Annotated in this window: 374 protein-coding genes, 17 tRNA genes, 1 pseudogene and 1 riboswitch (1 of these 393 only partly in view); of the genes and pseudogenes, 138 read left to right on the top strand and 254 right to left on the bottom strand. The window is 64.7% G+C overall.

Features of this window, described 5'->3' with window-relative positions; all coding sequences use genetic code 11:
* From ACFPN5_RS20945 to ACFPN5_RS20925, 5 genes and pseudogenes are all read left to right on the top strand, one after another.
* A pseudogene (locus ACFPN5_RS20945) lies at positions 1-311 on the top strand (hypothetical protein); the annotation flags it as partial.
* Positions 312-404: 93 nt separating this feature from the next.
* Positions 405-866, top strand: coding sequence for a hypothetical protein (locus ACFPN5_RS20940; protein WP_379785720.1), 462 nt, complete (start codon positions 405-407; stop codon positions 864-866).
* The gene (locus tag ACFPN5_RS20935; protein WP_379785719.1) at positions 863-1,567 is read left to right on the top strand and encodes a C39 family peptidase; all 705 of its coding nucleotides are present in this window, start codon (positions 863-865) and stop codon (positions 1,565-1,567) included. The genes ACFPN5_RS20940 and ACFPN5_RS20935 overlap by 4 nt, the downstream gene beginning before the upstream one ends.
* A 15-nt stretch (positions 1,568-1,582) precedes the next feature.
* A complete protein-coding gene (locus ACFPN5_RS20930; protein ID WP_379785718.1) occupies positions 1,583-2,104 on the top strand; it encodes a hypothetical protein in 522 nt (173 codons plus the stop codon).
* 24 nt (positions 2,105-2,128) lie between these two features.
* Positions 2,129-3,499, top strand: a complete 1,371-nt coding sequence (locus ACFPN5_RS20925; RefSeq protein WP_379785717.1) for an acetate kinase — start codon at positions 2,129-2,131, stop codon at positions 3,497-3,499.
* A 7-nt stretch (positions 3,500-3,506) separates the two neighbouring features.
* Here ACFPN5_RS20925 and ACFPN5_RS20920 read toward each other — a convergent pair whose 3' ends face one another.
* Complete coding sequence (locus ACFPN5_RS20920; RefSeq protein WP_379785716.1) at positions 3,507-5,435, bottom strand: glycosyltransferase family 2 protein; 1,929 nt, start codon at positions 5,433-5,435, stop codon at positions 3,507-3,509.
* Between the two features lie 280 nt (positions 5,436-5,715).
* Between ACFPN5_RS20920 and ACFPN5_RS20915 the strand changes: the two genes are divergently transcribed.
* Positions 5,716-6,429, top strand: coding sequence for a hypothetical protein (locus ACFPN5_RS20915; RefSeq protein WP_379785715.1), 714 nt, complete (start codon positions 5,716-5,718; stop codon positions 6,427-6,429).
* Between the two features lie 81 nt (positions 6,430-6,510).
* Here the strand turns inward: ACFPN5_RS20915 and ACFPN5_RS20910 are convergent.
* From ACFPN5_RS20910 to ACFPN5_RS20765, 30 genes are all read right to left on the bottom strand, one after another.
* Positions 6,511-6,584: transfer RNA gene (locus tag ACFPN5_RS20910), tRNA-Cys, on the bottom strand.
* Between the two features lie 79 nt (positions 6,585-6,663).
* Positions 6,664-6,915, bottom strand: a complete 252-nt coding sequence (locus ACFPN5_RS20905) for a hypothetical protein (RefSeq protein WP_379785714.1) — start codon at positions 6,913-6,915, stop codon at positions 6,664-6,666.
* A gap of 84 nt (positions 6,916-6,999) precedes the next feature.
* Positions 7,000-7,073, bottom strand: a tRNA-Cys gene (locus ACFPN5_RS20900).
* 76 nt (positions 7,074-7,149) lie between these two features.
* A tRNA-Gly gene (locus ACFPN5_RS20895) sits at positions 7,150-7,225 on the bottom strand.
* Positions 7,226-7,253: 28 nt separating this feature from the next.
* Positions 7,254-7,329 (bottom strand) — tRNA-Gly (locus tag ACFPN5_RS20890).
* Positions 7,330-7,371: 42 nt separating this feature from the next.
* A tRNA-Gly gene (locus ACFPN5_RS20885) sits at positions 7,372-7,447 on the bottom strand.
* A 78-nt stretch (positions 7,448-7,525) separates the two neighbouring features.
* Positions 7,526-7,601 (bottom strand) — tRNA-Gly (locus tag ACFPN5_RS20880).
* An 88-nt stretch (positions 7,602-7,689) separates the two neighbouring features.
* Positions 7,690-8,268 carry a CDP-diacylglycerol--glycerol-3-phosphate 3-phosphatidyltransferase gene (pgsA, locus tag ACFPN5_RS20875; RefSeq protein ID WP_379785713.1) on the bottom strand — a complete coding sequence of 193 codons (579 nt, stop codon included), beginning with the start codon at positions 8,266-8,268 and terminating at the stop codon, positions 7,690-7,692.
* Between the two features lie 149 nt (positions 8,269-8,417).
* Positions 8,418-10,517 carry an excinuclease ABC subunit UvrC gene (gene uvrC, locus ACFPN5_RS20870; RefSeq protein ID WP_379785712.1) on the bottom strand — a complete coding sequence of 700 codons (2,100 nt, stop codon included), beginning with the start codon at positions 10,515-10,517 and terminating at the stop codon, positions 8,418-8,420.
* Between the two features lie 141 nt (positions 10,518-10,658).
* A complete protein-coding gene (gene acpS / locus ACFPN5_RS20865; RefSeq protein ID WP_379785711.1) occupies positions 10,659-11,051 on the bottom strand; it encodes a holo-ACP synthase in 393 nt (130 codons plus the stop codon).
* Positions 11,048-11,818 carry a pyridoxine 5'-phosphate synthase gene (locus ACFPN5_RS20860; RefSeq protein ID WP_379785710.1) on the bottom strand — a complete coding sequence of 257 codons (771 nt, stop codon included), beginning with the start codon at positions 11,816-11,818 and terminating at the stop codon, positions 11,048-11,050. The genes acpS and ACFPN5_RS20860 overlap by 4 nt, the downstream gene beginning before the upstream one ends.
* 13 nt (positions 11,819-11,831) lie before the next feature.
* Entirely contained in the window at positions 11,832-12,725 is an 894-nt protein-coding gene (gene recO, locus ACFPN5_RS20855) for a DNA repair protein RecO (RefSeq protein ID WP_379785709.1), read from the bottom strand.
* A gap of 23 nt (positions 12,726-12,748) precedes the next feature.
* Positions 12,749-13,696 (bottom strand): GTPase Era, encoded by a 948-nt coding sequence (gene era / locus ACFPN5_RS20850; RefSeq protein ID WP_379785755.1) that lies wholly within the window; start codon positions 13,694-13,696, stop codon positions 12,749-12,751.
* A gap of 67 nt (positions 13,697-13,763) precedes the next feature.
* On the bottom strand, positions 13,764-14,570 hold the full coding sequence (gene rnc, locus ACFPN5_RS20845) for a ribonuclease III (protein ID WP_379785754.1): 807 nt from the start codon (positions 14,568-14,570) through the stop codon (positions 13,764-13,766).
* Between the two features lie 145 nt (positions 14,571-14,715).
* Positions 14,716-15,120 carry a DUF4845 domain-containing protein gene (locus ACFPN5_RS20840; RefSeq protein WP_379785708.1) on the bottom strand — a complete coding sequence of 135 codons (405 nt, stop codon included), beginning with the start codon at positions 15,118-15,120 and terminating at the stop codon, positions 14,716-14,718.
* 42 nt (positions 15,121-15,162) lie between these two features.
* Positions 15,163-16,077, bottom strand: coding sequence for a signal peptidase I (lepB, locus tag ACFPN5_RS20835; protein ID WP_379785753.1), 915 nt, complete (start codon positions 16,075-16,077; stop codon positions 15,163-15,165).
* A complete protein-coding gene (lepA, locus tag ACFPN5_RS20830) occupies positions 16,074-17,867 on the bottom strand; it encodes a translation elongation factor 4 (RefSeq protein WP_379785707.1) in 1,794 nt (597 codons plus the stop codon). The genes lepB and lepA overlap by 4 nt, the downstream gene beginning before the upstream one ends.
* A 429-nt stretch (positions 17,868-18,296) precedes the next feature.
* The gene (locus tag ACFPN5_RS20825) at positions 18,297-18,560 is read right to left on the bottom strand and encodes a glutaredoxin family protein (protein WP_379785706.1); all 264 of its coding nucleotides are present in this window, start codon (positions 18,558-18,560) and stop codon (positions 18,297-18,299) included.
* Entirely contained in the window at positions 18,557-20,005 is a 1,449-nt protein-coding gene (locus ACFPN5_RS20820; protein ID WP_379785705.1) for a DegQ family serine endoprotease, read from the bottom strand. Before ACFPN5_RS20820 ends, ACFPN5_RS20825 begins: the two co-directional genes overlap by 4 nt.
* Positions 20,006-20,338: 333 nt before the next feature.
* Positions 20,339-20,773 (bottom strand): sigma-E factor negative regulatory protein, encoded by a 435-nt coding sequence (locus ACFPN5_RS20815; protein WP_379785704.1) that lies wholly within the window; start codon positions 20,771-20,773, stop codon positions 20,339-20,341.
* Positions 20,745-21,347, bottom strand: a complete 603-nt coding sequence (rpoE, locus tag ACFPN5_RS20810; protein WP_379785703.1) for an RNA polymerase sigma factor RpoE — start codon at positions 21,345-21,347, stop codon at positions 20,745-20,747. Before rpoE ends, ACFPN5_RS20815 begins: the two co-directional genes overlap by 29 nt.
* A gap of 133 nt (positions 21,348-21,480) precedes the next feature.
* Positions 21,481-21,969 carry a protein YgfX gene (locus ACFPN5_RS20805; RefSeq protein ID WP_379785702.1) on the bottom strand — a complete coding sequence of 163 codons (489 nt, stop codon included), beginning with the start codon at positions 21,967-21,969 and terminating at the stop codon, positions 21,481-21,483.
* Positions 21,970-22,105: 136 nt separating this feature from the next.
* A complete protein-coding gene (fabF, locus tag ACFPN5_RS20800) occupies positions 22,106-23,353 on the bottom strand; it encodes a beta-ketoacyl-ACP synthase II (RefSeq protein WP_379785701.1) in 1,248 nt (415 codons plus the stop codon).
* Positions 23,354-23,379: 26 nt separating this feature from the next.
* Positions 23,380-23,619 carry an acyl carrier protein gene (acpP, locus tag ACFPN5_RS20795; protein ID WP_020653257.1) on the bottom strand — a complete coding sequence of 80 codons (240 nt, stop codon included), beginning with the start codon at positions 23,617-23,619 and terminating at the stop codon, positions 23,380-23,382.
* A 192-nt stretch (positions 23,620-23,811) separates the two neighbouring features.
* Positions 23,812-24,549 carry a 3-oxoacyl-ACP reductase FabG gene (gene fabG, locus ACFPN5_RS20790; protein WP_379785700.1) on the bottom strand — a complete coding sequence of 246 codons (738 nt, stop codon included), beginning with the start codon at positions 24,547-24,549 and terminating at the stop codon, positions 23,812-23,814.
* A gap of 45 nt (positions 24,550-24,594) precedes the next feature.
* The gene (gene fabD / locus ACFPN5_RS20785; RefSeq protein WP_379785699.1) at positions 24,595-25,533 is read right to left on the bottom strand and encodes an ACP S-malonyltransferase; all 939 of its coding nucleotides are present in this window, start codon (positions 25,531-25,533) and stop codon (positions 24,595-24,597) included.
* A 42-nt stretch (positions 25,534-25,575) separates the two neighbouring features.
* Positions 25,576-26,559, bottom strand: coding sequence for a beta-ketoacyl-ACP synthase III (locus tag ACFPN5_RS20780; RefSeq protein ID WP_379785698.1), 984 nt, complete (start codon positions 26,557-26,559; stop codon positions 25,576-25,578).
* A gap of 39 nt (positions 26,560-26,598) precedes the next feature.
* Positions 26,599-27,624, bottom strand: coding sequence for a phosphate acyltransferase PlsX (gene plsX, locus ACFPN5_RS20775; protein WP_379785697.1), 1,026 nt, complete (start codon positions 27,622-27,624; stop codon positions 26,599-26,601).
* A gap of 186 nt (positions 27,625-27,810) precedes the next feature.
* Positions 27,811-27,993, bottom strand: a complete 183-nt coding sequence (rpmF, locus tag ACFPN5_RS20770; protein WP_028104096.1) for a 50S ribosomal protein L32 — start codon at positions 27,991-27,993, stop codon at positions 27,811-27,813.
* 166 nt (positions 27,994-28,159) lie between these two features.
* Positions 28,160-28,657, bottom strand: coding sequence for a YceD family protein (locus ACFPN5_RS20765; protein ID WP_379785696.1), 498 nt, complete (start codon positions 28,655-28,657; stop codon positions 28,160-28,162).
* Positions 28,658-28,908: 251 nt separating this feature from the next.
* On the opposite strand from ACFPN5_RS20765, the gene ACFPN5_RS20760 reads away from it, so the two are divergent.
* Positions 28,909-29,532 carry a Maf-like protein gene (locus ACFPN5_RS20760; protein ID WP_379785695.1) on the top strand — a complete coding sequence of 208 codons (624 nt, stop codon included), beginning with the start codon at positions 28,909-28,911 and terminating at the stop codon, positions 29,530-29,532.
* Positions 29,533-29,543: 11 nt separating this feature from the next.
* Positions 29,544-30,290 carry an SAM-dependent methyltransferase gene (locus tag ACFPN5_RS20755; RefSeq protein WP_379785694.1) on the top strand — a complete coding sequence of 249 codons (747 nt, stop codon included), beginning with the start codon at positions 29,544-29,546 and terminating at the stop codon, positions 30,288-30,290.
* A gap of 143 nt (positions 30,291-30,433) precedes the next feature.
* On the opposite strand, the gene ACFPN5_RS20750 is transcribed toward ACFPN5_RS20755, so the two are convergent.
* The 3 genes from ACFPN5_RS20750 to aceA form a co-directional block, all read right to left on the bottom strand.
* Complete coding sequence (locus ACFPN5_RS20750) at positions 30,434-31,705, bottom strand: EAL and HDOD domain-containing protein (RefSeq protein ID WP_379785693.1); 1,272 nt, start codon at positions 31,703-31,705, stop codon at positions 30,434-30,436.
* Between the two features lie 221 nt (positions 31,706-31,926).
* Positions 31,927-33,216 carry a 23S rRNA (adenine(2030)-N(6))-methyltransferase RlmJ gene (locus ACFPN5_RS20745; protein ID WP_379785692.1) on the bottom strand — a complete coding sequence of 430 codons (1,290 nt, stop codon included), beginning with the start codon at positions 33,214-33,216 and terminating at the stop codon, positions 31,927-31,929.
* A gap of 205 nt (positions 33,217-33,421) precedes the next feature.
* Positions 33,422-34,720 carry an isocitrate lyase gene (gene aceA, locus ACFPN5_RS20740; protein WP_379785691.1) on the bottom strand — a complete coding sequence of 433 codons (1,299 nt, stop codon included), beginning with the start codon at positions 34,718-34,720 and terminating at the stop codon, positions 33,422-33,424.
* A gap of 452 nt (positions 34,721-35,172) precedes the next feature.
* Between aceA and ACFPN5_RS20735 the strand changes: the two genes are divergently transcribed.
* On the top strand, positions 35,173-35,946 hold the full coding sequence (locus ACFPN5_RS20735; RefSeq protein WP_379785690.1) for a PEP-CTERM sorting domain-containing protein: 774 nt from the start codon (positions 35,173-35,175) through the stop codon (positions 35,944-35,946).
* Between the two features lie 88 nt (positions 35,947-36,034).
* On the opposite strand, the gene ACFPN5_RS20730 is transcribed toward ACFPN5_RS20735, so the two are convergent.
* The 6 genes from ACFPN5_RS20730 to ACFPN5_RS20705 form a co-directional block, all read right to left on the bottom strand.
* On the bottom strand, positions 36,035-37,243 hold the full coding sequence (locus tag ACFPN5_RS20730; RefSeq protein ID WP_379785689.1) for an MFS transporter: 1,209 nt from the start codon (positions 37,241-37,243) through the stop codon (positions 36,035-36,037).
* An 89-nt stretch (positions 37,244-37,332) separates the two neighbouring features.
* Complete coding sequence (gene paoC, locus ACFPN5_RS20725) at positions 37,333-39,597, bottom strand: aldehyde oxidoreductase molybdenum-binding subunit PaoC (RefSeq protein ID WP_379785688.1); 2,265 nt, start codon at positions 39,595-39,597, stop codon at positions 37,333-37,335.
* A gap of 3 nt (positions 39,598-39,600) precedes the next feature.
* Complete coding sequence (locus ACFPN5_RS20720) at positions 39,601-40,554, bottom strand: FAD binding domain-containing protein (RefSeq protein ID WP_379785687.1); 954 nt, start codon at positions 40,552-40,554, stop codon at positions 39,601-39,603.
* Positions 40,551-41,216 (bottom strand): aldehyde dehydrogenase iron-sulfur subunit PaoA, encoded by a 666-nt coding sequence (paoA, locus tag ACFPN5_RS20715; RefSeq protein ID WP_379785686.1) that lies wholly within the window; start codon positions 41,214-41,216, stop codon positions 40,551-40,553. The genes ACFPN5_RS20720 and paoA overlap by 4 nt, the downstream gene beginning before the upstream one ends.
* 231 nt (positions 41,217-41,447) lie before the next feature.
* Positions 41,448-42,089: a DVUA0089 family protein gene (locus ACFPN5_RS20710; RefSeq protein ID WP_379785685.1), complete on the bottom strand. Its 642-nt coding sequence runs from the start codon at positions 42,087-42,089 to the stop codon at positions 41,448-41,450.
* Positions 42,090-42,160: 71 nt separating this feature from the next.
* Complete coding sequence (locus ACFPN5_RS20705) at positions 42,161-44,269, bottom strand: alpha/beta hydrolase domain-containing protein (protein ID WP_379785684.1); 2,109 nt, start codon at positions 44,267-44,269, stop codon at positions 42,161-42,163.
* A gap of 416 nt (positions 44,270-44,685) precedes the next feature.
* On the opposite strand from ACFPN5_RS20705, the gene ACFPN5_RS20700 reads away from it, so the two are divergent.
* A complete protein-coding gene (locus ACFPN5_RS20700; RefSeq protein WP_379785683.1) occupies positions 44,686-45,534 on the top strand; it encodes a helix-turn-helix domain-containing protein in 849 nt (282 codons plus the stop codon).
* An 87-nt stretch (positions 45,535-45,621) separates the two neighbouring features.
* On the opposite strand, the gene ACFPN5_RS20695 is transcribed toward ACFPN5_RS20700, so the two are convergent.
* The 4 genes from ACFPN5_RS20695 to ACFPN5_RS20680 form a co-directional block, all read right to left on the bottom strand.
* Complete coding sequence (locus tag ACFPN5_RS20695; protein WP_379785682.1) at positions 45,622-45,915, bottom strand: protealysin inhibitor emfourin; 294 nt, start codon at positions 45,913-45,915, stop codon at positions 45,622-45,624.
* 35 nt (positions 45,916-45,950) lie between these two features.
* Complete coding sequence (locus ACFPN5_RS20690; protein WP_379785681.1) at positions 45,951-47,120, bottom strand: M4 family metallopeptidase; 1,170 nt, start codon at positions 47,118-47,120, stop codon at positions 45,951-45,953.
* 382 nt (positions 47,121-47,502) lie between these two features.
* Entirely contained in the window at positions 47,503-50,124 is a 2,622-nt protein-coding gene (gene clpB / locus ACFPN5_RS20685) for an ATP-dependent chaperone ClpB (RefSeq protein ID WP_379785680.1), read from the bottom strand.
* A 93-nt stretch (positions 50,125-50,217) separates the two neighbouring features.
* Entirely contained in the window at positions 50,218-51,120 is a 903-nt protein-coding gene (locus ACFPN5_RS20680) for a LysR family transcriptional regulator (RefSeq protein ID WP_379785679.1), read from the bottom strand.
* 121 nt (positions 51,121-51,241) lie between these two features.
* Between ACFPN5_RS20680 and ACFPN5_RS20675 the strand changes: the two genes are divergently transcribed.
* Both ACFPN5_RS20675 and ACFPN5_RS20670 read left to right on the top strand, forming a co-directional pair.
* On the top strand, positions 51,242-51,658 hold the full coding sequence (locus ACFPN5_RS20675; RefSeq protein ID WP_379785678.1) for a tellurite resistance TerB family protein: 417 nt from the start codon (positions 51,242-51,244) through the stop codon (positions 51,656-51,658).
* 4 nt (positions 51,659-51,662) lie between these two features.
* A complete protein-coding gene (locus ACFPN5_RS20670) occupies positions 51,663-52,652 on the top strand; it encodes a TerC family protein (RefSeq protein ID WP_379785677.1) in 990 nt (329 codons plus the stop codon).
* Here ACFPN5_RS20670 and ACFPN5_RS20665 read toward each other — a convergent pair.
* Entirely contained in the window at positions 52,646-53,578 is a 933-nt protein-coding gene (locus tag ACFPN5_RS20665; RefSeq protein WP_379785676.1) for a LysR family transcriptional regulator, read from the bottom strand. The genes ACFPN5_RS20670 and ACFPN5_RS20665 overlap by 7 nt on opposite strands.
* A 123-nt stretch (positions 53,579-53,701) precedes the next feature.
* On the opposite strand from ACFPN5_RS20665, the gene sugE reads away from it, so the two are divergent.
* Both sugE and ACFPN5_RS20655 read left to right on the top strand, forming a co-directional pair.
* The gene (gene sugE, locus ACFPN5_RS20660; protein WP_379785752.1) at positions 53,702-54,019 is read left to right on the top strand and encodes a quaternary ammonium compound efflux SMR transporter SugE; all 318 of its coding nucleotides are present in this window, start codon (positions 53,702-53,704) and stop codon (positions 54,017-54,019) included.
* 343 nt (positions 54,020-54,362) lie between these two features.
* Entirely contained in the window at positions 54,363-54,986 is a 624-nt protein-coding gene (locus tag ACFPN5_RS20655) for an exopolysaccharide biosynthesis protein (RefSeq protein WP_379785675.1), read from the top strand.
* A 27-nt stretch (positions 54,987-55,013) separates the two neighbouring features.
* Here the strand turns inward: ACFPN5_RS20655 and crcB are convergent, their stop codons facing one another.
* The 5 genes from crcB to ACFPN5_RS20630 all read right to left on the bottom strand — a co-directional run bounded on the left by crcB (position 55,014) and on the right by ACFPN5_RS20630 (position 60,883).
* Positions 55,014-55,421, bottom strand: a complete 408-nt coding sequence (gene crcB, locus ACFPN5_RS20650; RefSeq protein WP_379785674.1) for a fluoride efflux transporter CrcB — start codon at positions 55,419-55,421, stop codon at positions 55,014-55,016.
* Positions 55,406-55,864: a molybdopterin synthase catalytic subunit MoaE gene (moaE, locus tag ACFPN5_RS20645; protein WP_379785673.1), complete on the bottom strand. Its 459-nt coding sequence runs from the start codon at positions 55,862-55,864 to the stop codon at positions 55,406-55,408. Before moaE ends, crcB begins: the two co-directional genes overlap by 16 nt.
* Entirely contained in the window at positions 55,861-58,665 is a 2,805-nt protein-coding gene (locus ACFPN5_RS20640) for a DUF349 domain-containing protein (protein WP_379785672.1), read from the bottom strand. Before ACFPN5_RS20640 ends, moaE begins: the two co-directional genes overlap by 4 nt.
* Positions 58,666-58,777: 112 nt before the next feature.
* A complete protein-coding gene (locus ACFPN5_RS20635; RefSeq protein WP_379785671.1) occupies positions 58,778-59,368 on the bottom strand; it encodes a hypothetical protein in 591 nt (196 codons plus the stop codon).
* A 249-nt stretch (positions 59,369-59,617) separates the two neighbouring features.
* Positions 59,618-60,883, bottom strand: coding sequence for a winged helix-turn-helix domain-containing protein (locus ACFPN5_RS20630; RefSeq protein ID WP_379785670.1), 1,266 nt, complete (start codon positions 60,881-60,883; stop codon positions 59,618-59,620).
* 118 nt (positions 60,884-61,001) lie between these two features.
* Between ACFPN5_RS20630 and ACFPN5_RS20625 the strand changes: the two genes are divergently transcribed.
* The 11 genes from ACFPN5_RS20625 to ACFPN5_RS20575 all read left to right on the top strand — a co-directional run bounded on the left by ACFPN5_RS20625 (position 61,002) and on the right by ACFPN5_RS20575 (position 72,435).
* The gene (locus ACFPN5_RS20625) at positions 61,002-62,243 is read left to right on the top strand and encodes an exonuclease SbcCD subunit D C-terminal domain-containing protein (RefSeq protein WP_379785669.1); all 1,242 of its coding nucleotides are present in this window, start codon (positions 61,002-61,004) and stop codon (positions 62,241-62,243) included.
* Positions 62,240-66,013, top strand: coding sequence for an AAA family ATPase (locus ACFPN5_RS20620; RefSeq protein WP_379785667.1), 3,774 nt, complete (start codon positions 62,240-62,242; stop codon positions 66,011-66,013). Before ACFPN5_RS20625 ends, ACFPN5_RS20620 begins: the two co-directional genes overlap by 4 nt.
* Before the next feature lie 39 nt (positions 66,014-66,052).
* Positions 66,053-66,505, top strand: a complete 453-nt coding sequence (locus ACFPN5_RS20615; protein WP_379785666.1) for an energy transducer TonB — start codon at positions 66,053-66,055, stop codon at positions 66,503-66,505.
* Positions 66,436-66,819 (top strand): SEL1-like repeat protein, encoded by a 384-nt coding sequence (locus tag ACFPN5_RS20610; RefSeq protein WP_379785757.1) that lies wholly within the window; start codon positions 66,436-66,438, stop codon positions 66,817-66,819. Before ACFPN5_RS20615 ends, ACFPN5_RS20610 begins: the two co-directional genes overlap by 70 nt.
* Before the next feature lie 45 nt (positions 66,820-66,864).
* The gene (locus ACFPN5_RS20605; protein WP_379785665.1) at positions 66,865-67,074 is read left to right on the top strand and encodes a hypothetical protein; all 210 of its coding nucleotides are present in this window, start codon (positions 66,865-66,867) and stop codon (positions 67,072-67,074) included.
* Position 67,075: 1 nt separating this feature from the next.
* On the top strand, positions 67,076-68,236 hold the full coding sequence (locus tag ACFPN5_RS20600) for a methyltransferase (RefSeq protein ID WP_379785664.1): 1,161 nt from the start codon (positions 67,076-67,078) through the stop codon (positions 68,234-68,236).
* A gap of 89 nt (positions 68,237-68,325) precedes the next feature.
* Positions 68,326-68,402: transfer RNA gene (locus tag ACFPN5_RS20595), tRNA-Met, on the top strand.
* 68 nt (positions 68,403-68,470) lie between these two features.
* Entirely contained in the window at positions 68,471-68,704 is a 234-nt protein-coding gene (locus ACFPN5_RS20590) for a hypothetical protein (protein WP_379785663.1), read from the top strand.
* Positions 68,705-68,750: 46 nt separating this feature from the next.
* Entirely contained in the window at positions 68,751-70,157 is a 1,407-nt protein-coding gene (gene dbpA, locus ACFPN5_RS20585; protein ID WP_379785662.1) for an ATP-dependent RNA helicase DbpA, read from the top strand.
* A gap of 118 nt (positions 70,158-70,275) precedes the next feature.
* Entirely contained in the window at positions 70,276-71,907 is a 1,632-nt protein-coding gene (locus ACFPN5_RS20580) for a serine/threonine-protein kinase (RefSeq protein ID WP_379785661.1), read from the top strand.
* A 9-nt stretch (positions 71,908-71,916) separates the two neighbouring features.
* Positions 71,917-72,435 carry a TssQ family T6SS-associated lipoprotein gene (locus tag ACFPN5_RS20575; RefSeq protein ID WP_379785660.1) on the top strand — a complete coding sequence of 173 codons (519 nt, stop codon included), beginning with the start codon at positions 71,917-71,919 and terminating at the stop codon, positions 72,433-72,435.
* A 50-nt stretch (positions 72,436-72,485) separates the two neighbouring features.
* Here the strand turns inward: ACFPN5_RS20575 and ACFPN5_RS20570 are convergent, their stop codons facing one another.
* The 11 genes from ACFPN5_RS20570 to ACFPN5_RS20520 form a co-directional block, all read right to left on the bottom strand.
* Positions 72,486-74,081: an amidase gene (locus ACFPN5_RS20570; protein ID WP_379785659.1), complete on the bottom strand. Its 1,596-nt coding sequence runs from the start codon at positions 74,079-74,081 to the stop codon at positions 72,486-72,488.
* Between the two features lie 132 nt (positions 74,082-74,213).
* Positions 74,214-74,789 (bottom strand): elongation factor P, encoded by a 576-nt coding sequence (locus ACFPN5_RS20565; RefSeq protein WP_379785658.1) that lies wholly within the window; start codon positions 74,787-74,789, stop codon positions 74,214-74,216.
* Between the two features lie 68 nt (positions 74,790-74,857).
* Positions 74,858-75,994: an elongation factor P maturation arginine rhamnosyltransferase EarP gene (gene earP / locus ACFPN5_RS20560; RefSeq protein ID WP_379785657.1), complete on the bottom strand. Its 1,137-nt coding sequence runs from the start codon at positions 75,992-75,994 to the stop codon at positions 74,858-74,860.
* Positions 75,995-76,082: 88 nt separating this feature from the next.
* Positions 76,083-76,158, bottom strand: a tRNA-Glu gene (locus ACFPN5_RS20555).
* Between the two features lie 55 nt (positions 76,159-76,213).
* A tRNA-Glu gene (locus tag ACFPN5_RS20550) sits at positions 76,214-76,289 on the bottom strand.
* 44 nt (positions 76,290-76,333) lie between these two features.
* Positions 76,334-76,409 (bottom strand) — tRNA-Ala (locus ACFPN5_RS20545).
* An 88-nt stretch (positions 76,410-76,497) separates the two neighbouring features.
* Positions 76,498-76,573: transfer RNA gene (locus ACFPN5_RS20540), tRNA-Glu, on the bottom strand.
* A 30-nt stretch (positions 76,574-76,603) separates the two neighbouring features.
* Positions 76,604-76,679: transfer RNA gene (locus tag ACFPN5_RS20535), tRNA-Ala, on the bottom strand.
* Between the two features lie 65 nt (positions 76,680-76,744).
* Positions 76,745-78,148, bottom strand: coding sequence for a glutamate--tRNA ligase (gene gltX / locus ACFPN5_RS20530; RefSeq protein WP_379785656.1), 1,404 nt, complete (start codon positions 78,146-78,148; stop codon positions 76,745-76,747).
* A 103-nt stretch (positions 78,149-78,251) separates the two neighbouring features.
* Positions 78,252-79,646, bottom strand: a complete 1,395-nt coding sequence (locus ACFPN5_RS20525) for an aminotransferase class I/II-fold pyridoxal phosphate-dependent enzyme (protein ID WP_379785655.1) — start codon at positions 79,644-79,646, stop codon at positions 78,252-78,254.
* 55 nt (positions 79,647-79,701) lie between these two features.
* Positions 79,702-82,272: a bifunctional diguanylate cyclase/phosphodiesterase gene (locus ACFPN5_RS20520; protein WP_379785654.1), complete on the bottom strand. Its 2,571-nt coding sequence runs from the start codon at positions 82,270-82,272 to the stop codon at positions 79,702-79,704.
* A gap of 336 nt (positions 82,273-82,608) precedes the next feature.
* Between ACFPN5_RS20520 and paeA the strand changes: the two genes are divergently transcribed.
* The gene (gene paeA, locus ACFPN5_RS20515) at positions 82,609-83,949 is read left to right on the top strand and encodes a polyamine export protein PaeA (protein WP_379785653.1); all 1,341 of its coding nucleotides are present in this window, start codon (positions 82,609-82,611) and stop codon (positions 83,947-83,949) included.
* Positions 83,950-84,057: 108 nt separating this feature from the next.
* Here the strand turns inward: paeA and ACFPN5_RS20510 are convergent, their stop codons facing one another.
* Positions 84,058-85,080 carry an RNA methyltransferase gene (locus ACFPN5_RS20510; RefSeq protein WP_379785652.1) on the bottom strand — a complete coding sequence of 341 codons (1,023 nt, stop codon included), beginning with the start codon at positions 85,078-85,080 and terminating at the stop codon, positions 84,058-84,060.
* Between the two features lie 2 nt (positions 85,081-85,082).
* On the bottom strand, positions 85,083-86,171 hold the full coding sequence (apbC, locus tag ACFPN5_RS20505; protein ID WP_379785651.1) for an iron-sulfur cluster carrier protein ApbC: 1,089 nt from the start codon (positions 86,169-86,171) through the stop codon (positions 85,083-85,085).
* Positions 86,172-86,336: 165 nt separating this feature from the next.
* Between apbC and metG the strand changes: the two genes are divergently transcribed.
* The 6 genes from metG (at position 86,337) to ACFPN5_RS20475 (ending at position 92,744) form a co-directional block, all read left to right on the top strand.
* The gene (gene metG, locus ACFPN5_RS20500; RefSeq protein ID WP_379785650.1) at positions 86,337-88,478 is read left to right on the top strand and encodes a methionine--tRNA ligase; all 2,142 of its coding nucleotides are present in this window, start codon (positions 86,337-86,339) and stop codon (positions 88,476-88,478) included.
* A gap of 127 nt (positions 88,479-88,605) precedes the next feature.
* The gene (locus tag ACFPN5_RS20495) at positions 88,606-89,922 is read left to right on the top strand and encodes an enoyl ACP reductase FabMG family protein (protein ID WP_379785649.1); all 1,317 of its coding nucleotides are present in this window, start codon (positions 88,606-88,608) and stop codon (positions 89,920-89,922) included.
* Positions 89,923-89,995: 73 nt separating this feature from the next.
* The gene (locus tag ACFPN5_RS20490) at positions 89,996-90,196 is read left to right on the top strand and encodes a DUF3460 family protein (protein WP_379785648.1); all 201 of its coding nucleotides are present in this window, start codon (positions 89,996-89,998) and stop codon (positions 90,194-90,196) included.
* A 12-nt stretch (positions 90,197-90,208) separates the two neighbouring features.
* Positions 90,209-91,096 (top strand): segregation and condensation protein A, encoded by an 888-nt coding sequence (locus tag ACFPN5_RS20485; protein ID WP_379785647.1) that lies wholly within the window; start codon positions 90,209-90,211, stop codon positions 91,094-91,096.
* A gap of 44 nt (positions 91,097-91,140) precedes the next feature.
* Complete coding sequence (gene panC / locus ACFPN5_RS20480) at positions 91,141-91,980, top strand: pantoate--beta-alanine ligase (RefSeq protein WP_379785646.1); 840 nt, start codon at positions 91,141-91,143, stop codon at positions 91,978-91,980.
* Positions 91,981-91,991: 11 nt separating this feature from the next.
* Positions 91,992-92,744 carry a PilZ domain-containing protein gene (locus ACFPN5_RS20475; protein ID WP_379785645.1) on the top strand — a complete coding sequence of 251 codons (753 nt, stop codon included), beginning with the start codon at positions 91,992-91,994 and terminating at the stop codon, positions 92,742-92,744.
* 150 nt (positions 92,745-92,894) lie between these two features.
* Here ACFPN5_RS20475 and ACFPN5_RS20470 read toward each other — a convergent pair whose 3' ends face one another.
* The 15 genes from ACFPN5_RS20470 to flhD all read right to left on the bottom strand — a co-directional run bounded on the left by ACFPN5_RS20470 (position 92,895) and on the right by flhD (position 105,427).
* Positions 92,895-94,100: an EAL and HDOD domain-containing protein gene (locus ACFPN5_RS20470; RefSeq protein WP_379785644.1), complete on the bottom strand. Its 1,206-nt coding sequence runs from the start codon at positions 94,098-94,100 to the stop codon at positions 92,895-92,897.
* Positions 94,101-94,146: 46 nt separating this feature from the next.
* The gene (gene cheZ / locus ACFPN5_RS20465) at positions 94,147-94,782 is read right to left on the bottom strand and encodes a protein phosphatase CheZ (protein ID WP_379785643.1); all 636 of its coding nucleotides are present in this window, start codon (positions 94,780-94,782) and stop codon (positions 94,147-94,149) included.
* 2 nt (positions 94,783-94,784) lie between these two features.
* The gene (cheY, locus tag ACFPN5_RS20460) at positions 94,785-95,177 is read right to left on the bottom strand and encodes a chemotaxis response regulator CheY (RefSeq protein WP_379785642.1); all 393 of its coding nucleotides are present in this window, start codon (positions 95,175-95,177) and stop codon (positions 94,785-94,787) included.
* Positions 95,178-95,302: 125 nt separating this feature from the next.
* Entirely contained in the window at positions 95,303-96,364 is a 1,062-nt protein-coding gene (locus ACFPN5_RS20455; RefSeq protein ID WP_379785641.1) for a protein-glutamate methylesterase/protein-glutamine glutaminase, read from the bottom strand.
* 17 nt (positions 96,365-96,381) lie between these two features.
* Positions 96,382-96,984: a chemoreceptor glutamine deamidase CheD gene (cheD, locus tag ACFPN5_RS20450; protein WP_379785640.1), complete on the bottom strand. Its 603-nt coding sequence runs from the start codon at positions 96,982-96,984 to the stop codon at positions 96,382-96,384.
* 1 nt (position 96,985) lies between these two features.
* Positions 96,986-97,864 (bottom strand): CheR family methyltransferase, encoded by an 879-nt coding sequence (locus ACFPN5_RS20445; protein ID WP_379785639.1) that lies wholly within the window; start codon positions 97,862-97,864, stop codon positions 96,986-96,988.
* A gap of 57 nt (positions 97,865-97,921) precedes the next feature.
* Positions 97,922-98,416 (bottom strand): chemotaxis protein CheW, encoded by a 495-nt coding sequence (locus tag ACFPN5_RS20440; protein ID WP_379785638.1) that lies wholly within the window; start codon positions 98,414-98,416, stop codon positions 97,922-97,924.
* A 42-nt stretch (positions 98,417-98,458) separates the two neighbouring features.
* Positions 98,459-100,588, bottom strand: coding sequence for a chemotaxis protein CheA (gene cheA, locus ACFPN5_RS20435; RefSeq protein WP_379785637.1), 2,130 nt, complete (start codon positions 100,586-100,588; stop codon positions 98,459-98,461).
* A gap of 49 nt (positions 100,589-100,637) precedes the next feature.
* Positions 100,638-101,003, bottom strand: a complete 366-nt coding sequence (locus ACFPN5_RS20430) for a response regulator (protein ID WP_379785636.1) — start codon at positions 101,001-101,003, stop codon at positions 100,638-100,640.
* 53 nt (positions 101,004-101,056) lie between these two features.
* Positions 101,057-101,605 (bottom strand): chemotaxis protein, encoded by a 549-nt coding sequence (locus ACFPN5_RS20425; RefSeq protein ID WP_379785751.1) that lies wholly within the window; start codon positions 101,603-101,605, stop codon positions 101,057-101,059.
* Between the two features lie 26 nt (positions 101,606-101,631).
* On the bottom strand, positions 101,632-102,615 hold the full coding sequence (motB, locus tag ACFPN5_RS20420; RefSeq protein ID WP_379785635.1) for a flagellar motor protein MotB: 984 nt from the start codon (positions 102,613-102,615) through the stop codon (positions 101,632-101,634).
* Positions 102,615-103,475: a flagellar motor stator protein MotA gene (motA, locus tag ACFPN5_RS20415; protein WP_379785634.1), complete on the bottom strand. Its 861-nt coding sequence runs from the start codon at positions 103,473-103,475 to the stop codon at positions 102,615-102,617. Before motA ends, motB begins: the two co-directional genes overlap by 1 nt.
* Positions 103,476-103,625: 150 nt before the next feature.
* A complete protein-coding gene (locus ACFPN5_RS20410) occupies positions 103,626-104,402 on the bottom strand; it encodes an SAM-dependent methyltransferase (RefSeq protein ID WP_379785633.1) in 777 nt (258 codons plus the stop codon).
* A gap of 49 nt (positions 104,403-104,451) precedes the next feature.
* A complete protein-coding gene (gene flhC, locus ACFPN5_RS20405) occupies positions 104,452-105,051 on the bottom strand; it encodes a flagellar transcriptional regulator FlhC (protein WP_379785632.1) in 600 nt (199 codons plus the stop codon).
* A 58-nt stretch (positions 105,052-105,109) separates the two neighbouring features.
* Positions 105,110-105,427: a flagellar transcriptional regulator FlhD gene (flhD, locus tag ACFPN5_RS20400; protein ID WP_379785631.1), complete on the bottom strand. Its 318-nt coding sequence runs from the start codon at positions 105,425-105,427 to the stop codon at positions 105,110-105,112.
* A gap of 619 nt (positions 105,428-106,046) precedes the next feature.
* Between flhD and kynU the strand changes: the two genes are divergently transcribed.
* From kynU to ACFPN5_RS20380, 4 genes are all read left to right on the top strand, one after another.
* Positions 106,047-107,318, top strand: a complete 1,272-nt coding sequence (gene kynU, locus ACFPN5_RS20395; protein WP_379785630.1) for a kynureninase — start codon at positions 106,047-106,049, stop codon at positions 107,316-107,318.
* Between the two features lie 7 nt (positions 107,319-107,325).
* Positions 107,326-108,168, top strand: a complete 843-nt coding sequence (gene kynA, locus ACFPN5_RS20390; protein ID WP_379785629.1) for a tryptophan 2,3-dioxygenase — start codon at positions 107,326-107,328, stop codon at positions 108,166-108,168.
* 39 nt (positions 108,169-108,207) lie between these two features.
* Positions 108,208-108,753: an RBBP9/YdeN family alpha/beta hydrolase gene (locus ACFPN5_RS20385; RefSeq protein WP_379785628.1), complete on the top strand. Its 546-nt coding sequence runs from the start codon at positions 108,208-108,210 to the stop codon at positions 108,751-108,753.
* Positions 108,754-108,853: 100 nt separating this feature from the next.
* Positions 108,854-109,966 (top strand): acyltransferase family protein, encoded by a 1,113-nt coding sequence (locus tag ACFPN5_RS20380; protein WP_379785627.1) that lies wholly within the window; start codon positions 108,854-108,856, stop codon positions 109,964-109,966.
* Positions 109,967-110,002: 36 nt separating this feature from the next.
* On the opposite strand, the gene ACFPN5_RS20375 is transcribed toward ACFPN5_RS20380, so the two are convergent.
* From ACFPN5_RS20375 to ACFPN5_RS20365, 3 genes are all read right to left on the bottom strand, one after another.
* Positions 110,003-111,958, bottom strand: coding sequence for a metallophosphoesterase family protein (locus tag ACFPN5_RS20375; protein WP_379785750.1), 1,956 nt, complete (start codon positions 111,956-111,958; stop codon positions 110,003-110,005).
* Between the two features lie 200 nt (positions 111,959-112,158).
* Positions 112,159-114,078, bottom strand: a complete 1,920-nt coding sequence (htpG, locus tag ACFPN5_RS20370; protein ID WP_379785626.1) for a molecular chaperone HtpG — start codon at positions 114,076-114,078, stop codon at positions 112,159-112,161.
* 178 nt (positions 114,079-114,256) lie between these two features.
* Positions 114,257-115,051: a hypothetical protein gene (locus tag ACFPN5_RS20365; RefSeq protein ID WP_379785625.1), complete on the bottom strand. Its 795-nt coding sequence runs from the start codon at positions 115,049-115,051 to the stop codon at positions 114,257-114,259.
* Between the two features lie 225 nt (positions 115,052-115,276).
* Between ACFPN5_RS20365 and ACFPN5_RS20360 the strand changes: the two genes are divergently transcribed.
* From ACFPN5_RS20360 to ACFPN5_RS20315, 10 genes are all read left to right on the top strand, one after another.
* A complete protein-coding gene (locus ACFPN5_RS20360) occupies positions 115,277-115,747 on the top strand; it encodes a RidA family protein (protein ID WP_379785624.1) in 471 nt (156 codons plus the stop codon).
* Positions 115,748-115,892: 145 nt separating this feature from the next.
* Entirely contained in the window at positions 115,893-117,086 is a 1,194-nt protein-coding gene (locus ACFPN5_RS20355; protein WP_379785623.1) for an aminotransferase-like domain-containing protein, read from the top strand.
* A 247-nt stretch (positions 117,087-117,333) separates the two neighbouring features.
* A complete protein-coding gene (locus tag ACFPN5_RS20350) occupies positions 117,334-118,689 on the top strand; it encodes a diguanylate cyclase (protein ID WP_379785622.1) in 1,356 nt (451 codons plus the stop codon).
* A gap of 94 nt (positions 118,690-118,783) precedes the next feature.
* Complete coding sequence (dapC, locus tag ACFPN5_RS20345; RefSeq protein WP_379785621.1) at positions 118,784-120,007, top strand: succinyldiaminopimelate transaminase; 1,224 nt, start codon at positions 118,784-118,786, stop codon at positions 120,005-120,007.
* Positions 120,008-120,023: 16 nt separating this feature from the next.
* A complete protein-coding gene (gene dapD, locus ACFPN5_RS20340) occupies positions 120,024-120,848 on the top strand; it encodes a 2,3,4,5-tetrahydropyridine-2,6-dicarboxylate N-succinyltransferase (protein WP_379785620.1) in 825 nt (274 codons plus the stop codon).
* A 133-nt stretch (positions 120,849-120,981) separates the two neighbouring features.
* Complete coding sequence (locus ACFPN5_RS20335) at positions 120,982-122,118, top strand: PilT/PilU family type 4a pilus ATPase (RefSeq protein ID WP_379785619.1); 1,137 nt, start codon at positions 120,982-120,984, stop codon at positions 122,116-122,118.
* A gap of 134 nt (positions 122,119-122,252) precedes the next feature.
* Positions 122,253-122,609 carry an ArsC family reductase gene (locus ACFPN5_RS20330; RefSeq protein WP_379785618.1) on the top strand — a complete coding sequence of 119 codons (357 nt, stop codon included), beginning with the start codon at positions 122,253-122,255 and terminating at the stop codon, positions 122,607-122,609.
* Positions 122,606-123,751, top strand: a complete 1,146-nt coding sequence (gene dapE / locus ACFPN5_RS20325) for a succinyl-diaminopimelate desuccinylase (protein ID WP_379785617.1) — start codon at positions 122,606-122,608, stop codon at positions 123,749-123,751. The genes ACFPN5_RS20330 and dapE overlap by 4 nt, the downstream gene beginning before the upstream one ends.
* 34 nt (positions 123,752-123,785) lie before the next feature.
* On the top strand, positions 123,786-124,676 hold the full coding sequence (gene prmB / locus ACFPN5_RS20320; protein WP_379785616.1) for a 50S ribosomal protein L3 N(5)-glutamine methyltransferase: 891 nt from the start codon (positions 123,786-123,788) through the stop codon (positions 124,674-124,676).
* A gap of 32 nt (positions 124,677-124,708) precedes the next feature.
* Positions 124,709-126,715 carry an ATP-binding cassette domain-containing protein gene (locus ACFPN5_RS20315; RefSeq protein WP_379785615.1) on the top strand — a complete coding sequence of 669 codons (2,007 nt, stop codon included), beginning with the start codon at positions 124,709-124,711 and terminating at the stop codon, positions 126,713-126,715.
* Positions 126,716-126,885: 170 nt separating this feature from the next.
* Here the strand turns inward: ACFPN5_RS20315 and ACFPN5_RS20310 are convergent, their stop codons facing one another.
* From ACFPN5_RS20310 to ACFPN5_RS20300, 3 genes are all read right to left on the bottom strand, one after another.
* Positions 126,886-127,362: a chemotaxis protein CheW gene (locus ACFPN5_RS20310; protein WP_379785614.1), complete on the bottom strand. Its 477-nt coding sequence runs from the start codon at positions 127,360-127,362 to the stop codon at positions 126,886-126,888.
* An 82-nt stretch (positions 127,363-127,444) separates the two neighbouring features.
* Positions 127,445-129,343, bottom strand: coding sequence for a flagellar assembly protein A (locus tag ACFPN5_RS20305; protein ID WP_379785613.1), 1,899 nt, complete (start codon positions 129,341-129,343; stop codon positions 127,445-127,447).
* A gap of 170 nt (positions 129,344-129,513) precedes the next feature.
* Positions 129,514-129,927 carry a hypothetical protein gene (locus ACFPN5_RS20300; protein WP_379785611.1) on the bottom strand — a complete coding sequence of 138 codons (414 nt, stop codon included), beginning with the start codon at positions 129,925-129,927 and terminating at the stop codon, positions 129,514-129,516.
* A gap of 262 nt (positions 129,928-130,189) precedes the next feature.
* Here ACFPN5_RS20300 and ompR point away from each other — a divergent pair, with 262 nt between their 5' ends.
* The 5 genes from ompR (at position 130,190) to ACFPN5_RS20275 (ending at position 134,166) form a co-directional block, all read left to right on the top strand.
* On the top strand, positions 130,190-130,891 hold the full coding sequence (ompR, locus tag ACFPN5_RS20295; protein WP_229425647.1) for an osmolarity response regulator transcription factor OmpR: 702 nt from the start codon (positions 130,190-130,192) through the stop codon (positions 130,889-130,891).
* A 35-nt stretch (positions 130,892-130,926) separates the two neighbouring features.
* Complete coding sequence (locus ACFPN5_RS20290; protein WP_379785610.1) at positions 130,927-132,261, top strand: ATP-binding protein; 1,335 nt, start codon at positions 130,927-130,929, stop codon at positions 132,259-132,261.
* A 24-nt stretch (positions 132,262-132,285) separates the two neighbouring features.
* Entirely contained in the window at positions 132,286-133,251 is a 966-nt protein-coding gene (locus ACFPN5_RS20285; RefSeq protein WP_379785609.1) for a threo-3-hydroxy-L-aspartate ammonia-lyase, read from the top strand.
* Positions 133,251-133,625 (top strand): RidA family protein, encoded by a 375-nt coding sequence (locus ACFPN5_RS20280; RefSeq protein WP_379785608.1) that lies wholly within the window; start codon positions 133,251-133,253, stop codon positions 133,623-133,625. Before ACFPN5_RS20285 ends, ACFPN5_RS20280 begins: the two co-directional genes overlap by 1 nt.
* Before the next feature lie 112 nt (positions 133,626-133,737).
* Complete coding sequence (locus tag ACFPN5_RS20275; protein WP_379785607.1) at positions 133,738-134,166, top strand: DUF4124 domain-containing protein; 429 nt, start codon at positions 133,738-133,740, stop codon at positions 134,164-134,166.
* A gap of 78 nt (positions 134,167-134,244) precedes the next feature.
* Here the strand turns inward: ACFPN5_RS20275 and ACFPN5_RS20270 are convergent, their stop codons facing one another.
* The 4 genes from ACFPN5_RS20270 to ACFPN5_RS20255 form a co-directional block, all read right to left on the bottom strand.
* A complete protein-coding gene (locus ACFPN5_RS20270; protein WP_379785606.1) occupies positions 134,245-137,187 on the bottom strand; it encodes a putative bifunctional diguanylate cyclase/phosphodiesterase in 2,943 nt (980 codons plus the stop codon).
* A gap of 100 nt (positions 137,188-137,287) precedes the next feature.
* Positions 137,288-138,085, bottom strand: a complete 798-nt coding sequence (locus ACFPN5_RS20265; protein ID WP_379785605.1) for an N-acyl amino acid synthase FeeM domain-containing protein — start codon at positions 138,083-138,085, stop codon at positions 137,288-137,290.
* A 153-nt stretch (positions 138,086-138,238) separates the two neighbouring features.
* On the bottom strand, positions 138,239-139,090 hold the full coding sequence (locus ACFPN5_RS20260) for a PhzF family phenazine biosynthesis protein (protein WP_379785604.1): 852 nt from the start codon (positions 139,088-139,090) through the stop codon (positions 138,239-138,241).
* Positions 139,091-139,277: 187 nt separating this feature from the next.
* Entirely contained in the window at positions 139,278-140,198 is a 921-nt protein-coding gene (locus ACFPN5_RS20255; protein WP_379785603.1) for a pirin family protein, read from the bottom strand.
* A 237-nt stretch (positions 140,199-140,435) separates the two neighbouring features.
* On the opposite strand from ACFPN5_RS20255, the gene mntP reads away from it, so the two are divergent.
* Positions 140,436-141,008, top strand: coding sequence for a manganese efflux pump MntP (gene mntP, locus ACFPN5_RS20250; protein WP_379785602.1), 573 nt, complete (start codon positions 140,436-140,438; stop codon positions 141,006-141,008).
* 13 nt (positions 141,009-141,021) lie between these two features.
* Here the strand turns inward: mntP and ACFPN5_RS20245 are convergent, their stop codons facing one another.
* Positions 141,022-141,501 (bottom strand): VOC family protein, encoded by a 480-nt coding sequence (locus ACFPN5_RS20245; RefSeq protein WP_379785601.1) that lies wholly within the window; start codon positions 141,499-141,501, stop codon positions 141,022-141,024.
* Positions 141,502-141,681: 180 nt separating this feature from the next.
* Complete coding sequence (locus ACFPN5_RS20240; protein WP_379785600.1) at positions 141,682-142,578, bottom strand: LysR family transcriptional regulator; 897 nt, start codon at positions 142,576-142,578, stop codon at positions 141,682-141,684.
* 99 nt (positions 142,579-142,677) lie between these two features.
* Here ACFPN5_RS20240 and ACFPN5_RS20235 point away from each other — a divergent pair, with 99 nt between their 5' ends.
* On the top strand, positions 142,678-143,880 hold the full coding sequence (locus ACFPN5_RS20235) for an MFS transporter (protein WP_379785599.1): 1,203 nt from the start codon (positions 142,678-142,680) through the stop codon (positions 143,878-143,880).
* Between the two features lie 36 nt (positions 143,881-143,916).
* The gene (gene dkgB, locus ACFPN5_RS20230; RefSeq protein WP_379785598.1) at positions 143,917-144,717 is read left to right on the top strand and encodes a 2,5-didehydrogluconate reductase DkgB; all 801 of its coding nucleotides are present in this window, start codon (positions 143,917-143,919) and stop codon (positions 144,715-144,717) included.
* Positions 144,718-144,720: 3 nt separating this feature from the next.
* On the opposite strand, the gene ACFPN5_RS20225 is transcribed toward dkgB, so the two are convergent.
* On the bottom strand, positions 144,721-145,419 hold the full coding sequence (locus ACFPN5_RS20225; protein WP_379785597.1) for a glutathione S-transferase: 699 nt from the start codon (positions 145,417-145,419) through the stop codon (positions 144,721-144,723).
* Positions 145,420-145,689: 270 nt separating this feature from the next.
* On the opposite strand from ACFPN5_RS20225, the gene ACFPN5_RS20220 reads away from it, so the two are divergent.
* Positions 145,690-146,649, top strand: coding sequence for a DUF535 family protein (locus ACFPN5_RS20220; protein WP_379785596.1), 960 nt, complete (start codon positions 145,690-145,692; stop codon positions 146,647-146,649).
* 41 nt (positions 146,650-146,690) lie between these two features.
* Positions 146,691-146,789: riboswitch (TPP riboswitch) on the top strand.
* A 102-nt stretch (positions 146,790-146,891) separates the two neighbouring features.
* On the top strand, positions 146,892-149,006 hold the full coding sequence (locus tag ACFPN5_RS20215; RefSeq protein WP_379785749.1) for a TonB-dependent siderophore receptor: 2,115 nt from the start codon (positions 146,892-146,894) through the stop codon (positions 149,004-149,006).
* A 6-nt stretch (positions 149,007-149,012) separates the two neighbouring features.
* On the opposite strand, the gene ACFPN5_RS20210 is transcribed toward ACFPN5_RS20215, so the two are convergent.
* On the bottom strand, positions 149,013-149,540 hold the full coding sequence (locus tag ACFPN5_RS20210) for an AAA family ATPase (RefSeq protein ID WP_379785595.1): 528 nt from the start codon (positions 149,538-149,540) through the stop codon (positions 149,013-149,015).
* Complete coding sequence (gene pnuC, locus ACFPN5_RS20205) at positions 149,537-150,130, bottom strand: nicotinamide riboside transporter PnuC (protein ID WP_379785594.1); 594 nt, start codon at positions 150,128-150,130, stop codon at positions 149,537-149,539. Before pnuC ends, ACFPN5_RS20210 begins: the two co-directional genes overlap by 4 nt.
* A gap of 285 nt (positions 150,131-150,415) precedes the next feature.
* On the opposite strand from pnuC, the gene ACFPN5_RS20200 reads away from it, so the two are divergent.
* From ACFPN5_RS20200 to ACFPN5_RS20190, 3 genes are read left to right on the top strand one after another with little or no spacing between them, the layout of a single operon-like run.
* Positions 150,416-151,996: a BCCT family transporter gene (locus ACFPN5_RS20200; protein WP_379785593.1), complete on the top strand. Its 1,581-nt coding sequence runs from the start codon at positions 150,416-150,418 to the stop codon at positions 151,994-151,996.
* A complete protein-coding gene (locus ACFPN5_RS20195) occupies positions 151,986-152,729 on the top strand; it encodes a MarC family protein (protein ID WP_379785592.1) in 744 nt (247 codons plus the stop codon). Before ACFPN5_RS20200 ends, ACFPN5_RS20195 begins: the two co-directional genes overlap by 11 nt.
* Positions 152,722-153,777, top strand: coding sequence for a porin (locus ACFPN5_RS20190; protein ID WP_379785591.1), 1,056 nt, complete (start codon positions 152,722-152,724; stop codon positions 153,775-153,777). The genes ACFPN5_RS20195 and ACFPN5_RS20190 overlap by 8 nt, the downstream gene beginning before the upstream one ends.
* Before the next feature lie 77 nt (positions 153,778-153,854).
* Here the strand turns inward: ACFPN5_RS20190 and ACFPN5_RS20185 are convergent, their stop codons facing one another.
* Positions 153,855-156,014, bottom strand: a complete 2,160-nt coding sequence (locus tag ACFPN5_RS20185; protein WP_379785590.1) for a S46 family peptidase — start codon at positions 156,012-156,014, stop codon at positions 153,855-153,857.
* A gap of 132 nt (positions 156,015-156,146) precedes the next feature.
* Positions 156,147-157,679 carry an adenosine deaminase gene (locus tag ACFPN5_RS20180; RefSeq protein ID WP_379785589.1) on the bottom strand — a complete coding sequence of 511 codons (1,533 nt, stop codon included), beginning with the start codon at positions 157,677-157,679 and terminating at the stop codon, positions 156,147-156,149.
* A 201-nt stretch (positions 157,680-157,880) separates the two neighbouring features.
* Between ACFPN5_RS20180 and ACFPN5_RS20175 the strand changes: the two genes are divergently transcribed.
* The gene (locus ACFPN5_RS20175; RefSeq protein ID WP_379785588.1) at positions 157,881-158,930 is read left to right on the top strand and encodes a bile acid:sodium symporter family protein; all 1,050 of its coding nucleotides are present in this window, start codon (positions 157,881-157,883) and stop codon (positions 158,928-158,930) included.
* 36 nt (positions 158,931-158,966) lie between these two features.
* Here ACFPN5_RS20175 and ACFPN5_RS20170 read toward each other — a convergent pair whose 3' ends face one another.
* From ACFPN5_RS20170 to ACFPN5_RS20130, 9 genes are all read right to left on the bottom strand, one after another.
* The gene (locus ACFPN5_RS20170) at positions 158,967-160,367 is read right to left on the bottom strand and encodes an efflux transporter outer membrane subunit (RefSeq protein WP_379785587.1); all 1,401 of its coding nucleotides are present in this window, start codon (positions 160,365-160,367) and stop codon (positions 158,967-158,969) included.
* Between the two features lie 19 nt (positions 160,368-160,386).
* Entirely contained in the window at positions 160,387-163,659 is a 3,273-nt protein-coding gene (locus ACFPN5_RS20165) for an efflux RND transporter permease subunit (RefSeq protein WP_379785586.1), read from the bottom strand.
* The gene (locus ACFPN5_RS20160; protein WP_379785585.1) at positions 163,656-166,751 is read right to left on the bottom strand and encodes an efflux RND transporter permease subunit; all 3,096 of its coding nucleotides are present in this window, start codon (positions 166,749-166,751) and stop codon (positions 163,656-163,658) included. The genes ACFPN5_RS20165 and ACFPN5_RS20160 overlap by 4 nt, the downstream gene beginning before the upstream one ends.
* Positions 166,752-166,839: 88 nt before the next feature.
* Positions 166,840-168,195 (bottom strand): efflux RND transporter periplasmic adaptor subunit, encoded by a 1,356-nt coding sequence (locus ACFPN5_RS20155; RefSeq protein ID WP_379785584.1) that lies wholly within the window; start codon positions 168,193-168,195, stop codon positions 166,840-166,842.
* A 289-nt stretch (positions 168,196-168,484) separates the two neighbouring features.
* Entirely contained in the window at positions 168,485-170,341 is a 1,857-nt protein-coding gene (gene sppA, locus ACFPN5_RS20150; protein ID WP_379785583.1) for a signal peptide peptidase SppA, read from the bottom strand.
* Between the two features lie 24 nt (positions 170,342-170,365).
* Positions 170,366-171,835: a sodium:solute symporter gene (locus ACFPN5_RS20145; RefSeq protein WP_379785582.1), complete on the bottom strand. Its 1,470-nt coding sequence runs from the start codon at positions 171,833-171,835 to the stop codon at positions 170,366-170,368.
* Between the two features lie 83 nt (positions 171,836-171,918).
* Positions 171,919-172,368, bottom strand: a complete 450-nt coding sequence (locus tag ACFPN5_RS20140) for a hypothetical protein (RefSeq protein WP_379785580.1) — start codon at positions 172,366-172,368, stop codon at positions 171,919-171,921.
* Positions 172,369-172,495: 127 nt separating this feature from the next.
* A complete protein-coding gene (locus tag ACFPN5_RS20135; RefSeq protein WP_379785579.1) occupies positions 172,496-174,193 on the bottom strand; it encodes an NYN domain-containing protein in 1,698 nt (565 codons plus the stop codon).
* A 117-nt stretch (positions 174,194-174,310) separates the two neighbouring features.
* A complete protein-coding gene (locus ACFPN5_RS20130) occupies positions 174,311-174,730 on the bottom strand; it encodes a DUF1810 domain-containing protein (protein ID WP_379785578.1) in 420 nt (139 codons plus the stop codon).
* A gap of 60 nt (positions 174,731-174,790) precedes the next feature.
* Here ACFPN5_RS20130 and ACFPN5_RS20125 point away from each other — a divergent pair, with 60 nt between their 5' ends.
* The 9 genes from ACFPN5_RS20125 (at position 174,791) to ACFPN5_RS20085 (ending at position 182,527) form a co-directional block, all read left to right on the top strand.
* On the top strand, positions 174,791-175,021 hold the full coding sequence (locus ACFPN5_RS20125; protein WP_379785577.1) for a DUF3820 family protein: 231 nt from the start codon (positions 174,791-174,793) through the stop codon (positions 175,019-175,021).
* A gap of 56 nt (positions 175,022-175,077) precedes the next feature.
* Positions 175,078-175,470, top strand: coding sequence for a response regulator transcription factor (locus ACFPN5_RS20120; RefSeq protein WP_379785576.1), 393 nt, complete (start codon positions 175,078-175,080; stop codon positions 175,468-175,470).
* Positions 175,467-176,210, top strand: coding sequence for a YaiO family outer membrane beta-barrel protein (locus tag ACFPN5_RS20115; protein ID WP_379785575.1), 744 nt, complete (start codon positions 175,467-175,469; stop codon positions 176,208-176,210). The genes ACFPN5_RS20120 and ACFPN5_RS20115 overlap by 4 nt, the downstream gene beginning before the upstream one ends.
* Positions 176,185-177,240, top strand: a complete 1,056-nt coding sequence (locus tag ACFPN5_RS20110) for a HEAT repeat domain-containing protein (RefSeq protein ID WP_379785574.1) — start codon at positions 176,185-176,187, stop codon at positions 177,238-177,240. Before ACFPN5_RS20115 ends, ACFPN5_RS20110 begins: the two co-directional genes overlap by 26 nt.
* The gene (locus ACFPN5_RS20105) at positions 177,237-178,694 is read left to right on the top strand and encodes a glycosyltransferase family 2 protein (RefSeq protein WP_379785573.1); all 1,458 of its coding nucleotides are present in this window, start codon (positions 177,237-177,239) and stop codon (positions 178,692-178,694) included. Before ACFPN5_RS20110 ends, ACFPN5_RS20105 begins: the two co-directional genes overlap by 4 nt.
* Positions 178,691-180,358: a hypothetical protein gene (locus tag ACFPN5_RS20100; protein ID WP_379785571.1), complete on the top strand. Its 1,668-nt coding sequence runs from the start codon at positions 178,691-178,693 to the stop codon at positions 180,356-180,358. Before ACFPN5_RS20105 ends, ACFPN5_RS20100 begins: the two co-directional genes overlap by 4 nt.
* A gap of 71 nt (positions 180,359-180,429) precedes the next feature.
* Entirely contained in the window at positions 180,430-181,026 is a 597-nt protein-coding gene (locus tag ACFPN5_RS20095; protein WP_379785748.1) for a TetR/AcrR family transcriptional regulator, read from the top strand.
* Positions 181,027-181,117: 91 nt separating this feature from the next.
* The gene (locus ACFPN5_RS20090) at positions 181,118-181,816 is read left to right on the top strand and encodes a type 1 glutamine amidotransferase domain-containing protein (protein WP_379785570.1); all 699 of its coding nucleotides are present in this window, start codon (positions 181,118-181,120) and stop codon (positions 181,814-181,816) included.
* Between the two features lie 54 nt (positions 181,817-181,870).
* The gene (locus ACFPN5_RS20085; protein ID WP_379785569.1) at positions 181,871-182,527 is read left to right on the top strand and encodes a glutathione S-transferase; all 657 of its coding nucleotides are present in this window, start codon (positions 181,871-181,873) and stop codon (positions 182,525-182,527) included.
* Positions 182,528-182,539: 12 nt separating this feature from the next.
* On the opposite strand, the gene ACFPN5_RS20080 is transcribed toward ACFPN5_RS20085, so the two are convergent.
* Positions 182,540-184,876 (bottom strand): sensor histidine kinase, encoded by a 2,337-nt coding sequence (locus tag ACFPN5_RS20080; protein WP_379785568.1) that lies wholly within the window; start codon positions 184,874-184,876, stop codon positions 182,540-182,542.
* Between the two features lie 106 nt (positions 184,877-184,982).
* Between ACFPN5_RS20080 and ribA the strand changes: the two genes are divergently transcribed.
* From ribA to ACFPN5_RS20065, 3 genes are all read left to right on the top strand, one after another.
* Entirely contained in the window at positions 184,983-185,636 is a 654-nt protein-coding gene (ribA, locus tag ACFPN5_RS20075; RefSeq protein ID WP_379785567.1) for a GTP cyclohydrolase II, read from the top strand.
* A 110-nt stretch (positions 185,637-185,746) separates the two neighbouring features.
* The gene (locus ACFPN5_RS20070; protein ID WP_379785566.1) at positions 185,747-187,213 is read left to right on the top strand and encodes a S1 family peptidase; all 1,467 of its coding nucleotides are present in this window, start codon (positions 185,747-185,749) and stop codon (positions 187,211-187,213) included.
* A gap of 37 nt (positions 187,214-187,250) precedes the next feature.
* Positions 187,251-188,198: an FHA domain-containing protein gene (locus ACFPN5_RS20065; protein ID WP_379785565.1), complete on the top strand. Its 948-nt coding sequence runs from the start codon at positions 187,251-187,253 to the stop codon at positions 188,196-188,198.
* A gap of 162 nt (positions 188,199-188,360) precedes the next feature.
* On the opposite strand, the gene ACFPN5_RS20060 is transcribed toward ACFPN5_RS20065, so the two are convergent.
* From ACFPN5_RS20060 to ACFPN5_RS19930, 27 genes are all read right to left on the bottom strand, one after another.
* Positions 188,361-188,999, bottom strand: a complete 639-nt coding sequence (locus ACFPN5_RS20060) for a phasin family protein (protein ID WP_379785563.1) — start codon at positions 188,997-188,999, stop codon at positions 188,361-188,363.
* A 313-nt stretch (positions 189,000-189,312) separates the two neighbouring features.
* Positions 189,313-189,867, bottom strand: a complete 555-nt coding sequence (locus tag ACFPN5_RS20055) for an NADPH-dependent FMN reductase (RefSeq protein WP_379785562.1) — start codon at positions 189,865-189,867, stop codon at positions 189,313-189,315.
* A 49-nt stretch (positions 189,868-189,916) separates the two neighbouring features.
* Positions 189,917-190,225 (bottom strand): hypothetical protein, encoded by a 309-nt coding sequence (locus tag ACFPN5_RS20050; RefSeq protein ID WP_379785561.1) that lies wholly within the window; start codon positions 190,223-190,225, stop codon positions 189,917-189,919.
* Between the two features lie 2 nt (positions 190,226-190,227).
* Positions 190,228-191,478 carry an MFS transporter gene (locus ACFPN5_RS20045; RefSeq protein WP_379785560.1) on the bottom strand — a complete coding sequence of 417 codons (1,251 nt, stop codon included), beginning with the start codon at positions 191,476-191,478 and terminating at the stop codon, positions 190,228-190,230.
* A gap of 143 nt (positions 191,479-191,621) precedes the next feature.
* Entirely contained in the window at positions 191,622-192,131 is a 510-nt protein-coding gene (ispF, locus tag ACFPN5_RS20040; RefSeq protein ID WP_379785559.1) for a 2-C-methyl-D-erythritol 2,4-cyclodiphosphate synthase, read from the bottom strand.
* Positions 192,132-192,151: 20 nt separating this feature from the next.
* Positions 192,152-192,868, bottom strand: a complete 717-nt coding sequence (gene ispD / locus ACFPN5_RS20035; RefSeq protein ID WP_379785558.1) for a 2-C-methyl-D-erythritol 4-phosphate cytidylyltransferase — start codon at positions 192,866-192,868, stop codon at positions 192,152-192,154.
* Positions 192,865-193,569 (bottom strand): hypothetical protein, encoded by a 705-nt coding sequence (locus ACFPN5_RS20030; RefSeq protein WP_379785556.1) that lies wholly within the window; start codon positions 193,567-193,569, stop codon positions 192,865-192,867. The genes ispD and ACFPN5_RS20030 overlap by 4 nt, the downstream gene beginning before the upstream one ends.
* 3 nt (positions 193,570-193,572) lie before the next feature.
* Positions 193,573-194,130: an NUDIX domain-containing protein gene (locus tag ACFPN5_RS20025; RefSeq protein WP_379785555.1), complete on the bottom strand. Its 558-nt coding sequence runs from the start codon at positions 194,128-194,130 to the stop codon at positions 193,573-193,575.
* Between the two features lie 31 nt (positions 194,131-194,161).
* Positions 194,162-194,482 carry a DUF2818 family protein gene (locus ACFPN5_RS20020; protein WP_379785747.1) on the bottom strand — a complete coding sequence of 107 codons (321 nt, stop codon included), beginning with the start codon at positions 194,480-194,482 and terminating at the stop codon, positions 194,162-194,164.
* A gap of 9 nt (positions 194,483-194,491) precedes the next feature.
* The gene (gene nuoN, locus ACFPN5_RS20015) at positions 194,492-195,997 is read right to left on the bottom strand and encodes an NADH-quinone oxidoreductase subunit NuoN (protein WP_379785554.1); all 1,506 of its coding nucleotides are present in this window, start codon (positions 195,995-195,997) and stop codon (positions 194,492-194,494) included.
* Positions 195,998-196,011: 14 nt separating this feature from the next.
* Positions 196,012-197,523, bottom strand: a complete 1,512-nt coding sequence (locus ACFPN5_RS20010; protein ID WP_379785553.1) for an NADH-quinone oxidoreductase subunit M — start codon at positions 197,521-197,523, stop codon at positions 196,012-196,014.
* A gap of 22 nt (positions 197,524-197,545) precedes the next feature.
* Positions 197,546-199,663 (bottom strand): NADH-quinone oxidoreductase subunit L, encoded by a 2,118-nt coding sequence (gene nuoL, locus ACFPN5_RS20005; protein WP_379785552.1) that lies wholly within the window; start codon positions 199,661-199,663, stop codon positions 197,546-197,548.
* 40 nt (positions 199,664-199,703) lie between these two features.
* On the bottom strand, positions 199,704-200,012 hold the full coding sequence (gene nuoK / locus ACFPN5_RS20000; protein ID WP_379785551.1) for an NADH-quinone oxidoreductase subunit NuoK: 309 nt from the start codon (positions 200,010-200,012) through the stop codon (positions 199,704-199,706).
* A complete protein-coding gene (locus ACFPN5_RS19995) occupies positions 200,009-200,659 on the bottom strand; it encodes an NADH-quinone oxidoreductase subunit J (RefSeq protein ID WP_379785550.1) in 651 nt (216 codons plus the stop codon). The genes nuoK and ACFPN5_RS19995 overlap by 4 nt, the downstream gene beginning before the upstream one ends.
* Before the next feature lie 23 nt (positions 200,660-200,682).
* Complete coding sequence (nuoI, locus tag ACFPN5_RS19990; RefSeq protein WP_290423001.1) at positions 200,683-201,171, bottom strand: NADH-quinone oxidoreductase subunit NuoI; 489 nt, start codon at positions 201,169-201,171, stop codon at positions 200,683-200,685.
* A gap of 14 nt (positions 201,172-201,185) precedes the next feature.
* Complete coding sequence (nuoH, locus tag ACFPN5_RS19985; protein ID WP_379785549.1) at positions 201,186-202,271, bottom strand: NADH-quinone oxidoreductase subunit NuoH; 1,086 nt, start codon at positions 202,269-202,271, stop codon at positions 201,186-201,188.
* Complete coding sequence (nuoG, locus tag ACFPN5_RS19980; RefSeq protein WP_379785547.1) at positions 202,271-204,619, bottom strand: NADH-quinone oxidoreductase subunit NuoG; 2,349 nt, start codon at positions 204,617-204,619, stop codon at positions 202,271-202,273. Before nuoG ends, nuoH begins: the two co-directional genes overlap by 1 nt.
* Positions 204,620-204,640: 21 nt before the next feature.
* A complete protein-coding gene (gene nuoF / locus ACFPN5_RS19975) occupies positions 204,641-205,936 on the bottom strand; it encodes an NADH-quinone oxidoreductase subunit NuoF (protein WP_379785546.1) in 1,296 nt (431 codons plus the stop codon).
* Complete coding sequence (gene nuoE / locus ACFPN5_RS19970) at positions 205,933-206,421, bottom strand: NADH-quinone oxidoreductase subunit NuoE (protein ID WP_379785545.1); 489 nt, start codon at positions 206,419-206,421, stop codon at positions 205,933-205,935. The genes nuoF and nuoE overlap by 4 nt, the downstream gene beginning before the upstream one ends.
* A 21-nt stretch (positions 206,422-206,442) precedes the next feature.
* A complete protein-coding gene (locus tag ACFPN5_RS19965) occupies positions 206,443-207,696 on the bottom strand; it encodes an NADH-quinone oxidoreductase subunit D (RefSeq protein ID WP_379785544.1) in 1,254 nt (417 codons plus the stop codon).
* Positions 207,696-208,289 (bottom strand): NADH-quinone oxidoreductase subunit C, encoded by a 594-nt coding sequence (locus tag ACFPN5_RS19960; RefSeq protein ID WP_379785543.1) that lies wholly within the window; start codon positions 208,287-208,289, stop codon positions 207,696-207,698. Before ACFPN5_RS19960 ends, ACFPN5_RS19965 begins: the two co-directional genes overlap by 1 nt.
* A 17-nt stretch (positions 208,290-208,306) precedes the next feature.
* A complete protein-coding gene (locus ACFPN5_RS19955; protein WP_056333529.1) occupies positions 208,307-208,786 on the bottom strand; it encodes a NuoB/complex I 20 kDa subunit family protein in 480 nt (159 codons plus the stop codon).
* Positions 208,787-208,789: 3 nt separating this feature from the next.
* Positions 208,790-209,149 (bottom strand): NADH-quinone oxidoreductase subunit A, encoded by a 360-nt coding sequence (locus ACFPN5_RS19950; protein ID WP_136218549.1) that lies wholly within the window; start codon positions 209,147-209,149, stop codon positions 208,790-208,792.
* Between the two features lie 173 nt (positions 209,150-209,322).
* A tRNA-Leu gene (locus ACFPN5_RS19945) sits at positions 209,323-209,407 on the bottom strand.
* A gap of 369 nt (positions 209,408-209,776) precedes the next feature.
* Positions 209,777-210,253 carry a preprotein translocase subunit SecG gene (gene secG, locus ACFPN5_RS19940; RefSeq protein ID WP_379785542.1) on the bottom strand — a complete coding sequence of 159 codons (477 nt, stop codon included), beginning with the start codon at positions 210,251-210,253 and terminating at the stop codon, positions 209,777-209,779.
* 65 nt (positions 210,254-210,318) lie between these two features.
* Complete coding sequence (gene tpiA, locus ACFPN5_RS19935) at positions 210,319-211,074, bottom strand: triose-phosphate isomerase (RefSeq protein WP_379785541.1); 756 nt, start codon at positions 211,072-211,074, stop codon at positions 210,319-210,321.
* A 206-nt stretch (positions 211,075-211,280) separates the two neighbouring features.
* Positions 211,281-212,261, bottom strand: a complete 981-nt coding sequence (locus ACFPN5_RS19930) for an NAD(P)H-quinone oxidoreductase (protein WP_379785540.1) — start codon at positions 212,259-212,261, stop codon at positions 211,281-211,283.
* A gap of 271 nt (positions 212,262-212,532) precedes the next feature.
* Between ACFPN5_RS19930 and ACFPN5_RS19925 the strand changes: the two genes are divergently transcribed.
* Positions 212,533-213,888, top strand: a complete 1,356-nt coding sequence (locus ACFPN5_RS19925; protein ID WP_379785539.1) for an SGNH/GDSL hydrolase family protein — start codon at positions 212,533-212,535, stop codon at positions 213,886-213,888.
* A gap of 79 nt (positions 213,889-213,967) precedes the next feature.
* On the opposite strand, the gene ACFPN5_RS19920 is transcribed toward ACFPN5_RS19925, so the two are convergent.
* From ACFPN5_RS19920 to ACFPN5_RS19910, 3 genes are read right to left on the bottom strand one after another with little or no spacing between them, the layout of a single operon-like run.
* Complete coding sequence (locus ACFPN5_RS19920) at positions 213,968-214,294, bottom strand: hypothetical protein (protein WP_379785538.1); 327 nt, start codon at positions 214,292-214,294, stop codon at positions 213,968-213,970.
* A 21-nt stretch (positions 214,295-214,315) separates the two neighbouring features.
* On the bottom strand, positions 214,316-214,924 hold the full coding sequence (locus tag ACFPN5_RS19915; RefSeq protein ID WP_379785537.1) for a tetratricopeptide repeat protein: 609 nt from the start codon (positions 214,922-214,924) through the stop codon (positions 214,316-214,318).
* Positions 214,925-214,969: 45 nt separating this feature from the next.
* Positions 214,970-215,737 (bottom strand): GIN domain-containing protein, encoded by a 768-nt coding sequence (locus ACFPN5_RS19910; RefSeq protein ID WP_379785536.1) that lies wholly within the window; start codon positions 215,735-215,737, stop codon positions 214,970-214,972.
* A 309-nt stretch (positions 215,738-216,046) separates the two neighbouring features.
* Between ACFPN5_RS19910 and ACFPN5_RS19905 the strand changes: the two genes are divergently transcribed.
* Both ACFPN5_RS19905 and ACFPN5_RS19900 read left to right on the top strand, forming a co-directional pair.
* Entirely contained in the window at positions 216,047-217,432 is a 1,386-nt protein-coding gene (locus tag ACFPN5_RS19905) for a M16 family metallopeptidase (protein WP_379785535.1), read from the top strand.
* 11 nt (positions 217,433-217,443) lie between these two features.
* Entirely contained in the window at positions 217,444-218,877 is a 1,434-nt protein-coding gene (locus tag ACFPN5_RS19900; RefSeq protein ID WP_379785534.1) for a M16 family metallopeptidase, read from the top strand.
* A 44-nt stretch (positions 218,878-218,921) separates the two neighbouring features.
* Here the strand turns inward: ACFPN5_RS19900 and ACFPN5_RS19895 are convergent, their stop codons facing one another.
* From ACFPN5_RS19895 to ACFPN5_RS19860, 8 genes are all read right to left on the bottom strand, one after another.
* Positions 218,922-221,129 carry a putative bifunctional diguanylate cyclase/phosphodiesterase gene (locus ACFPN5_RS19895; protein WP_379785533.1) on the bottom strand — a complete coding sequence of 736 codons (2,208 nt, stop codon included), beginning with the start codon at positions 221,127-221,129 and terminating at the stop codon, positions 218,922-218,924.
* A 170-nt stretch (positions 221,130-221,299) separates the two neighbouring features.
* Complete coding sequence (locus tag ACFPN5_RS19890; protein WP_379785532.1) at positions 221,300-221,545, bottom strand: hypothetical protein; 246 nt, start codon at positions 221,543-221,545, stop codon at positions 221,300-221,302.
* Positions 221,546-221,751: 206 nt separating this feature from the next.
* Positions 221,752-223,641: a hybrid sensor histidine kinase/response regulator gene (locus ACFPN5_RS19885; protein ID WP_379785531.1), complete on the bottom strand. Its 1,890-nt coding sequence runs from the start codon at positions 223,639-223,641 to the stop codon at positions 221,752-221,754.
* A gap of 25 nt (positions 223,642-223,666) precedes the next feature.
* Positions 223,667-225,001, bottom strand: coding sequence for an ATP-binding protein (locus tag ACFPN5_RS19880; RefSeq protein WP_379785529.1), 1,335 nt, complete (start codon positions 224,999-225,001; stop codon positions 223,667-223,669).
* Positions 224,998-226,044 carry a SpoIIE family protein phosphatase gene (locus tag ACFPN5_RS19875; RefSeq protein ID WP_379785527.1) on the bottom strand — a complete coding sequence of 349 codons (1,047 nt, stop codon included), beginning with the start codon at positions 226,042-226,044 and terminating at the stop codon, positions 224,998-225,000. Before ACFPN5_RS19875 ends, ACFPN5_RS19880 begins: the two co-directional genes overlap by 4 nt.
* On the bottom strand, positions 226,032-226,499 hold the full coding sequence (locus tag ACFPN5_RS19870; RefSeq protein WP_379785526.1) for an anti-sigma regulatory factor: 468 nt from the start codon (positions 226,497-226,499) through the stop codon (positions 226,032-226,034). Before ACFPN5_RS19870 ends, ACFPN5_RS19875 begins: the two co-directional genes overlap by 13 nt.
* Positions 226,496-226,855, bottom strand: a complete 360-nt coding sequence (locus tag ACFPN5_RS19865; RefSeq protein WP_379785525.1) for an STAS domain-containing protein — start codon at positions 226,853-226,855, stop codon at positions 226,496-226,498. The genes ACFPN5_RS19870 and ACFPN5_RS19865 overlap by 4 nt, the downstream gene beginning before the upstream one ends.
* Positions 226,856-226,867: 12 nt before the next feature.
* Positions 226,868-227,734, bottom strand: a complete 867-nt coding sequence (locus tag ACFPN5_RS19860) for an STAS domain-containing protein (protein ID WP_379785524.1) — start codon at positions 227,732-227,734, stop codon at positions 226,868-226,870.
* A 374-nt stretch (positions 227,735-228,108) separates the two neighbouring features.
* Here ACFPN5_RS19860 and ACFPN5_RS19855 point away from each other — a divergent pair, with 374 nt between their 5' ends.
* Complete coding sequence (locus ACFPN5_RS19855) at positions 228,109-228,240, top strand: hypothetical protein (protein ID WP_379785523.1); 132 nt, start codon at positions 228,109-228,111, stop codon at positions 228,238-228,240.
* A 146-nt stretch (positions 228,241-228,386) separates the two neighbouring features.
* On the opposite strand, the gene pnp is transcribed toward ACFPN5_RS19855, so the two are convergent.
* Together pnp and rpsO are read right to left on the bottom strand one after the other, a co-directional pair.
* The gene (pnp, locus tag ACFPN5_RS19850; protein ID WP_379785522.1) at positions 228,387-230,489 is read right to left on the bottom strand and encodes a polyribonucleotide nucleotidyltransferase; all 2,103 of its coding nucleotides are present in this window, start codon (positions 230,487-230,489) and stop codon (positions 228,387-228,389) included.
* Positions 230,490-230,670: 181 nt separating this feature from the next.
* Positions 230,671-230,940, bottom strand: coding sequence for a 30S ribosomal protein S15 (rpsO, locus tag ACFPN5_RS19845; RefSeq protein WP_192055423.1), 270 nt, complete (start codon positions 230,938-230,940; stop codon positions 230,671-230,673).
* A 178-nt stretch (positions 230,941-231,118) separates the two neighbouring features.
* On the opposite strand from rpsO, the gene ACFPN5_RS19840 reads away from it, so the two are divergent.
* On the top strand, positions 231,119-231,622 hold the full coding sequence (locus ACFPN5_RS19840) for a hypothetical protein (RefSeq protein WP_379785521.1): 504 nt from the start codon (positions 231,119-231,121) through the stop codon (positions 231,620-231,622).
* On the opposite strand, the gene ACFPN5_RS19835 is transcribed toward ACFPN5_RS19840, so the two are convergent.
* Positions 231,600-232,508, bottom strand: a complete 909-nt coding sequence (locus tag ACFPN5_RS19835) for an alpha/beta hydrolase (RefSeq protein WP_379785520.1) — start codon at positions 232,506-232,508, stop codon at positions 231,600-231,602. The genes ACFPN5_RS19840 and ACFPN5_RS19835 overlap by 23 nt on opposite strands.
* Positions 232,509-232,639: 131 nt before the next feature.
* Here ACFPN5_RS19835 and ACFPN5_RS19830 point away from each other — a divergent pair, with 131 nt between their 5' ends.
* Positions 232,640-233,359, top strand: coding sequence for a hypothetical protein (locus ACFPN5_RS19830; RefSeq protein ID WP_379785519.1), 720 nt, complete (start codon positions 232,640-232,642; stop codon positions 233,357-233,359).
* On the opposite strand, the gene ACFPN5_RS19825 is transcribed toward ACFPN5_RS19830, so the two are convergent.
* The 10 genes from ACFPN5_RS19825 to ACFPN5_RS19780 all read right to left on the bottom strand — a co-directional run bounded on the left by ACFPN5_RS19825 (position 233,354) and on the right by ACFPN5_RS19780 (position 244,281).
* A complete protein-coding gene (locus tag ACFPN5_RS19825) occupies positions 233,354-234,898 on the bottom strand; it encodes a 2-isopropylmalate synthase (RefSeq protein ID WP_379785518.1) in 1,545 nt (514 codons plus the stop codon). The genes ACFPN5_RS19830 and ACFPN5_RS19825 overlap by 6 nt on opposite strands.
* 56 nt (positions 234,899-234,954) lie before the next feature.
* A complete protein-coding gene (gene pssA, locus ACFPN5_RS19820) occupies positions 234,955-235,818 on the bottom strand; it encodes a CDP-diacylglycerol--serine O-phosphatidyltransferase (RefSeq protein WP_379785516.1) in 864 nt (287 codons plus the stop codon).
* Between the two features lie 82 nt (positions 235,819-235,900).
* Positions 235,901-236,674 carry an SIMPL domain-containing protein gene (locus ACFPN5_RS19815; protein WP_379785515.1) on the bottom strand — a complete coding sequence of 258 codons (774 nt, stop codon included), beginning with the start codon at positions 236,672-236,674 and terminating at the stop codon, positions 235,901-235,903.
* A gap of 138 nt (positions 236,675-236,812) precedes the next feature.
* Positions 236,813-237,829, bottom strand: a complete 1,017-nt coding sequence (ilvC, locus tag ACFPN5_RS19810; RefSeq protein ID WP_379785514.1) for a ketol-acid reductoisomerase — start codon at positions 237,827-237,829, stop codon at positions 236,813-236,815.
* A 125-nt stretch (positions 237,830-237,954) separates the two neighbouring features.
* Positions 237,955-238,446, bottom strand: a complete 492-nt coding sequence (gene ilvN / locus ACFPN5_RS19805; protein WP_379785513.1) for an acetolactate synthase small subunit — start codon at positions 238,444-238,446, stop codon at positions 237,955-237,957.
* On the bottom strand, positions 238,447-240,195 hold the full coding sequence (locus tag ACFPN5_RS19800) for an acetolactate synthase 3 catalytic subunit (protein ID WP_379785512.1): 1,749 nt from the start codon (positions 240,193-240,195) through the stop codon (positions 238,447-238,449).
* 443 nt (positions 240,196-240,638) lie between these two features.
* Complete coding sequence (locus ACFPN5_RS19795; RefSeq protein ID WP_379785511.1) at positions 240,639-241,523, bottom strand: ABC transporter permease; 885 nt, start codon at positions 241,521-241,523, stop codon at positions 240,639-240,641.
* Positions 241,520-242,359: an ABC transporter ATP-binding protein gene (locus ACFPN5_RS19790; protein WP_379785510.1), complete on the bottom strand. Its 840-nt coding sequence runs from the start codon at positions 242,357-242,359 to the stop codon at positions 241,520-241,522. Before ACFPN5_RS19790 ends, ACFPN5_RS19795 begins: the two co-directional genes overlap by 4 nt.
* Position 242,360: 1 nt before the next feature.
* Positions 242,361-243,380, bottom strand: a complete 1,020-nt coding sequence (locus tag ACFPN5_RS19785) for an ABC transporter substrate-binding protein (RefSeq protein ID WP_379785509.1) — start codon at positions 243,378-243,380, stop codon at positions 242,361-242,363.
* Between the two features lie 13 nt (positions 243,381-243,393).
* A complete protein-coding gene (locus ACFPN5_RS19780; protein WP_379785508.1) occupies positions 243,394-244,281 on the bottom strand; it encodes a TauD/TfdA dioxygenase family protein in 888 nt (295 codons plus the stop codon).
* 236 nt (positions 244,282-244,517) lie between these two features.
* Between ACFPN5_RS19780 and ACFPN5_RS19775 the strand changes: the two genes are divergently transcribed.
* The 4 genes from ACFPN5_RS19775 to ACFPN5_RS19760 are packed head-to-tail and all read left to right on the top strand — an operon-like array spanning position 244,518 to position 246,760.
* Complete coding sequence (locus ACFPN5_RS19775; protein ID WP_379785506.1) at positions 244,518-245,087, top strand: RNA polymerase sigma factor; 570 nt, start codon at positions 244,518-244,520, stop codon at positions 245,085-245,087.
* Complete coding sequence (locus tag ACFPN5_RS19770; RefSeq protein ID WP_379785505.1) at positions 245,084-245,488, top strand: DUF3619 family protein; 405 nt, start codon at positions 245,084-245,086, stop codon at positions 245,486-245,488. The genes ACFPN5_RS19775 and ACFPN5_RS19770 overlap by 4 nt, the downstream gene beginning before the upstream one ends.
* Positions 245,485-246,216: a DUF3106 domain-containing protein gene (locus ACFPN5_RS19765; RefSeq protein ID WP_379785504.1), complete on the top strand. Its 732-nt coding sequence runs from the start codon at positions 245,485-245,487 to the stop codon at positions 246,214-246,216. Before ACFPN5_RS19770 ends, ACFPN5_RS19765 begins: the two co-directional genes overlap by 4 nt.
* Complete coding sequence (locus ACFPN5_RS19760; protein WP_379785503.1) at positions 246,203-246,760, top strand: RDD family protein; 558 nt, start codon at positions 246,203-246,205, stop codon at positions 246,758-246,760. Before ACFPN5_RS19765 ends, ACFPN5_RS19760 begins: the two co-directional genes overlap by 14 nt.
* 162 nt (positions 246,761-246,922) lie before the next feature.
* Here the strand turns inward: ACFPN5_RS19760 and ACFPN5_RS19755 are convergent, their stop codons facing one another.
* From ACFPN5_RS19755 to ACFPN5_RS19705, 11 genes are all read right to left on the bottom strand, one after another.
* Positions 246,923-247,669 (bottom strand): S4 domain-containing protein, encoded by a 747-nt coding sequence (locus ACFPN5_RS19755; protein ID WP_379785502.1) that lies wholly within the window; start codon positions 247,667-247,669, stop codon positions 246,923-246,925.
* Positions 247,669-248,700, bottom strand: a complete 1,032-nt coding sequence (gene ltaE / locus ACFPN5_RS19750; protein ID WP_379785501.1) for a low-specificity L-threonine aldolase — start codon at positions 248,698-248,700, stop codon at positions 247,669-247,671. The genes ACFPN5_RS19755 and ltaE overlap by 1 nt, the downstream gene beginning before the upstream one ends.
* A gap of 5 nt (positions 248,701-248,705) precedes the next feature.
* Complete coding sequence (locus ACFPN5_RS19745) at positions 248,706-249,599, bottom strand: class I SAM-dependent methyltransferase (protein WP_379785500.1); 894 nt, start codon at positions 249,597-249,599, stop codon at positions 248,706-248,708.
* Positions 249,600-249,622: 23 nt separating this feature from the next.
* Positions 249,623-249,964, bottom strand: a complete 342-nt coding sequence (gene fdx, locus ACFPN5_RS19740; RefSeq protein WP_379785499.1) for an ISC system 2Fe-2S type ferredoxin — start codon at positions 249,962-249,964, stop codon at positions 249,623-249,625.
* Positions 249,965-250,113: 149 nt separating this feature from the next.
* Positions 250,114-252,003 (bottom strand): Fe-S protein assembly chaperone HscA, encoded by a 1,890-nt coding sequence (hscA, locus tag ACFPN5_RS19735; RefSeq protein WP_379785498.1) that lies wholly within the window; start codon positions 252,001-252,003, stop codon positions 250,114-250,116.
* 105 nt (positions 252,004-252,108) lie between these two features.
* A complete protein-coding gene (hscB, locus tag ACFPN5_RS19730) occupies positions 252,109-252,624 on the bottom strand; it encodes a Fe-S protein assembly co-chaperone HscB (RefSeq protein ID WP_379785497.1) in 516 nt (171 codons plus the stop codon).
* A 7-nt stretch (positions 252,625-252,631) separates the two neighbouring features.
* Positions 252,632-252,955, bottom strand: a complete 324-nt coding sequence (gene iscA, locus ACFPN5_RS19725) for an iron-sulfur cluster assembly protein IscA (protein WP_182989171.1) — start codon at positions 252,953-252,955, stop codon at positions 252,632-252,634.
* Between the two features lie 38 nt (positions 252,956-252,993).
* Entirely contained in the window at positions 252,994-253,383 is a 390-nt protein-coding gene (gene iscU, locus ACFPN5_RS19720) for a Fe-S cluster assembly scaffold IscU (RefSeq protein WP_379785496.1), read from the bottom strand.
* A 37-nt stretch (positions 253,384-253,420) separates the two neighbouring features.
* Positions 253,421-254,677 carry an IscS subfamily cysteine desulfurase gene (locus ACFPN5_RS19715; protein WP_379785495.1) on the bottom strand — a complete coding sequence of 419 codons (1,257 nt, stop codon included), beginning with the start codon at positions 254,675-254,677 and terminating at the stop codon, positions 253,421-253,423.
* Between the two features lie 130 nt (positions 254,678-254,807).
* Positions 254,808-255,284, bottom strand: a complete 477-nt coding sequence (gene iscR / locus ACFPN5_RS19710) for a Fe-S cluster assembly transcriptional regulator IscR (protein WP_379785493.1) — start codon at positions 255,282-255,284, stop codon at positions 254,808-254,810.
* Positions 255,285-255,494: 210 nt separating this feature from the next.
* Positions 255,495-256,265, bottom strand: a complete 771-nt coding sequence (locus ACFPN5_RS19705; RefSeq protein ID WP_379785492.1) for a uracil-DNA glycosylase family protein — start codon at positions 256,263-256,265, stop codon at positions 255,495-255,497.
* Positions 256,266-256,423: 158 nt separating this feature from the next.
* Between ACFPN5_RS19705 and ACFPN5_RS19700 the strand changes: the two genes are divergently transcribed.
* Positions 256,424-256,867: a CBS domain-containing protein gene (locus ACFPN5_RS19700; RefSeq protein WP_379785491.1), complete on the top strand. Its 444-nt coding sequence runs from the start codon at positions 256,424-256,426 to the stop codon at positions 256,865-256,867.
* Positions 256,868-256,871: 4 nt separating this feature from the next.
* Here the strand turns inward: ACFPN5_RS19700 and ACFPN5_RS19695 are convergent, their stop codons facing one another.
* From ACFPN5_RS19695 to ACFPN5_RS19685, 3 genes are all read right to left on the bottom strand, one after another.
* Positions 256,872-257,564 (bottom strand): hypothetical protein, encoded by a 693-nt coding sequence (locus ACFPN5_RS19695; RefSeq protein ID WP_379785490.1) that lies wholly within the window; start codon positions 257,562-257,564, stop codon positions 256,872-256,874.
* Between the two features lie 82 nt (positions 257,565-257,646).
* The gene (gene maiA / locus ACFPN5_RS19690) at positions 257,647-258,291 is read right to left on the bottom strand and encodes a maleylacetoacetate isomerase (protein ID WP_379785489.1); all 645 of its coding nucleotides are present in this window, start codon (positions 258,289-258,291) and stop codon (positions 257,647-257,649) included.
* On the bottom strand, positions 258,288-259,313 hold the full coding sequence (locus ACFPN5_RS19685) for a fumarylacetoacetate hydrolase family protein (RefSeq protein WP_379785488.1): 1,026 nt from the start codon (positions 259,311-259,313) through the stop codon (positions 258,288-258,290). Before ACFPN5_RS19685 ends, maiA begins: the two co-directional genes overlap by 4 nt.
* Positions 259,314-259,423: 110 nt before the next feature.
* On the opposite strand from ACFPN5_RS19685, the gene ACFPN5_RS19680 reads away from it, so the two are divergent.
* Together ACFPN5_RS19680 and ACFPN5_RS19675 are read left to right on the top strand one after the other, a co-directional pair.
* Positions 259,424-260,344, top strand: coding sequence for a LysR family transcriptional regulator (locus ACFPN5_RS19680; RefSeq protein ID WP_379785487.1), 921 nt, complete (start codon positions 259,424-259,426; stop codon positions 260,342-260,344).
* Between the two features lie 71 nt (positions 260,345-260,415).
* Positions 260,416-260,985, top strand: a complete 570-nt coding sequence (locus ACFPN5_RS19675; protein WP_379785486.1) for a gamma-glutamylcyclotransferase — start codon at positions 260,416-260,418, stop codon at positions 260,983-260,985.
* 359 nt (positions 260,986-261,344) lie between these two features.
* On the opposite strand, the gene lpxD is transcribed toward ACFPN5_RS19675, so the two are convergent.
* Entirely contained in the window at positions 261,345-262,406 is a 1,062-nt protein-coding gene (lpxD, locus tag ACFPN5_RS19670) for a UDP-3-O-(3-hydroxymyristoyl)glucosamine N-acyltransferase (RefSeq protein ID WP_379785485.1), read from the bottom strand.
* Positions 262,407-262,623: 217 nt separating this feature from the next.
* On the opposite strand from lpxD, the gene ACFPN5_RS19665 reads away from it, so the two are divergent.
* A complete protein-coding gene (locus tag ACFPN5_RS19665; protein ID WP_379785484.1) occupies positions 262,624-262,872 on the top strand; it encodes a hypothetical protein in 249 nt (82 codons plus the stop codon).
* 379 nt (positions 262,873-263,251) lie between these two features.
* On the opposite strand, the gene ACFPN5_RS19660 is transcribed toward ACFPN5_RS19665, so the two are convergent.
* On the bottom strand, positions 263,252-264,379 hold the full coding sequence (locus ACFPN5_RS19660; protein WP_379785746.1) for a PA0069 family radical SAM protein: 1,128 nt from the start codon (positions 264,377-264,379) through the stop codon (positions 263,252-263,254).
* A gap of 92 nt (positions 264,380-264,471) precedes the next feature.
* Entirely contained in the window at positions 264,472-265,080 is a 609-nt protein-coding gene (locus ACFPN5_RS19655; protein WP_379785483.1) for a tRNA-uridine aminocarboxypropyltransferase, read from the bottom strand.
* Positions 265,081-265,402: 322 nt separating this feature from the next.
* Here ACFPN5_RS19655 and ACFPN5_RS19650 point away from each other — a divergent pair, with 322 nt between their 5' ends.
* Positions 265,403-266,695: a dienelactone hydrolase family protein gene (locus ACFPN5_RS19650; RefSeq protein ID WP_379785482.1), complete on the top strand. Its 1,293-nt coding sequence runs from the start codon at positions 265,403-265,405 to the stop codon at positions 266,693-266,695.
* A 387-nt stretch (positions 266,696-267,082) separates the two neighbouring features.
* On the opposite strand, the gene ACFPN5_RS19645 is transcribed toward ACFPN5_RS19650, so the two are convergent.
* Positions 267,083-268,384 carry a YihY/virulence factor BrkB family protein gene (locus tag ACFPN5_RS19645; protein ID WP_379785481.1) on the bottom strand — a complete coding sequence of 434 codons (1,302 nt, stop codon included), beginning with the start codon at positions 268,382-268,384 and terminating at the stop codon, positions 267,083-267,085.
* 536 nt (positions 268,385-268,920) lie between these two features.
* Between ACFPN5_RS19645 and ACFPN5_RS19640 the strand changes: the two genes are divergently transcribed.
* Complete coding sequence (locus ACFPN5_RS19640) at positions 268,921-270,129, top strand: esterase/lipase family protein (RefSeq protein WP_379785480.1); 1,209 nt, start codon at positions 268,921-268,923, stop codon at positions 270,127-270,129.
* On the opposite strand, the gene ACFPN5_RS19635 is transcribed toward ACFPN5_RS19640, so the two are convergent.
* The 5 genes from ACFPN5_RS19635 to ACFPN5_RS19615 all read right to left on the bottom strand — a co-directional run bounded on the left by ACFPN5_RS19635 (position 270,104) and on the right by ACFPN5_RS19615 (position 276,221).
* A complete protein-coding gene (locus ACFPN5_RS19635) occupies positions 270,104-270,757 on the bottom strand; it encodes a CatB-related O-acetyltransferase (RefSeq protein ID WP_379785479.1) in 654 nt (217 codons plus the stop codon). The two genes, ACFPN5_RS19640 and ACFPN5_RS19635, sit on opposite strands and share 26 nt — an antisense overlap.
* Before the next feature lie 120 nt (positions 270,758-270,877).
* Entirely contained in the window at positions 270,878-271,303 is a 426-nt protein-coding gene (locus ACFPN5_RS19630) for a hypothetical protein (RefSeq protein ID WP_379785478.1), read from the bottom strand.
* Positions 271,304-271,585: 282 nt separating this feature from the next.
* Complete coding sequence (locus ACFPN5_RS19625; protein WP_379785477.1) at positions 271,586-273,367, bottom strand: TonB C-terminal domain-containing protein; 1,782 nt, start codon at positions 273,365-273,367, stop codon at positions 271,586-271,588.
* A complete protein-coding gene (locus tag ACFPN5_RS19620; RefSeq protein ID WP_379785475.1) occupies positions 273,364-274,299 on the bottom strand; it encodes a pyridoxal-phosphate dependent enzyme in 936 nt (311 codons plus the stop codon). The genes ACFPN5_RS19625 and ACFPN5_RS19620 overlap by 4 nt, the downstream gene beginning before the upstream one ends.
* A gap of 14 nt (positions 274,300-274,313) precedes the next feature.
* On the bottom strand, positions 274,314-276,221 hold the full coding sequence (locus ACFPN5_RS19615) for a hybrid sensor histidine kinase/response regulator (RefSeq protein ID WP_379785474.1): 1,908 nt from the start codon (positions 276,219-276,221) through the stop codon (positions 274,314-274,316).
* Between the two features lie 247 nt (positions 276,222-276,468).
* Between ACFPN5_RS19615 and ACFPN5_RS19610 the strand changes: the two genes are divergently transcribed.
* Positions 276,469-278,730, top strand: a complete 2,262-nt coding sequence (locus ACFPN5_RS19610; protein WP_379785473.1) for an ATP-binding protein — start codon at positions 276,469-276,471, stop codon at positions 278,728-278,730.
* Positions 278,731-278,764: 34 nt separating this feature from the next.
* Complete coding sequence (locus ACFPN5_RS19605) at positions 278,765-279,220, top strand: response regulator (protein WP_379785472.1); 456 nt, start codon at positions 278,765-278,767, stop codon at positions 279,218-279,220.
* Positions 279,221-279,271: 51 nt separating this feature from the next.
* Here ACFPN5_RS19605 and ACFPN5_RS19600 read toward each other — a convergent pair whose 3' ends face one another.
* Positions 279,272-280,942, bottom strand: a complete 1,671-nt coding sequence (locus ACFPN5_RS19600; RefSeq protein ID WP_379785471.1) for a response regulator — start codon at positions 280,940-280,942, stop codon at positions 279,272-279,274.
* Positions 280,943-281,127: 185 nt separating this feature from the next.
* Here ACFPN5_RS19600 and ACFPN5_RS19595 point away from each other — a divergent pair, with 185 nt between their 5' ends.
* Positions 281,128-281,421, top strand: coding sequence for a hypothetical protein (locus ACFPN5_RS19595; protein ID WP_379785469.1), 294 nt, complete (start codon positions 281,128-281,130; stop codon positions 281,419-281,421).
* A gap of 73 nt (positions 281,422-281,494) precedes the next feature.
* Positions 281,495-283,036, top strand: a complete 1,542-nt coding sequence (locus ACFPN5_RS19590) for an amidase (protein ID WP_379785468.1) — start codon at positions 281,495-281,497, stop codon at positions 283,034-283,036.
* Positions 283,037-283,050: 14 nt separating this feature from the next.
* Here the strand turns inward: ACFPN5_RS19590 and ACFPN5_RS19585 are convergent, their stop codons facing one another.
* The gene (locus tag ACFPN5_RS19585; protein ID WP_379785467.1) at positions 283,051-284,142 is read right to left on the bottom strand and encodes a tartrate dehydrogenase; all 1,092 of its coding nucleotides are present in this window, start codon (positions 284,140-284,142) and stop codon (positions 283,051-283,053) included.
* A 152-nt stretch (positions 284,143-284,294) separates the two neighbouring features.
* On the opposite strand from ACFPN5_RS19585, the gene purT reads away from it, so the two are divergent.
* Positions 284,295-285,515 carry a formate-dependent phosphoribosylglycinamide formyltransferase gene (gene purT, locus ACFPN5_RS19580; protein WP_379785466.1) on the top strand — a complete coding sequence of 407 codons (1,221 nt, stop codon included), beginning with the start codon at positions 284,295-284,297 and terminating at the stop codon, positions 285,513-285,515.
* A 3-nt stretch (positions 285,516-285,518) separates the two neighbouring features.
* Here purT and ACFPN5_RS19575 read toward each other — a convergent pair whose 3' ends face one another.
* Positions 285,519-286,037, bottom strand: a complete 519-nt coding sequence (locus ACFPN5_RS19575) for a toll/interleukin-1 receptor domain-containing protein (protein WP_379785465.1) — start codon at positions 286,035-286,037, stop codon at positions 285,519-285,521.
* Between the two features lie 261 nt (positions 286,038-286,298).
* Positions 286,299-286,374 (bottom strand) — tRNA-Asn (locus ACFPN5_RS19570).
* Positions 286,375-286,510: 136 nt separating this feature from the next.
* Here ACFPN5_RS19570 and ACFPN5_RS19565 point away from each other — a divergent pair.
* Entirely contained in the window at positions 286,511-286,711 is a 201-nt protein-coding gene (locus ACFPN5_RS19565; RefSeq protein ID WP_379785464.1) for a hypothetical protein, read from the top strand.
* Between the two features lie 136 nt (positions 286,712-286,847).
* On the opposite strand, the gene ACFPN5_RS19560 is transcribed toward ACFPN5_RS19565, so the two are convergent.
* The 3 genes from ACFPN5_RS19560 to ACFPN5_RS19550 form a co-directional block, all read right to left on the bottom strand.
* Positions 286,848-286,923: transfer RNA gene (locus ACFPN5_RS19560), tRNA-Asn, on the bottom strand.
* Between the two features lie 131 nt (positions 286,924-287,054).
* Positions 287,055-287,130: transfer RNA gene (locus ACFPN5_RS19555), tRNA-Asn, on the bottom strand.
* 50 nt (positions 287,131-287,180) lie between these two features.
* Positions 287,181-288,392, bottom strand: coding sequence for an amino acid aminotransferase (locus ACFPN5_RS19550; RefSeq protein ID WP_379785463.1), 1,212 nt, complete (start codon positions 288,390-288,392; stop codon positions 287,181-287,183).
* A gap of 104 nt (positions 288,393-288,496) precedes the next feature.
* Between ACFPN5_RS19550 and uvrB the strand changes: the two genes are divergently transcribed.
* Positions 288,497-290,602: an excinuclease ABC subunit UvrB gene (gene uvrB / locus ACFPN5_RS19545; RefSeq protein ID WP_379785462.1), complete on the top strand. Its 2,106-nt coding sequence runs from the start codon at positions 288,497-288,499 to the stop codon at positions 290,600-290,602.
* Between the two features lie 170 nt (positions 290,603-290,772).
* Here uvrB and ACFPN5_RS19540 read toward each other — a convergent pair whose 3' ends face one another.
* From ACFPN5_RS19540 to ndk, 20 genes are all read right to left on the bottom strand, one after another.
* Positions 290,773-291,234: an RES family NAD+ phosphorylase gene (locus ACFPN5_RS19540; protein ID WP_379785461.1), complete on the bottom strand. Its 462-nt coding sequence runs from the start codon at positions 291,232-291,234 to the stop codon at positions 290,773-290,775.
* Between the two features lie 83 nt (positions 291,235-291,317).
* Positions 291,318-291,764: an FKBP-type peptidyl-prolyl cis-trans isomerase gene (locus ACFPN5_RS19535; RefSeq protein WP_379785460.1), complete on the bottom strand. Its 447-nt coding sequence runs from the start codon at positions 291,762-291,764 to the stop codon at positions 291,318-291,320.
* Positions 291,765-291,826: 62 nt separating this feature from the next.
* Positions 291,827-293,875 carry a hybrid sensor histidine kinase/response regulator gene (locus ACFPN5_RS19530; protein ID WP_379785459.1) on the bottom strand — a complete coding sequence of 683 codons (2,049 nt, stop codon included), beginning with the start codon at positions 293,873-293,875 and terminating at the stop codon, positions 291,827-291,829.
* 1 nt (position 293,876) lies between these two features.
* Entirely contained in the window at positions 293,877-294,473 is a 597-nt protein-coding gene (locus ACFPN5_RS19525; RefSeq protein ID WP_379785458.1) for a MarC family protein, read from the bottom strand.
* 192 nt (positions 294,474-294,665) lie between these two features.
* Positions 294,666-295,205 carry a phosphoribosyltransferase gene (locus ACFPN5_RS19520; RefSeq protein ID WP_379785457.1) on the bottom strand — a complete coding sequence of 180 codons (540 nt, stop codon included), beginning with the start codon at positions 295,203-295,205 and terminating at the stop codon, positions 294,666-294,668.
* A 20-nt stretch (positions 295,206-295,225) separates the two neighbouring features.
* Entirely contained in the window at positions 295,226-296,542 is a 1,317-nt protein-coding gene (locus ACFPN5_RS19515) for an adenylosuccinate synthase (RefSeq protein WP_379785456.1), read from the bottom strand.
* 3 nt (positions 296,543-296,545) lie between these two features.
* On the bottom strand, positions 296,546-297,700 hold the full coding sequence (locus tag ACFPN5_RS19510; protein WP_379785455.1) for an ATP phosphoribosyltransferase regulatory subunit: 1,155 nt from the start codon (positions 297,698-297,700) through the stop codon (positions 296,546-296,548).
* Between the two features lie 263 nt (positions 297,701-297,963).
* Entirely contained in the window at positions 297,964-298,836 is an 873-nt protein-coding gene (hflC, locus tag ACFPN5_RS19505) for a protease modulator HflC (protein ID WP_379785454.1), read from the bottom strand.
* Positions 298,836-300,137: an FtsH protease activity modulator HflK gene (gene hflK, locus ACFPN5_RS19500; protein WP_379785453.1), complete on the bottom strand. Its 1,302-nt coding sequence runs from the start codon at positions 300,135-300,137 to the stop codon at positions 298,836-298,838. Before hflK ends, hflC begins: the two co-directional genes overlap by 1 nt.
* Before the next feature lie 6 nt (positions 300,138-300,143).
* Positions 300,144-301,370: a GTPase HflX gene (hflX, locus tag ACFPN5_RS19495; RefSeq protein ID WP_379785452.1), complete on the bottom strand. Its 1,227-nt coding sequence runs from the start codon at positions 301,368-301,370 to the stop codon at positions 300,144-300,146.
* Positions 301,371-301,375: 5 nt separating this feature from the next.
* On the bottom strand, positions 301,376-301,612 hold the full coding sequence (gene hfq, locus ACFPN5_RS19490; protein WP_019141241.1) for an RNA chaperone Hfq: 237 nt from the start codon (positions 301,610-301,612) through the stop codon (positions 301,376-301,378).
* 214 nt (positions 301,613-301,826) lie between these two features.
* Positions 301,827-303,170 (bottom strand): ribosome biogenesis GTPase Der, encoded by a 1,344-nt coding sequence (gene der / locus ACFPN5_RS19485; RefSeq protein WP_379785451.1) that lies wholly within the window; start codon positions 303,168-303,170, stop codon positions 301,827-301,829.
* 9 nt (positions 303,171-303,179) lie between these two features.
* Positions 303,180-304,334: an outer membrane protein assembly factor BamB gene (bamB, locus tag ACFPN5_RS19480; RefSeq protein ID WP_379785450.1), complete on the bottom strand. Its 1,155-nt coding sequence runs from the start codon at positions 304,332-304,334 to the stop codon at positions 303,180-303,182.
* A 108-nt stretch (positions 304,335-304,442) separates the two neighbouring features.
* Positions 304,443-305,105: a YfgM family protein gene (locus ACFPN5_RS19475; RefSeq protein WP_379785449.1), complete on the bottom strand. Its 663-nt coding sequence runs from the start codon at positions 305,103-305,105 to the stop codon at positions 304,443-304,445.
* Between the two features lie 56 nt (positions 305,106-305,161).
* Positions 305,162-306,499, bottom strand: coding sequence for a histidine--tRNA ligase (hisS, locus tag ACFPN5_RS19470; RefSeq protein WP_379785448.1), 1,338 nt, complete (start codon positions 306,497-306,499; stop codon positions 305,162-305,164).
* Positions 306,500-306,626: 127 nt separating this feature from the next.
* Complete coding sequence (gene ispG / locus ACFPN5_RS19465; protein ID WP_379785447.1) at positions 306,627-307,901, bottom strand: flavodoxin-dependent (E)-4-hydroxy-3-methylbut-2-enyl-diphosphate synthase; 1,275 nt, start codon at positions 307,899-307,901, stop codon at positions 306,627-306,629.
* A 50-nt stretch (positions 307,902-307,951) separates the two neighbouring features.
* The gene (locus ACFPN5_RS19460) at positions 307,952-308,974 is read right to left on the bottom strand and encodes a helix-turn-helix domain-containing protein (protein ID WP_379785446.1); all 1,023 of its coding nucleotides are present in this window, start codon (positions 308,972-308,974) and stop codon (positions 307,952-307,954) included.
* 7 nt (positions 308,975-308,981) lie between these two features.
* Positions 308,982-309,809, bottom strand: a complete 828-nt coding sequence (gene pilW, locus ACFPN5_RS19455) for a type IV pilus biogenesis/stability protein PilW (RefSeq protein ID WP_379785445.1) — start codon at positions 309,807-309,809, stop codon at positions 308,982-308,984.
* Positions 309,806-310,975, bottom strand: coding sequence for a dual-specificity RNA methyltransferase RlmN (gene rlmN, locus ACFPN5_RS19450; protein ID WP_379785444.1), 1,170 nt, complete (start codon positions 310,973-310,975; stop codon positions 309,806-309,808). Before rlmN ends, pilW begins: the two co-directional genes overlap by 4 nt.
* Before the next feature lie 91 nt (positions 310,976-311,066).
* Positions 311,067-311,480 carry a nucleoside-diphosphate kinase gene (gene ndk, locus ACFPN5_RS19445; RefSeq protein WP_379785443.1) on the bottom strand — a complete coding sequence of 138 codons (414 nt, stop codon included), beginning with the start codon at positions 311,478-311,480 and terminating at the stop codon, positions 311,067-311,069.
* Between the two features lie 282 nt (positions 311,481-311,762).
* Between ndk and ACFPN5_RS19440 the strand changes: the two genes are divergently transcribed.
* Positions 311,763-312,449, top strand: coding sequence for a Bax inhibitor-1/YccA family protein (locus ACFPN5_RS19440; RefSeq protein WP_379785442.1), 687 nt, complete (start codon positions 311,763-311,765; stop codon positions 312,447-312,449).
* 67 nt (positions 312,450-312,516) lie between these two features.
* Here ACFPN5_RS19440 and rlmD read toward each other — a convergent pair whose 3' ends face one another.
* From rlmD to ACFPN5_RS19405, 7 genes are all read right to left on the bottom strand, one after another.
* Positions 312,517-313,863 (bottom strand): 23S rRNA (uracil(1939)-C(5))-methyltransferase RlmD, encoded by a 1,347-nt coding sequence (gene rlmD, locus ACFPN5_RS19435; RefSeq protein ID WP_379785441.1) that lies wholly within the window; start codon positions 313,861-313,863, stop codon positions 312,517-312,519.
* 147 nt (positions 313,864-314,010) lie between these two features.
* On the bottom strand, positions 314,011-315,045 hold the full coding sequence (rpoS, locus tag ACFPN5_RS19430) for an RNA polymerase sigma factor RpoS (RefSeq protein ID WP_379785440.1): 1,035 nt from the start codon (positions 315,043-315,045) through the stop codon (positions 314,011-314,013).
* 127 nt (positions 315,046-315,172) lie between these two features.
* Positions 315,173-316,114 (bottom strand): peptidoglycan DD-metalloendopeptidase family protein, encoded by a 942-nt coding sequence (locus ACFPN5_RS19425; protein ID WP_379785438.1) that lies wholly within the window; start codon positions 316,112-316,114, stop codon positions 315,173-315,175.
* Between the two features lie 43 nt (positions 316,115-316,157).
* Positions 316,158-317,039, bottom strand: coding sequence for a protein-L-isoaspartate(D-aspartate) O-methyltransferase (locus ACFPN5_RS19420; RefSeq protein ID WP_379785437.1), 882 nt, complete (start codon positions 317,037-317,039; stop codon positions 316,158-316,160).
* A complete protein-coding gene (gene surE / locus ACFPN5_RS19415) occupies positions 317,036-317,773 on the bottom strand; it encodes a 5'/3'-nucleotidase SurE (protein WP_379785745.1) in 738 nt (245 codons plus the stop codon). Before surE ends, ACFPN5_RS19420 begins: the two co-directional genes overlap by 4 nt.
* A 145-nt stretch (positions 317,774-317,918) precedes the next feature.
* Positions 317,919-320,747, bottom strand: coding sequence for a tetratricopeptide repeat protein (locus tag ACFPN5_RS19410; protein ID WP_379785436.1), 2,829 nt, complete (start codon positions 320,745-320,747; stop codon positions 317,919-317,921).
* A gap of 7 nt (positions 320,748-320,754) precedes the next feature.
* A complete protein-coding gene (locus ACFPN5_RS19405) occupies positions 320,755-321,363 on the bottom strand; it encodes a toll/interleukin-1 receptor domain-containing protein (protein WP_379785435.1) in 609 nt (202 codons plus the stop codon).
* Between the two features lie 176 nt (positions 321,364-321,539).
* On the opposite strand from ACFPN5_RS19405, the gene ACFPN5_RS19400 reads away from it, so the two are divergent.
* On the top strand, positions 321,540-322,514 hold the full coding sequence (locus tag ACFPN5_RS19400; protein WP_379785434.1) for an NADPH:quinone oxidoreductase family protein: 975 nt from the start codon (positions 321,540-321,542) through the stop codon (positions 322,512-322,514).
* 67 nt (positions 322,515-322,581) lie between these two features.
* On the opposite strand, the gene ACFPN5_RS19395 is transcribed toward ACFPN5_RS19400, so the two are convergent.
* Together ACFPN5_RS19395 and ACFPN5_RS19390 are read right to left on the bottom strand one after the other, a co-directional pair.
* Positions 322,582-324,636, bottom strand: coding sequence for an ATP-dependent DNA helicase (locus ACFPN5_RS19395; RefSeq protein WP_379785433.1), 2,055 nt, complete (start codon positions 324,634-324,636; stop codon positions 322,582-322,584).
* A 67-nt stretch (positions 324,637-324,703) separates the two neighbouring features.
* Positions 324,704-324,904 carry a YdcH family protein gene (locus ACFPN5_RS19390; protein WP_056333185.1) on the bottom strand — a complete coding sequence of 67 codons (201 nt, stop codon included), beginning with the start codon at positions 324,902-324,904 and terminating at the stop codon, positions 324,704-324,706.
* A 216-nt stretch (positions 324,905-325,120) separates the two neighbouring features.
* On the opposite strand from ACFPN5_RS19390, the gene ACFPN5_RS19385 reads away from it, so the two are divergent.
* Complete coding sequence (locus tag ACFPN5_RS19385; protein ID WP_379785432.1) at positions 325,121-325,879, top strand: PP2C family protein-serine/threonine phosphatase; 759 nt, start codon at positions 325,121-325,123, stop codon at positions 325,877-325,879.
* Positions 325,880-325,948: 69 nt separating this feature from the next.
* On the opposite strand, the gene ACFPN5_RS19380 is transcribed toward ACFPN5_RS19385, so the two are convergent.
* From ACFPN5_RS19380 to ACFPN5_RS19355, 6 genes are all read right to left on the bottom strand, one after another.
* Complete coding sequence (locus tag ACFPN5_RS19380; RefSeq protein WP_379785431.1) at positions 325,949-326,665, bottom strand: hypothetical protein; 717 nt, start codon at positions 326,663-326,665, stop codon at positions 325,949-325,951.
* A 26-nt stretch (positions 326,666-326,691) separates the two neighbouring features.
* On the bottom strand, positions 326,692-327,789 hold the full coding sequence (gene zapE / locus ACFPN5_RS19375) for a cell division protein ZapE (protein WP_379785430.1): 1,098 nt from the start codon (positions 327,787-327,789) through the stop codon (positions 326,692-326,694).
* 182 nt (positions 327,790-327,971) lie between these two features.
* Positions 327,972-329,405, bottom strand: coding sequence for a dihydrolipoyl dehydrogenase (gene lpdA / locus ACFPN5_RS19370; RefSeq protein WP_379785429.1), 1,434 nt, complete (start codon positions 329,403-329,405; stop codon positions 327,972-327,974).
* Between the two features lie 14 nt (positions 329,406-329,419).
* A complete protein-coding gene (locus ACFPN5_RS19365; RefSeq protein WP_379785428.1) occupies positions 329,420-329,806 on the bottom strand; it encodes a PspC domain-containing protein in 387 nt (128 codons plus the stop codon).
* Positions 329,807-329,934: 128 nt separating this feature from the next.
* On the bottom strand, positions 329,935-331,194 hold the full coding sequence (gene odhB / locus ACFPN5_RS19360) for a 2-oxoglutarate dehydrogenase complex dihydrolipoyllysine-residue succinyltransferase (RefSeq protein ID WP_379785427.1): 1,260 nt from the start codon (positions 331,192-331,194) through the stop codon (positions 329,935-329,937).
* Positions 331,195-331,275: 81 nt separating this feature from the next.
* Complete coding sequence (locus ACFPN5_RS19355; protein ID WP_379785426.1) at positions 331,276-334,137, bottom strand: 2-oxoglutarate dehydrogenase E1 component; 2,862 nt, start codon at positions 334,135-334,137, stop codon at positions 331,276-331,278.
* 263 nt (positions 334,138-334,400) lie between these two features.
* On the opposite strand from ACFPN5_RS19355, the gene ACFPN5_RS19350 reads away from it, so the two are divergent.
* The 13 genes from ACFPN5_RS19350 to ACFPN5_RS19290 all read left to right on the top strand — a co-directional run bounded on the left by ACFPN5_RS19350 (position 334,401) and on the right by ACFPN5_RS19290 (position 345,955).
* Positions 334,401-335,081, top strand: coding sequence for a PepSY-associated TM helix domain-containing protein (locus ACFPN5_RS19350; protein WP_379785425.1), 681 nt, complete (start codon positions 334,401-334,403; stop codon positions 335,079-335,081).
* 34 nt (positions 335,082-335,115) lie between these two features.
* Positions 335,116-335,634, top strand: coding sequence for a DUF2271 domain-containing protein (locus ACFPN5_RS19345; protein WP_379785424.1), 519 nt, complete (start codon positions 335,116-335,118; stop codon positions 335,632-335,634).
* Positions 335,635-335,649: 15 nt separating this feature from the next.
* Entirely contained in the window at positions 335,650-336,480 is an 831-nt protein-coding gene (locus tag ACFPN5_RS19340; protein WP_379785423.1) for a DUF4198 domain-containing protein, read from the top strand.
* 44 nt (positions 336,481-336,524) lie between these two features.
* Positions 336,525-337,538 carry an FAD:protein FMN transferase gene (locus ACFPN5_RS19335; protein ID WP_379785422.1) on the top strand — a complete coding sequence of 338 codons (1,014 nt, stop codon included), beginning with the start codon at positions 336,525-336,527 and terminating at the stop codon, positions 337,536-337,538.
* On the top strand, positions 337,538-338,881 hold the full coding sequence (locus ACFPN5_RS19330) for a sulfite reductase subunit alpha (protein WP_379785744.1): 1,344 nt from the start codon (positions 337,538-337,540) through the stop codon (positions 338,879-338,881). Before ACFPN5_RS19335 ends, ACFPN5_RS19330 begins: the two co-directional genes overlap by 1 nt.
* A gap of 96 nt (positions 338,882-338,977) precedes the next feature.
* The gene (locus tag ACFPN5_RS19325; protein WP_379785421.1) at positions 338,978-339,670 is read left to right on the top strand and encodes a hypothetical protein; all 693 of its coding nucleotides are present in this window, start codon (positions 338,978-338,980) and stop codon (positions 339,668-339,670) included.
* Between the two features lie 73 nt (positions 339,671-339,743).
* Positions 339,744-341,294, top strand: coding sequence for an ATP-binding protein (locus ACFPN5_RS19320; protein ID WP_379785420.1), 1,551 nt, complete (start codon positions 339,744-339,746; stop codon positions 341,292-341,294).
* On the top strand, positions 341,291-341,947 hold the full coding sequence (locus ACFPN5_RS19315) for a response regulator (RefSeq protein WP_379785419.1): 657 nt from the start codon (positions 341,291-341,293) through the stop codon (positions 341,945-341,947). The genes ACFPN5_RS19320 and ACFPN5_RS19315 overlap by 4 nt, the downstream gene beginning before the upstream one ends.
* A 9-nt stretch (positions 341,948-341,956) precedes the next feature.
* Positions 341,957-342,511 carry a class I SAM-dependent methyltransferase gene (locus ACFPN5_RS19310; protein WP_379785418.1) on the top strand — a complete coding sequence of 185 codons (555 nt, stop codon included), beginning with the start codon at positions 341,957-341,959 and terminating at the stop codon, positions 342,509-342,511.
* Positions 342,512-342,701: 190 nt separating this feature from the next.
* On the top strand, positions 342,702-343,136 hold the full coding sequence (locus ACFPN5_RS19305) for a hypothetical protein (RefSeq protein ID WP_379785417.1): 435 nt from the start codon (positions 342,702-342,704) through the stop codon (positions 343,134-343,136).
* A 79-nt stretch (positions 343,137-343,215) separates the two neighbouring features.
* Positions 343,216-344,613 (top strand): alpha/beta hydrolase family protein, encoded by a 1,398-nt coding sequence (locus ACFPN5_RS19300; RefSeq protein WP_379785416.1) that lies wholly within the window; start codon positions 343,216-343,218, stop codon positions 344,611-344,613.
* 94 nt (positions 344,614-344,707) lie between these two features.
* The gene (locus ACFPN5_RS19295; protein WP_379785415.1) at positions 344,708-345,169 is read left to right on the top strand and encodes a DUF421 domain-containing protein; all 462 of its coding nucleotides are present in this window, start codon (positions 344,708-344,710) and stop codon (positions 345,167-345,169) included.
* A 153-nt stretch (positions 345,170-345,322) separates the two neighbouring features.
* Entirely contained in the window at positions 345,323-345,955 is a 633-nt protein-coding gene (locus ACFPN5_RS19290; RefSeq protein ID WP_379785414.1) for a CHRD domain-containing protein, read from the top strand.
* A 71-nt stretch (positions 345,956-346,026) separates the two neighbouring features.
* Here ACFPN5_RS19290 and gluQRS read toward each other — a convergent pair whose 3' ends face one another.
* Positions 346,027-346,953 carry a tRNA glutamyl-Q(34) synthetase GluQRS gene (gene gluQRS, locus ACFPN5_RS19285; protein ID WP_379785413.1) on the bottom strand — a complete coding sequence of 309 codons (927 nt, stop codon included), beginning with the start codon at positions 346,951-346,953 and terminating at the stop codon, positions 346,027-346,029.
* A gap of 59 nt (positions 346,954-347,012) precedes the next feature.
* A complete protein-coding gene (locus ACFPN5_RS19280) occupies positions 347,013-347,534 on the bottom strand; it encodes a nuclear transport factor 2 family protein (RefSeq protein WP_379785412.1) in 522 nt (173 codons plus the stop codon).
* 153 nt (positions 347,535-347,687) lie between these two features.
* On the opposite strand from ACFPN5_RS19280, the gene ACFPN5_RS19275 reads away from it, so the two are divergent.
* Complete coding sequence (locus tag ACFPN5_RS19275) at positions 347,688-348,062, top strand: hypothetical protein (RefSeq protein ID WP_379785411.1); 375 nt, start codon at positions 347,688-347,690, stop codon at positions 348,060-348,062.
* A 16-nt stretch (positions 348,063-348,078) separates the two neighbouring features.
* Here ACFPN5_RS19275 and rnk read toward each other — a convergent pair whose 3' ends face one another.
* The 8 genes from rnk to ACFPN5_RS19235 all read right to left on the bottom strand — a co-directional run bounded on the left by rnk (position 348,079) and on the right by ACFPN5_RS19235 (position 355,449).
* Entirely contained in the window at positions 348,079-348,486 is a 408-nt protein-coding gene (rnk, locus tag ACFPN5_RS19270; protein ID WP_379785410.1) for a nucleoside diphosphate kinase regulator, read from the bottom strand.
* A gap of 566 nt (positions 348,487-349,052) precedes the next feature.
* Positions 349,053-350,354: a citrate synthase gene (gltA, locus tag ACFPN5_RS19265; protein ID WP_379785409.1), complete on the bottom strand. Its 1,302-nt coding sequence runs from the start codon at positions 350,352-350,354 to the stop codon at positions 349,053-349,055.
* Between the two features lie 90 nt (positions 350,355-350,444).
* Positions 350,445-350,708, bottom strand: a complete 264-nt coding sequence (locus ACFPN5_RS19260) for an FAD assembly factor SdhE (protein WP_379785408.1) — start codon at positions 350,706-350,708, stop codon at positions 350,445-350,447.
* Positions 350,709-351,099: 391 nt separating this feature from the next.
* Positions 351,100-351,810 carry a succinate dehydrogenase iron-sulfur subunit gene (locus ACFPN5_RS19255; protein ID WP_379785407.1) on the bottom strand — a complete coding sequence of 237 codons (711 nt, stop codon included), beginning with the start codon at positions 351,808-351,810 and terminating at the stop codon, positions 351,100-351,102.
* Positions 351,811-351,863: 53 nt separating this feature from the next.
* Positions 351,864-353,642 carry a succinate dehydrogenase flavoprotein subunit gene (sdhA, locus tag ACFPN5_RS19250; protein ID WP_379785406.1) on the bottom strand — a complete coding sequence of 593 codons (1,779 nt, stop codon included), beginning with the start codon at positions 353,640-353,642 and terminating at the stop codon, positions 351,864-351,866.
* A gap of 2 nt (positions 353,643-353,644) precedes the next feature.
* Positions 353,645-354,013, bottom strand: a complete 369-nt coding sequence (gene sdhD / locus ACFPN5_RS19245) for a succinate dehydrogenase, hydrophobic membrane anchor protein (protein ID WP_379785405.1) — start codon at positions 354,011-354,013, stop codon at positions 353,645-353,647.
* A gap of 2 nt (positions 354,014-354,015) precedes the next feature.
* Positions 354,016-354,441, bottom strand: a complete 426-nt coding sequence (sdhC, locus tag ACFPN5_RS19240; RefSeq protein ID WP_379785404.1) for a succinate dehydrogenase, cytochrome b556 subunit — start codon at positions 354,439-354,441, stop codon at positions 354,016-354,018.
* Between the two features lie 240 nt (positions 354,442-354,681).
* Positions 354,682-355,449: a GntR family transcriptional regulator gene (locus ACFPN5_RS19235; RefSeq protein ID WP_379785403.1), complete on the bottom strand. Its 768-nt coding sequence runs from the start codon at positions 355,447-355,449 to the stop codon at positions 354,682-354,684.
* A 252-nt stretch (positions 355,450-355,701) separates the two neighbouring features.
* Between ACFPN5_RS19235 and ACFPN5_RS19230 the strand changes: the two genes are divergently transcribed.
* From ACFPN5_RS19230 to acnA, 4 genes are all read left to right on the top strand, one after another.
* The gene (locus tag ACFPN5_RS19230; RefSeq protein WP_379785402.1) at positions 355,702-356,691 is read left to right on the top strand and encodes a malate dehydrogenase; all 990 of its coding nucleotides are present in this window, start codon (positions 355,702-355,704) and stop codon (positions 356,689-356,691) included.
* A gap of 118 nt (positions 356,692-356,809) precedes the next feature.
* Positions 356,810-357,799, top strand: coding sequence for an HpcH/HpaI aldolase/citrate lyase family protein (locus tag ACFPN5_RS19225; protein WP_379785401.1), 990 nt, complete (start codon positions 356,810-356,812; stop codon positions 357,797-357,799).
* The gene (locus ACFPN5_RS19220; RefSeq protein ID WP_379785400.1) at positions 357,799-358,392 is read left to right on the top strand and encodes a hypothetical protein; all 594 of its coding nucleotides are present in this window, start codon (positions 357,799-357,801) and stop codon (positions 358,390-358,392) included. Before ACFPN5_RS19225 ends, ACFPN5_RS19220 begins: the two co-directional genes overlap by 1 nt.
* Positions 358,393-358,469: 77 nt before the next feature.
* Positions 358,470-361,178: an aconitate hydratase AcnA gene (gene acnA / locus ACFPN5_RS19215; protein WP_379785399.1), complete on the top strand. Its 2,709-nt coding sequence runs from the start codon at positions 358,470-358,472 to the stop codon at positions 361,176-361,178.
* A gap of 94 nt (positions 361,179-361,272) precedes the next feature.
* Here acnA and ACFPN5_RS19210 read toward each other — a convergent pair whose 3' ends face one another.
* The gene (locus ACFPN5_RS19210; RefSeq protein ID WP_379785398.1) at positions 361,273-362,082 is read right to left on the bottom strand and encodes a YsnF/AvaK domain-containing protein; all 810 of its coding nucleotides are present in this window, start codon (positions 362,080-362,082) and stop codon (positions 361,273-361,275) included.
* A gap of 35 nt (positions 362,083-362,117) precedes the next feature.
* Positions 362,118-362,777: an OmpA family protein gene (locus tag ACFPN5_RS19205; protein ID WP_379785397.1), complete on the bottom strand. Its 660-nt coding sequence runs from the start codon at positions 362,775-362,777 to the stop codon at positions 362,118-362,120.
* Positions 362,778-363,193: 416 nt separating this feature from the next.
* On the opposite strand from ACFPN5_RS19205, the gene ACFPN5_RS19200 reads away from it, so the two are divergent.
* The 4 genes from ACFPN5_RS19200 (at position 363,194) to ACFPN5_RS19185 (ending at position 367,372) form a co-directional block, all read left to right on the top strand.
* Positions 363,194-364,135: a sensor histidine kinase gene (locus ACFPN5_RS19200; protein ID WP_379785396.1), complete on the top strand. Its 942-nt coding sequence runs from the start codon at positions 363,194-363,196 to the stop codon at positions 364,133-364,135.
* Complete coding sequence (locus tag ACFPN5_RS19195; RefSeq protein ID WP_379785395.1) at positions 364,123-364,848, top strand: LytR/AlgR family response regulator transcription factor; 726 nt, start codon at positions 364,123-364,125, stop codon at positions 364,846-364,848. Before ACFPN5_RS19200 ends, ACFPN5_RS19195 begins: the two co-directional genes overlap by 13 nt.
* A gap of 129 nt (positions 364,849-364,977) precedes the next feature.
* A complete protein-coding gene (locus ACFPN5_RS19190) occupies positions 364,978-366,783 on the top strand; it encodes an FAD-dependent oxidoreductase (protein WP_379785394.1) in 1,806 nt (601 codons plus the stop codon).
* A gap of 82 nt (positions 366,784-366,865) precedes the next feature.
* Complete coding sequence (locus ACFPN5_RS19185) at positions 366,866-367,372, top strand: hypothetical protein (protein WP_379785393.1); 507 nt, start codon at positions 366,866-366,868, stop codon at positions 367,370-367,372.
* 39 nt (positions 367,373-367,411) lie between these two features.
* Here the strand turns inward: ACFPN5_RS19185 and ACFPN5_RS19180 are convergent, their stop codons facing one another.
* Positions 367,412-368,092 (bottom strand): Fe2+-dependent dioxygenase, encoded by a 681-nt coding sequence (locus tag ACFPN5_RS19180; protein ID WP_379785392.1) that lies wholly within the window; start codon positions 368,090-368,092, stop codon positions 367,412-367,414.
* Positions 368,093-368,171: 79 nt separating this feature from the next.
* Complete coding sequence (locus tag ACFPN5_RS19175) at positions 368,172-370,514, bottom strand: TonB-dependent receptor (RefSeq protein ID WP_379785391.1); 2,343 nt, start codon at positions 370,512-370,514, stop codon at positions 368,172-368,174.
* A 298-nt stretch (positions 370,515-370,812) separates the two neighbouring features.
* On the opposite strand from ACFPN5_RS19175, the gene ACFPN5_RS19170 reads away from it, so the two are divergent.
* Together ACFPN5_RS19170 and ACFPN5_RS19165 are read left to right on the top strand one after the other, a co-directional pair.
* Complete coding sequence (locus ACFPN5_RS19170; RefSeq protein WP_379785390.1) at positions 370,813-372,075, top strand: DUF2863 family protein; 1,263 nt, start codon at positions 370,813-370,815, stop codon at positions 372,073-372,075.
* A 100-nt stretch (positions 372,076-372,175) separates the two neighbouring features.
* Positions 372,176-372,694: a GNAT family N-acetyltransferase gene (locus ACFPN5_RS19165; protein ID WP_379785389.1), complete on the top strand. Its 519-nt coding sequence runs from the start codon at positions 372,176-372,178 to the stop codon at positions 372,692-372,694.
* Between the two features lie 6 nt (positions 372,695-372,700).
* On the opposite strand, the gene ACFPN5_RS19160 is transcribed toward ACFPN5_RS19165, so the two are convergent.
* From ACFPN5_RS19160 to ACFPN5_RS19140, 5 genes are all read right to left on the bottom strand, one after another.
* Entirely contained in the window at positions 372,701-373,846 is a 1,146-nt protein-coding gene (locus ACFPN5_RS19160) for a serine hydrolase domain-containing protein (RefSeq protein WP_379785388.1), read from the bottom strand.
* On the bottom strand, positions 373,843-374,319 hold the full coding sequence (locus tag ACFPN5_RS19155; protein WP_379785387.1) for a CYTH domain-containing protein: 477 nt from the start codon (positions 374,317-374,319) through the stop codon (positions 373,843-373,845). Before ACFPN5_RS19155 ends, ACFPN5_RS19160 begins: the two co-directional genes overlap by 4 nt.
* A 27-nt stretch (positions 374,320-374,346) precedes the next feature.
* Positions 374,347-375,468, bottom strand: coding sequence for a M14 family metallopeptidase (locus ACFPN5_RS19150; RefSeq protein WP_379785385.1), 1,122 nt, complete (start codon positions 375,466-375,468; stop codon positions 374,347-374,349).
* Positions 375,469-375,603: 135 nt separating this feature from the next.
* Positions 375,604-375,966 carry a hypothetical protein gene (locus ACFPN5_RS19145; RefSeq protein ID WP_379785384.1) on the bottom strand — a complete coding sequence of 121 codons (363 nt, stop codon included), beginning with the start codon at positions 375,964-375,966 and terminating at the stop codon, positions 375,604-375,606.
* Between the two features lie 205 nt (positions 375,967-376,171).
* Entirely contained in the window at positions 376,172-376,468 is a 297-nt protein-coding gene (locus tag ACFPN5_RS19140; protein ID WP_379785383.1) for a KGG domain-containing protein, read from the bottom strand.
* A 352-nt stretch (positions 376,469-376,820) separates the two neighbouring features.
* Here ACFPN5_RS19140 and ACFPN5_RS19135 point away from each other — a divergent pair, with 352 nt between their 5' ends.
* From ACFPN5_RS19135 to waaF, 8 genes are all read left to right on the top strand, one after another.
* The gene (locus ACFPN5_RS19135; RefSeq protein WP_379785381.1) at positions 376,821-377,702 is read left to right on the top strand and encodes a hypothetical protein; all 882 of its coding nucleotides are present in this window, start codon (positions 376,821-376,823) and stop codon (positions 377,700-377,702) included.
* Positions 377,703-378,024: 322 nt separating this feature from the next.
* Positions 378,025-379,812 carry an ABCB family ABC transporter ATP-binding protein/permease gene (locus ACFPN5_RS19130; protein ID WP_379785380.1) on the top strand — a complete coding sequence of 596 codons (1,788 nt, stop codon included), beginning with the start codon at positions 378,025-378,027 and terminating at the stop codon, positions 379,810-379,812.
* Positions 379,813-379,855: 43 nt separating this feature from the next.
* Positions 379,856-380,944, top strand: coding sequence for a glycosyltransferase family 2 protein (locus ACFPN5_RS19125; RefSeq protein WP_379785378.1), 1,089 nt, complete (start codon positions 379,856-379,858; stop codon positions 380,942-380,944).
* 7 nt (positions 380,945-380,951) lie between these two features.
* A complete protein-coding gene (locus ACFPN5_RS19120) occupies positions 380,952-381,938 on the top strand; it encodes a glycosyltransferase family 4 protein (RefSeq protein ID WP_379785377.1) in 987 nt (328 codons plus the stop codon).
* Positions 381,935-383,299, top strand: a complete 1,365-nt coding sequence (locus ACFPN5_RS19115; RefSeq protein ID WP_379785376.1) for a glycosyltransferase — start codon at positions 381,935-381,937, stop codon at positions 383,297-383,299. Before ACFPN5_RS19120 ends, ACFPN5_RS19115 begins: the two co-directional genes overlap by 4 nt.
* Before the next feature lie 8 nt (positions 383,300-383,307).
* Positions 383,308-384,084, top strand: coding sequence for an SDR family oxidoreductase (locus ACFPN5_RS19110; RefSeq protein WP_379785375.1), 777 nt, complete (start codon positions 383,308-383,310; stop codon positions 384,082-384,084).
* Between the two features lie 10 nt (positions 384,085-384,094).
* Positions 384,095-384,655, top strand: a complete 561-nt coding sequence (locus tag ACFPN5_RS19105; RefSeq protein ID WP_379785374.1) for a D-glycero-alpha-D-manno-heptose-1,7-bisphosphate 7-phosphatase — start codon at positions 384,095-384,097, stop codon at positions 384,653-384,655.
* Complete coding sequence (gene waaF, locus ACFPN5_RS19100; protein ID WP_379785373.1) at positions 384,652-385,791, top strand: lipopolysaccharide heptosyltransferase II; 1,140 nt, start codon at positions 384,652-384,654, stop codon at positions 385,789-385,791. The genes ACFPN5_RS19105 and waaF overlap by 4 nt, the downstream gene beginning before the upstream one ends.
* Before the next feature lie 90 nt (positions 385,792-385,881).
* On the opposite strand, the gene ACFPN5_RS19095 is transcribed toward waaF, so the two are convergent.
* Positions 385,882-387,264: an SGNH/GDSL hydrolase family protein gene (locus ACFPN5_RS19095; protein WP_379785372.1), complete on the bottom strand. Its 1,383-nt coding sequence runs from the start codon at positions 387,262-387,264 to the stop codon at positions 385,882-385,884.
* A 524-nt stretch (positions 387,265-387,788) separates the two neighbouring features.
* Here ACFPN5_RS19095 and ACFPN5_RS19090 point away from each other — a divergent pair.
* A complete protein-coding gene (locus ACFPN5_RS19090; RefSeq protein WP_379785371.1) occupies positions 387,789-389,258 on the top strand; it encodes a tyrosine-type recombinase/integrase in 1,470 nt (489 codons plus the stop codon).
* Between the two features lie 562 nt (positions 389,259-389,820).
* On the opposite strand, the gene ACFPN5_RS19085 is transcribed toward ACFPN5_RS19090, so the two are convergent.
* Positions 389,821-390,123, bottom strand: a complete 303-nt coding sequence (locus ACFPN5_RS19085; RefSeq protein ID WP_379785370.1) for a recombinase family protein — start codon at positions 390,121-390,123, stop codon at positions 389,821-389,823.
* A 431-nt stretch (positions 390,124-390,554) separates the two neighbouring features.
* On the opposite strand from ACFPN5_RS19085, the gene ACFPN5_RS19080 reads away from it, so the two are divergent.
* Entirely contained in the window at positions 390,555-391,817 is a 1,263-nt protein-coding gene (locus tag ACFPN5_RS19080) for a M12 family metallo-peptidase (RefSeq protein ID WP_379785369.1), read from the top strand.
* Between the two features lie 312 nt (positions 391,818-392,129).
* Here ACFPN5_RS19080 and ACFPN5_RS19075 read toward each other — a convergent pair whose 3' ends face one another.
* From ACFPN5_RS19075 to ACFPN5_RS19060, 4 genes are all read right to left on the bottom strand, one after another.
* Positions 392,130-392,666 carry a papain-like cysteine protease family protein gene (locus ACFPN5_RS19075; RefSeq protein WP_379785368.1) on the bottom strand — a complete coding sequence of 179 codons (537 nt, stop codon included), beginning with the start codon at positions 392,664-392,666 and terminating at the stop codon, positions 392,130-392,132.
* Between the two features lie 118 nt (positions 392,667-392,784).
* A complete protein-coding gene (locus tag ACFPN5_RS19070; RefSeq protein ID WP_379785367.1) occupies positions 392,785-393,111 on the bottom strand; it encodes a hypothetical protein in 327 nt (108 codons plus the stop codon).
* A 34-nt stretch (positions 393,112-393,145) separates the two neighbouring features.
* On the bottom strand, positions 393,146-399,505 hold the full coding sequence (locus ACFPN5_RS19065) for a biotin/lipoyl-containing protein (protein ID WP_379785366.1): 6,360 nt from the start codon (positions 399,503-399,505) through the stop codon (positions 393,146-393,148).
* 4 nt (positions 399,506-399,509) lie between these two features.
* A complete protein-coding gene (locus ACFPN5_RS19060) occupies positions 399,510-406,337 on the bottom strand; it encodes a coiled-coil domain-containing protein (protein ID WP_379785365.1) in 6,828 nt (2,275 codons plus the stop codon).
* A 1,190-nt stretch (positions 406,338-407,527) separates the two neighbouring features.
* On the opposite strand from ACFPN5_RS19060, the gene ACFPN5_RS19055 reads away from it, so the two are divergent.
* Positions 407,528-407,707 carry a hypothetical protein gene (locus ACFPN5_RS19055; protein ID WP_379785364.1) on the top strand — a complete coding sequence of 60 codons (180 nt, stop codon included), beginning with the start codon at positions 407,528-407,530 and terminating at the stop codon, positions 407,705-407,707.
* A gap of 16 nt (positions 407,708-407,723) precedes the next feature.
* The gene (gene traI, locus ACFPN5_RS19050) at positions 407,724-409,655 is read left to right on the top strand and encodes a TraI/MobA(P) family conjugative relaxase (protein ID WP_379785363.1); all 1,932 of its coding nucleotides are present in this window, start codon (positions 407,724-407,726) and stop codon (positions 409,653-409,655) included.
* Between the two features lie 203 nt (positions 409,656-409,858).
* Here traI and ACFPN5_RS19045 read toward each other — a convergent pair.
* Both ACFPN5_RS19045 and ACFPN5_RS19040 read right to left on the bottom strand, forming a co-directional pair.
* A tRNA-Pro gene (locus ACFPN5_RS19045) sits at positions 409,859-409,935 on the bottom strand.
* 85 nt (positions 409,936-410,020) lie between these two features.
* Positions 410,021-411,907, bottom strand: coding sequence for an MFS transporter (locus tag ACFPN5_RS19040; RefSeq protein WP_379785362.1), 1,887 nt, complete (start codon positions 411,905-411,907; stop codon positions 410,021-410,023).
* A gap of 267 nt (positions 411,908-412,174) precedes the next feature.
* On the opposite strand from ACFPN5_RS19040, the gene ACFPN5_RS19035 reads away from it, so the two are divergent.
* Positions 412,175-412,387 (top strand): hypothetical protein, encoded by a 213-nt coding sequence (locus ACFPN5_RS19035; RefSeq protein WP_379785361.1) that lies wholly within the window; start codon positions 412,175-412,177, stop codon positions 412,385-412,387.
* 37 nt (positions 412,388-412,424) lie between these two features.
* Here ACFPN5_RS19035 and ACFPN5_RS19030 read toward each other — a convergent pair whose 3' ends face one another.
* Together ACFPN5_RS19030 and ACFPN5_RS19025 are read right to left on the bottom strand one after the other, a co-directional pair.
* Positions 412,425-413,744, bottom strand: a complete 1,320-nt coding sequence (locus ACFPN5_RS19030; protein ID WP_379785359.1) for a homoserine dehydrogenase — start codon at positions 413,742-413,744, stop codon at positions 412,425-412,427.
* 32 nt (positions 413,745-413,776) lie between these two features.
* Positions 413,777-415,003, bottom strand: a complete 1,227-nt coding sequence (locus ACFPN5_RS19025; protein ID WP_379785358.1) for a pyridoxal phosphate-dependent aminotransferase — start codon at positions 415,001-415,003, stop codon at positions 413,777-413,779.
* Between the two features lie 162 nt (positions 415,004-415,165).
* On the opposite strand from ACFPN5_RS19025, the gene ACFPN5_RS19020 reads away from it, so the two are divergent.
* From ACFPN5_RS19020 to ACFPN5_RS19010, 3 genes are all read left to right on the top strand, one after another.
* A complete protein-coding gene (locus ACFPN5_RS19020; protein ID WP_379785357.1) occupies positions 415,166-415,552 on the top strand; it encodes an Mth938-like domain-containing protein in 387 nt (128 codons plus the stop codon).
* 193 nt (positions 415,553-415,745) lie between these two features.
* Positions 415,746-416,216, top strand: a complete 471-nt coding sequence (locus tag ACFPN5_RS19015; RefSeq protein WP_379785356.1) for a peroxiredoxin — start codon at positions 415,746-415,748, stop codon at positions 416,214-416,216.
* A gap of 215 nt (positions 416,217-416,431) precedes the next feature.
* Positions 416,432-418,213, top strand: a complete 1,782-nt coding sequence (locus tag ACFPN5_RS19010; protein ID WP_379785355.1) for a PhoH family protein — start codon at positions 416,432-416,434, stop codon at positions 418,211-418,213.
* A gap of 69 nt (positions 418,214-418,282) precedes the next feature.
* Here ACFPN5_RS19010 and ACFPN5_RS19005 read toward each other — a convergent pair whose 3' ends face one another.
* The 4 genes from ACFPN5_RS19005 to ACFPN5_RS18990 form a co-directional block, all read right to left on the bottom strand.
* A complete protein-coding gene (locus ACFPN5_RS19005) occupies positions 418,283-421,009 on the bottom strand; it encodes a bifunctional diguanylate cyclase/phosphodiesterase (RefSeq protein ID WP_379785354.1) in 2,727 nt (908 codons plus the stop codon).
* A gap of 149 nt (positions 421,010-421,158) precedes the next feature.
* Positions 421,159-422,169, bottom strand: coding sequence for an inorganic phosphate transporter (locus ACFPN5_RS19000; RefSeq protein ID WP_379785353.1), 1,011 nt, complete (start codon positions 422,167-422,169; stop codon positions 421,159-421,161).
* Between the two features lie 24 nt (positions 422,170-422,193).
* Positions 422,194-422,820 carry a DUF47 domain-containing protein gene (locus tag ACFPN5_RS18995; protein ID WP_379785352.1) on the bottom strand — a complete coding sequence of 209 codons (627 nt, stop codon included), beginning with the start codon at positions 422,818-422,820 and terminating at the stop codon, positions 422,194-422,196.
* Positions 422,821-422,909: 89 nt separating this feature from the next.
* Positions 422,910-423,887 carry the 3' portion of a replicative DNA helicase gene (locus ACFPN5_RS18990; RefSeq protein ID WP_379785351.1) on the bottom strand. It continues 408 nt past the right edge of the window, so 978 of the gene's 1,386 nt are visible here — the last part of the coding sequence; the start codon falls outside the window, past its right edge; the stop codon is at positions 422,910-422,912.

Genomic DNA, 423,887 nt, shown 5'->3' with positions numbered 1-423,887 from the left:
CGACCACCTCGGGCGCGGCGACGGGCGGCACCGGCGGCACCGGCGGTACCGGCGGCGCAGGCACCGGTGGCATGGGCGGCGCCAGCGGCGCCAACACCGCGGGCACCGGCGCCGGCGGCGCAGGCGGCACGGCCAGCGGCGGCGCGGGCGGCACGAACACCGTGAGCGCAGGCAGCTTCGACATGTCCAACACCATGTCCAGCGTCGGCCAGTCGGCTGCGGGCGTGATGGTGATGAGCCAGAACAATGGCTTCTCGTCGCTGGTCCAGCAGAGCGTCAACGTCCAGAGCAACCTGTCGGTGGGCCCGTAATCCCCTGGCCGCCGGTCTTGCAGCTTGTGATGCCAGGTGATTAGCCCGAAGACCGCCCCGCCTGCGGGGCGGCTTTCGCACTCAGGAGAGACGATGAACAAACTCTTTGCATTCAACCATGTGGGCCGCGCCTGCACGCTTGCGCTGGCCGGGGCACTGGCCGCGGTGCTCGCCGTCCCTGCCTGCGCGGGCGAACCTGCCGTGCTGCGCGCGGAGGAACTGGGCGCCCTGCCCTTCGTGGACCTGTCGACAGATTTGCTTGCCGTGCCAGGCGCCAAGGCGCAGGGCGCCAGGCTGGCCGTCGGCGGTGACAGCGTCGAGGCGCTCGACCTGGAACAGCTGGAACGGGAACGGGGGCGCGCCGACACGGTCGTCAATGACACCCGGCTGGGAGGGGAAGTCGCCAACAACAGCGCGGTCAACGTCAACACGGGCGCCAATACGATCGACGCCGGCTCGTTCGCCAACATGTCCGGCATCCCAGTGGTCATCCAGAACAGCGGCGCCAACGTGCTGATCCAGAACGCCACCGTCATCAACCTGCAGTTCCAATGAAGCGCCGCCCGTTTTTCCATGCGTTCGCCTTGTGGGCGGCACTGCTCCCCGGCCTGGGCGCCCCCGCCGGCGCTGCCTTCGCGGCCGAGCTGTCGCTGCCGAGCGGCATGCGCGTTGGCATGCCCGTCAAGAGCATGAAGGACCTGCGCTTCCAGGCCACGCTGCGCCAGCAGTACGACTTCAGCTGCGGCTCGGCCGCGCTGGCCACGCTGCTGACCCATCACTACGCGACGCCGACGAGCGAGCAGGACGCTTTTCAGCAGATGTACGCGGGCGGCGACCAGCCGAAGATCCGCCGCGAGGGTTTTTCGCTGCTCGACATGCAGCGCTACCTGAAGAGCCGCGGCTTCACCGCCAACGGCTTCCTGCTGCCGCTCGACAAGCTGATCGAAGCGAAACTGCCGGCCATCGTGCTTGTGTCCGACAACGGCTATCGGCACTTCGTCGTCATCAAGGGCTTCGACGACGGGCGCATCCTGCTGGGCGACCCGTCGCGCGGCACGCGCGTGATGGCGCGCGAACGCTTCGAATCGATCTGGGCCAACCGGATCCTGTTCGTGGTCCACGAGTCGCCGGTGCAACCCGGCTTCAACCAGGCGGCCGACTGGCGCAATGCGCCGCGCGCACCGCTGGCGGAGGGCGCCAGCCGCGCCCTCGAGACGACCTACGGGCTGCCGAAATTCGGCCCCGGCGATTTTTAACCCAGGAACTCCACCATGCGGCTTCCTCTTTCCCTGTCGGCCCTGCTCCTCCCGCTCGCGGGCCTGGCGATGGCCACGCCCCCGGAACCGGCACCGGGCGCGGCCGCGTCCAACGCGTTCGACCCGGCCAGCGCGGTCGACAGCGCCACCCTGGACGCAGCGCGCGGCGGCTTCGTCACGGCCGACGGCCTGGTGGTCACGCTGGGCCTGGAGCGCCTGGTCACCATCAACGGCAATATTGTCGAGCGGACCGAGATGCAGCTGGGCGACATCGGCAAGCTGGCGGGCGGCCAGGGCAGCATTCCGGGCGAAGCGCTGGGCCAGCTGCGCCTGATCCAGAACGGCGACGTGCGCGCGGTGACGTCCGGCTCGTCCACTTTGCTCGGCGGAACGCTCATCCAGAACACCCTGAACGACCAGCTGATCCAGAACCGGACCTCGATCAACGCCACGGTCAACAGCGCGGGCATGCTGCGTGCGCTCAATTTCGGCACGAGCCTGAACAACGCCTTGTCAACAGCCGTCGCGCCCCGCTGACGGCTCACCATCATGGAGCAACGTATGCAGAAGATCCCGGCGCCATGTCTTGGCGCATTGGCCATCAGTGCGGCATTTTGCGCCCTGCCGGCGCAGGCGCAATCCGTCGAGGAACTGGTGGAACAGGTCAAGGCGATGCGCCAGCAGCTCGAGTCGCAACGCGCCCGTATCGATGAACTCGAGCGCGACGTGCGCAGCGCGCGGCGGGCGAGCTTCGCTCCCGCCACGCCTCCTGCCGCACCTGCTGCCGCGCCCCCGGCCCCGGCCGCCGCATCAAGGCCCGTGCTTGCGGGGACACTTCCGGGCACGCTCACCGGGGCGCAGCTCGACGCTCTGCGCGGCACCGGCAACGCGGCCGGTGTCGCCCCGCAAACTGTGGCGGCGCCGGCGGCGGGTCCCGGCACGGCCGCCGTCGGCCGGGCACCGGCGCGCGAGCAGCGCGTGCCCGAGGTGGCCCCGATCTTCGAGCAGCCGGGCGTGCTGACGCCGCGCGGCAAATATGTGTTCGAGCCCGCCATCCAGTACGCCTATTCGTCGAGCAACCGCGTGGCCCTGGTCGGCTACACCGTGATCCCCGCCCTCCTGATCGGCCTGATCGACGTGCGCGAGGTCAAGCGGAACACGACCACGGCCACCGCCACCCTGCGCCGCGGGCTGACCAACCGGTTCGAAGTCGAGGCCAAGCTGCCCTGGGTCTACCGCAGCGATGCCACCGTCAGCCGCGAGGTGTTCACCGGCACCGCCGTCGAGCGCGCGTTCGAGACCAGCGGCCGGGCGCTCGGCGACGTCGAACTGGCCGCGCGCTACCAGCTCAACAATGGCGGTGTGGACAAGCCCTATTTCATCGGCGGCCTGCGCTACAAGTCGCGCACCGGCAAGGACCCCTTCGAAGTGGTCACCGACTGCCAGCGCCGCTGCATCGGCGAAAACATCACCGGCACCGGCCTGCCGCTCGAATTGCCGACCGGCTCAGGTTTCCATTCGCTGCAGCCGAGCCTGACCTGGCTGTTCCCGTCGGACCCGGCCGTGTTCTTCGGCAGCTTCAGCTACCTGCACAACTTCAAGCGCGAGGTCTCGCGCACGGTGCTCGGCGGCGAAAAGGAAGCGCTCGGCGAAGTCGCGCCCGGCGGCGTGGTCGGCTTCAACTTCGGCATGGGGCTGGCGCTCAACGACAAGGCCTCGTTCAGCGTCGGCTACGACCACAACTCGGTGGCGCGCACGAAGCAGTCCGGGCGCACGGTACCGGGATCGGTGCGCACGCAACTCGGGACGCTCCTGATCGGCTATTCGTACCGGCTGACCGACAAGAAGACGCTCAGCGTGGCGGTGGGGGCCGGCCTCACCCGCGACACCCCGGACGTCACCCTGACGGTACGGGTGCCGATGTCGTTCTGACGCGGCTTTACCGGCTGCGCGCGCCGGCACGCGTGGCGCCGGCCGCGGCAATGACTTCGCGGAAGAATCCGACCAATGCGGGAACATGCGCGTCGAAGGCGAAGCGATGCCGGAGGGCCTCGACCCGGGCGCCGATGGCGTCGAGCGCGGCACGGTCGCGCAAGCTTTCCCCCAGCTCGGCGATGCTTCGATAAAACACGCCGATATCGAGCGAGCGCGCCAGCGTTTGCGTGGCGACGATCGCACCGTGGTTGTCGCGCTGGATCATCGGCAGGCCGGCCGCGGCGAGCGTGGAGAGGCGCGCCGGATAGTTCAGGTCATCCCAGTTCGCACGGCGCAGCTCGCCCTCGTTGGCGCTGGCAAAGGCATGCAGCCAGCCGGCGTCGTAGCGGGAGAATTCACTGCGCCAGGCGCCCTGGTCGACATTGGCGTGCAGGTGCAGGTGGCGCGGTGCCAGCGCCTGGGCGTCCCGTATCCAGCCACGCCACTGGCCCTGGGTGAAGTCGCCATAAAAATGCAGGTGGATGCCCTCGCCGGCCAGTTCCGCCACCGTGTGCGGATGCAGGCCGATCGGGCGTCCGGGCACGACGGTGTGGACTTCGCCATCGCGCGCGGACAGCCGTGGCGACGGCGCGCCGTCCACCGAGGCGGCCAGCGGGAGGTCGCCATCGAGCACATGCGACAGCCCGCCGAGGGACAAGCCGGGCAGCGCGGTATCGAACCAGTCCCGCATCTCCGGACTGCTGAAAATCCGGCCGTCGGCCTGGCGGTACAGGTCGGCCAGTTGCGGCCACGTCCCCTTCTCGATGCAGATGAACGGCCCCTCCTTGAAATGCCAGACGAAAGGGACGCCTGGCGTGGCCGTCATGACTTCATGCACGAACGGTACCGCCTGCCAGTTCAGCAAGCCGTAGATGATGTCGGGCCTCAAGCGTTCGATCGCTGCGCGCCAGTCGTCGGCCGGGAGGTCCTCGACATGGCCGAAGGGCAGCGGCCCCACGGTGTTGAACCAGTAGGGCTGGCGTGTCCAGAGGCCATACAGCCTGTGCCCGGCGTCTTCCAGGGCCAGCACGCGCTCGGCGTTGTAGGCCAGTTCGCCCACCAGCAGGATAGTCAAGGCATCGCTGGCGCGCGGCGCGGCGGGCCGTTCGCGCGCCATGGCGTACTGGCCGACTTCGTCGATGGCGTTGCCGACGGAGCTGCGAAAGCGCAGGGGCGTCGTGACCCGGTAATGCTGGCGGAAAGGATTGATGCCGCCGAACGGCTCCTGGATCAGCTTGTGGCGCTGGGCCGGATGGTCGACCCACTCGCAGCTGACCGTGCCGCTGCCGGCAAAGTCGCCATGCGCGCGCAAGCCTCGCCAGAACAGTTGCTCGAGATCGTCGGACTCGAACTCGCTACGCTCGATCCAGCGCGCAGCGTTGCGCCGGTGCAGGCATTGCACCAGCTGCAGCCAGGAATCGGGCAGCTGGCCGGGCGCGCTGCGGTTGTAGTGGTGGCGCAGGCCGGAATAGGCCAGCACGGCGCCGGGCTGGCTGTCGAGCACGGCGCACAGGCTGGCCAGGTGCTCGCGGTAGTAGACGTCGTCGCTCGGCAGATAGGCAACCAGCGGTGCGCGTGCCCGCTCCAGGCCGATGTTGAGCGAGCGTCCCAATCCTTCGTTGCACTCGTTGCGCAGGTAATGCACGCGCGGGTCGTCGCGCCATGGGGCCAGCGCGGCGCGGGTTGCCGCTCCGGCGCCGTCGTCGATGACGATGGCTTCCCAGTCGCCCAGCGTTTGTGCGGCGAGGCTGTCGAGCGCCCGCGGCAGGAAGGCGGCCTGCTCGTAGGTGGGCATCAGCACGCTGACGCGCGGCGCTGCGGCGCTCACCGTGCGCTCCGGGCCCTGGAGCAAGCCGCCCCACACGGCGTTGGACAGGTTGTGCGGTGTGAACACTGGTGCAGCTGGTGCAGTGTCGGATGCATGGTCTCGATCCCGCCGTGTCGGATTTGGTCAGCTTAAGGCCGGGCAGCCGGCACCATTTGCGAGGAATCAGACGTCACCGGGGAACTGTTCAGTTTCCTGCGACTCTGACTTGACAGGCTGATCAAATATCGCGGCCCGGCAGAAAATCATGCCGGATTGACGTGAAGCCTCGGCCTAGCCCTGCAGTCTTTTCCAGCCAGCTCTGGGCTGTGCGGAATAACCTGTTCCAGCGCCCGACATGAGGATACTTATGGAAACGCCTGAACTATTTGCCAAGCTGATGGATCACGCGCGCGTCGTGGCGCAACTGGCACGCCTGCCGGTTGCCCGGCTGCGTTTCGAGCAAGGGCTGCACCCGGAAGACATCCGCCGCGCCCACGCCTATTTCACGCGGCGCCACCCGCGCCTGAAGATATTTCGCAACAAGACGATGGGCATCGCGCTCATCGACCTCGCAGCCTATGGCGGCGAGGCCGGCAATTATCTCGATGAGGTGCGCCGCAAGGACTACGCCGGGCCGAAAAGCAGGAAAGCGGCGGCCCGTGGCTACTGGCTGCGCCCGATCGACCGCAACGACCATATCGACGAGATCCATGCCATCCATACCTCCTGCGACGAGCGCCAGGGGCGTCCGATGGACAGCGCCTACCTGGTCAAGAAAACGCGTTACGACAACATGCCGCACGGCGCCTGTTACGGGGTCTTCGATGTGGAAGGCCGCCTGGCGGCGTATTGCAATACGCTTCGCTACGGCAATTTTGTGTCGACCGACCAGCTGATGGGCTACAAGAACAATGACGGCGTCATGCACTTGCTGTTATTGACGATCATTTGCCGCCTGATCGAGGAGCGCACGGTCGATTACTTCATGTACGACACCTTCCTGGGCGCCCAGCCCGGCCTGCGCGAATTCAAGCGCCGCATCGGATTTCAACCGTACCGGGCGCGCTACGAGCTGGTGTGAGCCGGCGGCACGGTCGCCCACAAACGACAACGCCCCGCGTTTGCGAGGCGTTGCCGATGCGTGGGCTGCACGCATGCTGTCTGGAGGCGAGGAAGGGAGTCGAACCCATCTGGACGGCTTTGCAGGCCGTTGCATAACCACTTTGCTACCTCGCCAGACACCATGTTACGAGCGTCACGCCGGCTGGTGATGTGCCACATCAATACCACGAGCCATGTCTTTTTGCAGGTCAGTTCAAATGAAAGGCCAGGTCAGCACGCGCTTCACATGCAATATCGTGCGGGTGACAACATAGCCGATCGCAAAGCCGAAGGCCAGCAGGCTGCGGAGGTCGCCCAGCGCGGCGAACCAGACGCCGGCGACGGTGGCTGCGGCCACCAGCACCATCAGCCATAACTCGATGCTGAGGAAAAAATGGATCGACTCGCGCCAGACGCGCAGCGTGAGCGCACCGGCTTCCTTGAGGGTTTTGATTTCGTGACGCATGATGGATTTACCGAGACTGGGACCAGCCAGGGACTAAGCATAAATGCAAAATCGCCGCAGAGCGACGATTTTGTCATGGTATTCTGGAGGCGAGGACGGGAGTCGAACCCGTCTAGACGGCTTTGCAGGCCGCTGCATAACCGCTTTGCTACCTCGCCAGGGGGTAAGGTACTGCTGCTGACCTGGCGGGTTATATGCCATATCAACATGAGAAGCGTTGCCTTCTCTGAATTCTGGAGCGGGAGAAGAGTCTCGAACTCTCGACCTCAACCTTGGCAAGGTTGCGCTCTACCAACTGAGCTACTCCCGCTTAGGAGTCCTGCTATCGACACGCCTACTGGAGCGGGAGAAGAGTCTCGAACTCTCGACCTCAACCTTGGCAAGGTTGCGCTCTACCAACTGAGCTACTCCCGCACGGAGTGTTTTACTTTTACCACTGCTACTGCCCCAGATAACTGGAGCGGGAGAAGAGTCTCGAACTCTCGACCTCAACCTTGGCAAGGTTGCGCTCTACCAACTGAGCTACTCCCGCATACTGGAAACAAGGATTATCGCAGAAATTGTTTCAACTTCCAAGGTAACCCGTCACTGCCGACTTTACTGCAAACGCTGGAGCGGGAGAAGAGTCTCGAACTCTCGACCTCAACCTTGGCAAGGTTGCGCTCTACCAACTGAGCTACTCCCGCTTTGTCTATCGTTTGCTGCGATGTCGTCACAACAGGCAAGCATTATAGATGATCTGATCCGTACGTCAAGGATGACAGAGAATTAATCTTACAAACTCCCGCTCTTTTCCTTGATCAGGGGCCACGCACGGCGAAGATAGTAGAACATCGACCACACCGTCAGTACGCCGGCCACCCACAGGAAGACTTGGCCCCAGTAGTACATGTTGATGCCGAACAGGCGGTCATGGAACAGCAGCATCGGGATCGCAGCCATCTGCGCGGCGGTCTTCACCTTCCCCAGCGAGCTGACGGCCACCGACTTGCGCGCGCCGATTTCCGCCATCCATTCGCGCAGGGCCGAGATGGTGATCTCGCGGCCGATGATGACGAAGGCGATGATCGCGTTCACCCGGTCGAGCTGGATCAGCACCAGCAAGGCGCCGGCCACCATCAGCTTGTCGGCGACCGGGTCGAGGAAGGCGCCGAAGGCCGAGGTTTCATTCCAGCGCCGCGCGAGGAAGCCGTCGAACCAGTCGGTGATGGCGGCGACGATGAAGACCAGGGTCGCCGCAAGGTTGCGGTCGGCCACCGGAAGCCAGTGCGTGGGAAGGTAGTAAACGCCGACAACGAGGGGGATCAGTGCTACACGTAACCAGGTCAGGAGAATCGGGATGTTAAAAGGCATAGGGGGCTTGAACTGGCTTACCGGTGGAAAAAAGCGTGCGCCGCTAGTCTACATGGGTATTGCTTTTTAAACCAGTTGAGCTCGGACGGATGTGCTGAGCATGCAGAATCGGGTCGCCGCGCACACCCTGCGTGCTTTGCGGGCAGCCCCTAGTGCAACTGCCGGTAAATCTCTTCCGCCAGCGCGGTCGAGATGCCCTCGACCTGGCACAGGTCTTCGACGCTGGCGTCGACCACGCCGCGCAGGCCGCCGAAGCGGGCAAGCAGGCGCTGGCGGCGCTTGGCGCCGATGCCCTCGATTTCCTCGAGGCGCGAGGCCTGGCGTGCCTTGGCGCGCTTGGCGCGCATGCCGGTAATGGCAAACCGGTGCGCTTCGTCGCGGATCAGGGCGACCAGCATCAGGGCAGCCGATTCCTTGCCGAGTTCCTGCGCGGCGCGGCCGTCGGCGAAGATCAGCGTCTCCAGGCCGACCCGGCGCCCTTCCCCCTTCGCCACGCCGACGATCAGGCTGATGTCGAGGCCGAGTTCCGACAGCACCTGGCGCGCCATCTCGACCTGGCCTTTGCCGCCGTCTACCAGCACGACATCGGGCATGACGCCGTCGCCGCTCGCGACCTTCTCATAGCGGCGCATCAGCACCTGGCGCATGGCCGCGTAATCGTCGCCGGGCGTGATGTCGTTGATGTTGTAGCGCCGGTATTCCGCATTCTGCATTGCGTGGTGGTGGAACACCACGCACGATGCCTGGGTTGCCTCGCCTGCCGTGTGACTGATGTCGAAGCATTCGATGCGCAGGGTTTCCAGGTCGGCTGAATCGAGCGACAGGGCCTCGGCCAGCGCGCGCGTGCGCGACTGCTGCGACCCTTGTTCAGACAACAGCCGCGCCAGCGAGATCTCGGCGCCCTTTTGAGCGAGCTCAAGCCACTGGCGGCGCTGGCCCTGCGGCTGGAAAATCAGGTTGATCCGGTGCCCGCACTGCTCGGCCAGCGCCACCATCAGCTCGGGCTGGTCGAATTCGATATTCAGGATCAGGGTGCCGGGAATAAACTTGTCCGTGTAATGCTGGACCATGAAGGCAGCCAGCACTTCGCATTCGATCGAGGCCTCCGCAATTGCCTCGGCAACCTGGGTTGGGAAATAGGCCCGGTCGCCCAGGTGGCGCCCGCCGCGCACCATGGCCAGGTTGACGCAGGCACGCCCGCCCTGCACCACCACGGCGATGACGTCGACGTCGGCATCTCCGGTCGTTTCCATGCTCTGCTGGTGCAGTACCCGCGACAGCGACTGGATCTGATTACGCACGCCCGCCGCCTGCTCGAACATCAGCTTTTCGGCAAAGCCGTGCATCTTGTGCTCGAGGTCTTCCAGCACCTCGGTCTGTCGCCCGCGCAGGAACTTCGCCGCGTTCTCGACGTCGACCTTGTACTCATCCTTGGCGATCAGGTTGACGCAAGGCCCGCTGCAGCGGCCGATCTGGTGCAGCAGGCAGGGCCGCGTGCGGTTGGCAAACACGCTGTCCTCGCAGGTGCGCAGGTTGAACACCTTTTGCAGGATCTGCATCGATTCCTTCACCGCCCAGGCACTTGGGAAAGGACCGAAATACTGGTTCTTCTTGTCCAGCGCGCCCCGGTAATACGCCATGCGCGGGAAGTCGCCGCCCGTGATCTTCAGGTAGGGGTAGGACTTGTCGTCGCGGAACAGGATGTTGTAGCGCGGCTTGAGTGCCTTGATCAGGTTGTTTTCCAGGATCAGGGCTTCGGCCTCGCTGTGCGTGACCGAAGTCTCGAGATGCGCAATCTGGCCGACCATCATCGCAATGCGCGGGCTCGACAGATTCTTCTGGAAATAACTCGATACCCGTTTCTTCAGGTTGCGCGCCTTGCCGACGTACAGCACATTCTGGTTGGCGTCGAAATAGCGGTAGACGCCGGGCAGGTCGGGCAGCTTGGCGACCGTGTCCAGGACCCGCTCCCTCGCCGAGGGACCGGGGGGCACGGGGTCGGCTGCATCGCCCTTCAAGGTTGCCGTCAGCTCTTCCTTCACGGCCTGCCAGGCATCGGGACGCGCGCGCGGCGCGGCAGCCTCCGCCGGCTTGCGCCGGGAGGGCTTGCCCTCGACGGGATGCGGCGCGGGCATGGCAGCGCCGCCCGCGGCCACGTAGGCTGCGGGCGCTTCCGCCACCTCATGGGCGGCGGTGGTGCCGGGCGCCGGGTTCTCCGGCAGGTCGGGGGAATGCACTTCCTTGGTCACTGGCTTATCGCTTGCTTGATGTTTGCTGATTATTGGGAGCGTCTAACAAAACCTTCAGGGCAAGGCCCAAGGGCGGAGCGACATCGTCGAAGACAGTACGATAGTACGGCGAGACGATGCAACGCCGCCATGGAGGTTTTGTTAGGCGCTCTGAGTCACGATGACGAAGGCGACGCCATAGTCGGCCTCGTCGCTGATCGTCACCTGGGCGGTCAATTTGTTCTGCCGCATGAATTCTTCCAGCGCCCCGCTGCACACGATGACCGGCTTGCCGCTCGGGGCGTTGAGCATCTGCGCCGAGCGCCAGGTCATGGGCATGCGCATCCCCATGCCGATCGCCTTGGAGAACGCTTCCTTGGCCGAAAAACGCGTGGCGAGGAAACGCAGGCCGCGCACTTCGCTGCGCGCGCGCCGGGCGCGGAATTTTTCCAGTTCGTCGGGGCCGAGGATTTTTTCGGCAAAGCGCTCGTTGCGCGCCAGCGCCGCCTCGACGCGCGAGATCTGGACGATGTCGGTGCCGATACCGTAGATCATTTTGAGCCCAGCGACACGCCCAGGCGCGCGGCCACCATGATCGCCTTCATCTCGCGCACGGCATTTTCCCAGCCCGCGAACAGGGCGTGCGCGACGATCGCGTGGCCAATGTTGAGTTCGGCGATGTCCTGGATTGCCGCCACCGGCTGCACGTTGGTGTAATGCAGGCCATGGCCCGCGTTGACCACCAGGCCGTGGCGCTTGCCGGCGGCCACGCCCACCTTGATGCGCTCGAGCTCGTGCAGCGCCTCGGACCCTTCGGCCTCGGCATAACGGCCGGTATGCAGTTCGATCACGGTGGCGCCGGTCCGGGCAGCCGCTTCGATCTGCGCTTCGTCGGCGTCGATGAACAGCGACACACGGATGCCCTCGCCTTTCAATTGCTTGACCGCCGTTTCGACCTCGTGGAAATAACGGATCACGTCCAGCCCGCCTTCGGTCGTGACTTCCTCGCGCCGCTCGGGCACCAGGCACACGTCCTGCGGGCGCACCTGGCAGGCGAAATCGATCATTTCCTGGGTGACGGCCGCTTCCAGGTTCATGCGCGTGGCCAGTTGCGGGCGCATCGCGAGCACATCGGCATCGCGGATGTGGCGCCGGTCTTCGCGCAGGTGCAGCGTGATGAGGTCGGCGCCGGCCTGCTCGGCGAGCAGGGCCGCGCGCAGCGGGTCCGGATAGACGGTGCCGCGCGCGTTACGCACGGTGGCGATGTGGTCGATGTTGACGCCCAGGTCGATGACCGGGCCGGCGGGTTGCAGGAAGCTCATGGTTATGAAGGTGTTATAACTGCATCAAATCGATCAAAATCTGCCGGGTGTTGAGCGGCGTGCCGCCCAGGTGGTGCGCCAGCAGGAAACGCATCAGCTGCTTGCTCTGGCTTTGGGTGGCCGGGTCGCCATAATCCTCGCGCTCCATGTCGAGCAGGGTTTTCCCGGACACCACCGGCCAGACATCGGATACCCGCGCTTCGCGCGCGCCGCGCTCGGGATCGACGACATAGTTGCTGACCTCTTGCACCACTTCGCGCGTCGTCGTCGAGCGGCTGAGATCTGCGGCGACGCCTGTTTCCTTAAGTAAGGCCCGTTCGAATTTTCGCAAGGCGATTTGTGCCGGTTCGCCGTGCGCCAGCTCGTTGAGCGTGGAGACGTAATGGTCGAACAGGGCGCGGTGCGCGTCGTCGCGCGCGAGCAGCTTGACCAGCAGCTCGTTCAGGTAGAAGCCGCACAGGAGCGCGGTGCGCTCGAGCGGCAGCATGCCGCCGACCCATTCGGCGTCGATCAGCGTGCGCAGTTCGGACTTGCCGCTCCAGGACACCGACAGCGGCTGGAAGGTCTGCAGCACGCCGCGCAGTTTCGACAGCGGCCGCTTCGCCCCCTTGGCCACGACCGCGATGCGGCCATGGTCGCGGGTGAACAGGTCGACGATCAGGCTCGTTTCCTTGTAGGGATAGCTGTGCAGCACGAACGAAGGCTGGCCGTTGATGCGGACCTGGCTCACCGGCCCGCGCACACGGCGCGCCGGCGCCGGCGGCCCGTCCGGCACGGGTTGCGGACGTACAGGGGGCGCAGCCGATGACGGTACGCCGGCTGCGGGCACGCCGGCTGCAGGCACGCCGGATACGGGCGGGTTCGCCTGTACGTCCTTGTTGTCGCTGTCGGCGTCGGGGCTCGTCATGCGTACGGGTCGTCCTGCGGCGCTTACTCGTAGCCGTAGGCGCGCAGGCCTGCTTCGTTATCCGCCCAGCCCGACTTGACCTTGACCCAGATCTCCAGGTACACGGGGCCGCCGAACAGCTTTTCCATGTCGAGGCGCGACTGGGTCGAGATTTCCTTCAGGCGGGCGCCCTTGTTACCGATGATCATCGATTTGTGGGTGTCGCGCTCGACCAGGATGGCGGCAAAGATGCGGCGCAAATTGCCTTCCTGGAGGAACTGCTCGATGATCACCGTGCTGGTGTAGGGCAGTTCGTCGCCCAGCAGGCGGAACACCTTTTCGCGCACGATTTCGGCGGCCAGGAATTTCTCGCTGCGGTCGGTGATGTCGTCCGCGCCGAACACCGGCGGGTTTTCCGGCAGGTGGTTGCGGATCTCGCGCTCGAGCGCATCGATTTGGAAGCGCAACTTGGCCGAGACCGGCACGATGGCCGTGAAGTCGCGCAAAGCGGCGACTTTCTGGGCGAACGGCATCAGCGTCGCCTTGTCCTTCATGTGGTCCGACTTGTTGATGACCAGGATTACCGGCACGTTTTTCGGCAGCAGGTCGAGCACTTGCTGGTCGGCCGGCCCGAAGGTGCCGGCCTCGATCACGAAGAGGACAACGTCGGAGGCCGTCAGCGTGTTCGAGACCGTCTTGTTCAGCGTTTTGTTCAGTGCGTTCGAATGACGGGTCTGGAAGCCCGGCGTGTCGACGTAGATGAACTGGGCGTCCTCGACCGTCTGGATGCCGGTGATGCGGTGGCGCGTGGTTTGCGCCTTGCGCGAGGTGATCGACACCTTGGCGCCGATCAGCTGGTTCATCAGCGTCGACTTGCCGACGTTCGGGCGTCCGACGATGGCGATATAGCCGCAGCGAAAACCTTCGACCGAGGTGCCGCCGCTGGCGTCGGTCCGGTCAGCGAAGAAGGCGTTGACGTCGACGCCTGGCATATCTGCCGCGTCGTCATTGTCAGTGTGATTGTTCTCAGCGGGATTGTTTTCGGTATTCATAACGTCTTCATGCTCGTTTGGTGGGGGCAGCAGCAGGAGGGGCGGCTTCGGCCGTCTCGTCGCCCTGGATGGTGGCAATGCCGGCCAGCTTGAGCTGGGCGGCGCGCGGCTTGGCCTTGCGCCCGGCGGCCGGTGTCTTGCGCAGCGCCTGTTCGGCCGTCTCGAGCGCGAGGCGGGCCGCGGCCTGCTCGCCGGCGCGGCGGCTGCCGCCGCGGCCGAAGACCTGGATATTGAGCTTCGGGACCAGGCATTCGATCTCGAATTCCTGGTTGTGGGCGGCACCGTGGGTGGCGATCACGTTATAGGTCGGCAGCGCGATGCGGCGGCTTTGCAGGAATTCCTGCAGCAGCGTCTTGGCATCCTTGCCGAGCGTGCGCGGATCGACCGTGTCGAGCAGTGGAATGTAGAAGGCGCGGATGGTGTCGCGCGCGGCCTCGAAGCCGGCATCGAGGAAAATTGCCCCGAGCAGGGCTTCGAGCGTGTCGGCGAGGATCGACGGGCGGCGAAAGCCCCCGGACTTCAGCTCGCCCTCCCCCAGGCGCAGGAACTGCGACAGTTCCAGCTTCTGGGCGATCTCGAACAGCGACTGCTGCTTGACGAGGTTGGCGCGCAGGCGCGACAGGTCGCCCTCGTCGAGGTGGGTGAAGCGCTCGTACAGGATCGAGGCGACCACGCAGTTGAGGATCGAATCGCCGAGGAATTCGAGGCGCTCGTTATGCAGGGCGCTGTGGCTGCGGTGCGTCAGGGCCTGCTGCAACAGGGCAGCACTCCGGAACGTATAACCTAAGCGCGTTTGCAATAACTGAAGATTCATCATGGGTTCATTCTAGTACGAACGCCGCAGTCGGCGGCGCAGGGCCGGCGGGGCGCAGGGTGGCGCGCAATGACGGAGCCGTCACACAGAGCGCCCAAGCGCCGTGCAGCCAGGCTGGCTGCACGGCGTTGACGTCCGGGTCCGGTCAGTCGGCGCTGGCAGGTTTTGCCGCGGCGACGCCGCTTGCGTCGGTGGTGCCATCGTAATCGATGACAAGGGTGGCATTGTCGAGCAGCGGAATGCGCTTTTCGTAGGCGAAGCTGATTTCCGGGCTGGCGCCATCGCGGCTGATGACCAGGTCGCGTCCGCGCACGACATCGACGTTGTTGATCTCTGCAAACTTGTCGAAGGCCTGCTGCATCTCGGCAGGCGAACCGCCCGCCGCCTTGGCGCGGACGATGCCGTCGCGCACCGAACGGTATTCGAGGAAGGATGGCAGGATCTTGATGACGAGCACCGCGAACAGGCCCAACACCATCAACACCAGCACCAGCCCGGTCAGCGAGATGCCCCGCTGCCGGTCCAGGCACACTTCCTTACGCTCACGCATATTCACTCCCATCTTGCCTCCTCAGCAACGCCGGCATCGACATTACTGGATGCTGCCGATGCGCTTCGGATCGCCGAAGTTCATCCACACCAGGAACGCTTTGCCGACGATATTTTTGTCGGGAACAAAACCCCAGTAACGGCTGTCCGCACTGTTGTCGCGGTTGTCACCCATCATGAAGTAATTGCCTTCCGGTACGATACAGGTAAATTTATCGTACGAATAGTCGCAGGCTGCGCGTTGCGGGAAGTTCTCAACGGCATCGAGGTTGAACGAGCGCGCCGGTTCGGAATTGAGGATGCGATGCTGGCTGCCCGGCAGCTTTTCGATGAAGTGCTTGTGGTAGACCGGCTTTTCGTCGTCCAGGTAGTCGTCGAGCGGCGTGTACTCGACCGGCGTGCCGTTCACCGTCAGGCGTTTGTTTTCGTAGGTGATCTTGTCGCCCGGTACACCAATGACGCGCTTGATGTAGTCCTGGCTCATGTCCTTCGGATACTTGAAGACCATGACGTCGCCCCGCTCCGGATTGTTCAGCTCGATGATCTTCTTGTTGATGATCGGCAGGCGAATACCGTAGGTGTACTTGTTCACGAGGATCAGGTCGCCGATCTGCAGGGTCGGCACCATCGAGCTCGACGGGATCTTGAACGGCTCCCACAGGAAGGAGCGCAGGAAGAACACGATCGCGATCACCGGGAAGAAACTGCCCGAATACTCGACCCAGGTCGGCTGGCGCAGGTGCGCCGCTTCGATCGCGGCGCGCTTGTTGGTCTCGACCTTGATGCCATCGCTGGTGAGCTTGGCCGTGCGTGCATCGTACTCCGCCAGTGCGGCGTTGGCCGCGGCGCGGCGCTGCTTGGACAGGACAAAAACGTCCCAGAACCAGATCGCGCCCGTGATCACCATGAGCACGAGCAAAATAAGCGCAAAATTCGCCAGGATTGGTTGCATGTTTATTTGTCTTCCACTTGGAGGATGGCGAGGAAGGCTTCCTGTGGAATCTCCACCGAGCCCACCTGCTTCATCCGTTTTTTACCGGCTTTTTGTTTCTCAAGCAGTTTCTTCTTACGGCTGATGTCGCCGCCATAGCACTTCGCCAGCACGTTCTTGCGCAGCGCCTTGACGTTTTCGCGCGAGATGATGGTCGCGCCGATCGCGGCCTGGATCGCCACGTCGAACATCTGGCGCGGGATCAGTTCACGCATCTTGGCCGCCACCTGGCGCCCGCGATACGGCGCGTTGGCGCGGTGCACGATGATCGCCAGCGCGTCGACCTTTTCGCTATTGATCAGCATGTCGACCTTGACCACGTCGGCCGAGCGGTATTCCTTGAACTCGTAGTCCATCGAGGCGTAGCCGCGCGAGGTCGACTTCAGGCGGTCGAAGAAGTCGAGCACGATTTCCGCCATCGGGATCTCGTAATGCAGCTTGACCTGGCGGCCGTGGTAGGCCATGTCCATCTGGACGCCACGCTTGCCGTTACACAGCGTCATCACCGAGCCGACATATTCCTGCGGCATGTACAGGTTGACGTCGACGATCGGCTCGCGCACCTCGTTGATTTTCGACGGCTCCGGCATCTTCGACGGGTTGTCGACGCGGATGATGGAACCGTCGCGCATCTCGACCTCGTACACCACGGTCGGCGCGGTGGTGATCAGGTCCATGTCGAACTCGCGCTCGAGGCGTTCCTGCACGATTTCCATGTGCAGCAGGCCCAGGAAGCCGCAGCGGAAGCCGAAGCCCAGCGCCTGCGACACTTCCGGCTCGTACATCAGGGCGGCGTCGTTGAGTTTCAGCTTTTCCAGCGAGTCGCGCAGGGCGTCGTACTGGTTCGCTTCGACCGGGAACAGGCCGGCGAACACCTGCGGCTGGACTTCCTTGAATCCCGGCAGCGGCGCCGGCGCCGGACGGTTCGCCAGGGTCACCGTGTCGCCCACTTTCGCGGCGGTCAGTTCCTTGATGCCGGCGATGATGAAGCCCACCTGGCCGGCGGACAGGGTCGGCAGCGAGACCGAGCGCGGCGTGAAGACGCCGATGTTCTCGACCAGGTTCACCGACTCGGTCGCCATCAGGAGAATCTTGTCCTTCGGGCGCAGCGTGCCGTTGACCACGCGCACCAGCATGACGACGCCGACATACGGGTCGTACCAGGAGTCGACGATCAGCGCCTGCAGCGGTGCATCGACGTCGCCCTTCGGCGGCGGCACGCGCTTGATCAGGTCTTCCAGCACGTCTTCCACGCCGAGGCCGGACTTGGCCGAGCACATGACCGCTTCCGAGGCGTCGATGCCGATGACGTCTTCGATTTCCTTCTTGGCATTGTCGGGGTCGGCGTGCGGCAGGTCGATCTTGTTCAGGACCGGCACCACTTCCACGCCCAGGTCGAGCGCGGTGTAGCAGTTGGCCACCGTCTGCGCCTCGACGCCCTGGGAGGCATCGACGACCAGCAGCGCGCCTTCGCAGGCCGACAGCGAGCGCGAGACTTCATAGCTGAAGTCGACGTGGCCCGGGGTGTCGATCAGGTTCAGGTTGTACACCTGGCCGTCGCGCGCCTTGTATTGCAGGGCAGCGGTCTGCGCCTTGATGGTAATGCCGCGCTCGCGCTCCAGGTCCATCGAGTCGAGCACCTGCGCGTCCATTTCGCGGTCCGACAGGCCGCCGCACAGCTGGATGATGCGGTCCGCCAGGGTCGATTTACCGTGGTCGATGTGGGCGATGATGGAGAAGTTACGTATGTTGTTCATTAACAAAGCTCAAAACCAAAAAGGGGCGAGGCCGCAGGCGGGTGGCCGGCCGGCGCCGCAAACTGCCGGCGCAATACGAAAAAAGCGCTCCGTGGGGGGCGTGTCCTACCCCAGGCGAGCGCCTTATTTCAACTGAGTTCAACGTGAGAAGCCTCCGGGACAGCGACAGAGGCTTTTTCCAACCCTGCATTTTACCGGATTTCAGGGTAGAAAGCCCGGTTTGTGAGGGAAATAGGCTGAATGGAGGCCGGGTAGCCGCTAGTGCGTGCCGAAGGGACGTAGGGTGGACGGCTTTGCCGTCCACGCGGTGATCGTTAGGGGATGGGCAGACGCAAACGAGCTGGTACCTGTGATGCCGGCAGATGTCCCTTCCGTGGCATGCACAGTGCGGTTGAACGCGTGGACGGGGGGACCCGTCCACCCTACGTGCTACGCCGTCTGCGCGGAATGACGATCGATGTACGCCCGCACCGCCGCCTCATCGAGAAAATAATGGCACAGTTCCGGCTCGTCGAGCCGGCCGTACAGCACAGGCACCAGCTCGTCGAAGCGCTCGACCAGCGCCGGGTCGGCATCGACGTCGATCACGTCGACCTCGAAAGGCTGCCCCGGCTCTGCCAGCGCCTGCAAGGCCGCCAGCATGTCCTCGCACAGGTGGCAATAGCTGCGCGAGTAGAGCGTGAACCGCCTCACTTGACGGGCTTGATGACGAGGTACTGGGTGACGTTGTCACGCCGCACCAGCACCGCCACGCTCTTCTTCGGGTCGAGCCTGGCTGCCAGCGTGTTGAACTGGGCCACGTCCTTGATCTCGACGTTGTTCATTTGCAGGATCAGGTCGCCCGGCCGGATGCCCGCCGTGGCCGCCCTGCCCTCGGACGCCTCGACCGCCACGCCGCCGTCGATACGCAAGGTGCGCCGCTGTTCGGGCGTCAGGTTCGACACATTCAGGCCGAGCACGTTCGGGGCAGCGCCCGGGGCAGGCTTGGTTTGCTGCGGCTTGGCCGCGGCGGTCTTCTCGTCCTCGAGGGCGACGATCGTGACCGGCACATCGAGCTGGGCGCCGCGGCGCCACACGGTCACCGTGGCGCGCGTGCCGACTTTCGATGCGCCCACCAGGCGCGGCAGGTCGCGCGTGGTTTCGATCGGCTGGCCGTTGAATTTCAGGATGATGTCGCCGACCTTGATGCCGCCCTTTTCCGCCGGGCCGCCCGGCTCGACCATCGAGACTTCGGCGCCGCGCGCCTTGCCCAGGCCCAGCGATTCGGCGACGTCGCGCGTGACTTCGCTGATCTGCACGCCGAGGCGCCCGCGCGTGACGGTGCCGGTTTTCTTGAGCTGGTCGGCGACGCGCATCACTTCGTCGATCGGCACGGCGAAGGAAATGCCGTTATACGCGCCGGACAGGGTGGCGATCTGCGAGTTGATGCCGATGACTTCGCCGCGCATGTTGATCAGGGGACCGCCCGAATTGCCCGGATTGACGGCGACGTCGCTCTGGATCAGCGGCAGGTATTCGCCGGTATCGCGCGACTTGGCCGAGATGATGCCGGCGGTAACGGTGTTATCGAGGTTGAAGGGCGAGCCGATCGCGATGACCCACTCGCCAACCCGGATCTTGCTCGAGTCGCCCGTGCGCAGGTAAGGCAGGCTGGCGGCGCTGACCTTGAGCAGGGCGACGTCCGAGCGGCGGTCGGCCCCAAGCACCTTGGCCTTGAACTCGCGGCGGTCGGTGAGCGTGACCGTGACTTCGTCGGCGCCCTCGACCACGTGGGCATTGGTCAGCACATAGCCATCGTCGGAAATGATGAAGCCGGAACCGACACCGCGCTGCACTTCCTGCTCTCCCTGCGGCTGCTGAGGCGAGCGCCGGCGCGGGATCGGCTGCCCGAAGAAGCGGCGCAGGAATTCCTGCATTTCTTCTTCGCCCGGCCCGCCCTGCCCCATGCGCACCCGTTCGGTCGTGCGGATGTTGACGACCGCCGGCCCCGCCTTCTCGATCAGGTCGGAAAAGTCCGGCAGCCCGGTCACCACTGGCGTGGGAACCGGTGCAGCGCCAATCGCCGCGCCAGGGATGGACAAACCGGCACACGTCAACAGCAGGGCCGAGAGGACTACGCTACGGGTTTTGCTTGTCATGGGAGTCAGGAATGAGGACGGGAATTGACGTTATGGTAAGCCAAAAACAGCCGGCTTGTCGCATCGACTTGTCGCATCGACTTGTCGCATCGACTTGTGGCGCGGTGGAGTGCAGGGATGTGGGGAGGAAAGCATGGACACCGCAGCCGTCGACGGCGGCAAGGGTCCCAAGGGCCAGACGCGGTTGCATGCGCCGGGCGCCTGCATGTGCCTGTCATCGGCAGCAAAAGCCAGGACCAGCAGGTTCTGATGGAAACCTGCCCGATGGCTTGCGCCGACCGGTCCGAGGCCAGGGCCGCCCGCGTACGCGAGCGATGAGTGCGCCGCAGCGCCTCAGGAAGATGGGGAGGAAGCGGCGAGCACGGCCGGCTTGGAGGCGTGCTCTGCTTCTGAACTGGTGGCGCGGCGCGGGTGCAGTGGCTCGGCGTCGAGGCGCGCCGCCAAGCGGCTCGAGAAGCCCGGCGACAGGTCAGCGGACTCTCCCGTGCGCAGCATGTCACCGATCAGGTGATACACTTCCCACGCTGCCCTCCCCTCGTCCGTACGAAGCGCGGCGCTGGCGAGCTCGTGGTCGTCTTTAGGTAGAGCGTCGTCGCACAGGGCGGAAATACGCTCGCGGTTTTTCTTGTTCGTGTCCATCAGTGGTTCCATGACAGTAGCTGCGTGATCCAAATTACCAAAAATACCCAGGTTTCCGAAAACCTGAAAAAACAAGGTTTTCGCCTTGCGATCATCGCTACTACCGACGTTTGTCAGCCGGAAAGTCAAGCAAAGGCTTTAATTTCTCGGCAATGACCTCGCGCGCCCGGAAAATCCTGCTGCGCACTGTGCCAATTGGACAAGCCATCACTTCGGAGATTTCCTCGTAGCTCAAACCCTCAATTTCGCGCAGGACAATCGCCGTCCGCAATTCCAGCGGTAGCGCTTCCATTGCAGCATTGACCGTGTACGCGATTTGCTTGCTCGCCAACACCGATTCGGGTGTGTTAATGTCGCGCAAGCTATCCGCATCGTCAAACCCTTCAGCGCGTTCCGTATCGGCCTCGGTCGAGGTCGGCGCACGCCTGCCTTGGGTGACGAGAAAATTCTTTGCCGTGTTAATTCCGATTCGATATAGCCAAGTATAAAACGCCGACTCGCCGCGGAAGTGCCGCAGAGCACGGAATGCCTTAATAAAGGTTTCCTGAACCACATCTTCGGCTTCGGCGGGGTCATGCACGAGGCGCGACACCAACCGCATCAGCCTGCGCTGATACTTCGCCACCAACAAATCAAACGCCTGCCGGTCACCGGCCTGGACGCGTTCGACCAGCAGTTGATCACCCTCGCGTTCTGTCGTCACTGACGGTGTCCCGTTAACTACAGCGGGCTCTCCGATGAGCCTCGATCAACCTGTTGCGCGCCAGATCGTTGGTCGTTGCGCGCTGCGGTTCTCGAAGCCCCTCTAGCTTAAGAGTTGGCCTGCTGCAATAAGTTCAAAGTATTTCGTTCGTCGTTGCCGCTGGTGAACCGCGTCCACACAAGCCACCAAGCGCTACCCGCAGTGCCCGGTATTCCGGCCGCGCCAGGCTGTCGCGCAGCACCGGCACCACCGTTCTCTTTCCGTGCGCATCGCCAAGATGCAGCAGCAGAAGTTGCGACCAGACCAGCGTTTCAGGCAGCAGCATGACGACGATTCCGCTTGAGGCCAAGGTATCGGCTCCCATCTCCTGTTGTACCGTCAGGCGGATGGCGCCGGTTCCAGATACATCAATCTGGTGCGTCTTTGTCGCGCTAACGCATCCATGCAAGGAAATCAGTCCTGCGAGGAGGAAAAAAACGGCGCAGAGCTGCGCGCCGGCGAATCGTTCCGGCAATACAACAGCAACAGCAACGGCAGCACCGATGTTGGCGAGCGCGAACAGCGCAAGCATTGTGCGCAAACTGCGTGACGGCGCGACGAGCGCGGACACGGCAAGTGACATATGGAGAAATGGAGAAGTGGAACGCCTGCCACGCGCGGGATGCGGCAGGGTCAGGCGCCCAGTCCGTTAGACAGGACCGGGCGCGGCAGGTTCAGATTGAGCGTGTGAAAAAATGACTTTTTACACGCTCTGGGTACTAGACCTTGGCGAAGACGAGGGTACCGTTGGTACCGCCGAAACCGAAGGAATTTTTCACGGCGTAGTCGATCTGCATGTCGCGGGCGGTGTTCGCCACGAAATCCAGATCGCAGGCCGGATCTTGGTTGAAGATGTTGATCGTCGGCGGCGAGACCTGGTTGTGGATCGCCAGCACCGTGAACACCGACTCGATACCGCCGGCGCCGCCGAGCAGGTGGCCGGTCATCGACTTGGTCGAGTTGACCACCAGCTTGTGCGCATGGTCGCCGAAGGTGCGTTTGATGCCCTGCACTTCCGCGAGGTCGCCCAGCGGCGTCGACGTACCGTGTGCATTGACGTAATGCACCTGGTCCGGGTTGATGCCGGCATTGCTCATGGCCGAGACCATGCAGCGGCTCGCGCCACTGCCGTCTTCCATTGGCGCCGTGATGTGGTTCGCATCCGCGCTCATGCCGAAGCCCAGCAGCTCGGCGTAGATCTTCGCGCCGCGCGCCTTCGCGTGCTCGTACTCTTCCAGCACCATGACACCGGCGCCCTCGCCCAGCACGAAGCCGTCGCGGTCGCGGTCCCAGGGACGCGAGGCCGTGGCCGGATCTTCGTTGCGCGACGACAGCGCGCGTGCCGAGGCGAAGCCGCCCAGGCCCAGCGGCGAAATGGTCGACTCGGCGCCGCCGGCGATCATCACGTCGGCATCGCCATACTCGATCAGGCGGCCAGCCGCGCCGATGCAGTGCAGACCGGTGGTGCAGGCCGTGACGATGGCCAGGTTCGGGCCGCGCAGGCCGTATTTGATCGAAAGATCGCCCGAGATCATGTTGATGATCGAAGCCGGCACGAAGAACGGCGAAATGCGGCGCGGGCCGCGCTTGTCGTACTCGTCCTTCTGCTCTTCGATCCGCGGCAAGCCGCCGATGCCCGAGCCGACAATCACGCCGATGCGGTCGGCGTTTTCTTCAGTGATTTCGAGGCCCGAATCCTGCAGCGCCTCGATGCCCGCTGCCATGCCGAAATGGATGAAGGTATCCATGTTGCGGGCTTCCTTGGCGGGGATGTAATCCTCGATATTGAAGCCTTTGACTTCGCCCGCAAAACGGGTCGAAAACGGCGTTGCATCGAACTTGGTGATGTTGGCAATGCCCGACTTGCCGGCCAGCGCCGCGTTCCACGCATCGACAATATTGTTGCCGATAGGTGAAATGCAGCCCAGGCCGGTAATGACAACGCGGCGGTTGCGTGAACGGCTCAAGCGAATCTCCCGAAAACTAAAACAGCTTAGGCCTTGACGTGCGCGGTCGCGTAGTCGATTGCTTGCTTGACGGTGGTGATCTTTTCAGCCTGCTCGTCAGGGATTTCCATTTCGAACTCGTCTTCCAGGGCCATCACCAGCTCGACGGTATCCAGGGAATCTGCGCCGAGGTCGTCAACGAACGAGGACTCGATTTTGATGTCGGCTTCTGCAACACCCAGTTGCTCAGCGACGATTTTTTTAACGCGTTGTTCGATATCCGACATGTTATAGCTCCATTAGGTATGTGTTGCGGAAAGTGCGCGCATTTTATCAGGTTTGCGCGCTGAAAAACTATTTTCGGCGTCTGACGCTAATTCGGCCGAAACTCCTGCTAAAAGATGAGAATCTGCCGACATTCAAAACGGGTCAAACTCAAGCGTGCGCCCCATGTCGAACTGTCCGGCACCGGCTCAGCCTTAATTCATGTACATGCCGCCGTTCACGTGCAGGGTCGTGCCGGTGACGTAGCCGGCGGTCGGGCCGGCCAGGAAGGCCACCGCGTGGGCAATGTCTTCGGGCTGGCCGAGGCGGCCCAGCGGAATCTGCGTAAGCAGGGCTTCGTGCTGGCCTTCGCCCAGGCCACGGGTCATGTCGGTGTCGATGAAGCCCGGCGCCACGCAGTTCACCGTGATGTTGCGGCTGCCGATTTCACGCGCCAGGGCGCGCGTCATGCCGGCCACGCCCGCCTTGGCGGCGGCATAGTTCATCTGGCCCGGGTTGCCCGAGGAGCCCACCACCGACGTGATGTTGATGATGCGGCCATGCCTGGCCTTCATCATGCCGCGCAGGACGAGGCGCGACAGGCGGCCGACTGCCGTCAGGTTGGTCGCGATCACGCTGTCCCACTCCTCGTCCTTCATGCGCATGGCCAGGTTGTCCTGGGTGATGCCGGCATTGTTGACCAGGATCGAGAGGGTGCCGACGGTCTTCTGGACCTCGTCGATGACGACCGTGCAGCGCGCCGCGTCGGTCACGTCGAGCACGACGCCTTTGCCGCCGAATTCGCCCAGGTAGGCGGTGATTGCCTCGGCGCCGGCTTCGCTGGTGGCGGTGCCGACGACTTTGGCGCCCTGGCGCGCCAGTTCCAGCGCGATGGCCTTGCCGATGCCGCGCGACGCGCCGGTAACGAGGGCGACTTGCTTATCCAGATTCATGTGATTCCTGTTCTTTTCTAAAACAAATTGGGTGCAAAGCGCCGCTTATGCAGCGCGGACGGTCGCCAGCACGCGCTCCAGCGAGGCCTGGTCCACCAGCGCTTCGCCGACCAGCACCGGGTCGATGCGCTTGGCCATGCCGATCAGGGTCTTGCTCGGAGCGCATTCGATCACCTGGGTCACACCCTCGGCCGCCATTTTCTGCATCGTCTCGACCCAGCGCACGGCGCCGGCCGCCTGGCGTACCAGGGCGTCCTTGATCGCTTCCGGATCGTTCACGATGGCGACATCGACATTGTTGATCAGGTCGATCTGCGGCGCATGGAAGCTCAGCTTCGCCATGTAGTCGCGCAGGCGGTCCGACGCCGGCTTCAGGAGCGACGAGTGGAACGGCGCCGACACCGCCAGCTTCATGGCGCGCTTGGCGCCCTTCGCCTTGGCGAGCTCGCAGGCGCGGTCGATCGCGGCGACGTGGCCGGCGATGACGATCTGGGTCGGCTCGTTGAAGTTCACCGCTTCCACGACCTCTCCTTGTGCCGCTTCTGCGCAGACCGCGCGCACGTCGTCGGCGGACAGCCCCAGCACGACGGCCATGCCGCCCTGCCCGACCGGCACCGCTTCCTGCATCGACTGGGCGCGGAAGCGCACCAGCGGCACCGCGTCCTTGAAATCGATGACGCCGGCGGCGACCAGCGCCGAATATTCACCGAGGCTGTGGCCGGCGACGATGGAAGGCGCCGGGCCGCCGGCGGCGATCCAGGCGCGGTACACGGCCACGGCCGCGGTCAGCATCACCGGCTGTGTGTTGGTGGTGAGGTCGAGTTCTTCCTTCGGGCCCTCGGCGATCAGGCGGCCGATGTCCAGGCCCAGCGCGTCGGACGCTTCCGCGACGGTCTGTGCGACCACCGGGTTGCCGGCGAAGCCGTTCAGCATGCCGACCGCTTGCGCGCCCTGGCCGGTGAACAGGAATGCGAATTTGCTCATCTTGTTGTTGTCCTTCTCATTTAATGCTTATTTATTACTTGCTTACATGCGTGCCAGGACGGCGCCCCAGGTGAAGCCGCCACCCACGCCTTCCATCAGCACATTGTCGCCCGGTTTGACCCGACCGTCGCGCACGGCAAGGTCGAGCGCCAGCGGGATCGAGGCCGCCGAGGTGTTGCCGTGCTCATCCACGGTCACGACCATGCGCTCGATCGGCAGGCCCAGCTTCTTGGCCGTGCTCTTCATGATGCGGATGTTGGCCTGGTGGGGAATCAGCCAGTCGACGTCGCCCGCCTGCATCTGCGCCTCGTCCAGCACTTCGGTGGCAACTTCCTCGAGTACCGTGACCGCCAGCTTGAACACGGCCTGGCCATCCATGTGCAGGAAGCCGCCGCTGGCCGCGCTGCCGGCCGGGTTCGGGGGAATCGAGAGGATGTCGGCGTGGGTGCCGTCAGCGTGCAGCTTGGCCGCGAGGATGCCCGGCTCGCTCGAGGCCGTCATCACCACCGCGCCGGCGCCGTCGCCGAACAGCACGCAGGTGGTGCGGTCGTCGAAATTGAGGATGCGCGAGAACACTTCGGCGCCGATCACCAGCACCGTGCGGTGCATGCCGGCCTTGATGAAGGCATCGGCGGTGGCGACCGCATAGACGAAGCCGCTGCAGACGGCCTGCACGTCGAAGGCCGCGCTGTGGTTCGTCATGCCGAGCTTGCGCTGGACAATGCAGGCGGTGCTGGGGAAGCTGCCCTGGAAGTCCGGGGTCGAGCTGGCCACGATCACCATGTCGATGTCTTGCGGCGTCTTGCCGGCCATCTCGAGCGCGCGCTGGCCTGCCAGCACGGCGAGGTCGGACGAGTTCTGGTCGGCTGCGGCGTAGTGGCGCGCAGAAATGCCACTGCGCGAACTAATCCATTCATCCGAGGTTTCGATGCCCCGTTCGGCCAGCTCGGCAGTCAGATCGTCGTTGGTAACCCTGCGTGCCGGCAGGTAGCTGCCGGTGCCGATGATTTTGCTGTAGACAGTCATTGCGTCTCCACCCATCTTGCGTCGTTTTTCCGTCGAATATCAACCCTGACGCTGGGCGCCCGGGGTGTCTGGCATCAAATCAGCAATCATAGCTGATAGTTGCTCTTGTACATTATATTTTGCTGCGTCAAAAGCGCGCTTCAGTGCCCACTCGAAAGCGTAGGCATTCGCGCCGCCGTGGCTCTTGAATACCAAGCCTTTCAGACCCAGCAGGCCGGCGCCATTGTAGCGTTCCGGGTTCAGCTTTTTGAGTGCGCCACGGGCGATCAGCGCGCCCAGCATCGACAGCCAGCTTTGCTTGAACACCGACTTCATGAAGCGCGACAGGCCCTCGATGGCCTTCAGGGTCACATTCCCGACGAAGCCATCGCAGACGACGACGTTCGCCGTGCCCTTGAAGATGTCGTTGCCTTCGACGTTGCCATAGAAATTCAGGGCGCCGCGCTCGTGATCGGCGCGCAGCAGGAGTGCGGTGGCCTTCACCACCTCGTTGCCCTTGATTTCTTCGGTGCCGACGTTGAGCAGGCCAATGGTCGGCCTGGCAACGCCTTCCATCGCCGAAAACAGGACCGAGCCCATGATCGCGAACTGGTGCAGGTGGTGCGGCTCGCAGTCGACGTTTGCGCCCAGGTCGAGCATGTAGGTCGGCCCGTTCTTCTGGTTCGGCAGGATCGAGCAGATCGCCGGACGGTCGACGCCCGCCATCGTCTTCAGGACGTAGCGCGACACCGCCATCAGCGCGCCGGTATTGCCGGCCGAGACGCAGGCGTTGGCGCTGCCGTCCTTGACCAGTTCGACGGCGACACGCATCGAGGAATCTTTTTTACGGCGCAATGCGACTTCGACCGGGTCGTCCATCGCCACCACTTCGGAGGCGTGGCGGATCGACAGGCGCGCATTGCTGGCGGCATGGTGTTTTTTCAGTTCCGCGCGCAACACGTCTTCCAGGCCGACCAGGATCAGTTCGGCCTCGGGTTGCTGCTTCAGGAACGAGAGCGCTGCGGGAATCGTGACGGAAGGACCGTGGTCTCCGCCCATGCAGTCGATGGATATTTTAATTGTCATCTGTGGGGTATTACCGCGGCTCGCATGAAGCGGGCGGCTGGATGCATGCGCCCGGGGCGCGATGCCGGCGCCAAAACGGCAGCCGTGATGGCTTCACACGAAGGTGCAACCGGAGGCAAAAAAAAGCGGCGCCACGCACTCAACATACGTTGCACCGCTTTCATGGTACGAAAAACAAGACGGTGATTACTCGTCGTTCTTGGTCTTCAGGACTTTGCGACCACGGTAGAAGCCGTTCGGGCTGATGTGGTGACGCAGGTGGGTTTCACCGGTGGTTGGCTCGACTGCCAGGTTTGGGGCAACCAGGAAATCGTGCGAACGGTGCATACCGCGCTTCGATGGGGACTTCTTATTCTGCTGAACTGCCATGATGACTCCTAATACTAAAGTTCGAAAATTCTAACACAATCGATTTGCAAAAACATGCACATCGAGTATCCAACCGGCAATCTCACAATTGCCGACATGTTTGAAACGCTGCCCTGACATACTCGACTGTGCACGCGTTTGACTACAACTGCTTACTACGAATTGCTTATTCGGATTTCAGGTTCTTCAAGCCGGCGAATGGCGAGACCTTTTCAGACTTCAGCGTCTCCAACAACGTGGTGTCGGGACAAGCCTGGTGTTTCGGCGCCTGCGGCAGGGCCAGCAGTGCCTCATCCTCGAGCAGCTCGCGGATATCGGCAGCGTGGCTGCCGACGATCACGTCAATGCTGTCGTCGTCGAGGACTTCCTCGAAGCTGTCAGCTTCCTCGTCGTCGCGCCCCAGCACCAGCTGGGTCGACGAATCGATATGGTAGTCGAACGGGGCCAGGCAACGCTGGCATACCAGCTGGACCGGGCCGGCCACCGACAGGGTCATGGTCGGATAGCCCTGCGGGGTGCTGCCGCCCTGGATCGACCAGGAAATTTCGCCACTGTTATTGGCGCAATCGGCGGCCAGGCGGGCCATTTCCGTGACCGGGGTCACCCCTTCGCGATAGCCACCCGTGCGGCAGAATTCAAAGGCGTCGATGACAAAAGCGCTCATTGCAGAAAACGTCCCCGGAAAACCTGCGATAATAACAGGCTTATCCCCGCGCAGTCAAAGGCTTGGCGCGTTTTTTTGGCCCGCAGCGGCACAGCCGTTGCAGGCTCGCGAATCGTGTTGCCAGCAGGCAGCTTTGCGCTTGGCTCCACTGTTGGCTCCGCTGTTAGCTCGACCATCAGCTTTGCTTGCCGGGATACGCCATCTATCTGTTTTGCTTATATATTCGCGTTTTATCCCTCAGACCGCCCGACATGATACCAAGTTCCACCCAGCCGCGCCTGATCCTCGCTTCGAGCTCCAGCTACCGCCGCGAACTGCTGGGGCGCCTGCAGCTCCCGTTCGAGGCGATTGCGCCGCACATCGACGAAACGCCGGAACCCGGCGAAGCACCCGAGGCCACGGCGCTGCGCCTGGCGCGCGCCAAGGCCAGCGCGATCGCCCTGCAACATCCCGGGGCGCTCGTGATCGGCTCCGACCAGGTCGCCACGCTCGACGGCGCACAGATCGGCAAGCCCGGCGACCATGCGCGCGCCCTGCTGCAATTGCAAACGATGCGTGGCCGCGAAGTCGTGTTCCATACGGCGCTGTGCCTCTGGGACGGCCGCATCATTGACCCCGCCACCGCGGCCCAGGTCGAGAATGTGCAGGTCTTCGTGCGCTTTCGCGACTTGCCGGATGCCGAACTCGACGCCTACCTGCGCATCGAGCAGCCCTATGACTGCGCCGGCAGCGCCAAGAACGAAGGCCTCGGCATCGCCCTGCTCGAGCGCATCGAATCAAACGACCCCACCGCCCTCACCGGCCTGCCCCTGATCGCCCTGACCGGCATGCTGCGCCGCGCGGGCGTGCCGTTCTTCGGCACCCAGAACCCTTAACTCATCAAACAATGCCCGGCACCCTCTACCTGATCCCGAATACCCTCGGCCCCACCGACGCCGTTCCCGGCGCCCTGTCCCATGTCCTGCCCGGCCAGGTGCAGGCGATTACTTCGCAGCTCGGCTACTTCGTCGCGGAAAACGCGAAAACCGCGCGCGCCTTCCTGAAACTCGTCGCGATCGACCATCCGCTCATTCAACCGCTGCAGGACATCCGCATTGCGGAACTGAATGTGAATACGCCGGCCTCGGCGCTGGCGCAATTGCTCGAGCCGCTCCTGGCCGGTGAGGATGCCGGGCTGGTCTCGGAGGCCGGCGTGCCGGCCGTGGCCGATCCGGGCGCCGACCTGGTACGCCTGGCGCACGCGCATGGGATCACGGTGCGCCCGCTGGTCGGGCCCTCCTCGCTGCTGCTAGCCGTCATGTCGAGCGGCCTGAACGGCCAGAGCTTTGCCTTCAACGGCTACCTGCCGACCGATGCAGCGGCGCGCACCAAGCGCATCCGCGAACTGGAAGCACGGTCGAGGAGCGAGAAGCAGACGCAATTGCTGATCGAGACGCCGTATCGCAACGGGCAGATGCTCGAGGCCCTGGTGGCGAGCTGCCAGCCGGGCACGCTCGTGTGCGTGGCTACCGACCTGTCGCTGCCCAGCGAATCGGTACGCACGCTCACGGCGGCGAAGTGGAAGGCGCAACTGGCGGCGGGGAAGGCGCCGGACTTTCACAAGAAACCGACGGTGTTTTTGTTCCTGGCGTAGGGTGGGCGGCTCGTAATTCAGCACCCCGGGCTGAATTACCTCACGCGTTCAAATCACGCTCGGAATGCCTGCGCGGCTGATCTTGCGCCGGTCGAACGCGTGAGCAGGATTTCAGTCCCCCGGACTGAAATCCCCCGCCCACCCTACCCTTCGCTGACCAGTTCGCGCACCCAGTCAAACGCCGCCAGCTCGATCTCGCGCACCTGCTTCGAGGTCAGCTCCAGCTTGTGCAGCGCGGCCGTGAACTGGCGGTCGGTGTCGGCTTTTTCCAGGCGCTCGACGAGGTCGAGCATGGTGCCGAGGTCGCCGGCGCGTCCCAGCAGCGCAGCGCGCACGTCGTCGGCCAGCTCGACATTGTCGAGGATGTCGGCCATCGGCATCGAAAACAGCGCGTCCGCCAGCGACATGATTCCGACCGTAAAGGCACGCTCGGCGCCGACCACATCGCCCGGGCGCACCTGCAGCGACATCAGCTCGAGCAGCTTGCCGCGCGTGGTGGCCAGCTGCAGCAGCGGCGAGGCCAGTTCGACCGGGTTGCCCGGCGTGGTGTAGAGCAGGATCTGCAGCCAGCGGCGCAATTGCTTGCGCCCTAACTTGTTCAGCGCCTCGGCAACCGATTCGATCCGGTTGTCCGGCCCTGACGCGCGGCTGTTCACCAGGCGCAGCAGGTTCAGGCTGATCAGCGCATCGCGCTTGACCGCTGTTTCGATCACGGTATCGTCCGCCGCGCTGTTGATCAGCTCGAGCAGGCGCAGGATGACCAGTTCCGAGGGCGTGATCTTGCGGCCGCTAAGGATCACGGGACGCGCGAAATAATAACCCTGGAAATAATCGAAGCCGAGTTCCTGGCAGAGCCGAAATTCGCTTTGGGTCTCGACTTTTTCCGCAAGGAGCTTCTTGCCGGCCGCATGCATCGACGCGACCAGCGGCCCGAGGGTTTCCTTTGCCACGCCCTGCAAGTCGATCTTGACCACGTCGACCAGGCCGAGTAGCTGCTCGACTTCGTCGGTATGCTCGATGACGTCGTCGAGCGCGAACTTGAAGCCACGCTCCTTCAAGGCCGCGACCCGGGCCAGCAACTCTTGGGTCGGCTTGACGGTTTCCAGAATTTCGAGGATAACCTTATCTGGAGGTAGGAAACGGACAAAATCGCTCATCAGGACGTCGGCATCAACGTTCACGAATGCCAATTTCTCCCCCACCACCTGTGCCAGACCGAGCTGCGACGCATGGGAAATGACGGCCGCGGTCGCGGCGGCGCCATTTGTCAGGCGGGCGTCGTCGTGCTCACCCGCGGCGCGAAACAGCAGCTCGAAGGCAACCAGGTGCTGGTCGCGCCCGAGGATCGGTTGGCGCGCCAGGAAAAATTCGTCGGACGGTATCGTGTTCGATACTGCCCTTACTTCGGCATGCATGTAAGCTCCTGAAAACAATTGCTACGCGGCGGGCGCGGCAACAGACGCGCGTCGTCGCACACCTCCTCCGACTATACACCAAACCGCGAATCTTTACATTTTTACATCGAAATGCGCGCCTCAACGGGCGTGAGGTGTTGCGCGCACGCGCCGGGCTTCTCTATGCGTTGAGGGTAGTGAGGTGCAAATCGGTGGCCGGACGGGCAGCCCGGCTCCGGTGCTTATCGCGGCTTGCGTGCCTTGGCCGGACCGGCACCCGTGCGCGCGGTGCCGCTGCCATCCGGCCGGGTAGACGAGGACCGGCCGCCCGCACCTGCTGCCTGCGGACGCCCGCTGGCGGCGCGTGGAGCTGCCCCCTCGGCGGCGGGACGCGAAAACCGCTTGGCGCGCGAGGCAGCTTCCACCTTTGCGGCCGGGTTCGCGGTTGGCGCGCCGGCCTTGGCGCTCGGTGCGCCGATCGGACGGCGTGCATCCGCCGCCGCTGCCGCCTCCTCCAGCGCACGCTGGACCGAGGGCTGGCCCGGCAGGCGCAGGCTTCCCGTGCCCGACAGCGGGCTCGCGCGGCGCGCGTTGCCGACCGGCTGGCGCGTCGCACCGCCGGCGCCGACACGGCCCGCCGCCGCACCCGTCACCTGGGTGCCGCGTTCGATGACGAAAGTCGCACCCGCATCCTTGCCCAGCACTTTCACCAGGTAAGGCATGACTTCGCGCAGCAAGGGCTCGAGCGTGTACGGCGGGTTCAGGATGAACATGCCGCTGCTGTGCAGGCCGAAGCCGTCCGGCCCCGGCGTCGACACGGTCAGCGTCACATTCAGCCATTCCTTGGCCGGCAGGCGCTTCAGGCGGTCGGCGAACTGGCGCGATTCCATACGCTGCAGCAAGGGATACCAGACGGCGTAGATGCCGGCCGGGAAGCGCCCGAGCGCCTCCTCGATCGCATCCTTCACCTTGCGGTAGTCGTCCTTCATTTCGTAGGGCGGGTCGATCAGCACCAGCGCGCGGCGCGAGGGCGGCGGCAGCAAGGCTTTCAGGCTGAGGAAGCCGTCGCCGCGCTCGATCATCACCCGGCGCCCGCGCGCGCGTTCGCCCTGCTCGGCCTTGTGCGCCTCGGCCTTGCGGAAGTTTTCCGCCAAAATCTTGCTGTCGGCCGGATGCAGTTCGAACAGGCGCAGGCGATCCTCCGGCCGCGTCATCTGGTCGGCCACATAGGGCGAACCCGGGTAGTAGCGCATCTTGCCGCTCGGGTTCATGCCCTTGACCAGCTTGACATACTCATTGAGCGCCGGCGGCAGGTCGGTGCGGGTCCACAGCGGACCGATGCCGGTATCGAATTCGGCATTCTTGCTGGCGAACGAACTGTCGAGCGCATACACGCCGGCGCCCGAGTGGGTGTCGATGTAGGTGTAGGCGGTGTCCTTCTGGTTCATGTACAGGTGCAGCTGGACCTGGACGAAGTGCTTGAGGACGTCGGCGTGATTACCCGCGTGAAAGGCGTGGCGGTAGCTCAACATAGGGGGAATTCCAAAAAAAGAGTCGATGCAGATGCCGCCGAGCGGGCGGCGCAATGTTCGACATTATCCACTACAACCGCACAGGGCCGAAACTAATCGAGTAAAAAGGAAAAAGCCGGGGCTGTGACGCCCCGGCTTTTTGGTTCGCCCATCGCACCCGGCCACGGCCAGCCGAATGGGCGAACAACCCTCTTCCTGATAATGGTCAGGCGACTTTCTTCTCGTCGAAGAACTGTTCGTCCTCGGTCGAGCCGTGCAGCGCCGTGGTCGAGCTCTGGTTTTGCTGGATGGTCTGGGTGACGGCGTCGAAATAACCGGTACCGACTTCGCGCTGGTGCTTGACCGCCGTGAAGCCCTTCTCGGCGGAGGCGAATTCGGCTTCCTGCAGCTCGACGAAGGCCGACATCCCGCGGCGCGCATAGCCGTGGGCCAGGTTGAACATGCCGTGGTTCAGCGAGTGGAAACCGGCCAGGGTGATGAACTGGAACTTGTAGCCCATTGCGCCCAGTTCCTTCTGGAATTTGGCGATTGTCGCGTCGTCCAGGTTCTTCTTCCAGTTGAACGAAGGCGAGCAGTTATAGGCCAGCATCTTGCCCGGGAACTTGGCGTGCACGGCGTCGGCAAATTTTTTCGCGAATTCCAGGTCCGGCTTGCCGGTCTCGCACCAGACCAGGTCGGCAAACGGGGCATAGGCCAGCGCGCGCGAAATCGCCTGGTCGATGCCCGGGCGCACCTTGTAGAAACCTTCGACGGTGCGCTCGCCGGTGCAGAACGGCTGGTCGATCGGATCGACGTCGGAAGTGAGCAGGTCGGCCGCTTCGGCGTCGGTACGGGCGATCACCAGGGTCGGGGTGCCCATCACGTCGGCCGCGAGGCGCGCGGCGGTGAGCTTTTCGACCGCTTCGCGCGACGGCACCAGCACCTTGCCGCCCATGTGGCCGCATTTCTTGACCGAGGCCAGCTGGTCTTCGAAGTGCACGCCGGCCGCGCCCGCCTCGATCATCGACTTCATCAGCTCGAAGGCGTTGAGCACGCCGCCGAAACCGGCCTCGGCATCGGCCACGATCGGCGCGAAGTAATCGATGTCGTCCTTGCCTTCGGACCACTGGATCTGGTCGGCACGCTGGAAGGTATTGTTAATGCGGCGCACGACCAGCGGCACCGAGTTGGCCGGATACAGAGACTGGTCCGGATACATTTCGCCAGCCACGTTGGCATCGCCCGCGACCTGCCAGCCCGACAGGTAGATGGCCTTCAGGCCGGCTTTCACCTGCTGCATCGCCTGGTTGCCGGTCAGCGCACCGAGGGCATTCACGAAGGGCTCGTTGTTGACGAGGTCCCACAGCTTTTCGGCCCCGCGCTTGGCCAGCGTGTGCTCGATCTGGAGCGAACCGCGCAGGCGGACCACATCTTCCGCGGTGTAATTGCGCACGACGCCCTTCCAGCGCGGGTTGGTTTCCCAGTCGGTTTGCAAGGCTGCGATCTGCTGTTCACGAGTTGCCATGGTGTTTCTCCTGATGGATTAGAAAACTGAAAAAAAGTTATTGCGAGATGAACTCTGTTAGACAAATCATAGATCAGGTTGTGCAGGGCACAATTGGTCTTATATAAGACAAATGATTATTTTTATTCTTATTAAAAACAATGGGTTGAGCCCCACATTCCACGATGTGGAACGATTTTTCTCAAAACGGGAGGCGCGCGGCGTGCTTTTGTGCTGCACCTTTCCACGCCATGAGATCATGATTTCACATTGTGAAAATCTGGCTTTTAGCAATGGCATGGATTCGTGTCCTGCGCCGATCAAGAAAGTTGCAAATCGTTGCGTATCCGCTCGACTTATTTCCTTATTTCATTATTTGTTGACCAATAGCATTAGAACAGGCAGCATTCGACCCTGATGTCATTACAGATAACAAGAGCGCAGAAAACACTATGCGCATAAAGGGAATGGATTTGAAGACGACTTTTCGCAAATTAATACTGGCGCTCGCCGCAAGCGCCGGAATCGGTTCCGCCCAGGCGGGCGTGCTGAGTTACCAGGACGTGGTGTTCACGACCACCTGGGCCAACAATATCCTCACGCTGGAAATCGATGCAGCCAAGCATAGCGGCGACTGGACAAAGGCCACCCTGCTCGGCGCGGTGGGGATCAAGGGTATCGGGCAATTCGACAGCGTCTCGCTGGTCTCCGCGCCGACCGGCGCCGGGGCATGGAAGCTCAGCTCGCTCGAACTGAATGCCCATGGCTGCAGTGGCGGCGGCAGCAAGAACTCGGACACACAGGCGCTGTGCCTGTCCGGCGGCCCGATCCGTCTGGCCGACAACATGATGTTCGCCTTTGCCTTCACCGGCGCACCGGACCTCGACGAGCCGCACCTGAAGGTGAACTTCCTCGACAGCAGGGGCAAGAAAACCGGTGACCTGGTGTCGCTGGCCATCCCTGCTTCCTTCCCTGTCGTCGTACCGCCTCCGGGGACGCCGGTGACACCTCCTGTGACGCCGCCGACGACGCCGCCTGTCACTCCGCCTGTGACGCCACCTGTGACGCCGCCGGAGGCTCAGCCTGTAAAGCTGCCGGAATCGCCGCCGCTGGTCCTGCTGCCGGCAGGCGGGCTGCCGGCAGGCGAGCTGCCGGATGCGGCGAACGAGGTGCCGGAACCGCAAAGTGCTGCGCTGATGTTCGCCGGCCTTGTCCTGATGGGATTCATGCTGCGCAAGCGCGGCTGATCTCCGGGCCCGCCAGCACATCATAAAAACGCGCGGACCTTGCGGTCCGCGCGTTTTTTCGTTCAACCGGGTTCGTCCAGCTCCGGGCCTAGGCCTTCTGCGGCACCGGTGCGCGCCCGTTGGCGCCCGCCCCCACGGCCGTGGCGATCGCCAGCGTCTGGAACAGCGCCACGCCGATGAAGAGCGCGGCCGGCTGGCCGTCGTCCATCAGCGTGCCGAACAGCAGCGGGCCGACAGCCATGCCGCTGTCCAGTCCGGAATAGACGATGCCAAACACGCGCCCGCTTGCGTTCGGCGGCGCCGCTGCGCGAATCAGGAGGTCGCGCGAGGGGCCGGCGACGCCCATCGCCAGTCCCATCGCACCCATCACCACCAGCACCATCGACCCCGGCACGCTCGATGCCGACAGCAGCAGCGCCAGAGCGGCGGCGAACAGGAAGGCAATCGCGATCGTGCGCCCGTGGTTGTGGGCCCGGGCGGCAAGGAAGCCGCCGGCCACCATGCCGACCGCGGACGACAGCATGAAGGTCGTGTAAGCGGTCGCGGCCGTTGCCAGCGAAATGCCGTACAGCGCGCTCAGGCTGGTGGACGAGAAAGCCTGGATGCCGCCCAGCGCCACAGAGGTCAGGAAAAAGAAGCCGAAGCACATCCAGACCTGCTGCAAGCGCAGGAAGGCGAAGGAACCGCCGGGTGCGGCGGCGCCTTGCGGCTGGGGCGTAGCGCGCACCGCCAGCGCCTTGCGGTTCAGCAGCAGGACCGTCAGCATGCAGAACGGAATCGCGGCACTGCACAACAGCGCGATGCGCCAGTTTGAGAGCGTGGCGACCGCGGCGAGGAACAGGGGCGCCGCGGCCCAGCCGATGTTGCCGGAAATACCGTGCACCGAGAACGCGTGCGGCAGGCGTTCCTTCGACACGTTTTGATTGAGCAGCGTGTAGCCCGCCGGGTGGAACACGGCGTTGCCGCAGCCGGCGAGGAGCGAGCCGAGCATCAGCACCGCGTAGTTCGGCGCGCTCGCCAGCAGCAGCGCCGCGATACCCAACAATGCATGCCCGGAAAACAGCACGAGGCGCGCGCCGACGCGGTCGACGATGAACCCCGACAAGGCCTGGCCGATTCCCGAGACCACGAAAAACACGGTCATCAGCAGGCCGAGCTCAGCATACGACAAGGCGAACGCGGCCTTGAGCCAGGGGAACAAGCCCGCCAGGATCAGGTGGAAAAAGTGGGACACCCCGTGCGAGACGCCGACCAGGCCGATCACGCGCGCATCCTGGCGCAGGCTTGTTGAACTCATGGTGTTGCCGACCGTTGAAAACTGGAGAGCAGCCAGTGTAGACAAAAGCGCGCAAGCCTGCTGGCGCGCCCTGCCTTTCTTCCAGCCTGTTACACCGACAGCGGCATCTTCGTGATCAGCTTGTCCAGGGTAATCGGATAGCTGCGCACCCGCACCCCGGTGGCGTTGTAGACCGCGTTCGCGATTGCCGCCGCCACACCGCAAATGCCCAGCTCGGCAATGCCCTTGGCCTTCATCGGCGACGACATCGGGTCCGTCTCATCGAGGAAAATCACTTCCTGGTGCGGGATGTCGGCATGCACCGGCACCTCGTAGCTCGCCAGGTCGTGGTTCACGAAGAACCCGAGGCGGGCGTCGACGGCGAGCTCTTCCATCAGCGCCGCGCCGACGCCCATCGTCATCGCGCCGATCACCTGGCTGCGCGCGGTCTTCGGATTGAGGATGCGCCCGGCCGCGCACACGGCCAGCATGCGCCGTATGCGCACCTCGCAGGTGACGGCGTCCACCCCTACTTCCACGAAGTGCGCGCCGAAGGTCGACTGCTGGAAACGCTCGCTGATGTCGCCATACTCGATCAGGTCTTCGGCCACGATCTCGCGCTCGCCCACCGCCTGGGCCAGGGGCATGCTCTTGTCGCCGGCACGCACCAGTCCGTCGGCGAAGATGGCGCGCTGCGGGTCGAACCCGGCCTTCTGCGCCACTGCATCGCGCAGTTTCATGCAGGCGGCATACACGCCGGCCGTCGAGTTGTTTCCGCCCCACTGGCCGCCGGAACCGCAGGAGGCGGGGAAGCTCGAGTCGCCCAGGCGCACTTTCACGCGCTCGAGCGGGATGCCCATCATCTCGCTGGCCGTCTGCGCGATGATGGTATAGCTGCCGGTGCCGATGTCGGTCATGTCCGTTTCCACGGTCAGGAAGCCGCGCCGGTCAAGGCGCACGCGCGCCGCCGACTTGGTCAGCATGTTGTCGCGGAAGGCCGACGCCATGCCCATGCCGACCAGCCAGCGGCCGTCACGCACCTGTCCGGGTTTGGCGGAACGCTTGTCCCAGCCAAAGCGCTGTGCGCCGGTCTGCAGGCACTGGATGAACTGGCGCTGCGAGAACGGCGGATGCGGGTTGTGCTTCTTTTTTTCTTCCGGCTTCTTCGACTGCGGGTCGGCCGATGCCGGCTTTTCAGGGTTGTCCGGCACCACCTGCGTGTCGTTCAGAATGCGAAACTGCACCGGGTCGATGCCGAGCTTTTCCGCCATCTCGTCCATCGCGATTTCCAGCGCCGCCATGCCCGGCGCCTCTCCCGGCGCGCGCATGGCGTTCGCTTCCGGCAGGTCCATCACGGCCACCCGGTTCGAGGTCATGCGGTGTTCGCCCGCATATAGCGAGCGGGTCTGGGTCGCCGCGTTCTCCGGGCTGCCTTCGGGGAGGTTGCCGGAAGCGGTGTCGTGGGCGATCGCAGTGATCTTGCCCTCGCGCGTAGCGCCGATGCGGATGCGCTGGATGGTGGCCGAGCGGTGGGTCGTGTTGTTGGGGATCAGCGCGCGCTGCAGGGTCACCTTGACCGGACGCCGCGCGGCCCTGGCGCCGAGTGCGGCCAGCAGGGCATCGGCGCGCGTAAACAGCTTCGAGCCGAAGCCGCCGCCGATATACGGCGACATGACGTGTACCTTCGCTTTAGGGATACCCAGCGTTTTCGCCAGGTCGCCCGCATTCCACGCAATCATCTGGTTCGAGGTCCAGACGGTCAACCGGTCGCCGTCCCAGGCCGCGATGCTCGCGTGCGGCTCCATCATCGAATGCGACTCGTGCGCCGTATGGTATTCCGCGTCGAGTTTGACGGGCGCCGAGGCAAAGGCACCGGTGAAGTTGCCGACCTTGCTTTCAGCCGAACCATCCTTTTTCGGCGCCGCCGCCTTGTTGCGCACGGCATGCAGGTCGAATACGCCGCCTTCGCGTTCGTACTTGATGCGCACCAGGTGGGCGGCGTCGCGCGCCTGCTCGAAGGTCTCGGCCACGACCAGTGCGACCGCCTGGTGGTAGTGCTCGATGCGCGGGCCGCCCAGCAGCAGCGCGGTATTGAAATTACCCTTATTGAGCTTGCCTGCATTGGCCGCGGTGACGATGGCGAGCACCCCGGGCGCGGCTTTGGCCGCCGCCAGGTCCATCGAAACGATGCGCCCCTTCGGGATGGCCGAGCCGATGATGTAACCGTGCGCCTGGTTGGGCACCACGTCGTGCCGGTCCATGGCGTAGGGCGCGGTGCCGGTCGTCTTCAGGGGGCCGTCGATACGGTTGACCGGCTGGCCGACAATTTTCAGCTGGTCGATCGGGTTGGTGGTGGCTGGTTCGTTGAATTTCATGGCTTACCCTTTGTTTGCATCAGCGAGGATCGAGGCAATCGTGCGCTCGACCAGCGGCACCTTGAACGCGTTGTCCTCGGTCGTGCGCGCGCCGGCCAGCAAGGCGGCGGCAAAACCCTGGGCGCCGCGGCCCATCGCAGCCTCGGCCGCCTCGACGCGCCACGGCTTGTGGGCGACGCCGCCGAGCGCCACGCGCCCCGTGCCGCCCGGCTGCACGATGGCGGCCACCGACACCAGCGCAAACGCGTAGGAAGCCCGGTCGCGCACCTTGCGATACACCTGCATGCCTCCCACCGGCGGCGGCAGGGTGACCGCCGTGATCAGCTCGCCCGGTTGCAGGTTGTGGTCGATGTGCGGCGTCTTGCCCGGCAGGCGGTGGAAGTCGGCAATCGGGATGATGCGGGTGGCGCCGCTCGGGTTGACGGTTTCGACCTGGGCATCGAGTACCCGCATGGCAACCGCCATGTCGCTCGGGTGGGTGGCGATGCACATGTCGCTCTGGCCGACAATCGCGTGCAGGCGCGAAAAGCCGCCGATGGCGCCGCAGCCGCTGCCGGGTTTGCGCTTGTTGCAGGGCTGGTTGGTATCGTAGAAATACGGGCAGCGTGTGCGTTGCAGCAGGTTGCCGGCGGTGGTCGCCTGGTTGCGCAACTGGCCCGAGGCGCCGGCCACCAGCGCCCGCGTCAGCACGCCGTAATCGCGGCGCACGCGCGCGTCGCTGGCCAGGTCGGCATTGCGCACCAGGGCGCCGATGCGCAGGCCGCCGTTCGGGGTCGCTTCGATGCGGTCGAGCGCCAGGTCGTTGACGTCAATCAGGTGCGACGGCGTTTCGATCTGCAGCTTCATCAGGTCCAGCAAATTGGTGCCGCCGGCAACGAAACGGGAATTCGGGATGCGTGCGGCCGTCGCGGCGGCCTGCGCCGGCGAGGTGGCGCGTTCGTAGGTGAAGGCCTTCATGCTTTCGCCCCCACAGCAGCCACGCCGGCCACTTCGGCGATCGCTTCCTGGATGTTCGAGTAGGCCCCGCAGCGGCACAGGTTGCCGCTCATGCGCTCGCGGAACTCGATCGGGCTCATTTGCGGCGCGGTGTTCAGGTCGGCCGTCACATGGCTCGGCACGCCCGCGCGCAGCTCTTCCAGCATGCCCACGGCCGAGCAGATCTGCCCCGGGGTGCAGAAGCCGCACTGGAAACCGTCGTGCTTGATGAAGGCGGCCTGCAACGGATGCAGGTTATTCGGGGTGCCGAGTCCCTCGATGGTCGTGATCTCATGGCCTTCCTGCATCACGGCCAGGGTCAGGCAGGAGGTCACGCGGCGGCCGTCGACGATCACGGTACAGGCGCCGCACTGGCCCTGGTCGCAGCCCTTCTTGCTGCCGGTCAGGTGCAGGCGCTCGCGCAGCGCGTCCAGCAGGCTCGTGCGCGGATCGACCATCAGCTGGTGTTCGGCGCCATTCACGCGCAGCCGGATGCTCATGGTGGCCGGGGTGGCCGGGATAGCCGGCTGCGCGACAGCAGCAGCCTCGGCATTGGGGGCCAGCTGGGAGGCGGCGGCGACGCCGCCCACCGCCACGGCGGACGCTTTGAGCAGCTGGCGCCGGTTTGAATCGAAGTCGGGCATCGTTCTTCCTTCAGAGAAATTGGGTCGTATCGGCGTCCACCGGGAGCACAGGCCTGGCGAAACATGCAAATCTGATTGTATGACGTTCGCGATTTGCTTGTTTTTTCCGAAACACTCCAGTGCGCCCCAAAACGGTGCAGGCTTCCCCGGTTCAACAGGCAAGCGGCAGATGTCGCGCAACAAAAAGGGCGCATCACTGCGCCCTTCTCTGACCTCGCTGTGAATGCCGGCTTATTTCGCCGGCTCCCCGGCCCCCTTGGTCGAGACCCTCTGCAAACGCCGGCGCCCCAGCAATGCGAATACGCCGGCACTCGTCAACAGCCAGGTCGCGGGCTCGGGGATCGGCGCCATGGCCACGTTGATCGTATAGTCGCCAATGCCTCCCGTCCCGCCCCAGGCTGTAACGATCCCCGGGTTCAGCGGGGCTAGAAGCATGCCGCGCATATCGCCAAAGATCGGCAAGTTCCGCCCTTCCAGGGGACGGCGCTCCCAGGAGCTCACTGCCAGGTAGTAAGCCCCGGAAGCGAGCGGAACTGTGAGCTGCGCATCGAGCGACGTACCCATATCGTCATTCGCCCACAAGCCCGCTCCCGCGGAATTAAACAGGAACAGTTGCGAATCGATTGTGCTCGTCGCTGCGGTCAGGAACGACAAGGTCGCAGGTGATGCCAGGTTGAGCTGGAACATATCGACGTCCAGGGCAGACTCGATCCTTCCCGTGATGCTGGTGATGGAACCGATGTCCCCCATGATTTGGGCATCGGAAGGCAAGGCTCCTGCATCGCCGCTTTCCGGAACGGGAGCCGCAAGCGCCACGGATCCGAGAGTCGACACAGCGAGGCCAAGAAGGCCCTTCAGCAGCTTGTTAAACATGATGATTCCTCCGCGAATGTTGGCAAACTGATTTCGTTAAAGCCTGGACCGCATGGCGGCTCGAGCGGACGTCATTTCAGGACGTTGCTCTCCTCGGCGGCGCGGATGAACTTGTCGGCATCCTGTTTCATCAGGAAGCGCTCCCTGACGAGTTCCTTGCCTGCGCGCCGCACCGCGTTGACGAAGCCGGCGTGACTGCCGTAGCGCTCTTCCAGGGACGGGCGGGAATCGCCCGCTGCCAACCGCTCGGCCCGGGTGCGGGCAAACGGCCGGTAACTGCCGGCCAGGCCGCACAGGTTCGGCGCGCGCGCGGCGCGGATGTTCCATCCGACATTGGTACCCAGCGGCGCCCGGGTGTACATCGTGTGGATGCCGGCAGCACCGGCTCCGTCCCCGGGCCTGGGCTTGGGAACCAGGGCCTGGTATTGCGGGCCCAGGCGCGGAGGCAGGACCGTCCGGTTGCCGCCGGTTGGCCCGAACAGGGGACCGAAGTCCAGTACGTTGACCTGGTTCATGACCGTCGGCGCTTCCATACCGGGGATGGTGGGGAACAAGGATTGATATTGCTGCACCGTCACCAGGTCTGCCTTGGTCGGGTAATTGCTGGGCGGAGGCGGAATGCCGCGATCGGCCCAGTCGTCCATGACCTGGACGAGCGCTCTCGGGGTCATGCCAACGGAAGCGATGCCCTGCGAATTGTGCCTGCAGATCCCCGCCGGGCCGGCCGGGGCAAGCAGCCCCGAAGCGCCGATGTGCCCGAAGCCGTTCTGGAAGTAGAGCCGGACCTTGTCAGGCACCGGCACCGGCGTGCCTGCAGAATTGACCACATTGAGCGACGCCTTCCATTGCCAGAAGACGAGTTCCTCGTCGATTTGCATGACCAGCGGATCGGTTGCGGGCCGTTTCAGCAGCCCATCGGTGACGCCGGTGACAGGATCGGTCGTCACGGCGAACGTAAATGGCACGATCGCGTTCGACGTATAGTCCTGGTGCTGGTCCTGGCCCGAAAAGAAGGTCGGGTGGGCGAACTGGACGTTGGCAAACAGCCGGTAGCTTGCCGCCGAGTAAATGGTTACGCCATCGAACACTTTGCGGCGCGCTTCGTCTTCGTTGAAGCCGAGGTAGAGGAATTCGCGCTGGTACATGCCGGTCGAGGACGTTCCTGACGAGTAAGCGCGCACGATGCCGGTACCGCTACCCGGGCGGCCCGTCGCCAGCGGATTCCGGTTGCCGGCCTGGTCGGTCATCGAATAGCGCAGGAAGGAGCCGATGTCGCGCGGCACGGCGTACGCCAGTCCCATGACGATGGGATCCCTGGCAGTGTAGATGAGCTCGTATATCTTGTTCGGTGCAAAGCCGTCGAACAGGCAAATGTCGGTGGCCGTCTGCACCAGGCTCGGCCGCCCTGCCGCGCAGCGTCCAAACGCCCAGCGGTTCGCTGCAATCGACACCTTCGGCGCATCGGCGCGATCCCGTACCGTGAGCGTGGCGTTCGCCGTGTTCAGGTCAGCGGCCGGGTAAGCACGCCATTGACCGGCGAAGGGCTGCGGAAGCGGTTGCGTGTAGGTGGCCGCGTCAAGCTGATACTCCAGACGGAGAGGTCCGGTAATCGGGCTGCCGTCGGGATTGACCGCTACCGGGAAATTTGGGTAGAGCTGCTCCCGGTCGGGATCGGGAATGCCATCACCCTGCCAGCCGGCGTCGACAATAACGAATCCCTTCTGCAACAGTGGGTTGTCTGGACCGATCTCCTCAGCCGACAGCCGGTTGCAGTTCCCGCCGCCCCCGGCCGGAGTCGGGAACGCGCGGCCGAAACTGACCTCGATGCAGTTGCCGCGGTTGTTCAGGCCGACCCAGAGCTTGTGGTTACTGCGATTCATGTCGACCGGCTTGAGCATGACGAACGGGGTTGAAAACTCGACCATGCCGCGGCTATTGCGGGGCGCTTTGTCGATGTTAAAAATCACCGCGTTCAATGGATCCACGGGGTCGACTTCCATATATGCCGTTCCGCGCAAGCGCTCGTAAGGGCCGGCCTTACCCCAATTCATGCCGCCGGCGACCAGCGCATGGTCGTTCACGACAAAGCGGGTGACGTGGGCAGCGCTTGGAGCGGGAAGCGCCACCAGGGCCGCTGCGGCGGCCCCACTGGCAAGTAGCGAGGTCATAAACCTTTTCATGGCACGAGTCTCCTGGATGATGTGGCCGACGATAACCGGTTCACCTCCCGCGTCGTGCGGGTCGATGATGGGCGCTCGGCGCGCGCCGCTTTTTGCAAGATGGTTTCCCGATACTGATGTCTTTCCACCCACGCGGCTTTCATGAAACACGCGTGATTTCATAAAAACGTCCTGTTATCCGGGATTTTCGAATGGCGACCGGACAGCGGAAGGGTTTTGTTACGGTGGGGACAGAGGCGGCAAAAAAGAATGCTCGGACGATGGCGTATGCGTAGCGCCACTGATCGGTACTGCAGCCAGTTCTGTTGATTTGGCTCTAAGGTAATCGCTGCCACTACCCATTACGATTTGACGAGCACACTTGCTTTTGCCTGACCCGTGTCCAGTCCGCTCACAGACTCGCCGACGGAGACAAGATGAACACCGATCGCGCTATCCAGCTGCTGATGTCACCCCTTCCTGATGCGGGAGGCACGCCATGGGGTGGGCTACCCGTCAAGTCCTTCTCCGTAAGCTCGGGATTTCAGTCAAGACTGGCCTGTCCATCGATGCATCTTCTTTTGTATCTGAAGGGCAGTCCAAAGGTGAGCTGGAGCAATGGCAAGCAAACCTTCCGAAGAAACTGGAAATACGGCGACTACAGCTTTGTCGGCAAGGATCTCGAGATTCGCAATGTCAGCGTGGACGGCGACCACGAAGGCTTGGCAATTCAAATTCCCTTCGAGGAAATGGATCGGAGGATGCAAAATTTTTCTTCACTGCCACTGCATCTCTATGGAGAGGACCCGCAACTGTTCAACATGGCGCTTTCCATCAAAGACGAGATCGGCAGAGGCTGCCCATGTGGCAAAATTTTTGCTGAGTCGATATCGCTCGCATTACTGACTTATTTTTACGGCAATCACTGTACTGAACAGCCGCATGGGCGGGGGCGAAGCGGTGGATTTCCCCCAGCCAGGCTGAGGCTGATAGAAGAATACATTGGCGCCAATCTTGGCAACAACATATCGCTGCTCGAACTGGCGGCGCTCGCCCGCCTGAGTCCGAGCCGGTTTTCCCGCATCTTCAGCAAGGCGACCGGCATGCCCCCTCATCGCTATGTGATGCATGCGCGCGTCGAGCGGGCAAAGACCATCCTGAAATCGTCTGACCGATCCGTCACGGATGTGGCGCTCGAACTGGGGTTTGCCAGTCCCAGCCATTTCAGTTTTGCGTTCCGCAAATCAACCGGAACCTCGCCTCGGGAATTTGCGCAGCACCGGTAAATAGCGTGGCGCAAAAAAGGGGCGCATCGCTGCGCCCCTCCAGGCCCTTCCTCGATCTGCGCTAGCGCGCCGCGCCGTCTTGACCTGTCAGGCGCCCCCGGCCTTGCCGGAACCCCTGACCCGCTGCACCAGCTCGGAGAACTCGGCCGTGGCCGACCCGTCCGTACCGCGCACCTCCTGCATGCCCTCGTCGCCGTCAATGACCAGCGTATAGCTCATCCCGTCGGGATGCGGCGGCGCCGGCGGGCTGGACTGCGCAGATACTGCACGGGCCAGCCCTTCCACTTCGTCGCGGTCCTGGTCCAGGTCCGCGGTATCGAGGACTACCGGCGGGCGCGTGACCGGGGCCAATCCACCGTACTGCTTCAGGGTAATCTTCATCGGTATGAATAGCGGTAAAGGGTTAGTCATAGGCGTCAGTGAACGTGCCCGGACGATTGCTTGAGGGCCTCGATATCGTCCCGCAGGCTGCCGATTTGCCGGGTCAGCCGCTCGATGGACGTCGCCAGGTCCTCGTTCGACCGTTCCCGCGCGGCCGCTGTCCTGCCTGTCAGGATTTTCTCCTTCTTGCCGACCCTGATGCCGACCTCGTCCCAGGCGGCCTGGAGGGCTTGCTGCGTCGAGGTGTCGAAATTTTCGCCGGCGATGGCATAGGTGGTGTTCGCAAACAGGTCGAAGTTGGTGTCCTTCTTGCTGCGTTGCAGGGCCTCGTACCAGACCTGGCCGGCCGTCTCCCAGGCGACACCGCCGATCGAGCTGGCAAACAGGTAGAAGGCATGGTTCGGAATGCCGGAATTGATGTGGACGCCGCCCATGTCGCCTTCTGGCGTTTCCGGCAGCAGCTTGTAATCGCGCATGTGCCCCGGCTGCGGGTCCTTGCCGATCAGGGGATCGTTATAGGCGCTGCCCGGATTTTTCATGGAACGCAAGGCGTCGCCGTGGATGTCCGGGGTCCAGCATTCGGTACCGACCAGCCAGTCGGCCTGGGCGGCAGTCTGCGACAGCGACCACTGCTTGACGAGCGAGCCGAATACGTCCGAGACCGATTCGTTCAGCGCCCCGGACTGGCCGCGGTATTCGAGATTGGCGGTGTACTGGGTGACCCCATGGGTCAGCTCGTGGCCGATGACGTCGAGCGACTGCGTCAGCCTCGAGAACAGGACGCCGTCGCCGTCACCAAAAATCATCCTGCGGCCATCCCACATTGCGTTCGGATACTTCTCGCCGTAATGCACATAGCTGTCGAGCCGCATCCCGGCGTTATCGATCGAGTTACGATGAAAAATCTGGCTGTAGAAATCGTAGGTGGTTCCGACGCCGTCGAAGGCCTCGATGGCGGCGATATCGCCATTGCTGCGGTCCGATTCGCGCCGGACCAGGACCGCATTGCGGGTAGTCGGTTTGTTGCGGCAGTCGAAAATCATGCGCTGCTTGCCGGCGCCGGACACCGGTGCGATGAAGCCGAGCCGGGCGACGAAGCGCCGGTCGGCGCGTAGTGCGGTTGCCGAAAGCAGTGCCTTGAGCGCCATGTCGCGCTGGTCCGGCGAACCCTTGTCCAGCAAGTTCTTCAGGATGTAAGGCGGCATGATGCAGTGAATAGAGCAGCGGTGTTCCATCTCATCCCCCTGTTTCCCGGCCCCGGCCGTCTTCATGGAAGAACCGGCAGCCGGTCTTGTTATTGACAGTATCCGGACCTGGCATGCGTGTTTTCTTCCCTCCTGCCTCGATGGAATGTTCGTGTCGAAAGAAGCTCGACCGGTAGAGGGAAGACGCCAACCAGTATGATTAATCTAGGCAGGCGGCATGCGGCCAGCAAGGACAAGTCAGAAACAAGTCGGACCCCTTTGATCCCTGTCAAAGCAGACGATCGCGGGGCGGGCCCTGCAATCGAAGAGGACGAAAAAAGGGCGCATCGCTGCGCCCTTCATCCCTGCAAGCTTGTCGGACAGGCCGCTTATTTCGCCAGCCTTATTTCGCCAGCTCGACCTGCTGGGTTTCGCCAAACACCAGCTGCCCGGCCCGCACGCGCACGGGAATCGTGTCCTTCGGCCCGAAGCGGCCCGAGAGGATCGCTTTCGACAGCGGATTTTCGATCTGCTGCTGGATCGCGCGCTTGAGTGGCCGCGCGCCATACACCGGATCGAAACCGGCCTCGGCTATTCTTTGCAGCGCTTCTTCGTCGATGTCGAGCGTCATCTCCATCTTCGCGAGGCGCTCTTCCAGGCTGCGCAGCTGGATGCGGGCGATCGCGCCGATGTTCTTCTCGTCGAGCGCATGGAAGACGACGATGTCGTCGATGCGGTTGATGAACTCGGGACGGAAGTGGCCGCGCACCTCGGCCATCACGGCCAGCTTCACCACCGCCGGCTCGTCGGTGTCCATCGACTGGATCTTGTGCGAACCCAGGTTCGAGGTCATCACGATCACCGTGTTCTTGAAGTCCACGGTGCGGCCCTGGCCATCGGTCATGCGGCCATCGTCCAGCACCTGCAGCAGCACGTTGAACACGTCCTGGTGCGCCTTCTCGATTTCGTCGAGCAGGATCACGCTGTAGGGCTTGCGGCGCACGGCTTCCGTCAGGTAACCGCCCTCCTCGTAGCCGACATAGCCCGGCGGCGCGCCGATCAGCCTTGCCACCGAATGCTTCTCCATGAATTCGCTCATGTCGATGCGGATCATCGACTCCTCGGTATCAAACAGGAAGGCGGCCAGCGCCTTGCACAGCTCGGTTTTGCCGACGCCGGTCGGGCCGAGGAACATGAAGGAACCATAGGGGCGGTTCGGGTCGGACAGGCCAGCGCGCGAACGGCGGATCGCGTCCGACACCGCCTCGATCGCCTCGTCCTGGCCGACCACGCGCTCATGCAGCTTTTCCTCGATGTGCAGCAGCTTGTCGCGCTCGCCCTGCATCATGCGCGATACCGGAATACCGGTCGCGCGCGAGACCACTTCGGCGATTTCCTCGGCGCCGACCTGGGTGCGCAGCAGCTTGGGCTTGGCATTCGCATCGGGCCCGTCATCGCTGCGTGATGCCGCCTCCTCGGCCTGCTTGAGCTGCGCTTCGAGCTGCGGCAGCTGCCCGTATTGCAGTTCCGACACCACCTGCCAGTTGCTCTGGCGCTTGGCTTCCTCCATCTGGTAGCGGATGCGCTCGATCTCTTCCTTGATGTGGGTGGTGCCCTGCACCGCGGCCTTTTCCGCCTTCAGGATTTCCTCGAAATCGTTGTACTCGCGCTCGAGGCGGGCGATTTCCTCGCCGATCAGCTCCATGCGGCGCTGCGAGGCTTCGTCGGTCTCCCTGCGCACGGCTTCGCGCTCGATTTTCAGCTGGATCAGGCGGCGTTCGAGCTTGTCCATCACTTCCGGCTTGGAGTCGATCTCGATCTTGATCTTCGAGGCCGCCTCGTCGATCAGGTCGATCGCCTTGTCCGGCAGGAAGCGGTCGCTGATGTAGCGGTGCGACAGCTCGGCGGCGGCGATGATCGCCGGGTCGGTGATCTCGACCTTGTGGTGCAGCTCGTATTTCTCCTGCAGGCCGCGCAGGATGGCGATCGTCGCCTCCACGCTTGGCTCGTCGACGATGATCTTCTGGAAGCGGCGCTCGAGCGCGGCGTCCTTCTCGACGTACTTGCGGTACTCGTCGAGCGTGGTCGCGCCGACGCAATGCAGCTCGCCGCGCGCCAGCGCGGGTTTCAGCATATTGCCGGCGTCCATCGCGCCTTCGGCCTTGCCGGCGCCGACCATCGTGTGGATCTCGTCGATGAAGACAATGGTCTGCCCCTCGTCCTGGGCCAATTCCTTCAGCACGGATTTCAGGCGCTCCTCGAATTCGCCGCGGTACTTGGCGCCGGCCAGCAAGGCGGCCATGTCGAGCGAGAGCACGCGCTTGCCCTTCAGGGAATCGGGCACCTCGCCATTGACGATGCGCTGGGCCAGGCCCTCGACGATCGCCGTCTTGCCCACGCCCGGCTCGCCGATCAGCACCGGGTTGTTCTTGGTGCGGCGCTGCAGCACCTGGATCGCGCGGCGGATTTCGTCGTCGCGGCCGATCACGGGGTCGAGCTTGCCCATGCGGGCGCGTTCGGTCAGGTCGAGCGTGTATTTTTTCAGGGCCTCGCGCTGGCCTTCGGCGTCCTGCGAATTGACATTCTCGCCGCCGCGCACGGCGGAAATCGCCGATTCAAGCGACTTGCGCGCCAGGCCATGCTCGCGCGCCAGGCGGCCGGCGTCGGACTTGTCCTCGGTCAGCGCCAGCAGGATCATTTCGGAGGACAGGAACTGGTCGCCGCGCTTTTGCGATTCGCGATCGGCCAGGTTCAGCAAGGACACCAGCTCGCGCCCGACCTGGGTCTCGCCACCGGTGCCGGACACCTTCGGCAGGCGCTCCAGCCCACTCTTCAATGCATTCGTCAAACCGCCGACATTCACGCCGGCGCGCTGCAGCAGCGAGCGGGCGCCGCCGTCGTCCTGGTTCAACAGGGCGACCAGCAGGTGGACCGGTTCGATGTACTGGTTATCGTTGCCGACCGCCAGGCTCTGGGCGTCCGCCAGCGCTTCCTGGAGCTTGGTCGTCAATTTGTCTTGCCGCATATTGTGCTCCCTAGTGAGTGTTCATAACTAGGAAACAACATTGGGATGCGCCCGCGCTTTTCAAGATCCTCCCGCGCTACGGTAATCTTTATCCTACGCAGCCGTCACCGGCGTGAAGACCGTGGCGGCGTTCTCGAGGATGCGCCTGACCGCGGGATGGTCGAGCTGGCGTTCAACGGTCAGGGCATAGAACTGCTCGGCGATGGAGGCGATCGAACCGGCCGCCTCCAGCCCGTATTCCTCCTGGACGGCGGCGGCAACCGCGCTGGGCGCGACCATGAAGCCGGCGCCGGCGCGCGCGAACGCCTTGAGCAGCGCGCCATCGTCGAATTCGCCGACGACGATCGGGCGCAGGGCATGCTCCTCGAACCAGCCCTGCAGCTGGGTGCGCACCGCCGCATCGGGTCCGGGCAGCAGGAATGGCGCCTCGCGCAGGCAGCCAGGAAAAGCGCCGCTCCAGGCCCGGCACAGTCGCGGGTGGCCAAGCACGGTCAAGCTGCTCGTGCCCAACAGGTGCGTGTAGCCGCGGATCGCGCCGCCCGGCGCCAGGCCGCGGTCGGCCAGGACGAGGTCGAGCCGGTGCGCGGCCAGTTCGCCCATCAGCGCATCGAAATGGCCTTCGCGGCAAATCAGGCGCATCGCCATCCCGGCTTCGCGCGCCGGTTGCAGCAGGCGAAAGGCAATCGTCTTCGGGACGATGTCGCAAATGCCGACCCGCAGCGTTTCCGGCACGGGGGCGCCGCCGCGCCGCATGGTTTGCTCGAGCTCGTTGCCGAGATCAAAAATGCGCTCGGAGTATTGCAGCGCGACCTTGCCCGCATCGGTCAGTTCCAGCCCGCGTCCTTTCTTGCGAAACAGCGGCGCTCTGAACTGTTCTTCCAGCAGCCCCAGCTGTGTGCTGATCGCCTGTGCTGTTACGTGCAACTGCTGCGCGGCCCGTGCGATCGAGCCGCCGACCGCGACGGCATGGAAATACTGCAGGTGCTTGTAATTCATCGCCCGACAGCTCAAGAAAAGTTGAGATTCACTAAAGAATAATCGATTTTTATTTTCTGTCGCAGGCGCTTAAGCTGCAACGCATCCACAACCAGCATTTACCACCACTAGCGAGGACCGCATGAAAACTTACCCAACCGACAGCCAGGAAGCCGTCTGCCGCCTGCTGGCGCTGTCGATGATCGTCGACGGCCACCTGGCTCCTGCCGAGGTCAAAGCCATGGAGCATGCCGCCATCCTGGAACGGGTAGGCGCCGACGCGGACGGCTTCGACGCCGTCGTCCATGCGCTGTGCGAAGACCTGCTGGCCACCGCGCGCTGCCGGGCCGGTTGCGAAGTCGAACTCGACAAGCGCCTGATCGACAGCCTGCTCGACGAGGTGGCCGATCCTTTGCTGCGCATGTGCACGCTCAAGGCCATGCTCGACATCGTCCACGCCGACCGCCTGATCGACGGCCGCGAGCACCTGCTGCTGCAGCGCGCCCTGAAGAAATGGTCGACGCCGGCACACGAGCGCCTGCCTGTGCCGGAGGGCTGATGCCATGGACTTCCTGAACATCGTCTGGCTGGGTGCGCCAGCCTGGATGTGGCTGGTGTTCGTCACCGTCGTCGTGCTGCTGCTGGCCTTCGACCTGGGTATCCTGAACCGGGACGACCACGTCATCGGCGTGCGCGAGAGCCTGAAACTCTCTGGCATGTACCTGGCCGCGGGCCTGGCCTTTGGCCTCTGGGTCTGGCACGGCTTCGGCAGCGAGAAGGCGCTGCACTTCTATACCGGCTTCCTGATCGAAAAGAGCCTGTCGCTCGATAATATTTTCGTGATCTCGCTGATCTTCGCCACCCTGGCGATTCCGCCCGCATACCAGCACCGCGTGCTGTTCTGGGGCATCCTGGGGGTGATCGTCACGCGCGGCATCATGATCGGCGCCGGCTCCGCCCTGGTGGCCAGCTATTACTGGGTGCTGTACGTGTTCGGCGCCATCCTGATCGCCACGGGCATCAAGATGTTCTTCGCCACGGAGAACCCGAACCAGGTGCGCGACAGTGCGGTGCTGGCCTGGCTGCGGCGCCACCTGCGCGTGACCGACCGGGTGCACGGGAATGCCTTCCTGGTCCGCCTGCCGGCGCCGGGTGTGGCGGGAGTGCCGGGCCGCGCGGTGTGGCACGCGACGCCGCTCTTCCTTGCCCTGTGCATGGTCGAGATCACGGACATCATCTTTGCAGTCGACAGCGTGCCGGCGATCTTCGCGATTACCAGCGACCCGTTCATCGTCTACACCTCGAACATCTTCGCGGTGCTGGGCCTGCGTGCGCTGTATTTCGCCCTGGCCGACGTGGTGCAGCGCTTCCGCTACCTGAAGTATTCGCTGGCGGCGGTGCTGGTCTTCATCGGCTCGAAGATCTTCCTGGGTGACTTCCTGTTCGACGGCAAGGTGCCGGCCGGTCTGTCGCTGGGCGTGACGGCCGGCCTGATCGCGGCGGGGATCGGGTACTCGCTATGGCGCAGCAGGACGGAGGCTGTCCATCAATAAGGACTGGCAGGGAGCGGCCGGCAGTGCGATGCCACCTCGCGCCGCTCCTGGTTCAACAAGGCGACAAAGCGCGCCGCCGCCGTCCCCAGCGGGCGCTCGGCGCTCCACACCACGTCCACAAAAAAGCGCAGGACGTTCGTCAGATTATCAAGGGGCATTTCCACCAGTTCCCCCTGCTGCAAGGGTGCCTGGACAAAACCCGCGGGAAGCCAGGCCCAGCCCAGGCCCGCCTTGACGAGCGCCAGCGCCGCTGCCGGACTGTCCGTCTTCCACTGCAGGCGCGAGATGGCGATGCGTTTGTCGACCTGGTCGATATCGCGCCCTGCCACGACGATCTGGCGTTCTTGCAGCAAATCCGCGTCGCGCACGGGACGGCGCCCGCCGGCAAGCATGGCGTGCCCGGGCGCCACGACCGCCACCAGGCGCTCCTCGCCCACCTCCTGGAAGGCCTCATGCGCGCCGACGCCGTAGCGCTCGAACACCAGCGCCAGGTCGGCGCGTCCGCTGTGCAGCATGCCGAGCGCATCGGCCTGGGGCGCGGTCAGCACCTCCACCGTGAGGCCGGGGTGTTCGATCGCCAGCGTTGCCAGGGCTGCGCTCCAGGGCCTGGCTGCCAGCAGCTCGGGCAGCAAGGCGATGGTGAGCGAGGTTTCCAGTCCCTGTGTCAGCGACAGCGCGTGAATATTAAGCCGGTGCAGCTGCTCGGCCAGCAGCCTTGCCTGAGGCAGCAAGGCCAGCGCCTGTGCCGTCGGCTTTGGCTCGCGGCTGCTGCGGTCGAACAGCTGCAGGTCGAGTTCCGCTTCCAGGTTGGCGATTGCCATGCTGACCGCCGAGGGAACGCGGCGCAGGCTGCGCGCGGCCGCCGAGAAGGAGCCATGGTCGATGGCGGCCAGGAAGGCATTCATATTGTCGAGGTCGAACGCCATATGTCAATTTCACTGATAGAAACTGACTTTTTATACCATGAAAACAGACATACGATGCGAGGCATTGGCGCTGGCGTTGGCACTGCATCGGCGCCAGGAATTCATCAATGTGAAAGGCATATCATGGTTTGGCTCGTTCTCATCCTGGCAGGACTGTTCGAAATCGGCTGGGCCGTCGGACTCAAATACACCGAAGGATTTACCCGGCTCTGGCCCAGCGTCGGTACGGTCGCCGCCATGGTCGTCAGCTTCGGCCTGCTCGCCCATGCCTTGAAGTCGCTGCCGATCGGAACCGCCTACGCGATCTGGACCGGCATCGGCGCGGTGGGAACGGCCTGCGTCGGCATCCTCGTCTTTGGCGAATCCGCCTCGGCGCCACGGCTGGCGTGTATTGGCTTGATTGCCGGCGGCATTGTGGGTCTCAAGCTGGTAACGCATTGAGGATCTTGGCCCCAAAAGCATACCGGCCAAAAATGGCCGGTATGCATGATCGTCAGGCTGAGCCCTTAAACCTGTTCGGCGGCCACCAGTTACAAGTCTCGGGTTGCGAATATGCAGGGCTTGGCGGGCTCGCCCTGGTCTCCCGGCAACCCGGCCAGACACGGTCACCGGCAAAGTGGCATTTTTGCGTCAAACAGTCGTAAATTCCCTGGTGGCCGGTAGTCGGCGCGCGGCGTTGTTATACTGTCGCGCCGGCGCCATGATCGCGCCAGTACTCGACCGGCAAGCCACGTCCCCGCCGGGGTTCCCGACACCACGACGAAACAACGAAGAAAAGAACACAATGCAAGGTGAACCACTTTCCCAGAGGCTCCGCTCCCTGGTCCGCTCCCTGCCACGGACCGGCATCACGCTCAGCGAACTGATACACCTGGTCGGCAACGACGGCCTGCTGATCCTGACCGCCCTGCTCACGCTCGTGTTCCTGATCCCGGTGTCGATTCCCGGCGTGAGCACGGTGTTCGGCGCCGCCATCCTTCTCATCGGGATGAGCCGCCTGTTCGGACGCGAACTGTGGATTCCATCGAAAATCAAGCACCGCACCATCGCCACCAGGAAGCTGCGCCCGCTGCTGCGCAAGGCCCTGCCCTGGCTGCAAAAGCTGGAGCGCGTGAGCCGCCCGAACCGCATCCAGTGGCTGGTGGCAAACGGCCCGATCCAGCACCTGAACAATGCGTCGCTGATCCTGGGCGCGGTGCTGCTGATGATGCCCTTCGGCCTGATTCCGTTCAGCAATACCTTCCCGGCCATCGCGCTCCTGTTCTTTGCCATCGGGCTGCTGCAGCGCGACGGCGTCTGCGTGCTGCTTGGCCATATCAGCAACATCGTCACGATCATCTATTTCGCCGCGCTCATCGGCGGCGGCGGCCTGGCGGCGCGCGAGGTATTCACCCGCATGACGACCTGAAGGGTCGTTAGCCGCTCTCAGCCGTTCTCAGCCCCTGAGCGCACGCCAGGTGGCAAAGCCGGCGATGCACAGCAGGAGCGCGCCGACCAGGTGCAACAGCGTGTGCGCGAGCGCCCAGCCGTAATCGCCGCGCTGCAGCAGGACCATCGATTCTGCGGAAAAGCTGGAAAAGGTGGTCAGTCCGCCGAGGAAACCGGTGACGACGAACAGGCGCCACTCCGGCGAAAGATGCGGATGGTGCGAAAAAAAGCCGAGCGCCATCCCGATCAGGTAGCCGCCGATGAGGTTGGCCGCCAGCGTGCCGGCCTGGACATGGGTGTGCGCGCTGGTGTTTATATTACTCAGCCACAGGCCGAGTCCCCAGCGCAGCCAGGCGCCGATCGCGGCGCCTCCACCCACCGCCGTGACTGCCAGCCAGTTCAGGCCGCTACCCACTTGGCCTTGGCGCTGTCGTCGCTCAGGCGCGCGTCGACCCAGCGCGCCCCCTCTGGCGTCTGTTCCTTCTTCCAGAACGGGGCGTCCGTTTTCAGGTAGTCGATGATGAACTCGCAGGCGGCAAAGGCTTCGCCGCGGTGCGCCGCGCTGCAGGCGACCAGCACGATCTGCTCCATCGGCGCCATCGGGCCCACCCGGTGGACTACCAGCGCCTTGTACAGCGGCCAGCGCGCCCGCGCCTGCTCCACGATGTCTTCCAGCGCACGCTCGGTCATGCCGGGGTAATGCTCGAGTTCCAGCTCGGACACGTTGGCGCCCTCGTTCATGTCGCGCACGGTGCCGACGAAACTCACCACCGCGCCGACGCGCGGGTCGCCCTCGCGCAGGCGCGCCAGTTCCTGTCCGAGATCGAAATCCTCGTGCTGTACCCTGACCGCGCTCATTTGACACCCATGCGCATCACCAGTTGCTCGACCCGCAGCGCGGTGCGCGCGTCGGCCAGCGCCGGCAGGGCGCACAGGGCATGCAAGCCATCCTGGCGCTGGCCGGAGCCGTGCGGCCTGGTGCCGGCTTTCAGGGTCGACTGCAAGGCTTCCACCTGCAGCTTGAGGCGGTCACGCGCGAATTCGGCGCCGCTGTCGATACCGGCCGTCACTTCCTGGCGCAGCAGTTCGTTCAGCAAGGTGACGCAATTGGCTTCGAGCAGGCGCGCGTAAGCCGCACGGTCGCCCTCCAGGGCATTCAGGGCCGCCTCGAAGCGGGCGTCGAGCACCGGGTCGTAGTCGGGGCCGGCCGGCAGCAGCGCCGCCCAGCGGTTGCGCCAGTCGGAGCTCGAGACCGGCTGCTCGAGGTTGGCCAGCGCGGCTTCCAGTTCCTGGCAGGCGCGCAGCTTGTCGCGCACGGCGCCCGCCAGCGCCATCCCGGCGGCGCGGCGCGCGAGGTCCGCATGGTGCTGCACTTTGGCGATGGCCTCGTGGTAGCGCTTGTCGACGCGGGCTTCATGGGCGCGCGGCACCGGGCCGATCGCGTGCCACTCAAGCGCGGCTTCGCGCAGCAGCTTGCCGGCGCTGGCCGGGGTAGCGTCGGGCGCCGCCGCTTCCAGCCGGGCGCTGATCGCTTCCTTGGCCGCTTCGTGGGCGCGGCGTTCGGCGTCGGCCGCGTGCGCGCTGTCCTTGCGGCGGGCAAACAGGTTGTCGCATTCGGCGCGGAAGCGCGCCCACAGCGCCTGCTCGGCCTTGCGTTCGAGCGGCAGCGCGCGCACATGCTCCTGCCAGCGCGCCTGGATCTCGCGCAGGCGGTCGATGGCGTGGCGGTCGTGCGGGTCGAGCGCGGCGACTTCCTCGATGAGTTCCTCGCGGCCATTCATCTCGGCCTTGCGCTGCTCTTCCAGCGGTCCCTGCAGCGTGGTGAGCGCGGCGGCAAATTGCTGGTCCAGGCGTTTCTTGTCCTTGCGGTCGATGGCGCCCAGGTGGCTCCAGGCCAGGCGCATGCGCTGCACGGTGCCGGCGACGTGCTTCCAGTCGGCCTCCCCGGACTGCAGGCGGGCGATCTCGGCATTGGCTTCCTGCACCAGCGCCTCGCCGCGCGCGGCGTTCGCATGACGCTCGTCGGCCAGGTGCTTGAAGTGGGCGGCGGCCGGGGCATAGGCCACCGTGCAGGCATGGTCGAAACGTTCCCACAGGCTTTTCGGAGCAGCGCCCGACAGGCTGTCGAGCGCCTTCCAGCGCTCGCGCATGCTGCCGACCTTTTTCGCCAGTTCGGCCATCGCCAGGTTCTGGGTCGGCAGCGCTTCCACCGTCTTGATCAGTTCCTCGCGCGAGACATTGCCGCCCCAGCGCGCCCAGTCCGACAGGCGCTTGAGTTCGGCGCGCAGGTGCGCCAGGCGGTCCGCCTGCGGCGCGCTCAGGCGCATGCCCTTGCCTTTGGTGTCCTTCAGGGCCTTGTCGAGTTCCGCGGCGTGGGCGAGCGATCCTTGCTGCAGGGCCGCTTCCAGCGCATCCATGGTGTCGAGGAAGGCCTGGTCGGCGCCGCGCGCGGTTTTTTGCTGGCCCGGTCGCGGCTCGGTTGCAGGCGCGCCCTCCCCGGCTGCCGCCGCATGCGATGCGTCATGGGGTGCATCATGCGCCGCATCTTGCGGCACATCATGCAGCACCTGAGTCGCATGGCCGCCCGCGGCATGCGTGCCGGACGCCGCGCCCCGTGCCGGGTGCGCAGCGTCGCGCGCCTTGCGCGCCGCCTGCGCTACCGGTTGCGGCAGGCCCGCCAGCAAGGCGTCGAAGCGCGCCTGCAGGGCCGCCGCGGCCGCGCCTTCTGGCGTCGCCGGCAATTTCTGCCAGGCCTTGCGCAAGGCGTCAGCGTTCAATTCCTCGGTCGGCTGGGCCTGCCATTCGGCGAGGGCCGCTTCGCGCGCCGCCAGCGCCGCCTGGGCCTGCTCGAGCGTCGCCAGCAGGCCGTGCACGCGCGCATGCTCGACGGAAAACTCGGCCACCAGCGCGCGCGGCAGGGATACCCGTTCCGGGTGAGCGAGGGCGGCTTCCTGTTCCTGCGCCATCCGTTCCAGGGTCGCCGCCAGGTCCAGCGCAGTGAGCCCGCTCGCGTCGAGCCGGCGCAGCGCGGCGACGCGGTCGATCATGGCGCGCTGCAGTTGCACCTGCGCTTCCAGGCGCGCGCCGAGGGCGGCGCGGACCGGGGCGAAATCGCCGGCCAGTTCGGGCGCGGCGATGACCGACCACTTGCGGTCGAGGTCGGCAACCTGGTTCGGAGTCAGGTGGGCGTCCTGCAGAAGCGCCCTGGCCTGTTCCAGCATGGCCTGGCCACGCCCGAGTTCCGCCTCGTGGTGGCGGATCGCGTCGAGCCTGGCCTGCGTCAGCTTGGCGACACGGCGGTCGATGTTGCGCATGGCCGTGTGCACGCGCTCGAGTGCGGCGCGGCTGTGCACGAACTCGGCCGCAGCGAGGCGCAGTTCGGAATATTCGGAATGGAGGATGAAGTCGACCGCGCGTGCTTCGTCGCCGTCGAGCGATTTGAGCGCTTCGGCCTGCTGCTCGCGTCCTGGTTTTGCCGGGCGCGGGCCGGCCGCGGCGCCGTTGTCCGGGCCGGGCGATGCCGCGCCTGCGGCCGGGGCCGGTGCAGCGGGCGACGCTGCCGGCTTGCCGTCCGGCTTGCCACCAGGCTTGCCGCTTGGCTTACCCCCAGGCTTGCCGCCGGTCTTGTCGCCCTGGCGCTTGAAAAGGAATTCGAACATGATGAAGTCGCAGTTCCAAAACCCCCATCATAGCAAAGAACCATGGCGGCTTTTCCTGCCGCACCCGGCAGGCGCGCGCCCGGGTCGGTGCCGGAAGCCCAGTGCGGGAACCTCAGTGGGCGAAGCTCAGCGGCACGCCTTGCCGATTCGCATGCTCGGCCCGGGCGGCGCGGCTTGCCGAGGGCGCCACGCGGCCCCGGTGCTCCTCGACATAGGCGTCATGCGCGAGCATCTGGTTGGCGACTGCAAACCAGGCCTCGCCGGCAATGGCGGCGCGCGCGACCGGGAACAGTTCGCGCTCCTCGCGCTCGAAACGCACGGTCAGCGCCGAGCAGAAGCGCTCGACGGCGAGGCAGAACGCATCGACGCGGTCTTCGTTGTCGACGCCCCCCTCGGCGAGGGTGCAGGCCGTGTCCAGCGCTTCGGCCGCGCTGCGGCTGAGCATGTCGAGCTCGCACAGGAGCGGGTTGGCGCCCGCCCCTGCGCGGCGCAGGGCCGGCATGAGGAATTTGTCGAGCTTGCGGCGATGACATTGTTCGTACAGGCGACGCAGCGAAACGCACACATAGTCGGCCTGGCCCGAAGTCAGCGCGCTCTGACGTGTGTAGCCTTTTTGAACCAGTTGCCCGATGGCGTGCAGGCTGACGCGCATATTTGTTTGTTCAACAGATAGCGCTACGAGCGTGTAGGTCGCGGTAAGCATTCATTCTCCTCTCGACGTCGTCAACGCAGGCGCGTGGCTCCATGGAGGGGACACGGCCTGGCTGGACATACTGATTTTGGAACAGGCCGTTGTTTGTTTTTCTATTCTTCAGCCTGAAAGAACTAGTAGTGTAGGGAGCACTGGCGTGCCGGGTTTGATCTTTCGCAAACTCCGCGGAGTGCGTAATGCAGTGCGAGTCAACCAACTTCGGGGATGTGCGTTGACATGCGCTGGCGTGCAGCGGCACCCTCAGGCCGCGGCCTGGGTATCGGAATGCATGCCGAGCACTCCAGCCAGCCTCGGTCCCAGCTCCGCCGGTTCCGTGCGGCCGACCTGCACGTCGGGACAGCCGTGCCAGCGCGCGCAGCGCTGCAAGGCCTGCGCCACGTCGCGCAGCAGCGCCTCGCTGGCGCGCACGCCGGGCTCGAAAAACACCGCCTTCACCTCGAAGACACCGCTCTTGCGGTGTGCCTTGGCATCGACGCGCCCGACCAGCACCCCGCGGCGCAGCACGGGCAGCGTGAAATAGCCGTAGCGGCGCTTCGCCGCCGGCGTATAGCATTCGAGACGGTAATCGAAACCGAACAGTTCCAGGGCCCGGCGCCGGTCCCATACCACCGGGTCGAAGGGCGACAGGATGGTGGTGAGTGTCGCGTTCAAACCGCCAGCGGCGGCCTGCCCCGCCAGGCCGGCGTGATCGGAATGGATGTAGACCGGATCAATCCAGCCCTCGACGCGGGCGCGCAGCAGCAGGCCCTCCTCCACCAGCGGCGCGAGCGCGACATGCGGGCGGCGGGTGCGATGGTAGTCGGGGATCCAGCCGGCGCGCGCGACCCCCAGCGCCTTGACCGCCTGCAGCGCGAAGCGGCGCCGCACCTCGGCCAGCGGCGGCATGTGCGCGTCGTCCCAGTCCGGCAGCACGCGCTCGGCAAGGTCGTAGACGCGCTGGAAATTGTGGCGGCGCGTGATCATCAGCGCGCCCGAGGTGAACAGGACTTCGAGCGAGCGCTTTTCCGGCTTCCACTCCCACCAACTTCCCGCCTTGGCGTCCGCCTTGGCGCCGGCTTTCCCATCCGAACGTTCGAAGTCCGACGAGCGCACCGGGCCGTTGGTACGAATATGGGCCAGCAGCGCCGCCACTTCCCCGGCGCGCTCGCGCATCCAGGTGCTCGAATACTTCCAGCCCATGGCGGCCGGGTCGAGCATGCGGTGGCGATACAGGCCGTAGTCTTCACGCGGAATGAAACAGGCTTCGTGGGCCCAGTACTCGAACAGGCGTCCCTCCGCCAGCAACTCGTCCAGCCATTCAGGCGGATAGCCGCCGAGCCGGCTCCACAAAACGAGGTAGGGACTGCGCGCCACCACGTTGATGGTGTCGATCTGCAGCAGGCCCATGCGCTGGATCGCGTCCAGAACATCGTCCTTGACCGCTTTGCGCCGGCGCGGCTGCAACAGTCCCTGGGCCGCCAGGTGCAGGGCGCGCGCGGCGCCGATCGACAGGATTAATTCGCTCATGCAATGATTTTAATGAGGTTTCGGCATCATGCCGCGCGAGTTCCGGATTTTTTTTGAAGCGGCGGCATGGCTGCGTTATAGTGCAGCCGACTCCCTTTTCTCCAAGATTCGACTCCCGATGCGTCTGTTGCACACCTCCGACTGGCACCTCGGCCAGACCCTGCACAATTACGACCGGACCTACGAGCACGAGTGCTTCCTCGACTGGCTGGAGGGCACCATCGTAGCCGAGGAAGCCGACGCGCTCCTGATCGCCGGCGACATTTTCGACAACGCCAATCCCTCGTCCGCCGCGCAGCGCCAGCTCTACCGCTTCCTGCAGCGGGCCAAGGCGCGCACGCCGCACCTGCAGATTGTCGTGATTGCCGGCAACCACGATTCACCGGGACGGCTGGAAGCGCCCGGCCCCTTGCTGGAAGCGCACGGTACTGTCGTGATCGGCAACGTCGTGCGCGACCGCGAAGGCGCAATCGACCTCGAGCGCCTGGTGGTACCGCTGCGCAACAAGGCAGGCGAAACCAAAGCCTGGTGCCTCGGCATCCCTTTCCTGCGCCCGGGCGACGTGCCGCGCGCCAAGGTCGAGGGCGACGCCTACCTGAACGGCATCGCCCTGCTCTACAACCAGGCCTTCGAGCTGGCGCAGTCGCGCCGCGAAGCCGGCCAGGCGATCCTGGCGATGGGCCATTGCCACATGGTCGATGGCCAGTCGTCGGTTGACTCCGAGCGCCGCATCGTGATCGGCGGCACCGAAGCGCTGCCGGCCTCGATGTTCGACCCGGAAATCGCCTACGCCGCGCTCGGCCACCTGCACCTGGCGCAGCGCGTCGGCAAGAAAGAGCACCTGCGCTATTCCGGCAGCCCCTTGCCGCTGTCGTTTGCCGAAGTCGGCTACCAGCACCAGGTGCTGCGCATCGACCTCGACGGCGCGGTGGCGAAAGAAGTGACGCCCCTGCTCGTGCCGCGCGCGGTCGACCTACTGCGGGTGCCAGGCAAACCGGCGCCGCTGGCCGAGGTCCTGGCCGCACTCGAAAGCCTGGAACTGGACGACGCGCTGCCGCCCCAGTGCCGGCCCTACCTGGAAGTACGGGTGCTGCTCGACGGGCCCGAGCCGAGCCTGCGCGCCCAGGTCGAGGCGGCGATCGCCGGCAAGCCGGTGCGCCTGGCAAAAATCGAACCGACCCGCAAGACGGTCGCCTCCCAGGATGGCGCCGACGCGCTGACGCTCGACCAGCTGGCCCAGCTGCAGCCCGACGACATCTTCCGCCGCCTCTGGCAGCAGCGCTTCGGCGAGGACGCACCGGACGAGCAATTGTCCGCGTTTAATGAGCTGATGTTGCCAGGCGATGGGGAGTCCGCATGAAGATCCTGCGCATCAGCGGGCGCAACCTGGCCTCCCTGGCGAACGAATTCGTGGTCGACTTCGAGAGCGAGCCGCTGGCGTCCTCGGGCCTGTTCGCGATCTGCGGCCCGACCGGCGCCGGCAAGAGCACCCTGCTCGACGCCCTCTGCCTGGCCCTGTACGGCAACACGCCGCGCCTGCAACTCAAGAGCAGCCGCGGCGCCCTGCCCGACGCCGGTGGCGAAAGCGTGTCGACCACCGACGCCCGCAACCTGCTGCGGCGCGGCGCCGCCGAGGGACATGCCGAGGTCGATTTCGTCGGCAACGACGGCATCCGCTACCGCGCGCGCTGGAGCGTGCGGCGTTCGCGCAACAAGGTCAGCGGCCTGCTGCAGGCCTCGAACATGACCCTGCACCGGTTGCCGGAACTGGCGCCCCTCGGCAGCACCAAGACCGAGACCCAGGCCGAGATCGCGGCGCGGATCGGCTTGTCGTTCGAGCAGTTCACGCGCTCGGTGCTGCTGGCGCAGAACGAATTCTCGGCCTTCCTGAAAACCGACGAGAACGAACGGGGCGAGCTGCTCGAAACCCTGACCGGCAGCGCCGTCTACAGCGCCATCTCGAAACGCGCCTACGAGCGCTACAAGCAGGAGCAGGACGCCGTGCGGCGCCTGACTTCGCGGCTGGCCGACGCGGCACCGCTGGCGCAGGAAGCGCGCGAGGCGCTCGATGCCGAGCGCGCCGCGGCCGACGTGGCCCTGCAGGCCGTCGACGTGCGGCGCGCCCTGCTGGAAGCCCAGCTGCGCTGGCACCAGGAACGCGAACGGCTGCGCCAGCGCGAAGCGGAGGCGCACAGCCTGCTGCTCGAAGCACGCAGCGCCGCCGAAGCGGCGCAGGAGCGGCGCATCCGCCTGGCCACGCTCGACGAAGTACAGGCCGCGCGCCCGCTGATGGCGGAACTGGCGCGCCTCGACGCCGAGCGCGTGCAGGTCGAAACGACGCTGGCCAACGGCCAGGGAGAACTCGCGCGCGCCCAGGAAGCGGCCCGGCAAGCCATGCAGGAGGTGCAGACGGCGACCATCGCGCTGAAAGCGGCGGAAGGCGCGCAGATTGAAGCCGCAGCCCGGCTCGATGCCGCCAAGGCGCTCGACGCGACCATCGACACCCTCGCTGGCGCGCATGCGCAGCTGGCCGGGCGGCGCGAACAGACGGCACTCGACGCGGCGCGCACGCGCGAGCTGCTGGCCGAGGCCGGCGCCCGCCTCGCGCAGACCCGCGAAGCCGAGACCGCGAGCCGCGAATGGCTGGCCGCACACCGCCGGCACGAAGCGCTTGCCGCCCAGTGGCCGCGCTGGGACAAGCTCTTCACCCAGGCGGCGCAGGCTGCCGCGGCCGAAGGCGCGAACCTCGCCGCGCTGGCGAAGGCCGACCGCGCCCGCGTCAATGCGGCGGCCACCGTCGAGGCTTCCCTTGAAGCCGCCGAACGGGCCGCCACCCGCATTGCCGAACTCGATGCGGCGCGCCAGGCTGCCGCGACGGCGCTCGCCGGCTTCGACATCGACGCCCTGCACGAAGAACGCCAGAGGCTCGAGGCGCGCCGCGAGCAACTGTCGGCGGCCGCACGGATCGCGAAAAGCCTGCACGTCGCGCGCGAGCACCTGGCCCGCATCGACGCCGAGTTCGAACGCACGCGCAGCGCGCGGGCCGCCGCCGACACCGGGTTCGCCGCCGCCGGCGCGGCCGCACCCGCCCTTGGCGCCGCCGCAGCGCAAGCGGAACACGCCTTGAGCGCTGCCGAACGCGCCATCGCCGACAAGGTCGAAGACCTGCGCGCCGCGCTCGTCGAGGACGAGCCCTGCCCGGTCTGCGGCAGCGAAACCCACCCCTACGCCCACCAGGACGAGCGCCTCCACGCCGTGTTCGACATGCTGCGCGCGCAACTGGCCGAACGCCGCGCCGCGGTGCAGGACAACCTGTCCGAACAGGCCACGCGCCGCGCCCAGCGGGACGCCGCCGGCGAGCGCCTGGCCGCGCTGGGCGAGGAACGGGGCACACTGCTGGCCGACCTCGGCGAACTCGATGCCGCCTGGAATGCGAATCCCGTGGCGCAGGAAGCACCGCCCGCCGGCGAACGCCAGCCCTGGTTCGAGGCGCAGATGTCGAGCGTGCGCGAGTCCCTCGGCGCCATCGAGGCGCGCCAGTCGGCGGCGCGCCGCGCCGCGCAGGCGCGCGAGGCTGCGCAAACGGCCTTTGAAGCCGGCAACACCGAGCACCTGCGCCTGCGCGAGCTGGCCCAGAACGCCCGCACCGCGCTTGGTACCCACGAGACCGAGCACAAGGCGCTCAGCGCCCAGCTCGAGCGCGACCGCGCGACGCTGGCCGCCCTGCTGGCCGAGCTCGACCCGGTGCTGCTTGATGTCGCCGGCGATGGCTGGCAGGATGCCTGGCGCCGCGACCCGGCCCGCTGGCAGGCGGCGCGCGCCCTCGATGCGAAAGCATGGACCGCGCAATCGGCCCAGCTGGCTGAACTACGCACGGCACTGGCCACCTTTGATGCGGCGCAGCGCGAAGCGGCAGTGCGCGCCGAGCACGCATCCGGCGCGGCGGCCGCAGCCGGGGAAGCCTTTGCCCGCAGCGAAGCCGAACTACGCGAACGCCGCGCCAGCCGGGCCGCCCTGTTCGGGGGCCGCCCGGTGCAGGAAGTCGAGCAGGCCCTGCGCCGCGCCGTCGCCACCGCACGCGAGGTCCTGGCCGCGCGCCAGGCGGTTTCGCTCGAGGCGGCCCAGCGCGAAACCCGCGTGCGCAGCACCCTGGCGCAGGCCCAGGAACGCATCGGCGCCCTGCAGGACGACGCACGCGACGCCGCTGCACGCCTTGCGGACTGGATCGAGGACTATGCCGCACACCACGCCGAGCTCGAACCGGTCGCCAGCCAGGCGCAGCTCGCCGGCCTGCTGGCCGTCGGCGCCTCCTGGCTGGCCCAGGAACGCACGGCGCTGGCCGAACTCGACGCCGCCTCGGCCAAGGCGGCAGCCGTGCTGGCCGAGCGCCGTGCCCAGCGCGACGTGCACGAAGAAGGTGTCTCCCAAAGCGGCGCCGCGCCTGATGACGCGATGCAGGAGGCGGCAGCCATCGCCGATGCGCTCGAAGCCGTACAGGAAGAGCGCAGCACCGTGCACGAACGGGCGACCAGCCTGCGCCTGCAGGCGGCCCAGGACGACGAGCGCCGCATCAAGGCGCAGTCGATGCTGGCCGAGATCGAGCGCCAGCAAGCCATCGAGCAGCGCTGGGGGAGATTATCCGAACTGATCGGCTCGGCCGACGGCAAGAAGTTCCGCAACTACGCCCAGCAGTTCACGCTCGACGTCCTGCTCGGCTACGCCAACAGCCACCTCGGGCAACTGGCGAAGCGCTACCGCCTGGAGCGCGTCGACAATGCCGGCGCCCCGTCGCTGGGGCTGATGGTGCGCGACCAGGACATGGGCGGCGAGATCCGCTCGGTCAATTCGCTCTCGGGCGGCGAATCCTTCCTGGTATCGCTGGCCTTGGCGCTGGGCCTGGCCTCGCTGTCGTCGAACCGGGTGCGGGTCGAGTCGCTGTTCATCGACGAGGGCTTCGGTTCGCTCGACAGCGACACCCTCGGCATCGCCATGGACGCGCTCGACGCGCTGCAGTCGATGGGGCGCAAGGTCGGCGTGATCTCTCACGTGCACGAAATGACCGAGCGGATCGCGGCCAAGATCCAGGTGCGGCCGACGGGAGGGGGCAGCAGCGCAGTGATGGTGCTCTGACGATGTGCATCAATCGTGGCGCCGGGCTGCGCCACGATAATGTGGGCCCATCCCAGAGGATTCCCCATGCGTTGCTTGCCTTCGAGATTGTTGCCAATCCTGCTATTTACGGCCGCTTGCGCGGCCTGTTCCTCGTCGCCCACACGAGGGGTGCTGAACGAGACCGCAGATGCCCTTCCGGAAAACGTGCCGGCAGCCGCATTTTCAACCTGCAAGAAGCCAACCTGGCCTCCTTCGGCACTCATGCGCAAGGAGCAAGGTGTTACCTTGCTTGCGCTCCTCGTTGGCGCCGACGGCAAGCTGCGCCGGGCCGATGTCATCGGCTCCAGCGGCAGCGCCGAGCTCGATTCTGCTGCGAAAGCGATGATGTCGTCTTGCCGGTTCGTGCCGGCTATCGTGCGGGGGGACCGGTCGAACGATGGGTGCAAACCGTGTACGTGTGGTCGATCGAGGATGACGGCAGCCGTCCGTCCGCCCTCGTCCGGCAGTTGAGCGACCGGGCCGCACTGGGCCAGGCGGACGCACAATATGCACTGTACATCGTCCTCGGCGAAGACGAAGAGTACGCTGCCGGCGACAAGGCCGCCGCGCTCGAAGGCCTGCTGCGGCATTCGGCGCAAGGCGGCTACTGTCCCGCCAAGTTCTCCTTGGGTGAGCGCTACGCGCAAGGAAAGAAAACCGTGCGCGATGAGGGGCAGGCCCGCGACTGGTTCAGGCAGGCGGCACTCTGCGGCCATCCGGTAGCGCACCAGGCGCTCGAGGAAATGGAAGCAGGCAACCAGGCCGTGGCGACCGGAAAATACTAGTCGTCGTTGTACAATGCCGGCTTCGTTTATCCACACCCATACAACATGAAACCCGCCCGCACCCTCACCTTCAAATGCGCCAAATGCGCCAAACCCGTCACGGTCTACCTGCAAAAGGTCTCGGCCTGCTCGCACATCCAGCCTTACCAGGGCATCTGCGGCTGCGGCGAGGTCAAGCGCCATGCGACGGGCAATCCGGACGCGGTGAAATCCTTCCTGGAAGCGGGCGACGGCAACTGGCACCACCACCATTGATATGACGCGCATCGAGTGGATTGAGGGCGGCGAATTTGGCACAGTATCGCGCTCGGCGCTGTGGCGTTCCGAGAGCGGCTGGCCGGCCCCGAAAAAAGTCGTGATCGCGGACGACACGATGGCCGCCGATACGGCCTATCGCCTCGCGCTGGACGGCACCGCCCTGCTCTGGCGCGGCGACTTCCAGAACGCACGCCAGCTAGTGCAGGCGCTCGCGCGCCGCATCGACCATAAAGGTTCGCGCGCAAAACGGGTCAAGCCGGCCAAGGCGGCCAAGGCAGCGCCCACGCTGACGGAGAGTTTCCACCGCCACCGCCTGGCGCAGCTGCAGCGCGCGCGCACGCTTGCCATGCTCCTGATCCCCTTCGATGCCGACTACACAATTCCGCTGCGCCGCGCGCCCGACGTGCGCCAGGCCTGCAATGAAGCCTACGGGGCCGCCACCGAACCCTTCGTCGTTTCGCTGCGCGAGCTGCTGGGCCTGATCGGCGCGCACGAATGGCGCACCAGGGGCGTGCCCATCCCGGCGCTGGACGCCCGCATCCACCCCTGGTACGGCGTGTTTTCGCCGGTGCGCGGTGAATACGTCGAGCTGGTGGCGCAAGCCCCGCTGCCGCAGAAAACCGGCGTGGCCTTCGACATCGGCGCCGGTACCGGTGTGCTGTCGGCCGTGCTGGCGCGGCGCGGCTTCAAGCGCATCGTGGCCACCGACATGGACGAGCGCGCTTTGGGCTGCGCCCGCGAGAACATCGAGCGCCTGGGCGTGGGGTCGCAGGTCGACATCGTCAAGGCCGACCTGTTCCCCGAAGGCCAGGCCGACGTCGTCGTCTGCAACCCGCCCTGGCTGCCGGGCAAACCGAGTTCCGCCATCGAATACGCGATCTACGATCCGGACAGCCGGATGCTGCGCGGTTTCCTGGCCGGGCTCAGGACGCACCTGGCCCCGGGCGGCGAAGGCTGGCTGATCCTGTCCGATCTCGCCGAGCACCTCGGCCTGCGCTCGCGCGAGCAGCTATTGAAATGGATCGAGGCCGCGGGCCTGGCCGTCGCCGGCCGCCAGGACGTGCGCCCGACCCATTCGAAGGCGATGGACCAGGACGATCCGCTGCACGCCGCCCGCTCGCAGGAAGTGACCTCGCTGTGGCGCTTGCGGGCCGCGTAGCGAAGGCACTGCGCAAGCTCCGTAGTGCGGGAAACTGACTGATTTGCTCCTGCATTTGCATCCTGGCGCGCGAAGCAGTACAATAGCGCTGCGGGGTGGAGCAGTCTGGCAGCTCGTCGGGCTCATAACCCGAAGGTCACAGGTTCAAATCCTGTCCCCGCAACCAAACACTTAGCTTTAAATGAGCCCGACTCTTGTAGTTGGGCTTTTGTTTTCTGGGCCCAGCGACGCCGGATGAGAGACAAGAAAGACAACGCCACGATCGACCTGCCGGGTTTTGAACCCGCCGCCCCGCTCGAAGCCGGCGCTGGCGAGATCCCGCGCACCACAACGCGTCCCCGTCGCCCATCCCTGAAGCAGGAACAGATTTCCCTGCTCGAAGAAACCGACACCAGCGGCCTGCCAGTCTGGCGCCGCGACGATAACCTTGATCTGACCGGCCTGCCGGTCTGGGCGCCGGACTCCTGAGTACTTGCCAAGTACTTTAGTCCGGCCTGACCGGCTGGAGGGCCACATGACCACACCATTTTCCACGCTGCCGCTGGCACCGCAATTCCTGGCCAACCTGGACGCGCTCGGCTATCACTCGATGACGACGATCCAGGCCGAAAGCCTGCCCGCCGTCCTCGAAGGCCGCGACCTGATCGCCCAGGCCAAGACCGGCAGCGGCAAGACCGCCGCCTTCGGCATCGGCATCCTGAACAAACTCAATCCGGCCTGGTTCGCGGTCCAGGGCCTGGTGCTGTGCCCGACGCGCGAACTGGCCGACCAGGTAGCGGGTGAGTTGCGGCGCCTGGCGCGCGGTGTCGGCAACGTGAAGATCCTGACCCTGACCGGTGGCGTCGCCATGCGTCCGCAGATCGCCTCGCTCGAGCACGGCGCCCACATCGTGGTCGGCACCCCGGGCCGCATCCGCGACCATTTGGGCCGCGCCACGCTCGACCTGACCAAGGTGCAGACCCTGGTGCTGGACGAAGCCGACCGCATGACCGACATGGGTTTCTATGATGAGATCGCCGGCATCGTCAGCGCCTGCCCGCAGCGCCGCCAGACCCTGCTGTTCTCGGCCACCTACCCGGACGACATTCGCCACGCCACCGCCGGCTTCCTGCAGGAACCGATGGAAATCGCCGTCGAGAGCCAGCACGACGCCAGCAAGATCGAGCAGCGCTTTTACGAAGTCGGTTTCGACAACCGCGACGACGCCGTGGCGCGCCTGCTGCGCCACTACCGCCCCGTCTCCACGCTGGCCTTCTGCAACACGAAAGCGCACTGCCGCGAACTGGCCGATACACTGCGCGACCAGGGCTTCTCGGCCCTCGCCCTGTACGGCGAACTTGAACAGCGCGAACGCGACGAGATCCTGATCCTGTTCGCCAACCGCAGCTGCTCGGTGCTGGTGGCAACCGACGTCGCCGCACGCGGACTGGACATCGCCAACCTGGAAGCCGTCATCAACGTCGACGTGTCGAAGGATGCCGAAGTCCACGTGCACCGCATCGGCCGCACCGGCCGCGGCGAGGAAACCGGCCTTGCCCTGTCGCTGTGCGCGCCGAACGAAAAGAAATGGGTGCGCCTGATCGAGGAGTACCAGGACACCGAGGTCTCCTGGTACAAGGTCGACGACCTGGGCGACAGCGTGCTGCCGGCCGAACCCGCGCCGATGGTCACGCTCATCATTGCCGGCGGCAAGAAGGACAAGCTGCGCCCGGGCGACGTGCTGGGCGCGCTGACCGGCGACGCGGGCCTCTCGAAGGAACAGGTCGGCAAGATCAACGTGACCGAATTCCAGACCTATGTCGCGCTCGCACGCGAGGTTGCCGACGACGCGTTCCGGAAACTCAACGCCGGCAACCGACTGGGCCCGGACTTCGGCAACTTCAAGGGTCGCAGCTTCAAAATGCGCTTCCTGGAAGTCTAACGGGCGCAGGAGCCACGGATCGGCCGGAAAAACCGGCGATTCCGTGCGCACGTTTGCTTTCGCAGCGACACGCTCCCTGTAAATCTGGCATATTTGCTAAAAATAAATGTTTAGCAAAATGACCAGCCAAAATACAACCATCTATACCCCGTTCGCGGACGGCCGCACGGTCCGCGATATCGTCGAGCACACCCCGGCACTGGTGAACGAAGCCTGGTGCCGCGACCTGCTGCGCCATACCCTCGATTCGCTCGAGCGCCAGTACGCGACCGGCTCGCCGCATCGCCCGATCTCGCCGGACACGATCGTCATGCTCGCCAATAACGAGCCGCTGCTGCTGCCCGCCGCCGAAGAAGTCGGCCCCGCGAGCGGACAGACCCTGGCTGCCGACCTGCATGCGCTGGCATTGGTCGTCCATTACGCGATCACCGCTGAACTGCCTCCAGACGGACCGCTCGGCCCGCGCCTGTACGACAACTACAGCACCGCGCTCACCAATGGCCTCGACCGCTGCCTGGGACCGAACGGGCGCCTGCGCCCGAAAACGGCTGCCGACATGCGCGCCCTGCTGGGCATCGATGCCCCAAGCAGTAGCGAGGCCATCCATGCTTCGAGCGTGGCGCCGGCGTCTGCAGCGGTCGCACCGGCCCCGGGACCGGCGGCCGAATTGCCAGCCGAATCGGTCGCCCCGCTGGACGAATCCACCTCTGCGCCGCCGCGGTTCGTGACGGCGCCTGCCGCGCAAGAGCTTGCGCCCGCGCCCGACTACGGCCAGCCGGTGCCGGTCCCGCCGACGCCGGAAGTGCGTCCAGCCGAGGCCGAGCCTGCGCTGCCGGTTGCCGCCGCGCCGGTTCGCCCCGATACGGCGCCAACCGACGCGCCGCGGCTGCATACGCCATCGGCGACCGCCCCCCTGCCGGAGGCCAGGACGGCACAGGCATCGGTTCCCGAGAAGCGTGCGGAGGTGCCGCCGGCCGGCAGCGACACGCTGCTGCGCACCCCGGCCGCGGCCGCGACCGATACCGCTGCAGCCCCCGGCCCCACCGGCCACGCCAGCCCGGCCAAGGCGCCCACCGCCCTGGAAGCGGCGACCGCGGCGCGGCTCCATGAGGAAGCGTCCCGGGGCCGCACCACGGCCGCCCCGCAGTCGCGCGCAAGCACTAGCCCCGGCGCCGGCAGCGTCCAGCGCTGGGGCTGGATCGCGGGCGCCGCCATCGTGTTGCTCGCGGCCGGCAGCGCGCTCGTGTCCTTCCTGCAGCAAGACGACGCGCGCGACATGGTGAACCTGTCGCTCCCTCCGGCCGAACGCGCCGCCAACGGGCTCGAACCGGGCGAAACGGTGGTCGCGCCGCGCGCCGAAGTGGCGAACCCCGAGGCCGGCGAACTGGCCCCGGTCGCGGGCGCAGATCCGGCCGCCGTCGCCGCACCAGGGGCGGAATCAGGCGTGCCTACGCCTGGCGCCAACCCCGGCGGCCTGCCGCCGGCGGCCAGCACGGTGCCCGGCAAGCCGAGCGACGCCGTCGTCAACGGCACCACCTACAAGCTGGTCATCAAGCCCTGGGGCACGATCTACGTGGACGGCATCGACCGTGGCGTCAGCCCGCCGGTCAAGCGGCTGACGCTGGGCAAAGGCCTGCACACGATCCAGATCGTCAATCCGAATTTCCCGGATCACATCCTTACCGTCGACTCCGGCTCACAGGAATCGACCACGATCCAACATGATTTCACGGCCAAGGCCGCCGAGTAAGGAGTTGCCATGACCCGCATCCTCGATCCACGCTGGCTGGGCGCGCTGCTTGCCGCAGGCGTCCTTGCCGGTTGCGCCCAACTCGAGCCCCTGTTCGAGACCAAGCAGCAGCGCGACCACAAGAATGCCGTCAGGCGCGAGGCCGAGCGCGAACACAGCCGTGCCGTGCGGCGCGACAGCGCGCGCAGCGAATCCCGCAGTGAAGCGCGCACCGAATCCCGCGCCGAAGCGCAGGCCGATCGCGACGCGGTGGCGCTGCGCGAAGGCATCCGCCTGTACAACGAGGGCGACTTCAATGGCGCAATCCGACGCCTGGGCTCGAACGATATCCGCAGCGGCGCGCCGCTGCGCACGCGGCTCATGGCGCTGAAATACACGGCGTTCAGCTATTGCGTGACCTCGCGCCCGAAGCAATGCGAGGAGGCCTTCGAGCGGGCCCTCAAGCTCGATCCGAATTTCACGCTGGAGTCGGGGGAACAGGGCCATCCGCTGTGGGGGCCGGCGTTCGAGCGGGCCAAGCGGGGGTAAGGCGCAAGCGATTGTAAAAAAAACGGCCCGGTTTCCCGGGCTGTTCCGCTTTACGCCTTGATGTTCACCGAGGCCGGATAGACCGGCGCGCGGCGGCGTTTCGTCGCCTGCTCGTACGCGTAGGCCATGCCGATCAGCGTCGCTTCACTCCAGGCGCCGCCGACGAAGGACAGCCCGACCGGCAGGCCGCGCGTGAAGCCGGCCGGCACCGTGATGTGCGGGTAGCCCGCCACCGCGGCCGGCGACGAAAAACTCATATCGTAGTGGTCGCCGTTGATGTAGTCGGTCAGCCAGGCGACGCCGCCGGTCGGCGCCACCAGCGCGTCGAGCTTGTGCTCGCGCATGACCTTGTCGATGCCCTCTTCGCGCGCGTAGCGCAGGTTGTTGGCCAGCGCTTCGCGGTAGGCCTTGGCATCCAGCCCCGGCTTCTTCTCGGCGGCGATCAGGTGTTCCTGGCCGAAGTACGGCATTTCGCGGTCGGCATGCTTGATGTTGAAGGCAATCACGTCGGCCATGTTCCTGACAGGCGCGTGCGGCGCGTACTGGGCAAAATAAGCTGCCAGATCAGGTTTAAATTCGTACAGCAGGACTTCGAGCTCGGTGTCGTTGTATTTGTCGGTATTCGGCACCTTGACCTCGACCAGGATCGCGCCCTGCGCCTTGAGCACGGCCAGTTCCTGTTCGACGATGGCGTCGATCGCCGTGCTACCCCCGAAGAAGTTGCGCGCCACGCCGATGCGCTTGCCACGCAGCCCGTCAGTGCGCAATGCGGCTGCGTAGTCGGCGGTCTTGCCCTGGCTTTCCCTGGTCACCGCGTCCATCGCATCGACGCCGGTCATCGCGGCCAGCATCAGGGCGGCATCGGCGACGCTGCGCGTCATCGGGCCGGCGGTGTCCTGCGAGTGCGCGATCGGGATGATGCCGCTGCGGCTGAGCAGGCCGAGGGTCGGTTTCAGGCCGACAATGCCGCAGCTCGACGAGGGCGAGACGATCGAGCCGTCGGTCTCGGTGCCGACCGCCAGCGTGGCCAGGCTGGCCGCGATCGCCGCGCCCGAACCGGAACTCGAGCCGCTCGTGTTGCGGTCGAGGGCATGGGGATTTTTAGTTTGCCCGCCGCGACCGCTCCAGCCGCTGACCGAATGGGTCGAGCGCATGTTCGCCCATTCGGACAGGTTGGTCTTGCCGAGGATGACGGCGCCGGCCGCGCGCAGGCGCTCGACGATGAAGGCGTCACGGGTGGCGCGCACGCCGGCCAGGGCCAGGGAACCGGCGCTCGTGCTCATCCGGTCGCCGGTGGCGATGTTGTCCTTCAGCAGGACGGGAATGCCGTGCAGGGGGCCGCGCAGCTTGCCGGCGGCGCGTTCGCGGTCGCGTTCCGACGCAATGCTCAGGGCGTCGGGATTGAGCTCGATGACGGAATTGAGGCGCGGACCGGCCTTGTCGACGGCAGCGATGCGGGCCAGGTAGCGCTTGACCAGCTGTTGCGAGCTCAGCTTGCCTGCCGCCATCGCGGCGCCCTGCTCGCGCACGCCGGCGTCGAGCAGGTCGTCAACGGCAAGCGCTGCTTTCGGTGCCGCCGCCGCGGTCGTTGCACTTGCCACGGCGCCTGCCGCCACGCCCAGTCGAACGAAATCCCTGCGGTCCATGCGTCTCCCCTTCTTTTATATGAAAGCAATAGGATAGCAGTGCTTGCCGTCCGGCACGGACGAAAAAAAACGCTGCCGGATGAGGGCAGCGTTTTTTCGCAGAACGAACCAGACGGTTCGATCAGTTGCGACTTAGTTACGTACCACGCGCTTGTATTCGTTGGTGCGGGTGTCGATCTCGATCGTGTCATCCTGGCTCACGAACAGCGGCACCATGACGACGTGCTGGTGGGCTTCGATGGCGTTCTCGATCTTGGCTTCCTTCAGGACGTTGCCCGAAGTGTTGCCCTTGACTGCAGGCTCCGAGTAGATGACCTTGCGCGCGATCGTGGTCGGCAGTTCGACCGAGATGGCCTTGCCGTCATAGAACACGGCTTCGCATTCCATGCTGTCTTTCAGGTAGTGCAGCGCGTCGCCCAGGTTCTCTTCTTCGATTTCGAACTGGTTGTACTCTTCGTCCATGAAGACGTACAGCGGATCGGCGAAGTACGAGTAGGTCACCGGCTTCTTGTCCAGCACGACGACGTCGAACTTGTCGTCGCCACGGAACACGTTTTCCAGCGGAGCGTTGGTCAGAAGATTCTTCATCTTCCACTTGTAGGTGAAGCCCGTGCGGCTCGAGCCGTTGACGTCAGAACGCAGCACGATAAAAGGCTTCTCATCAACCATGATGATGTTGCCGACACGGATCTCTTTTGCGGGTTTCATAGGAGTCTGAGTAATCAAAAAAAGGGGTTGCAGTAACCGGGCATGATATCACGTAACGATTGCCGTGCCTATCGCAGTGAAGCCGCAAAGGTGAGCAGGTTCGAGGCCAGGTCGCCGTTTTTCAACATTTCACCTTGCCATTCGGCAGATCGGGCTTCGATGCGGGCCGCATCGTGCCGCAAGGCGGACCACAAGGCCGGCCAGTCGCCCTCCCCCACAGCCCCGTTCCAGTGCAGGGAAAACGTGCTCAGGCTGTCGATGCCTACGGCGTAGCGGCCAAGGAAGGCGCGCAGCTTCTTGTGATGCAGGTTGTCGTCTTGCGGATAGATGTCCCAGACGAAGGGCTTGCCGGCCCACTGGGCGCGCACCCAGGAATCCTCGCCGCGCACGAAATTCAGGTCGCAGGCCCACAGCAGGCGGTCGTAATCCGGCTGCGGCACGAAGGGCAGCACGCGCACCGTGAGCGCACCCCGGGTTGCCACCGCGCCCGCGCTGCCCGGCTGACCGAGGAAAGCTTCGACGGCCGCGCGGGCGACGCCTTCCGGCACCAGGCAGGTCATCGGCGCCAAGCCCGCGCGCCAGGCATCGAACAGCGCGGCCACCGGCGCATGCGGGTAGCAGAACAGCGATACCTTCAGCGCGTCGATCTCGGATTCCGGCAAGCCAAGGCCGCGCAGGAAGCTGCGCGCCGCGGCGGGATCGCACTGGAAGTCCTGGCGCTCGCGCTCCAGCTCCCCTTCGCGCAGCAGGCCGCCGGTCTGCGGCGTGAAGCCCGGGAAGAAGAAATGCTTGGTCAGCTTCAGGCGCGGATGCATCGAGGGCAGCTTGTGGCAGCCTTCGACCCACTCTTCGGCCGTCAAGCCTTCGAGGTTGAGCCATACCGGCCGCGGTTCGCAGCCTGCCATCGCTTCGATATAAGCGGGCGGGATGTCGCAGGCAAAAAACTCGATGACGATATCGGCCACGTCCCCGGGTGCAAAGCTGCCATCCTGGCCGCGCCAGTGGCGGACAAGCACGCCCTGCACGGTTTGTTCGTCCGCCTCCACATCCACTTCCGGGCAGATGCGGCGAAAACTTGCGAGGTCGTCGACCCACAGCGTGACGGCCACGCCGTGCTCGCGCTGCAACTGGCGCGCCAGGCGCCAGCAGATGCCGATGTCGCCGTAGTTGTCGACAACCTTGCAGAAGATGGCGAGGGTGAGCATGGGGTAATAATCCTGTAGGCGGAAAACTAAGCAGACAACAAAAAGAAAAAGCCGCTTCTCAGCGGCTTTTTCTTTTTACTGCCATATTTGGCGTCCCCACGGGGATTCGAACCCCGGTACTCACCGTGAAAGGGTGATGTCCTAGGCCTCTAGACGATGGGGACCTAAAACTGTGTGCACTGCTATATTACTAAATGCGTACTGCTGATGCCGAATTTTTGGCGTCCCCACGGGGATTCGAACCCCGGTACTCACCGTGAAAGGGTGATGTCCTAGGCCTCTAGACGATGGGGACCCTGGACTGCGATTTAAAACTCAACTGCGTGCCTTACTTCTACGTGGTGGAGGTAAGCGGGATCGAACCGCTGACCTCTTGCATGCCATGCAAGCGCTCTCCCAGCTGAGCTATACCCCCCACGGGGAAAACAACACTATAACATACTGCTTTTACTTCTACTACCGCTGCCGCTGGCGCAGCTTCCGGCAAACTTCTGCCAAAACCTTGGCGTCCCCACGGGGATTCGAACCCCGGTACTCACCGTGAAAGGGTGATGTCCTAGGCCTCTAGACGATGGGGACCCTGGAACTACCGTTACTCCCTTCAGAAAGTGGTGGAGGTAAGCGGGATCGAACCGCTGACCTCTTGCATGCCATGCAAGCGCTCTCCCAGCTGAGCTATACCCCCGTACTGCTGAAGTGCGAGCATTATAGCGGGGGTTCTTGCATTACGCAAATACCGATTTAACGGAATTACACACCCTTGGCCACGCGAGCCAGGACGGCCTCGCGCCCGAACAATTCCAGCACCGCATCGATGGCCGGCGTCTGCAGCTGGCCGGTGACGAGCAGGCGCAGCGGCATGGCGATCTGCGGCATCTTCAGGCCATGGGCCGCCAGCACTTCCTTGAGCATGGCGGCCAGCGCGGCCTTGTTCCACTCGACCGTCTGGCAACGCTCGGCAAAAGCGCTGAGCGCCGGGCGTACGGCGTCGGTCAGGTGCTGGGCCAGCAGGTCCGCACCAGGCGCCGGCTGGCGGTAGAACAGCATCGCGGCGTCAGCCAGTTCGTTGATCGTGTTGACGCGGTCCTTCACCAGCGCCAGCACGGCCGGCAGGGCCGGTGCATTGTCGAACTGGGCGCCCTGCCCCTCCATCTTCGGACGGACAAGCGTCGCCAGGCGCTCGTTGTCGGCCGCCTTGATGTAATGGTTGTTCAGCCAGGCCAGCTTTTCGGGATTGAACTGGGCGGCGGACGCGGTCAGGTGCTCGAGGTTGAACCACTTGGTGAACTGCTGCATCGAGAAGATCTCGTCGTCGCCATGGCTCCAGCCGAGGCGCGCCAGGTAATTAAGCATCGCTTCCGGCAGGTAGCCCTGCTCCGGGTATTCCATCACGCTGACCGCGCCGTGGCGCTTGGAAAGCTTCTGGCCGTCGGCGCCCAGGATCATCGGCAGGTGGCCGTACTCCGGCAGCTCGGCGCCGAGCGCGCGCAGGATGTTGATCTGGCGCGGCGTGTTGTTCACGTGGTCGTCGCCGCGCAGCACGTGGGTGATCTGCATGTCCCAGTCGTCGACCGAGACGCAGAAGTTATAGGTCGGGGTGCCGTCCGGGCGCGCGATGATCAGGTCGTCGAGCTCCTTGTTGGCGATCGTGATCGGGCCCTTGACGACGTCGTTCCAGGTCACTTCGCCATCCAGCGGATTTTTAAAACGCACGACCGGCTTGACGCCTGCCGGTACCTCCGGCAGAACCTTGCCCGGCTCCGGACGCCAGGTGCCGTCGTAGCGCGGCTTCTCGCCGTTGGCCCGCATGCGCTCGCGCATCGCTTCGACTTCTTCCGGCGAGCAGTAGCACAGGTAGGCCGTGCCGGCGTCCAGCATGCCCTTGATCACCTCGCGGTAACGGTCCATGCGCTGCATCTGGTAGAACGGGCCTTCGTCATGCGACAGGCCGAGCCACTGCATGCCGTCCAGGATCGCCTGCACCGCTTCCGGCGTCGAGCGTTCCAGGTCCGTGTCTTCGATGCGCAGGATGAAGGTGCCGCCGAAATGGCGGGCATAGGCCCAGGAATACAGCGCGGTGCGGGCGCCGCCGAGGTGGAGGTAGCCGGTCGGGCTGGGGGCGAAGCGGGTGCGGACGGGGGGGCGGACGGTCATGGTGAAAGCCGAAATGATAAAGCGGCTATTTTACCCCGATGCGCCGGGCCCGGGCGCGGCTCGTGGCGCCCCTCCACTGCCCTCGCCGCTCAGGCCGTCCGCGTCAGCGGCGGCGGCGCTGGGGCGTCGACGGCGGGTAGGCCGGCTCGACGCCGAGCGCGGCGCCGGCGCCGGCAACGGCCGCGCCGATGGCGCGCGCGCCCTGGCGCAACTGGGCGGGGCGGTGCTCAGCCATCACCTGCAGGCGCAGGCGCGCCGCGCCAGGCAGCACGCCGGACGCCAAGCCGCCAGCCTCGGCCAGGTCGACGAACACCCCCTCGCGCGCCAGCGAGCGCCCGGCCAGGCGCGCCACCTGCTCGTTGCCGATCCACAGCGGCACGACCGGCGCGGGCGCCCCGAGACAGCGCATCCCGGTCTCGGCCAGGTGTGCGCGCAGGCTCAGGGCATTGCGCAGCAGCTCCGCGCGCAACGCATCGCCCTCGGGGCTCCTGGCAATGCGCAGGGCTTCGAGCACGCAGGCCGCCTGCACCGGGGACAAGGCACTGGACGATTGATAAGGCCCCGCGAACAGCTGCAGCTGGCGCTTGAGCGCACGCGAATTGCCGGCCACGAAGCCGCCGTTCGCGGCGAAGGTTTTCGAGAACGCGCCAGTCACGATGTCGGCCTTGCCCAGCATCGCCTGCTCGCCGAGCGAACCGGTGCCGCCCGGGCCCGTGGCGCCCAGGTCGTGCGCCACGTCGACCAGGAAGGTGGCGCCGTACTCGCGGCACAGGTGCTGCATCAGGGGCAGGTCCGGCACGTCGGCGTCGAGGCCGAACAGGCCTTCGGTCACGACGAGGATGCCGTTATCAAGATCGCGCGCGCGGATGGCCGCCAGGATTTCGCGCACATGACCCGTGTCCAGGTGCCGGTGCGGCACGACGTTGCGGGTGGCTGCGGCGGCGCCCTGGCGCAGCGCCACACCCGCCTGGGCGTCGATGACGACATAATCGCGGCCATGCACCAGCGCCGTGATCGCGCCGAAAGCCGCGCTCCAGCCGGTCGGGAACAGGGTGACGTGCTCGAGCAGCAGCAAGGCGCCGAGCGCCGCTTCCAGCGCCAGCGACAGGCGGCTGTTGCCGAGCAGGCCGGCGGCGCCGGCGCTGTGCGGCCCGGCGTCCAGAAGGGCACCGGTGGCTGCCTCGCGCACCGCCGGGTGCGCCGCCAGCGACAGGTAGTCGTTTGACGCGAAATTCACGCCGCGCCTGGCCGTGCTGAACGCCGCGCCCTCCTCGCGCACGCAGGCCCCGGGCCCCGGGGCGCCGTCGAGCGCGCGCGCGTGCTGCCACATACCGTACGTGGCGCGCAGGGCGCACCAGTCGTCGAGGGGTTTGATGCGGCGCATCAGGTCCGGGCCGCGCGGCTGCGCGAACCCGGCAACGCTGCCGCGCAACGCCCCGCAGGCCAGCAGCGCCGCGATGTCGTCGGCGCCCTCGAAGACGGTCGTTTCCTCGTTCACGGTGGTCTCCTCGATCGAAGGTAAAGGACAGGGAAGAAGAAAGGCGGAAGGGTGGTTAGGCCAGGGCCGGGGCCGGCGACGGCGCCGATCCCGCGGCCCCGGCCGCCTGCCGCGCCAGCAGCGCGCCCACGCTTTCGGCCGGCAGCGGGCGGTGGAACAGGTAGCCCTGCGCCTCGTTGCAGCGCATGAAGTCGAGGTCGGCCAGTTGCTCGGTCGTCTCGACGCATTCGGCGATCACTTTCAGCTCGAGCCGGTGCGCCATCGCCACGATCGTCTCGGCGATCGCATACGGCCGGGTGCGCAGGCTGGAGCCGAGGCGGCGCACGAACAGGCCATCCATTTTGAGGATGTCGACCGGCAGCTCGGACAGGTAGTTCAGGCTCGAGTAGCCCGTGCCGAAGTCGTCGATCGACACCAGCACGCCGGCCGCGCGCAGTTCGCCGAGCACCTTGCGGTTCGCGTCCAGGTCTTCGATCAGGACGCCCTCGGTGATCTCGAGGTCGAGGCAGCCCCACGGCAGGCCGGTAGCGCCCACGATCTCCATCACCCGCGCCGCCATGCCCGGCGCACGCAGCTGGCGCGCCGACAGGTTCACCGCCGTCTTCACGGCGGGCAGGCCGGCGTCGCGCCAGGCCCGGTTCTGGGCGCAGGCCGTGCGCAGCACCCAGTCGCCGATCGGCACGATCATGCCGCTTTCCTCGGCCAGCGGGATGAAGCGGCCCGGATCGATGCGCCCGTACACCGGATGCTGCCAGCGCAGCAGCGCCTCGACGCCGACGATGCGGCGCGTGGCCAGGTCGACCTGCGGCTGGTATTCCAGGAACAGCTGGCCGCGCGTGAGGGCGTCGCGCAGGCCGTTCTTCAGGGCCAGGCGCTCGCTTTTCGGCTCGCTGGCGGCGCTCGAATAGACCTGCACGCTGTTCTCGCCCCAGGTGCGCGCGCCGCGCATGGCGATGTCGGCGCGCTTGAGCAGCGCGTCGAGGTCGCAGTCCTCGGCCGGATACAGCGCGATGCCGACCGACAGCGTGACGAAGCACTCGCGTTCGACCACCGTCAGGGGCAGGCCAAAGCGGTCGAGGATCTTTTCCGCCACCTGGCGCGCATCGCCCTCGGCGCCGAGGTCTTCCAGCAAGGCCACGAACTCGTCGCCGCTCCAGCGCGCCACCGTGTCGCAGTCGCGCAGGCAGTCGCGCATGATGGTGCCGGCCTGCACCAGCAGGGCGTCGCCGGCCTCGTAGCCGAGGGCATCGTTCACTTCCTTGAAGCCGTTGATATTCAGGAGCAGCAGCGCGACCAGGCGCCGGTTGCGGTCGGCGCGATCCATCGCATGGCGCAGGCGGTCGCGCAGCAGGCGCCGGTTGAGCAGGCCGGTGAGCTGGTCGCAATGCACGCTGTCGAGCATGCGCCCGATGCTCGCGCCCAGGTCCTGTTCGTCGGGAGCCCCAGGCGCACTGTCGCGCAGCGCAAGTGCACCCAGGGCCACACCCAGCGGCTCGTCCCCCTGCCCATGGCATACCACGCGATTGCGCCCGCTCGACTTGGCCAGGTACAGCGCCTCGTCGGCGCGCCCGACGGTCAGGCCGATCGCTTCGCCCATGCGGTATTCGGCCACGCCGATCGACACCGTCAGCGCGATCTCGCTGCCCGCCTCCAGGCAGCGCAGCTTCTCGATGGCGTCGCGCACCCGTTCGGTCAGCACCAGGGCGTCGGCCGCGGGCGTCTCGGGCAGCATCAGCAGGAATTCCTCGCCGCCGTAACGGCCGAAACAGTCGCTGCCGCGCACCTGCGCCTGCACGGTGCGGGCGACGGCGCGCAGCACGGCGTCGCCGGCGCTGTGGCCGTAGGTGTCGTTGACGCGCTTGAAGAAGTCGATGTCGAGCAGGCACAGGCAGAAAGCGCGTCTGTTGCGGTTGCTGCGCTCCTGCTCCCGTTCGATCAGTCCCATCAGGTAGCGGCGGTTGTGCACGCCGGTCAGCTCGTCGCGGATCGCCAGTTCGTTGATGGTGCCCAGCGCCTGCTCGAGCTTGACGAAACCCTGGGTCTTGGTCAGCTCGACCAGCAGGGCGAACACCAGCACCACGATAAACAGGCCGAGGTGGCAGGCAAGATACAGCAGCGGCATGTTCGAAACCGGATGGCCCGGGAGCGGGTAGCCTGCGCCCGGCAGTGCGTAGATGGCGATGGCGGCGGCGCAGCTGAGCGCCAGCCAGGACAGTGCGCTGGCCACGCCGCCGAGGAACATCGCCACTAGCGGCGCCGTGATCAGCCAGCTCGCGGTCGGCGCGCCGATGCCGCCGAGGTGGTAGCTCAGCCAGGTAAAGTTGAAGAACAGCGCGCACAGGAAGAGTTCGCGCGCGGCCCGCACGCTGCCGCTGGCGCGCAGCAGCAAGGGCGAGCCCAGCATGAAGAGGCAGCATAGCAGGATCTCGACCGCCGCCGCGCTGAAACCGAGCAGGTGGTAGGCCAGCGCATAGAACGGCCCGGCGGTGCCTGCCAGGAGCGCCGCGTTGACGACGTTTTCGGCACGCAGGCGGGCAGCCGTCGGCCCGTTGAGGCAGTCGGCGGGGATGAACCAATGGGTGGCGACAACATAACGGTCGCTCCATCGCGCGCAGGTGCTGTTCATGTATGTCCGGTCTGGCCGGCGGCGGCCTTGGCGAGTCAATCAAAACGCCAGTGTAGGAAGCAAGTTTCCTACAGACCTTATTTTTGCGCAGAAACAAAGCCGAAAATCATGCACCACGCTTGATGACGATGCAGGCAATCTGGCAGGCCCTCCTCCTGGCGCCAGCTCGGCCGCGCGTGGCCAGGCATGCCGGCCCTATGCTAAAGTGACATGATTCCCCCATATACGAGGGCGTCCGGCATGCTGCCGGTTCTGCCTGGGGGGCGACAGCGGAGCACGCAGCGTAGTAATTTTCCCGCTCAACCAGAGCGGCCCAACCAAGGTCTTTGGCATCCCATGAGTTTGTTCGAACATTTGGCCGTACTGTTGGCACTGGTGCTTGCGGCCGGCTTCTTGTCACTGACGGAAATCTCGCTGGCGGGCGCGCGGAAAATCAAGTTGAAACTGCTGGCGCAAGCGGGCGACGAGCGTGCCCAGAAGGTCATGGTCCTGCAGGCTCCCTCCGCCGAATTCTTTGCGGTGTCGCAGCTTGGCCTGAATGCGATCGCCATCCTCGGCGGCATCCTGGGGGAAGGCGCGATGCGTCCGTTTTTCCTTGACTGGCTGTCCGTGGTGTATAGCGGCCCGGGCCGCGAGAACGTGGCCTTCGTCCTGTCCTTCGTGTTCGTGACGACCCTGTTTGTCCTGTTTTCCGACCTGATGCCCAAACGCCTGGCGATGATCGCGCCGGAAACAACCGCGATGGCCGTGATTCGCCCGGTGCTGCTGATCATCCGCATCTTCAAGCCGTTTTCCTGGGCACTGAACCTGGTCGCCAACATGCTGTTCCGCCTTTTCGGCGTCAACATGACACGCGAAGACCGCATCACCTTCGACGAGATTTCGGCCGTCGTGGAAGCCGGCGCCCAGGCCGGCGTGTTGCAGAAACAGGAGCAGCATTTCATCGAGAACGTCTTCGAACTGGAGTCGCGCACGGTGACGTCGACCATGACGACCAGGGAAAACGTCGTGTTCTTCAACCTGAGCGAACCGGAAGACAGCATTCGCCAGAAGATCGCCCAGCACGCCCTGTCCAAGTTCCCCGTCTGCGACGGCGTGATCGACCGGGTGATCGGCTATGTCGACACCAGGGACCTGCTGGTGCGCCTGCTGAACAACCAGTCGCAGTTCCAGCTGAACGAATCGAGCATCCGCACCGTCCTGATGATTCCGGACACCTTGACGCTGTCCGAGCTGCTCGACCGCTTTCGCGCCACGAAGGAAACCTTTGCCATCATCATCAACGAATATGCGCTGGTGGTCGGGGTCATCACGCTGAGCGACATCATGGTGACGGTGATGGGAAGGTGGGGCAGCCCGCTCGAAGCGGACCAGCAAGCCCTGCAGCGCGACGACGGCTCCTGGCTGATCGATGGCAGCACCCCGGTGGCGGACATGAAGCGTGTGCTCGAGCTCGAATCCCTGCCCGAGGAAGAGCATTACGAGACGGCTGCGGGATTCATGATGTTCATGCTGCGCAAAGTGCCGAAGCCCACCGACAGTGTCGAGTACCAAGGCATGCGCTTCGAAGTACTCGATGTCGACCACTATCGTATCGACCAGCTGCTGGTCAAGCGCCTCGAGCGCGGAGCTGCGTCCCCGCCGCAAGACACGCCTGCCGTCGCCCAGCGCATGTAGCCGGGCCCGAGCGGATGGCGGCAACCAGCGGCCGATCGCCAACGTCCAGGATAGTTCAGTGCAGGAGCGTTGTTTCTCGTGCGCCAAGCTCGAAGTAATCCAGGCACCTCAAGGCAGCGCGGCGATCGGGATCGTTCGTCCGGCGCGCGCCCGCAACTGCCCGCACCCTCCCTCCACATCCTGCCCTGCCGAATCGCGCAGCTTGGTCAGCACGCCGCGCGCGTGCAGATGGGCGGCGATCGCACGCGCCCTCTCCCAGCCCGGACGACGGAAGGCCAGGCCGGGAATCGTGTTGTAGGGAATCATGTTGAGGATGGCGTACTTGCCGCGCAGCAGGGCGACAATACCGTCGAGCTCCTCCGGGCCGTCGTTCACGCCCTCGAGCAGGGTCCACTGGTACTGGATGGGATAGCCGGTGAGGCGCGCATAGCGCTCGCCGAATTCGACCAGTTCGGCGGGCGCCAGCCGCGGCGCGCGCGGCAACAGCTCGGCGCGCAGCGCCGGTTTGGTCGTGTGCAGGGACAGCGCCAGCGCCGGCTTGACGCGGCCAAGGGGCAGGCGCTCGAAGGCGCGCGGGTCGCCCACGGTGGAAAACACGAGGTTCTTGTGCGGGATGTTGGCCTCGACGCCCAGCAGCTCGATAGCTTCCAGCACATTGTCGAGGTTGTGGGCCGGCTCGCCCATGCCCATGAACACCACCTTCTTGACGGGACGCCGGACACGCGCCAGCACCACCTGGGCCACGATTTCTCCGCTGCTCACCTGCCGCAGCAGGCCATCCTTCCCGGTCATACAGAACTGGCAGCCGACCGCGCAGCCAACCTGGCTCGATACACAGACGCCGTCGCGCGGCAGCAGCACGGTTTCGACCGCCTGGCCGTCCTGCAGCCCGACCAGCAGGCGCGCCGAGCCGTCCTTGGCCGGGTGCTCGCTGATGACACTTGCCAGCGACGCCAGCTCCAGATCGAGCTGCGGCAATGCCTCGCGCACGGCTTTGGGAAGATAATCGGCGGGACGGCGCCGTCCGCGTTCGTGCGGCGCGCCCTGCACCCAGTCGCGCAGCACGCGCGCCTGGTGTTCCGGCAGCGCGCCCAGGCTGGCCAGGCGCTCGCGGATCGCGCCAACGCGCATGCTTAATCGTTCTTGACGACGATCGTAGGAAACTTGCTGGTCATGTCTTTCGCCTTTTCGGCGACCTTGACCGCCACCCTGCGCGCGATCTGCTTGTAGACAGCGGACACCGCGCCATCCGGATCGGCCACCACGGTCGGGCGGCCCGAATCGGCCTGCTCGCGGATCGCCATCGTCAGCGGCAGCGCGCCGAGGAAATCGACGCCGAAGTCCTTGCACATCTTCTCGCCGCCGCCCTGGCCGAAGATCGCTTCGGTATGGCCGCAGTTCGAGCAGATATGGGTGCTCATGTTTTCCACGACGCCAATGATCGGGATGCCGACCTTCTCGAACATCTTGAGGCCCTTGCGCGCGTCGAGCAGGGCGATGTCCTGTGGGGTGGTGACGATCACGGCGCCGGTGACCGGCACCTTTTGCGACAGCGTCAGCTGGATGTCGCCGGTGCCCGGCGGCATGTCGACGATCAGGTAATCGAGGTCGCGCCAGTTGGTCTGGTCCAGCAGTTGCTGCAAGGCTTGCGTGACCATCGGGCCGCGCCAGACCATCGGCTCGTCCGGATCGATCATGAAGCCGATCGACGAGACCTGCACGCCGTGGTTTTCCAGCGGCTCCATGGTCTTGCCGTCCAGGCTTTCCGGGCGCGCGTTAATGCCGAGCATGGTCGGCTGCGACGGACCGTAGATGTCAGCGTCGAGGATGCCGACGCTGGCGCCTTCGGCCGCCAGTGCCAGGGCCAGGTTCACAGCCGTGGTCGACTTGCCGACGCCGCCCTTGCCCGAAGCCACGGCAATGATGTTCTTCACGTTCGGCATCACCTTCAGGCCGCGCTGCACGGCGTGCGACAGGATCTTGACCTGCACCGCCACGCTGACGTTGCCCACGCCGGGAATCGTTTTCACGCCATTGACCACGAGCGCGCGCAGCGAAGCGATCTGGCTCTTTGCCGGGTAGCCCAGCTCCAGGTCGAGGGCAACGTCGCCGCCGTCCACCTGGATGTTCTTGACCGATTTGGAGGACACGAAGTCCTTGCCCGTATTAGGATCGATGACCTTTGACAGTGCCGCCTTGACGTCGTCCGCAGTGATGCTCATGTGTTTCTCCGAATGTGATGGGCGCAGTGTAGCAAAAATCGGCCATTGTCCCTTGCTTGAATGGCAAAACGCGGCAATACCCCTGCGCGGAGAACCTGTCCCAGTGTTCTTGGGGCCATCCGCTGTTAAAATGCCTTTTTTCCTTCCACTAATAGCGCTTCGACCATGACCCGCAAGCTGTTCGTCACTACCGCACTGCCCTACGCCAACGCCGCCTTCCACATCGGTCACATGATGGAGTACATCCAGGCCGATATCTGGGTCCGCTTCCAGCGAATGCAGCGCGATGGTGACGCTCAACGGCAAGTGCATTTCGTCTGCGCCGACGACACCCACGGCACGCCGATCATGATCGCCGCCGAGAAGGAAGGCATCACCCCGCAGGAATTCGTGGCGAAGATCGCCGCCGGCCGCGCCCAGTACCTCGATGGCTTCCACATCGCCTTCGATAACTGGTATTCGACCGATTCGCCGGAAAACGTCGAGCTGTCGCAGGGCATCTACCGTAAACTCCGCGACGCCGGCCTGATCGTCACGAAAACCGTCGACCGCTTCTTCGACCCGGTCAAGGGCATGTTCCTGGCCGACCGCAACATCAAGGGCGAGTGCCCGAAATGCGGCGCGAAAGACCAGTACGGCGACAACTGCGAAGTCTGCGGCGCGGCTTACCAGCCAACCGAACTGGTGAACCCGTTCTCGGTATTCACCGGCTCGACCCCGGTGCTGAAACCGTCGGAACAATATTTCTTCAAGCTGTCCGACCCGCGCTGCTTCCACTTCCTCAAGGAGTGGCTGAACACCCCGGGCCGCCTGCAGTCCGAAATGGTCAACAAGGTCTCCGAGTGGCTGGGCGAGTCCGGCGAAAAGCTGGCCGACTGGGACATTTCGCGCGATGCGCCCTATTTCGGCATTCCGATTCCTGATGCGCCGGGCAAGTTCTTCTATGTGTGGCTGGACGCGCCGGTCGGCTACCTGGCCTCGCTCAAGAATTATTTCGACAAGCAGGGCCTCGACTTCGAGACCTTCCTGAACGATCCGAACGCCGAGCAGGTCCACTTCATCGGCAAGGACATCGTCTCCTTCCACCTGCTGTTCTGGCCGGCGATGCTGAACTTCTCGGGTCACCCGATCATTGACAAGCTGAAGGTGGCGGTGCACGGCCACCTGACTGTCAACAACGAAAAGATGTCGAAGTCGCGCGGCACCGGCATCTCGCCGCTGCGCTACCTGGAACTGGGCATGAACCCGGAATGGCTGCGCTATTACCTGGCGTTCAAGCTGAACTCGAAGGTCGAAGACCTCGACTTCAACGGCGAAGACTTCGTTGCCCGCGTGAATAGCGACCTGATCGGCAAGTACGTCAACATCGCCAGCCGCTGCGCCGGTTTTATTGCCAAGAAGTTCGACGGCAAGCTGGCCTCGAAGCTGTCGGATAACGCCAAATCCTGGATTGCGAAAGCGCTCACCAATGAAGGCGCCGAGCGCCAGGCCAGCATTGCAGCCGCTTTTGAGGCCCGCGAATACGGCCGCGCGCTGCGCGAGATCATGGAGATCGCCGACGTCACCAACCAGTTCGTCGACGAGAACAAGCCGTGGATCCTGGCCAAGGATGCGGAGAAAGCCGCCGAGCTGCACGACGTCTGCACCACGGCCCTGATCCTGTTCCGCCAGCTGACGATCATGCTGTCGCCGGTGCTGCCGCAAGTGGCCGCGCGCGTCTCCGAATTCTTGGGCGACGCACCACTTACCTGGGCTGATACCGAAGGCGATGCCGTCTACAGCACGATGCTGGGCCGTACCATCGGCGCCTACAACCACCTGATGCAGCGCGTTGACGCGAAGATGGTCGAGAACCTGTTCGACAAGCCGGCTGCTGTTGCACCGGCCGCAGTTGTGTCCGATGCCTCGCTGGCCGTTGCCGCCCTGGCCCCGGAGGACGATGCCGGCGATATCGAAGCCTTGGCTCCGGAGATCTCGATCGACGATTTCACCAGGATCGACCTGCGCGTCGCAAAAATCGTCAACTGCGAACACGTGGAAGGCTCCAGCAAGCTGCTGCGCCTGACGCTGGACGTGGGCGAAGGCCGCCACCGCAATGTATTCTCGGGCATCAAGTCCGCGCACCAGCCGGAAGACCTGATCGGCAAGCTGACCGTGATGGTGGCTAACCTGGCGCCGCGCAAGATGAAGTTCGGCATCTCGGAAGGCATGGTGCTGTGTGCTTCCGCGGCGGATGAAAAGACCAACCCGGGCCTGTACCTGCTCGACCCGATGCCGGGCGCCACTCCGGGCATGCGCATCCGCTAAGGCCTTGCCGCTCTTGCCAGCCTCGGGGAAACCGTGTTCCCCTGAGGCAATCCTCGGCGTTATAATGCCGTTTTCGAAGAAACATGCGCCTGACGCCCCTTCAAACTCTTTGATAGGTAGCTAAAAAATGACCGAATTGAATCCCCTCCGCCACATCCCGCAAGCGAACGTGTTCCGCAAGGGCGACGTCTTCGTCCTGTTCGGCGAACTGTTCGGCCGCGGCTATGTGAACGGCCTGATCGATGAGGCGCGCAAGGCCGGCATGACCATCGTCGGCATTACCGTCGGCCGCCGCGACGAGACCGGCGCCCTGCGCGCCCTGACCGCCGAAGAGCATGCCGAGGCCGAAGAAAAGCTGGGCGGGCGCATCGTCAACGTGCCGCTGATGGCCGGCTTCGATATGGATGCCCCTGAAGGCGAACAGAATCCGACCGAAATGCTCTCGGGTGTCACCCTGAAGGGCTGGCAGGAAGACAAGCTGGACTGGGAAAAGATCGAGCGCTGCCGCGAAGCCGGCGTGCGCCGCTTTACCGAATCGGCTGCGCAAGTCATGGGCGAGATCGACAAACTGGTCCCGGCAGGCGCGAACGTCTTCTTCGCCCACACCATGGCCGGCGGCATTCCCCGCATCAAGGCCTTCTTGGCCATTGCCAACCGCATCTACAAAGGCCGCGGCGAGCGCTTCATGTCTTCGCGCGCCCTGCTCGACAGCGATCTCGGCAAGCTGATCCTGATGAATTTCGACGAAGTCAGCGCCAACACGCTGAAATACCTGATCGACGCCTCGGGCGCGATCCGCGAACGCGTGACGGCAGCGGGCGGCGAAGTACGCTACACGGCCTACGGCTACCACGGCACCGAGATCCTGATCGGCGGCAAGTACCAGTGGCAGACCTATACCAACTACACCCAGGGCTATGCCAAGATGCGCCTGGAAAGCATTGCCGAGGCCGCCTGGAACGGGGGCGTCGCCGCGACCGTCTTCAACTGCCCGGAAATCCGCACGAACTCGTCGGACATTTTCGTCGGCGTCGAACTGTCGCTGTTCCCGCTGCTGGCCGCGCTCAAGAAAGAAGGCGGCGGCGCCTGGGCCGAGCAGCAGTGGCAGATCTGCCAGGACCTGCTGGGCGAAGGCACCTCGCTGCAGTCGCTGCTCGACACCATCGAGCAATACAATAACGACGCCACCAGCGCGCAGTTCCGCAATTTCGAAGCATGGCCGATGGACAATACCCCGGCCCTCGCGGACGTGATGATCGGCACTTCGGAAGCGATGACTGCCCTGCACAAGGACAAGAAGGCCCTGATCACGGACCACCTGTCCTCGCTGGTACTGGAAGGCGCCGGCCCGCTGATGTTCCATGGCGCATCGGAAAAGATTGCCCCGGTGCTGTGGCTGAACCACGACATCATCGCCCGCCAGCTGAACGCGCTGCACCCTTAAACCTTGACGCCGGGAGGCCGTGGGCAGAACAATCTGCCTCGCCGTCCCGGCTTCACTTTCCCGAGCTCATAACATGCCGAAATTTACCGGATACGTATCCGACCACACCAAGTTCATCGACGAACTGAAATCGACCACCCCTGGCATGGAAGAGCGCCAGCAGGAAGGCCGTTCCCTGCTGTGGGACAAGCTGCCGATCTCGCCCGACGAAGACGCGCGCATCAAGGAGTCGCGCCTGCGCCAGGGCGCCTATCCGTACCAGAGCAAGGTGTAAAGGCTGACAGGCATGCTGCCGGAACAGGTCGCACCGGATGCGCCGGTCGCGAATGTGCTTGAGGACGGCGCATTGCCAGTTGACTCCGCCAGCCTCGACGATGCCGCCAAGGCAGCCACGGTGGCGGCCACTGCACGCCTGTACGGCGAGCCGCTGCTGCGCATGCCCAACGACCTCTACATTCCGCCGGACGCGCTCGAGATCTTCCTCGACGCTTTCGAGGGACCGCTCGACCTGCTGCTGTACCTGATCCGCAAGCAGAACTTCAATATCCTCGACATCCCGATGGCGCAGGTCACCCTGCAATACCTGGTCTACGTCGAGCAGATCCGCAAGAGCAACCTGGAACTGGCCGCCGAGTACCTGCTGATGGCGGCGATGCTCATCGAGATCAAGTCGAGGATGCTTCTCCCCAAAAGGCAGGACGAGCTGATTGAAGATGCGGGCGACCCGCGCGCCGAACTGGTGCGGCGCCTGCTGGAGTACGAGCAGATCAAGCTCGCCGCCGTGCGGCTCGGCACGCTGCCCCAGGAAGGGCGCGACTTCCAGCGCCCTTCGCTGCACGTCGAGCAAAGCCTGACGCCGACCCTGCCCCAGGTCGACCCGCACGACCTGCAGCGCGCCTGGCTGGACGTGATCCGTCGTGCCAAGCTCACCCAGCACCACCGGATCGGGCGCCAGGAACTGTCCGTTCGCGAGCACATGTCGGCCATCCTGCGCACGCTCCAGTCCCAGCGCTTCGTCGAATTCGGCGAACTGTTCGCCGGCCAGGAGTCGGTGCCGATCGTCGTCGTGCATTTCGTTGCCCTGCTCGAACTGGCCAAGGAAACCCTGGTCGAAATTACCCAGGCCGAACCGTTCGCGCCGATTTATGTACGCCTGGCATACTCGCCCGCATAAGCGGGCGGGTATGCTGCTTACTCCTCCCTCCTACACTCCACACCATGAAAATCATTACGACCATTGAGGAACTGCGCGACCAGATGCGCGGCCAGCTGCGTACCGCCTTCGTGCCGACGATGGGCAACCTGCACGAAGGCCACCTGTCGCTGATGCGCCTGGCGCGCAAGCATGGCGACCCGGTGGTGGCCTCGATTTTTGTCAACCGCCTGCAGTTCGGCCCGAACGAAGACTTCGACAAATACCCGCGCACCTTCCAGGCCGACGTCGCGAAGCTGGAAAAGGAAGGCGTCTACGTGCTGTTCGCGCCGACCGAGAAAGACCTGTATCCGGAGCCGCAGGAATACCGCGTGCAGCCGCCGGACACCCTGGGCAACACCCTGGAGGGCGAATTCCGCCCCGGCTTCTTCGGCGGCGTGTGCACGGTCGTGACGAAACTGTTCTCATGCGTGCAACCGCGCGTGGCCGTGTTCGGCAAGAAGGATTACCAGCAGCTGATGATCGTGCGTAACATGGCGCGCCAGTTCGCCCTGCCGACCGAGATCATCGGCGCCGAGACCTACCGCGCCGAAGACGGCCTGGCCCTGTCGTCGCGCAACATGTACCTGTCCCCAGAAGAACGCGCCGAAGCCCCGGCCCTGTACCAGGGGCTGAATTTCGTCGCCAACGAGATCCGCGGCGGCCACCTCGACATCTTCTCGGTCGAGCGCGAAGCGATGGCGCAACTGTCGGCACGGGGCTGGAAGCCGGATTATATCTCGGTGCGCAAGCGCATCGACCTGCAGCCGCCCTCGGCCGGCGACCTGGCCGAAGGCGCGCCGCTGGTCGTGCTCGCCGCGGCCAAGCTCGGCACCACGCGCCTGATCGACAACCTCGAAATCTGAGACCCCTTGCCGTGACCGATTCCTTTTCCCGCCCGCCCCGCAAGGGCCCGCCACGCCCGGACGACCTGCTGGCGCGCATCGCGCCTACCATGTCGCCGCACGAGATGCGCGACCCGTTCGACATCGGCGAGACGCTCACCTCCCTGGCCGAGTCGGGCGAGCCGATTACCATTTTCCCTGCGGGACAGACCGAGCCGATGCTGGCGCGTATTGCGTCGGTCGATCCGGAAGAGCCGCATTTCGTGCTCGACCTCGCCGGCGAGTTCGGAATTCCACCCGGACCTGCCACCTTCGTCGCTGCCCTTGGCGGCAATGCGAAGCTGCAGTTCGACCTGGAAAGCGACTGGACCGCCCTCGACGAGCCGAACCTGGTGCCGGCCGTATTCCCGGAAACCTGCCTGGTCCTGAACCGGCGCGCCGCACCGCGCCTGGACACCCCCGTCAACGGCAACTACGCGGCGACGTTCACCCTCACGAACAAGCAGTTCGAACTGCCGTTGTGCGACTACTCGGTCGGCGGCGTCGGCCTGCGCGCTTTGCCTGAACAAGCGGCGGAACTGCATCTGGGACGCAAACTGAAGAGTGTGCGCCTGCAGCTGGGGCCGGCACTGGCGATCGTCGCCGACCTGGAAATCCGCCTGCTGCGCCCGTTCCGCAGCTTCCTGCTGGGCGAGCAGGTGCAGATCGGGTGCAGCATCGACAATATCGAGATGCAGATGCGGCAGACGCTGGAGCGGTTGGTGACGTCGAATCGGGGGCGGTAGCAGGGCCGACCGCGCGACGGGTGGCGCGGTGTGGTACTCATCCGCTAGTTGAACGCTGCATGCTTCTCGACTGCGGTCGATCTTGACCGGTAGGGTGGGCGGGTTTCCCGCTCACGCGTTCAACTGCCCCTGCGCAGTGGAACAAACTGCTTACTGCGTCACCGCCTGCGCCCACGCCAGCGCCGACAAGTGCGCCTTGTTGACTTCGAACGGGCTGAGGTCGAGCGACCCCGCCAGCGATCCGACGAGGTTCGAACTCAGCTCGCAGGCTTCGGCCAGCGCCAGATATTGCCCGTACATCCCTTCGCGCCGCAGCAGTGCGCGCACGACTTCGGGCGGCAGCGGGATCGTTTCCAGCACCGCCTGCATCGGCAGCCCGAGCAGGCGGTCGAGCAGGGAGAACATGCCGGCGACGAACAGGTTCTCGCCCTCCCCCTTCGGCAGCGCCTTCAAGCCTAGCAGTTCGGTCAGGCGGCCGCGCACGACGGCCGTTTCCATCAGCACCGGCGAGTAGCCGCTTTCGCTGGCGCCGGCCAGCAGCAGGGTCAGCCAGCGGTACAGGGGCGCATAGCCCATCAGGCTGATGGCCTGGCGGATCGACTGCACCTCGCGACCAGCGCCGAAACCGGCCGAGTTGATGTTGCGAAGCAGCTTGTAGGTGAGCGCCGGGTCGCGCTTGAGCACGCTTTCCAGCTTGGGGATGTCTTCGTTGTTCTGCACCATCTGCATCAATTGCAGGATGATGGTCTGGGCCGGGTTCAGGCCCTTGACCGGGTTGCCCGGGCGCGGGGTCAGGTGCAGCTTGCCCACGAAGGCGTCGAGGCCGAGCGCGGCGCAGGCATCGTAGTCGATCCAGTTGCTGACCGGGCGGCCCAGCATGCGCAGGGACGACTGCTTTGCCGCCGCGTAGCTGCGCGCCTGCTCGGCCACGTTGATGCCGGCAAAGCGCATCTCCACGTGCGAGGCATAGGGCGTCAGCGCCTTGGTGAGGTGTTTCGGTTCGAGGCCGCGCAGCGAGATGCCGACGCCGCCGGTGCGCACGGCCTGGATGGCGGCGCGGGCGTTCGGGTCCATCAGGTGGCGCGCCTGCAGGGACAGGACGGTGCGCTCGGGCGGCAGCGCGAACAGCGCGTCGGTCGAGAGCATGGCCGGGACGGCGTCGAGATAGAGCTGCTTGTCGCGCAGCAGCCAGCCGTGGTCTTCGTGCTGGACGTGTTCGGCAACGAAGCCGACCAGGGTTTCCAGCTCGGCATCCGGGACGGGCTGGCCGCCCCGCTGCCACAGCAATTCGTAACCGATGACCCGTTGCGCAGGGTCGAGCAGCGGTTCGCGAACAATGTAATTAGTGTGATGCATGGATACAGTCGCGAAGAAATCGATGGCGGCCTGGCGCCGCCCTTGCTTAGAAGCCCAGGCTATCCAGGAGGTCGTCGACCTGGCCCTGGTTCGCCACGACTTCGACGTTGCCCTCCGGCTTGATCTGCGGCCCGTTCAGCAGGCCATTGTCGAGGTCGCGCTTGATTTCGTTCGGGGCGAAATCGATGAGTACCTGTACCAGCTGCTTTTCCAGGTCCTGGGCGATCGAGGTGATCTTGCCGATCACCTGGCCGGTCAGGTCTTGGAAGTCCTGCGCCAGCATGATGTTCATCAGCTCGGCGCGGGTGCTCGCCGCCGCGCGCTCGGATTCGGCCATGGCCGCCACGGTGCGCTCGGCCAGCGCCCGCCAGTCGGATTCGCCCGCCGTGCCGCTGTCCAGCAACGCCTGCCATGAGGTACGCACATCCGCGCTGCGGCTTTCGACGATGTCCTGCAGGGGTCCGGCAGTATCGGTCGCGTCCAGTACGCGCTTGGCAGCCTGCTCGGAAAGCCGCGCCACGTAGTCGAGGCGGTCGCGCGCATCCGGGATGTCGCTGGCTGCTTTTTCGACCAGCTTGTCCAGCCCCAGGCCGCGCAGGCTGTCGTGCAGCGTGCGCGTCATGTGGCCGACCCGGCTCAGGACTTCCTCGTGCGAAACTGCCTCGGCGCTTGGCTGGAGCATGATTACGCCTTTTCCATTTTCTCGAAGATCTTGTTCAGCTTTTCGTCGAGCGTGGCCGCGGTGAACGGCTTGACGACGTAACCGCTGGCGCCGGCCTGGGCGGCCGCAATGATGTTTTCCTTCTTCGCTTCCGCGGTGACCATCAGCACCGGCAGCTTGGCCAGCGCCGGATCGGCACGAATGTTCTGCAGCATGGTCAGGCCGTCCATGTTCGGCATGTTCCAGTCGGAGACCACGAAGTCGAAAGTTTCGCTGCGCAGTTTGGCCAGCGCCATCACGCCGTCTTCTGCTTCGTCGACGTTCGCGTAACCCAGTTCTTTCAACAGATTCCGGACAATGCGGCGCATCGTCGAGAAATCGTCAACAACCAGGAAACGCATCTTTGGATCAGCCATGAAATACTCCGTTGTTTCTTTTGCTAATGGTTAGTGTGGCTTGAGTCGATGCAACAAGCAGACTCAAGAATAGCAGTTTTGTTGCCGTACGGCGATAAAAGCGGCGGAAAAGGAGTCGATACGGATCAAACGCGCAACGCTCGGCCGGCCTGGAACGACATGTGGCCGAGTACCAGTCCCGGCAGTGCCGTGAGCGGGGCCACTTCGTGGGTGGCGCCGATCGCAATGGCTTCGCGCGGCATGCCGAAGACGACGCACGAGGCTTCGTCCTGGGCGAAATTCTGCGCCCCTGCGTTTTTCATTTCCAGCATACCAGCGGCGCCGTCTTTTCCCATGCCCGTCAGGATCACGCCGACCGCATTCTTGCCGGCAGCCAGCGCCGCCGAGCGGAACAGCACGTCCACCGAGGGCCGGTGCCGGTTGACCGGTTCGCTCTGCTCGATCCTGGTCATGTAGTTGGCGCCGGAGCGGGCCAGCAGCAGGTGCGAGTGGCCCGGTGCGATATAGGCGTGGCCGGGCAGCACGCGCTCGTTGCCGGCCGCTTCCAGCACGCGGATCTTGCACAGCGAATCGAGGCGCCGCGCGAACGAACTCGTGAACCCTTCCGGCATGTGCTGCGCGATGAGGATGCCGGGGCAGTCCGACGGCATCTGCATCAGGAATTCGCGGATGGCCTCGGTGCCGCCGGTCGAGGCGCCGATGATGATCAGTTTTTCCGACGAGGTCAGCGGGCTGCGCAGCTGGGGCAAGGCCGTGGTGGGCGTCGCGCTGACGCCCGTACGCTTCACGCGCGCCCGCGCCGCGCCGCGGATCTTGTCGGCAATGAGTTCGGTGTACTCGCGCATGCCGGCCTGGATCGAGAGCTTCGGCTTGGTCACGAAGTCGACCGCGCCCAGTTCGAGCGCGCGCATCGTGATTTCCGAGCCGCGCTCGGTCAGGCTCGAGACCATCAGCACCGGCATCGGGCGCAAGCGCATCAGCTTTTCCAGGAAGTCGAGCCCGTCCATCTTCGGCATCTCGACATCCAGGGTCAGCACGTCCGGGTTGTGTTTCTTGATCAGTTCGCGCGCGACGAGCGGATCGGGCGCCGTGGCGACAACCTCCATGTCGGGCTGCGAATTGACAATCTCGCTCATCACGCTGCGGATCAGGGCCGAGTCGTCGACGATCAGGACCTTCGTTTTCATCGTCATTTCCTTCTCCATCAGAACAAATCGATCTCGCCGCCCACCGGCTCGACCTTGAGCCGCCGGGCGTAGTCGAGCTCGCGCTTGGCGAGCGTATCGTTCTGCGTTTGCATCAGTTTCTTGACCATGACTTTGCCCGTGCGTGGGAAGAAATACACCTTGCGCGGATGGATGTCGTTCAGGTCTTCAGCCAGCACCGGAATGCGTTCGGTCTTCAGGAAATTCATCACAAAAGCGGCATTCCGCTCGCCAACGTTAATCGCGGTAAAGCCGCGCAGCACGGCGCCGCCGCCGAAGACCTTGGCTTCCAGGTGCTCGCGCCGTGCGCCTGCCTTGAGCAGGTCGTTGATCAGGACTTCCATGGCGAAGGTGCCGTAGCGCATCGAGGCCGACACCGGGCTGCCGGCGTCGCCGCCGCCGTCCGGCAGCATGAAGTGGTTCATCCCGCCCAGGCCTGTCACGCGATCGCGGATGCAGGCCGACACGCAGGAGCCGAGCACGGTGACGATCAGCATGTTCTTGCCGGTGTAGTAGTACTCGCCCGGCAGGATCTTCGCCGCGTCGCAGTCGAAGGTGCGGTCGTAATAGACGTTGGTAGCGAACTGGTTGTTGGAGTGCATGCTAGGCTCGACGGTCGTTGCGAATGTCATTGAGTTCGTAGACAGTCTTGCCACGCAGGCGCAGCGAGTTTGATACGTACAGGAAGTTTTCGGAGTGGCCGGCAAACAGCAGCGCGTGCGGCTTCATCAGGGGCACGAAGCGCGCCAGGATCTTGCGCTGCGTTTCCTTATCAAAGTAAATCATCACGTTGCGGCAGAAGATGGCGTCGAATGCCCCGCCGTTCTGTCCACCCAGCGCCCAGGTCTCCGACAGCAGGTTCAGCTGGCGGAAGGTCACGAGCTGCCGCAATTCCGGGCGCACGCGCACCATGCCTTCGTGGCGGCCTTTGCCGCGCAGAAAGAAGCGCTTGAGGCGCTCAGGTGCCATCTTCTCCACGCGCTCGATCCCGTACATGCCTTCGCTCGCCGTCGCCAGCACATTCGTGTCGATGTCGGTGGCGATGATCTGCACGGGCGGGCTCAATGTGTCGAAGGCTTCGCACAGCGTCATGGCGATCGAGTACGGCTCTTCGCCGGTCGAACTGGCCGAGCACCAGATGGTGAGCGGCGCATTGTCGCGGGCGCGCGCGCCCAGGGCATGATCAGCCAGCAGCGGGAAGTGGTGCGCCTCGCGGAAGAACGAGGTCAGGTTCGTGGTCAGCGCGTTGGTGAACGATTCCCACTCCTCTTTCATGCGCCCCCCTTCCAGGTCGTCGAGGTAGGTGGCGAAGGACTGGATGCCGGTCGCGCGCAGGCGCCGCGCCAGGCGGCTGTAGACCATTTCCTGCTTGCTGTCGGCCAGCGAGATCCCGGCGCGGCTGTAGATCAGGGCGCGCACCCGCTCGAAGTCGGCGCGCTTGAAGTCAAATTCCTTGACCGTATCGGATTTCTGTAACGGCACTTTGCCTTGCCTTCATTGTTGCCGGCCGCAGCCGGCGGTTGCTCGGTGCCGTACGACTTACGCTGCCAGCTTGTTGTCGATGAGTCCCATTTCGGCGGACGACATCAGGCGGTCAATATCGACCAGGATCAGCATGCGCTCGTCGATGGTGCCGAGGCCAATCAGGTAGTCCGAACTGAAGGTCGTGCCCAGGTCCGGGGCCGGCTTGACCTGGTCCGGCGTGAGCGTGGTGACGTCCGACACGCTGTCGACCACCATGCCCATCACTCGGCCGGCGATGTTCAGGATGATCACCACCGTGAACTGGTCGTAGGTCGGCGTGCCGAGCTTGAACTTGATGCGCATGTCCACCACCGGGATGATGATGCCGCGCAGATTGATCACGCCCTTGATGAACTCGGGCGCGTTGGCAATGCGGGTCACGGCTTCGTAGCCGCGGATTTCCTGCACTTTCAGGATGTCGATGCCGTATTCTTCCGAGCCAAGCGTGAAGGCCAGGTATTCGCTGCCGGCGCCGTCGTTGGCATGGGAGATGTTATTGGTCATGGACATGGTGTTTTCCTAGTTAGTAGCGGTGTAGTTTCAAGCATCAGTTCAGGCAGCGATGTCGCCGGCCAGCTGGCGTGACGAGCGCACCAGCGCCGCCACGTCGAGAATCAGCGACACGCCGCCGTCGCCCAGGATAGTCGCCCCGGAGATGCCGGCCACCTTGCGGTAGTTCGCCTCCAGGTTCTTCACCACCACATGCTGCTGGCCGACCAGGTCGTCGATCAGCAAGGCGGCGCGCCTGCCTTCGGATTCGAGGATGACGACGATGCCCTCGGCCGGGTCCTGGACGCGGGCGGCAATGCCGAACACGCCGTGCAGGGCGATGAGCGGCAGGTATTCGCCCCGCACCTTCAGCACCTGGCCGCGGCCGGCGATGTCGCGGATGTCTTCGCGCCGCGGCTGCAGCGACTCGACGACATAGCCTAATGGAAGGATATAGATTTCCTCACCGCAACGTATCGTCATTCCATCCAAAATGGCGAGTGTCAGCGGTAATGAGATCGAAATCGTGGTGCCGAAACCACGGGCGCTCCGGATGTCGACCGAGCCGCCCATCGAAGTGATATTACGTTTGACAACATCCATGCCGACGCCGCGTCCCGACACGTCGGTCACCACATCGGCCGTGGAAAAGCCCGGTGCGAAGATCAGCTGCCAGACCTCGGCATCCGGCATGTTGTCGGACACGGCGATGCCGTTCTGCGCCGCTTTCGCGAGGATGCGCTCGCGGTTCAGGCCGGCGCCATCGTCGGCCACTTCGATGACGATGTTGCCGCCCTGGTGGCCGGCCGACAGGAACAGGCGCCCCGCGTCCGACTTGCCGGCGGCCCGGCGCGTGTCGGGCATCTCGATGCCGTGGTCGATGCTGTTCCTCACCAGGTGGGTCAGCGGGTCGACGATGCGCTCGATCAGGCCCTTGTCCAGTTCGGTTGCGGCGCCGTGCGTGATGAAGTCGACCTTCTTGCCGAGTTTGCCGGCCAGGTCGCGCACCATGCGCGGGAAGCGCGAGAACACGAAGTCCATCGGCATCATGCGGATCGACATCACCGCTTCCTGCAGCTCGCGCGTGTTGCGCGTGAGCTGGGAAACCGAGGACAGCAGGCGCTCGTGCAGCATCGGGTCGAGCCCGCTCGAGCGCTGTTCGATCATGGCCTGGGTGATCACCAGCTCGCCGATCAGGTTGATGAGCTGGTCGACCTTTTCGACCGAGACCCGGATCGAGGACGACTCGGCGCCCTTCTCGTCCTTCTTGACCGCCTTTTTCTCGGCGATCTCGACGAGGGTGCCGGCAACCGGCACGACGGGTACCGGCTCGACGCCGGCCAGGGCGCGGATCTGCTCGATCGGCTGGAAGAAGCCGTAGCCGCGCTCGTCGTCGCTCAATTCTTCAGCGGGCGCCGGAGTATCGTCCGCCAGGTCGAAAAAGCCGTAGCCCTGCTCGTCCTCGATGCGGGCGCGCTCGGCCGCTTCAAGCGCGCGCTGCTCGGGCGTGAGCGGCGGCGCCTCGAAAATCTTCAGGTCGTCCGGGTTGAGCACGAAGGAGCAGATGGCGACGACGTCTTCCAGGCTTTCCTGGGTCGTGATGACCAGCGCGCTGCGCCCGCCGGCCAGCGGCGTGACCGACACCCGCCCCATCAGGCCGAGTTCGTCCACGAGCGCATTCACGTCGCGCTGTTCGACCACGGGCAGCTCGATCTTGTAGCGGCGCGCGCCCTCGCCCGCCTGGACGGGGGCTTTCGGTTCGGCGTGCAGGAAGGACGGCGCTACCAGGATCGCGCCCGGCACCAGGCCTTCGGACAGGTCGTGCAGCATCATGCGCACGTTGGCGACGCTGTCCTGGTCGACGGGGGCGCCGTTGCGGTGGCCGTCGAGCTGCATCTTGAGCGTGTCTTTCGCGGCCAGGAAGGCGTCCACGTGCTGCGACGTGAGCGCCATCTCGCCCTTGCGGATACGGTCCAGCAGGGACTCGAGCACGTGCGTGACTTCGCTCATGTCGGTGATGCCGAAGGTCGAGGCCCCGCCCTTGACCGAGTGCGCGGTGCGGAAGATTGCGTTCAGGTCTTCCGGGTCGGGCGCGGCCACGTCGACGGCGAGCAGCAGCCGCTCCATTTCGGCGAGCAGCTCTTCGGCCTCGTCGAAAAAGACCTGGTAAAACTGGCTGATGTCGATCGTCATGGTGAAACCTTGCTGGAAAGCCCGTGCATTCGGTGCTGCGTCATGCGGTTCAGCCGATGACTTTTTTGACGACCTCGATCAGGCGCTGGGGGTCGAAGGGCTTGACCAGCCAGCCATTCGCACCGGCCGCACGGCCTTTCGATTTCATTTCGTCCGACGATTCGGTGGTCAGCATCAGGATCGGCACCTTCTGGTACTCGGGCAGGCTGCGCAGGTGCTTGATCAGCGACAGGCCGTCCATGCGCGGCATGTTCTGGTCGGTCAGGACCAGGTCGACGACCTGGTTGCGTGCCTTGTCCAGGCCATCCTGGCCGTCGACCGCCTCGACCACCTGGTAGCCGGCTGCCTTCAGGCTGAACGCCACCATCTGGCGCAGCGAGCTCGAATCATCGACCGCGAGAATTGTTTTAGCCATCTTGTGCTCCTGCTGTTTTCGTAGTTGGGTTGCGGCGCGTTCTTGAAACACTGTCAGAACAGTTCGATGTCGCCGCTTTCGAGATGCTGTTGTTCGACCGACTTGCGCAAGACGCTGCGCAGCTCCAGCGACTGGATCGCCAGCGCCATGCTGACCTTGCCCAGGCGCTCGACGATTTCGTCGCTGCCCGTGCCCGGACGGATGAGCGACCCGTGTTCGTCCAGGGTGCCGAGGAATTCGCGCAGGCCCGTCACGCGCTTCAGGGTACGGTCGATCAGCTGGCTCGTCATGTCCTGGAACTGCATGCTGGTGATCGCCGAATTGACGTGGGTGCCGATTTCGCCCGACATCGCCGCCAGCTTGGCGGTTTCTTCAGCCGTCGGGGTACCGCCGGCCAACATGCAGTCGATCGCTTCCTGGCGCGCGCCGACCGCGCTGTGGATGGCGATGAAGCTCGTGGTCAGCTTTTCCACTGCTTCTTCCAGCAGCAGGCCGGTCTGCAGCAGGTCGGTCTCGACCTCGCTCAGGTGGCGCCGGCCATGCGTGGACACGCCCGACAGCAGGCGCTTCACGTGCGAGCCTAAAATCTTTTTTCTTGCCATCATGGTCCTCGATTCCTGTCGCGCGCTTATTTCGTGCTACCTGTCGTCGTGCCCGGTACTGCGGCGGCGACTGCCTCGGCGGCCGCCTGGCCATCCCGGACGGGCATGTCCCGGACGGGCCTGTCCGTGCCCGGCACATCCAGGGTGGCCGCGTCACGCATGACGGCGTCCTCGGTGCGCTTGTTCATCACGATGATGCTGATGCGGCGGTTGATCGGGTTGAACGGGTCGGCGCGGTCGAGCGGCGCGGCCGCGGCCAGGCCGACCACGCGCAGGATCTTCTCGTCGGCCAGCCCTCCTACTACTAAGGCGCGCCGTGAGGCGTTGGCGCGGTCGGCCGAGAGCTCCCAGTTACTGTAACCGGCGTCGCTGAAATACGGGGTCGAATCGGTGTGGCCGGACAGGCCGATCCGGTTCGGCACGTCGTTCAGCACAAAACCCAGCACGTGCAGGATTTCGCCCGTGTACGGCTGCAGGGTCGCCTTGGCCAGCGCGAACATCGGGCGGTTCTGCTCGTCGACGATCTGGATGCGCAGGCCTTCGCTGGTGATGTCGAGCAGCAGCTGGTTCTGGTATTTTTTGAGGATCGGATTGGCCTCGATGACGGATTCGATCTTGGCCTTGAGATTCTTCAGGCGCTCACCTTCGGCGCGCTCGAGCGCGGCCTTGGCGGCCTGCAGGTCGTAGGTCTTGTTCGAGGGATCGGTGTCGCCCTTCTTCACCTGGCCGTTGCGGCGCGTGAGGTCGGTACCGCCGCCCTTGATCACCGAGGAGCTGTCGCCGGAACCGGAGCCGCCTTCCATCGCCACCTTCAGCGGGTTCTTGAAGAATTCGGAGATGCCCTCGAGGTCGCCCTTGGACGTCGAGCCGAGCAGCCACATCAGGAGGAAGAAGGCCATCATCGCCGTCACGAAGTCGGCGTAGGCGATCTTCCAGGCGCCGCCATGGTGCCCGCCAGCGGTCTTCTTGATCCGCTTGACGATAATCGGGCGCATTCCTTCGTCGGCCATTACTTGCTCTTCGATTTCTTGATGTGCTCTTCGAGCTCGGCAAAGCTCGGGCGCTCGGTCGAGTACAGCACCTTGCGGCCGAATTCGACGGCCAGGGCCGGCGCGTAGCCGTTCAGGCTGGCGAGCAGCGTGACCTTCACGCACTGGAACATCTTCGAGGATTCGTCCAGCTTCTGCTCGAGCAGGCTGGCCAGCGGCGCAACGAAGCCGTAGGCCAGCAGGATGCCGAGGAAGGTGCCGACCAGGGCTTTCGCGATCAGGATGCCGAGTTCGGCCGGCGGAATGCCGACCGATTCCATGGTGTGGACCACGCCCATGACGGCGGCGACGATACCGAAGGCCGGCAGGCCGTCACCGAGCTTGGCAATCACATGGGCCGGCACCGCGCCTTCGTGGTGGTGGGTCTCGATCTCGTTGTCCATCAGGTTTTCGATCTGGAAGGCGTCCATGTTCCCTGAGACCATCAGGCGCAGGTAGTCGGCCATGAATTCGATGACGTGATGGTCGGCCAGCACCAGCGGGTATTTCGTGAACAGGGGGCTGGCGTCGGGCGCTTCGATATCGCCTTCGATCGACATCAGGCCTTCCTTGCGCACTTTCGAGAGGACGTCGAACAGCAGCGACATCAGCTCCATGTACATTTCGCGCGTGTAGTGCGAGCCCTTGAACACCGTGGGCAGCGCCTTCATCGTCGCCTTGATCGACTTGTTATTGTTACCGACAAAGAAAGCGCCAACGGCCGCGCCGCCGATCATCAGGAGTTCGATCGGCTGGAACAGGATGGCCGCGTGCCCGCCGGCCATGATGAAGCCGCCGAACACCGAGGCGCACACAATGACGTAACCGATAATGACTAACAAATCTGCTCCAGGTGGGGACCAAGCATGGCCAGGAAGACGTTGTTTCCGAGTTAAAGTGTCTCAGAAAAAATATTTACGTGCGGAACTACTGCAGCTGAAACAATAGCTGGAGAATAGCCTACGGGCAAGTAAAAAGGCCCGGACTGTCTCCTAAAAGTGCCATATGTAAAGAGTTCGGCCCGTATCCTGTAGACAGACCGATAAGGTGGGGGGCTGGCCCTCGATGGCGAACTCGTAACTCATCAACATGCTGCCGGGTCGCATCTCGCGCCGCGCCTTCTGCCACAGCGCCGTCATGGCGGCTGGCGACAGGTAGGCAAAGACGGCGTCGAAGCTGCCGAAGTCGAGTTGCTCGTAGTCGCCGAGGATGAAACGGGCCCGGCTTGCCCTTGCGCAGGCGCGCAGCCAGCTTGCCAGCCAGGGCAGCGGCGCCAGTTCGATGCCGGTCACCTGCGCGTCGGGCCGGCGCCGGGCGAGGTCGAGCACCAGGCCGCCGAGGCCACTGCCGATGTCGATCACGCGGATCGGCCGGTCCTGCGGCAGCTGCGCGGCCACCGCGGCCCAGGCACTCTTGCCGGACGGGTAGTACGGCACCTGGGTGCGGAAGGTCGACCAGTAGAGCACCAGCATGAAGAGGAAGACGCCGAGGAACAGGGCTGGCGGCAGGTCGAGGCCACTGGTGCCGAACAGCGCCAGGGGGAACAGGAAAGCGATCGCAATCCACCATGACGCGAGGCGCCAGCGCCAGGTGAGCAAGGCGGCGAAGCCGCCCTGCAGGAGGGCGGCAAGCAGGTAGGAAGGCGAGGCGCCGGCGCGGGTCAGCAGGTAGACGCTTGCCAGGGTGAGCGCAAAGGCGGCAACCTGGCACAGCAAGGCGCGCACCGAGGGAATGCTTAATAGACGACCGAGGCGGCCGGCCGCACTCATGGCAGGCTCCGGCGCAATGCGAACATCACCAGGGAATCAGGCGCCAGGCTCAAGATCCGGGCGGGACTCCGCCTTGGCGGGCTTCGGCCTCGGCTTCAATGCGGGCGGCTTCGGCATTCGCTGCGTCCTTGGCTTTTCGCGTCTTGCCGGCGCGCGAAGGCATGTGGCACAGGCCGCAGAGGTAATCGCTGTTGAGGTCGAGCGCGTTGACGACGAACTTGCCCTTGCACTTGCCGCAAGGCGCCAGCGCCAGCATGTTGCTCTGGAAGAAACGTACCAGGGTCCAGGCGCGGGTCAGCGAGAGCAGCGGCTCTTCGCCGGGCGCGGCCGGCATCTGTTCGAGGTAGAGCTTGTAGGCTTTCATCACCGCCTGGACACCGGAAGCGCCGGCGTGTTCGACCAGGAAGTTATGGATGTTGATGAACAACGAGGAATGGATGTTCGGCTGCCAAGTCAGGAACCAGTCGGTCGAGAACGGCAGCATCCCTTTCGGGGGCGACATGCCTTTCAGTTCCTTGTACAGCTTGATCAGGCGCTCGCGCGACAGCGAGACTTCGCTTTCGAGGAGCTGCAGGCGCGCTCCCAAATTGATCAGCTCGATCGCGAGCTGGATTTCCTGCGCTTCGGATACGACGCTTTTTTTACTCATCACTGCTCCACTTCAGTCGAGGTCATCCTACACCATCGGACCGGAGCCCAGCGATCTATTAGGCAATTTCTTCAGCAGGCTGGCCGGCCATCAGGATGGCAGCGTGCGACTGCGCCAGGGCGCGGTCCTTGCTGTGGCTGGTGAGCATCGACAGGATGGCGGTGTCGTCAAAGCGGAAGCGGGCCAGCATCATGTTGCCGCCGGCGAGCTTCAGGATCTGGGCATTGCTCATGCCTTCGATCAGGTCGGCGATATCGGCCGAGATACCGAGACGGAAGATGGCGGTGACCTTGTCGCTGCGGATCATCTGCTGGGCCAGCATCAGGTAGCTCAGGTTAGCGTCCCGGATTTCAGCCATCATGTCGTTTGCAGTCATTTTCCACTCTCCGTCGATTCGTTGTTCCTGGCGCTGTGTGTGTTGCCAGTGAGATAGATTCTGACTGTACGGAAACTTTTCGGGAATCGGATAAACGCTGTATTTGGACCCCGGAAACGACGAGGTCCGCCATAGGAGTTTGTCTGACAAACCCTTGCGGATGGGGGATGCGCTCCTATGAAAAGGAGGCTGTTGCAATGATGTCGAGCGCGCCGTTTTGCTGCCCGGATTTTTCCGGCGACTCGCCCCATGTGTTGGTTTACGTCAACTACAACGGAAACTTTAGGGCTGTTCTGAACTATTTTTCAGACACGCTTCCTGGCCTTCTGACTCTTTAACGGCAGCGTCGGCGGGAACTTTAGGGTTGTTCGAAAATATTTTTGAAATATTTTTTGACCACCCTGCACTGCGCCTTCTGTACCCTTAACGGCCGGCACATCGGGAACTTTAGGGTTGTTGGCAAAATAAATTTAAAAAAATTCAAAAACAGCGATGAACCGGCATGGCTGCGTTAAAAGATAACAAGGCGTCATCGCTACCTTGTCTTGCCAAGGCCTTTTCTTGCTACACTCCCGCCCGAACGGCCCACGCGCCCTGCCGACCTCCTGACATCTTCTATATGAACGCTGACTCGACCACGTCCGACATTACCCGCGCCGACTGCCTCGCGCGCGACGCGCAAGACCCGCTCGCGCCCCTGCGCGAACGCTTCGACCTGCCGGAAGGCCTGATTTACCTGGACGGCAATTCGCTCGGCGCGCGCCCGCGCGCGGCGCTGGCCCGTGCCCATGAAGTCGTGGCGCGCGAATGGGGCCAGGACCTGATCCGCAGCTGGAACACGGCGGGCTGGTTCGACATGCCGAAACGCCTGGGCGACCGGCTGGCGCCGCTGATCGGCGCGGGGCCCGGCGAAGTCGCGGTGACCGACACCACCTCGCTCAACCTGTTCAAGGCCCTGGCGGCCGCGATCCGCATCCAGGCCGAGGGGCCGCATGCCGCACGGCGCACCATCGTGACCGAACGCAGCAACTTCCCGACCGATATCTACATGGCCGAGGGCCTGGCCGGCTGGCTCGAGCGGGGCTACCGCGTGCGCCTGGCCGACTCCGTCGAGGAACTTCCTGGAGCGATCGACGACGACTGCGCTGTCGTCATGCTCACCCACGTGAACTACCGCACCGGCTACCAGCACGACATGGCGGCCTTGACCCGCCACGCGCACGAGCGCGGCGCGCTCATCGTCTGGGACCTGGCCCACTCGGCCGGCGCGGTGCCGCTCGACCTGGGCGGCGCCGAGGCCGACTTCGCGGTCGGCTGCACCTATAAATACCTGAACGCCGGCCCCGGCGCCCCGGCCTTCATCTGGGTGCCGCAGCGCCACCAGGCGCAGTTCCAGCACCCGCTCACCGGCTGGTGGAGCCACGCGAAACCCTTCGCGATGGCGCACGGCTTTTCCCCCGTCGACGGCATCGGCCGCGCGCTGTGCGGCACCCAGCCGGTGGTGTCGCTGTCGCTCGTGGAATGCGGGCTGGAAGTGTTCGAGGAAACGAGCATGGAAGCGATCCGCGCCAAGTCGCTCGCGCTGACCGACCTCTTCATCGAGCTGGTCGAATCGACCTGCGCCGCGCACCCGCTGGGCCTGGTGACGCCGCGCGCGCATGCGCGCCGCGGCAGCCAGGTCAGCTTCACCCATCCGCATGGCTATGCGGTGATGGCGGCCCTGATCGCGCGCGGCGTGATCGGCGACTACCGCGAGCCCGAGATCATGCGCTTCGGCTTCACGCCGCTGTACACGCGCTTCGCCGACGTCTGGGATGCGGTCGCGATCCTGAAAGATATCCTCGATCGCGAGGATTACGATGTGGCCGCCACGCGCGGCGCAGTGACTTGAGGCCGGCATGAGCGACGACCAGAACAAACCCGCCGAGTGGCATGGCGCGAAAATGGATTTCAAGGAGTCGATGAGCTACGGCGACTACCTCGGCCTCGGCCAGATCCTGTCGGCCCAGCACCCGCTCTCGCCGAACCACAACGAGATGCTGTTCATCATCCAGCACCAGACCAGCGAGCTGTGGGTCAAGCTGATGCTGCACGAACTGGCGGCCGTGCGCGTGCAGCTGCGTGCCGGCGAACTCGATCCGGCCTTCAAGATGCTGGCGCGCGTGGCCCGCATCATGGACCAGCTGGTCCATGCCTGGGACGTACTGGCGACCATGACGCCATCGGAATACACGGCGATCCGGCCCTACCTCGGCGCCTCGTCCGGCTTCCAGTCGCACCAGTACCGCGAGCTCGAATTCATCCTCGGGAACAAGAACGCGGCGCTGCTGGCCGTGCACGAGAAGAACCCGCCGGCGCACGCCATCCTCGACAAGGAACTCCACACGCCGTCCGTGTACGACGAAGCCATCCAGCTGCTGGCGCGCAAGGGCTTCGGCATTTCGGAAGAACGCCTGGCGCGCGACCCGACCCTGCCGACCGTGCACGACGAATCGGTCAAGGCGGCCTGGCTCCTTGTCTACCAGGACCCGGACAAGCACTGGGGGCTGTACGAGCTGGCCGAAAAACTGGTTGACCTGGAGACAGCCTTCCGCTTCTGGCGCTTCCGCCATGTGACCACCGTCGAGCGCATCATCGGCTTCAAGACGGGTACCGGCGGCACGGCGGGCGTCAGCTATCTGCGCAAGATGCTCGATGTGGTGCTGTTTCCGGAACTGTTCGCGCTGCGCACGGCCTTGTGAGCACGCGTACAATCGGCTGACACTCAACGAGGAGGTTCCATGGATTGCGATGTTCTCATTCTGCCCGGCCTGTGGAACTCCGGGCCCCAGCACTGGCAGTCGCTGTGGCATACCCGCCATCCGGAGTGGCGCCGCCTCGAGCATCGCGACTGGAACGATCCGGGCCGTGACGAATGGGTCGCCGAACTCGACGCGGCGGTCGCCACCTGCGAGGGCGCACCGGTGCTGGTCGCGCATAGCCTGGGGTGCATCCTGGCGGCGCACTGGGCCGCCTCCGGCTCGCCGCTGCGTGCGGCCGGCGCCTTCCTGGTCGCGCCGAGCGATGTCGACGCCCCGTCCTACCCGATCGACGCCAATGGCTTCGCCCCGGTCCCGCTGGCGCCGCTGCCCTTCCCCAGCATCGTTGTCGCCAGCACCAACGATCCGTTCGTGACGCGCGAGCGCGCGCAAGCCTTTGCCGCCGCCTGGGGCAGCGCCTATGTCGAAATCGGCGACGCCGACCACGTCAATACCGATGCCGGTTACGGCGCGTGGCCGGAAGGCGAACAGATGCTGCTCGACTTCTGCACGCAGCTGCGCAAATAAGCTGCGCAAGCAAGTTGCCGAAATAACGACACTCATTGTCTTTTTCGCAGGTTGCGTTCAGGCATGGGGTATCATGGCGGCTGCATAACCAGTCACTGCCATGGCACATCCGGCCCCTCCGCTCTCTCGACCGCTGTCGCTCTACCTCGACTGCTGCCGCTTCCTCGCGGCCGTGCTGGTCGTGGCCAGCCACTTCGGGCCGTACCAGGTCATCGCCGGGCACCATGGTTCCTGGCTGCTCAATCTCGGCCGTGAATCGGTGGTGATCTTCTTCGTCCTGTCCGGTTTCGTGATCGCCTACACGACCGAACGGAAAGACGGGGGGCTGCGCGCGTATTGCGTGGCGCGCTGCACCCGCATCTACTCGGTGGCCCTGCCGATCCTGCTGCTCGCCTTTGCCGCCGGCGGCCTGCTGCTGGCAGCGGGCATCGTGCCCATGGGCGAGGTCTACCAGCTCGCCAAGCTCTGGCTCTACCTGCCCCTGCACCTGCTCTTCATGGGCGAGCTGTGGACCATTTCCGAGCCGCCGACGCTGCTGGCGCCCTACTGGTCGCTCGGCTACGAGGTCTGGTATTACGTGCTGTTCGGCGCGCTGTTCTACCTGCGCGGCCGGCGCCGCATCATCGTTGCCGCCTCGATCCTGCTGTTCATCGGCCCGAAACTGTGGCTGCTGCTGCCGGTATGGGCCAGCGGCGTACTGGTGTACCACTGGCAGAAAAGGCTGACGATCCCGCGTCCGCTCGCGCTCGCCGGATGGTGGGCGACCCTCGCCCTGCTGGTGCTGTTCAAGGAATCCGGCACGGACGCCGCGCTGCGCGCACTGGCCGATGCCACCTGGCCCTTCCCCGGCCTGCCCCTGAAAAGCGCGGACCGTTACCTGGCCGATTACGTGGTGTGCATGCTCGTCGCCGCCAACTTCCTGTGTGCCAAGAGCGCGGTCTTCTCCAGCCTGCTGCGCCTTGAAAAGCCGGTGCGCGCCCTGGCCTCGTACACCTTCACGCTGTACCTGGTGCATGCGCTGGTGATGCGGCTGTGGATGCTGTTGTATCCGCATGACCGGAACAGTGGCGTGGACGTGGCGGCGCTGGTGGTGGTGATCGGGCTTGTTACCTGGGTCGTGGGACAGGTGACGGAGCACCGCAAGGGGTGGTTCGAGGGGATCTTCAACCGGCTGGCGGCCAGGCTGCCGCAACGCGTGGCGACATCGGGCTGAAGGACGTGGACTGCGCGTGAGAACGCCTGATATATATCAGTGCTTTCCCAAGGGCTGCTCGGCAGCCTCCGCAAGGGATGCTTCCTGCTCCGGCGCCAGGAACCGGGTCGACGGCCGGCCGTCGGCGTTGTGCTGCATGATGCGCACTGGCCGCCCTTGCGCGTCGAGCCACACCTGGCCGATGCCGGCGCCGTTCCAGACGCGCTCGCCATGCCGGCGCGAATCGGGCAGGTACGGCGTGAGGGCAAGATCGCGGCGCTGGGTGAACCAGTTCAGCGGCGAGCGCGGAGAATACAGCCAGCGATTGAGGCGATCGAGCCAGTCGAGCAGGCGGCGCGGGAATTCGTTCTTGATGCCGCTGCTGCTGATCTGCCAGATATGCGGCGTGCGGTCCGAATCGCGCACCTCGACATCATAGGCGAAAGAGTAGTGCACATCGCCCGACAGGACCACGTAATTGCCCGGGGTGCGTGAGTGGCGGAAGATATTGAGCATGCTGCTGGCCGCGCCGCGATGCGCCATCCAGTTCTCGGCGTCGACGGTCAAGGCCAGGCCGGCGAAGGTGGCGACCCTTTGCACCACCTCGATCAGCTTGACCCCGAACATCGGCGTCGGCGAGACGATGACGGCGGCCGTTTCGTCCAGCAGCTCGTGCTGAAGCTCGGTCAGCGACTCCCAATCCATCAGGCCCGAGGGATGGCCGGGCCGGCGCCGGTTGCGCCAGCGCCGCGTGCGGGTATCGAGCACGATGATCGTGGGCTCCGTCCGGACGACGAAATCCCACTGGCGGAAAGACAGCAGGCGCCTGATCAGCGCATCCTGCCCTGGTGCGTCCAGCCGGTCATCGTCAGCGGCCGTGGCGGCCAGCACCGCCATATCGTCCAGCGCCGTCTCGAACACATCGGGGCGGTTGCCCCAGCCCTGGCACAGCATGTAGGCGATCAGCGCATTGCCCACGATCCGGCGCGAGAATGGGTGCTCGTAGACGGTGGTTTCCCACTTGGCCGACAGGTTCCAGTCGTCGGTGATGTCATGGTCGTCGAAGATCATCAGGGTCTGCACATGCGCCAGCAGCCGCGCGGCCTGCGGCAGGTCGCGGCAAAAGCCCGCCAGCGCCTTTGACTCGCGCCGCCAGCGGTCTGCATGTCTCGGCTCCAGCACGGGCGCCGGCGCATCCGCCACCAGCTGCCATGGCACGGGCGACCAGACCAGCAGGTACATGGCCATCACCTCGGCCAGGGTGACCAGGTGGTTGTGCGCATTGGCCGTGGTGAAGATCGGCTTTTCGCTGCCGCCGAAAAAGCGGTCGCGCAGCGCATCGTTGGACCTGAACGCAGGCAGCAGCTCTTCGCGCCGGTAGTAACTGGCCGGATGGCCGTACAGCGCCTCGCTGTCGGCGACCACCGCGCCTTCCAGGCATTCGCCATACAGGGCCAGGCGCCGGATCAGCGCGTGGATCGCCGCCAGCGTCGGGCCTGCCACATCGTCGGCATACACCTGGTCACCGCACAGCATGAGCATGGCGGGCCGCTCGTCGGGCCGCTCATCGGCTAGTTGAGCGTGATCGGCCAACAAAGCGTCGGCGCGCGCCAGGCCGTCCCGCGCGGGATGATGCGGCTTGCGGCACGAGCCATACAGGATATTGTCGCTGCGGCTGCGCAGCACCATGTTCGGCCGCGTTGCGCCGGCATGCAGCAGGTGCGGCGCCCAGTGTGCGATGCCGGCCTGGTTGCCATCGCCCTGCGTGACGAGCAAGTCGTACTCGATGATCGTGTCTTGCGGCAGCGGCTCGGGCAGTGCGACATCGATCAGGTGCACGCAGGCGTGGCGACCGACGCGTATCACGCGACAGCGGCGCGCGTCCAGGGGCAGGCGCCGGGGCGCGCCTGCCCTGGGCGCCAGCACCAGGGTCAGGTCCAGCGGCGCGCTGCCGACCAGCCAGAGCACAAGGCGGCCCGGCTCAAGGCGGCGCAGGACAGGACCGGCAAGCACGGGCGGCAGGCCCTCGGGGGAAGGAGTCGGGATCAATCGGGTGCACAATGGTTGAATGAACAAATCAGTGTAGCAGACACGCCGGACGGCTCGAGCACGCAATGGAAGCAACTAGCCTCCATTCCCGCCAACGAAATTTCCGAAATCCAGGACGAAAAAAAACCGGGCCCGCAGGCCCGGTTGTCATGTCCATCCAATGCTTATTTGGCGGTCGCCAGCAGCATCTCGTTCAGGCGCTTCACGAACGCCGCCGGATCCGCAAGGCTGCCGCCTTCGGCCAGCATCGCCTGGTCGAACAGGATGTGCGACCAGTCGGCGAAGCGGGCGCCGCTCGCGTCTTCGTACTTCAGGCGCGTCACCAGCGGGTGGTTCGGGTTGATCTCGAGGATCGGCTTCGACTCGGGCGCATTCTGGCCTGCGGCCTTGAGCATGCGCACCAGGTTCGCCGACAGCTCGTGCTCGTCCGCCACCAGGCAGGCCGGCGAGTCGGTCAGGCGGAAGGTCACGCGCACGTCCTTGGCCTTCTCCGCCAGCGCACCCTTCATCTGCTCGACCAGCTCCTTGTACTGGGTCTCGGTCTCTTCGTGTTCCTTCTTCTCGGCTTCGTCTTCCAGCTTGCCGAGGTCCAGGCCGCCCTTCGCCACCGATGCCAGTTCCTTGCCCTCGAATTCGGTCAGGAAGGACAGCATCCACTCGTCGACCCGGTCGGTCATGAGCAGCACTTCGACGCCTTTTTTACGGAAAATTTCGAGGTGCGGGCTGTTCTTCGCGGCGTTGAAGCTGTCGGCTGCGACGTAGTAAATCTTGTCCTGGCCTTCCTTCATGCGCTTGACGTAGTCCTCGAAGGACGTGGTCTGCTCGTCGGTGTCGTTCGCGGTCGACGCGAAGCGCAGCAGCTTGGCGATGCGGTCCTTGTTGGTCGCGTCCTCGCCGATGCCCTCTTTCAGCACCTGGCCGAATTCCTTCCAGAAGGTCGCGTACTTGTCCTTGCCTTCCTGCTCCTCGGCGTTCGCCATTTCCTCGAGCATGCCGAGCACGCGCTTGGTCGAGCCTTCGCGGATCACGCGCACGTCGCGCGACTCCTGCAGGATCTCGCGCGAGACGTTCAGCGGCAGGTCGTTCGAATCGATCACGCCCTTCACGAAGCGCAGGTAGGTCGGCATCAGCTGCTCGGCGTCGTCCATGATGAAGACGCGCTTCACATACAGCTTGATCCCGCCGCGCTTGTTGCGGTCCCACAGGTCGAACGGGGCGTGGCTCGGCACGTACAGCAGCTGGGTGTACTCGCTGCGGCCTTCCACCCGGTTGTGGGTGTAGGCGAGCGGCTCCTGGAAGTCGTGCGAGACGTGCTTGTAGAACTCGTCGTACTGCTCTTTCGTGACCTCCGACCGGTTGCGGGCCCACAGGGCGCTGGCCTGGTTGACGGTTTCGACCTCATCCTTGACGACGGTCTGCTTCTTCTCTTCGTCCCACTCTTCCTTCTGCATGACGATCGGCAGCGAGATGTGGTCGGAGTACTTGCGGATGATCGACTTCAGCTTCCAGCTCGAGAGCAGCTCTTCTTCGCCGGCACGCAGGTGCAGGATGACGTCAGTGCCGCGGCTCGGCTTTTCGATCGTTTCGATGCTGTAGTCGCCCTCGCCGGCCGACTCCCAGCGCACGCCGTCGGAAACGAAGGCGCCGGCGCGGCGGGTGTTGACGATGATTTTCTCGGCGACGATGAAGCCCGAGTAGAAGCCCACGCCGAACTGCCCGATCAGGGCCGCGTCATGCTGCTGGTCGCCCGAGAGCTTGCTGAAGAATTCCTTGGTGCCCGACTTGGCGATGGTGCCCAGGTGCGAAATGACTTCGTCGCGGCTCATGCCGATGCCGTTGTCGGAAATCGTGATCGTGCGCGCGTCCTTGTCGAAGCTCACGCGGATCTTGAGCTCATGGTCGTTGCCATACAGGGCGTCGTTATTGATCGCCTCGAAGCGCAGCTTGTCGGCCGCGTCGGATGCGTTCGAAATCAACTCGCGCAGGAAGATTTCCTTGTTCGAATACAAGGAGTGAATCATCAGTTGCAACAGCTGTTTTACTTCAGCTTGAAAGCCAAGGGTCTCTTTTTCGGCAGCAGCCATCTTATTCCTCGTGGTAGAGCGGTTTGAAATACGCGGTTTGAATGAAAGTTGAACGGACTGCAGCAATATTGGGGATAGTGCCACGGGTTTCAAGAGGTCTGTTATACAAGAAATCTTGCAAAACCTTCAACACGGCACGGAACAGCAATCGTATGGGTCCGCAGGGTCGGCCGGACCCTCATGCCTTCGCCGGGGCGGCAGGCGCCGGCGCGCTTGAACCCAGTACGCGGCGCGCGGCCAGGTGCACGGCCAGCGCGCAGCCCAGCGCCAATCCGAAGGCCGGCGCCAGCGCCCCTTCGCGCAGTTGCAGCGCCAGCACGGCGCAGAACACGGAAAACCCGAAATACCCGGTCACCATGCCGCGCAACAGGGCGACCGCATTACCGCGCCCCAGGCTGGCATGGGCAAAGCCGACCAGCACGGTGCTCATGACCGGGAACATGGCGAAGAAGCCGGAGAGGCGCGCACCCAGCTGCGCCGCGCCGGTAGTGACGGCAAAAACGAGCACGGCGCCGGCCAGCATGCGCCACGGCAGGTCGCTGCGGCGCGGGGAACTTGCCGCAACCGAAGGCGCAACGCCCGGGAACAGCCGGGTAGCCGCCAGCAGCGCGCACCAGACGAGCACGAACGCGCCCGCCAGTGGCAGCGACAAGGCTTGCAGGGCGGCCACTGCCATCCCATAGGCGAGCAGCGCCAGCGCCATCGACCCTGCCACGCCAAAGCGCATCGCAGCCCACGCGTAAGCAACGCTGAACACGAGAAGCGCCACGACCGCCAGCAGCGTGCCCTCGGCTGCATGTGCGGCGAATTCCGGCCCCTGCTCGAGCGTGAGGGCAAACAGGATCGGACCGGCCACGATTGGAAAGGCGGACAGCCAGCCGGCCACGCCGGGACCCCAGCGCCTGCCGGCCAGGGTGACGAGCCAGATCAGGATGGGAACCAGGAATAACTTCAGCGCGAATACCATGCTCATCTGTGCGACCCGTCGATGCCGCGTCGCGGCGATCCCGAATGATACCACTGGGCAATGCCAAACTGATAACAGCTTGCAGGCCCGCGGCACCCCGCTTCGATGACCTGGAGGCAAGGGGCAGGCAAAATGACGGCGCTTGTCGATGGAACCGCTTGCCGCGCCAGTGTGTCCATCCCGGCTGGCAAGTCGTACAATACCGGCTTCATCTACCGCATTGGAAATTCCATGTCCGTCTACGACAAACTCAAAGAACTGAACATCACCCTGCAACCTGCCGCCGCCCCGGTGGCCGCCTACGTCATGTATGTCCAGACCGGCAACCTGGTCTTCATCTCGGGCCACATCGCCAAGAATGCGGACGGCTCGGTCAATGTCGGCCAGCTGGGCAAGGACAAGACCACTGCGGAAGGCCAGGCGGCGGCGCGCGCGATCGCGATCGACCTGATGGGCACCCTGCAGGACGCCTGCGGCGGCGACCTGAGCCGCGTCAAGCGCATCGTCAAGCTGATGAGCCTTGTGAACTCGACGCCTGACTACATCGAGCAGCACCTGGTCACCAACGGCGCCTCGGAACTGTTCGGCGAAGTCTTCGGCGATGCCGGCAAGCACGCCCGTTCGGCCTTCGGCGTGGCGCAGTGCCCGCGCGGCGCCTGCGTCGAGATCGACATGATCGTTGAGGTGGCCGAAGCCGCTTAAGCAGCAGTCAGGAAAATGCATCACGGGGCCGGGCTACCCGCCCGGCCCTCTCGCGGCCGACAGGCCGGCGGCCTACCAGGCCTCCGGACTGTCGGCTTACCTTCATCGCCAGGTTCGGCCGGCGGTTCTTTCCAGTGAGATCAGCATGACCATCGAACAATCCCGTCCCATGCAGTGGCAGTTTTCCGAACGCGCACAAGGGCTGCAAAGCTCGTTCATCCGCGAAATCCTGAAGATCACCCAGCGTCCCGAGATCATTTCGTTTGCCGGCGGCCTGCCCTCGCCCGCGACCTTCCCGGTCGAGCGCATGAAGGCCGCTTACGACAAGGTGCTGTCGGAAACAGGAAAAGTCGCGCTGCAGTACGGCCCGACCGACGGCTACGCCCCGCTGCGCGAATGGATCGCGCACTCCCTGTCCACTGAAGGCACGAAGATCCTGCCCGAGCAGATCCTGATGGTGTCGGGCTCGCAGCAGGCCCTCGACCTGATCGGCAAGGTCCTGATCGACGAAGGCAGCCGTGTGCTGGTCGAAACCCCGAGCTACCTGGGCGCGCTGCAGGCCTTCTCGGTGTACCGTCCCGAATTCGCCTCGGTCGCCACCGACGACGACGGCCTGGTGCCATCCTCGATCGCGCGCGTGGCCGACGGCGCCCGCCTTCTGTACTCGCTGCCGAACTTCCAGAACCCGACCGGCCGTTCGCTGTCGATCGCGCGCCGCCGCGAGCTGGTCGACACCTGCGCCAATCTCGGCCTGCCGCTGATCGAGGACGATCCCTACGGCGCGCTGTCGTACCGGGGCGAACCGATGCCGAAGATGGTGGCGATGAACCCGGACGGCGTCATCTACATGGGGTCGTTCTCGAAAGTGCTCACCCCCGGCATCCGCCTTGGCTACGTATGCGCCCCGCTGCCGCTGGTGCGCCGCCTGGAACTGGCCAAGCAGGCGGCCGACCTGCACACCGCCCAGCTCACGCAGATGGTCGTGCACGAAGTGGTGAAGAACGGTTTCCTGGACGAGCACATCCCGACCATCCGCACGCTCTACGGCAGCCAGTGCCAGGCCATGCTCGACGCGATGGCCGAGCACTTCCCCGCTTCGGTGTCCTGGACCAAGCCCGAGGGCGGCATGTTCATCTGGGTGACGCTGCCGAAGTCGATCGACGCCATGAAACTGCTCGACCAGGCAATTGCCGCGCGTGTCGCCTTCGTGCCGGGCGCGCCGTTCTACGCCAACGATCCGGAAACGAACACGCTGCGCCTGTCCTTCGTGACGGTGCCGCCCGAGCGCATCCGCGAAGGCATCGCCATCCTGGGCAAGCTGATCACCCCGCACTTATAAAAGCCGGGCTGCCGCACGGTCACGGGCGCAAGGCGCGTGACCGGGTGGCTCCTTTCCCCTTTTTATGCAGTGTAAATGAATGCGATTGTTGCCACAAAGAAATACCAGCAGTCACCCCGCTTTGCTCGTCTTATGGTTGTGGCGCTGCAACAGCAAAGACTAGCTTTCTGGCAACAAAAGTTACCTCTCGCGGCCACATCGGGTTATGATTTTGTACGAGATCAACCCGTCCTGCGACGCCAACGCGATGCCTACTCTAGTCCCAGCACCAGCTGCCACGCGACAGGCCGCCGTCCTGATCGTCGACGACGCGCCGGCGCACCTGGGTGCGCTGCGCTCGATGATGCTGGAGCAGGGCTACCAGACGTTTGTTGCCAACACGGGCGAGCGCGCGCTTGAAATCGCCCGGCGCGCCCTGCCCGACCTGATCCTGCTCGACATCGTCCTGCCCGGCATGGACGGCATGGAAGTATGCCGCCGCCTGAAGGCGGACCCGGTGACGAGCAACATCCCCGTCATCTTCATGAGTGCGCGCACCGGGACCGACGACATCGTCGCCGGCTTCGACATCGGCGCGGCCGACTACATCGCCAAGCCCCTGCGCCTGGCCGAAGTGTGCGCACGGGTGCGCGTCCAGCTGCAGTTCCGCCGCACCGCGCTGTCGCAACAGCAGCAGAACGAGCGCCTGCGCCTGATCGTCAACAGCATGGACGAAGGGCTGATGATGATCGAAGCGAGCGGGCGCATCCAGTACGCCAACCCGGCCTGCAACCGCTACCTCGGCTACGCGCAGGGCGAACTGGCCGGCCGTTCGATCCGCGACCTGCTGGCGCCCCCGCTGGCGCAGGAATACCTGGAATTCTTCAGCCAGGCCGAGGCCGGCCCGGGGGCGCCGGTCTGGCGCGGCGCGCGCGAAGTGCTGATCCGCCAGCGCGACGGCATCCTGCGCGCGATGGACCTCACGCTCACGCCCATGGGGACCGAACAGCCGACCTTCATCGCGCTACTGCATGACATTACCCACCACAAGCAGTCGGAAAACGCCCTGCAGCGCGCGGCCCTGCTCGACCCGCTGACCAAGATCGCCAACCGGCGCCATTTCGACAGCTTCCTCGAAAAGGAATGGCAGCGCGCGATCCGCTCGAGCCAGCCGCTGTCCCTGATCGTGCTCGACGTCGACCACTTCAAGGGTTACAACGACAGCCTCGGCCACGCCGCCGGCGACGCCTGCCTGCAGCAGGTGGCGATGGCGCTGCAGTCGCACGCGCTGCGCGCCACCGACCTGGCCGCGCGCTACGGCGGCGAGGAATTCGTGCTGCTGTTCGGCGAAACCGGGCATGACGCTGCCTGTACGATCGGCGAGGCGATCCGCGCCCACATCGAATCGCTGAACATCCTGAACCCGCGCTCGACCACCTCGCCCTGGGTCACCGCCAGCCTCGGCATCTCGACCATCGTGCCGACCCAGCTCGACGACATCAAGGAATTCTTCGTCTCCGCCGACCGCGCCATGTACGCCGTCAAGGAGGCCGGCCGCAACGGCATGCGCGCCGTGCAGACGGGCGCCACGCTCGAACTCATCCAGGCCGCGCTGCAGTCCTAGGACCGTATCCATTGGTGCGCGCCCCGGCACCGGCGGCAACCGGTGTTATCGGCGCTATAATGGATCTTTTCGCACTGCCCTTCCTGGTACCGACGTGAATCCACACCTCGACAAACTGCACCCCTACCCGTTCGAAAAGCTGCGCGAACTGTTCGCCGGCGTGACGCCGAACGCCGACCTTGCCCCGATCAGCCTCGGCATCGGGGAACCGAAACATCCGACGCCCCCGTTCATCGAGAAAGCCCTGATGCACGCCGTGGGCGGCCTGTCGAACTATCCGAGCACGGTCGGCGGCGAACCGCTGCGCGCGGCGATCGCCGGCTGGCTCGAGCGCCGCTACGGCGTGCCCGCGCTCGACCCGGCCACGATGGTGCTGCCGGTGAATGGCTCGCGCGAAGCCCTGTTCGCCATCGCCCACTCGGTCGTGGACGCCAGCCGTCCGGATGCGCTAGTGCTGTGCCCGAACCCGTTCTACCAGATCTACGAAGGCGCGGCCTACCTCGCCGGCGCCACCCCGTATTTCGTCAACTCCGACCCGGCGCGCAACTTCGCCTGCGACTACGCCACGGTGCCGCACGACGTATGGGAGCGCGTGCAGCTGCTTTATGTCTGCTCGCCCGGCAACCCGACCGGCGCCGTGCTGGGGCTGGACGACTGGCGCGAGCTGTTCGCCCTTGCCGACCGCCACGACTTCGTGATCGCGGCCGACGAATGCTATTCCGAAATCTACTCCGCATCGATGCCGCCGCTGGGCGCCCTCGAAGCGGCGCACCAGCTCGGCCGCAGTGGCGGCAGCCGCCCGTACGCCAACCTGATCGTGTTCTCGAGCCTGTCGAAGCGCTCGAACGTGCCGGGCATGCGCTCGGGTTTCGTCGCCGGCGACCCGCAGGTGCTGAAGAAATTCCTGCTCTACCGCACCTACTCGGGCGGCGCCATGTCGCCGACCGTGCAGGCGGCCTCGATCGCGGCCTGGGGCGACGAGACCCACGTGCACGACAACCGCACCCTGTACCGCGAAAAGTTCACCCTCATCACGCCGCTGCTGCGCGAGGTGATGGACGTCGAGCTGCCCGACGCCGGCTTTTATCTGTGGGCCGACGTGCGCCGCACCGGTCTGTCGGATACCGACTTCGCACGCCGGCTGTACGCCGAATATAATGTGACGGTTTTGCCCGGTTCCTACCTCGCGCGCGACGCGCACGGGACCAATCCGGGCCGCAACCACATCCGCATGGCGCTGGTGGCCGGCGTCGACGAAGGGCTGGAAGCGGCCAATCGCATCGTGCAGTTCTGCCAGTCCCTGCGCAACGAATCCTGAAAACGAGATCATCATCATGACCCAACAACTCCAGAACATCATCGACACCGCCTGGGAACAGCGCGCCGAGATCAGCCCATCGAACGCCAGCGCGGAAGTGCGCGACGCCGTTGCCCACGTCATTGCGGGCCTCGATGCCGGCACCCTGCGCGTGGCGCAGAAGAGCGGCGCCGAGTGGCTGGTGAACCAGTGGATCAAGAAGGCCGTGCTGCTGTCGTTCCGCCTCGAGAACAACGTCATCGTCAACGGCGGCGATGTCCAATATTTCGACAAGGTCCCGACCAAGTTCGCCGACTACACCGCCGAAGATTTCACCAAGGGGGGATTTCGCGTGGTGCCGCCGGCAGTCGCCCGCCGCGGCTCCTTCATCGGCAAGAACGTGGTCCTGATGCCGTCCTACGTCAACATCGGCGCCTATGTCGATGAAGGCGCGATGGTCGACACCTGGGCCACGGTCGGTTCCTGCGCCCAGATCGGCAAGAACGTGCACCTGTCGGGCGGCGTCGGCATCGGCGGCGTGCTCGAACCGATGCAGGCCAATCCGACCATCATCGAAGACAACTGCTTCATCGGCGCGCGCTCGGAAATCGTCGAAGGCGTGATCGTCGAAGAGAACTCGGTGATCTCGATGGGCGTGTACATCGGTCAGTCGACCAAGATCTACAACCGCGAAACCGGCGAAGTAAGCTACGGCCGCGTGCCGGCCGGTTCGGTCGTCGTGTCGGGCAACCTGCCTTCGCCGGACGGCAAGTACAGCCTGTACTGCGCCGTGATCGTCAAGCAGGTCGATGCCAAGACGCGGGCGAAGACGGGGATCAACGAGCTGCTGCGCGGGATTTAAGTCGCGCACATCGGCTGCTCGACGGCTGGTTGAACGCGTGGAGTAGTTCAGGCCGGGGGCCTGAACTACGAGCCGTCCACCCTACCGCCCGCACCGCCGCACCATCAAAAGCACCACCCGGGAGACACAGCCAATGGCCATGGACCGCCTGTTCCAGCTCATGAAAGAAAAAAACGCGTCGGACATGTTCTTCGCTGTCAATTCTCCCGTCCACATCAAGATCAACGGGAACCTCATCCCGATCAACCAGCACAAGCTCGACCCGGACAACATCGCCTCGCTGCTGGCCGAAATCACCACGCCCGAGCAGCTGGAAGAACTGGAACGCGAAAACGAGCTGAACATGGGCATCTCGGTGCCCAACCTCGGCCGTTTCCGCCTGTCGGCCTTCCGCCAGCGCGGCAGCATCTCGGCCGTGTTCCGCTTCGTGCCGGCGACCATCCCGCCGCTGGGCGAACTCGGCCTGCCGCCCGTGCTCGCCGAACTCATCATGGAAAAGCGCGGGCTGCTGCTGGTCGTGGGCGCCACCGGCTCGGGCAAGTCGACCACCATTGCCTCGATGCTCGACTACCGCAACGAGCACCGCACCGGCCATATCCTGACGCTGGAAGACCCGATCGAATACCTGTTCAAGAACAAGAAATCGATCGTCAACCAGCGCGAAATCGGCAGTGACGCACTCGACTTCCAGCTTGCCCTGCGCAACAGCCTGCGCCAGGCGCCCGACGTGATCCTGATTGGTGAAATCCGCGACCAGGCGACGATGGGTGCCGCGCTGGCCTACGCCCAGTCCGGCCACCTCGTGGTCGCGACCCTGCACGCGAACAACAGCTACAACGCACTGAACCGCATCATCGGCTTCTACCCGGTTGAGAACCGCCCTGCCCTGCTGCAGGACCTGGCCTCGGCGACCCGCGCCATCGTCTCCCAGCGCCTCGTGAAGGCCGCGGCCGGCGGCACGCGCCAGCCGGCGGTTGAAATCATGCTGAATACCCGCTACATCGCCGACCTCATCGAAAAAGGCGAACTCAGCCAGATCAAGGAAGCGATGGACAAGAGCCTGTCGCCGGGCTCGCAGTCCTTCGAGGCGGCCCTGCTGCAGATGGTGCAAGTGGGACTGGTAACGCAGGAAGAGGCGCTGGCGAATGCCGACTCGGCGACGAACCTGCTCTGGCTGCTCAACAACGGGGCTGGGCAAGGGGTGGAAGACCAGCAGAATAAGTCGGACGAGCCGACCACGACATTTACCGAGTTTACGCTCAATACCTGAGTACCTAAGGCGCTCCGCCACCCGTCCCGCACCCCGTTCACGATCCCGCTAAGGCGGGATGGCTGTGCTATTCTCGCCTCTTCCCGAACGACCGCACCCTGGCAACCACGAGTTGCCTCGCATCATTTACGCCCATGACCAAGACCCTCTACGGTATTCCCAACTGCGACACCGTCAAGAAAGCCCGCACTTGGCTGGCAGAGAACGGCATCGAGTTCACCTTCCACGATTTCAAAAAACAGGGCCTGGACCGCGAGACGGCCGCCCGCTGGCTCGAGCAGCTCGACTGGGAGGCCCTGGTCAACCGCAAGGGCACGACCTGGCGCAATTTACCGGACGAGCGCAAGGCGGCGGTTGTCGACAAGGCCAGTGCGCTGGAACTGATGCTGGAACACACCTCGGTCATCAAGCGCCCGGTGTTCGAAGGCGACGGCGCGCTGGCGGCGGGTTTCAGCCCGGATGCCTATGGTCGCCTGACGGGGGCTGCATGATCGTCAAGCACTCGCGCACCCAGGACCTGTCCGCCGAACTGATCGCCCTTGATTCGATCACGCCCAACGACAAGGGCTGCCAGCAGCGCCTTGTCGAGCTGCTGGCGCCGCTGGGTTTCCGCTGCGAGCGCATCGAATCGAACGGCGTCACCAATTTGTGGGCGCGCAGGGGCAGCGAGGCGCCGCTGTTCGTCTTTGCCGGCCACACCGACGTCGTGCCGACCGGCCCCGTGCACCAGTGGACTTCCGAGCCCTTCGCGCCGACCGTGCGTGACGGCAAGCTCTATGGCCGCGGCGCGGCCGACATGAAGACCTCGATCGCGGCGATGGTCGTCGCCTGCGAGGAATTCGTGGCCGTCCACCCTGATCACAAGGGCTCGATTGCCTTCCTGATCACGAGCGACGAGGAAGGCCCGGCCACCGACGGCACCGCAATCGTCTGCGACATGCTGGAAGAACGCGGCGAGACACTCGATTACTGCCTGGTCGGCGAGCCCACCTCGGCCCACATCCTGGGCGACATGATCAAGAACGGGCGGCGCGGTTCGCTCTCGGGCCACCTCGTCATCAAGGGCATGCAGGGCCATATCGCCTACCCGCACCTGGCACGCAACCCGATCCACCAGGCCGCGCCGGCACTGGCCGAGCTGTCCGCCGAAGTCTGGGACGAGGGCAACGAGTACTACGCGCCGACGAGCTGGCAGGTCTCGAACATCCATGCCGGCACCGGCGCCAACAACGTCATTCCCGGCCAGCTGACGCTCGAATTCAACTTCCGCTTCTCGACCGCCAGCACCGCCGAGGGCCTGGAAGCGCGCGTGCACGCCGTCCTCGACCGCCACGGCCTCGACTACGATCTGCAATGGACGCTGTCTGGCCTGCCCTTCCTGACGCCGAAGGGCACGCTGTCGGAAGCCGTGTGCAGCGCGATTGTCGACGAAACGGGCGTGGCGACCGAATTGTCGACCACGGGCGGGACCTCGGATGGTCGCTTCATCGCCCGCATCTGCCCCCAGGTGATAGAATTCGGCCCACCAAACGCCAGCATCCACAAGATCGACGAGCACGTCGAGCTGCGCTTCATCGACCCGCTCAAGAATATCTACCGCCGGACGCTGGAAAACCTGCTGGCCCGCGGCTAGAACAGAAATAAGACTAATCAAGCGAGGATAAGCCATGACCACGACCACTTTCAGCACCCCGCGCGACCTGCTGCGCTATGCCGTCACCCGCTTCAACGCCGCTAGGCTGTTCTTCGGCCACGGCAGCGCCGAGGCCTTCGACGAAGCGGCCTACCTGGTCCTGCACACCCTGAAGCTGCCGCTCGACCGCCTCGAGCCCTTCCTCGACGCCAAGCTGCTGCCGGAAGAAGTGCTGCAGGTGCTGGCCGTGATCGAGCGCCGCACGACCGAACGCGTGCCGGCCGCCTACATCACCAACGAAGCCTGGCTCGGCACCTATGCCTTCTATGTCGACGAGCGCGTGCTGGTGCCGCGCTCCTTCATCGCCGAGCTGATCCCGAATTACTTCAGCCCCTGGGTGCAGGATCCGTTCGCCGTCGAAAACGTGCTCGAATTGTGCACCGGCTCCGGCTGCCTGGCGATCATGCTGGCCGACGTATTCCAGAATGCGGTGGTCGATGCGGTCGACATCTCGCAGGACGCGCTGGCCGTGGCCGAGCGTAACATCCGCGACTACAAGCTCGAGGGCCGCGTCAACCCGATCGCCTCCGACCTGTACGAGAACGTGCCCTTCAAGAAGTACGACCTGATCGTCACCAACCCGCCGTACGTCAACGCGGACTCGATGGCCAAGCTGCCGCCGGAATACCTGCGCGAGCCGCAGATCGCCCTGCATGGCGGCGCGGACGGCATGGACCTGGTGCGCCAGATCGTCGCCGGCGCCGCCGAACGCCTCACCCCCGAAGGCATCCTGGTCGTCGAGATCGGTAATGAAGCCGAATACGCCGAAGCCGCCTTCGGCCACCTGGGCCTGACCTGGCTCACTACCAGCGCCGGCGACGAGGCAGTATTCCTGCTCACCGCCGAGCAGCTCCAGAACGCTTAACAACAGCACACCAAGATTGTAGAAACCACCGCATGATCCGTTTCCTGAACGTCAGCCTGATGCGCGGCACCAAGCCGCTGCTCGAAGGCGCCGACCTGACCCTGAACCCCGGCGACAAGATCGGCCTCATCGGCGCGAACGGCGCCGGCAAATCGAGCCTGTTCGCCATGCTGCGCAACGAACTGCACGCCGACGGGGGCGAGATCGACTTCCCTTCGAAATGGCGCATGGCCTATGTCGCCCAGGAGACCCCGGCGCTTGACCGCGCCGCCCTCGACTACGCCATCGACGGCGACGTGACCCTGCGCCGCCTGCAGGCCGAACTCGACGCGCTGGAAGCGGCCGAGCACACCGACGAGAACGGCGTCGCGATGGGCAATGTCCATGGCGCGTTGATGGATGCCGACGCCTATACGGTGCAGTCGCGCGGCGAACAGCTGCTGCTGGGCCTGGGCTTCTCGCTGGACCAGATGCAGCAGCCAGTGTCGAGCTTCTCGGGCGGCTGGCGCATGCGCCTGAACCTGGCGCAGGCGCTGATGTGCCCTTCCGACCTGCTGCTGCTGGATGAACCGACCAACCACCTGGACTTGGATGCGATCATCTGGCTGGAAGACTGGCTCAAACGCTATCCGGGTACCCTGGTCATCATCTCCCACGACCGCGATTTCCTCGATGAGATCGTCAACGTGGTGGTGCACATCGACGAGCGCAAACTGAAGCGCTATTCGGGCAATTATTCGTCCTTCGAGCGCCAGCGCGCCGCCGCCCTGGTGCTGGCCGCCAGCGCCCAGGAAAAGCAGGCGCGCACCCGCGCCCACCTCGAATCCTTCATCAACCGCTTCAAGGCCCAGGCCACCAAGGCGCGCCAGGCCCAGAGCCGCATGAAGGCGCTCGCCAAGATGGAAGAACTGGCGCCGCTGCGCGCGGCCGCCGAATTCTCGTTCGAATTCCGCGATCCGCTGGCCGCACCGAACCCGCTGCTGGTGATGGAAGACGTCGACGCCGGCTACCCGATCCTCGACCATCATGGCGACAAGGTCGGCGCGAAGACCATCGTCAGCCGCATCAACTTCTCGCTGCAGATCGGCCAGCGGATTGGCTTATTGGGAGTCAACGGCGCCGGTAAATCGACGCTGATCAAAACCATCGCCGGCGAACTGGCGCCGCTCACCGGGGACGCCACGCTCGGCAAGGGCCTGTCGATCGGCTACTTTGCCCAGCACCAGGTCGAGATGCTGCGCCACGACGAGTCGCCGCTGTGGCACCTGGCGAAGATCGCGCCGACCGTGCGCGAGCAGGAACTGCGCAACTTCCTCGGCAGCTTCAACTTCCCCGGCACGATGGTCACCAGCCCGATCAAGCCATTCTCGGGCGGTGAAAAGGCGCGCCTGGCGCTGGCCCTGATCGTCTGGCAGCGCCCGAATTTGCTGCTGCTGGACGAACCGACGAACCACCTGGATCTGGAGACGCGCGAGGCATTGACGCTCGCACTGGCGCAGTTCGAGGGCACGCTGGTCGTCGTCTCCCACGACCGCCACCTGCTGCGCGCCACGACCGACCAGTTCATCATCGTGGCCGACGGCCGCCTGCAGCCGTTCGATGGCGACCTCGACGACTACAAGGACTGGCTGTTCAAGACCAAGCTCGGCAAGGGCACCGAGGCCTTGCCGGGGGCGGCGGCTGCCGCTGCTGCGGCAAAGGCCACTGCACCTGCGCCGGTGCCGGTGGCTGCCGCCCCGGTCTCAACGGGCGATCGCAAGGAACAGAAGAAGCTCGACGCGGGCGAACGCCAGCGCGTCGCCGCGCTCAGGAAGCCGCTCGAAAACCGCCTCAAGCGGGTGGAAGAGCAGATGGCCAAGCTGAACACGAAGAAGGCCGACATCGACGCCCGCCTGCTCGACTCCGGCGTCTATGACGCCGGCAGGAAGGACGAGTTGAAGACCCTGGTCGCGGACCAGGCTTTCTGCGTGCGCGACCTGGGCACGCTGGAGAACGAGTGGCTGGAGTTGCAGGAGCAGCTGGAAGGTCTCGCCGCGTAGGGTGGTCGGCTCCACCCGGGCGTTTGATGGTTCGCGGCTTGTGCGCCGCCCACGCGTTCAACGATTCCCAGAAACCTCGCGTCGGTTCAGGCGTGATTTGAACGCGTGGGCGGCGCAGGAGCCGCGTGCATGCGAAGTGACGGGTGGAGCCGACCACCCTACGGTTCGGATCACGCCACCTGGCGCGTTCCGGTGCCGCGATCAATTGACATCAGCCGGTCGATATCCACCAGGATCAGCCGGCGCCCCTGGGACACGCCCAGCCCCAGCAGGTAGTCGATGGCGCCGCCGTCGGCCCCGGGGATCGGCGAAATCTGGTCGGGGCCCAGGGTCACGACGTCGGTGATGCCGTCGACGACCATCCCCATCACGCAGGTCGACAATTTCAGGATGATCACGTCCGTCATCGGCGTGGTCGCCACCGGATGGCCGCAAAAGGCGGCGCGCATGTCGACGATCGGCATGATCACGCCGCGCGAGACGGCCACGCCTTCGACGATTTCGCCGTCCGAGGCGAAGCGTTCGAGCGATTTCAGTACGCGCAACTCCTGCACCTTGCCGAAATCGAGTCCGTATTCGAGACCACCCAGTTGGAAGCTCAGGAATTCCTTGGCTGCCGGGCGCAATGCGGTTGTGTCCTTGTGCATGATGCTCCTTTCGGTAACAGTCACCATGCTAGGTCAGGGAGCACCTGCTCTCGTTGCGAGCAGTCAATATTTCCCTAGAACATTACGTAGTTTCCACAATCGTGCCGCTTTCCCAGCCATAACTGCCATAGGCGCCGCCGTAGAGCGGCGTGCCTTCGTTGGCGCGCAGGCGCGCCTTCAGCTCGCGCGGCGACAGCTGGTGCAGGAGCGGCGCGTCGGGATCGAAGGCGAGCTGGCGCACCTGCGTGTCGCCCGCCAGCTGGCGCAGCGTCACCGTGCTGGCCCCGGCGCGCGCGGCGCGCTGCGCCCGGTAGCGCGCCAGCAGTGCCTGTCCTTCGGCCAGCTCGGCCTCGCCGCTTTTCCGGGCGGCCGACACCTCGCCGATGCGCTGCAGCTCGGGCCCGACCGCCTGCCCCATCTGGCGGAACTGCTGCGCCTGGGCCGCGCTCAATGCCGCTTCGCCGCTGCGCACGCGCCGCGCGAGCTCGAGGTAGCTGCGCACCTCCGCCTTGGCGCACAGCTGCGCCAGCTCGCCCTTGTGGTGGGCGATGGCCGCCTCGATCGCGGCCAGGCGCTCGCCCACCTGCCCCAGCACCTCGTCGATCCGGCTGCAATCGGCGCACAGGACATACACCAGCATGTCGCGGTCGTGCCAGGCCGTGGTGGTGCCGATGTCGACACGGCGGCCGGCCACGGCGCAGCCCTCGGCCTGGCCGATCGACACATCGATGCCGGCAATGTCGCAATTGACGGCATGCTCGATCCGCACCTGGGTGCCGGAAACGACGCAATTCTCGGCCCGGCCGAGGATCACCGCGCCATCGTGGCCCTGGACGACCGCGTTCGAGGTCACGCCGTCGACCTGGATGTCGCCGCGCCGGTTGTGGGCGCTGCCGCCGATCAGGTTGGCGCGCAGGCGTACCATGCCGCCGCGCGAGACGATCTCCCCATGAACGTCGGCGTGCACGGTGATCCCGTTGCCTTCAATGACGCGCATTTCCTGGACCTCGCCGAACTCCTCGTAGTCGCCGCTGAGCTGCAGGTTGCCGGTGGTCTTGGCGCTGACGCCGTCGCGGCTGACGATCTTGTCGCCGACCGCGATGCATCCGCCCTTGTCCACGTCGAGATAACCCGTGCGCGCGGCGACCAGGTATTCGCCGCCGCCCGTGCGTTCGATGCTGGTGCCGGCGCCGGCATACGGGGCGAAATCGAGCTCGTGCGGCGCGGCCGGGTCGATGCGGATGCCCGACAGCTCGAATCCGGCCTCGCCGGCGCGCGGCGGCAGCTTTTGCAGCAGGCGCGTACCGACCTGCACCTGCGGGAAGCGGTTCTGGAAACTCATCAGGTCGAACTTGCCGTTGGCGAGCTGGCGCGGCGCGTCGCTGCGGTGGATGTCGTCCGACACCTCGACCACGGCGGCATCGACGCCCGGCACTGGCTCGAGGCGGCGCGCCACCACCATGCGCCCGAGGCCCGGGTTGGCGACGCCGGCGCGCACGGCGGCCATGTCGATCCCGAAGCGGATGCCCTTGCCCCACATGTCGGCCACGAATTCGTCGGCGTCGAGGCGCGTGGGGAGCGCGGCCTCGCCTTTTTCATCAGCGAGGTAGACCGGCTCGAAGCAGTATTCGGCCTCGCCGTCGCCGATCCGCACCGAGCGGTACAGGGCGCGGCGCGCTTCGTCGAAGGGCACGATGGCGCGCGCCAGGCGCACCAGGGGCTGGCCATCCGGTCCGGCCGGGAACGCGGGGCCGCTGCCGTAGATGGCCTTGATCAGGACCGGATAGTCGAGGCCGGCCAGGTAGCTGCCGGAGCGCAGGAGGCTCTCGAACGCCGCCAGCACGGTCGTGCCCAGCACGGCCGGGTCGGCAAAGACGCCGTCCGCGCGCTGCGCCAGGCAATGCTCCGGGCCGGCGGCATCGAAGCGGGCGCCGGGCGCGGCGGCGGTGGAAGAGGTGGCAACAGCGGCGGTATCGGACACGTTCGCGCTCCAGTGGGTGTGCCGGCCTTTGACGAAAGGTCACGGCGTGCAGCACCCAAGCGTAACATGTTGTCAGCGATAAATAAATAATTGTTAAGGTCAATGACTCGAGGGCACCGGCAAAGAAAAAGCCGGGACGAGCCCGGCTTCCTTGGGTGCTGCGGCGCCGGTCAGCGGCGCCCGCGGCCCGGGTAGATATCCATCTGGGCCTCGTTGACCTGGCGGCGCAGCTCGCGCCGCTCGTCGGGGGTCAGGCGCCCGCCGCGGCGGCCGCCGTCGCGCGCACCTTCGTGCTGCATCTCCTGCACGGCCTGGCGGCGCTCTTCGCGCTGCTGCTGGTCGCGCTGCTGGTCGAAGCCACGCTCGCGCGGCTGCTCCTGCGGCGGCAGCGCCAGGCGCTCGCCCCGCGCCGACGGCGGAGGCTGGAGCTGGGCGTCGTCGCGGCGGCCATGGTATTGTGCCTGGGCGGCGCCGATGCCGGCGCAAGCGAGCAGGCATACCGCGACACCACGGCGCGCCAGGCGGGCAAGCAGGCGGCCTTTGGCCCCGGATGCTGCAGAGGTTTTGATGTGCGCGTTTGTCATGGTGTTCCTCTTCCGTGATACCGGATAAACAGATAAGCTGTACTTCATTGGTCCCCAGTGTATGTGGAACGGTGCCGGGGTATAAGCCTAATTGGGTAAAGTTTGTAACACGATGTAATGCCTTGTCGGTATTCGGAATGTTCAGCGCGCAGAGAAGTTACCATAGCGACATGATTCTAACAACACACAGCACATGAATACATCTTCCAGCACGAATTCGGGCAATAACACAACAGCCAACGCCGGCCACAGCGCCAAGATCATGGTCGTCGACGACGACGTGCGCCTGCGCGACCTGCTGCGGCGCTACCTCACCGAGCAGGGCTTCCAGGTCGTCACGGCCGAGAGCGCGCCGGCGATGAACAAGCTGTGGCTGCGCGAGCGCTACGACCTGCTGGTGCTCGACCTGATGCTGCCGGGCGAAGACGGCCTGTCGATCTGCCGCCGCCTGCGCGGCGCCGGCGACCAGACCCCGATCATCATGCTCACCGCGAAGGGCGAGGACGTCGACCGCATCGTCGGCCTCGAGATGGGCGCCGACGACTACCTGCCGAAACCCTTCAACCCGCGCGAACTGGTGGCGCGCATCGGCGCCGTCCTGCGCCGCAAGGGCCCGGACGAAATCCCGGGCGCGCCGTCAGAAACCCCGCAGACCTTCGAGTTCGGCCAGTTCGTGCTCGACCTGGGCACGCGCACGCTGAAGAAAAACGGCGAAACGGTGCCCCTCACCACCGGCGAATTCTCGGTGCTGAAGGTGTTTGCGCGCCATGCGCGCCAGCCACTGTCGCGCGAAAAGCTGATGGAACTGGCGCGTGGCCGCGAATACGAAGTTTTCGATCGTTCGCTCGACGTGCAGATCTCGCGCCTGCGCAAACTGATCGAACCGGATCCATCGAGCCCGCTCTACATCCAGACGGTCTGGGGCCTGGGCTATGTGTTCATCCCTGAAGGACAGCCGCGCTAGTGCTCGCGTCAATTTCACCGCCGGGCCCGGGGCGCATGAGCTGGATGCGCAGCGGGCTGTTCTGGCGCACCTTTTTCCTGCTCTCGCTCCTCACCACGCTCTCCATCGGTTCCTGGATCGGCATGCTCAACGTGTTCCAGCGCGATCGCCAGGTACAGCAGACAGCCGAACTGGTAGTGTCGGTGGTGACGATCACCAAGGCCGCCCTCACCCACTCTGCGCCCGACCTGCGCCGCGAGCTGCTGCTCGAACTGGTGTCGAACGAAGGCATCCGCATCTTCGCGCTGGAAGACTCCGACGTGGTCGACCCGCCGCCGGCCAACCCCCTGATGCCGGAAATCGCCGCCGCCGTGCGCGACAAGCTCGGTCCGCAGACCCGCTTTTCCAGCCGCGTGAACGGCGTGGCCGGCTTCTACATCAGTTTTAACATCGACGAAGACCAGTACTGGCTGATGCTCGAGCGCGAACGCATTGCCGGCCTGACGCGCGTGCAGTGGCTCGGCTGGGCCAGCGTGGTCGGCGTGCTGTCGCTGCTGGGCGCGGCCTTTATCTCGAGCCTGATCAACGTGCCGCTGGCGCGCCTGACGGCGGCGGCGCGCGTGATCGCCAAGGGCGAGCGCCCGGCGCCGCTGCCGGAAAAAGGCTCGCAGGAGATCATCGAGGCGAACCGCAGTTTCAACCAGATGGTCGACGACCTGGCGCAGGTGGAAAAGGACCGCGCCGTGATCCTGGCCGGCATCTCGCACGACCTGCGCACGCCGCTGGCGCGCATGCAGCTCGAACTCGAGATGGCGAACCTCTCCACCGACGCGCGCGAAGGCATGCAGTCCGACATTGCGCAGATGGATGCGATCATCGGGCAGTTCCTCGATTACGCAAAGCCGACCGAGGCCGCGACCTTCGTGCCGGTCGACCTCTCGGGCCTGCTCGCCGACTCCGCGATGCACGCAATGCGCCTGCCGAACGTGCGGGTGGCGACCAGCATCGAAGACGGGATCCTCGTCATGGGCAACGAAATCGACCTGCGGCGCGTGATCAGCAACCTTGTCGAGAATGCGCGCCGCTATGCGCGCACGCCCGGAACGGACATCGTCGAGATTGAATTCACCTGCAACGTGCGCAGCACGCCCCAGGGCCGGCGCGCGGTCGTCCTGATCGCCGACCACGGACCGGGCGTGCCGGAAGACCAGATCAACCAGCTGCTGAAACCCTTCACCCGCCTGGACACCGCGCGCGGCCAGGCCAATGGCGCGGGCCTCGGCCTGGCGATCGTCGAGCGCGTGGTCAGCCGCCACAATGCCGAACTGAATGTGCGCAACCGCGACGGCGGCGGCCTGCTGGTCCAACTGGCGCTGCCGCTAGCGTCCTGAGTTTTTCTTTTTCTTTTCACGTCCATGAACGATACCGCCACCCTGCAGTACAGTGATGTCGAACAAGCCGCCGCGCGTTTGCTCGGCGCCGCCCACCGCACCCCGACCCTCACCTCCAGCACCGCGAATGCGCGCACGGGTGCCGAGCTGTTCTTCAAGTGCGAGAACTACCAGCGCATGGGCGCCTTCAAGTTCCGCGGCGCCTTCAACGCGATCGCCCGCTTTACCGATGCCCAGCGCGCCGCCGGCGTGCTGACCTTTTCGTCCGGGAACCATGCGCAGGCCATCGCCCTGTCTGCGCGCCTGGCTGGCATCCGCGCCACCATCATCATGCCGCAGGACGCCCCTGCCCTGAAAGTCCAGGCGACGAAGGAATACGGCGGCGAAGTGCTTTTCTACGACCGCTATACCGAGAACCGCGAGGAAATCGCTAGCCGGCTCGCCGAGGAACGCGGCATGACCCTGATTCCTCCGTACGACCACCCGGACGTCATCTGCGGCCAGGGTACGGCGGCGATGGAACTGTTCCAGGACGTGGGGCCCCTGGACGTGCTGCTGGTGCCGCTCGGCGGCGGCGGCCTGCTGGCCGGCAGCGCGCTGGCGGCGTCCGGCCTGGCGCCCGATTGCAAGGTGATCGGCGTCGAGCCGGAAGCGGGCGACGACGGCCGCCAGTCGCTGCGCAAGGGAGAGATTGTCCACATCGGCGTGCCGAAGACGATCGCCGACGGCGCCATGGTCACCCATGTGGGCGAGCACAATTTCAAGGTCATCCGGCGCCGGGTGGACGACATCGTCACCGTCAGCGACGCGCAGCTGGTGGACACGATGAAGTTCTTCGCCGAGCGCATGAAGATGATGGTCGAGCCGACCGGCTGCCTGGGCGCCGCCGCGGCGCTGCACGGGGCCTGGCCGGTGGCCGGCAAGCGGGTCGGCATCCTGATCAGCGGCGGCAACGTCGACCTGTCGCGCTTTGCCGCGCTGGTGGCGTGATGGAGTCGATCCAGTCGTGCGAACTGCCGGCGCCCGCCGGGCATTACTCGCAGGCGGTGGCGGCGGGTTCGCTGGTATTCCTTTCGGGGATCCTGCCGGCACGCGACAGCGTCGACCCGACGGCCAGCTTCGAGGCGCAGTGCGCCTCCGTGTTCGACCAGGCCGACAAGGTGCTGCGTGCAGCCGGCTGCGGCTTCCAGGACGTGGTGCAGTGCACGGCCTATATCGTCGGCGTCGATGGCTGGCCGCTGTTCAACGGCATCTATGCGGAGGTGTTCGGCGCGCACAAGCCGGCGCGGGCCGTGGTGCCGGTGCCGGGCCTGCACTACGGCTACCTGGTAGAGGTGCAGCTGGTCGCACAGCGGCGGGGCTGAAGAGCTAACCCATCCGTGGTTTTTTTGATAATATTTGTGGTCCGTGTGGCACCGAACAGAGTGAGGCGGCCTCGGCCGGGACAATGGCTCCATCGTATTGATGGAGGTGACCATGAAGCGCCTAGCCTCTCAAGTGAGCCTGATCCTGGCGGCCCTTGCCGCAACACCCGCCGCCCTGGCGGGTTCTGAAATCCTGAAATGCGTCGATAGCGCCGGCCACGTGACGCTGACCGACCAGCCCTGCGACAGCGGTTCGCGCGCCACGCGCCTGGTCGTCGTTGCCTCGCCGGCTGTTCTGTCGAGCGAGCCGGCCGCCCCGTCGAGCGAGCCATCCGCACAGCCTGCGCAGCCGCAAGCCGTCGCCGTGCAGCGCTACGAAGCGCCGCCCGCCATCCTGCGCCAGCAGAACTGGCGCCCGCGCATGCCCAACCGCGACCGCCCGCTGGCGCGCGATGTCGCCACGCTCAAGGCCGCGCGTGCCCAGCTGATGCTGAGCGATGCCGTTCGCCAGCCGCGGCCGCAATTGGCGACGATCCAGTAACGGACATTCCCGCGACGTCCCTTGCGACCAGGCCGGACCGAGGCGCACGCCCATGACATCGCAGGGGCGCCGGCGCTCTCAGTGCATGCGCACCATCCCGCGCAAGTCCAGCGCGGTGCCATTGCCCAGGTTGGGCAGCAGTTCGAGCAGCTCCGGGTCCTGGATGAAGCTGGCCGACGAGCTGGCCGTGAGCATGCGCTCCGGCGGCAGCGAGCGCGAGACCGCCCAGCCCTGCACATAGTCGACGCCGATCTCGGCCAGCGTCTGCACGGTCGCGGCATCTTCGGCCCACTCGGCGATCGTCTTCATGCCCAGGTTCACCGCCAGGCTGACGATGGCCTCGACGATGGCCACGTTGGCCGGGTGCGCATTGATGTTGACGATGAAGTTGCCGTCGATCTTCAGCACGTCGGCCGGCAATTCCTTCAGGTAGGAGAACGAGGTATAACCGGCACCGAAATCGTCGAGCGCTACTTTCACGCCGAAATTGCGGACCTGGTCGATGAAGCGGCGCGTGTTGTCGAGGTCGTGCAGGGCCACGCTTTCGGTGATCTCCATGCACAGGCGGCTGGCCACATGCACGTGGCGCGCCAGGATCTCGAGCGTGTCGGCGACGAAGCGCTCGTCGTTGAGCGAAGCGCCCGACAGGTTCATGCACACGAAACGCGTATTCGGCAGGCGCGAAATGTTTTCCGCGATCCAGCCGAGCGACGTGCTCAGGACCCAGCGGTCGATCACCCCTGCCCGCCCGCTTTTCTCGGCCGCCCCGATCAGCGGGCCGGCCGGCATGATGCGCCCGTCTGGTCCACGCATGCGCAGCAGCACTTCGAAGTTCAGCGATTCGTGCGGGGTTTTCAGCGACATGATCGGCTGCATCTCGATGAACAGCCCCTCGGTGGCGCTGGGCCCTTGCAGCTTGGCCACCAGGTTCAGCTCGGCTTCGCGCTCGTAGAAGGCCGACGCGTTGCGCTCGTAAATCACCAGGCCGTCGCTCGACTCCTTGGCTTCGCGGCAGGCACGGTCGGCGGTCGAGATGACGTCGCGCATCGGCATGCCCGTCGAGACTTCGATCAGGCCGATCGAGCCGCGTACGTGGAAAGCCTTGTCGCCGACCCGGTACGGCACGTTGCCGATGCGCTCGACGATGCCGCGGCAGATCAGCGAGGCCAGCGACACCGAGGTATCCGGCATGACGATGACGAACTCGTCGCCGCCGACACGCCCCAGCTGCTGGCCACTGGTAAGCGTCATGCCGATACGCTCGCACACCTGCTTGAGCACCTCGTCGCCGGCGGCATGGCCGAACAGGTCGTTGATCAGCTTGAAGCGGTCGAGGTCGATATAGGCCAGCGCCATCGGCGTGCCGGCCGCCAGCGACACCGCCGCCATTTCGAACATCTTTTCGATGCCGCGCCGGTTGTAGACCTTGGTCAGCGGATCGTTGTCGGCCATGAAGCGCAGCTGCTCGGTGGCCTTGCTCTTTTCGGTGATGTCCTGCAGCACGCCTTCGATGCGCCCGCGCGCCAGCGTCGCGCTGACCAGGAAGCGCCGGGTAGCGTCGCGGTTGGCGATTTCGAGTTCGGCGTCGCTGCGGCCATGCACCTGCTCGTACAGTTCCTTCCAGACGTTTTCGCTGAAGAAGTCGCGCCAGGCCGTGCGCCCCGGCTCGAAGCTGCTTGCTCCCAGCATCTTTTGCAGCGACGGGTTGGCGCTCTGGAACTGGCCATGCATATCGAGCGTGAACAGGCCGACCGGCATCGCCTCGTAGGCATGCTCGAGCTTGCGCTGGGCTTCCTCGCGCTTTTCGGTCTCCGCGCGCATCTGTTCCGCGACCGCCAGCGCTGCCAGCAGGCTCGATGCGAGCGCGGCCGTGACGCTGTTGATGAAGCCCACCACTTCGCGCATGCCGAGTGCCGCAGAGACGATCTCGACCAGCGTGGCGAGGACAGTCAGGGCGAACGACGCGGCGAACCAGGTGGCGACGCGGTTGCGCGATTCGGCGATGACCCTGAACAGGCCGGCCGCCATGATCGACAGGCAGACGGTGCAGGTCACCCACACGATCGGCAGGTAGACGTGATACGGCAGCAGCACCGCGGCCGCGAGCAGTGGCAGGCTCAGCCATTGCATGGCGCGCATCGGCGCGGCGTAGCGCGAACCCTCGAGGCTGGTGCGCAGCAGGTTCTGATAAAGAATCAGGGTGGCGATGCCATACAGGGTCAGCGTCAGCGAGCGGGAAAGCAGCAGCAGGTCGGCGGGAACCGTCTGTCCCAGCCACTGGATGTCCCATCCGGCCGACAGCGCACCGACACGCAGGTTCAGGATCAGCCAGCCCGAAAACAGGACATACAGCGGCTGGCGATTGATGAGCGCGGTGAGGAGAACGAACAGCGCCAGCACGATCATGCCGCCGTCGAGCAGGCCGGACTTGCGATGGTATTGCTCCACCGACAAGGCAAACTGTTCCGACCGCCACTGCACGGCGCTCACGCGCGCCGGGCCGCCGAAGGTGCCGCTGCACAGCATCTGCGTCGGCAACGCGCCCGGGCGCAGCGCAAAACCGGCCTTGACGGCGCCGATCGCGCCGCCGGCATGACTACGGCTGGCCTCGCCCAGCGGACGCAAGTTTGTCGCGTCCCAGCAGCGTAGCGACAAGCCATGGCGCGACGGGAATTCGATGACGTCCTGCTGGGCCGATGCGGACATCGGCGCGAAGCTGAACCAGACGGGGCGGCTGCTGAGGTTGGTGTCGTAGGCGGCGACGGCCGGACGCGAAGCGAGCTGCGCCAATGCCTGGGCCGGCGACGGCGCCGCCCCCTCATCCTGCGCGAAGACGCGCATGGGCAGCACCACTGGCTCGCTCACCTGATATTGGTTGTGCCAGAACAACAGCGCGACCAGGGAGAACAGGCCGATCCCGACAGGGATCAGGTAGTACGCGAACACCCGCAGCACACGTTCGAGGGCCAGATTGGCCGGCGACGAAAGAAAACGATGCTGGTGAACGGGAGTATTTGGCATAAGCGGTATCAAGCGAACAGCAAAGGCCGCGATTTGAACCGCAGCCTGATCAGGCGCAAGGATACAGCTTTAGCGTGATACCGTCATGCAATATCGATATTCAGGCGAGGGCCAGTTCGCGCATCGCAACACTGGTTGATGCCGCCGGTGCACGCTGTGGGACACGCGGCGCGCTGAAACACGGCTCGGCCTTCGGGCCGACATTGATGTCCGGATGGTGCGTGTGGCGGAAGAACTTGAGCATCGGATGGGCCGCCGCGGTCCAGCGCGCCTCGCCGGTGGCGATCTCGAAGGCCATGACGCGATGCGGTATATCGCCGATGTGACGCATCGGCACCATTTCCTTTTCACCGAACACATCGGTGAACATCAGCTGTTCGTACTGGCGGTCGACCGGAGCGCGGCCGGTGATGACGGCATAGTCGAAGCCATTGTTCTCGAAGTACTCGAAGAAGGCCTTGACCAGCGCTACCTTGACCACATGGCCGATCCGCCCCTGGTTGACACCAAGTCGTTCGACCTCGCCCAGCCTGCGTCCCTGCAGCCATTGGGGCAGCATGACCGATTCCTCGATGTGCAGTGGGTGGTGGATATTGGTACGGATGCGGGCAGTGCCCAGCGCCGTGCCGTCGAGCTTGGACTCGGCCAGCAGGACGATAGTGTCGCTCTCATAGTCGGCTGCTTCCGGCAGGGCCAGGGAACGGGCAAAGTCGGGAACGTGCCGTGCATAGGCGTCGTAACGGACGCGTACCGCCTTGAGCAAATCATCCTCGTTCTCGACCCGGCGGATGGTGAACGGCAGGCGCTCGGTTGTCCTGGACACCTCATGGACTGCGGCGACGGGACCCATCGACATGGCGGTTCCTTGGGTGGCGACGTTTGCTTGGCACAGTTCCATGAGGTGTTACTCCTAAGATTGTTTAATTGTGGAAAACTTCTTTCCTGATAATTATCAATCTTTGGAGAAATTCTTAATTGATGAGTAAGCGGGCTTTTCCCCCTCTAATTCCAATTTGACAAAACCGGTGAGTCAGTAACCCATGTTCAATAACTACAGCGGCCGGGCCGTGCCGGATACGCGGATCGACCCACCCTGCTCGGGCCCGATGCTGGCATGCAGGCGCGAGCGCATGCCCATGTCCTCGCCCTGGACGACATCGATGCCGCCGCCATGCGGCCAGCCGATATCGCGCAGGTAGCCGGCCAGCGCCGCGGTGCCGGCGCCAGTGGCAGGGTCTTCATAAACACCGCCGGCGGCGAAGGGATTGCGCGTGTGGAACAGGGTCGGCGTTTCCGCCCACGCCAGCACGACGGTCACAATGCCCAGCTCGCGCATGAAGGCGCGCCCGGCATCGAGTTCATAACGCATCGCCGACAGCAGCGCCCGGCTGCGCAGCGCCAGCACCAGGTGCGGCGCGCCGCCGTGGGCCAGCGCCGGCGGGATGCGCGGGTCGAGATCCTCCTGGCGGTAGCCGAACAGCGCCAGCGCGCGTTCCACGGCAGGCGCCGGGGCTGGGCTGCTGTGCGTGGGCGGAGATTGCAGCGCGGCCGATACCAGCAGCGTCCCGTCCGCGCCCGCCTCGCGCCGGCCTTCCACGGTAATGCCGGCCTCGTTCAGCGCCAGCGCATAGACGCCGTCGCCCTGGCGGGCGGCGAGCGCGGCCCCGAGCGCAATGGTGGCGTGGCCGCAGAATGGCACTTCGGCTTCCGGCGAAAAATAGCGCACGCGCCAGCCATCCTCGAATGGGGCGGCGAAGGCGGTTTCCGAATAGCCGATCTCCTGCGCCACGCGTTGCATCTCCGCCTCCGGCGGCAGGGCCGCGCCGATCCAGACACCGGCCGGGTTGCCTCCTTGCGCGCCGTCGGAAAAGGCGGCGATGCGCTGGACATCAGCGGCATTCATGGCTGCACCATTGCGATGACAGGGGCTGGAAACCGGACAATGGAACCGGCGTGACGGTGCTGGATATTAGTTTCTATGTGGAAATAATAAAATTGACGGGAGAGCATGAATAAGCCTTGATTAATGTTGTTGTTAGACTATGTTTGGCGGGAGGCCTGGGCGCCCCGCCAGGGAGCAGGAATCAAGCTCAGGGATAACGCACCGGCTTGCCCTTCTGCTCGGGCAAGGGAATGAATTCGGTTTCGCCCGGCACCTGGGGAAATGCGCCGGCTTGCCAGTCTCGCTTGGCCTGCTCGATCCGTTCCTCGGAACTGGCGACGAAATTCCAGGACAGATAGCGCGGGCCGTCCAGCGGTTCGCCGCCCAGCAGCATCACCCGCGTTTCGCCGGGTCCCGGCGCGGCCAGCACGACGTGCGCCCCTGGTTTGAGCACCACCAGCTGGCCCGCCTCGAACACGCCGTCGCGCCCGAGGTCGAGCCGCCCGGCGACTATATAGAGCGCCTGCTCTGCGTATTCCGGCGGCATGCCGACGCGCGCACCGGGGGCCAGGCGCACATCCACATAGAACATGCTGGACAAGGCGGGAACCGGCGCACGCTTGCCCCAGTAGCTGCCGGCCACGACCCGTGCGCTCACGCCCTCGCCTTCGATGACGGGCAGCTCGCCGGCCTCGATATGGGCGAATGCGGGATCGGTCTCCTCGTGGCGGCTGGGCAGTGCCACCCAGCATTGCAGGCCGAACAGGTTCGAGGCGCCCTGGCGCAGGACGCTGTCGGTGCGTTCCGAGTGGACGATGCCCTTGCCCGCGGTCATCCAGTTGACTTCGCCGGGCCGGATCGGCTGCACGCTGCCGACGCTGTCGCGGTGCAGGATTTCGCCGTCGAACAGGTAAGTGACGGTGGCCAGGCAGACGTGCGGATGGGGCCGCACGTCGAGGCCGCGGCCGGGTTCGAATACGTGCGGGCCCATCTGGTCGAGGAAAACGAAGGGGCCGACCATGCGGCGCTCGCGGCTCGGCAGCGCGCGCCGTACCTTGAAGCCGTCGCCGAGGTCGTGCGTGGGCGGCACGATCACGATGTCGAGTGCGCTGATGTCGGTATTGTCCAAGCTGTCCTCCTGTGGTTGCGGGTTACCGGCGGGGTCAAGGCCAAGGCCAAGGCCGAAGGCCCAGTCTACGTTGCGTACCGGTCTTGTGCAAATGTTCACGCTTGCGCTTTCACCCCCCCCGGCCGCGTCGCTCCCTCCCCTTGCTGCTGGGCTTTGCCGGCGCCACCTCGGGTACAATGCACGCGCTTGAACGGGCGTTCCCAACCTGCCCGTGCCTTCGCTTGATAAGAACACTCCATGAATTTTGTCGCTACCGCCTCCCTCGCCCTCGCCATGTCCACCGATGCGTTCGCCGCCGCCGTCGGCAAGGGCGCAGCCCTGCAGCGGCCGCAGTGGCGCGAGGCCCTGCGTACCGGCGCCATTTTCGGCGTCATCGAAGGGCTCACGCCGCTGCTCGGCTGGGCGCTCGGGAATGCGGCCGCGCCGTATGTCGAGGCCTGGGACCACTGGATCGCCTTCGTGTTGCTGGGCCTGCTCGGCCTGCGCATGATCCGCGAGGGCTGCAGCGCGCCCGAGCAGGGCGAAGACAAGCCCAACAGCCACTCGTTCATGCGCCTGGCCCTGACCGGCATGGCGACCAGCATCGATGCGCTGATCGTCGGCGCCGGCCTGGCATTCATCGATGCGAACATCCTCATGACCGCGGCCGCGATCGGCTTTGCCACCTTCGTCATGGTGACGCTGGGCGTGATGCTGGGACGCGGGCTCGGTGCGCTCGTAGGCAAGCGCGCCGAGCTGCTTGGGGGAATCGTGTTGATCACGATCGGCAGCCTGATCCTTTACGATCACCTGCAGCCGCCTGTAGCCTAAGACTGATCGGTTCTCAGGCGCAGCCGCCCGTCGCCGCTTCGTTTTTCATCGCTTCGTCCATCTCTTGCGGCGACACGTCGCGGATGTGGGTGGCGAGCGACCAGCGGTGGCCGAAGGGGTCGTCGAGCTGGCCATAACGGTCGCCCCAGAACTGGTCGGCCAGCGCCATGCGCACCGTGGCGCCGGCGGCAACCGCGCGTTCCCATACCTGGTCGACGTTCGGCACGGAGAGGTGGATCGTGACGGGCGAACCCTTCAGCGCGAGCGGCCCGAACGAACCGTAGTCGGGATATTCGTCAGCGAGGAACAGGGGCGAATCGCCGATGCGCAACATGGCGTGGCCGACTTTGCCGTCGGGCATCGGCATGCGCATGACTTCTTCCGCGCCGAAGGCTTTCTTGTAGAACTCGATTGCCTCGTGGCAGTTTGCACAGACCAGGTGCGGGGTGATGGTGTGCATGCCCTCTTCGACCGGCTTGACCTCTGAACTCATGACGCTTTCCTTTCGGGATGTGTTGGACGGGTTGTACGGGTTGTAAATGCGGCGCTTGTTATCGGTTTGTACTGCTTTATGAGCGTAGCGCCCGCTCGAAGTTCACGCAACGGTTGTCGATGCTGCGATGCGCCAAGCAAGTACGTCAAGGTGGCACGAAGGCGAAGCGCCAAGGCGGAACTATCCATCCAGCCTGCTCCCCAGCTCGCGCGCCAGGAAATCCACCAGCGCAGCCACGCGCGGCGCCAGCGCGCCCTGCTTGTAGAACACCGCCCATACCGGCTGGGTCCAGGGCAGCGCCGCCTCAGGCAGCACCGGGACCAGGCGCCCGGCAGCGAGGTCGTCGCGCGTCAGGAAGCCGGACAAGGAGGCAATGCCGGCCCCGGCCAGCGCCAGGTGGCGCACCGTCTCTCCACTCGAGGCCGTCACCGCCGGCTCGACCGTCAAGCCCTCGCCGCCGTCATGCCTGAGCGGCCAGGTATTGAGTGAAGCCGGCGCGGAAAAGCCCAGCAGGCGGTGCCGGGCCAGGTCGTCCACCGTGTCCGGCATTCGGTGGCGCTCCAGGTAGGCGGGCGCAGCCAGTACGCGGATGCGGCTGGATCCGAGGCGGCGCGCGTTCAGCGTCGAATCCGGCAGGTGTCCGATGCGAATCGCCAGGTCGGCCCGTTCCTCGATCAGGTCGACCACGGTTTCGCCGCTCGTCAGTTCCAGCTGCACCAGCGGATAGGCGTCGAGGAAGGCCGGCACCAGGGGCGCGAGCAGGTGGTCGAGTGCGGGCGTTGCCGCATTCACGCGCACCAGGCCGGCCGGCTGCGAGCGCCGCGCGGCCGCCTCGGCTTCCGTATTGGCCAGCTCGGCCAGCAGGGTGCGCGCCCGCGCCAGCAGCCAGGCGCCCTCGTCGGTCAGGTGTAGGCGGCGGGTGGTCCGCTGCAGCAGCGTCAGGCCGAGCTGCTTCTCGAGCCGGGCGATGGTGCGCGACACGCCCGAGGGCGTCTGCCCGAGTTGCTGCGCGGCCATCGTGAACGACCCCGTATCCATGACGGCGGAGAAGGCAATCAAGGCCTCGACATCGATCATTCGTGACTCCCAGTCAAAAGTGTATTCTACGCCAGAGCATTTTTCTCCCGAGCCGATCCGCGCACACTGCGCTTCCTTTCATCGGCTACAGGAGAAACCATGCCACTTGCCCTCTGGGCGCTCACCTTGAGCGCTTTCGCCATCGGCACCACCGAATTCGTGATCGTCGGCCTCATTCCGGATGTGGCCGCCAGCCTCGGCGTGTCCGTCCCTTCCGCCGGCCTGCTCGTGAGCGTGTATGCGCTTGGCGTCGCGGTCGGCGCCCCCGTGCTCACGGCCCTGACCGCCCGCGTGCCGCGCAAGCAGCTCCTGATCGGGTTGATGCTGCTGTTCACCGTCGGCAACCTCGTCGCCTCGGTGGCGCCCGGTTACGCATCCTTGATGGCGGCGCGCGTCCTGACCGGCCTGGCGCACGGCGTGTTCTTTTCGATCGGTTCGACGATCGCCACCAGCCTGGTGCCGAAAGCCCAGGCGGCGCGCGCGATCGCGCTGATGTTCACCGGCCTGACCGTGGCCCTGGTGACCGGGGTGCCGCTCGGCACCTGGATCGGCCAGCAGTTCGGCTGGCAATCGACGTTTCTCGCCGTCGCCCTGCTCGGCGTGGTGGCGATGATCGGCAGCTGGCTGCTGGTGCCGGCGTCGATCGGTGGAGCCAAGCCTGCCCGCCTGGCCGAGCAGTTCGCCGTGCTGAAGAAACCGCGCCTGCTGCTGGTGTATGCGATCACGACGCTCGGCTACGGCGGCTCGTTCATCGCCTTTACCTATCTCGCACCGATCCTGCAGGACGTGGCCGGCTTCGCGCCGTCGAGTGTGAGCCTGGTGATGCTGGTGTATGGCGTATCGGTCGCAGCCGGCAATATCTGGGGCGGCCGGCTGGCCGACCGCAAGGGACCGGTGCGCGCCCTCCAGGTCGTGTTCGGGCTGCTTGCCGCCGTCCTGGCCGTGCTGAGTTTCACCGCACCGCACCCGGTGCTGGTGGTGGCCACGGTGCTGGCCTGGGGCGCGGTCGCCTTCGGCAACGTGCCGGCGCTGCAGCTGTATGTCGTCCAGCGCGCCGAACGCGATGCGCCTGGCGCACTCGACATGGCATCCGGCCTGAACATCGCCGCCTTCAACCTCGGCATCGCCCTCGGCGCCTGGGGCGGCGGCCTGGTCGTGGGGGAGCTCGGCCTGATGGCGACGCCACCGATCGGCGCCGCCATCGTCCTCGGCGCGCTGACCCTGACCACCTTTGCCGGCCACCTCGACCGCCGCGATACCCGTGCGCTGCGCACACCCACCCGTACCGACGCACTTGTTTGATACTCGTTTAAGACTCAATACATCAAGGAACCCGACATGAACCTCCCTACCATCGGCGCCGGCACTTTCCGCCTGCAGGGCCAGCAGGCCATTGACAGCGTCGCCAATGCCCTCGACCTCGGCTACCGTCACATCGACACCGCCCAGATCTATGGGAACGAGGCTGAGGTCGGCGCAGCACTCGCCAACAGCGGCGTGCCGCGCGGCGAGGTCTTCGTCACCACCAAGATCTGGATCGATCACCTGGCCGGCGACGCCCTCATCCCGAGCCTGAAACAAAGCCTGCACAAACTGCGCCTCGACAGCCTCGACCTGACGCTGATCCATTGGCCCTCCCCGGGCGGCAAGGTAGCGGTGGCCGAATCGATGGCGGCGCTGCTGGAAGCGCGCGCACTCGGCCTGACGCGGGCGATTGGCGTCTCCAACTTCACGATTCCGCTCCTGACCGAGGCGATCGATGCGGTGGGCGCGCCCAACATCGCCACCAACCAGGTCGAGCTGCACCCCTACCTGCAAAACCGCGCCGTCGCCGCCTTCGCAGCGGCCCACGGCATCCGGTTGACGGCGTACATGCCGCTGGCCTACGGCAAGGTGCTCAAGGATCCGACCGTGCGAGGCATCGCGGCCCGCCTGCAGGCCACGCCGGCGCAGGTCGCCCTGGCCTGGTCGCTGGCCAAGGGCCACGCGGTCATTCCTTCGTCAACGCAGCGCGCCAATCTGGCGGCCAACCTGGCTGCGGCGCAGCTCGTGCTGGCATCCGCTGACATCGCCGCCATCGACGCATTCGACCGCGGCGAACGCCTGGTCGGCCCCGAGTTCGCGCCAGCCTGGGACTAAGCCCTAGGTATCGAGCTCCGGGTAGCGCCGGAAAATGCCCTCCTCGTTGAACGGCAGCCGGCGCGGCGAGCTCAGATAGGCGGCAAGGCGCGGGCGCGTGGCGATGCGCTGGCGGAAAGCGGCCAGGTTCGGGTGCTCGGCCAGCGTGCGCACGAGTGCGTTCGGGAAGGCATAGTCGAGGCCCTCGAGCACCTGGAACAGCGACAGGTCGGCATAGGTGAGTTGCGCCCCCAGCAGGAAGTCCTGCTCGCCCAGCACATGCCCGAAATAATTCAGGAATTTCGGGATGCGCTCCGCGGTGAATTGCGCAGCCCGCCGGCGCGCCTCTTCCTTCTGGTCTTCGTAATACAGGCCGGCGCCGAGCGGATGGTGGGTGTCGTGGGCCTCGGCGACCAGGTCGGCGACGGTCAGCTGCAGTTGATGGGTCCAGAGGCGCCCGGCCGTGTCTTGCGGCGCCAGGCCGTGGCGTTCGCCGAGGAACATCAGGATTGCCGCCGTCTGGCCGATCGTCATGCCGCCGGCCCGCAGGAAAGGCGGCGCGAACGCCGGTGTCGGGCCTTCCTTCAGCGCGGCCATCATGGCGTCGACCCCGCCCGGCCCGCGCGCCACGTCCGCGTAATCTTCGCCTGCTTCTTCCAGCACCAGGCGGACGAATTCGCCCCGTCCCTGAATGCCGGGCCAATAGAACAGTTCGTAAGCCATCTTCCCCTCCGCCATGGTGGAGCCACGAGTATGGAACAGAATTTGGCGGGGCCGCGCCCGTGACGTATGGTATCTTTCAGGAAACGAACGTGAACGTTCGACACAAAAACAGATACGCCTGAGGGAAGAACCATGTTGACAGCGCGCGGCCGTGCCAAGAGGAATATTGCCCTAAAGAATTTGTTTCTCTTGAGCAATCTCACCTCCCGAGGCCGTCAGGTAGGACACCATGAACCTGTCCGCAACCCGACGTCTTCGAAGGACCGCCCCATGATCCTCGCTCACCTCACCCGCCACTGGCTGGCCCATCGCAGGCGGCTGCCGTTCACCTCCTGGGTGCTGTCGACCCTGCGCAGCGCCCGCGTCATGCTGTTTTACCGCGACCATGCCGCCCTGTGCCAGCTCGATGTCTACCGCAACTATGTGATGGCCGCGCCCGGCGACGATCCCTTCCACCACCTGAGCCACCGCGGCTACCTGGTGCAGGGCCTGAGCGCACGCCAGCGTGTGCAGTGCGTGCTGTCGCATTACCGCTTCGAGGAGACGACCTTCAACGCCGCCTACAAGCAGGCGGTGTACGCGGCGGGCGGCCTGACGCTGTGGCGGCATACCGTCGACGAGAGCGAATTCCTGATCCGGCTCGAGATGGCCTCGCGCATGAATGCCGAGGGCGACCTGACGCTGGCGCTGATCGCCGACGGCAAGGTGCTGCACCGGCTGTCCTTCTCCTGGATCGATGGGGCCATTGCCGGCGTGCCGAGGCCGCTGGTGCCCTTTATTGCGCGCAACCAAGGGCGCTGGAACGAATCGAACGAAGCCTTCGAGGCCTTCGAGCGCTGCTTCCCGAACAATTCGCCCAGCTTCTTCTGCTTCGCGGCGATGCAGGGCGTGGCGCAGGCGGTCGGGATGGAGCAGGTGCTGGCCGTGAAGTGCACCTCGCACATTGCCTACGACCCGCAGGACGTCAAGCACTTCGCCAACGCCTATGACGGCTTCTGGAAAATCCTGGGCGGCGTCGAGATGCCCGGCAACGCCTGGCTGATCGCCCTGCCCTTCTACCTCAAGCCGCTAGCCGACATGCCGTCCAAGCACCGCAAGCGCGCGGCCCAGCGTCGCGACTACTGGCGCGCCATCGGCGACGGCGCGCGCGCAACGCTGCAGCGCCACCTGCTGCATGCGCGCTCGCACCACGAGCACGCCTCGCCGCTGCGGGAAACGGCGGAAGTGTAATTGACAGAACCACCACGGCCCGCCCGGGCCGTGGTACACTCGCGGCTCGCTAGGGGTCCTGGAATTCGCGTTCCGGGTGAGAGATACCCTTCGTACCTGATCTGGATAATGCCAGCGAAGGAAAGCGCAACGCAGTCCCCATCTTTGTTTGCCCTTCCCCCACGTTGGCTCCGGCTTTTTGTTTAAAAGCGCCGCGTTCGCACGTTCGCGTCGCTCAAATCCTGAGCACACCAATGACACCAGTGTTGAAGCATTCCCTCCTCGCCTGCGCCATCGCGCAGGCTTTCAGCGTTAACGCGTCCGCCCAGACGGCCGAGCCGATTGCCTCGGTTCACGTGACCGGCAGCAAATGGTCGGTCAGCGAGCGCGCCAGCGTCGGCGGCTTCGGCGAAACGGCCATCATCGACACCCCGAGCTCGATCACCGCCATCGACCGCGGCCAGATGCAGGACCTGTCGATCCGCAGCGCCAGCGAAGCGGTCGCCTATGACGCCTCGGTCGGCGACGCCTACAACGCCATCGGCTATGCCGAGCAGTTCTCGGTGCGCGGCTTCATGTTGAACAACAACACGGGCTACCGCAAGGACGGCATCGCCATTCCGGCCGACACCCAGATCCCGCTGGAAAACAAGGAGCGCTTCGAGCTGCTCAAGGGCGTGGCCGGCATGCAGGCGGGCCTGGCCGCGCCCGGCGGGATCCTGAACTTCGTCACCAAGCGCCCGACCGAGGCGCCGCTGCGTTCGGTGACGGTCGAAGCGCGCGAGCGCGGCACGCTGTACGGCGCGGTCGACCTGGGCGGGCGCTTCGAGGACCGCCGCTTCGGTTACCGTATCAATGCCGCCGCCGAGCGCCTGCGCTCTTACGTGGAAGGCGCCGACGGCAAGCGCCAGTTCGCCTCCGGCGCATTCGACTGGCAGATCACGCCCGATGCCCTCCTCCAGCTGGACATGGACTTCCAGCACAAGGAGCAAATCACCGCCCCCGGCTACCAGCTGATCCGCGGTGTCGCCCGGCCGCAGAACGTGTCGCCGAAGACCCTGCTCAACGCGCAGCCATGGACGAAACCGGTCGACACCGACAGCGCCAACCTCGGCCTGCGCTTCGACTACCGCCTGAACGCCGAGTGGCGCGCCGTCGTCACGGCCAACAAGCACTGGTTCAAGCGCGACGATTTCACCGCCTTCCCCTACGGCTGCAGCAACGAAGGCGAAGGCTTCTATCCGGGCTACTGCTCGAACGGCGACTACGATGTCTATGACTACCAGAGCACCGGCGAGCGCAAGACCCCGTTCGGCATCCAGGCCCATGTACAGGGCCACTTCGCCGCGGCCGGCCTGCGCCACGTGCTCACCGCCGGCGTCGCCTATGCCGAACGCCACAACCGCTACGGCGACTACGTCTACGACTACGCGGGCTCCAGCAACATCTACAACAACCAGGTCGTCGATCCGGCGCCCGGCAACCCTGTGACCGGGCCGGTGAGCGAGCGCTTCCGCGACCGCGAGCGCTCCCTGTTCGTGCAGGACATCATCACGCTCACGCCCGACCTGGCGCTGCACGCGGGCCTGCGCTACGTGAAGATCGACAGCACCCAGCTGCCCGAGCCTGAACTCGGCTGGGCCTCGAACCGCGCCTCATTCGTTCTGCCGGGCGTCTCCCTCGTGTACAGCCTCGCGCCATCATGGAACCTGTACGGCACGGTCGCGCACGGGCTCGATGCGGGGGGCGTGGCGGAGATGGGGACCAGCAACGAGAACATGGACCTGGGCCCGAGCCGCTCGAAGCAGTTCGAACTCGGCACCAAAGGCAATTTCGGCGGAGTGGCCGTCAGCGCTGCGCTGTTCCAGATCACGAAGGGGCTCGAATACACGGACGCGACGAATACGTTTGTCCGCAGTGGCGACCAGCAGCATCGCGGCTTCGAACTGGCGGCGCAGAAGAGCAGCGGCGCCTTGAGCTATGGCGCTAACCTGATGGCCCTGCAGGCAAAGCAGAAAGGCACGGGCGACTCGCTGATCGACGGCAAGCGCGTGACCAACGTGCCTGAACTGAAGACCACACTGTGGGCCGATTATGCGGTCCCGGCAGTGCCCGGGCTGAAGCTCAGCGGCCAGTGGCAGTATGCCGGCGAGAAGTCCTTCGATCCGGAGAACACGGTGAATGTGCCGGGCTACCACGTGTTCGGCCTGGGCGCGGCCTATGGCATGAAGCTGGGCGGGACGAGCGTCACCCTGCGTGCGCGCGTCGACAACCTGGCGGACAAGTTCTACTGGCGCGACGTGACCCAGCAACTGGGCGGCTACCTGCTCCCGGGCGCCCCGCGCACCGTGCGCCTGTCGGCACAGTTCGACTTCTAAGTACTTTTAGCCGACGCCCAGCACTTTCAGCACCGCTTCCACCTGCCGCACGCGCTGCGGCAGGTTCCCCTGCACCAGTACGAAGGGGATGCCGCGCACGTCCAGTTCCTGCACCACCATCGCATACACCCGCTGGCGCACCTCCTCCGATTCGCGCATCAGGCCATCGGCGATCCATGGGGTATCCGGCGCCGTCACCAGCGTCAGCGCGTAGTCGTGCCGGCTCGCCAGCGCGGCCAGTTGCGCATCGACGCGCCCCCAGTACACGCGGCTGTAGAGCGCCGTCATCAGGGGCGTCGTGTCGCAGAACAGGACCCGGTTCGCACGTGCCATGGACGCGCCTTCGCGTTCGTGCTGGGTGCGCGCAATCCCGAACTGGTCGCCCTCGAACGGCACCCGGCCCGTCGACTCGACGAACTCGCGCAGGTATTCGGGCACCCAGACGGTGTCGTAGCGCCGCGCCAGCGCTTCGCACAGCGTCGACTTACCCGAGGATTCGGCGCCGAGGACGGCAATTTTCAGCACCGCGCTCATCGCGCCGCCACGGCGATATTGCTCCACGCGCGCAGCCCGCGCGCGGCCAGCACCACGAACACGGCGTACAGCACCGCCGTTACATGCAGGTCCTTGAAGACGTACAGGCCGACATACAGCACGTCGACGATCACCCATACGTGCCAGTTCTCGACTTTTTTACGCGCCAGCAGGAACTGGCCGACCAGGCTGCCGGCCGTGAGGAAGCCGTCGGCATGCGGCACGTCGGTGTTTGTATAGGTCTTCAGGTACCACGACAGCAGCAGGAATGCCGCGCCCCAGGCCGCGATGGACAGCGCCCAGCCGGCGCGGCCGAGCCGGGTCACGACCAGGCGCGACTCCCCTGCGCCGCGCAGCCACTGGCTCCAGCCCCAGACCGAGGCGGCGATGAAGACCAGCTGCAGGCCGCTGTCGCCGTACAGGCGGGCGTCGAAGAACACGACCGCATAGGTGGCCGAGGACGCGATCGAGAACAGCCAGGCCCAGTGGTTCTGGCGGATGTTGAGCAGCACGGTCGTGACCGCGAGGGCGAACGAGATCAATTCCAGCGGGGTGGTCATGAAACCGGCAAAGGCAAGCGAATCGTTCATGCACGCGGCGGCAGGCCAGGATGGAGCGCGGAAAGCACGCCTGGGCTGCGTCGAAAAGGTTATTGGGGAGCACAGCTCATCGGGCTCGCGAGTATGCGCCCTGCGGGTCGAATATGCAACGCGGGAAGGCGCAGGTGGCCCGCGCCGGCGCCCTGCAGCCGCCCTCCTGTAACCGGCATTCCATGCGATTGATGCTATTCTTGTTCAACACACCTCTCCTGACCTGACCCGTGATCTATGAGGCCGGCTTGGCCGGGCCTGGCCCCAACCCCACGGGGAGCACATATGGTTTTTCGTATTTCATTGTTCCTGGTCGTCGCGCTGGCGGTGGTTGCAGGAGTCGCGCCGCAACGGTTCAAGTCAATCAGCGATGCGGCGCTCGCCACCGTCATCCAGAATGCCGGCTGGTTGTACCTGCTGATCGTGTTCCTCACCCTGGTGTTTCTCGGCTGGCTCGCCTTCGGCCCCACTGCGGCGCTGCGGATCGGCGGGCGCGACGCCGAACCCCAGTTCTCGAAGTCCGCCTGGCTGTCGATGCTGTTCGCGGCCGGCATGGGCATCGGCCTGGTATTCTGGGGCGCGGCCGAGCCGATCTCGCACCTGGTAACCCCGCCTGAAGGACTGCCGCCGATGACGCCCCGGGCGGCAAGCGCGGCGATGCGCTACACCTTCTTCCACTGGGGCCTGCACCCGTGGGCGATCTATGCGCTGATGGGGTTGGCGATCGCCTGGTTCCAGTACAACCGGAACGGGCGCGGCCTGATCAGCGACCTGTTGCAGCCGCTGATCGGCGACCGTCACCTCGGCTGGATCGGCAAGCTGGTCAACATCGTCGCCGTGGTTGCCACGGCAATTGGGGTGGCCACCACGCTTGGCTTCGGCACCATGCAGATCAGCGCCGGGATATCCCGCGTGTTCGGCCTGCCGGGCGGCCTGAACATGCAGCTGACGGTGATCGGAGTCTGCTTCGTGCTGTACATGGCCTCGAGCGCCAGCGGCGTCGATCGCGGCATCAAGTGGCTGTCGAGCTTCAACCTCGCCCTGGCCGGCGTACTGCTGCTGACGGTGGCAGTGCTCGGGCCGACCGGCTTCATCTTCGATACCTTCACCACCTCACTGGGCAGCTACCTCGACCACCTGGTGGAGATGAGCCTGCGCATGTCGCCGTTCTCCGCGAACACCTGGGTCGCCGACTGGACCATCTTCTACTGGGCGTGGTGGATCTCCTGGTCGCCGTTCGTGGGCTCGTTCATCGCGCGCGTGTCCTACGGGCGCACGGTGCGCGAATTCGTGCTCGGCGTGGTCGTCGCGCCCAGCCTGCTCGGCTTCGCCTGGTTCGCCACCTTCGGCGGTACCGCGCTGTGGGCGCAGCTCTTCGGGGGCGCGGACATGGCCGGCGCGCTTGCAGCGGGCTACGAGACGGTCCTGTTCCGCATGTATGACGTCCTGCCCCTGGCCGGGCTGCTCTCGGGCCTGAGTATCCTGCTGCTGGTGATCTTCTTCGTCACCTCGGCCGATTCCGCCGTGCTGGTACTCGGCCTGATGTCGAGTGAGTCCGCCGGCGACCCACCACTGTCGCGCAAGTTCGCCTGGGGCATCGCCATCGCGCTGATCGCCACGGCCATGCTGGTCGCCGGGGGCCTGGACGCGCTGCAGACACTGATTACCGTGGCCGCGCTGCCCTTTGCGCTGTTGATGGTGGCGGTGATGGTGGGGCTGTACCGCGTGCTGAGCCTGGAAGCACTGCGCGAGAAGGCCACCAAGCGGCGTGCGCGCCGCGCAATCGAAGACTGGATCGCGCGCGAGCAGAAACTGAAGGCGTCGGAGCAGCGAACCGGTAACGCGGCTGACGGCCATGACAGTTGAACTCGCGCTGGCAGTCGCCAAAGGCTTTCTCTTCGTGCTGGCGACCATGCTGCCCATCCTGAATCCCGCTGCAACGGCGCCGATCTTCCTGAGTATGACCGATGGTGCATCGCCGGCAACCCGCACCCTGCTGGCGCGCCGCATCGCGCGCAACATGTTCTGGCTGATGACGGGTTCGATGCTGGTCGGGTCCTATGTACTCGATTTTTTTGGCATCTCCCTGCCCATCGTCCGTGTCGGCGGCGGCCTGCTGCTCGCTTCCGTTGCATGGCGCCTGCTCAGTGCGACGCCGAGCACACCCGACAGCCGGGTAGCCCTGGCCGAAGGGTTCACCTCGGACCACGCATACCATCAGGCGTTCTATCCCCTCACCTTCCCGATCAGCTGCGGTCCGGCATCGATCTCGGTCGCCATCACGGTGGGCGTCGCCCTGCACGATGTCCGCCTTGTGATATCGGTGGCACGCATGGGCGGCGCCTTGCTCGCGCTGGCCATCATCGGCGTGCTGCTCTATCTCGCCTTTCGCTATGGGGAGCATTTTCTGCGGCTTATCGGCGATGCCGGAACCGCAGTTTTCCTGCGCCTGACGGCCTTCATCCTGCTGTGCCTTGGCGTACAGATCGTGTGGGACGGCCTGAGCGAACTGATGCTCGACGTGATGGCCCGCTCCACCCGATTGGTGGGAACCTGGCCCCTGTCTGGCTTCCTGCCTGCGGTGACCCGCGATGGCTAAACCGCACGTCAATCCGGTCGGCCTGGCACTCGGGCTGCCGGCCGCCATATTCTGGACCGGCGTTGCTGCCCAGGGCGGCTCCGATGTCGACTTTTACGGTTCGCTCCGTACGCAAGTCGAGGCAGTCAGCCCGGATCGCACCGAGCGCCTGAACAGTTATATGTCCGTGCGCGACGCCTACTCCCGGCTGGGAATCAAAGCCGAATATTCGCTAAGCACCGGCCTGGTGCTGACTGGTCAACTGGAACTTCCCGTTGATTCCGCAAATTTCCGGATCCGCGACCCCTACGATCAGGGTAATGCGAGCCGCGGCGGAGGGCAGCGGCTCAGGATCGCCCAGCTTGGATTGCGGGGCAAGTTCGGAACACTCGCCTACGGTCAGCAATGGATGCCCTACTACAACGTCATCGCAGCGCCGGTGGACAGGTTCAGCAGCTATTACACCGGCTTTGCCACCTATACTGTCTTTCGCGTCGCCGACACTGTTGCCTGGTCCAGCCCGGAATTCAACGGCTTTTCCTTGGCGGCAGCGTATGCGGGCAGCGGCGGAAACAGGCGCTCGACCTCGCGCATCGACGACCGGCGCTGGCAAGTCGTCGCCGCCCATGCCTTCGGCAACACCCGCCTTGCGGCAGCCATCGATGACCGCGGCAACACGGGCCACGGGCGCGACCGGCTGCTTGGCGTGTCCGCCAGCCATCAGGCCGGCAAGCTCTACCTGGCGATCAAGTACGAGCTGTTCAACACCGGCAACCGCCAGCGAGGCAGTTTCTCGAGCGACGGGAATCAAGCGATGAATGTGTTCGGCAGCTGTGTCCTGGGCAGGAACACGTTCAAACTGATGCTTGCGAAGGTGGAAAACTATGGCGATCACATCGTCCATCTTGGCATCGACCACCACCTCTCGGATGACTTGACGGTCTTCGCGGAGTATTACCGGGAAGGCACAACTGCCGCGCTCACCAGGCGCCAGGGAGGCCTGGGCGATTTCGATGCGAGCATCGGGGGCGGCCGCGCTATCGCCGTCGGTCTTCGCCGGGATTTTTGACGCGCTGCGGATGCCCGGGCCGGAAAACAAAGCGGCGCCCCAGGGGCGCCGCTTTCTGCGTTTCGAGGACCGAGCGCTTATTTCTTCGGATACTTGATCGTCATTTCCTTGAGCAGGTTATCCGCCCCATCGACTTCCTTCATCACCCACAGCATGTAGCGGATGTCGACGTGGATCGCGCGCGTGATCGCGGTGTCGAAGTACCAGTCCTTGGTGATCGACTCGTAGGTCGAATCGAAGTTCAAGCCGACCAGTTCGCCGCGCTTGTTCATCACGGCCGAACCGGAATTGCCGCCGGTCGTGTCGGCGCTCGACAGGAAGTTCACCGGCACCGTGTTCAGCACCGGGTCCTTGAAGACACCGTAACGCTTTTCCAGTACCGCCTTCTTTAGCGTCGCCGGCACCAGGAATGGATCCTTGTCGGTTTCCTTCTCGACGATGCCCTCGACGGTCGTGAACGGACCCTTGACCAGGCCATCGCGCGGCGAATACGGCGCCACGGTGCCGTAGGTCACGCGCAGCGTCGAGTTGGCGTCCGGGTAGACCGGCTTGCCCTGCGACTTGCGGTAGGCGATCACGGCCGACATGTATTGCGGGATGGTGCGGTCGAGGTTGCCGTCGACTTCCTTGCGGCGTTCGTCGAGCTTCGTGGCGACATCGTTCAGGCGCACCGCGAGCTGGATGAACGGGTCCTTCGAGGCGCGGAATGCTTGCACGTCCTGTCCCATCCAGGCCAGGCGCTTCGCGGTATCGGCCAGCTCGGTGCCCTTGTAGAAGCCGTCGAGGTTACCAGCGTTCGGCACCAGCGCATCGAGCCCTTGCGGACGCAGCTTCTGGTCGATCTTCGCGTAACGCGTCAGCGCGGCTGCCCAGCGGGCGCGGTCGACGTTCGGCACGAACGACTGCTCGAGGCGGGTCAGGCGGGCCTTGATGAAGGACAGGTCGCGTTCCTGGTAGCCGGTTTCGCGCTGGGCGTCCGGCTTCTGGCGCTCCTGCGCCAGGCGGTACAGGGTGCGTGCGCTTTTCAGGAGGTCGCTGTGGGTGGCTTCGCCGTAGGCGCCCTCTTCGCGCGACAGCGCCATGTCGGCGGCGATCACGGCATCGAGGTCGCCCAGCAAGGTCTTGCCGCTGCCGCTGCCATTGGCACTGCGGGCATACCAGCTGCGGAACTCGGCGTCCTGCACGTCCTTGATCGACGCAATGTCCTTGCGCGCAAAGCCGTCGAGCAGGCCCTGGCTCTTCTTCATGACGTTGTTCAGGCTCTTGGCGACGCTGGCGTAGCGCACGTCCCAGGCGGCGTTGCCTTTCGTGGCGGCGGCAATCACGTCCAGGTCGGCCTGGATGGTGGCAACCTTGCCCGGCAGGTCGACGTCGCGCGCGAAGCGGATTTCCGAGGGCAGCTTGTAGCGGCTGGTGCGGCCCGGGTAGCCGGCCAGCAGGATCGGGTCGCCGTTCTTCAGGCCTTCAGCCGAGACCACCAGGAAGTCCTTCGATTTATACGGCACATTGTTCGGCGACGGGTCGGCCGGGCGGCCATCCGGGCCGACGTAGGCGCGCAGGAAAGTGTAGTCGCCGGTCTGGCGCGGCCATTCGTAGTTGTCAATGTCGCCGCCGAAGTTGCCGATCTTGTCCGACGGCGCATACACCAGGCGCACGTCGCGGATCATCAGCTGCCGGATGCGGTAGTACTCGAGGCCGCGGTGGAAGGCCGGCACCGAGCAGCGGTAGGCCTTGTCGGTCTCGCACTCGGCGATCAGCGCCTTGATGCGCGAGGAGATCGCCTCGTTGCGCTCGCGGCCCGACATGGACGCGCCCAGGTCCTTCAGCACGCGGTCGGTGACGTTCTCGACCTTCTCGGTCACGTACACGAGTGCGTTCGGGCCGCCCGGCAGTTCCTCGGCGCGGGTCCTGGCCAGGAAGCCGTCGACGATATAGTTCTTTTCCGGGGTCGAATTGCGCTGGATCGAACCGTAACCGCAGTGGTGGTTGGTCACCACCAGGCCGTCGGGCGACACGAACGAGGCCGAGCAGCCGCCCAGCGACACGATCGCGCTCATCGGATGCTTCGACAGGTCGGCCAGCTTCTCGGCCGGCATGGTGATGCCGATGCGTTTCAGTTCGGATTTAAGCTGCGGCAGCTGGTGCGGCTGCCACTGGCCTTCGTCGGCAACGGCGTGGCCGGCGACGCCCAGCAGAAGGACTGGAAGAGCCGCAGGAAGGACGATCGATTTGAACAAGGTTGACCCCGGATGAGTGAAAACAAAACGGCGAGTATAGCCCGGTTGCCGGGGGACGAAAACGGTTTTTTGACCTCCATACAGGCGCGCCCGCCCGTGCTCCCCGAACGGTCGCGCCCCTTCACGCCGTGGTCATTTCTTCGCGCGGGCCGCCAGCCTCGCCTCGCGCCGGGCGACCTGTTCCTCGAACGCGGCGAAGCGCTCGTCGAGCTGGCGCAGCAGCTGTCGCTTGGTGCCGACATCCGCGAACGAATACTCGATGCTGTTGCGCGAAATGCGCTTGAGCTCCGCGTAGCCCGGCTTGTAGCGGCTGGCAAAGAGCAGGTATTCGTGCGACAGCGTGTGTCGCGTGACCCCGGCGTCGTCGGTCGAGATCACGATCGGCACGCCATACTTGCGGTACAGGGTGACCGGATGGGCCGCGCCCTCGACACCGCTGATGAAGGCGTTCGAAGTCAGGTTGATCTCGACGGGGACCGGCGGTGCGCCTTTCGGCATGTCCTGCGTGCGCGGCAGTCCATTCGCCATCCGCTCCAGCAGCTGCTCCGCATTGTCTTCATGGGCGATATCGAGGCCGTGGCCGATGCGGTCCGCCTGGGCAGTGCCCAGCGCCTCGGCTATATGGAACTGGAGGCCTTCCGGCGGCACGTCACCCATCGCCAGTTCGCCCGCATGGGTCGACACCTTCACGCCGGGATCGAGCGACTTCAGGAAGCCAATCATCCGCATGTGCAAAGCATAATCGTGCATCGGCATGGCCAGGCTTTCCTGCCCGACGATGTTGACACCGACTACCTTGCCATTCTGCTTGGCCATCTCGAAGCCCGACACCAGCGAGGAAAACACTTCGGCCGGCGTGTAATTGCGCGTGGCATAGGCGTGGAAGCGCAGCGTGAAATCGGTGTCGTCGATGTCTTTCGAGTCGGCGGCAACTGCGTCCATGTACTTCCTGATCTCTTTCTGGAAGTCGCCATCCTGCAGCAGTTGTTCGCGCCGCGCCTTCAGCGCCGCCTCCAGGCCGGTAAAATCCTTGCCCTTGATGAGCGTGCGCACACTGGTGTCGAACGCGGCATCGGTGATCCTTGGCGCCGTCTTGAGCATCGTTTCGAGGTACCCGACGTTCTCCGCTTTCGCCCGCGCCTTCAGGTCCCGGAAGGCCCCGGCGTAGTTCAGCCTCGAGAAATCCCCGAAGCGCTCGAAGGTCTGGAAAAACTGCCGGTCCGGCGCGAGCTGGCCCGCCCCATACGTCGCGAAGTCCTTCGAGGACCAGCGCTTGAGCAGTTCGCGCCAGGCCGCTTCGTCGGCCATCAAGTCCAGCCCGGACACGCATTTCGCCTCTTTCGGCGGCTTGGCAAGTTCAGCCTTGACGATCTCGGGTGCCTTCTCCAGTTTGAACGTGTCCTTGTAGACGCAGTGTTTCGCGTTGTCGACGAACTGCATGTACTGCTCGGCATAGACGGATCCCGAATAATGATGGTGCAGGTCGCCGCCCTTGGGCATGCGCCTCAGGAACAGCGCCAGCTCGGCGAGCCGCGGCTGCGGTCTGGCGACCAGGGCGGCGTAATAGGCTGCGGTGGCCTTCTCGTTGTCGTTTGCCGTGCGCGCATGGGCGGCGCCGGCCAGCAGTGCGCAGCCCAGCAGCGCGGGGAGCAAGGTCTTCTTCATGGAACCCTCTCTTTCAGGTGGAGTTGTCAGTCCGTCAGCCAAGCAAAACCGGTGCCTGAAAAAAGTTTCTTAAATGAATCAAGCGCTTGGACGGACGCGGCTTCGGCGGGCGCGGGGCACTGTCAAGAATGCCGACAGCGCTGCCTGCCTTTTGGCTAGAATGGACGGTCGCCCACAGGGCTCATCCGCTTGAAAGACGCCATGGCAAGCATGCCCGCCCTCCTCGCCAGAACCATGCGCCGCCTCGCGCTTGACGGCTTCACCATCGCCCTGATGGGCATGGTCGCACTGGCGAGCATCGCGCCGGCGAGCGGCGCCGCGGCGCTGGCCCTGGGCAAGGTCACCACGGTCGCCATCGGCCTGCTGTTCTTCCTGCACGGCGCCAAGCTCTCGCGCGAAGCGCTGGTCGCCGGGATCGCCCACTGGCGCCTGCATCTGCTGGTGCTGTGCAGTACCTTCGTCATGTTCCCGCTGATGGGACTGGCCATCGAGCCGCTGGCGCTCATCCTGCTGACGCCCGAACTGACCATGGGCATCCTGTTCCTGTGCCTGCTCCCCTCGACCGTGCAGTCGTCGATCGCCTTCACGGCCCTCGCGCGCGGCAATGTGGCGGCGGCCGTCTGCAGCGCGTCGGCTTCGAACTTCATCGGCATTTTCCTCATGCCGCTGCTGGTCGGCGCCCTCATGCTGCAGGGCGCGACGGGAGCGAGCGGCGACGGATCGGGCTTTGCCCAGGTGATGAAGATCGTCCAGCAGCTGCTGCTGCCATTTATCGCCGGCCAACTGCTGCGCCCCTGGATCGGCGCCTTCATCGACCGCCACAAGCCGCTGCTGCGCTATGTCGACCAGGGTTCGATCCTGCTGGTGGTGTACACCGCGTTCAGCGAATCGGTGACCGAGGGTTTGTGGCAGCACATCTCGGCGCCGACGCTCGGCGCCCTCATCGGCCTGTCCTGCCTGATGCTGGCGATCGCGCTCGGCCTGGCCACCTGGGCCAGCCGCCGGCTCGGCTTTTCGAAAGAGGATGAAATCACGATCGTGTTCTGCGGCTCGAAGAAGAGCCTGGCCAGCGGCGTGCCGATGGCCAAGGTGCTGTTCGCGCCGTCGGCACTGGGCATGATCATCCTGCCCCTGATGCTGTTCCACCAGATCCAGCTGATGGTATGCGCGGTGCTGGCGCAGCGGTGGGCGCGGCGCCCGGGTGCGGACATTGAAAGCAGACAGCCACACCCGTCATCAAACGAAAAGTAGATCCGTAACGGTTAACCGGTTCCCGGGCACGCCCCCTTAAGGCTGCGTGCCGGCCCGCCAGCCGCCGCCCAGCGACTGGATCAGCGCCACCGCCACCGTCTGCCGGTCGCTCTGCACCTGCACCAGCGAGCGGCGCGCGTTGAGCGCCGTCACCTGCGCCTGTACCACTTCCGTAAAGCCCACCTGCCCCGCCCGGTAGCGGTTCATGATCTGCTGCTCGACCAGGTCCGCTGCTTCCGAGGCCTGGCGGCGCAGCTCCTGCTGCTGGGCCAGCACCCGGGTGGCACTGAGCTGGTCTTCGACGTCGGCAAAGGCATTCAGTACCGTCTGGCGGTAGCGCGCGACGGCCGCCTGGTGGCGGGCTTCCGCACCCGCGACGCCCGCGCGCGTGGCGCCGGCATTGAAGATCGACTGCGCCGCCGACAGGCCGAACGACCAGGCCGCGTTCGAGGCCGAGAACAGGTCGCCCACGCGGCTGCCGCCGGTTCCCAGCGATCCGGACAGGCCGATGTTCGGGAAATAGGCCGAGCGCGCGATACCGATCTCGGCATTGGCGGCGGCGACATCGCGTTCGGCGGCGGCGATGTCGGGACGGCGCTGCAGCAGCGTGGCAGGCACCCCGACCGGCACCTCGGGTACCGTGACTCGCCATTCGGCCAGCGGAGCGAGTGCGAACTCGCCTGGGGCCTTGCCGACCAGGATCGCGATCGCATGTTCGAACTGGGCGCGTTGGCGCACCAGGGACAGTTCGTCGCCGCGGGCGCTGGCGAGCTGGGTCTGGGCCTGCAGCACGTCGGTCCGGGCGACGATGCCGACATTGAAGCGGTTTTGCGTGATCTGCAGCTCGCGCTCGTAGCCGGTGATCGTGCGCAGCAACAAGGCCCGCTGGGCGTCCAGTGCCCGCAGGGTGAAGTAGTTGGCGGCCAGTTCCCCCTGGGCCGACAACCTGGCGCTGGCCAGGTCGGCGGCACTTGCCTCGGCCCCTGCGCGCGCGCTGGTCACGCCGGCGCGCAGCCTGCCCCACACGTCCGGCTCCCAGCTGCCGCCCAGGTTCAGGCGGTAGTTGCTGTCCGATCCTTGCGAACGCACGCCGGAACGGTCGGCGGACAGGCCGAGCGACACCGTCGGGAACAGCGCGGCGCGTTCTTGCGCCACCAGCGCGCGGGCGGCCGCGTAATTGGCCGCCGCCACCGCCACGTTCTGGTTCGAGACCTCGACGCCGGCGGCCAGGCCGTCCAGCACCGGGTCGTTGAAGAGCTGCCACCACGGTCCCCGCTCGAGCGCGTCCGCCGGGGCGGCCGGCACCCAGCCCTCAAGCTCCTTGAACGCCACCGGCTCGGGCGTCGTGGGACGCTGGTAGGCCGGGCCGCCGGCGCAGCCGGCGAGGCTGAGCGCCAGTGCAATGAGGGTGAGTCGGAGCGGCTTGGATCTTTGCATAGGGGTACTCATCGCTTATTTACTTGGACATGGATGGGGTGGCTTCTTCCAGCGGATGGCGCGCCAGTGCGCGCTCGCCCGGGGTCTTGCGGCGCAACCTGTCGAGCAGGACGTAGACAACCGGGGTGGTCAGCAGGGTCAGCACCTGGCTGGCGATCAGGCCGCCGATGATGGCAATCCCGAGCGGCTGGCGCAGCTCCGATCCTTCGCCGAAGCCGATCGCCAGCGGCAGCGCGCCGAGGGCGGCGGCGAGGGTCGTCATCAGGATCGGGCGGAAGCGCAGCAGGCAGGCTTCGCGCACGGCCGCCAGCGCCGTAAGGTCCTTCGAGCGTTCGAGTTCGAGCGCGAAGTCGATGATCAGGATCGCGTTCTTCTTGACGATGCCGATCAGGAGGAAGACCCCGATGAGCGCGATGATCGAGAACTCCATGTTGAACATCAGGAGCGCCAGCACCGCGCCAACGCCGGCCGACGGCAGGGTCGACAGCACCGTGATGGGGTGGATCAGGCTTTCGTACAGGATGCCGAGCACGATGTAGATGACCACGATCGCCGCCAGGATCAGGAGCGGCTGCTCCTTGTTCGATTCCTCCGCCGCGCGCGCCGTGCCCTCGAAGCTGCCGCGCACGTTGGACGGCATGGCGATGTCCGCTTCGGCCTGGCGCACGGCCGCCTGGCCGTCTTCCAGGTTGAAGCCTTCGGCCAGGTTGAACGAGACGGTGGTCGCCAGTTCGCCGTCCTGGTGGTTGATCGAGGTCGGGGTCGAGCTTTCGGCGAAGCTGGCGATGCTTGACAACGGTACCATGGTCGACGCGCTGCTGGACAGGGCCGAGCCGCTGGAGGCGTCGCGGGTGGCGGTGAGCGTCGAGGCCGGCGCCGGAGCGCCGGACGCTGCAAGCGTCGCGTTGCTGCCGCTGTTGCTGCTGGTGCCGGCACTAGCTGTGCTGCCATCTGTGCTGCGCGCCGGCACATACACGTCCTTCAAGGCTTCCGGCGACTGCGCATACCTCTGCGCCACGCCCATGATCACGTTGTACTGGTTCAGTTCATCGTAGATCTTGGCGACCTGGCGCTGACCGAAGTTGTTGTACAGCGCATTGTCGACATCGCGCGTGCTGATGCCCAGGCGCGCGGCGGTGTCCTTGTCGATGGAAACGTACATCTCGACGCCGTTCTCGGCCTGGTCGGTGTCGACGTCCACCAGCGCCGGCTGGCGCTTCATGGCCTCGCCCAGCTTTCCCGCCCACTCCTTCAGGTCGCTGCTGCTGTCGCTCTTCAGCGTGTACTGGTAAGTCGAATTGCTCGAGCGCCCGCCCATGCGCAAATCCTGCACCGGATTCAGGAACAGCGACACGCCCGTCACGCGCGCCAGTTTCGGCCGCAAGCGCGCAATCACGGCCTGGCCCTTGTCCGTGCGCTCGGAAGCGGGCTTCAGGTTGATGAACATGAAGCCGCCGCCGGCCCGCCCGCCGCCGGTAAAGCCGACCACGGTGTCGACGGCCGGATCGCGCTTGATGATGTTGACCAGCTGGGTCATCTTGCCCTGCATCGCCTGGAAGGAGATGCTCTGGTCGGCGCGGATGCCGCCGCTGATCTGGCCCGTGTCCTGCTGCGGGAAGAAGCCTTTCGGGATCGCGGTGAACAGGTACCAGTTCAGGCCGATCACGAAGACGAAGATCACCATCACCAGGCCCATGCTGCCCAGCGCCCAGTCGAGCGAGCGCTCGTAGCCGCGCAGCAGCGAATTAAAACCGCCCTCGGCCCAGCGCGCGAAGCGCCCCGGCGGGCGCTCGATGGTATGGCCCTTCTTCAGCAGCCAGGCGCACATCATCGGCGTGGTGGTCAGCGAGATCACGAGCGAAATCATCACCGCGGCGGACAGGGTCACCGCGAACTCGCGGAACAGCCGGCCCACCTGCCCACCCATGAACAGTAGCGGAATGAACACGGCCACCAGCGACAGGCTGATCGACAGCACGGTGAAGCCCACTTCGCGGGCGCCAAGGAGCGCCGCCTGCATGCGGTCCATGCCCGCTTCGATATGGCGCGCCGTGTTCTCCAGCACCACAATGGCGTCGTCCACCACGAAACCGGTGGCGACCGTCAGGGCCATCAGCGACAGGTTATTCAGGGAAAAGCCCAGCATCCACATGACGCCGAAGGTGCCCAGCAGGGAGACCACGGTCGCCACCGCCGGGATGATGGTGGCGCGCACGCTGCGCAGGAACACGGAGACCACCAGCACCACCAGCAGGATCGAGAGCATCAGCGTGAACTCGATCTCGTGCAGGGACGAGCGGATCGAGTTGGTGCGGTCGGACGCCACCTGCAGCTTCACGTCCCCCGGCAGTTGCGCCTGCAAGGACGGCAGCAGCGCACGCACGCCGTCGACCGTTTCGATCACGTTCGCCGCCGGCTGGCGCGTGATCAGCACGACCACCGCCGGCTCGCCGTTGAACAGGCCAAGGGTGTTGATGTTTTCCGGGCCGTCGATGACTTCGGCCACGTCCTGCAACCGGATCGCGGCGCCTCCGCGCCAGGCGACGACCAGGCCGCGGTAGTCGGCCGCGGTGCGGCCATTGGTGGGAGTATCGGCTTGCGAGTAGATCTGCAGGCGGTTGCCGTTGCCCTCGATCGCGCCCTTCGGGCGGTTCGGGTTGCTCGACTGGATGGCGGCGCGCACGTCTTCGGCCGAGACGCCGTAGCGGTTCAGCGCGTAGGGCAGCAGTTCGACGCGCACCGCGGGCAGCGAGCCGCCGCCGATCTCCACTTCGCCCACGCCCGGCACCTGGGCCAGGCGCTGCTGCACGATGTTCGATACCGCGTTATAGATCTGGCTCGGGCTGCGCGTTGGCGAGGTGAGCGCGAGGATGATGACCGGCGCGTCCGACGGGTTGGCCTTGCGGTAGGTCGGGTTGCTGCGCAATGTGGCGGGCAGGTCGGCGCGGGCGGCGTTGATCGCGGCCTGCACTTCGCGCGCGGCCGAATCGATCTTGCGGTTCAGGTCGAACTGCAGGCTGACGCGGGTCGAGCCGCTGCCCGAGTTCGAAGTCATTTCGTTGACGCCGGCGATCACGCCCAGCCGTCGCTCCAGGGGCGTGGCGACGCTGCTGGCCATGGTTTCCGGGCTCGCGCCCGGCAGCGAGGCCGACACCGAGATCGTCGGGAAGTCGACCTGCGGCAGCGGCGACACCGGCAGCACGAAAAAGGCCGCGATGCCCGCCAGCGCCAGCCCGAGCGTCAGCAGGACGGTCGCGATCGGGCGCTGGACGAACGGTTTGCTCAGGTTCATGCGCCGACCTCGCGCGGCTTGGCGGGCGCCTTGCCGCTCCAGCGGCGCGCAAGACGATCAAAAGACAAATAGATCACCGGCGTCGTAAACAGGGTGAGCAACTGGCTGACGATCAGGCCGCCGAAAATGGCCAGGCCCAGCGGACGCCGCAGCTCGGCGCCTTCGCCCCAGCCCAGCATCAAGGGCACGGCGGCGAACAGCGCGGCCAGCGTCGTCATCAGGATCGGGCGGAAACGCAGCAGCGCGGCCTGGCGGATCGCCTCCAGCGGGGTCTTGCCCTGGTCGCGCTCGGCCTCGATCGCGAAGTCGATCATCATGATCGCGTTCTTTTTCACGATGCCGATCAGGAGGATGATGCCGATGATGCCGATCACGCCCAGGCCCTGCCCCGTGATCCACAGCGCCAGCAGCGCGCCAACGCCGGCCGACGGCAGCGTCGAGAGAATCGTCAGCGGATGGATATAGCTCTCGTACAGCACGCCGAGCACGATATACACGCAGACCACGGCGGCCAGGATCAGCCAGAGCTGGTCCGACAGCGAGTTCTCGTAGGCCCCGGACGCGCCCAGGAAGTTGAGCGTGACCGACGGCGGCAGTTTGATGTCGGCGGCGGCCGCGCGCACCGCGTCCACCGCCTGGCCGAGCGAGGTGCCCGATGCGGTGTCGAAGCCGATGGTGGTGGCCGGGTACTGCGCCACGTGCGTGACCTGCAGCGGCGCCTCTTCCTCGCGGATGGTCGCCACCGCCGACAGCGGCGTCGGCTCGCCGGAACCCGTGCGTAATTGCAGGCGGCCGAGGCTGGCCAGCGACATGGCTTCATCCTGCTGGGCTTCGAGGATCACGCGGTACTGGTTGGTCTCGGTGAAGATGGTCGAGACGATGCGCTGGCCGAAAGCGCTGTAGAGCGCGTCGTCGATGGCGGATGCGGTGACGCCCAGGCGCGAAGCGGTGTCGCGGTCGATGTGGACCACGGCGGCGGCGCCGACCGCGCCGGCGTCGCTCGTCACGTTGCGCAGCTGCTTCTGCTCGGCCATGCGGGCCACCAGCTTCTTCGCCCAGGCGACCACGGTGGCGTTGTCGGCGCCCTCGAGCGAGACGCGGTACTGGGTCGGGCCGCTTTCGGCGTCGATCGTCAGGTCCTGCGTCGGCTGCAGGTAGAGCGTGACGCCGGCCACGCGCGCCACGCGGTTCTTCAGGCGCGTCATGATCTCGTCCTGGCTGCCGCGGTCGTCCTTCAGGTTGATCAGCATGGTGCCCGTGTGGAGCATCGTGTTGTTCGCGGCATCCACGCCCACATTCGAGGCCAGCGACTCCACGTCCGGATCTTCCAGGATCGCCTTGGCGGCGGCCTGCTGCATCTCGGCCATGCGCGCATACGAAATCGCCTGGCGCGCCTCGACCCTGGCCTGGAGCTGCCCCGTGTCCTGGGTCGGGAACAGGCCTTTCGGGATCACCACCCACAGCAGCGCGGTGAGCACCAGCGTGCCGACGGCGACGATCAGGGTCAGGCCCTGCCGCGCCAGCACCCAGTCCAGGCCGCGGTCGTACTTGTGGATCACGCGATCAAAAAAGGCCTGGGTTTTCTTCGCCCATTTGCCCGGCTTTTCTTCTTCGTGGCTGCGCAGCCAGCGCGCCGACATCATCGGCACCAGGGTCAGCGACACTAGGCCGGAAATGAGGATCGTGATGGCGAGCGTGACCGCGAATTCGCGGAACAGGCGGCCGACGACGTCGCCCATGAACAGCAGCGGAATGAGGACCGCGATCAAAGAGACCGTCAGCGAGATGATGGTGAAACCGATCTGCGCCGCGCCCTTGATGGCGGCGGCCATCGGCTGCTCTCCCTCTTCGATATAGCGCGAGATGTTCTCGATCATGACGATGGCGTCGTCGACCACGAAGCCGGTCGCGATCGTCAGCGCCATCAGCGACAGGTTGTTCAGGCTGTAGCCGAGCAGGTACATGATGCCGAAAGTGCCGATCAGCGAGATCGGCACGGCCAGGCTGGCAATGACGGTCGCGCGCACGCTGTGCAGGAAAGCGAAGATCACCAGCACCACCAGCACCACGGCCAGCAGCAGCTCGAGCTGCACGTGGTGGACCGAGGCGCGGATGCCGGTCGTGCGGTCGGAGAGCACATCCAGGCGCAAGGCGGCCGGCAGGCCCGCCTGCAGTTCCGGCAGGCGCTCCTTGATGCCGTCCACGGTGGCGATCACGTTGGCGCCCGGCTGGCGCTGCACGTTGAGGATGATTGCGGGCTTCAGGTTGGCCCAGGCGCCGAGGCGCACGTTCTCGGCGCTGTCGACCACGCGCGCGACATTCTCCAGCCGCACAGGCGCCCCATTGCGGTAGGCGACGATCAGGTTTTTATAGTCCTCGACCGTGACCAGCTGGTCGTTGGCGTTGATGGCATAGGCCCGCGTCGGGCCGTCGAAGCTGCCCTTGGCGCTGTTGGCATTGGCGGCGGTGATCGCCGTACGCAGCGTGTCCAGGCCCAGGCCGTGGGAGGCCAGCGCTTCGGTGTCGGCCTGCACCCGTACCGCAGGGCGCTGCCCGCCCGAGAGCGTCACCTGGCCCACGCCCGAAACCTGGCTGATCTTCAGCGCCAGGCGCGTGTTCACCAGGTTCTGCACCTCGGTCAGCGGGATCGTGTCGGAGGTGATCGCCAGCGTCAGCACCGGCGCATCGGCCGGGTTGACCTTGGCGTAGACCGGCGGCGCCGGCAAGTCAGCAGGCAGCAGCGAGCCGCCGGCATTGATCGCGGCCTGCACCTCCTGCTCGGCGACGTCGAGCGTCTGGCCCAGGCCAAATTGCAAGGTGATGACCGAGACGCCGGCGGCGCTGGTCGAACTCATGCGCGTCAGGCCCGACATCTGGCCGAACTGGCGCTCCAGCGGCGCCGTGACGGTGCGCGACATGACTTCCGGGCTGGCGCCGGGGTACAGGGTTTGCACCTGGATGGTCGGGAAGTCGACCTGGGGCAGCGCCGACAGCGGCAGGAATTTATAGCCGACCAGGCCGGCCAGCACGATGGCCAGCATCAGGAGGGCCGTGGCGACCGGGCGCTGGATGAATGGGCCGGATGGGCTCATGAACGTTCCTCGTTCATATCACGCTGCCCGCGAACGCATCCTTGCGTTGAACGCGTGGACGGCAGAGCCGTCCACCCTACGACGGCAATCATTGCGCGGCTCCCTCGCGCTGGCGGCGCGGACGCTCGCCCTGTGCACCCTGCGCGCCCTGGCGGCCACCCGCCCCACCCTGCGCCGGACGATCCCCCGGCAAGGTCACTTTCGCTCCATCCTTCAGGCGGTCCGCGCCTTCGGTAATCACCCGCTCGCCCGGTTTCAATCCGGTCTTCACCTCGACGCGGTCGGCTGTCGCCTGCCCGCGCGTGACCGGCCGCAGCGACACCGTGCGCGCCTGCTCGTTCAGCACATACACGAAGTCGCCGTTCGCGCCATGGCGCAGGGCGTTCACGGGCACGACGACGGCGTCCTCGATGGTGCGTACCTGCAGGCGCAGGTTGACGAACTGGCTCGGGAACAGCTTGTTATCCGTGTTCTCGAAGCGCGCCTTGGCGCGCACGGTGCCGGTCTGGGTGTCGACCTGGTTGTCCAGCGCGGCGAAGCGGCCGCTGGCCAGTGTGGTGCTGCGCGTGCGGTCGAGGGCCGTGGCCGGCAGCGTCGCGTTCTGGGCGATGCGGCCCTGCAGTTCCGGCACCTGGTCTTGCGGCACCGCGAATTCGACGTCGATCGGCGAGAATTGGGTGATCACCGCGATGCCGTTGGCGTCATTGCTGCCCACCAGGTTGCCGATGTCCACCGTGCGCAGGCCGACGCGGCCGGCAATAGGAGCCTTAACTTGGGTATAACCCAAGTTAAGCCGAGCTAAGTTCTCGGCCGCGGTGTCGGTCTTGACCGTCGCCTGCAGCTGTTTCACCAGCGCCGCCTGCGTATCGACTTCCTGGCGCGCGATCGAGTCCTGCGCCAGCAGCGTCTGGTAGCGCGAGAGCAGCAGGCGCGCGTTCTCGAGCTGGGCTTCGTCGCGCTGGCGCTGGCCAGTCGCCTGCAGCAGCGCGATTTCCGATTGGCGGGGATCGATCGTCGCCAGCACCTGGCCGGCGCGCACCAGCTGCCCTTCGGTGAAGTTGATCTTTTGCAGCACGCCGGACACCTGCGGCCGCACGGTCGCCACCGCCGCCGGCGTCACCGTGCCGAGCGCCTCGAGCGTGACCGGAATGTCGACCTGTTCGGCGACGGCGACGCCGACCGTGGTGGCGGGCGCGCCGCGGCCGCCCCGGCCTCCGCCTCCACCACCACCGCCGGGACCGCCACCGCCACCGGGCCTGGCCCCTGCCGCTGCCCCGGCCGCCCCCGACCCGCCTGCGCCCTGCGGCGTGCGGTGGGTCAGGTACCAGGCCAGCGCCGCGAGCGCCGCCATGGCCAGCACCGCGATGACGCTGCCGATCAGCTTGCCGCGGCGGCGGCGCGCTTCGGTGGCGGGAGGTTTTTTGGTGGTTACGGGCGAATCCATGCTCATCCTTGTTGTTCGAATTGCTGACACATGCATAAGGCAATCAGCTTGGAATGTAGCATGGACATGTGCGGCGATATGTTTCGTAACGTACATTGCGCCGTGCTCGCCAGCATGTGTCGAAGGGAGCGCGCCGCATCTCTTTACACCGATTTACACCAATGTAAGCGGTAGGCCGGACATGCATGAAAAAAGGGGCGCCGGATGATCCGGCGCCCCTCTGCTTTGTTTCAAGATTTGTAACAGCCGATACAAACCCGCTACATAACTTTACCTATCCAGCCGCTCCCTACGGCAGCTCGCACAGGCAATGTGTCACCGCCGCGAACGGTTTCCTGCCATCGCCCAGCTCCGACAGCCAGCCCAGGTCCTTGGCCACCGTGGCCACGGCGCCCGCAGGCAATGCGTCTGGCAGGATGCCCAGCTTGACCTGGATAGTCAGGGCCTGCGCGCTCGATACACCCAGCAGCGACAGGAAGCGCTCGAAGGCAGTCCCCGGGCGCTCGACATAGGCCACGCGGAAATCGTCGCCGAGTTTCGCGCGCTTGGCGGCCGAACGCAGCGCGTCGCCATAGCTGCCCAGGCGGTCGACCAGGCCGCGCTCCTTGGCCTGGGCGCCGGTCCAGACACGGCCCTGGCCCACTTCGTCGATCTTCGCTTGCGTCGTCTTGCGCGCCGCGGCCGCCTTGGTGGTGAACTCGCGGTAGACGTTGTTGATGCTCGACTGCACCAGCTGGCCGAAGCGCGGATCGAGCGGGCGCAGCGGGTTGTAGGCGTCGGCCAGCCAGGTGGTGGTGACGCCGGCCGTGCGCACGCCCAGCTTGTCGGCCACGCGCTCGGCGGTCGGGATGATCGCGAACACGCCGATCGAACCGGTGATGGTGGACGGATCGGCGATGACTTCGTCGGCCGCCATCGCGATCCAGTAGCCGCCCGAGGCCGCCACGCTGCCCATCGACACCACGACCGGCTTGCCGGCCGCGCGCGTCAGTTCCAGTTCGCGCCGGATGAGTTCCGAGCCGTAGGCGCTGCCGCCGGGCGAATCGACGCGCAGGACCAGCGCCTTGACGCTGTCGTCTTCGCGCGCGCGGCGGATCATGTTGGCGGTCGAAGTGCCGCCGACCACGCCCGGGCCGCCCTGGCCTTCGGTGATTTCGCCGGCGGCGACGATCACGCCGACCGCGTCGCCAAGGGCTTTCTGCGGATTGCGCACAAGGTAGTCGCCGAAGGACACCTGGCGGAAGGTCTTGATCTTCTCTTCATACACGCCGCGCTTGATCATCATGGCGCGCACTTCATCCTTGGTCTTGATGCCGTCCACCAGTTTCGCCTGCAGCGCGACCTGGGCCGCGTTGCCGCCCGCCGCTTCCATCAGCTGCGGCAACTGTTCGATGCTGCGCGCCACGGCGCCTGCCGGGAGCTTGCGGTTCTTCTCGACACTGGCCGTGTAGTTCTGCCACAGCGCGCCGTACAGGAAGGCATCGGCCTCGGTGGCCGCCTGCGACGGGCCATTGCTGATGTAGGGCTCGGCAAAGCTCTTGTAGGTGCCGACCTTCATCAGGTTGACCGTCACGCCCAGTTTGTCGAGCGCGTCGCGGTAGTAATTCTTGCGCCGGCCGAAGCCTTCGATCAACACCATGCCCATCGGGTGGACATAGACTTCGCTGGCATGCGAGGCGAGCAGGTAGCGCTTCTGGTCGAAGCTGCCGCCCCAGGCCACGACCGGCTTGCCGGCCGCCTTCACGCGGTCGATCGCGGCGCCGACTTCGTGCAGCATGGCGAGCCCGCCGCCGTCGAGCTCGTCGAGCAGCAGGACGACGCTGCCGATGTTCTTGTCCTTGGCCGCCGCGTCGAGCACGACCAGCAGGTCGCGCAGTTCCACCGCGCGGCGCACTTCGCCGCCGACGTTGGCCAGCAGCGAATCGCGCAGTCCGCTGCTGTGCTCTTCCACCAGGTCGCCGCGCAACTCCAGCACCAGCGAGGTTTTTTCGCCGAGCGGCTTGGCGCCGCCGCCGAAAATGGCCCACAACAGGGCAATGACAATGAGCAGGAACAGCGTGTTGAGCACGACACGCCGGGTGGCGTCTAACCCGCGCCAGAACACACCAAAGGCGCGACGCAGGGCAGTCATGGGCTTGATGGACATCGAAACTCCGCTAAAAAAGGGTAATCAGGCTGTGACGGTGAGTTTGTCGGCCGTCTCTTTGTGCGAGATCGCAAACAGGCCGCCGAATACGAGTATGCCATTGACCATCAGCAGTTCAAGTCCCAGCCGATAGCTGCCGAGTAAATATTGCTGATTGAACTCAAGGAGTGCGCAAACAAGGGGCGCCCCGATCGTGACGAAAGGCACCAGTTTGTCGGTCAGTGTGCGCCGCGTCAGCATGCCAAAGGCGAACAGGCCCAGCAGCGGCCCGTAGGTGTAGGCGGCCAGCTTCAGGATGACGACGATCATGCTCGGCTCGTCGATCCACTTGAAGCCCATCACCAGCACCAGGAACAGCGCCGCGAAGCCGAGGTGCACGTGGCGGCGCAGGCGTTCTTTCTCGAGCTGGTTCAGGTCGGTCCGGCGCTGGATGCCGAGGATGTCGATGCAGAAGGTCGAGGTCAGTGCGGTGATCGCGCCGTCCGCGCTCGGGAACAGCGCCGACACGAGTGCGATCAGGAAGATGATCTGCACGGCGGCAGGCAAGTGGCCCATCACCACGGCCGGGAAGATCTTGTCCCCGGTCTCAACCACGCCGGCGACCGGCGCATACAGGTACAGCAGGCCGCCGAGGAACAGGAAGGAGGACAGCACCACCACCAGCACCGCAGTCAGGGTCAGCAGGTTCTTTTGCGAGTCGGCCAGCGTTTTCACCGAAATCGTCTTCTGCATCATTTCCTGGTCCATGCCGGTCATGGTCAGGACGATGAAGATGCCCGCAATGAATTGCTTCCAGAAGAAATTGGGGCTGTCGAAGTCCCAGGTAAAGATGCGCGCCAGGCCTTGCGACTGCATCCGGTTCAGGCTCTCGAGCATCGACATGTCGAGTTCGTTCAGCAGGAACCACGCGCAGGCGAACAGGCCGAACAGCATGCAGGTCGTCTGCAGGGTGTCGGTCCAGACGATGGTCTTGACGCCGCCCTGGTAGGTGTACATCAGGATCATGCCCAGGATCACGAGCGTGGTGGCCCAGAAAGGAATGCCGAGGCTGTCGAGGATGATCGCCTGCAGGATATTGACCACCAGGTAAAGCCGCGCGGTCGAGCCGAGCAGGCGCGAGACGATGAAGAACCCTGCCCCGCTCTGGTAGGCACGGCGGCCCAGGCGCACATCGAGGTAGTGGTAAATCGAGGTGAGTTTCAGCCGGTAATACAGGGGCAGCAGGATGTAGGCCACCGCGATGTAGCCGAAGACGTAACCAATCAAAATCTGGCCATAGCCGAAGGCGTCCTTGCCGACCGCGCCCGGCACGCTAATAAAAGTAGCCCCCGACAGCGTGGTGCCGACCATGCCGAAGGCGACCAGCATCCAGTTGCTGCTCTTGTTCCCGATGAAGAAGCTGTCGTTGGTGGCGTTGCGGGAGGTGGCCCAGGCGACGCCGAGGAGCAGCGCGAAATAGGCGATCAGGATGCAGAAAAGAAGAACGGGGGACATGTATTTCCGTGGGTGTTGACGATTCGCCCAGCAATATACACGTAGAAGGCATGTGCGGCCACCGGCCCTGCCCCCGGAGGGTCCTACGCTTCCTCGCCCTCGATCCGCTCGAAGGGCCCGATACACGTTTGCATCGTCTCGTCGCTGCACATCAGGAACAGTGTCCCGGACGGGTGGAAGCGCAGGAAATTGGTGGCCCGGGTGCCCACCTTCATGATCTCGCCCGAGCAATCCTTCTTGCCGTTGTCCTTGACGATGCGGTCCTCGAGCTTGTAGAAGCCCTTCGCGCTCGGCTTGTCGGGGATGCTGTACTCGCTCTCCGAGACTTCCTCGGCACTGGTGACGAGCGTGGTGCCGTCGCCGCGGAAGCGGTAGGTTTCGGAGCAGCCCAGGTCGGGCAGGCTGAGTTTCCAGATACCGAGGATCGGATGGTTGGCCGCCGGTGCGGGCGGTGCGGCCTGCGCCGACGAGAGGGCGGCGAAGAAGGAAGTCAGGAGCAAGGTCGGGAGCGAAATTCTGGCAGGCACACGCATGGCAGTTCCTTTCACTACGGTTGAGCAGCGTTCGGTTAGACCACCAGGCGCCTGCCGGGTTGCCCCCGGGGTGCCGGCACCGGCCGCAAAGGCGGCCGGGTTTGCGCCAGGTCCTGCTTACTTGTTATTACTCGTTACCCGGGGTCGCTTTCGGCTTGGCCGGACGGCGGCTGCGCGCCGCGGGTTTGCGTGCCGCAGCCTGGCGGTCGGCGGGCTTGCGTTCCGCTGCTTTGCGCCCCGGCCCGCTTGCGTTCCTGCTGCCAGGCATCACGTTGCCATTCACGTCGTCTTCCTCCTCGTACGCCTCGTCCGGCTCGTCGGCAGGTGCGGCCTGTGCCTGCGGCGACACGGTCAGGGCCGCCGCCGGGTCCTGGGCAGCGATCGCCGGCGCGGCTGCTGCGTCGGAACTCGCCACCTCGACGGGCGCGGCGTCGATTGCCGCAGCAGCGCCCTTTTTCGCCGCAGGTTTGCGCGGTGCGCGGCGGCGTTCCTTCTTTGCCGGTTCCGGCTGTGCTTCGTCCGCCGCCACTGCCGGCTCCGGCGTCGCGACATCCTCGGCAACCGCTGGCCATGCCCCGGCTGCCGCGACATCGTCGACGTCGAACGGTTCCGTTGGCGCTTCAGCCTGTACCTCGACCTGCGCCACTTCGTCCGGCGTCACCGGCACGAACGGCAGCTCGGTGCGATACGAGGTCTTGCGCCCACGTCCGCCACGGCCACGACCGCGTCCTTCGTCCTCGGCGTCGTCGCGCGCCTGCACTGCTTCCGGCGCATCCTGCAGGACGGGCTCATCAATGCCCTCGCCTGCCGCAGCACTCGCAACAGCCGCGACCTGCCCGCGTCCACCACGGCCACGACCGCGGCCACGGCCTTCGCCGCGCGCCTGGTCACGCGGCGCCCGCCCATCCTGCACCGCAGCTTCCTCGCCGGCGTCGCCTGGCATGAGGGTGGCCGACAGGTCGATGCCCGGCTGCTCGGCAGCCACGGCTGGCCCGCCGCTGCTGCGGTAAACATAGGTGCCGGATTTTTCGTCGCGGCCGAACTCGAACAGGCCGCGCGCCTGGGCTTCTTCGAGCAGGTTGCCGAAGGTACGGAAGCCATAATAGACCTCGGAGAATTCGGGACGGCGGCGCTTGAGGGTGTCCTTCAGCAGCGAGGCCCAGATCTTGCCGGTGTCGCCGCGCTCGGACACGAGCGCATCGAAGGTCTCGACCACCATTTCGAGCGCCTGGGTCTTGCGCGCTTCGAGCTCTTCCTTGCGGCGGTCGTCGCCCGGACGCTTCTGCTGCTGTGGCTGGGCCTTGCGCGCATCCTGCACTTCCTTGCGCTTGGCCGCGGCGCGGGTCACTTCGCGCACCAGGTCGTCATAGAAGATGAATTCGTCGCAGTTGGCCACCAGCAGGTCGGAGGTCGACTGCTTCACGCCCACGCCGATCACCTGCTTGGCGTTCTCGCGCAGCTTCGACACCAGCGGCGAAAAGTCGGAGTCGCCGCTGATGATGACGAAGGTGTTGACGTGGGATTTGGTGTAGCACAGGTCGAGCGCGTCGACGACCAGGCGGATGTCGGCCGAATTCTTGCCCGACTGGCGCACGTGCGGGATTTCGATCAGTTCGAAATTCGCTTCGTGCATGGTCGACTTGAAGCCCTTGTAGCGGTCCCAGTCGCAATAGGCTTTCTTGACGACGATGCTGCCCTTGAGCAGGAGGCGCTCGAGCACCGGTTTGATATCGAATTTTTCGTAGTTCGCATCGCGCACGCCGAGCGCGACGTTTTCGAAATCGCAGAACACCGCCATGCTGATGTTGTCGGAATTTGAAGCCATGAGTTGTTATTTTCTAGTAATGAAGACAGATATCGGCGGATTATACGCACAAGTCGATCCCGGCTCGCGCGAGCGCAGCCTCGCGCTCCCGCAGCACGCCCGTGCTCACTCTAGGGGCTATAGCCGCGCCAGGGTGGCCGGGTCGGCCTGGCCATCGAAAAACTGGTCGAGGCAGGTCTGGAACACGGCTTCATCGGGCGCCACGTCGGCAAACAGCGTCATCGAGGAGTGGAATTTGCGGTCGTCCGGGCTGTCGAAGATATCGCTGATGTCGCGGTCGCGGTGGAGGGCAACCAGCCGCGCGCATTCGCGCAGGCGCGGCCCGAGCACCGGATGGGCAAGGTAGGCGGCGGCCTCGTCGCCTGACCGGATCGCATAGCGGCGCGCCATCTCGCTCGAACCGAGGCCCTCGATTTGCGGGAACACGAACCACATCCAGTGGGTGCGCTTGCGGCCGGTGCGCAGTTCGCCCAGCACCGTGGAATACACGGGGTCCTGGGCGGCAACGAAGCGCTCGAGATCGAAATCATTGTCCATGGCGTTCTCCCATGGCGACAATGCTACCCCTTTCACCCCGTTTGCTAAAGTGGCGCCACGATGAAACCCGAACACCTGCAACTGCTCCTGACGCGCGAGATGCCCTACGGTAAATATCAAGGGCGCAAAATCGCCGACCTGCCCGGCCACTATCTCGGCTGGTTCGCGCGCGAAGGCTTCCCGCGCGGCGAACTGGGCGAGCTGCTGGCCCTCATGTACGAGCTCGACCACAACGATTTACGCAGCCTGCTCGACCCGTTGCGGCGCGGCGGCCGTAGCGGGCACGGTTGAGGCGCTGCAGCTTGTCGCGCGCTATACTGGCGCTGCCGAATTGTTTCTTACTGCACATGAATAGCGAACAACACCCTGCAAGCGTCCTCGTGGTCGAGGACGACGAACACATTTCACAGGTCCTGCGCTTCATGCTCGAGCGCCAGGGGTACCAGGTGACCCACCTGGCCGACGGCCGCGCGGCCGCCAGCCATATCGCCACTGCCCCTGCGCCGGGACTGGTGCTGCTCGACGTCATGCTGCCGTATATCGACGGCTTCGAACTGGTACGCATGATCCGCGAGCAGGCGGCATGGGCCGGCGTGCCGGTCCTGATGCTCACCGCGAAGAACACCGAGCGCGATACCGTGCGCGCGCTCGACGCCGGTGCCAACGACTTCGTCATCAAGCCCTTCCAGCCGAACGAATTGCTGGCGCGCGTGCGCCGCCACCTGCCGGCGGGCGCATGAGGGCCGCCTTCCTGCTCGCGGCGGCGGCCGCCCTGGCTGCCCTGCCCGCACAGGCAGCCGAGACCGTCGCCCGTGTCTCGGCCGCTTCCGAACAACTCAGCAACGGCAGTCCCGGCTGGCGCGAGGTCGGGGTCGGCATGCAGCTGCGCTACGGCCCGCGCCAGGTGCTCGACCTGGCGGGCGCCGACGTGCACCGCTTCGGCCTGCACGACAGCCAGTTCGCCGCCAGCTACAGCCTGCCGCTCTCGAACGTCCTCACCGCCACGGTAGAGGGCAACGCAAGCGCCACGCACCGCGTGCTGGCGCGGCACGCCTTTGGTGCCGCCCTGCAATTCGAATTTGCGCCGGCCTGGCTGCTGCACGGCGGTGCGCGCACCAGCAAGTACGACAGCGGGACCGTCAACGGTTTCCAGGTCGCGCTCGAGCACTATTTTTCTTCCTGGAGCGTGCTGCTTGGCTGGCGGCCGACGCGCGCCTTCGGCGAAACCGTGCACAGCGCCGAGCTGCGCGCCAATCATTATTATGGCGAGCGCAACGCCATCGGCCTGATCGCCGCCGGCGGCGAGGAAGCGGCGAGCGTGCCGGGCGGCGTAGTGCTCACCGACGTGCGTTCGCTGGCGCTGACGGGCCGCCACTGGGTGAACCCGCGCTGGGCCCTGACCTGGGGCGCCAGCTACGCGCGCCAGGGTTCCCTCTACACACGCAAGGGCCTCAATGCCGGCGTCCAGTACGTTTTCTGATCCGTTCATTGCCGCAGCGGTCTGGACCGGGCTGGCGGCGCTGGCGCTGACCCTGTTACTGAGCCTGCAGATCATCGGCATGCGCATGACCCTGAGCCGGCGCCAGCGCGCCGAAGCCCGTGCGCTGGCACGCTGGCGGCCGCTGCTCAACGCCGCCATCGTCGGCGACGCGCCCGCCACCCTGCCGCCACTGTTGCGCGCCGACCGCCTTCCCTTCCTGCGCCTGTGGGTCCACCTGCAGGGGTCGCTGCGTGGCGAAGCCGGCGAAGCGCTCAACGAATTCGCGCGGCGCCTGGGGCTCGACGAGGACGCACGCACGATGCTCGCGCGCGGCCGGCGCGCGGCGCGGCTGCTCGGCGCACTCGTGCTCGGCCACCTGCGCGACAGGCGCGCCTGGCCCGAGCTGCTGCGCCTGGCCGACCAGGCCGACAACACGCTGTCGCTGACGGCGCTCTGGGCCCTGGTCCGGATCGATCCCGAAGCCGCGGCCGAGTACCTGGCGCCGATGTTCGTCGAGCGCGAGGACTGGGCGCTGTCGCACGTGGCCGGCATCCTGCAACAGGCGAGCGGCCCGGCCGCCGCCGTGCTGGCGCGCCTGCTGCCCGGACTCGACGAGGCAAAGCTGCCGCGCGCGCTGCGCATCGCCGAAGCACTGCGGATCACGCTGCCGCACAAGGTGTTGCGCACGGCGCTGGCAAGTGCCGCCGTGCCGGTGGTAATTGCCGCCCTGCGCAGCGTGCTCACGCCCGACACCATCGACCAGGTGCGCGCCTTGCTCGCGCACGAGGAGTGGCAGGTGCGGGTACAGGCCGCGCGCGCGCTGGGCCGGGTCGGCGAGCGAGCCGACGCCGACCGCCTGGTTGCCCTGCTGGGTGACCCTGAGTGGTGGGTGCGCTACCGCGCCGCCCAGGCGCTGCTCGAATTGCCGTCGCTGCGCCGCGCCGACATCGAGGCGCTGTGCGCCTCGCTGACTGACCGCTTTGCCGCCGACATGCTGGCGCAGGTGATGGCGGAGAACCGGCCCGCATGAATACCGACAACCTTCTCGTCGCCTTCGTCACCTGGTTCGTGCTGGCCTATTTCATCGCGCTCAACGGCGGCTACCTGATCCTCAACCTGTTCGCGCTGCGCGCCTTGCGCCGCCGCGGCGAGGAGCAGTTCCTGGGCGAACTGCCGCGCGCCTATTCGGGCCTTGAGCCGCCGATCAGCATCCTGGTCCCGGCCTACAACGAGGAAGCGACAATTGCCGCCTCGATCCGCTCGATGCTGCAGCTCAGTTACGCCGAGTTCGAGATCATCGTCATCAACGACGGATCGAAGGACGACACGCTCGGGGTCCTGCAGCGCGAGTTCGCCCTGCTGCCTTTCCCCGAAGCCTACCGCCGCCAGATCGCCACAAAAGAAGTGCGCCAGATCTACCGCTCGACGCGCTACCCGAACGTGCGCGTGATCGACAAGGCCAACGGCGGCAAGGCCGATTCGCTCAACGCCGGCATCAATGCCTCGCGCTATCCCCTGTTCTGCGGGGTCGACGCCGACTCGATCCTGCAGCGCGACAGCCTGGCCAAGGTCACCGAGCCCTTCCTGCGCGACCCGACCGTGGTCGCCACCGGCGGCACGGTGCGTATCGCCAACGGCTGCGAGGTCAGCGGCGGCTTCCTGACCAAGGTCGGCCTGCCCACCAACGCCTGGGCGCTGTTCCAGGTGGTCGAATACCTGCGCGCCTTCCTGTTCGGGCGGCTCGGCTGGTCGGCGCTGAACGGCATGCTGATCATCTCCGGCGCCTTTGGCGTGTTCCGCAAGGACGCCGCGGTGCTGGCCGGGGGCTACCGCGTCGACACCATCGGCGAAGACATGGAACTGGTGGTGCGCATGCACCGCCTGCTGCGCGCACGGCGCCAGCCCTACCGGATCGAGTTCGTGCCCGATCCGGTCTGCTGGACCGAGGCGCCTGAGGACATGCGCACCTTGAAGAACCAGCGCATCCGCTGGCAGCGCGGGCTGGCCGAGAGCCTGAACGCCAACTGGGGCCTGCCGTTCTCCACCAATGGCGGCGTGCCGGGCTGGCTGGCGTTCCCCTTCATGCTCGCCTTCGAGTGGCTGGGGCCCCTGATCGAACTCGGCGGCTACGCATTCATGGTGATCGCCTTCTTCACCGGGGCCATTTCGTGGCAGGCCTTCGGCGCCTTCCTGTTCGTTGCCGTCGGCCTCGGCATCCTGCTGTCGGCTTCCGGCCTGCTGCTCGAGGAGATGTCCTTCCACCTCTACCCGCGCGGCAAGCAGCTGCTGGCGCTGGGACTGGTCGTGATCCTGGAAAACTTCGGCTACCGCCAGCTCAACACGGTCTGGCGCCTGACGGGCCTGTACCGCTGGGCGATGCAGAAGGAGTCGAGCTGGGGCGCGATGAAACGCAAGGGCTGGCAGGCCGGCGCGCCGGAGCAGCCGTCCGCGCCGCCCTCCGGCCCGCCAGCCGGTTCGCCATGAAGCATGCCACCCTTGTCGCCTGTGTTTTCCTGTCGATGAGCGCGCCCGCACAGGCCGCATGGCTGCACCTCTGCCCCGCCGTAGCAGCGCCCGCGGGCGCGCCGCAGGCTGCGCTGCCGGGCCCCGGCGCCATGCGGGCGGTTGTCGCCGGTGTTGCCGAACTGGCCGGCTGCAGGGGGGTGCCGCTCGGGACCGGGGCGGCCCAGGTCGAAGCGATCTATCCCCTGCCGGCGGCGGACGTTCCCGGTTCCGTCATCCTGCTGCAGGGCGTGGCGGGCGAGCGCTTCGCGCCGAACAGCCACACCCTGCCCGTGCCGGGCGCGCCGGCGCCGGCGCCCGCGCCGATGCCCCTGAACACGAACCTGCTGGCGGCGGCATCGGTGCGGGCATTCGGACGCGAGGAGCGGGTCCGCGTCGAACACGGCGAAGCCGGCCTGCAACTGTCCTGCCGCGCCGGCATGCGCGCCGCGGGCGTACTCGTGACCGGCCCCTGGTACCTGCCGCGCGCGCAGCTCGCCGTGCGCGCGCGCTTTTCTGGCGACGGCGCCTTCCGGGTGCAGGTGGCGGACACGCAGGACGCGGCGCGCGAACACGCACATGACCTGGGCAAGCTGGGCGCCGTCTCCGGCAAGAGCACGCTTGCCATGCCGATGCCGGCTGGCCTCGACCGTGCCCGCTGGCGCCAGTTCGTCATCCAGTGCCCGCCGCACGCGGCCAGCCTGGTACTCGACAGCCTGGCGCTCGAACCGGTGCCCGGCTCGCCCGGGCGCCGCGCGACCTGGATCTGGGAGGCGGCGCGATGGCAGGCAGGCGGCGCCCTGCTCGACTGGGCGGGCCGCGAGGGCATCGGCGAACTGTTCATCGTGGTGCCGCTGCAGGAGGGTCGGGTGCGCGAACCGGCGGCGCTGGCCGCGTTTGTCCAACGCGCGCACGCCGCGGGCATTTCCGTGTCGAGCGTGGACGGTGACCCGCACATGGTGCTGCCGGAACAGCATGGCGCCACGATACGGCGGGCGCGCGCCTACGCCGCCTATAACGCAAGCGCGGCGCCGGAAGCGCGCCTGCGCGCGATCCAGTTCGACATCGAGCCCTACCTGCTGCCGGCGAACACCATCGCGCCGCCCGAGGCCGACCGCCAGTACATGGCGCTGGCCCGCGCACTGCGCCGCGCCGCCGGCAAGACGACGCTCGAATTCGTGGTGCCCTACTGGTGGTCGGAAAAGCCGGAGCTGCTGGCTGCGCTGGCCGGGGCGGCCGACGGCCTGGCAGTGATGGACTACCGCACCGACCCGGACGAAATCGTTCGCTTCGGCGTGCCCTTCCTTGACTGGGCGGCGCACCACGGCAAGCGTGTCCACATCGCGCTCGAAGCAGGGCCGGTGGCGCCCGAGACCCAGCGCCGCTACGTGCGCGCGCCGAGCGGCGAGGCCGGCAGCCTGGTCGTCGCCGAAGCCGGCGGGCACCGCATCCTGGTCTTGCTGCGCGCGCCTGCCGCGGTCCCCGGCGCGGCCGTGTACCGACTCGAGGGCGAGCGTGTCTTCGATGGCAGCGCCACCAGCTTCCATGGCGACCAGGCGCGCTTGCGCGACCTGCTGCCCCGGCTGGAACGCGATTTCTCGGCTTGGCCGGGCTTCGCCGGCGTCGCCCTGCACGAATGGCGCTAGCGTCGCCCCGTAACATGCAAATGTTACTAGACGACCGGTCTAATCGCTGCTATTCTCACTCCATGGAAAAAGTGATCACAACCGAGTCCTCTGACGTTCGCGATAATATTGTCGCGGTTGGGCAGCGGATTATGGCAGGAAAAGGATTCTCGGCGGTAGGCCTGAACGAGATCCTGACGACGGCCAGCGTGCCAAAGGGCTCCTTCTATCATTACTTTGGATCGAAAGATGCATTCGGCGAAGCCCTGCTTGAAAAATATTTCGAGGATTACCTGGCCGAGATTGACGCCATCTTCCAGCAATCGAATCTGACGATGGCGCAAGGCTTGGTACGCTACTTCGATAACTGGCGCATGAACCAGTCGGCTTCCGACTGCCAAGGAAAATGCCTGGTGGTGAAGCTGGGAGCGGAAGTGGCGGATTTGTCGGAAGCGATGCGCCTGAGCCTGAAGCGCGGTACTGCCGGCATCGTGGCCCGCCTGGCAGGTGCCATCGAGCGGGGGATGGCGGAGGGCTCGTTGCGGGTGGACGGCCAGCCGCGCCTGGTCGCCGAGAGCCTGTACCAGCTCTGGCTCGGCGCCAGTGTCATGGCCAAGATCACACGCGATGCATCGCCCTTCGATGCCGCAATGCGCACGACGCAGCAAGTACTGAATCTGTCCCGCTGAGCGGGACTTGACCGAACGCTCGAGACTGGGCGTTTTTTTTGAGCCAGTTACTAGACGACTGGTCTACTTCAACTGCATAAAGGGCTTTACCATGAATATCCTGATCGTTCTCACTTCCCATGACACGCTGGGCGCCACCGGGCGCAAGACCGGTTTCTGGCTGGAAGAGCTGGCTGCCCCATACTACGTCTTTACCGAAGCGGGCGCCAATTTGGTGCTGGCATCGCCTGCCGGCGGCCGCCCTCCTCTCGACCCGAAGAGTAATGAGCCTGCGTTCCAGACTGACCTGACCCGCCGCTTTGAAGCCGACCCCGTCGCAACCGCCCAGCTCGCCCGTACCGTCCGCCTCGACAGCATGTCGCAGGAGGATTTCGATGCCGTGTTCTACCCGGGGGGCCACGGTCCCCTGTGGGACCTGGCTGAAGACGCCAACTCAATTTCACTGATCGAATCGTTCCTTGCGGCGCAGAAGCCCGTCACGCTGGTCTGCCATGCGCCCGGTGTGCTTCGCCACGTCAGGAATCCGGATGGCTCACCGCTGGTCGCGGGCAAGCAGGTCACTGGCTTTACGAATAGCGAAGAAGCCGCTGTGGAACTGACGGACATCGTGCCCTTCCTGGTGGAAGACGAACTCAAGGCACAAGGCGCCATCTTCACGCGCGGCGACGACTGGGCTCCTTATGTCGTCACCGATGGCCTCCTGATCACGGGACAAAACCCGGCTTCGTCGGCCGCCGGCGCCGAAGCCTTGCTGCAAGCGCTTGCCCATCACGCCGACTCGACCCACTGACAAACCAGTGATTGTGAAAGGATAACCATCATGAAACACCCATCTCCAGCGTCCATGACGATTTACGACTGGTTCGACGGGCCGTATCCGGCCCGCGTCCGCATCGCAATCGCCGAGAAAAACCTTCAATCGCAAGTCCGCTTCGAGTCGATCAATCTCTGGACCGGGGAACACAAGACCCCTGCCTTCCTGGCCAAGAATTATTCCGGCACCCTGCCCGTGCTCGAGCTCGATGATGGAAGCCTGATTGCCGAGTGCACGGCCATCACCGAGTACCTCGATCACCTGGAAGGCCCACCCACCCTCACCGGCAGGACGTCGTTTGAAAAGGGGACGATTCACATGATGAGCCGGCGCGCCGAGTTGGAACTCCTGGACGCAATCAGCGTGTATTTCCATCACGCCACGCCCGGGCTGGGGCCGGAGGTCGAGCTTTACCAGAATGCGGAATGGGGTGTGCGCCAGCGCGACCGGGCCATGCGCGCCATGGGCTACTTCGATGCGCTACTGAAAACACAGCCGTATATCGCAGGGACGGAATTCTCGATGGCGGACATCACCGTGATTGGCGCCTTTATTTTTGCCGCCATCGTGCAGCTGGAGGTACCGGCGCACTACACGGCGCTGCACGCCTGGCATGGACGCATGCAGGAACGGCCAAGCGTACAGGCCTGGAACAGGATGGTCGAAGAGACCAGGGCAGCGGCTTGAAACAGGTGCCGGTCAGGCACCCGTCAGCGGCAGGTCGACCCGGAAGCTCGTGCCCCGGCCAGGCACCGTCTCGAAGCTGATCTGTCCGCCGTGCTCCTCGACCAGGCTCTTCGAGATCGACAGGCCCAGCCCGGTGCCGCCCTTCTGGCGCGTGTCGGCGCCGTCGGCCTGCGCGAAACGCTGGAACACGCGCGGCTGGAATGCTTCCGGAATGCCGGCGCCCGCGTCGTGCACCGCCAGCCGCGCGCACCTGTCGATCCCTTCCAGCTCCAGGGTCACGGTGGCGCCGCGCGGCGAAAATTTCACCGCGTTCGACAGCAGGTTCGTCAGCACCTGCACCAGGCGGTCGTGGTCGATGGCGGCGGCCAGGGCGCGCGCGGGCTCGCGATATTCGAGGCGTAGCGTCACGCCGTTTTCCTGGGCATAGGCCTGCATGCCCTCGATTGCGTGCTGCGCCACCGGCAGCAGCGGCTGTGCGCGGCGCTCGATCTGCATGCCGCCGGCCTCGATCTTCTGGATGTCGAGCACGTCGTTCACCAGCCGCACCAGGCGCTCGGCGCTCTGGTGGGCAATGGCGATCAGGCCAGCGATGTCGGGCGGCAGCTCGCCGGCGTAGCCGTCGGCCAGCATCGACAGCGAGGCGCGGATCGAGGTCAGGGGCGTACGCAGTTCGTGCGACACGGTCGACACGAATTCGGTTTTCAGCTGGTCGACCTTCCTGCGCTCGGAAATATCGTGCAGGAAGACGGCGAAGATGGTCTGGTCGCCGCCGCTGGCCAGTCCTGCCGTCATCTCGATCGGGAATTCCTCGCCGCGCCGATTGATCACAAGGCGTTCGGCACGCCGCTCGAACAAGGGAGTGTGCCCGGTCGCGCGCACGCGTTCGATGGCGCGATAGGTGCTGGGGCGAAAGCGTTCGGGCACGATCAGTTCGGTCATCGGCCAGCCGAGCACCTCGCTGCGCTTCCAGCCGAACATGCGCTCGGCCGCCGAGTTCCAGTCGGTCACGAGGCCGCGCATGTCGACGCCGACGAAAGCGTCCTGCGCCGCCTCGACGATGGCGCCGACGCGCTGCTCGCTCGCCCGCACCGCCCCCAGGGCGCGCTCCAGCTCACGGGTACGCGCCTCGACCCGCGCTTCCAGCGTTGCGTTCAGGCCTTGCAATTCCTGGCGCCGTTCGACCAGGTCGGCGACCAGGGCGTTGAGCGTGTCCGACAGCGTATTAACTTCGGCATAGCTGCCGGCCCCGGGCAGCAGGGGCAGGCTTTCGCCGCGCCGGATGCGCTGGGCGTCGCGCACCAGCCTGCCCAGGGGCCGGGTGATATGGCGGGCCAGCAGCACCCCGACGAGGGAGAACACCAGCGCCAGGCCGACGCCGCTGAGCAGCGCGCGCTGGCGCAGCTCGCGCGCCGGGGCGTAGGCCGCGTCGACCGCCTGGCGCACCAGCACCGTCCAGCCAAGTCCCGGATAGGCGTCGCGGCCGCGGCTGCGGCTGAAACCGACGAGGTAGGATTGTCCGTCCGGCCAGTTCTCGACGAGATAGCCGCCGTCCTGGCTGCCGGCCTCGCGCAGGCTTGCGAGGTCGAGCTTCGTGCCCTGCAGGGCGCCTGGTCCGAGCAGCACGGTGCCGTCGCGACCGACGATCAGCGCGTCGATCTTGCCGCGCGCCGCCACCGGCGCGATCACCGAGCGTTCGACAGCGCGTGCCCACTTCCACGACAGGTGGACCCCGAGCACGCCGAGCGTCCTGCCGCTCGCGTCCATGTACGGGAAGGCGACGTCCACGAAACGCCGCGGCTCGCCACCTTCCGTTGGCAGCAGCTTGGCCAGCAGCACCGCCTCGTGCACGTCGCCCACGTTGACGCCCTGCAGCGCATTGCGGAACCAGGGCCGGGCGCCGACATTGACGCCCTCGAGCAGGCCGCGTCCCGCCACCTGCACCGTGCCGTCGATGCCGGCCATGCCGATCCAGTCGTAGTAGCCGTAGGATTCCTGGATGCCGTCGAGCACCTCGCGGCGCGCCGCCCGGTCGGCGTTCGCGGGCGACAGGTCGCGCCGCTGCGCCAGCAGGCGGACCTCGCGATAGCGCTCGAACATTCCCCGATCGAGCTTGTCGGTGGTCTGGAGTGCCAGTTCGCGCAGGCCATGGCCGATGCTCGTTTCGACCTGCCCGGTGGCGGCGATGTCGACGACTTCGACCAGCAGCACCGTCAGCAGGATCGACAGCAGCGAGAATGCCAGCGCCAGCCAGCTGCCGAGGCTGCGCAAGCCGCGCCGCCTGGACCGCAGTGGAACATCGGCGGACGGGTGCTGGGCGGCAGCCTGGGATGGGGTTGTTTCGTGGTTCATGACATCGGGAGATTTGCTTTGGCGAAAGAGTAGCATGCCGCCCCGCACGGCTGCGACGGATTTCTCTTATACTTACCGGCTACACCATTCGCACCAAGACCACAGCATGTCCGATAAAACCACGCCCGCCTCCGCTCCCCTGCTCGACTACGTCACCTCGTGCGCGCTGCCCACGCCCTGGGCCCAGTTCACGCTGCACGCCTTCGTCGAACACGCGACCGGCAAGGAGCACCTGGCGATGGCGCTGGGCGACATCGCCAGCGGCGAACCGGTGCTGGCGCGCGTCCATTCCGAATGCCTGACCGGCGACGTGCTGTTTTCGCAGCGCTGCGACTGCGGCGCCCAGCTCGAGGGCGCCCTGAAACGCATTGCCGCCGAGGGTCGTGGCGTGCTGCTCTACCTGCGCCAGGAAGGCCGCGGGATCGGCCTGGTGAACAAGATCCGCGCCTACCGCCTGCAGGAAGCCGGCGCCGACACGGTCGAAGCGAATTTGCAGCTGGGCTTTCATGCCGACGCCCGCAACTACGAGCTGTGCTTGCCGATGCTGGAGCAATTCGGCATCCGCCAGGTCAAGCTGATGACCAACAACCCGCGCAAGATCGACGCCCTGGCGCGCCTCGGCATCGAGGTTGTCGAGCGGGTGCCGCTGCTGGTCAACCGCAACGTCTTCAACAACGGCTATCTGGACACCAAGCAGGCCAAGCTCGGCCACATGATGACGCCGCAGCTTGACGCCGTGGTCGAAGATGGCGAACTGTAACGTCCTGCAGATAAGTTAGTGTGGTGGCAAGATAGCGCCAACATCGCTATTCTTGATGGATCGCGTTCCAGGCCGCGCAGGCGTCCCTGGGCCGTCGGTCCTTTGATCACATGAAACGCACCGCCAGCCCCCGCACTGCCAGTCTGCTCCTGCTGTTCTGCCTGGGCGCGTCCGTGGCTGCGCCTACGGGCGACAAGCCGGGCGAGAAGTCCCCGGCCGCGCCCGGCCGGCTGGCTGCGACCGCCGGCGCCGGGCCGGCTGCCCCGAGCCCGCCGACCGTCGTGCCGCCCGACAGCCCGCCCGCCACCACCCCGCCCGCCCCCGGCCCCGGCGAAACCGACACCACCACCGCGCTGCCGCTGCCCTCCTCGGCCGCGCAGGAACTGTATTCGGCGGCGCAGGCCGACCTGCTGCAGATCCGCATGCTGCTGCGTAACGGCCGCACCCAGTCGACCGTCGGCTCGGGCTTCCTGGTGGGCGACAGCCGCCTGGTCGTCACCAACTACCACGTGGTGTCGCAGATGGCGCTCGACCCCGACGTCTACGTGGGCGAATACGTCGACACCGACGGCAAGCACGGGCCGGTCGAGCTGATGGCGGTCGACGTGCTGCACGACCTGGCGATACTGCGCGTGAACCGCAGCGGCACCGGCTTCTTCAAGGTGCCCGAGCAGCCGGTGCGGCTGACCCAGGGCCAGGACCTGTATTCGCTCGGCAACCCGCTGGACCTCGGCTTCGCCATTTCCGAAGGGGCCTACAACGGCGTGGTCAGCCGCAGCTTCTACGACCAGCTGATGTTCAGCGGCCCGATCAACTCGGGCATGAGCGGCGGGCCGAGCGTGACCGCCAGCGGCACCGTCGCCGGCATCAACGTGTCGAAACGGCGCGATGGCGAGGCGGTGAGCTTCCTGGTGCCGGTGAAATACGCGCAGGAACTGCTGCGCAAGGTGGCCGCGCAGGCCGCGCCCCCGAAAGACTTCAATCCGCTGATCGCCGAGCAGTTGCTCGCGCACCAGCGGGCGATGGTCGGGCGCCTGCTCGACACGCCGCTGTCGATCAAGAACATGGGCCCGTACCGGGTGCCGGTGCGCGAGTCCGGCCAGCTTCGCTGCTGGGGCCGCTCGAACGTGAAGGCCGAGGCCTCGTTCAGCGCCGACTCGATGAGCTGCGCCACCGAGTCGGCCATTTATGTGTCGGACACCCAGCAGACCGGCAACGTGTCGATGACGCACCAATACCTGCGCTCGGCCACCCTGCACCCGCTGCGTTTTGCGGCGCTGGCCAGCAGCCAGTTCGGGATCGACCGTTTGGGGAACACGCGCGATACGCGGCTCACCGGGCCGCTGTGCAGCGAGCGTTTCGTGCATTCGAACACGCTGGCGCTGCGCGCCGTGACCTGCGTGCGCGCCTACCGCAAGTTCCCCGGGCTGTACAACTTCACCGTGCTCACCGCCAGCACCGACAACCCGCAGGCCAGCCTGCAGAGCCGGCTGGACGTGGCCGGGGTGTCGTACGAGAACGGCATGCGCGTCACGCGCGCCTTCCTGAACGCGCTCGGGCGCGGCGGGAAGTTATGAGAGCTGCGTGTGATGAACGGCATATGAAGGTCCGCCTATGAAGGGGCCGTGGTTTATCGAGACCCTCGCACGCAACGGCGACGTCCTGCACCGTCACCGGGTCGATTCGCTGCCGATCCGCATCGGGCGCGGCTACGACAACGATTACATCCTCGACGACGCCTACGCGGCGCCGCGCCACGCGCAGGTCGAGGCCGGGCCGGACGGCGAACTGGTGCTCGTTGACCTCGGCACCAGGAACGGCGTGGTGTATGCCGGTCGGCGCAGTGACCGCCTGGTGTTGGGCGGCAATACCGTCGTGCGGCTCGGCCACACGACGCTGCGCGTGCGCGCCGCCGATTTTCCGGTGCCGAAGGAGCTGCCGGACCGCACCATGCACGGCTGGGAAGGCGCGCTGCCGGGCCTGGCCGGCGCCACGCTCACCGCGATCGTCGCGCTGTTTACGATGTGGCTGGCCGATACCCAAGCCTTTCGCCCGTTTCGCTACCTGCTGGCACTGGCTTACGGCCTGGGCGCGGGCCTGGTGTGGAGCGGCCTGTGGGCCTTCGGCAACCGCCTGTTCGGGCGCCACGCGCGCCTCGGGCGCCACCTGTTCATTTTCGGCTGCGGTATCGCGGCATTGATGGTGTTCCGGCTGGTGACGAGCGCGGTCGGCTATGCCTGGTCGATCGAGGTGTTCACCCGCTACGGCTCGCACGTGGCGATCCTGCTGGTGGCGGGGATGGTGTACTTCCACCTGACGACGGTAAAACCCGAGCCGCGCAAGCGCTTTGCGATCATTTGCGCGGCGCTGGCGGTGCTCGGGTCGGGTTTGGTGCTCATCAGCAATGATCAGCGCAATGGCCGCCTTGCAGACGAGCTGTACATGTCGGTGCTGTTGCCACCGGAAATGCGGGCCACGCCGGACGACAGCGTGGACGAATTCATGGAAGACGTGGCGGCCATGAAGGAAAAGCTCGACCGCGAGCGGCTGGAGCAAGAATGACACCGGGAGTGAGGCACATCGGCTCCGGAACCTGATGCACCTCGACGTTCGGCAGAGCGGGAGCCGGTTCGTCCGGACGGACTGGCGCTGCCTGCCTGGCTATATCGTTGCCCCGCCCGACGCAGGCATCAGATGCCTTGCATCAGGCGCGACGGGAAGGCGTCAGGCGTGCGTGCCCTTGGAACCCGGGCTGCCGCTTTCGCTGCGCCCCGTGGTGCTGCCCTGGATCGAGCCGCCCTGTGGCTGGCCGCCCTGAGGCTGGCTGCCGCTGCTGCCCTGCCCTGCGCTTTGCATGCTGGCGCCGGCGCCGCCATTGCCAGCGCGGGCCTGACCATTGCCGGAATGCGTGCCGGCGAACGGGTCGGTGAAGCGCTGCAGGGTCTCCTGCTGCTTGCGCAGGCCGCGCTCGGTTTCCTCGGACGCGGTGCGGGCCACTTCGTCGGCCAGCTGGCGCGCGGTGCGGGTGGTGTTTTGCACGTGCTGTTCGGTCACGCGGGTCAGTTCGACCTGGGCATCAGCGGCCAGGCGCGAGATATGCTGTTGGTAGGCGCGCAGCTTTTCAGCGGCTGGCTGGGCGCGCGATGCGGCTGCGCTGATCACTTCGGTCTGGCGGTCGGCGGTAACGATCTGCTGGCCGGCCAGCGTCGTTTCCTCGAGCATGGTCTGCATCAGCTTGATGTTCAGGTCGCACATCTGCTGGAAGGACTGGAACAGCGATTTCGAGACGTCGTTCATGAAGGCGGTCTGCGCGTCGAGATGGGTGCGCACTGCTGGGGTAACCGATTGGGAAAATGGATACATGCGTTGCCTCGCTCATGGATAGTGGTTTTAAGGATCAAGTCCCGAGGTTCAAGCCTCGAGGATCGAGTTCGCCCGGCGCAGCACAATTGTGTGCGCACACGGGAGCTCGCGGGGAAAGCGGGTGTTCCCGTTGTTGGGAAGGCTGCTTTCCGCGCGAAGCCTCAAGGCTAAGGGAGGAGGTCCCGGCGAGTTTGCGTTATATCAAAGGTGTGCGGTCAAGCGAAGCCACCCAAATTGACCTTGCATAGATGCATTCCGAGGGGAAATCCGCACCGGGGGCAAGCTGGTCGGCCGCGTTTTTCAACCTAGCATTTCAGCCAGTATGGCGCTCGACCCAGGCGGCAAAGCTGTCCACGAAGGTCTGCAGGAAGCCGCGCAGCGACTCGTCGGCCAGCGCCTCGCCCTGGAATTTCGAGCCGATGCCCCCGAGGTAGGCTTCCGGCCCCGGCATGGCCGGCATGTTCAGGAAAGGCAGCGTCTGGCGCAGGTGATGGTTCGCCCCGAAGCCGCCGAGCGCGCCCGGCGACTGGCTGACGATGGCGCAGGGCTTGCCGCTCCAGGCTGCTTTCCCGTACGGGCGCGAACCGACGTCGATCGCGTTCTTCAGGGCGCCCGGCATTGAGCGGTTGTACTCCGGGGTGACGAACAGGATGCCGTCGGCCGCGCGGATGCGGTCGCGGAACTCGGTGAAGGCGGCGGGCGGCGTGGCGGTATCGATATCCTCGTTGTAGAGGGGAAGATTGCCGATCTCGACGATTTCCATCTCCAGCTTGCCAGGCGCCATGTTCATCATTTCCTTGGCGAGCTTGCGGCTAAATGAGTCCTGGCGCAGGCTGCCCACCACGATTGCGATTTTTTTCGTTGCCATTCCGGGTTTCCTTCTTCTTCGTTGAGTAGAGTTCGATATTAGCCATTCGTCATATACGGCCGCGCCTGAATGCCGCCAGGAACTTGCGCGCCTGCGCAGCGCTCAGCACCTGGACCGGGTCGCCGTGCCAGGCGAACAGGAAAGGCTCGCCCCCCAGGCGGTCGGTCAGCTTGGCGTTCAGCAGGAAACGGGTGCCGGCAGGATACTGCCCGGGGTCGCTCAGGGCGCGCGCGCACTGCACGCGCATCGAGGGCGCGTAGGCCTGCCCCGGCATCGGGTGAATGCGCAGCCTGCCCGTGCGCGGGTCAAGCACCGAATGGACGGCCACTTCACGGTAAGCCCAGGTGTCGCGCGCCATGCTCAAGCCTTGGCCACGGGCGGCGTGGCGGCGCGTACCACCGGCGCCTCGCGGATCGGCAGGTTGATCGCGGCGGCGGCCAGCGCCAGGGCAATGTCGGCGTACCACATCCAGCTGTAGTCGCCGAAGCGCACGAAGGACAGTCCGCCCAGCCAGGCGCCGAAGAAGCCGCCGATCTGGTGCGACAGCAGGGTCAGGCCGAACAGGGTCGCCAGGTAGCGCGTGCCGAACAGTTTGCCCACCAGGCCGGCCGTCGGCGGCACGGTGGCCAGCCAGGTAAAGCCGAGCGCGGCGGCAAACACGTAGAAGGTCAGCGCGGTTTTCGGCGCCAGCAGGTAGAGGGCGATGATAACGGCGCGGCTGGCATACATCAGCGCCAGCAGGTTCTTCATGCGGTAGCGCGTGGAGAGCGCACCGGCCGTCAGGCTGCCGGCGATGTTGAACAGGCCGATCAGGCCGAGCGCGGTGCCGGCCACGCCGACCGGCAGGCCGCACAGCGCCACCTCGCCCGGCAGGTGGGTGACGAGGAAGGCGATATGGAATCCGCAGGTGAAGAAGCCCGCGTGCAGGAACAGGTAGCTGGGGTCGCGCAGCGCCTCGCGCAGCTGGCCGCTGAGGGTGATGCCGATGATGGGCGCAGCGCCCGCCGCGGCGACGCTGGCGCCCTGCGCTTTTTTGCCTTTCATCAGCCAGGCCAGCGGTATCGTCAGCAAGGTGGTGGCGGCCATCGTCAGCATGGCGAGGATCCAGCCCGGGCCGGCGATCAGGAATTGCATCAGCGGCGAAAACACGAACTGGCCGAACGAGCCGCCGGCGTTGATGAAGCCGGATGCAAACGGACGCCGCGCCGGCGGCAGGCGCTGGGCCGTGGCGCCGATCAGGATCGAAAAGCTGCCGGCGCCCGCCCCCGCCGCCGAAAGCACGCCCATCGTCAGCAGCAGGCCCCATTCGGACTCCACGAAAGGCGTCGCAGCCAGGCCGCCGGCGAGCAGCAGCGCGCCGATCACGATCACGCGCGCCGGGCCGTACTTGTCGGCGATTGCGCCGAACACGGGCTGCGAGGCGCCCCACATGAACTGGCCGACCGCCAGGGCAAAGCTGACGGTGGCCACGCCCAGGCCGGTGGCGGTATTGATGGGCGAGAGGAACAGGCCGGTGGTCAGGCGCGCACCCATCGTGATCATCAGGATCGCGCTGGCGGCCAGGATCAGGATCCAGGCGGCGCGCGGCGACATGTCGGTGGAGGTGATCATCTTCAGTCCGGTGGGCGCCGCGCACGGGCGCGCAGGCGAAGATGAGATTCTAGCAATGATGTCGCGAGGCTGCTGGAGGCGGATTTTGTAGGATGGGCCGGGCCACGAAAGGCTCTCGAGCCCACCCTGCCAGAGCTAGCCCGTCAGGCTGCGCGGATCAGCATCGCCACGGCTTCCGCCGCCATGCCCTCTTCCCGGCCCAGGTAGCCGAGCTTCTCGTTGGTCTTGGCCTTGACGTTCACCTGCTGCGGCGAGACGCCCAGGTCTTCGGCGATGCGCGAGACCATGTGCGGGATGTGCGGCGCCATCTTCGGTTGCTGGGCGATGATGGTGGCGTCGACGTTGCCGATGGTGTAGCCGGTGGCGAGCACGCGGCTGGCCACCTCGCGCAGCAGCGTGCGCGAATCGGCGCCGGCGAACATCGGGTCGGTGTCGGGGAAATGCTTGCCGATGTCGCCAAGGGCGGCGGCGCCCAGCAGCGCGTCGATGATGGCGTGCAGCAGGACGTCGGCATCGGAATGGCCGAACAGGCCCAGGCGGTGCGGGATGGTGACGCCGCCGACGATGAGCTTGCGGCCCTCGACGAGGCGGTGGCAGTCATAGCCGGTGCCGACGCGAAACGGCGGAGTCGGGTTGTAGGATGCAAGTGCCATATTTTTTTACAAATTCGTTTTTACAGCAGTTCAGGTTGGGCCGTTGCCAGGTACATTTCGGCGAGGCGCACGTCGCCCGGCATCGTGACCTTCATGTTGCGCGGGTGGCCTTCGACCAGTTTCGGCGACAGGCCGAGGGCCTCGACGGCGCTCGCGTCGTCCGTCACCTGCCGGGGGTCGCGCGCCGAGTCGGTGGCCGCTGCCAGGGCGTCGCGCAGCAGGCGGTAGCGGAACATCTGCGGCGTCTGCGCCAGCCACATGCCTTCGCGCGAGACGGTGCCGACCTCGCCGGCGATGCTGCGCTTGACGGTATCGACCACCGGCAGCGCCAGCAGGCCGCCGACCGGGTGCTCGCCGGTGCTGGTGATCAGTTTTTCGATGAGCGCTTCGTCCAGCCCCGGGCGCGCGGCGTCATGCACGAGCACCCAGTCATTCTCGCGCAGCGTGCCTGCCAATGCGGCCAGGCCGTTCTGCACGGATTCCATCCGCGTTGCACCGCCGCAGCGGAGCACGGTCACGCCGTGGCTCGGCACGACGCTGTCGATAAAAGGATCGTCCGCGCTGACCACCACATAGGTGTGCGCGATCAGTTCGCTGAACAGGAAGGCGTCGATGGCGTGGCGCAGCATCGGCTTGCCGCCGATTTTCAGGTATTGCTTCGGTCCACTCGCAGCCATGCGCGCGCCGACACCGGCCGCGGGAATGAGAGCGAAATAACGTGGTGCTTGGGAATTCATGTGTTTTTCTTACGTTTTGCAGGTCTGATAAGAGACTGTACCTCACCTGCGCAAACTTTGCCGAGACGAGCGTATTCCTGCGGCGTATCAATTGATGCCTGTAGACGCTCGACTTTGGCCATCTCGCGCTTGATGAAGGGCATCCAGCCGCTGTCGATCTCGCGCTGCAACAAATCGCGCGCCTGGCCGCGCGGCGCATATAGTGGTTTGCCTTCGAAGCGGCGCGCCAGCGCGTCGCTGACGGCCTTTTCGGCGCCGGGCAGGAAGCCCAGGTAGATGTCGCGATGGCGCAGTTCGTGGGCGAGGATTTCGCGGTATGCGCAGGTGCCCGGCGCAAACTCGCGTCCCACGTACACGATGATCGGCAGGTAGTGCAGCTTGACCTCGAGCCGCGGCGCCACGCATTCGTAACCGCTCGCGGGGTCCGTCAGCATGCGTCCCTGCACGCCGATCGTCACCCGCGACTCGGTGCGGGTCAGTCCCAGCACATGGCTGCCGGGCGCGCGGCCGCCCTTCAGGGCGTCCAGGCCATGGAACGAATGCGAATTGTCGACGCGGTAGCCATCCTGCTGCGAGGAGATGACCGATACGCTCTCGCCGATGCTGTCCTCGCAGCGCGCCTGGAACGGCGTGCGAGCGCTCGCCGGCATGAGAAAGCACAGCAGGACCAGCGCAATCGCGAACGCGCCACACCGTTTCATGGCTCAGGCGGGCGACCAGGCCCCGGAGGTAATTTTCTCAAGCCAGAAGGCGCCGATGATTGTCTTGACGTCGGTGACCTCACCACGTTTCACCATCTCCAGCAATTCCGGGATGGTGGTGGTGAAGGTTTCCAGGAACTCGCCGGCATCGAGCTTCGGCGTGCCGGCCGTGAGCCCGCGTGCCAGGAAGATCTCGAGGTGCTCGTCGGAATACGCGATCGCATTGTGGATGGTGCAGACAAACTGCCAGTCGCGCGCGGTATAACCCGTTTCTTCCTCGAGTTCGCGCTGGGCGCAGGCCAGGTGTTCCTCGCCCGGATCGATTTTCCCGGCCGGGAATTCGACAAAGACACGGTCATTCGGGTAGCGGAACTGGCGTTCGAGCAGCACGCGGCCGTCGTCCAGCAGCGGCAGGATCACGACCGCGCCCGGATGGCGGATGAATTCGCGATGCGAAATGCTGCCGTCCGGCAGCTGGATGCGGTCACGAGAAACTTGGAGGAAGTTGCCGTCATAGGCAATCTCGCCATCGAGGCGGATTTCCTTCAGATGAGAATCCATTGGACTCCTGTGTAGAGCGTTGATCGGAAAATCAGTGGCGCTTACGCAGGTAACGGAAGACAAATCCTGGAAACGCCAGCACGACGAACAGGCAGCCGGTGATCGCATAGAACTCCCAGCGCTGGGCAAACACGTTGCCGATGCGGGATTCCAGTGCGTAGGCGAGTAGCCCGACAAGGAAGTATAGAACAAGGAGCTCGAGCAGGCGCAGCGCGAAGGGTTTCGTGCGCGCCTGTCCGGTTTGCGTGGGCTTCATGGATATGAAACCGAACACGCGCTCGCTGGCAAACGGGAGGTTGGCCGCCGCGAGCGCGACGACGATCACCAACCAGCTTGCCAGCGAAACAGTCAACATGCCAGCTTAAGAGCGCAGGGTCATCTCGATCGCCTGCAGGCAGGCGCCCAGCAGTGCGCCCGGGATCAGGCCCAGCACCACCACCGCCACGCCATTGAGCGACAGCGCAACGCGCATGTCGGTCGGCGTGACGATCGGGCTGGTGTCGACCGCTTCGTCGAACCACATCGTCTTGACGACGCGCAGGTAGTAGAACGCGCCGATCAGCGAGAACATGACGGCGACCACGGCCAGCCAGACGGCGCCGGTGTTGGCGACGGCCTGCAGGACGGCCCACTTGGCCATGAAGCCCATCATCGGCGGCACGCCGGCCAGCGAGAACATCAGGACCGTCATGACGAGCGCGAACCACGGGCTGCGGCGGCCCAGGCCCTTGAAGTCGGCGATCTGCTCGGCCTCGAAGCCGGCGCGCGCCAGCATCATGATGATGCCGAAGCTGCCCAGCGTGGTGAGGACGTAGGTGATCGAAGAATACATTGCTGCGCTATATGCCGCAGGCATATTGCTGGTGTCGTCGCCGACCACGCCGGCCATCATGCCCAGCAGGACAAAGCCCATCTGCGCAATGGTCGAGTAAGCCAGCATGCGCTTGAGGTTGGTCTGGGCGATCGCGGTCAGGTTACCGATGGCCAGCGACAGCACGGCCAGCACCAGCAGCATCTGCTGCCAGTCGTAGGCCAGGCTCGGCAGCGCTTCGACCAGCAGGCGCATGACGATGGCGAACGCCGCCAGCTTCGGCGCGCCGCCCAGCAACAGGGTCACGGCCGTCGGCGAACCCTGGTAGACGTCCGGGGCCCACATGTGGAACGGCGCGGCGCCCAGCTTGAAGGCCATGCCGGAGACCATGAATACCAGGCCGAAGACGAGGATGGTCGGGTCCGCAGCGCCGGATGCGGCGCTTGCGGCGATGTCCGGAATGTTGAGCGAACCGGTGGCGCCGTAGATCATCGAGATACCGTAGAGCATGAAGCCCGAGGCCAGCGCACCAAGGATGAAGTATTTCATCGCCGCTTCGGTCGAGGTCGCATGGTCACGGCGCAGCGCCACCAGCGCATACAGCGACAGCGACATCAGTTCCAGGCCCAGGTAGACCGACAGCATGCTGTTGCCCGAGATCATGATCATCTGGCCCAGCATTGCAAAGAGTGCGAGTACGTAGAACTCGCCGCCGAGGTTACCCGAGAGCATGCCGCGATCGGTCACGTACTGGCGCGAATACACCAGGGTCAGGGCCACCGCCACGTAAGTGAACAGTTTCAGCAGGTTCGACATCGGGTCCGACACGTACATGCCGTTGAACGTGTAGACGGTCGCGCCCGAGTTGAAGTCGCCAAAGGTCAGGACCGCGCAGCCGACCACGGCCAGCAGCGACAGGTAGTAGGTCACGTTGCGGCGTGACCCTTTCAGGTACAGGTCGATCAGCAGGATCGCGGAGGCCGCGATCAAGAGGAAGATTTCGGCGTACACCGGCACCAGGTTGGTGTCGACAGCCGGTAGCAAAGTGTTGTTCATGGCGTCTATTTCAATTATTGAGGCAGCTGCGGCAGCTTGCTGACGGACACATGTTGCAGCAGGTCGGCCACGGAGGTCTGCAGGGTCTCGGCAAACGGCGCCGGGTACAGGCCCATGTACAGCGTGGCGATGGCCAGCACGGACAGGATGCCGAATTCGCGCTTGTTCAGGTCGGTCAGCGCGGCCACGTGCTTGTTGCCGATCGCACCGAAGATCACGCGCTTGACCATCCACAGAGAGTAGGCGGCGCCCAGGATCAGTGCGGTGGCAGCCAAGAGGCCCGTCCAGAAGTTGAACTGCACGGCGCCCAGGATGACCATGAATTCGCCGATGAAGCCCGAGGTGGCGGGCAGGCCGGCGTTGGCCATCGAGAACAGCACGGCAAAGGCGGCGAACTTCGGCATCGTGTTCACCACGCCGCCGTAGTCGGCGATTTCACGCGAGTGAACGCGGTCGTAGAGCACGCCGATGCAGAGGAACATCGCGCCCGACACGAAGCCGTGCGAGATCGACTGCATGATACCGCCCTGCACGCCCATGTCGTTGAAGATGAAAAAGCCGAGCGTGACGAAGCCCATGTGGGCGATCGACGAGTAGGCAACCAGTTTCTTCATGTCCTTCTGGACCAGTGCGACGAGGCCGATGTAGATCACGGCGATCAGCGACAGCACGATGACGGCCGGGGCCAGGTAATGCGAGGCGTCCGGGGTGATCGGCAGCGAGAAACGCAGGAAACCGTAGGCGCCCAGCTTCAGCATGATCGCGGCCAGCACGACGGAGCCGCCGGTTGGCGCTTCGACGTGGGCGTCCGGCAGCCAGGTGTGCACCGGCCACATCGGCACCTTCACGGCGAAGGCCATGAAGAAAGCGATGAAGATCAGGATCTGCTCGCGCATGGTCAGCGCCTGCACGTGCCACTTCTGGATGTCGAAGGTGCCCGAGACGTTGTACAGGTAGATGATCGCGATCAGCGTCAGCAGCGAGCCGAAGAACGTGTACAGGAAGAACTTGAATGCCGCGTACACGCGGTTCGGGCCGCCGAACACGCCGATGATGATGAACATCGGGATCAGCGTCGCTTCGAAGAAGAAGTAGAACAGCACGCCGTCGAGTGCCGCGAACACGCCGATCATCAGGCCGGACAGGATCAGGAAGGAACCCATGTACTGCCCCACGCGGTCCTGGATGACTTCCCAGGCCGACAGGATGACGATGACCGTGATGAACGCGGTCAGCGGGATGAACCACAGCGACAGGCCATCGACACCGAGACGGTAGAAGATGTTGAAGCGCTCGATCCACGGCGCCACTTCATAGAACTGCATGCCGTGGGCGGCGTTGTCGAAGTTCATGATCAGCGGGATCGTCGGCAGGAAGCTGACGACACCGCCGGCCAGCGCCAGCAGGCGCGTGAAGCCGCGGTTGGCATCGCGCCCGACGGCGAGCACCAGCACGCCGAACAGGACCGGGAGCCAGATCGCCAGGCTCAGGTAGGGAGGAAATGTAGAGATCGTAGACTGCATCATTTGTCTTTTTCTTTGCCTGTGATTAGCGCCAGAACGGGAAGAAGTACAGCAGGGTCGCCATGACGCCCACGATCATCACGAACGCGTAGTGATAGATGTACCCGGTCTGGAAGGTACGGGTGATGGTCGAGAACCAGCCGATCATCTTCGCGCTGCCGTTGACCATCAGGCCATCGATCAGCCCACGGTCGCCCACCCGCCACAGCCCGTTGCCGACGCCGCGTGCGCCGCCGGCGAAGACTGCCTGGTTGAACGCGTCCATGTAGTACTTGTTGTCGAGCAGCGTGTGCAGGAACTTGAACTTGTTGTAGAACCAGGCCGGGACACGCGGGTTGACCATGTAGCAGTAGTAGGCCGCGACCACGCCGGCCAGTGCCAGCCAGAACGGTGCCGTCTGCAGGCCATGCAGGGCCATCGCGCCCGCGCCGTGGAAGTTCTCGGTCAGGGTGCGCATCGCGGTATGGTTTTCGCCGACGAAGATCACGTCCTTGAAGAAGTCGCCGTGCAGCATCGGGCCGATCGCCAGGTAACCGATGATGACCGACGGGATCGCCAGCAGGATCAGCGGCAGGGTCACGACCCATGGCGACTCGTGCGGCTTCTGGCCCGGGGCCAGGCCGTGGTGGCCATGTGCGTCTTCCTCTTCGTGGTGCGCGTCCGAATCGTGCAGGGCGTGCGGGTCGCCATGACCATGGCCTGCAGCGACGGCCTGCTTGTGGTCGTCGTGCGCGTGGCTGTGGTCGTCATGCGCGTGGGCTTTACCGAAACGCTCTTCCCCATGGAACACCATGAAATACATGCGGAACGAGTAGAACGCGGTCACGAACACGCCAGCCAGCACGGCGAAGTTGGCAAAGCCGGCGCCCGGGATGTTCGAGGCGTGCACCGCTTCGATGATCGAGTCCTTCGAGTAGAAGCCCGAGAAGAACGGGGTACCGATCAGGGCAAGCGAGCCCAGCAGCGAGGTGATCCAGGTGATCGGCATGTACTTGCGCAGGCCGCCCATGTTGCGCATGTCCTGGTCGTGGTGCATGCCGATGATGACCGAACCGGCGCCCAGGAACAGCAGTGCCTTGAAGAACGCGTGGGTCATCAGGTGGAACACGGCGACCGAGTAGGCCGACGCGCCCAGCGCGACGGTCATGTAGCCGAGCTGTGACAGGGTCGAGTAAGCGACGACGCGCTTGATGTCGTTCTGGATGATGCCGAGGAAGCCCATGAACAGCGCGGTGATCGAGCCGATGACGATGACGAAGGACAGTGCGCCGTCCGACAGTTCGAACAGCGGCGACATGCGCGCCACCATGAAGATGCCGGCGGTAACCATCGTTGCGGCGTGGATCAGTGCCGAGATCGGGGTCGGGCCTTCCATCGAGTCCGGCAGCCAGACGTGCAGCGGGAACTGCGCCGACTTGCCCATCGCGCCGATGAACAGGCAGATGCAGGCGGCGGTCAGCAGCGGCCAGCCGATGCCGGCGACCGTCATGCCGGCCAGCTTGTCCGCTTGCGCAAACGTTTCGCCGTAGTGCATCGTGCCCGAGGCGGCCAGCAGCAGGCCGATACCCAGGATGAAGCCGAAGTCGCCGACGCGGTTGACCAGGAAGGCCTTCATGTTGGCGAAGATCGCGGTCGGACGGGTGTACCAGAAACCGATCAGGAGGTAGGAGACCAGGCCCACTGCTTCCCAGCCGAAGAACAGCTGCAGGAAGTTGTTGGACATGACCAGCATCAGCATCGAGAACGTAAACAGCGAGATGTACGAGAAGAAGCGGTTATAGCCTTCGTCCTCGGCCATGTAGCCGATCGTGTAGATGTGGACCATCAGCGAAACCGACGTGACCACGCACATCATCATTGCCGACAGGGTGTCGATCTGGAAGCCGACCGCCAGTTTGACGGTACCGACCTGCATCCAGGTGTAGATGTCCTGGTTGAAGCTGGCGCCATCGAGCACCGCCATCAGGGTCTGCACCGAGATGATCAGGGCGATCAGGACGCCGAGGATGGTTGCCGTGTGGGAGACCTTGCGGCCGACCACGTTACCCAGGAACTTGGTACCCAGCAGGCCGGCGATTGCCGATCCTGCCAGCGGCGCCAGCGGCACCGCAAGTAAGAGTGAGGAAGAGAGTTGCCCCGCCATGTTGAACCTTAATCGTTATTGTTTATCGTGCCGAGACCGGTCAGCCCTTGAGGCTGTCGAGGTCTTCCACATTGATCGTGTCCAGGTTGCGGAACAGGACCACCAGGATCGCCAGGCCGATCGCCGATTCGGCGGCCGCGACGGTCAGGATGAAGAACACGAAGATCTGCCCTGCCGCATCGCCCAGGTAATGCGAGAAGGCGATGAAGTTCAGGTTCACTGCCAGCAGCATCAGTTCGATGGCCATCAGCAGGATGATGATGTTCTTCCGGTTCAGGAAAATACCGATGACCGAGATCGCGAACAGGATCGCGCCCAGGACCAGGTAGTGTGCGAGCGATAAAGTCATGGGGCCTCCTTGGTTTCCTGGGCACCGGCAGTCGCATTGGCGTCATGGCCGGCAGCGCTTGCCGATTGCATCTTGACGATGCGCAGGCGGTCGTTACGCTTGACGCGCACGGCCGCTGCCGGGTCGATTGCCTTGCTGTCGCTGCGGCGGCGCAGGGTCAGCGCGACGGCGGCGATGATCGCCACCAGCAGGATCACGGCGGCAATCTCGAAGCCGTAGATGTATTTCGTGTAGATCAGCAGACCCAGTTCCTTCGTGCCGCCGATGTTCAGCGCAGCCGCTTCCGCCGTCTGGGCGAAACCGCCGTAGCTGTTGTACAGCACCAGGGCCATTTCGATGACGATCACGGCGCCGATCAGCAAGGCCATCGGCAGGTAACCCCAGAAGCCTTCGCGCATGCGGTCGACATTAATGTCGAGCATCATCACGACGAACAGGAACAGCACCATGACGGCGCCGACATAGACCAGCACCAGCACGATGGCAAGGAACTCGGCCTTCAGCAGCAGCCAGATGCCGGCCGCGTTGAAGAACGCGAGCACCAGGAACAGCGCGGCGTGCACCGGGTTCTTGGCGGTAATGACGCGCAGCGCGGACAGCACCATGACGGCCGCGAACACGTAGAACAGAACAGTTGTGAATTGCATGACTTAACCGGGCCTTTTTCTTATCAACGGTACTTCGCGTCGGCCGCACGGGCTGCAGCAATGTCGGCTTCGTAACGGTCGCCCACGGCCAGCAGCATCTCTTTCGTGTAGTAGAGATCGCCCCGCTTTTCGCCGTGGTATTCCAGCACGTGGGTCTCGACGATCGAGTCGACCGGGCAGGACTCTTCGCAGAAGCCGCAGAAGATGCACTTGGTCAGGTCGATGTCGTAGCGCGTGGTGCGGCGGGTGCCGTCTTCGCGCTGCGCCGATTCGATCGTGATCGCCATGGCCGGGCACACTGCTTCGCACAGCTTGCAGGCGATGCAGCGCTCTTCCCCGTTCGGGTAGCGGCGCAGCGCGTGCAGGCCGCGGAAGCGGTTCGACATCGGCGTCTTCTCTTCCGGGTACTGCACGGTTATCTTGCGCGACAAGGCGTAGCGGCCCGTCAGGGCCAGCCCCTTGAACAGCTCGGTCAGCATCAGGCTGCCGAGGATTTCTTTAATTCGGTTCATTTGAATGCGCTTCCTTACTTCCAGATATTCCAGGACGTCTGCATGACGCCGGCGACCAGCACCAGCCAGACCAGCGTGATTGGAATGAACACTTTCCAGCCGAGGCGCATGATCTGGTCATAGCGGTAACGCGGGAAGGTGCCGCGGACCCAGATCATCAAGGACACCAGCAGGAACATCTTCAGGAACAACCAGAAGAAGCCGCCGAAGGCGCCGCCGAATTCCAGGAACGAGAACGGTGCGTGCCAGCCACCCAGGAACATGATCGAGGCCAGCGTGGCGATCAGGATCATGTTGGCGTATTCGGCCAGCATGAACATCGCATACGACATGCCCGAGTACTCGACCATGTGGCCGGCGACGATCTCCGACTCGCCTTCCACCACGTCGAACGGGTGGCGATTGCACTCTGCCAGGCCGGACACGAAGTAGATGACGAACAGCGGGAACAGCGGCAGCCAGTTCCACGAGAGGAAAGTCAAGCCATTGCTGGCGGCCATGCCGACGGCCTGGCCGGCGACGATGTCCGAGAAGTTCAAACTGCCCGAGACCATCAGCACGACGACCATTGCAAAACCCATCGGGATTTCATAGGAAATCATCTGGGCCGAGGCGCGCATGGCGCCCATGAAGGCGTACTTCGAGTTCGACGACCAGCCGGCGATGATGATGCCGTACACCTCGACCGAGGTGATCGCCAGCAGCAGCAGCAAACCTGCGTTGACGTTGGCCAGCGCCGCGTCCGGGCCGAAAGGCACGACCGACCAGGCGGCCAGCGCCGGCATGATCGTCATGATCGGGCCCAGCACGAACAGCTTGGTCGTCGCTTTCGTCGGGATCACGATTTCCTTGAACAGCAGCTTCAAGGCGTCGGCGATCGGCTGCAGCAGGCCCAGTGGACCTACGCGGTTCGGGCCGACGCGGATCTGGATCCAGCCGATGAGTTTGCGTTCCCACAGCGTCGCGTAGGCGACCAGGCCCATCAGCGGCAGCAGCACGCACAGGATCTTGATCACGGTCCAGACCACTGGCCAGACCGGCGCGATCGGGCTGGCTGCGCCGAACTCGTAGAAACTATCGATATAACCGGGCGTTGCCATTATTTGCCCTCCCCTGCTTTTTCAACGTTGATGGATCCAAACATCGACCCGAGGCTTGCGGTTGCCGGATGCGCGGCAGCCACACGCACGACGTTCGCCGGCAGGCGGGCGTCGATCTCGGCGACCAGCAGCGCGCTGCCGTTGCCTTGCGTGACCTTGACCACGTCGCCAGCTTTCACACCCAGGCGCTCGGCCAGGGCTTTCGGCAGGCGCGCCAGCGGCTGCTGGCCGTCGGCCGTACGCAGCAGCGGCTCGGAACGGCGCGCGATGGCGTCGGCGAAATAGATCGGCACGTCGGCGAGGCGTTGAATTGATTCGTGCAGCGAGCCCGACTCTTCCGAACGCGGCGCTGCGGTCGGGGCCAGCTTGGCCACGTTGTTCAGCTTGCCCGACAGGTCGGTCACGCCCTTGCCCAGCGCTTCGTCGCGGATCGATTCGGCGGTGTCGAAATCAAAACCTTGCAGGCCCAGCAGGTTGCCGAGCACGCGCAGCACTTTCCAGGCCGGACGGGTTTCGCCGAGCGGCTTGACGGTGCCGTTGAAGCTCTGTGCACGGCCTTCGCAGTTCACGAAAGTACCGGCGGTTTCGGTGAACGGCGAGATCGGCAGCAGCACGTCGGCGTACTCGAAGCCATGCTTGAACGGCGACATGGCGACGACCATTTCGGCGCCGGCCAGCGCGGCGACGGCCTGCTGCGGGTTTGCTGCGTCCAGTTCCGGCTCAGCGTTAAGCAACACATAAGCTTTTTTCGGTACGCTGAACAGGTCGCGATTCGAGGTTGCGCCGACCAGGTAGCCGCCAACGGTGTTCGCCGCTTCCACGAAGGAGCCGAACTTGGCGCCGACCGCTTCGGCGATCCACTGCGCAGCGGCGTGGATCTGCGAGGCGTGCGGGTGGTGCGCGGCTGCGTTACCCAGCAGCACGGCGCCCGGCAGTTCCGCACCGGTCGCGACCAGCGAAGCGGCGATGGCTTTCGCCACGTCGCCAGCCTGCACGTTCTCGAAACCGCTTGGCGCCGCGATTTCCTTGGCGGCAGCGACAGCCGACACCACCTCCGACAGGACAGCCAGCCAGTCGTTTGGCGCGGCGATCAGCTTGTTGGCGGTCGGGATCAGGTTGTCCTCGTCCGAACCGTGCAGGATCGACAGCTTGGCGCCGCCCTTCACTGCCGTGCGCAGGCGGGTTGCGGCTAGCGGATGGTCCTTGCGCAGGAACGAACCGATGACGAACGCACGCTTGAGGTTCGACAGTTCGGCAATCGGCATGCCCAGCCATGGCGTGACGCTGCCATCCAGGGCGAAATCGGTCTGGCGCAGGCGGAAGTCGACGTTGTTCACGCCAAAGCCGCGCATCGCCTTGTTCAGCAGGTGCAGTTCTTCCACGGTCGAGTGGGCGGTCGCAACGGCAGCAATGCTGTCGGCGCCATGCTCGTGGCGGATGTTGCGCAGGCCGTGGGCGACGTACTCCAGCGCGGTCTGCCAGTCGGTTTCCTGCCACTGACCGCCCTGCTTGATCATCGGGTTGATCAGGCGGTCGGCATTGTCCAGCGCTTCGTACGAGAAGCGGTCCTTGTCCGACAGCCAGCACTCGTTGATGTTCTCGTTCTCGAGCGGCAGCACGCGCATGACTTTACCGCCCTTGACCTGGACGATCAGGTTGGTGCCGAGCGAGTCGTGCGGGGAGATCGACTTGCGGCGCTGCAGTTCCCACGGACGGGCCGAGTAGCGGAACGGCTTGCTGGTCAGCGCGCCGACCGGGCACAGGTCGATCATGTTGCCCGACACTTCCGAGTCGACGGTCTTGCCGACAAAGGTCGTGATTTCAGAGTGCTCGCCGCGGCCTACCATGCCGAACTCCATCACGCCGGCCACTTCCTGGCCGAAACGCACGCAACGGGTGCACTGGATGCAGCGCGCCATTTCTTCCATCGAGATCAGCGGGCCGGCCTCTTTCGGGGCGACCACACGCTTTTCTTCGTTGTAGCGCGAATTGCTTTTACCGTAACCGACGGCCAGATCCTGCAACTGGCATTCGCCGCCCTGGTCGCAGATCGGGCAATCGAGCGGGTGGTTAATCAGCAGGAACTCCATCACCGACTTCTGGGCCTGCACGGCCTTGTCGCTGTGGGTGCGCACGATCATGCCCGGCGACACTGGCGTGGCGCAGGCAGGCATCGGCTTCGGTGCCTTTTCGACTTCGACCAGGCACATGCGGCAGTTGGCTGCAATCGACAATTTCTTGTGATAGCAGAAGTGCGGGATATAGGTCCCGAGTTTGTTTGCGGCGTCCATCACCATGGAACCTGGTGCGACTTCGACTTTCTTGCCGTCTAATTCAATTTCAACCATTTGATCGTTACCTGACCTGGCTTAAAGGTATGTGGGCACAGCGCATTGCTTGTGCTCGATGTGATGAATGAACTCTTCGCGGAAGTTCTTGATCATGGCTTCCACCGGCATCGCGGCGGCTTCGCCGAGTGCGCAGATGGTGCGGCCCTTGATGTTGAACGCCACGTTGTTCAGCAGCTCGATGTCTTCCGGACGGCCCTGGCCGTTCTCGATGCGGTGGACCATGCGGTACAGCCAGCCGGTGCCTTCACGGCACGGCGTGCACTGGCCGCAGGATTCTTCGTAGTAGAAGTAGGACAGGCGCAGCAGCGACTTGACCATGCAGCGCGTCTCGTCCATGACGATCACGGCGCCGGAACCGAGCATCGATCCCGCTTTCGCGATCGAGTCGTAGTCCATGTCGGTTTCCATCATGACTTCGCCACGGATCACCGGTGCGGACGAGCCGCCAGGAATCACGGCCTTGATCTTCTTGCCGCCGCGCATGCCGCCGGCCAGCTCGAGCAGCTTGGCGAACGGCGTGCCCAGCGGAATCTCGTAGTTGCCCGGACGCTCGACGTCGCCCGAGATCGAGAAGATCTTGGTGCCGCCGTTGTTCGGCTTGCCCATGCCCATGTAGTTCTCGGGGCCGACGTTCATGATGAACGGGACAGCTGCAAAGGTCTCCGTGTTGTTGATCGTCGTTGGCTTGCCGTACAGGCCGAACGAGGCCGGGAACGGCGGCTTGAAGCGCGGCTGTCCCTTCTTGCCTTCGAGCGACTCCAGCAGTGCGGTTTCTTCGCCGCAGATGTAGGCACCGTAACCGTGGGCGGCATGCAGCTGGAAATTGAATTCCGAGCCCATGATCTTATCGCCCAAGAAGCCGGCGGCACGCGCCTCTTCCAGCGCTTCTTCGAAACGCAGGTATTCCTGGAAGATTTCGCCGTGGATGTAGTTGTAGCCCACGGTGATGCCCATCGCGTAGGCGCCGATGGCCATGCCTTCGATCAGTGCATGCGGGTTGTAGCGAATGATGTCGCGGTCCTTGAACGTACCCGGCTCGCCTTCGTCGGTGTTGCAAACGAGGTATTTCTGGCCAGGGAACTGGCGCGGCATGAAGCTCCACTTCAGGCCGGTCGGGAAACCGGCGCCACCGCGGCCGCGCAGGCCCGAGGCCTTCAGGTCGGCAATGACCTGTTCCTGGGTAACGCCACCTTCGAGGATACGGCGCAGGGCCGAATAGCCGCCGCGCTTGACGTAATCTTCCAGGTGCCAGTTCTCGCCGTTCAGATCCTTCAGGATCAGCGGATTGATATGACGGTCGTGCAGGCTGGTCATTGCTTTACTTCCTTCAGTTCATCCACCAGGGCATCGATTTTCTCGTTGCTCATGAACGAGCACATGCGGTGGTTATTCACCAGCATGACAGGCGCATCGCCGCATGCGCCCATGCACTCGCCTTCCATGACGGTGAATTGGCCATCTTCGGTGGTGCTGCGGAACTCGATGCCGAGTTTTTCTTTCAGGTGGTGCGCGGCGCGCTCGCCACCCGACAATGCGCACGGCAGGTTGGTGCACACGGTGATCTTGTGCTTGCCGACCGGGCGGATGTTGTACATGTTGTAGAAGGTCGCCACTTCTTGCACGGCAATGGCCGGCATGCCGATGTAGTCGGCGACTTCCTGCATGGTCTCGGGCGACAGCCAGCCCAGTTCGACCTGGGCATGCGCCAGCGCCGCCATCACGGCGCTCTGGCGCTGGTCGGCCGGGTACTTGGCCAGTTCGCGGTCGATTTTTTGATAGCACTGCTCTGATAACAACATAATCTTTTCTGCCTTTCGGACTTATCGGTCAATGGAGCCGAAAACGATGTCTTGGGTACCGATGATCGTGACGGCGTCGGCGATCATGTGACCGCGCGCCATCTCGTCCAGGCTCTGCAGGTGGGCATAGTCCGGGGTACGGATCTTCAGGCGGTATGGCTTGTTGGCGCCGTCGGAGACGATGTAGATGCCGAATTCGCCCTTCGGGTGTTCGATCGCGGCATAGGCCTCGCCCGGCGGGACGTGGAAGCCTTCGGTGAACAGCTTGAAGTGGTGAATCAGCGATTCCATGTTCGACTTCATCTCTTCGCGCGCAGGCGGCACGATCTTGTGATTGTCGATCATCACCGGGCCCTGGTTTGCGCGCAGCCAGGTGACGCACTGCTTGATGATGCGGTTCGACTGGCGCATTTCTTCCATGCGCACCAGGTAGCGGTCGTAGGAGTCGCCATTGGTGCCGACCGGGATATCGAAGTCGAGCTTGTCGTACACGGCGTAAGGCTGCGTCTTGCGCAGGTCCCACTCGACGCCGGAGCCGCGCAGCATGGCGCCGGTGAAGCCCATCGCCTTTGCGTCTTCCGGCGACACCACGCCGATGCCGACCGTGCGCTGCTTCCAGATACGGTTATCGGTCAGCAGGGTTTCGTATTCGTCGACGTAACCATCGAAACGCTTGGTGAAGGCCTCGATGAAGTCGAGCACCGAACCCTGGCGGTCTTCGTTGAGCTGGGCGATCGCCTTCTTGCTACGGATGATCGACTCCTTGTGCTGCGGCATGCGGTCCGGCAGGTCGCGGTACACGCCGCCGGGGCGGTAGTAGGCCGCGTGCATGCGCGCGCCCGAGACCGCCTCGTAGACGTCGAACAGGTCTTCGCGGTCGCGAAACGCGTACAGGAAGGGGCCCATGGCGCCGATGTCGAGCGCGTGCGCGCCCAGCCACATCAGGTGGTTCAGGAGGCGCGTGATTTCGTCGAACATGACGCGGATGTACTGGGCACGGACCGGCGCTTCGATACCGAGCAGGCGCTCGATGGCCAGCACATAACCGTGCTCGTTGCACATCATCGACACGTAGTCGAGGCGGTCCATGTACGGCACCGACTGCAGGTAAGTACGCGTTTCGGCCAGCTTCTCGGTGCCGCGGTGCAGCAGGCCGATGTGCGGGTCGGCGCGCTGGATCACTTCGCCGTCGAGTTCCAGCACGAGGCGCAGCACGCCGTGCGCTGCCGGGTGCTGCGGACCAAAGTTCAGGGTGTAATTCTTAAGCTCAGCCATTATTTCATCCCGTAGGTTTCTTCGCGGATCACGCGCGGAATGTTTTCACGCGGCTCGATCGTCACGGGTTGGTAGATCACGCGCTTCTGCTCGGGGTCGTAGCGCATTTCGACATAGCCCGAGATCGGGAAGTCCTTGCGGAACGGGTGGCCGATGAAGCCGTAGTCGGTCAGGATGCGGCGCAGGTCGCCGTGACCGTCGAACAGGATGCCGTACAGGTCGAACGCCTCGCGCTCGTACCAGTTGGCGGCGCGCCAGATCGGCGTGATCGACTGCACGATCGGCATCTCGTCGTCCGGGCAGAAGGTGCGCACGCGTACGCGCCAGTTGTTCGCCAGCGACAGCAAATGAACGACCACCGCGAAACGCGGGCCGTCGTAGGTGCCTTCGCCGTATTCGGAATAGTCGACGCCGCACAGGTCGATCATTTCTTCGAATGCGAGCGACGGGTCGTCACGCAGGGTCTGCATGGCCTGCGCGTAGTCGGCGGCCTTGACCACCACGGTCACTTCGCCGAGCGCGGCGGTGACAGCGGCGCCCTCGCCCAGTGCTTTTTCCAGGGCGAGCTGGAGGACTTCGAGTTTTGTCGTCATGGTGAATCCGGCAGTTGTTAACGCGCGATGGTGTTGGTGCGCTTGATCTTGTTCTGCAGCTGCATGATTCCGTACAGCAGAGCTTCTGCCGTCGGCGGGCAGCCCGGCACGTAGACGTCGACCGGCACGATGCGGTCGCAGCCGCGCACCACCGAGTACGAGTAGTGGTAGTAGCCACCGCCATTGGCGCAGGAACCCATCGAGATGACCCAGCGCGGCTCGGCCATCTGGTCGTAGACCTTGCGCAGCGCCGGCGCCATCTTGTTGCACAGGGTGCCGGCGACGATCATCACGTCGGACTGGCGTGGCGACGGGCGGAACACAATGCCGAAGCGGTCGAGGTCATAGCGGGCTGCGCCCACATGCATCATCTCGACCGCGCAACAGGCCAGGCCAAACGTCATCGGGAACATCGATCCCGTGCGTGCCCAGTTGATCAGCTTATCGGCTGTGGTGGTAATGAAACCTTCGTTTAAGACGCCTTCATGAATAGCCATGGCTTATTCCCAATCAAGGGCACCTTTCTTCCAGATGTACCAGAACCCAACGACGAACTCGGCGATAAACACCATCATCGTGACGAAGCCGGTCCAGCCCAGCTCGCGCATGGAGACGCCCCATGGGAAGAAGAATGCCGTTTCCAGATCAAACAAAATAAAGAGAATCGCGACCAGGTAGTACCGGACGTCGAATTTCATGCGCGCATCTTCGAATGCTTCGAAGCCGCACTCGTAGGGAGAGAGTTTTGCCGCGTCCGGACGTTGCGGTCCGAGCAGATACCCGAGCACCTGGGGTGCGACGCCGACACCGACGCCAATCAGGATAAAGAGAAGAACGGGGAAATAATTTTCGAGGTTCACGATGGAGCCTATTTGAACGATCGGTTAATGAAACCACTGCATGCCTGCAGCGCCGTATCGCGCAATCCTGGCCTCGTACTTGCCACCAGGACCGTACGACTGATCCTCGTGAAAAAGCCAGCTTAGGCATGAGAGCAATTGCTCGTTTGCCCTTGCTGGCTTTTTCTATATCTTGGTGCCGACGGCGAGACTCGAACTCGCACAGCTTGCGCCACTACCCCCTCAAGATAGCGTGTCTACCAATTTCACCACGTCGGCTGGAGACCAGTATTCTACCCTGCTTTAGCACCTTTTTTCAATGCACAAATTGAGGCATCGCAAGGAAAAACAGAATATTTCTCAAACTTTTGATCGTTGCGTGTTTGAAAACACGGCGAAAGAGGCTTGAGCACCCAGCAAGCGCCCTGGTGGGTAGCGCTGCCGGTGGGAGATTAGTCCAGTGGACTGCTCTCCCTGCGGTCCTGGGACCGCAACTACGAGGTACTGCTGCGGCCTTGCAGCCGCTTTGCTGCCATTACTGCTGGTGCATCAGGGCGTCAGCCCAAACGATACCACCACCCTACCCTGTTACCTGCGCGGTCGACGAAACCCGGCCGGGCCGGATTCCGCGAACGACTGAAACGATCATTACTGCTGCGTAGCCGGTGCTGCCGGTGCCGGAGCACTTGGCGCCGGCGCGACAGGCGCAGGCGCCGGTGCAGCAGGCACGGTCTGCGCAGGCGCAGCCGGCACACCAGCCGTCGGCGCAGGCACGTCGGTCGTCGGCGTGGTGCCAGGCACGACAGGAGCAGCATTTGCCGGCACGCCATTCGCAGGAGCCGCCATGCGCTCCATCACGCCGCCGCTCGGTGCGGCGTCGCCGCTACGGGTGCTGCCCATGTACGCCAGCGACAGGGTCGACGCGAAGAAGATGGCCGCGGCAACCGCGGTCGACTTCGACAGGAAGTTCGACGAACCGCTCGCGCCGAACAGGCTGCCCGACGCGCCGGAGCCGAAAGCGGCACCCATATCGGCACCCTTGCCGTGCTGCAGCAGCACCAGGGCGATGATGGCCAGCGCGGAGATGACCTGCACGACAATCACAAAATTGGACAACACGTTCATTACAGTTCCATTCCAAGTTTAACTACGTTGCAAATTCTTTTCAGACGGCGCACTGGAGGCCAAATTCAAGCTGCAGCAATGATCGCCAGGAAGTCCGCCGCCTTCAGCGCGGCGCCACCGATCAGCCCGCCGTCGATGTCGCCCTGCGCCATCAATTCCAGCGCGTTGTCCGGCTTCATGCTGCCGCCGTACAGGATGGCGACCTTCTCTGCCGCCTGCGCACTACGCTCGCGCAGCTGGCCGCGCAACTGCGCGTGCACTTCCTGGGCCATGACCGGGGTCGCCGTCTTGCCGGTGCCGATCGCCCAGACCGGCTCGTAGGCCACCACGATACGCTCGATGGCAGCATCGTCAAGCAGCTCCAGCACCGCAGTCAGCTGGCGAGTCACCACGGCATTCGTCTGGCCCGCTTCGCGCTCATCCAAGGTTTCGCCGACGCACACGATCGGGATCAGGCCCGCGCCCAGTGCCGCCTGCGCCTTCTGCGCCACCAACTGGTCGCTCTCACCATGGTAGGCGCGGCGCTCGGAGTGGCCGACAATCACGTAGCGGCAACCGAAGTCCGCCAGCATCGAGGCTGCGACTTCACCCGTATAGGCGCCGCTCGCGTGCTTCGAAACATCCTGCCCGCCCCAGGCGAGCTGGGTGCCCGTCAGCGTATCGGCACATTGCTGCAGGTAGGGCGCCGGCACGCAGACGGCGCAGGCCGCCTTGGCAGCATCGAGCCCAGCGACTCCGGCGACAATGCCAGCGAGCAGCGTCGCGTTATTCGCGCGGCTGCCATTCATCTTCCAGTTACCTACGACGAGTTTGGGACGCATATTACCCCACAGTCAAATAACCCGCTATTCTAGCCGCCGTTCCGGGGACGGTCAAACAATGGCTGAGCGAGCGTGTTAGAAAGACGTCAATGGATGTTCCGCTTGGAGCGCGTAACAACGCCCTCAGGGCAAGGCGCGTCGTCGAAGACAGTACGCTAGTACGGCGAGACGATGCAACGCAGCAATGGGAGTGTTGTTTCGCGCTCTCACACCACCTGCAACACAATCTTCCCCACATGCGTGCTGCTCTCCATCAGCGCATGCGCCTGCGCCGCTTCCTCCAGCGGAAACACCTTGTAGATGACCGGTTTGATGCGCCCCTGCTCGATCAGCGGCCACACCCGCTCGCGCAAGTTGCGCGCAATCGCCGCCTTGAACGGCACCGGCCGCGGCCGCAAGGTCGACCCGCTGATCGTCAGGCGGCGCCGCAATACCTGGCCGAGGTCGATATTCGCCTTCGCACCACCCACGAGGGCAATGAGCGCGATGCGTCCGTCGTCGGCCAGGCAGGCGATCTCGCGCGCCACGTAGTCGCCGGCGACCATGTCGAGCACGACATCGACGCCGCGCCCGTTCGTCAGGGTTTTGACGACCTCGACAAAATCCTCGTCACGATAATTGATCCCGCGCTCGGCCCCGAGTTCCTCGCAGGCCAGGCATTTTTCATCGCTGCCGGCGGTGGCGAAGACGCGATGCCCGAGCGCGCTTGCCAGCTGGATCGCGGTGACGCCGATGCCCGAGGTCCCGCCCTGCACCAGCAGCGTCTCGCCCTCAAGCAGGCCGGCCCGGTCGAACACGTTCGTCCAGACCGTGAAGAAGGTCTCCGGCAGCGACGCCGCCTCGACCGCGCTCAATCCCTGCGGCATGGGCAGGCACTGCGCCACGGGTGCCGCGCAATACTCGGCATAGCCGCCGCCCTGCACCAGCGCGCAGACCATGTCGCCCTTCACAAAGCCGCTGTCGCCAAGGTCGCCATCGACAATCTCGCCCGCCACCTCCAGCCCCGGCAGGTCGGACGCACCCGGCGGCACCGGATAGTGCCCGAGGCGCTGCAAGACGTCCGGCCGGTTGATCCCCGCCGCATGCACGCGAATAAGCACTTCGCCGGCTTTCAGCCCGGGCAGCGGCCGCTCGCAGACCTGGAGCACGTCGGGCTTGCCCGGCTGGGTGATTTCGATTGCGCGCATGGTGAGGTCTCCCATTAAGAAAAGGGCAATTGTACGCCAGCCCTTCCTTCTCGATTTGTTGCTGTCCGGCGAATATATTTCCTATTTGTATGTCCGTACGCAAACAAATTCTTCGATGCATGAGCTTTCTGGCGAACGCTAGAGCTAGCGCAACGAACTCATCCGGAACTATCTTGTTCGTCCCATGCTCGCCGCATAAATTGAAGGACCCGAGCTCAGCCACACGGGGCCGACTCTCAACCCGACCTTCAACCATCGAAGGAGCACGATCATGCACGTGATTTCGCCTGCCCTGTTCGACCTCGCGCGCCGCACCATGGCCGCCTTCCGCCGGCCGAGCCCGGCCAACCGGCCGCGCCGCACCATGCTGCTCGCCAGCGCCGCCATTACCGTGGCCCTCGCCCTGCCCGGCCAGCCCACCCAGGCCCAGAACTGGAGCACCGAACGCTGGACCGGGACCTGGGGCACGGCGCCGGCCGGGCCGCCTTTGCCGGCCAACGTGCAGACCTTCACCGACCAGACGCTGCGCCTGATCGTGCACACCAGCATCGGCGGCAACCGCGTGCGCATCCGCGTGTCGAACGAGTTCGGCACCACCCCGCTGAGGATTGGCGCGGCCCGCATCGGCGTGCGCGGCATGGGCGCCGAAGTCGCGCCTGGCACCGACCGCGTGCTCACTTTCAGCGGCAACCCGTCGATCACGATTCCCGCCGGCGCGCCGGTGCTGTCCGACCCGGTCGAACTGAACGTGCCGGCGCTGGGCGACCTGGCGATCAGCCTCTACCTGCCCGGCACGGTGCAGGCGACCACGATCCACAACACGGCCCTGCAGACCAATTACGTGTCGCTGCCCGGCGACTTCACGGCGTCCGCCACCCTGCCCGTGCAGCGCACGATCACGAACTGGCCCTTCCTGACCGAAGTCGACGTCGACAGCGCGGGCCCGGCCATCGTGGCGATGGGTGACTCGATCACCGACGGCACCCGCAGCACGGTCGACACCAACAACCGCTGGCCCGACTGGCTGGCGCGCCGCCTGCAGACCGTGCGCGACCCGGTGCTGGGCCTGAACGCCCGCCTGGGCGTGGTGAACCGCGGCATCAGCGGCAACCGCCTGCTCTCGGACTCGCCGAACCCGCTGGCCGGGCGCTCGATCCTGGAGCGTTTCGATCGCGACGTGCTGGCCACCGCCGGCGTGCGCTACATGACCTTGATGATCGGCATTAACGACATCGGCAACAGCCCGAACGAGAACCCGATTCCGGCCGCGGACCTGATCGCCGGCTACCGCCAGGTGATCGCGCGCGCCCATGCCAAGGGAATCGCCATCTTCGGCGCGACGCTCACGCCTTTCGAGGGTGCCGGCTACTACTCGCCGCAGAAGGAATTGGTGCGCCAGGCGGTGAACAACTGGATCCGTTCGAGCGACGAGTTCGACGGCGTGATCGACTTCGACCTCGCCACCCGCGACCCTGCCCGCCCAAGCCGCTTCCTGCCGGCCTATGACAGCGGCGACCACCTGCACCCGAGCGACCTGGGCTACCAGGCGATGGGCAATGCTGTGCCGTTGACGCTGTTCCGGTCGCTGGGGGCAGCGGCGGCGGTCAAGCCGGCGGCACAGAAATAAACAGCCAGACGAAGGTGCCCCACGCTGCACTGCCGACGCACCGGCGGTGCAGCGCGGCGCCGACAGCACGACCGCAGGCTTATCCGGCCAGTAGCGGCTGCAGCAGACGCCACCCGTAGATTGCCGTGAAGGCCAGGCCGATGCAAGACAGGATGGCGAAGACGCCGTAGCCAATGCGCAGCAGCGACAGCGACTGATGTGCCGTCGCCTGGTCCACCGAGCGTGCCAGCCTGTTGTTCCACAGGCAGTTGCCGACCAGCTCGCCTGCCAGCTGCACGGGCAAGGCCAGCAAAAAGACCGCCATCCATTGGGCCGGCGTCGATGGCAGGTCAGGCCATGAAAACACGACGAACACCAGTCCGAGCAAGATGGACAAGCCCAGGTAGACGGTCAGGATTCTGATCACGTTCCGCATCGTCGCATTTCTCTATCCCCCGCCCGTCCTCGACTGCGTCGGCAGGCTTGTCCCCACCTTCCAGGTGCGCGACAGCGCCTGCGCTTCCTCGATCTGCGCCTGCGTCATCTGCCTGGCGATCGCCGCGCGCTGGCCCACCGCGTTGTGGTTGCCGTTGGCCGCGGCCAGGTTCCACAGCATATAGGCAATCACCGGGTCGCCCGGCACCCCGGCTACCTGGTAGCGGTACATCAGGCCGAGCGCGTGCTGCGCCTCGCCGTGGCCCTGCTCGGCCGCGCGGCGGAACCAGGTGACGGCGTGCTTCTGGTCCTGGGGCACGGCGTTACCGGTGTAGTACATCGCCCCGACCACGTACTGGGCGTCGGCCTTGCCCTGCTGCGCCGCCTTCAAGTGCCAGGTGAAGGCTTGTTTGTAGTCGCGCGCGACGCCGCGGCCCATGTAATACATCAGGCCCAGCAAGTGCTGGGCTTCGGCATGGCCGGCGCGCGCCAGGGGCGCGACTTCCTTCAATGCCTGCGCGTAGTTGCGCGCGTTGTAGGCGCTCGCTCCTTCGGGGAAGCCTGCCAGCGCCGTGCCGTGCAGGCCAAGGGCCAGCAGGATCGCTACGGTAAGTTTTTTCATTGTCTCGTGCGTGGAACCAGACTCTTTCCTATCCTCGTGCGACGATTATTTCCAGCTCACTTTGCCCAGCCCGTCGACGCTCACCTTGCGGCTCAGGGGTTTACCGAAGACTGTGACCGAGCCCATGCCCGACAGGTTCAGGTTCGCGCTCTGGTGCGCGGTCACCGTCGCGTTGCCCAGGCCCGACAATTCGAGCGTCACGCTATCGGCGGCAAAGGCCTGGGCATCGAGCCCGCCCAGCCCGCCCAGCTCGGCCTTCAGCCACTTGCTGCGCCCGCTGAGCGTCACGTAGCCGGCGCCCTGCAGGTCGAGGTTGATGCCTTCGCTGTTCACTCCTGCCAGCTTCATGCTGCCCACGCCGCCGAGGCTGGCGCTGATCAGGCGGTAGTGCACGTTCACGTTCATCGACCCGGCGCCGTCGAGCGACAACTCGAGCTCGTCGCCGCGGAAACCCGTGATCTCGGTCGTGCCCACGCTCTCGGAACTGACTTCGCGCAGGTTCGGCAGCACCATCTCGGCGCGTACCGGGCTGTGGCGCTGCATGCGTACGCCCTGCATGTCGCTGCCGATGACGACGGTGTCGCCGCTCTGCTGCGCCGTCATCCTCGCGACCCAGCGCGGATCGCCCGAGAGGACCAGCGAAGCCGGGCTGCCCTGGCGCAGCCGCAGGTCGACCACGCCGTCGATCTTCACGCGCACCACGCGCGCGTCGAGCGGCCGGGTTTCGCTCGTGCTCTCCGGCGCCGCCGTCGCCAGGCGCAGGGGCGCCAGCATGCAGAAGGCTGCCAGGGCGAGCCTGAAATAATGGGTCATGCGCTGTTCTCCGTGTTTCTCTGCTTCTATTGAATGTTACTCGACAATTCTTATACAGCTGGCTAATCGTTTTGCCAATGCTGCCACTATAGCCAGCCGCCTGGCGTCGCCGGTGCGGATTGCGACAGACTGCAGAATCCGCGCCCCAGACGACGGATTCGCCCCGGATTTGCTTTCCGTTACGTCAACATACATACACGAAAAAAGTTACTTTCTAACATGCTGTTGCGCTAAGATGAATTGCTCCGTGCCCTGCCGGCACGGCTGTTTTCCATCGACTCAGCCCTATATTTGAGGTCATCAATGCGCATGCGCCAACTTCCCGTCCTGCTGGCCGGGCTCAGCCTGTCGGTCTCTGCTTTCGCAGCGTCCAGCGACAGGTGGGACCTGCCGGTCCATACCAAGAAACTCGACAACGGCCTGACCGTGATCGTCACCCCGGACCCCAGCTCGCCGACCGTCGGCGTCTCGGTCGTGTACCACGTCGGCATGCGCCTCGAGCCGAAGAACCGCACCGGTTTCGCCCACCTGTTCGAGCACCTGATGTTCCAGGGCACGCCGAACGCCCCGAAGGGCGTATTCGACAAGACGATCACCGGCGGCGGCGGCCGCAACAACGGTTCGACCCGCGCCGACTTCACCAACTACATCGAGACCGCACCGGTGTCCTCGCTCGAGCCGATCCTGTGGCTGGAAGCGGACCGCATGAAGACCCTCGACTTCAGCGCCGCGACCCTGAAGAACCAGCAGGACGTGGTCAAGGAAGAGATCCGCGTCAACGTGAAGAACCAGCCCTACGGCGGCTTCATGTGGATCGACATCGGCCAGCATGCGTTCCAGAAGTGGGAAAACAACCACGACGGCTACGGCAGCTTCGAAGACCTCGAAGGCGCCAGCCTGGAAGACGTGCGCGCCTTCCACCGCGACTACTACGGCCCGAACAATGCGGTGCTGGCCATTGCCGGCGACGTCACCCCGGCCCAGGGCTTCGCACTGGCGCAGAAATACTTCGGCGCGATCCCAGCGCGCCCGGTGCCGAAAGGCGGCGACTTTTCCGAACCGCTGAACAAGGTCGAAAAGCGCATCGAGCAGAGCGACGCCCTGGCCCAGGTGCCGGCGCTGGCCGCGGCCTGGAAGATGCCGGACCGCGGCAGCCGCGACCAGGCGCCGATGGCCGTGCTGGGCGAGCTGCTGGCCGGCGGTGACGCATCAAGCCTGTACCAGGGTCTCGTAAAGGGCCGCGAGCTTGCGCTGAATGTGGACGTGCTCTTCGGCCTGACCAGCCCATGGGAATTCGACGGCCCGACCCTGTTCACCGTGTACTCCATGTACAAGCCGACCACCAACGCCGACGCCATCCTGGGCGCCATGGACGAGGAAATCGCGAAGATCGTCAAGAACGGCGTCGACGACGCGACCCTCAAGCGCGTGAAAACGCGCATGCTGGCCGACTGGAACAACGGTCTGGAGAGCTTCATCAGCCGCGCCGACACCCTGGCGCGCCTGCAGACCCTGTGGGGCGACGCCAACGTCGTCAACAAGATCCCAGGCTGGATCGAAAGCGTGACCTCCGCCGACATCCAGCGCGCGGCGTCGACCTACCTGGTCAAGACCAACCGCACCGTCATTGACCGCAAGCCCGTCGCCAAGCCGGCGGTTGCGGCTGCAACGCCGCCTGCCGGCGCACAAAAATAAGGAGCGCATCGATGAAAAAACTGATGCTGACACTGGCCGTTTCGATGGCCTTCGCCCCTGGCGCTTTCGCAGCCGAGGCACCTGCGACCGCCAAGGCGTCCGGAGCGCCGGACCACGCAATGCCGCCCTACGGCCAGGACAAGCCGATCCCGACGCCGACGATCGTCAAGAAGACCCTCGCCAACGGCATGACCGTCTGGGTCGTGCCGCGCAAGGGCCTGCCGCGCGTGGACTACGTCCTGGCCGTGCGCGGCGCCGGCTACGCGGCCGACGGCCGCGCCAATCCGGGCTTCGCCAGCCTGCTGGCCGGGATGATCAACGAAGGCAGCGCCAAGCGCGACTCGCGCGCCATCGCCGAAGCAGCCCAGGGCATGGGCGGCTCGGTGGCCGCCGGCCCGGCTTCGGACGGCATTTTCGTGCAGGCGAACGCCGTCACCTCGCGCGCGGCCGACATGATGTCGCTGCTGGCGGAAGTGGCGCGCACGCCGAGCTTCCCGGTCAAGGAAGTCGAGCTGGCCAAGGCCAACGCGCTGCAGCAGCTGCGCGCAGCCGAGGCGACGCCGCGCTTCCGCGCCGAGCGTGCGATCAGCCAGGCCGTGTACGGCGAGCACCCGTACGGCCACACCCAGCCGACGGCCGAAGCGATCAGCGCGGTCACGCAGGACATGCTGCGCACCGAGCACGTCAAACGCTTCCGTCCGGACCGCGCGCTGCTGGTAATCACCGGCCCGGTCAAGGAAGCCGAGGCCATGAAGCTGGCCCAGGCCGCCTTTGGCGACTGGAAGGCACAAGGCCCTGCCCTGCCAGAGACCGCACCGCCGGCGCGCGCCGCCAACCCGTCCCGCATCCTGCTGCAGCGTGGCGGCAGCGTGCAGTCGACCATCCGCGTCGGCGGGCCGGGCATTGCCGCCAGCGCCGCCGAGCAGGTGCCGCTGCGCCTGGCCAGCACCATCCTCGGCGGCGGCTTCTCGAGCCGCGTGAACATCAACCTGCGCGAGCAAAAGGGTTATACCTACGGCGCCTCGGCAGGTGCGCGCATGAACCGTGCCGGCGGGGCGATCGTCGGCGGCGCCGATGTGCGTAACGAAGTGACGGGCGCGGCGCTGACCGAGTACCTGAACGAGTACAAGCGTATCGGCAGCGACCTGGTCCCGCCTGACGAAATGACGATGAACAAGCGTTACGTCGCCGGCGGCTACCTGATCAGCAACCAGCTGCAGGGCGCCGTGGCCTCGACGCTCGCCCAGAACTGGCTGATCGGCCTGCCGCCGGAGTTCCTTGGCCAGTACGTCCCGCTGATCCAGAAGGTGACGCCGCAGCAGGTGCGCGACGTGTCGAAGAAGTATTTCGCACCCGAGGCGCAGTCGATCGTCGTGGTCGGCGATCCGGCGGCCGTGGGCGCGCAGCTCAAGCCCTTCGGCGAGTTCAAGGTGGTCGAAAAATAAGGACGGTTTGATCCCTCCGAATGCCCGCCGCGTGCGGGCATTTTTTATGGCGCGGCCATCCGTTCGAGATGGGTCTGCAGCTGCTCCTGCGCCAACGGCCGGCTGAACAGATAGCCCTGGAACTGGCGGCACCCGCAGCGCGCCAGCAATTCGCGCTGCTCGGCCGTTTCCACTCCTTCCGCGATCACATGCATGCCCAGCGCATGCCCGAGCGCGACGATGGTGGTCACGATGGCCAGGTCGCGCGGGTCGTTCATCAGGTTGCGCACGAACGACTGGTCGATCTTCAACTGGTCCAGCGGCAGCCGCTTCAGGTAGGACAGCGAGGAGTAACCCGTGCCGAAATCGTCGAGCGCAAAACAGACGCCGTGGCTTTTAAGCATCGTGATCTTCTCGATTGCGCTTTCCATGTCCTCCACCAGCAGGGTTTCGGTGAGCTCGATTTTCAGCCGGCGCGGATTGGCTCCCGCCTGCGCCAGCACGGCCAGCACGTCGGCCCCGAAAGTCGCCTGGCGAAACTGCAGCGCGCTGACATTCACGGCGACGCTCAAGCCCGCCGTCGCGCTGTCCGCCGCCATGCGCGCCAGCTGGGCGCAGGCCTCTTCCAGCACCCAGCGCCCCAGCGGCAGGATCAGGCCGGTGTCCTCGGCCAGCGGGATGAACTGCGCCGGCGACACCATGCCGCGCACCGGGTTGCGCCAGCGCAGCAAGGCTTCGACACCGGTGGGAAGCCCGTCGCTATCGAGCTGCGGCTGGTAGTGCAGCAGGAATTCGTCGCGCTGCAGGGCCTGGCGCAGCTCCGCTTCCAGGCGTGAGCGCGCCAGCGCCGCCGCCTGGATTTTCGGGTCGAAAAAGCGCAGCGTGTTGCGCCCGGCCGCCTTGGCCTGGTACATCGCCAGGTCTGCGCGCTTGAGCAGCTCGGTGATGCTGTGCGCCGCGCCGCCGAACAGGGTCAGGCCCATGCTCGGCGTGATGTGCCGCTCGTAGCCGGCCAGGTTGAACGACCCGTTGAGCGTTTCCAGGACGCGCCGCGCGACCATGGCCGCGTGCCCGGCCGCCACCTCTTCGGAAAAGCCGAGGTCTTCCAGGATGATGACGAATTCATCGCCGCCCAGCCTGGCCACCGTATCGCGGTCGCTGACGCTGGCCACCAGACGCTGCGCCACCAGGTCGAGCAGCAGGTCGCCCTTGTCGTGGCCGATGGTGTCGTTGATGGTCTTGAAGTTGTCCAGGTCGATCAGCAGCACGGCGCCGATGCGTCCGCGCCTGGTATGCAGCGTCACCGCGTGCGCGAGGCGGTCCATCAGCAGCTGGCGGTTCGGCAACCGGGTCAGCGTGTCGTAGAACGCGAGCCTGCCGATTTCTTCGTGGGCCAGCTTCATGTCGTGGATGTCCATCGTGGTGCCGTACCACTTCACGATGGCGCCGCTGCCGTCGCGGATCGGCATGCCTTGGGCCAGGTGCCAGCGGTACGATTGGTCGGCCGCGCGCAGCAGGCGGTATTCGCAGGAGAATACCTCGCCCGTGTTGACCGAACGAGTCCAGGCCTTGAGTGTGCGGCCGACGTCGTCCGGGTGCAGCAGCCCGATCCATGTTTCGGCGATGCGCTCGATGCCGGGCAGGCCGCCGTAATCGACCACGGTCCGGTTGGCGTAATCGATCAGGCCATCCGGATTGGCCGACCAGACGATGTAGGGCATGGCGTCGGCCAGCTGGCGAAAGCGCAGGTCCCGTTCCGGCTTGCCGACATCGGCTTCGCGGCGCTGGCGCTGCAGCGCCAGCTGCGCCATCACCTGCGCGGCCACGGTGTGGAGCGCCTCGAGCTGCTGCGGCTCGAGCACGCGCGGGATCCGGTCCATCACCGCCAGGGCGCCGAGCACGAAGCCATCCGGCGTCTCGACCGGCACCCCTGCATAGAACCGTGCCCCGGCCGCGCGCGGGCCCTGCGCATCCTGCCCCGGCTTTCCCTCGCCCGCCTCGTGCGTATCCGCAAGCACGACTGCGCGCCGGCCGGCGACGACCTGCCTGCCCCAGGGCGCCTCGCGGTCGAGCTGCGCCGGATCCAGGCCGACCGCGCACGCGCAGCGCTCGCCATCGCGGCCGGCGAAGCTGAGCGCGGCCATGGGCGCGCCGCAGGCATGGGCTGCCAGGCGCACCAGGCGCGCAAGGTCGGCCAGCCCCTCGCTGTCGCGGGTCTGGTAGGAGTCGAGCGACCGCAGGCGGCACTCTTCCAGGGGGGTATCGCCTGACATGTTCGCTCGCGGGAGTGGGAAAGATGGGCAAGGTGGACGCAGGCTCGGGCGCGAACCGGCGCCAGGCAGTCGTCCCATTCTAGCGAAAAACATGGGAGCGCTGGGGTGATTTCCGTGCTGTAAGGCGCCGGCGATGGCGCGCCCCCACCGGGGAGGGCTTTACGCGTGGATCAATGCAGCAAGGCGCCGCCCTGGTCGCGCCGCAAGGCCAGCAGGTCGGCCATGCCGTAGCCCGATACCAGCCCGGCCACCGGTTCGCCAAAGGCATCGGCGACGTTGCGCGCAAAGGCCGCGGTGCCGAGCGCGGAGCTGCCGACGCCGGCAACGGCGAGGATGCGGGTGCGGTCGCCGCCCGCCTCGGCAAAGGATGCGATGTCGGGACAGATGCACAGGGCGCCGCCCCCGGTGGGCGGCACGATCAGCAGCGCGCCCTCGCACGCCAGTCAGGGGGCGAGCTGGCCTGTTTCGGACGGGCTGATGACCTTGACGTCGTAAAAGATGGCGTCGAGCGCCGCATTGCGCTGCTGCATGCGGTACCTCCCTGAAGCGGCCCCGGAATCGGGCGGCCAGTTCTTAAGAGGCGGCGCGTGGCATTAAGTTCACCGCCGCACCGTTCCCATGCCTACCCGCGCAGCGCCTTCTCCAGGTCTTCCAGCTCGGCCGGCTTGACGAGATGGGCATCGAAACCGGCTTCCTGGGCACGGCGCCGGTCTTCGGGCGAGCCGTAACCGGTGTGGGCCACGAGGCGGATGTGCTTCAGTTGCGGGTGGCTCTTCAGCATGCGCGCCAGCTGGTAGCCGTCGGCTCCCGGCAGGCCGATGTCGAGCACGATCACCTGCGGCTTGTGCTGCAGGGCCATCTCTTCGATCTGAGCAGGGTCCGAGGTGGTCCGGGTTTCGTGGCCCATTTCTGCCAGCAGGAAGCCCATCATCTCCATCGCGTCGACGTTGTCGTCCACCAGCATCACGCGCAGCCCGGCCGACGCGGCGCCCTCCTCCTGGGCCGCGCCGCTTGCGCATTCGGTTCCGGTGGTGCGCAGTACCGGCAGCTCCACCGTGAAGGTCGAGCCCATGCCGATGCCCGGGCTCTCGGCGCGCAGGCTGCCGCCGTGCATTTCGAGCAGGCGCGAGACCAGCGACAGGCCGATGCCGAGCCCTTCGGGCGCGCGGTCCGGCGGCACCGCCGCCTGGGCAAACATGCCGAAGATGCGCGACAGGTTGTCCTCGGCGATGCCGATGCCGTTATCGATCACGGCGATGTGCACGCTCTCGCCGCGCAGCGATACCGTCAGGCGGATCTCGCCGCCCACCGGGGTGAACTTGGCCGCATTGTGCAGCAGGTTGCCCATCGACTGCGCCAGGCGCACCGGGTCGCCGGCGATCCAGACCTGGCAATCGGCCTGCCGCACTTCCAGGCGGTGGCTGCGCGCCGCGATCAGGGGGCCGGCCGTCTCGATGGCTTGCTCGATGACGGCGCCGAGGTTGACTTCCTCGCGCCGCAGCACGATCTTGCCTTCCGAGATGCGAGCGACGTCGAGCAGGTCGTCGACCAGGTGCGCCAGGTGCTCGACCTGGCGCAGGATGACTTCGCGCGCGCGGCTCTGGCGCTCGCTCGTGTTCTCGCCGGTCACGCCCAGCAGCGCGGCGGCGTTGCGGATCGGGCTCAGAGGGTTGCGCAGCTCGTGCGCGAGGGTCGCCAGGAACTGGTTCTTGTTGGCGTCGGCGGCGCGCAGCAGCGCTTCCATTTCCTTGCGCGCCGAGATGTCGCTGGTGACGCGCGCCACCCGGTATACCTCGCCGCGCGCATTGCGCACGGCGAACAGACGGTCGCGCACCCAGCGCGTGGTCCCGCCGCCCAGCACCACCCGGAATTCCTCGTCGTAGTGCGGATGGGTCGCCAGCGCCGCCCAGCGCCCGGCCAGGCGCGCGCGGTCGTCGACGTGCACGGCGTCGAGCCAGCTGGCGTGGTTGCGGCGCAGCGAATCGCAGCTGCGGCCCCAGATGGTGGCATACGCCGGGCTGACATAGGCCAGCACCCCGTCCGGCGCCGAAAACATCCAGAACACGTCCTCGACGTTGTCGGTCAGCTGGCGGAAGCGCTCCTCGCTCTCGCGCAGGTCGTCCTGGGTCTGGCGCATGCGCAGCAGCGCGTTGACGTTCGCGATCAGCTCGTCCGCTTCGATCGGCGCGGCGAGGTAATTGTCGGCGCCGCCTTCCAGGCCGCGGATCTTGTCGGCGCGGTTGGTCAGCGCGGCCGAGGTCTGCAGCACCAGCACGCCGCTGGTGTCGGGGTCGGCCTTGATGCGGCGGCATACCTCGATGCCGTTGATGTCGGGGAGCTTGACGTCGAGCAGCACCAGCGCCGGTTCGTCGTCGCGCACCATGGCCAGGGCGTCGGTGCCGTTGGCCGCCTCGAGCACGTGGAAGCCGGCGCTGCGCAGGATCCGCGTCTTTGCGTAGCGCGCGCCATCGTTGTCGTCGACGTTGAGGATAGAGATTGGATTGGCAGTCATCGTTCAGTTTTAAGGCGCAGTGTCGTCAGGCGTTCGCAGTCGCCGGCTGTGGAAACTGGCGCGGCAGCGTCAGCATGAAGGTGGAGCCGATGCCGGGCCGGCTCGTCACGTCGACCGAGCCGCCCAGCAGCCCGGCCAGGCGCCGGCACAGCGGCAGGCCGAGGCCGGTGCCCTTGCTGCGCCGCTGCAGAGGGTTCTCGACCTGGGTGAACTCCTCGAAGATCAGCTGCAGGTGCCCGGCATCGATGCCGATGCCGGTGTCGGTGACGGCAAACCTCAGGGTGTCGGTCTCGGGGTCGTGCGCCGCGCTCACGCGCACCGAGCCCTGTTCGGTGAACTTCAGTGCGTTCGAGATGAAGTTGCGCAGGATCTGCGAGAGCATGCCTTCGTCGGACTCGAACGCTTCGTTGACGCCGCCCTCGTCGAACACCAGCTCCACGCGTGCGGCATCGACCAGCGGGCGCATCATCCCTTTCAGGGCGCGGAACAGGTTCTCGACCACGACCGGCGCCAGCTGCGCCTCGACCCGCCCGGCCTCGATCTTGGCCAGGTCGAGCAGGTCATTCACCAGGTCCGACATTTCGGTGGCGGTGCGTTCGATCAGGAATACCTGGCGCTCCTGCTCCTCCGTGAGATCGCCGTCCATGCGGTCGAGCAGGAGCTTGGACAGCGCCCGGATCGACGACAGTGGCGTGCGCAGTTCATGGCTGGTATTCGACAGGAAGCGCGACTTCATTTCGTCGGCCAGGCGCAGGCGCTCGGCCTTGTCTTCGATCTCGGCATACAGCGCGACGATGCCGCGGTTGGTGTCCTCCAGCTCGCGCGTGAGGGAGAGCAGGTCTTCCTGGCGCTCGCGCAGTTCGGCCAGCGTCTCGACCAGCTCGCGGTTCTGCTGCTGCACTTCCTCGTAGGAGTTGGCCGCGGGCGCCGCTGCCAGTTCGGCGCTGAACTGGACCAGCCGCGCCGGGCTGATCGGCGGCTGCGGCGGCAGCGCCTTGCGCATCCGCACCAGCGGCCCGCCGGTGCCCTTCTCGACCTCGCAGGCGTCCATCAGGCGGTGCGCCGTCACCAGCGCATGGTCGGCCGTGGCCGCAGCCTCGCTCCCGAGCGGCGCCGCGCGCGGGGCGCTGACGGTCACCTCGAGCTGCTGGCGGGCGCCCCCTTCGGCCAGCACGAATGCCGCGCGCGCACCGGTGCCGCCGAGGTAAGCGGCACGGGCCACTTCCGACACGGCGGTCGCGATGCGCACCTGGTCCTGCTTGGCAAATCCCAGCAACGCCGACACCTGGCGTGCGCGCTGGCGTACCAGCACCACGTCCTTGTCGCCCTCGAGGGCGACGGTGAGGATGCGCTGGCTCATTGCTTGCCCCCGTTACCGCCCCCATGCCGGCGGCGCACCACCAGCACCATGGCGTCGTCGCGGCGGCGGATGTAGTCGCGCATCATCATGGCGGCAATCAGCGCCGGGCTGCGCGCCAGCAGGCCCGGATATTTGTCGAGGTCCCACTGGGTCTGGATGCCGTCCGAATGCAGGATGACCATCGCGCCCGGCGGACAGGGCACGGTAAATTCCTGCACCTTGCGCATGTTGTGGCCGACGATGCCGTTGTGCGACACCAGTGCGCGCCGGCTGCTGCCGTCGATCACATAGGCGCCGATGTTGCCGACGCCGGCAAAGCGCACCTCGTCGGCGTCGAAGTCGATGCGCGCGGCCGCCAGTGCCGCGCCGCGCGTGGTGCGTAGCGCAGCATGGGCCGCATCGACCAGCGGCGCGGCTTCGGAAGCAGGCAGGCGCTGCAACTGGCCCAGCGCCGCTTGCGCCGCGGCGGCCGCCGCCGGGCCGTGGCCCAGCCCGTCGACTGCAAGCAGGGTGGCGCCGCGCGGGCCGCAGGCCACGCCCCAGCCGTCGCCGCATTCGTCCTCGCCCGCCAGCGGCACCGTCAGCGCGCCGATGTCGACCCGGCACAGTCCCGGCCCTGCCTCGTCGCGCCACAGGCGCATGAAGAACACCGCACCGTTGTCTGGCATCGACCAGACGTCGAATTCGTCCGACAGCCGGCGCAGCGCGCCGAGGCCGGTGCCGGCCGTGCCGGTGGTGGACATGCCGTCGCGCAGGCAGGCATCGACGTCGGCGATGCCGGGGCCACTGTCGACCGCCAGCACCTCCACCCCGGGCACGCCTTCGGACTGGGCCACGTTCAGGTACAGCATGCCCTCACCCGCATGCTTGAGCAGGTTGGTGCCGGCCTCGGTGACAATCAGGGCCAGCGAGCCGGCACGGGTTTCATTGAAGCCGAGTTCAAGTGCCAGCCTCTGGCCGGCGCGGCGCGCCGCCGAGATGTCGCTGGCGTGTACGATCGGATACGCATGTTGGGTGCTCAGGGAGCTGATCAGCGTTTCCATTTTACGACCGCGATGGCGGTCCCTTCTCCGGGTCGGGTGTCGATGTCGAATTCGTCGACGAGGCGCTTGGAGCCGCCCAGGCCAAGGCCCAGGCCGCCGCCAGTGGTGTAGCCGTCGCGCAGCGCCAGCTCGATGTCGACGATGCCGGGTCCGCTGTCGACGAACACCAGGCCGACACCCTGGCGCAAGCCGTCGGTCAGTTTGTCCAGGTACACCGCACCACCGCCGCCGTACTTGATTGAATTGCGCGCCAGTTCGCTTGCGGCAGTAATCAGCTTGGTCTGGTCGACCAGCGACAGGCCGATGGCCACGGCACGCTCGCGCACATGGCGGCGCAGGCCGACCACGTCCTCGTCCGTGCGCAGCGGCAGGCAGGTGCGCTCGATGCGCTGCCTGGCGTTACGTTCCAGCAAGTGCGTCTCGAATCCGACTGCGGAATCATTCGCAGTGCTCATCTATTCAGGTTCTTTCCGAGCAGGATCATGCCCTTCTCGACGTTCAACGCGGTTTTCACACCGTGCAGGGTCAGGCCCAGCTCGACCAGGGTGATGGCGACGGCCGGCTGCATGCCGACCACCACGGTCTGGGCATCGAGCACGCGCGCCATGGCCGCCGTGTTGCTGATCATGCGACCGATGAAGGAATCGACCAGGTCGAGCGCCGAGATATCGATCAGCACGCCCTTGGCGTTATCGCGAACGATACGCTCGGTCAGGTCGTCCTGCAAGGTCATGGCCAGGCGGTCGTGCATGTCGACCTGGATGGTGACCAGCAGCAGGTCGCCCATCCGCAGAATTGGAATGCGTTCCATCGTGAATCCTGGTCAGTTCTTGCGGGCGACGGTGACCGAGGCGCCGGTGCGCTCGAGGGCGACCAGGAAGGCGTCGGCCAGGGTCGCCTTGGTGACGACGTCTTCCAGGTTCACACCCAGGTGGACGATGGTCTGGGCGATCTGCGGGCGGATGCCGCTGATGATGCAGTCGGCGCCCATCAGGCGCGCCGCGGCGATGGTCTTCATCAAGTGCTGGGCGACGAGGGTGTCAACCATCGGCACGCCGGTGATGTCGATGATGGCGATGACGGCGCCGGTGTCGACGATCTTTTGCAGGATGTTTTCCATCACCACTTGGGTACGGGCCGAATCCAGCGTACCGATCAGCGGCAGCGCCAGGATCCCGTCCCAGAGTTTGACGACCGGCGTCGACAGCTCGAGCAGTTCCTGCTGCTGGCGCACAATGATCTGGTCGCGTGCTTTCTGGAATACCTCGATGGTGTACAGGCCGAACTTGTCGAGCAGCGAGCTGACTGCCCAGGAAGCCGCGGCCAGCGTCTGCGGCTCTTCGACAAAGGCGACCGTCAGCTGGGCGAACAGCGGCTGCTTGAGCGAGAACACGAAACTGGCGGTCTCGCTCGGGGTCGAACCGCTTTTCGCGCGGCTCGACGAGATGTCGGTCAGCAGGTCGCGCACTTCATCCCACGAACGGTGCTCGATGTTCTCGAGTTCGCCATCGCGCGTGGCAACCGCAAAGGCCGACAGGAACTGCTGGCAATGGGTGCGCAGCTGCTCGCGCGAGCTGCTGGTGCCGCGCACGAGCATCGCTTCGAGCTGGGAAATCCACTGCGAGCCGATCTCGGCCTCGTGTTCCTGGATGATCTGGCTGATGCGGGTTGCGTTGTCTTTCGTGGTCATCAATAGTTCCTGGGTTTGTCGTTAGTACGGGGATGCGCTCGAATTGTCGAACGAGCTGCTCCACAATTAAGTAATCATTAACTATAACACTTCTTTCCACATTTCCATGTCACAGTCGAGCGCGCAGGAGGCCAGGCAGCGTGTCGGCCCTTTACGGTAGGACCCGCCCATGGAATTCAGGCCTTGTGCTGGCCTCTACCTCGTCCTTTACGCGCAGAACTTGATCTCGGACAACAGACTGCTTCGAAGACATTGCTAGCCTGATGTGTCACGCCAATACGGCCGCATCCCATCCGCAGCCGCCGGCGTGCCGAAGTGCGCTCACCGCTCGCATCCCTGTCCAGCGGGGACCCCTTGCACCAAGGAGAAGACACGTGAAATCATTGTTCAGCCGGCGTGAAAAGTTCTTGTATCGGCGTAATCCCTTGTATGCCAGTTTTATCTCCGGTACCAAATTCGGAGTGGTCGTTGCCCTGCTGGTGCTGCTGGTCACCAAACTGGCGTGACTACGCCAGGGCGGTTATGCAGTACAGCCCGCTAGCGCAATCGCGCCACGGGCATGGTCCAGGCACCACCAATAAAAAACCGCCAGGCTCACGCGCTGGCGGTTTTTTGTTGTCAGCGCCCGTTTCCGAGCGCTGTTGCTAACGCATTACTGCGCAGCAGCTTCCACCGGATCGGCAGCCTTCATCGACAGCTTCAGGCGGCCGCGCTCGTCGGTCTCGAGGACCTTCACGCGCACTTGCTGGCCTTCTTTCAGGTAGTCGGCAACGGCATTCACACGCTCGTTGGCGATCTGCGAGATGTGCAGCAGGCCGTCCTTGCCTGGCATGACTTGCACGATGGCACCGAAGTCCAGCAGTTTCAGGACGGTGCCGTCGTAGGTCTTGCCCACTTCGACCGAGGCGGTCAGCTCTTCGATGCGGCGCTTGGCTTCCTGGCCGGCAGCGGCGTCGACCGAGGCGATGGTCACGACGCCTTCGTCGGTGATGTCGATCTGGGTGCCGGTCTCTTCGGTCAGCGCGCGGATGACGGCGCCGCCCTTGCCGATGACGTCACGGATCTTCTCTGGGTTGATCTTGATCGTGATCAGGCGTGGGGCGAAGTCCGACAGTTCGGTCTTCACGGTCGGCACGGCCTTCTGCATCTCGGCCAGGATGTGCTGGCGGGCTTCCTTGGCTTGCGCCAGCGCCACCTGCATGATCTCCTTGGTGATGCCCATGATCTTGATGTCCATCTGCAGCGCGGTAATGCCTGCAGGCGTACCCGCCACCTTGAAGTCCATATCGCCCAGGTGGTCTTCGTCACCGAGGATGTCGGTCAGGACGGCGAACTTGCCGCCTTCCTTGATCAGGCCCATGGCGATGCCGGCGACGTGCGCCTTCATCGGCACGCCGGCGTCCATCAGTGCCAGGCAGCCGCCGCAGACCGATGCCATCGACGAGGAACCGTTCGATTCGGTAATTTCCGACACCAGGCGCACCGAGTAGCTGAAGTCTTCCGGGTTAGGCAGCGCAGCAACCAGTGCACGCTTGGCCAGGCGGCCGTGGCCGATTTCGCGGCGCTTCGGGGTGCCCACGCGGCCGGTTTCGCCGGTGGCGAACGGAGGCATGTTGTAGTGCATCATGAAGTCGTCGGTGTACTCGCCCATCAGCGCGTCGATCTTCTGGCTGTCACGGGCGGTGCCGAGGGTCGCGATGACCAGCGCCTGGGTTTCGCCGCGGGTGAACAGGGCCGAACCGTGGGTACGCGGCAGCACGCCGGTACGGATCTCGATCGGGCGCACGGTGCGGGTGTCGCGGCCGTCGATGCGTGGCTCACCGTCCAGGATCTGCGTACGCACGACCTTGGCTTCCATGTCGAACAGGATGTTGCTGACGTCGGCCGAATCGGCCTGGACGCCTTGCTCGGACAGGGCTGCCATGACTTCGGCGGACAGCGACTTCAGCTTTTGCTGGCGGGCCGATTTTTCGCGGGTCTGGTAGGCGTCGCGGATTTTTGCGGCGGCCAGCTCGGACACTTGCGCGATCAGGGTTTCGTTCTTGGCAGGCGCGGTCCACTCGACTTCCGGCTTGCCGCCTTCTTCGACCAGCGCGTGGATCGCGTCGATGACGACACGCATCTGGTCATGGCCGAAGACGACCGCGCCCAGCATGACTTCTTCCGACAGCTGCTGCGCTTCGGATTCGACCATCAGCACGGCCGTTTCGGTACCGGCGACGACCAGGTCCATCTGCGAGGTCTTGAGCTGGGTGGTGCTCGGGTTCAGGATGTACTGGCCGTTGGCGTAACCAACGCGCGCGGCGCCGATCGGGCCGTTGAACGGGATGCCGGCGATGCACAGGGCAGCCGAGGCGCCGATCATTGCAGGGATGTCCGGATCGATTTCAGGGTTGACCGACAGCACGTGGATGATGACCTGGACTTCGTTCAGGTAGCCTTCCGGGAACAGCGGGCGGATCGGACGGTCGATCAGGCGCGAGGTGAGCGTTTCCTTTTCGGAAGGACGGCCTTCGCGCTTGAAGAAACCGCCCGGGATTTTACCGGCAGCATACGTTTTCTCGATGTAATCGACGGTCAGCGGGAAGAAATCCTGGCCAGGCTTGGCGTCCTTGCGAGCAACGACGGTAGCCAGCACGACGGTGTCTTCGACCGACACCATCACGGCGCCGGAGGCCTGACGGGCGATTTCACCAGTTTCCAGGGTAACGGTGTGTTGGCCGTACTGGAAGGTCTTCGTAACTTTGTTAAACATTGGTAATCCCTTTCTATTTGCCGACAGATTTTCAGGAGCTGTCGTTCACCTCACCACGCACGGCTACAAGGGTTGGACCCCGCCGCTTACTGCAGATAAAACAAATCTGGTAAAACAAAAAATGCCCGCGACAGCAACACTGACGCAGGCATTTCTTTGACTAAACCGTCTGGCGCAAAAATTACTTACGCAGGCCGAGTTTGGCGATCAGGTCGCGGTAACGGTTCAGGTCTTTGCTCTTCAGGTAAGACAGCAGGCTCTTGCGACGGTTGACCATCATGATCAGGCCGCGGCGGGAGTGGTGGTCTTTCTGGTGGGCTTTGAAGTGGCCGTTCAGTTCGTTGATGCGTGCGGTCAGCAGTGCGACCTGGACTTCCGGCGAGCCGGTATCGTTCTGGCCACGTGCGTTGTCGGCGATGATTGCCGACTTGTTGATGTTTTCTACGGACATGATGTTACCTTTCACATGCGGTGCAAGAGTCGTAACCCAGCGCACCGTGATTTGATTAAAAAACCCCGCCCTCGCGGACAGGCCCGCCAGTATATGCGAAAACAGTTGGCGTCACCAGCATTTGCTACGGCGCGCCTGGGGCATCATGGGGGTTCTGGAGCTTATTGGGGCGTCTACCATGCACAAAATGATGAAAATGGCAACGATCTGCTCAGCCATGGCATTGGCTGCTTGCGCCGGGCCGCTGTTTCGCCAGGCCCCCACCGTCGGCGACCCGGTCGCCGCCGTGACCGCGAAAATGGGGCAGCCGACAGCCGTGTATCCGGCACCAGACGGGCAAATCTTCGAGTACGCCACCGGGCCGATGGGCCAGTTCACCTTCATGGCGCGCATCGGGGCGGATGGGCGGCTGCAGTCCTACGAGCAGGTGCTGACGGGCGAGAAATTTGCGACGATCAAGATTGACCGCGCCACGAAAGAAGATGTGCTGCGCACGATCGGGCGTCCGGCCGAACGCTCGCGCATTGCCCTGCGCAATTACGAAGTGTGGTCCTACCGCTACAAGGAAGCGGGGGTGTGGAATTCGCTGATGCATGTGCACTTCGACCAGAACGGGATCGTGCGGCAGATGCTCAATGGGCCCGATCCGCTGTTCGAGGTCAGGGACCGGGATCCGTTCTGACGGCGGCGCCGTCCTGCGCGCGCCGGCGCCCGCCATCGCTGCGAACGAAGGCCTCGACCGCGTCGAGCGTGGGCGCCAGGCCGCGCAATGTCGAGGACAGCGAAGCGACCAGCGTCGTGTGGCTGACGCCATCGTAGTACACCTCGCGCACGGGAACCTGTACAGCCCGCAGCTTGGCCGCCAGTCCGCCGGTATTGCGTGCCGGATCGACCAGGCTGTCCTTGTTGGCGGCGATTAGCAGCGCCGGCGGCGCCGCGGCGCTGACGTGGCGCACCGGCTGCGAGTCGGGCGGCGTGTCGGGCGCGTTGAAGACGGGGCGGGTCGTGCGGTTCTGCACCGGCAGGAAATCGTAGGGACCAGCCAGGCCGATCCAGCCGCGCAGCGCATCGCTGCGCATTCCCTGCTGGCCCAGCCAGCGCGGGTCGAGCGCCAGCATGGCGGCGTTATAGGCGCCGGCGCTGTGGCCCATCACGAACAGCCGGCCAGGGTCGCCGCCATGAGCGGCGATTTCGCGCCGGGTCCAGGCGACGGCACTTGCGGCATCGACGAGGAAATCCGGGTAGTGCACCTGCGGGTACAGCCGATAGTCGGGGACCACGACCACGAAGCCACGCGCTGCCAGGGCGCGCCCGACGAATGCGTAATCTTCCCGCTTGCCGCTAACCCAGTTGCCGCCGAAGAAAAAGACGATGACCGGCGCGCCCTCGGCCTTCCACGCCGGGTGGTAGACGTCGAGCATGTTGCGCGGGTCCGCTCCGTAGCGGATCGCTGCGGTGGCATGCACCGTGCCTGCCGGCGACACGGCATTGAGCGCCGACAGGGGCGAACAGGCGGACAGCAGCCCGGCCAGGAGCACGGCGGCGGCGGCAAGGACGAGTTTGGTCATGCGCCGAGTATATCGGCCAGGCAGGGGAACGGCCGCACGACAGCCGGGCCCGCCAGGCGGCGGACATCGTCCTGCGCATGCATATGCAATTGTTGACCCAAAAGTAACAACGGGCCATATACTGTTGCGATATGAATATCGCACAGTCGCCCTTGCAACAGCCGCGTTCTCTCACCGGGATCGGTATCTCGCTGGCGGTGCACCTGCTGCTGGTAGTGTTGTGGCAGGCGTCGCGGCCGCCCCTGCTCCCTGACGATACGCCGCCCGAGATGCAGTTCGTGCGCGTGCTGCCTGTGCCGGAGGCAGCCAATCGGCCGCTGGCCGCCCTGCCCGTTCCCGTCCGCCGGCCAACCGCGCCACAAGCGCAACCAGCGGCGCAAGCGGCAGCGCCTTCGGCCGACGCACCCACGGCAAGCACCACGCTCCCGGCCGAGCCAACCGATCAGCCCGCAGCCCCGGCTCCCTCGACCGCCGACCTGCTCCAGCAGGCCAAAGCCGCCGCCGGCGGCATCGACAGCGCCCTGCGCAAGGAAAACCCGCGGCGCGGCATCCAGGCGCCGATCGTGACGGCGACGATGAAGCTCGAGCGCGGCATCGCCCGTGCCGCCGAGATGGCGCCCAACAAGTGGTACGAGGCCCCGAAAGTCCATGAGGTGCTCGACCCGGGCGGCTATGGTCGCCGGCGCTACCGGGTGATCACGGCGCGCGGCACCTATTGCGTCACCTACGAATCGAACCACGGGCCGGATGGCCGCGACACGATGCGCGACGGGATCCCGCCGAAGAAGACGAACTGCGACCCTGACGAGGAGCCGGCAACTAGCCAGGACTGGAACCACAAAGGCCTATAACTGCGGATGGGCCCGCTCCACCTTCGAGTGCAGCTTGTTCAGCCCCGACAGATAGGCCTTGGCCGAGGCCACGACGATGTCCGGATCGGCGCCCACGCCATTGACGATCCGCCCCTGGCGCGACAGCCGTATCGTCACCTCGCCCTGCGACTCGGTACCGCCGCTGATCGCGTTGATCGAGAACAGGATCAATTCGGCGCCCGAGTTCGCCTGGCTTTCGATGGCGTTCACCGTGGCGTCGACCGGGCCGTCGCCGGTGCCCTCGCAGGCATGCTCCTGCCCGTCCATCGCGAACACCACCCGCGCATGGGGCAGCTCGCCCGTTTCCGAGCGCTGCGCCAGCGACACGAAGCGGAAGTATTCGCCCTCCTGCGCATGGTCGGCGGCCGAGACCAGCGCCATGATGTCCTCGTCGAAAATCTCGCTCTTGCGGTCGGCCAGTTCCTTGAAGCGGGCAAAGGCGTCGTTCACCTCCGCTTCCGATTCGAGGGCGATGCCCAGTTCCTCCAGGCGCGCCTTGAAGGCGTTGCGGCCCGAGAGTTTACCCAGCACGATCTTGTTGGCGTGCCAGCCGACGTCTTCGGCGCGCATGATCTCGTAGGTTTCGCGCGCCTTCAAAATGCCGTCCTGGTGGATGCCCGAGGCGTGGGCAAAGGCGTTCGCACCCACCACCGCCTTGTTCGGCTGCACCGCAAAGCCGGTGATCTGCGACACCATTTTCGAGGCCGGCACGATCTGCGTGGTGTCGATGCCGACCGTCAGCTTGTAGTAGTCGGCACGGGTGCGCAGCGCCATCACGACCTCTTCCAGCGCGGTATTGCCGGCGCGTTCGCCCAGGCCGTTGATCGTGCATTCGATCTGGCGCGCGCCGCCGATGGCCACGCCGGCCAGCGAATTGGCCACGGCCAGGCCCAGGTCGTTATGGCAGTGCACCGACCAGATGGCCTTGTCGGAGTTCGGCACGCGCTCGCGCAGGCGGCGAATGGTTTCGCCGAAGACTTCGGGCGTGGCATAGCCGACGGTGTCGGGGAAGTTGATGGTGGTGGCTCCCTCGGCGATCACGGCTTCCAGCACGCGGCACAGGAAATCCTCTTCCGAGCGGCTGCCGTCCTCGGGCGAGAATTCGATGTCGTCGGTGTGGTTGCGGGCGTAGCGGATGGCCTGGATCGCCTGCTCCAGCACCTGTTCCGGCTCCATGCGCAGCTTCATCTTCATGTGCAGCGGCGAGGTGGCGATGAAGGTGTGGATGCGTTTGCGGGCGGCGGGCGCCAGCGCCTCGGCGGCGCGGGCGATGTCGCGGTCGTTGGCGCGCGAAAGCGAGCAGATGGTCGATTCGCGCACCGCTTGCGAGATGGCGCGGATCGCTTCGAAGTCGCCGATCGAGGCGGCGGCGAAGCCGGCCTCGATGACATCCACCCGTAGCCGCTCCAACTGGCGCGCGATGCGCACCTTTTCGTCCTTGGTCATCGAGGCGCCGGGCGATTGCTCGCCGTCGCGCAAGGTGGTATCGAAAATGATGAGGCGGTTAGGGTCGTACATGGCAGCTCCAATCGGCGCTTGTTAATCAACGAGCGCCGTCCCGGATCTACCGGGAACTAGCGGCGCTCGGTCTCATCTGATGGATCGTCGGTCGGGATGATGCTGACCCGCTTGCCCTTGGCACGCTGGATCGCAAACACCACATAGCCCGACAATCCGTACACTACAAAAATCGGCCACAGGACCTTCGGTGGATCGATTGCCACCAGCGCGAAAGCGAGGGCAATCAGGAACACCACAATGAACGGCACCGACTTGCGGAAGTTCACGTCCTTGAAGCTATAAAACGGCACGTTCGACACCATCGTCAGGCCGGCAAACACCGCCAGGCCCCACGACACCCAATCCACCTGGCGCGCGCTGATATTGATGTCCGGATCGGTCATCATCATGATGAAGCCGACCACCAGCGCCGCCGCTGCCGGGCTGGGCAAGCCCTGGAAGAAGCGCTTGTCCACCACTTCGATGTTCGTGTTGAAGCGGGCCAGGCGCAGCGCCGCGCCGGCGCAGTAGACGAAGGCCGCGATCCAGCCCAGCTTGCCCATGCCTTTCAGCGACCATTCATACAGCACCAGCGCCGGCGCCGCACCGAAGGACACCATGTCCGACAGGCTGTCGTACTGCGCGCCGAACTCGGACTGCGTATTCGTCAGGCGCGCAATGCGCCCGTCCAGCCCGTCGAGCACCATCGCAATGAACACGGCCCAGCAGGCGTGCTCCCAGCGATGGTTCATCGCCATCACGATCGCGTAGAAACCGCAGAACAGGGCACCGGTGGTGAACGCGTTCGGCAGCAAGTAAATGCCGCGTCCGCGCGGTCCGCCCTTGTCCTCGGCCCGGCGGCCGAAGCGCTTCAGGCGGGAGAATCGTGGCGCCCGCGGAGCTCCGCCGGTTTTCTTGCGTCGTGGGAAGGTTGGCATAAGTTTCCGTATTCAAATAAAGTGCTGTTCGGCTGTTTCCGCATTATAGAGGCGGAAACAGCATGTTAGCGAACGGATACTGTTACTTGAACTTCACTTTTCCAACCAGCCGCATTTGCAGCGTCGTCTCTCCTGGTTCAAAACTCGGTTCCGGCATCTCGTCGCTCGCCTTCATGCGCGAGCCGCTCGCCTGCGCCATGCGCATTTCGGCCTGGGGCGCGTAGTTGCCCGAACCTTCGAAGTCGACCGTATCGAGCACCGCGTCGCCCGGCTGGCGCCCCATGGCGCGCGCAATGGACGCAATGCGCTCGTTCAGGTTGCGGTAGGTCTCGGCAATGCGCCGGTCATCGAGCAGCTTTTCCGTTGCCGGGCTCAGGCCGAAGTGGATGTTGTTGATCGACAGAACCTTCTGGGCGGCCGCTGCCGTCTTCGGCAGTTCCGCCAGGCTGGTCGTCTTCACCTCCAGGTACTGCCCGACACGCCAGCCGATCGGCACCGGCTTGACCGGCATCCGGCTCGCAGGTAGCGGCTGGACGGGCGGTTCCGGATAGACCGGGTAAGTGAAATACCCCTGCGTCTTCAACTCGGCTTTCGGATCGGCACGGCGCACGATCTCGGTGCCCTCCTTCATCTTGCGGTTGACGCGGGCGGCAGCTGCCACCTTGTCCTTGTCGAACTCCTCGACCGCGAAGGTCACGGTCGCCTGGTCGTTGGCATGGCGTACTTCGCCGTTGGCCGGCACGATGACGAGGGCGCCCGCCGTCGAGGCGGGCGCCGCGGTCTGCGCGCCGGCATGAGGGGTGGCAGATGCGGCCACCACCAGGCTGGCGATCAGGAACATTCTTGGAAGGGACATTGTTTTCTCCAGTTAAGCAAAGTGAATAGACTTCACTTATACGATACCGGTCCTGCAACTTCCATCGTGTTTTTGTAATGGAAAGTTGCAATATGGTCGCGCTGGAGCGCCGTGTCCCTTTCTGTGTCCCTTCCCTGCTTAGTTCTTCGACTGATCGACCAGCTTGTTCTTGGCGATCCACGGCATCATCGCGCGCAGCTTGGCACCGACTTCCTCGATCGGGTGCTCGGCGGTCAGGCGACGGCGCGAGATCAGGGTCGGGGCGCCGGCCTTGTTCTCGAGGATGAAGCTCTTCGCGTATTCGCCGGTCTGGATGTCCTTCAGGCACTGGCGCATCGCGTCCTTGGTCGCCGAGGTGACGACTTTCGGGCCGGTGACGTACTCGCCGTATTCCGCGTTGTTCGAGATCGAGTAGTTCATGTTGGCGATGCCGCCCTCGTAGATCAGGTCGACGATGAGCTTGAGCTCGTGCAGGCACTCGAAATAGGCCATCTCCGGCGCGTAGCCGGCTTCGGTCAGGGTCTCGAAACCGGCCTTGATCAGCTCGACGGCGCCGCCGCAGAGCACGGCCTGCTCGCCGAACAGGTCGGTCTCGGTCTCTTCGCGGAAGTTGGTTTCGATGATGCCGGCACGGCCGCCGCCGTTGGCCATCGCATACGACAGCGCGATATCGCGCGCCGCGCCCGACTTGTCCTGGTAGACGGCGATCAGGTGCGGCACGCCGCCGCCCTGGCGGTAGGTGCCGCGCACGGTGTGGCCCGGGGCTTTCGGCGCGATCATGATGACGTCGAGGTCGGCGCGCGGCACGACCTGGCCGTAGTGGACGTTGAAGCCGTGGGCAAAGGCCAGCACCGCGCCCTGCTTGGCGTTTGGCTCGACGTTTTCCTTGTAGACCTGGGCAATGTTCTCGTCCGGCAGCAGGATCATGATGATGTCGGCGTTCTTGACTGCCTCATCGACCTCGGCCACTTTCAGGCCGGCCTGCTCGACCTTGTTCCAGGAAGCGCCGCCGCGGCGCAGGCCGACGGTGACGTTCACGCCCGATTCGGAGAGGTTCTGCGCGTGCGCGTGGCCCTGCGAGCCGTAGCCGATGATGGCGACGTTCTTGCCTTTGACGAGGGAGAGGTCACAGTCTTTGTCGTAGAAAACTTTCATGGTCATTCCTATCTTTTTAATAATCGTTGTATGCAGGCGTTACGCGTGGGCGGCGCCAAATTTGCGTGTCATTTAATAGCGGGGTGGAGCCGACCACCCTACGTTGTATCGAAGTCAGCAGCGGGTCAGACCTTCAGGATTCGTTCGCCGCGGCCGATGCCCGAGCCGCCGGTACGCACGGTCTCGAGGATGGAAGCGCGGTCGATCGCGTCGATGAAGGCATCGAGTTTGCTCTTGGCGCCGGTCAGTTCGATCGTGTAGGTCTTTTCGGTGACGTCGATGATGCGGCCGCGGAAGATGTCGGCGGTGCGCTTGATCTCTTCGCGCTCCTTGCCGACCGCCCTCACCTTGATCAGCATGAGCTCGCGCTCGATGTGCGAGCCTTCGGTCAGGTCCACGACCTTCACCACTTCGATCAGCCGGTTCAGGTGCTTGGTGATCTGCTCGATGATGTCGTCGGAACCCGAGGTGACGATCGTCATGCGCGAGAGCGTCGCGTCTTCAGTCGGCGCCACGGTCAGGGTTTCGATGTTATAGCCGCGTGCGGAGAACAGCCCGACCACGCGCGACAGGGCGCCGGCTTCGTTCTCGAGCAGGACGGAGATGATGTGTCTCATTTACAGGTCCTCCGAGCCGAGCAGCATTTCAGACAATCCCTTGCCCGCCTTGACCATCGGCCAGACGTTCTCGCTCTGGTCGGTGATGAAGTTCATGAACACCAGCCGGTCCTTCATGGCAAAGGCTTCGCGCAGCGATCCCTCGACGTCGCCCGGCTTTTCGATGCGCATGCCGACGTGGCCATAGGCCTCGGCCAGCTTCTCGAAGTCGGGCAGCGAATCCATGTACGACTCGGAATAGCGCGAGCCATAGTCGATCTGCTGCCACTGGCGCACCATGCCCAGGAAGCGGTTGTTCAGGAGGATGATCTTCGGCGTCAGGTGGTATTGCTTGCAGGTGGCAAGCTCCTGGATGCACATCTGGATCGAGCCTTCGCCGGTGACGCAGGCCACCGTCGCGCCCGGGTTCGCCATCTGCACGCCCATCGCATACGGCAGGCCGACGCCCATCGTCCCGAGCCCGCCGGAATTGATCCAGCGGCGCGGCTTGTCGAACGGGTAGTACTGGGCGGCCCACATCTGGTGCTGGCCGACGTCCGAGGTGATGAAGGCGTCGCCGCCGGTCACTTTCCACAGCTTTTCGACGACCGATTGCGGCTTGATCAGGATGTCGGAATCCTCGTAGCGCAGGCAGTCGCGGCCGCGCCATTCGTCGACCTGTTTCCACCAGTCGCGCAGGGAGTCGGTGTTGGTGCGTGCGGCGCCCGTGGCGTCGAGCTGCACCAGGAATTCGGTCAGCACGTCTTTCACGTTGCCGACGATCGGGATGTCGACTTTCACCCGTTTCGAGATCGAGGACGGGTCGATGTCGATGTGGATGATCTTGCGTGGATGGCTGGCGAAGTGCTTCGGGTTGCCGATCACGCGGTCGTCGAAACGGGCGCCGATGGCGATCAGGACGTCGCAGTGCTGCATCGCCATGTTCGCTTCATAGGTGCCGTGCATGCCGGGCATGCCGACGAAGTGCTTGTCGCTGGAGCGCGAGCCGCCGAGGCCCATCAGCGTGTTGGTGACCGGGGCGCCGATCTTTTCGACCAAGCGGTTCAGTTCCGGCGAGGCATTGGCCAGGATCACGCCGCCGCCGGCATAGATCATCGGACGCTCGGCGCCCTGCAGCAGCTGCACCGCCTTGCGGATCTGGCCGGTGTGGCCCTTGTCCACCGGCTTGTAGGAACGCATTTCGATCTCGCGCGGATACTCGAACATGCATTTGTTGACGGTGATGTCCTTCGGGATATCGACCAGCACCGGGCCGGGACGGCCGGTACGTGCGATGAAGAAAGCCTTCTTGATCGTCGAGGCCAGATCCTTCACATCCTTGACCAGGAAGTTGTGCTTGACGACGGGGCGGGTGATGCCGACGGTGTCGCATTCCTGGAAGGCATCCTGGCCGATCGCATGGCTCGGCACCTGGCCGCTGATCACCACCATCGGAATCGAATCCATATAGGCGGTGGACAGGCCGGTGACCGCATTCGTCACGCCCGGACCGGAAGTAACGATGGCAACGCCAACGGTGTTCGAGCTGCGCGAATAGGCATCGGCCGCATGCACGGCTGCCTGCTCGTGGCGCACGAGGACGTGCTGGAATTTGTCTTGCTGGAAGATGGCGTCGTAGATATACAGCACTGCGCCGCCGGGATAGCCAAAGACGTGTTTGACGCCCTCTTCGGCCAGGCAACGTACGACAATTTCGGCGCCCGTGATGGGGCCGGCGGGACCTGACGGTCCTGATGCTTCGTTATTCATGAATCATTCCTTTCAAAACCCATTGGGCGATTGATCGGATGCTCGTTCCTAACGAAATACGGTTTGCCCCACAGCGCTCAAGCTTCCCTTCTTTCTGCGGCGACGACGAACGCCCGGATATCCATAGATACCCTTTGGAACGACGCTAAACGCAACTCGTTTGGCTGAGTGTCTGTAGCGGCTCGACGCATCTCTCGCGCTTGTGGCGCGGGTTGGAGCAAACTGCCTACAAATGAAAGCGTGTCATGCCGCACAAGCCTTGTGTGCCGGAAGGGCTGACGTTGAAGCTTCGCTGGTGCAAAGCGCAAGAAACACCTTACTGCGTTGCACCATTTTGGTCAAGATAAAATATGCAAAAGCGCAAACGCATGATTTTGGTGCGCAACCGGGCGGTAGGCCGGATGGGCTATCTTGCAGTGCAGCGATGCGCTTTGCCGTCCACCCTACCGTTCCATCCCCCAGCGCCTCACCGTCACCCGCTCCAGCGTCTGAAACACGATATTCTCCACCGCCAGGCCGATGATGATCACCGCCGCCAGTCCCGCGAACACCTTGTCGGTGAACAGTTCATTGCGGCTCTGGAAGATGAACCAGCCCAGCCCGCCCTGCCCCGATGTCGTCCCGAACACCAGCTCGGCCGCGATCAGCGTCCTCCAGGCAAACGCCCAGCCGATCTTCAGGCCCGACAGGATCGCTGGCAAGGCCGCCGGAATCAGGATCTGCAGCACGAAACGCAGCCCGCCCAGCCCATAGTTGCGACCCGCCATGCGCAGCGTGTCCGGCACCGCGCGGAAACCCGCGCTGGCGTTCAGGGTCAGCGGCCACAGTACCGAATGCATCAGCACCATGATCAGGCTGCCCTTGCCCAGGCCGAACCACAGCAGGGCCAGCGGCAGCAAGGCGATCGCCGGCAGCGGATTGAACATCGAGGTGAGGGTCTCGATCAGCTCGCGCCCGACCCGGTTCGACACCGCCAGCCAGGTCAGCAGGAAGGCCCCGAAGACGCCCATCAGGTAGCCCTGCGTCAGCACCGCGAACGACACGCTGATATAGCCGAACAGTTCGCCCGAGGCGATGCCCTCAAGCAGCGCCCGCCCCGTCTGCAAGGCGGTCGGCAGCAGCAGGTCGTTGTCGTACCAGCGCGCCAGGCCTTCCCAGAGCACGGCCAGCACCAGCAGCATGCCCGCCTTGCGCAGCCAGCCAAAACCAGCCAGCGGCCAGGCGTGCCGGGCGGCGGCCGGAACCGGCGTGGCTGAGGCAGCGGCGCCGGGCAGCGCCAGCGCCAGTTCGTATTCGGGACGAATCGAAGGATCTCGGAAAGCGTTCATGAATGCACCGCGAAAGCGTGGGGAGCGGGTTGCGGAGCCGGCGCAACGTGCGACGGGTCGAACAGCAGCCGGTGGATGCGCTCATTGGCCGCCTGGAATTCAGGACTGCCGGCGCTCTTCAAATCGAACTGGTGGCTATTGAGTTCAGCACGCACACGTCCCGGATGGGGACTGAGCAGCAGGATGCGGTTGCCCACAACCAGCGCTTCCTCGATCGAGTGGGTCACGAACAGCATCGTGAAGCCGATCTCTTCCCACAGGCTCTGCAGCTGCTCCTGCATCGTGCGCCGCGTGAGGGCGTCGAGCGCGGCGAAGGGTTCGTCCATCAGCAGGATTTCCGGCTGCATGGCCAGTGCCCGCGCGATTGCCACCCGCGCCTTCATGCCGCCCGACAGCGTGTGCGGGTAGGCGTCGGCAAAACGCGCCAGGCCCACCTTGCCGAGCCAGTGACGGGCACGCTCGCGCGCTTCAGGCTTCTTCACGCCGCCGGCCAGCAGCGGGAACATCACATTGCTTTCCACCGTCTTCCACGGCGGCAGCTGGTCGAATTCCTGGAACACGACGATGCGGTCGGGTCCCGGCGCCGTGATTGGCCGGCCGGCCAGGCGCAGGCTGCCCGCACGGGGTGTGATGAAACCGCCCACGGCTTTCAGCAGCGTCGACTTGCCGCATCCCGACGGTCCCAGCAGCACGAAGCGGTCGCCGCGATGCACCTCGAAGCTGACGTCGTCGGTGGCCCGCACGACGCCCTGCGCTCCGGTGTACTCGAGGGTCACATGCTCGGCGCGCAGGAGCGGCCCCTGGGGCGGTACGACCTGCAAAGGCAACGTACTCATATCAGCTCCCCGAGGCCAGCGCCGGATGCTCGAAGAAGTAATCCTTCCAGCTGGCCGGCTTGTTCTTGATCGCACCGACGCCGTGCAGGAACTGCGCCAGGCCCAGCGTGTTCTGCGGCGCCACCTTGAACTGCACCTTCGGGTCCTTGATCACCTTCACCAGCAAGGCGCGGTCGATGCTGTTCTTGTTCACGCGCAGATAGGCGTCGGCCGCCGCTTCCGGGTTCTTGCTGGCCAGTTGCGCCGCCTCGACCAGGGCGTCGATGAAGGCACGGTAGGTCTTCGGATTCTCCTTCACATACTTTTCAGTGGCGTACAGCACCGTGGCCGAGCTTGGTCCACCGAGCACCTGGTAGGAATCGAGCACGATCTTCGCCTTCGGGTTGCCGGCCAGCTCCTGGTCCTGGAACGGCGGATTGGCGAAGTGGGCATTGATCTCGGTACCGCCGGCAATCACCGCCGCCGCAGCATCCGGGTGTGGCACGGCTTGCGTGAGCGGGTCGAGCTTGCGGAACTGGGCGGCGCCCCACTGCTTCGCCGACGCCATCTGCAGGATGCGCGCCTGCACCGACACGGTCACGGCCGGCAGCGCGATGCGGTCTTTCGGGCTGAAATCGGCGATGGTCTTCACCGCCGGATTTGTGCTGATCAGGTAGTACGGGAAATTGCCGAGCGAGGCCACGGCGCGCACGTTCTGCTTGCCGGCGGTGCGGTCCCAGATCGTCATCAGGGGGCCGAGGCCGGCGCCCACCACGTCCACCGAGTTCGACAGCAAGGCGTCGTTCACCGCGGCGCCGCCGGATAGTTTCACCCAGTCGACATCGATCTCGACACCGTGCTTCTTGCCGTGCTTTTCGATGAGTTTCTGGTCCTGGGCGACATTCAGCAGCAGGTAGACCACGCCGAACTGCTCGGCGATGCGGATCTTGCCTTCGGCCTGGGCGGCTGGTGCGGCGGCAACCAGGGAAGCGACCGCTACTGCGGCCGCGAATTTTTTCAGATTAATTTTTAAGCTGAGCATGGATTCTCCTGGTTCAGAACGGGACATCGCCCGCGATCGTGGTGCGGTACAGCTTGCGGCGCTGGTCCGGCGGGCAGCCGGCGGCCAGGTGCATGACCGAGCGGTTATCCCAGAACACCATGTCGTGTGGCTGCCACCCGTGGCGGTAGATGAACTCCGGTTTCGTGGAATGCTCGAACAGGGCAGCCAGCAAGGCGCGGCTGCGTTCTTCGGGATAGCCATTGATGCGCGTGGTGAAGTGCTCGCTGACGAACAGCGCGCGGCGCCCGGTTTCCGGATGGGTGCGCACGACCGGCTGGAGCACCGGCACCACTTCGTCGATCTGGGCCTGGGTGAGCGCGGGCCGCCACGGGTTGAGTTTACGGAGGTCCTCGTAGCGAGCCAGGTAGCTGTGCTCGGCCCGGGCGCCCTCGACTTCCTTCTTGAGCTCGGGCGGCAGCGTGTCCCAGGCCAGGTGCTGGTTCGCAAACAGCGTGTCGCCGCCTTCGGCCGGCAGTTCCTGGGCATGCAGCATCGAGCCCAGGCTTGGCACCGCTTTATAGGACAGGTCGGAATGCCAGTAGTGGCCGGCGTCGCCGAGGCCGATCGGCTCGCCGTTCTCGCGGATGTTCGAGATCACCAGCACTTCCGGCTGCTCCGGATGCTGGAACTGGCGCAGCACATGGATCTGCAGCTCGCCGAAGCGGCGGCTGAACTCCACCTGCTGGCTTGGGGTGATGCGCACGTCGCGAAAAACGAGCACGTGGTGGTCGAGGTGGGCGCGGTGCACGCGCGCCAGATCGCCGGTGGAAAGGGGCTGGGTCAGGTCGAGCCCGAGGACTTCGGCGCCGAGCGGGGCATCGAGCGGCCGGATGTCGAAATCCTGGCGGATGCCGGTGGTGCTGTGGGTATCGAGAGGCATTTTTTCCATCATGGCTGAGTCAGAGTTGTTTTTAGATTAGCCATGCCTTTCTGCTGAGACAACGAATCATTTCGAGTATCGTCATGCAGTTTTTGTAAGCCCTGTTGATGAAACGGACAAGGCGCGGCGCACATCGCTGAGCAATTACGATGCATGTACGGTGGTTTTTTGCTAGGATTCGTGGGTTTCCATAAAGCACGGGCAACGTACCCGGGCGCACCTCCTTCCTCCATCGCATGGCGACAGACAAAGAACTCAACGACTTCCTCGAGAATGTCGAACGCCGGGCGTTCAAGCAGGCCGTGTATGCGGTGCGCAAGGACGAGGCGGCGCTCGACATCGTGCAGGATGCGATGATCAAGCTCGCCGAGAAATACGGCGACAAGCCTGCGGCGGAATTGCCGATGCTGTTCCAGCGCATCCTGCAAACGACGATCCTCGATTATTTCCGCCGCGAGAAGGTGCGCAATACCTGGGTGAGTCTGTTTTCGAACCTCGGCCGCCGCGAGGGCGAGGATGAGGACTTTGATATACTGGGTTCGTACGAATCCGAGGAAGGCTCGGCCGCTGCCGAGTCGAGCGCGGACCAGGTGGAACGGGCCCAGACCCTGCGCCTGATCGAAGCGGAGATACAAAAACTCCCGGCGCGTCAACGCGAAGCCTTCCTTATGCGTTACTGGCAGGATATGGATGTGGCCGAGACGGCCGCCGCGATGGGGTGCTCGGAGGGCAGTGTCAAAACGCATTGCTCTCGCGCTACGCATACCCTTGCCGATGCCCTGCGGGCCAAGGGAATTAAATTATGAATAACGACGACATCAACCTGGCGTACAAGCTGCGCCACGCCCTGAACGAGAACCTGGAGGCGCTGCCGGCGTCGACGACCGAGCGCCTGGCCGCGGCACGCAAACTCGCCCTGTCGCGCAAGAAAGCGGACGCCGCCCCTGCCGTCGAACGCCGCGGCCTGTGGCGCCTGTTCGATGTCGATTTCCATTTCTCCGGCACGGGCCTCGGCCGCCTGGGCGTCGCCCTGCCCCTGCTGGCGCTGGTCGTCGGGCTCGGTGGCCTGTACCAGTACGAACAGGAGCAGCGCATCGATGAGCTGGCCGAACTCGACGCGGCCATGCTGGCCGACGAGCTGCCGCTGACGGCTTACCTCGACCATGGCTTCAATGCCTACCTGGAGTCGCAACAGCGCCGCCAATGACGACACCGCACTCCAAGCCCCGCCGTGCCGGCCTGATTGCCGTCGCTGCGCTGCTGCTGGCTGCGCTGGCTGCCTGGTTTGTCTGGGAAGGCGCCAGGGACGGCGCGCAGAGCGCCGCCCCTGGCTCGTCCAGTTCCGGCGCGGCGGCCGGCATGCCCGGCAAGGGCGGTCCGCAACTGTTCCACAAACCCCTGTGGAAAGACCTGTCGGGCGCGCAGCAACTGGCGCTGCAGCCGCTGAAGGACGAGTGGGACGTGATGGAAGGCACGCGCAAGCGCAAATGGCTCGAGATGTCGCGCCGCTTCGCCTCGATGAGCCCGGCCGAGCAGGAGCGCGTGCACGAGCGCATGCGCCAGTGGGTCCGCCTCACGCCCGAGCAGCGCACGCTGGCACGCGAAAACTTCACCCGCACACGCAAGCTCGCGCCGGGCGAAAAGACCGCCAACTGGGAAAACTACAAGCAGCTCACGCCCGACCAGAAACGCCGCCTGGCGCAGACCCGCAAGAGCCCGCCAAGCGCAAGCCCGCCTGCCTCGCCGATCATCGTTGCACCGACCAGCTGCCCGCCCGGCACCACCCGCCGCGGCGCCTCCTGCATGTCGCTCCAGGCCCCGGCCAGCATCCCGAGCGCGCCGGCAATCACCCAGCCTGCCCCGGCCCCTGCCGCGCCGGCCTCCTCGACCACCCAGCCCACCGCCGCCCCAACAGCATCGAATGCAAACGGTTAAATCTACTGCGTCATCCGCGTCGCCTGCGTCACCTGCTTCTGCCCAGATCGGCACGCCGACCGTCAAACGTCGCGTGATCGCGATGGTGTACGAAGCCTTCCTCCTGACCGCCGTCGAGGCACTGGCCGTCTTCCTCTTCATTTTCCTGACCGGCAACCGCCAGGACCCGGTCTTTCGGGCGGCGCTGATGGTCTTCCTGTTCCTGGTGACAGGCGCCTATTTCGTGCACGCGTGGAGCGGCAGCGGCTTCACGCTGGCGATGAAGACCTGGCGCATCAAGGTGCTGAAGGTTGGCCACGCGAAGGTGCCCCTGAAGAACGCGGTGATCCGCTACCTGCTGGCCTGGGGCTGGGTCGCCCCGGCCCTGCTGGCCGGCGCCCTGCTCGACCTGCACCGCTTCAAGGAGTGGGTGCTGGTGCTGACGGTGGGCGCCGTAGCGTGGGGGCTAACGGCCTTCCTCGACAGGGACCGGCAGTTCTTGCATGACCGGATTGCGGGGACGAGGTTGATTGCGTTGCCGAAAGAGTCGAAACGCAAAGCGTGAGGGACGTAGGGTGGGCAGGTTGCCCGCCCACGCGTTCAACAAAAAGATGCTAATTCGCGATATGGTTTGCGCCCGTTGGTTGAACGCGTGGGCGGGACACCCACCCACCCTACGTCCCCTGCCAATTGCTCGACGGGGATGACGCCGACTCTGCTCACCCGCTCAAAACCGCTCGTACTCCGCCAGGTAGCGCCACTGCCCTTCCGGCAAGCCGCCCATTGAAATCCGCCCGACGCGCAGGCGCTTGATGTCGGTGACCTCGAGGCCGACCGCAGCGCACATGTGCTCGATCTGGCCGGGGCGCATGCCCTTGGCGGCAAAGCGCAAGCGGCCTTCGCTTTGCCAGCTGACCTTCATCGGATTGATCGGCTTGCCGCTGAACTTCAGGCCGTGGTTCAGCAGCTCCAGGCCGCCGTCCTGGATCGCGCCCGATACCTCGACCACGAACTCGTGTTCGACCCGGTCGCCATCGTCTATGAGCTTACGGGCGACGCGGAAATCTTGCGTATAGACGAGCAGGCCGCTGGCATCGGTTTCCAGGGGCGTGGCAAGCGTCAGGCGGGCCAGGTGGCGCTTCAGGAAGCGTGGCGCGCCGTGTACGCCGGCCAGCAGTGACTCTTCCTTCAGGCATTCGAGCGCGCTCGCGCCGCGGGCGCCGACGCCGGAGTTCATGCCCGATGGCTTGTGGAGCAGGATGGTGACCGGCGGCGCTTCCTCGGCACTGGCGCCCGGCAGCACGGCAACCGATTGCGCCGGCGTCACACGGGTGGCCGGGTCCTCGACCACGACGCCGTCGACGGTAACGCCGCCGCCGGCAATAAAGCGTTCCGCTTCCGCCCGCGAGCACGGCACCAGTTCGGCCACACGCTTGGCCAGGCGGATTCCCTCGCTCGAAGTTGCGTGATTCATCAGGCGCGCCAATCTTTGAAGAAGGTCTTGAATGCGGCGACAACTTTGACAACGTCGTCGCGCGAGACATCCAGGTGCGTCACCAGGCGCATGCGCGGGCCGACGGTGGCGCGGATGCCCGCGTCAGCCAATGCCTTGCGCAGCGGCTCGCAGGCCGCTGCCGGGAGGTCCATCCAGAAGATGTTGGTCTGCGGCGGCGTCACCTTCAGCACCTCGATCTCCGCCAGGCCCCGCGCCAGGTCGGCCGCATTCTCGTGGTCCTCCGCCAGACGCTGCACGTTGTACTGCAGCGCGTGCTGCCCGGCCGCCGCGATGACGCCGGCCTGGCGCATGCCGCCGCCCAGCATCTTCCGCCAGCGCTTGCCCTGCTCGATGAAGGCCTTCGGCCCCAGCAGCACGGAGCCAACCGGGGCGCCCAGGCCCTTCGACAGGCAGACCGAGACGGTATCGAAACCCTTCACCGCATCGCGCAGGCTGACGCCATTCTTGACAGCCGCATTGCAGACGCGCGCGCCGTCGAGGTGGGTGGCCAGGCCCCTGGCGTGCGCGAGCGAGGTGGCGGCCGCGATATAGTCCTGGCCGAGCACGCGCCCGCCGATCGTGTTTTCCAGCGCCAGCAGGCGGGTGCGCGCGAAGTGCATGTCGTCGGGCTTGATATAGCCTTCGATGTCGGCAAGTGCAAGCGAGCCGTCGGGCTGGTTCGCGATCGGCTGCGGCTGGATTGAACCCAGCACCGCGGCGCCGCCGCCTTCGTATTTATAGGTGTGCGCTTCCTGGCCGACCAGGTATTCGTCGCCGCGACCGCAGTGGGTCATCAGCGCGATCAGGTTCGTTTGCGTGCCGCTGGGGGCGAACATGCCTGCTTCGTAGCCGAACAGGTCGGCCGCGAAATCCTGCAGGCGGTTGACGGCCGGGTCGTCGCCGTAGACGTCGTCGCCGACCTCGGCGGCGGCCATCGCGGCGCGCATCGCTTGGGAGGGCTGAGTGACGGTGTCGCTGCGCAGGTCAATCCAGGTGTTGGTATCGCTCATGATCTTCAGTGGTCGTTTGTAAGGGCTTCTGCTTGCGCAGCATAAAAACGCTGGCCCATCTCTTCCAGTCCCAGCGTGGACAGCACTTCGGCCAGGCGCTCGCTCGGCCGGCGGCGCGGCAGGTTCTTGTAGGTCGCGACGATCAGCTCGTTCTTCATCGAGTGCTCCCAGCCCACCAGTTCGGTCACCGTCACCTGGTAGCCGTGCGCTTCCAGCTGCAGGCAGCGCAGCACGTTCGTTACCTGGCTGCCGAATTCGCGCGTGTGGATCGGGTGGCGCCAGATTTCGGTGAGCGCGCTCTTGCCCAGGTCCTTGCCCTTGTTCTTCCGCAGGAAAGAAGCCACTTCAGCCTGGCAGCACGGCACCAGCACCATGTGCTTCGCTTTTTTCTTGAGGGCGAAGTCGATGGCGTCGTCCGTGGCGGTATTACAGGCGTGCAGCGCGGTGACGATGTCGATCGTTTCCGGCAGCAGGTTCGATGTGGTGGACTCGGCCACCGACAGCGGCAGGAAGGACATGTTGGCAAAACCCAGGCGTGCGGCCAGCTCGGTCGATTTCGCAACCAGCTCTTCGCGCGTCTCGATGCCGTAGATATGCGAGGCGTCGTCCAGGCCCTTGAAGAACAGGTCGTACAGGATGAAGCCGAGGTAGGACTTGCCGGCGCCGTGGTCGACCAGAGACACGCCCTGCTTTTCGGCGCGCACGTCCTGCAGCAGCGGCTCGATGAAGTTGTACAGGTGGTAGACCTGTTTCAGCTTGCGGCGGCTGTCCTGGTTCAGTTTGCCGTCGCGCGTGAGGATGTGCAGCTCTTTCAGCAGCTCGACCGACTGGCCGGGACGGATTTCCGGCGGGAGCTCGGGTGCCGGAGCCGGCTTCTTGATGTTCTCGACGCGCTTCATGCGATGTTCAGCTCCAATATGGATCAGTGGTTCTTTTCGGCGGCGTGGTTGATCGTGTACTTCGGGATCTCGACCACGAGGTCGTCCTCGGCCACGATGGCCTGGCACGACAGGCGCGAGTTCGGCTCCAGGCCCCAGGCCTTGTCCAGCATGTCTTCTTCTTTTTCTTCCAGCTCGTTCAGCGAGTCGAAGCCTTCGCGCACGATCACGTGGCAGGTCGTGCAGGCACAGACGCGGTCGCAGGCGTGCTCGATGTCGATGTCGTTCTCTAACATGACGTCGCAGACCGATTTGCCGGCCGGGGCCTCGAGGACGGCGCCGTCGGGGCAGAAGGTTGGGTGGGGCAGGATGACGATTTGTGGCACGTTATATACCTCTTCAATTTGTTCTGAACCGTAGGGTGGACGGCTCTGCCGTCCACGCGTTCAACGGTCGTTTAATTCGTCGCGGTGGATGATATTCCCATAATTCGGGCGGTGTTGAACGCGTGGACGGGAACCCGTCCACCCTACGATCACACCTCGTCGAGCGACTTGCCCGCCAGCGCGCTGCGCACGCTCTTGTCCATGCGCCGCGCGGCGAATTCCTCGGTGCCGTCGGCCAGCGCGTGCACGGCGTCGTGCAAGGCATTCTGGCGCAGGCCCGCTTCCACGGCCGTATCGTTCGAATAGGCGATCGCGTCAACCACGCCCTGCACCAGCGCCGCCACGGAAAGCTGCTCGTCGTCGCTCAGCAAATCCTTGTCCGTAGCGAGCGCCGACTGGGTCGCCAGCAGGATGCGCTCGGCTTCGACCTGCTCTTCGCGCAGCGCGCGCATCTGCATGTCGAGCTCGGCCGAGCTGTACGAGTCCTGCAGCATGCGCGCCACCTCGTCGTCGCCCAGGCCGTAGGACGGCTTGACCGTGATCGAGGCTTCCACGCCCGAGCGCGTCTCGCGCGCCGACACCGACAGCAGCCCGTCCGCATCGACCTGGTAGGTCACGCGGATGCGCGCGGCGCCGGCCGCCATCGGCGGGATGCCGCGCAGCTCGAAACGGGCCAGCGAGCGGCAGTCCGAGACCAGTTCGCGCTCGCCCTGCACCACGTGCACGGCCAGGGCCGTTTGCCCATCCTTGAAGGTCGTGAATTCCTGCGCGCGCGCGCAGGGAATGGTGGAGTTGCGCGGGATGATCTTCTCGACCAGGCCGCCCATCGTCTCGATGCCGAGCGAGAGCGGGGTCACGTCGAGCAGCAGCCAGTCGTCGCCCGCGGCGCGGTTACCGGCCAGCAGGTTCGCCTGGATCGCGGCGCCCAGGGCGACGACCTTGTCCGGGTCGATGTTCGCGTGCGGGATGGTGTGGAAGAAGTCGGTCACCGCGCGGCGCACGGTCGGCATGCGCGTGGCGCCGCCGACCATCACCACGCCGTCGACGTCTTCGACGGACACGTCGGCGTCGCGCATGGCTTTCCTGATCGCGGTCATGGTCTTGGCGACCAGGTGCTTCGTGATCTCGGCAAAGGTGGCGGCCGTGATTTTAACTTGCACGATCTCGCCCGACTTCAGGATCGCCTCGACCGTCGTTTCGTCGTCGGTCGACAGCAGTTCCTTGGCCTGGCGCGCTTTCACCATCAGCGTGGCCGTGTCTTCTTCCGACAGCGGGGCCAGCTTGGCCTGCTCGCGGATCCAGCAGAACAGGCGGTGGTCGAAGTCGTCGCCGCCCAGGGCCGAGTCACCGCCGGTGGACAGTACTTCGAACACGCCTTTTGATAACTTCAGGATCGAGATGTCGAAGGTGCCGCCGCCGAGGTCATACACAGCGTAGACGCCTTCCGAGCCATGGTCGAGGCCATAGGCGATGGCGGCTGCGGTCGGCTCCGACAGCAGGCGCAGCACGTTCAGGCCGGCCAGCTGGGCGGCGTCCTTGGTGGCCTGGCGCTGGGCGTCGTCGAAATAGGCCGGGACGGTGATCACGGCGCCGACCAGGTCGTCGCCGAGCGAATCTTCGGCGAGCTGGCGCAGCGTGGCGAGGATCTGGGCGGAGGTTTCGACCGGGCTTTTTACGCCGGCAACCGTGTTGATCTGCACCATGCCGGGGCCATCGACGAAGTCGTAGGGCAGGTTTTCGGCGTGGGCGATGTCCTTCAGGCCGCGGCCCATGAAGCGCTTGACCGACACGACCGTGTTCTTCGGGTCGGTCGTGCGGTGGGCTTGGGCCTTGTAGCCGATGTGGGCGTTGCCGTTGGCCAGGTAACGCACGACCGATGGCAGCAGCGCGCGGCCGTCTTCATCGCTGAGCACCTCCGGGATGCCGCTACGCACGGTGGCGACGAGCGAATTGGTGGTACCCAGGTCGATGCCCACCGCCAGCCGATGCTGGTGCGGCGCGGTCGACATGCCGGGTTCGGAAATCTGCAAAAGTGCCATGTTCGTGTTACCTGGTTGTTATTTTGTGGGTACGGTGGCGGAGCGGTTCGAAACCGCCGTTGCGAGCGCAACGTCGCGACATGTCGGCGCACGCCGACGATGTTGTTAACCCTCGATCGCCTCGAACGCGTACTGTACCTCGTCCCCGAATTTATCGAGGAACATCAGTGAACGCACGCCCTGCGCCGCGGCGTCGAAATCGCCCGCGTCGAGCTGCTTGCCGACCTGGGCCAGCAGCGTCTTGCGCTCGCCGCGCACCTGCACGTCGAGTTCGTCCAATGCAGACGCATCCTTCGCCGCACGCGCGTCGCCGAGCGCTTCGCGCCACTCCATCTGCTGCATCAGGAAGGCCATCGGCATCGCCGTGTTCGATTCGGTCTGCAGGTCGACGCCGTTCAGTTCGCACAGGTATTGCGCGCGCTTTTGCGGATTCTTCAGCGTCTGGTAGGCCTCGTTCGCCCGCGTCGCCCACTGCATGGCGACGCGCTTTTCAGCATCCGTCGCATTCACGAAGCGGTCCGGGTGGACGCGGCCCTGGATCTCGCGATAGGCCGCGTCCAGCGCGTCCATATCGACCTCAAACCGGGCAGGCAGCTGGAACAGCTCGAAGTGATTCTGCATCAGCGGCTCAGATACGGAAGCTCTCGCCGCAACCGCAATTGTCCTTGACGTTCGGGTTGTTGAAGCGGAAGCCTTCGTTCAGTCCCTCGCGAGCGAAATCGAGTTCGGTGCCGTCGATGTAGGGCAGGCTTTTCGGGTCGACGAAGACCTTGACGCCGTGCGACTCGAAGACGTTGTCCTCGCTTGCAGCCTCATCGACATACTCCAGCTTGTAGGCCAGGCCGGAGCAGCCGGTGGTGCGCACGCCGAAACGCAAACCGAGGCCCTTGCCGCGACGCTCGATGTAGCGGTTGATGTGCTTCGCCGCTTTTTCGGTCAGTGTGATTGCCATGCGTTCCTCTCCAGCTGGTTTCTACTTGCTAATCTGATTTACTGCGCAGTTGCGTGCTTGGTCTTGTAGTCGGCGACGGCCGCCTTGATGGCGTCTTCGGCCAGGATCGAGCAGTGGATCTTCACCGGCGGCAGCGCCAGTTCTTCGGCGATCTGCGTGTTCTTGATGGCCAGTGCCTGGTCCAGCGTCTTGCCCTTGACCCATTCGGTCACCAGCGAGCTCGATGCGATGGCCGAACCGCAGCCATAGGTCTTGAACTTTGCGTCTTCGATCAGGCCCTGCTCGTTCACCTTGATCTGCAGCTTCATCACGTCGCCGCAGGCCGGTGCGCCGACCATGCCGGTGCCGATCGATTCGTCGCCCTTGTCGAAGGCGCCGACGTTGCGTGGATTCTCGTAATGGTCGAGTACTTTGTCCGAATATGCCATGGTAGTGCTCCTGTTCTGCTTTTGATGCGTTCTTGGATTAGTGGGCTGCCCATTGGATCGTGCTGATGTCGATCCCGTCCTTGTACATGTCCCACAGCGGCGACAGTTCGCGCAGCTTGCCGACCTTCGATTTCAGCAGATCGATAGTAAAGTCGATGTCTTCCTCGGTCGTGAAGCGGCCGATGGTAAAGCGGATCGAGCTGTGCGCCAGCTCGTCGCTGCGGCCCAGGGCGCGCAGCACGTACGACGGTTCCAGGCTGGCCGAGGTGCAGGCCGAGCCGGACGATACGGCGATGTCCTTGATCGCCATGATCAGCGACTCGCCTTCGACATAGTTGAACGAGACGTTCAGGTTGTGCGGCACGCGGTGTTCCATGTCGCCGTTGATGTAGACCTCTTCGATCTCCATCAGGCCTTTTGCCAGGCGGTCGCGCAGCGCTTTCACGCGCACCAGTTCGGCGTCCATCTCGATCTTCGCAAGACGGAAGGCTTCGCCCATGCCGGCGATCTGGTGGGTCGGCAGCGTGCCCGAACGCAGGCCGCGCTCGTGGCCGCCGCCGTGCATCTGCGCCTCGAGGCGGATGCGCGGCTTGCGACGCACGTACAGGGCGCCAACGCCCTTCGGGCCGTAGGTCTTGTGCGCCGTGAAGGTCATCAGGTCGCACTTCGTCTTTTCCAGGTCGATGTGGACCTTGCCGGTTGCCTGCGCGGCGTCGCAATGGAAGATGATGCCTTTCGAACGGCACAGTTCGCCGATCGCGTCGATCGGCTGGATCACGCCGATCTCGTTATTGACCAGCATGACCGAGACCAGGATCGTGTCCGGGCGGATCGCCGCTGCCAGCTGCTCGATCGTGATCAGACCATTGTCCTGCGGCTCGAGATAGGTCGCCTCGAAACCCTGGCGTTCCAGCTCGCGCACGGTGTCGAGCACGGCCTTGTGCTCGGTCTTGACCGTAATGATGTGCTTGCCCTTCGTTTTGTAGAAGTTGGCCGCACCCTTCAATGCCAGGTTGTTCGACTCGGTCGCGCCCGAGGTCCAGATGATTTCGCGCGGATCGGCGCCGACCAGGGCCGCAACATGGCCGCGTGCCTCTTCGATGGCGGCTTCGGCCGACCAGCCGTACATGTGGCTGCGCGAGGCGGGATTACCGAACTGCTCGCGCAGGAACGGGATCATCTTGTCGGCAACGCGGGGATCGACCGGCGTCGTGGCCGAGTAATCCATGTAGATCGGGAAATGCGGCGCAGTCACGAAGCTCTGCTCGATTTTTTTGTCCAAAGGCGCGTTCATCAGTAACTCCAGTTTTGCTCAGTTTTGTACACTAGTAGAGCGTTTGAAAAAAACTCCAGGGCAAGGCGCATCGTCGAAGACAGTACGCTAGTACGGCGAGACGAATGCAACGCCGCCATGGAGAATTTTTTCATGCGCTCGTAGCGGCGGGCGTCGTGCGGTGCACCACCACGACGTTCTGTTCTTTCTGCTTCTGCTGGTCGACCAGGTCTTGCAGGGAAACCGAGTCCAGGTAATCGACCATCTTCGAATTAAGCGTGGTCCACAGGTCGTGCGTCATGCATCGGATACCGCTGGCGGTATCGGAGCCGTGGCAGTTTTCCTTGCCACCGCACTGGGTCGCGTCCAGCGGCTCGTCGACCGCGATGATGATATCGGCCACCGTCACCTTGCTTGCGGGGCGCGCCAGGCTGTATCCGCCGCCCGGGCCGCGGATCGACTCGACGATCGCATGGCGGCGCAGCTTGCCGAACAGCTGCTCCAGGTAGGACAGCGAAATCGCCTGGCGCTGGCTGATGCCCGACAGCGTGACGGGACCATTGCCCTGGCGCAGGGCAAGATCGATCATCGCAGTGACAGCAAAACGGCCTTTGGTGGTCAGACGCATCACAACCCCGGTAATGTTAGAATATTGCTCTCGTTCACTTCTCATTCACTTTTCCCGGTCTGCGATGCTGATGCACAAAGACCGTAGTAGTTGAATGATTTAGTCAAGTATAGCAAAAACGGTGGGGTTTGTCTTGGAGGGCCCCAAAACCGCCACCCTGCCGGCTGCCGTTTTTGTGCGGTGCACACAGCGCGTATCAGCGGGCCACGTCTACCTCGCCTCCAGCAAGCGCATCGGCCCGAACAGCGCGCGCATCCCCTGGTGCTCGATGAACGACAGGTTGTACGGATGCTCGGCTGCCGCCTGCGGAAAGCGCGCCGTCTCTGGCAATTTCGCCAACTGCTCGGCGATCTTCCCCCATAGCACCAGTGTCGGCGGCGCGGCGCGTTCGCCCAGCACCGCCAGCACGGTTTGCAGGAAGGGCAGCCAGGCCCGGGCATCGATCGCCGGCGCCACGTGCTTGCGAAACACCAGCGCCGCGTTCAGCAGCAGGAAGCCTTCCCCGACCAGGTTGTCCTGCAACTGCGCCAGCGTCCGGATGGCCCCGTTAGTGCGGGCCGCGGCCGCCACCGGCGCCAGCGCCGCACCGCCCGTCGCACCCGGCTGCAATTGCCCGCTCGCCACCAGCAGCATCTTCATGAAGTTGCGCAGCGAGGTCGCCCGGTTGACCGGTTTCGACAATCCACCCTCGCTCCACAATTCGCCAACGGCGCCATCCATGAAGGAGACCCCGGTCGCACTGTCGGCGCGTGGATACGGCCCCTCCCCCACCAGCACGTAGCGCACCTTCTCTAGCGGCTGGGCAAATGCGGCGAACAGGCGGCCCTGGGTCGGCAAATAATCATCGACGGCGAGCGCCGGCAGGTAGCCCGGACTGGCCTGCGCGACCGCTTCCAGGCCACGCACCAGGTGCGGCCGCCAGGATGGATCGGCAAGGGCCAGCATGTCGAGAAATGAGTCGGGTACGGTCGGATTGGTCATGGCGGGCGGCGAAAAAAAAGAAGCGGATTGTACCTTTGCACGGTCCGCGCAGCAGGAATGATTCCGCGCCTCAATCTAGCGAGCCGAAACGGCGGTTCAAGGCATGATGAGGGCCGGATTTTCCGTGTGTTCGTCAACCAATCAACAAGGAGACAGCAATGCAAACCATCCAGGATGTGATGACCCGTGACGTGCAAACCATTTCGCCGCAGGAAACGGTGCAGCGCGCCGCGCAATTGATGGATGAACTGAACGTCGGCGCCATTCCCGTCACCGACGGCGACAAACTGGTCGGCATGATCACCGACCGCGACATCACCGTGCGCTCGGTCGCTGTCGGCCAGGACCCGGGCACCACCAAGGTGACCGACGTGATGAGCACCGACGTGCGCACCTGCACCACCGACCAGAGCGTCCAGGACGTCCTCGACCAGATGGCCGATGTCCAGGTCCGGCGCATCCCCGTGCTCGACGATTCCGGTCAGATCGTCGGCATCGTGTCGCTCGGCGACGTGGCGACCAAGCACTCGGCCGACGTCGATCGCACGCTCGACGAAATCTCGTCGCCGTCGGAGCCGGATCGCTCGGCGACCCAGCACTGAGGCATTACCGCGCGGCGCCCGCCCCGCCCGGGGCGGTGTCCGCCGGCCGCGGCACCCAGCGCTCCATGTCGCTGGCGATCTTCACGCCAGCGTCCACGAACGGCACCAATACTTTCATGCGGAAGTCGAACCGCGCCGGCAGGCTGCCCGCCTTCGGGTGCGGACGGTAGGCCGTCAACAGGCTCATGTCCATCATCATGGTGCCGTGCGCTGTCGTCTCCATCTGGTGCGCCACGCCCGTGGCCGGGTCCACCCACAGGCGCACCTTGATGTCCATCGGCCCTTTCGACTGATCGACCTCGAACAGCGTCCACGACTTGCCGTGCAGGCGCTGGTTGTCGCGGCGGCGCACCTTGGCGTCCGAGCGCAGCAGCTCTTCGCTCATTTCGCCGATGCCCTTCATGTCGAACTGGCTTTTGCCCGGCTTCTTGCCAGCCTCCGGCGGCGGTTCGATCTGCGTGGTTTCGTAGACGGGGTCGCCCTTCTCCCAGCCGGTCAGGCGCTGGCGCACGCGCGTGCGCTCGGCCTTGCCGTCCGCCGTGCCTTCGGCCACCAGCTGCACCTCCCCAGGCGCCCACTTTTTCATTTGCGCAGCCTGAAGCACGGCTTTTTCCCATAGCGGGTCGGCCTGGGCCTGGCTTGGAGCGGCCAGCGATAGGGAGAGGCAGACTGCAGCAAATGCGACGCTAGGTTTCATCGTTCCTGCCCTTGGCAAAAAAACCAATTCTACGAAGTTTGCTACAACAAGGAAACAACTATCCCTACCCTCCCTTACCGTTTCACTCGGCGTCCGGCTGTTTCGACGGATGCGCCGCCACGAACGCCGGCATGTCGACGCAGAGTGCGTTGATGCGGGCGATGTTCGGGTAGGCCGCGATATCGATGTCGAAGCGCTGGGCGTTGAACACCTGCGGCACCAGGAAGCAGTCGGCCATGGTCGGCGCGCCCCCGTGGCAGAATGGGCCGGCGGCAGGGTCGCGCGCCAGGTGCGCCTCGAGCGAGGCCAGGCCCTCGCCGATCCAGTGGCGGATCCAGGCGTTCTTGGCGTCCTCGTCGAGCTTGAGTTCATGCACGAGGTAGCGCAGCACGCGCAGGTTGTTCAGCGGGTGGATGTCGCAGGCGATGATCTGGGCCAGTTCGCGCACGCGTGCGCGGCCGGCAACGTCCTGGGGCAGCAGCGGCACGGCCGGGAAGCGCTCATCGAGGTATTCGATGATCGCCATCGACTGCGTCAGCGTGATGCGGTCGTCCTGGAAGGCCGGCACCAGGCCGCTCGGATTGATCTGGCGATATTCTTCCTGGCGCTGCTGGCCGCCGTCCTTGAGCAGGTGCACGGGCAGCGCGTCGTAGTGCAGGCCTTTCAGGTTCAGGGCGATCCGCACGCGGTAGGCCGCGGAGCTGCGGAAATACGTATAGAGCTTCATTCTTTCCTCCCGTGGTAATGCGCTACTTCGTGGTCGATGGCGCCGAAAATACTCGCGCCGTCCGGGTCAAGCATCTCGATGCGCACGCTGTCGCCAAAGCGCAGGAACGGCGTTTTCGGGGCGCCGTGTTCGATCGTTTCGTACATCCGCACCTCGGCCAGGCAGCAGTAGCCGACCCCGCCGTTGGCGATGCTCGAGCCGTGCAGCCCGCCCTGCTTGTTCGATACCGTGCCGGAACCGATGATGCTGCCGGGTCCCAGTTCGCGCGTCTTCGCGGCATGCGCTATCAGCTCGGCGAAGCTGAAGGTCATGTCTTCGCCGGCGTTCGGCTTGCCGAAAGGCTCGTCGTTGAGCGTGACGAGCAGAGGCAGGTGCAGTTTGGAGTCAAGCCACGCCGCGCCGAGTTCGTCGGGCGTGACCGCCACCGGCGAAAACGCGCTGGCCGGCTTCGACTGGAAGAAGCCGAACCCCTTTGCGAGTTCGTTCGGGATCAGGTTGCGCAGCGAGACGTCGTTGACCAGCATCACCAGGCGGATCGCATTGGCCGCCTGCAGGGCGCTGGCGCCCATCGGCACGTCGCCCGTGACGACCGCCACCTCGGCTTCCAGGTCGACGCCCCACTCCTCGCTCATCACGGCGATCGGGTCGCAGGGACCGATGAAGCGGTCGGAGCCGCCCTGGTACATCAGCGGATCGGCATAGAACGAAGCCGGCACCTCGGCGCCGCGCGCCTTGCGCACCAGCTCGACGTGGTTGATGTAGGCGGAACCGTCGGCCCACTGGTAGGCACGCGGCAGCGGCGAATGGCATTCCATCTCGATGAAGGACTCGGCCTCGTCGGCCGTGCCGGCATTCAGGCGGTCGTAGACGTCTTGCAGTTTCGGCGCGACCGCGTCCCAGTCGTCAAGGGCGCCTTGCAGCGTGCGCGCGATCTTGGGAACAGCCTGGCAAGTGACGAGGTCACGGCTGACGACGACCAGCGTGCCGTCGCGGCCGCCGGTCTTGAGTGAGGCGAGTTTCATGGCGTTTTCCTTCGTCTTGTCGGTTTCGCAAAAAGCGCAGTGTCGCCATTAAAAAGCAAATCGTACTATCATACAAACAATATTTTCAGGCCGATTTATCGGATTATCTTATGAATCCCACCCTGCGCCAGATGCGTGCATTCGTGGCGCTTGCCAAGACCGGCAACTTCACCCTGGCTGCCCAGTACATGCACGTCACGCAGTCCGCCTTGTCGGGGCTGATCAAGGAGCTCGAGCAAACCCTGGAGGCCCGCGTCGTCGACCGCTCGACGCGCCGCATCACGCTCACCGACATCGGCCGCGAGCTGTATCCGCTATTTAGCCAGATGATCGATGATCTCGACGGTGCGCTGGCGAACGTGGCGGACCATACGCAGCTGCGCAAAGGCGTGGTGCGCATCGCCGCTCCGCAACTGATGTGCTGCACCCTGGTGCCGGAGGCGATGGCCGCCTACCGCGCGCTGCATCCGGAGATCGATGTGCGCGTGGCCGACAGCGCGGTCGACAACGTGATTGCCCGCGTATTGTCGGGCGAGTCCGACATCGGCATCGGCCCGGAACGCGAGGCGATCCCGCAACTGCAGGCGCGCGAACTGTTCGAGATGCCCTTCGCGCTGGTGTTTCCCGAGGGGCACCCGCTGGACAGTGCCAAGCGCGTGACCTGGCAGGATGTGGCGCGCTACCCGTTCATCGCCCTGCAGGGGCAGTTCACCGAGCGGCTGCTGGCCGACATGCACGCGCTGCTGCGCGACGTGCCGTTAAAACCCGCGAACGAGGTGACCTTCATGAGCACGGCGCTGGCGATGGTCAGCGCCGGTCTCGGCATTACCGTCTGCCTGCCGTACGCGCAGCCGCTGGCCCAGCTCTACCGCCTGCGTATGCGTCCGCTCGAGGAACCGGTGCTCACCCGCCGCTTCTTTGTCTACACGCGCGCCGGGCGCTCGCTGTCGCCGGCGGCCGAGAGTTTCATCGACTTCCTGTTCCCGTACGTGGAGGAGAAACGGGTCCTGGCGCGGCTGCAGGAAGACTGACGGGCGCTGCCTGCAGCGGCGTGCGCCCTGCGCTAGAATCGTGCGAATCGATTCTTGCCGGAGTTTCCCAGATGTCCCATAACACCATTGCGCTCAACCGGCGCATGGACAAATTCGACGGCCACCATCGTGTCTGGCTGTTCGGCTACGGCTCCCTGATCTTCAAGGCCGACTTTCCCTATATCGAACGGCGCCCCGCCGCCATCCGCGGCTGGAGCCGCCGCTTCTGGCAGGGCTCGCACGACCACCGCGGCACCGAAACGGCGCCGGGCCGCGTCGTCACGCTGGTGCCGGAAAATGGCGCGCTGTGCCATGGCATGGCCTACCTGGTGACGCCCGAGGAATTCGCGCACCTCGATCACCGCGAAAAGAACGGCTACCTGCGCCTGGCGACCGACATCGCTTTCGACGACGGCAGCAGCGCCGAGGGACTGGTGTACATCGCCACCCACGAGAACGAGGCCTTCCTCGGCCCGGCGAGCGAACTGGACATTGCCCGCCAGATCGCCACCGCGCGCGGCCCGAGCGGCCCGAACAGCGAATACCTGCTGGAGCTGGCGAAAGCGCTGCGCGAGCTGGGGAAACCTGATCCACACGTGTTCGAGATCGAGCGGCACCTGGCCGCGTTGCCGGCGGGCTAAGGGCCTTGCTATTACCGGGCGCCCGCACGATTGTTTGACCTTCCCCAGTAAGCAGACTCGGCTGAATGCCTAAGCTGAGTCATGTGCCTCTTGTCTAGCAGCTTTTTCCTCAAGACATGTTGACGGAGCACATAAGCTGAACAGGAGGAAAAAATGGAACCGAGAATCGAACGGCGCCGCATGCAGTGCAGCCGCTGGTTGAAGTACGTGCTCATTATCCTGTCTGTATACGGCTTGGCGCGACTAGCGAGCGCGTCCGTCGTGCCATCGTAGATGCACGCTCTCGACCGCAGCGGTCGTGAACGGGGCAAGCGGCGACGCCATGGTGCTTAGCCAAGGCATTCCACGCCTGGCCGGCGCTATTTCTCTGCTGTCAGCGCTTTCACCGCCTTTTCCAGCGCACGGACTTTTTCGCGCATGGTGGAGAGGTTGCGTACGAGTACAGCGACGCGTTCCCAGTCGGCATTCCTGGCAACCGGGAAATAGCCCGTGTACCGTCCCGGCTCGGTAATCGAGTTCGGCACCATCGTTGCCGCCGTAACGTGCACATTGTCGACGATCTCGATGTGGCCGTTGATCATGGCGGCGCCACCGAAGGTGCAGTGCTTGCCGATCCTGGCGCTGCCTGCCACGCCGACGCAGCCGGCCATGGCCGTATGTGCGCCGATATGGCAGTTGTGGCCGATCTGGATCTGGTTGTCGAGCTTGACCCCGTCTTCGATGACGGTGTCGTCGAGCGCACCCCGGTCGACCGTCGTATTCGACCCGATGTCCACATCGTCGCCGATGACCACGCGCCCGGTCTGCGGGATCTTGATGTAGGCGCCACTGTCTACCGCGAAGCCGAAACCGTCGCCGCCGATGACCGCGCCCGAGTGGATGATCCCGCGCGCACCGATGATGCAGCGCGCATGGAAGGTCACGTTGGCGAACAGGTGCGTGCCTTCGCCGATGACCGCCTCGCGCCCGATATAGCAGCCGGCATCGATGACGGCGCCGGCCTTGATCACCGCGGCTGCCTCGACCGTGACCCAGGGGCCGATGCGGGCCGTTGGGTCGACATGGGCGCTGTCGTGCACCGCAGCCGCCGGATGAATGCCGGGTTCGGGCGCGGGCCAGCGCTCCGCTTCAACCCACTGCGCGAAGTACTGCGCGGCCCGGGCGAAATAGGCATAGGGATTGGCGGTGACGATGCGCGCGCCTTCGTAGGTGGCGGCCACCTCCGGTTCGTCCCCGGGCGACAGGATCAGCGCCGCGGCGTGGCTGTTCGCGGCCAGCGGGCGCAGCTTGCTATTGCTGAGGAAACTGATGTCCGAGGGGCCCGCACGGTCCAGCGGGGCGATGGCTTCGACTTCGATGTCAGCACTGCCCTGCAGCTGTCCGCCAAAACGTTCGATCAGTTCGCCTAGTCGGGTGCCCATGCTGTCGGCCTCATGTTGGTTTCCTTGTCGTTGTCACTGTTCAGGTATCCGAGTTGGACAGGCCGCCGGGACGGGCGGTTCCGGGACCGGCAACGCGCGCTGGCCTGGATCAAGGGCGAGGCATGGCGATGCCAACACCGCCAGCGAGCAGGGCCACCACGCCTTGCCCTGCCGGCGTCGTAAAATGGTGCCTGCACCCCACTTACAGAGTATTCAAATGGAAAACAACGACCAGCGTTACCTCGTCCAGCAAAACAAGATCGCCGACGGCGACAAGAAGCCGCCCGTCTTTGCCAAGGTCATGCGCAGCAAGGAAGGCAAGTTCGAAGGCGTTTCCTTCATCAAGAACAAGGAAAAAGCGACGGTCATGACGGTGGCCGAGGCCAAGGAAGTCACGGACTGGGCCGCTAACAAGAAGAGCAATGCGAATGAATATGTGACGAAGGTGATTTGCCTGGGTCAGTAGACGCTGGCGGAATGCACTTCCCCAGGCAGCAATGCTCGCGACCTGGCATGGCACGGCAGCTGGCATGCTTGGCGCGCAACTCACCTTCCAGCTGCCAGCGGCGGCCTGCACCCGGCGAGTTGCTGCTCAGCTCTGTCAAGTCAGGAACCCTGTTTCGGCGCGCCAGACTGTTTTGGTGGCGGATTGTTCCCTCTCCCCTTGCCAGAAGGCTTCCCTGTCGTGCTCGGGCCGTTCGGCGGACGGGGCGCGGGACTAGGCGCTTTGCTGGACATTGCGTTCTCCTGTCTGTTTGCTATTAGACCAGAGTATCTCGCTGTCGTTTCACCAAAACCCGTTCCTACTCGATGCGCTGCGTGCGCGACTGTTTCTCACGCCGCCATCAAAACAGATCGAGCTGCGCCGCACCTGCCCGGCGTCCCGTACCCGTTGCCGCCGGCACCACCAGCGGCCGCCGGAACTGGCTTGTGTCCAACCGATCGAAACGCCCCTCCAGCCGGCCGAGTCCAAGCCGGTCGACCGTCTTATGGAAACGCTGGCGGATCAGGTCGGCCCACACGCCCTCCCCGTGCATGCGCTTGGAAAAGTCGCTGTCATAATCCTTCCCGCCGCGCATCTCGCGCACCCGGTTCATGACGCGCGCCGCCCGTTCCGGGAAATGCGCCTCAAGCCATTCCTGGAACAGCGGATTCACTTCGAACGGCAGGCGCAGCACGACGTAATGGGCGCCGACGGCGCCGGCGTCGCGCGCTGCTTCCAGGATGCGTTCGATCTCCGGTTCGGTCACGAACGGAATGATCGGCGCCACGCTGACGCTCACCGGGATGCCGGCATCGGTCAGCGTGCGGATAGCGCGCAGGCGCCGCGCAGGGGCGGCAGCGCGCGGCTCCAGCGTGCGCGAGATCTCGGAGTCGAGCGTGGTGATGGTGATCGCGGCGCAAGCCAGCCCTTTTTCAGCCATCGGTGCCAGGATGTCGATGTCGCGCTCGATCAGGGACGATTTGGTGATCATGCCGACCGGATGTCCGCATTCGCTCAACACCTCCAGCACCTGGCGCGTGATGCGTTTGTCGCGCTCGCAGGGCTGGTAGGCGTCGGTATTGACGCCGATGGCGATGTGCTCGGGCTTGTAGGACGGATGCGCCAGCTCGCGCCGCAACAGCTCGGCGGCGTTGACCTTGGCGAACAGGCGGCTTTCGAAGTCGAGCCCGGGCGAGAGCCCGAGGTAGCTGTGGGTCGGGCGCGCGAAGCAATAGATGCAGCCATGTTCGCAGCCGCGGTAGGGATTGAGCGACACCTTGAAGGGAATGTCGGGCGACGCGTTGTGCGACAGGATGCTTTTCGCGAACTCGTCGGTGACCTGCGTCTTGAAAGCAGGCAGGTCCTCGCCCTCATCCGTGGCTGCCCAGCCGTCGTCGAAACCCTCGCGCCCGTTCACCTCATACCGGCCCTGAATGTTGGACACGGCGCCGCGGCCCTTGCGCGCGGCCAGTGGACGCGGCGGCAACATCGCCTGCTCGGCACTGTATTCCCGGTCAATTGTTCGCTGGTGGTTTTCCATTGCGCACCCATCACTGTATATTTATACAGTATGGTACGCCGCTATGGCAGAGATTTCAAGCGCGGCACGAATGCCGCCTGCTGCTCTACAAAACCTTCAAACGCATCGAACAGGGGCACAACGCGCGCCATGTCGCCCTCGACCTGTCCCAGCGCATGGGCGCTCGCCTCGAGCGTCGAGAGCTGGTCGGGCGCATGGGCCTTGCGGATGCGGTAACCGGAGGCCGGCATGTCGCGCAGTGCCAGCCGCGGCAAGCACTGCAAAGCCGGGTTCAGGTACAGCATTTTGCGGCTTTTGCGCCACGTTCCGTCGAGTACGACGAGGCGCAGCCTGGCGGCGGGCGGCAGAACCGGCGTGCTCGCTTCCCCAGGGGCCGCGGGATACAGCAGCACCGGGATGCGGCCGTCCGCATGCAGCAGCGCATCGAGTTGCGCCGTGTCGAATGCCTCGCCCACGGCCAGCACGCTGCCGGGAACGGAGAGGTGCAGCAGGCGCGCGCTGTTCTTCGCGTTGGCGACCTCGAGCGGATGCTGGAGGATCAGCAATGCCGCATCAAACCGCACAGGGGTGACCCAGCGGCAAATGCAGGCCGGCTGCGCGCGCAGGCAGGCGGCGCAGGTGGCGCGGCGGGGAGTGGGGATCAGCGTCATCGGCGAAGGGGAACGAAAGGCGCGATTGTAGCAGCCCGGTTTTCAGCGGCAGCCGCCGTGCCGGCGCACAGCCTGTCTCGTCAATACCACGCCCGTTTGGGCTTGCCGGCTCATCAATATTGCCTCTTTCAAATGCCAATTAACGGGTCTGCCGAGGCGTCGTTGCGCGTTCGTTATTGATGCGCCTAAGCATCTTGGCAACACACGAAAATTTGCCTCCCGAATTGACTATTCGGATATTGCTCTGCTCTTTCTGGGTGCCTAGAATCAACTTATTCCATGCAGCAATTCTGTCGCACCGGCAGGCACTCCAGAGTCTCCCATGTTTAGAGTTCGCCCCAATTTTCGCACCGCCCTCACTGCCGCGCTGGCCAGCCTCGCCATGTTGCCTGGCATCGCGATCGAGCAGGAACTTCAGCTCGACCACCGCATGAACGAGCGCATCGTCCAGGTCCCCGCTGCCAAAGGGCGCGCGATGCTCGAGACGACCGTGTTCCAGCCGAACGGGCCGGGCCCCTTCCCGCTGCTCATCATCAACCACGGCAAGGACCCGGGCCGCCCGAGTTCACAGCCGCGCGACCGCTTCTATCACATGGCCAGCGCCTTCGTGAAACGCGGCTATGCGGTAATGGTGCCGATGCGCCAGGGTTTCGCCAACTCGACCGGCCACTACCGCGACCGTGGCTGCGACATGACCGCCAACGGCTACCTGCAGGCCGACGACATCCGCTCGACGCTGGACTACGCCCGCACCCAGAAGTGGGTCGACGCCGGGCATGTGGTGGTGGCCGGCCAGTCGTATGGCGGCCTGGCAACGATGGCGCTCGGCACCCAGGACCTGCCGGGCGTGCGTGGCCTGATCAATTTCGCCGGCGGCCTGCGCGACGACAGCGACCGCTGCGCCTGGCGCTCGGCGCTGGTATCGGCCTTTGCCGAGTACGGCGCCGCCAGCCGCGTGCCCAGCCTGTGGATGTACGGCGAGAACGATTCCCTGTTCGGCCCGGACCTGGCGAACCGCCTGCACAAGGCCTACAGCCAGGCCGGGGGTCGCGCGCGCCTGGTCGAGTTCCCGTCGTTCAAGCGCGACGCGCACGGCATGCTGGCCAGCCGCGACGGCGAAAAAGTCTGGCTCGCCGAGACGATGGGTTTCTTGAAAAGCGTCGGCATGCCGACCGAGGTGCTCCACAACGTGCCGCCGCCGCCGACCCCACCGCGCACCGACTTCGCGCTCGTCGACGATATCGAGGCTGTGCCCTTCCTGTCGGAAAACGGCCGCCTTGCCTACGCCGATTACCTGACCAAGATGACGCCACGCGCCTTTGCGGTCTCGCCGAGCGGCGCCTGGACCTGGGCCGAGGAAGGCGAGGAGCCCGAAGCGCGTGCGCTGGCCACCTGCACGGCCAAGAGCAGCCAGCCGTGCAAGCTGTATTCGATCGACGATTACGTGGTCTGGAACGGCAGCCGCATCGATGCCGCCGAGAAGGCCAGCATGACCGCCTCGATCGCGGCCCCGGCGGATCCGAATGCACCGGGTGCGGTCGGCAGCACGGTACCGGCCTCACCCGCGGCGCTGACGGCGGCCCCGCCGGCGCGCGCGGTCCAAAAAGCACAATAAGTACGCGTGACAAAACCTCTTGGCTCACCTCCAACAGACAGCCCTTGATAGCTGGGATAGCTTCTACGAGAGGGATGAGCACGCGCGAACCATGGACTTGCGCTCAGGGTTCCATAGTCTGTTAAAAGCTCAATGTTCCGAATACCCGATCCTACTCGCTGACAGGTCGCCGGGACGGCGCATGCGGGCGAATCACGCCCGTATCGGCGTCCCGCGCTAGCGCATCGCGCCGACCGGACAAGGCGTTCCGGATCAGGTGCACGGTCTCGTCGGGTCGTTTTGACCAGGCAACACTTAATTGCGGCTGTCAGATAGCATGAATGCTTGCTCCATCTGATGCATGATCCTACCTACCACTCCCGGTGAGCGACGTAATCCATCTCGTAATTAGCGGCGGCCAGGGCTACCGTCCTGTACTTTGCTGTTTGCGTACACCCACGTGTATTCAGCCCCAAATAGGAAAATCTGCGCAGAGTAATAGAACCACGCGACGAGAATCACAAAAGAGCCGGCTGCACCAAAGCCCGAGGCCACGCTCGATTTTGCGAGGTACAACCCGATCAATGATTTGCCTACGTTGAAGAGCAATGCTGTTACCGCGGCCCCCATCCAAACATCGTGCCAGGATATCTTCGCGGTCGGCATGATCTTGTAGATCATCGCAAACAGAACTGTGAAGAGGGCGAACGACGCGGTGAAATTTAATATATTTGCCAAAATGCTTTCCGCTGCAGCCCCCCCGCTCAACCATTCGCTCGACGCTGCGAGCGCAGCGCTCACGACGAGTGAAATCATCAGCATGAAAGCCAGTCCGAGAACCAGTCCGAAGGATAATACGCGGCTACGCAACCAACCCCAAAGGCCCGACGGTTTCTCCTTCGCCGGCACTTGCCAAATGCGGTCCAAATCAGTTTGCAGTTCAGCGAAAATCGCAGTTGCGCCTAGCAGCAAAAGAAAACCGCCGACGATACTAGCGACAATCCCGGTGGACGGTTCACGCGCAGCTAATAGCAAGCCCTGCACAGCCGTCGCTCCTTCCTTACCCATGATGCTTTGAAGCTGCGCGATGATTGCTCCTTGTGCAGCGTCCTGTCCGAATACCATCCCGGCAATCGCGATGATGAGGACCAGTAGCGGTGCTAAGGAAAACAGCGTGTAATACGAAAGAGCCGCACCCATACTCGGCGCGTAATCATCCATCCATGCGTTTGCTGCCGCCACGACTATTTGCCACTGCCTGCCGATCCAGCTCGCTGAGGTTTGCTCGAACCGTGGGCGCGGGGGCGTGCTTGTGGCCGGTTCCGCGTCCTTTACATCAGATTTGCAGTCCTCTAAACGCGTCGAAGCATATTCTGTTCTTTTCTGAACCGCCGCGGATGGGTCGACGCTGGCATTGTTCATGGCCGAGGCGGTTGACGCTACCAGGGATACAAGATAACTACCCACCCTTAGAATACTGCCAGTTTCGTCGCCGCGTTCTGGTGCCATATTGGATATACGGGTTTTTTTGCGCCTGACGAGAGCATAGGCCGCCGCCGCGATCCCCACTACAGCGGCGCCACGCACATACGGAGAGGAAAGCACGTCTGAAGCCTTCGATTTCAACACTTTGAATTGCTCATTCGTTCTCAAATCGGCGGCAGCTACGCGGGTTCCGGCTTCATGCTTTTCGTGAGCGGTAGTGTTCATATTGTCCTCATGTGGTCGGCATTCGTGCCGGGCCGCAATGGCGTGACGGCAAAATGGCTCGTTTTCTTCAATTTCTTCGTTTGCTTAATTGTTTGGTTGGCCTGCTCATTGCCAATTGCTGCGTGTCGCGTCCGGCTGCTACGCAGAGCCACTTCTGGCCGAACGCAGCCCTCTTAAATTAAGCATGCGCTCGGTGTAAGAATGGAGGGTGTCAGCCGCCTTGGAAAGGTCTTCAGCCATGCCATCTCCTTTCAAGCTGTACTGTACGCCTTCCGTTAGTAACGGTTCAGTACGGTGACTCACCGTCTGCAGAAGCAAAAAGAGGATTTTTGCACGGAAAATGCCACTGTCGTACTGGAGCCGCATTGTTGAAGGACCGCAGCCAAAATGACCGGTTTCGATTGCGCATTCAACCCGTCGACGCACTATTCTGGTGCGCCGACGGGTTACTCAGCCGCTACACCCGACATTGCGCAAACCGAATGGACGCGCACCCTCCGACAATATGAGGCTGACGACCTCTCGGAGTATTCCTCATGCTGCAGCCGTTCCAGACCCTGAGCGCAGTGCTCGCGCTGATGCTGGCCCTGTTGCCGGCAGGTGCGCGCGCCGCCAACAACGATCCCATCGTGCTGGTGCACGGCTTTCTCGGCTTCGGTCCCGACCAGTTTCCCCGCAGCGGCTTCCTGTACTGGGGCGGCTATGCCAACATCGCCACTCACCTGCAGCTCTACAAGGGGCCGCGCACGGTCCATACCGCCACCGTCGGGTCGATCGCCACCAACCGCGAGCGCGCCGCCGAACTGTATGCGCAAATCAAGGGCGGCTGCGTCGACTATGGGCTCAGCCATGCTGCGGCCGAGGCAGCCGAGGCGGCCGCAGAGGTAGCGGCAGATGCCGAGCGCAAACCGGCCAAATGCTGGGCCGCCGACCCGGCGAGGAACCCGCTCGGCCATCCGCCGGCGCTGTACCCGGCCTGGGATGCGCGCCACCCGATCCACATGATCGGCCATAGCCAGGGCGGCACGACCATCCGGGCGCTGATCGAACTGCTTGAACACGGCGCGCCCGGCGAAGGCGATGGCGACCTGTACCAGGGCGGCAAGGTCGGCTGGGTACGGAGCGCCACGACGATCTCAAGCCCGCACAACGGCTCCACCCTGCGCGACGCCGTGCTCGACATACTGCCCCAGCTGAGCTCTCCCCTGCGCGACTGGCTCGAGCACGACCTGCGCAACTGGGAAATGGCGCCGGACGGCGCACGCAGCTTCAACCGCTGGGCGCGCACCTCGCCGCACGTCTATTATTTTTCGGTCGGCACGCTGGCAACCGAGGCCGGCGCCTGGTGCTGCAATGGCACCGACCGGGCAATCGCCCCGATCCAGTCCTCGCGCTACCAGTATCCGCGCGCCGACATGTTCACCTACTACAAGACCTATGCCGGCGAATGGATCGTGCCATCGATGCTCCAGCACGGCATCGGCGGCTACACCCAGGGCGCGCCGGGGCGGGTGCGCATCGACAGCGAGTGGTTCGCCAACGACGGCGTCGTCAACACGGCCAGCATGCGCGCGCCTGCCGGGCATCCGGTGCGCGATTTCGACGGGACGCCGGTCAAGGGCAGCTGGAATTTCCTTGGCAACTACCGCGGCTACGACCACTTCGACGTCCTGAACTGGCCGAACAAGGGGCCCTCCGCCAACCCCATCTACGAACGCATCAGCGACATTCTGTTTGCGCTGTGACGGCGCTTTCTAGCGCGGCAATATCGCCACCCCGAATAAGGTCGAGGTGCCTGCTGATCCAGTCGACAGGGCGATCCCACCAGGCGACGTCCAGCAAGCGCCGCACGCCGTCGGCATCGAAACGCTCGCGGACGACGCGCGCCGGGTTGCCGCCGGCGATAGCGTAGGCGGGCACGTCAGTCGCGACGACCGAACGCGCGGCGATGATGGCGCCGTCCCCGATCGTCACGCCGGGCATGATCAGTGCATCAAAGCCGATCCAGACATCGTTGCCAATGACCGTGTCTCCTTTGTAGGGCAATTCTCCATCGGCCGGCCGCGCGGCTTCCCATCCATTCCCGAAGATAAAGAAGGGATAAGTCGAGATGCCGTCCATCTGGTGATTCGCGCCGTTCATGATGAACTTCACGCCGCGCGCAATCGCACAAAACTTCCCGATTCGCAGGCTGTCGCCAACGAATGGGAAATGGTACAGCACATTATTTTCGAAATTATGCGCGCCGTCCGGGTCGTCGTAATAGGTGAAATCGCCGACCTCGATGTTAGGCCGGGTGATGATGTTTTTTAATAAACAAACCTGGGGGAAACCAGGCATTGGATAGCTGGTGTCTGGGCTGGGGCCGTGCATGATTTAATTTTCGTTTTAACAACCGATAATCTACCGCACAAGGAGTTCAGGTCGCCAATCTTTTTATTCCTCAGGCGCGCAAAAACGCCAACCTGTATTGGTTGACGTTTCTGTTTCGGGTCAGCGCTGTGCGATCGGTGCGGAGCTGATCACCACGGCCTGGGCTAGGCGCGGGTTGGGGACATAGCTCATCTGCATGTCGTCGCCCTCGTTGCCCTTGTTAAATTCCATGATCACGTTGCCGCTGGGCGAGGCGAACTTGTACGGCTCCACGGCGGTGAGGCGCAACGGCCGCTGGTTGTCGATAGTCGCGTCGATATGACGTGAGCCGGTGCGTACCCGCAGGAGCCAGCCGTTCGACATGGCATAGGATCCGCCAATCTTTTCGGCCTGGACTTCCCTGACCCGGATCGGCTTGGGCGGCGCCGTCACCTGCACGGTCGACATGGATGGATCTTCGGGCTGCGGATAGGGTAAGGTCTGCGCGCCCGCGCTGGAGGCCAGCAGGAGCAGGCAGGCGGGAGGCAGGAGCGATAAAGGACGCATGATTATTCCTTCACAAAACGGAAAAGGCCTTTGGTACAGGCGTTACGCCAAAGAGCGAATGCCTGTCCGCCGGGGTGCCGCAATGACGGCGATATCCCCGATATGCACCAGATGAACGATATGCGCCCTCGATTGCGATAATTCAGTCTAGGGCGCGGGCGCCCCGTCACAAGGGTCCCGGGTGGGTGCATCACGAAACAATCTCGATCCGCACCAAGTCAGAACGACGCGAAATGATTCGAAACCGGCGGCGAAAAGCGGCTTTGTCGTATCAGGCGCCCGTTACTGCAGACGGATGGCCATGTCGAATATCCAGGTGCGGCGAATTTCAATGACGTCGTATTGGCGCGCCAGCGCCGGCGAAAACGCGGGATATGGCGCCTGGCTGGCGATGACTTTCCGGACCGCTTCGTCGATCGCGGGCACGCCGCTGGAGACGACGAAGGTCACCTTTTCCACGGAACCGTCGGCGCGAATGGCCACCGTCACGACCGGCGCGGTGTGCGGCTGCTTCACCGCTTCGCGCACGGTGTCGAAGGTCATGTTCAGCTCGATCTTGCGGCTCATGGCCTGCGCGTACAGGACGAGGTCGGCGTTCGGGTCGGCGCGTCCGAACAGCCAGCCACGGCGCAGGCTGCTGGCCCCGGGCGGCAGCGGCTCGCGCTGGGCCGCTTCCTTGTCGAGTTGCTTGCCGATCGCACGCAGGCGCTCCTCGCGTTGCGCTTCCTGCTCGGCACGCTCCCGCTGGGCCTGCTCCTGCCTTGCCCGTTCCTGGTTCGCAGCTGCCTGGTTGGCGGCATCCCTGCGTGCCGCCTCCTGCCTGATGGCGTCCTGCCGCGCGGCCTCCTGCTGCGCCTGGCGCGCCTGTTCCTGGCGTGCTGCTTCCCTCTGTGCTGCTTCTTTCTGCGCGGCTTCTTTCTGTGCTGCTTCCCGCTGCGCTGCTTCTCTCTGCGCGGCTTCCCGCTGTGCAGCTTCCCGTTGTGCAGTTTCCCTTTGTGCGGCTTCCCTCTGTGCGGCCTCCCGCTGCGCGGCTTCCTTCTGCGCGGCGTCCCGCTGCGCAGCTTCCTGTAGCGCCGCTTCAGCCCGTTCCCGTTCCTGGCGCGCGGTCTCCTGCTGCGCCTGGCGGGCGGCGTCGAGCTGTGCTTGGCGTGCCTGTTCCTGGCGCGCGGCTTCCCTGCGTGCGGCTTCCGCCCGTTCCTGGTCCTGTCGAGTGGCCTCCTGCTGCGCCTGGCGCACCGCGTCGAGCTGTGCCTGCCTTGCCTGTTCCTGGCGTGCCGCTTCCCGCTGGGCCGCTTCCGCGCGCGCAGCCTCGGCGCGTTCCTGCTCCTGGCGAGCGGCCTCCTGCTGCGCCAACTCGTCCTGCCTTGCCCGCTCTTTTTGCTGCGCCTCCCGGCGCAGCTCCTCTTGCCGCGCAAGCTCGGCGCGTTCGGCGTCCTGGCGCAGCTCTTCCTGGCGCGCTGCCTCCCGCTGCGCCATCAGCTCCCCCTGCCGGGCCCGTTCTGCATCTTCCTTTTCGCGCTCGAGCATGATCTGCTTGAGTGCTTCCTCGTTGGCAGTGTTTCGCGCTACGTCGGGCTCGGTGCGTGCCGTCATGACCGGCTTCGACGGCGCGGGAGGCGCTATTTGCGCAACTGCGGGCGCAGGTGCGGGAGGGATTGCCGGCACAGGTTCAGGTTCGGGCACAGGCACAGGCGCCGGTTGCGGCGCTGGTGCGGCCTTCACGGCAGGCGCCGCGCCACCCTCGATAGCAGGCGACGGCATGCTCATTGGTGCCGTCCTGTCCACGGGCACAGGCTTGTCCAGCGGAACGGGCGCGGCCTTCGCCGGTGGCGGCGGCGCTGGTTTCGGTGCCGGTGCGGGTGCTGGCGCCGGCGCCGGCGCCAGCACGATGCTCAAATCGTCCGCGCCCAGGCGCCTTTCTTTCCAGGGCAGGTTCAGGCCAGGCAGCCCGAATGCATGGCCACCCAAACTGATGGACAGCAGCAGCGTGTGAACGAGCAGTGAGACGAACAGCGCAGTGTGCAGGCGCGACGGTCCGCGCTGGAAGAAGACGGCGGTGCTCAAATGCCAGGTCCTTTGTGCAGCTGCGCGTGCCAGGCCTGCAGTTGCGCCACCGTCGCGGTTGCCCCGCCGCAGACGATCGCCAGCACATTGTCGAATCCACCAAGGCGGCTGCCGGCCTCGTAGGCCAGCGCCAGCGCCGCCCCGCAGGCGGGCTCGACCACGATCCGGTGATCGTCCATGAAGCGCAGGCAGGCTGCTACCGCCTCGGCGTCGCTGACGACGACCGGGGTAATCGGATGGTCAGCCGCCAGCGCGAACGCATGTGCGGACACCATGCGCGCGCCGAGCGAGGTGGCGATGCTGGCAATGCCCGGCAATTCGATGCGCTCGCCCGCCGCCAGCGACTGGGCATACGCGTCGGCGCCGAGCGTTTCGACGGCGATCACGGGGACGTCGTTCCAGCCCTGGCGCCGCAAGCCGGCCACCACGCCACTGAGCAGCCCTCCTCCACCAACGGCCAGCACCACCGCGTCGGGCCGCAAGCCGGCAGCCGCCACCTCGTCGATCATGCCGGCGTGGCCTTCCCACAGCAGCGGGTCGTCGAACGGATGGATGAAGGCGTCGCTCGGGTCCAGCAAGGACTGGGCGTGCGCGTTCGCCTCCTGGAACGACAGCCCATGCACGCGGACTTCGGCGCCTTCGCGCGCGAGCAGTTCCCTGGCTCGGGCGCTCGTCGTTTCCGGCACCACGACGAGTACCGGCACGCCGAGCCGGCGCCCGGCATATGCCGCCGCCAGCCCGGCGTTGCCGCCCGACGAGGATACGATCCGGCGCGCGCCGCCTGCCACGCGGGTTGCGCAGGCGTGGCCAATGCCGCGCAGCTTGAACGAGCCGCTCGGCTGCAGGGCGTCCATTTTCAGCCAGACGCGCTGGCCTGCGCGGCAGGCCGTGGCGCTCGATTCGACCAGCGGGGTGTCGATATGCAGCTGCATCCGCCCGCCCTGCCTCAAGCCGCCGTGCGCAGCGCGCGCGCCAGGTCCGACAGGCGGTAGGGCTTGTTCACGAAGGCGTAGTCGTTGAGAAGCCCCGGCTCGATTTTCAGGGCCGGCAGCGGATAGCCCGACGCGAGGATGATCTTCACCTGCGGATAATTCTCGCGCGCGAAGGCGGCCAGTTCGATGCCATTCAAGCCGTCGGGCATGATGATGTCCGTGAACAGGATGTCGATATCGCGGCTGGCGAGCAGGTTCATCGCCTCCTGGGCATTCGAGGCGGTCACGACTTCATAGCCCATGCTGATGTAGAGCGCCGCGGCCACATCCATCAGGTCGGGCTCGTCCTCGACGATCAGCACCAGCTCGTTTGCCCTGCGTCCGTTGCCCTGCTCCTGGCCGGGGGCGGCCGGCAGGAAGATGGAAATCGCCGTGCCTTCGCCGGGTGAGCTGCCGATCACGACCTCGCCGCCCGACTGCTTGATGAAGCCGTACACCTGCGACAGCCCCAGGCCCGTGCCCTTGCCGACTTCTTTCGTCGTATAGAAGGGCTCGAAGGCGCGCGCCACGGTTTCGGGTGACATGCCGGTGCCGGTGTCGGTGACGGTGACCCGCACATAGGGTCCCGGCGCCAGCCCGCGCACTTCGTGCTCGACCAGGTCGACGTTGGCCGTTTCGATCTGCACGCTGCCGCCCTCGGGCATGGCGTCGCGTGCATTGACCACCAGGTTCAGGAGGGCCGACTCGAAACGCGCGCTGTCGATGACGGTGTTGCGGATGTGCGGGTCGAGCCGCAGCTCGAAGTCGATCGAGGCGTTGACGCCCCGGCGCAGCACGGATTCGAAGCCGGAAATGAGGCGGTTCACGCTGCGCGTTTCAGGCTGCAGCGGCTGCTGGCGCGCGAATGCCAGCAGTTGCTGGGTCAGCGTGGCGCCGCGGTCGATCGCCCGGCGCATGCTGTCCAGGGTCTTGCCGTCGGCGCTGCCGCCGCGTCCCAATGCCATCACCTCGAGCCCGCTGGCCAGCACCGACAGCAGGTTGTTGAAGTCGTGCGCGATGCCGCCCGTGAGCTGGCCGATCGATTCCATCTTCTGCGACTGGAACAGCGCGGCATTCGCCTCGGCCAGCGCATCGGCGGCGGCTTTTTTCTCGGTCAGGTCGCGCGTGATTTTCGCAAAGCCGATCAGGTCGCCACGCTCGTCGCGGATGGCATCGATCACGACATGCGCCCAGAAGCGCGTGCCGTCCTTGCGCAGGCGCCAGCCTTCGGCTTCGTAGCGGCCCTCGCGCTCGGCGGTCGCCAGCGCCCTCCGTGGCAGGCCGTTGGTGCGGTCGTCCTCGGTATAGAAGCGCGAGAAATGCTGGCCCACGATTTCGTCGGCCATGTAGCCCTTGATGCGCTCGGCGCCGACGTTCCAGTTGTTGACCTCGCCCTGGGGCGAGAGCATGTAGATGGCGTAGTCGGTCACGCCCTGCACCAGCAGGCGGAAGCGCTCCTCGCTGGCGCGCAGCGCCCTTTCCGCCTCGCGCTTGGCCGTGATGTCGCGCGTGATCTTGGCGTAGCCGAGCAGCGTGCCATGCTCGTCGTAGATCGGGTCGATGACGACGCTGGCCCAGAAGCGCGTACCGTCCTTGCGCATGCGCCAGCCCTCGGCTTCGTACTTGCCTTCCACCAGCGCGGTGCTCAGGGCACGCTCGGGCAGGTTGCTCTCCCGGTCTTCGGGTGTATAGAACTGCGAAAAGTGCCGCCCGAGGATTTCGGGCGCCTTGTAGCCCTTGAAGCGCTGGGCGCCGGTGTTCCAGCTGCTCACGTGGCCACCGGTATCGAGCATGTAGATCGCATAGTCGCTGATACCCGAGACCAGGTACTGCACGCGCTGTTCTTCGGTCAGCTCTTGCTTGGCTTCTACGCGGTTGTTCATGGCAATAAGAGAGTGGCTTTTCCGGATAACACACCATCATACCCGCAAACGCAAACAACAGACCACGCGACTGTTTCACCCGTGCACTAGGTGTTGAGGATCTCGTCAAGCACCGATCCGCCCAAAAACATGACGATTCATGTCGCACCGCGAACGAGACGAAGGGACAGGAATCGAGACGATCCGGCCCTTGTCTTTCAGGCTAAAATGGCGCCTTTGTAACCCAGCCGTTCCCACGCCTGCGCCCATGATTCCTGCTCAAGCTCCAGCTCAACCTGCACCGCTCGACCTGTCCAGTTGCGACAGCGAACCGATCCGCACGCCCGGCAGCATCCAGCCGCATGGGTTCCTGCTGACCTTGTCGAACGAGGCGAGGGTCTTGCAGGCCAGCGCCAACCTGGCGCGCTGGGTCGGGATCGACGCCGGGGCCGCGATCGGCGGCGCGCTGGCCGATGTCGTCGGCAGCGCCGCAGCGCAGCGCCTGGACGCGGAAGTCTCGAGCAGCAAGCTCGGCAACCGCCCGCTGTACATCGACACGGTCACCAGCGCCAACGGCAAGCATTTCGACGTGCTCGGCCACCTGTGGGACGGCCTCGTCATCCTCGAATTCGAGCCGGTCGAGCGCGCCGGGCCGCCCGACTTCCGCCACCTGTACGCCCTGCTCGGCGACTTCCTCCTGAAAATCGACCAGACCCAGACGGTCGAATCGGTCGCCGGACATGCGGCGCACCAGGTGCGCATGGTGACGGGTTTCGGCCGCGTGATGGTCTACCAGTTCGACCGCGACGGCCATGGCCACGTGATGGCCGAGTCGAAAGAGGACGGCTACCACTCCTACCTGGGCCAGCGCTTCCCCGCCTCGGACATTCCGGTGCAGGCGCGCGAGCTGTACGCGCTGTCGCGCATCCGCCTGATCCAGGACGCGAACTACCTGCCGGCGCCGCTGGTGCCGTCCGCAAATCCCGTCACCGGGCAGCGCAACGACCTGTCTTTTGCCGCCCTGCGCAGCGTCTCGCCGGTGCACCTGCAATACATGCGCAACATGGGGACGATGGCCTCGATGTCGGTGTCGCTGATGGTCAAGGGCCAGCTGTGGGGCCTGATCTCCTGCCATAACGAGGCGCCCTGCCCGCTGCCTTTCGAGAAGCGCAGCGCCTGCGAGCAGCTCGGCCAGGTGCTGGCGCTGTGCATCGAGTCGCGCGAGGATGCGAGCGACCTGCAGTTCCGCCTCGAGGTACGGCGCATGATGGTCGCGATGCTGGGCAACCTGACCAAGGGTGCCGACATCATCGAGAACATGGGGTCGGTCTTCCCCGAGCTGCTGCGCTTCGCCCGCGCCGGCGGGGTGGCCATCGTCGCCGACGAGCGCGTGCTGACCTACGGCGACACGCCGGATGCCGAGGCCATCGGGTCGCTGGTGTCCTGGCTCGAGCTGCAGGGCCACGGCGGCGAAGTGTTCCACACCGACCAGTTGTCCAGCCTGTACCCGGATGGCGATGCCATGCGCCGCAATGCCAGCGGCCTGCTGGCGATGTCTATCTCGCGCGTGCACAAGCATTACCTGCTGTGGTTCCGCCCGGAAGTGGTGCATACCATCGAATGGGCGGGCAACCCGCATATGAAGGAAACGGAACAGCTGTCCGGCACAGCCCAGCAGCTGTCCCCGCGCACCTCGTTTGCCACCTGGCGCGAGGTGATCCACGGCGTCAGCCTGCCATGGCACGCGGCGGAGATCGAACTGACCGGCGAGTTCCGCAGCGCCCTGCTCGGCATTGCGCTGGAACGCGCGGAACAGATGGCCGAACTGGCCGAAGAACTCGGCCGCGCCAACAAGGAACTCGAAGCGTTTTCGTATTCGGTCTCGCACGACCTGCGCGCGCCGCTGCGCCACATCGTCGGCTTTTCCGACCTGCTGCTCGAATCGAGCGGCAGCGAAGACACCACCATGCGCCAGCGCTTCCTCACCAACATCAAGGAATCGGCGCGGCTGGCTGGCAAGCTGGTGGACGACCTGTTGAGCTTTTCGCAGATGGGCCGCGCCGCCCTGCGCCCGGTCGAGGTGGACATGTCGAAGCTGGTGGCCTCGTGCATCGACAAGCTGTCGCTGGACACGGCCGGGCGCAACATCGAATGGATCCTGTCGCCGCTGCCGCGCATCAAGGCCGACCCGAATTTCCTGCACCTGGCCGTGCTCAACCTGCTGTCGAATGCCGTGAAGTTCACCGGGCAACGCGATCCCGCGACGATCCGGGTGTGGTCCGAGCAGAATGAGCAGGACACCGTCTTCCACATCGCCGACAACGGCGCCGGCTTCAACATGGATTATGTCCACAAGCTGTTCGGCGTCTTCCAGCGCCTGCACCGGATGGAAGACTTCCAGGGCACAGGCATCGGCCTGGCCAATGTGCGCCGCATCGTCGAGCGCCATGGCGGACGCACCTGGGCCGAATCCGTGCAGGGCCAGGGCGCCACTTTCTCTTTCAGTATTCCCCGCGCACTCGCTCTCTAATTCGCTTTCTACTCCTCTGCGAGCAAAAACTACCATGTTAAAACCGATTCTGCTGGTCGAGGACAATCCGCATGACCTCGAACTGACCCTGGTGGCGCTGGCCAAAAGCCAGCTCGCCAACGAAGTCGTCGTTGTGCGCGACGGCGCCGAAGCGCTCGACTACCTGCTGCGGCGCGGCGAGTTCGCCGAGCGCGCGGAAGGCAACCCGGCCGTTACCCTGCTCGACCTGAAGCTGCCGAAAGTCGACGGGCTCGAAGTACTGGAGAAAGTCCGCACCACCCCGCACCTCAAATCCATGCCGGTGGTGATGCTGACCTCTTCGAAAGAGGAACAGGACCTGGTGCGCAGCTACGAGCTGGGCGTGAACGCCTATGTCGTCAAGCCGGTCGATTTCAAGGAATTCGTGCGCGCGATCGCCGACCTCGGGATCTTCTGGGCGGTGCTTAACGAGCCGCCTCCGGGCTCGCACCGCTACGTGCCGCCGGCCTGAATGGCTTGCGCTCTTCGTAGGGTGGGTTCAAGAGCCCACCCTACGAAATCATCAAGCGGATGCCGACGCAGGCTGTGCCGCGGCTGCACCGGGCCCTCGACGCCCACGGCGCAGCAGGTGGCGGATGCGCGCGCTGAGCGCATCCGGATGATAGGGCTTCTGCAGCAGGTTCACCGAGGCGTGGACCTTGCCTTCGTGCGCCAGCACCCCTTCCGCATAGCCCGAGGTATACAGCATCTGCGCTTGCGGTAGATACTCGCGCACGACTTCGCCGAGTTGCAGGCTGCTGACCGGCCCCGGCATGATCACGTCGGAAAACACGAGGTCGACGTGGCGCCCGCTTTCGATGAGCGCGATGGCGCCGGCGGCGTCGCAGGCTTCGAGCACGTCGTAGCCGAGTGCGGACAGGATAGCGCAGGTGGCGCTGCGCACGTCTTCCTCGTCTTCCACCACCAGTATCGTCTCCAGCCCGCCCAACAGCGGGGCGTCGTTCGCCTTTTCGGGTTCCTGCGCCGAGGTAGCACTCCTGGGCAGGAAAATGCGCACGCTGGTGCCCCGGCCCGGTTCGCTCTCGAGCGTGATCTCGCCGCCCGACTGCTTCACGAAACCATAGGCCATCGACAGCCCAAGCCCCGTGCCCTGCCCGACCGGCTTGGTCGTGAAGAAGGGCTCGAAGGCGCGTTGCAGCACCTCGGGCGCCATGCCCTTGCCGGTGTCGGCCACTTCGATCATCACATACTCGCCGGCCGGCGCGCCGTGCAGGGGCAGGCAGCCCGCGGCCGCCGGCTTGTCGCCCGAATTGCCGCCTGAGTTACTGGCGCGGATCAGCAAGCTGCCATTCCCGCCCATCGCGTCGCGCGCGTTGATGGCCAGGTTCAGCAGCACGTTGTTGAGCTGGTGGGGGTCGGCGACCGTGCTCCACAGCGAGGGGTCGATGTCGGTGACGACGCGCGCGTTCGGGCCCAGCACGCGGCGCATCATGTCGTCCATGTCGCGCAGCAGGTGGCCCGGGTTGAGCACCACCGCCTGCAGCGGCTGGCGCCGCGCGAACGCGAGCAGGTGGGCCGACAGCTTGGCGCCGCGCTCGACGCCGGCCAGCGCCATCTCGACCCGGTTGCGTGACGCGTCGTTCAGCCCGCCGACGAGTTTCAGCAGTTGCAGGTTGCCGCCGATGATCTGCAGCACGTTGTTGAAGTCGTGGGCGACGCCGCCGGTCAACTGGCCGATCGCTTCCATCTTCTGCGCCTGGTGCAGCGCCGATTCGCTCGCCGCCAGCTGCTCCCGGCTCACGCGCAGCGAGGCAAAGGCGGCATCGCGCTCGCGGCGGGCGATGCAGGCGGCGCTGTGGTACTGCACGCGCGCAACGAGCTCGCGCGGGTCGGGCCACTTGACCATGTAGTCGTTGGCGCCGGCCGCGAAGGCCATCGCCTTGACCTCGGGGTCGTCTTCCGACGACAGCATGATGATGGGAATGTGTTCGGTGTCGGGCCGAGCGCGCATGCGGCGCGTGAATTCGAAGCCGTCGAGGTCGGGCATGCGCAGGTCGACCAGCACCACGGTAGCATTGAGTTCACTCGCGAGGGCGACGGCACGCGCCGGGTCCGACTCATAGCGCAGTACGTGCTTGATGCAGGTCTTGAGCCCGTGTTCGATGATTTGCTGGGAAAATGGCTCGTCGTCGATCAGGAGGATCGAGCAGGTACTGGTATCGTCGTCGATCATCGTGTCGAGACCCCATTTAACACTGTCAACGAGGCCATATTGCATTTTGTGAAGCGCTGATTCTACACCATGTTATTTTGAAATTCATCAATGCACTATCGTGCGAGCCGGGCCATGCGCCGCACTTGTTTTGTCGAATGCGCGCCACCATTTCCTAAGAATAGGCGTTACTGTCAGGCGAGGCCATGCAGGATCCATTCTGTCCGCTGTGCGGACGGGAACTGGGAACGGTCAACATCGACCGCCACCACCTTGTACCAAAGACCTTCAAGGGCAAGGAACAGTTCCCGATCCACAAGATCTGCCACCGCAAGATCCACTCCGCGTTCACCGAGCGCGAGCTGCTGCGCACCTACCATACCTGGGAAGCGCTGCGCGGGCACGAGGAGATCCGCGCCTTCATCGACTGGGTAGCGCGCAAACCTGCCGACTTCTACACCCGTACCTATACCTCGAACGACAAGAAGCGGCGCAAGTGATCCGTTGATTTCAACTCGACATGTTTACGCCGGCAGCATTTCATGCTGAACATTATTTTGTTCCGGAACGCGCATGGATTTCTCCGAATACCTGCAACACGACGCCACCGCGCTGGCCGCGCTCGTCACGCGCGGCGAAGTCTCGCCGGCTCAGCTGCTGGACACCGCCCTGGCGCAACATGCACGCGTGCATCCGCGCATCAACGCAGTCTGCCGCCTGATGGAAACGCAGGCGCGGGCGCAGCTGGCGCGCCCGCTGGGTGGCCGTTCCCCTGGCCCGCTGGCCGGCGTCCCCTTCCTGATCAAGGACGCCGCCGTACAGGACTACGCGGGCGTGCCGACGGGTTTCGGCAGCCGTTCGATGCAGGGCAATGTGCCGCGCGAGCACGCAGCCGTGGTGCGGCGCTACCTCGACGCCGGCCTCGTCGTATTCGGCAAGACCAACCTGCCCGAGTTCGCGCTGAAGGCAGTGAGCGACTCCGCCCTGCATGGCCGGGTCAACAATCCCTGGAACCTCGCCCACACGCCGGGCGGCTCGAGCGGCGGCGCTGCCGCTGCGGTGGCGGCCGGCATCGTGCCGATGGCTGCCGGCAATGACGGCGGCGGGTCGATCCGCATTCCCGCCGCCTGCTGCGGCCTGTTCGGCCTGCGCACGTCGCGCGGGCGCATCTCCTCGGGGCCGGCCATCGGCGAAGTCTGGTTCGGCGCCTCGACCGAAGGCGTGCTCTCGCGCAGCGTGCGCGATTCGGCGCTGGCGCTCGACATCCTCGCCGGATCGGAACCGGGCGACCCGTTCGATATCGCCCCTGCTGCCGGGCCCTACCGCGAGCTGATGCGGCGCGATCCCGGCCGGCTGCGCATTGGCTTTACCGCCGTGTCGCCGATCGGGACCGAGGTGCATTCAGAAGCAGTGACGGCGGTGCACAAGGCCGCGGCGCTGTTGCGCGGCCTCGGCCACGAGGTCGAGGAAGCCGCGCCGCAGCTCGACGGCGCCGCCCTGGCCGAAAGTTTCCTGCACGTGTATTTCGGCCAGGTGCCGGCGCTGGTGGCGCGTGCCCGCGCGCTCGGCGCAAAAAGCGGCGACGTCGAGCTGATGAGCCGCTTGCTGGTGACGCTGGGCGCGAGCGTGTCGGGTGGGCGCCTGACGGCGCAGCTGGCCAAGTGGAACGATTTTTCGCGCGCGCTGGCACGCTTTCACGCGCGCTACGACATGCTGCTCACGCCGGCGCTGGCGCACCCGCCGATCCGGCACGGCCAGGGCGACCCGCCGCGCGGCGAACAGTTCGTACTTGATCTCCTGCAGCGCAGCGGGCTGCTGGGCATCCTGGCAAGCCTCGGGCTGCTCGACGCCACCGTCAACAAGATCGCGCGCGACAACCTGCGCTATGTGCCGTTCACCCAGCTGGCGAACCTGACCGGCGTGCCGGCGATGTCGGTACCGCTGCACTGGACGGCCGACGGCCTGCCGCTGGGCGTGCAGTTGGTCGGGCGCTTCGGCAGCGAGGATCGCTTGCTGCAGCTGGCGCACCAGCTCGAACAGGCTGCGCCTTGGTTTGATCGCCTGTCGCCGCTGACGCGGGAGGGTTCAAGTGAGCAGGTAACGCATACAACGTAGGGTGGACGGGGCGCTTATGCCAACAACCCCGCAATCGCATCCCCCATCTCAACCGTCGTCGCCGTCCCGCCCAGGTCCCCCGTGCGCGGCCCTTCGCGCAGCACCTGCTCGATCGCAGCCAGGATCGCATCGTGCGCCTCGCGGCACCCGCCTGGCGCATCGGGCGCATCGGCCAGGAAGCCCAGCATCATCGCCCCCGACCAGATCATCGCGATTGGATTGGCGATGCCCTTGCCGGCGATGTCCGGCGCCGAGCCGTGCACCGGCTCGAACAGCGACGGGAAACTGCGCTCGGGATTCAGGTTGCCCGAGGGCGCCAGGCCGATCGTGCCGGTGCAGGCCGGCCCCAGGTCGGACAGGATGTCGCCGAACAGGTTCGAGGCCACCACCACGTCGAAGCGCTGGGGCTGCAGCACGAAGCGGGCGCACAGGATGTCGATGTGCTGCTTGTCGACGGTGATGTCCGGATAGCCCAGCGCCATCGCGTCGGCACGCCCATCCCACCACGGCATGCTGATGGCGACGCCGTTCGACTTGGTCGCCACCGTCAGGTGCTTGCGCGCACGCGACTGCGCCAGCTCGAACGCGTACTTCAGGACGCGGTCGGTGCCATGGCGGCTGAAGACCGATTCCTGGATCACCACCTCGCGCTCGGTACCGGGGAACATGATGCCGCCGAGGTTCGTGTATTCGCCCTCGGTGTTTTCGCGCACCACGTAAAAGTCGATGTCGCCAGGCTTGCGATTGGCCAGCGGGCACGGCACGCCTTCGAACAGGCGCACCGGGCGCAGGTTGATGTACTGGTCGAACTCGCGGCGGAATTTCAGCAGCGAGCCCCACAGCGAGATGTGGTCCGGCACCGTGGCCGGCCAGCCGACGGCGCCGAAGTAGATGGCGTCCATCCTCGAGAGCTGTGCTTTCCAGTCGGGCGGCATCATGTCGCCGGTCTTCAGGTAGTAGTCGCAGCTGGCCCACTCGAAGTGGATGAACTCGAGGTCGATGTTGAAGCGGCGCGCTGCCGCTTCCAGGACTTTCAGGCCTTCGGGCAGGACTTCCTTGCCGATGCCGTCGCCGGCGATGGCGGCGATCTTGAAACTGCGTGTCATGGGGCGCCCCTGTCGCGGATAAAAAGCGATCGTAGCAGTCTTTGAACGACTTGGCAGACGGGGGCCTGCGAATATCAAGTATGCGCCCGCGCGGCGCCGCTTTGCTATAGTCGCAGCACCGGCGCCGAAGCGCCAGCATCCCCCATACAGCCATGACCACTCCCCGCACACTCGGCACTCCCCTCTCCCCCTCGGCCACGCGCGTGATGCTGCTCGGCTCGGGCGAACTCGGCAAGGAAGTCATCATTTCCCTGCAACGCCTCGGCGTCGAAACCATCGCGGTCGACCGCTACCCGAACGCGCCCGGCCACCAGGTTGCGCATCGCGCCCATGTGATCGACATGACCGACGGCGCGGCGCTGGCCGCACTGATCGAGCGCGAGCGCCCTCACCTGGCGATTCCGGAAATCGAGGCCATCGCCACGGATACGCTGGCCGAACTTGAAGCGGCCGGCACGATTACCTGCATCCCGACCGCGCGCGCCGCGCAGCTGACGATGAACCGCGAAGGCATCCGCCGCCTCGCCGCCGAAGAGCTCGGCCTGGCGGCCTCGCCCTACCGCTTTGCCAGCAGCCTGGCCGAGCTGGAGGCGGCCTGCGCCGCGGTAGGCTTTCCCTGCGTGGTCAAGCCGGTGATGTCGTCCTCGGGCAAGGGCCAGTCGAAGCTCGACAGCGCCGCCGATGTGCGCGCCGCCTGGGACCATGCCGCCGCCGGCGGCCGGGTCGACGCCGGCCGCGTGATCGCGGAAGGCTTCATCGATTTCGATTACGAAATCACGCTGCTGACGGTGCGCTCGCGCAGTGTGGATGGCGATGGCGGCATCGTGACCGGTTTTTGCGAGCCGATCGGCCACAAGCAGGTCCAGGGCGACTACGTCGAATCCTGGCAGCCGCACCCGATGGCGCCCCTGGCGCTCAAGCGTGCACATGAGATCGCCGCGAAGGTCACGGACAATCTGGGCGGACTGGGCGTGTTCGGGGTCGAGCTGTTCGTCAAGGGCGACATGGTGTGGTTCTCGGAAGTCAGCCCGCGCCCCCACGATACCGGCATGGTGACGATGGCGACCCAGGTGCAGAGCGAATTCGAGCTGCACGCCAAGGCCGTGCTTGGGCTGCCGGTCGATACCGCGCTGCGCGCGCCCGGCGCCTCTGCCGTGATCTACGGCGAGCTCGACGCCGCCGGCATTGCCTTCGAAGGCGTGGCCGAGGCGCTGGCCGTGCCGGGCGCCGACATCCGCCTGTTCGGCAAGCCGGAGTCGTTCGCGCGCCGGCGCATGGGGGTGGCGCTGGCTACCGCCGGCGATGTCGAGACGGCGCGCGAACGGGCGCGCGAGGCTGCGGCGAAGGTCAGGCCGGTGGCCGGGGGCGCCTGATCCTCAGCACACCCCGCCTTTCGAGCGCCACGCGATGTCGTGAGCGAGCCTGGCCAGCATCTTCTTGGCCGCGGGCGTATCGAGCGATTCGAAACGCAGGGGGCGCCAGTCCACGTAGTTGCGCATGCCGAGCAGGCGCGCGACCGCATCGGCATTACGCTGCATCTCGTCGTTCAGCAGCGTGCTGTCGATGTAGTACACCGGCAGGATCAGGTCACTGCGCCCCATGGCCTGCTCCAGCTTGACGAAACGCTCGAACTCCTCGCGGCAGGGTTCGCTCCGGAAAAACCGGGGCGTGATGATGCAGATGAGGAAGTTGACGACATCGATGCAGTCGCGGATCCGCTCGCGCCAGTTGTGGCCCCAGGCGATATCGTTCCTGTCCTGGAAGATGTCGAAGCGGTCACCCGTTTGGGCACAGACTTCGCCGCTCAGTCGTTCGCGCCATTCCGTCAGATAGCCCTTGTCGTGCTCGTCGTCCGCGCGCGCATAGCTCATGAAGCCGATCGGATACTTGTTCATGGTAACCATCCTTCTCAATGTAGAGACCTTTCACCCGCTGTGAGCCCATCCATCGGATGATGCATGCCAGCCAACGGCTGACCGAATGATGAGGTTGCTTGTTAGAGCCAAGTGGTCAGAGGAAAAATCCCGGCGAACATGGCTTATCAGTGAAGAAAACTGATCCAGCTCAAGCATTGGCGCGAACTGCCGGCGGATGGAGGGTGGCAAAGAGCAAAAACAAAAAAGGGCCGCGTTTGCACGCGGCCCTTCTCTTTATTCTGGCTCCCCGACCTGGACTCGAACCAGGGACCTGCGGATTAACAGTCCGTCGCTCTACCGACTGAGCTATCAGGGAATTGAGGCAACATTATAGCGGGCGGATGCGAGTTTGGCGAGTCCTGTACGAACATTTCAAGTTTGCGCCCGCGCGGCCTGCCTTTACTATAGTCGCAGGACCTCGCCAGACGTACGCCGGCACCAGGAGAACGAACATGTACAGCTACATTCTGATTGTAATCGCGGCTGCGGCAGGCGCACCTGCGCAGGTGACGACGCACGAGTTCCGGAACCTGGAGGCATGCGAAACGGCACGCGAGTTCTTGCTGAAAAATGCGCCGGAGAAGCAGAAGGACCTGGTGTGGCATGAACAATATATCAATGCCCGCTGTGTGCTGTCGCTGTCCAAGCAGTAGGATGGTCGCGATACTGGCTCCGCCTTGGCGCCCCGCCCTGGGCGCCACGCAGCCCCGCACACGTGCGCCTGCCGGCATCGGTCAGCAAAAAAAAAGCCGCGTTCAGGAACGCGGCTTTTTATTTACTTCTATGTTCTGGCTCCCCGACCTGGACTCGAACCAGGGACCTGCGGATTAACAGTCCGTCGCTCTACCAACTGAGCTATCAGGGAATTGAGCTTGGCATTATAGCCGCTCAGCAGTATTGCGCAAGGGCCGCATGGAAATTATGCATGGTGGCCGCCGCTTGAGACCCAAACGAAAAAAAGGAGTGCCGACTTCTCGGCACTCCTTTTTCGTATTCTGGCTCCCCGACCTGGACTCGAACCAGGGACCTGCGGATTAACAGTCCGTCGCTCTACCGACTGAGCTATCAGGGAATTGTCCTGCTCCTCGACTTGACTAATCTCAAGTGCGAAGAGCCAAGATTTTAGAGGACTTTGGCGATGGCGTCAACGACGAGATCGATATTCTTCGAATTCAGCGCCGCCACGCAGATGCGGCCGGTGTCGACCGCATAGATCGACTCGTCGCGCAGCTTGCCCACCTGCTCCTTGGTCAGGCCCGAATACGAGAACATGCCGACCTGTTCGCGCACGAATGCGAAGTCGCGTCCAGGCGCCTTCTCGGCCAGCTTGGCCACCAGCGCCTCGCGCATTTCCTTGATGCGCACGCGCATGCCGGCCAGCTCGTCTTCCCACAGCTGGCGCAGCTCGGGCGTGGCCAGCACGGTGGCGACGACCTTGCCGCCATGCATAGGCGGGTTCGAATAATTGGTGCGCACCACGCGCTTCAGTTGCGACAGCAGGCGCGCCGCTTCTTCCGTGCTTGAGGCGACGACGGACAGCGCGCCGACGCGCTCGCCATACAGCGAGAACGATTTCGAGAACGAGTTCGACACCAGCAGCGGGCCGCCTGCGTCGACAAAGCGGCGCACCACGGCGCCGTCTTCCGCGATGCCGGCACCAAAGCCCTGGTAGGCCATGTCGAGGAAGGGAATCAGGCCGCCGGCCTGGACCGCTTCAATCACCTGCCCCCACTGTTCCTGGGTCAGGTCGGCGCCGGTCGGGTTGTGGCAGCAGGCGTGCAGCACGACGACCGAGCCGGCATCCATCTTGCGCAGCGAGGACAGCATGCCCTCGAAATCGACGCCATGGGTGGCCGGATCGTAATAGGTGTAGTGGTTGACGATGAAACCGGCGCTCTCGAACAGGGCGCGGTGGTTTTCCCAGCTCGGGTCGCTGATGAAGACTTGCGAATCAGGGGAGAAACGCTTCAGGAAATCGGCGCCGATTTTCAGTGCGCCGGTGCCGCCGATGGCCTGCACGGTGACCGCGCGCTTCTCTTGAATTACGGCGCTGTCGGCCCCAAATACGAGTTCCTGCACGGCTTTGTCGTACGCCGCCAGCCCTTCGATCGGCAGGTAGGTGCGTGGCGACAGCTGCTCCATCAACTTCGCTTCCGCCTGCTGAACGCACTGCAGCAAAGGCACCTTGCCATTGTCGTCGTAGTAGACACCGACCCCCAGGTTGATCTTGGCCGGGTTGGTGTCGGCGTTGAATGCTTCGGTGATGCCCAGGATCGGGTCGCGCGGGGCCATGTCAATGGCGCCGAAGAGGCTGGCAGAGGCGGTAGAAGTCATCGTGATAAACTGAATTGTCGGTGGGTTCGCAGAAGTTGTATAGACAGCGGCACCTTTGTTGCAGTGCCGCAGGCGGACTCCCATTCTAGCAAAGGTCTCGAAACATGGCTGATGTATCAATCGCAACCGGTCCGGAACCGACTGTGGTCACTTTCCCGGACTCCCCTTTCAAGCTGCACCAGCCCTTCCCGCCGGCCGGCGACCAGCCGACGGCGATCGCCGGCCTGGTCGAGGGCATCGACGACGGCCTGATGTACCAGACGCTGCTCGGCGTCACGGGCTCCGGCAAGACCTACACGATGGCGAACGTGATCGCCCGGGCCGGCCGTCCGGCGATCGTGTTCGCGCCAAACAAAACGCTGGCGGCCCAGCTGTATTCGGAGTTCCGCGAATTCTTCCCGCAGAACGCGGTCGAGTATTTCGTGTCCTACTACGATTACTACCAGCCGGAAGCCTATGTGCCCCAGCGCGACCTGTTCATCGAAAAGGACTCGTCGATCAACGAGCACATCGAGCAGATGCGCCTGTCGTGCACCAAGTCGCTGATGGAGCGCCGCGACGTCGTCATCGTCGCCACCGTCTCGGCCATCTACGGTATCGGTAACCCGAACGAATACCACAAGATGATCCTGACGCTGCGCCACAAGGACAAGGTCGCCCAGCGCGACATCATCGCGCGCCTGATCCAGATGCAGTACTCGCGCAACGAAATGGACTTCGGCCGCGGCACCTTCCGCGTGCGCGGCGACACGATCGACATCTTCCCGGCCGAGCACGCCGAGCTGGCAATCCGCGTCGAGATGTTCGACGACGAAATCGAGTCGCTGCAACTGTTCGACCCGCTGACCGGCCGCGTGCGCCAGAAGATCCCGCGATTTACCGTGTATCCGGGCTCGCACTACGTCACGCCGCGCTCTACAGTCCTGCGCGCGGTCGAGTCGATCAAGGCCGAGCTGAAAGACCGCCTGGAAGAATTCCGCCAGCAAAATAAACTGATCGAGGAGCAGCGCCTCGAGCAGCGTACCCGCTTCGACCTCGAGATGATGGCCGAGATCGGTTTTACCAAAGGCATCGAGAACTATTCGCGCCACTTGTCCGGCGCCATGCCGGGCGAACCGCCGCCGACCCTGGTCGACTACCTGCCGAAAGACGCGCTGATGTTCATGGACGAGTCGCACGTGCTCGTCGGCCAGCTCTCGGCCATGTACAACGGCGACCGTTCCCGTAAAACCAACCTGGTCGACTACGGCTTCCGCCTGCCCTCGGCGCTGGACAACCGGCCGCTGAAATTCGAAGAATTCGAAGGCAAGATGCGGCAGACGATTTTCGTCTCGGCCACGCCGGCCGAATACGAGAACTCGCATGCCGACAACGTGGTCGAGCAGGTGGTGCGCCCGACCGGCCTGGTCGACCCGGTCATCATCGTGCGCCCTGCCCTGTCGCAGGTCGACGACGTGATGAGCGAGATTAACGACCGTGTCGCCAAGAACGAGCGCGTGCTGATCACCACGCTGACCAAGCGCATGGCCGAGCAGCTCACGGAATACCTGTCCGACCACGGCATCAAGGTGCGCTACCTGCACAGCGATATCGAGACGGTCGAGCGCGTGGAGATCCTGCGCGACCTGCGCCTGGGCACCTTCGACGTCCTGATCGGCATTAACCTGCTGCGCGAGGGCCTGGACTTGCCGGAAGTGTCGCTGGTCGCCGTGCTGGATGCCGACAAGGAAGGCTTCCTGCGTTCCGAGCGCTCGCTGATCCAGACCATCGGCCGCGCCGCGCGTAACCTGAACGGCGTGGCAATCCTGTACGCCGACCACGTCACCGATTCGATGCGACGCGCCATCGATGAAACCGAGCGCCGCCGCGCCAAGCAGATCGCCTTCAACACCGCCAACGGCATCACCCCGGTGGGCGTGCAGAAAAAGATCAAGGAACTGATCGACGGCGTCTACAGCAATGCGGCGCAAAAGGCCATGCTCGAGGGCGCGCAGAACCTCGAAGAAGCGGCTGCAGTGGCGAAGGTCGAGTCGATGAGCGAGAAGCAGATCAGCAAGGAGATCAAGCGCCTCGAGAAGCTCATGGTCGACCATGCCAAGAACCTCGAGTTCGAAAAGGCGGCCCAGGTACGCGACCAGCTGCATGTGCTCAAGCAGCAGGCGTTCGGGGCGCCGGGGGCGGACAATGTGGTGTCGATGTTGGGGAAATAAAAAAACGGCGCTGCGGCGCCGTTTTCTATTCGATGGTGCAAACACGGCCGCCGCTGTTCGAGGGGTGAGACAGCGGGGACTCGAGAGTCCACCCTACAACTGCGGGTGCCTAGGGTGGGCTCCGCCCACGCGGTCTCACCCGTCGCAAACAGGCGCAAAACTTCCAGCCGCTAGCGCTTGAACATCCTCGGATCAAAACTGAAAGTCCGCGTAACGCTCAGCTCCACCTGCTCATACGCATGGTGCGCCGGATTGATGACGAGGTTGACACCCTCGCCCACGATCACCGACGGCACCCGCATGTAGAGGTATTCGCGCTTCTTGAGGAAGGCGGTGCCGAACGCAGTGGCGCTGCCGCCATCGTCCAGCTTGTCCCAGCCCTCGGGCAGGTCCTCGCGCGGCACGTCGAGGCAGAGGCCGGGGTCGTCCGGCAGGTCGATCGCCACCAGCACCAGGCGCTCTTCGTCGACCTCTTCGGTATGGACGAACTTTTCCAGTACCGCCAGTTCCACGGTCATGGCCGCGTAGAGGGCCGGCTGGCCCTCGCTGTGCCAGTGGCCGCCGCTGGCGCGGGCGCCTTCGCAGTTGCGGTCGAGCGCCGCTTTTTCGATTGCAATTCTCCAGGCTCGCATGCGTGTCGATGTCGTGTGGTCGATGGCGCCAGCATACAACGGCGCCCCCACTCGGCCGCGCACGGCTCGACAACGCCCGTGGCTTATTTTACGTCGAGCAATTCGACGTCGAAGACCAGGGTGGCATTCGGCGGGATCGGGCCGGCGCCGCTTGCGCCATAGCCGAGCGCAGCCGGGATGATGAGCGTGCGCTTGCCGCCGACTTTCATGCCAGCCACGCCCTGGTCCCATCCCTTGATCACGCCGCCCATGCCCAGCGGGAAGGTGAACGGTTCGCCGCCGACCGAGCTGTCAAACTGCTTGCCGCGTCCTTTCGGCGCCTTCGGTTCGGACAGCCAGCCGGTGTAGTGGACCTTGACCGTGTTGCCTGCGACGGCCTGCTTGCCCTTGCCGACGACGGTGTCAATCTTCTGGACTTGCGGGGCGGCTGCGGCCGGTTTTGCAGGCGCAGCAGGCGTGGCGGGAGCCGCGCCGGCAGCCGTGGCGCTCAGGAACAGGGCCAGGCCGAGGGCGGAAATTGCTGATTTCATTGTGTTACCTTCAAAGGAATGATGTGCCGGCAGTATTCCCTAGTCAGGCATTTCGCACAAGCTCAGCGGAAATCGCGCTGGGCTTGCGCGAGGATATGCGCCACCTGGTCGAGGTCGGCCGGTTTCACGAGGTGATGGTCGAAGCCGGCCTCCTCGGCCAGCCGGCGGTCCTCGTTCTGGCCGTAGCCAGTGAGGGCGACCAGCGTGGCGCCGCCCAGTTCGGGCACGGCGCGCAGCTGGCGCGCCAGGGCGTAGCCGTCGGTGTCGGGCAGGCCGATATCGAGCAGCATGACTTGCGGCCGTTCGCGCCGCGCCCGCTGCAGTGCGCCGCGGCCATCGTATTCGACCGACACGGCATGCCCCTGCACTTCCAGCAGGGTTGCCAGCATCTGGGCCGCGTCCTCGTTGTCGTCGACCACCATCACGCGCAGCGGCTCCACCCGTGCCAAAGGGCCGTCGCCCGCGGCGCCCTCGAGCCCGGCGCCGGCGGCGTCGATGCGCGGCAGGCGAATCTCGAACTCGCTGCCCAGTCCGGGCGCCTCGCTGCGCGCGTCGACCGTGCCGCCGTGCAGCGCGACCAGGCTCTTCACCAGCGCCAGGCCGATCCCCAATCCGCCCTGCGAACGGTCCGGCGTGCGCTCGGCCTGGGTGAACAGCTCGAAGATATACGGCAGCACGTCCGGCTCGATGCCGATCCCGTTGTCGCTGACGGTGACCACCACCTGGTCAACGGGCGCCGTCACGCGCAGCACGATCTGGCCGCCCGACGGCGTGTACTTGGCGGCGTTGTTGAGGATGTTCGACAGCACCTGCACCAGGCGCGTGCGGTCGCCCAGCACATGCACCGGCTCGCCCGAGAGCTGCATTGTCAGCGAATGGCGCTTCGATTCGATCAGCGGGCGCACCTGCTCGAAGGCGCCGGCCACCACTGCGTTGACGTCGAGCTCTTCCTTGTCGAGCGAGACCAGGCCGCGCGTCACGCGCGACACGTCGAGCAGGTCGTTCACCAGGTCGGTCATGTGCTCGGCCTGGCGCGCAATGATCTCGCTGGCGTTGCGCACGGCCCTGGCGTCGAGGTGGCCGAGTTTCAACAGGTGGGCGGCGGTCGTGATCGGCGCCAGCGGGTTGCGCAGCTCATGCGCCAGCATCGCCAGGAACTGGTCTTTCTGGCGGTTCGCCGCGCGCAGCTCGTCCTCGACCCGCTTGCGCACGGTGACGTCGCTGCCTTCGACAAAGATACCAACCACCTCGCCGTTCGGATCGCGGATCGGCTGGTAGATGAAATCGAGATAGCGGCGCTCGAGCGGCGCGCCCGGCTCGCGCGCCACGTCCAGCGGCACGGCGTGGCCCACGAACGGCATGCCGCTGGTGTAGACCTGGTCGAGCAGCTCGAAGAAGCCCTGCCCTTCGACTTCCGGCAGGGCTTCGCGCGCCGTCTTGCCGACCAGGTCCTTGCGGCCGATCATCTGCACATAGCTCTTGTTGGCGATCTCGAACACATGGTCAGGCCCGCGCACGACGGCAATGATGCCCGGCGCCTGCTCGAACAGCGTGACGAGCCGCTTGTTTTCCTCGTCGCGGTAGCGCTCGGCCAGAACCTGACCGGTCACCTCGACGCAGGCACAGTAGAGGCCCGCCACCACGCCGGTGTCGTCGCGCACCGGCGAATACGAGAACGTGAACCAGGTCTGCTCGTCATAGCCGTGGCGACGCATCAGCAGCGGCAGCTTTTCCCAGTAGGTCGCCTCGCCGCGTAATGCGCGTTCGCTCAGGGGGGCGAGGTCGGCCCAGATTTCCGACCAGACCTCGTGAAACGGCTCCCCCATCGCGGCCGGGTGCTTTCCGCCCAGCACATCGATATACGGATCGTTGTACAGGAACGCCAGGTCTTTGCCCCAGGCGCAGAACATCGGGAACTTCGAGCCGAGCATCAACGACACGACTGTGCGTAGGGCCTGCGGCCAGCCGGACGGCTCGCCCAGGGGGGAGCGCGACCAATCGTGCGCACGCATCAGCGCGCCGGCCTCGCCGCCGCCGCTGAGGAAGGTCGTCGCAGAGTCGGCGCCGTCCTGGCTTCTCGGGCCGCCCCACTCCGGGCTCGCTTCGTTCATGTCACAGTGTCTTGACAAATTCACGGATACCGCCCAGCAGCATCTCGATCGACATCGCGGTCAGGATCAGGCCCATCAGGCGCTCGAACGCCGTCATCACCTGCGGCCCCAGCTTCTTCTGCAGGCGCTCGGCGCTCAGGAACACGACCAGCCACACCACGGCGACCGCCGCCAGCGCGGCCACGTGCACCATGGTTTCGGAAAACGTGTCCGCGCTGAACAGCAGGACCGTCGCCAACGCCGATGGTCCCGCAAGGGCCGGAATGGCCAGCGGAACAATAAACGGTTCGCCATGCTCGCTGCGCCCGAGCACGCCGTCCGGATGCGGAAAGATCATGCGGATCGCAATGATCAGGAGGATCACGGCGCCGCCGATGCGCAAGGCAACCGGGGAGAGGTGCAGCGCGGCCAGGAAGTGCTGGCCGAAGAACATGAAGACCAGGAGCAGCAGGAACGCGATCGCACACTCGCGCACGACGATGCGCGGACGGCGGTGGACCGGTGTTTCCTTCAGCGCGGTGGCGAACAGCGGGACGTTGCCGAATGGGTCAGTGACAAGGATAAGCAGGATGAAGGTCTGGAAAAAACTTTGGGTCATGGATGTTCTTGTTGTTGGTTTCCTGGCCTGCGGGCCCGTGTAACAATCTAGCGCAACAATCTTAACTGATTCATAAAAAAGCCGCTGTATTGCTACCCCAAGAAAAAAGCCTGGGCGCAACACGCCCAGGCTTTTTTCCCTTCTTTGCAACGACGGCGACGGCCTTGAGGCTGTCTGCCGTGCTTGCGCAGATTACTTCTCGAACTTCTTCATCCACGCCGCCAGCTGGTGCGGGCGCAGGCCGTCGTAGTCTTCGAACGGCTGGTGGATCCACGGGTTGTGCGGCAGGTCTTCCAGGAAGTAGTCTGGACGCAGCGACGAGGTGCCCTTCACCCAGATGACGGCCGACTTCACTTCGGTCACTTCCGGGAAGTTTTCGCTCAGGTGCTGGCTGACCTTCTGCAAGGTCACGCCCGAATCGGCCAGGTCGTCGACCAGCAGCACGCGGCCGGCCAGCGGACCCTTGGTCATGGTCATGTACTTGGCGATGTCGAGGTCGCCCTGCTTGGTGCCGGCTTCTTCGCGGTAGGAGCTGGTCGACAGGATCGCCAGCGGCACGTCGAAGATGCGCGAGAACACGTCGCCCGGACGGACGCCGCCGCGGGCCAGGCACAGCACCTGGTCGAACTTCCAGCCGGATTCGTAGACCTTGAGCGCGAGGCGCTCGATCAGGCGGTGGTACTCGTCCCAGGAAACCCAGAGGTCTTTGTCGGTGCTTGGAGGGGTGGTCATTTCAGTCATTCCTATTATTCTTAAGCTGCAAACGGGTGGCGCAGCACGATCGTCTCTTCGCGGTCCGGGCCGGTCGAGACCATGTCGATCGGGATGCCGACCAGCTCTTCGATACGCTTGATGTAGGCGCGGGCGTTGGCCGGCAGTTCTTCCATCGACTTGGCGCCGACGGTGGTTTCGGTCCAGCCCGGCATTTCTTCGTAGACTGGCTCGCACAGGGCGGCTTCTTCGGCGCCGACCGGGAAGATGTCGACGTTGCGGCCGTCGATCTTGTAGCCGGTGCACAGCTTCAGGGTCTCGATGCCGTCCAGCACGTCGAGCTTGGTCAGGCACATGCCCGACACGCCGTTGATCTGCACCGAGCGGCGCAGCAGCGCGGCGTCGAACCAGCCGCAGCGGCGGGCGCGGCCGGTCACGGTGCCGAATTCATGGCCAACGCGCGACAGGTGCTCGCCGACGCCGGCATCGGTCGGCAGTTCGGCCGGGAACGGGCCCGAACCGACGCGCGTCGTGTAGGCCTTGGTGATGCCCATGATGTAGTGCAGCATGCCAGGACCGACACCGGCGCCGGCCGCGGCGTTACCTGCCACGCAGTTCGACGAGGTGACGAATGGATAGGTGCCGTGGTCCACGTCCAGCAGGGAACCCTGCGCGCCTTCGAACAGCAGGCTGCCGCCGGCCTTGTGGGCAGCGTACAGGGCCGACGACACGTCGCCGACCATCGGGCGCAGGCGTGGCACGAGGGCCATGGCGTCGTCGAAGGTCTTCTGGAAGTCGATCGCTTCCCCGCCCAGGTAGTTCACCAGCACGAAGTTGTGGTACTCGAGGTTTTCCTTGAGCTTCTCGGCAAAACGCTCTTCGTTGAGCATGTCGGCGATGCGGATGGCGCGGCGTGCGACCTTGTCCTCATACGCCGGGCCAATGCCCTTGCCGGTGGTGCCGATCTTGTTGACGCCACGCTTGGCTTCGCGAGCCTGGTCGATGGCGACGTGGTAAGGAAGAATGACAGGGCAGGCTTCCGAGATCTTCAGGCGCGACACGACTTCGACGCCGGCGGCTGCCAGCTTGTCGATCTCGCGCATCACGTCCGGTACCGAGACGACGACGCCGTTGCCGATGTAGCAGGCCACGCCTTCGCGCATGATGCCCGAAGGGATCAGCTGCAAGGCCGTCTTCTGGCCCTTGATGACCAGCGTGTGGCCGGCGTTATGGCCGCCCTGGAAACGGACGACGCCCGCTGCGTGATCGGTCAACCAGTCGACGATCTTTCCCTTGCCTTCATCGCCCCACTGGGTGCCGATGACAACGACGTTCTTTGCCACGTTTGTATTTGACATCACTTAACCTAAGTTTTTGAGAATCCAATTTCCGTCTTCGAGGACGAGCACGCGGTCGCACTCGAACTCGTCCTGAACATTATCGTGACCCGGCATGGACTGGATCACGACTTCGCCTGCCTTGCGCAGGTCAGCGATTTTTTCGCGCAGCTCGGGCGCATTGCCCCACGGGGCACGCACCGAGTGCTTGCGTTCTGCCGTCGGCAGCAGCCTGGCCAGTTCGCGCAGGTCGAGCGAGAAGCCGGTCGCCGGGCGTGCGCGGCCGAAGGCTTCGCCCACGTGGTCGTAGCGCCCTCCCCGTGCCACTGCGTTCGGCAGGCCCGGCACGTAGAGCGCGAACATGGCGCCGCTTTCGTACTGGTAGCCGCGCAGGTCCGCCAGGTCGATGGCGATGTCGGCGCGGCCGATGGCGCCGGCCGCCAGCGCAGCGAGCTCGGCCAGTGCGCGGGTGATGCCCGGCAGTGGCGGCAGCACTTCCCTGGCGCGGGCCAGCACCTCGACGTCGCCGTACAGGTTCGGCAGCGCGAGCAGCGCGGCGCGCGTGGCAGGTGCGTAGCTGCGGGTCAGTTCGTCCAGGCCAGGCACGTCCTTGCAGCGCAGCAGCGCGGTGATCTGGGCTTCGTCGCGGGCGGCGGCGGGGTCTTCGTTCAACAGCGCGCGCAGGACGCCGACGTGGGCCATGTCGAGGCGCACATCGAGGAAGCCGGCCAGGGCGACGGATGCGAGGGCCAGTTCCTGGATCTCGGCATCGGCCTCGAGTCCGGCATGGCCGTAGATCTCGGCGCCGATCTGGAGCGGCTCGCGCGTTGCATGCAGGCCGGACGGACGGGTATGCAGCACGCTGCCGGCGTAGCACAGGCGGGTCACGGAATCACGATTGAGCAGGTGCGCGTCGATGCGCGCCACTTGCGTGGTCATGTCGGCGCGCAGGCCGAGCAGGCGTCCGGATAGCTGGTCGACCAGCTTGAAGGTACGCAGGTCGGTATCTTGCCCGGCGCCGGCCAGCAGCGACTCGACGTATTCGAGCATTGGCGGCATGACCAGCTCGTAGCCGTACAGGCGGAAGGTGTCGAGCATCTGGCGGCGCAGGTCTTCGATCTTGCGCGCTTCCGACGGCAAAACGTCGGCGATATTCTCAGGCAAAAGCCAGTTCGGCATGGGCAACAGCTATTGGATTGTTAGGAATGAAGCAACATGGCGCACTGATGCGGTACGAAGTGTGCGCCGAATCGGCAATTTTACCCGAAAATGGGCTCCCGTAGGGTGGACGGCTCCGCCGTCCACGCGTTCGACGCACGGATCTGAAGCGGTGACGTGGTTTGCACCAGTCTGTTGAACGCGTGAACGGGGAACCCGTCCACCCTACGGTGTACATAAAAAACGCCGCGGAGGACCGCGGCGTTTTTTGCTGACTTGCTTATTTACTTGCTACCCGGACTCTTGAAATACTTGAAGAACTCCGAATTTGCATCGATCACCATCACGTCGCCATGGGCCTTGAAGCTGGCGCGGTAGGCTTCGAGCGAGCGGTAGAACTTGTAGAACTCGGGGTTCTTGCCGAATGCGCCGGCGTAGATGGCCGATGCCTTGGCATCACCCTCGCCCTTGATCTTCTCGGCCTCGCGGAAGGCTTCGGCCAGGATCACGGTGCGCTGGCGGTCGGCGTTTGCGCGGATCTGTTCGCTTTCGGCCGAACCGGTCGAACGCAGCTCGTTCGCCACACGCACGCGCTCGGCGCGCATGCGGTCGTAGACCGAGGCGTTGATCTGCTCGATGTAGTCGACGCGCTTCAGGCGCACGTCGACGATGCCGATACCGATCTGCTTGGCTTCGGCCACGACCTTGTTCTGCACCGCCGCCATCACGGCGCCACGCTCGCCGGAAATCACTTCGCGCACGGTGCGCTTGGTGATCTCGTCGTTCAGGGCCGCCTTGATGATCTGCGACATACGGTTGGCGGCGGCGCGCTCGTCGCCGCTGAAGCTGACGTAGTACAGGCGCGGCTCGACGATGCGCCACTTCACGAAAGCGTCGACCAAGATGTTCTTCTTCTCGGCCGTGATGAAGCGGTCGGCGTCGGGCGTATCCAGGGTCAGGATGCGCTTGTCGAGATAGATGACGTTCTGGAACGGCGGCGGCAGCTTGAAGTGCAGGCCCGGCTCGGCGATCACTTCACGCACTTCGCCAAGGGCGAAGACGATGGCAAAGCGGCGCTGGTCGACGACGAAGACGGTCGACGACAGCAGCATCAGGGCAATGAAGCCCGCCACGAAAATGGTTACGAGGCGGTTCATTAACGGCTCTCCCTGTCACGTGAGGTATCGCGGTTGCGCGCATCGCGCTGGCGCACCTGCTCAATGGTTTGCATCACTTCCTGCGACGGCGTCGCAGCCGCACCCTGCTCCTGCGGCACCTGCACCGCGCCGGAACGGGCGCTGCCGACGGCGGCGTCGTTCGCTGCCACCTGGGCGATCAGTTTATCGAGCGGCAGGTACAGCAGGTTCGAGCCGGACTTGGCGTCCACCATCACCTTGCTGGTGGTGGTGAAGATTTCCTGCATGGTGTCGAGGTACATGCGGTCACGCGTGACGCCCGGCGCCTTGGCATACTCGGTCACGACCTGGCTGAAGCGCGCCGAGTTACCGGTGGCGTTTTCGACCACCATCGAGCGGTAGGCTTCGGCGTCCTGCAACAGGCGGAAGGCCGCGCCTCGGGCACGTGGAATGACGTCGTTAGCATAGGCCTCGCCTTCGTTGCGGGCGCGGGCACGGTCCTGGCCGGCTTTGACTGCGTCGTCGAAGGCGCTTTGCACCTGCTCCGGCGGCTGCACGTTCTGCATGGTGACGTTGGTGACCAGTGCGCCGAGCTTGTAGCGGTCGACGATCTGCTGGATCATCATCTGCACGTCCGCGGCCACCTTCTCACGGCCTTCATACAGCACGAAGTCCATCTTGCTGCGGCCGACGACTTCGCGGATCGCGGTCTCGGCAACCTGGCGCACGGTCGCATCCTGGTCGCGGTTGTTGAAGACCCAGGCGACCGGGTCCTTCAGCGTGTACTGCACCGCGAACTGGATGTCGATGATGTTTTCGTCGTCGGTCAGCATCAGCGCCTCTGCGGACTGCTTGTTGCGCACGTTGTCGCGGTAGCCGACTTCGGCGGTACGCACCTGCGAGACGTTGACGGTTTCGTGGGACTGGATCGGAGCCGGCCAGCGCCAGTTGAAACCGGCGCCGGTCGTGTGCGACAGGCGGCCGAAGGTGGTGACCACGCCGACCTGCCCTTCCTGCACGATGAAGGCGCCGCTGGCGAGCCAGATCAGGAGGACGATGAAGCCAATGACGGACGCAGTAATGCCCGCGCCGCGGCCTTCGCCGCGGTACGGACCACCGGCATCGCCGCCATTGTTGCCGCGGTTGCCGAACAGGCGGTTCAGGCGCGCATTGAAATCGCGCCACATCTGATCGAGGTCGGGTGGACCTTCACCCGGACGGCGGCCCTCCTGGGCCTTGTGGTCTCCCTCTGGGTTCTTGCCCCAGCGGGGGTCGTTCAGCGAAAGTTTAACGCCGAAACGTTTTAATAAAGAAACAAGCATAGGCTTCTAATGTGGCCCGACATGGGTGGAGGTTGGATTACTTTCGCCGTCATCCTCGAGCAGGGATTCCAGCGCTGCATCGTCCTGCTCTTCGTTTTCAGGGCTCAGGCCTGGCGCCGGATAGGGCGCCGACGTGGCTCCCGAAGCAGCTGCCTCGACAATCGCTTCGCGCAGCAGATCGAGGCCTGCGCCGCTCCTGGCGCTGATAAAAACGCGGCTGATTTTATCATATTCATCACGTTCCACCCCCGGCTGGAGGTCGGCCATATCAATCTTGTTCCACACGAGGATCTGTGGAATATGATCGGCGCCGATTTCGCGCAAGACATCGTTGACCTGTTCGATCTGTTCCATCCGGGTCGGCGACGAGCCGTCGACGACGTGCAGCAGCACATCGGCGTGGATGGTTTCTTCCAGCGTGGCGCGGAAAGCGGCCACCAGCTGGTGCGGCAGCTCGCGCACGAAACCGACCGTGTCGGAAATGACGACGCTGCCGGTGGCGTCGCCCAGGTACAGGCGGCGGCTGGTCGTGTCCAGGGTGGCGAACAGCTGGTTCGCCACGTACACGCCGGCTTTCGTCAGCGTGTTGAACAGGGTCGACTTGCCGGCGTTGGTATAGCCGACCAGCGACACCGAGAAGGTGTTGTTGCGTCCGCGCTGGCGGCGCTGGGTTTCGTGTTGCTTCCTCAGCTTGGTCAGGCGCGCGCGCAAGGCCTTGACGCGCTCGCCGATCAGGCGGCGGTCGGTCTCGAGCTGGGTTTCACCAGGACCGCGCAGTCCGATACCACCCTTCTGGCGTTCAAGGTGAGTCCAGCCGCGGATCAGGCGCGTGGCCAGGTGTTGCAGCTGGGCCAGTTCGACCTGGAGCTTGCCCTCGTGGCTCTGCGCGCGCTGCGCGAAGATGTCGAGGATCAGGCTGGTACGGTCGATGATGCGCAGTTCCAGGCGCCGCTCGAGGTTACGCTGCTGGGCCGGGGACAAGGCGTGGTTGAAGATGACGAGTTCCGCGCCGAGCGCTTTCGCGGCGACGCCGATTTCGTCGGCCTTGCCGCTGCCAACGAAATACGCCGGATCGGGAGCGTTACGCTTGGCCGTGATCGTATCGATCGGTTCGGCGCCGGCAGAACTGGCCAGCAAGGCCAGCTCTTCGAGGCTGGCCGTGAAATCGACCGCCCCGAGATCGACGCCGACGAGGACGGCGCGCGTGTTGGTAGTGCCGGGGGCGTCAGCCATCGGCATTACTCAGCTTCGGATTCGAGGTTGAGATTGACGGCACGGGCCGGAACAACGGTCGAAATGGCATGCTTGTACACCATCTGGGTCACTGTGTTGCGGAGCAGGACGACATACTGGTCGAACGATTCGATATGGCCCTGCAGTTTGATCCCGTTGACCAGGTAGATCGAGACAGGGACGTGCTCTTTGCGCAATGCATTGAGGAATGGGTCTTGTAACAGTTGCCCTTTGTTGCTCATAACAGCTCCGTAATGTTGTTGTAGTTTAAAAAATGGAGGCGAGCGCCCCCTTTTCAAGTGCACGGGGCAAGATTCAGCGGTTGCGAACGATGGCCTGAAGGTACTCTAACCTGTTTTGCCAGATTTTGTCGTACTGCTACGCTTCAATTCCGAGAAAACCGCCGCGCTTAAGGAACTGATAAGTTTGCAGCGCAGGCGGTTGATCGGAGTCTGCTTAATTGTGATCGCGGGCGAACGGATTCTTCCCGCTCCGCAATTCAATGCGCAGTGGCGTGCCGATCAGGTTGAAGGTTTCGCGGAAATGCTTTTCCAGGTAACGCTTGTACGGTTCGGTGATGCCGTCGAGGGCATTGCCGTGGATGACGATGATCGGCGGGTTCTGGCCGCCCTGGTGGGCATAGCGCATCTTGGGACGCGACGTGCCCTTGCGCTTTGGCTCCTGCTTCTCGACCGCTTCCTGCAGCGCGCGCGTCAGGCGCGGCGTCGACAGGTTGGCGGTCGCGGCGGCATACGCGGTGTCGACCGACGCCATCAGCTGCTTGATGCCGGTGCCCTTCAGCGCCGAGATGAAGCGCGTCTCGGCGAACCCGAGGAAGTCGAGCTTGCGGTCCATGTCGTTCTTGATCTCGTCGCGCTGGTCGGTAGTCAGGCCGTCCCACTTGTTGACGGCCACCACCAGGGCGCGACCCGACTCTAGGATGAAGCCGGCAATGTGCGCATCCTGCTCGGAGATATTCTGCTGGGCGTCGAGCATCAGTACGACGACGTTCGCCTCGCTGACCGACTGCAGGGTTTTCACGACGGAAAACTTTTCGATGGCTTCGAACACCTTGCCGCGGCGGCGGATACCGGCCGTGTCGATCAGGGTGTACTGCTTGTCGTCGCGTTCGAACGGGACTTCGATCGAGTCGCGCGTGGTGCCCGGCATGTCGAAGGCGATCACGCGCTGCTCGCCCACCAGGGTGTTGATGAGGGTGGACTTGCCGACGTTCGGACGGCCGACGATGGCGATCTTGACGCCGTGATCCTGGTTTTCCAGTTCCGCTTCGTCGTTCGGACGGGAGGCGAAGGCCTGGTCGAGGGCTTCGACGACGAGGTCGTTCACGCCGTCGCCGTGGGCCGCGGAAATGACGTACGGGTCGCCCATGCCGAGCTCGTAGAACTCGGCGGTGACGGCGGTATACTTCATGCCTTCCGACTTGTTTACGACGAGCATGACCTGGCGGCCGGACTTGCGCAGGAAGTCGGTGATGGTCTTGTCGTGCGGGGTCAGGCCCTGGCGGCCGTCGACGATGAAGATCACGACGTCGGCTTCCGCCACCGCCTGTTTCGTCTGGAGGGCCATCTCGTGCATGATGCCTTCCTTGGCGACCGGCTCGAAACCGCCCGTGTCGATCACCAGGAACGGCCGCTCGCCGATACGCCCTTCGCCGTAGTGGCGGTCGCGCGTCAGGCCAGGGAGGTCGGCCACCAACGCGTCGCGCGAACGGGTCAGGCGGTTGAATAGGGTCGACTTCCCGACGTTCGGGCGACCAACGAGTGCAATTACCGGCTTCATGTAGTTATTCTATTCGACCGCGATGGCGGTCACAGTTCCATTTTGTGTTTGAAAAATCAGGTTCGATCCGGCAACCAGAGGCGTACCGCTGATGGCGCTGCCATCGGTTGCGGCGCGCGCGAGGAAAGTACCGTCCTCGCGCGACAGGAAGTGGATATAACCCTGGTAGTCGCCGACCGCGACCGTGCGGCCGTAGGACAGCGGGGTCGACAGGCCGCGGAAGGACAGCTTGTCGTTCTTCCAGGCGCTGACGCCGCTTTCGCGGTCAAAGGCATGCAGCGCGCCCTTGTCGTCGGCGGCGAAAACGAAGCGCTGGTCGACGGCCACGCCCACCAGCGAGGACAGGTCGCGCGTCCAGCGCGGGGTGCCCGAGACCAGCTCATAGCAGGCGACACGGCCCTGGTAGGCGACGGCGCACACGTCCGATTCGAAGACGACGGGCGTGCCGCCGATGTCGGTGACGCGCTCGAGTTCGGTGGCGCCGCGCGCCGAGCCGACTTCGACTTCCCAGCGCGGCGCACCGGTGGCCAGCAGGAAGGAGCCGAGCTTGCCGGCCGGCTGGGCGACGATCACGTCGGCGTTATACACGATCATGCCCGGCGCGGTGCGCAGGGTCAGCGCCGGCGAGGTGCGCTGCACGGTCCATTTCTTCTGGCCGGTGGCGGCGTCGATGCCGACAATACGGTTATCGATGCTGCGCGCGACGACGACGCCCTGGGCCACGGCTGGCGCGGACAGGATTTCGCTCGACAGTTGGCTCTTCCACAGCGCCTTGCCGTCCATGTCGAAGGCCATCAGGACACCGTCGGCGGCGCCGACGACGATCACGTTGCCGTCGGTGCCGACGCCGCCCGTCAGGCCGGTGCCGGCCTTGATGCGCCACATCTGGCGGCCGTCGCCGGCTTCGACGCGGGCGATGTCGCCATCGGCGCCGGCGACGATCACGGTATTGCCGGCCAAGGCAGGCGAGAACTGGTAACCGCGCGCCTTGCCGATGTCGAGTTTCCAGGCGGTGCGCACGGCCATCGTGCCCTTCAGTTCGACCAGCGGGGCCGGCTCGTTGCCCTTGGACTTCGACGCGAACGGATTGAGCGAGCTCAAGGTCGAGCAGCCCGTCATCAGGGCCAGGACACCGACACCAACCAGCTTACGGGTAATACGCATTTTTCTTTTACCTTGTTCTAAGTCTTAAAGGACGAGTAGAAAGACGCGAAAGCCAACGCCTGCCTGGACGGCGGGCGGTGGCTTCCGCGTTATCACAGGATACCTGAGTTACGCAGCAGCTTTCGGTGCAGCTGCCGCCGGGGCGGTGCCGCCAATGGCTTCGAGCTTGATGCGCACCAGCTGGCTGCCCGGATGCTTCGGACCCATGGCGGCCAGCGCGGCGACATACGCGTTGCGGGCGTCGGCAATCTTGTTCTGCGCGACCAGGACGTCGCCCTTGCGGTCGGCCACTTCGGCGCTGAACTGTGGCAAATATTCAGCATTAAGCAATTGCATGGCGCCGTCGTAGTTCTTTTCATCCAGCAGCACGCCGGCCAGGCGCAGCTGGGCGACCGACTTGTACTCGTCGTTGCCGTTGTCGACCACCCATTGCAGCTGGGTCTTCGCGGTTTTCAGGTCGTTCGCCTCGAAAGCGGTCTTGGCCGCGCCCAGGGCGCTCATCTGCGCGTAGGCGGTGCGCTTGTACTTCGACTGGATGTCGGAAGCAATGCGCTGCGCCTTGGCGTTGTCCTTGGCGGTGACGGCGTCGGTCAGCTCGTCGTACAGGGCCGATGCGCCCACTGACTGGTCGCGCTGGTGCTTGTTCCAGAAGTTGTAGGCGGCGAAAGCGCCGAGTGCCAGGATCAGCACCCAGGTGATCAGGTTGCCGTACTTTGCCCAGAACGCCTTGAATGAGGCGATCTGTTCTTGTTCTTCGAGGTCGTATGCCATGTCGTTCGTCTAATAGTAGTAAGGAAGTGATGCGATGAGTCGGTGCTTGCTGCTTCTTACGGATGGTAATGCACGTGATCGTGATCGTGGTCGTGATCGCCGATGATGGCGTCCACCACGTGGTCGACCACCTTGTCGAAGGCGACGCTGGCCTGCTGCTGCTCGTCGGCCCCGCCGCGCAGCGACTTGACCGCCGCCACGTTATTCGCCACTTCGTCTTCGCCAAGGATCACCGCAAAGGCCGCGCCGCTGCCGTCGGCCTTCTTCATCTGGCTCTTGAAGCTGCCCGCACCCGTTGGCGTTGCGCAATGTAGCACAACATCCAGGCCGGCATCACGCAGGCGCTCGGCCAGGATGAAGGCCTGCACCTGGGCTTCCTCGCCCTGGTGGACCATGTAAACGTCGCACTGGCTCGGCTGTGCCGGTTCGCCCAGGCCCTTCATCAGCTCGATGATGCGCTCGATGCCCATCGCAAAGCCGACGCCAGGGGTGGCCTTGCCGCCGAAGGTTTCAATCAGCGGGTCGTAACGGCCGCCGGCGCAGATCGTGCCCTGCGAGCCAAGCTCGTCGGTGACCCATTCGAACACGGTGCGGTTGTAGTAATCGAGGCCGCGCACCAGGCGCGGGTTCACGCTGAACTGCACGTTGTTACGGTCGAGCAGGCGCTTGACGCCTTCGAAGTGCGCCAGGGATTCCTCGCCGAGGTAAGACAGCAACTGCGGCGCGCCGTTCACCATCTCCTGCATGGCCGGGTTCTTGGTATCGAGGATGCGCAGCGGGTTGCTGTGCAGGCGGCGCTTGGCTTCCGCGTCGAGGATGTCGGCGTGCGATTCGAAATACGCGATCAGGTCGGCCCGGTGGCGCAGGCGCTCTTCGGCGTTGCCGATCGAGTTCAGTTCCAGGCGCACGTTCTGCAGGCCGAGGTCATCCCACAAGCGGCGGCACAACATGATCAGCTCGGCGTCGATGTCCGGGCCCGTGAAGCCGACCGCTTCCGCGCCGAACTGGAAGAACTGGCGGTAACGGCCGCGCTGCGGGCGCTCGTGGCGGAACATCGGGCCCTTGTACCAGAGGCGCTTCGGGCCGTCGTAGACCATGTTGTGCTCGAGCACCGCGCGTACGACGCCGGCCGTGCCTTCCGGACGCAGCGTCAGCTGGTCGCCGTTCATCGAATCGGTGAAGGAATACATTTCCTTCTCGACGATGTCGGTGACGGCGCCGATGGCGCGCGCGAACAGGCCCGTTTCCTCGACGATCGGGGTGACGATCTTCTGGTAGCCGTAGCTCTTCAGGATGGTTTCGGCGGTGTTTTCGAACAACTCCCACAGCGGCGCATCGGCCGGGAGGATGTCGTTCATGCCTTTGACGGCGACGATTTTTTCTGGTTTGGACATGTTATGTTCTTCAGTTCTGTAGGGTGGGCGGGTCTCCCGTCCACGCGTTCAACGGACAGGAATGTCATCGCACCACCATTTGCATCCGTGCATTGAACGCGTGGACGGCCGAGCCGTCCACCCTACGTTACATCGCGATTTCGGTTGTCTTGCCGTAATTCTTCTTCACGTATTCCAAAACAATGTTCTGGAACTCGTCGACGATCCGCTCGCCGCGCAGCGTCGCCACTTTCTGCCCATCGACAAACACCGGCGCCGCCGGCGATTCGCCGGTGCCCGGCAAACTGATGCCGATGTTCGCATGCTTCGATTCGCCCGGTCCGTTGACGATGCAGCCCATCACGGCCACGTTCATCGCTTCCACGCCCGGATACGACTGCTTCCATTCCGGCATCGAATCGCGCAGGAAGGTCTGGATGTTATCGGCCAGTTCCTGGAACACGGTCGAGGTGGTACGGCCGCAACCCGGGCAGGCGATCACCATCGGTGTGAACTTGCGCAGGCCCATCGTCTGCAGGATTTCCTGCGACACGACCACTTCCTTCGTGCGGTCGCCGCCCGGCTCCGGGGTGAGCGAAACGCGGATGGTGTCGCCGATGCCTTCCTGCAGCAGCACCGACAGCGCGGCGGTCGAGGCGACGATGCCCTTGCTGCCCATGCCGGCCTCGGTCAGGCCCAGGTGCAGGGGGTAGTCGCAGCGGCGCGCCAGTTCGCGGTAGACGGCGATCAGGTCCTGCACGCCCGACACCTTGCACGACAGGATGATCTTGTCGCGCGCCATGCCGATTTCCTCGGCGCGCACGGCATTCTCGATCGCCGAGGTGATCAGGGCTTCGTACATCACGGCCTGGGCGCTGTAAGGATTCGCGCGCGCGGCATTCTCGTCCATGATGCGCGCCAGCAGGCTTTGGTCGAGGCTGCCCCAGTTGACGCCGATACGCACCGGCTTGTCGTGCTCGATGGCGACTTCGATCATCTGCGCGAACTGGGCGTCGCGCTTGGCGCCCTGCCCCACGTTGCCCGGATTGATGCGGTACTTCGACAGGGCTCGGGCGCACTCGGGGAAGTCGCGCAGCAGGATATGGCCGTTGTAGTGGAAGTCGCCGACCAGCGGCACGTCCACTTCCATGCGGTCGAGCTGCTCGCGGATCGCCGGCACGGCTGCGGCCGCCTCCGGCTTGTCGACGGTAAGGCGCACCATCTCGGAGCCGGCGCGCGCCAGGTCCTTGATCTGGATCGCCGTGCCGATCACGTCGGCGGTGTCGGTGTTGGTCATCGACTGCACCACCACCGGGGCGTCGCCACCAATCCAGACCTTGCGCTCGCCATGCTGGACCAGCACGCGGCGGCTGGCGCGGCGCGCCATCGGTCCGGAAGGAATGGGCAGGTTCATTGAATTCATTGCTTTGCTCGTTGTACGTTGTTTCAGGACGCCGGTGTCGCTCGACCGCGTTACTTCAGCGTCACGCGCGAAATCGTCTTGCCCGGCACCGGCGGCAGCGCGACGGCGGCGCCGCGCAGCGTGGCCGACACGCCGCCCGGATTGCCGACGGTCAGCGTGGCCCCGTTTGGCACCTCGACGGTCTCGGTGCTGCCCCCCTTGACCAGGCGCGAAACGAGGGCCTTGCCGCCCTGCGGACGCACTTCGATCCAGGAATCCTCGCGCACGTTCAGCACCAGCGTATTGCCGCCGACAGCCGGTGCTGCGGCAGCCGATGCTGCGGCAAGCGGTGCGGCCGCAGCCGGCGTGGCCGCTGGCGGTGTCGCCAATGCAGCAGGTGGAACAGCGGCTGGTGGAACAGCGGCAGGGGCAGCGCCAGCGCCCGCCGGGGCCGCCGGCGTGCCGGTAGCGGCCGGGCCGGCGTTGCCGCTGGTATCGGCCGGACCCGGAACCGAGATCAGCGGTACCGACGGATTGAGTACGGTATCGGGCATCGGTCCGTTGGCGCCTGGTGCCTCGGCCGGCGTGCTCAGCACCGCCTCGCCATTGCCGGCGGCCGCGCCGCTGCTTGAGGCGTCGCTACCCGGCAGCGATACCAGGCCGAAGTGCCAGACAGCGGCGCCCGCGGTGGCAACCACCGCGACGCCGGCAATCCAGGCCAGCGGCAGGTTCGAACGCTTGCCGTGGGTCGGGTAGCGCGAGTGCGAGAACGAGGTCTGGCGGTCGCGGCGCACCGGGACGCCAGTGTCCTCCGGGACCGGATTGTCCATCGGGACCATCGCCACCAGTGGCGCCGGGTCCAGGCGCAGGATCTTGGCGTAGGCGCGCACGAAACCGCGCGTCACGGCGGGGCTCGGCAGGGCCGCGTAATTGCCCTTCTCGATGGCCACCACCTGGCGCACGGCCAGCTTGAGCTGCTCGGCCACCTGCTCGACCGTCCAGCCCATCGATTCGCGTTGGGCGGCCAGGGTCGCGCCTGGCTGGCGTTGGTGGTTGTCCGGCGTGGCGCCCTGCTCTGCGCGCTCTGAAGTCATAGTCGTCTCACTCATCAAATGCCCCGCGCTCGTACGCCAGGTATTCGGGCGAGCCGGGGAAGCGCCGCCGCAGCTGCGCAACGAGGCTGGCCTCCATCGAGCGTTCGCCCAGTTTGCGCTGTACCCGCAAGGCGAGCCACAACGCGTCGGCGGACAGGGTATCGAGCTTCGACACTTCTGTCAGGCGGTTAATGAAAAAACCGGCGCGCTGGAAGTCGCGCCGCTCGTAGTAGACCCGTCCCAACCCGGCCAGGGTGGCGGGCAGTTCGGGGTTGTAACGCAGCGCATCGAGCAGGTAGCGCTCGGCCGCGTCGTAATTTTTCGTCTTCAGGCTGCACACGCCGGCATTCACCTGCGCGCTCACCGGCGTCTGGTAGGTCGGGTTCTTCAGCGCGGCGTCGAACTGGCGCATGGCATCAAGCGGGCGATTCGCCGTCTGGCACAGGAAGGAGCCGTAGTTGTTGGCCAGTTCGGGATTGCGCGGCGCCAGGCGCAGCGCGTGCCGGTAATTCTCGTCGGCCAGCGCCACCTGCCCCATCGCGGTGTAGATCAGCGCGCGCATGCCGTAGGCATCGGCGTAAGCGGGATCGGCGGCGAGTGCCTGCTTGATTTCGTCGAGGGCGATATCGTACTTGCCCTGCTGGTAATAGCCCACCGCCAGTTGCAGGCGGATCGAAGCGCGCTTTTCCAGCGCCGTCTGGTCGGAGGCGGTTTTCAGTTCGCCGGGCGCGTTACCCGGCGCGGCGCAGGCCGTCAACAGACCGAGGGCGCACACGGCCGCGAGGCGACCATATGCGACCTTGCCGATTAACTTGCCTGCCGCGGCCCTTTTCAAGAAGGGATCTCCACGATGCGCCCGAAATCGGCGCCGAACTTTTTCTGGTACTCCGCCATCTTTTCCATGCGCTGGGCGACCTTGGTGCGGTCCTGCACCTCGCCGGCCAGCTGGCCGCAGGCCGCGTCGATGTCGTCGCCGCGCGTCTTGCGCACGGTGGTGACGATGCCGGCGTCCATCAGCACCTGGGCAAAAGCCTTGATGCGCGGGTTCTTCGAGCGGAACAGGCCCGATTCCGGGAACGGGTTGAACGGGATCAGGTTGAACTTGCAGTTGATGCCGACGACCGGGTCGTTCACCAGGGCGATCAGTTCGCGTGCATGCTCGTCGCTGTCGTTGAAGCCGTCGAGCATGCAGTATTCGAACGTGATGAAGTCGCGCGGCGCGAATTCGAGGTAGCGCTTGCACGCGGCCATCAGCTCGCGCAGCGGGTATTTCTTGTTCAGTGGCACCAGTACGTCGCGCAGGGCGTCGTTCGACGCGTGCAGCGAGACGGCCAGCGCCACCGGCACATCCTGGGACAGCTTGTCGATGTTCGGCACCACGCCCGAGGTCGACAGGGTCACGCGGCGGCGCGACAGGCCGTAGGCGTTATCGTCGAGCATCAGCTTCAGGGCGGTGGCGGTCGGCTCGTAGTTCAGCAGCGGCTCGCCCATGCCCATCATCACCACGTTGGTGATCTGGCGCTCGCCCTTCGGGCCCGGCTCGATGCCGCGGGTAGCGCGCAGCTCGAACTCGGCCATCCACAGCTGGCCGATGATTTCGGCCACCGTCAGGTTGCGGTTGAAGCCCTGCTTGCCGGTCGAGCAGAAGCGACAGTTCACGGCGCAGCCGGCCTGGGTCGAGATGCACAGCGTGCCGCGGTTTTCTTCCGGGATGAACACGGTTTCGACCGCATTGCCGTCGCCGACGTCGACCAGCCACTTGCGGGTACCGTCGGTCGAGGTGTGGTCGCTGATGATGCCCGGCGCCGTGACCGTCGCGCGGGTCTTGAGTTTTTCGCGCAGCGACTTGGCCAGATCGGTCATGTCGTCGAAATTGCTGGCGCCGAACTGGTGGATCCAGCGCTGCAGCTGCTTGGCGCGAAACGGCTTCTCACCCAAGTCGGCGCAGTAAGCGACGAGTTGCGCGGGATCGAAGTCCAGCAGGTTGGTGAGAGTCGTCATGATTGTCCTGTGTGTTTCCAAATAACCCCGCTCGCCGGGCCCGGGGCATCAGGCGAGCGGTTCTTGATGCGTGATGTCTGTTACTGAGCGATTACTTCATTTCTGGGAAGAAGTAAGCGATTTCAACTTGTGCAGCTTCGACAGCGTCCGAACCGTGAACGGCGTTGGCATCGATCGAATCGGCGAAATCGGCGCGGATCGTGCCTTTTTCAGCCTTCTTCGGATCGGTCGCGCCCATCAGGTCACGGTGCTTCAGGACGGCGTTCTCGCCTTCCAGAGCCTGGATCATGACAGGACCGGACACCATGAAGTCGACCAGATCCTTGAAGAAGCCGCGCTCTTTGTGGGCAGCGTAGAAGCCTTCAGCCTGCTCGCGCGTCAGCTGGGTCATACGGGCTGCAACGATCTTCAGGCCAGCGCCTTCGAAGCGGCTGTAGATTTGGCCGATCACGTTTTTTGCAACTGCGTCTGGTTTGATGATCGACAGGGTGCGTTCGATTGCCATGTAAAAACTCCAATAAAAAGAAAGGTTTAAATCGAGAAGAAGAGAACTCAATCAACCTTTGATTTTACCATACTCTCCCCATATAGCCGATATTGCGGCATGGGCCACCAAAGTGGTAGAGTGGCGGCGAAAATCCGCCCTGTCAATGTGACATACCCACTTGTGGTGCCCACATGTGGCGCCCGCTCGCGGAGGAGCTTAGAGTTCGCTTAAGGCAGTTCTCCCCGAGTCGGCGCCATGCTATGCTTCAGTGGCGTTACTATTTATCCAACCGGAGGCATCATGAATCCTAGTCTGCAAAAGCAACCCGCTTACGACGTGGCCGTAGGCCAGGTCGCGCGCAACAAAGTACTGCGCAACACCTTCTGGCTGCTTGCGCTGTCGATGATCCCGACCGTGCTCGGCGCTTTCGTCGGCGTGTCGATGAACCTGCCGATGTTCAGCGGCTTCATGGGCTTCATCGTCTTCATGGCGATCGCCTTCGGCTTCATGTACGCGATCGAGAAGACCAAGGAATCGGCAGTCGGCGTGTTCGTGCTGCTCGGCTTTACCTTCTTCATGGGCCTGATGCTGACGCCGCTGCTGCGCCACACGCTCGGCTACTCGAACGGCGGCAGCCTGATCATGACGGCCTTCGGCGGCACCGCGGTTGTGTTTGCCGTGATGGCCAGCATCGCCACCACGAGCAAGCGTGACTTCTCGGGCATGGGCAGCTGGCTGACGGCCGGTGCGGTCGTGATCCTGCTGGCGATCGTCGCCAACATCTTCCTGCAGATGCCGGTCCTGACGATCGTGATCTCGGTGCTGATGATCGGCGTGTTCTCGGCCTTCATCCTGTATGACGTGAACCGCGTCGTGAACGGCGGCGAAACCAACTACATCACCGCGACCCTGGCGATCTACCTGGACGTGTTCAACGTCTTCACCGCCCTGCTGCGCCTGCTGGGCATCATGGGTGGCGACGACTAAGCAGTAGTGCTGCAACGAAAAAGCCGACCTACGGGTCGGCTTTTTTTCGTTTTGGTATTCGAAACGATTAGGTCGGCAGCTCGAACACGCCGATCGATTCGACGTGGGAGGTGTGCGGGAACATGTTGACCACGCCCGCCTTCTTCATCACATAGCCGGCATGGTGCACCAGCACGCCGGCGTCGCGCGCCAGGGTCGAGGGGCTGCAGGACACGTACACGATGCGCCGCGGCAGGAATTCCGCCCTGCCGGTTTCGCGCAGCTCGGCCAGGGCCTCGGCCAGCGCGATGGCACCGTCGCGCGGCGGGTCAACCAGCATGCGGTCGAATTTGCCGAGCGCCACCAGGTGGCCCGCGGTCACCTCGAACAGGTTGCGCGTATAGAAAGTCGTTTTATCGGACAGGCTGTTCGCCTTTGCGTTCTCCAGCGCGCGCGTGGTGAGGACGGTGCTGCCCTCAATGCCGACGACTTCACGCGCCTGGGTGGCCAGCGGCAGCGTGAAGTTGCCCAGGCCGCAGAACAGGTCGGCCACACGGTCACCCGGCTGCACCTCGAGCAGGCCAAGGGCCTTGTGCACCAGGGCGCGGTTGATCTGGTGGTTCACCTGGGTGAAATCGGTCGGCTTGAACGGCATGCGCACGCCGAATTCCGGCAGGGTGTAATACAGTTCTTTGTCCGCCGGATAGAACGGGTAGACCGAGTCCGGCCCCTTCGTCTGCAACCACCACTGGATGCCCCACCCGTCGGCGAAGGCCTTGAGCAACTCTTCGTCCTTCGTCGTCAGGGGCGCCATGATGCGCAATACCAGCGCCGTGTTCTCTTCGCCGACCGCCACTTCGATCTGCGGCACTTGGGAATAGATCGACAGCGAGCCGATCAGTTCGCGCAGCGGCACCAGCATGCCGCCCAGGTGCGGCGGCAGGATGTGGCAGAAAGTAATGTCGGCAACGAACGCGGAAGCGCGCTCGTGGAAGCCGACCAGCACGGTTTCCTTCTTGGCCACCCAGCGCACCGACAGGCGCGCGCGGAAGCGGTAGCCCCAGGTCGGCCCGTACATCGGGCGCATGATGTTTTCCGCTTTGACCTTGGACAGGTGCCAGAGGTTGTCTTCCAGGGTGCGCTGCTTCATCGCGACCTGCGCGGTCGGCTCGAGGTGCTGCATCGAGCAGCCGCCGCAATAGCCGAAGTGCTGGCAGCGCGGCTCGACGCGCATCGACGAGGCGCGCTGGAGCGTGACCATGCGGCCCGCTTCCCAGTTTTTCTTCTTCTTCTTGACCTCATAGCTGACGCGTTCGCCCGGCAGGGCGTCTTCGACGAAGACGACCTTGCCCTGGCTGCCGTCCTCGTTCTCGAGGTGGCCGACGCCGCGCGCATCCGCGTCGAGGGACTTAATTTCGATAAATGTTTCTTGCATGTGTATGGTGGCGGACCGAACCGGAAGGCCGGGTCACACGGGCGTCAGAATGGTGGAAAGCGGATGCGGCAGCGATTCGCCCGCCGCACGTTCGACCTGCGGCGGGTGCAAAGCGGGCCGCCCGACCAGGTCACAGGACCGGCGGCATCATAGCAAGGAATCACGCACGACGCCACGGGCCGCCATCGCCCGCTTCAGCTTGACCAGCGCTTCCTGCTGGATCTGGCGCACGCGCTCGCGCGTCACGCCCATCTGCTCGGCCAGGGTTTCCAGCGTTGCCGGATCGTCATTATCCAGCCCGAAGCGGCGCATCACCACCAGGCGCTGTTTTTCCGGCAGGCGCGTGAGCCAGTCGCGTACCAGCGCCGTCATCTCGTGCTGCTCGGCACGCATGTCGGGCGCGTCCTCGAGTTCGCCCGGCAGCATGTCCATCAGGCTCGAGCCGGGATCGTTGTCGAGCGGGGCGTCGAGCGAGGCAGCGTGCTCGGAAAGGGCCAGGATATCCTGCACCTCTTCCACCGGGCGCCCGACCAGGTCGGCGATATCCTCGATGCGTGCGTCCTTGCCGTCGTGGTCGCGCGCTTCCAGATGGTATTTGGCGCGCAGCACGCAGTTCAGTTCGCGCACCATGTGCACCGGCAGGCGCACGGTGCGGGCCTGGTTCATGATGGCGCGCTCGATGCTCTGGCGGATCCACCAGGTGGCGTAGGTGGAAAAACGGAAACCGCGCTCGGGCTCGAACTTGTCGATCGCGCGCATCAGGCCGATGTTGCCCTCCTCGATCAGGTCGAGCAGGACGACGCCGCGATTGATGTAGTGCTTGGCAATGGAGACGACGAGCCGCAGGTTGTGCTCGATCATTTTTTGGCGCGCTTCGAAATCGCCCGCCTTGGCCAGGGTGGCGTAATGCACTTCCTGGCTGGCCGACAGCAGCGGCCGGGTGCCGATCTGGTTCAGGTAGTGCTGGGTGGTATCGGTCGAAAGCTCGGCGGCAAGCACCTTCTTGAGCTCGTCGACGCTTTCGACCTCGACGGCCGCGCCGGGCAGCATCGATCCGACATCGGCGCCATCGCTTGACGCGCCGGCACCGTATTCACTGTCAGCCGACGCGTCCTCGCCTTCCAGTTCGTCAGGCAGTTCGTCGGAAACGTCGTGGTCCTGGGAGTGCGGCGGCAGCGTCATTGGCCCTCTCTACGAGCATGTAAAAAAATCGCCATGGCAGCGTTGCATCGTCTCGTCGTACCAGTGTACTGCCTTCGACGACGCGTCGGACGGCCGCATTCCTTGCCCTGACGTTTTTTCACATGCTCTAACGGCTGGGCAGGAACCTCGATGGATCGACGGGTTTGCCCTGCTGGCGAATCTCGAAATGCAGCTTCACCGAATCGGCGTCGGAATCGCCCATTTCGGCGATTACCTGGCCCTTGGCCACGTTGTCGCCTTCCTTCACGACAATGGCGCGGTTATGGGCATAGGCCGACAGCAAGCTGTTGCTGTGTTTAACGATGACGAGGTTACCATAACCCCGGATGCCGCTACCAGCGTACATTACTTTGCCCGCACCCGCCGCCATGACTTGCTGTCCTGCGCGCCCGGCAATATCGATGCCCTTGTTCTTGCCTTCGTCAAATGTCGCGACGATACGACCGTCCGATGGCCACATCCAGCTCAGTTTCTCGTCATCAAGAGCGGTGACGGTGGCGCCGACACGGGCCGCCGTCGCACCTGCGGCAGCCGGCGCCGGTGCCGGTGGGGTCGTGTTCGCCGCGGCGACCACGGTCTCGGCCCTTTCGCCCGACCTGCTGTCGCGCGGCGCGTCGGCCACGTCGCTGTCGGCCGGACGCTTGTCGGCGCGTGGCATCGTCTTGCGGGGCACCGCCGGACGGGTTTCCGGCGGCATCGGCACTGGCTGGGTCACAACCGCCGTCGAGCGTTCGGCGCGCTCGTTCGGCGCCACGCGCAGTACCTGGCCGACCTTGATGTCGTCCGGGTCGCGCAGGCTGTTCCAGGTGACCAGCTCCCGGTAGTCCTGGCCATGGTCGAGCGCAATGCGCAGCAGCGTGTCGCCGCGGCGCACGGTGTAGGTACCGCGGGCATCCGGACGCGGCTGTTCGGCGCGTGCCGGCACGCGCGCCTGCGCGCCCGAACTGACAGGGCGCTCGACGATCGGCACCTGGCGGGTGGAGGTGGTACAGCCGGCGATCAAGCCAAAGGTGAGGGTCAGCAGGACTAAACGGGGTGTTTGTTTCATTCTCATTTACTAAGTATTACGATCTGGAGCACGCTTGTTTGTATTAAGCGATGCCAGGACGCAAGGGGACAAAATGGCAGGCTTCCAGCGTTTCGCTGGTCCACTCCGACTTGGCTGTTCGGGTGATGCGCTGCAAGTGCTGTACCTGGCCGCCGACCGGGGCCACCAGTCGCGCGCCGATGGCGAGCTGCTCGAGCAGGGCGCGCGGCACTTCCATTCCGGCCGCGGCCAGGATGATGCCATCAAATGGGGCGGCCTGCGCGAGCCCGAGCATACCATCTCCGTAGTGCAAGCGCAGGTTGGGCAGACGCAGGGGCCGCAGGTTGGCTTTGGCCAGCTCGTGCAGGGGCTTGATGCGTTCGATCGAATAGACGTCGCCCGCCACTTGCGCCAGCACGGCTGCCTGGTAGCCGCAGCCGGTACCGATCTCGAGCACGCGGGCCATGCTGCCCTTGCCTTCACGCATCGCCTCGATCATGCGGGCAACGATGTAGGGCTGGGAAATGGTCTGGTTGTGGCCGATCGGCAGCGAGGCATCGATATAGGCCTGGCCGGACAGCGCCGGCTCGATGAAGAGGTGGCGCGGCACGGCCTCGAGGGCGGCGAGCACGACACGGTCACGCACGCCCTGCCCCGCGACGCGCGCAACCATTGCGCGGCGGATCGCTTCGGTGGCCATCAGGTCCGAGCGCTGGGCCGCCGGGGCACTGGACGCCGCCGGCATCGCATACCCGGGCAGCTTGGGACCGGGTTGCGGCGCCCTCGGCGGCTGGGCGCCGCCGACCGCGCGCGCGGCGTTCTGGGTGGCCGTCTGCGGCGTCGCGACCGGCGCAGGCGCGCCTGGCTTGCGCGCGCCGCTGCCGGTTACCGACGACAGCGGCAGCGGAAAGGTGCTGCGCTCGGGAGTTTTGGTCCGGTCGTTCATGCCAGTCCTCGCGTCAGCAGTTCGAGCTGCGGCTTGTGCGTCAGGTCGACCTGCAGTGGCGTGATGGACACCAGCCCGTGCGAAGCGGCGTGGAAATCCGTACCCTCGCTCGCATCGCGGCAGGCGCCGGGCGCGCCGATCCAGAAGATTTCGCGCCCACGCGGGTCTTGGGCGCGGATCACGGGCTCGGCCTGATGGCGGCGCCCGAGACGGGTCGGCGTCAGCGCGCCCATCGCCTCATAGGGCAGGTTGGGAATGTTTACGTTCAACAGGTAAGGCGAGGCCAGCACGTCGAAGCCGCGCAGCACGACTTCACGCGCGACCCTGGCGGCGGCGTCAAGATGCGCCCAGCCATGATGTACCTGGGAAAAGGCGATCGCCGGAATGCCGAACAGGAAAGCTTCGGTCGCGGCTGCGACGGTGCCGGAATACAGCGTATCGTCGCCCATGTTCTGGCCGTTGTTGATGCCGGAAACGACCAGGTCGGGCGGCGCGTCGAGCATCCCGGTGAGTGCGATGTGGACGCAATCGGTCGGCGTGCCGTTCACATAATAAAAGCCGTTGGCAGCCCGGTTGACCGACAGCGGACGGTCGAGTGTCAGCGAGTTCGACGCGCCCGAGCGATTGCTGTCGGGCGCGACCACAGTGATGTCGGCGACGGTCGCAAGGGCCTCGGCCAGGGCGTTGATGCCCGGGGCGAGGTAGCCGTCGTCGTTACTGATAAGAATTCGCATCACGCGATTTTACCTGAAGCAACGCTTTCATCGCGCGTCCGGGACAGATAATTTCTCGCCTCCGGGGCACGGCGCCGTTGTCCCGACACGACGCCACCCCCGGTCATTGCCGGGGTTGCAATGCATTTCGCCGCACGTGCCTCCGTTAGCGCAGCGCCAGCGGCCACCCGCCCGCCGCTTCCAGTAGCGCGCCCTCGAGCGAGGCGACCTCGTCCTCGGCAAAGGCGAGCAAGGCATCCTTGTCGCCGTCGTCGAGGTAGACCTGCTTGATCAGCGCCACCCCGCGCCGCCGCAGCGGCTGCGCGACGGTGGGGCGCAGGATGGTTTCGCGCAAGCTGTCGGCAAGTTGCCGTGCTTCCCGCGCCCGTCCGGCCTCGACCAGTTTATGCAACTGGCCCAGCTTGTGCTCGATTGCCTCCTGCGGGGCGGGCTGTCCAGGGGCAAGGCGCGGCGCACGCCCAGCAGCACCCGGCGTCACCCCGGCCGCCGCCGCTCCCATGCCGATGCCGGAATGGACCACGCCCGGCAAGGCGCTTCCCGCAGCCGGCAAGGCGGCGCCTGTGGTACCGGCACCCGGCGCGGCGATGCCGGCGCCATCGTGCAGGCCGGAGGACATCGCGCGCAGCTGCAGCAGCCGGTTGCCGCCCTCCTCCACGCTCTGCTCGAGCCGGCGCGCCGCTCCGCTGTGACCCTGGCTCGACAGGGTTTCGGCCAGCATGCGCTTGCTGCGCAGCGTTTCGTGGTCGTCCATGCCGCGCAGGCGCTCGTGCTGGTTGACGACGTGCTGCTGCAGTTGCCTTGCCTCCTCGAGCTCGCCCTGCTGGCTGAGCGTGGAGGCCAGCCGCAGCATCACGCCGAGGGTATCCGGGTGGTCGTCCCCGAGCCGCCGCGCGCGGGCCGTGGCCAGCGATTGCTGCATGTCGCGCACTGCACCCAGGTCGCCTTGGGCGGCAAAGATTTCCGCCAGCGCCTCGCGCGCCTGCAGCGTCACCGCGGCGTCGGGCCCGAGGCGGCGCTCGCGCACCCTGAGCACCAGCTCCTGCAGCTTGCGCGCGTTGCCGAGGTCGCCCATGTCGCGCAGCAGCGTCGCCAGCGACCCGGTGCAGCGCAGCGTGTCTTCGTGCTCGGTGCCGAGGACGCGCTGGCGGCCTTCGAGCACGCGCTCGTACAGCATGCGCGCCCGCGAGTACTCGCCGTGCGCGGCAAGCGTGCGCGCCTGTCCCGCCAGGGCATCGAGGGTGGCGATGTGGCCGGGGCCATACAGCCGCTCGCAGGCCTCGGTCACCTCTTCGTGCAGCGCCAGCGCGCGCTGAAACTCCTCCAGCCGCGCGAGCGTGGCTGCCAGCCCGGATTTCGCGGCCAGCGTTTCGGGATGATCGGCGCCGGCCGCGCGCATGCAGTGGTCGAGCAGCACGTCGAACTGCTGCTGTGCTTCCCGCAGCCGTCCGCCGTCGCGCAGCACGCTCGCCAGGGCCGCGCGGCTGGCGCGGGTGTCGGGATGATCGTCGCCCTGCAGGCGCGCGCGCAGCAGCATCGCCTCGGAGAAGCATTCGTACCCCTCGCCCAAGCCCCCCTGATGGCGGTGCACTTCGCCGAGACGCATCAGCTCGCGCGCCAGCAGCGCACCGTTGGCATCGACGCTGTCCGGCTGCCGGGCGCCGTGGCGTTCGCCGGCGGCCAGGGCGGCGCGCGCCGCGCCGACCGCGTCCATCAAATCGAGCTCGGCGCGCGACTGCCAGGGGAAGCGCCCGGCCGCGGCCCAGCCCAGCAGCGCCTCGATGGCGCGCGTCTGCGACAGGCGGTCGGCATCGCGTTCCGGCGCCGCCCCCAGGTGCTCGGCCGCGCCGGCCGCTACCGCGCCGTGCAGCTGCACCTCGTTGAGATAGCTGTCGAGGGACAGCTGGGACAAGCCGTAGCAGTTGCGCAGCAGTTGCTCGAGCGCCGCCTGGTAGCCGACGCTGCCCTTGTGCGGGTCGCCCCGGCGCCACAGCATGCGCCGCTCGGCGTCGAGGCTGTCGACGCCGCAAGGCAGCGGATACACCAGCAGCGGATGCTGCGCCTCCTCATGGCTGCAGCGGTATTCGATGGCGCGCGTCACCACCCCGGCAAGGCCGTCGAGGCTGCGCGCGTTCGGCGTAAACAGGCCGACCAGCCGGTCGGGGAGCAGCGTCGTGCAGACGCTCACGGCCGCCGAGCGCCCGCCGCGGCAGTCGATCAGCACATGCCGGAAGTGGCGCGTGAGGTGGCCGACAAACGCCCGGAACAGCGGCGGGCAGGCCGCGAACAGCCCATCCCAGTCCATGCGGTCGGCGCGCTCGCCGTAGCTGTCGTCGAAGCAGCCGGCGCGCATCAGGTACAGGGTACGGCTCTGGTCGACCCGTTCGACATAGGCTTCCCAGTCGATCGCTTCGAGCACCAGCCGCGCGCGCTCGTCGTGATCGAGCTCGGGGCAGGTGCGGGCGAGCGTGTCGAGCTGCTCGCGGCAGGCTTCGAAGTATTCGAGCAGGCCCGGACGGCCCGCCTCGGGCCGGAAAGCCATCTCGGGCCGGGCTGCAGCGCTCCTGGCGTGCCCCTGCCTGTCATTGTCGTGCCTTTCCTCGCCCGGCCTCTCGTGGCCCGGCCTCTCGTGGCCCGGCCTCTCGTGGTCCGGCCTGCCGTGGCCCGACCGCTCGTGGCCTGGCCTCGCCACCGGCTCGAAACGCCTTGCGGCGAGCGCAGGCGCACCATGCCGGGCCGGGCCTGGCCGCTCGCTCTCGTAGCGCTCGTCGCAGGTGGGGAACAGGTGGTGCAGGCCGGGGGCCTCGGTGTCCCAGTCGATCATCAGTACGGGCACGGTGGCGTTCTGCCGGCTCGCCAGCAGCACCGCCGCGTCGGCAAGCGCGAGGCTGCGCGCGGCGCCGCTTTCAAACGAATAAAAGGTGCTTACTTCGCCAGGGCCGCTAATGGGGGGAAGCGTGATGCGGTTGATTTCCATGGGCTCCTCATTTTTTTGGAAAGGTCAGATCCGGGACGGCACGCCACTCCGGTGGGACATCGGGGAGCACGAATTGGTTGCAATCATGATCAGCCGGCATGTACATTTTCTGGTACTGGTAATGGGTCGCGATCCGCTTCACCATCTTGTCGATATCGGGCAGGAAATCGCGGTTCGATTTCAGGTCGTCGGTCGCCATCGTGAAATGCGAAAAGTCGACATAGAAGGTGGAATTCGCAATCTGCGGCGGCAGGCGATCCGGATGTTGGGTCATGATTACCGGGATGATCAGGTGGCTCGGCAATGTGTACCACTGGCTGCGCTCGGCTTCGAGCTGGCGCATCGCGGCATATTCGCGCCGGGTGTAGGCGTGCGCTTCGTATTTGGGTGTGTAGATGAGAATCATGCAGACGCTCTCGCACATCGCGCGGGCAATCTTGCGGTCGAGGTCGTCACCGCCGCCAAGCTGTTCGGTGTCGATGAACAGTTCGTCCTCGTTGTCGAAATAGGGTTCGAGGTAGCAGCGCAGCGCATCGGCCAGCGCAGTCTTGAACCGGTTCATCAAGTCGTGTCGCCCGTGGGCATAGCTGAAGAAACAGCCGTACCTTATCGCCATTGCCATTTCCCCCATTCAATGCCCAGTAATGCGATGTGCATGCATGACTCTAGCGTTCCCGACCCCTGCCATTTTGCGGACGCACAAACGCGTCGGCCTCATCGGTCGCCGCACGGCGTGTGCGTTCCGTGAGGCATAATTTGGCCGTTTTTAAATATTTCAGAGAGGGAAATGCCATGAAAGCTATCGTTTGCCAGGATTGGGGTCCGCCGGACAGCCTCGCGTTGCAGGAATTGCCGGACCTCGTGCCCGGCAGCGGCGAAGTCGTCGTTGACGTGCGCGCAGCCGGCGTCAACTTCCCCGACGTGCTGACGGTGCAGGGCAAGTACCAGGTACGCCCGCCCCTGCCGTTTACTCCGGGTAACGAATTCGCGGGCGTGGTGCGCGCCGTCGGCGAGGGCGTGCGCGGCTTTGCACCGGGTGACCGGGTGATCGGCTTTACGCGCACGGGCGCCTTCGCCGAGCAGGCGCTGGCCCCGGCCGAAGCGCTGATGCCGATGCCGGACGGCATGGATTTCGATACCGCCGCGGCGATCACCCTCACCTACGGCACCTCGCACCATGCGGTGGTCGACCGCGGCGCCCTGCGGCCAGGCGAGACGATGCTGGTCCTGGGCGCGGCGGGCGGCGTCGGACTGGCGGCGATCGAGATCGGCAAGGCCCTTGGCGCGCGCGTGATCGCGGCGGCGTCAAACGACGCGAAACTGGAGGTCTGCCGCGCGCACGGTGCCGATGTGCTGATCAACTACAGCACGCAAGACCTGCGTGAGGCGCTCAAGGCGGCCACCGGTGGCAAGGGCCCGGACGTGATCTACGATCCCGTGGGCGGGCCTTACAGCGAACCGGCACTGCGCTCAATCGCCTGGCGCGGGCGGCTGCTGGTGGTGGGTTTCGCGGCGGGCGAGATTCCGAAGCTGCCGTGGAACCTGATGCTGCTGAAAGGCGCCTCGGTGGTCGGCGTGTTCTGGGGCGATTTTGTGCGGCGCGAATCCGAGGCCAACCTGGCCGCAATGCGCGAGATGCTGGGCTGGATGGCCGAGGGCAAGCTCAAGCCGCTGGTGTCGAAGCGCTATGCGCTGGCAGATACGGCGCAGGCGCTGAATGATATGGCCGGGCGCAAGGTGACGGGGAAAGTGGTCATCGTGCCGTAATTGGAATATTTATCGAAGGAACACGGGATGGGCGGGAATCCGCCCATCCCGTGTCCCTCCGGTAATATCAATCCTGTTCAGGCTTTTCCGACCCCGGCTTGAAGAAATCAATCACTTCCTGCTGCACCCTTGTCCGCTTGAACGGCGGCAGGCTCTGCCAGATCCGGCGCCCGTAGGGCTTGCTGATCAGGCGCGGGTCGCAGATCATCAGCACGCCGCGGTCGTCGACGTCGCGGATCAGGCGGCCAGCGCCCTGCTTGAGGGTGATGATCGCTTCCGGCAACTGGTGATGCATGAAGCCGTTCATGCCCTGCTTTTCCATCACCTCGATGCGCGCGGCCAGCACTGGGTCGTCCGGCGGGGCGAAGGGCAGCTTGTCGATGATGACGAGCGAGAGCGCCTCGCCGCGCACGTCGACGCCTTCCCAGAAACTCTGGCTGCCCACCAGCACCGCGTTGCCGGCATTCCTGAACGAGTCGAGCAGCTCGGTGCGGCCGCGTTCGCCCTGCACGAACAGCGGAAAGTCCAGCCCGCGCTCGGCAAAATCGACCCGCAGCCGTTCGGCCACCCGGTTCACCGCGCGAATCGTGGTGCACAGGAAGAAGGTACGCCCGCCCGCCGCCTCGATGATCGGCAGCGCATGGTCGACCACGGCGTCGGTATAGCCCATGGAATTGGGTTCCGGCAGCCCGGTCGGCACGTACAGCACGCCCTGGTCCTCGTAGTTGAACGGACTCGGCCAGGTGAGTGCCGGTTCGCCGGTCAGTCCCATCTGTTCGGAGAAATGCTTGAAGTCGTTTTTGACGGCCAGCGTCGCCGAGGTGAAGATCCAGCTGCGCGGCGTACCCTCCCTCTGGTTCTGGAAGATCGGCGCGATCGACAGCGGCGTGCGGTGCAGTTGCAGCGAGGAGGCGAACGCCTCGACCCACAGCACGGCCTGGTCGCCCTCCACCACTTTGCCTTTTGCATCGGGTTTCCAGCCGTCGAAAGAGGCCTTTAATTCAACGGCGCGCACGCGGCATGCTTCCAGGGTTTCGGCGCGCTCGGCCTGGTCCTCGAGCACGTCGATCAGGCCGTCGAGTTCTTCCTTGAGCTTGTCGAGCGCCGGGAAGAAGGCGGAGGTGGGCGGGACCTGCGGCAGCGACATGCGCGTGCCGCCTTCCGGGAAGGTCAGGCGCAGGTCGCGCGCGGCCTTTTCCACCACGGTGACGACTTTCGCCCAGTCGGGGCCTCCGCGCGCGTGCGCCAGGCCCTCGGCCAGCACGTCGCGGCACAGTTCCAGCACCTGCGAAGTCGACACCGACTGGCCGAAGAACAGCGTGGCCGTGTCGGGCAGCTGGTGCGCCTCGTCGAAGATGATCGTGTTGGCCGACGGCAGCAGCTCGGCCACGCCGGTGTCCTTCAGCGCCACGTCGGCAAAGAACAGGTGGTGGTTGACCACGACCACGTCGGCCTGCTGGGCTTCCCTGCGCGCCTTCATCACGAAGCAGTCCTGGTAATACTGGCACTCCGCGCCCATGCAGCTGTCGCGGGTGGAGGTCACCAAGTTCCATACCGAGGCAGTCTCGGGCACCTTCGCCAGCTCGGCCTTGTCGCCCGAACTGGTCATCTTGATGAAGCGCGAGATCTCGCGCAGGTGACCGACGTCGTCGCGGGAGGTCAGGCGCCCGTTCTGCAGCGTGCGTTCCAGGTGGTAGTGGCAGACGTAATTCGAGCGGCCCTTGAGCAAGGCGACCGAGACCGGGGCTTTGAGGGCCTTGCGGATGGTCGGGATGTCGCGCAGGAACAGCTGGTCCTGCAGGTTCTTGGTACCGGTCGAGACGATGGTCTTGCCGCCCCAGAGCAGCGCCGGGACCAGGTAGGCGAAGGTCTTGCCGGTGCCGGTGCCGGCCTCGGCCATGAGGACTTTCTGGCCGTCGATCGCCGTGGCGATGGCTTTCGCCATCTCGGTTTGCGAGGTGCGGGGCTTGTAGGTGCCGACTGCGGGCGCAAGCGGGCCGCCGACGCCGAACAGGCGGTCGAGCTCGGCATCGTACTTGCCCACAGGCGCGTCGTTTGCGGCATCGGCAGATGAGTCAGCCGACGCCTCTGCGGCGCCGGGCACTGGAAGGTGATCGGTCAAAATGGGCGCTTATCTAGCTTAAATGCGGAGCTTAAATGCAGGGCTTAAATGCGGGATGCGAAGGCAATCAGGCCGGCACGTCCGGCACGAGTTGCATCTTCAGCAGGGTGATGTGGTCTTTCAGCTGTAGTTTACGCTTTTTCAGGCGGCGCAGCTGAAGCTGGTCGGCATGTCCATCGGCGGTCAGCATCGCAATCACCGCGTCGAGGTCGCGGTGTTCCACGTCGAGTTCGATAATACGGCGCTGGATGTCTTGGACATCGGTCATGATGGCGGTTCCAAACGAATTTTTCAACAAGGCGGGGCGGTGGCTGACCTCAAGCGTAGCCGCTAGCGGGAGCCGCAAGCGGGTGCTGTGCCAATCGGAGTGCAGATAGTCCTCTTGCGGCTTGCAACGCGGGGGCTTCTCAGTGCATAGTTTAATCTAGAGCGACGTTGCCGCCAACAAAGATCGGCCCCTGAGCCACGGAAAGCATCAAAGTTTATGAATCTCTTCAAGATCGAAGCGGGTACCGCGCAACACATCGGACACCGCCCACGGCAGAACGATCGCGTTGCCCTGCTGCCCGGCGCGCGCGCGCCGGGCTACATGCTGGCCGTGCTGTCCGACGGCATCAACGGCGCCGCCGCAAGCGACCAGGTACTGCACACGGCCCGCCAGGTTTTCGACGAATTCAAGCCCGGGGAAACCGCCAATCCCGAGCGCCTGGTCCAGTTACTGCGCGACATCGTCGCGGAAACCCATACCGTCATCAAGATGAATGCCGTCACCACCGGCGAAGAATCGCATGCCAGCTTTGTCGGCCTGGTGTTGTCGCCCCATGGCGAAGCGGCCTGGGCGCACGTGGGCGACTCGCGCCTGTACCGCTTCGACGATGGCCAGCCCGCGATGCGGACGGGCGACGAAGCCTACATCGAACACCTGGTGGCGCTCGACAAGCTGCCGCTCGAGGCGGCGCGCAACCACCGGCGCTCGAAACTGCTGCTCAACGTACTGGGAAACAGCCGCAAGGAACCGTTCGTCACGGTCGGCTGGCAGATGGGGATGGCGCCGGGCGCCACTTTCCTGCTCTGTTCGGACGGGCTGTGGCATTTCTTCACCGACGCCGAACTGGCCGCGGCGCTGTCCCGTTCGACCCCACGCCAGGCGTCGGAAATGCTGGTCGAGAAGGCCTCCGAACGCGCGCAGGGCAAAGGCGGCAATTGCTCGATGGCGATCGTGAAACTGGTGCAAGCCCTGTAAGGCGGCGCAAGCGCTCATTCCACGAACCCGGCTGTCCAGAATCCGGCGTCGACCACCCGCTGATCCGCCTCAGCGGGTGGCAGCCGCCTTCTGCGCGGCCGCTGCCTTCTGTGCGGCGGCTTTCTCCTGCTTCTCCTTCTCGGCCTTCGCGGCGGCGGCGCGCTTGGCTTCGCGCTGCGCCTTGCGCTCGGCGACTTCGCGCTGGCGCTCTTCCGACTTGCGGCGCCGCTCTTCGAACGCGGCGGCATTTTCGGCACGCTTGGCGGCGTTCGCCGGCTCCGCGGCGGCCTCCTGCTGCAGGCGCGCATTGCGCTCGGCCATGCGCTTGGCGGCCGTACCGGGACGCGGCGGCGGCACCGGTGCGATCGTCTTCGGCGGCGCGGGTGGCGTGGCGCCTGCGCGTGCTTCCTCGGCCTGGTACTCGGCATTCGCCTGCGCCATGGCGCGGTCGCGTTCCTCGACCCGGGTCTTGCGCTGGAAGTACTCTGCCTCGACCTCGATCGCGCGCTGGACGGTCAGGCTCGTGCGGCGGCGTTCCTTGGCTTCGTCCAGACAGTCATTCACGAAGAACTTCTCGTAGCAAACCGCTTCGCGCGCGGCATAGCGCGCCTCGATCGCGGCGCGCTCGGCGGCAACGTTGGCCAGGCGCTCTTCGGCCTGGGCCAGCGAGGTGGTGGGCGCCACGGCCTCGCTCGGCGGCGCCACGTGCTTCGACGCGCAGGCGGCCAGCAGGCCACACGCCAGGAGAACAAAGGCATTGCGCGACATGAACGGTGCTGTTGTCATCTTCTTCCTTTTTTCGTGGCCAGTGTTCAGGCAATCGCGTCGGCGGCGCCGCGCCGTTCGGCCAGCATGTATTCGCGCGACTGCATCTCAATGATACGCGAGACGGTACGGTGGAATTCGTTCGACAGCACGCCCTTGGTGTACAGCTGTTCCGGCTCGACCGCCGCCGACATCAGCAGCTTGACCTTGTGGTCGTAGAACACGTCGATCAGCCAGGTGAAGCGGCGCGCCTCGGACGACTGTCCCGCCGACATGGCCGGGATGCCCGACAGGATCACGGTGTGGAAGCGCGTGGCCAGTTCCAGGTAGTCGTTCTGCGAGCGCGGCCCGCCGCAGAGGGTGGCGAAATCGAACCAGATGACGCCGCCGGCACGGCGCAGCGCGCGGATTTCGCGGTTCTCGATGTGCACGATCGGGTTTTCGTCGGCGGTGTCGGCGACCTTGGCATAGGCTTCGCGCAGCTGACGGTCGGCGGTCGCGTTCAGGGGCGTGTAATAGGCCTGCACCTGCTCCATGGCGCGCTTGCGGTAGTCGTTGCCGGCATCGACATTGAGCACGTCCAGCTTCTCTTTCAGCAGCGCGATCGTCGGCAGCATGCGGTCGCGGTGCAGGCCGTCCGGATACAGGGTCGACGGCTCGTAGTTCGAGGTCATGACGAAACTGACGCCGTTATTGAACAGGGCCGTGAGCAAGTTGTACAGGATCATCGCATCGGCGATGTCCGAGACGTGGAATTCGTCGAAGCAGATCAGGCGATACTTGCGGGCGATGCGCTTGGCCACTTCGTCGAGCGGATCGGCGACGCCTTTCAGTTCATCGAGCTGGCCATGCACGGCGCGCATGAATTCGTGGAAGTGCAGGCGCGTCTTGCGCACCACGGGCACGACCGAATAGAAACTGTCCATCAGGAAGGACTTGCCGCGCCCTACCCCGCCCCACATGTAGACGCCGCGCGGCACATCGGGACGGTTGATGAGGCGCTTGAAAGCGGACGACCGCTGGGCCTTGTACTGGACCCAGTCGTCGTACGCCTGCTGGAGGCGGTCGACCGCGGCCTGCTGGGCAGGGTCGGATGTGAAGCCGCGCTCGGTGAGGGCGTGCTGGTAAAACTCTTGGACGTTCATATGATGCTTGTCTTGCTTGATGGCGGATTAATCGCACCGCTTGCAAAAATGGACGTAGGGTGGGCGGGTCCCCCGCTCACGCGTTCAACGCACCCATGCAAGCCACGGAGCGGGCCGGGAAACGTGATTTGAACGCGTGAGCGGGAAACCCGCCCACCCTACGGGTCAGGAAACTGGCCTGATTAGAAATTCAGCGAACGCTTGTCAACGGCCAGCGCGGCTTCCTTGACGGCTTCCGACAGCGACGGGTGCGCGTGGCAGATGCGGGCGATGTCTTCCGACGAGGCCTTGAATTCCATCGCGACGACGGCTTCCGAGATCAGCTCCGACGCAACCGGGCCCACGATGTGCACGCCCAGGATTTCGTCGGTGGTGGCATCGGCCAGGAATTTCACCATGCCCGAGGTGTCGCCCAGCGCGCGTGCACGGCCGTTGGCCATGAACGGGAAGGTGCCGGCTTTGTACGCCACGCCTTCGGCCTTCAGCTGCTGCTCGGTCTTGCCGACCCACGCGATTTCCGGCGAGGTGTAGATCACCCATGGAATCGTATTGAAGTTGACATGGCCGTGCTGGCCGGCGATACGCTCGGCAACGGCAACGCCCTCTTCCTCGGCCTTGTGCGCCAGCATCGGGCCGCGCACGACGTCGCCGACTGCCCACACGCCCGGCAAGCTGGTGCGGCACTCGTCGTCGACGACGACAAAGCCACGCTCGTCGAGCTGCAGGCCGACGCTCTCGCCGCCTAGGCCGATCGTGTTCGGCACGCGGCCGATCGAGATGATCAGGCGATCGAAAGTCGCGGTCTGCTCGGCGCCGGTCGAATCGGCATAAGCGACGGTGACGTTGTTCTCGCCCTTGGTGATCGCGCCGATCTTGCAGCCCAGGTTGATCTTCAGGCCCTGCTTGGTGAACAGTTTATGTGCTTCCTTGGCGATCTGCTCGTCGACCGCGCCGAGGAAGGTCGGCAGGCCTTCGAGCACGGTGACATCCGCGCCGACACGGCGCCACACAGAGCCCATTTCCAGGCCGATGACGCCGGCGCCGATCACGCCCAGCTTACCCGGCACGGCTTCGATCGCCAGTGCGCCGGTGTTCGACAGGATCAGGCGCTCGTCGAATTCTGCGCCCGGCAGCTGGCGTGCGTTGGAACCGGTAGCGACGACGACGTTCTTGGCGGTCAGCGTGTCGGTCGTCGGACCGGTCACATTGATGGTGTAGCCGCCTTCGGCCTTGCCCGCGAACGAGCCACGGCCGTGGAAGAAGCTGACCTTGTTCTTCTTGAACAGGAACAGGATGCCGTCGTTGTTCTGCTTGACGATGGTGTCCTTGCGCTTGAGCATTTGCGGCAAGTTCAGCTCCAGGCCCGACACATTGATGCCGTGCTCGGCGAACGCGTGACCGGCGTGCTCGAAGTGTTCCGACGACTGCAGCAGTGCTTTCGACGGGATGCAGCCGACGTTGGTGCAGGTGCCGCCTGGTGCAGGCTTGCCTGCGGCGTTGCTCCACTCGTCGATGCAGGCGGTCTTGAAGCCCAGCTGGGCCGCGCGGATGGCCGCGATATAACCGCCAGGACCGCCACCAATGACGACGACGTCGAATTGTTTCTCGTTACTCATGAATTAATCCTTAATTATTCTTCTGGAACAAAAATCCACAACAGTAGATAGACGAGCGCTCCGAAACCGGAGGTAATGAGGGTGAAGACGGTGAAGATGAGGCGCCAGACCCAGGACTCGATGCCGTAGGTGCCGGCGAGCCCGCCGCACACGCCGCTGAGCCAGCGGTCGGAGCGCGAGCGCCGCAGCCGCTTGAAATGGGTCTCGATCGTGCTCGCACCCGAAGCGCCGTAAGCGTTGCCGGTAGCGCCGCCATCCTTGTCCAGGTTGATACGTTCTCCTGCACTTGCGTTGGCACTTGCACCGGCCAGCACTTTTGCCTTGGCCTGCTCGAATTCGGCGTCGCTCAGGGCGCCCGCCTGGTGCAGCTCGTGCAGACGCCGGATTTCATCGGAGATCATGGTGTTCCTCCAAAAAGGTCAGCAAAGGCGGAGCGTGAACAAGGGCTGGGACGGACACGTACGCCATTGGCGTGCGTGCCCGGACCGAGGTTTACTCCCTATCTTCTATCTTCTACCGTTTTCCCTGATTACAAGTCCAGCAGCAGGCGCGATGGGTCTTCCAGCGTTTCCTTCATGGCGACCAGGCCCAGCACGGCTTCGCGGCCGTCGATGATGCGGTGGTCGTACGACATTGCCAGGTAGTTCATCGGACGGATGACGATCTGGCCGTTTTCGACGACAGCGCGCTCCTTGGTGGCGTGGATGCCCAGGATGGCCGACTGTGGCGGGTTGATGATCGGGGTCGACAGCATCGAGCCGAACACGCCGCCGTTCGAGATCGAGAAGGTACCGCCCGACAGGTCTTCCAGGGTCAGCTTGCCGTCCTTGGCTTTCTGGCCGAATTCGCCGATTTTCTTTTCGATCTCGGCGATCGACAGCTGGTCGGCGTTGCGCAGGATCGGCACCACCAGGCCGCGTGGCGAACCGACGGCGATACCGATGTCGAAGTAGCCGTGATAGACGATGTCGTTACCGTCGACCGACGCGTTCAGGATCGGGTACTTCTTCAGTGCGGCGACGGCGGCCTTGACGAAGAAGGACATGAAGCCCAGCTTGACGCCGTGTTCCTTCTCGAACTTGTCCTTGAACTTGTTACGCAGGTCCATGACCGGAGCCATGTTCACTTCGTTGAAGGTGGTCAGGATCGCGTTGGTCTGCTGCGATTGCAGCAGGCGCTCGGCGATACGGGCACGCAGGCGGCTCATCGGCACGCGCTCTTCCGGACGGTCGCCCAGGTTGGCGCTTGGCGCGGCAACCTGTTGCAGCGCTGGCTTGGCCGCCGCTGGAGCGGCAGCCGGCGCCTGCGCAGGCTTGTTGGCGACAGCGGCCAGGGCGTCGCCCTTGGTCACGCGGCCATCGCGGCCCGAGCCGTCCATGCCGGCGGCGCTCATGTTGTTATCGGCCAGGATCTTGGCGGCGGCCGGCATGGCCACGCCAGACATCGAGCCGCCGGTTGCGGCTGGTGCTGCGGCGGCGGCTTCGATCGGCGCGTTCGGCGCGGCCGAAGGAATTGCCTTGACTGCCAGCGGGCTGGTCTGTGCCGATGCTTCGGTATCGATGACGGCAATGACTTCACCGGCGACGACGGTTGCGCCGTCGGCCTTGAGCAGTTGCACGATCACGCCGGCGCTTGGGGCCGGCAGTTCAAGGACCACCTTGTCGGTTTCGATGTCGATCATGTTTTCGTCGCGCGCGACCGGCTCGCCGACTTTCTTGTGCCAGGACAGCAGGGTCGCTTCAGCAACCGATTCCGACAGTTGGGGGACCTTGACTTCGATTTGTGCCATGTAAAACTCCGTTAAATTATTCTTTGGTCTTTGAAAAACGCCCGACCGCCGGGAGGGCTGGTCAGGCGTGGACGATGATGCTTATTTAGTCAGGATGAAACCCTTGAGCTTCGAGAACGCCGTATCGAGCAGCTCTTTCTGCTGCGCCACGTGCTTGTCGGAGTAACCGACAGCCGGTGCGGCCGATGCCGGACGTCCGGCGTATGCCAGGCGCTGACCTTCGTCCATGTTTTCGAAGATGTTGTGCTGGATCTGGAACCACGGACCCTGGTTTTGCGGCTCGTCCTGGGCCCACACGATCTCGGTGGCGTTGCTGAACTTCTTCAGCTCGGCCGCGAACGACTTGTGCGGGAACGGGTACATCTGCTCGACGCGGATGATCGCCACGTCCGAGACGCCACGGGTCTTGCGTGCGCCGACCAGGTCGTAATAGACCTTGCCCGAGCAGGCGATGACGCGCTTGACCTTCGACGCTTCGATCTTGTCGTCGGTTTCGCCGATGACGGTCTGGAAGGCGCCCTTGGCCAGGTCGGTCAGCGGCGAGCCGGCGTCCTTGTTGCGCAGCAGCGACTTCGGCGTGAAGATGACCAGCGGCTTGCGGAACTGGCGCACCATCTGGCGGCGCAGCAGGTGGAAGATCTGGGCGGCCGTGGTCGGCTGGACGACTTGCATGTTGTTGTCCGCGCACAGTTGCAGGAAGCGCTCGATGCGGCCCGACGAGTGTTCAGGGCCCTGGCCTTCGTAGCCGTGCGGCAGCATCATGGTCAGGCCCGAGGCACGGCCCCACTTCACTTCGCCGGACGCGATGAACTGGTCGATGACGACCTGGGCGCCGTTGACGAAGTCGCCGAACTGGGCTTCCCAGATGGTCAGCGTGTTCGGTTCGGCGGTCGAATAGCCGTACTCGAAACCGAGCACCGCTTCTTCCGACAGCACCGAGTCGATCACCGTGAACTGTGCCTGGGTTTCCGATACGTTGGCCAGCGGCAGGTAGATGCCCTGGTCCCAGCGCTCGCGGTTCTGGTCGTGCAGCACGGCGTGACGGTGCACGAAGGTGCCGCGGCCGGCGTCCTGGCCCGACAGGCGGATCGCATAGCCCGACGACAGCAGCGACGCGTAGGCCAGGTGTTCGCCCATGCCCCAGTCGAGGTTGACTTCGCCGCGGCCCATGGCGGCGCGGTCGGCCAGTACCTTGTCGACCAGCGAGTGCGGCTTGAAGTTTTCCGGCACGACGGTAATGCGTTCGGCCAGGCGCTTCAGTTCGGTCAGCGGCACGGCGGTATCGCAGGCGTCAGTCCACTTCTTGTTCAGGAACGGCGCCCAGTCGACGGCGTACTTGTTCTTGAAGTCGGTCAGCACCGGGTCGTTCGTGTGCTTGCCGGCGTCCATCGCGTCGCGGTAGGCGGCAACCAGCTTGTCGCCTTCATCGGCCGGGATGGTGCCCTGCGTCGCCAGCTTTTCCGCATACAGCTTGCGGGTGCCCGGGTGCTTGGCGATCTTCTTGTACATCAGCGGCTGGGTCAGCGCCGGGGTGTCCTGCTCGTTGTGGCCCAGTTTGCGGTAGCAGATGATGTCGACGACGACGTCCTTGCCGAATTCGACACGGTAGTCGAGCGCAATCTGGGTCGCCAGCACGACCGCTTCCGGGTCGTCGGCATTCACGTGGAAGACCGGTGCTTCGATCATCTTGACCACGTCCGAGCAGTACAGCGTCGAACGGGCGTCGCGCGGGTCGGAGGTGGTGAAGCCGATCTGGTTGTTGATGACGATGTGGACCGTGCCGCCCGTGCCGTAGCCGCGGGTCTGGGCCAGGTTCAGGGTTTCCATGACCACGCCCTGACCGGCGAATGCGGCGTCGCCGTGCACCAGGATCGGCAGCACTTCCTTGCCCTGGCGGTCGCCGCGGCGCTCCATGCGCGCCTTGACCGAACCCTCGACGACCGGGTTCACGATTTCCAGGTGCGATGGGTTGAAGGCCAGCGACAGGTGGACTGGGCCACCCGGGGTCGAGATGTCGCTCGAGAAGCCCTGGTGGTATTTGACGTCGCCCGATGGCAGGTCGTCGGCGTGCTTGCCTTCGAATTCTTCGAACAGTTCCGAAGGCGCCTTGCCCAGGGTGTTGACCAGCACGTTAAGGCGGCCGCGGTGGGCCATGCCGATGACGATTTCCTGCACGCCCTTTTCACCGGCGCGCTGGATGGTTTCGTCCATCGAGGCGATGAACGACTCGCCGCCTTCGAGCGAGAAGCGCTTGGCGCCGACGTATTTGGTGTGGAGGTAGCGTTCCAGGCCTTCGGCAGCGGTCAGGCGCTCGAGGATGTGGCGCTTTTTCTCGGCCGAGAAGGTCGGGGTCGAACGGATCGACTCGAGGCGCTCCTGGATCCAGCGCTTTTCGGTCGGGTCGCTGACGTACATGAATTCAGCGCCGAGCGAGCGGCAATAGGTGTCGCGCAGCATCTGCAGCAGGTCGCGCAGGGAGGTGCTTTCGCCACCGAAATAGGTGTTCGAGATGTTGAACTTGGTGTCGAGGTCGGCGTCGGTGAAGCCGTAGAACGATGGGTCCAGTTCCGGGATCGGCGGGCGCTCCTGGCGCTGCAGCGGATCGAGGTTGGCCCAGCGCGAGCCGAGGTAGCGGTAAGCGGCGACCAGCTGGGTCACGGCGACACGCTTGCGGCCCATTTCCGGGTCGGCTTCGGCGGTGGCGCTGACGATGCGGATCGGCCCCTGCTTGGCGCGCTCGGCGAACGAGGCGATGACCGACGAATGGATCACGTCGGGGCGGGCACTGCCGTCGACCGCAGGCACATGCTGCATGCTGTCGAAATAGGCGCGCCAGTTGTCCGGCACCGAGCCGGGATTGTTCAGGTAGGCTTCGTACAACTCTTCCACGTACGGCGCGTTACCGCCGAACAGGTACGAGTTCGCAAATTGTTGTTGCATCATTCTTGCTCACCTTTCTTCGCGCTTCGCGAGTTTGGCGGGTTGATTTAACCTTCCGCGACACGGCCTGACCGGTTAGCGGATCGCACGACTACTCAAGTTGTGGGGAAGGACAGTTATCGCAGGTCAAGGCTACCCTGAATCTCCGCAATAGCGGCAGGTATTGTAACGCAACATTCGGCACGCATAGACGCTGACCTGAATTTTGTTGACCGGCTAAATGATAATCGTTATCATTTGCATCGAATACTCAACAGGAAGCTTGCATGTCTGTCCAGAACCCGCCGGGTCCCTCTGTCGCATCGAACGTCGCGCCCGCTTCGGCCCTGCCCGGCGCGCGCCGCTCGCTCTGGCTCAAGACCTTGCACCAGTGGCATTGGATCAGCTCGGCAATCTGCCTGATGGCGATGTTGCTTTTTAGCATCACCGGCTTCACGCTCAACCATGCGGCGCAGATCGAGGCGAAGCCGCAGGTAACGCGCCAGAAGGCAACGGTACCGGCTGCGCTGCTTCCAGGCCTGCAATCCTATGCCGAGCAGCACGTCGACGGCGAAGCGCCGGTGCCGCCCCAGCTCGTCGAGTGGGCGAATGGAGCGTTTCCTGTGAACCTGCGCGGCCGCAGCGCCGAATGGAGCGAGGAAGACGCCTATATCGCCCTGCCCCGCCCCGGCGGCGACGCCTGGCTGCGGGTCGGCCTCGATGGCCGCGCCGAATACGAAGTGACCTCGCGCGGCGCCATTTCCTGGCTCAACGACCTGCACAAGGGGCGCAACACCGGGCCGGTCTGGAGCTGGTTCATCGACCTCTTCGCGCTCGCTTCCCTGGTGTTCTGCATCACCGGTTTTCTCATTATGAAAATTCACGCGGCCAACCGGCCGTCGACCTGGCCCGTGATCGGCTTTGGCATCGTGCTGCCGGCCGTGCTGGCGCTCTTATTTATTCACTGAACGTTTACCTATTAATACGATAACAAGGCACCGCATGAAACTGTCCCCCTCGCTTGCGCTTACCCTGCCGCTGACCCTGCTCTCGAGCGGCGCGGTGGCCGCCGACCTGTCGGTGAAGTTCGAACTGCCGCAGCTGAACGTGGCCGAATACCACAAGCCGTATGTGGCGATGTGGATCGAAAAAGCCGACGGCGGCATCGCCTCGACCCTGGCGGTGTTGTACGACATCAAGAAGAAAGACAACGCCGGCGAAAAATGGGTGAAGGACATGCGCACCTGGTGGAGGAAAGCAGGCCGCGAAGCCAAGCTGCCGATCGACGGCGTGTCGGGCGCCACCCGTGCCGCCGGCAGCCACACGCTCTCCTTCGGCCCGGCCCGCCATGGCATCGACAAGCTGCCGGCCGGCGATTACAAGCTCGTCGTCGAAGCGGCGCGCGAAGCGGGCGGACGCGAGCTGGTGCGCGTGCCGTTCACGCTGCCGGCCAAAGGCAAGGTCGCGGCGAACGCCAGCGGCAAGGAAGAACTGGGCGCGGTTTCCCTCCAAATCCAATAAGCGAAGGTCAATCCAATGCACACCTCTTTCATCAAGCACGGCGTACTGGCCCTGGTACTGGCCGCCACCGCCGGCGCGGCCAGCGCCCACCGTCCGTGGATGCTGCCGACCGCGACCATCATCGAGCACCAGGACGCCTGGGTGACGATCGACGGCGCCGTCTCGGAAGGCCTGTTCGACTTCGACCACATGCCCTTGCGCATGGACGGCCTGAGCATCACCGGCCCGGACGGCGCCGTGTCGGCGGCGCCCGCTTCGGTCATGGGCAAGCGCCGCGCGAGCGTCGACCTGCCGCTGCCGAAAGAAGGCACCTACCGCATCGCGCTCGTCAGCAACAACGTGATGGGCAGCTACAAGGTCGGCAACGAAGTCAAACGCTTCCGCAGCAGCGAAGCGAACTTCGCCAAGGAAGTGCCGGCCGGCGCGGCTGAGGTACGCAAGACCATCACCCACCAGCGCATCGAAACCTTCGTTACCGCCCACAAGACGAGCGAAGGCGCGTTGAAACCCAGCGGCGTTGGCCTGGAAATGGTGCCGCTGACGCACCCGAACGACCTGCGCGCCAACGAAACGGTGCGCGTGCGCTTCCTGCTCGACGGCAAGCCGCTGCCCAAGCTGCCGTTTTCCCTGGTGCCGGGCGGCGTGCGCTACCGCGGCGTGGCGAACGAAATCCGCCTCACCACCGATGCCAAGGGCGAGGCCAGCTTCAAGCTGCCGGCGGCCAACATGTACTGGATGAACGCGGCCTACCCGCCAAACCCGGGCAAGGGCCCGGCGCCCGACGACGGCCCGGCCGAAGTACGCCGCTACGCCTACACGGCCACGCTCGAAGCGCTGCCGGAATAAGTCATCCGCCACCTGGACGCGCCCATGCGCGCGTCCTTTCTTTTATGCGCAACGTCCTCGTCCCTGCCGATATCGATCCCACGCCGCCACCCGCTGGCAGCGTGCTGCTCGATGCCGCCGGTGCGACCATGGGCACGACCTGGTCGGCGCGCATGATGGTGCCTGCTGGCGTGCGCAGCAATCTCGGGGAACAAATGCAGCGCGAGCTCGACGGCATTGTCGGCGAGATGAGCCATTGGGACCCGGACTCGACCCTCGGGCGCTACAATCGCGCCCCCGCCGGCAGCTGGCATGCCCTGCCGCGGCGGTTCATGGAAGTCGTCGATTATGCAATGGCAGTCGCCACCGATACCGGCGGCGCCTATGACCCGTTCGCAGGTTCACTGGTGAACCTGTGGGGTTTCGGGCCGACCGGGCGCCATGACGAAGCCGGCTTCGAGCCGCCTTCGCCAGGCTCCGTGCAGGCCCTGATGGCCGCGCGTGCCCGGCAGCATCCCCGGCTCGACCGCAAAAGCGGCAAACTGCTGCAGCCGGGCAACCTTCAACTCGACCTGTCCTCGGTGGCCAAAGGCTATGCCGTCGACCGCCTGGCCTGGTGTCTGGAGCAGCACGGCGTGCGCCACTACGTCGTCGAGATCGGCGGCGAACTGCGCGGCGCCGGCATGAAGCCGGATGGCCAACCGTGGTGGGTCGAACTGGAAAGCGTGCCGGGTTTGGCAGCCGTGGCAACCGTGGCCGCCCTGCATGGCCTGGCGATCGCCACCTCGGGCGACTACCGGCGTCATTTTGCGTACAGCGGCACTCTCGGCGACACCCAGGCCTCGCACACGATCGACCCGCGCACCGGCTACCCGATCGCCAACGACGTGGCCTCCTGCACCGTCCTGCACCCGCGCTGTATGGCGGGCGACGCCCTCTCCACCGCCATCACCGTGCTGGGCAGGGAGGCAGGCCTCGCCTTTGCCGAGGAACGCAAGCTGGCCGCCCGCCTACTGCTGCGGCGCGCTGGCGGACTCGAAGAATTCACGACAAGCGCGTACCGCGCCCTGCTGCAATGATGACGATCGACCCTGTGCGCTGGGGCAGCGCCCTCGCCCTCGTGCTGGCCTGGGGCGGCATGTGCGCGGCCATGCTGCGTAAATCCAAGGCTGTGGCCACGACTGGCGAGGCCGACTGGCTGGTCGTCTACGCCAGCCAGACCGGCAACGCCGAATACCTGGCCCAGCAGACGGCCGCCACCTTGTCCACCGGCGGCCTGTCGGCACGGGCGGTGTGCATCTCCTCGCTCGACGCCGGGGCGCTGGGCACAGCCACGCGCGCCCTCTTCATTGCCAGCACCTATGGCGAAGGCGACTCGCCCGATACGGCGGCCCGTTTTGCCGGCGTGACCATGGCCGGCAACGCCGACCTGTCGCCACTGCACTATGGCGTGCTGGCGCTGGGCGACAGCAGCTATAAAAATTACTGCGGCTTCGGCCGCGCGCTCGACGGCTGGCTGCGCGCACGCGGCGCCACGCCCCTGTTCGAGCGCATCGACGTCGACCGCGGCAACCCCGACGCCATATCCGCCTGGCAGCACCAGCTCAGCCACCTGGCCGGCACCAGCGACGCACCCGACTGGGAAGCCCCGGCCTATGGCGACTGGCGCATCGTCGACCGTAGCCTGCTCAACCCCGGCAGCGCCGGCGAGCCTTTGTTCCGCATCGTCCTGCAGCCAGTCGACAGCACCCTGCCGGATTGGGAAGCTGGCGACCTGGTGCAGGTCAGCGCGCCTGCCGATCCTGCGCTGCCGCGCGAGTATTCGATCGCATCGGTACCGCTGGAAGGCGGCATCGTGCTGTTCGTGCGGCTGCAGCGGCATGCCGACGGCGGCACCGGGGCGGCATCCGGCTGGCTGTGCCAGGGCGCGGCAGCGGGAGCGGAAGCGGATGATGTTGTCGCCTTGCGTATGCGCCCGCATGCCCGTTTCCGGCTCGGCGAGAATGCCGCGCGCCCGCTGATCCTGATCGGCAACGGCACCGGCCTGGCTGGCCTGCGGGCCCACCTGAAAGCGCGCATCGATGCCGGCGTGCATGACAATTGGCTGGTGTTCGGCGAACGTAATGCCGAGCACGATTTTCTCTGCCGCAATGAGATGGAAGGCTGGCTCCAAACCGCCAGGCTGGCGCGGCTGGACCTTGCCTTTTCGCGCGATGGTGGCGACCTGCGCTATGTGCAGCATGTACTGGCGCAGCATGGCGAGCAATTGCGCGCATGGGTCGCGCGCGGCGCGGCTATCTACGTGTGCGGCAGTTTGCAGGGTATGGCCTCAGGCGTGCACGAGGTACTCGCCACGGCCCTGGGCGTTAATGCGCTCGACGAATTGGCGGCGACGGGCCGTTATCGGCGCGACGTGTATTGATGCTTCCTTGCGCCACCATTAAATGGGTTTTCCAAGCAAAAAATAATATGTCCTGGTGTTTCCCATTCATGCGAAATTCACCACGAGGACATAACCATGCACCGTTTTGCACAATCCGCCATCGTCCTGCTGGCCCTGACAACCCCGCTCGCGCATGCCGCTACCAGCCAGTCGTTACCGGCTCCCGGGTTGGCGGGCCATTATTACTTGCAGGGTGAGCGGGAGGTCGGCTCGAAGATGATGCTGAACAAATCGGGCAATTTTCACTGGATGCTTTCCTACGGCGCCATTGACCTGGCAGCCCAGGGCACCTGGCATGCAAAGGGCAAGCGCGTCGTACTCAAGCCCGCGCCGCGGCAGCCGGGAAAATTCAGGCTGTTCGACGACAGCGAACTCAATCTGCGCAAGACGCCCGCCTCCGGCACCTGGGTCGCCATCGTTGGCATTCCCATGGAAGGACCGGTCGCCGACGTGGAGGTACGTTTCGAAAGCAAAGCCGGGAAAACGGCCACCGCGGTCAGCAAAGCGAATGGGGATGCGATCGTGACCATGCCGGAGGGCGAGGAATGGGTACGAAGCGGATTACGCCGGGCAGGAACAAAGGATAAATGGGTGTGGATCGATGTACCCGCCGAGCGCGCAAATGCGCGCATTGCGGGATTCGCGGTCACGAATCTGAGGGAAATCCAGCCGCCGCCATTCAAATCGCTCACCTTAATCCAGCACAAAGGCAACTTGGTCATCGATGACAAATCCTTCGGCATTCGCGGAAGGTACGAAAGGCATTAATAGGACGCAGTAAAGAAGAAATGCATGCTTTCTTCGCCTAGAATGATGTGCCCCAACTCATTCCTGGCCTGCCTTGAAAATATCGATCGGTCTTCGCCTGTTTGCTTCCGTCCTGCTCGCCATCCTGGCGGTGACGGCGAGCGCGGTATTTCTGCTGCGCCAAAATGTGCTGGAAAGCTTCAGCGATTACGCGGTACAGATCGAGCTCGACAGGCTGGAGGAAGTGGGCACCGATCTCGCGCGGCGCCATGCCCGTCACGGCGGCTGGGGTTTCATACCGGGCACTGACAAGCGTGCGTGGATCGCGGCGGAGCTGGCCCGGCTGCAGGGCGAGCGCGAAGCGCGCGCGCATGCGCCGCCTCCCCCGCCCGCAGCCGCGCCCCAGGCAGTGCAGCCCGCTTCCGCGGCCGGGGTTGTTCCAGCCGTCCCTGCGCTGCCGGCAGCGGCGGCGCCGCCCGCGCCACCCGCGCCGCCGGCGCCACCCCTGCCGCCCTTGCCGCCGCCATCGCTGGCAGGAACCAGTCCGGATGAGGCGCCCAGCCTCCAGCAGCGGGTGACCCTGTTCGATGCGGGCGGCGCCTGGCTCGCCGGCTCGCAGCCGGGCGCCCTGCCGCTGGCGCGCCGCGCCATCGTGGCCGACGGCCGCACCGTCGGTTACCTGGCCGTGGCGCGCACCGCACGGCCGACCGATGCGCTGGCCTATGCATTTCTCCAGCAGCTGCGGGCCAGCCTGTGGCCGATCGCCGCCGCCGGCGTCATCCTGAGCGCCCTCGCCGCGACGCTGCTGGCAGCGCATTTCCGGCGTCCGATCGGGCGCCTGGCCGCCGGCGCGCGCGCGCTTGCCAAAGGCCGTTTCGAGACGCGCCTGCCGCAGGACCGCAGCGACGAGCTGGGCGAACTGGCGGGCCACTTCAACATGCTGGCCGAACGACTTGCGAGCCTGGAGTCTGCACGCCGCCAGTGGGTGGCCGATACCTCGCACGAATTGCGTACGCCGCTGGCGGTGCTGCGCGCCCAGCTCGAAGCGGTGCAGGACGGCGTGCGCAGGCCGGACGCCGCCCACTTCGAGGCGATGCTGCGCCAGGTGCTGGCCCTGAATAAACTGATCGATGAACTGTATGCGCTGGCGCGGGCAGATGTGGGCGCCCTCGACCTGCAACCCGAGCCCCTCGACCTGTGGCTGCTCGCCGCGCAGGAGGCGCAGGCCTTCGGCGAGCGCCTGGCAGGCGCCGGGCTGGCGCTGGAAGTCGCGGCTGCGCCTCTGCGCGCCCGCGTCACCGCCGACCCGGACCGCATGCGCCAGGTGCTGCGCAACCTGTTCGAAAACAGCCTGCGCTATACCTCGGCCGGGGGCCGGGTCGCCCTGTCCGCGCAGATCGATGCCGATTGGCTGCATCTGACGATCGACGACAGCGCGCCCGGCGTGCCCGATGCCGCCCTGGCGCGCCTGGGCGAGCGTTTCTACCGTGTCGAGGCCTCGCGCAGCCGGGCCGGCGGCGGCGCCGGGCTGGGACTGGCCCTGTGCCTGAGGCTGGTCGAGGCTCAAGGCGGGCGGCTGACCTTCACGCATTCGCCGCTGGGTGGACTGCGCGCCACGCTCTCGTTTACACTGGACAAGCCATGAGCGCCGCCATCTTCATCGTCGAGGACGAACCGGAACTGGCGGCTTTGATGGCCGACTATGTCCGCGCCGCCGGCTTCGAGCCGGCCGTGTTCGGCGATGGTGCGCAGGCGCTGGCCGCGATTCGCGCCGAGGTGCCGGCCCTGATCGTGCTCGACCTGATGCTTCCCGGAATGGACGGCCTGGCGCTGTGCCGCGCCGTGCGTGCCTTTTCCGAGGTGCCGATCGTGATGGTGACGGCGCGGGTCGAGGAAATCGACCGCCTGCTGGGCCTGGACAGCGGCGCCGACGACTACCTCTGCAAACCGTTCAGCCCGCGCGAACTGGTAGCCCGCATCAGGGCCATCCTGCGCCGCGCGGGCGTGACCCCATCGCCGGTCGCCATCGACGGCGCGAGCCGGCGCGCGGCGGTGCACGGCCGGCCGCTCGATCTCACGCCGACCGAGTTCGACCTGTTGGCGGCGCTGGCGCGCCGGCCAGGGCTGGTGTTTTCGCGTGCCCAATTGCTGGAACTGGTACGCCATGACAATCTGGACGCGACCGACCGCGCCATCGACAGCCACATCAAGAACCTGCGCCGCAAGATCGACGCCGTGGCGCCGGGGCTTGAACCGATCCACTCGATTTACGGCGTCGGCTACCGCTTCGACATGTAAGGGTGCCGAATGGACCAAGCGACGTCTGATTTCTACGATTACTACGCCTCAGATGGCGCGATTCGAACAGAAGCGCCGCAGAGTGCTATCCCCAGGTATTTCGAACTTGCTTTTAAAGAGGGCAGTAAGATCCAGGATGTTGGCTCCGGCTCTCGCCGGGACCTGGCCGTATTATGCAAAAGAGGTTTTGATGCCTACGGCATCGAACCTAACGAGTCAATGCGAGCATTTGCTTTGCAAAACCACCTGGAGCTGGCTGCCCGCTTGCGGCCTGGTTCCTTACCTATAACAGGTGCCCCATTCGGCGGACATTTCGATGGTGTCGTATGCAGGGCAGTAATGATGCACTGTTTTCGAGAATGGGAACCAGTTGTGTTCGACATTCCGGAAGATATAGCCGCGTTACTCAGTCATCGCGAGCAAGCCAGGACGGAAAAAAACTGGGCGAGAGCTGACGCTATAAGGAAAACCTTGAACGGACTTGGCTGGAGCGTCGAAGACACCAAGGAGGGGCAAACAATAACGAGGATCAGCGTGGATCCGGACGCTAGTCGGAATGCGTGATCACGGCCTTGACAGTGAACGCAGGTAGCTTCAGGCGCTCCTGACCCCGTCGACACCTGACGTTCACCTGTGTATCGACATCGTGTGCATGTCCTCGTAGCCCTTCCATCGCCTCCATTTTTCCTCCACATTCGGCATGCACGATGGCTCTGTTGGCGCCATCCCGTGCGCCGAACCGAAGGAGAAAACCATGCGCCCACGTTCCCTCATCCTCGTCGCCCTCTTCTGCGCTGCCGGCGCCAGTGAAGCCACAGCCCGCATCGACTGCCAACGGGCGCACGGCGGACCCTGCGCCACGCCGCCCGCGCCGCCCGCGCCACCCGCTTCGCCTGCCCCTCCGGCGCCGCCGGGCGCGCACGACATGCAGCACGCGGTGGCGCCACTCCCGCCCATGCCCGCCGCGCCACCCGCGCCCGCCATGCCCGCCATGCCGCCGGCCCCGCCAGCGCCGCCAGCACCGCCGCCCCTGCCCGACATTCCGGAGAAAGCGCACGCAGCCTGTGCCGGCAAGCTCGCCGGCAGTCCTGTCACCATCACCCTGGGGCCTGGCGAGACGATGAGCGGCCACTGCGAACGCGAGGGCGGCAGGATGGCGTTCCAGCTGCGCAGCTATCGGCACCTCTGAGCGTATCCACGCGCCGCCGTAACGCAAGCCCGTGCATACGCCGGCGTCACCTTTCACTCATATCCTCTGGATCCCATTGATGAAATCTATTTTTTCGCATGTCATATGCCTTGCAGTCCTGCTTGCCCTACAACCGCTTGCAGAAGCCGGCCCCGTGAAAGACCACGCGGGACGTTGGCTGGGTGACTTGAAAACCCCTGGCGGCCGAACACTCAGGCTTGGGGCAGAACTGTTCACCCGCGCCGATGGTTCAGCCTGGGCAAGCGTTGCCTCGCCTGACCAGGACGCTATCGACATACCGGTTACCAGTATTGAAGAGAATGGCGACACGATCGAGCTCACACTGCCATTCGCTGCGCTGACGCTCACATGGGCGAAAGATCACTTCAAAGGGGTGTGGAAACAGGGTGAGGCTCCCTTGGCGTTTGAATTGAGAAAGGTCGGGGACTTTCCAATGAAAGTACGACCGCAGACCCCGAAAGCGCCATTCCCATATAAAAACGAAGCGCTGGCCATTTCAACCGCCGATGGCGTCACCCTCGGCGCAACCCTGTCCATACCCCACGGTGTCACGCGTCCGAACGTGGTCGTCCTGGTAGCGGGGAGCGGTCCCGCCACTCGCGACGGGCATGGAGACGCACATCGGCCGTTTGCCGTGCTGGCGGACCACCTCGCCCGCCGGGGTATCGCAGTCTTACGTTACGACAAGCGTGGCGTTGCGCGTTCGACGGGCAACTTCGAGAAACACACACTGGCGGACCTGATCGACGACCTGGACGGGGTAGTCCGGACCTTGAAGGCACGCAATGAATTCAATCATCTCGGCCTGGTGGGGCACAGTGAAGGATCGCCAATCGCTGCGGCAGTCGCGGCCCGGCATCCGGAATCGGTCGGCTTCGTCGTATCGCTGGCCGGCGTGGGCCTGCCCGGGCTGGATGCGCTGGTTCTGCAGGACTGGATTTGGGCAAAGGACCGCGGCGCCAGTCCCGCAGAAGCGGACTGGGCGATGGCTTACGCACGGAAGTTTTACGAGGTGGTGCTTGCACACACCGAGCCCGGAGCGAGGGTTGCGGCATTGAAGGCGCTGTACGACGGACTGAGGCCCGCGGAACAGGATCGCATACGGAAACTTGAAATGAACCAGGGCACGCTTTCACTGGCTTGGGCGCAAAAGCCATTCTTGCGTGCGTCCCTGCAGGCCGATCCATCCGCGGACTGGCGCGCCGTCCGCTGTCCGGTCCTGGCACTGAACGGCGCCCTGGACCATCAGGTACCTGCCAAAGAAAACCTGAGGGGGATTGTCGCTGCCTTGAACGCGGGCGGGAACCGCCGGGTCGAATCCGACATCCTGCCGTCGCTGAATCACGCGTTCCAGACCGCGGTCACCGGTCGCGAAGACGAATACGGCAAGATCGACGAAACGCTGTCGCCCGTCGCTCTGGAGCGTATTGTGCAGTTCGCGCAGCAACAACGCTGAATGCACCAGTGGGTGGCCAAGACGCACCGAACCGGGCGGCACCGACTTGGCAAACTGATTAGAATCGGCTCATCAGCTTGCGATCGGGGTGGCAATGTTCGAGATGGATCTGGCCTGGTGGGAATTCGTTGTACGCGGGGCAGTCGTTTACCTGGCGCTGCTGGTGATGGTGCGCGTGTCGGGCCGGCGCACGCTCGGCCAGTTCACGCCCTTCGACCTGCTGGTCGTCATGCTGCTGTCCGAGGCGGTCTCGAATTCGCTGTCCGGAGGTGACGATTCCCTCAGCGGCGGCCTGATCGTTGCAGGCACGCTGATCTGCCTGAACGGCCTGGGAGCCCTGTTGTCAGCCCACAGCAGGCGCATGTCGGTCATCTTCGATGGGACAGCCGTGCTCATCGGACGCAACGGCGAATTCTTCGACAAGGTCGTGAAACGCTGCCGCATTGCGAAAGCCGACCTTGAACAGGCACTGCGCGCAGCCGACTGCGCTCGCGAGGACATGGCGTGCGCGTTCCTTGAGGCCGACGGCGAGATCACGATCCAGAAGAAGAAGTAAATCTCTGCCGCCGTTCAACTTCTTATAGTACAGATTTCTCAGCGGCTTCTGCCCAGCCGTATCGTGTGTTTCCCCTCCTCCTGACGTGCTAAGTTTTTCAGCAGCGCCACGCCGTGGCGCGCATTGGATTCTTTCCTAATCAGGAGGTATGCCATGAAACACAGCTTGTCCATCCTGGCGCTCGCCGCAAGCCTGGCGCTCGCGCCCGCCGCCGCGCAGGCCCAGGCCGATGAAGGGTTCATCCGGGCCGTGGCCAGCGGCCAGCTCGAGGCCCCGCCCAACGCCTCACCCGGCTCGAGCGTCGCGACCTTCGAGTTCGACGGCAACATCATGCGCGCCGAGGTGCCCTTCCGCGACCTGCAGTCCGGCACCACAATGGCCCACATCCACTGCTGCACGACGGCCGAGTTCACCGGCACGGCGCCGATCGCGATCCCGTTCCCCGATTTTCCCACGGGTGTCCGGGGCGGCATCTACAGCCGCGCGTTCGACCTGACCGATCCTGCCACCTACGATCCGCGCTTCCTTGCGGCATTCGGCGGAACGGCGGCGTCGGCCAGCGCAGCGCTGATCGACGCGATCGACGACCACACCGCCTACCTGAACATCCACACGACGCTATACCCGGCCGGCGAGATCCGCGGCTGGCTGGTGGCGGCCCCGATTCCGGAGCCGGCGACCTGGGGCATGCTCGGGGTCGGCCTGGCAGGCCTGGGAATGGTGGCGCGGCGGCGGGCCAAGGCAGGGCCGCAGCGCTTTGCCACTTGCGGCGCGGTTGGTGCCTGACAGCGTGGCTTAGGGGAAGGGCGCGCCCGTGCGCGATCCCTGCATGGCCAGCATCGCCGACGGCACAGGGACTAACTACAGGTGCGCGTGCTCACGCCCGCTTCCCGCTTGGGCAGCATAGCTGCCCAAGCGGGAATAGCCGCGCGCCAGAACCCTGCCAGCGAATCCGGGCGCTCGAGCGGCAGGCCGAGGAAGCGGGCGCTTGCGGTCAAGGCGTCGATCGCCGCCGCCTCGTCCCCGGGCAGCACGGCCAGCGCGCCGGTCTGCTTCGACAGTTTTTCGCCATTCGCATTGCGCACAACCGGCACATGCAGGTAGCGCGGCGTCGGCACGCCGAGCAGGCCTTGCAGGTAGATCTGGCGTGCGGTCGAATCGATGAGGTCGGCGCCACGCACGACGTCGGTCACGCCCTGCTCGGCATCGTCGACGACGACCGCGATCTGGTAGGCCCAGAAGCCGTCGGCGCGCTTCAGGACGAAGTCGCCCGAGTCGTGTGCGAGATACTGGGTGACGGAGCCGGCAAAGCGGTCGTCGAAGCTGATGGCATCCATGCCGGGATCGGGCACGCGCAGGCGCAGGCTGCGCATCGAGCGCCCCGGCGCCAGGCCATGGCGGCAGGTGCCGGGATAGATGGCCGAGCCATCGGGAGCGACGCCGAGGCGTGAATCATTGATCTCGCGGCGGTTGCAGCCGCAGGCGTAGGCGTGCTCACGGAGTTGCGCCGCCGCCGCGGCGTACAGGTGCTTGCGCCGGCTCTGCCAGACCACCTCGCGGTCCGAATCCATCCCCAGCGAATGCAGTAGCGCCAGGATCGCCTCGTCGGCGCCGGGCACGCTGCGGCCCTCGTCGATGTCTTCGATGCGCACCAGCCACTCACCGCGGTGGGCGCGCGCATCAAGGTAACTGGCGAGCGCCGCCACCAGCGAGCCCGCGTGCAGCGGACCGGTGGGCGACGGCGCAAAGCGGCCGATATAGGGGGCAATACAGGTGGTACTCACGTTCGACACAAGAGGCTTGGGAGGGGCAACACAATATCATATGCACGGAGCATAGCCGACTACCGCGGACCGCCCTTCCAGCCATCCTTCGCCTCGAAGTCGCGGATCAGGCGCGTCACCTGGCTGCTGACCTCGTTCGGAATCGCCATCGACAGCTGGTAGTGCACGATCTCGAAGCTGTCGCCCTTGCGGCGCATCACGCCGCTGGCCTGGCAAATGCCCATTTGCGTGTCGAGCAATTCGTCGAACCAGATGATCGACCCGTCTTCCGAGAAAGCGACGTTGCGCCGCAGCGGCTTGAAGGCCCAAGCGGACTTGCGCTTGAAATGCGGCCGCGCCCAGGCCTTGAATTCGTCGCGCCGCCAGCGTTCGGTCTTGTCGGTGCCGATATACACGCCGTCTTTCGCGATCTTGTCGAAAAACGCCAGGCGCGCATGCGCCGCGTCCGCATGCCAGAGGTCCACGAAAGCGTTCACCTGGCGTGTGAGGGCGGGGTCTGCCGGGTTTGCCGGGCTGGCCGGGCTGGAATGCGCCGCGAGAGAACACAACAGCATGCAGCAGGCGAGGAGCAATCGTTTCATGGGCGTGGACGTGTGATCGGAACCGTCCGATTGTACACAGCCATATGTAACGAAATGTACAAGACGACAAATAGTCCGCAATGTCGTGTACATTCGGCAACATCGCTTTTCAATTACAATTTCCTGCCGACTATGCGTCCACTCGTTGCCTGCATGCTCTGCCTTACCCTCGCCGCCCGGGCCGATCCAGCCCCCGCCGTCCCGGCTTTGGCGCCACCGGGGCCGCAGGCGGCACCCGCCGGGGAAACCCTGCCACTGCGCGTCCGGCTCGACAGGGACGCAATCCGTGCCGCAATCGCCGGCCTGCCTGAGGAAAAAGACCCCGATTCGCGCCGGCACCAGACCGATCTACTGAACGACACCCTCAGCGCCACGCCCCTCAAGGGGTTTTCGCACGACTTCGCCAAGGCGCGGCTGCCGGTCTGCCTGCATTCCGAAGGCTTGAGGAACCAGCCGACTTTCTTCCTCAGCGGGTGGATCGCCCTGCCCTTCGTTGCGGTGGCCAAGCTGCGCGGCGTCTGCCGCTGACGGGCAGCGCGTATGTCTAGCGATGCAGGTCGCCGGCACGCTCCGGCTGGTAGACGATCTCGCGCACGGTCACCTCGAAACGCCCGCCGTCGGGGCGCGTCCAGTCGATGGTGTCGCCCACCCTCAGGCCGAGCAGCGCATTGCCGACCGGCGTGAGCACCGACAGCTTGTCCGGCGCGCCGTTCACGTCCTTCGGATAGGCCAGCGACATGTCGAACTGCTCGCTCGCGTTGTCCAGCACGAAGCGCACGCGCGAATTCATCGTGACGACATCGAGCGGCATGTCTTGCGGCTCGACCAGGTCGGCCCGGGACAGCTCTCCGAGCAGGGCGTCGCGCGTGCCCGCCTCGGCGGAAGGGAGCGAATCGAGCAGGGTTTCCAGGCGCTCCATGTCGAGCGAGGATACGACGATAGGTGGTTTCATGATGTAACTCCAGATGTCATTCAATACATTGGCCGTGCAGTGCGCAAGGCCGGCAAAAGGGAAATCGCTCAGGCGAGGCGATGTCGATGCGGTAGAGGAGGCTCGGGAGGACGGATGGCGCAGGGCCGGCCGTGTTTCCTCACCGAGCCCGGGAGAGCCAGGCGAGGTCTCGCGCGGAAAGAGGCACGGCGCGCGCCGGCGACGTGCGGGTTGGGGTCAGCACAGGCGCAACACGACCTCCCTCGTTCATGGTCGAACCACAAGGCTGGCAGTCACTTGATGGGTTCATGGTCGCTCCGGCGTTCGCAGGGCTGGTTGTTTTTGCAGCACAGAGACATGGTAGCACTTACCGGACCACACCTGCCGGTTCAGCGGATATGGTCCAAAAACTGCACAGCAGCATCAAGCTCGTGTAAATTTGTCAACATCGACTACTGATTGAACAAGCCAATGAAAGCAAGCGTTCTCGCGTCCGCACTGTTCGGCCATCGCACGGGGTAAATGCAACTGAGCTTGAAACGAAAAAAGCGGGCCGCAGCCCGCTTTTTGGTCATGACAAAGACGAATTAACGCTTGGTGATCTCCGCGACGTCGCGCACCGGCGAGCCCACGAACAGCTGGCGTGGGCGGCCGATCTTCTGTTCCGGATCGGCGATCATTTCGTTCCACTGGGCGATCCAGCCGATGGTGCGGGCCATGGCGAAGATACCGGTGAACAGCGACACCGGGATGCCCAGGGCCGACTGCACGATGCCTGAGTAGAAGTCGACGTTCGGGTACAGCTTGCGGGAAACAAAATATTCGTCTTCCAGCGCGATGCGTTCCAGTTCCATCGCCAGCTTGAACAACGGGTCTTCCTGCAGGCCCAGCTCTTCCAGCACTTCGTGGCAGGTTTCGCGCATCAGCTTGGCGCGCGGATCGAAGTTCTTGTACACGCGGTGACCGAAGCCCATCAGCTTGACGCCCGAGTTCTTGTCCTTGACCTTCTCAATGAAGGCCGGGATGTTGTCGACCGAGCCGATTTCCTTGAGCATGGTCAGGGCGGCTTCGTTGGCGCCGCCGTGGGCAGGGCCCCACAGGCAGGCGATACCGGCAGCGATACAGGCGAACGGGTTCGCACCTGACGAGCCGGCCAGGCGAACGGTCGAGGTCGATGCGTTCTGCTCGTGGTCCGCGTGCAGGATCAGGATACGGTCCAGGGCGCGCACCAGCACGTCGTTGACCTTGTACTCTTCGCACGGGTTGGCGAACATCATGTGCATGAAGTTGGCGCTGTACGACAGGTCGTTGCGTGGGTACATGAATGGCTGGCCGACCGAGTACTTGTAGGCCATCGCGACCAGGGTCGGCAGCTTGGCGATCAGGCGGATCGCCGAGATCTCGCGCTGCTTGGCATCGTTGATGTCGAGCGAGTCGTGGTAGAACGAAGCCAGCGCGCCGACGGTGCCGACCAGCACCGACATAGGGTGCGCGTCACGGCGGAAGCCGCGGAAAAAGAAGTTCATCTGCTCGTGGATCATCGTGTGCTTGGTCACGGTGTCGTCGAACTTGATCTTTTCGGCTTCGTTTGGCAGTTCGCCGTTCAGCAGCAGGTAGCAGGTTTCCAGGAAGTCGCAGTTCTCGGCCAGCTGCTCGATCGGGTAGCCGCGGTACAGCAGCTCGCCCTTGTCGCCGTCGATGTAGGTGATGCTCGAGTTACATGCCGCAGTCGACATGAAGCCCGGGTCATAGGTGAACTTGCCGGTCTGGCCGTACAGCTTGCGGATGTCGATGACGTCCGGGCCGATCGTGCCCTTGTAAATCGGCATGTCGACCGATGGGCTGCCGTCGGAGAACGACAGTGTGGCTTTGGTATCAGAGATGTTCATGGCACTTCCTTCTTGGGAGTGGATCTACAAAATATAAAACGAAAACGGTTATGTCGCCTTGGCGGCGCCTTGGCGTAGCCGTGGCAAGGCTTACGCCTGGCGCAGGCGCGCCAGCAAGGCGCGTACGTGCGGCAGGTCGGTATCGCCTTCCGGTTCGGTGCGGCCGAGCAGCAGGTCCATCAGCGGGTTGTCCGCCAGGTCCAGCAGGCGCGTCAGCGCATCGACTTCTTCATCGGTCAAGTCAGCCTCATGCGCATCGAGGAAGCGCGTGAGGATCAGGTCGTTTTCCAGCAGGCCCCTGCGGGCACGCCAACGCAGGCGGGCGCGGTTGGCGGGATCGGATTGATGCGTCACACTAGAGTCCGTTGTTGGGTCAACACTATACTCCGGCTGCCGGGAATTGGCAGTACGGTACTTCTACTGTATTTATTGGCAATACTTTGGGCGAAATACGAGCGGTAGTTGCTCGTGTTGCACCCTGCTGACGGACATCGTACGTGTCCGTGGTGCTGCATATGTTGGCGGGCGACGAGTTCACGTGTCGCCGGATTGCTTGTGGTGTACCGCGTGGGCACGGGGCGCCCACCCTACAACGGTTACCACGGCGTTTCGGGAATGATTTCCAGCTGGTTGAACGCGTGAGCGGCGGAGCCGCCCACCCTACGGGTATCTTTGCAGGCACCCGGGTTTTCGTAGGGTGGACACTTGTGTCCACGCGGTCTCGCCATCAAGACATCGACGGCGCTTAAATCGCCCGGCGAACCAGCAATTCCTTGATCTTGCCGATCGCCTTGTTCGGATTCAGGCCCTTCGGGCAGACGTCCGTGCAATTCATGATCGAGTGGCAGCGGAACAGGCGGTACGGGTCTTCCAGGTTGTCCAGGCGCTCGTTGGTGGCTTCGTCGCGCGAGTCGGCGATGAAGCGGTAGGCCTGCAGCAGGCCGGCTGGACCGACGAACTTGTCCGGGTTCCACCAGAACGACGGGCACGAAGTCGAGCAGCAGGCGCACAGGATGCACTCGTACAGGCCGTCGAGCTCTTCGCGCTCTTCAGGCGATTGCAGGCGCTCTTTCTCGGGGCGGATCGACTCGTTGATCAGGTAAGGCTTGACCGAGTTGTACTGCTTGAAGAACTGGGTCATGTCAACGATCAGGTCGCGCACGACCGGCAGGCCCGGCAGCGGACGCAGCACGATCGGCTGGGTCAGTTCGTTCAGGTTGGTGGTGCAGGCCAGGCCGTTCTTGCCGTTGATGTTCATTGCGTCCGAACCGCAGACGCCTTCGCGGCACGAGCGGCGCAGGCTCAATGTATCGTCGACATCCGACTTGATGCGCTGCAGTGCGTCGAGCAGCATCTTGTCGGTGTCTTGCAGTTCGACGGTGACGTCTTGCATGTAAGGCTTCGTATCCTTGTCCGGATCGTAGCGGTAGATCTTCAGGTGGACTGTGCGTGCCATGTTTTACCTATCTTGTTTGGCCGGAACCACTGCCCCGGCCACAAAAAATACTATTAGAAAGTACGTGCCTTCGGCTTGAAGGTCTCGACGGTCAATGGCTTCTGATTCACGGCCTTGTACTCGAGGCGGTTGCCTTGCGAGTAGAACAGAGTGTGCTTCATGAAGTTTTCGTCGTCGCGCTTCTCGTAGTCGCTGTGCGCGTGGGCGCCGCGCGATTCCTTGCGGGCCTGGGCCGAGACGATGGTCGCTTTCGCGGTCTCGATCAGGTTGTCCAGTTCCAGTGCCTCGACGCGCGCGGTGTTGAACACCTTCGACTTGTCCTTGAACGAGACGTGCTTGCGGCGCTCGTCCAGCACCATGATTTCCTTGACGCCCTGGGTCAGCAGCGCATCGGTACGGAACACGCCGCAGAACTTCTGCATCGTGGCGCGGATGTCGTTGGCGACGCCCTGCACTTTTTCCGAGCCGGTCGAGGTCTCGAGGCGGTTCAGGCGGTCCATGGCGAAGTCGGAAGCGTCGGCCGGCGTCGGCTTGTTGACTTTTTGCTTCAGGTTCGAGGCGACGACGTGGTTGCCGGCGGCGCGGCCGAAGACGATCAGGTCGAGCAGCGAGTTGGTGCCCAGGCGGTTCGCGCCGTGGACCGACACGCAGGCGCATTCGCCGATGGCGTACAGGCCGTTGACGACCTTCTGTCCACCCGTGCCGTCAGGCGTGACGACCTGGCCGTGGATGTTGGTCGGAATACCGCCCATCTGGTAGTGGATGGTTGGCACGACGGGAATCGGTTCCTTGGTCGCATCGACGTTGGCGAACTTGTGGCCGATTTCCAGGATCGAAGGCAGGCGCTTCTTGATGGTATCGGCGCCGATGTGGCGCAGGTCCAGCAGGACGTGGTCCTTGTTCGGACCGCAGCCGCGGCCTTCCTTGATTTCCTGGTCCATCGAACGCGAGACGAAGTCGCGCGGCGCCAGGTCTTTCAGGGTTGGCGCATAGCGCTCCATGAAGCGTTCGCCGTTCGAGTTGATCAGGATACCGCCCTCGCCGCGCACACCTTCCGTGATCAGCACGCCCGCGCCGGACACGCCGGTCGGGTGGAACTGCCAGAATTCCATGTCCTGCAGCGGCAGGCCGGCGCGCGCCGCCATGCCCATGCCGTCGCCGGTGTTGATGAAGGCGTTGGTCGATGCGGCGAAGATGCGGCCGGCGCCACCGGTGGCGAAGATGGTGGTCTTCGCTTCCAGGATCATCACGTCGCCGGTTTCCATTTCCAGGGCCACCACGCCGACGACGTCGCCGTCGGCATCGCGGATGATGTCGAGGGCCATCCACTCGACGAAGAAGTGGGTGCGGGCACGGACGTTACGCTGGTACAGCGTGTGCAGCAGCGCGTGGCCGGTACGGTCGGCCGCGGCGCAGGCGCGCTGGACCGGCTTTTCGCCGAAGTTGGCGGTGTGGCCGCCGAACGGGCGCTGGTAAATGGTGCCGTCCGGATTACGGTCGAACGGCATGCCGAAGTGTTCGAGTTCGTAGACAACTTTTGGTGCTTCGCGGCACATGAATTCGATCGCATCCTGGTCGCCCAGGTAGTCGCCGCCCTTGACGGTGTCGAACATGTGCCAGTACCAGTCGTCTTCGCTCATGTTGCCCAGCGAAGCACCGATACCGCCCTGCGCCGCCACCGTGTGCGAGCGGGTCGGGAAGACTTTCGACAGCACGGCGACGTTCAGGCCGGCTTCAGCCAGCTGCAGCGACGCGCGCATGCCGGACCCGCCGGCGCCAACGATGACCGCGTCGAAGCGGCGGGTAGGGATTGCAGTTTTAATTGCTGCCACGATTACACACTCCAGAGAATTTGCACAGTCCAGGCGGCGCAGGCGAGCAGCCAGAGCACGGTAGCGAACTGCAAGGCCAGCTTGATGCCGGCATTTTTGACGTAGTCCATCCAGATGTCACGAATGCCGACCCAGACGTGGTAGTACAGGCCGAGGAAGGTGACGAGAGAGAAGAGCTTGAACCACTGGCGCGAGAACAGCGACGCCCAGCCTTCATAGGTGAAATTCTGTGCAGTCAGGAAGGTACCCAGCAGGATGAGGGTGTAGACCACCATCACGATCGCAGTGACGCGCTGCGCCAGCCAGTCCTTGACGCCGTAGTGCGCGCCGACGACGAGGCGGCGCTGGCCGATATTATTCTTGCTTGCCATTTTTAGAACACTCCAAACAGTTTCAGGCCAATGACGGCGGTCAGCAGCAGGGCAGCGATCAGCACCCAGCGGGCGGTCGACTGGGCGGCGTCCTTGTCCAGGGCCATGTGATTGTCCATGAACAGGTGGCGCACACCGGCGATGAAATGGTGCGCGTACGCCCACGACAGGCCCAGCAGGATGATCTTGGTGAAGACGTTGTCCACGATGCCGGCGAAGTGCAGATACGAATACTCCGACAGCAGGCTTTGTTGCAGCAGGTACAGCAGGAAAGGCAACATCAGGAACAATCCGAAACCGCTCACGCGGTGCAGGATCGAGACGATCGCCGACGGCGGCATCTTGTACTTCGTAGTGATATCCGTAATGTGGATATTACGGAACTCCGGCCGTCCCTTTTTTGTGGCCTCTCTCACGGCTTCGGACATACAACACCTCCCTTAACTGACAAAATGTGATTAACCCTTAATTTTCGCTGATTTTTTGCGCCGCACCAAGGTCAGAATTCCGAATATCTGCATATAGCGCACTGAACAGGGTTTTGTTTCGCGCTTTCTGGCAAACAACATATTTTATATGCATAGCACAGTTCGTGCAGGAGGCGCGCTAATCTGGATGCGCGCAACTGGCCGACGCGGCGGGCCAGCTCCCCGATACGGTCAATGAACCTACGACAACTCGTTCTGGTAATGATGCTGCGCCGTCGAATACAAGCCGCGCCGCAACTCGACCGGGCGGTCGCCATACGTGAACGACACCCGGTCCGCACACAACAAGGGCGTCCCTTCCGGCACGCCCAGGTACTGCGCCGCCACGGTATCGGCCCCGACCGCGCGGATCTTCTCGGTCGCGCGGATCATGCGGGTGCCAAACTCGGACTCGAACAGGCCATACATTGGACCCTTGTACTCGACCAGTCGTTCGGCCGTCAGCCCCTTGAAGATCTGCCCCGGCAGCCACAGCTCTTCCAGGATCGTCGGCGCGCCGTCGAAGGACTGGACGCGCTTGATGTAGACGACGGCGTCGCCCGACTTCAGCTCGAGCAGGCGCACCACTTCGGCCGGCGCACGGATGCGCTTGACTTCGATGATGCGGTTGTCGGGATGGTGGGGAACGCCCTCGTCGGGCATCAGGCGCAGGAAACGGAAGTGGGCGCGCTCTTCGTGGTGGGTGGCGACAAACGTGCCCTTCCCTTGCCGGCGCACGACCAGGTTCTCGGCCGCCAGCTCGTCGATGGCTTTGCGCACCGTACCCTGGCTGACCTTGAAGCGCGCCGCCAGCTCGACTTCGCTCGGCATCAGCTCGCCAGGCTTCCATTCGCCCGACTGCAGGCTCTGCGTGATAAGTGCCTTGATCTGCTGGTACAGGGGCCGGAACGATGGCGAGGCACTACTGCCTGCGCCCTCGCCTGGCGGGTTGGTCGGGACGGAATTCATAGACCACGATTTCACCACAAAAGCCACCCCCCGTCCAGTGTGCGATCGGCAACACATCTATCTTATATAAGACATATGATATCAATTGACAGGTAGAACAGCAGGGGTCTACACTCGCGGTCGACCGGGACACCGCGTACCCAATTGGACACTTGCCCGTTTTGGTATCATTGCAGTTTTCTCCGGCCGACGCGCGGAAACAGGCGTATCCTCGGCTTCGACCGTTTTCATTCCCACTTTTGGAGATTCATCATGGCTAAAACCCCAATGCGTGTTGCCGTTACCGGCGCCGCCGGCCAGATCGGCTACTCGCTGCTGTTCCGCATCGCTAACGGCGATATGCTGGGCAAGGACCAGCCGGTCATCCTGCAGCTGCTCGAAATCGACAACGAAAAAGCACAGAAGGCCCTGAAGGGCGTCATGATGGAAATCGATGACTGCGCATTCCCGCTGCTGGCCGGCATGACCGCGCACTCGGACCCGATGACTGCCTTCAAGGATGTCGACGTCGCCCTGCTGGTCGGCGCCCGTCCACGTGGCCCGGGCATGGAACGCAAGGACCTGCTGGAAGCGAACGCCCAGATCTTCACCGTGCAGGGCAAGGCGCTCGACGCCGTCGCTTCGCGCGACGTGAAGGTGCTGGTGGTCGGCAACCCTGCCAACACCAACGCCTACATCGCCATGAAGTCGGCACCGAACCTGCCGTCGAAAAACTTCACTGCCATGCTGCGCCTGGACCACAACCGCGCCCTGTCGCAGGTTGCTGCCAAGCTGGGCAAACCGGTCGGCGCGATCGAAAAGATGGCCGTCTGGGGCAACCACTCGCCGACCATGTACGCCGACTACCGCTTCGCCACGATCGACGGCCAGTCGGTCAAGGAAGCCATTAACGACGACGCATGGAACCGCGACACCTTCCTGCCGACCGTCGGCAAGCGCGGCGCCGCCATCATCGAGGCACGCGGTGCATCGTCGGCCGCTTCGGCTGCCAACGCGGCAATCGACCACGTGCGCGACTGGGTGCTCGGCACGGGCGGCAAGTGGACCACCATGGGCATCCCATCGGATGGCTCCTACGGCATTCCGGAAGGCGTGATGTTCGGCTTCCCGGTCACCACCCAGAACGGCGAATACACGATCGTCCAGGGCCTGGAGATCGACGAGTTCTCGCAAGAGCGCATCAACCTCACGCTCAAGGAACTGACCGAAGAACGTGAAGGCGTGGCGCACCTGCTGGCCTAAGTTATAGAAAGCAGATGGACCGGCATGGCCGGTCTGTCTGCAGGAACTGCCGTGCGACTTCTGGTCGCACGGCAGTTTCAGCTTCTACCTACTTAACAGAAAAAAACGCGAAATACACATGCATCCATCCGAGGTTTTATTCCAGGGCAAACGCCAGCCGCTCCTGCTTCCCGCCTGCGATCACTACGCCGGCTCGGAAAGGCTGATGCGCAAGTCGATGGCCCTGCAACAAGAGCTTGGCCCCCTGTTCGACATCACCCTCGACTGCGAGGACGGCGCCGCCGCCGGCAACGAAGCCGCGCACGCGCAGCTCGTCGCCTTGCTCGTGGCAAGCGAAGACAACCGCTTCGGGCGCATCGGCGTGCGCCTGCACGACATCGACAGCCCGCATTTCATCCAGGACGTGGTCGCCATCGTCGGCGCCGCGGCCGCCAGGCTGGCGTATGTCGTGCTGCCCAAGCCAAACGGCGTCGACGACGTGCGCCGCGCGCTGGACATCATCAACCGCGTGGCCGTGCCGAACGGGCGGCCGGCATTGCCGGTCCACGTGCTGATCGAAACCCACGGTGCCCTGCACGATGCCTACGAGATTGCCGCCCTGCCCCAGGTCGAGTGCCTCTCCTTTGGCATCATGGATTTCGTCTCGTCGCACTTCGGTGCGATTCCGGCGGCGGCGATGCGCACGCCGGGACAGTTTTCCCATCCATTAGTTGTCCGCGCCAAGCTGGAGATGGTTGCGGCATGTCATGCGCATGGCAAGGTGGCCTCGCATAATGTGACGACCGAAATCAAAGACAGTGCGATTGTGGCCAATGATGCACAACGCGCCGGCGCCGAATTCGGTTTTACGCGCATGTGGAGCATCCACCCTGACCAGATCAAGCCGATCGTCAAGGCGTTTACGCCCCGTCTGTCGGAAGTGAACGAAGCCACCAACATCCTGCAGGAAGCGATGGCGGCAAACTGGGGGCCGATTGCTCAGCATGGGCGCTTGCATGACCGCGCCAGCTACCGATATTATTGGACAGTATTGCAGCGCGCGAAGCTGGCCGGCCTGGCGCTGCCTGAATCCGCGGCGGCAATCGTCAACCCACCGGAATCGAACTAATGGCCACCTCCCCCAAACACCTGCTCGCCGCCGGCACCTTCGTGCTCGCGGCCCTCGGCCTGTGCAACGCTCCCGCGTTCGCAGCTCCAGAGAAAAACCACCCAAAAGCCGCCGACGTGCTCAAAGCGCAGAAGGCGAAAAAAGCTGCGCCGTCAAAGTCGAAGTCGAAGAAAGCCGCCGCTGCAGCCGCCGCGGCAGAAGACACCTGGGCCCCCGCTGAAGAAGCTGAACCGGACATCACCGACACCAAGGTGACCGAGTACGCCTGCGAGCTGAACAACAAGCTCACCATCTATACCAACGAGGGCGACGATTCGCATATCGCGCTGCGCTGGAAGAAGCGCCTGCACCGCCTGGACCGGGTCGGCACGACCACCGGCGCGATGCGTTTCGAGAACACCAATTTCCGCCTGATCTGGATCGGCATCCCGTCGAAGGGCATCCTGCTCGACTCGCGCCTGAACCGCCAGCTGGCCAATGAATGCAAGAGTGCCGAGCAGGCCGCACCGGTAGTGACGCCAGTAGTCGCACCGGCAGTGGTACCGGTAGTCGCACCGGTAGTGGCTGCCGGCGCGGAAGAAAAGAAAATCTGACCAATTACCCCCGTTGCCCGATATTCGTATTGAAGCGTATTGAAGCAATAACAAGAAACCCCACTGAAGGAGAGCTTATGTCTCGCAACACCCTGAACACGCTGAAGGATTTCCCGCTTGCAGCGGGCCAGTCCGGCCAGTTCTATTCGCTGCCGGCGCTGGGCGAAAGCCTCGGCGTGAACCTGTCGCGCCTGCCGGTGTCGATCCGTATCGTCCTCGAGTCCGTGTTGCGTAACTGCGACGGCAAGAAGGTCACCGAAGAACACATCCGCCAGCTGGCGAGCTGGGGCGCGACCGCCGAGCGCACCGACGAGATTCCTTTCGTCGTTGCCCGCGTCGTGCTGCAAGACTTCACCGGCGTGCCGCTGCTGGCCGACCTGGCCGCAATGCGCAACGTCGCCAACAAGATGGGCGTCGATGCCAAGAAGATCGAGCCGCTGGTGCCGGTCGACCTCGTCGTCGACCACTCGGTCACGATCGACCACTTCCGCGAGCCGGGCGCGCTCGACCTGAACATGAAACTGGAATTCCAGCGCAATAACGAGCGCTACCAGTTCATGAAATGGGGCATGCAGGCCTTCGACACCTTCGGCGTCGTGCCTCCGGGCTTCGGCATCGTCCACCAGGTCAACCTCGAGTACCTGGCACGCGGCGTGATGCGCCAGGGCGACACCTACTACCCGGACACCCTGGTTGGTACCGACTCGCACACCACCATGATCAACGGCGTCGGCGTCGTCGGCTGGGGCGTGGGCGGCATCGAAGCCGAGGCAGGCATGCTCGGCCAGCCGGTCTACTTCCTGACCCCGGACGTGATCGGCGTGAACCTGACCGGTGTGCTGCGCGAAGGCTGCACCGCGACCGACCTGGTGCTGACCATCACCGAACTGCTGCGTAAAGAGAAGGTCGTCGGCAAGTTCGTCGAGTTCTTCGGCGAAGGCACCGCCTCGCTGTCGACCACCGACCGCGCAACGATCGCCAACATGGCACCGGAATACGGCGCGACGATGGGCTTCTTCCCTGTGGACGACGCAACCGTCGACTACTTCCGCGGCACCGGCCGTACCGAAGAAGAAATCACCGCCTTCCAGAACTACTTCCAGGCCCAGGGCCTGTACGGCATTCCGAAGGCCGGCGAGATCGACTACACCCGCGTGGTGGAACTGAACCTGTCGACCGTGACCCCGTCGCTGGCAGGTCCAAAGCGCCCGCAGGACCGTATCGAACTGGGCAACGTGAAGAACAACTTCACGGAACTGTTCAGCAAGCCAACGACTGAAAACGGCTTCAACAAGAACCCGGACGACCTGCACAAGCTGTACGAGACGACCAACGGCGTGCGCGTGAAGAACGGCGACGTCCTGATCGCCGCCATCACCTCGTGCACCAACACCTCGAACCCGAGCGTGCTGCTGGCCGCGGGCCTGCTGGCCAAGAAGGCCGTCGAGCGCGGCCTGACCGTCGCTCCGCACATCAAGTCCTCGCTGGCTCCTGGCTCGCGCGTGGTCACCGAGTACCTGACCGCCGCCGGCCTGCTGCCTTACCTGGAGAAGCTCGGCTTCGGCGTCACCGCCTATGGCTGCACCACCTGCATCGGCAACGCCGGCGACCTGACCCCGGAACTGAACGCGGCCATCGTGCAGAACGATATCGTCGCTTCGGCTGTCCTGTCGGGCAACCGTAACTTCGAAGCACGTATCCACCCGAACATTCGTTCGAACTTCCTGGCCTCGCCGCCGCTGGTCGTCGCCTACGCGATCGCCGGCAACATGACGCGCGACCTGATGAGCGAGCCAGTCGGCCGCGACACCAACGGTGTCGACGTCTACCTGGGAGACATCTGGCCAACCAGTCAGGAAGTGGGCGCGCTGATGAAGTTCGCGATGAACTCGGAAGTGTTCAAGAAGAACTACGCGGACGTCAAGGGCAACCCGGGCGAACTGTGGGAGCGCGTGTCGTCGACCGAAGGCCAGGTCTACAACTGGCCTGAATCGACCTACATCGCCGAGCCGCCGTTCTTCGCCGACTTCGACATGACCCCGAAAGCAGCTGCCACCGGCATCACCGGCGCTAGAGCCCTGGGCGTGTTCGGCGACTCGATCACGACCGACCACATCTCGCCAGCCGGTTCCATCAAGGAAGACGGTCCAGCGGGCAAGTGGCTGAAGGATCACGGCGTGCTGAAAGCCGACTTCAACTCCTACGGCTCGCGCCGCGGCAACCACGAGATCATGATGCGCGGCACCTTTGCCAACGTGCGTATCAAGAACAAGATGATCCCGGCCAAGCCTGATGGCTCGGCGGTCGAAGGCGGCATCACGATTCACCAGCCAAGCGGCGAACAGCTGTCGATCTACGACGCGGCCATGCAGTACGTGGCCGCAGGCACCCCGACCATGATCTTCGGCGGCGAAGAGTATGGCACCGGCTCCTCGCGCGACTGGGCAGCCAAGGGCACCCAGCTGCTGGGCGTCAAGGCCGTGGTCGTGCGTTCGTACGAGCGCATCCACCGCTCGAACCTGGTCGGCATGGGCGTGCTGCCGCTGCAATTCATCGGCACCGACAGCGTCGAGACGCTGGGCATCACCGGCAAGGAAATCTACGACCTGAAGGGCCTGGAAGGCGAGATCAAGCCGCAACAGCTGGCGACCCTGGTCATCCACCGTGAAAACGGCGACATCCAGGAAGTGCCGGTGCTGCTGCGTATCGACACCCCGATCGAAGTCGACTACTACAAGCATGGCGGCATCCTGCCGTTCGTGCTGCGCCAGCTGCTGGCTGCGTAATTGTCCAGGGCCCGCGAACGCGGGCTTGAATGACAAAAAGGGCTGGAACCTTCACGGGTTCCAGCCCTTTTTTCGTCCAGCATGGTCGCCCGACTTAGCGGCCTGGCTTATCGTCCAGCTTCTCCACAACGACCTCGGTATGGCGCACCGTCTCGTTGATCTGCTCGACACGCTCTTCGGAGGTCTTCGTGACCACGACTTCCTCGACAATCCGGGCACTCTTGTCGACGACAGCTTCTTCTTCGGTCTGGGTCATTTCAATCGACCGTTCCCGGAACGCGTCGTCGTCGACGGCACGGTCAACGGGATGGCGCTCGACCTTGATCCTTTCGCTACGCAGGCGAATCTGCTCATGCACCGGCTGTTCGGTGACGTAGGAGCGGACCCGCACGCCGCCGCGCTCGACTTCGCGCTTGCCAACGATCAGTTGCTCCTCAACGACCTGAAGGCGCTGTCCATCTCCCGCCGTCCCCGTGGTGCGCGTATCCCGCTCGCCCACGGAGCGCGCCGTTGTTCCAGCCATGGCGGCACCGGCCGTCGGCGGAACCCATCCCTCCGACTTCCATTGATTGGCGCGCTCGTCGATATCGACGCTTGGGAACTGAGCGTTATCGAGTGCCTGGATCGCGTCGTCAACCTGGTGTCCACCGACATCGGCGGTGAGCAGGAAGCCGCCACGACGCACGCCCTCCTCGTAGATATGGCGATCCTCGTCGGGCAGGAAGGCGTTCCTGATGGACGCCCACATGCCGGGCTCAGTGGGCGACGAGTAGCCAGTCGTGCCGATGGAGGACTTGTCGTGGATCCTGACGTGATCGGCGTCGAGGTGGGCGTCGAGCAAGCGCTGGCGGCCGGCCTCGGCGTCGGCACGCGTGTCGAACAATGCTGTGATAGTGCGAGACATGAGATATTCCTTTTTCGTAGGGAACAGTCTGGGAATTAGCGCTGGATGACGACCAGCTCGGCCCGGCGGTTGTGGGCCTGACCGGTCGAGGTGGCGTTGGTATCGGTGGGGTTGACCTCTCCGCCGGAAGCAGTTTCGAGGCGATCAGCGGCAACGCCTTGCGCGACGAGCGCCTGCTTCACGCTCTCGGCGCGGTCCTTGCCGAGCGTGGAGTTGGCACCGGCGCCACCACGGGCATCTGCATAACCGACGATCCGGATCCGCGAGTTCGGATACTGCTTCATGGCGGCTGCCAGCGCGGTCAGCTCGTCACGATCCTCCGCGCGAATGTCGCTTTTGGCCGAATCGAAATTGAGCTTTTCGAACACGAAGGTGCGGGGCAGTGCTTCGGTTCCGGCGAGATAGCTGCCGACGCCCGACGTTCCGGCCAGGACCGCAGCAGTGTCGGTGGCAGGCGCAGTGCCCGGTGCCGGTGCGACCGGTGTCGTGACCGGTTCCGGTGTGGCGGGCGTGGTAGTGGTAGTCACTGTCGTACGGGCGACCTCATTGTCGTCCTGGCAGCTCCTGAGCCCGAAGATGAGAGCGAGTAGCCCTAGCGCCAGAAGAAGCCAGGGTAGCCACTTTGCCTTCTTGTCCGGACCAACATGAATTTTGCTTGGTGGTGCGCCGTCGCCCGGATGATTCGAATTTGCCATGTAGTTGCTCCATGTCTGCTTGATAGGTGTCTTCGCATTCGGCTCCTGCGCGAAATGCAGGCTGCCTTGCTCGGACGCTGAGGGAAGTCGATGTAATTTGACTAAGTTCCTTGGCTCCCTTTTTACCCTACACATGACAAGGGCGCCGCGCTGTTGATCGAAAGATATACTTATGGCTGCCTGCGAGTACGTCGCCTGCTGTGGGTCGCGTGGCTCGCATGCCAATGCCTGCCGCTTTGACAAGAACTGCGCAATACCGCACTATCTTGCGTCGCCCACCTCCCTGCCCTTATGCGCATCCACCGCAGCGCCGTCTCCCTCCTCCTTGCCTGGACGCTGTTCTGGGTGCTGATGGTCCTCGTTGCGATCGAGGACTTCCGGCGTGACGGCAATCCGGCGGCTTGTGGCAGCCAGTCTTGTGGGAAACCTCGTCGGCACTGGTGGCCACCTTCCTGCTCCTGGCGAAGCGCCGCCTCGACCCGCACAGCAGCACCCCCGCCACCTCGCCCTGGCGCTGGTTCGCATGGCAGGCACGCTGGCTGCCCTTTTACTGGATTGCTTTCGTGCCGCTGGTGTTTGGCATCCGCCACGGCGTGTATGCGCTCGCGGGTGCACAGTATGGACACGGACCGTGGAGCGAGGTATTCGTCTATGAGTCCATGAAACTGACAGTCTTTATCGGCCTGTTCACGGTGATCGCCTTCGGCCTGGCCTCGTACCGCGAACTGCTTGAGACGCGTGTGCGCGCCGAGCGTGCCAATGCGCTGCTGCGCGATGCGCAACTGGCGCGCCTTGCCCAGCAGATGCAACCGCACTTCCTGTTCAATGCACTCAACACGATTTCCTCGCTGATGCATTCCCATCCGGCTCGCGCCGAAGCCACGCTCGTCGACCTGGCCGGCGTCCTGCGCGCAACGCTGGCGCTGGGCGAACGGCACCAGGCCACCCTGAGCGACGAATTGCACCTGGCACGCGGCTATGCGGCGGTCATGGCGGCGCGCTTCGAAGATCGGGTCTCCATCGACTGGCAGGTGGACGAGGACACCCTGCCCCTGATGCTGCCGGCGGTCAGCCTGCAGCCGCTGCTGGAAAACGTGTTCAAGCACACGGTCGAGCGGCGGCGAGGGCCGACCCGCATCCGGGTCAGCGCCAGGCGCGTGCCGGGCGCCCTGTTGCTGCGCGTGGAAGACGATGCCGGCGTGCTGGCCCCGGCCGTGTTGAACAACGGCCCCGGCATCGGCCTGTCGAACCTGCGCCAGCGCCTGGCCAGCCTGTACGGTGACGCGGCGCAACTGACCTTGAGCCAGCCGGGCGCGACCGGCGTGCGGGCGGAGCTGCGGATTCCATGCGTATCCTGATCGTTGACGACGAACGCCCGGCGCGCGAGCGCCTGCGCCGCATGCTGGCGTTCGAAAGCGGCATCGAAGCCGTCGAGGAAGCGGCCGACGTCCAGGCCGCGCTGCTGCGCATGCCCGATTTCCGGCCGGACGCCCTGCTGCTCGACATCCAGATGCCGGAACTGTCGGGCATCGACCTGGCCGCCTCGCTGCCCGAGCCGGCTCCGCTGGTCGTGTTCGTCACGGCGCATGACGAACATGCGCTGGGCGCCTTCGACGCCGACGCCATCGATTACCTGTTGAAGCCCTTCGACCAGGAGCGCCTGCGGCGTGCGCTGGCGCGGCTGCGCCAGCGCCTCGACCTGCGCGTCGCGCACGCCGCGCACGCCCCGCCCGCCCCGCCTTCCTGCAGGCCGGTGCGCCAGTTGCTGGTGGCCGGGCACGGCGGCACCCGGGTAGTGCAGGTGGCCGACATCGACTGGATCGAGACGGCGGACAATTACGTCGTCCTGCACACGGCGCAGGCCGCGCCGCTGTTGCGCCATACGCTGGCCGGCCTCCTGGCGCAGCTCGGCCCCGGATTCATGCGTTGCCACCGGCGCGCGGCCGTGCGCCTGGCAGCGATCGAGCGCATCGCCCCTCTGGAAAAGGGCGACTGCGAACTGGTGCTGCGCAGCAGCGCGCGCGTGCCCTGCAGCCGCCAGTACCGCGCTGCCGTGCTGGCAGCCCTGTAAGTTCCGGCTCGCCCCTCGGCAGGCCCGCTTCGCCACATAGCGTTTGCCGCCGCGTTCGAAGCTGCCCAGACTCTCCCGTACCGCCCGCCAGCGCACTGGCCATGGCATACGACAACAGGAGACGATCGCATGAAACGAAGGGAACTACTCAAGGCGTCGATGGCGGCGGCCTTGCTGAGCGCGGGCAACGCCGGGCTGGCCGGGGCGGCGCAGGCGCAACCGGGCCGCTACGCGCGGGTGCGTCCGGGCGACGCCGGCTGGCCTGGCCAGGGCGCCTGGGAACAGCTCCGTCGCGACACCGGCGGTAGCCTGCGGCGCGTCGAGCCTGCCTTCACCGCCTGCGCCGCCAACCCGGTATCGCCCGCCTGCGCGGACATGCTCGAACAGCTCGCCAATCCCTATTTTATCGGCGACCATCCGGCCATGACCCAGACCAGCGGCTGGCAGGATGCCTGGCTGTCGCGGCCCAGCGCCTACGCGGTGCGTGCGCGTAACGCGGCCGACGTGTCTGCCGCCGTGCGCTTCGCCAGCCGTCATCGCCTGCGCCTGGTGGTCAAGGGTGGCGGCCACAGCTATCTCGGCACCTCGAATGCGCCCGACTCGCTGCTGGTCTGGACGCGGGCGATGAACGACGCCGTCCTGCACCAGGCATTCGTTCCCGCGGGCGGGAACAGCGCCGATGCGTTGCCGGCCGTAAGCCTCGGCGCCGGCGCCATGTGGAGCGACGCTTACGCCGCCGTCACCACGCGCGGCGGCCGCTATGTCCAGGGCGGCGGCTGCACCACGGTCGGGGTTGCCGGACTGGTCCAGAGCGGCGGCTTCGGCAGTTTTTCGAAACGTTTCGGCACCGCCGCCGCCAGCCTGCTCGAGGCCCAGGTGGTCACCGCGGACGGCGCGGTGCGTGTCGTGAATGCGCACCGCGATCCGGACCTGTTCTGGGCACTCAAGGGCGGAGGAGGCGGCAGCTTCGGCGTCGTCACCCGGGTGACCCTGCGCACCCATGACCTGCCCCAGGTGTTCGGCGGCGTCTTCGGCGAGATCGGCGCCGCTTCCGACGAAGCCTTCCGCGCCCTGGTTGCCGCCTTCATCGCCTTCTACCGAACACATTTGTTCAACGAGCACTGGGGAGAAAAGGTGGCCCTGCGCGGCCGGCGCCTGGACCTGTCGATGGTATTCCAGGGGCTCGACCGCAGCGCGGCAGAGGCAACTTGGGCGCCCTTCTTTGCCTGGGTGGGAGAACGCAAGGAATATACGTTCAAGGGGCCGATGATCCTCTCCATGCCCGCACGCCATTTCTGGGATGCGGATTACCTGGACAAGCATGCGCCGGGCATCATGACGCGCGACAACCGGCCCGGCGCCTCCGCCGATCACGTGGTCTGGGTTGGCGATCGCGAACAGGCCGGCTGGACCATCCACGGCTACGAATCGGCCTGGCTGCCGGCCCGGCTGCTGCAGAAGTCGGAACAGTCGCGCCTGGCCGACGCCCTGGTGACCGCCTCCAGGGAGTGGGATGTCGAGCTGCACTTCAACAAGGGCCTGGCGGGTGCATCGCCGGAGGCGCTTGCCGCCTCCCGGAACACGGCCACCAATCCGAACGTGCTGAGCGCCTTCGCGCTGGCGATCATCGGCGCCGCAGGCGCGCCGGCCTTCCCCGGCATGCCGGGCATCCAGGCCGATGCGACGCGCGCCCGCACGCACGCCGCGGCCGTCGGGCGGGCCATGGCGCCATTGCTGAAGGTGGCGCCCTGGGCCGGCGCTTATGTCTCGGAAAGCAATTACTTTCAGACCGACTGGCAGGCCGCCTACTGGGGGACGAACCACGCGCGCCTGGCGTCCGTGAAGCGGCGCTACGACCCGCAGGGGCTGTTCTTCGTGCATCACGGTGTCGGCAGCGAAGAATGGAGCGCAGACGGTTTTACCCGGATCGCCTGACAGGCAGGCATGCATACCCGATTTATCTTGAACATTCGTCAATAATCGGGAGAATGGACGCGACATTCACCGTGGAGGCTCCATGCGCACCAAAGCAACCCTTGCGATCGCCCTGGTCATGTTCCTGATGCTGGGCTGGCAGCATCTGAATGGCGGCGTGCCCGCACACCATTTATTGGCCGACCCGACCCTGCCGGCCCTGTCGAACTGGTGGGGCCTGCTCACGCTGCCTCTGCTGGCCTGGTTTCTCCTTGGCCGCATCGAGCGCCGCCGCAGGGCCGATCCGAGGGGCGCGCATGGCGACACGGCCGGTTTCACGGGCGCCCTGGTGTTCGGCGCCCTGCTCTCGCTGCTGTTCACGGCGGGCCGGCATGACGCCACCGGCTACATGGCGCAGGCGGTGTTTGTCATTGCCCTGTTCTATCCGGTCCACCGCGCCGCCTGCGTGCTCGGTTTCGTGATCGGCATGACCTGGACCTTCGGCGCGGTGTTGCCGACGATCGCGGCAGCCGTGTTCGCGGCGGGAGGCGCGGCGATCCATTACGGGACGCGTTTCATCTACTCCCGGCTGCTCGTGCTGCGCCGCTAGCGACGCGCATGCAGGGTGGCGGCAGAGCCGTTCACCCTGCTACACCTCGGCCCACATCCGCAGCAGGTTGTGATAATGCCCCGTCAGCCCTACCGTCACCTCCGACTCGCCATGCGCCGCGCGCAGCTTCTGGATGTTCGTATCGAGCTCGAACAGCAGCGCCCGCTTGCCATCGTCGCGCACCATGCTTTGCGTCCACAGGAAGGACGCGATGCGTTCGCCGCGCGTCACCGGCAGCACCTCGTGCACGCTTCCGGCCGGATAGACGATAGCGTCGCCCGCCGGCAGTTTTACTTCGTGCGTGCCATACGCATCGACCACCACCAGCTCGCCGCCCTCGTATTCGTCGGGCTCGCTCAGGAACACGGTGACGGAGACATCGGCGCGCATCGGGGGCAGGCCGCCGCGCTGGGTCCGGATCGCGCCATCCACATGCAAGCCGTAGTGCTCGCCGCCGCCATAGCTGTTGAAATACGGCGCCAGGATGCGCAGCGGCAGCACGTTCGAGAAGAACAGCGGATTGGCCATCAGCGCGCTGCTGACCATCTGGCCGAGTTCGACCGCGAGCGGCGAGCCCTCGGGCAGCTGGCGGTTGCGCTTGACCTGCGCGCCCTGCGGGCCGACGCTGGCGCGGCCATCGATCCAGTCCGATTCAGCCAGACGCGTACGCATCTGCGTCACCTGCTCCTGGCTCAATACACCGGGAATATGCAGCATCATGTTCTCGATCCCTTCAAAAGAAAAAGCACGGCCCTCCCCGCTTGACGCAAGGAGGGCCGTGCAGGAGATTACCGGAAGTTCAGAACTTCAGGTTGGCAGTCAGGCTCGCCGAACGGCCCGGGCCGACGCCGGCGTAGTGCGGCGACGACAGGCGGTCGTAGTACAGCTTGTCGCCGATGTTCTGGATGTTGAGCTGGAACGACACGTTCTTGTTCAGCGTATAGCTGGCCATCGCGTCGAAGCGGGTGTAGCTCGGCGCGTACTTGTTGTTGTTGACGTTGGCGTAGACGCGGTCGACATAGTTCATGCCGATGCCGGCATTGAAGTTCTTGTTGAACGCGTAGGACGTCCACAGCGAGGCGCTATGTTCCGGGGTGGTCGGGAACACGTTGCCGTTGTAAGGCGACGGTGCGTACACGGGCGCTGCCGTGGTGCCGACGTTCAGGTAGCCATTGTCTTCCAGGACAGCGTCGAGCCAGGTGTAGCCGCCGAACACCTGCCAGGCGTTGGTCAGCTTGCCGGAGAAGCCCAGTTCGACGCCTTTCAGGTCCTTCTTGCCGACGTTCTGGCTGCTGCCGTCCGGCGCCGTCACGCGGGCATTGTCCATCTTGCTCTGGAACAGGGCCGCATTCAGCGACAGGCGTCCGCGCATCACTTCCCACTTGGTGCCGAGCTCGAAGTTCTTGCTCTTTTGCGGCTGCAGGTTCTGCACGGCGACCGTCAGGGCATCGAGGCCGTCGCCGGCGTCGTTGCCCGGCGGCGTGGCCGAGGTGGCGTAGGAGACGTAGATACTGCCGTTGGCGGACGGCTTGTACACGAGGCCGGCCTGGTAGGTGTCGAAACTGGTGTCGACGCGGGCACGGGTGGCGGCCGTGGTCGGGCCAGCCCTGGTGTCGAGCGCGGTCCTGAATTCGTCCCAGCGCGCGCCCAGGTTCAGCAGCCACTGCGGAGTGAATTCGATGGTGTCGAAGGCGTAGACGGCGCGGGTGTTGGTCTTCACGTTCGTTGCGGCCGGCGACACGCTGCGGGTGTACGCCCACGGGTCGTACGGGTTCGGATTGTTCACCGGCGCGCAGTTGTAGAGCGTGGCCGCGCCCGAGGTCGGGCAGGTGAAGGTGCCGGTCAGCGGGTTGTTGGTGCCGGGCGTGAACAGATAGGTGCTGCGCTCGGTCGCTTCGCGCGAGAACTCGACGCCGACGTTGTAGCTGTGCTTGATGCCGGCGGTGGTGAGCTTGCCGCTCAGGCTGGTGACGTTGGCCAGCGTTTCGGTATCGGTGACGCGGGTATTGGCGCGGCGCCAGACGGTGCCGTACAAAGCCACGTTGCCTTTCGAATCGTCGGGCTGGGTCCAGACGAAGTCGTTCTTGGTCTTGCCGTAGCGCGTCACGTTGCGCAGCACCAGGTTGCTGCCGAAATCATGGCGCAGGTCGACCGTGCCGATGTCCGATTCGGTGTCGCGGAAGTCGCGGTTCACCAGGCCATAGAAGGTGTTGCGGTCGACCTTGAGCGGCGTACCGTTGCCGTTGCGCGCCACGTTCGGGCCGCTCGCGAAGGGGTTGTTGAACGGGATGCCGGTGTCCGGGATCTCGCTTGACGTCATGTGGTAGTAGCTCAGGATGGCTTTGGTCGGGCCCGTCAGGCCGAAGGTGACGGTCGGCGCGATGCCCCAGCGGTCGCCGCCGACGACGTCGCGACCGGCCACGTTCGCTTCATGCGCCATCACGTTCAGGCGGAAGGCGGCGTTGTTGCCCAGCGTGCGGTTCAGGTCGCCGGTGACGCGGCGGTACTTGTCGGTACCCAGGCCGACGCCGGCGTTGCTGAAGTTCTCCAGCTGGGCCGACTTGCTGACCAGGTTGATGCCGCCGCCGGCCGACGAACGTCCGCCGTAGGCCGAGTTCGGGCCTTTGACCACTTCGACCTGTTCCAGGTTGAAGATTTCGCGCGACTGGGAACCCGCGTCGCGGATGCCGTCGACATAGGTGTCGGTCTGGGCGTTGTAGCCGCGGATGAACACGTTGTCGCCGACCGGGTTGCCGCCTTCGGCGGCGCCGATGGTGATGCCCGGCACCGAGCGCAGCGCGTCGGTCAGGGACACGGCGGCGGTTTGCGAAATGACTTCCTGGCCAATGACCGTGACTGACTTCGGCGTATCGAGCAGGGGCGCCGTGAATTTGTCCGAGCTGGACTTGACCGGCGCCTGGATGGCGCTACGCGCGGCGCCCTGCACTTCGACCACGGGAATGGTCGGGTCGATGTCCTTGTTGCCGCCGTCGGCCAGCGCCAGCGGCGACACCAGCGTCGCCAGCACGGCCAGCGCCGGACCGGTCAATGCCGAAGCGTTTGAAGCAGGCGCGGCAACGCGCGCATGCTTGCGGCTGCGGATGAAGGAGGTGGCGCTCGGGACTGCTGGGTTTGCTGTCATGGTCGGGATAAGTTTAAATGAGAACGATTCGCATTATGATTCGTGTTGGCGGTTTTGGCAAGTATTGTTGAGTGCACGCCGTAATGGCTTAAGCGCGGGACGCAGGAGCCGACGAAACTGTCCGTACTGCACCACATATATGGATGAGCACGCATGCTTACTGCGCCCCTCCCCCTTGTGCTCATGGCATGTGGCCGAATCAACTACAATACTGGGGATAAGGGTTTATCATGACCTTTCGCAGCTCGATCCTGACCTTTCGATCTTCACCTATTTACAAAGAGACTCCCCCAGCGCTATGCGTCGTCCTTCCAAAGATTCATCCAACAAACTTTCCGCAGAAAGCCAGCGTCTCTCGAGCATTGCCCAGGCCATCGTGCAGTCTGCCAGCCGCGTTGAAGAACGCACCTGGGAGCGCCAACTGGATGCGCAGCTGCAGAAACTGCTCAAGACCAACCACCAGGAAAGTATCGACGCCGCACTGAACGCCCTGTTCAAGGACGACCTGGCCGCCTACGACGTCCTGATGGATGGCGTCGAGGCTGTCAGCGAATCGTCGACGATGGTCGAACCAGGCAACGATGGCGGCGAGGTCACCTGGCAGGCCCTGCTGGTTGCCGCGCCGATCCTCGCCTGGACCCGCTTCTCGATCGGCTCCGGCACGATTCCGGCGGAACTGCTGACAACGCTCTCCGCGCATTTCTCGGGGCACCTGCTCGCCGAAGGCGTGCAGATGTCGATGGCGCCGACGCTGTATGCGATCGACCAGCTGCCGCGCACCCACGCCGAAACCTACTCGCTGACCCACAAGCTGGCCCAGGCTGCGCACAAGGGCACGGCCATCAAGCCATCGACGCGCATTCCGGAAACGGCGCCCTTCCTGGCCGACACCCGCTACCTGCTGATCGCGCTCGTGGCACCGGTGGGCGCGCCGCTGTTCCGCTGGCAGGAAGCCCAGCACCAGATCAATTTCTCGGCAGTGCGCGCCAGCGCCCTCGATGCCTGGCGCGAACAGGGCATGGCCAACGTCGCGCGCCTGCTGCCGGGCTGCGGTGTCGAGCTGCTGCTGCCGGAAGCGTATTACGTGGCCTGCCGCGAAGCGGACAAGCTGATCCGTCCGGTATCGATCCGCGCCGCCGTGCACTACCTCACCAACACGCTCGACGTCGAAGCGTCCGACCTGCGCGCCGTCATCGCCGGCTTCGGCGAGGAACCGACCGATGGCCAGATCGACGAATACCGCGTCGGCTTCACGCTGCGCCAGAGCGCGGAAGTGGTGTACGGCATTGTCTGGCCGCTGTATGGCCAGGAAGACGAGGAAGGCACGCCGATCGAAGGCGCGGGGGTCGACAGCCTGCTGCCGGCGCCGCTGACTCCAATCAACGAAATCATCGCGCACCTGAACGAAGCCGGCGTCACGCACATCAAGCGCATCAACGAGCGTTACGTCGCCGAATACTGCGACGATTGCGGCGCGCCGCTGTTCGCCGACCCGACCGGCGACCTGGTGCATGCCGAAATGCCGGAAGACGCACCGGCCGGGACCGAGCACTTCCACTGATTGTCCCTGTGGCGGCGATGCGAACACGTGTTGTTCCTCGCCGCCCCTGCTTCACTTTGCGCTTGAAGGCGCGTGCCACGGGCGTACAATGCCGAGTGTCATGAGCGCCCAATCCGCCCTTTTCTTCATCCGTCCCGAACGGCCATCCGACCTTGCCGACATCGACAGCGTCGTGCGCGCCGCGTTCGTCTTCCATCCCCACAGCAAGCAAACTGAACACCTGATCGTCAAACGGCTGCGCGCCGGCGGCCGGCTGGCGCTGTCATTGGTTGCCGAGACGCCTGATGGCGCCATCGTCGGCCATGCCGCGTTCTCGCCGGTAGCGATCGATGGACAGGACGTGAAATGGATGGGGCTGGGGCCGATGGCGGTGTTGCAGTCCTGCCAGGGAATGGGAGCCGGCAGCGCGCTGGCAACGGCCGGCCTGGCCGCGCTGGAGGAACTCGGCGTGGCAGGCTGCGTGGTGCTCGGGGAGCCGGGCTACTACCGGCGTTTCGGCTTCGAGGCGGACAGCCGCTTGCGCTATCTCGGGGCGCCGCCAGAGTATTTCCTACGCGTCGCACTCGACGGCAAAGCGCCGCCCTCGGGCGAGGTGAGCTACGACGCCGCCTTCGATTAAAACTGTCTAGCGGATTGCCGCAATCACCCTTTTGGCAAACTCGGCCGAGTTACCGCTGTGCCAGCGCCAGACGATCACCAGGTCGTGGTCGGGCGACACGACAATCGTATTGCTGCCGGCGCCCAGCGCCGCATAGGCGTTTGCAGGCAGGCCGGGCAGCGTCTTGCCCTTGGTGTTGAGCCACCACAGGTAGCCGTAATCCGGGCCGTGCGCGCTCGGCGTGAGCGCTTCCTTGACGAAACCTGTCGGCACCACCTGCTTGCCGTTCCAGGCGCCGCCGCGCAGCCACAGGTAGCCAAAGCGCGCCATGTCCCAGGAATTGATCCACATGCCGCCGCCCCAGCGTGTGCCGCCGCTGACGGACGGCACCTGCTTGCCGTTCAAGTCAACATAGCTATTGATGTAAGGCACCCATTTCCAGGTAGTCGAGGCGCCGATGACGTCCATCACCTGTTCCTGGAACACCTCGGGCACGGGCTTGTCGAACACGCGCAGCAGGGACAGCGCAAAGCGGTTGATGCGCACGTCGTTGTATTCGTAGTGGCTGCCCGGCGCGCCAAGCGTGCGCGGCTTGCGCTCGCCGGCGCCGAATTGCGCCTTGCCGATGAAGTCGGCGTTCTTGCCCCACATGCTGCCTTCCCACTCGGTTTCCTGCTGCAGGTGCTGCTTCCAGGTCACCTGGGCATTGCGAGGCGACGCATAGCCTCCATCCTGCACGCGCTGGCCGACCGGCTCGTCCACCTTGCCGATGCGCCCGTCGCGCACGGCAACGCCCGCGACCGTTGCTAGCATGCTCTTGGCCACCGAATAGGTCGGGTCGACGAAACCCGTGTCGCCGAACTCGGCCACCACGAAGCCCTTGTAGATGACGACGCCGTTGGTGCGCGCGCGGCGCGTCGGCATCGAACCGAGTCGTGCGCCGAAGGTGGCTTCCTGGTCAGAAAAATCGAGCGCCCGTTCGGTCTCGTGGCTTTGCGCATACTGCACGGCAGCGGCCAGGGCCTTCGGATCCATGCCCAGCGCGGCGGGTTGCTTGCGCGCCCACTCCCCGCTTGGGGGGAAATACGGGGCGGCCGGGGCAGCAGCGCTAGCCAAGGGCAACAGCGAAGCGATACCAAAGGCAAGCACAGCGCGGCGGGTGATCAAGGTCATGCAGGGTCCTTCCAGGCGGAATACGGGTGGCGAATCAGGTTCGAATTGAAATAGCGCTTGTCGTGGGTGACTTCGGGGCCGATCCAGTCCGGCTTGTCGAAGCCTTCGTCTTCCGAGGAGAGTTCGATTTCGGCCACCACCAGCCCGGCATTCGCACCCAAAAACTCGTCGACTTCCCAGGTATGGGGACCGTTCACGATGCGGTGGCGGATTTTTTCCACCAGCGGCTGCGGGCACAAGGTATCGAGCAGTTCCGCGGCCTCCGCGACGGGAATCGGGTATTCCCATTCGCCGCGCGTGGCGCCACGGCTCTTGCCCTTGATCGTCAGCGTCGCGCTGCCGCCTTCGACGCGCACGCGCACGGTGCGCTCGGGCTCCAGGCTGAGGTAGCCCTGGCGCAGCAGCGTCGGCGTGCCGAGCGCACGCCAGGCATCGCCGGCGACCAGGAACTTGCGCTCGATTTCAACGCCCATGAGCAATCCTCACGATGAATGCGACGATCAGTCGAGCGACCGCAGGATCGGCTGCAGCAGCGCCGCGCCGAGGGCCGCGCTGCGCGCGCCGTTCCAGCCGGTATAGGGGTTGGGCAGGTCGGCGTTGTCCTTGAACGGCATTTCCAGCGTCAGCGACAGGCATTTGAAGGTGTGGCCGATGTATTTCGAGGCCAGCGTCAGCAGCTCTTCGTTGTACTTGCTGGCCGCGTAGCCATAGACGTTCTGGAAGTCCGGGCTGGCCGCCATGTATTGTTCGACGAAGGCTTTTTGCCTTGCTTCGCGCTCCGGCGTGAAATCGGCCAGCATTTCGTTACCCGCCACAAAGTTGTACGGCAGCGCCTCGTCGCCATGGATGTCGAAGAACATGTCGACACCGGTTTCATGGATCTTGTCCTTCACGCACAGCACTTCCGGGCTGCGCTCGAGCGACGGCGTCATCCACTCGCGGTTCAGGTTGGCGCCGGCCGCGTTGGTGCGCAGGTTGCCGCGCACCGAGCCGTCCGGGTTCATGTTCGGCACGATGTAGAACACGGCGCGCTGCAGGAGCTTGTTCGCGATCGGGTTGGCGTCGTCGAGCAGGGCATCCATCATGCCCTCGACGAACCATTCGGCCATCGTCTCGCCCGGGTGCTGGCGTGCGATGACCCAGATCTTTTTCTCCGCTGCGGGGTTGCCGATCACGACCAGGTTCATGTCGCGCCCGTCGACCGTGGTGCCGATATCAAGCACGCGCGCGATCGGGTTTTCCGCCACTTCGCCCAGCAGGCGCAGGTGGCGCTCCCAGGTATAGGGCTCGAAATAGGCGTAATAAATGCTGTCGAGCTCGGGCGTGTGATTGACCGTCATCACCTCGCCGTCGAAGCTGGTCGGCACGCGGAACCAGTTCTCGGTGTCGTAGCTCGCCGCGACCTGGTAGTCCTCGAAGCCCTTCGGGTAGGTGGCCTGGCCGGCATTCAGGAAGCGGATGGTGCAGGCCTGGCCACGGGCGCCCTGCAGGCGGAAGTGGAACCACTGGTGGATGTCCGCGTTATTGTCGCGGCGCAGGTTCAGGTCGATGGCTTTCGGGCTTGACGCTTGCACCACCTCGATGGCGCCCGAATCGAAATGCTGGCTGATTTTGATAGGCATGGCTGGTCCTCTATTGGTGCGTTCACAAAGCGGGCATGGGTAGGGTATGAACGTCGGCACGAACGTAGAGCAGGAGCGTAGAGGATGATACTACGCGCCCGGTTTGCCATGCCCTCCCGGCACGCGAGAGCTCGATCAGGCGTCGAGGTCGATCAGTTCGCGGCTGTACAGCGCCAGGATCTGGCGCATCAGTTCGACGTTGCCGCGGTCGAGGACGAGCACCAGGTTCGGCTCGCGATCGAGGTTGAACGCCATGCGCAGCTTCCCCGGCAGTTCGCGGCAGTTCAGCGTCAGCGCATGGGGAATGTTCGGGTTGTTCCAGTCCTGCTGGGTGACTTCCGGCGGCGCCGGCGGCGGCTGCAGGGTCGGGTCCTGGTTGACCGGCAGGTGCTTGAGCAGCCAGAAGACGATGGACGCAGGAATATGCAGGCCGATGTCGCTCGCGCCCTGGGTGGAGAATTTGGCGAGCAGGGAATTGCCGACGCGATCGCACGACATGGACATGCTCTTGACTTGACGAATGACCGCTTCTTTCACGACGATGTTCCTCTGGGATTAGTTAAAAAGGCGCAGCGATTCTACCCCATCCCATTGTGGATTTGTGTGTGTTTGGAAAGAAAACGGGGAGCCTCGCTCCCCGTTCGTGGCCATCCTGTCCAGACGCCCTTCGACGACAGGGCAGGATGAGGTCTGTCCTTGATGCTTACTCTTTCGAGCCGCCGCGGCTGCCGCCTTTCGACGAGCTGCGCGAGCTGCTGCCCGAGCCGGCGCTGGCCGACTGGCGGTTGCCGTGGCTCATCGAGCCGGCACGGCGTGCTTCTTCGGAAGTGAATTCGTGCGCAGTCCCTTTCTGATGGGCTGCCTTGCCGCCCTGGCTGGCGATTTCGCGCTGGCGCTGCGGATCCATCGATGCGAAACCACGATTGCGGGTGCCGCCGCCGGCACTCTGGCTGTTGGACTGGTTACCGCCCTGCTTGTTACCTTGATTGCTCGAAGCCATGATGGTGTTCTCCCTGTTCACTTATAAACCGCCGCGTCGTGCAGCAGGCTGTACCCCCGCCCATCCGCCAAGCGCCGATGAGCGACCGGTTGAATTCATCTTAGGCATGCACAGTAGATGAGGGTATAGGACGTTTTCAGATGACTTTGTAGGACTACAGGCGACAGAAAATGCACCATTGAAATAGTGTTCTTTTCGGAAGGAATCCCATCAGTTATTGTCCTACACACAACCGCTGCGTCTTCCTATACTGAAGCGACGAAAACCCGCGCATCATGGCAGGATCAGGCGGCGCCGGCAGCGTTCTCAGGGCAAGGCCATTCGCAATATCAAGTTTGGGAAAGGAAAGAACATGGACGCGAATCAACGCAGCGAAATGAACAATCAGACCAATAACGGCGCCAACGAAAAGTGGAACGCGAACGCCAAGGGCAAGACCGCGCCCGACGCGCCGCTCGACCATACTTATCCGCAGGGCGCTTCCCAGCAGCAGGGCAACCAGGGCATCGACCAGATGGGCACCCAGCAAAGCGGCATGGGCCCGGGCCCATGGACCAACGAGAGCGAGGTGTGGGACGTGCCGGGCGGCTCGATGCAGTCCCAGCAGAATGGCGGCAGTGGCCCCACGCAAGGCATCACCGACAGCCACCAGCGCCAGATGGAGCAGCGTTCCAGCGCCTATGGGCAGCTCGAGCAGCCCGTGGGGCATCGCCCGGCCGATAGCGGCACCGACCTGCTGCGCCACGAAGGCGCACACGCCGGCAACACCCAGGCCGCCCATCGGATGAATCCGCAGGATCCACGCCAGCCCGAACTGCAGGGCGGCTCGCTCGGCCACCATCACGGCATTGGCCAGTCGATGCAGTCCGGCCAGGCCGGCGGCAGCCAACAAGGCAGCGGCTCGGCCCAGGTCGCCACCAACGGTGGCGCGCAGCAGAGTACCGACCGTGCCGGCTCGCAAACCGGTGGGGAAGGCCGCGAAATCGGTAACCTCACGGACGGCGGCGTGCACCAGTCGAACGACCTGGCCGGCGGCCTGCCGCGCAGCCCGGGCAATGCCGCTCCGCGCAGCGAAAACCCTGGCATCCTGCCGGGTGCCGGCGGGCAGCAGGACGTGCCCGGCGTGCACGAGTCGAACGATGCCGCCGGCGGTTATCCGGCCAGCCCGGCCGGCGCGAACCGCCTGGCGGGCGACCGCAAGATGGACGACGACACGGGTTTTTCGCGTAAATAAGCGCCCCTCCCGTCCGTCACCCCATTATCCTTTCCGGGCCCCGGTCACGCCAGCGTGCTGCCGGGGTCCTCGCGCGTCCGCACTGTCCAGCCGGTTTTCGCCATGCTGCCGGCCCCATTCCGCTGTAGGACTGTTCCTTCGATCTCTGAGCAATATTGTAGGGTGTCAGTTGCGGACATTTCGCGCCGCCGCGCGTCTCCCAGGCTCGACCTCCGTTCTGGTTCCCTGAAATAACCGGGCAGTATTTGAGCCATCACAGCTCCCGAACGTGATGCAAACGCCGCCCCGCCGGTCAAACCTGTACAGCCAGGAGAAACCAGGAATGACAGGGGGCCTTGTAACCGCCACGGCAACGCGCATCAGCACCGAGCTGTGGACGGTGCTGGCGCGTTACCGCTGGCGGATCGCCCTGGCTGTCGCCCTGCTCCTGGTCGCCAAGCTCGCCACGGTCGCCGTGCCCCTGCTGCTCAAGCGCATCATCGATGCGTTTGCGCCGGACGCGATGCCGGCGCGCCTGCCGGCGCAGTTACCCATCTACCTCCTGGCCGGCTATGCGGTGCTGCGTTTCTCCTCGACCCTGTTCAACGAGCTGCGCGACCTGCTGTTCGTGCGCGTGACCCTGGCGGCCGTCTCGAGCTATGCGCAGAAGACCTTCGCCCACCTGCACGCCCTGGGCCCGCGCTTTCATGCGCGGCGCCAACTCGGCAGCCTGCTGCCCGACATCGACCGCGGCACGAGCGGCATCGCCTTCCTGCTGGGAGTCGGCCTGTTCACGATCATCCCCACGCTGGTCGAAATCGGCCTGGTGCTGGCGATCATGCTCAGCAGGTATGAAGCGAGTTTCGCGGCGATCATCCTGCTCACCTTCCTCGTGTACGCCGGCTTCACCCTGGTCTTCACGGCGCGCCGCGTGATCTACCAGCGCCGCGTGAACAAGCTCGACTCGCACGCCAAGGGGCAGCTGGCCGACAGCCTGATCAACTACGACACCGTCAAGTACTTCACCAACGAGGCACTCGAAGCGCGCCGCTTCGCCTCGATCATGGACGACTGGCGCGCGGCCGGGGCCGGCAATGCCCGTGCCCTGTTCACGCTGCACGTTGGCCAGAGCGCCATCATCGCGCTCGGCGTGGCGGCGATCATGCTGCTGGCGGGCCAGGCAGTGTTGCAGCGGCGCATGAGCGTAGGCGACCTGGTCCTGATCAACGCCTATGCGCTGCAGGTCTGCCTGCCGCTCAACGCGCTCGGCTTTGTCTACCGCGAGGCGCGCGACGCCTGGGTCAATGCCGAGCGCCTGTTCGAGCTGCTGCGCGAACGCCCGGAAATCCAGGATGCGCCGAACGCGCCGCCGCTGCGCCCCGGGCCCGGGGAAATCGTGTTCGACCACGTCAGCTTCCATTACGAACCGGAGCGGCCCGTGCTGACCGACCTGTGCCTGCGCATCGATCCCGGCACCACGCTCGCCGTGGTCGGCCGCAGCGGCTCCGGCAAGTCCACGCTGGCGCGGCTGTTGCTGCGCTATTACGAGCCCGCGAGCGGCCGCATCCTGGTCGACGGCCAGGATATCCGCACCGTTACCGCGAGCAGCCTGCGCGGCGCGATCGGCGTCGTGCCGCAGGACACGGCGCTCTTCAACGACACCATCGGCAACAACATCGCCTACGGGCGCATCGGCAGCACGCGCACCGAGGTGGTCGCCGCCTGCCGCGCCGCGCACCTGCACGAACTGATCGCCGCGCTGCCGCACAAGTACGACACCCCGGTGGGAGAACGCGGCGTCAACCTCTCGGGCGGCGAGAGGCAGCGCATCGCCATCGCCCGCGCGATCCTGAAGAATCCGCCGATCCTGATTTTCGACGAAGCGACGTCGGCCCTTGATGCAGATTCAGAACACGCGATCAGCCAGGAACTCGACCGTTTGTCGCGCAATCGAACCACTCTCATCATCGCGCACCGCCTCTCGACGATCGTCAACGCCGATGCGATCGTCGTCATGGAGCGCGGCCGCATTGTCGAGCGCGGCACGCATGCGGAGCTGCTGCGCCACCACGGCGCGTACGCAAGATTGTGGTTGCTGCAGCAGCGGATGGACAAGGACATGGCCCTTTAATTTGCAGCACATTCATTGGCAGCACATTCACCGGGGAGGAGGCATGCCGAAAACGACTTCAGCAACAGGCAGCGCAATCGCCGTCTCCGTCGTGGTGCCGACCTGTGGGCGCATGGACCTGCTCGACCGCTGCCTCGACGCGCTCACGCGCCAGACCTTGCCGGCGGGCAGCTACGAAGTCATCGTCGTCGACGACGAGCCCAACCACAACACCCTGCACCTGGTAGCCGGCTGGCGCGCGCGCACGCTCGATCGCGGCCCGCGCCTGGTCTACCTCCCCAATTCCGCCGAGCACGGCCAGCACGGCCCGGCGGCGGCGCGCAACCTCGGCTGGCGCGCCGCCCAGGCCCCGATCGTCGCCTTCACCGACGACGACGGCGTGCCCTCCCCGAGCTGGCTGGCCCAGGGCCTCGCCGCCTTCGGCGAGGAGGTCGACGTGCTGTGCGGGCTGGTCGACAAGCCCCCGCTTGCCGGCCCGTTCGCCGCCCAGCCCCGCCCTGCGCAGAGGCAGGGGCAAGGCGGGGACAGCGTCGCCGCGCCCGAGGTGTGCGTCACCAACTGCTTCTGCCGCAAGCACGTGCTGCAGGCGCTCCAGGGCTTCGACGAGCGCTTCGAACAATCCTGCCATGGCGACGCCGACCTGCACTTTCGCCTGCTGGGCATGGGCGCGCGCATCGTGTCCGCGCTTGACGCCGTGGTGGTGCAGCCGGTGCCGCCCATGCCCTGGGGCGCCAGCCTCGCACACACGCGCCGGGCCGTGTTCGACGCCCTGCTCTACAAGAAGCATCCGCAACTGTACTGCGAAAAAATCGGCGCCATCCCACCGCTGGAGTACTACCTGGCGACCGCGGCGCTGGCGGTTGCACTCGGGGCGCTGCTGGCCGGAGCCGGCGTCATGGCCACCGTTGCCGGCCTGGCCTGGCTGGGGCTGACGGCGCGCCTGTGCGCGCAGCGCCTGCGCGGGGGCAGCGCTAGTCCCGGCGCCCGCGCAGGTGCCCATAGCCCCGGCACCCGCAGTCCGAACACCGTTTTGCACGTGCTTGACATGATCGTCACCTCGGCCCTGATCCCCCCGCTGGCCGTCTTCTGGCGCCTGGTCGGGGCCGTCCGCTACCGCGTCCGTTTTACCTGAGGCTCCCATGCGCCGACTCAACGTCCTGACCTGGCATACCCACGGCAGCTACCTGTACTACCTGTCGCAAGCGCCGCACGAATTCTTCGTCCTCTCGAAACCCGGGCGCCCGCCCGGCTATGGCGGACGCTGCGGCCATATCCCGTGGGGGGACAACGTGCACGACCTGCCGGTCGAGGCCGCGCGCGAGCAGCAGTTCGACTGCATCCTGTTCCAGGACGACCACCAATGGGAACACGACCAGTACGCTTTCCTGACGGCCGCGCAGCGCGCGCTCCCCCGCATCTACCTCGAGCACGACCCGCCACGCGAGCACCCGACCGACACCCCCCACCTCGTCGACGATCCGAACGTGCTGCTGGTGCACGTCACCCCCTTCAACGACCTGATGTGGGACAACCGGCGTACCCCGACGCGCGTCATCGAACATGGCGTACTGATTCCCGACGGGGTGCGCTATCTTGGCACGCTCGACCGCGGGCTGGTGATCAGCAACCACCTCGGCCGGCGCGGGCGGCGCATGGGTCCCGACCTGTTTCTCCAGGCGCGCGAGCAGCTGCCGCTCGACCTGGTCGGCATGGCCGCCGAAGAAATGGGCGGCATCGGCGAAGTGCAGCATGCGCAGCTGCCCGCCTTTGCCGCACGCTACCGTTTCCTGTTCAGCCCGATCCGCTATTCAAGCCTGGGCCTCGCCGTCATCGAAGCCATGATGGTCGGCCTGCCCGTGGTCGCCCTGGCCACCGCTGAAATGGCGACCGTGATCGACGACGGCGCCAACGGCTTCATCGACACCCGCGTCGAACGCCTGCATGACTGCATGCGCGAACTGCTGCGCAGCCCGTCGCTGGCGCGCGACCTGGGCCAGGCGGCGCGGCGCCATGCCCAGGAGCGCTTTTCGATTGACCGCTTCAGCGCCGACTGGGACGCCGCGCTGCGCCATGTCACTGGTCATGCCGGTCCCCTGCCACGCGGGCCAGGCGGGAGGGATGCATGAAACTGAACGAACACCCGGTGGGCGCACAGGCGGGCACGAACGGGGGCACAAGGGGGGGCACAAACGCGGGCGCACGCTTGCGCCGCATCGCCCTGATCAGCGACCATGCCTCGCCGCTGGCCGCGCCGGGGAGCATCGATTGCGGCGGCCAGAACGTGTACGTGGGGAACCTCGCGCGCGAGCTGGCGCTGGCCGGCTACCTGGTCGACATCTTCACCCGGCGCAACGCCCCGGCCCAGCGCCACCCCGTGCACCCGGTGGAGAATGTGCGCGTGATCCACGTCCCGGCCGGACCCGCGCACCACGTGCCGAAAGAGCAGATGCTGCCGTTCATTCCCGACTTCGCCCGCTTCGTCACCCGTTTCGCGCGGCGCCAGCCGGCCCCCTACGACATCGTGCATGCGAATTTCTTCATGTCGGGCATGGTGGCCGCGCACCTGAAGGACACGCTCGGCATTCCCTTCGTGATTACCTTCCACGCCCTGGGCCATGTGCGGCGCCTGGCCCAGGGCGCGGCGGATGCCTTCCCGCCCGAGCGCACCCATATCGAGACGACGCTGATGCGCCGCGCCGACCGCATCATTGCCGAGTGCGCGCAGGACCGGCTCGACATGGAACAGCTGTACGGCGCCCCGTCATCGCGCATCACGGTCGCCCCGTGCGGCTTCGACCCGGAAGAACTGTGGCCGCTGCCGCAGGCGCAGGCGCGCGCGCGGCTCGGCCTGGCGCAGGAGCGCTTCACGATCCTCCAGCTCGGGCGCATGGTGCCGCGCAAGGGCGTCGACACCGTGATCCAGGGCCTGGCCATGCTGCGCGAGCGCCACGGCATCGATGCGCTGTTGCTGGTGGTCGGCGGCGACCATGGCAGGCTTACGGACGGGGTGGCGAACCACAGGGACGACCCGGAAGTGGCGCGCCTGCAGGCGCTCGCGCGCCAGCTCGGCATCGAAGCGCACGTGCGCTTCGTCGGCCAGCAGCCGCGCGCAGCGCTGCGCCACTACTACAGCGCCGCCAACGTCTTCGTGACCACGCCCTGGTACGAGCCCTTCGGCATCACGCCGGTCGAAGCCATGGCCTGCGCCCGCCCCGTGGTCGGGTCCGAAGTGGGCGGCATCAAGAGCACCGTGATCGACGGCGTGACCGGCTTCCTGATCCCCTCGCGCGACCCGCGCGCGCTGGCCGAACGTCTCGCACAACTGCATGCCGACCCGCTCCTCGCGCGCCGCATGGGCGAGGAAGGATTGCGCCGCGCCTACCGCCACTACACCTGGCGCTCGGTCGCCAGCCAGGCGGCCGCCGTGTATGCGGCGGTCCTGGACGAATACCGTGCCAGCGCCGCTTCGAGCCTCCCCACTCTATAGGAGCAAACATGGATCTGACGCAAGAACCAGAGGACGCGCAGGGCGCGCAGGGCCGGCAGGGCGCTTCGCTGCGCGGCAAGACCGTCTTCATCACCGGCGCCGCCAGCGGCCTGGGCTCCGCGCTGGCAACAGTCTTGGCCGGCTGCGGCGCCGACATCGTCGCCACCGATATCCGCCCTGCCCCGCTCGATGCCGCGGCCCCGGCCTGGCGCGAACTGGGCGTGCGTGTCCATACCATCGGTTTCGACGTGGCCGACCCGGATGCCGTGCGGCATGCCATCGGCGAGGCGTTCGAGGCCATGGGCCGGCTCGACATCCTGATCAACAACGCGGGTACCGACGTCACGCTGCCAATCGACGCATTGTCCGAGGAAGACTGGCTGCGGGTGATCGACACCAACCTGAACGGCCCTTTCCTGCTGGCCAAGCACGCGGCCGCGCTGATGCGCCAGGCCGGGGCCGGCCACATCGTCAACGTCGCCTCGACGGCGTCCAAGCGCGCCTGGCCGAATGCGGCGGCCTACCACGCCAGCAAATGGGGCCTGCTCGGCCTGTCGCACGCGCTGCATGCCGAACTGCGCGCGCACAACATCCGCGTCACGGCGGTGGTTGCCGGCGGCATGCGCACACCCTTCCTGCTCGATCGCTTTCCCGAACTCGACCCCGCCGGCCTTCAGGACCCCATGAATGTGGCCGAGGCCATCCGCTCGATCCTCCTCATGCCGCAGGAAACCGTCATTGCAGAATTGACCGTGCTGCCGATGCGCGAAACCTCCTGGCCATGATAGGACAGCGATGAAAGCAATCTTTCTCGACAAGGACGGCACGCTCGTCGAAGACCTGCCGTACAACGTGGAGCCGCGCCGCATGCGGCTCGCCAGCGGCGCCGGCCCGGCCCTGCGCCTGCTGGCCCGGCTCGACTTCCGTTTCTTCGTGGTCAGCAACCAGTCCGGCGTGGCCGAGGGGCGCTTCGCGGAAGGCGCGCTGCATGCGGTGAACGACCGCCTCGCCGACCTGCTGTTTCGCGAAAACCTCACCCTCGACGGCTTTTATTACTGCCCTCATCATCCGCGCGGCACGGTCGCGCCGTACGCAATCGAATGCCAATGCCGTAAACCAATGCCCGGTCTGCTCTTGCGGGCCGCCGCCGAGCATGGCATCGATTTGCGCGCCTCCTGGATGATCGGCGACATCCTGCACGATGTCGAGGCCGGCAACCGTGCCGGCTGCCGCACGGTGCTGCTCGACAACGGCAACGAAACCGAATGGCGGCTTGGGCCACGCCGCGTTCCCACCCGCATGGCGCCGGACCTGTACGCCGCGGCCGTCCTGATCGCCAGCCACCACGAACAATGACCCCTGTCCCATTTCCGCCAGCCCCATCTCCCGTTTCCGGGACCAATGACTGGAACCAGGCCGCCCACCTGCTGTGCGTGCGGCTCGATTCGCTCGGCGATGTGCTGATGTGTACGCCAGCCATGCGGGCCCTGCGCGTCCAGCATCCCGGGCGCCGGCTAACCCTCCTGACCTCGCCCGCAGCAGCGGCGCTGGCGCCCCACCTGCCCGACATCGACGCAGTGCTGGCCTATGAAGCGCCGTGGATGAAGAGCAGTGCCGCCGACCCGCCCGAACATCACATCGGGCAAATCGCCGCGCTTGCCCGGCACCGCTTCGACGGCGCCGTGATCTTTACCTGCTACAGCCAGAGCGCCCTGCCCGCCGCGCTGCTGTGCCAACTGGCCGGCATCCCCCTGCGCGCGGCCTATTGCCGCGAAAAGCCCTATCAGTTGCTGACCGATTGGATCGCCGACCCGGAACCGGGCGCCCTGGTCCGGCACGAAGTGCAGCGCCAGCTCGACCTCGTGCGCCACCTCGGGGCCGAAGTGATGGATGAGGGCCTGTCATTCGTGCCGCTGCCGGCCGACATGACGGCGGTGCGCGCGCGGCTGCGTCAGGCGGGCATCGATCCGGCCGCACGCTGGCTGGTGCTGCACCCTGGGGCCAGCGCGCCGGCGCGGCGCTACCCGCAGCGCCACTGGACGGGCCTGATCCGGGAGCTCCACGAACGGATTGGCTGCCCGCTGGTCCTGACCGGCGGCGCCCACGAAATGACGCTGATCGACGGCATCGACGTGCCACCGGACGCCAGCGTCCATTCGCTGGCGGGGCAACTCTCCCTCGGTGAACTCGGTGCGCTGCTGGCGCAGGCCTCGCTCGTGGTCAGCAACAACACGGGCCCCGCGCACCTGGCGGCCGCTGTCGGCACACCGGTGGTCGACCTGTATGCACTGACCAATCCGCAGCACACGCCGTGGCGCGTGCCGAACCGGGTGCTGAATCACGACGTCGCCTGCCGCTACTGCAACCGCAGCGTGTGCCCTGAGGGCCACCACGACTGCATGGAAAAACTCGCGCCAGGCCAGGTGGCCGACGCAGTGTGCAACCTGTTGAAGCAAACCGAGCCGTACCGGACCAGGGCGATCGCCGACTAACAGGAGGCGATCGGCCGACTACCAGGAGGCGATCGGCTGACTGATCTGGTACGGCCCGCTACTGCCAGGCTGCCCGGTGCTGGCGGCGCTTCACTGGGCCTGCCGCTTGACCGCCTTCAGCGCTGCCGCACCGCTACCGCGGAACAGCTCGAGCGGAATGGCGTTGGCCATCGCCTGCATGCCGAGGTCGTTCGGATGCAGGTGGTCGCCACTGTCGTAGGCGGGCAGCATCCGGGTCGGATGGGCCGGGTCGCGCACGGCACGGTCGAAATCGATGACGGCATCGAATTCGTCGCTGGTACGGATCCAGTTGTTCACCATCTGGCGCACGGCTTCTCTCTCCGGGGTGTAATAGCCGGGGAAGATCGTTCCCTCGAAAGGCGTGAGCGTGCCCCCGTAGACCGGAATGCCCTTCGCGTGTGCTCGCGCGATCAGCTGGCGGTAGCCCGCGATCAGGTCCTGCGCCGTCACCGGTCCCTCTGCGGGCGCGCTGCCAGTGCCCGGGTGCCCGATGTCGTTGATGCCGATCAGGACGATCAGGTGCCGCACGCCCGCGGTAGCCAGCACGTCGCGGTCGAAACGCGCCAGCGCCGCGCGTCCGAACAGCGGCTGCGTACCAGGGTCGCGCAGCAGGCGATTGCCGCCGATGCCACGGTTGACGACGCCCAGCGCGCTATTGATCGTCCGGTCGCGTGTCGTCTGCAGGCGCAGGGCCAGCAGGTCGGGCCAGCGGCGGTTGGCGTCGATGGTCGTGATGGCGCCATCGGTGATCGAGTTACCGAGTGCCACGATCGCACCGGCGCCGGGCGCGCTGACATCGACTTCGGTCAGGAACGGCCAGGAGGTGATCGTGCGCTGGGTCGGCAGCGTGGCGGCGCCCGTAAAGTTGCCGGGCAGCGACACGTAGTTGGTCTGGAAGGCCGAGCCGTGGATGGTAGTGGCCTGTACCTGCCCCGGCAGGTAGAGGCTGACCGCCAGGTCCGACAGCGCCGGCACGTCGAGGTCGACCGGGTCGGACAGCACCGGGGCGCCGGCCGGAATCGTGATCGACGGCGAACCGCTGAAGGTCAGCACGCGGTCGGTGCCGGTCATGATTTCCGCGCCCGCACCGCGCCGGGCAATATGCGCGGCGCCGATGCGCAGCGGTGTCGTGCCGTGTTCGTTCGACACACGGATGCGCACTTGGCTGCCGCCTATGCTGGTATGCACGATCAGGCGCAGGGTCTGGTCGTTGAAGGTTTGCGTCTGGGCGGCCAGCGGCGGGCCGGCCGGCGCGGTCCCCCAGGTGCCGACCCACTGCTGGTTGGGATTGCGCGGGTCGGGTTGCGCCTGGACCGGGCTGAACGGCAGGGTCAGGCTTGAGAGGGCCAGCGCGCCGGCGGCCAGCCAGGCGCGGCGCGAACGCTGGGGCGTCGCGCGCCGGGTGGACTTGGTGCGAACCAGGTCGGACAAGGACTGCAACATCGTCTTCATCTTCGTGCTCCTCGAAATGGATGGTGCCGCCAGCGCCGCGGACGCGGCCATCGACGGCACGCACCAATCTAAGCGAGCCGGACAATGACAAACAAGCCGGGTTCAGTACCAACTCTTGCGTTTCATCGAAGTATATGCAGACAACCGATGAGGAAGGGGAACTTTATTTGGCTCCCACAACAAAACGTCAAATTATTGATTGAATGAAATCGGCGCTCATGCAGGGTCAATGGGCGGTGCGGCGCGCCGCCAGGACGCCGGGCCGCCTGAAACGAAAAAAGCCAGTCCGAAGACTGGCTTTTCCGATTGATTCTGTTGGTCGGGGCGAGAGGATTCGAACCTCCGACCCCATGCACCCCATGACCTAAAAAGTAAGATTTGCTTGGACGCCACTGGACATCACCGGAAGATAATTACTCGTAAAATCATAGACTTAGATCAACTCCAATGTCCAGCTAAGTGCGTGAACGTCCGGCACCAGCCATGTTACGGTGTACCCATTGGTGTACCCATTGGAGCTCATCATGACGCGCTATCCCCGTCAAGGCCGAGGCCGCCGTTGGACGGTTAAGGAGCTCGAGGCCGTCTGTCCGGAATGGAAGGGTGACATGCTGAGCGATGGGGACGGACTCGTTGGCGAGGTACGAGCGACGCCGGATGGGGTTGTGTCTGTACCATTCCGTTATGGTTTCAAATGGGAAGGCAAGAAGACGTGGCATTACTGCGGAGCGTGGCCGTCTGTTAGCCTGGAAGCTATCCGGGCCGAACGCGACCGGGCGCGGGCACTGATCAAGACCGGGGCCAATCCAACCGATGCCAAGCGTGCGGCCAGGATCGACGCGCAAGCCCAAATCAAGGCGAAGATTGCTGAGGCCGCCCGCATCGAATCCGAGAACCTGCCCATCCGCGCGATGTACGAGGCCTGGATACGGGACGGCGTGTCGCGCGCGGATGGCAATGCCGTACTGCGCCGCTACTTTGAGAAGGATGTGCTGCCCACGATTGGAGAAAAGGCCGTCCGCCTGACGACCGAAGGAGACTTGCGGGCCTTGCTGCGGGCCATAATCAAACGAGACGCCTGTCGTATGGCGTCTACTGTCCACAGTAGCCTCATCCAGATGTTCAAGTGGGCGGAAAAGCGTAAGCCGTGGCGCGCCCTCATGGCGGATGGCAATCCTGCCGACCTCGTCGAATTCAAGAAATTGTTGCCGCCGGGAGTAGATCCCGACGCCGAACGAGACCGCGTGCTGTCGGGGGAAGAACTGCGCGACCTACGTCTCAAGCTCGACGAGATGGAAAACGCGTACGTGGCGGCGCCACCCGGCACGAAATACAGCGTTGATCGGCCCCTGAAAAAGGAAACGCAGCTGGCACTTTGGATTTGCCTCGGCACGATGTGCAGGATCGGTGAACTGCTGAAAGCTCGGTGGCAGAACGTCGACCTGGCAACAGGAGAATGGTTTGTACCGCGCGAGGACACGAAGACCAAGGTCGCATGGAAAGTGTACCTGTCGCCGTTCGCGCTCCGCCAGTTTAAGGCCTTGCACGCCCTCACGGGAGAGACGCAGTTTTGCTTTCCCTCCAATGCAACGAACTGCGAAGAGCCGGCACGGCACGTGTGCCTCAAGAGCGTGTCGAAGCAGGTTGGCGACCGGCAGGTGCGCTTCAAGAAGCGCAAGCCGCTAAAGAACCGCAGGCACGACGATTCGCTGGTGCTGGCAAATGGGAAAAATGGCGAATGGACGCCGCATGATCTCCGGCGGACGGGGGCGACAATGATGCAACAGCTTGGGGTGTCGCCTGATGTGATTGACCGCTGCCAGAACCACGTGCTGGCTGGTAGCCGCATACGCCGTGCGTATCTGCATTACGATTACGCGCTCGAAAAGCGGGAGGCATGGAAGCGGCTGGGCGAGCGAATTGAGGCACTGCTCGATAATGCAAACGTTATCCCCCTCAACCGTTTCCCAACCTCATTCACAGGACAGCACTGAATTCGGTTGTGTCCCAACCTTGGTTCGATACCAGCGGTGTCCGCCATCTCTCCTATGAAAAGTACTGATTTTTCTATCTTACCCCCGCTCTTACCCCGCGGATCATTCCGAGTTATGCCGTCCAGGACTCGCCTTCCTCGAACCCATCGTTGTAGGCTTCGGCTAGCAGGTAAGCATGGCGCGCGGCGGCGGGCATGGCCGAAGCCGCCATCATGAGCCATTACGCGCGCCTTTGTTCGTTCAAGGCATTCCACCAAGCCATACCGTCATGTGCATCTTCTTTGGGAAGTAGGAAAGTTCGTCTGCCAGCCTCCCCCCATCCTCAAATAATTCCACATTCCATCCACCGCCCAAGTGATTTGGCCGAGAGCAGATCTCGTATGTGCGCTTCATACGACCACCTCACTGAGCAATGGCTGGCGTCACGACCTGTATCACGCTCGCGCGCGAGACGTCGTAACCCCTGGAGAGTGCGCTTATCGAACCGCCTCCCTTGTATCGGGCAACCATCGCCGCGCGCTGCTCGTGCGTCGTGCTTGCTAGGCCTCCGAGTGTCCTGCCCTTAGCCTTCGCTCGGGCCAAGCCTACTGGGTGCGCTCGACCAGCAGATCGCGCTCCATCTCGGCATGGCCGCCAACATTGCCAGCATCAGCTTGCTGGCAGACGAGTTCAGGTCCAGCTTGCTGAGCTGCAGGACGATGACTTCTATCCGGCGCGCGGCAAGCGTTTCAATCGTGGCATCGATGCCCTGGGCGTCTCGGCTCAGATGATCGAGCTCTGACACTACGAGGATCCCGCTGGCGCAGTTCTTGTGGAGGAGGACGCAAAAGTACGTACGGTGCAGCGCTGGCACCTTGCCGCTCACGCCATCATCCGCGTACCAGTATTCGACCTATTAGCCAACACGCGACAACTCGAGTCGCTGGTTCTCACTGTGCTTCTGTTTCGACCTAACTCGACCGTATCTGTAAACGCCATGCTCGCTCCGCCACCTCACTTAGTACTTGCCAACACTCAATAAAATTTAGTTAAATATAAACATGCAAGAAAGTCAAATAGCAGTTTCATAAACAGTTCTACCTGTCAGGATTGGTAGGTGTTCATAACGGTCGATTTCATGCAGGGGCTCCGGTTGCAAACTAGCATTTGAATCGCCCCCCTGTTGTCTATTCCAGACGGGCTACACAGGCAGCGTCGCTTTGGCGTTACGCCAGCGCCTCCCGTTTGTCCAAAACGAATTGTAATGTGTGTAACAAGAGACTATCTTGAACGTTCATTACTATCAAGGAGGATATTATGACCAGTACCGACGACGTGTTGGACCTGTTCGAAGCCTTTCCGAAAAGCGCAGACGTGCAAGTAGATGCGCAGGTAGTTCTGGGCCCTTATGGAATAAGGGCGCGCGTGGCCGAATTGAGTGCAGCGTTCCTCAATCAAGGCAACGCCCTCACTCCTGGTCCGTCAAAGGTTCGGTTGAACCTGTTCTCATCAGCGGATGACGACGCAACCTTTGTCGCATCGGGCCGTGTGGAGTCGTTTACGCCCTTTCAGTTTGAACCGGTAGCCCTGCTCGACGCCCCGGTTTCGCAAGATGGGGTGCTCGTTTTCTCTGGCAGGCTGGATAATGAGAGCGACTCAGCGGTGACCATCACCCTCGTAAACGGCGTCATCGACCTCGACCTGTTCGTGCCGTCGATTGGCTCCCTTGCGCACTTTCAAGCGATGCGTTTCGATACCACCACTCGCTACGTTATTCGTCAGCTAGATGGCGAGCTGCTCCCAGACTGCGGAGTCGAAGACGAGGACGAGGAGACGGAGGTGGACGTTGCTGACGATGGCGCAGGCGACCGAAGCGATATCGCAAATCCTGTTGCCAAACTGCTGATCGTTTACACCTCTCGAGTCAAGGCGGCGCTGGGTGGGGAAGCGAGTGTTCGAGCGCGTGCGGTATCGGCGGTGAATAAGGGGAACGATGTACTTGAAAACAGCAACGTCGATGTACGCCTCGGTTTAGCTGCGGTTGTCGAATTACCTGACTATTCCGAAATATCCGGCAAAAAAGGCTATTACACTATGCTCGAGCAGTTGGTCAAAGGAAGCGTCATTGGGCTTGAAAAACTGCATGCCCTGCGCGATCAATACGAAGCTGACCTGGTCAGCCTATTAGTTGCGAATGGCAGTCTCGGCGGCTTGGCGAACGTCATGAGCAAGCCGTCCGCATCGTTCGCAAATCGTGCCTATAGCGTCGTCAATTACGATTCTGCCTCAATTTGGACTTTGGTCCACGAGATCGGACACAACTTCGGCTGTTGTCATGAGACTGGCTGCAAGTACACCCCCTCCTATTCCAAAGGGCATACTTTTAAAGCCGACGGTAGTACCTGGAACACGGTCATGGTCAAACAAAGCGTTCCCGGGACACGCATTGGGTATTTTTCCAACCCACTCGTCAGCTTCCGGGGTGTCAGCACTGGGACTGAGGCGCGAAACAATGCCCGGGTCATTAAGGAATCCACATCAACCGTCATCGCATTCCGACCACTCCAAAATCTAGCGTGAGAAACGTTGGTCAGCCGAGTGTCCGCAGATCCACGATCTGCGCTCGAACGAACGTCGTCACGCTTGCACTAGTGGCAAGCTAATCTCGACACGGTCGGTGTGGCATTCCCCCATCGTGCGAGGCACCGTGAACTGACAACAAGAGTCGTTCTGGCTCAATCTGTGCTCAGAAGTACTTCATCGTTCGTCCGACATCACAAGAGATATGTCGAGTGAATTTAGCTGTGGCGCAAGAAAGTAACTCACCTTTCGCGTTTCAGAAGCCCGCTGGATTTACGGCACCAAGCATTTTTAGGTTCGGAGAACCGTTTTTCATGGGTAATGGATGATTTGCGGCCGCAGCTCCTGCCCGGCGCCTAGATCCTGCCGCGCGATCTCCTCAAGTTCAAGGGCGAAATGGCTGACAGATGCTCCATATGAACGTCCACCGTCAGGATCGATGATGTCGAGCACAGGATCCGGATCGCCTTCCGGACCACGAATACCGCTGAGGATCCGAACGTGCCGATATGTTGCCGTTGTTGAAAAGATTGCCGTCCCCACCCAGAGGGGGCCCTTGGACGCCAACAGCGAACGGTAGCTCGCAGACGTGTGCGAGCTTGGAGGCTCTGCGGTGAGAGCGAGCTGGACTGCGAGTTCAGCGATCTCAGCGCCGGTCACACCCTGATTCTGCCGAAAGGCGATCAGGAAGTTATTGCCCGCGAGGCGCGCAGCCTCTTCTTCCGTAACCATAAAGCCCCGCTTCCAGGACATGAGCATCGCAGTCGCCGCTGCCCAACAACTCATTGTCCTGGACTGCGCGATGACGGGCACTCGGTACTTAATATCTGACATGATTTTTCCTTTCATTGCCGATCTTGGGTTTTCGCCATCAAAACGCAGGCAACTCGGGCACCAAAATGCTAAAGTTGATCCGCAAACTCCATGTCGCATGCATCTGCCTTTAGCATGAGTGAAGCGTCTCAGCTCACGCGACCGAATCCACGATCCATTTCACGACTTGCTGGTCGCCAACCGTTCCGCCGTCGCCGCTCGCGATCGCATCGTTTCCATCGTCTCCAACTTCAGGGTTGAACATGTCCAGCGAGTAAATATGAAGCACACTAATTTTATCGGTTACGTCGCTCAGTACCACCGGCAATGATGCCAAACCCTGAGCCCACTTCCCCGTCCCTTTTGACAGAAAATCGGTAGGATCGCAGGTCCACGTATTGCCCAAGCCAAGCACATCGAGGAGCGTCAGGACTGCGGTATCCTGGCCCCACGTCAGCGTGAGCGTCACTTTCGAAGCCATGGCAATTTACCTCCACTCGAAAAATCGTTCAGGTTTATTTGCCGCTCAGCGGCAATGGTCGCGACGTGCCGATCACACGCAAATGCGTTTCATCGATACCGGGGGATGATCCAAACATCAGGACGCTCAAAGCTTCTGGAGAAGCGATGGGGACCTGTGCGACACGATCATTGGTACGCATCAGGCTCAGGATCCGAAGCCGGCCACCGCCTGCTGGCACTGGCCGAGTGAGCGTTGTCGCGCCCGCGGCATTCAGTTCCACTACCTCGACATGTTGCTCGACCGACCGTCCACCGGCGTCCGCAACCCAGTGGGAAACGGTCGCGAACAGCCGGAAGCGTGGCACTCCGCCACTGTCGGGTTCGGCGACAGACATCAGGCGGTTGATCGTGCGCGGATCTCGCGCATACCGAAGCTTAAGGACCTGTCCGCTGAGTTCAACTTTCAGGGACTCGACCACAACGACCTGCGGCGTGGCCCCAGCCAACTCCACCAAGAATCTCGATGTGTCAGGCGTGAACTGAACCCAGCTGCTTGCGACGAACGGTGAGCAACGCATCGGCAGGGCGCTGGTCGGCGGTACTGAGACATCGATGCCCAGCGCGGCGACGTCGATCGGCAGGCTCATGCCACCGCGCCACGCGCTCCCGCCTTGCTCTTGTGCGGCCAATAAGCTGTGCATGTCGCTAAAAGAAGGTGTGATATGAAGAAGCGGAGCTCCTTTTTCGCCGGTTTGGCGCGCGAACACGACTTTGAGTTGTACACCGGTGCTGCTCAAAAGAATCTTCGAGGGTGCGAGCCGCAGCCGTGGAAGGGTCGCCCGATCGGCGCCCTGCCCCGTACCATCTTGCTCCTCATCCGCGCCACTTTGCTCCCTCTTCTCCTCGGCGCGCGCTGCGAAGGGACGGAGCCCCTGCAGGCTAGCCTCGATGCGCAATCCATCGTCCTCAAAGGTCACTTTCACCTCGAAGAGCGCGGCATGGCCGGCAAGGCCAATCACGGTGAACCGAAACGTCTCGCCAGCGTCAGGGACATCGAAGATGAGCTCTATTGCTTCGGCGTCTTCCCTAAAGCCATACACCTTCCCGATCGGTGTCAGCTCGGCTTGTGCGGTCAGCCTGGGGTTCTCGACACGCCTGAACGAGAAGCGCGCCATCGGCCACAACTGCTTCCAATGCGTTAGCGCAGGCACGTCGACCAGCGAGACGAGGAAGGCCGCCCGGCGCGCGGAAGTGCCGCCAGCCACGGTATCGAACGAGAAGCCGAGGGGGCCATCGACCGCGAGAGGGATCAGCTCCCCCGTATGGCCCGTTGCTGTAAGTAGGACATCCCCCCCCACCTGCTGATACATCTTCCGAAATTCAGCGCCCTTGCCGCTTTCCTCCTTAGAAATAGGCTTGCCCTCGGCATCTCGCTTAAGCGGATCGATGCCGATGTCGACCACTACCTCGAGCTGCTCGCTGATATTGTCACCAGCACTCCAACCCTCATCGAGCTGGACCATGACAGGCGGCAGGGGCGCTGTCGCGACATTGCCGTCGAAATCGAGCGATTCCGTCAAGGGCAGGATCGAGCGCACGCTCGGTCTGAGAATTTCACGCGGGCGTGCAGCACCGACCTCATCGGCCAGGACCAGATGGCTGAGCCAACGGTCCTTGCCCGCAATTGCGCCACGGATGCGCTGGTTCGGGTCGGACGGTTTAAGGGGGCGGTAGCGGCTCTCGAGCTCGACTCCAAAACGCCACATATTGGCGCTGCCGGAATATCCTAAATCGATAGAAGTCAAAGGACGCCCGGCACCGTCCGTCGCTAAGTGCTGCCGCTTTAGAATCCCTGGAACCATTGGCCCGTGATCGTCGTCAGCCCGGTCTTGGAAAATCGCCAGGACCCATTCACTGAAGGGGTCACGGGCAGGTAGCATCTCGCATTTTTCGAGGGATAACATCGGCAGCTGCCGTCCGCGCCAGCTCCAGCGCTGTGGCACAACATAGAAACGGCCAACTGCACGGAAGAGGCTCCTGTCCCGAGCCATTGATGAGCTGCGATCTGGCTCGAGTCCGATCGCCGCGCGACGGCGGCGGTCGTGCACTTCCGGTTTGGCGACAAGCGCCCGTAGCATCGCGTCGCGATAGGTATCGAGCCCGATATCGAGCGGGCTTTCCACCCAGAATCGTTGTGGCGCACCGAGCCAGATCTGCGTGCCATCATCGAGCGTTTCGCACCGCATCGCCCGCACCACTTCTGGCTCGAAGCGCTTTACAGCCGCCGAGTCAATGGCCCCATAGATACACAGCTCGGCAACACAGCCTTCCGGAACTTTGACTTCCATTCGCTGCTCGGTCGTCCGGATCTCGAACCTGTCGCTTGCCGCGGCCGCGGAGAGGTGGATCGCCAGCGACGACCTTAACGCGACCGGGCAACCAGTCTTGCCTCGAATGCCGGCGCCGGAAGAAAGGCGATGAATGATCTCACCTTCGATGTAATATCGACTAACCGCAGGATCCGGCTGAAGCTCTTTGGCATCTGGCGCGCCAAGCGATCGGGCAGCAAACGCCTTGTCCAGGGCATGCTGCGTATTTTCCCGGGTCGCATCATCCTGTAGCCCCGCAGCTAACCAGCGCGACAGGGTTTCAAATTCCGCACGCGGAGGCGACACAAACCGCGTACGACTGCCGCTTCCCACATATCCAAGCACGATCGTCTCGGGAAGCGCGTCGCTCATGAGCGCATCGGCCACGACGACACCGTCGATCGCGACCCGTGGAATCCGGAGGCCGGCGCGCGCGCGATGATTCACAATGGTCAGAAAACCGTTCCGCAGCTCTTGAAAGTCGACGTCATCGGTGGAACCTGTGTCGGTCCACATCATGTCGCCGTCGCGCCTGAGGTCCGCGTTTTCACTGAACGAGACGCGTAGTCGCTCGTTGACCGGCTTGTGCGGCTCGACCAAGATGCGGACGTTGCGAAGCTCCGGCCCGGTCTCGATTTCAATACTTTTCGCAGCGACCTTTACCTTGGTCGCTGCCGCACGCATGATGACAACGCTCAAATGCGGATCATTTGGGTCTGGTTCGCCGCGCAGAATGAGCGCAAGCTTGTCGCCCGACGCGAGTGACAAATCGAAAATCTCAAGCAGCAATGACTGGCCGTTTCCGATGCTCAGCGTCCCGCGCGTCGCGCTCATAGCGAACAAGTGAAGCGGTCCACCTACCTCGATCCGCCGGCCGATATCTTCGAGTTCACTGGCAAGCGGGCTCACCGCATCGGCTGGATGGAAAGGCAATGGTTTCTTGTCAGACTCGATCGTAATCAGTAATTGGCCAGGCTTGATGGTATCGCCCGCCCTGATCATTACCGTAGTTACTTTCGCTTCCTCGAAACCACCCATATCGGACACTTCAACTTGAACTGGACCGCCTTCCAACACCAGCAGCAAGGAGCCTTTCCTGACCTTGTCGCCCAACTTCACTTTCATTTCCTTGACCTTACCAGCATAACGAGACTGAATTCGCATGCTGACCTTGTCCTGGCCGCCCGGCGCCGCAATCGTCACGTCTCGCAAATAATGGACTTTTTGGATCATTTCTGGTGGAGCGCAGTCAGCCACGACCGCCACCTTTCCCGCATGCTCAGCCATCTTGAGCCGGGCGGGATGCCTGTCACGCAAGCAAGACGGCAGCGCGCCACCCATTCCAACGACGAACAGCATGAACCACTGGTCAGTGTCGAAGATGAGGTGGGGCGTGATCCATCGCCCGGCGTCGGCCGCTCGCACAGTAACGAGCTGGTTTTCGGATGTGTTTATGTCCGAGTCATGTTCGGCGCGGCTGCTAAGCAGCCGGTTGTTGTACTCGATGAAGAAAGTCCTGAGGCCCAATATCTCGATCACCGCTCGCGGCAGCACAGGAACGCCGAGCGATACCCCATCAGCGCCGACTTGTAGTGTCGCCGGGCACAAGCTTCGCCAGGTCGCGGGCGCCTGCGCGCCATGCGCGGTTCGGCCGACCAGGACCCCCGCCCCGGCATAGTCATCCCACAGATCGTTGGTCGCCTTTGCCGGCTGGTCAATCCGCAACCGGATCGGCGCAGCTATCCGCGTCCCCAAGCTCGCTGCTCGCCGAGACATAAACCGATCGAACGCAATGTCGGCTTGACGCTTGAACCACTCAACGAGCGAAGGAAGCGCCGTGCCCGGCGTCGGCCCCCAGGTGCAGCCCCCACTACGCCCTGCTACAAACGCCTCCGCAGCCGCGACCGCGCCGTCCCGTAGTGCGCCGATGGGGTTTGGGGTCGATTTGGAAACCGCCTCGACAAAAGCCCCGGAAAGCCAACGAGCCAGAGGATTGCGCCACATGTGCGACAACACCGGAACGGCATCGAGCGCCTCTACCGTCGGGAGGGCCGCGGCCGGCGTGACAGTATCGACACCGAGCGACAAGGCGCCGGCAGCGGCAGTCGCAATCACGACACTCTCGCCGCGGGGCCGAAGCTGCATTTCGGTCATGGCCGCATGGTCGGCACCGACGGCCTCGCTACCGCCCGCGGCGACTGCGAACACACTGCCGAACCAGCGAAACGCGATCCACAGCGTCTTGGCTGCAGCCGGTAAAAGCGGAATGTCCGTCTCGATACCACCGAGAACGACCTTCACCGAGGCGCCTGTGCCCAGCATCGCCTTGACGGTCAGGCGCGACACAGGAGGTGATGCCAGTGCTGCGAAGGCTCCCTCGCCAAAACTCAAGTGGAGCTCGCCTGCATCGCCTGCAGCGACTTCGACGAGGATGCGGAATTCTCCTGCATCGCGCATATCGAGGACGCCGCGAAAACCGACACGGCCAGTGCCCTCGACATCGTCGGGGGTTTTGCGGGTGGGATCGAGCGCCACGAAAAGCGGGATAGCATCCGCGGCTGTTCCAGCGATAAGCGGAAAGCGGCGCGGCGCATTGTCTCGCGCGTAGAGCGCCTCCTGCCACTGCGCGCGTATCAGGGCTGCCAGCATCCCCTTGTTAGATGGTGAAATAGCGCGCAGCGCTTCACTGTAGGCCTGGCGCGTCTGCGCCAGTGTCGATGAATCAGACCGGCGGGCCTTCGTCGCCAGATCCCAGGTGCTCCGGGCCTTCGCGAGATCCTGGAACGCGTGCTCGAGGAAGGATGCCCACCGCTCGACACCGTCGGCCAACAGCCAGCAGCGTTCCTGCTCGCCGAGGATGGCCGCGAGGCGGACAGCCATGGCGCCAACGGCGGCTCTGCGGTTCGTATCCGTCTCCTGCTCGACGATTTGTTGAAGGAGGTCGATCGCTGGCGGAGGGCTCTCGCGATCGCCGATCATGCCGCTATGTGCCAGGTCACGCATCACCGCGCGCCGCCAGTCCAGCATCTCAACTGAGGAGTCGTCAACAGTCTCCAACGCCGCCGTGAGATCGGCAACGCAAACGACCGCCTCGCCTATCGCCGCAGGTTCATAGCCTCCAGGCTCCGCACCGCCTCCTCCGGTGACGGCGACCGGGCGTGTGCCTTCAAGCGCAGCTCGGGCTGCGGGGTTTCCCCCGATCCACATCTCGGCGGGACTGATGACACGGTTGCTCGTGTCATCCTCAGCTGCCAGGTCGTAACGTTTCGCCGGGTCTTCGGCTGGATCTACCAGCGCATATCCAGCATGGACAGCGTTATCCAAAGTTAGGGTCAGGGGTACGATCCACCTCTTCGCATCGTCATCGAGCGGTTTGGTCGGCGGTTGCGGTGCCAAGGTCGCCACGATGCCGTTCAGCGTAACGGTGAAGGTCGGTGCGGCGACGAATGGATCCGCTTCATCTTTTCCGTGCTCGATTAAAAGGCAGGCCGCGACGTTCATTGCATCCGCATAGGGGATTGGCGCCGGAAGACTAGCCGCGCCAATGAGCGCATCGCACCAATATTTACCCTGGCGCTCCGGATGAACCGACGACCAGGCGGGATCGTGGACGTCGAGGTCCCCGCTCGCGTCTCGCGGTTCGATCCGTGCGACGAACGGCACGACAAAGCCCTTGGCTTGCTTCATCATTTCTGCCCATTGCGGTGCATGGCCCTGCAAGGCTTGGCAGAACGTCTTTTCCTCGGCCGCCAGCGCATAGGGGATCGGTATGGCTCGCAGCTGTTTCGCTCCCCCGGCCACGGACCAAACGCTCCAGCAACCGGCTGCTTCGAGGCTGCTCCATTGCCAAGGCTGATAGAGCGCGTCTTCGTCCAGTGGCGAGGGGACGGGATCATCCGGATGCTCAAGCGCAAGATAGGGCGCCACCCGTACCACCAGCAGCGCTCTTATGAAGTCGTCCTTCAAAGGGAGTATGTCGGAGAACTCGTCTGCCGCGAGTGGAAGCGATACACAATGAATGTCGAGGCCAAAGGATGCGGTCATCGTCTTACTCGTAGGATTTTGAGTAGGAAGACTTGCCCGAGCCACTGCCGGCAAGGACATAGGTAATGTGCTGACGAACCGAGCGTTTGATGAAGCGGCTTAGCCGCACTTCCGCCGTCAATGTGCCCGAACAATCGAGGCTACTGCCGTTGTATCGACAGGCAAGCATCACACTGATGCTGATCGTGATAACGCCGAAAACAAGAGCTGACCCACCGGCATGAAGAAAAAGCACGATCGCAATCGTCTGACCGCCTCCTTGGCTCATCCAGCTCATTTCGGCCTCAACGCCAAGTCGCAGGAACACCGAGCCGGAGGCAACGCCGAAGTTGAATCCGGCGCCGGCGCCGGCGACGATGCCGATCGACACCGTTTGGATGAGCCGATTGTCCGCCGGCCGGTAACGTGTTGTCGAGACGAGGTAACCGCCTCCCTGCAGAAAGGCGACGGTAAGAACGAACGGGGCCGTTCGCGTTCCCACCGCCGCGTTGATGACCAGCTCGAACTCGTCCTTCACTATCACTTCGAACTGAATCGACAGCGACAGTCCGGAAATCGCGAACGCTCCAGCACTCAAGTCTGGGAGCACCATGTCAAGCGAGGTGCCACGCCCGACGTCTTCGCCGTTGGCCAGCACCGGATAGAGTTCGATACCCTTACCCTGCGCAACCTGCTCGAGCAGCATTACCAGCATCTGCATCGCGTCGGCAAAGACGAGACGGTCGGGTCGGATCTGGACGTCGAAGCTTCCGTTGTCGAGACGCACCAAGGTGTCGCGAAAGCCAATCACCGCATAGTCGGAAACCGACAGTTCGAGCGTGCCGGAGACCTGGCCGTCGTTCCGGCTGGTGATCTTGCCCTTGTCGTCCGCCTCGGACAGCGAATGCGCCTCTATCTTGCCTGCCAGCATGGCGACGGTGACCGGCCCGAAGTTCAGTATCCGCTCGCGCGCCCGCAACTGCAGGTCGATGCTCGCGGAAAGCGAGGTGACCTGCCGATCGGCGTCGAAGTCCGTCTTGGTCACGACATAATCGCTGAGGCGCTCGATCGGTACTGGTAGCGAATCGGGAAAGAGATCGCGCAGGCCGGCGATCGAATCGATTATGTCGCTTATGCCCAGAGAGGCCTGCAGCTTCTCAAGCTGCTCCGCGACCCCGGCGCGGGAGCGGTCCGCGATTAGCCCGATGCGGTCCGTGAGCGCATTGAAAGGCTGGCTGACGCCGAGTTCTCCCGCAAGATCCTGGGCGGCGGCGCCGAGCTGCCGCGCTTGCTCGATCCTCGCCTCGGTCTTCGCGACCAGGGCGATCGCGGGCGTGACGTCAATGCCGAGCTTGTCCTTGGCGACCGACAAGCCGAACGCCACTTCGGGGCGCGTCGCAGAAATGCCGTCTCCCACCGGCGGATCGCCGAGCGCCCGCACGAGCCGCAGCGCCGCGTCCCCTTTCTGATAAAGCTTCTCCGCCTTCTCATAAGCTGGCTCGACCCGCTCCAGCACCGAGCTAACCGTTCGCATAGCACTATCGCGCACTTCCTCGACATGGCCGAGGAGATCCTGCGCGACTACACCGAGCGCACCCTCGATCTTTTCGATGGTGTCGCATCCGGCAGCCGTGATCTCCGCTGCAATGGAATCGATCCACTTGTCCAAGGCCCCCACGGTGGCATCGAGCTTTTTGGCATACTGGTCAAGCGCTTCCACCGCGGGCCAGGCGTAGGTGACAAGCGCGCACAGGGACTGCTTGAGTTTGGGCCGGGCCGACTCGAGCGGTCCGAGGAAGGCCGTCTTAGCTTGCTTGGCGATGTCCTGTGCCTGCGCTCGAATTTGCACTGGAACGCTGTCTGCGCGGTTGAGCTCTGCGCTCAGCAGAGCGGCGACTTCCGTGCCCGGCCAGCTCCCGATCGTTTCCAGAATTGTGTCGCGCTGCTCCTCAAGGTCTTTCCGTGCAGCCAGCAGCATCTTCTCGGCCAGCGAGAGCCCTGCCGCGACGTCGGTGGACAAGTTGAGGGCGTTCGCATCGATATCCTGGTAAAGCTGGCGCCACTTCTCCAGCAGCGGCTTGAAATCGGCATCGGTGGCAATGTCTCTAAGCTTCTTGCCCAGGACATCCGCTGTTTCCTTGGCGTTCAGCGAGAGATCGATGAGTTTTCTGGCGGAGTCCGCTAACGCGTCGATTGCATCGGCAAGCCGGCCAACGAAATGGGCTCTGTCCCGCACTTTGGCGCTCGCGGCGTGCGCTTTCACCACGACAGCCGCAAGTTGCTTGCGGAGCTCGGCTTCCTGTTGCGCAGTAAGCACATTCGGTCCGATCGCGGACACCCATACACCGATCTTTACTATCTCGGCCTTAAGCGCATTGCTGACGTTTGTGAAGCTCGTAAGCGTATCGCGCGCCTCGGTAATCACCGACAACCCGCTCTCGACGGTAGAGCGGATCAGCAAAAGCGCGTTGACGAGTGTTGCCCGAACGACCGATGCTAGTTCATCGACATTCTGTATGGCCTTTGCCCGCAGCTCCTCGGCATCGCTGGCCGCGTCGTTCAGCGCCGCCCGTACTGTCGCAACGGCTCTGTCGACCTCCCCCATGGGTTTCACGACGAGCGTTTGGTCGACAACGCTGCTCAAGCGAACAGCGAAATTCCCCATCGCTTCATCGACAAGGGTATCGATCGCGGCGCACGCCGCACCGGTCCCGGGCAAGGTTTCAAGCATGGCGCGCAGGTTCTCGCGTGCTGTGTGACTATTGTCGCGGATCTCGTTCACCGCTGACCTCGCCCGCGCCAGGATCTGTACCGCCCGTCCCTTGACTGCTTCCAGATCGCCGTTCGCGCGTTCCAGAGTCGTAGATACCCGTGCGCCGGCTTCCCGCGCTGCATCGTCGATGCTTTTTTCGATCGCGTCGAGCATTGCTTGAATACCGCTCGACACTGCATGACGTTTACCTAGCGTCGCGCTTGGCTGCTCGGGCGCCGACCGCGATATACTCACATTGGCGAGCCGGACTGCGGGCCCATCCTTGAATCGGCCGTCGGCCAGGCTGACTGCCGTTTCGCCCTGCACAAGGCCTAGCGTGAAGCGCTCCCATCCAGGCGCCTCCTGTGTTGGCCGGGGAAGCGTCGCTGGGCTCGGCGTCGGGATATGCGGCGCAATCCAAGGTTCGGGTGCCGGTGGCATGTCCACGCCCGCGAATATTGGCCAGAGGTCCGTATCGCGGTGGGCGTCTTCTTTCGTCCATGTGAAAAAGCGCAGCCGCTCAGGCTGGGCGATCTCCACCGGCAGCTCGGCCTTGCCCGCGGCAACCATGAGATCGACCTTGGGCTTGGGATAAATCGACGCCGGCGACATCGGGTCGGATGGGTCGCCACTGTCCTCGAATTCGGTCCGCCACAGAGGAACCTCCCAACCGTCCAGGCCAACGTCGCGGCCCCAGCGGCTATCGACATGGATGCGCTCGTTGCGGAACGCCGAGGCCTTTAGCGGCCCAGCCGCTGACGCCGGTGTCACCTCGCTTTCGGGGTAGCGCCGGATTGGCTGGAGAAGCTCTACATACTCCTCCATTTTACGCAGGACGGGACGGCCATAATGCGTATCTTGAGTCTCGCCGATCGGGCCCTCATTCACGAATTGCGCCGACGGAACGACGCTCCGCTCGTAGACGATCACATGCTTCGCGCGATTATGCAGACACGCGATACGGCCAATACGCTCGAGCCGGTAGCGATGCACCCGGCCCATCGCCGTCAAGGTCTCGATGATGGTGAGGCCGTTCGCGAATTCCGCGCGCTGCTCGCCAAATCCACCCAATGCCGTCAGCGAAAGCCGGTCGACATGGCCAGCGTCCGATCGGGGTTGGGACCACACCTGGCGGATGATATTGCCCGATTCAAAGGGCCACGCAACGCCGCCGGCTAGGCCATCATCGACGAAAGGAGCGCCGACATTATCCGGCTTCGCTTCGCCAAGCGGATAGCGTAGCCGCGCATTGTTGCGCAGTGTAAAGGTCAAGTCAGCGTCGAACTTGCGTGCGCCATTGTCGGTTTTTGCGATCTCGATAGCACCGAGCCTCGAACCGGCCGCTCCAATCAACGCGTTGGCACGTTTCCAAAAGGGATGCTTCCGCCCTGTTTCCCTGGGCGGTAGGTTGCCGAGATAAGCGCCGAGCTCGGCGGCACGAGCCACCGTTTCCCTGCTGCCCACAAGGTCTGGCTCAAGATGCGTCGACAATCCGTAGAGGAGTTCGAAGTCGGCAGCCGCGAGGCCGACCCCTGAAAGCCGTCCGCGTGCGGCACCGAACAGTCGGGCGATATTGAGCGGCGGCTCGCCGTAGTCGCTGTCGAGCGCAGATGGGTCGAACACGATCGTCGTAGCCGGCCCGTAGCGAAAATCGGCCAGCTCACCTGCCTCGAGATCAAAGTCCGTTCGCTCCGGAGGCGGCTCTCTGTTCTCTGGCAGTTCGCGCTCGGGGTTCCGACGCTTTTCCATTGCTTCGCCTATCGCCTGCGGCGGTAGCAGGAGCGTGACTCGCTGCGACGGCGTCCGCACCAGCCAGCGTCCAGCACTGCTGTCCCACGCAGCGACTTTATCGCTGCGGATAAGTTCGTTAGCCGACAAGAGATCACCCAAGTCCACAGAGGGCGCGGCGGCGACCATGAAAGGCCGCCGCATTATCGTAAGGCTGAGCGGCGGAGCGACGTCCTGGGGCGCTGTGTAGTCGCCGAAGAGCACCTGAAGTTGGAGAAAGCGGTCGCGGTCCGCACGTCCCGTTTCGAACACGAAAAGATCGAAGCTTGCACGGCTGGGTTTTTCGTCACCGAGCGTAAGAAATAACGGATCGTCGCCGTGGTGATTGCTGCGCCCTAGCGGATCTTGACGGAGCGCGTCGTCGAAGACGAGATCGTCTTCAGGACGATCCTGGGCGACCTGACGAATACGCTCGACCGGAAGTTTTCCAGATATCAGATAGCTCGGTGAAAGTAGACCGCTGAAAGGTGACGGCCGGCCCCCCGGCCGGCCGGGCATCACGACGATGTCAAATGACAGCGCCTTCCGATGTTCCGGATCGTTCGATCGATCCGGACTGTCAAAGGTGAGGGCGAAGGCACCGACGCGCGAGGTCTGCTTGTCGGGAAGTTTTGCCAGGTTTACGTGCAAAGCGTATCCGCACGCACCGTCCACATGAGCGTCGGCGCCCCAGCCAACGTCGATTCGCCCGTCCGGTACCTCTTGACTCGGATCCGGTTTACCGGGCTCCGGGACGGGTGTGGCGAGACGCGGCGCAGCGAGATTCCCTTCATAGGCAATGCCGACTCCGCTATGGTCGCGAAACGCCTGAAATTGGATACGCACCCCTTCCACACGAAAGCGCCGCGCCTCAGCTGCAGCTGGCAGAAGCGTGCTGTCGGCGAAATGCGGTGCGAACCCTTGGAAGGCGGCATCCAGGTCCGGGTCGCCATCGAGACGTACGAGCCGTTGTGCCGCCGCTTTGTCCATGACCCGGCCATGCAACACCCAAATCACGGTCCATCTGCGCCGGGACGAACCTGACACGTCAAATGTCGGGAGCATCGACATCGCCGACCGACCCGAGACGTTATCAAGCGCCGAGGCGACCTCGCGAGCGACCTGAATGTTCCATGCAGCTACCCAATCTTCCAGAGATCCATGCAACCAAGGTCGTAGCCCAGGTGGATTTGATCGTAGCCAGTCCTGGTGCGGCCGCAGCTGAATACTCCAATCGCTCGCCCCAGTCAGCTCAAACAGGCTGGCAAATGTCGACTCGGCTTCCTGGCGCTGGACCAGCTCGAAGCTTGGCTGCTTGTCCATGAGATCGACAGGAAAGCCAGGAATAAGCGGCCGCGAACTGTCGGGATCGAGTCTGATCCGCCCTTGCAAACGTAGTACCAGGCGCTCCGTTTTTTCGCCCGTGGACATCGTCCAGCGCTCGAACAGAAACGCTCGCGCCTCGTACCGGCCATGCTGATCGCCGGGGACGATTCCTATAGAAGAGAGTAATGCCGGAGGTTGATTGAACGTGTCTGATTTACCGCTTGGCGGCCTGGGCCTCGGATCACTGGCAAATCGTATCAGCCCGCTCGGCCTATCGTCGTACTGCGCGTGCCAGACGATTTGATCGTCGCGCAGCTCCTGGCTGCTGCTCGACTCGAAGGCATGACCGATGGCGATACGATGAGACGCCAAGGTATGGGGAAAGCCAACTTGATCAAACAAGCGCTGGCGGGCACTTTGCAATCCCGTGCGGCGCAGCCGGATAATACCGTTGGATAAGCCAACCGGCACAACGGAACGCAGTGGATTTCCTGCCAGCCTGATGAAGAGCTCGACGGAAAAGCCCTTGATTGTGGTACTTTCGTTGAACTGAACGGACACGCGCGAACGCCGCAACACAGGACCATCGTGACCTGACCCGGGGCCGTTGGCCGCATCGACGACCAACAGGGGTAGGATTGTGGAAGTGAGCTGCCCTTCAAGTGCGCGCTCATACTTGAAGGTTACGAAGCGCTCGACGTCGACGAATGCGACAGCGTTTGAGAGGCCATCGACTTGTGCTTCAGCAGCCGTCGGCCGGGTTCCCCCGAACGTCTTTCGCAACGTTGCAGGATCAACGGTCTGAAGGTCAGCGTCATCGCACAGCAATGCGTGAAGCCGGTCGAGGTCGAGCTCTTTGATCGACGCAACCTCCGCGGCGTCCACCAATCGAACAAGCCTGGTCTCCGAGCCCCCCTTGATCGCCGTGCCGAAAATGAGTGCTTGCCGATCCCCCGTATCTGGATCGCGACGGACAGCAACAAAAGCAACTCGGATCTCGGTCTTCATTGCCCGCCTCAAGTTAAAGCTCGTTCCGCTCAGTTGCCTTACAAATTCACTGGTCGATTCTAGTGAATCGCAAGACACCCATGCAACTAATTATGAAATTACCAATCAAAGCAGCACTCATCAGGACTAGATTCACACGCAGAAATGAACGGCCTTTCGCGGCGTTATTAAAATCGTCTAAATTTGCCGCTAGTTTATTGTGGCACGCATGGCCCGATCCGGCGCAATGAAAAGCGAGATGCCCGTTTGCTACGCGCATTGACGCCTTCCATCTCCAAGTGAAATTCTCATAGGAGCGGTTCCGAACTCCAAACCGAGCGTAGCGCAATATATCTAAGCGTACACGTAATTTCATGAATCAAGCCGCCCAAAAGAGGGCAAAGCCAAATCCGGCCAAGTAGTCATATATTAAACATGGTTTTTAAAAAATGTAAACTGCCAGTCCTTTTTTATTTCAAAACTGTTGTTCCTACTTTATACCGTTGTTATATGCCTGATGACAATATTTTTATTTGCAACAATTCCTAACTGTCGTGTTATCTGAGGAATAGTCGAGACGATGGCAAGTTCCGTACACTTAGAGCGAGGAAGAACGCCGTTCACATACCGGCAAACGATGACTGGCCAATTATGTGGATATAGCAGTTGACACGCAGCATGCCATAGCGACGCAGCAACGATGTCATTTTTTTAGATCAACCGATGTTTCTTCATTTAGTAAATAAAAGCTTCCTGCGGGGAATACCCGCTTGCTGTTTAACGTGCAGACGATTGAAGCTATGCATCGGAGATCGAGAGAATAGGTGCACGTTTGCCACGTCAGCTAGACCATATACCATCGCTTACATTCGTTTCACCGTGATAGAACTTGGGTAGCAGACGTTCGGCATGCGCCTGAATACAGTGTCTAGGACCAACGAAACAGGATGAGCTCTTCGCATGTGATCCATTAGGTACGTATAGCTCCGATATAGACGATGAAGGTCCTTGATCCAGTCGAGGAGCGACCGAAGTCCGATTGGTATCCTACCTTGGCGTAATCGACTCGCAGAGTCGGGCAGGATAGGTGAAGTAGGCCCACCCGCGCAGCGTGTGTTCCCCCTTCACTCCCCTTATTCGCACTTCGTGCTCAACGGGAATCCTGCTCTGCGAGGCCAGCCGGCTGCCGCCGGCAACTTCGGAGGTAGGCAATGAGGCAGAGAAGCACAGGCAAGAAAACGCCGCTGGTCACGGTTACGGCCTGCCGCAAGAATGCGCGCAGCTGTAGGCGTGACCTGCTGGCGAAGTTGAAGGCGAACCAGAACGAGCTGCCAGACGTGGTCCGGACCGTGGCGGCCCTGCGCGACGGGATTGAACGATTTAGCGGCTAAAGTGGACGCTCTGGCCATGATCGCGAAGCACATCGCAATGAACGCCGCAGTGAAGAGCAGCTTCGCCAAGCTGGTTCGCTACCTGACCGACGCGCAGGGCAAACAAGTGCGGACGGGCGCGGTCCGGATCACCAACTGCTTCAATGACTCGGCAGACGTCGCTGCGCTGGAGGTGCTCAACACGCAGATGATGAACACCAGGTCCACAGCCGACAAAACCTATCACCTGATCATTAGTTTTCGCGCAGACGAACGCCCTGATGCGGCGACGCTGGCGGCAATCGAGGACCGCCTTTGCGACGGGCTTGGGTTCGCGGGGCACCAGCGGGTCAGTGTGGTGCACGACGACACCGACAACCTGCACCTGCACGTTGCCATCAACAAGATCCACCCGACGCGCTACACGATCCGGGAGCCGTTCCACGCCTACCGGATCCTGGCCAAACTTTGCGACAAGCTTGAAAACGAGTTTGGCCTGCAGAAGGACAACCACACGCCACGGCAAGTGGGGGCGGAGAACCGCGCCTCGGACATGGAACACCATTCGGGTATCGAAAGCCTGCTTGGCTGGATCAAGCGTGAGTGCAAGGAGAAAATGCTGGGCACCCAATCGTGGGACCAGCTGCACGCGGTGCTTGCCGAAAACGGGCTGCAGATACTCCCACGTGCGAATGGACTAGTGATCACCGCCGACAACGGGACCACGGTCAAGGCGAGCTCGGTGGCGCGCGAATTTTCCAAGCCGAGGCTGGAGTTGCGGTTTGGGCCCTTCCAAGCGGCGCCCAGGCTGCAGGCTTTACCCAAGCCGGCCCGCCGATACAAGAAGCAGCCGCTGGTATCGGGTGTGGGCACCACGGAACTGTATGCGCGGTATCGGGCGGCGCAGGAGGACGCCCTTGACTGCCGCGCGCGCGAACAGGAACAGGCGTGCGCCCGCAAGGAGCGACGCATCGAGACTGCAAAGCGCAGCGTGCACCTGAAACGCGCTGCCATTAAGCTTGCCCCAATGCCGCGACCAGCGAAGAAACTGATGTACAGCGCCCTCGCCCGTGCACTGGGCGAAGAGATAGCGGCCGTCCAGGGCCTGTACCGGCGCGAACGCCAGGCCATCGATCGAAAGCATCGCCGGTCCCAGTGGACGGACTGGCTGCGACGCGAGGCGGAAACGGGCGACCTCCAGGCGCTGGCTGCACTGCGCGGACGCAAGCGCCAAGGCGACCTGGCAGGCAATACCGTCACCGGATCCGCCCCACCGCATCGGCCGCTCCCACCCATTGGCCACGACAGCGTGACTCGAAAGGGCACGATCATCTACCGCGTCGGCAACGGCGCGATACGGGACGACGGCGCCAGGCTCAAGGTCTCCAGTGACGCGGACCAGGCCGTGGTGCACTGCGCGCTGCAGATGGCGATCGCGCGGTACGGCGAGCGGATCGCGGTCAACGGGTCGGATGCTTTCAAGGAGCAGATCCTCACGGTGGCAGTCGCCGGGAGCCTGCGCGTCACTTTCGCCGATGCTGGGCTGGAGCAGCGCCGCTTGCAGCTCCGTGCATCGACGACAACCACGGATAGCAGGCCTTCGGAGGGCGGCAACGCGACACCACCCACGCAAGAGGCTCTGTCCCGAAGCGGACCGTTGGCGACGGTCGGCTATGACAGTACCAGCGGCGCAGCCGGCAGATACATCGCCGAGCGAGAACAAAAAAGAGTCGATGGCTTCGACATACTGAAGCATGCTCGATACACCGCTCTTGACGCCGGGGCTGCCGCCTATGCAGGCACGCGCCGGGTTGACGGCCAAGTGTTGGCGTTGCTCAGGCAGGGCAACCAAGTGAAGGTGCTCGAAGTCGACGCAGCGACCGCGCAGCGCTTGGGGCGACTGCCGCTGGGCGCGCGGGTGGACGTGAGCACCCTGGGTGTGATTAGGGCGAAGGGACGGAGCAGATGACTGTCGGACTCAACAACGTAGTCGACCCACAGGGGCACGGTGGCAAGCTTTTTCCTGTACTGGCCGCGTACGCCGCTCTATTCCGCATGACCATGCTGGCGCGAACCGGGTCATTCGAATGTCGGTGTACCCATTGGTGTACCCATTGGGCTCAGCGGCCGGAAATGAAAAAGGGCTAGCTTTCGCTAACCCTTTGAATTCATTGGTCGGGGCGAGAGGATTCGAACCTCCGACCCCATGCACCCCATGCATGTACGCTACCAGGCTGCGCTACGCCCCGACTAGCCAGCAATTATACCCGAGACAGAAATTTTTTCTTGGGTTTTTGTCATACCCGCTGCGGGTAGGGCGATCTCGTGCCGCAGCTACTTCCAATCCCCCCTCAGCCCCTTTACCTGCTCGTGCAGGTACTCCGGTGTCGCCTGCTGCGGCGGCACCGGCACGCCCACCGCCAGCGCCAGCTTCGAGCGCCAGCCGCGCGCGAACGAGCGTTCGAACAGGTTGCCCGGGTCGCGGGTGAACACGCTGCCCCACAGGCCGCGTAACGCCATCGGAATCACGGGTACACGGCTGCGTTCGACGATTTTTGCGACGCCGCCTCGGAACTCGTTCATCTCGCCGGTCGAGGTCAACTTCCCTTCCGGGAAGATGCAGACCAGGTCGCCCTGGTGCAGCGCCTCGGCGATGTCAATGTAGGCCCGCTCCATCAGGAACGGGTCTTCCTTTGCCGGTGCGATCGGGATCGCTTTCGCGGTACGGAAGATCCAGCCCAGCAGCGGCATCTTGAAGATGCGGTGGTCCATCACGAAGCGGATCGGGCGCGGGCTGGCGGCGCCGATCACGATCGCGTCGACATAGCTGACGTGATTGCAAACGAGTACCGCCGGTCCCTCGTCCGGGATGCGCTCGACGTCCACCGTGTGCACGCGGTGGATCGTGTGGATCAGGAGCCAGGCGAGGAAGCGCATCAGGAATTCGGGCACCAGCGAGAAGATGTAGACCGCGACTGCCGCGTTCAGCAGGGCGGTCACCAGGAACATTTCCGGGATCGAAAAGCCCTGCCCCAGCAGCACGATCGCCACCCCGGCCGCCGCGACCATGAAGATGGCGTTCAGGATGTTCATCCCGGCAATGGTGCGCGAGACGTGCTTCGGGTCGCAGCGCGTCTGGATCAGCGCGAACAGCGGCACGATGAAGAAGCCGCCGAACACCCCGATGAGGACCAGGTCGGCCAGGATGCGCAGGCTGCCCGGCAGCGCCAGCAGGGCCAAGGCGTCGACCGTCGCGGTATTCGTGTAGGCCAGGCTGGCGAAATACAGGTCGATGCCGAACACCGACAGGCCGATCGAGCCGAACGGCACCAGTCCGATCTCGACCTTGCGGCCCGACAGTTTCTCGCACAGGAGCGAGCCGACACCGATGCCCAACGAGAACACCGTCAGCAGCAGCACGAAGACGCTGTGGTCGCCGTGCATATAATCCTTGGCGTAGACGGGGAACTGCGACAGCACCAGTGCGCCATAGAACCAGAACCAGGAGTTGCCGAGCATCGAGAGGAACACCGTGCGGTTCTGCGCGGAGAAACGCAGGTTGCGCACCGACTCGGCCAGGAAATTGTGGGTGATGCGCAGTTCCGGCGCCGGCGCCGGGGAGTGCGGAATGCGCCAGCTCGCTGCCACTCCGATGAGCGCCATCAGCAGGCAGGCCCCGGCCACGAGTTCGATGCCGAACGGTTTATAGGCCACCAGCAGGGCGCCCGCCACTTCGCCGAGCAGGATGCCGACAAAGGTGCCCATCTCGACGACGCCGTTGCCGCCCACCAATTCTTCGGGTTTGAGGTGCTGCGGCAGGTAGGCATATTTCACCGGGCCGAACAGCGTCGAGTGCACGCCCATGCCGACCACGGCGGCGATCAGGAGCCAGAGCGTATGGGTCATCCAGCCGACCGCGGCCAATAACATGATCGCCACTTCGAGCAGCTTGACGATGCGCGCCAGCCTGCCCTTCTCGACCTTGTCGGCGATCTGGCCGGCGGTGGCCGAAAAGATGACGTAGGGCAGGATGAACAGGCCCGGGATCAGGTTGTTGAGGAAGCCCGGTTCGAGGTCGGTCCAGGAAAGTGCGTCATAGGTCAGCGCGACGATCAGCGCGGTCTTGAACAGGTTGTCGTTGAAGGCGCCGAGGAACTGGGTCCAGAAGAACGGCGCAAAGCGGCGTTGCGACAGCAGGGAAAACTGGCTCGACTGGCTCATGCGAAGTGTGTGTTGTGAAGAGATGCATAATCTACGTCGGCATCAAGGATGGAACAATGATCGATTGTTCCAGATCATTCCCATGACACCGGCGTAGCGCGAACTGCTACCTGGAGGAGCGCCTGGCGATACCTTCCACTTCACCATTGACAAGTGTATCTTTCTTCGGGGCGGGAACTACCATGGCCGTAGGAAAGATGTTTGACCCGTCACAAGAATCGTGCAGGCACGGCTTGTTGTGCACCGCAGCGTGAGTAGAATGCACGCATGAATTCGCACAACCTCCAATCCATCCAGCACAGCACGCCAGACGCGCTGTTTGACGACATCGAGCAAGAGTTGCTCGCTCTCACCACCGCTTCGCTCGACAACGATGGCGACGACCTGCCCGCCCCCATCGTCGACGAATTCGCCACCGAATTCCTGGTCGAGCTGAGTCGTCCGCCATGTGCGGGCAAGCCGCCGTTTGCAAGGGATTAGCTCAGCCACTTAGCTCAGCTATATTACCCCACCCGCGTCAGCTCAAGGTCTCCAGCCTGATCCGGATCACCTTGCCCACCACCGAACTGAGTGCCTCGATGCGGGCAATGGCCGCGTCGACGTTCTTCTCTTGTGTCTCGTGCGTGATCATGATGATGTCGGTGCGGGCGTCGCCGCGGGCGCCCTTCTGCAACACGGCGTCGATCGAGATGCCGGCGTCGGCCAGGATGCGGGTCAGGTCGGCCATGACGCCGAGCTGGTCGTTGACATACACCCGCAGGTAATTGCTGGTCGTGATGTCCGACATCGGCAGGATCGCCACGTCGGTCATCTCGTTCGGCTGGAAGGCCAGGTGCGGCACCCGGCAATACGGGTCGACAGTGGCCAGGCGCGTCACGTCGACCAGGTCGGCGATCACGCTCGATGCGGTCGGCTCCGCACCGGCGCCCTTGCCGTAGTAGAGCGTGGAACCGACGGCGTCGGCCTCGACCAGCACCGCGTTCATCGCCCCTTCGACGTTGGCGATCAGGCGTTTCGTGGGGATCAGGGTCGGGTGCACGCGCAGTTCGATGCCCTCGACGCCGTCGACCACCGAGCGGCGCGTGATGCCGAGCAGCTTGATCCGGTAGCCCAGCTCCTCGGCGTAGCGGATGTCGTCAGCCTGCAGCGCGCTGATGCCTTCCACGTGGGCGCGCTCGAACTGCACCGGGATGCCGAAGGCGATGGCCGACATGATGGTGAGCTTGTGCGCGGCGTCCACGCCCTCGATGTCGAAGGTCGGATCGAGCTCGGCATAGCCGAGTTCCTGGGCCTGCTTGAGCACGACGTCGAAGTCGAGCCCCTTGTCGCGCATTTCCGAGAGGATGAAATTGGTGGTGCCGTTGATGATGCCGGCGACCGACTCGATGCGGTTGGCGGTCAGGCCTTCGCGCAGCGCCTTGATGATCGGCACCCCGCCGGCCACGGCCGCCTCGAAGGCGACCATGACGCCCTTTTCCTGGGCGGCGGCGAAGATCTCGTTGCCGTGCAGGGCCAGCAGCGCCTTGTTTGCCGTCACCACGTGCTTGCCGTTGGCAATCGCCCGCAGCACCAGCTCGCGCGGCAGCTCGTAGCCGCCGATCAGCTCGACGACGATCTGCACATCGGGGCTGTCGACCACCAGGAAAGGGTCGTCGACGATCTGGCATCCGCCGCCGGTGAGGCGAGCGGCGCGCTCGGTATTGCGGGCGGCGACCATCGTGATTTCGATTCCGCGGCCGGCGCGGCGGCGGATGTCTTCCTGGTTGCGCTGCAGGACGTTGAAGGTGCCCGCACCGACGGTGCCGATGCCAAGGAGGCCAACTTTGATGGGTTTCATGATCGATTCGTTATAGGTTGTAGCGCCGGTAGTTACCGAGCCTTGCGCCGGCGGTAGCCATCGAGGAAGCGTGCGATGCGGCCGCAGGCGTCTGTCAGGTCGTCGGAATTGGGCAGGAACACGAGGCGGAAATGGTCGGGCGCGATCCAGTTGAAGCCGGTGCCCTGCACCACCAACACCTTTTCCTCGCCCAGCAGGTCGCAAATGAATTGCTGGTCGTCGGCGATCGGATACATCGCCGGATCCAGGCGCGGGAACATGTACAGCGCCGCTTTTGGCTTGACGCAGGTAACGCCCGGGATATCGGTAAGCAGTTTGTGCGCGAGGTCGCGCTGCTTGAGCAGGCGCCCGCCGGGGCCGACCAGGTCGTTGATGCTCTGGTAGCCGCCGAGTGCGGTCTGGATCGCGAACTGGCCCGGCGCATTCGCGCACAGGCGCATCGAGGCGAGCATGTTCAGGCCATCGATATAGTCTCTCGCATGGCGTTTTTCACCGGAGACCACCATCCAGCCGGCGCGGTAGCCGCAGGAGCGGTAGTTCTTCGACAGGCCGTTCAGGGTCACGAACAGCACATCGTCGGCGAGGGAGGCGATCGAGTCGTGCTGTTCCCCGTCGTACAGCACCTTGTCGTAGATCTCGTCGGCGTAGACGATCAGGCTGTGCTGGCGCGCCAGCTCGACGATCTCGAGCAGCACCGCACGCGGATACAGCGCGCCGGTCGGGTTGTTCGGGTTGATGACGACGATCGCGCGCGTGTTCGGCGTGATCTTGCGGCGCATGTCAGCGATGTCCGGCATCCAGTCGGCCTGTTCATCGCAGATGTAATGCACCGGTGCGCCGCCGGCCAGGCTCACTGCCGCCGTCCACAGCGGATAATCGGGCGCCGGCACCAGCACCTCGTCGCCATTGTTCAGCAGGCCCTGCATCGCCATCACGATCAGTTCCGAAGCGCCATTGCCCAGGTAAATATCGTCGATGCCGACACCCGTGATTTTCTTTTGCTGGGTGTAATGCATGACCGCCTTGCGCGGTGCAAACAGGCCCTTCGAGTCGGTATAACCGGCCGCGCCGTGCATGTTGCGGATCATGTCCTGCATGATCTCGTCCGGCGGATCGAACCCGAACACGGCAAGGTTGCCAATGTTGAGTTTGATGATCTTGTGGCCATCGTCTTCCATCTGGCGTGCCTGGGCCAAAGCCGGGCCGCGGATCTCGTAGCACACTTCGTCGAGCTTGTTCGATTTCAGAATCGGTCGCAAATTGTCACCCTCGGTTGCCCGCATTGTTGCAGTGCGAAAAATACCCATTCTGCCGAAAGCTCACGATTTAAGCAACCTTGCAACTCGAGCGCTGGATTGCGACAGCAAACGTGACGAAAAGCTTACAATGGCAACCCCCTTACATCTATCGCGATTTCCCAGATGAAGCTCCACTCCGACAACAACCAGCAATACCAGACCGTGACCGGCTATGACGCCAGTGGTGTGGAAATCAATGCCCAGCGCTTCGACTACAGCCTCATCGTGATGCCGGAGACGCCGCCGCGCGCATGGGAAGTGACCCGCTTCGAGGACCTGGAAGCCGGCCATTTCGAGCAGATTGCTGCGGATGCACCGGACGTGGTCATCCTCGGCACCGGCGAGCGCCAGCGTTTCGTGCACCCGCGCCTGATCGCCAGCCTGTCGGGGCGCCACGTCGGGGTCGAGTCGATGGACAGCCAGGCCGCCTGCCGCACCTATAATGTGCTGATGGGCGAAGGCCGCAAGGTGACGCTGGCCCTGATCATTGAAAAGACTGCCGCAGCCTGAGCAAGATATCTCGGGGCATGGTTTCTTTCCTCCTTGAACTACGGGGTTTCGTCCGCATATCGAAACAGCTATTGACGAGTTGACATGTTAGACTGGCAGCGGTGTCGATGGCCGATTATGATGTGAGGGCACAGGACGGCATCAGGCCTGTCCTGCCCCAGATCTTGCATCAATACCAGTTCAGGAGAACCCCGTGGCCGACAGCCCCAGCGCAGCAACCGTCAATAACTTTTCCGCCTCCATGACCGGCGACCAGACCTTCCAGCTTGGCGGGCGTCCGGCAAAGTACACGGTGCTGTATTTCTACCCGAAGGACAACACCCCCGGCTGCACTACCGAAAGCATGGCCTTTCGCGACCGCCACGACGAGTTCCTGGCCGCCGGCACTGAAATCTATGGCATCAGCCGCGATTCGCTGCGCTCGCACGAAGGTTTCAAATCCAAGCTCGGCCTGCCCTTCGAACTGATCTCCGACCCGGAGGAACTGGTGTGCAACCAGTTCGGCGTCATGAAGATCAAGAACATGTATGGCAAGCAGGTCCGTGGAGTCGAGCGCAGTACGTTTGTCGTTGACGCTCACGGCCGATTGGTGAAAGAATGGCGTGGCGTGAAAGTCCCTGACCACGTCGATGAAGTGCTGGAATTTGTGAAGAGCCAGCCTTGAACGGTGGCTCCAGCCAATGAATTTTCTGGACGAACGAACCCGTCATTTTGAGTCAAAACCGTTTCATATCAGCATCAATTCAATCTGGCCTGCCAGGACCCTCCGGTTTTGGCCTGCGCCCCTCAGTGTTTTATCCAGTTGCATCTAATCCGCCCGGCAGCGCGTGTCACACCGCTGGCGCGAGGCGTCCTCCACTTTTTTAGATTGAGAACCTGATGCCACTACCAAAAATGCCTACCAAGCCGGCCACGCTGCTGCCGGTAAACGAATACCCCAAAGCCGAATCCGGCAAGTCTCCCGTGCGCGCGATTGCCGCAGCGCCGGTTGAGGCCGATCCTGTCGAAGACCTCATCAGTGGTAAAGCTGTCCCTGCTGCAAAATCGAACCGCGCCCGCAAAGCGAAAGCCACGCCGCTGGCGGCAGTCCCAACAAGCCAGGGCGATTCGTCCACCTGGCCGGCGCATGCCGAAACCGGCACCATCGCCAAGCTCAAGGAAACCGACCAGGACGAACCGCATCCGGCCAAGCACAAGCCGGTCGAAGTCAACGTCAAGTCCTCGGCCAGCCGCAAGGCCGACCGCTCGGGAAAGACCAAGGTGTTCGTGCTCGACACCAACGTGCTGATGCACGACCCAACGAGCCTGTTCCGTTTCGAGGAACACGACGTCTACCTGCCGATGATGACGCTCGAGGAACTCGACGACCACAAGAAAGGCATGTCGGAAGTGGCGCGTAACGCGCGCCAGGTCTCGCGCACGCTCGACGCCCTGATCGCCGACATCGACGATGACGGCATCGAAGCGGGCATCGAACTGTCCAAGCTGGGCAACAAGGATGCGAAGGGCCGCCTGTTCTTCCAGACGAAACTGCAGAACGGTCCCCTGCTGCCGGAGGGCCTGCCGGTCGGCAAGGCCGACAACCAGATCCTGGGCGTGGTGAAAGCGCTCGAGGCCGAACAGCCGGACCGCGCGATCGTGCTGGTGTCGAAAGACATCAACATGCGCATCAAGGCGCGCGCGCTGGGCCTGCCGGCGGAGGATTACTTCAACGACCACGTGCTGGAAGATACCGACCTGCTGTACTCGGGCATCGTCCAGCTGCCGAACGACTTCTGGGAAACGCATAGCAAGAACGTCGAATCCTGGCAGGAAAACAAGAACGGCAACTCGACCACCTTCTACCGCGTCAACGGCCCGGTGATCCAGAGCTTGCTGGTCAACCAGTTCGTCTATTTCGAACCGACGGGCCCCGGCGAAAGCCCGTTCTATGCGCAAGTGAAGGAACTCAACGGCAAGACGGCCGTCCTGCAGGTGTTGCGCGACTACAGCCACAACAAGAACAGCGTCTGGGGCATCACCGCCCGCAACCGCGAGCAGAACTTCGCGCTGAACCTGCTCATGAACCCGGAATGCGATTTCGTCACCCTGCTCGGCCAGGCCGGTACCGGCAAGACCCTGCTGGCCCTGGCCGCGGGCCTGGCGCAGGTGCTCGAGACCAAGCTGTACAACGAGATCATCGTGACCCGCGTGACGGTGCCGGTGGGCGAAGACATCGGTTTCCTGCCGGGCACCGAGGAAGAGAAGATGTCGCCATGGATGGGCGCTTTCGACGACAACCTGGAAGTGCTGAACAAGTCCGACAGCGACGCCGGCGACTGGGGCCGCGCCGCAACGCAGGACCTGATCCGCTCGCGCATCAAGATCAAGTCGCTCAACTTCATGCGTGGCCGTACCTTTGTGAACAAGTTCCTGATCATCGACGAGGCGCAGAACCTGACGCCGAAGCAGGTGAAGACGCTGGTCACGCGCGCCGGTCCCGGCACCAAGATCCTGTGCCTGGGTAACATCGCCCAGATCGACACGCCTTACCTGACCGAAGGCTCGAGCGGCCTGACCTATGTGGTCGACCGCTTCAAGGGCTGGTCGCACAGCGGGCACGTGACGCTGGCACGCGGCGAGCGCTCGCGCCTTGCGGATCACGCGAGCGACGTGTTGTAAGCTACGCCGCTTCAATAAAAAACCTGCGCGCCGAAAGGTCCGCAGGTTTTTTTTCGTCCGCCGCTCGTGTTACGGCTTGGGCGTGATCGGCGGCTGGAACTCGCGCCGGCCCTCCGGCTGGCGTTCGCCCGGCGGCACGGGGTGGGAAAAGAAATAGCCCTGCCCTTCGTCGCAGCCCAGCGTCCTGAGCAGCTGCATCTGCTTGCGGCTCTCCACGCCCTCGGCCACCACTTTCATCCCGAGCGCGTGCGCCATGGCGATCATCGAAGCGATCAGCGCGTCGCCGTCCGGGTGCTCGATCCGCAGCACGAAGGCGCGATCGATCTTGAGGACGTCGAAATGCAGCTTTTGCAGCTGGGACAGCGACGAGTAGCCGGTGCCGAAGTCGTCGATGCAGAGTTTGATCCCGAGCTCGCGCAGCTGGCGAAACACGGCCGACTCGCCGATGCCCTCCTGCATCATCGACGACTCGGTCACCTCGATTTCCAGCAGCGCGGGGTCGATACCGTAGCGTTCGATTACGTCGCGAAACAGGGCCAGGATGTCGGATTGGCTGAACTGCCGCGGCGAGACGTTGACCGAAACCGGCACCAGGGTCGTGCCGTCGGCCGCCCACTCGACCAGCTGGCGGCAGACGCTGTCGAGCACCTGTTCGCCCAGCTGCACGATGAGGCCGGTTTCCTCCAGCAGCGGGATGAAGCGGTCCGGCCCGGTCAGGCCCTGGCCCGGGCGTTCCCAGCGCACCAGTGCCTCCATGCTCGATGTCCCGCCGCCGGCGAGGTCCACGCGCGGCTGGTAATGGACCACGAACTGGTGCAGGTCGAGCGCGCGCCGCAGTTCCAGTTCCGTCTCCAGCCGGGTACGGATCGCCTCGAAAAAGCGCGACTGGAAAAAGCGGTAGCTGCCCTTGCCTTCGGTCTTGGCCGAATACATCGCGATGTCCGCGTTCTTGAGCAGTGTCTGCGCATCGTCGCCATGCTCGGGAAACAGGCTGATCCCGATCGACGCGCCCAGCACATGGGTCGAGTGCTGCAAATGAAAGCCGTCGCGGAAGGCCCCGAGCACGCGGCCGGCCACGTGCTCGACGTCGTCGGCGCCCTTGACATGCTCGAGCACGACCACGAATTCGTCGCCGCCGAGGCGCACCACGTGATCGAGCGGGCGCACCGCGACCGTCAGGCGCTTGGCGACGGTGCGCAGCAGCTCGTCACCGGCTGCGTGGCCAAGCACGTCGTTGACGGTCTTGAAGCCGTCGAGGTCGATGAACAGCACCGCCAGGGCGCGTCCGCTGTCGCGCGCGCGCTCGATCGCCTGCGGCAGGTACTGCTGGATCCAGTAGCGGTTCGGCAGGCCGGTCAGCTCGTCCGAGTTGCCCCTGCGCTCGAGTTCGGTCAAGTGCGCCTTCGACTCGCTGATGTCGCGGATCGTGACCGCCAGGTCGTCGCCGGCGCGCACGGCCTTGTAGCGGATCCATTCCGCCTTGAGCAAGGTGTCTGGCGCTCGCCCGACCGGGAGCTCACGGTCGTACAGCCCGGTGTCGAGCGCCTCGCACAGCCGTGCGCATGCCCTTCGGAAAACTTCACCCTTGTAGAACTCCGACAGGCGGTGCCCGATCAGGTCCCGGGGCTGCTTGCCGAACATGTCGGCGCCGTACTGGTTACAGTCGACGACCTCGAAGTCCGTCACGGTACCGTGCAGGTCGCGCAGCGGCCGGTTGATGAAAAAGCCTTCGCCCGCATCCTCGGTCGCCAGGCGGTAGGTGGCGCGGACCGTTTCGAGCTGGTGCCGCTTCCACTTGGCGTGCATGTAGAAGCTCGTCGCCAGCAGCGCGGCCAGCGTCAGCCAGGCCGTGTTCCACCACGCGGCATTCAGCGCCGCCCGGCGCTCGCCCCGGTAGCCCTCCAGCGCCGAGTACTCGTCGACGCCGACGATGCCGACCAGCCCCAGGTCGGGCATGCGCTGCCAGCCAACCACGCGCGTACGCCCGTCGGCAAACCAGCGCTTGCCGTCGAGCCGGGCTACGCCGCGCGCTGCGGCCGCGGGCACGGGGGCCAGCAGGAAGGGCTTGCGCGCCGTGTGGATCGTATTGCCGCTGCGGCTGGCGCGCAGCACGCCATCGGTTCCCGCCAGGGCGACGAAACCATAGTCACGCAGGATGGGCTCGGCGTAGTGCTGCGTGAAAAAAGACGGAAACACCGACAGCAGCACAATCCCGCCGAATCGCGAGCCGGGCATCACGCCGCCAGCGAGCAGCGGGCGCGAGAAGGCGATCACCTCGCGCTTCGACAGCTCGCCCTCCAGCGGCCCGCTCACGTACAAGCGGTCGGCGCCGGTGCGGCGGTGCTCTGTGAAATACGGCCGGTCGCCGAAATACCGGCCCACGGCGGGCGGGTGTGAGCTGGTCAGGACAACGCCGTTACGGTCGAGCAGTCCCACACCCGCGATGTAGTGCGTGGAAAAAATTCCAGCCTCGATGGTGCCGGCCAGGTCGGTCAGGCCGCCCGACACCGCCCAGTTATGGCGAAGCAGCAGCAGCAAGCGGTCGGTGTCGCCGATCGAGCGGCGCGTGCGGGTAGCAAAGCTGGACGTATAGGCCTCGACCTGCTGTGCCAGCTCGGCCTGCCGGTCGCGCTGCTCGTCCTCGAGGTGGCCGAGCACGACCGCCCACAGCACGGCACCGGCCAGCACCGCAATTACCGGCCACAACAGCAAGAGCGGCAGCCGCTGGCGCAGGAAGGACAGGAAGGGACGCAGGTGGTTGACCGCAACAAGACCGATCGCGGTTCCAGCCGGCATCGCCTTGTCGATACGCGAATCCATCCGTAAAAGAGTAACAGAGGAAGACCGAAAGGCGCGCCGTACATTGAACACAACAGGGCGAGGAACGCATGAAAAAAGCCCGGCAATGCCGGGCTCCAGTGGGGTACATGCAGCTGCAACGACAGTTACATGATCTTGGTACCGATCCACCAGGCGACCGCTGCCATGAAGGCCGATGCCGGGATGGTGAAGATCCATGCCCACACGATGCTGCCTGCCACGCCCCAGCGCACGGCCGAGGCCTTCTGCGAGGCGCCCACGCCGACGATGGCGCCGGTGATGGTGTGGGTGGTCGAGACCGGGATGCCGAAGAAGCTGGCCATCAGCAGTGTCATGGCGCCGCCGGTTTCGGCGCAGAAGCCGCCGACCGGTTTCAGTTTGGTGATCTTCTGACCCATGGTCTTGACGATGCGCCAGCCGCCGAACAGCGTGCCGAAGGCGATCGCCGCATAGCAGGAGATGATCACCCAGGCTGGTGGCAGCGCGTCGTCCGGGCTAGTCACGCCGGCCGCGATCAGCAGCATCCAGATGATACCCATGGTCTTCTGGGCGTCGTTGCCGCCGTGGCCGAGCGAGTAGCCGGCTGCCGAGACCAGCTGCAGGCGGCGGAACCAGACGTCGACCTTGCGCGGCGTCGACTTCACGAAGATCCACGCCACCAGCAGCATGATGACCGATCCCAGCACGAAGCCGAGCAAGGGCGCGATCACGATGAACATGACGGTCTTCAGCAGGCCCGCCGAGATCAGCGCGCCGGTGCCCGACTTCGCCACCGCGGCGCCGACCAGGCCGCCGATCAGCGCGTGCGACGACGAGGATGGAATGCCGTAGTACCAGGTGATGACGTTCCAGACGATGGCCCCGACCAGGGCCCCGAAGATCACGTAATGGTCGACCACGCCCGGGTCGATCGTGCCCTTGCCGATCGTTTGCGCCACCTTCATGCTGACCACGAAAATGGCGATGAAGTTGAAGAACGCGGCCATCGCGACAGCGGACTGGGGTTTCAGCACGCCGGTCGACACCACGGTGGCGATCGCATTCGCCGAGTCGTGGAAGCCGTTCATGAAGTCGAATATCAGTGCGAGCAGTACCAGCCCACCCAGCACCCAAATGCTGATAGTTAAATGTTCCATAGTTGTTCTTGTCCGGCCCGCGCGTTACGCGTTCTCGACGATGATGCCTTCGATGATGTTGGCCACATCTTCGCAGCGGTCGGTGACGGTCTCGAGGATCTCGTAGATCGCCTTCATCTTGATCAGGTTGCGCACGTCCGGCTCGTCGCGGAACAGCTTGCTCATGGCGGCGCGCATCACGTGGTCGGCGTCGGATTCGAGGCGGTCGATCTCTTCGCAGATGGCGACGATCTTCTGGGCGTTGCCCATGTCGTGCAGCAGGCCGACGGCGGCTTGCACGCGTTCGCAGCAGGCCAGGCACAGCTCGGCCAGGCGCTTCGCTTCCGGCGTGACGGCGTGCAGGTCGTACAGGGAGATGGTCTGGGCCGCGTCTTCCATCATGTCGAGGATGTCATCCATGCGCGTGATGAGCTTGTGGATGTCGTCGCGGTCGATCGGGGTAATGAAGGTCTTGTGCAGCAGGTCCACGCATGCGTAGGTGACCTTGTCCGCCTGCTTTTCGATGGTTTCCACGGCATGCGTACGCATTTCGAGGTCGTCGAAGTTGGTCATCAGGCCGACCATCTCGTGCGCACCCTTCACGCACAGCGCCGCGTGCTGGTTAAACAGGTCAAAAAACTTGCCCTCGGTGGGCATCAGGCGTCCAAACATTAAAGGTTCTCCGTTTTAAAACTCTTGGGACTGTGAGGGTCCGCTGCAGGCCTGCTTTCAACGCGGCCTGGCAGCGGCACAATATCGGCTTAATCGCCCTGGTAGACGGCGAGGTTACCGCTGTAGTTGCCGAACTTGGTGTACTGGCCGATCCAGGTCAGGCGGATCGCGCCGATCGGACCGTTACGCTGCTTGCCGATGATGATTTCGGCGGTGCCTTTATCGGGCGAGTCGGGGTTGTAGACCTCGTCGCGATACAGGAAGATGATCACGTCCGCATCCTGCTCGATTGCGCCGGATTCGCGCAGGTCGGACATGACGGGACGTTTGTTCGGGCGCTGTTCCAGCGAGCGGTTCAGCTGCGACAGCGCGATCACCGGGCAATGCAGTTCTTTCGCCAGGCCCTTGAGCGAACGCGAGATCTCGGAGATCTCGGACGCACGGTTGTCGCCCGGCTGGCTACCCTGCATCAGCTGCAGGTAGTCAACGATAATCAGGCCGAGCTTGCCACACTGGCGGGCCAGACGGCGCGCACGTGCGCGCATCTCGATCGGGTTCAGCGCCGGCGTCTCGTCGATGTAGAGCTGGGCGTCGTTCATCTTCTGGATGGCGTGCGTCAGGCGCGGCCAGTCCTCGTCGTTCAGGCGGCCGGTACGCAGGCGGTGCTGGTCGAGCTGGCCGACCGAGCCGAGCATACGCATGGCCAGCTGGGTGCCGCCCATCTCCATCGAGAACACGGCAACCGGCAGGCCGGCTTCGATCGCGACGTTCTCGCCGATGTTCACGGAGAAGGCGGTCTTGCCCATCGACGGACGGCCGGCGACGATCACCAGGTCGCCCGGCTGCAGGCCCGAGGTCATGCGGTCGAGGTCGATGAAGCCGGTCGGCACACCCGTGATCTCGCCCTGGTTTTCGCGCGAATACAGTTCGTCGATGCGCTCGACCACTTGCGTGAGCAGCGGCTGGATCGGATTCCAGCCCTGGGCGCCACGGGCGCCCGATTCGGCGATGGCGAAGATCTTGGATTCGGCTTCGTCAAGCATCTGCTTGACTTCCTTGCCCTGCGG

Source organism: Massilia niabensis (genome assembly GCF_042655085.1).
In the GTDB taxonomy this organism is placed as follows: Bacteria; Pseudomonadota; Gammaproteobacteria; order Burkholderiales; family Burkholderiaceae_D; genus Telluria; species Telluria niabensis.
The sequence above is the reverse complement of the archived record's forward strand: the minus strand, read 5'-3'. Positions and strand labels throughout refer to the sequence as shown.

What these genes read in the sequence shown, in the direction of transcription:
- ACFPN5_RS20940 (WP_379785720.1), top strand. Translation starts at nt 405, where the DNA reads ATGAACAAACTCTTTGCATTCAACCATGTGGGCCGCGCCTGCACGCTT.
- ACFPN5_RS20935 (WP_379785719.1), top strand. Translation starts at nt 863, where the DNA reads ATGAAGCGCCGCCCGTTTTTCCATGCGTTCGCCTTGTGGGCGGCACTG.
- ACFPN5_RS20930 (WP_379785718.1), top strand. Translation starts at nt 1,583, where the DNA reads ATGCGGCTTCCTCTTTCCCTGTCGGCCCTGCTCCTCCCGCTCGCGGGC.
- ACFPN5_RS20925 (WP_379785717.1), top strand. Translation starts at nt 2,129, where the DNA reads ATGCAGAAGATCCCGGCGCCATGTCTTGGCGCATTGGCCATCAGTGCG.
- ACFPN5_RS20915 (WP_379785715.1), top strand. Translation starts at nt 5,716, where the DNA reads ATGGAAACGCCTGAACTATTTGCCAAGCTGATGGATCACGCGCGCGTC.
- ACFPN5_RS20905 (WP_379785714.1), bottom strand. Translation starts at nt 6,915, where the DNA reads ATGCGTCACGAAATCAAAACCCTCAAGGAAGCCGGTGCGCTCACGCTG.
- pgsA (WP_379785713.1), bottom strand. Translation starts at nt 8,268, where the DNA reads ATGCCTTTTAACATCCCGATTCTCCTGACCTGGTTACGTGTAGCACTG.
- acpS (WP_379785711.1), bottom strand. Translation starts at nt 11,051, where the DNA reads ATGATCTACGGTATCGGCACCGACATCGTCCAGATCTCGCGCGTCGAG.
- ACFPN5_RS20860 (WP_379785710.1), bottom strand. Translation starts at nt 11,818, where the DNA reads ATGAGCTTCCTGCAACCCGCCGGCCCGGTCATCGACCTGGGCGTCAAC.
- recO (WP_379785709.1), bottom strand. Translation starts at nt 12,725, where the DNA reads ATGACGAGCCCCGACGCCGACAGCGACAACAAGGACGTACAGGCGAAC.
- era (WP_379785755.1), bottom strand. Translation starts at nt 13,696, where the DNA reads ATGCCAGGCGTCGACGTCAACGCCTTCTTCGCTGACCGGACCGACGCC.
- rnc (WP_379785754.1), bottom strand. Translation starts at nt 14,570, where the DNA reads ATGAATCTTCAGTTATTGCAAACGCGCTTAGGTTATACGTTCCGGAGT.
- ACFPN5_RS20840 (WP_379785708.1), bottom strand. Translation starts at nt 15,120, where the DNA reads ATGCGTGAGCGTAAGGAAGTGTGCCTGGACCGGCAGCGGGGCATCTCG.
- lepA (WP_379785707.1), bottom strand. Translation starts at nt 17,867, where the DNA reads ATGAACAACATACGTAACTTCTCCATCATCGCCCACATCGACCACGGT.
- ACFPN5_RS20820 (WP_379785705.1), bottom strand. Translation starts at nt 20,005, where the DNA reads ATGACAAGCAAAACCCGTAGCGTAGTCCTCTCGGCCCTGCTGTTGACG.
- ACFPN5_RS20805 (WP_379785702.1), bottom strand. Translation starts at nt 21,969, where the DNA reads ATGTCACTTGCCGTGTCCGCGCTCGTCGCGCCGTCACGCAGTTTGCGC.
- acpP (WP_020653257.1), bottom strand. Translation starts at nt 23,619, where the DNA reads ATGTCGGATATCGAACAACGCGTTAAAAAAATCGTCGCTGAGCAACTG.
- fabG (WP_379785700.1), bottom strand. Translation starts at nt 24,549, where the DNA reads ATGAATCTGGATAAGCAAGTCGCCCTCGTTACCGGCGCGTCGCGCGGC.
- fabD (WP_379785699.1), bottom strand. Translation starts at nt 25,533, where the DNA reads ATGAGCAAATTCGCATTCCTGTTCACCGGCCAGGGCGCGCAAGCGGTC.
- ACFPN5_RS20780 (WP_379785698.1), bottom strand. Translation starts at nt 26,559, where the DNA reads ATGACTGTCTACAGCAAAATCATCGGCACCGGCAGCTACCTGCCGGCA.
- plsX (WP_379785697.1), bottom strand. Translation starts at nt 27,624, where the DNA reads ATGACAATTAAAATATCCATCGACTGCATGGGCGGAGACCACGGTCCT.
- rpmF (WP_028104096.1), bottom strand. Translation starts at nt 27,993, where the DNA reads ATGGCAGTTCAGCAGAATAAGAAGTCCCCATCGAAGCGCGGTATGCAC.
- ACFPN5_RS20765 (WP_379785696.1), bottom strand. Translation starts at nt 28,657, where the DNA reads ATGAGCGCTTTTGTCATCGACGCCTTTGAATTCTGCCGCACGGGTGGC.
- ACFPN5_RS20760 (WP_379785695.1), top strand. Translation starts at nt 28,909, where the DNA reads ATGATACCAAGTTCCACCCAGCCGCGCCTGATCCTCGCTTCGAGCTCC.
- ACFPN5_RS20755 (WP_379785694.1), top strand. Translation starts at nt 29,544, where the DNA reads ATGCCCGGCACCCTCTACCTGATCCCGAATACCCTCGGCCCCACCGAC.
- ACFPN5_RS20750 (WP_379785693.1), bottom strand. Translation starts at nt 31,705, where the DNA reads ATGCATGCCGAAGTAAGGGCAGTATCGAACACGATACCGTCCGACGAA.
- ACFPN5_RS20745 (WP_379785692.1), bottom strand. Translation starts at nt 33,216, where the DNA reads ATGTTGAGCTACCGCCACGCCTTTCACGCGGGTAATCACGCCGACGTC.
- aceA (WP_379785691.1), bottom strand. Translation starts at nt 34,720, where the DNA reads ATGGCAACTCGTGAACAGCAGATCGCAGCCTTGCAAACCGACTGGGAA.
- ACFPN5_RS20730 (WP_379785689.1), bottom strand. Translation starts at nt 37,243, where the DNA reads ATGAGTTCAACAAGCCTGCGCCAGGATGCGCGCGTGATCGGCCTGGTC.
- paoC (WP_379785688.1), bottom strand. Translation starts at nt 39,597, where the DNA reads ATGAAATTCAACGAACCAGCCACCACCAACCCGATCGACCAGCTGAAA.
- ACFPN5_RS20720 (WP_379785687.1), bottom strand. Translation starts at nt 40,554, where the DNA reads ATGAAGGCCTTCACCTACGAACGCGCCACCTCGCCGGCGCAGGCCGCC.
- paoA (WP_379785686.1), bottom strand. Translation starts at nt 41,216, where the DNA reads ATGCCCGACTTCGATTCAAACCGGCGCCAGCTGCTCAAAGCGTCCGCC.
- ACFPN5_RS20710 (WP_379785685.1), bottom strand. Translation starts at nt 42,089, where the DNA reads ATGTTTAACAAGCTGCTGAAGGGCCTTCTTGGCCTCGCTGTGTCGACT.
- ACFPN5_RS20705 (WP_379785684.1), bottom strand. Translation starts at nt 44,269, where the DNA reads ATGAAAAGGTTTATGACCTCGCTACTTGCCAGTGGGGCCGCCGCAGCG.
- ACFPN5_RS20700 (WP_379785683.1), top strand. Translation starts at nt 44,686, where the DNA reads ATGAACACCGATCGCGCTATCCAGCTGCTGATGTCACCCCTTCCTGAT.
- ACFPN5_RS20695 (WP_379785682.1), bottom strand. Translation starts at nt 45,915, where the DNA reads ATGAAGATTACCCTGAAGCAGTACGGTGGATTGGCCCCGGTCACGCGC.
- ACFPN5_RS20690 (WP_379785681.1), bottom strand. Translation starts at nt 47,120, where the DNA reads ATGCCGCCTTACATCCTGAAGAACTTGCTGGACAAGGGTTCGCCGGAC.
- clpB (WP_379785680.1), bottom strand. Translation starts at nt 50,124, where the DNA reads ATGCGGCAAGACAAATTGACGACCAAGCTCCAGGAAGCGCTGGCGGAC.
- ACFPN5_RS20680 (WP_379785679.1), bottom strand. Translation starts at nt 51,120, where the DNA reads ATGAATTACAAGCACCTGCAGTATTTCCATGCCGTCGCGGTCGGCGGC.
- ACFPN5_RS20675 (WP_379785678.1), top strand. Translation starts at nt 51,242, where the DNA reads ATGAAAACTTACCCAACCGACAGCCAGGAAGCCGTCTGCCGCCTGCTG.
- ACFPN5_RS20670 (WP_379785677.1), top strand. Translation starts at nt 51,663, where the DNA reads ATGGACTTCCTGAACATCGTCTGGCTGGGTGCGCCAGCCTGGATGTGG.
- ACFPN5_RS20665 (WP_379785676.1), bottom strand. Translation starts at nt 53,578, where the DNA reads ATGGCGTTCGACCTCGACAATATGAATGCCTTCCTGGCCGCCATCGAC.
- sugE (WP_379785752.1), top strand. Translation starts at nt 53,702, where the DNA reads ATGGTTTGGCTCGTTCTCATCCTGGCAGGACTGTTCGAAATCGGCTGG.
- ACFPN5_RS20655 (WP_379785675.1), top strand. Translation starts at nt 54,363, where the DNA reads ATGCAAGGTGAACCACTTTCCCAGAGGCTCCGCTCCCTGGTCCGCTCC.
- moaE (WP_379785673.1), bottom strand. Translation starts at nt 55,864, where the DNA reads ATGAGCGCGGTCAGGGTACAGCACGAGGATTTCGATCTCGGACAGGAA.
- ACFPN5_RS20640 (WP_379785672.1), bottom strand. Translation starts at nt 58,665, where the DNA reads ATGTTCGAATTCCTTTTCAAGCGCCAGGGCGACAAGACCGGCGGCAAG.
- ACFPN5_RS20635 (WP_379785671.1), bottom strand. Translation starts at nt 59,368, where the DNA reads ATGCTTACCGCGACCTACACGCTCGTAGCGCTATCTGTTGAACAAACA.
- ACFPN5_RS20630 (WP_379785670.1), bottom strand. Translation starts at nt 60,883, where the DNA reads ATGAGCGAATTAATCCTGTCGATCGGCGCCGCGCGCGCCCTGCACCTG.
- ACFPN5_RS20625 (WP_379785669.1), top strand. Translation starts at nt 61,002, where the DNA reads ATGCGTCTGTTGCACACCTCCGACTGGCACCTCGGCCAGACCCTGCAC.
- ACFPN5_RS20620 (WP_379785667.1), top strand. Translation starts at nt 62,240, where the DNA reads ATGAAGATCCTGCGCATCAGCGGGCGCAACCTGGCCTCCCTGGCGAAC.
- ACFPN5_RS20615 (WP_379785666.1), top strand. Translation starts at nt 66,053, where the DNA reads ATGTGGGCCCATCCCAGAGGATTCCCCATGCGTTGCTTGCCTTCGAGA.
- ACFPN5_RS20605 (WP_379785665.1), top strand. Translation starts at nt 66,865, where the DNA reads ATGAAACCCGCCCGCACCCTCACCTTCAAATGCGCCAAATGCGCCAAA.
- ACFPN5_RS20600 (WP_379785664.1), top strand. Translation starts at nt 67,076, where the DNA reads ATGACGCGCATCGAGTGGATTGAGGGCGGCGAATTTGGCACAGTATCG.
- ACFPN5_RS20590 (WP_379785663.1), top strand. Translation starts at nt 68,471, where the DNA reads ATGAGAGACAAGAAAGACAACGCCACGATCGACCTGCCGGGTTTTGAA.
- dbpA (WP_379785662.1), top strand. Translation starts at nt 68,751, where the DNA reads ATGACCACACCATTTTCCACGCTGCCGCTGGCACCGCAATTCCTGGCC.
- ACFPN5_RS20580 (WP_379785661.1), top strand. Translation starts at nt 70,276, where the DNA reads ATGACCAGCCAAAATACAACCATCTATACCCCGTTCGCGGACGGCCGC.
- ACFPN5_RS20575 (WP_379785660.1), top strand. Translation starts at nt 71,917, where the DNA reads ATGACCCGCATCCTCGATCCACGCTGGCTGGGCGCGCTGCTTGCCGCA.
- ACFPN5_RS20570 (WP_379785659.1), bottom strand. Translation starts at nt 74,081, where the DNA reads ATGGACCGCAGGGATTTCGTTCGACTGGGCGTGGCGGCAGGCGCCGTG.
- ACFPN5_RS20565 (WP_379785658.1), bottom strand. Translation starts at nt 74,789, where the DNA reads ATGAAACCCGCAAAAGAGATCCGTGTCGGCAACATCATCATGGTTGAT.
- earP (WP_379785657.1), bottom strand. Translation starts at nt 75,994, where the DNA reads ATGCTCACCCTCGCCATCTTCTGCAAGGTTGTCGACAACTACGGCGAC.
- gltX (WP_379785656.1), bottom strand. Translation starts at nt 78,148, where the DNA reads ATGACCGTCCGCCCCCCCGTCCGCACCCGCTTCGCCCCCAGCCCGACC.
- ACFPN5_RS20520 (WP_379785654.1), bottom strand. Translation starts at nt 82,272, where the DNA reads ATGAACAGCACCTGCGCGCGATGGAGCGACCGTTATGTTGTCGCCACC.
- paeA (WP_379785653.1), top strand. Translation starts at nt 82,609, where the DNA reads ATGAGTTTGTTCGAACATTTGGCCGTACTGTTGGCACTGGTGCTTGCG.
- ACFPN5_RS20510 (WP_379785652.1), bottom strand. Translation starts at nt 85,080, where the DNA reads ATGCGCGTTGGCGCGATCCGCGAGCGCCTGGCCAGCCTGGGCGCGCTG.
- apbC (WP_379785651.1), bottom strand. Translation starts at nt 86,171, where the DNA reads ATGAGCATCACTGCGGACGACGTCAAGGCGGCACTGTCAAAGGTCATC.
- metG (WP_379785650.1), top strand. Translation starts at nt 86,337, where the DNA reads ATGACCCGCAAGCTGTTCGTCACTACCGCACTGCCCTACGCCAACGCC.
- ACFPN5_RS20495 (WP_379785649.1), top strand. Translation starts at nt 88,606, where the DNA reads ATGACCGAATTGAATCCCCTCCGCCACATCCCGCAAGCGAACGTGTTC.
- ACFPN5_RS20490 (WP_379785648.1), top strand. Translation starts at nt 89,996, where the DNA reads ATGCCGAAATTTACCGGATACGTATCCGACCACACCAAGTTCATCGAC.
- ACFPN5_RS20485 (WP_379785647.1), top strand. Translation starts at nt 90,209, where the DNA reads ATGCTGCCGGAACAGGTCGCACCGGATGCGCCGGTCGCGAATGTGCTT.
- panC (WP_379785646.1), top strand. Translation starts at nt 91,141, where the DNA reads ATGAAAATCATTACGACCATTGAGGAACTGCGCGACCAGATGCGCGGC.
- ACFPN5_RS20470 (WP_379785644.1), bottom strand. Translation starts at nt 94,100, where the DNA reads ATGCATCACACTAATTACATTGTTCGCGAACCGCTGCTCGACCCTGCG.
- cheZ (WP_379785643.1), bottom strand. Translation starts at nt 94,782, where the DNA reads ATGCTCCAGCCAAGCGCCGAGGCAGTTTCGCACGAGGAAGTCCTGAGC.
- cheY (WP_379785642.1), bottom strand. Translation starts at nt 95,177, where the DNA reads ATGGCTGATCCAAAGATGCGTTTCCTGGTTGTTGACGATTTCTCGACG.
- ACFPN5_RS20455 (WP_379785641.1), bottom strand. Translation starts at nt 96,364, where the DNA reads ATGAAAACGAAGGTCCTGATCGTCGACGACTCGGCCCTGATCCGCAGC.
- cheD (WP_379785640.1), bottom strand. Translation starts at nt 96,984, where the DNA reads ATGCACTCCAACAACCAGTTCGCTACCAACGTCTATTACGACCGCACC.
- ACFPN5_RS20440 (WP_379785638.1), bottom strand. Translation starts at nt 98,416, where the DNA reads ATGTCCATGACCAATAACATCTCCCATGCCAACGACGGCGCCGGCAGC.
- cheA (WP_379785637.1), bottom strand. Translation starts at nt 100,588, where the DNA reads ATGACGATCGACATCAGCCAGTTTTACCAGGTCTTTTTCGACGAGGCC.
- ACFPN5_RS20430 (WP_379785636.1), bottom strand. Translation starts at nt 101,003, where the DNA reads ATGGCTAAAACAATTCTCGCGGTCGATGATTCGAGCTCGCTGCGCCAG.
- ACFPN5_RS20425 (WP_379785751.1), bottom strand. Translation starts at nt 101,605, where the DNA reads ATGGCAAGAAAAAAGATTTTAGGCTCGCACGTGAAGCGCCTGCTGTCG.
- motB (WP_379785635.1), bottom strand. Translation starts at nt 102,615, where the DNA reads ATGGCCGACGAAGGAATGCGCCCGATTATCGTCAAGCGGATCAAGAAG.
- ACFPN5_RS20410 (WP_379785633.1), bottom strand. Translation starts at nt 104,402, where the DNA reads ATGAGTGCGGCCGGCCGCCTCGGTCGTCTATTAAGCATTCCCTCGGTG.
- flhC (WP_379785632.1), bottom strand. Translation starts at nt 105,051, where the DNA reads ATGAGTAAAAAAAGCGTCGTATCCGAAGCGCAGGAAATCCAGCTCGCG.
- flhD (WP_379785631.1), bottom strand. Translation starts at nt 105,427, where the DNA reads ATGACTGCAAACGACATGATGGCTGAAATCCGGGACGCTAACCTGAGC.
- kynU (WP_379785630.1), top strand. Translation starts at nt 106,047, where the DNA reads ATGAACGCTGACTCGACCACGTCCGACATTACCCGCGCCGACTGCCTC.
- kynA (WP_379785629.1), top strand. Translation starts at nt 107,326, where the DNA reads ATGAGCGACGACCAGAACAAACCCGCCGAGTGGCATGGCGCGAAAATG.
- ACFPN5_RS20385 (WP_379785628.1), top strand. Translation starts at nt 108,208, where the DNA reads ATGGATTGCGATGTTCTCATTCTGCCCGGCCTGTGGAACTCCGGGCCC.
- ACFPN5_RS20380 (WP_379785627.1), top strand. Translation starts at nt 108,854, where the DNA reads ATGGCACATCCGGCCCCTCCGCTCTCTCGACCGCTGTCGCTCTACCTC.
- htpG (WP_379785626.1), bottom strand. Translation starts at nt 114,078, where the DNA reads ATGGCTGCTGCCGAAAAAGAGACCCTTGGCTTTCAAGCTGAAGTAAAA.
- ACFPN5_RS20365 (WP_379785625.1), bottom strand. Translation starts at nt 115,051, where the DNA reads ATGAGCATGGTATTCGCGCTGAAGTTATTCCTGGTTCCCATCCTGATC.
- ACFPN5_RS20360 (WP_379785624.1), top strand. Translation starts at nt 115,277, where the DNA reads ATGTCCGTCTACGACAAACTCAAAGAACTGAACATCACCCTGCAACCT.
- ACFPN5_RS20355 (WP_379785623.1), top strand. Translation starts at nt 115,893, where the DNA reads ATGACCATCGAACAATCCCGTCCCATGCAGTGGCAGTTTTCCGAACGC.
- ACFPN5_RS20350 (WP_379785622.1), top strand. Translation starts at nt 117,334, where the DNA reads ATGCCTACTCTAGTCCCAGCACCAGCTGCCACGCGACAGGCCGCCGTC.
- dapD (WP_379785620.1), top strand. Translation starts at nt 120,024, where the DNA reads ATGACCCAACAACTCCAGAACATCATCGACACCGCCTGGGAACAGCGC.
- ACFPN5_RS20335 (WP_379785619.1), top strand. Translation starts at nt 120,982, where the DNA reads ATGGCCATGGACCGCCTGTTCCAGCTCATGAAAGAAAAAAACGCGTCG.
- ACFPN5_RS20330 (WP_379785618.1), top strand. Translation starts at nt 122,253, where the DNA reads ATGACCAAGACCCTCTACGGTATTCCCAACTGCGACACCGTCAAGAAA.
- dapE (WP_379785617.1), top strand. Translation starts at nt 122,606, where the DNA reads ATGATCGTCAAGCACTCGCGCACCCAGGACCTGTCCGCCGAACTGATC.
- prmB (WP_379785616.1), top strand. Translation starts at nt 123,786, where the DNA reads ATGACCACGACCACTTTCAGCACCCCGCGCGACCTGCTGCGCTATGCC.
- ACFPN5_RS20315 (WP_379785615.1), top strand. Translation starts at nt 124,709, where the DNA reads ATGATCCGTTTCCTGAACGTCAGCCTGATGCGCGGCACCAAGCCGCTG.
- ACFPN5_RS20310 (WP_379785614.1), bottom strand. Translation starts at nt 127,362, where the DNA reads ATGCACAAGGACACAACCGCATTGCGCCCGGCAGCCAAGGAATTCCTG.
- ACFPN5_RS20300 (WP_379785611.1), bottom strand. Translation starts at nt 129,927, where the DNA reads ATGACAAACGCGCACATCAAAACCTCTGCAGCATCCGGGGCCAAAGGC.
- ompR (WP_229425647.1), top strand. Translation starts at nt 130,190, where the DNA reads ATGGTCGTCGACGACGACGTGCGCCTGCGCGACCTGCTGCGGCGCTAC.
- ACFPN5_RS20290 (WP_379785610.1), top strand. Translation starts at nt 130,927, where the DNA reads ATGAGCTGGATGCGCAGCGGGCTGTTCTGGCGCACCTTTTTCCTGCTC.
- ACFPN5_RS20285 (WP_379785609.1), top strand. Translation starts at nt 132,286, where the DNA reads ATGAACGATACCGCCACCCTGCAGTACAGTGATGTCGAACAAGCCGCC.
- ACFPN5_RS20280 (WP_379785608.1), top strand. Translation starts at nt 133,251, where the DNA reads ATGGAGTCGATCCAGTCGTGCGAACTGCCGGCGCCCGCCGGGCATTAC.
- ACFPN5_RS20275 (WP_379785607.1), top strand. Translation starts at nt 133,738, where the DNA reads ATGAAGCGCCTAGCCTCTCAAGTGAGCCTGATCCTGGCGGCCCTTGCC.
- ACFPN5_RS20270 (WP_379785606.1), bottom strand. Translation starts at nt 137,187, where the DNA reads ATGCCAAATACTCCCGTTCACCAGCATCGTTTTCTTTCGTCGCCGGCC.
- ACFPN5_RS20265 (WP_379785605.1), bottom strand. Translation starts at nt 138,085, where the DNA reads ATGGAACTGTGCCAAGCAAACGTCGCCACCCAAGGAACCGCCATGTCG.
- ACFPN5_RS20260 (WP_379785604.1), bottom strand. Translation starts at nt 139,090, where the DNA reads ATGAATGCCGCTGATGTCCAGCGCATCGCCGCCTTTTCCGACGGCGCG.
- mntP (WP_379785602.1), top strand. Translation starts at nt 140,436, where the DNA reads ATGAATTTTGTCGCTACCGCCTCCCTCGCCCTCGCCATGTCCACCGAT.
- ACFPN5_RS20245 (WP_379785601.1), bottom strand. Translation starts at nt 141,501, where the DNA reads ATGAGTTCAGAGGTCAAGCCGGTCGAAGAGGGCATGCACACCATCACC.
- ACFPN5_RS20240 (WP_379785600.1), bottom strand. Translation starts at nt 142,578, where the DNA reads ATGATCGATGTCGAGGCCTTGATTGCCTTCTCCGCCGTCATGGATACG.
- ACFPN5_RS20235 (WP_379785599.1), top strand. Translation starts at nt 142,678, where the DNA reads ATGCCACTTGCCCTCTGGGCGCTCACCTTGAGCGCTTTCGCCATCGGC.
- dkgB (WP_379785598.1), top strand. Translation starts at nt 143,917, where the DNA reads ATGAACCTCCCTACCATCGGCGCCGGCACTTTCCGCCTGCAGGGCCAG.
- ACFPN5_RS20225 (WP_379785597.1), bottom strand. Translation starts at nt 145,419, where the DNA reads ATGGCTTACGAACTGTTCTATTGGCCCGGCATTCAGGGACGGGGCGAA.
- ACFPN5_RS20220 (WP_379785596.1), top strand. Translation starts at nt 145,690, where the DNA reads ATGATCCTCGCTCACCTCACCCGCCACTGGCTGGCCCATCGCAGGCGG.
- ACFPN5_RS20210 (WP_379785595.1), bottom strand. Translation starts at nt 149,540, where the DNA reads ATGAGCGCGGTGCTGAAAATTGCCGTCCTCGGCGCCGAATCCTCGGGT.
- pnuC (WP_379785594.1), bottom strand. Translation starts at nt 150,130, where the DNA reads ATGAACGATTCGCTTGCCTTTGCCGGTTTCATGACCACCCCGCTGGAA.
- ACFPN5_RS20200 (WP_379785593.1), top strand. Translation starts at nt 150,416, where the DNA reads ATGGTTTTTCGTATTTCATTGTTCCTGGTCGTCGCGCTGGCGGTGGTT.
- ACFPN5_RS20195 (WP_379785592.1), top strand. Translation starts at nt 151,986, where the DNA reads ATGACAGTTGAACTCGCGCTGGCAGTCGCCAAAGGCTTTCTCTTCGTG.
- ACFPN5_RS20190 (WP_379785591.1), top strand. Translation starts at nt 152,722, where the DNA reads ATGGCTAAACCGCACGTCAATCCGGTCGGCCTGGCACTCGGGCTGCCG.
- ACFPN5_RS20180 (WP_379785589.1), bottom strand. Translation starts at nt 157,679, where the DNA reads ATGAAGAAGACCTTGCTCCCCGCGCTGCTGGGCTGCGCACTGCTGGCC.
- ACFPN5_RS20175 (WP_379785588.1), top strand. Translation starts at nt 157,881, where the DNA reads ATGGCAAGCATGCCCGCCCTCCTCGCCAGAACCATGCGCCGCCTCGCG.
- ACFPN5_RS20170 (WP_379785587.1), bottom strand. Translation starts at nt 160,367, where the DNA reads ATGCAAAGATCCAAGCCGCTCCGACTCACCCTCATTGCACTGGCGCTC.
- ACFPN5_RS20165 (WP_379785586.1), bottom strand. Translation starts at nt 163,659, where the DNA reads ATGAACCTGAGCAAACCGTTCGTCCAGCGCCCGATCGCGACCGTCCTG.
- ACFPN5_RS20160 (WP_379785585.1), bottom strand. Translation starts at nt 166,751, where the DNA reads ATGAGCCCATCCGGCCCATTCATCCAGCGCCCGGTCGCCACGGCCCTC.
- ACFPN5_RS20155 (WP_379785584.1), bottom strand. Translation starts at nt 168,195, where the DNA reads ATGGATTCGCCCGTAACCACCAAAAAACCTCCCGCCACCGAAGCGCGC.
- sppA (WP_379785583.1), bottom strand. Translation starts at nt 170,341, where the DNA reads ATGTCCATCAAGCCCATGACTGCCCTGCGTCGCGCCTTTGGTGTGTTC.
- ACFPN5_RS20145 (WP_379785582.1), bottom strand. Translation starts at nt 171,835, where the DNA reads ATGTCCCCCGTTCTTCTTTTCTGCATCCTGATCGCCTATTTCGCGCTG.
- ACFPN5_RS20140 (WP_379785580.1), bottom strand. Translation starts at nt 172,368, where the DNA reads ATGCGTGTGCCTGCCAGAATTTCGCTCCCGACCTTGCTCCTGACTTCC.
- ACFPN5_RS20135 (WP_379785579.1), bottom strand. Translation starts at nt 174,193, where the DNA reads ATGGCTTCAAATTCCGACAACATCAGCATGGCGGTGTTCTGCGATTTC.
- ACFPN5_RS20130 (WP_379785578.1), bottom strand. Translation starts at nt 174,730, where the DNA reads ATGGACAATGATTTCGATCTCGAGCGCTTCGTTGCCGCCCAGGACCCC.
- ACFPN5_RS20125 (WP_379785577.1), top strand. Translation starts at nt 174,791, where the DNA reads ATGAAACCCGAACACCTGCAACTGCTCCTGACGCGCGAGATGCCCTAC.
- ACFPN5_RS20120 (WP_379785576.1), top strand. Translation starts at nt 175,078, where the DNA reads ATGAATAGCGAACAACACCCTGCAAGCGTCCTCGTGGTCGAGGACGAC.
- ACFPN5_RS20115 (WP_379785575.1), top strand. Translation starts at nt 175,467, where the DNA reads ATGAGGGCCGCCTTCCTGCTCGCGGCGGCGGCCGCCCTGGCTGCCCTG.
- ACFPN5_RS20110 (WP_379785574.1), top strand. Translation starts at nt 176,185, where the DNA reads ATGCCGGCGTCCAGTACGTTTTCTGATCCGTTCATTGCCGCAGCGGTC.
- ACFPN5_RS20105 (WP_379785573.1), top strand. Translation starts at nt 177,237, where the DNA reads ATGAATACCGACAACCTTCTCGTCGCCTTCGTCACCTGGTTCGTGCTG.
- ACFPN5_RS20100 (WP_379785571.1), top strand. Translation starts at nt 178,691, where the DNA reads ATGAAGCATGCCACCCTTGTCGCCTGTGTTTTCCTGTCGATGAGCGCG.
- ACFPN5_RS20090 (WP_379785570.1), top strand. Translation starts at nt 181,118, where the DNA reads ATGAATATCCTGATCGTTCTCACTTCCCATGACACGCTGGGCGCCACC.
- ACFPN5_RS20085 (WP_379785569.1), top strand. Translation starts at nt 181,871, where the DNA reads ATGACGATTTACGACTGGTTCGACGGGCCGTATCCGGCCCGCGTCCGC.
- ACFPN5_RS20080 (WP_379785568.1), bottom strand. Translation starts at nt 184,876, where the DNA reads ATGAACCACGAAACAACCCCATCCCAGGCTGCCGCCCAGCACCCGTCC.
- ribA (WP_379785567.1), top strand. Translation starts at nt 184,983, where the DNA reads ATGTCCGATAAAACCACGCCCGCCTCCGCTCCCCTGCTCGACTACGTC.
- ACFPN5_RS20070 (WP_379785566.1), top strand. Translation starts at nt 185,747, where the DNA reads ATGAAACGCACCGCCAGCCCCCGCACTGCCAGTCTGCTCCTGCTGTTC.
- ACFPN5_RS20065 (WP_379785565.1), top strand. Translation starts at nt 187,251, where the DNA reads ATGAAGGGGCCGTGGTTTATCGAGACCCTCGCACGCAACGGCGACGTC.
- ACFPN5_RS20060 (WP_379785563.1), bottom strand. Translation starts at nt 188,999, where the DNA reads ATGTATCCATTTTCCCAATCGGTTACCCCAGCAGTGCGCACCCATCTC.
- ACFPN5_RS20055 (WP_379785562.1), bottom strand. Translation starts at nt 189,867, where the DNA reads ATGGCAACGAAAAAAATCGCAATCGTGGTGGGCAGCCTGCGCCAGGAC.
- ACFPN5_RS20050 (WP_379785561.1), bottom strand. Translation starts at nt 190,225, where the DNA reads ATGGCGCGCGACACCTGGGCTTACCGTGAAGTGGCCGTCCATTCGGTG.
- ACFPN5_RS20045 (WP_379785560.1), bottom strand. Translation starts at nt 191,478, where the DNA reads ATGATCACCTCCACCGACATGTCGCCGCGCGCCGCCTGGATCCTGATC.
- ispF (WP_379785559.1), bottom strand. Translation starts at nt 192,131, where the DNA reads ATGGCACTTGCATCCTACAACCCGACTCCGCCGTTTCGCGTCGGCACC.
- ispD (WP_379785558.1), bottom strand. Translation starts at nt 192,868, where the DNA reads ATGAATTCCCAAGCACCACGTTATTTCGCTCTCATTCCCGCGGCCGGT.
- ACFPN5_RS20030 (WP_379785556.1), bottom strand. Translation starts at nt 193,569, where the DNA reads ATGAAACGGTGTGGCGCGTTCGCGATTGCGCTGGTCCTGCTGTGCTTT.
- ACFPN5_RS20025 (WP_379785555.1), bottom strand. Translation starts at nt 194,130, where the DNA reads ATGGATTCTCATCTGAAGGAAATCCGCCTCGATGGCGAGATTGCCTAT.
- nuoN (WP_379785554.1), bottom strand. Translation starts at nt 195,997, where the DNA reads ATGAACAACACTTTGCTACCGGCTGTCGACACCAACCTGGTGCCGGTG.
- ACFPN5_RS20010 (WP_379785553.1), bottom strand. Translation starts at nt 197,523, where the DNA reads ATGATGCAGTCTACGATCTCTACATTTCCTCCCTACCTGAGCCTGGCG.
- nuoL (WP_379785552.1), bottom strand. Translation starts at nt 199,663, where the DNA reads ATGGCGGGGCAACTCTCTTCCTCACTCTTACTTGCGGTGCCGCTGGCG.
- nuoK (WP_379785551.1), bottom strand. Translation starts at nt 200,012, where the DNA reads ATGACTTTATCGCTCGCACACTACCTGGTCCTGGGCGCGATCCTGTTC.
- ACFPN5_RS19995 (WP_379785550.1), bottom strand. Translation starts at nt 200,659, where the DNA reads ATGCAATTCACAACTGTTCTGTTCTACGTGTTCGCGGCCGTCATGGTG.
- nuoI (WP_290423001.1), bottom strand. Translation starts at nt 201,171, where the DNA reads ATGAACCGAATTAAAGAAATCCTCGGCAGCCTGATGCTGACCGAGCTG.
- nuoH (WP_379785549.1), bottom strand. Translation starts at nt 202,271, where the DNA reads ATGGCAACGCCCGGTTATATCGATAGTTTCTACGAGTTCGGCGCAGCC.
- nuoG (WP_379785547.1), bottom strand. Translation starts at nt 204,619, where the DNA reads ATGGTTGAAATTGAATTAGACGGCAAGAAAGTCGAAGTCGCACCAGGT.
- nuoF (WP_379785546.1), bottom strand. Translation starts at nt 205,936, where the DNA reads ATGACCAGCCTGCACGACCGTCATATCAATCCGCTGATCCTGAAGGAT.
- nuoE (WP_379785545.1), bottom strand. Translation starts at nt 206,421, where the DNA reads ATGTTGTTATCAGAGCAGTGCTATCAAAAAATCGACCGCGAACTGGCC.
- ACFPN5_RS19965 (WP_379785544.1), bottom strand. Translation starts at nt 207,696, where the DNA reads ATGGCTGAGCTTAAGAATTACACCCTGAACTTTGGTCCGCAGCACCCG.
- ACFPN5_RS19960 (WP_379785543.1), bottom strand. Translation starts at nt 208,289, where the DNA reads ATGACGACAAAACTCGAAGTCCTCCAGCTCGCCCTGGAAAAAGCACTG.
- ACFPN5_RS19955 (WP_056333529.1), bottom strand. Translation starts at nt 208,786, where the DNA reads ATGGCTATTCATGAAGGCGTCTTAAACGAAGGTTTCATTACCACCACA.
- secG (WP_379785542.1), bottom strand. Translation starts at nt 210,253, where the DNA reads ATGAACGTGTTGTCCAATTTTGTGATTGTCGTGCAGGTCATCTCCGCG.
- tpiA (WP_379785541.1), bottom strand. Translation starts at nt 211,074, where the DNA reads ATGCGTCCCAAACTCGTCGTAGGTAACTGGAAGATGAATGGCAGCCGC.
- ACFPN5_RS19930 (WP_379785540.1), bottom strand. Translation starts at nt 212,261, where the DNA reads ATGCGCGCAATCGAAATCACCCAGCCGGGCAAGCCCGACGTGCTCCAG.
- ACFPN5_RS19925 (WP_379785539.1), top strand. Translation starts at nt 212,533, where the DNA reads ATGCACGTGATTTCGCCTGCCCTGTTCGACCTCGCGCGCCGCACCATG.
- ACFPN5_RS19915 (WP_379785537.1), bottom strand. Translation starts at nt 214,924, where the DNA reads ATGAAAAAACTTACCGTAGCGATCCTGCTGGCCCTTGGCCTGCACGGC.
- ACFPN5_RS19910 (WP_379785536.1), bottom strand. Translation starts at nt 215,737, where the DNA reads ATGACCCATTATTTCAGGCTCGCCCTGGCAGCCTTCTGCATGCTGGCG.
- ACFPN5_RS19905 (WP_379785535.1), top strand. Translation starts at nt 216,047, where the DNA reads ATGCGCCAACTTCCCGTCCTGCTGGCCGGGCTCAGCCTGTCGGTCTCT.
- ACFPN5_RS19900 (WP_379785534.1), top strand. Translation starts at nt 217,444, where the DNA reads ATGAAAAAACTGATGCTGACACTGGCCGTTTCGATGGCCTTCGCCCCT.
- ACFPN5_RS19895 (WP_379785533.1), bottom strand. Translation starts at nt 221,129, where the DNA reads ATGTCAGGCGATACCCCCCTGGAAGAGTGCCGCCTGCGGTCGCTCGAC.
- ACFPN5_RS19885 (WP_379785531.1), bottom strand. Translation starts at nt 223,641, where the DNA reads ATGACTGCCAATCCAATCTCTATCCTCAACGTCGACGACAACGATGGC.
- ACFPN5_RS19880 (WP_379785529.1), bottom strand. Translation starts at nt 225,001, where the DNA reads ATGAGCCAGCGCATCCTCACCGTCGCCCTCGAGGGCGACAAGGACGTG.
- ACFPN5_RS19875 (WP_379785527.1), bottom strand. Translation starts at nt 226,044, where the DNA reads ATGGAAACGCTGATCAGCTCCCTGAGCACCCAACATGCGTATCCGATC.
- ACFPN5_RS19870 (WP_379785526.1), bottom strand. Translation starts at nt 226,499, where the DNA reads ATGAGCACTGCGAATGATTCCGCAGTCGGATTCGAGACGCACTTGCTG.
- ACFPN5_RS19865 (WP_379785525.1), bottom strand. Translation starts at nt 226,855, where the DNA reads ATGGAACGCATTCCAATTCTGCGGATGGGCGACCTGCTGCTGGTCACC.
- ACFPN5_RS19860 (WP_379785524.1), bottom strand. Translation starts at nt 227,734, where the DNA reads ATGACCACGAAAGACAACGCAACCCGCATCAGCCAGATCATCCAGGAA.
- pnp (WP_379785522.1), bottom strand. Translation starts at nt 230,489, where the DNA reads ATGTTTAACAAAGTTACGAAGACCTTCCAGTACGGCCAACACACCGTT.
- rpsO (WP_192055423.1), bottom strand. Translation starts at nt 230,940, where the DNA reads ATGTCCGTAGAAAACATCAACAAGTCGGCAATCATCGCCGACAACGCA.
- ACFPN5_RS19840 (WP_379785521.1), top strand. Translation starts at nt 231,119, where the DNA reads ATGCACAAAATGATGAAAATGGCAACGATCTGCTCAGCCATGGCATTG.
- ACFPN5_RS19835 (WP_379785520.1), bottom strand. Translation starts at nt 232,508, where the DNA reads ATGACCAAACTCGTCCTTGCCGCCGCCGCCGTGCTCCTGGCCGGGCTG.
- ACFPN5_RS19830 (WP_379785519.1), top strand. Translation starts at nt 232,640, where the DNA reads ATGAATATCGCACAGTCGCCCTTGCAACAGCCGCGTTCTCTCACCGGG.
- ACFPN5_RS19825 (WP_379785518.1), bottom strand. Translation starts at nt 234,898, where the DNA reads ATGTACGACCCTAACCGCCTCATCATTTTCGATACCACCTTGCGCGAC.
- pssA (WP_379785516.1), bottom strand. Translation starts at nt 235,818, where the DNA reads ATGCCAACCTTCCCACGACGCAAGAAAACCGGCGGAGCTCCGCGGGCG.
- ACFPN5_RS19815 (WP_379785515.1), bottom strand. Translation starts at nt 236,674, where the DNA reads ATGTCCCTTCCAAGAATGTTCCTGATCGCCAGCCTGGTGGTGGCCGCA.
- ilvC (WP_379785514.1), bottom strand. Translation starts at nt 237,829, where the DNA reads ATGAAAGTTTTCTACGACAAAGACTGTGACCTCTCCCTCGTCAAAGGC.
- ilvN (WP_379785513.1), bottom strand. Translation starts at nt 238,446, where the DNA reads ATGAGACACATCATCTCCGTCCTGCTCGAGAACGAAGCCGGCGCCCTG.
- ACFPN5_RS19800 (WP_379785512.1), bottom strand. Translation starts at nt 240,195, where the DNA reads ATGAATAACGAAGCATCAGGACCGTCAGGTCCCGCCGGCCCCATCACG.
- ACFPN5_RS19795 (WP_379785511.1), bottom strand. Translation starts at nt 241,523, where the DNA reads ATGAACGCTTTCCGAGATCCTTCGATTCGTCCCGAATACGAACTGGCG.
- ACFPN5_RS19790 (WP_379785510.1), bottom strand. Translation starts at nt 242,359, where the DNA reads ATGAGTACGTTGCCTTTGCAGGTCGTACCGCCCCAGGGGCCGCTCCTG.
- ACFPN5_RS19785 (WP_379785509.1), bottom strand. Translation starts at nt 243,380, where the DNA reads ATGCTCAGCTTAAAAATTAATCTGAAAAAATTCGCGGCCGCAGTAGCG.
- ACFPN5_RS19780 (WP_379785508.1), bottom strand. Translation starts at nt 244,281, where the DNA reads ATGCCTCTCGATACCCACAGCACCACCGGCATCCGCCAGGATTTCGAC.
- ACFPN5_RS19775 (WP_379785506.1), top strand. Translation starts at nt 244,518, where the DNA reads ATGGCGACAGACAAAGAACTCAACGACTTCCTCGAGAATGTCGAACGC.
- ACFPN5_RS19770 (WP_379785505.1), top strand. Translation starts at nt 245,084, where the DNA reads ATGAATAACGACGACATCAACCTGGCGTACAAGCTGCGCCACGCCCTG.
- ACFPN5_RS19765 (WP_379785504.1), top strand. Translation starts at nt 245,485, where the DNA reads ATGACGACACCGCACTCCAAGCCCCGCCGTGCCGGCCTGATTGCCGTC.
- ACFPN5_RS19760 (WP_379785503.1), top strand. Translation starts at nt 246,203, where the DNA reads ATGCAAACGGTTAAATCTACTGCGTCATCCGCGTCGCCTGCGTCACCT.
- ACFPN5_RS19755 (WP_379785502.1), bottom strand. Translation starts at nt 247,669, where the DNA reads ATGAATCACGCAACTTCGAGCGAGGGAATCCGCCTGGCCAAGCGTGTG.
- ltaE (WP_379785501.1), bottom strand. Translation starts at nt 248,700, where the DNA reads ATGAGCGATACCAACACCTGGATTGACCTGCGCAGCGACACCGTCACT.
- ACFPN5_RS19745 (WP_379785500.1), bottom strand. Translation starts at nt 249,599, where the DNA reads ATGAAGCGCGTCGAGAACATCAAGAAGCCGGCTCCGGCACCCGAGCTC.
- hscA (WP_379785498.1), bottom strand. Translation starts at nt 252,003, where the DNA reads ATGGCACTTTTGCAGATTTCCGAACCCGGCATGTCGACCGCGCCGCAC.
- hscB (WP_379785497.1), bottom strand. Translation starts at nt 252,624, where the DNA reads ATGCAGAATCACTTCGAGCTGTTCCAGCTGCCTGCCCGGTTTGAGGTC.
- iscA (WP_182989171.1), bottom strand. Translation starts at nt 252,955, where the DNA reads ATGGCAATCACACTGACCGAAAAAGCGGCGAAGCACATCAACCGCTAC.
- iscU (WP_379785496.1), bottom strand. Translation starts at nt 253,383, where the DNA reads ATGGCATATTCGGACAAAGTACTCGACCATTACGAGAATCCACGCAAC.
- ACFPN5_RS19715 (WP_379785495.1), bottom strand. Translation starts at nt 254,677, where the DNA reads ATGAACGCGCCTTTGGACAAAAAAATCGAGCAGAGCTTCGTGACTGCG.
- iscR (WP_379785493.1), bottom strand. Translation starts at nt 255,284, where the DNA reads ATGCGTCTGACCACCAAAGGCCGTTTTGCTGTCACTGCGATGATCGAT.
- ACFPN5_RS19705 (WP_379785492.1), bottom strand. Translation starts at nt 256,265, where the DNA reads ATGACCAATCCGACCGTACCCGACTCATTTCTCGACATGCTGGCCCTT.
- ACFPN5_RS19700 (WP_379785491.1), top strand. Translation starts at nt 256,424, where the DNA reads ATGCAAACCATCCAGGATGTGATGACCCGTGACGTGCAAACCATTTCG.
- ACFPN5_RS19695 (WP_379785490.1), bottom strand. Translation starts at nt 257,564, where the DNA reads ATGAAACCTAGCGTCGCATTTGCTGCAGTCTGCCTCTCCCTATCGCTG.
- maiA (WP_379785489.1), bottom strand. Translation starts at nt 258,291, where the DNA reads ATGAAGCTCTATACGTATTTCCGCAGCTCCGCGGCCTACCGCGTGCGG.
- ACFPN5_RS19685 (WP_379785488.1), bottom strand. Translation starts at nt 259,313, where the DNA reads ATGAAACTCGCCTCACTCAAGACCGGCGGCCGCGACGGCACGCTGGTC.
- ACFPN5_RS19680 (WP_379785487.1), top strand. Translation starts at nt 259,424, where the DNA reads ATGAATCCCACCCTGCGCCAGATGCGTGCATTCGTGGCGCTTGCCAAG.
- ACFPN5_RS19675 (WP_379785486.1), top strand. Translation starts at nt 260,416, where the DNA reads ATGTCCCATAACACCATTGCGCTCAACCGGCGCATGGACAAATTCGAC.
- lpxD (WP_379785485.1), bottom strand. Translation starts at nt 262,406, where the DNA reads ATGGGCACCCGACTAGGCGAACTGATCGAACGTTTTGGCGGACAGCTG.
- ACFPN5_RS19665 (WP_379785484.1), top strand. Translation starts at nt 262,624, where the DNA reads ATGGAAAACAACGACCAGCGTTACCTCGTCCAGCAAAACAAGATCGCC.
- ACFPN5_RS19660 (WP_379785746.1), bottom strand. Translation starts at nt 264,379, where the DNA reads ATGTTGCCGCCGCGTCCACTGGCCGCGCGCAAGGGCCGCGGCGCCGTG.
- ACFPN5_RS19655 (WP_379785483.1), bottom strand. Translation starts at nt 265,080, where the DNA reads ATGACGCTGATCCCCACTCCCCGCCGCGCCACCTGCGCCGCCTGCCTG.
- ACFPN5_RS19650 (WP_379785482.1), top strand. Translation starts at nt 265,403, where the DNA reads ATGTTTAGAGTTCGCCCCAATTTTCGCACCGCCCTCACTGCCGCGCTG.
- ACFPN5_RS19645 (WP_379785481.1), bottom strand. Translation starts at nt 268,384, where the DNA reads ATGAACACTACCGCTCACGAAAAGCATGAAGCCGGAACCCGCGTAGCT.
- ACFPN5_RS19640 (WP_379785480.1), top strand. Translation starts at nt 268,921, where the DNA reads ATGCTGCAGCCGTTCCAGACCCTGAGCGCAGTGCTCGCGCTGATGCTG.
- ACFPN5_RS19635 (WP_379785479.1), bottom strand. Translation starts at nt 270,757, where the DNA reads ATGCACGGCCCCAGCCCAGACACCAGCTATCCAATGCCTGGTTTCCCC.
- ACFPN5_RS19630 (WP_379785478.1), bottom strand. Translation starts at nt 271,303, where the DNA reads ATGCGTCCTTTATCGCTCCTGCCTCCCGCCTGCCTGCTCCTGCTGGCC.
- ACFPN5_RS19620 (WP_379785475.1), bottom strand. Translation starts at nt 274,299, where the DNA reads ATGCAGCTGCATATCGACACCCCGCTGGTCGAATCGAGCGCCACGGCC.
- ACFPN5_RS19615 (WP_379785474.1), bottom strand. Translation starts at nt 276,221, where the DNA reads ATGAACAACCGCGTAGAAGCCAAGCAAGAGCTGACCGAAGAACAGCGC.
- ACFPN5_RS19610 (WP_379785473.1), top strand. Translation starts at nt 276,469, where the DNA reads ATGATTCCTGCTCAAGCTCCAGCTCAACCTGCACCGCTCGACCTGTCC.
- ACFPN5_RS19605 (WP_379785472.1), top strand. Translation starts at nt 278,765, where the DNA reads ATGTTAAAACCGATTCTGCTGGTCGAGGACAATCCGCATGACCTCGAA.
- ACFPN5_RS19600 (WP_379785471.1), bottom strand. Translation starts at nt 280,942, where the DNA reads ATGATCGACGACGATACCAGTACCTGCTCGATCCTCCTGATCGACGAC.
- ACFPN5_RS19595 (WP_379785469.1), top strand. Translation starts at nt 281,128, where the DNA reads ATGCAGGATCCATTCTGTCCGCTGTGCGGACGGGAACTGGGAACGGTC.
- ACFPN5_RS19590 (WP_379785468.1), top strand. Translation starts at nt 281,495, where the DNA reads ATGGATTTCTCCGAATACCTGCAACACGACGCCACCGCGCTGGCCGCG.
- ACFPN5_RS19585 (WP_379785467.1), bottom strand. Translation starts at nt 284,142, where the DNA reads ATGACACGCAGTTTCAAGATCGCCGCCATCGCCGGCGACGGCATCGGC.
- purT (WP_379785466.1), top strand. Translation starts at nt 284,295, where the DNA reads ATGACCACTCCCCGCACACTCGGCACTCCCCTCTCCCCCTCGGCCACG.
- ACFPN5_RS19575 (WP_379785465.1), bottom strand. Translation starts at nt 286,037, where the DNA reads ATGAACAAGTATCCGATCGGCTTCATGAGCTATGCGCGCGCGGACGAC.
- ACFPN5_RS19565 (WP_379785464.1), top strand. Translation starts at nt 286,511, where the DNA reads ATGTACAGCTACATTCTGATTGTAATCGCGGCTGCGGCAGGCGCACCT.
- ACFPN5_RS19550 (WP_379785463.1), bottom strand. Translation starts at nt 288,392, where the DNA reads ATGACTTCTACCGCCTCTGCCAGCCTCTTCGGCGCCATTGACATGGCC.
- uvrB (WP_379785462.1), top strand. Translation starts at nt 288,497, where the DNA reads ATGGCTGATGTATCAATCGCAACCGGTCCGGAACCGACTGTGGTCACT.
- ACFPN5_RS19540 (WP_379785461.1), bottom strand. Translation starts at nt 291,234, where the DNA reads ATGCGAGCCTGGAGAATTGCAATCGAAAAAGCGGCGCTCGACCGCAAC.
- ACFPN5_RS19535 (WP_379785460.1), bottom strand. Translation starts at nt 291,764, where the DNA reads ATGAAATCAGCAATTTCCGCCCTCGGCCTGGCCCTGTTCCTGAGCGCC.
- ACFPN5_RS19530 (WP_379785459.1), bottom strand. Translation starts at nt 293,875, where the DNA reads ATGAACGAAGCGAGCCCGGAGTGGGGCGGCCCGAGAAGCCAGGACGGC.
- ACFPN5_RS19525 (WP_379785458.1), bottom strand. Translation starts at nt 294,473, where the DNA reads ATGACCCAAAGTTTTTTCCAGACCTTCATCCTGCTTATCCTTGTCACT.
- ACFPN5_RS19520 (WP_379785457.1), bottom strand. Translation starts at nt 295,205, where the DNA reads ATGACCACCCCTCCAAGCACCGACAAAGACCTCTGGGTTTCCTGGGAC.
- ACFPN5_RS19515 (WP_379785456.1), bottom strand. Translation starts at nt 296,542, where the DNA reads ATGTCAAATACAAACGTGGCAAAGAACGTCGTTGTCATCGGCACCCAG.
- ACFPN5_RS19510 (WP_379785455.1), bottom strand. Translation starts at nt 297,700, where the DNA reads ATGCCGAACTGGCTTTTGCCTGAGAATATCGCCGACGTTTTGCCGTCG.
- hflC (WP_379785454.1), bottom strand. Translation starts at nt 298,836, where the DNA reads ATGAACCGCCTCGTAACCATTTTCGTGGCGGGCTTCATTGCCCTGATG.
- hflK (WP_379785453.1), bottom strand. Translation starts at nt 300,137, where the DNA reads ATGCTTGTTTCTTTATTAAAACGTTTCGGCGTTAAACTTTCGCTGAAC.
- hflX (WP_379785452.1), bottom strand. Translation starts at nt 301,370, where the DNA reads ATGGCTGACGCCCCCGGCACTACCAACACGCGCGCCGTCCTCGTCGGC.
- hfq (WP_019141241.1), bottom strand. Translation starts at nt 301,612, where the DNA reads ATGAGCAACAAAGGGCAACTGTTACAAGACCCATTCCTCAATGCATTG.
- der (WP_379785451.1), bottom strand. Translation starts at nt 303,170, where the DNA reads ATGAAGCCGGTAATTGCACTCGTTGGTCGCCCGAACGTCGGGAAGTCG.
- bamB (WP_379785450.1), bottom strand. Translation starts at nt 304,334, where the DNA reads ATGCGTATTACCCGTAAGCTGGTTGGTGTCGGTGTCCTGGCCCTGATG.
- ACFPN5_RS19475 (WP_379785449.1), bottom strand. Translation starts at nt 305,105, where the DNA reads ATGGCATACGACCTCGAAGAACAAGAACAGATCGCCTCATTCAAGGCG.
- hisS (WP_379785448.1), bottom strand. Translation starts at nt 306,499, where the DNA reads ATGTCCAAACCAGAAAAAATCGTCGCCGTCAAAGGCATGAACGACATC.
- ispG (WP_379785447.1), bottom strand. Translation starts at nt 307,901, where the DNA reads ATGAATTCAATGAACCTGCCCATTCCTTCCGGACCGATGGCGCGCCGC.
- ACFPN5_RS19460 (WP_379785446.1), bottom strand. Translation starts at nt 308,974, where the DNA reads ATGACTTCAGAGCGCGCAGAGCAGGGCGCCACGCCGGACAACCACCAA.
- rlmN (WP_379785444.1), bottom strand. Translation starts at nt 310,975, where the DNA reads ATGACGACTCTCACCAACCTGCTGGACTTCGATCCCGCGCAACTCGTC.
- ndk (WP_379785443.1), bottom strand. Translation starts at nt 311,480, where the DNA reads ATGGCAATCGAACGCACCCTGTCGATCATCAAACCAGACGCAGTTGCA.
- ACFPN5_RS19440 (WP_379785442.1), top strand. Translation starts at nt 311,763, where the DNA reads ATGAATCCTAGTCTGCAAAAGCAACCCGCTTACGACGTGGCCGTAGGC.
- rlmD (WP_379785441.1), bottom strand. Translation starts at nt 313,863, where the DNA reads ATGCAAGAAACATTTATCGAAATTAAGTCCCTCGACGCGGATGCGCGC.
- rpoS (WP_379785440.1), bottom strand. Translation starts at nt 315,045, where the DNA reads ATGACGCTGCCGCCGCACTCCCAGGACCACGACGTTTCCGACGAACTG.
- ACFPN5_RS19425 (WP_379785438.1), bottom strand. Translation starts at nt 316,114, where the DNA reads ATGAAACAAACACCCCGTTTAGTCCTGCTGACCCTCACCTTTGGCTTG.
- ACFPN5_RS19420 (WP_379785437.1), bottom strand. Translation starts at nt 317,039, where the DNA reads ATGAACGACCGGACCAAAACTCCCGAGCGCAGCACCTTTCCGCTGCCG.
- surE (WP_379785745.1), bottom strand. Translation starts at nt 317,773, where the DNA reads ATGCGAATTCTTATCAGTAACGACGACGGCTACCTCGCCCCGGGCATC.
- ACFPN5_RS19410 (WP_379785436.1), bottom strand. Translation starts at nt 320,747, where the DNA reads ATGGAAATCAACCGCATCACGCTTCCCCCCATTAGCGGCCCTGGCGAA.
- ACFPN5_RS19405 (WP_379785435.1), bottom strand. Translation starts at nt 321,363, where the DNA reads ATGGCGATAAGGTACGGCTGTTTCTTCAGCTATGCCCACGGGCGACAC.
- ACFPN5_RS19400 (WP_379785434.1), top strand. Translation starts at nt 321,540, where the DNA reads ATGAAAGCTATCGTTTGCCAGGATTGGGGTCCGCCGGACAGCCTCGCG.
- ACFPN5_RS19390 (WP_056333185.1), bottom strand. Translation starts at nt 324,904, where the DNA reads ATGACCGATGTCCAAGACATCCAGCGCCGTATTATCGAACTCGACGTG.
- ACFPN5_RS19385 (WP_379785432.1), top strand. Translation starts at nt 325,121, where the DNA reads ATGAATCTCTTCAAGATCGAAGCGGGTACCGCGCAACACATCGGACAC.
- ACFPN5_RS19380 (WP_379785431.1), bottom strand. Translation starts at nt 326,665, where the DNA reads ATGACAACAGCACCGTTCATGTCGCGCAATGCCTTTGTTCTCCTGGCG.
- zapE (WP_379785430.1), bottom strand. Translation starts at nt 327,789, where the DNA reads ATGAACGTCCAAGAGTTTTACCAGCACGCCCTCACCGAGCGCGGCTTC.
- lpdA (WP_379785429.1), bottom strand. Translation starts at nt 329,405, where the DNA reads ATGAGTAACGAGAAACAATTCGACGTCGTCGTCATTGGTGGCGGTCCT.
- ACFPN5_RS19365 (WP_379785428.1), bottom strand. Translation starts at nt 329,806, where the DNA reads ATGATCTCCGATGAAATCCGGCGTCTGCACGAGCTGCACCAGGCGGGC.
- odhB (WP_379785427.1), bottom strand. Translation starts at nt 331,194, where the DNA reads ATGGCACAAATCGAAGTCAAGGTCCCCCAACTGTCGGAATCGGTTGCT.
- ACFPN5_RS19355 (WP_379785426.1), bottom strand. Translation starts at nt 334,137, where the DNA reads ATGATGCAACAACAATTTGCGAACTCGTACCTGTTCGGCGGTAACGCG.
- ACFPN5_RS19350 (WP_379785425.1), top strand. Translation starts at nt 334,401, where the DNA reads ATGTCTGTCCAGAACCCGCCGGGTCCCTCTGTCGCATCGAACGTCGCG.
- ACFPN5_RS19345 (WP_379785424.1), top strand. Translation starts at nt 335,116, where the DNA reads ATGAAACTGTCCCCCTCGCTTGCGCTTACCCTGCCGCTGACCCTGCTC.
- ACFPN5_RS19340 (WP_379785423.1), top strand. Translation starts at nt 335,650, where the DNA reads ATGCACACCTCTTTCATCAAGCACGGCGTACTGGCCCTGGTACTGGCC.
- ACFPN5_RS19335 (WP_379785422.1), top strand. Translation starts at nt 336,525, where the DNA reads ATGCGCAACGTCCTCGTCCCTGCCGATATCGATCCCACGCCGCCACCC.
- ACFPN5_RS19330 (WP_379785744.1), top strand. Translation starts at nt 337,538, where the DNA reads ATGACGATCGACCCTGTGCGCTGGGGCAGCGCCCTCGCCCTCGTGCTG.
- ACFPN5_RS19325 (WP_379785421.1), top strand. Translation starts at nt 338,978, where the DNA reads ATGCACCGTTTTGCACAATCCGCCATCGTCCTGCTGGCCCTGACAACC.
- ACFPN5_RS19315 (WP_379785419.1), top strand. Translation starts at nt 341,291, where the DNA reads ATGAGCGCCGCCATCTTCATCGTCGAGGACGAACCGGAACTGGCGGCT.
- ACFPN5_RS19310 (WP_379785418.1), top strand. Translation starts at nt 341,957, where the DNA reads ATGGACCAAGCGACGTCTGATTTCTACGATTACTACGCCTCAGATGGC.
- ACFPN5_RS19305 (WP_379785417.1), top strand. Translation starts at nt 342,702, where the DNA reads ATGCGCCCACGTTCCCTCATCCTCGTCGCCCTCTTCTGCGCTGCCGGC.
- ACFPN5_RS19300 (WP_379785416.1), top strand. Translation starts at nt 343,216, where the DNA reads ATGAAATCTATTTTTTCGCATGTCATATGCCTTGCAGTCCTGCTTGCC.
- ACFPN5_RS19295 (WP_379785415.1), top strand. Translation starts at nt 344,708, where the DNA reads ATGTTCGAGATGGATCTGGCCTGGTGGGAATTCGTTGTACGCGGGGCA.
- ACFPN5_RS19290 (WP_379785414.1), top strand. Translation starts at nt 345,323, where the DNA reads ATGAAACACAGCTTGTCCATCCTGGCGCTCGCCGCAAGCCTGGCGCTC.
- ACFPN5_RS19280 (WP_379785412.1), bottom strand. Translation starts at nt 347,534, where the DNA reads ATGAAACGATTGCTCCTCGCCTGCTGCATGCTGTTGTGTTCTCTCGCG.
- ACFPN5_RS19275 (WP_379785411.1), top strand. Translation starts at nt 347,688, where the DNA reads ATGCTCTGCCTTACCCTCGCCGCCCGGGCCGATCCAGCCCCCGCCGTC.
- rnk (WP_379785410.1), bottom strand. Translation starts at nt 348,486, where the DNA reads ATGAAACCACCTATCGTCGTATCCTCGCTCGACATGGAGCGCCTGGAA.
- gltA (WP_379785409.1), bottom strand. Translation starts at nt 350,354, where the DNA reads ATGAACATCTCTGATACCAAAGCCACACTGTCGTTCTCCGACGGCAGC.
- ACFPN5_RS19255 (WP_379785407.1), bottom strand. Translation starts at nt 351,810, where the DNA reads ATGGCACGCACAGTCCACCTGAAGATCTACCGCTACGATCCGGACAAG.
- sdhD (WP_379785405.1), bottom strand. Translation starts at nt 354,013, where the DNA reads ATGGCAAGCAAGAATAATATCGGCCAGCGCCGCCTCGTCGTCGGCGCG.
- sdhC (WP_379785404.1), bottom strand. Translation starts at nt 354,441, where the DNA reads ATGTCCGAAGCCGTGAGAGAGGCCACAAAAAAGGGACGGCCGGAGTTC.
- ACFPN5_RS19235 (WP_379785403.1), bottom strand. Translation starts at nt 355,449, where the DNA reads ATGAATTCCGTCCCGACCAACCCGCCAGGCGAGGGCGCAGGCAGTAGT.
- ACFPN5_RS19230 (WP_379785402.1), top strand. Translation starts at nt 355,702, where the DNA reads ATGGCTAAAACCCCAATGCGTGTTGCCGTTACCGGCGCCGCCGGCCAG.
- ACFPN5_RS19225 (WP_379785401.1), top strand. Translation starts at nt 356,810, where the DNA reads ATGCATCCATCCGAGGTTTTATTCCAGGGCAAACGCCAGCCGCTCCTG.
- ACFPN5_RS19220 (WP_379785400.1), top strand. Translation starts at nt 357,799, where the DNA reads ATGGCCACCTCCCCCAAACACCTGCTCGCCGCCGGCACCTTCGTGCTC.
- acnA (WP_379785399.1), top strand. Translation starts at nt 358,470, where the DNA reads ATGTCTCGCAACACCCTGAACACGCTGAAGGATTTCCCGCTTGCAGCG.
- ACFPN5_RS19210 (WP_379785398.1), bottom strand. Translation starts at nt 362,082, where the DNA reads ATGTCTCGCACTATCACAGCATTGTTCGACACGCGTGCCGACGCCGAG.
- ACFPN5_RS19205 (WP_379785397.1), bottom strand. Translation starts at nt 362,777, where the DNA reads ATGGCAAATTCGAATCATCCGGGCGACGGCGCACCACCAAGCAAAATT.
- ACFPN5_RS19195 (WP_379785395.1), top strand. Translation starts at nt 364,123, where the DNA reads ATGCGTATCCTGATCGTTGACGACGAACGCCCGGCGCGCGAGCGCCTG.
- ACFPN5_RS19190 (WP_379785394.1), top strand. Translation starts at nt 364,978, where the DNA reads ATGAAACGAAGGGAACTACTCAAGGCGTCGATGGCGGCGGCCTTGCTG.
- ACFPN5_RS19185 (WP_379785393.1), top strand. Translation starts at nt 366,866, where the DNA reads ATGCGCACCAAAGCAACCCTTGCGATCGCCCTGGTCATGTTCCTGATG.
- ACFPN5_RS19180 (WP_379785392.1), bottom strand. Translation starts at nt 368,092, where the DNA reads ATGATGCTGCATATTCCCGGTGTATTGAGCCAGGAGCAGGTGACGCAG.
- ACFPN5_RS19175 (WP_379785391.1), bottom strand. Translation starts at nt 370,514, where the DNA reads ATGACAGCAAACCCAGCAGTCCCGAGCGCCACCTCCTTCATCCGCAGC.
- ACFPN5_RS19170 (WP_379785390.1), top strand. Translation starts at nt 370,813, where the DNA reads ATGCGTCGTCCTTCCAAAGATTCATCCAACAAACTTTCCGCAGAAAGC.
- ACFPN5_RS19165 (WP_379785389.1), top strand. Translation starts at nt 372,176, where the DNA reads ATGAGCGCCCAATCCGCCCTTTTCTTCATCCGTCCCGAACGGCCATCC.
- ACFPN5_RS19160 (WP_379785388.1), bottom strand. Translation starts at nt 373,846, where the DNA reads ATGACCTTGATCACCCGCCGCGCTGTGCTTGCCTTTGGTATCGCTTCG.
- ACFPN5_RS19155 (WP_379785387.1), bottom strand. Translation starts at nt 374,319, where the DNA reads ATGGGCGTTGAAATCGAGCGCAAGTTCCTGGTCGCCGGCGATGCCTGG.
- ACFPN5_RS19150 (WP_379785385.1), bottom strand. Translation starts at nt 375,468, where the DNA reads ATGCCTATCAAAATCAGCCAGCATTTCGATTCGGGCGCCATCGAGGTG.
- ACFPN5_RS19145 (WP_379785384.1), bottom strand. Translation starts at nt 375,966, where the DNA reads ATGTCGTGCGATCGCGTCGGCAATTCCCTGCTCGCCAAATTCTCCACC.
- ACFPN5_RS19140 (WP_379785383.1), bottom strand. Translation starts at nt 376,468, where the DNA reads ATGGCTTCGAGCAATCAAGGTAACAAGCAGGGCGGTAACCAGTCCAAC.
- ACFPN5_RS19135 (WP_379785381.1), top strand. Translation starts at nt 376,821, where the DNA reads ATGGACGCGAATCAACGCAGCGAAATGAACAATCAGACCAATAACGGC.
- ACFPN5_RS19130 (WP_379785380.1), top strand. Translation starts at nt 378,025, where the DNA reads ATGACAGGGGGCCTTGTAACCGCCACGGCAACGCGCATCAGCACCGAG.
- ACFPN5_RS19125 (WP_379785378.1), top strand. Translation starts at nt 379,856, where the DNA reads ATGCCGAAAACGACTTCAGCAACAGGCAGCGCAATCGCCGTCTCCGTC.
- ACFPN5_RS19120 (WP_379785377.1), top strand. Translation starts at nt 380,952, where the DNA reads ATGCGCCGACTCAACGTCCTGACCTGGCATACCCACGGCAGCTACCTG.
- ACFPN5_RS19115 (WP_379785376.1), top strand. Translation starts at nt 381,935, where the DNA reads ATGAAACTGAACGAACACCCGGTGGGCGCACAGGCGGGCACGAACGGG.
- ACFPN5_RS19110 (WP_379785375.1), top strand. Translation starts at nt 383,308, where the DNA reads ATGGATCTGACGCAAGAACCAGAGGACGCGCAGGGCGCGCAGGGCCGG.
- ACFPN5_RS19105 (WP_379785374.1), top strand. Translation starts at nt 384,095, where the DNA reads ATGAAAGCAATCTTTCTCGACAAGGACGGCACGCTCGTCGAAGACCTG.
- waaF (WP_379785373.1), top strand. Translation starts at nt 384,652, where the DNA reads ATGACCCCTGTCCCATTTCCGCCAGCCCCATCTCCCGTTTCCGGGACC.
- ACFPN5_RS19095 (WP_379785372.1), bottom strand. Translation starts at nt 387,264, where the DNA reads ATGAAGACGATGTTGCAGTCCTTGTCCGACCTGGTTCGCACCAAGTCC.
- ACFPN5_RS19090 (WP_379785371.1), top strand. Translation starts at nt 387,789, where the DNA reads ATGACGCGCTATCCCCGTCAAGGCCGAGGCCGCCGTTGGACGGTTAAG.
- ACFPN5_RS19080 (WP_379785369.1), top strand. Translation starts at nt 390,555, where the DNA reads ATGACCAGTACCGACGACGTGTTGGACCTGTTCGAAGCCTTTCCGAAA.
- ACFPN5_RS19075 (WP_379785368.1), bottom strand. Translation starts at nt 392,666, where the DNA reads ATGAAAGGAAAAATCATGTCAGATATTAAGTACCGAGTGCCCGTCATC.
- ACFPN5_RS19070 (WP_379785367.1), bottom strand. Translation starts at nt 393,111, where the DNA reads ATGGCTTCGAAAGTGACGCTCACGCTGACGTGGGGCCAGGATACCGCA.
- ACFPN5_RS19065 (WP_379785366.1), bottom strand. Translation starts at nt 399,505, where the DNA reads ATGACCGCATCCTTTGGCCTCGACATTCATTGTGTATCGCTTCCACTC.
- ACFPN5_RS19060 (WP_379785365.1), bottom strand. Translation starts at nt 406,337, where the DNA reads ATGAAGACCGAGATCCGAGTTGCTTTTGTTGCTGTCCGTCGCGATCCA.
- ACFPN5_RS19055 (WP_379785364.1), top strand. Translation starts at nt 407,528, where the DNA reads ATGAGGCAGAGAAGCACAGGCAAGAAAACGCCGCTGGTCACGGTTACG.
- traI (WP_379785363.1), top strand. Translation starts at nt 407,724, where the DNA reads ATGATCGCGAAGCACATCGCAATGAACGCCGCAGTGAAGAGCAGCTTC.
- ACFPN5_RS19040 (WP_379785362.1), bottom strand. Translation starts at nt 411,907, where the DNA reads ATGAGCCAGTCGAGCCAGTTTTCCCTGCTGTCGCAACGCCGCTTTGCG.
- ACFPN5_RS19035 (WP_379785361.1), top strand. Translation starts at nt 412,175, where the DNA reads ATGAATTCGCACAACCTCCAATCCATCCAGCACAGCACGCCAGACGCG.
- ACFPN5_RS19030 (WP_379785359.1), bottom strand. Translation starts at nt 413,744, where the DNA reads ATGAAACCCATCAAAGTTGGCCTCCTTGGCATCGGCACCGTCGGTGCG.
- ACFPN5_RS19020 (WP_379785357.1), top strand. Translation starts at nt 415,166, where the DNA reads ATGAAGCTCCACTCCGACAACAACCAGCAATACCAGACCGTGACCGGC.
- ACFPN5_RS19010 (WP_379785355.1), top strand. Translation starts at nt 416,432, where the DNA reads ATGCCACTACCAAAAATGCCTACCAAGCCGGCCACGCTGCTGCCGGTA.
- ACFPN5_RS19005 (WP_379785354.1), bottom strand. Translation starts at nt 421,009, where the DNA reads ATGCCGGCTGGAACCGCGATCGGTCTTGTTGCGGTCAACCACCTGCGT.
- ACFPN5_RS19000 (WP_379785353.1), bottom strand. Translation starts at nt 422,169, where the DNA reads ATGGAACATTTAACTATCAGCATTTGGGTGCTGGGTGGGCTGGTACTG.
- ACFPN5_RS18995 (WP_379785352.1), bottom strand. Translation starts at nt 422,820, where the DNA reads ATGTTTGGACGCCTGATGCCCACCGAGGGCAAGTTTTTTGACCTGTTT.